This window comes from Olivibacter sp. CPCC 100613, from assembly GCF_036959255.1.
GTDB lineage: Bacteria > Bacteroidota > Bacteroidia > Sphingobacteriales > Sphingobacteriaceae > Olivibacter.
In genome coordinates this window covers 173015-634387 of record NZ_JAWMTI010000002.1, presented here as the reverse complement: position 1 = coordinate 634387, position 461373 = coordinate 173015, and the positions used below count along the sequence as shown (strand labels likewise).

Sequence of the window (461373 nt, the reverse complement as noted above, 5' to 3'; positions counted from 1 at the left end):
CTTATTAAACTTCTCAATAATAACGATAAAAAGGATTTTTTGCGATTTCAACAACGAAAAAATAAACGCAAAGACGTAAAAAATATACAGCTATTTGACCTATTAGAAACTGATGATATAAAATATATTAAAAATATATATTCTTCGAATAAAAACAACGATGCTTATCATGCATTACGAAAAAGGTTACAAGATAACCTTTTGTTGTTTTTATCTCAAAAGACCTTTGAAAATAGCAACAGTGAAGCCTATGAGGCGTTAAGATTGCTGGTTGTTAGCCGTTTTTTACTGGAAAATAATTTGGCAAAAATCGCTTTTAAATGTTTGGCAAAAGCAGAGAAGATCGCTATTGGATTAGAACAATTTAGTTTGTTGAACGAAATCTTATTGTTGCGGTTACAGTATGCCCATCTAAATGCCGCTGAGGATTTGGAAGAATTGACGGCACGTTTTTTAACCAATCAAACACATTTGAAACGTGAGGCAAAGCTCCATGTCGCTTATGCGTTTTTAAGACAAGAGCTTCAGGATATTCACTTGAAAGGAAAAGTGGTTGACCTTACCATGCTTATCGGAAAAACCATGAAGAGGTATCAAATTGCCATACACGATCTGATGAATTATAAGTCACTTTATCAGATTCTTTTCATTGCCAATGAATATGCCGATATTCATCAGAACTATCGGCTTATCGAATCCTATATTCGTAAGGGGTATCAATTCATTCAAGATCAAGGATCAACAGCGGTTTATCATCGATTTTATCATTTATCTATTCTTTATTACCTGGCGAATTTTAATCTTAGAAATAAGTCCTTTACAGCAAGCAAAGCTTATTTGGCGCAAATGATGCAACTGATGGAAGAAGACCAACAATATTATAAAACATTTTTCTTTCGCCACCAATTACTTTCTGCCTTGAACTGTTATTACTCAGGTGAATCCGAACAGGCCATCGAGCTATTGCGTCGTGCCATCAATTCCACCAATAAAAAAACAGCGCAAGAAGAAATCGATGATTTACAACTGTGCCTGACTATGTTTCTGGCGCAGGATAACGATACGAGCTGTCTTCGGTATCTGGCGAAATTTACGCACAGCGATGCATGGTATGAGAAAAAGTTAGGTATGTTGTGGACGATTCGTAAAAATCTAATGGAGATTTTGATCCATGCGCAATTTGAAAATATTGAATTAGCCACATCACGATTAACAAGCTTTAAACGACGTTATAAAAAATATTTGCTTACTACCCGTGAGAAACGCGTTATTGATTTTGTCGCTTTAATAGAGAAATATCTGTTGAAGCCTTCCATTGCTTTCGAAAAAACCTTCCAAATCAACGTATTGGCGATGCTGGATGTGGAAGAAAATAGAGATATTTTTAATATAAGCTTTATCAGTTGGATGATTGCCCGCTGGGAGCGGCAAACACCTTATCAACTGACGTTGAATTTATTAAACTTCTCGTACCGGACCGTGTCATAATTTTTTGTTAGGTATTAAGCGTGATCACAAATCCCATTTCTTGAACCCTCCGGCAGCCGACTAAGCCCCATATAATTACCCTCTTTTTCGCTTGGACTGATAAAATATTTTATGCCCCGATGAACTATTTTTAATAAAAATTTGGAAATGTTTAAAATAGTTTTCACATTTGATATGTACTACATAAGTACTAATAACCAAATATAAATCTAGATGAATACGCTTAAAATCCGAAGAATTAAAACAATAAATCTAAGCTATATTGGTTTAGGCCTTGTTTTATGTATGGTATTAAGTTGTGCGAAAGTACTGGATGCCGATAAAGAAAAACAAGTAAACTTAGACACAGATACATCACTTGTTGAGCAAGCAAGCTTAGCTGCCCCGATCAATACGCGGGTAACGGTCTTTAATGGAGGTAGCGAGGGAATTTATCACTCGTATCGCATCCCATCTATTATCAAAACGAAAAATGGAACCTTGGTCGCTTTTGCGGAAGGTAGGCGCTGGAGCCCAAGTGACTACGGTGATATTAACGTTGTATTTAAAAGGTCGACCAATAATGGAACAACTTGGTCGGCATTAGGTGAAGTTGTTGGAAAAGGAAATGGTACCTGGGGAAATCCGACAGCCGTTTATGACCCCACAGTAGGGGTGAATGGTCGAATATGGCTCTTTTTAGAATGGAATGATGAATTCAAAACCAAGTGGTCTGATTTTCAGGCTTGGGGCGATCGAAGAATCCATACTACATATAGCGATGATCATGGTGCCACCTGGTCTGATCCGCTCGATCGAACGAACACGTTAACGCCTACAGATTACACTTGGGATTGTGTGGGTCCGGGTATCGGTATCAGAACGGCCTATGATCATCCCGGTAGATTGATTATTCCGGCCTATGGAAGAAATATTTACAGTGACGACCATGGGGCTACCTGGCAGTATGAACTTATGCCCGGGGGTACAGATGAAAGCACCTTGGTGGAGTTAATGAATGGAAATTTAATGCGAAACGATCGTCCTAATACAACGGAATGGAATATTTCAAAAACAAGAAGAAAGTCTGTTGGTACGATCCCTGGAAATTTTTCACCTTTTTCTGCCGTTTCGGCGCTTCCGGATCCAAAATGTGAAGGTTCCATCCTTCGCTATAATGTTGATGATCCAAATCGAATTATTTTTTTAAATCCAAATGGAACTGGACAGCGCTGTAATATGACTGTTCGGATTAGTTATGATGATGGGGAAAGCTGGCCAATAAGTAGAGCGCTTTATAGCGGAAGCAATTGCAATTATACGGAGAGTACGGTGGTTTACGGGGGTTACTCCAGTATGGTTAAAACCTCAGATTACTGCATTGGTGCCTTAATCGAATATAATGAAAATGTGCATGATTCCGCTAATAGCAATAAATCCATTGAATTCAATAAATTCAATCTAGCTTGGATCTTAAATGGTCGTACAGAACCCTGATGGAAGGAATAGAACTTTCTCTATGAACCCCGGGCCTTATTGGAAAACAACACCATTATTCCGGCCACAAACAGAAGGTTATTAATAATCAAAAAAATGACGCCATTAGGAGCAAATGAGATTTATGGTAATTGGGCAACTTTGTTGCTCCCACTTAACGACGATGACCGTATTAATTATGATCAATTGGAAGATGAAATCGACACATTAATAGCATATGGAGTGAATGGGATTTATTCGAACGGTACTGCGGGTGAATTTTACAATCAAAGCGAAGATGAGTTTGATCGTATCCATGAGATGCTTGCCATCAAATGCAATGCTGCATCGATGCCTTTTCAGATTGGGTGTTCGCACATGAGTCCAAGGCTATCTTTAGAAAGGTTGCAACGAGCCAAATTGCTAAAACCATCAGCCATTCAAGTTATTTTGCCGGATTGGTTTGTGCCCTCTTCATCTGAAGTTATTACGTTTTTAACACGAATGGCGGAAGAGGCTGATCCGATTAAGCTGGTTTTATATAACCCACCTCATGCAAAAAAGTGTCTTCTGCCCAAAGATTTTGCTGAAATTCTACGACTGGGTATCCCTTTAGTTGGGTGCAAGGTGGCAGGAGGGGACGAAAAATGGTATCAAGCGATGCGTGAATTACCTGTTCCATTTTCGATATTTATACCTGGCCATAAGCTGGCGACGGGAATTGCCTCCGGAGCTCATGGTGCTTATTCTAATGTGGCCTGTTTACACCCGGGGCTTGCACAGAATTGGTATGATGACATCGTGCAACGGATCGGTGATCCATTTGAAATGCAATCACGCATCCAACAATTTATGCAACAATGTATTGCACCCTATATTCGAGATCGCGATTATGCCAATCAGGCCGTCGATAAATTTATGGCGGCAGTAGGTGGGTGGACCAGTATAAGTACACGCTTACGCTGGCCATATAACTGGATTCCGGAAGGAGAGATACAACTTGTTAGACAGCAATGTGCCGAACTTTTACCCGAAGTTTTTGTAGGAAGAAATAAATAAAGAAAACGTAAAATCATGATTGAAAATAAGCGAAAAGCATTAAGGTATTTTTTTGTCTGTCTACTGATCGGTTTATTGTTCACCCAATACGAAGCAAAGGCTAAACAACGCGGTGGAGAACTCACTATTTTGGATAGTAGCGTGGTGTTTAAGCCCAATGAGCGTTATGCTTCGACGCGTATACCGGCCTTGGTAATGAGTAAAAGAGGTACTTTGCTAGCCTTTTGTGAAGGTCGGATTGGAACAGCGAGTGATTGGTCGGAAATGGATTTGTTAATGCGTAGAAGCAGAGATGGTGGGAAAAGTTGGGAGGCACCGATTGTTATTGCAGCAAAAGAAAGGGGGCCGACGAGTAATCCTACACCTATTGTAGACAATAACGGAACCATACACCTCTTATATCAACGGGATTATGCGCGCGCTTACTATACTTATTCTACAGACGACGGTGTAACTTGGAGTCCTGCTGCTGATATTACAGCAACTTTTGAGGATTTTAAGCCAGTTTATGACTGGAAAGTGCTCGCTCCCGGACCGGGACATAGTATACAATTAAAAAATGGTAGATTGCTTGTTCCGGTGTGGTTGAGCGACCCTGCTAAAACAGTACCTCATCGAAGCCATGCTCCCTCATGCATTGCCACCATTTATAGCGATGATCTTGGAAAGACATGGAAACGCGGTGAAATCATCGCGAATAATAGCGTAGCGTTTAAAAATCCCAGTGAAACCATGGCCATCCAATTAAAGGACGGAAGGGTAATGGTTAATATCAGAAATGCCTCGGAGGAGCATTTGCGCGGAGTCAGTTATAGTCAGGATGGTATCAGTGGCTGGTCAAAACCGGTGTTTGATAAGGCACTTTTCGATCCAATATGCATGGCAAGCATTATCCGCTTATCGGATAGGAAGGAAGGAATCTTGTTCATTAATCCGGATAGCCGTGCTATTTCAAAACATCCACGTAAAAATTTGACGGCTAAGGTGAGCTATGATGAGGGGCACACTTGGCCTATCAGCAAACTAATTCACGCCGGACCATCAGGTTATTCAGATGTCGCGATCGGGAAAGACGGCACTATTTATTGCTTATTTGAGACAAATTCCGGGAAAGACTGGAACTATAATATTGTATTGAAGATCTTTAAACCGGATTGGTTGAATGAAAAATAAATCTATAGACGTATATGTAGTGATTACCTACAAAAAATTGCTTCAATGAACCTATAGGAAGGATGTTTACATAATTTAAAATGAATAATATATATGAATAAAATTACCGGATTGATCGCGGCAACCTTCGCAGCGTATAATGAAGATGGAACAATAAATTTGCGTATTATATCAACAATAGTAGATAAAATGGTAGCTGATGGGCTATCTGGGGTGTTTATTTGCGGAACGAATGGAGAGGGACCCAATCTGACTGTGGAAGAACGCATGGCGATCGCCGAAGCTTATGTGAAAGCGGCTAATAAACGGCTCTTGGTGCTGGTTCATGTTGGACACAGTTCGATTACGGACTGCCGTCGATTAGCGGCACATGCGGAGGCTATTGGGGCGGATGCCATATCCGCCGTCTCGGCCTTTTATTTTAAACCAACAACCGTCCGGAATTTAGTGAACAGTATGCGTGAAATTGCCGCTGCAGCACCTAATACCCCTTTTTACTACTACCATATTCCAACGTTAACCGGCGTAGCTATTGATATGCTTGCATTCTTGCAAGAAGCCGAACAACGTATTCCTAATTTTGCAGGACTTAAGTATACCGCCTCTACTTTACATGAGTATCAAGCTTGCTTAAATTATAAAGGGGGGAAATTTGATGTGTTGTTTGGTTATGATGAGATGCTTTTGCCGGCATTAGCCATCGGTGCGAAAGGGGCTATCGGCAGCACGTATACTTTTGCGGCCCCTTTATATATACAGCTATTGACATCTTACAGGAGTGGACGGCATGAAGAGGCCGCAAATTTGCAATTGCACGCTGTTAATATGGTGCGTTGTTTGGTGAAATACCCACCGATTCCTGCACAGCGTGCCGTTATGAAGATGATAGGTTTTGATCTCGGCTCGTGTCGATTACCGCTTGAGCCACTGCATGAAGATGAAATTCAAGAACTGAAAAGCGCCTTGGATGCGAATGATTTTTTTGACGTGTTGGCAAAGGTTTCAGCACGACCGCTTAAACAGGGATGAGATGTAAGAAAAACATTGCTATGGGTAGACAGACTTATTTATTCTTAACTCTTTGTATGATTTTGTTTTCAAATAGGGCTTTGGCACAGATCGGTTCCGCGATTCAGCTGAAATGGGATGAACTGCAAGCGCTCCCGGATCCGATTGGTTTTGCCGGGTCTTTTGCCGGTGTTAGCAATGGGGCGTTGCTGTTTATTGGCGGCGCCAATTTCCCGGATGGAGGGGCTCCTTGGACAGGTTCTGAAAAAGTGTGGTACGATAAGATATTTGCATTAGATAGCATGGCTGGAACATGGAAAGAAGTAGGGAGATTACCTTACCCTTTGGGATATGGTGTATCTGTATCTTGGCAAAATTCGGTGATTCTTGTAGGAGGAAGTAATGCGCAAGGGCATCGGCGAGAAGTTTGGATGCTGCAGTATCGCCATGGAAAAATTGAAAGAAGCGCATTGCCCGATTTGCCCTATCCATTAGCCAATGGTGTTGGTGTACTGTTGGGAAATGTAATTTATGTAGCGGGAGGTATCCGTAAACCTGATGCAACAGTAGCGGAGAAGAATTTTTGGGCATTAGATCTTTCCGCTGATCGGAAAAAATGGGCGATACTTGATGCTTGGCCCGGTTCTTCCAGAATGCTAGCTGTTGCTGGCGCCCAGCAAGGAAAATTCTACCTATTCAGCGGTACAAGTTTGAAAGATGGCGCTCGAAAATATCTGAAAGATGCGTATGCCTATACCCCTCAAGTAGGTTGGGAAAGAATAGCTGATCTCCCTGAACCGGTTGTTGCCGCGCCAACACCGGCTTATGCCCATGAAAAGTCTCATCTTTTAATTTTTGGTGGAGATGACGGTGCTCTAGCTGCAAAGGCAAGTCAGTTAAAAGATCAGCATCCCGGCTTTTCCGACAATATACTGGATTATGATGTAATAACAAATACCTGGAAGGTGGTAGGAAAGATTGCCACGGTGAAAAAGGAAGATGCGATCATGAATCCTAATGGAAGTAAATGGGCCCCGGTAACTACTGGTTTGGCTATATGGAACGATGCCATTATCATACCTGGCGGAGAGGTGCGGCCCGCCGTTAGAACCCCTCGTGTATTGAGACTGATGTTGAAAAAATAACGAACGATAATGGAACATAACAAAGAAACTGCCAATCCTTACGCATGGTTTATCGTAGCCCTTTTATGGGTGGTAGCCTTTTTAAATTACCTCGATCGTATCTTAATAACATCCATGCGTGATCCTATTGTAGCCGATTTTAAATTATCAGATGCACAATTCGGTTTACTGACGTCCGTTTTTCTCTGGTCATACGGGATTTTAAGTCCATTTGGTGGTTTTTTCGCCGATAAATACAGTAGGAAGAAAGTTATTGTATTTAGCGTTATGGTTTGGTCTGCAGTTACGCTATGGACAGGTTTTGCCACCTCTTTTCCCGAAATGCTGATTGCACGTCTGGTTATGGGTTTAAGTGAAGCCTGCTACATTCCCGCAGCTTTGGCATTGATTACCGACTATCATCGAGGGCGTACTCGATCGTTGGCAACCGGTCTACATATGAGTGGTTTATATGCAGGACTGGCATTGGGAGGTATTGGCGGCTATATTGCTGAGTTATGGGGGTGGCGTGAGGGTTTTCATGTTTTTGGTATCGTGGGTATTGTTTATTCATTCATTTTATTAAGGGTTCTAAAAGATTATAAGATTGAGCACGTTGATACAAAGGAAATCGTTCCTCAAGCTTTAGATATTAATATCCGAGGGGCATTGAAAAATCTATTTAGTGAAGCCTCTTTTTATATTCTCTTGTTTTATTTTGCCGTACTGGGCGTTGTCAATTGGCTCGTTTACGGATGGTTGCCTACATTTCTCAAAGAGCACTTTCATTTGGATTTGGGAGAAGCAGGTATTTCGGCAACAGGATACATACAAATAGGTTCATTCATCGGTGTAATTGCAGGTGGTGTTTTAGCAGATCGTTGGACGCGCAAGAATAATAGAGGGCGCCTTTATATGCTTATTATTGGTTTTACCCTCGGTGCTCCTTTTTTATTTTTAATGGCGTCAACTTCTGTTTTTAGTATTGCCATTTTCGCGATGTTGATCTTCGGCTTGGCGAGAGGATTTAACGATGCTAATCTGATGCCTATTTTAAGACAGGTAGCCGATGATCGGTACATTGCTACCGGTTATGGATTCCTCAATTTTTTAAGCACGATTATCGGTGGTTTGATGGTGTATGTTGGCGGTGCGTTAAAAGATGCACAGGTCGATCTTTCAATTATTTATCAAGCATCGGCTGTGTTATTACTCGTGGCCTCATGGACATTATTTGCCATCAAAATAAAAAAGGATTCTATTCGAGACGCGTGATGCGTCAGTCTTGTTTGAATCTAGAAAAAATGATTGCCTGTCCATTCACTAAAGCCAGATCCGCGTCCAGAGATTGCACGATATCAATACCGAGCGCAGAACAAGCTGCCCTGTATAAAGAATGATGTAATGATCCACCAAGGAGGTATATGGATTTTTTTGATCCTAAACCAGCGAGTTCGGTTCCAATAAGCAATCCGCTAAGGTAAAAGAAATTTTGTTGCTTGGGGAGCTGTTTCAATAGCTGATTCGTACGAACCATAAAGCTGTTGTGGAGTAAATTTACGGTTTGACTTCGTTCTACAGCCTCCATGAAACTTTTTCTATTGCTTGGATGATTGAAATCTCCGCCTGATTCGATGGAACTCGATAAAATACTTTTTGTTGAAAGGATATCAAAAAACTCGCCCGTCATAAATGTTTTGAAGCCGATCACCTGGTGATCTTTTATGGTTACGTGCTTTGGATGCGTACCCGGCAGAACCAATAATTGTTCCGATTCACTTTCTATCAGATAGGGAGCACATCCCACTAGTTTGGTTTCTTCTCCTCGCATGACGTCATCTTCAGTCTGGGCACCGGACACGATAATAAATGGATTAGCACTTTCATCGGTTTTATAAACTTCAATGTGAAGATCGGAACCATCCAGCTTGAATGGCAAAACTTTATAAGGGAGATCAAGAAGCCCTATGGAGGATGAGGCCATTCCGGATAATACGACGGGGACTCCAGCGAGCGGAGCATGAAGCCTTTCACTTAAAACCCGAATTTGATCCATTATTACTGATCCATAGAATGTGATGCGATCGGTGAGGGGCATTCTCTGCTGCCAAGCGGTAAATGTTTCCATAATACCCCGATTCTCCTTTATTTCAGCTAATACCTGTAGGTTGTTAGCATTAATTAATCGTAATCTAAAAGAACTTGTTCCCCAGTCGCAGCTTAAAAATTGATCCATTAAATTTTTTCGTTTACTAATTCATCCTGATCGTTCGATTTTATCCGTTCAACATTTCCTACCAAGAAAAGATAAGAGCATGCACCGAGCAGACCTAATGCAGCCACAAAAATCAGGGCAGGTGCAAAATTACCTCCGCTTGCCAAAAAACCAATGGCTATGGGAACAATAATACCTGACGATTGACCAATAAAATTAAAGACGCCACCCGTTATATCAATAAGATGTTTCGGTGCCAATGTGGAGACAAATATCCACGTGATCGATGCAAAACCGACACCAAAAAAAGACAAGGACATAAATAAAATGACTAATAGGGGGGCTTCGACATAGTTAGCACCTAGAATAAGTGCAGAGATTAAAAGACCGATTATGATGGGACGTTTACGAGCTTTTGCTGTTGAAACGCCCTTCCTGATGAGATAGTCGGAGAGAAAGCCAGAGCTGAGCACACCGCAAAAAGCAGCAAGATAAGGTATCGACGCCCAATAACCCGACTGTATGAAGTTCATTCCGCGATAATCCACCAAGTATTTGGGAAACCAAGTAAGGAAGAACCACAAGGTGGAGTTAACGGCAAACTGACCGATATAAATACCCCATAACTTCCTATGAGATAACACTTCTCTTAAATCAGCCCATTTGAAAGTTCTTTTTGAATTAGCCTCCTTAGCTGTTGTCTGGTTTAACAAACCTCCTCCACTTGCTATCATTTTAAGTTCTGCTTCATTGACTTTTTTATGTTTAGTCGGGTCGCGGTAAAAAAAATACCAAACAAAACCCCAAACGACGCCGATTAATCCCGTTACTACAAATAACCCTTTCCAGCCTACATAAGATTGAATCTTTGACAAAACGGGCATCAAAAAAGCAAGTCCGAGGAATTGTCCCGAAGTGTATACGCCTATCGCTGAAGCCCTTTCATTTTCAGGGAACCAAGTGCTTACTACCCGATTGTTAATAGGAAAAGCCGGTGCCTCAAATGCACCTGTTACCATGCGTAATCCGAACAAAGTGGAAAAACCCCTTGCAAAACCCTGTACAATGGTTGCGAAAGACCAAGTGATTAAGCTAACTGCATAGAGGATTCGAGGGCTAACATGCTTAACCAGAATTCCGCCGGGAATTTGAAACAAAAGGTAAGTCCAACTGAAGGCCGAAAAAATCAGTCCCATTTGTACAGACGAAAATTTAAACTCTTTACCGATATCGGACGCCGCCACGGCTAAATTGCTGCGATCCATGTAATTTATAACCACATTTACGAAGATCAGAAAGAGCATCTGATGTCTGATTTTTGTCGGTTTTACTGCTGGATTTAATTTATTCATTATACGAATTACCACTCGGCTACACTTCCATCTTGATGTCTCCAAAGGGGGTTTTTCCAATTGTGGCCAATGGCAGCCATTTTTCTTACATAATTTTCATTAATCTCGATACCCAATCCCGGTTTATCGGGTATGTTAACATATCCATCTTTGTATTCAAATACGGTTTTATCAACCAGATAGTCAAGCAAATCGCTTCCCTCATTATAATGAATACCTAGACTTTGCTCCTGTATAAATGCATTATGGCAGGTAGCGTCGACCTGTAGACAAGCAGCTAGTGCTATAGGGCCTAGCGGGCAGTGTGGCGCAGCTGCTACGTCAAAGGCCTCTGCCATGGAGATGATTTTTTTACATTCTGTAATACCGCCGGCATGCGAAAGGTCCGGTTGAATAATATCTGCATAGCCTTCTTTCAGCAAGGTCTTGAATTGCCATTTAGAAAACATACGTTCACCGGTAGCAATCGGAATGGCTACATGTCTTACAATCTCCCGTAAATCTTCGTTATTCTCGGGCAATACGGGTTCTTCGATGAACATGGGTCTATAGGGTTCCAGTTCTTTAGCGAGAATCTTCGCCATGGGTTTATGGACACGACCATGAAAATCAATTCCTATTCCGAACGCGGGTCCGGTGGCTTCTCGTACGGCTGCAATTCGCGCAATCGCATCGTCTATCTTGTCATAGCTATCGACATATTGTAACTCCTCCGTCGCATTCATTTTGACTGCCAAAAAACCCTGATCAAGCATTTTTTTTGCTGCTAAGCCAACGGATGCCGGTCGATCACCGCCGATCCAGGAATAAACCTTCATTTTATCTTTGGCCTTGCCCCCCAACAGCTGATGAACCGGGGCATTATAGAATTTGCCCTTTATATCCCATAAAGCCTGATCAATACCGGCAATAGCACTCATAATAATAGGGCCACCACGATAAAAGCCAGCGCGATAGAGCACATTCCAATGATCCTCAATTGGCATCGGATCTTTACCTATTAGATAGCCCATTAGCTCATCCACCGCCGTTTTTACGGTAGCTGCTTTACCCTCAATTACCGGTTCTCCCCAACCCACAATTCCTTCATCCGTTTCTATTTTTAGGAATAGCCACCGTGGGGGTACCTGAAATAATTCGTAACTTTTAATTTTCATTTGACTATGGTTTATACATGAATTGCCTTTACAAATTTTTGTGCGATATCGGTAAGCTTTGAAAGATACTCATCCGTCACTTTTTGCTTCGTGTCCACTAAGGAACTCCCTATGCCGAACCCAATTGCTCCTGCCTTTTTGAAGTCAGCAATGTTATCCAAGGTGACGCCGCCGGTCGGTAGCAAAGGAATCTGTGGTAAAGGACCTGCAATGTCTTTTAGATAGGATGGTGAGGTGGCAGGAAAAACCTTGATAATATCTGCGCCTATTTTATAGGCTTGGTAGATTTCTGTTGCGGTATAAGCTCCCGGAATGCTTACGCGATCGAGGCGCTTTGTTACTTCAATAACCTCTTTATCCACTATAGGAGAGAGTACAAATCGTGCGCCCGCTTTTATGGCGTCTTTTGCGGTATCACCATCTAACACTGTTCCGGCGCCGATCGTTAATTTATCACCTAATTGATCGCTGACGCGCTCTATTGTAGCAAGAGGCTCGGCTGAATTCATGGTGATCTCCACTAGGCGGATTCCCCCTTTGTATAGCGCTTCCGCTATATAAAGAACATCATCGGGCTTTGCGCCCCTAATAATGGCAACTATTTTATTTTTCTTTATATTTTCCAGTGTGGACATCGTAGCGAAGTTTAAATAAAACCTGTTTTAATGAACATTTGTGACATGATGCTATGTACACACGTATTCAATGTGCAATAGTCTTTTGTTTGAATCTCCCTGTAATCGGTATATAAATGGTCATACAACACAAGGTGCCGTAAGATAAAAAGAAAACCTTAAAAATGTATGGTCATTGTTGATTATGCGTAAAAATGTAGTAAAGAAGCAAATGAGTTGCTCTGCTATGCGGTGTAGAAGAAAAAAACAAGGAATTGATGAAATAGCGTTGAAGGAGGACATAAAAAAGAAAAGGTCTGACTTGATGGGCAGACCTTTTCAAAATAATATATTAGCTATCTTATTTTTTTACGGCTTTAAGATCGAAGCCTATTTCAATGTCTTTGCTGATTGCCCAGTTTTCCGGACTTCCTTCCGTTTTATAGTTAAGACCCCAAGCCGTTCTGTCGATCGTGAATCTTGCTTTACCTGTTACTTCGTTTTCAGCTACTGCAAGCTGAGCAGGAAAAGTAATGTTTAACGTACTATCTTTCAACGTTAAATTACCACTGATCAGGTTAGTAGCCCCTGGAAGTAGGCTCTTTTGCTGTGTGCTATCGTAAGGGGCTACAGCGGTGATCACAAATTTTGCAGCAGGATGTTTCTCCACATTAAAGAAATCGGCGCTTTTGAGATGGCCTTCCAAATCTGTATGTTTTTTACCTTCTTCCGTAACGGAGGTAGGATCAACTTTTAAACTTGTAAGGTTTAGCTCTAAATCGCCTGCAGTGATTGCACCGTTTTCAACGGAAAGTGAACCGCCTACAACCTTAATATTACCAAAGCGAGGGGCTACACCACCTTTGTGCGTGCCTTGCCAGGTAACTTGGGTGGTAGTTGTATCAATGTCATAAACAATGCCTGTTGCTGCAGCTGCTTCTTGTTTTTCTTCAGTTTTTGCTTGATCACTGGTTGAGCCACCGCATGCTGCTAAAAGGAGCACCAGGGCAAATGCTGGGATAATTGTCTTCATACGCTATTTTTTTTAATGTCTACAAAAATAGTAGATTGGATTCATAAATGAAATAGTTTTAAAAAAAATATATGTTTAAACATTTAATAGGTATCGATACGCATGCATACGGTATTTGAAGGTTTGGATAAGCAGTTTGTTCAAACCGTCCAGGGAACTTATTATCACCTATAACTTACTGTAGGAAAGTAAGGGTAGCGCTGATGATTTGTTAACATTCCCCTCGGAAGACCATCCAAAGGGGAATGCATATTTTTAACCTTAAGTGCAATTATTTAAACAAAGACATAACAAAAGCCAAGGTAAGCTTTGTTTCCCTCGCTATTTCATCGTAGGAAAATCCATCTTTTTTCATTCCCTTTGCAACGGCTATAAGGTCTTTTAAACCGGGTTTCTTAATAAGTATTTCACTATTGCCCTTCAATGATAGTGTGGTGGAATTCATAGCAAAATCGTTTTTATGTGTGATGTGGTAAAGGTAGAAACTCTCCTAATAATAAATTGTTAAAAGATGTTATATTGGATAATCTTGACAATCTGATGGGAAATTCTTTTTTATTTTTTTGTTTTTCATTATTGATCTGTGCTATACTGGCTGTATTGGCAAAAAGACTAACGGTAATTGCGGCTGGCGTGGCGTACGGCATTGGTCTGTTGGTTTTTTTTGCCATGGGAGGGAGGGAGTTGCTAATGCTATGCTTATTTTTTATTCTTGGTGTATTGGCAACTTCACATAAAAAAGCATACAAAACGCAGTTATTCGCGCTACCTAAGCACGAAGAAATTCGGACAGTAGGACAAGTATTGGCAAATGGCGGAGTAACCGGTTTGTTAGCGATATGCTGCTTAATAGATAGTTATCATGCTGATTTATATAAAATCATGATGGTTGGTAGTCTTGCTTCTGCACTAGCTGACACCTTATCTTCTGAATTGGGTATCGTATATGGTCGTTCTTTTTACAATATTTTAACGTTGAAAGAAGACCTCGGCGGGCGGGATGGTGTTGTGAGTATCGAAGGAACATTGATTGGCATCGTCGCATCCGCTTTAATGGCTTTTGCTTATGCAGGAATCGATAAGACAACCATTTTTATAGCCCTTGCAGGTACTTTAGGCAACTTATTCGATTCAGTTTTGGGGGCGAGTTTGGAGAGGAGGCACTATTTGGGAAATAATGGTGTGAATTTTCTTAATACACTTTTTGCAGCCTTTGTTACACTCTTCTTTTTGTTAGTTTAGGTTTAATTGCTGATATAAATAAAATTCAATAGTTTTATGATCGTAAAAAAGATAAACTATGTCAAATAACTCAACTTTTTTAGGTTTGCTTTCAGGAGTGGCATTTGCTATTGTTGCCTGCAGTTCTTCTGCCAATAAAAACGGAGAGGAGATAGGTGCAGATACAACCAGTTTACCGCCGGTAGAAACAGGGGCGCCGAATAGTGATTATAAACCAGCCTTTGAAGGTCAAACCCGTATTGGTGGTGTTAAAACAAATACACCCTATGAAGTAACGGTAGTCAACAAAGAATTGAAAAACCCTTGGGGAATTACCTGTTTACCGGATGGAAGATTCCTTATTACGGAAAAAGGTGGTACCATGCGGATTGTTGCAAAAGATGGTAAAATCAGTGAGGCTATTACAGGTCTACCTAAGGTTGATGCTAGAGGGCAAGGTGGTTTACTGGGGTTAACAATAGATCCGGACTTTGCGAATAATCGGATGGTTTATTGGGTTTTTTCAGAACCTAAAACCGGTGGGAACCTCACAGCTGTAGGCAAAGGTAAATTAGCGGTAGATGAGAAAACCATTGAGCAGGCACAAGTTATTTATGAAGCCACACCCGTTCATGATGGAACTTTACATTATGGCGGCCGTATTTTATTTGACAAAACAGGTAACCTGGTGGTCAGTACGGGTGAGCGATCTGATCTGGAGACGAGACCCCAGGCGCAGGACTTAAAGTCGGGTTTGGGTAAGATCCTTCGCATTACAAAAGATGGTAAACCAGCACCCGGTAATCCTTTTGAAGGTAAGGGGGACGCACGTCCTGAGATTTATTCCTATGGACATAGAAACGTGCAAGGCCTCGCTTTTCATCCTACAACAGGCGACCTTTGGGAAACTGAATTTGGTCCGAGGGGAGGAGATGAAGTAAATCGTATCCTTCCCGGTAAAAATTACGGTTGGCCTACGATCACTTATGGCATCGAGTATAGCGGAAAAAAAGTAGGCGATAGCATCCAACAAAAAGAGGGATTGGAACAACCCATTTATTATTATGACCCGGTAATCTCCCCCAGTGGTATCACGTTCTATAGCAGCGATGTTATCCCTGAATGGAAGGATAATTTGTTTATATCGGCACTGAGCGGAGTGCATATTGCGCGCTTAGTGATTAAAGATAATAAAGTAGTTGGAGAAGAACGGCTACTTGCCGATCAGGCGCAACGTTTTCGGGCGATCGCGGAAGGACCCGATGGCGCGTTATATGCCGTTACAGACTCTGGATGGTTATTTAGAGTGGGTAAAAAAGAAGGTGAGAAATAGCGGAATTTTCAGGTCAAATAGAACAGAAAGGTTCCGTGTAAAAAACGGAACCTTTCTGTTTATGGAAAAATCGACGTTTCATTGAAAAATAATTCAGGATACGTTTCTCGCTCATAGCTTGTGAGGTGCTCCTCAGCAATCTCCTTAAATCCAAGGCTGCTTAATTTTACGATATTCTCTTTCAAGTAGGTGATTATAGGGTCCTGCCTATAAGCTTCCCTTCGAACGCTTAGTATCGCCTCCCAAGACATTTTAGGATAAATACGCAGCAAATGTTCCTTTCGATTAATATGGGGATTGAATTTATCCGCTTGTAACAAGTAAAAGCTTATTTCTTGCTTCATGATTTGCTAAAATAATTAGCAAATATACTAAAAACATCTGCCTCGACAAGACCTCATGTCGAAATTAAATGGAATCCGTACTCAACGAATCTTTTTTGGTCAATTCATCCGTTGGTTGATCATTACGCATGTTATTATCATCTGTCGTAGGAGCCTCAACGGTGTCTCGATACGAGTCATTGGTATTATTTTGCTGGTTAGACTGTCCACAAGCAATTATTGATAAAAACGAACAGATTAGCAGCGCCTTGAATAGATTTTTATAGATTTTCATAATAGCAAGTGTTTGTTGTTTTAAAAACAGTTTGAAGGAATAATTGTTTTTTAAACAACAAGACAGAAAATTTCTTAGCCTGAAACAACTAAAGTTCTTCTTCTCTTTCGAGCATTAAGATGGCACCTTGCGGCACAATAAAATACTTTTCGCCCCGATACAAAATCTCCGTAGAACCGTTTACTAAGAAAATGGCTAAATCGCCTTCTTTTGCTTGCAAAGGAATATAATTGATTTTTTCCTCTTGTGGCTTCCAGGCATCATCTTCATCCGCAGGAACAGGGATAGCATAACCGGGCCCCGTTTTTATAACATAGCCTTGTTGTATCTTTTCTTTCTCCTGAACACCCGGTGGTAAATAAAGGCCACTTTCCGTCCGCTCGTTAGACTTGGCCGGTTTTACGAGTACACGATCTCCTACAATAATGAGTTTTTTCAATTTATTATCTTCTGTCAAATGGGTGGTCATAATCAATCAATCCTTTTTTCAGAGCCGAACAAAAGTTGTGCAAGAGGTAATAAGAATGCCATATTGACATTCTCATTATATCAATAGATCAAATACGCCATGCTTTATAGCGTATATAACGAGTCCGGCTGTATTCTTACAGCCCGTTTTCAATAATAAATTATTCCGATGTCCCTCCACTGTTCGGGTACTTAAAAATAACTTTTCAGCGATCTCCGCATTGGTAAATTCTTGGCAGATTAGGGATAGGATTTCGTTTTCCCTCTTCGTGAGATGATCCTCGACTATTGTTTTTTCTATCCTTATCGAGCTGTCACGCAGTGCTTTCAATGTTGAAGTATCCATATAGAAGCCGGTATGATAAACACCTTCAATAGCTGTTTTTAGGGTTGATAGATCACAATTTTTGTTTAAATAGGCGGATGCACCTGTATCAACAGCTTTCGCAATTAATCGTTCCCTGTAATCGATCGAAAGGATAATGATTTTAATTTCGGGATAACGATTATGAATGATGTCGGTTAATTGCAGCCCATTCATATGCGGCATAAACATATCAATGATTGCAATGTCGGGCCTTTCCAATCTATTTTGTATGACCGTTAAAAAAGCATGTCCACTCTCGGCCTCTAGGATAACTTCCATGTTGGTTTCTAAGGCAAGAGCAGTTGCTAACATACCCCTGAACAACTGTTGATCATCTATAAGAGCAATTTTTATTGGGAACGGCATTTTCTACTAGTTAAATTGATGATGATAAGAGGTTTTTATTTAGTTATTTAAGGGGAAGGAGAAGTGAAGGTTATACCCAGGCGTCTGTTTTTCTTCAACTTCGTATTTCCCGTCTAGTACCAGTATTCTGCTTTCGATATGCTGCACACCGTGTCCAACACGGACCTGTTCCTTGATACCACAACCATTGTCGTGATATTTGATATGCAAGCGTTGATCTTGTGTCCTAAAATAAACGAAGATGCTGCTTGCGTTGGCATGTTTGATGGTGTTATTTAATAACTCTTCCAATATCCTGTAAAGATTAATAGCCTGTTCTTCAGTTAAGGTGTCCAGATAATTCCAAGTAGATTGATCGGCTTCTAGATGTACTCCTTCGGTTACAAAAACACTTGCAGCCAATTCTTCAATGGATTCAGATAACGTGTTCAGTGTGAAAATCTCGGGCGATAAATTATGTGAGATATTTCGACAAGAATGAACGATAAAATCGATTTTCGTTTTGCATTCTAGAAAGAACTTTTGAAGATGTGAATCTTTTACTTGATGTAAACGTTCAAAATTCTCCATAGCTAAGCGTAGAACAGCAAGGGAAGTTCCAATGCTGTCATGCAAATCTTTTCCAACGCGTTTCCTTTCCAAATCCTGGGAGGCAACGGCCGCCTTCAATAGATTTTGATGATGAAGGACCTGTTCTTCATGGAAACGTTTTTGTTGTTCAGCAATCTTCAGTTGACTTTTATGGAAAAGCATAAAGAAGCCGATAACAAGCATCAGAATGCCTATGCAAACGATGAAAACAAGAAAAAGTAAATTATCGGTCATTCCTTGCAAATAGCATATGCTTTGAAAAAAAAAAGATACATCAATAATACCATGGTAGCATGAAAATTCCATAACCAAAACTTTATTTCCCTCGTGAAATAAGTGCTAAAAAAATTTGAAAAGCTAAATTGAACCAAGGAGCTCATAAAGTAAGTGATTAAGCCGAGGGCAATCCAATAATGAGGACCTTTTTTTCGGTTGCTAACGAAGTTTCCGATCCCCGTATAAAGGTAATATAGACTATAACCGGATATCATGATCGCCTGTATAGACCGGGTATATGTGTTGAATTGGTCAATACGCTGAACAAAGGCGACATTTAACAGGCAATATATAACATATAGGACAATTATAGACAAGATGAGCTGTTTAACAAACAGTTTTTCAACTAATAGAAAAAAATAAATGGATAGCAGTGCGAATTCAATGGCTGAATAAGCGTGTAGTAGGAATAAATTGTTTTTATTATTAAATGCCAATACGGCAGCAATGACGTTGGTAATACCTGCAGTTAATAAATACAGAAAAATGACTTTCAGTGCTTTGTCTAAAATAGGGTACTTTTTTATTGCATAGGCAATAGGTAAAAGTACGATTCCAGGAACAAATATTCCCATATACCAAAAAGACAGTTTGCTCATTTTAATATAGCTGGCTGGTTTCATCACGACAATCAGGACAAGGCATGGTAAAATTTTTTTCCAAAAATTTGCGCCAGCGTTTCGTTTCTGTTTTTGCTTGCTCAAGAAAAATAATGGTGTTCTTTTCTTGGCCTGACTGCTGATTACGATGGTTTGTGCTCATAGCTAACTTAAATAATTAAAAAAATAACCTTTTGTAAGGGGAGATAGTCCTTCAGTCTTTTTTTGCCACATTGGCGAATAAGAGACACGTCACACGCATCGCTGCACTCAGCTGTGTCAATTGGTAGTCAATTACTCATATTTTTTGAATAATTACTTAAAAATGAGAAAAAATGTGAAAAAATGGAAAATATATGTGAAAAAAATCATAACAAATAAAGGTATACGTTATTCAAACGTGCTAGAGAGAATACCTAATTTGCTTTCTATTTAGGAATAAAGATTGGAATGCCCAAGCAGTTCTCAAGGGGATGTGACTTTCAGGCATTCCAGAAGGGATAGGGGAAAAGAATAATTAGCTTTGTATTTATAGAATACTGCTTTCTTTGTCAAGCTTGGCCGTCAACGTGACATCTAGATAATTTGCATAGACGTTCATGGCATGTTGAGCGGCAGCTTGCGAAAACCAATCTTGCATGGTGTTGTTTGCGTAGTTTGCGTCCAATGGGTTGGTGAATGGAATGTAGTTATTGCTTTCTTGTTGATAGGCACCTAATTCAAAAATACCGGAAAGGATAACAAGGCCTTCTCGGAGACTTATGGTAAGCCCCTTATAAGTGAAGGTGATTTCTCCGGCAGATGGGCTCGGAATAAATAAAAAGGCAAGGGCTAATATAGCGGATGATACCGGGAACTTGGGGACGATGTCATTATTGTTTGCATAATGCCAGGCATCGGTGATCTTGTTATCCAAATCGCTCGCAAAATCTTCATTGCCGGAGGCAGGTGCAGCGAAGGTATACAACGATAGGCCGTCAAAATTGTATCCCTGTTGTTGTACGGTGGAAGAGAAATAAGATGCATATACATTTGCGATATTACCACCTAGCTATGACCAACGATACTAAGCGATTTATTGGCCGTAACGGCATAATCGAAAAGATAATCATCAATTGATTTGCCGGAGCCGAATTGATCCTGCATGGTCAATACATTGTTAAATGCGGTAAATGTACCTTGCCCAATCAGTGGTTTCTCTGTACTAGCGTAAGGCCATTGAGTCTGCTTTATTACATCCAGGTCTTCTATTATCCAATTGGCAAAGCTATACCAGTCACTGAAAATACCCTGCGGCGGAAGAGAACCACGAATAGCTAAAACATAATTTGTTTGCGATGTATCGGTAGCAATAAACGCATAATTGCCATCCACAGTTTCTAAGCCGTTCCAAACAATATGCCAGTCAGGGAGCAGTGACTGCATCTCCTCTGTTGGATTGCTACTATAGGTAATAGCAGCCAGTAATACGGCGATTTGATTTTTTTCGAGCGATTTGTTTTCTGTATTTATCATCATCTTGTATTTAAAAGGTGTGTTGCTATTAGTAAGCAGGGATTGATTAAGGGAGAAAACGTTTTCTGATATTGACGTTTGGGACTTCGCAGTTTTTGCTTTTACCGAATAGTTTGTATCGTCTATTAGCAAAACAATCGTATAGAAAATCCCTTATATGTTTTGGAAATACCTTAAACACAGCGGCCAAGTACCTCCACTTTGTTTTTAAATGACTAAAAATGTAGATTACGGCATCCGATTTCTCATAGAACTTTTCGCCGTGGATAACGATCATACTGTTCATGTTTTGAAATTTCATATCAAAGCGTTGTGCAAGCACTTTGGCCGAATTTCCTTGCAGCGATGCGTAAACAAACCGTTCTGTATGATCTTTGGCGATAACATAGCGGGTATAGCGGTTGCAAAAAGAACAAATACCATCAAACAGAATAATATCTTTATCCGATGTTAAAAAAGATGCCATGGCATTTGGTGATTAATGTAATAGATAGCCGGGTATGTCGCTAAAAATGCCCAAAAGAAAGAATTAAGTCCCATAATAATCGTTGTCAGCAAATGGAATATGGCGCCCCAAATCAAGAAAAGGGAAGCGACCGGCCACGGTAAAATGAGGCAAAGAGGGAATAGGCACTCCATGATGATTACATTCCAACATAAAAAAAAGTTTAATACGGGATGCTTATTTAGCAGTTTAGCGGCCCAAGCTGACCCATATGTCTTTGTTGAAAACACATCCCTAACGGCCGATGCGTTGCGCCATTCATGTGATAGAAGCTTAGCAATGCCTGCAACACAATAAGATAGGCAGCTTTGTAAACCAATAAACCATAACCCTTTTTCCGTTAAATTCAGCGAACCCATAAATGGGCATGTACAAAGAAATAAGGTTACAATGATCAGCAAGTTCATCTGATCGGAACCATCACTTCCATAGAAAGTGATCATGGAGCTAAGTAATAAGTTTGAAAGTAATATTCCCAATAAAAGCCATGAAGCCGGGGAAGCAAAGGGAAAAAGAAATAGGCCTGCTAGCGCAATTAATCTAACAATAAATAACAGTGAAATCCCCCTTACGGTAAAAATATTGGACAATAAGTGGTTGAAGAAATGATTATTGTTCTTATACCACCGCAATTGCATAACATTCCAAGTAGATAAACCAGTTACCGAAAAAATCTCAACTTTTTTTAGGTATTCCAACGTTGAAACGAACAACCCGATACTTAGTAGTAATAGGGTGAGTTGACTGATAGTTATAATGGGTTCCATAGCTTTACTGAATTTTATGAAAAACAGATAATAATATAACAGATGGTCCGGTTTCGTTTAAGTAACCGGAGGACTCTGCTAACATGAACTGGCGGTAGGAGAAGTTGGTCCTCCTGTGATAATGGCTGAGTACGTTTAAAATAATAATATAAGGCATCGAAAACATGATCAGATTGGTGCTTTGATTTTCATTTCGGTAATAGGGCAAATGAGAAACCAGATTTTGAACAACATCCGACAATATTTTTTTGTCACGTTTCTCCGGGTTCCACAGCCAAGAAAAAGCGGAGCGCTCTTCAGTGATTTCTAATTCTTCCCACTCACTGATTATCTCATCCCCGTTTTTATCCCTGAACAGAATATGATAATCTTTTTTTCCGGGATTGGGCGCAAAAAATGTCCATAAAGGGACCAGGCCAAAACAATCGAGATGGCTTTTGATAAAGGTGGATAATTTGCTCGATCTAAATTGACAGATCAGCGTGCAGATAAACCAGCCAATTAAGACTGAGCTTATCAACAAATCATATATATGTTCAATGTTAAGTTCCATCGTGTTGATATTAAAGGGAGAGCAAGAGCCCTCCCCGAGGTAAAGATTAATTGAAACGTTTCCTCAATTCGATCAATTTTTCTACAGAAAGGCCCTCTCTCGCCAACTTTTCCAATTGTTTATTGGTTTCGTCTTTTGCCTCTCTTCCGAGTATAGCGGTTGCAACTTCTGCTACATCAGCAACATAGGGAGTTGCTTTAATCGCTACCTTGGTCGCCTGAACGGCAACACGGGCCACTGCAGTGATGAAAGCAGGTTCTGCGAAGTCTGCCTCAACAGTTTTGTTTCCATTTTGCAATTCTGCAATCAGTGCATCTAGAGCCGCTAGCTCTTGCTGCGTTAATTTTACTTTTGCCATAATTTGTTTTCGTTTAATGATTAATTCTTGCTGTACAGAAGCTTCCGGTGTACATATCAAAAGTAACATCATTCCCTAGCGATAAAAAGCGTGTAACTACGTGAAAAGATATTTAGGTATTTTTACCTGGAATTTGCCATACTTACCTATTAGTGAATTCTTGTTTTTTTGTTTTCTTTAATGAATGATTAATACAGATCACATGGATTATACAAGCTTAGATTGGAAGAAAATAGCTTTACTGATTATTGATATGCAAATGGATTTTGCCGATCGAAAAGGGGCATCTTATGTTGAGGGAACCGAGCAGATTATTCCGTTACTTTCGCAGACTGCCAATAGATTTCGCCTTAACGGACGTCCTGTGATTCATATCGTTCGATTGTATAAACGAGATGGAAGTAATGTTGATTTATGTAGGAGGGATCTTATTTCTTCAGGACGGGAAATCGTCTTACCTCATACAAACGGAGCTGCAATTTTATCGCCACTTTTACCTTCAGATGCGCAAAATGTGGATCACCAAAAATTGCTTGATGGTCAAGTTGTTCAGATCAGTACTTACGACTATGTTATTTATAAACCGCGATGGGGTGCGTTTTATCAGACACCACTACATGAGTTTTTGCAATTAAAAGAGATTGATACACTTTTCATAGCCGGTTGCAATTTTCCGAATTGTCCAAGAACAAGCATTTATCAGGCGAGCGAAAGGGATTATAAAATCGGAATAAACCCTGCAATTATTTCAGGAGTATACGAAAGGGGGCTTAACGAATTAGTGAATATCGGTGTAAAGATATGTAATATAGACGAAAATCATTGATAAGCACTACTATAAGTATCGGCAGATGACTTGTTTTGTTGATGGTACAGACCCGTCGATATAGCAAACTTACATTAAAATAACGATCAAATCTATTTCATATATGCCAAATGTTGAGGTGACTTCCGACAAATTGTAAACATCGTCTAAACTTACGACAACTTTATAAGTCCAACTAAAAACAATAGATCAATTATGAATAGAAAACTGTTTATCCTTTTTATGCCGGTCTTATTTAGTATGGGTTCGTGTATCGGCACATCTTATCTGGGAGACCGATATAACCCAACCACGCATACCGATATTTATTATGCCAGCAAAGATGTTAAGAAAGACTATAAAGTTATAGGACACATCTCTTCGCGGATTTGGCTCAGTGAAGAAGGAGCAAAGCGAAAAATCGTAGAAAAGGCTCGAGCTGTCGGAGCTGACGGTGTTATCATTCATGGTATTGAATACACAGGAGGCGAAGATGCTGATTCATACTATAAGGCAGAGGCGATTCAGTATAACAACTAGACCAATTCCGTTGAACTGGCGACCTAATTTGTTAAATTTTTAATGTCAATGCAACCATCTCCATCTCTTTGCGTCTTTTTATTAGCTAATGTGAAAGTAAGTCTATTCAGTTAACCGATTGAATCAGGTTGTTTACCGATGATTTACAATCGTTGGCGGAAAAACAATGGTTAGGTGTATTCGCACGCGCTATTTTTGTATTATGAGTTTTGACCTAATTGATATTATGGAAACCGATAGCACTTTATACCACTTAAAAGTTAAACAGATGAATCAACATTCAATGGACGTAAAAGCTATTCAGGAGGCTAATCGATCGATTTATCAAGCTTTCGAAACCCTGGATTTTAAAGCCGCGGGAGAACACCTTACAGAGGATTGCGATTATATAACATTTAATGGGATGCATCTTAAGGGGCGTGCGGCTTATATCCGAGCCCATAAGGAACTTATGAATAACTTTATGTTCCGAGGTGCTAGGTTGGAAGGGGATATTACTGATATGCGTTTTCTTAACGAGAAAACGGTCGTTGTCATCGCGAGAGGTGCCATCAGATTTAGATGGCAGAAAAAGGTTGCATCCAATCGATTATCCATTAATACCGCTGTATGGGTGAGGGATCCTACGGGCAGGTGGAAGATGACAGCCTTTCACAATTGCCGCATTCAAAAGATGGGGTGGTTTGCTAAATGGTTGATGAAAAGAAAATAGCATCTTTTTCGAGTATAAATTTATGGAAATAGGTGCAGCGTCGAACATATGGGCGCGTTACTGTTTGCGTACCCTTAGCGATTTTACCGGCAAACCTACGATTTAGTAGCCCATACTAAATGTAAACCTACGACGCAGAAGCAATAGTTATACTAGAGAACACGTTCTGAAACACTTTTTTAACATCAATACATCACATCCTGACTTATAAGTGTATATTTAACATCTATTTACAAAGCCATTTCAATAAACAAAGATGCGTATTACTTTTACAATAATGATTTGCCTCATCGTCCATTCTCTTTTCGCGCAAGTACGAAAAGAAATTTATTTAAATAATGGATGGTCTTTTCAGCGAGGCGATATAAAAGGGGCCGAACAACCCGATTTTAACGATCAAAATTGGCAAAAAGTAAATATTCCGCACGATTGGGCTATCACTGGTCCGTTTGACAAAGAAATCGATAAACAAACGGTAGCTATTACGCAAAATGGTGAAAGGATACCCAGCGAAAAAACCGGTCGCACCGGCGCACTCCCCTACATAGGAGTAGGATGGTACCGGACGACGCTGCCGAAAGAATCTTTAACCGGCCGCCGTGCAAGCATTATATTCGACGGAGCTATGAGCGAAGCACGAGTCTATATCAACGGAAAGGAAGTAGGATATTGGCCCTATGGCTATAACTCTTTTCATTTCGATATCACTCCTTTTTTGGGGAGTGAAGGCGAAAATGTGTTAGCCGTTCGGTTGGAAAATCAACCGGAATCTTCGCGTTGGTATCCGGGAGCGGGTTTATATCGGCCCGTTCGGCTATTATTTACAAATGAAACCATGGTGGTGCCCTGGGGCCTATCGGTTACCACGCCAGTGGTATCCGACAGTTTAGCTCAAATTAATATAAAGGCAGAACTGAATGCGCACCAAAACAAGAAATTGCGGGCAGTTACAACCGTTCTCGATCAGCAAAGCCGCGTACTTCTCACAAAGGAGGCGAGTTTAGTTTGGCGTGGAATTCCGATAGAGGAAAATCTAATACTGGAGCAACCTGCATTGTGGTCGCCGGAGCGGCCAGCTTTGTACTTAGCAAAGATCGAGCTTTATGATGGTGATCAATTAGTGGATGTGGATTCCGTTCGCTTCGGTATTCGTGAAGTAAAGGTAAATGCCCAAGGTGGTTTTATGCTAAACGGAAAATCTAGAAAGATTAAGGGCGTTTGCTTGCACCATGATTTAGGCCCCTTGGGGGCAGCCATTAACAAAGCCGCCCTAAAAAGACAGCTTCTGATTATGAAGGAAATGGGGGTCGACGCGATTCGTACAGCACATAACATGCCTTCACCTTGGCAAATGGATCTATGTGATGAATTAGGATTGATGGTAATGGCCGAGAGTTTTGACGAATGGAAAGCAGCAAAGTGTAAAAATGCCTATAATCGCTTTTTTGATGAGTGGGTGGAGCGCGATCTGGTAAACCTGATTCGTTGCCATCGTAATCACCCTTCCATTGTCATGTGGAGTATTGGTAATGAAGTACCGGAACAAAGCATCGATGGCGGTAACCGAATCGCTAAACGTTTACAGGATATTTGTCATCGTGAAGATCCAACGAGGCCAGTGACAGTGGGAATGGACCGTGTAGATAATGCCATCGCTAGCAACTTTGCCGCACTCTTAGACGTTCCAGGACTGAACTACCGTACGCACCGCTATCAAACGGCGTATGATAAGTTGCCACAAGGTTTTATCTTGGGTTCAGAAACTGCCTCAACCGTCAGCTCGCGCGGTGTTTATAAATTTCCGGTGCAACCATATCAACAAAAGACTTATCCGGATGCCCAAAGTTCATCTTACGACCTGGAAAGCTGCAGTTGGTCTAATCTGCCGGAAGAGGACTGGGAGCTACAGGACGATAAACCGTGGGTGATCGGTGAATTTGTTTGGACAGGTTTCGATTATCTGGGAGAGCCCACCCCTTATGATCAGGTTTGGCCTTCAAGGAGTTCTTATTTCGGAATTTGTGATCTAGCCGGTTTACCAAAGGACCGCTATTACCTTTACCGTAGTAAATGGAACAAAGAAGCCCATACATTGCATTTGTTGCCCCATTGGACCTGGCCTGGACGAGAGGGAGATACGATTCCTGTATATTGCTATACCGATTTCCCGGAGGCAGAACTTTTTGTAAACGGAGTAAGCCAGGGACGTAGAAAGAAAAATCTACAAAGCAAATTGGACCGTTATCGACTGCGTTGGAATGAGGTCGTTTACCAGCCCGGTACATTAAAAGTGGTTGCTTATGACGAAAATGGTGCTATAGCGCAGGAGAAAGAATTGCACACAGCAAAAAAGCCAGCCGGTTTACGGTTAAGTGCGGATCGAAATCGTTTGCTTTCCGGTGGAGAAGATCTGTCTTTTATAACGGTTGAAGTAATTGACCGCGAGGGTAATCTTTGCCCGGATGCCGCTATTCCCTTGTCTTTTACAGTAGAAGGTTCGGGTAGCTTTAAGGCTGTCTGTAATGGAGATGCAACATCTTTAGCGCCTTTTCATATCCCGCAAATGAAAACTTTTAATGGAAAGCTGGTCTTCATTGTACAAGCTGCGGAGAAGAAGGGAGCGATTCGCGTGAAGGTAAACGGAGCTCAGTTGAGAAGTGAAAAGATGACCTTGGAAGTTGAGTAGCTAATGTGATGATTAGCCAATGTGATGATTAGCCAATGTGATGATTAGCCAATGTGATGATTAGCCAATGTGATGATTAGCTAATGTGATGATTAGTTAATGTGACGATTAGTTGATGGTTGAGTGGTTGAAACGTTGAGTAGAGAAGTGGTTAATGTGATAATGATGGCCTGCCTTTCAACAGGTAGGCCATCACTACGAGAGGCAGGCTTTTTTACTTTTTAATTTTTACTTTTTAATTTATCATTCATCTTAAACGATGGAGGAATGGCATCGTCTTCTGTGGCCCATGTTTTATTGGGATGTTTTCCCATAACCAGCTCCAGCTTACCACCTTTCATGAGGTCTTCGTGACTGAACCAGGATTTATTCCAGGATACACCATTCAGCTTGGCCGACTGGATATACTTGTTTTCCGGCGAATAATTTTGACAAACCACACGGAAAGTTTTACCCTCACCAATATCGATCGTTGCATTTTCGAAAGTGGGACTTCCAATGACATACATGGGCAGGCCAGGCGTAATTGGATAGAAACCTAGTTGGGAAAAGACGACGAAAGAAGTCAATCCACCACCATCCTCATCACCTGGTATACCCATTGGGTCATTTCGGAACCATTGTTGAAGCAAAGAACGCACTCGTTTTTGCGAACGCCAAGGTTGTCCCGCATAATTATATAGATAAGGGATATGCATAGCGGGCTCATTACCCATGGAGAACTGCCCCACATTTCCAGAGTGATCTGCATAAATATGATAAAAATCGGGTCGACCTTTGCCCAAAGGCGTATCGTACATATCCTCCAGCGCATCAACGAATGCCTGTTTTCCACCAATTAATTGTACCAAGTCGCTGATATTATGAGGTACATCGAAGCGATAAACATAGCCAGTATTTTCATCATAAGCATCACGCCCTCCGATACCCGGAGGGAAACGATAATCCATGTTCGGCATAAACACACCGAAGGTATCTTTTGGATGAAAGAACTTAGTTTCCGGGTTAAACACCTTACGGTAGTTTAAACTTCTTTCGGAAAAATATTTTGCCTCATCTTCTTTTCCCAGTGCCTTTGCAATAGTTGATAAACACCATTCATCGTATACGGTCCCAAGTGTTACGGCGATAGGTTGACGGCGCTCCCAGCTATGTACTTCTGGAACTGTTTCTTTTTCGCCAGGTGCCAGGGAGGGGAAGTATCCCTGTTTTTGATAAAATTGATCTAATACGCCGGCAGGTTTAGCGGACCAAGGTGCCAAGGTTTTTTCGGTAATGGCAGCTTTGGACACTTGGTAAGCCTCTGCCAAATCGAAACTCCGCAGTCCTTTATTATAAGCATCAGCAACCATTGCTACCGCATGATTAGCGTTCATTCGACGACTATCGCCGGTGACTTCAGGGAAATTGGGCATCCAAGCCTGTGGCATCTGTTGTGTCATGACGATATAGGAGTTGATCATATTCGCTTCCATCTCAGGTTCAATCAATATGCGCAGGGGGTGTGTTGCTCGGTAAGTATCCCAAATCCAGTCATCTGTATAAAATGGTCTATTTTTATCACTATGCACTTTGCCATCGTATGCACTAAAATATTGCCCGTCCTCCGAAAGGCAGATCATGCGCTCATAGGTTCGATATAAAGACGTATAAAATACAGTTTTTGCATTCTCATCAGAACCGGTAATTTTTATTTTATTGAGCGTCTTATTCCATATGTCACGTCCTTTATTTGAGACAGAGGTCAAGTCAAAATCCTGAATCTCTCTACGGAGATTTTTTTTTGCCTGTTCTGTACTTATAAAAGATACGCCATAACGTAGCTTTATTTTGCTCGTTCCCTTGGGATATTCTAGGACGAAATAAGCGTTTTCACCTTTTGTAACCTTCTCCGTTGCACGTAATCTGTTCCCTTCTTGCGTCCCGATACACGTTGGTTTAATTGCGGTTTCTAGGTAGATATATACTTTCGTACGGCCGTCTAGGTTCTGATATCCGCTGATGCTTTGGGTATCATGGGATAATTCGCCATTTCGTGTGTTGAAAACTAAAAAAGTTTCCTTTTCAGACTGATTCACATCCAATTCGTATATGCCTGATTGATGCGAAGGAGCGTATGCTACATGAATGTCCTGTTCATCAAGATCTACACTATAGAAGTAGGGCTTGATCACCTCATTATCATAACTTAAAGAAAGAAGGTGTTTGATATCCTTAATATCCCCCTGAAACGGGCTTAAATTAAAAGCAGAACTCCCTCTATGGCTGGTTACAATGAGTGGTAAGCCTTTCAGTGTATTTCCGGTGAAGTTTTCACGTTCAGGATAAACGCGCAATAGACTGTTAGGCAAATGGACAGTTGGATAGGTTGGAACAAGTAGGTGACTAATGTTACCTATATAAGGATTTACATAGTCGACCGGATCCTTAACCGTTTGGGCAAAAAGTTTGGTTACAAACATCGCCGACAGTAAAATAGATAAAATAGTTGGTCGCTTCATGATTACAAATTATTTGATTTAAGGCTGGAAGAACCTGGCGCATTTGCCGTAAATATAAGCTTAGTATTTCTTTTTTTCGAACTACTAATATGTTTTAGCATAATTTAGAAATAAAAGGAAGCCTAAGGTGAATAGGCTTCCTTCAGGGATTTATTTCTTCGCGGTCTTATTCACTTCTTTACTAAAAGAATAAGGAGCGTCATTTGGTGCGGTACCTCTTTTTTTATTGGGTGTTTTGTCCATCTCATAGACAATTTGGCCACCTGCGGTCAAGTCTTCATGTAAAAAGTAATTCTTCTCATGAGCCTTACCATTAAGTCTTACACGGCTTATATAACGACTATCGGAGCTATTGCTCGGAGCCACAATTGAAATTTGTTTCCCATTCTCTAAATGGAGTCTGACAGATTTAAAAAGTGGTGATCCGATCACATATTGATCTGTTCCGGGACATACCGGATAGAAGCCGAGCGCAGAAAAGACATACCATGCGGAGGTTTGACCATTGTCTTCGTCACCACAATAACCATCAGGTCCGGAGGCATAAAGCTTTTCCATCACTTCCCGCGCCCAGTATTGTGTTTTCCAAGGCTCCGCGGCATAATTGTATAAATAAATCATGTGCTGAATCGGCTGGTTACCGTGGGCGTACTGTCCCATATTCATTACTTGCATTTCACGCATTTCATGAATCATTGAACGACTTTTCATACCTTCTGCACCGGGGATTATGAACACCGAATCTAACATGCCTATAAAGGCTTGATTGCCGCCCATTAAATCGATCAGACCTTGTGGATCGTGGAATACCGACCAGCTATAGTGCCAGCTATTACCTTCGGTAAAATCGCGACTCCAATCGGTACCGTCAAATGTTGCTGAAAAACTTCCATCTGCTTTTCGTCCACGCATCAATTTATAGCGAGCATCGAATACATTTTTATAATTCATAGCCCTTTTTGCATAAATTTCAATTTCCGTTTGAGGCTTGTTGAGTTTGCGTCCTAAGGTATAGATCGTCCAATCGTCGTAGGCATACTCCAGTGTACGGGCAACATTTTGATTAATGTCCAGGTCATTTGGTATATATCCGTATTGGTTATACGCTTGGTAGCCCTTGCGCCCCGATGCTGAGACTGTAGGATGTACGTTGTTGGCACCATGCTTAAGAGCCTCCCATAAGGTTTCGATGTCGTAGCCTCTTAATCCCTTGACATAGGCGTCTGTTACAACGGAGGCAGAGTTATTGCCCACCATGATATCACGATGTCCGGGGCTTGCCCACTCCGGTAAGAAACCACTTTCCTTATAAGCGTTCACCAACCCTTCCTGCATCTTTACATTCATTGAAGGGTATAAAAGGTTGAGGAAAGGAAACAAGGAACGAAACGTATCCCAAAACCCTGTATCCGTAAACATATAACCCGGTCGTGTTTCTCCATTATACGGGCTATAATGGATCGGTTTGCCTTGCGCGTTGATTTCGTAGAAACTTCGGGGAAAGAGAACGGAACGATAAAGACAAGAATAAAAAGTACGAAGATGATCGATATTTTGATCGCTAACTTCAATTTTGCCCAAGGTATCATTCCATGTTTGTCGTCCTTTGGAAACCAACTGTTCAAAACTGTTATCCCCTAACTCATTTAAATTGATCTCTGCTTGTTCAAAGCTAATAAAAGAGGAAGCAACACGCGCATGTACTTGCTCCCCTTTTGCCGTCGTGAAGCCAATAATCGCTCCGCTATGGTCTGCTTGCTGCTCCAGTTGCTTTTCGTTGATTTGTTTTTGATTAACCGTCGCTTGATAAGTAAACGCCTTATCAAATACGATAACAAAATAGTTCTTAAAATTGGCCGGAACACCACCGCTGTTTCGGGTAGTATAGCCTATAATCTTCCTTTCTTCCGGTATCACCTTGATATAAGATCCCTTATCGAAAGCATCGATGGCTACATAGGATTTTTCAGTCGCGGGGAAAGTAAATTGAAACATGGCGGCCCTTTCCGTAGGTGTAATCTCTGTCGTTACATCGTGATCAGCTAAATAAACCTTATAGTAATAAGGTTTTGCTATTTCCGCTTTATGGGAAAACCAGCTAGCACGTTCGTCCTCGTCAAATACGGGTTTACCTGTTATTGGCATTAGTGAAAATTGTCCATAGTCGTTCATCCATGGACTAGGTTGATGCGTTTGCTTAAAACCCCTTATTTTGTCGGCGGTATAGGTATAGACCCACCCATCTCCCATTTTACCTGTCTGGGGAACCCAAAAGTTCATGCCCCATGGCATAGCAATAGCAGGGTAGGTATTTCCGGTAGAGAGCTCAAATTTGGATTGCGTACCGACCAAGGTATTTACATAAGATACAGGGTCGGTATTTACCTGCCCCATAACCAATGTATTTACTAATAATTGTATTGTAAGAATAAAAGTCGTTTTAACGCGTGCTTTTAGTTTCATTTTTACTTAGTTGATAATATATGGAAAGAATTAATAGAGAAAATGAATTAAGGCATTTCAAGACTTACCATCACCGGAAAATGGTCAGACGGTACACGTGCACGGTAATCTTTTAGGCGTACCTCTTTTGGGAAATTACCCGACTGATAGGCTTCCTCTGGATTTTGTAAGGTAGAGCGATAGGTGTCGGTAAGTATACCGTACTGGAGAACTTTAAAATCGGTCGTTAAGAAAATATGATCGATACGACTATCCGTTTTACTGTTTGGATTAAAATTGTTGAATGTTCCGTTCGTTGCATATTTAAAAGGAGAGGCTTCGAAGGCATCTTGTAAAATATGTGATTGCTCCAAGACCTGATAACTATCGCTATGTTGATCGACATTAAAATCGCCCGTTAAAATTGCCGTATGGTTCCCGGCCAATTCTTTAACTTTACGTAAGATCAGTTTTGCACTTTCTTTACGAGCTGTTGTGCCTACATGATCAAAGTGTACATTAAAGAAATAAAGTGTTTTTCCATTTTCTTTTAGTTTTAATTTGGCCCAGCTGCAAATACGGGGCAATACAGCGTCCCAACCTTTGTTGGGATGATCTGTTTGTTCGGCCAGCCAGAAATCTCCATGCGATAATAAATCGAATTTTTCCTTATTATAAAATATAGCAGCATATTCACCAGCCTCCTTACCGTCATCACGGCCTACACCGGTATAAGCATAATTAACCAAACTGTTTTTCAGATCTTCCAATTGGTGATGCAGGCCTTCCTGTGTACCGAAGATGTCAAATTCGTGAAACCGAATCAGGTCCGCAATGATAGGGTAACGTTGCTTCCAGCCATCACCCTGTGCGGCATCCTCCTTATTATTGTCATTTCGGATGTTATAGGTGGCTACATGAAAACGTTGAGCAAATAAGGACGAGGAGAAAAGGCTGAGCCCGATTAATAATAGCAAGCATTTTGTCTTTAGTAAATACATCATCTGTTAAATTGTTTTAGTTCTTTTTAGCTAAATTGATTTAGCATATTCCTTTGTTTAACATGTTGCCGAATTTAAAAAAAATATAAAACGGGAACGGTTTGTTGGTTATGCTACTCCAAGGCTTGTACAAAGCTAAGCTTTTTGAAAAGAAAACAAAGTTCGCGATGTATTTTTGTCTTTACATTTTGTTTTTAGTTTACCGAAATTTTTAAAGAAATAAGGAAAATACAGCTTAAAATACCCCCTCCCGCTCGGACTGTGTTCAAAAGGGAGGGGGCTTTTATTCGATTCGGATATTCTTCTTAATAAAAAATCGCTATTTACCCAAAGCTTTTCGTACGGCGGGTGCGACTTTGGTGCCTAGTAATTCAATGGTCTTCATCAATTCTTTATGTGGAGGTGCACCCACATCTGCATGCAATAAAAAGCGGGTTAAACCGAAAAGTTCCTGATGATAAAGTATTTTATCCACTACTTGATTGACATCGCCGATAAAAAGGGCCCCATCTTTACTTCGGCCACCTTCAAATTGCTCCTTCGTATAGGGCGCCCAACCGCGATCCTTTCCGACACGATTCATCTGTTCCGCATATAAAGGGAAATAACGATTGGCCAGTTCTTGACCATTTTCGCCAATAAGGCCATGAGAATGGGTCGCAATACGCATCTTCGCAGGATCATGACCTGCCCGTAAATATTCCTGTTTATACAGTTCAAAAAAAGGTTTAAACTGAACAGGCATACCTCCGATGATTGCAATAATTAATGGCAGTCCTAAACGACCAGCTCTCATTACCGATTGCGGTGTACCACCAACGGCAACCCAGATATCCAACCCTTCACCTGTTGCTCTGGGTAATACCTGCTGCGCATCGAGGGGTGCGCGGAACCGACCCTTCCATGTGATTGTTTCGTTCTTATTAAGTGCAAGCAGTAAATCTAGTTTTTCAGCAAACAAACCGTTATAATCGTTTAATTTATACCCAAATAAAGGAAAAGATTCGGTGAAACTACCTCTTCCGACTGTTATTTCGGCTCGACCGTTGGATATGAGATCCATACTGGAAAAATTTTGATATGTACGTACGGGATCGGTTGAACTGAGTACCGTTACCGAGCTGGTAAGTTTAATTTTTTTCGTGATACTGGCAGCCGCTGCTAGTATAATTTCAGGGCTGGAAACAGCGAAATCGGGGCGATGATGTTCGCCAATTCCGAAAACATCCAAGCCAACTTCATCTGCCAATTTTATTTCCTCCAGTATTTCTTTGATCCTTTCTTGAGCTGGTTGAAAAGTTTTTGTGTCGTGATGATATGCTAAATCACCAAACATACTTAATCCTAATTCCATAATGATTTTCTGATGGCATTTCCTTGAAAAGTGAATCGTTCTAAAGAGAAATCGTCAGATTAACCTTTTATGACGTTTCACCGTTAATTGTGCACAAAGGTAACTGCTTGCTTATTCGTCCATCTTGATGTAGGATAAGATTTTTAGAGATTCTTTCAAAAAACGGTTGGCTCTTATTTGTTGAATCTATAAATTTACAATCTATGCAGATAACAAAACTAATTCTTGCGGCTTTATGCTGCTTCGTTATTTTCAGTTTCGGGAAAGCACAAGAGCGACCGAATATTATTCTGGTATTGGCTGATGATATGGGATATTCCGACTTAAGTTGTTATGGAAATCCCAGCATATCTACTCCTTTCTTAGATTCGATGGCACATAAGGGCCTGCGTGCCACGGATTTTATGGTGACAAGCCCATCTTGTACGCCATCCAGGGCCTCTCTACTGACAGGACGTTACGCGTCACGTTATAATCTTCCAGATCCTATTGGTCCGGGCTCCTCCTTAGGCCTCCCGGACGAGGAAATAACGATTGCAGAGATGCTTAAGGAAGTTGGTTACCGTACGGCTTTGGTCGGGAAATGGCATTTGGGTGATAAACATGATTTCAATTATCCGACAGGGCAGGGTTTTGATTCATTTTTTGGTATGTTGTATAGCCATGATTATCGCGATCCTTATGTTCAAACAGATACTACGATTAAGATTTTTCGAAATAGGACGCCCGAAATTGAACGACCTGCTGACTCGAACTTAAGCAGGATTTACAGTGAAGAGGTCATCCATTTTATTAAAGACCAACAGAAAGGGCAACCTTTTTTCCTATACTATGCGCATAACATGCCACACTTACCTGTCGCCTTCGCAGCAAGGGCTGATCGAATGAAAGAATTACAATTTGGGGGTGCTTTAGGAGCGGTTGTAGAAGACTTAGATAAACAATTGGCATTGATGTGGAGAACCTTAGAAGAGCAGGGATTGGCGGACAATACAATTTTGATTTTTTCAAGTGATAATGGCCCATGGATTGAGTATCCGGTTAGAATGAGTGGAGACGGGGCTACTAAAAATTGGCATGCGGGGACCGCAGGCATGTTCAAGGGATCAAAAGCACAAACTTATGAAGGTGGGGTGCGTGTACCATTCATTGTTTATTGGAAGGGACGTGTTTCGGAAGGAACCATATTGCGGAATGCGATCAGTAATGTAGATGTACTGCCTACTATAGCCGAGTGGGCCCACGCTTCTTTACCAAAAGAACGAGCGCTGGATGGACAATCGATCGCGTCTCTGCTTACCGGAGAAACGGAAGAAGGCCTATTTGAGCATCGCCCCATTTACCTTGTTAATCATGGTAAAGTAGAAGCAGTAAGAAGCGGGAGTTGGAAATATCGTGAATTACCGGCTGGTGTGAACAACAATTCCGGGAAAGCTTATCCCGCTGCTAAAGAGCTTTTTAATGTTTCTTATGATCCCGGTGAACGAACCAATGTCATTGACGAATTCCCTGAAAAGACAAAAGAACTGAAAATGCTATTTGATGCATTTAATGCGACTTCCAAATAGGAGGGGAAGATTATTTAGAAGAAACGAAAGCTTTGAAGCTTTCGTTTCATTCGGATACGACTTCTTTTCTTCAAGAAGATGGTCGGAAGTTGTCTGCTATTTTAATTTGTATGCTTGCTTTCGAAATCGGTTGCCGCTTTGTTTACATCATTAGCTGCTGTTTCAAAAGCATTGTTAATATTTTCCAGCAATTGTTGCTCCGTTTGCGGGTCTTCCTTTTTATTGGTGCGTATATCAATTAATTTTGGATAATCATCGGTCACAATCTTTTGGTATGCTTTTAACCCACTTAATATTCCTTTTTGTAGCCCATCGTCACCATCAAAATCACCTGCCTTTTCTACTTTGGCAATTTGTTCGCTCAAACTTGTTTCCCAGGCTTTTCGCACTTCTGAGGCTTTACCGTAATCGGCCGCTGTCATGGCTGTGTTCATATCGGTAATATGTTTTTCATTGTCGTTGATCACGGTCATTAACTCATTATTATAAGCAGCAGGATCTTTCGGTTGACTGCAATTATAAGCTGTTAGTAGACATAAAATCATGGATAAACTGATAAATACTTTTTTCATGGATGATAATCTTTTAAAGTAAACACTATTTTACGCAAAGATAATCGAGCAAGCTGAACACGTAAATCGCTATTTTTCGGGGTTTTTGAAACGAACTTTGAGTGATAAGGCCTTGGCGGTACGAAATCGCAGGTGATCGATCTGTAAATAAACCGAACGTTGATAAATCAGCGCTGCTCTTCTTTAATTGGTAAGATACTTGATCGGAGAATGTAATGATACATCAGTTCATGCAGCTACCGCCAATAAGTAGCTTGCGGAATGAGTAAAAGAAGTATGTAATTTCATTGCCATAAAAAGAGGAATGACAACTGAATTTGTCCGTTTCGGCCGCTTTTAAAGAGGGAGTTGTTCGGGTTAGAATTATCTTTGTTTAGTATGAAGATAGACTTGTCCGCTCGTAATCTTATTAAGCAAAGCCTATTGTTTGCGACGACGGTATCCACCTTGGTTATGTTGGCCTCTGTTATGGAAGGGGTTCCCGGTTGGTTGGTTTTGGATAAATATATTTCTTCATTTCTGGCCGTTTTTGTTGTTTGCCTGCTTAATATATTTCTGCATCTAGACTTCCAGTCGGACGACCCGCTTAAATCGTCTGTATCAATAAAATGTCTTAGTTTTCTGTTGAGCATAATCGTTATATACATTCTTAAAACGATCCACGTCTGGCTGTTAGATGAAGAGCTTTTCAGTAATCACAGGCTAGTACCTATCAGCGGTGGGATGTTGTACCTTTATTTGGCCCTGCAAGCATCAATGCTGAATTTTGTTGTATTGCTTTGGTTATACTTCGTGATGACACAACATGCCAAGGTACAGCATGAACTCGAAAATTCGCGATTGGCTAAAGCGAGAAGTGAAGCCGCTAACCAACTTTTAAGGCAGCAGATTCACCCGCATTTTCTTTTTAACGCATTGAGTACATTGAAGGCCCTGATACGCAAGGATAGTGCGACCGCTGAAATTTATTTACTTCGATTGTCCGACTTTTTACGTGTTTCGGTTACGGCGAATCAACAGGGTTTATCGACTTTGAAACAGGAAGTTAAGCTTTGTGAAGATTATTTAGAAATGCAGAAAATTCGGTTTAAGGATGCTTTATGTTATCAAATAGACTTGCCATCAGAATTGCTTGAAAAAGGAGTCCTACCTCTTTTTTCATTGCAACCCCTGGTGGAAAACGCTATTAAGCATAATGGTTTTACAAAGGAATCTCCATTGCTTATCCATGTATTTAAGGAAAATGATAGCATTGTGGTAAAGAATAACAGAATTGAGCGAAGCTATGTGGTTGAGTCGACAGGCAACGGTCTTTCCAATTTAGCCGAGCGTTATCGAATGATTTCAGGAGATGAAATCAAAATCGAACCCTACCCGAATGCTTTTTCCGTAAAAATAAAAATACTCGAAAATGAATATCTTATTGATAGAAGATGAAGAGCTTGCAGCAGATGACCTGATAACGGCAATCAGACGGGTTGATACGCAAACCGATGTCATTAAGACGTTAGTTTCTGTTAAAGAGAGCATTGAATACTTGAAGCAAGGCATTGTGCCTGATCTTATTTTTTCAGATATTCAACTAGGGGATGGCTTAAGTTTCGAGATTTTTGATATGGTTCATATAGAAACACCAATTATTTTTTGCACGGCATATAATGAATACATGCTGCATGCATTTAGGACAAATGGCATCGATTATCTACTAAAGCCTATTACCGAAAATGCGGTGTCAGAAGCTTTAGCAAAGTACTATGCACTTAAACGGAGCTTTACCGCTAATTTGAATCTGCCGCATGATTTTTATCGCAATCTATTAGAGAAGGTGAATCAGAAACCGATATCTTTACTGGTTAACCAGAAGGACAAAATCATCCCTTTATCGATTCAGGATATCGCACTCTTTTATATAGAGCATGAGAGTACCTTTATTTTTACTTTCGGTAGTAAAACGTTTACCATTGGAAAATCATTGGAAGAATTGGAACGTTTGATGGGCGATGATTTTTTCCGTGTTAATCGGCAATATTTACTTAACCGACAGGCAATCAAGCATGCATCCTACTCTTTATCGCGAAAGCTTATCATCTATTTGACGATTTCTCATCAACAAACCATTACGGTAAGTAAGGAAAAGTCTCCTTTGTTTTTATCCTGGTTGACCGGGGCGCTGGGAAGAGGGCTCTAAAAGTAACTTCGATTGCCTGTTTATTTATTTCCAAGTCGAATTTGTCCGTTTGGGTTCTTTTGGACTTTTACGTCGAAGTACTTTAGGGCATCTTTGGATCAATGAGAAATTTTGTTATCATCAGAAGAATGCTGTTAGGCCTGTCAACTTCACTCTCTATACTCGTTCATGCACAAACAAAAGATAGTCTGGTGACTCATAAACTACCGAGCTATCCCTTAATAAGGCCGTTTATGATGCAATACGAACGTATAAACAATGCGGAATATACCCAAAGAGATCGAAATAAGAATATAATTGGTGAAGGGCAGGCACAGACAACACGATTTAGGACATTTGCATCCATGCCTGTTTATCAAAAGGAGAAAATAGTCATCTCCACGAATGTATTATATACACACGAAAGTATTTCAAATTATACGAAGACGCAAGTTTCTGGTCCCTTAACTAAAAGTACGATACAAATAAACGATGTTGACTTGACATTAAGTGGTGTTTACCGTGGTATTTTATGGAAACGTCCTGTGATACACACGGCCAATATTATTGTTTCGAGTCCTAATTTGATACATGTTAAAAAAGTATCCGCAATGGCTTCATCTTCTATGATATTTGTAAAAGGGGTACAGACTCGTTATTCGCTTGGCCTTCTGTTTGTACTGGACCCTGTCATTGCTATACCCGTTATTCCGATGTTTACTTATTGGCATCGTTTTGATAACCCCCTATGGGAATTAGATGTTGTTTTACCCCAGAAAATTATGCTGCGAAGATCAGACTTTTTAAATGGATGGCTTTCCATTGGAACAGAGTTGTACGGAAACAGCTTTTTTACGCCTGAATCAACACAATTGCCGGGGAATTACGAGTATCGGTATGCAGATTTATTCAGTGGGGTAGGATATGAAAGAATGCTTGGGAAGCTTATAGTAGGTGTGCGAACAGGTTTTCGCAGCACGGTTCAGGGACGAATGCTGAAAGTGTATAACCGAAATAAGGATTATGTTTTCGATACTAAAAATAAGACCGTACCCTATTTTAATCTCCATATTTCATGGGCAGTGCCCTACCTTTTCAAGCCAAAAGCTTTAAAGAAATAAATAAGCAGATGAAGAACTATATTTTAATATTTAAAACATCAATAGATACTGCCGAAGATGAGATAAATATTGCTTCCATCCTGAATAATTTTCCGAGCAGCAGGAGCTGGACGGTAGACTTGGAGGATTGCGATAAAGTATTGCGTGTTTGTGCAGCAAGCGATATTTCGGCAGAAATTATAAGAACTTTACGTCAAGAAGGCTTTTTATGCGAACCGATGGATTGGTAGATGACGATATATAGAAGATTTTTGTCTATTAATTTTTAATTGCCTGTAATTGCTTTAATATTTCGTCTATCGTTTGTGATATAGTTACCTTATTTCCATTGATTAGGTTAAGAATCGTTTGCTGAGTGGGCGTAGGATTCTCTAATGGATAGAATGAAAAAATCTGGTCGATGTGTATCCACTCAATCAGTCCTGTTGGATGCACTATTTTAAGAAACTTTATCATATATGGCAGAAAATCTAAGCGGTAGATGAATGTGATAAAGATATAAATTTATTTATTTAATGGGAAAAATGGTTGTTCCTTTTACTCTTTATAAAAGCACTTCTTTTTTTATGTTGATATTCTGCTGATTTTTGATATATATTGGTTTAAAGTTGCTTAACTATTAAGAGTATGTTTGTTAATTCTGTGCTAAATTGGGAGTTTAGTTGGAAAATATAAATTAAATGAATGCTGTTTTAGCGTCTGTAAGCGAGTGTTTGTTTGAATTGAAGGAATATCGATAAAAGTAAGTGATTCTACCTAACGGAATGCACATTAACTTGCTTTTAAAAATAAAATAGGACGTGAAGGAAGTGGCTTCACTAAAGTGATTGTTGCGTAGAAATGAACGAAGTTATTTTTAAATCAGGGAGCAACTGTTATATTTATATTTTGCATTTACAAACGTTTAAAAGCTGAGATCTTACTCAATATGAACTATATTATTGCCGTAGACATTGGTACTACGAGTACCAAAGCCCTGGCCTTCGATTTATACGGGCGTGTGTTGGCTGAACATCGCATAGGCTATCCAATTATTGCGCCTTTTCCGACACATAGCGAGCAAGATCCTGAAATCCTATTTGATGCTGTAGTCAATAGCATTGTTGCTGTACGTAAGTTTATGACCAAAAGTCATCTGAAAGCAGTTCTACTTGGTATTAGCTTTAGTAGTGCGATGCATGGCCTATTGGCAATGGATGCACAAGGAAAGCCCTTAATGAATTGTATTATTTGGGCGGATACAAGAAGCGAACAATTTGCGACCCAGCTAAAGGGTACTTCTCTTGGGCATGATATTTATTTAAAAACAGGCACACCTATTCATCCAATGTCACCACTTTGCAAACTTGGATGGATGCGGGAAAATAAAACCGATATTTTTGATAACGCGTATAAGTTTATCTCTATCAAGGAATATGTGTTTTTTAGATTGTTTGGACACTATATAGTAGATGTGTCCATTGCGTCCGCAACCGGATTGTTGGAGACAGACAAACAACAATGGTATGCCCCGGCCTTATCCTTGGTGAACATTTCAGCTGAACGATTATCTACGTTGGTGCCTGTTACCCATATTGTACGTGGATTAAAAACACAAGACGCTGATTTTATGAACGTACCTGCAGATATACCCTTTATTGTGGGAGGGAGTGACGGTTGTTTAGCCAACATAGGTGCTCAAGCTACCCATGAAGGCATTGCTTCGGTTACGATAGGAACCAGCGGTGCTATTCGCGTGACATCGGACAAACCGGCAAAGGATGAAAAAGAACGAATTTTTAGCTATGTAATAGCTCCCGAAATGTATGTGATTGGAGGAGCAGTAAACAACGGTGGTAATATCTTGCAATGGTTTCAGGAAGGTTTCGTAGCTGCTAATGGACAGTCTTTGGAAAATACGATTCCTTTATTGACCAAAGAAGCTGCTTCGATTGCTGCAGGATCGGATGGACTGATCTTTTTACCCTATTTAGCGGGCGAACGTGCACCCCATTGGGATGCAAAAGCGAAAGGGGTATTTTTTGGAATACAAATGCGTCATCAACAAGCACATTTTATACGTGCGATGATGGAAGGTGTTGTTTTCGGATTATATAGTGTGGCAAAAGCCTTGGAAGAGGCCTCGGGGCCTATTCAGCATATTTTCGTGAGCGGTGGCTTTGCCCGATCAAGCGATTGGGTACAAATGCTTGCAGATATTTTTAATAAGCAGGTGTTTGTTAGAAAAACGGTAGAAAGTTCTGCCATGGGAGCAGCCATTGTTGGCATGAAGGCATTGAACTTAATAGCTGATTTTTCTCTTGATAGCGATGAAGACATGACCGTTTCTTCTTTTCTACCCCAATCATCGAATCAAGAAGTTTATATCAATAATTTTAATCTTTTTGAGCGCTTATACGGCAAACTAAAAGATGAATTTTAGCAGGTTTCGAAATGAAAATTTGCGATCAAAAATCCTCGGTACAGCAGGGTAGGTGAAAGAAAAAGTGATCTTGCGAAAAAAGAAAAGTTTAGCTAAATTTGTCGCCAATAAAATTATAACCGATGAGGCTAATTTTTTCTGCTCGTATTGTGATGTATAGAGATAGGGCTTAGCGAAAGCACTTTTTCTATTCTTATCTTATTTCAGGACAGCCCTGAAACTACAATTTATTTTTAACGCCGTTCACATTCTTGACTTAGGTATATACTAAGGCATTAGTCGTTTCTTATGAACATTTCTTGGAAAAAAAAATCATCATTATCTGGTCGGGCCAATTTGTCTCCCTGTTAAGCAGTTCAGCAGTTAATTTTGCCGTCATTATCTGGCTAAGTCTGGAGACGGGCTCTGCGGAAGTATTGGCATATGCAGCCATTGCCGGCCTCTTGCCACAAGCCGTTATCGGACCCTTTGCCGGGGTATTCATTGATCGCTGGGATCGAAAAAGGACCATGATTTTTGCAGATGGATTTATCAGTCTTTGTACCATTGGCATGGTCCTTCTATTTTACGCCGGTTATTTTGAGTTACTATATATTTATGTATTATTGGGGCTTCGCTCTGTGGGATCCGCTTTCCATATGCCGGCAATGCAGGCTTCCGTTCCCTTACTGGCCCCTGAATCGCAGCTATTACGCATTGCGGGGATCAACCAAATTATCCAGTCGATCTCTAATATTGCAGGACCCGCACTTGGTGCATTTGCCATTGGTCTTTTGGATATTAGTCATGTTCTTTTGCTGGATGTTGCCGGCGCTCTTGTTGCCATTATATCGCTGCTGTTTATTCATATTCCGAACCCGGTTCAAGAAGTACTCACTAAAGTCAGTATAAGGCAAGTGTCAGTGGATATTTGGATCGGTATCAAAGCCGTTACTAAAAATAAAGGCTTATCCTATCTGTTTCTCTTTTCGATCTTGGCTACTTTTTGCATTATGCCGGTGGCTGTCCTTTTTCCATTATTGACCTTGCAGCATTTCGGAGGTGGAAAATATGAAATGAGTCTAATTGAGGTTGTATGGGGGATAGGGATGTTGGTAGGAGGTGGGTTACTGGGCGTTTTTAAACCTGGTATAAGTAAAGTTACCTTGATTAACTGCATGCATATTGTCCTTGGCTTGTCGTTAGCCATCTCGGGAGCACTACCCGCTGCGGGCTTCATTTTGTTTACATTTTTAACAGGGATCGGTGGCGTTGCCGCTTCCATTTACAATGCCAGTTTCACTACGGTGATTCAACAAAAAATAGATCCGACCATGATGGGACGGGTATTTTCGATGTTCTATAGTATCGCCATATTACCTTCGGTTATCGGTTTGCTAAGTACAGGATTTATTGCAGATAACATAGGGATTGGACGTACATTTTTGATTTTGGGAAGTGCTATTGTCCTGATCGGTTTAATTTCCTTTGCCATCCCGTCTTTAATGGCATTAGGTAGGGAAGAGGAGAAGAGCAAGGCAATGACGATTACTTAGAAAGCTTCATTTAATCCGAGGAAGAATCCGCGCGCACCGTATCGGCCGAAAGCATAATCAAGACATAAGTTGGTTCGGGTGGCTTTATTAAAGAGCACACGCAAACCGGCACCCCCGCCAGGTTGCCAATGTTGAAATAGTTTAGTGCCTAAATCATCATTGGCAGTTTGGACGTGGAAGAAAGTAACTCCACTGAGAAATTTATTTCGTGTAATGGGAAAACGGTATTCCACTTCCGAATAAAAATACAAGGGGCCCTTAAAGTAGGAAACGACATAGCCACGTCCGCTGCGAAAGCTCGGATCCTTTCCCGTGCCCGGTAACTCTAAGTAAGGTAAAGCGCCACTGAGGAGGTAAGATCCCCAATTCCAAAACGCGAGCACATGTTCTGGGTTCTGCGAAGATAAGCTCCAATACTTTCGAAAATCGGTGGTGACCTGCACCGCGCTTTGACTACTTCCTATCCACGTTTGGTTGACCCGAACACCGATATCGGAATAAATACCTTTGTAAGCGCGGTTTTGATTATCACGTGTGGTATACTGTAAATTGAAAAGAAATCCATTTGCCATATAATCCTCCTGTTTAAAGCCATACCGTTCATTATAAATATGGTAGGGTGTACGGCCCTGTTCAATTTGCCTGTCCACAATTTTTCGACGTATATCAAAAGATATCCCGGCACCTACAAAAAGATTTTCCTGAATCTGTTTATAAATCTTTTCTCTAAAATTATAATATTGTGCGTGTTGCGTGTATCCTCTGCGCTCGGGATTGGTTAGTGTCTGATCGTCATCGGTTTCACCCGCTGCCCGACCAATACCAATACCGAAATCCGGCGATACGGTTCTCGCAGCTACCAAACTCCCCTGTAAATTCCATTTATTCCCGGGTGTATAAACATTATGACTCAAATAAAAATAAATGATACCCTTAGTTGTAATAGACGCTGAAGTAGCCGCAACTGACATGAGCGTATTCGGATCATTGCCCAAAACTCTGCCTGCGACAGCTTTAATACCGATCTGAGCGCCAATACTAGGATTATAAGCGACATTGGGCATAGGTGTTATGCCGGACTTTTTCTTAAGCGAATCGGCTTTTCGTTTGGGATGTATAATATTTCGTATTAAATCACTGATATCGTATTGATAAAAAGTCGAATCAACCTTTGATTTATCTTCGGCAGCTTTTATGGCTGTCGTATCCTGACCGTAACTTGCTGTGAAAATACTTATCAATCCATAGATGCCTACACATCTTAACACGACTGTTGATATACGGTACTTATTGAAGGCCGATTTTCGGAAATTAAATAAAGTGCTAAATTTCAATGCGTTGTTATTTATTTTTTTTCTATTTGGAAAACATGCAATTTCCAAACCAAAATTTCTTTGCTTGCAAATCAAGCAATATTCTTAACAGCAAAAAGGTTGTTTATGTTTAGGTAAGCACTGTAATATTTTCAATGACGATGAATGGTCAATCAGGTGCTCCAGACGAGTCGCTGTTAAAATCAACATATTGGCGGTCATGAAGTATGAGAAAAGGAGAAAGGTATCCGAGGTATACATTTCCTGTTTTCCTGTCGGTAGAAGAAGGAGACTAAATGTATTCGAAATCCGCCGTTTTAGGGAATTTTTCCAAACTTTTAAGTACGATGGAGGGAACAGGGCGTGCTAATTTTCGTTTAATTGTATCGATCCAACTACCTTCTACGGTAAGGATTGCGTGAATCGTATCGGTGTCCGACAGGAATTTGTGTTGAATTACCCAAAAGGAGCCGTCTCTTTTCATTTTGAGAACTTTGGTGTCAATGTAGATGCGAGCGGATAGCAGGATCTCTCGTTTAAATAGACATTCCTCTTTGAATAACACCGGTCCGAAATGTTGGTCGCTCATAACAGAAGCGTTAATGCCATATTGATTTAAGATTGTAATTCTTTCTTGGGCGGCGAAATCATAATACACGCTATGTCTCAAATGAAAATTGGGATCAAGATCCGCCCATCTTAACTTTAAAAAGTTCATTTTGCGATGTTTAAATTATGTTTAATTTTTCCAAATGTTGTTTGTCCGATCAATGTCCGGAATTTTATGTTCCGGATCTAATTCGACATTGATTATCTTCGATTGGGTGTCTACATGAAATTTAGCTTCTGCCCCTCTTTGCCAGATTTCGACCGGCACATTGAAATTATGAACGGTACCATTGCTTTCTTTAACACGCACTAGCATTGGCATAACCATTTGCTGTTTGTTTTCTACGGTAATAGTTGCTCCCTGTTTTGGTTCTCCATTTAGGTAGCTCACCTCTTTAATGGCCTGATCTAATTGCCAGTTATGATAATACCAACCGCGCCAAAACCAGGATAAATCTTCACCGGCACCATTTTCCATGGCGCGGAAGAAATCGGCCGGTCTGGGATGTTTATAAGCCCAGTTGTGGATGTATTGTCGAAAAGCATAGTCAAATTTTTGAGGTCCAAGGATCACATCTCGCAATAAAACTAGGCCAAAAGCCGATTTAAAATACGCTAAGGGGTGTACATATTTACGGTCCATCGCATCAGGTGGAGTCATCAATGTATTCGCCTCGCCACTTTCTGCAATAACTTGTATAATTTCATCTGCGGGATATCCACCACCAGGAGCATATTCACCATCTCGTTTCGGGGCGAATTCACCTTTATTGAATTCTTCCTGTGCCAGAATATTGAGGAAGGTATTAAATCCTTCATCCATAAAAGGATAACGACGTTCATCTGAACCTACGATCATCGGGAACCATGTATGCCCTATTTCATGGGATGCCAGAAGATACATGATATAAGGTTTAGCCTGATAGCCATTAAAGGCCATGCCTGGAAATTCCATGCCGCCAACCGGTCCCGCTACGCTGGTAGCCACCGGATAGGGGAAGACAAACCATTTCTCTGAATAATGCTCCACCGATGCTTTGATCATCTCGGTTGATCTTGACCAAGCAATCGAGTCGCGCGTAGATTCGACGGGATATACAGATTGTGCGAGCGCTTTTTTGCCTTGTGGTAGGTCGATTTTGGCAGCATCCCAAATGAAGGCTTTTGATAAGGCCCAGGCGGCATCTCGTGTATTCTTCATGTTGAAATGCCAGGTTACAGTACCTTGTTTAGCTTTCGTTAAGCTTTCTTTGAGTTCTTCGGCTGACCGGATTATAACTGTCGCATCCGATTGTTCCGCCTGTGCCAATCTAGAAAGTGTCTTTTCTGTTAAAATCTCTTCCTTATTAACGAGATCACCGGTGCCCACCACCAAAGCGTCGGCAGGAACAGTTACGGAAAAGTCGATATCACCATAATCAAGATACATTTCTCCGCTGCCCATAAAAGGAAGGGTGTTCCAACCATAATAATCATCATAGACGCACAGTCGAGGATACCAATAAGAAAATTCGAAAATTTTTCCATTTTTGGTGTTCAAATAACCTGAGCGACCTCCGCCACCCTGTTGTTGCAAAGTATAGGCATATTGGATAGCAATATTAAGCTGTTCGCCGGCTTGCAAAGGTTGCTCCGACAATCGAATCTGCATTCGCGTATCGTCAATAAGGTAGTTGACTTCCTCCCAACGTCCCGCTCGTTCTATCTTTACGCTGCTAATGGTATAGCCCTTACTTGGATCTGATGTTGCTGTAGGAGTTTGTATTTGATTCCCGCGCGCGTTCGCTAATGTGTTATTTTGATCGAGTTGGAGCCAAAGCTCATCTAAGAAATCCGGACTGTTATTATAATAATGGATTTCTACCTTACCTTGCAATTTATAGTTGAGTGTGTCAAAAGATGCCTCAATGTGATAGTCTGCTCTATTTTGCCAATATTTGGGCCCGGGTTTGCCACTTGCGCTTCTAAATTCATCTCCCTTATAGGTATAAAAATCCGGAGCGAAAATTTTTTCAGGATGAAATTGGGCAAAAGTATTGGTTGTTATAAATAAGGAGAAAAGAAAAGTTAAGGTCTTAATAATCTTCATTGAAAAATGAATGTAATGAACCCCAGGTTCTATGAAACATCTATTAATTTTGCATGATTTTGCTTTATTGATGTAAATATAGGCAATCTCACAGATTATTTTTCTTTATCGGTCTTTTTTTGGTTGGAGCCCGGTCTAAATATTAAGCGCAATGTAGGATCATTCGTAATAAAAGACCACATCCAGCTGAAGATCAGCTTCATTTTATTTCTAAAGCCTATAAGGGGGATTATATGGATAAATAGCCACAACACCCAAGCAAAGAATCCTTTAAAAGAAAATTTCGGAAGGTCAGCTACCGCTTTATATTTAGAAATAATGGCCATACTGCCTTTATCTTCATAATGAAAGGCCTTCAGCTCTTGCCCACCGGCCATTCGGGCAAGGTTTTTTGCCAATAGTTTTCCCTGCTGTATAGCCACTTGTGCAAGCTGAGGGTGCCCCTCCGGGAAATGAGGGTCTGTAGTTTGATAACATATATCGCCAATAGCGTATACATGGGGTGTGTCTATTACCTTATTGAAGGCGTCGACAGTGATTCTCCGTCCTCTTGTTACAACCTGTGGTGGCAGTCCGGGCACTTCTCTTGCAATAACACCTGTTGCCCAGATGAGTGCTTCTGTTTCAATGGTTCTACCATCAGAAAGGATAACTTGTCCGTCCGAATAATCTTTTACGGCGGCATTTAAAATGACATTAACCCCTAACTTAGTTAAAACTTTCTCCGCTTCTTGTTGGGCGGTTTTACTCATAGGTCCCAATAATACAGGACCTGAATTAACAAGGTAAATATGTGATCTAAAATCCTTTATTTCGGGGTATTCTTTCGCTGCGATATAAGCACCTAGTTCCGCTAGCATTCCTGCAAATTCCACTCCGGTAGGTCCGCCTCCAGCTACTACGATATTAAGTAGCCCGTCTCTGCGATCCGTGTCTTGCATGCGGACAACTTTCTCCATATTTAATAGAATATGGTTGCGAAGATGGAGCGCCTCATCTATTGTTTTCATGGGCAACGAATCATTTTTGACAGAATCCATGCCGAAATAGTTGGTTTCAGTACCTAATGCGAGAACAAGATAATCATAGGATAAAGTTCCGGTGTCCGTGTCGATTGTGCGCTCAGCAATGTTCACCCGTATTAAACTCCCCATGTGAAAACGCAAATTATCCTTTTTCTGAAACATTCGACGAAAGGGATAACTGATGTTTGATGGTTCAATAAATGCAGAAGCGACTTGATAGAGCAGTGGCGGGAAAAAATGGTAATTGTTTTTATCCACTAAGGTGATTTCAAATCTTTTATTCGACTCAATGGATTTTATAAAATTAATACCGGCAAATCCACCGCCAACAACTACTATTTTCATACCTGATAATTTTCTTGCTTTAATTGTTTCAACTTCTGATTGTTGATTAATTTAAATGCTACCATTTGGCACCTAGGTGCTGTAGATTTAACTGGTACAAAGTACATATTGTTTGGCATAGAAAAGAATCCCGCAGGCTTTCTATGTGTAATTATTAAGTTTTGATGACCATTAGGGGAATTAGCTTGTAACACACGTCGGGGTAAGGATCAACCCAAAATCGATTTATCAAAAAATCATGATTTTTTAGGATGTTTTCTCTTTAATAGGCTTCTTATATTTGAATGAGCAATTGAAAGCTCCCCTTACAGTTAACCCATGATCACTTTGTGTTTAGAAAGCTCAATTTCTTCCGTAAGCAATGCCTTTTCGATGGTGAAGAAGGTATCTTGTTGGTACTCGGGTAGCCTTGTTAGGTGCAAGAAATCATCGACCTCCACGTTGATAGGTACAAATATACAAGCTTGTAGCCGGTTCTGTCCTGCTGCAAAGAGAACCGTAAAACCATCTTCTTTTAATTTGTTCAATAAGGCGTGCGTTAGTGTTTGTTCCATGCAGCAAACATAGCTAAAAAGCAGCGATTCGTTCAAATATACGCGCGATGATTTCTGCGCCGGGATCAGGAATGCTTTTTAGTATGGACTCTGGTAAATATGCCGAACGACCGAATTTTGTTTTCACTATGTTTTTGGTCCCGTCAGCACCTTGTCGAGCCTGCTTGGCTACTTCTCGAAGACTTTTTTGCTGAGCCAATGCCTCGAATGCCGGTTGCAAGGCATCGATCATGGTGCGATCACCTACTCGAGCGCCACCATAGGTGCTCATCTTTTTCAAACCTTGCAGAAACGCTTGCCCCAAGTCTTGCTCGGTTGAATAGGCATTTCCTGAGGCGGTGAAAAGAATGGATAAAAGAACGCCGCTTGAGCCCCCTGCGTCTCTCGATAAGATCCGTCCAATACTTGATAGCAATTTTTCCGGATTATTTAGTGGTAATTGATTTAAGACCGATAATAGGCGCTTTCCTGCTTGGGCAAATGTAGAGCCCGCATCCCCGTCTCCAACTTTAGCATCCAATTTGTTGATTTCGGGCTCTGACGCAATCAGTAATTCGGCGATGGACCTGATCAATTGCTCCACCTGTTTATTGCTGGAGGCTTTATAGGGGATAGTTTTCGGGAGTGCTGGATGTGGCACACTACTCGGTGTCGAAAAGGCCTGTATTTGCCAGGCAAGTGGAGCGGCAGGCGCTAATAGTGCGATTTCCAGCTCCTTGTTTAAGGAAAGCAGGGAAATAGAAAAACCATTCATGTTGATCGAAGACATGAAGGCTGCCGGCCCCACTACATATCGAATTTTATCAGCTAACCCCGTTTTTCGAAAACTATTTAGCAATATATTCATTTCTATCGGGCTCACACTTCCCATATTATTGAAAATCATCGCGTATTTTCCTTCCTTATGCGGTAAATACCGAGCTAACTTCGCCACGGCCAGTGCCATGAGTTTATCCGCCTGTGCATAGGGGACGATTTCAATACCAGGTTCGCCATGAATACCCAAACCTAATTCAGCTTCGTGATCGTTTAATCGCGTGCTTGGCTCCTGCCCCAAGTGTTGACATTCAGTAAGCGATAGCCCAATGGATATGGTGTTGTTAATCACATGCTGTGCCATCTCCACAATTTCCTGTAGCGATTTCCCTTCTTCGGCAAGCTGTCCTGCAACTTTATGAACAAACAACGTTCCTGCGAGACCTCTTTTTTTTACATCAGTGCCGAGTGCTATATCGTCATCAACTGTTACCGTTTCAACTTGATAACCAAGTGCTCGTGCTTGTTCCGCAGCTAGACCAAAATTGAGTCGGTCACCGGTGTAATTCTTTATAATGAGTAAACATCCTTCTGTACCTGTTGTTGCTAAGATGGCCGATAAAACAGCGTCCACGGAAGGAGAGGCAAAAATGTCCCCGCAAACGGCTGCTGTTAACATTCCTTTCCCTACAAATCCGGCATGGGCCGGTTCATGGCCCGATCCACCACCTGAAATAATGGCAACTTTCTTTTTGTTCCAATCCTTGCGAAGTATAACACGCATTTCGGAGAAGTTGTTTAATTTAGCTAAGGTAGGATTGGTTAATACCCCATCTAGCGCTTCATTTACAATTTGATCTGCCGAATTTATAAAGAATTTCATAGCGATTTTTTTGACAAGATACTAAAGAAATTCTTGGATATTTATCTATTGAACACATTAGTAGAAGTTGATGTGCCGAATAAACCAAAGCTCGTGTTGTGAAGAACAGCGGTCAACAAGTGGAAAACGAAATCATAACCGAACAATGAATGTTCGAAAACGGACACCCGAATGAATGGTGATGCCTTTTTTCATCTAAAGAAGCTGTTTTTGTCTGTTGGCAGATTTGTTGTTGTGTCAGGTAAAAAGCTTCATTATGATTAGAAACTACTTCCGTATTGCCTTGCGAAGTTTGCTAAAAAATAGAAAATCGGCTTTCATTAACATTGTAGGCTTAGCATTGGGGCTCGCGGTGTTTATACTAATCGCACTGTGGGTCTGGGACGAATTGAGCTATGACAAGTACCATAAAAACTATCAAAGAATAGGTCAAATCGTAAATACCCAGAAATGGAACGGTAAGCTATATTCCGGTGTTGCTATTCCTTTCCCTTTAGGACAAGAATTGGAAACAACTTATGGAAATAACTTTAAACATGTTGTCATGGCCTCCTGGGAAGGAAGCCACATTCTGTCGCATCATGAAAAAAATCTAAGTCAACCGGGTATTTACATGGATGCAGACGGGCCGGAAATGCTCAGTTTGGAAATCATCGCAGGCAGCATACATGGTTTGGCTGAACCGAATAGTATTATGTTATCTGAAAGTGCTGCAAAAGCTTTTTTTGGACAACAAGCTCCGGTAAATGAAGTCATGAAAATAGACCAGAAATTAGATGTTAAGGTAACAGCTGTATACAAAGATTTACCTTACAATACCACCTTTCGGAACTTAAAATTTATAGCACCTTGGAAATTATATATTCATTCTGAATCTTGGATAAAAAGAGCGGAAACACAATGGGGGAATAATTCTTTCCAACTTTTTGCGCAAATCAATGATCAAACCAGTTTTGAAGCCGTTAATAAAAATATTGTATTTGCCAAGTTTAATCGAGTTGATGAAGAAAGCAGGCGTTATGAACCAAAAATGGTCTTGCATCCCATGAAAGACTGGCACCTAAGAAATGAGTGGAAAGAGGGGAGAGTTGTTGGCGGGTTGATAAGTTATGTAAAGATGTTTGCCTTAATCGGTGTATTTGTCCTATTATTGGCGTGTATTAACTTTATGAATCTAAGTACAGCCAGATCGGAAAAAAGAGCAAAAGAAGTGGGGATCCGAAAAACCGTTGGATCCGCAAAAAGGCAACTTATTTTACAATTTTTAAGCGAGTCCATTTTAGTTGCGCTTATTGCTTTTGTTTCCTCTATTTTCCTCGCCTGGTTATCGCTGGATTGGTTTAATCGCGTAGCGGATAAGAACATGACGATTTTATGGACAAATGGTTGGTTTTGGTCGTTAGGGATCATTTTTACGTTATTCACCGGAATAATTGCAGGAAGTTACCCCGCCTTCTATTTGTCGTCCTTTAACCCATTGAAAGTATTGAAAGGAACCTTTAGAATAGGAAAGCTCGCAAGCATACCCCGCCAAATATTAGTAGTAATACAATTCGCGATTTCAGTATCCTTAATTATAGGGACGATCGTTGTATTTCGTCAAATTCAACATACAAAAGACCGGCCTGTTGGTTATGATAGAAATGGATTATTAATGGTATTAATGGCGACACCTGATTTTTATGGGAAATTCGATGTTTTACGAACCCGTTTGAAAGAACGCGGAGCCATTGAGGAACTTGCAGAATCTTCCAGCCCGGTTACCGGCGTATGGTCTAATGGAGGTGGTTTCGATTGGGAAGGTAAAGACCCCAATTTATCGACCGATTTTGCCACTATTTGGGTGACGCATGAGTTTGGAAAAACAGTTGATTGGAAGATCAATCGTGGACGGGACTTCTCTCGTGCGTTTTCGACAGATTCCTCCGCCATTGTTATTAACGAAGCAGCGGTCAACTTTATGGGAATTAAAGATCCTATTGGTAAAGCCATAAGTTGGGGCGGTAAAGATTATCAAATCATCGGTATTGTTGATGATTTAGTGATGAGCTCTCCTTTTAGTCCGGTTAAACAAACCGTTTACCTGATGAACTACGAAAATGTGAATTGGATCAATCTGCGGTTAAATCCACATAAAAGCACGGCGTCCTGCCTACATGATATCGCATCAGTTTTTAAGGAAGTTATTCCGAATGCACCCTTTGAATACAAATTCGCCGATGCCGAATATGCCGCAAAATTTACGCAAGAGGAAAGAATTGGTACATTAGCAAGTTTTTTTTCCATTCTCGCAATTATAATCAGTTGTCTTGGTGTATTTGGTTTAGCGTCTTTTATTGCTGAACAGCGAATGAAGGAAATTGGGATTAGAAAAGTAGTTGGTGCTAGTATTTTTCAATTATGGAAACTGCTTTCCAATAGTTTTATATTATTAGTGCTGATTTCCTGCTTAATTGCGATACCGGTTTCGTTTTATCTATTATATAATTGGTTACAACAGTATGATTACCGGGTGGATATGCCTTGGTGGGTGTTTGTTGTTACAGCCTTTGGAGCTACGTTGATTACGCTGGTGGTTGTTAGTTTGCAAACGATTAAAGCAGCAAGCATCAATCCGGTCAAGAGTTTGAGAAACGAATAATCAATACATTTCGTATAAGAGGATATTTTTCTATCTTGGTTCACTTGTTTAAAGAAGCATAATTTTTTGAGCAATTAATTGGCCAACATGAATGGGTGGTTTGAAATCGGAAGGTAGAAAATGACGCAGAATTTTTTTGAAGAACAGCATTTCGAGCGGATTGATTTTGCAAGTGACGGATTTGTTAAGGGGGAATATGAGTATTGCACGTTTACAAACGCTAATCTGTCAAGTGTAGACTTATCGAATAGCCGTTTCGCAGATTGTAAATTTATCGGTTGTAATATAAGCTTGGCAAAGCTTGGTAAAACAAGTTTTCAAAACGTTACGTTTAAGGATTGTAAAATGCTGGGGTTACGTTTTGAACAGTGCAATACCTTTGGTATGTCATTGAGTTTTGAGAATTGCATTTTAGATCACTCCACCTTTTTTGAGATCAATCTAAAAAAGACAGATTTTAAGAACACCCTTTTGCGCGAAGTAGATTTTACCAAAAGTAATCTTACGCAGGCGCTCTTTGATCATTGCGATTTAAGTCGGGCTATATTTGACCAGAGCATATTGGAAAAAGCAGACTTCCGGACCGCCTTTAACTATGTGATCAATCCGGAAGTTAACAAATTAAAGAAAGCCCGTTTCGCTCTTCCCGGCATAGTAGGGTTGCTTGCACAGTATGATATTGAAATAAGCTAAGCTGTTTAATTGGCGAAGCGTAAATCATCTTATTCATAATCAAAGCTGAAAGGAACGGTGATTTCTCCTCCATAAGGAAAAGTAATTTTTAATTCGTGCGCGATTTCTCCCTGTCCCGAAAAAATTTTATCATTGCCTTTGCTCTTTATAGTCCATTCAGTTTGATAATAGATGGCTGTATTCGTTAGAAGTTTACCCAAATTTCCGAATATACTGATCAGCTGTCGCGCATCCTTCGCATACATAAATCCGCCATTTGTAGCTACGGCTTGTTTAAGCAGTGATTCCGAACTTACGTCACCAAGACCGATATTATACAATTTTACGCCCTGATTTTTAGCATGATTAACGACATCCTCTGCACTTAATCCATATTCTGTATCTTCACCATCTGTGAAGGTAAGGACAGCTTTGTTTGGCTTGGAAGCCTTATCTTTTGCATAAGTAACTCCTTCGTACTGCGACTTGTACAAGGGCGTTGAACCGCCTTCCTGATCGCGAAGTTTTTCGATTTCCTGTATGATTTTACTAGTATCTGTTGTGAAATCAACTAATTGCTTATAATTACTATAAGCAAAAGACCAGAGTCCGACGAGGTTGTTCGTTCCAAGATTGGAACAGAAAATTTTGGCTGCATCTAAGCGATAATTTTCAGGATCTGTACCACTAATGCTGCCACTTTGATCTAACAACATGAGGGCTGCATAGTCTCCCGTATTGCTGCCATTAACTAATTGCGTATAGTCATTATTGAAAAGGGAAGTATAACCATGGATTGATAGACTATCGATAATAAAGTTAGTCGCTTTTAAATTATCTTCGACATTTTTTGAATCCCTGAAAACTGCCAAATCCATTCGGAACTTTACGTGATCATCTGTTTTCTCCACAACACCAATATTTAGTATCGCAGCGGAAGGTAAAGAGTTGTCATTAAGCGGTTCCACAATGGGATCCGGGTCTGGGTTGTTGTTGTCATCTTTACTGCAAGAAAGCAATAGGCCGATAGAAATTATCGAAATAAAAAGAGCAAGTTTGGTTCTTAAGTAAGTTGTTTTATCCATCTCGTTTTCTCTATGAAAAATTGGTATAAAACTATGGCAAACATTCTCTTTATGCTATACGCATATTCTGTGGTTTTTTTCTACTAGTTTTTCGGTATATCGCGATTGTTTGCGTTATTTTACGTTTTCAAAAAAAAGTACTACAAAAAACGCATAAATCCAAAGATTTCTTTTTAAATTGGCCTTACCATTATAAACGTATTTTAAATCAAGGGATTAATTTTTTATAGCCGTTCGCTTTTCACTACAGGAAGAGTTTGAACGGAATGTTTATTTAAGCTGTTTATCACCTAATTAACTAAACAAAATGATATGGAAAAATTAAGACAATTTCTATTGTTTTTTCTTGTGCTCAGTTCGAGTTATGTTTATGCCCAAGAAAAGACCATCCAAGGTAGGGTTACGGATGCAAATACAGGCGAAGGCCTATCAGGCGTGACAGTAACCATCAAAGGCACCGAACAGCGAACACAAACCAACACACAGGGTATTTATGAGCTAATTGCCACAACAGGGAACGTTCTTGTCTTTTCTTACATAGGGATGGAGCCCGCGGAATTCACCGTTGGAAGTGGAACACGAATCGATATCAAATTAAGTCCCACAGCATCAGGTCTTGATGAGGTAGTTGTGACTGCTTTAGGCATTCGAAGGGATGAGCGTTCTTTAGGATATACGGCGCAAAAAGTAACGGCCGAAGAGTTAACTTATAACAAGCAGCCAAATATGGTGAACGCGTTGCAGGGTAAAGTGGCCGGTGTTACTATTAGCAGCACGGGAGGGGCTCCTGGACAGGGGGCACGGATTCAAATACGAGGTATTAATTCGCTAGATCCTGCACGGGATAATCAGCCCTTGTTCGTCATAGACGGTGTATTGATGGATAACAGCACTTCTGTTCAAGGAGAAGGCGCGGAAGGTAGGGGATTGAGCAATAGAGCAGTTGACGTCAATCCCGATGATATTGAAACGATCAATATCTTAAGGGGAGGTGCCGCCACCGCTCTATATGGTTTGCGTGGCGCCAATGGTGTCGTTGTGATTACAACAAAGTCCGGAAAATCGGGAAGTTTGAAAATTGACTATCAAGGAACAGCAGGTTTTGAAAATGTTGCACGGTTCCCTGAATTGCAAAACACCTATACACAAGGATGGCAAGGAGAATACGATCCCGAGTCCTTTTGGCCATCTTGGGGGCCAACCGTAGCCGAGGCACAAGCTATTGATCCAACGCATCCTGCCCAATTATATGATCACGTTAAAGATGCCTTTAAAACAGGCTCTCAATTCAAGAATACCTTGACCTTGTCAGGAGGTTCTGAGAAGATTACATTCCTATCTTCTTTGTCTCAATTGAATCAAAATGGCGTGCTGCCATCGACCGATTTTAAGAATTATCAGGCTCGGTTGAATACGACTTTTAAATTAAGCGAAAAGTTCAACGGCGGTGTCAATATGAGCGTCAATAATTCCGGGGGGTATCGAGGTAATGCGGGTAGATACATTGAGCAATTAATTTATTGGTCGCCACGTCACGATATTAATGATTATTTAGAGGATAATGGTACGATGCGCTCTTACGGAACAACGACCAACCCGCGATATGTAGCTGAAACCAATCGATTTAAAGATGATGTTTTACGGTTTATCGGAAGTGCCAACTTTTCTTACAAACCCATTGAATGGTTAAATCTTTCTTATCGAGCAGGCATAGATACTTATCGCGATAATCGTTTAGGTACCGCATTGGGATTTAGAGATTTGGTGGGAGAACGTTTAGTAGAAGAAAACGGAACCGATGCTAATCCAGGCTTGGGTTTTATGCGGGTATACAATCAAAACTTCCGTTCTATCAATAGTACGTTCATCGCCAGCGCTGATCATCAGTTTTCAGACGATTTTAGTGCCACTTTACGGTTGGGGCATGATTTATACGATCGTTACATCAGACGAGAAAATACGGAAGGATCTAATTTGACGATTTATGACTGGTTCTCGATGCAAAATGCGAAGACGATCCAAAGTAGGAGTTATGAGGAAAAATATCGTTTAATGGGAATCTTCGGCGAACTTTCGTTGAATTATAAAAACTATCTATATTTGACGGTAACCGGTAGAAATGATAAAACTTCGTCTTTACTTTCGCCGAGAAACTCGTTTTTCTATCCTTCTGCAACCTTAAGCTATATTTTATCCGATCATTTATCCTTGCCGCAATTCATCGATAATACCAAGTTCCGCTTCTCTTACGCCCGGATCGGTAAGGATGCCGAAGCCTATTCTACTAGCAGAGGATTTGATTCTTATCAAGGTCTTCCGAGTGGGTATATCGGGTTCACTAGACCGGCCTTGTTGGGAGATGCTTCTTTAAAGCCAGAGTTTACGGACACTTGGGAAACTGGTTTAAGCATGGCTTTCTTACAAAACAGATTAAGTTTCGATTTTAACTACTATCATTCCGTAAGCAAAGATCAGATCATTAAGATACCCGTATCGGCAAGCATCGGTTATGTGAACGCAGCGGTTAATGCAGGTAGTATGCGCAATCAAGGGATCGAATTATCAATCGATGCCAGACCCGTCCAGCTCCATGATTTCAGCTGGGATACGCGCCTGAATTTTTCAATGAACAGAAATAAGGTTTTATCACTTCGTGAGGACTTAACGCAAATAGAAGCAGGAAACGAATTTGGCTATTTAAGCTCTAACGTATACATGTGGCTCATTCCGGGAGAAGCCTATGGTGATTTATACGGTCGGGCATTGAGACGTTATTATACACCCGATGAAATAGCGCAGGGGCTAGATCAGTCAAACGAAATTGACCCAAATAGGCCTCTTTTGATTGGTGATGACGGTTTTCCGATATTGGATGCGGTTGCCAATAAGAAAAAGCTGGGTAATGTACAACCCAGTTGGCTTGGAGGCTGGAGCAATACCTTTACTTATAAAGAGCTGTCTTTATCCTTTCTTATTGATGCCCGTGTAGGGCAGGAGCGTTACAATCAATTGGCGAACTTTTACTCCGCCTTTGGCATGGCAAAATATACGGAGAATAGAAATGATCATATGGTTTTTGAAGGCGTATTGGCCGATGGAACACCCAATACGAAGGAGGTGTGGCTCGGTCAGGGTGTGGACCCGGCTACTGGACTTGATTATGGCGATGGTTATTATAGAATTATCCATCGGGGTGTCTCCGAGAATTTTGTAGAAGACGCTTCTTGGGTACGTCTTCGTTCCGTTTCGCTAGGCTATCGACTTCCTCAAAAATGGCTACAAAATAGTTTCATAAAGAGTGTGCAATTGTCGGTTACAGGAAACAATCTCGCTTTATGGACAGATTACTCGGGTTTCGACCCGGAGAGTACAACAACAAACAGCGGTTCTAATGTGGACGCTTTTGCCGGAATGACTTATCCATCCGTTAGAAGCTTCTTGTTTACTTTAAATGTTGGTTTTTAAGCATAATACTATGAAAACGATAAAGATAAATTTAGTACTGGTAACGCTATTGACCGTTATTCTGTGTGCGAGTTGCAAGGATTATTTTGATTTGAATGAGAACCCTAATTTAGTACAGGATCCGCCCATTAACTCGATGCTAACAACGGCGACCCAAAAAGCAGCCTTGAATATGCAACAGTTTGGTTCTATTACGAGTTATTATGCGCAATACTTGGCAAATCCTTCGGCAAGTGGAGCTGCTGACACGTACCAAATAACGGATGATTCAGAAGAGTGGAATGATGTGTACTATGCCATGGCCGATCTTTATGATATGATTCAGAAGGCGGAATCTACCTCTGCCTATCTTCATGCGGGAGTAGCCAAAATCATGATGGCTTATCAGCTAGGACTTGTTGCCGATATTTGGGGACAGGCACCTTATACAGATGCTTTTTATGGGACTAATACATTAACACCTAAGTATGACGATGAAGAAAGTCTATATAACGAGTCCCTGAGATTGATTGAAGAAGGGTTGAGCGATTTGGGGCGGACAGACTATTCTACCGAATTGGATGGCGAGTCTGATCTAATGCATCAAGGAAATGTGGCGTCATGGATTAAAACGGGCTTTGGACTGAAAGCGCGGTTCCTAAACAAAATTTCTAAGAAGACAAGCTATGACCCCAATGCCGTTTTAGCCGCTTTGGATCAATCATATGCTTCCAATGAAGATGAATCTTCCATGAATGTTTTTCTGGGTGTTAACCCTTGGGCACAAATCGCTATAAGTAATGCCAATAATCTGCTAGGTGGTTGGTTGTCAGATAATTTTATTAATCATTTGAATGGCAATACCTATGGTTTTGAAGACCCGCGTATTGCCAAAATTACCGACAAAACCATTAATAATAACTATGTTGGAACCCGTAATGGCCAAGGAAATGTTGGAGGCGCTAATACGGTTCACGATGAATGCTATATTAGTATCAATTCACCGTTCACCGCGGAAACAGCTCCGCTTGTTATCATGACTTATGCAGAGTTGAAATTTGTGGAAGCAGAAGCAGCACTCCGTGCCGGTGATAATAATCGTGCCTATGCAGCCTATTTGGCAGGTATCCAGGCTAATATGGATAAGTTGGGTGTGGCGCCTGTTGATCGAAATGCTTATCTTCAAAATGGTGCCGTAGCAGTTGGGGCAACCAATCTAAATTTAGCCCTGATCTTCAAAGAGAAGTACGTCGCTACTTATTTGAATCCGGAAGCTTGGAATGATATGAGAAGAAACGACTATCAATATAAGGATTTTAGGTTACCATTGAATGCTTATCTAAGCAACTTTATTAGACGGGTTGCGTATCCGGCAGATGAGCGAGGTCGAAACAGCAGCAATGTGCCCGCGGATGAACCTTTGGATACACCACTTTGGTGGGATCGGCCCTGATTTTCAATTTCCTGAAGTCTAGAATATATAAATATGTATTTACAAAAAAGTATAAGTGTTTTTCTGCTCATCTTTTGCCAGCTTATTTGTCAATCACAAGAATTGACCTTGGAAACACTCACTTCTTATCCCTTTCCGTCTTCTTTAACAGCTGCGGGTACGGGGAATAAAATAGCGTTGGCAATTAATGAACAGGGGAAACGAAACATTTGGGTTGCCGAAGGGCCAACGTTTCAATTACGGAGGTTAACCAATTTTTTAATCGATAATGGAGCAGAATTAAGTGGTCTTAAAGTCTCCAATGATGGTAGGTGGGTCGTTTATGTAAAGGGTGGAGATCACGGTGCTTTTGAAGAGAGCGAACCAAGAAATCCTTCATCGCTGCCCATTAAGCCAAAGGTAGAGGTTTGGAGTATACCTTTTGAGGGCGGGAATCCCGTCTGTTTAGGGAGTGGAGACTATCCCATCATTGCACCAGATAGCAGACAGGTTTTATTTGAGCAAGACGGTCAGCTTTGGACCGTTCCTATTGATGGTGAGAAAAAGGCAACACCTTTATTCTTCGCCCGTGGTAAAAATGGCAATGCTCGATTTTCACCGGACGGATCGAGGGTTGTTTTTGTATCCGATCGGGATGACCATTCACTCATTGGGGTGTTCCATAATACAGAGACGCCGATTCAATGGCTCGCACCTGATTTCAGTCGCGATTTATCCCCACGTTGGTCGCCAGATGGTGCTGCGGTCGTGTTTGTGCGAACAGCGGCAAATGGAGGAGTTCCTGATTCGTTGACGATGCAAAAGCCGCGACCATGGGCAATCTGGCGCTGCGATTTGCTTGGCGAGCATGCTGTCAAGATTTGGTCATCGCCCAATACATTGAGCGGGTCCGTGCCAACAACGGATGGTGGATTTAACTTACACTGGGCTGCTAAAGATCGTATTATCTTCGTATCTTATCACGATGGCTGGCCCCACTTATATAGTGTTTCAGCCCAAGGTGGAGAGGCTATATGTCTCACGCCGGGCGATTTTATGGTGGAACATGTTCGGTTAAGTACCGATCGTAATCGGGTGCTGTTCAGTGCTAATACAGGTGACAATAACGATGATATTGATCGGCGGCATTTATATAGCGTATCCATAGCTAAAAATCAATTAGAAGCGCTAACGCAAGGTGAAGGTATAGAGGCATTTCCGGTGCCAACGGGTGATGACCAATATGTGTTATTCATTAAGTCAACGGCACACTTAGCTCCTACGCTGACCGTCATGCCCTTTAAACCTCGTGCCCCACAACGAATGATCGGCGAAAAATTAGTCCCGCAAGCACTTCGCGATGCATCCTTAATTAAACCTCAATCCGTAAGCTGGAAATCGACGGATGGGAAAACGGTATATGGGCAGCTTTTTGAACCTAAGCATAAAACGCAGAAGCAACCAGCAATTGTATTTATTCATGGCGGTCCGCAAAGACAAATGCTATCAGGATGGCATTACGGTGATTATTATGCCAACACCTATGCCTTAAATCAATATTTGGCAAGTAAAGGCTTTATTGTGCTGGCGGTTAATTATCGACTGGGAATCGGTTATGGCTTTGACTTCCATAAACCCGCAAATGCCGGTCGATTCGGCGCTTCCGAGTATCTTGATATTCGTTCTGCAGGTCAATGGCTCGCAAAACGTGCCGATGTAGATGCGCAACGCATTGGTGTTTATGGGGGATCCTACGGAGGGTATTTAACTGCATTAGCCCTGGGTAAAGATCCAGATTTATTTGCTGCAGGTGTTGATATTCATGGTGTGCATAATTACATGGGTAGGGTTCACCGACAATCTGCTGAATTAGCACCCGATGTGGATCTAGCTATAAAATTGGCCAAGGAGTCGTCACCTGTTTCGTGGGTTGATCATTGGAAATCGCCTACTTTAATTATACATGGTGATGATGATGGCAATGTGGACTTTCACCAAAGTGTTGATTTAATTGAGCGCTTAAAAACGCAATCGATTCACCTGGAAACCATTATGATACCAGATGAGACACACCATTGGATGCTGTACCGAAATCAATTACGAGTTGATCAGGCAGTCGCTGATTTTTTTGAGAAAACGTTAACAAAAACAAAAAAGTGAAAATTTTAATTTTTAAGATAAATCCGCTAAGGTTACGGCTCTTCATTTACAGTATTTTTTGCTTCTTTTCCTGGCCTGGTCGCTTATTTGCACAAGAAGCTATGTTGCCCAGTGGCTTTGATAATTATGTAAATCAAGTATTAGAAACTTTTGATGTACCCGGTTTAAGTGTCGGTATTGTAAAAGATGGAAAGATCCTATTGACGAAAGGGTATGGTGTCAGAAAAATGGGCGAGGCGGCTCCTGTCACTGGAGAAACACTTTTTAGTATCGCCTCCAATAGCAAAGCTTTTACGGCGACAGCACTTGGCTTACTGGTAGAAGCAGGGAAGTTAAAATGGGAGGATCGTGTGATCAAGTACCTGCCTTGGTTTCAACTAAGCGATGATTATGTTACAAGTCATCTGACAATACGTGATTTATTAGTACATCACAGCGGTCTGCCTGCTTATGCGAATGATTTGCTGTTATTTCCGCCATCGACGTTTAGTCGGAAAGAACTATTACAGAAATTGGCGAATGTACCACTCGAACACGACTTTCGCTCTGTATATGCCTATGATAACATTCTTTATATAGCGGCAGGAGAGGTGATTGAAAAGGTGTCGGGCATGACTTGGGAAGAATTTATTAAAGAAAAAATCTTTGATGTGGTCGGCATGCAGCATAGCATCAGTAAGTTTTCAAGTTTAAAGCAGCAAGAAAACGTTGCTTATGCACATGTAAAGAGAGCAGGTAAATTGAAGGTAATTACGAGTTTTTTTGATCAAAATATTGGCGATGCCGGAAATCCAGCAGGAGGCATCGCGTCCTGTGCTATTGACATGACGAAATGGGTTGCTACGCAACTGGATTCAGGTTTGACTTTGAGTAGTGGTCGTTTATTTAAGTCAGGTACCACAGAGGAACTCTGGAAGATTGTGCGGCCAATGCCGATTCCCAAAGAACCCGGTTGGCTTCAACCTGCACAGAAAAAATTCTATGGATATGCTTTAGGGTTTAGAAAATACGACTATAGAGGATATCAGGTAATTGGGCATGGAGGTCTTTTAACTGGATTTGTGTCTCAAATTGCAATCGTTCCACAAAAGCGCCTGGGTATCGTTGTATTGACTAATCAATTATCATCAGGAGCCTATTGGGCAATCATCAACCACCTGCTAGATTATTACTTACAAGCAAAACCCTTCGACTGGCTTGCCGGCTATAAGAAAGAATCGGATAAAGCACAAAACAAACAAGACTCTTTGGAGAAAGCACTTCGACCCGATTCCACTTTGAAGTTAAGTTTACCATTAAGGGCCTATGCCGGGGTGTACACCGACAAATTACTGGGGAGCATTCGTATTAAAAATGAACAGGACAAATTAGTATTACGATTTTTGAACTCACCTCAATTAAATGCATCGCTAGTGCACTTTCATGGCGATATTTTTTCACTAGTATTTGATAATCAAGATCGAAGTTCAGCACCTATGTTGTCCTTTTCTTTGAATCCCGATAAATCGATACGGGAGGCAAGCTTTATATCGTCATTTACAGATGCAGATAACGATTGGGAGTCGATTGTTCTTAAACCAGATAAAAATGCAATTATTGATACCTTAATGTTAAAGAAAAAAATCGAGGAGGTTCTTCAACAAGGAAAACCGGGAGCATTCGCCATCGCATTTAAAGATTTGTCGGATAATGATACATATCTTTATAACGAGCATCAATTATTTCATGCAGCCAGCACGATGAAAACACCTGTGTTAGCGGAGGCATTTCGACAAATAGAACAGGGTAAATTTGCCTTGTCTGACTCCATTAAAGTTTATAATAAATTCAAAAGCATCTACGATGGAAGCCTTTATGCTGTGGATGCACAGGACGATAGCGATCAAGGACTTTATGCATTGGTGGGGAGGAAAACGACTGTTGCGGATTTGCTGTTTAGAATGATCACGCAAAGTAGCAACCTCGCCACCAATATTGTAATAGATTTAGTCGGTGCAAAGCATGTTATGAAAACCATGAGAGGTTTGGGAGCAAAAGAAATGAAGATTCTTCGCGGTGTTGAAGATAGCCAAGCCTTCACACATGGAATGAACAATATGGTTAGTGCCTATGATTTGTCGTTATTATTTGAGCAACTGGCAACGAACAAATTGGTTAGTGAACATGCAAGTGAAGAGATGTTGGCTATACTGATGCAACAGCACTTCCGAGGCATCATCCCTGCGAAGCTACCGGAAGACGTTAAAGTAGCCAATAAAACAGGGTCTATCAATAAAATATGCCATGATTCTGGCATTATTTTTTTACCTGATGGGCGAAAATATGTACTGATATTACTTTCAAAAGATCTGGCGGAAAAGCAGGCGGAAAAATACTTAGCAGAGATATCCGGCATTTTCTACCATTACGTGCGTAATAAAGATAGAAATTGAGAAGCCCCAATAGTCTATTAGAGTTGTAGATTTTTAACTTTTATTCTACCTTTGCCTCTCTATTCTGGTTGAAACTGTAATTTGGTTTTGATAGATCGATAATACATCAGGGCATCGTCAGCTTTACGGACGGTAAATATATGATTGAACTAAAGGATATAAGCAAAGTTTTCCGAAAAAAAAACATCGACATCAGGGCGCTTACCGAGGTTAACTTGAAAATTCCGGAAGGTCGTATATTTGGTATCATTGGTTCATCGGGCGCGGGGAAAAGTACCCTCATAAGATGTATCAATTTACTTGAAAGACCTACTCGGGGGCAAGTATTAATCGATGATGTAGACCTTATGACCCTGCCCGCTCGCAAACTTGTCGATGTTCGACGAAAGATCGGTATGATATTTCAGCATTTTAATCTGTTATCTTCACGTACCGTTTTTGAAAATATTGCTTTTCCACTCGAATTAATTCAGACGCCAAAAGACCGTATTCAGTGTAGAGTGAAAGAACTGCTAGACTTAGTCGGTTTGGGAAGCAAGCGGGATGACTATCCTGCCAGTTTGTCCGGGGGACAAAAACAACGGGTCGCCATCGCAAGAGCATTAGCCAATGAGCCTGCCGTTCTACTTTGTGATGAAGCAACCAGTGCACTCGATCCCGCAACAACCCGGTCCATCTTGAGCTTGTTAAAAGACATTAATAAACGGCTCCATATTACCATTGTTTTAATCACACATGAAATGGATGTGGTGAAAGCAATCTGTGATGATGTTGCCGTTTTGTCGGACGGAAGAATCATTGAGCAGGGAAGTGTGCGCGAAATATTTTCAAATGCTCAAACGGATTTAACACAACAGTTTATAAACTCATCGCTTCATATAGATATTGCCCATGAGTATTTAAATCGCATGGTGCCGGTGTCTGATGATGGTGACAAGGATCTGTTATTAAAAGTACACTTTAACGGCACGAGTACTGAAGAACCTTTTCTCTCTTCGATTGTCAAATTGTTTGACGTGGACTATGAAGTACTAAACGCAAAAATGGATACGCTCGGAAATATGCAAGTAGGTGTCATGCTATTGAAAATCAGTGGTGCGGTAGATTCCCTAACGAATGTTGTTAATTATTTTAAAAATAAAGGGCTAGAGGTGGAGGTAATAGGTTATGTCTGACGCGATGCTGTTGATGCTTTTGAAAGGGACTTGGGAAACTATTATTATGACCTTCGTTTCTGGTTTTTTTGGATTCTGTCTTGGACTGCCAACGGGCATTTTACTATTTATAACACGGGAAGGCCAGATGCTGGCCAACCGACAATTAAATCGAGTTGTCGCCATTATTGTAAACGCCTTTCGTTCCATTCCATTTATTATCCTTATTGTTTGGATGATTCCTTTTACCCGTCTGGTGGTGGGTACTTCCATTGGAGTTGGAGCTGCCCTGGTTCCTTTGAGTATCGGAGCGGCACCGTTTATTGCCAGAATGATTGAAAACTGCCTATTAGAAGTTCCTCATGGATTAGTGGAGGCAGCCAGGGCTATGGGAGCGAAGCCTATCCAAGTTGTTCGTAAAGTCTTGTTACCTGAAGCCATGCCGGCCATTATAAACAGTGCAAGTATAACACTCATTACCTTAGTAGGTTATTCGGCTATGGGTGGTGCTGTAGGAGCTGGAGGACTAGGTCACATTGGTTACCAATATGGCTACGTTGGTTACGATGCTGTTGTAATGAATGTAGTATTAGTATTATTGGTCGCATTGGTTTTTCTGATCCAATTTTTGGGAGATTTTATTTCAAAGAAAGTAGATCATCGGAAGTAATTTTAATTAGTATGAAGAATTTTAGTGTATTCGGAATAATCCTGTCAATGCTATGGGTGTCCTGCGGAAGTGCATCCAAAAATAATCCCAATCTGGTCAAGGTAGGTGTAGAAGCTGGCCCGGAATATAGTCTGGCCGAAGCAGCACAACAGGTAGCAAGAGATAAATACGGATTAGAAGTTGAGCTTGTACAATTTAATGACTATGTGATGCCCAATGAAGCCCTGCGTCAGAAAGATATCGATGTGAACGTCTTTCAGAACAAGCCTTACTTGGATGTGCAAGCAAAACAGCGCGATTACGATTTCGCAGTTTTGGGTAACACCTTTGTTTTTCCTTTGGCAGGTTACTCAAAAAAGATAAAAAGCATTGATCAATTACAAGAGGGTAATACCATTATTATTCCAAATGATCCCACCAACGGAGGTCGTGCATTATTGCTTCTGGAAAAAGTTGGTTTGATTGGATTAAAAGCAGGCGTCGGTCTACTGCCGACGATCAATGATATTATCAATAACCCGAAAAAGTTGCGAATACTCGAGCTGGAAGCCCCACAGTTGCCGAGATCGCTAGATGATGCGCAAGTTACTATTGCCATTATAAATAATACGTTTGCCGCATCTATTGGACTGGTTGCGAAAAAGGATGGCGTATTTGTGGAAGACGAAAAATCCCCTTATGTTAATATAATCGTTTCTCGTACTGATAATCAGCATGAAGAAAAGGTGAAAAACTTTGTTAAAGCGTACCAATCTGCAGAAGTTGAAGCCGTTGCTGAAAAAGTGTTTAAAGGCGGCGCCATTAAGGGATGGTAGGACGAAGGTAAATTGCTTCGTTGAATAGCGGCTACCTTGATCTCTCGGAGAATTTCTACTTGCTTATAGGTTTCCTCGTCATGAAGAATCGCATGCCTCCGAAATATAATATAGTAATTTTATAGACTTTATATTCTTTTTTGAAAAATTTCCCTTAACTTTGTTAAGAGGGCTGGTTTTGAAGGTCCAATACCCGATGGGCTGTCCCTGTTTATTTAAATGTAAGATGATGAAAAAAAGGGAGAACGAAGACGGAGCGAATGCGTACATTGATATTCAAGATGATTATTGCATACGTTGTTTGGAAAAAGAAAGCCAAGAATCACTTGCAAGCGAAGAAGAGAAGCCTGGTAAGAAAAATGAAATTAAATCTGAGCGTAAAGAAGGTGAAGGTTAGGCGGTTAAAAAATGTCGCGTGACCGAGCGGCTAGGTGGAGGTCTGCACGACCTTTTACGGTAGTTCGAATCTACCCGCGACTTCAAAAGAAACGATTGCAAATGCTTTATTGAAAAAGCAGGCCATGATATTATAAAAAGTGTTTGTTATCGCGCAAAATTTCCTGATAAAATTTAATATCATTCTCTAGCTTTGTAATGTAGGTTTCTTTTTCGATAAGTAACTTATTATATAATTCTTTTTCTGTATTTTTCTCGCTTATAACATCTGTTGATCGGTTAAATACCGTGCTCAAATTGAGGTCTATCAAATTTGCTATTTGTTTTAATCGTTCGATATCTAAACGTGTAATACCGCTTTCGATATTCTGATAAGTCTTGAGAACGATATTTAATCTGTTCGCCATTTCGCCCTGTGATAAGCCTTTGGCTTTTCTGTGACTTTTTATTAAATAGAGTAATTCTGTATTTGTCATATTTCCGATCTTTTATTTTAAAAATAGATCCGTTTTGTCAGTGCCTTCTTTGTTGTGTTAACTACTCGCCTTTGCACTCCATGCAAAAGTAGTGAACAATGTCTACTAAATCAATAGACTTTATTTATTTTTTTAAATTCATTAATTTCTAGGGAATGGGAGGTTTTATGTTGAAAAGAAAAAATTTGGAATATTAAAAGATATTGATACTTTTGTAAAGTCTACTATTTTAGTAGTCTTTTTTCTTATGCTTAAGAACAACCTGATACATATCTTATATGCCTGTCGAATGCGCTCGTATTCCATGTGGTATTGTTGTTGATAAAGCGATCCCCATTCTCTGTATTTCATTCTTTTCAATAATTTAATCAAATTTGTTATGCTTTCTTATCAAACATTTAGGTTTAACGGTAGGCTTACCTCTGAACAAAAGGCTTTTTTTGACCTTAACGGATTTATTCATTTTAAACATTTTATTAATGCAGATGCGGTCCAACGTATTATCCATGCTTCACAAGAGGTGGAAAGGCAATGGATCGAGAAGGAAGTTCAAAAAATTAATGGTGTACCCGTTAAATACGGTACAGACTTAGACGGTCGTCGAATCGTTCAACGATTTGCCTTTATTAACCTACATCATCCCATACTAAAAGAGTTCTCTTTGGACCCGCGTCTACAGGAGCTATTGCCGCTAGTTGGTGAAGGGGCACGTTTAGGTACACATGAAAAAGATGGGATGGTTTTCAACCACTATATTAACGGTCCGCAAAGTAAATTTACACAAATGGGATGGCATACAGACGGATTACGTGATATTTTCCAGGGAGGGCGATTAAATCCCATGTTAAATGTAGGTGTGCATCTTAGCTCACTGACAACAGAAAATGGTGGATTGCGTCTCTTGCCAGGTACCCATAAGCAAAGCATGTATCAACTACTTTTCCGAAAAAAATATTTCCTATCGCACGACACGGATCCAAATGAAATAGCAATTATTCCAGAAGCAGGAGACCTTACGGTTCATGATGGACGCCTTTGGCATCGTGTTGCTAAATCCGGTATTGTCGGTGAAACAAGTAGAAGACGGGTTATTTATTTACCCATTATCGCGGGAAAATATATGCCTAAAAATGAAGACAGTCCCACCTTATTTTACCAACGTTTTGCCGGTATTATAAAGTAATTTATGTGGCCGTGTGACCGAGCGGTTAGGTTGAGGTCTGCAAAACCTTTTACAGCAGTTCGAATCTGCTCACGGCCTCGTCTTTTTTAGTTGATAAATATAATGTCTATGGTTTTTATAGATTTTTGAATTTTTCTATTAACTTTACGGCTCATCTTAATTGAGCAATGGATGTAGAAAATGGAAACAACTAAAGAAATTCAGTTTGATTGGGTCTCTTCAGACTTTACTATCGATTTGTCGTCTATTCATGAGGCGCAAAATGCGATAGGTGGTAAATGGAGTCTAAAGTTAATTGTTGCTCTGGCGAAAGGTAATAAGCGTTTTAACGAAATCAAAGAGTATGTTGGAAGCATCTCACCCAGAGCCCTATCAAAAGAGTTGAAAGAATTAGAACATAAAGGGCTGATAATAAAAGGTGCCTGTAGGGAAAGGCCTATATATACTGAATATCAGCTTACACCCATTGCATATGAACTGAAAAGTGTCATTGAAGAAATAAGCAATTGGGGCAAGTACTTCCATGAAATCAAATTGAATCAACGCAACAAATGATAAAATACGTATCCTTCGGATTGATTGGCGGTGTTTTACTTGGAATAATTGGATGTACTTATTCAGAAAAAAAAGGAGCTGAAAATCAGGAAACCATATCCATATCAGGGGCTTTTGCTCTTTATCCAATGCTTATTCAATGGAGTCAGGATTTTAAGGAAAATCATCCAAATGTACGTTTTAATATTTCAGCCGGTGGTGCGGGGAAGGGCATTGCCGATGTATTATCAGGTATGGTTGATATCGGCATGGTGTCGCGCGATATTCATCCCGAGGAGTTTGAAAAAGGTGCTTTTCTCGTCAATGTGGCCAATGATGCAGTGGTAGCAACCTGCAATGCTAACAATCCCGCTGCAAAACAAATCGAAAAACGTGGATTAACAAAAAGTGAATTTATCGACGTGTTTTTAAAGGCAAAAACCGCTCGTTGGAACCAATTAAAAGGTATTGATAGCGATTATGATATGCACGTGTATGTACGATCTGATGCGGCCGGTGCTGCGGAAACCTGGGCGAAATTTCTCGATGCTTCGCAAGAAGATCTATTGGGAATCGGTGTGTTTGGTGACCCCGGACAGGCACAAGCGATTATGCGGGATCCACTAGCCATTGGTTTCAGTAATCTGAATTACGTTTATAGTTTGAAAAACCGAAAACCCCAGCAGAATGTACAGATTATTCCGATTGATTGGAATGGAAATGGACAAATAGATTCCGATGAGTATTATTATCAAAATCTTGATAGTCTAAATCAAGCAATTGGTGATGGTCGATACCCTTCACCACCTGCCAGAACGTTGGGTTTGTTATTTCATGGTAAACCAAAAAGTGAAGTGCTCCTGTCTTTTTTAAGGTACATACTTTCAGCCGAAGGACAAGCCCGCTTACCCGAAAATGGCTATGTAAGTTTAAATAAACAATCGATCGCGCAGGAATTAGCAAAAATAAGATGAAGATACGTCTACTCAAGGATAAGATAATTAGTGCGGGAATGCTGATCTTTTCGATTTTGTCCGTATCCATGGTTTTATTGATCGGGATTGGGCTTTATTGGCGCTCCTTGCCTATTTTACAGGATTATTCTATCTGGGAATTGATTAGCTCGGATACATGGCGTCCATTAAAGGGATCTTTTGGATTTTATCCTTTTATTATGGGGACCTTATGGGTGACAGGTATGTCTATCGCGATTGCCATTCCCTTATGTTTGCTTACAGCGATTTATCTTTCGGAATATGCCCCGATTCGTTTTAGAAATTTCTTTTTGCCCATGATTAATATGTTGGCGGGTATTCCACCGGTTATTTACGGCGTATGGGGGGTATTATTTGTGGTACCCTTGGTGCAAAAATATGTTGCACCTTTTTTTGTTGACTTTTCTACCGGATTTACCGTTCTGGCCGGCGGCATTGTATTAGCTGTCATGATATTTCCGCTTATCGTTAGCATTGTGGTGGAGGTGTTGCAAACGATTCCCAAGGAGTTGCGGGAAGCATCGCTTTCATTGGGCGCCACTAAATGGGAAACTATCAAAAAAGTGGTTTTAAGAAAAGCAATGCCCGGGATTATCGCAGCGATTGTGCTAGCTGTATCCAGAGCTTTCGGCGAAACAATTGCCGTTTTGATGGTTTGTGGTAATGTACCCATTGCGCCGCACTCTATCTTTGATCCAGCTTATCCTTTACCTGCTTTATTAGCTAATAATTTTGGAGAAATGATGTCTGTACCTCTATATGATGCGGCACTTATGTTTTCAGCATTTGCACTGTTTCTTATCATCTTGATTTTTAATATAATATCCAGGTTGATCCTGCAAAAAATAAGTATCCGAAATGCGTAGAAGAAAAATTGAAGAACTTCTTTTTAAAGTACTGATGATCGGCTCAACCTTATTGGTAGGTCTTTCTCTTTTTCTAATCATTGGTACCGTTATTATAAAAGGTTTGCCTTTTTTAAATTGGGATATGTTAACAAAGACTCCGGATGGGGGTTACTATTTTGGCCGATCAGGCGGTGTGTTGAATGCTATTGTGGGCTCAATATATGTGGCTGGAGGAGCAACATTGTTAGGTATGGTCATTAGTTTGCCCGTAGCGATTTACTTAAATATCTACCTAAAAAAAGAAAATCGTTTTGCGCGTTTTGCTAAACTTTCCTTTGATGTCTTGTTTGGGATCCCTTCCATTGTTTACGGCGCCTTTGCTTTTAGCCTGATGGTTTATTTGGGCGTGAGAGCCTCTTTGTTGGGCGGTGTCATTGCGGTGGCCTTACTGGTTATCCCCATCATGGTACGAACATTAGACGAAGTGATTGTCCATGTGCCAAAAGAGCTAAAGGAGGCCGTTCTTTCGTTAGGGGCAACACGTTGGGAAATGGCTAAAGTTTATTTCAGGCAAATTCGGGCAGGCATGTTAACTGCCGTTTTATTGGCATTTGGAAGAGGGGTAGGGGATGTTGCCGCCGTTATGTTTACGGCAGGTTTTAGCGATAATATTCCCGCATCGCTGCATGAACCAGCAGCAACCCTGCCTTTAGCCATATTTTTCCAGTTGGGTAGCCCCATTCCTGAGGTACAAGGTAGGGCCTATGCTTCCGCATTGATTTTGTCTATTTTTATTTTAATCATCGTGGTCTTAAGTACACTCCTTACCAATAAAAGACGCAAAAATTCATGACACAAACTCCTCATATCAGCGTAAAAGACTTAAATGTACACATTGGCAATCATCACTTGCTGAAAAATATTAATATAAATATTCCGGATAAAAGCATAACCTCTATCATAGGTCCTTCCGGTTGCGGTAAAACGACCTTATTGAAAAGTCTTAACCGACTACTGGATGATATTCCAGAGGTAAATATTAGCGGTAGTGTGTTAGTGGATGGGGAAGATATCTACGGATCAAAAACTGAAGTTACCCACATACGAAAAAAAATGGGACTTCTCGCGCAAAGGCCTTTTCCGTTACCTATGTCCATATATGATAATATTACATACGGTCCACGCATCCATGGCTTAAAAAATAAAAAGGAACTAAGTGCTGTAGTAGAACATTATTTACAAGCCGTTGGACTTTGGGAAGAAGTGAAGCACCGCCTCCACACTTCGGCCAGCGCATTGTCGATTGGACAACAGCAACGATTATGTTTGGCCAGAGGACTTGCTGTTGAACCGGAGATCATTTTGGGCGATGAATCAACCTCTGCCCTTGATCCAATCTCGACTAAGACCATCGAAGATTTACTCATCAAATTGAAAGAGAACTATACGATCGTGCTTGTTACACATATTTTGCGCCAGGCTAGAAGGGTGTCGGATTTTATTATCTTTGTATACATGGGGGAAATCATCGAATTTGGACCAACAGAAGAAGTGTTGCTAAACCCAAAAGAAGAATTGACCAAAGATTATGTGAAAGGCTTTATTAGCTAACAAAAAAGGGAACGGAAACCATTCCCTTAGGATTTAAAGAGCCGGCTATCAATTTGGCGTTGCACCAAACTCCCTTGTAACTAAACCCAAGGCAAAATTAGCTAAAAATGCTTGTAGATACAAGCATTTGGCCTGAGCTACTGCCATGCTTGTGGCAATATGTGGATCGGAAATGTTCTCCTAAAACATATTAGCAAGCCTCAAAATGCGTTTTTTTTAACTTAAGTTTGCAGAATTTACAAAATAATCATCTATCTTTAGGGGCTAACAACCAACATGCCTAGCGGAAATATGCATGATCGGAAAACAAAAAAAAATGCATATTCTGTTAAGGTCATTAACGATAAACTAAACTACTTTTAATGAAACATTTTGAAATTCAAGAGCAGGATCAGGTATACGATGCGATTGTGGTTGGCTCTGGAGCAGGAGGCGGTATGGCGGGATATGTCCTTGCAAATGCAGGGCTTAAAGTGCTGATGTTGGAGGCCGGCCCCTTTTTTGACCCAGCTAAAGATGCCTTGCAACTTAGATGGCCTTGGGAGTCTCCTAGGCGTGGCGCATCTACGGTTCGTCCCTTTGGAGATTTTGATGCTGCCTATGGCGGGTGGCAATTAGAAGGAGAGCCGTATTCTACGGTTGATGGTACTGATTTTCAGTGGTTCAGGGCACGTATGCTGGGAGGAAGAACAAACCATTGGGGTCGGATTTCCCTACGGATGGGACCGGATGACTTTAAACCTACTGACGGGGTAACGGACGCATGGCCGATTACTTATGATGAGGTAAAACCCTTTTATGATAAGGTAGACCGGCTAATTGGTGTTTATGGTACGGTAGAGGGTTTGCCGAATGAACCTGATGGCATTTTTTTAAAACCACCAAAACCTCGTCTGAACGAATTGTTTATAAAACGAGGTGCAAAAAAAGCCGGTGTTACCGTTATCCCTGGTCGGGGAGCTGTATTAACGGAAGCACTTCCCGGCATGAAGGGGCGTGGAACCTGCTTTTATTGTGGTCAATGTGGGCGCAGTTGTAAAGTGTACGGCGATTTTTCCTCCTCTTCCTGCTTGGTGATTCCTGCTATGAAAACCAATAATTTGAAAGTCATCGATAATGCGATGGTCCGTGAAGTACTAACTAATGACGAAGGCCTGGCAACGGGAGTGTCTTATGTTAGTACGGTAGATATGAAAGAATATAGCGTACGGGGAAAGCTGGTTATATTAGGTGCCAGTGCTTGCGAGTCGGCCCGACTTTTATTGAATTCAAAATCGAAGGCGCATCCTGGCGGATTGGGAAACAGTAGTGGGTTGGTGGGAAGGTATTTACATGATTCCACAGGCTCAAGCATGTCGGGGTTTATTCCCGAATTAATTGAGCGAAAGCGTTATAACGAAGACGGGACAGGGAGCGTACATATCTATTCACCATGGTGGCTTGATAATAAAAAGCTAAACTTCCCACGTGGGTATCATATAGAATATGGAGGTGGTTTGCACATGCCGTCATACGGCTTTCTCGATTGGGTTCCATCCGTGAATGGGCAAGTGCCTGATAAAGATGGAAAAAAGAAAGAGCAAGGTGGCTATGGCATTTCATTAAAGAACGATTATCGACGTTTTTATGGAGCCAATGTGGGAATGGCAGGAAGAGGTACGGCTTTAGCGCATAAAGATAATTATTGTGAAGTCGATCCGAATAAAGTAGATAAATTTGGAATTCCGGTGCTAAGATTTCATTATAAATGGGGTAGGGAAGAAGTGGCCCAAGCTAAGCATATGCAGGAAACGTTTCAATCGATTATGCATGAGATGGGTGCGATTATAACATCCCCCACTTACGGTCCGGATACATCCTATGGCTTAGAAGCTCCAGGAAAGATCATTCATGAAGGCGGTACGGTTCGTATGGGAGATGACCCGAAAAACTCTGTGTTGAATAAATGGTGTCAATCGCATGATTGCAAAAATTTATTCGTTGTGGACGCGGCCCCCTTTGTCCAACAAGGAGACAAAAATCTTACTTGGACGATTTTGGCACTGTCCATGCGGACGGCGGAACATATTTTGGAACAAAGAGGTAAACTTAATATTTAAGCAAATGAACAGGAGAGATTCGATTAAAGCTATAGGGCTTGGCACAGTGGGTACAGGCCTTTTGTTAGAATCGTGCAGACCGGGAGATTCAAACAAAACGGCGGAGGAGACGACACAGAGTTCAGGGAAATTGCCAGGGGTGCAAGACTTTGAACATGCCCGTAACACCGAATTAAATAAAGAGCAGTTTTTTACTGAGCACGAAATGGCGACCATTACCGTGCTTTCCGATATTATTATTCCTAAAGACGATTATTCCGACAGCGCTTCAACAGCTGGTGTGCCGGCTTTTATTGAGTTTATGGTAAAAGACATTCCCGACTATAAATTACCCATGCGTGGAGGACTGAAATGGCTGGACGTGCAATGCTTGAAGCGATTTAATAAAGTGTTTACTGACTGTGAAGAAAAGGAACAGCTGACGTTGATAGATGAAATTGCCTATCCTCTTCAGGCAAAACCGGAGATGCAACAGGGAGTTGCTTTCTTTAGCTTGATGCGAAACTTCACGGCATCCGGGTTTTTTACCAGCGAAATCGGCGTGAAGGACATCGGTTACATAGGTAATCGCCCCGGACCATGGGATGGCGTTCCTGAAGATGTATTAAAACAGTATGGTTTTACGGGGAACGAATAGCTTTCTCAGTTAAGTTTCATGACATTCGATGGTAACCGTAGTACCAGCTCCTATTTCTGAATGGAAGTCTATGCTTCCGTTCAGAAATTCGACTCTCGATTCTATATTTGTTAGGCCTGCCCCCTTTCCTGCGGCGATTAAGTCTTTCACGTCAAAACCTTTGCCATCGTCTTCGACAATAAGCGTAATGTACTGCTCGATTTGTTGTAGCTGAACCAGAATAAGTGAAGAATGAGCATGTTTTACCGCATTGTTTACGAGCTCTTGCATAATTCTGTAAAGCACCAATTGTCTTGAAGGTTCCATATAATTGGTGTAGTGGTAGATTTGACATTGAATGTTCACACCCGAAGATTTCAATTTTTGGCAATATTCGCGGATAGCCTCTCCCAATCCATAACGCATGAGTATCTCCGGCATCATGCTGTGGGCAATTCGTCTGAGTTCACCAATAGCGCCATCCAAATGCTGTAATGTTCGATTCATTATTTGCTGTTGGTTGTCATCCTTTAAGAGTTGCATAAAACCTGCTAATTCTATTTTTACACCTGATAACAAACCACCCAAACCGTCATGCAAATCCCGTGCTAGTCGACTTCGCTCTTGCTCCTGGCCATCAAGCATAGCAGATAAAAGCGAAATACGATGTTCTTGTTTTATTTTAGTCACTTCCATTTGATGCAGTTTCTCTTGCTGTTTCATCGCTTTAATCCGCTGCTTATAGGCATAAAAAAGAAAAAGGAGTGTAAGAAAGCTTGTTAGGCTAAATGCAATATAAATGCGATTAAGCTTTTGGTTGAATTGAACTTGTTGCTGCAATACGAAGAGCGCTTTCTCTTTTTTTCCTGCTTCATATTGAGCTTCCAACTTTTTGCCTAAGCTCATTTTCTCCGTATTGAACAGATCCGTATAGGCATCTACATAAAGTTTATAATTGCGAAGTGCGCCATTGAGATCGCCTTGCCTTTCTTTAATAGTCGCCAAACAATAGAAAATTTTTGCTTCAATTTCGTGATTAATAACAGGTTCTTGATGAAGGGTCATGATTGCATTTCCTACCAACATCTCAGCCTCGGTTAAATAGCCTTTTTCAATTTGCTGTTTCGCTAACATGACATAGCTGTCTGCAAGGACTGCATTTTCTTTGCTATCTCGAGCTTCTTCGATAGCGATTTCTAGGTAATGGCGAACAGAATCTTGATAGCTTGTTGAGAAATACTGATCGTAGATAACAGCAATATTTTTTGCTAGCGCTGCAATTTCTGTGATATGGATAATGCGATCTTTATTTTTCTGTGCTAACGAAAAAGCCGCTTTATTACGTAGAAGCGCAGAATCCAATAATGGTTTTCGAATTGTATCTGCTTCGTAATGGGCCATGAAATTATTGGCAGTACATCGATAGGTTGCAATTAAAAGGTCGAGATCCCGACATCTTCCCGCGCTTCGCAGCGCTGCTCGTGCATATTTATTTTGATTTGGTAGATCGGACCACTGGCTATAAATGGTGGAAATCGTTATGTAAAGCCTGCTTTCGTACGAATAATCATGATCTTCATCAAACAACTTGGCGGCATTTAACAAACTGGCAATTGCTTCTTGCGCTTCGTTTTGCATGAGTTGAGTCGTTCCCTTGGCAAATTGGACGAGTGCGTTGGTTCTTTTGTTTTCAGTTTTTTTTGCGTAGAAGACGGCGCTATCCAAATTTAATAAAGTAAACTGCGTATTTCCCTCGTTGCTGCTTTGTAAGGCAAGAATTGCATACAAGCTGGCAGTTTGGTCATTATTAGCTTGCAACTTCGAAGATTTCAACGCCTTTTGAAGTAATTCGTAGGCCTGTTGTGGATCTCTTCTGTAATATAAAAAATCGGCTAATCGACCCATTGTCTCTAATCGCTCCTGATTCGATAGTCTTTTTTGCGCTAAAGCCAACCGTAAAGAATCTTCAGATAAATGGGCGTGCAGGGAAGGGAGTAAACCCAAAACCATGAAAAGGAAAGCAAAAAAGAACTTGGTATGTTGAAATAAACGAATGAAAGTATGGTAAATGGAAAGCAATGGCTTGCCAAGTATTCGATTATGGATACTATTTGAAGTGGCAATGACGCCAAAAATGCTTCGCATGCTCAAAGATACACAAGATTCAAAGCTTGTCAATCCCCGTTTCCGGGGGTTTTATTCCAAAGATATCTTTTAAGTTATTTGTTTTCGGCTTGATTAATTCGAAATGCTGATCGGCATACCTTTTTACCAATACTTAGCTTCTCCGTTTTCATAATTAAGCGCTGTGGACCGACGCGCTTTTCAAAACCCAGGACCAACGCACCGATGGTTGCATGATTTTTTCCCGATGGTAGTTCGCTAAACCCCCATTCTCTGCCTTTTGACCATAGCCTTTCGATTGTAGAATCTGTGTAAGTCCATTCTACGTAAGGCTGTTGAAACAGCATTCCATTTCCTGTCAATTTTATACCAGCTGGCATACTCTCCTCTTCTTCCGCCGATGGTTTAGTAGGTAATGCTTTAAAATGCAACGAAAAGGCCTCAGGAATATCTGCTTCCTCATTCATCACTTCTTTATTTTCCAAATTGTATTTGACGGAGCGCTTAGGCGTTCGTATGCTTAGGGTACCCGAATAGGTAAGCGAAAAAATACATTGCCCCGGGTTGCTTGCAGGACCTTGAAAGCTAAACCCCCAGGATTCCTCACGTTCGCCAATGGTATCACTTGTTATGAGCAATTGATTACGGCGAATTCCAATTTTTTTGAATTCCTCATCGGTAAGCGCCCTAACAGCCAATCCAGTGGATTTAGCGAGATTTAATGCTTGTAGATAACTTTTCTTCATGGAGTTTGTGTCGCCAAGATATACTTCTGTATGCTGATCAGCATATATAGCGGGCATCTTTTCCTGATGACAGCCAAACATTATGCTGAGTATTACGATGCTGAGCCATTTGATCTGGCTTTCAAAGATAGTATGTAGAGCGTTCCCTGTGTTTTTCACACCAACAAATAAAAAGTAAATATAAATATTGTTTGAGGCTTGCCCAAAAATTATTTGTCAGTCACCATGATCGTTTGAACATGGTGAATATGTTGGTTTTTTGTACAATGCATACGCTATTTATTTAACATCCATATCTTTAGATCTTTCTTCTGTGTGAAAATCAATACCTAAATTTTGAAATAGTGACAAGGTGGAATAGTAAACAAAAAAGTAAAAAATTAGCGAAATTTTTATATTCTTGTTACTGTCGACGTTAAGGTTATCTATAAAATAAGAAGGGCAAAAAAGCATGATACCTGTAAAACTATATACCGCAGGACTGGTGGTACTTAAGGAAAGCAAATTGCTGCTGGCTTTTAGCAATAACAAAAAAGCTTGGTACCTTCCTGGAGGAAAAATCGATGGTCATGAGACGAGTCATGAGGCAATCATTAGAGAAATCGGAGAAGAGCTGGGTATCATCTTAGATACAGATTTATTAACATTTTATTGTCATATAACAGCCCCCGCTTATGGCGAAGATTCATCGGTTATCATGGAGCAAGATTGTTTTCGATACGAGATGAAAGAAACAATTTACCCAGCGAATGAAATTGGGGATGTTGATTTTTTCGATCAAGCAGATTATGCAAAACAGGGTGCGCAAGTCCCGGGTGTATTGCAATTATTTGAAGTATTAATTGCCGACGGATTAATTTGATTTTGCTTAGGACAAATTGAAATCGATGAATGGAATGCAAGATCACACCATTCTTATGTAAAATAATAGCTATGTTAATAACAAAGCGATGATGAATCCGAACAAATCAGCTAACTTGCTTGTATTTAACAATAATATCTATGAAATATTTAACGCTCTTTTGTTTTGTTTTTATTTTCCATGGGAAAAGTTATGCCCAGGTGCCACCGGCTACAAATCAACAAATAAATAAAATTAAGAAAATGACATCTATTACATTAAAAGGAAACACCGTACATACAGTTGGTACCTTGCCTGCTGTTGGAACCGAAGCAAAGAAATTTACGCTGACAGCTGTTGACTTATCGGAAAAAACCTTGGACGACTTCAAAGGAAAATACGTTGTCCTTAATATTTTTCCCAGTGTTAATACCGGCGTATGTGCTGCCTCTGTACGTCAATTCAATGAGGATGCCGCAAATTTACCTAATACCACGGTATTATGCATCTCTAAAGATTTACCCTTTGCTCAAGCGCAATTTTGCGGGGCTGAAGGAATAAAAAATGTGGTTATGTTATCTGATTTTCGCTCAAACTTTGGCAAGGAATACGGCGTTGAACTTGCAGATAGCCCGATGAAAGGCTTACTTAGTCGTGCTGTCGTTGTAATAGACCCTCAGGGTAAAATCGTTTACGAGGAACAGGTCTCTGAAATTGCGCAGGAACCAAATTATCAGGCAGCTTTAAAAGTCATTCAGTAGCATAGAGACCATAGCAGGTTTCCAATAAAAATTAATTTAGGTAGTAAATAAGCCGGTTATCTGTTAATCGGCTTATTGCGTAAAGGAATAAAGAGATATTTATCATGAAAATAGCTACATACAATGTTAACGGTGTCAACGGGCGACTGCCCGTATTGCTTCGCTGGTTGGAAGAGGCTAAGCCCGATATTGTTTGCTTACAGGAGTTAAAGGCTCCGCAGGAAAAATTTCCGGAAGAATCGATACGGGCTGCCGGTTATAATGTTATATGGCACGGACAAAAAAGCTGGAATGGGGTAGCAATTCTTGCACGTAACCTTGATATAACAGAATTTGGGCGTGTGCTTCCAGGGGATCCGGAAGATACCCACAGTCGATATATTGAAGCAAGGGTTCACAATATTCATATCGGGTGCCTCTATTTACCAAATGGTAATCCGGTTCCCGGACCAAAGTTCGACTATAAGTTAAAATGGTTTCAACGTTTAACAGATCATGCGCAAGAACTGTTGAACAAAAATATTCCGGTCATCTTGACGGGTGATTATAATGTGATGCCCACTGAACTTGATGTATACAAACCCGAGCGATGGCTGGACGACGCGCTCTTTCGACCGGAAATACGTGCTGCTTTTGCAGGGTTAGTGGCTCAGGGGTGGACAGACGCTGTTCGGAAACTTTACCCAAATGAAAGAATTTATACTTTTTGGGATTACTTTCGTAACGCATATGGACGCGACGCGGGTTTGCGTATTGATCATTTTTTGCTTAGCCCGCAGTTGGTAGAGAACCTTGTTGCTGCCGGTGTAGATCGCCATGTCCGTGGCTGGGAAAAAACAAGTGATCACGCTCCCGTATGGATAGAACTGCGCGATCTGTAACCGGTAAATCGTCTGCAAATATAAAAGGTGATTACCAAGGAATATTATAGGGGGCATTGACTTTTTCTATCAAAAATATTAACTTTACGGAACGAATTCGGATATTCCCATACTACTTTAGCCGATCATTCCGTTATCAAGCCCGATACTTTTTGTTTACCAATTATAAAACGATAAGCCCCATTATGAAAACAGTTAAGTATATTCTTGAGAACAAGATCAAAACCATCGTATCGGTTTCCCCAAATGATTCCGTTTTAGAAGCTTTGCGAATTATGATGGAAAAAAACATCAGTGCACTATTAGTCGTTGATCAGGAGGTGTTGCTTGGCATTTTTACAGAGCGGGATTATGCGCGAAAGATCATCTTAAAAGGTCGATCTTCTGCAGGTACTGCGATACATGAGGTGATGACAGCAAATCCACATACGGTGGGGTTTAATGATGCGATCGATCACTGTATGCAATTAATGACTAATCGGCATTTCAGGCATTTACCGGTGGTTGAAAATGGTCAGTTGATGGGTATTATTTCAATTGGCGATTTAGTTAAATATATTATTGAAGATCAGAGAGAAACTATCAATCAGCTAGAGAGCTACATTAATAGCTGAGCAAATAGGCTGTGGTGAATGAGCCAAGCTTTACTAACTGATCTGAAGGTTAAAAATCTCCTTTAATCAATATCCTTTTAAATGCATAAAGGATAGGGGAGGAAGGAAATCTGTTCCGTATGCGTCGTTGATATTCCTGAATGAATAGGACTTTTATTTCATCAGAAAACCGTTCAAAATAAGGTATTAATGCCGATCCTGAAATAAATTCAAAGAGTTCATTGCTATCATGCACGATTAGCGGATATACCTTCTGAATAATATTCATTTCCTGACAACCATTTTCAAATAAAATTTGAGCATAGTGATCGATACTCAACATAGGAGAAATCTTTTTCCATCCACTTAACGCGCCGGAAAAAGGCTCTTCCTGTACAATCTCCAATAACATTTGGTTGAGGATATTCTCATGCTGAGAAGGCATTTGAATAGCCAATTGTCCACCGGGTTTTACGATGGAAATCATTTTTGGTATTAATTGATGATGATCCTCGATCCATTGAATTGCCGCATTGGAAAAAACTAAATCCCATTGTGCATTTTCATCTAATTGCGTTTCGATGGTCCGTTGTTTAAAATAAACACGATCATTTTGATATCCTTTTGATTCCTCCAGCATTTCTTTCGATGAGTCAACGCCCAATACGCATTTCGCATCATGGAATTTTTCAGAAAGCATCTTAGTCAACTCACCGGTACCACATCCCAGATCGACAATTGTCCTCATCCCCTTTTTTGAAGAGATCAGCGCTAAGAGATCGTAAAACGGTGCATACCTTTCTTTTTTAAATTTATTATATACGATCGGATTCCAAGCCATGTGTTTACAGTTTTTTGTTTAAAGGTAAAATATTCTCAGGATGAAATTTGATAAAAGATAGCATTATTTGTGGGTATCCTTTGACTGGTCATTGTAACCTGGTTACTTCGATCAAAAGAGAAGACAGGTTTACTCGAATATTTTATTGTTACAAAATTAAATAAGTGATTTTTAATCAGTAAATTACATGTATTTAATAAACTTTTAGTGTAATATTTTTTATCGTTTTTAAACCCCTATCCATTAAAGAGTGGAAAGTCCAAGAAAGCTATAGTGATGAATTTTGCTTAAGTAGTTTTTTTGTTATTTCCAAGGGCAATATTGGTTTCCCAAAATTTTCGATACTTTCAAGAAATATATATAGTAAAACTTTTTATAAAGATTGTATTTCTTTGAATTAAAGAAGTTTATGTTTATCGTTTTTATTTCTGGTATGGTCTGGTCTATTGTTTTTTACCTTGTTTTGATGGGGTCAGGAAAGAACCAGAGGCTATAAATAGATAAATTATACCATTAGCTCCTTAAATTGCACCACCAGGAGAAAAAGGTATTTTTTAGCTTTGGAGGATCATAAAGCAGTGGCTTTAGTCATTTAATAAAATATGGAGAATTCTAAAGAAATCAGCGAGTGGAACGCGGCCTTGCATGCACGGTGCCCGCGTTGTCGTACAGGAGCAATGTTTACGGGTAAGACCTACGGATTTAAAGTTCAAAAGATGAACGAAAACTGTCCGCATTGTAATTTGAAATTCGAGCGGGAACCAGGCTATTTTTATGTCGCTATGTTTGTAAGTTATGCGATGAATGTAGCAGAGTTAATAGCTGCTTGCGTAGGAACCTATTTGCTAACGGGAAATTTGGAATCGCCATGGTTATATTTAGGTGTTGCGTTAGGGACAGCCTTCTTGCTATCGCCATTAAATTATCGTTATTCGCGTGTAATACTTCTTTTCTGGCTAACTCCCGGATTACGTTATACGTCCGACTTTGCTCATCGAGCGAAGGAATAATTTACGGTAAGACTATGAGTGCATTGAAGGTTAAATAATAAGCAATACCTTTGAGACATATGAAGGCTTTCCCCGTATATGATATCATTGGTTTAGGCGTCACGCAGAACGATGTTTTAGTTAAACCCTTTGCACCTTATATTCAAGAGCATCAAAAGCTGTTGGTGCCCCATCGGCATTCTTTCTTTCATGTAGGTTACTTTACAGCAGGAAGGGGTACTCATACGATCGATTTTGAACATTTCCAGGTAAAGCCTTTTCAGATTTATTTTATGGTCCCGGGACAAGTTCACCATTGGAATTTTGAGGGGGAAATAGCGGGTTATGTACTTAATTTTTCTACTTCTTTTTTCCAATCATTCTTAATGCGACCAGACTATCTTAACAATTTTTCTTTTTTTAGCGGGATTGCAAAAGATTCCGTTTTAGATCTTCCCCCTTCTCTTCAAATAAAAATCAAAAAGATTTTTGAGGATATGATTGACCTTCGAGAAACCATTAATCCGATGAATCTAGATACATTACGTGTAAAAGCCTTGGAGCTGTTTCTGTATATCAGCGCATCATATACAGGAAAAAATCAGGGGAGTTCTTTGGTCAATCAAACCGTCATTAGAAATTTTCAACGTTTAATAGACCAGAACTTTCAAACCCTGCGATTACCGAAAGATTATGCAAACCTTTTGTATGTGACCCCCAATTACCTTAATGCGCTGTGTTCTGATATGTTGGGTATGTCCGCTGGAGAATTGATAAGAAATCGAATTGTGTTAGAAGCAAAACGCTTGCTTGTTAATCTGGAACTCCCCATTTCCTCCATTGCATATGAATTAAATTTCAACGATAATTCATATTTTACAAAATTCTTTAAAAAGCATGTTGGCGTAACGCCTGAGGAATTTAGGAGGCAATTTTAGAAGTTAGCGTTATTGATTTCACTATTTTAATTTTAAATTGCTTAAGGTGGGACAACAAAAATAAAATCGTTAGTGCAATTTCAGTGTCGAATAATCAGCGATCAACAGTTCATTCTGAACTGATTTCATAAAGTACGAATAAGAAGCAATTATTTTTCGAAATTAGTTCCTATGAATGAAGAGTTGAGTGTAATCAAAACCATGTTATACAGTCACTGTCAACAAATAGTGAACGAGCGGATTTATCATGCAGAACAAGGGATTCTCCATGCAAAAGATGCAGCGAAGGGTGACACAAAAAGCAGCGCGGGAGATAAATACGAAACTACCAGGGAAATGATGCAGCAAGAAATTGACCGAAATGAGCGTCAACTGGCAGAAGCAAACAAGTTGAAGTATCAATTGGATGGTGTTCCTATTACATCGGTGAGCAACACTATTCAATTGGGGAGTTTGGTCAAAACCAACGATGGCTTATTTTTTTTGTCAATTTCCCTTGGAACAGTAGAATTGACATCCTATCGTTTTTTTGTCATTTCGCCTATCTCTCCTTTTGGGCAAGTTTTGCTTGGAAAACAAGTGGGGGATTGCGTTGAATTCAATAGAAGAAATTACGAGATACTAGCGTTCACATAAATGAGGCCGTTTGTGTCCAATTTTTAAAATTCGATTGTCTTACAAGCAAAACAGATAAATCGAAATGATGAAAAAGTATGAGCTCTTCTCGATATCTATTTCCAGTGAAGATGATCCAAATAAATTTGGCCTCCTGCACCGGTGATCTAGAGAAAAAAATTATTGTACGTTTAAAAGAAAAAGTAATGAATGAGTTTTTATTAATATTTCGCAGATCTTTTGCCGGCGATGAAACACCATCGCCCGAACAATTGCAAGCAAGCATAAAACCCTGGCAAGACTGGCTGGGGAATATTGCTGCACAAGATAAGTTGGCGAGACCATTGCAACGATGGGACGCCAAAGGAAAAGTAGTTACGAGTAATAAGACAGTTATAAATGGACCTTACGCCGAAATTAAGGAATCTATTGGTGGTTTAATTATCGTTAAGGCCCAAGACTATGAAGAGGCCGTCGAAATAGCAAAAGGTTGTCCTGTTTTGCAGATGGGAGGGAATGTTGAAGTAAGGTTGGCTGTCCCTGCTGATTATCAGGGGTAAATCCACTAGAAATCATGGATGAGAAAGAGCTTTTACCACATTTATTTCGGACAGAGTATCGTAAGTTGGTTTCGGTACTCTGTTATCTGTTTGGCATAGAGCATATAGAAATAGCAGAAGATATTGTAAGCGATACATTCCTTTCTGCCAGTGAGTCATGGAGTATAAAAGGAACACCCGATAACCCGACTGCATGGTTGTATACCGTTGCTAAGAATAAGACAAAAAATCATTTAAAACGGCATAACCTATTCGAGCAAAAACTGTCGCCGGACCTAAAATACACTGCTGAAAAATTTGAGGAATTGGAGATTGACCTATCCGCTAAAAATATTAACGATAGCCAATTGGCGATGATCTTTACCGTTTGCAATCCCTGTATTTCAAATGAAGCGCAGATCTCCTTAGCCCTTAATTTGTTGTGCGGTTTTAGTGCACAAGAAATTGCGGACGCCTTTTTAACAAATAAAGAACTTGTCTATAAACGGATTCAGCGCGCAAAGGAAAAGCTAAAAGAGGATAAGGTGCAGATTGAACAGCCAAAATTAGCAGCGATTAATGCTCGATTGGATACCGTTTTAACTACTTTATATCTACTATTCTCGGAGGGATATTATTCCACTTCGCATCATACTGTTCTGCGAAGAGACTTATGTGCCGAAGCAATGCGCCTAACCTATTTATTAGTGGAAAACCAATACACGAATAAACCTTCTGTCAACGCGTTGTTGTCCCTTATGTGTTTCCATTCATCGAGATTTGATGCGCGTTTACAGAATGGTGTGATGATTTTATACGATGATCAGGATGAGCGTCTCTGGAATGTGGAATTAATTGAAAAAGGAATTTACTATCTGAATCAGGCGTCTCAAGGCAGACAGTTAACCAAATTTCATTTGGAAGCAGGCATTGCCTACTGGCATACCCATAAAGAAGATACAAAGGAAAAATGGGAAAACATTCTTCAACTTTATAATCATTTACTCATTTTAGAATACTCGCCTATCGCAGCCTTAAACCGAACATACGCATTAGCTAAAAGTAATGGCAAGGAAGAAGCTATTAAAGAAGCGGAAAAATTGAATCTTATTGATAATCCATTTTATTACTCGCTACTTGGAAATTTGTATACCGGATTGGATAATAGAAAAGCAAGCGCATTTTATAGAACTGCTTTGACCCATACACGGTCTGATGCCGAACAGGTCATCCTCAAAAAATTTATTGAACAATTACTACATTAACCCGTCTTTCGGTTTCCTCACCCATTTGTTCATTAGCGGACAATATATCGTTCATTTTCGAACAGTATGAATTAAGGTTTTTTTATTTATTTTACTGATAATCAGTTGTTTGATCTTTTGGAACGATAATGTTATTTATTGGCATAAATAATCATTGGAGAAAAATATGGTTGGTGATCTCCATCGTTCCAATGCGAATAATAGTATTAACAATAAATAGAGAAATTATGAAAACGCTCGTATTAGCTAGTCTAATTGCAATTGCAAGTACAGGAAGTACATTTGCTAATCAATCAACAACATCTATCCCTGATCATTACAAAAACAGGATGGAAACCGTTAATTTAAGTAAGAAAGTTGATGATTTAGAAAGTCAGATTGAGTTCCATCAACGAAATATTGCCATTTTTTGGAATCAATACGATCTTATGGTTGCACGTATTCAAAACAGCAAAGGGAATCGGGTAGAGCTCGAAAGTGATAAGGATTATTTTGTTAATGTACATAAGCAAAATATTCAAAAGGGAGTGGCTATCGAAGAAAGTAAAAAGGCTATCGAACAAATTGAAAAAAAATTTCAAAAAGAACTTGCTAAGCGCGAAGCTTACGAAGCAAAAGAGATCGCCCGTATGCAAGGGTCTTTAAAAGAAGCCTTAACATTAGAACAGCGTAAAGTGGATAGGTTACGGACAAAGAACGAAAAATCAGCTAACCATGATATATTGGTAAAGTTGCAAGAATTAGATCGTTACTGTTCCCAATCAATTCAACGTTTAGCTGATCTTCAGCAAAATTCCTACAGAATAAGTATAGCTTCCGAGAAATGATATCACCATTGAAGGATTAGGATTTAAGTCGACAAGGAAGGCACAGAAACCATCGTAATTTAATATAAAGCAATCTGTTAAAAGGCAACAGGTTGCTTTTTTTTTATTTTATGGACAGAACTACCAGCTAAAGCTTGCTGAAGAAACTTTTTTGTTTACCTTTGTATTGTTTGTAATCAATCTAATTAATAATAGTATCCATAAATCAGGCGATTATGTACAGTACGGTTTTTCTTTTACTTTTCATTGCCTTTTACCTTTTATATAACCTTTCTCAACGGGTTCCAAATAAGGAAAAATCAAGAGTTGCCCTATATTTTCGAAATCGAATCAAATTAACACGAATGTTCAGCCTGATTTTCGTTTTGGTGACATCGGTTTTGCTGGTAAGTCAACTAGGGATTGGTTCGGGTATTTTTAGTGTAGTGCTGGTTTTGATGGCATGTGCTAGTTTCATTGTTGTACTATCTCCTTTGCGCTACCTTCGTTTTCGACATTTACTTGTCATTTATTTTTTTTCCATCCTCTTTGAAACATTTATCTTTTAGTCATGCCAGCTAATAAAAAGTATTTGACTTCCTCTCCGTGGCAACGATGGATGAAAATTACCGCAGGCTTTTTCGGGGGATATGGCGTTATGATAACCTTCTTCCTGATGCTGGCGTGCTTCTTTGAAAAAAAGAACGTCATTGTAACAGGCGCAGTAACGGGCTATGTCCTCTGGGCTTTACTCTTATTATTTGCTTTTCTATCCAAGTCGTGGTGGAAACCTTGGATCATATATTTAGCATTGAGCCTAATTTTTTTACTACCCTACCTGCTAAAATAGCATCGTTATGAATAATCGAAATTATAATATTTACTTCCACACCCACACGATAAGCGGAATTATCGTCGCTGCGATGCTCTATGTTATTTTCTTTGCTGGCTCATTTTCTTTCTTTAAAGACGAAATTAGCACATGGCAAAGCGGAAAATCAGCCAAAGAAGTAAAAAATAAAGGATTACCTTACCAACTGCTTTTGGATTCGCTCGACGCAAAATATAACCTGGCCGGACGAGATATTAACTTTTATCTTTATCCAAATACGAGCCATTGCTACGTAAACATGGCGGCTTCTAAGGATACGCTTCATAATGCAAAAGCAAAGGAGCAAGCCTATGTGGGCTACGATTTTGCTGAACGCAAAGAAAAGAGCTATGCCGAATCTTATGATATGGGTGAATTTCTCTATCGATTGCATTTTTTGGCCCAGCTCAATCAGGCAATTCCACTTCGAATAGGTTATCCCGTTGGTTATCTGATTGCTGGTTTGGTGGCCTTCCTTTTTCTGTTTGCATTAATTACAGGTTTGTTGCTACACTGGAATAAACTGGTTTCCAATTTTTTTCTGTTCAGACCCTGGTCTAAATGGAAAACAATGTGGACAGATTTGCATACGGTTTTGGGCGTAATCGGTTTTCCTTTTCAGTTCGTTTTTGCCCTTACCGGCGTCATCTTAATAGTCAATACCGTTTTTCTAGCGCCTTTTAGTCAGTTGCTTTACAAAGGCAATATGGAGAAGGTATTCCAGGACCTGGAATATGCGGCAGCCGCTGAAGCTACTTTTGTAGGTAAGCCATTAACGTTTACCCCTAATATCCAAGAATATATAGACCGAACACAAAAAAAGTGGCCCAACGCGTTTTTTAATCGTGTAACTATTAAAAACTACGGGGATGAAAGTATGTTGCTAGCGATCGAATCGGAGGCGGATCGTCAGCATAGCTTTGCCGGAACCGGACAAATCACTTACGAGATTAAAACAGGAAAAATCTTAATGAATCGTTCGCCCTACGATACGCCAACCTATATTGCCTACGTTAAAAGTTTTATATATCGGTTGCATTTCGGTGATTATGGAGGATACTTCGTTAAGTTAGTCAACTTTATTCTGGGACTAGGGGGCTGTGTTGTTATTATTTCCGGTATCTTGATCTGGCTAGTTGCGCGCGATAAGAACAACGTGGCCTCTCATAAGAAAAAGTTCAATTTTTGGTTGTCTAATATTTTTTTAGCGGTCTGTTTAACAATGTTCCCGGTAACCGCCTTCTCGTTTATTTTGATCAAATCCATTGGTCAAGTAAATCAAAGCCTTATTTACCAAATTTATTTCTATAGCTGGCTAGTAATAAGCCTATATTACCTGATTAGGAGGAACCTTAGACGAACTAATTTGGAAACGTTGTTTTTGGGTGGCGTATTCGCATTGTTGGTTCCTATTGCTAGCGGTGTTTTCTCTGGAAATTGGCTTTGGCGTACGTGGGCCAGGCATGCAACGGATATTCTCTTGATCGATTTACTGTGGATATCATTAGGGCTATTAGCGCTTTTTGCTTTTGCGAGGATTAGAAAACAACAAGCAATTAGCGCTATTTAATATTAAATACAAGCGATGTCATATATGAAAAAGTGTTTAAATATGTGTTTTTTTAATATTCGTTTCTCTTTTTAAGGAAAAAAACAGGAAAAACCCTGTGTTTTTTTGTGAATAATCCTCTGGTCTTTTTCGTTTTTCTCTCGTTTCTTTGCAACGAAATTTATCTATCAAAAAAAGAAAAACAATGGACAAGCACTACGGTGAAATTATTGAAAGAACGATCAGGCGAAACGGTTATAGTATAAGTGAACTAGCCAGGATCATGAAAGTGAATAGAAGATCGATCTATAACTGGTTCGGTCAAGCAAAATTCAAAGCCGATATTATCTTTAAAATCGGTTGCGCTTTAAAACATGATTTTTCTAATGAATTTCCGGAGTTGTTTTCCTCAGAGGAATTTCAACAAGCATTTTCCAATAGTAAATTCACAAGCACCCCCCAAATAGTGGAAGAAATAGAAAAGGTAAACTATTGGAAAGACAAGTATATTAATTTATTGGAAGAATACAATCAAATTCTTGCCATGCAATCGGCAGGTTTAGGCTCGAGATCCTACGCTACCTATTAAAAAATGATAAAAAGACGCCTATCTTTAGAGGGCGTCTTTTTTGTTGACACATACTCCATATCAAAAGCGACTTTTAGAGCAACTTGAGGAGATTGTGCTATTTCTCCAGGCAAAATGTATTCGCACGCAATCTATAAAAGGTGTTTAAGGCCCGTGTAAGGAGTTGCCGTAGTAGGATTACCTCTAATCGCCAGAATTTCGTTATATTCCTCTAGTAATGAAATATATTTATCCTTCCAATAATTTATTTTTTCCAATTCGCTGGCTAAAAAATCATCACTAAAAGATCTACTTTTGTTAAATGCCTGCTGAAAATCTTCCGGTGAAAACAATTCAGGGAACTCGTCTGAAAAATCGTGTTTTAAAGCACAGCCGATTTTAAAAATAATTTCAGATTTAAACTTAGCTTGATTAAACCAATTATAGATAGACCGCCTGTTTACTTTCATCAGTCGTGATAGCTCACTGATGCTGTAACCATTACGTCTAATGGTCCGCTCAATAATCTCACCATAATGTTTGTCGATGTTATTTCTCATTTGGTTGATAATTTTATTAACACAAAGGACTGCGTAAAAAAATGTAAAAACTAGAGGAAAAAGGACAGAAATAAACGGGGTATTTCCTGTTTTTTTACCACAGTTTACCCGATTATAGGAAGTTGGTGTGTCTGCAAAAATCTTTTTATACATATTAATAGGCTCCATGTGAAAGAGCAGGTAGCAGTAATAGATTCGCAGCAAATAACCGTTAAAAGTTGTTAAGCATTTTGTGAAAATGCCAATGACAGCGTAGATTTGCACTATCATAATTTAGGTTTATAATTGGTTAATAAAGCCTTCAATCTCCCCGGTTGGAGGCTTTCTTTTGAAGATTTCAGTAATACTATTCCGAATATTCAATTCAATATAATGCTAAATCGATTTTGTAACATTTCTAGTGCATTGTAAGGATGAGAGTACGAATGTATATATTTGAGAAGCCAAGCATAAATATAAAATGAATAACCAAAAAAAAAGCGCCTTAATATTAATAACACTATTGTTTTTTTCTTTTTTAACTAGGAGCCAAACGAAACCAAGCTATACACAATATGTAAATCCATTCATTGGAACAGCACCGCTCACAGATCCAAAAATTCTTGGATATGAACTTCCCACAGGTTGGCGATCGTGGGCAGGGCTAACTTTTCCGGGAGCTTCATTACCAAATGCAATGGTCCAGTTAAGTCCCATAACCGAATACGGTTCGGGTGCGGGTTATGAGTATGAAGATTCAGTGATCTATGGTTTTACGCACACAAATAAGGGACACTGGAATCTTTGTAATATCCCAATACTTCCCTTATCGAATCCCACTGATTCTTTCGGTTCTAAGTTTTCACATAAAAACGAACAAGCTTCGCCGGGGTTTTATCAAGTATATTTGGAAGATTATCAGGTTGATGCTAAGTTTACAACAACGCTTCGTTGTGGGTACCATCACTATACGTATAAAAATACGACTGATCGACAGATACTCTTTGACCTCGCCAAAGCTAATAACCGAGTGTCTGCATGGAAAATTGATCAAGTAGGTAATAGAGTTCTACAAGGTTTTCAACAAACAGGTGAGCGTATATACTTCTATGTGCTACTAAATACGGATATCGAAAGACTTGAAAACAACCAAGTAGAGAACGGAAAGGGTTTTGCTATCGTACACATAGCAAATGGAAGCAAAGCCCCCGTCGAACTTAAAATAGGTTTGTCGTTTGTTAGTATTGAGAACGCTAAGCAAAATCTTTTGCAGGAAATAGGGGCTAAATCTTTTGCTGAAATCCAAGAAGAGGCTCGTCAACAATGGAATGAAATATTATCATCGATTGAAGTAAAGGGAGGAACGGAAAAACAAAAGGAAATGTTGTACTCATCTCTTTACCGTTCATTGTTATGGCCCGCTTTGCGTAGCGACTTAAATGGCGAGTTCACTGATGCAAAAGGACAGGTAGACAAGGCGGATTTTAATTACTATACGGAACCATCCCTATGGGACACTTATCGGAATAAGGACGTACTTTTAGGCTTGCTGGCACCAAAGGTTGCGCTGGATGTCATTAAATCAATGAAAGACGTTGGAGATAAAACAGGATTTATACCTACCTTTTTTCATGGCGATCATGGAGCTTCTTCTATTGTCGGTGCGTATTTACGTGGTATTACTGATTTTGACGTTCAGGGGACTTACAAACTCTTATTGCGGAATGCAAATATGACAAATGGTGCTCGTCCCTATATTGACGAATACATCCAGAAAGGCTATATATCAGATCCTGATATTACAAACCCGCACGTAGAAACAAAGGGAAAAGCGGGTGTTTCAAAAACGCTTGAATATGCCTATGACGATTATTCCCTAGCCCAAATGGCTGAAAAACTGAAGGATAGTGCTAATTACAAACGTTTGATGATTCGCTCCAAAAACTACAAAAATGTATTTGATCCAGCTACGAAATTTATGCGGGGTAGATTGGAAAACGGCGATTGGATAAACCCTTTCAATCCACAATATCCTTATTATGAATATATGTACAGAGAGGCTAACGCTTGGCAAGTGTCCTTTTTCGCTCCGCATGACATGAAAGGGCTGATTAAACTATACGGAGGAGAGAAAGCTTTCGAGGCTAAGTTAGACTCCTTATTCACTGTTCCTTGGAATCCGAATTATATTGCGCGAAATGTAGAGACCATGATTGGCCAGTATTGCCATGGTAACCAACCGGATCATGAAGCTCCTTTTGCCTATTATTTTATTGGAAAACCCGAAAAATCTCAACGAATTATCGATTATATTCTAAATAATCTGTATGGCATAGGTGATGATGGCCTGGCCCTTTGTGGCATGGACGATGCCGGTGAAATGTCATCATGGTACGTACTAAGCGCTCTGGGTTTATATACGTATTCTGCAACAGATCCGACATATCTTGTGTCTGTTCCACTTTTTGATGAAATAAAGTGGCATCGAGGTGAAGGAAAATCACTCACTATAAAGAAAGAGGGGGCCGGAAGAGTGCTGAAGAATATTATCGTGAATGATAAAATAAATAAAGGCTATTTTGTATCACATGACCTATTTCTTGCGGGTGGTGAAATAAAAATTGAAACGAAATAATGGCTGGCTGAAACGGAATAATCACTTGGAAGATGGATCTTGATTTTATGTTCCATACTTCCAAGTGGTTCAAAATGTGACTATTTTTCTTTTGTGCCGTAGTTTATCATCCAGCGAACACCGTATTTATCTTCAAAGGAACCGAAATAATCACCCCAGAACATATCCGCCATTGGCATTTCGACTTTTCCTCCAGCAGATAATCCATTAAATAACCTATCGGCCTCTTCGCGACTGTCCGGTGTAATTGAAATGTAGTTATTATTTCCTACATTTAATTGATGCCCTGCCGATTTTAGGCAATCTGAAGCCATTAAGAATTGGCCGTCGCCGATAGGAATAGCAACATGCATCGCGTAATCTTTTTCATTGTCCGGTAAATTTTCAGTTCCGGGCGCATCGCTCATTTTTTGGATAAACAGCTCACCGCCAAAAATCGATTGGTAGAACTTAAATGCTTCTTCTGCCTGGCCGTCGAAGTTTAAATAAGGATTGAGTTTCATTTATATAGTTGTTTTGTTAATGTTTATCAGATGTTAGCGATCAAAGCTAATATAGTTTCATATATTACACTTGATCGTAAATATATTATTATTCCATTGAATATAAGCCGAAGGAATTTCCTTCGGTATCCACGCAAATAGAACAATAGCCATATTCGCCGATGGAAAATTTCGATTTGTGAACATTCCCTCCTGCAGCTTGTACACGGCTCTCTTCCACACTACAGTCCTTACAGGGGAAATAAACAATGGTGTTGAGACAAGCACCATCACCTTCTTTTGTGCCAGGCATTTCGATCAGCGCACCGCTTACATGATCGGACTGCTCTTCAGGCGAACAAAAGAACGACATTTTCATTTCAACAGGTGCTTCCCCCGGCGGACATTCGGCATCAAAGAATTTTGTGTTCAGAACCGCTTGGTAAAAAGCCTTGGCCCTTTCAAGATTCCGGACATAAATTTCAAACCAGCATATAACATTGTTTTTCATGATTCGAAGTTTTTAATTGTTAGCTATTTTTTATTCTCCTCTCACTGTTAACATAACAAAGGTATTATATGTTTATGGAAATGAGGAAGGGGCTTTGTGCCATTTTTAGGGTGTATTTAAGACATCCCTTATCGCATGATTCTCCAACCATTAAAGCTTTATTCTAAGTAATGGTTTGTTTAAATGCATAAAAATGCTGAAAATTGTAATACAAACACTTATCGTTTATTGAACCGCTAATTATGATTCGGCAACAAAAGCTTTTTGCTATTCTTTTTAATAAGAGATTACCATTGTTATTCTACTTTTTTCTGTGTTTTTTATCCGAGCGAATGGTGTTTGGACAAGAAACGCTTGTAAGGTACTTATCAGGAACAGATAAAGATCATACCGTTGACTGGGACTTTATGGTCTCCGCTGGTGCAAATAGCGGGCGCTGGACAAAAATTCGTGTGCCTTCAAATTGGGAGACACAGGGGTTCGGAACTTACCACTACGGTTGGGAAGAGGACTTTAGTAAAAATGAAATTGGTTATTATAAGTATAACTTTTCAAGTGATCCAAAGTGGAAAAATAAAACCGTAAAGCTAGTTTTCGAAGGCTCCATGACGGATACTGAAGTGAAGATTAACGATAAATCAACCGGTGAGATTCATCAAGGTTCTTTTTATCGATTTAAATATGATATCACTAAATTACTGAAGAAAACGGGCGATAATCTTTTGGAAGTTAAAGTCAGTAAAATATCAGCTGATACTTCGGTCAATCGTGCTGAACGGATGTCGGATTTCTGGGTGTTCGGCGGTATTTTTCGTCCCGTATATTTAGAAATTACGCCGCAGACACATATAGAATGGACGGCTATTGATGCGAAAGCAGATGGCAGTTTCTTAATGGATGTATACACAGAAGGAAAGTTAGCACATGGATATGTGGAAGCGCAGATAAGCGATTTAGACGGAAAGCCTGTTGGTGAGGCATTTCAAGCGAAACTTGATCACAAATCAGGGAAAGTAACGCTGAATAACAACGTAATGAAGCCGGCATTATGGTCACCTGAATTTCCCAATCGTTATCAGGTAGTTGTTAGATTACGAGACGATAAGGGCAAGGTCATTCACAGTAAGGTCGAAAAGTTTGGGTTTCGAACCGCTGAGTTGCGACGTGGAGAAGGCTTTTTCGTGAACGGTGTGAAAGTGCGTTTTAAAGGCGTTAATAGACATAGCGCATGGCCTACCTCTGGCAGAACAATGAGCAAGGAAATCAGTGAGTTAGATGTCAATCTTATAAAAGATATGAATATGAATGCGGTTCGTATGTCCCACTATTCTCCTGATGCTCATTTTTTAGATGTTTGCGACTCGCTCGGACTGTTTGTGATTGACGAATTGACGGGCTGGCAAAAAAAATACGATACAAACGTCGGACGTAAATTACTTAAGGCGATGGTTATGAAGGACGTAAATCATCCTTCTATCGTCATCTGGGCTAATGGAAACGAAGGAGGGAATAATCATGAGCTCGTTGCCGATTATGCAAAATATGACCCACAAAAGCGCACGGTTATACACCCATGGAATATTTTCGACGGTACCGACACACAGCATTACAGAGCTTATGATTGCTGTGTCGGATCGTTATATAATGGAAAAGAAGTGTTTTTCCCTACTGAATTCTTACACGGACTCTACGATGGCGGACATGGTGCAGGACTGGAAGACCATTGGAATTTAATGAAAAGTAAACCGCTTTCTGCAGGTGGTTTTTTATGGTCTTTTGCAGATGAGGGAGTGGTAAGGTTGGATCAGGAGGAACGCGTGGATATAAAAGGTAACTTGGCTCCCGATGGAATACTTGGACCTTATCGTGAAAAAGAAGGAAGTTTTTATACCATTAAAGAGATTTGGTCACCTATAAAGATAGCTCTTGATAAGCTCCCCCAAAACTTTGATGGCTTACTTCCTCTCAGCAATGATTACCTTTATACTAATCTCAATCAGATTAGGTTCAGCTACGAATGTCGGCAACTACCGGCACCCTATGGGGCAGATACCATCGTGAAAATTCTTGAAAAAGGTGATTTACAAGGACCGAATGTAGAGCCTCAGCAAAATGGCTATTTACGCTTACCTTTTCAGCATGATTTAGCGAAGACCGATGTGTTAGCACTTACCGCTAAAGATCCTTACGGCCGGGAGATTTCCACGTGGACTTGGTCACTAAAATCACCAATTGAAATGAACGAAAGATGGATCAGTACAAAAATAAGCTGGCCTATTTCCGTTGAAGAAACTAATAATACCTTACGTTTACAATTGAATAAAACTACCATTGCTTTTGATACAAAAAGTGGCTTATTGCAAAATGTGATTAGTAACGGCACGGTAATTCCTTTAACTAATGGCCCGCAATTGGCAGTAGGAAAGACATCTTATGTAGGTATGAAACATTACAAAAGAGGAGACAGTCTTTATGTGGACGTTCAGTATACTGGTGCTTGGAAGAAGGTGCGCTATATATTGGCTCCGAACGGTTTATTAACATTGGAATATGCATACAATGTTTATAATTCCAATCCGCATAATGAGTATCCCTTTTTAGGAATTAACTTTAATTTTCCTGAAAATTTAATTACCGGTGTTCGGTATATGGGGCGAGGGCCTTATAGAGTATGGAAAAATCGGATGAAGGGAAATACCTTCGGTGTTTGGAACAAGAAGTACAACAATACAGTCACGGGCGAATCATGGGATTATCCAGAGTTTAAGGGTTATTATCGCGATTTCAATTGGGTTGTGATAAAAAATAAAGCAAAGGATTTTATCGTATATAATGGAAGTGATAAACTGTTTTTGCGGTTGTATACGCCGGAAAAACCAAAAGGCGCAAGGAATGAAAACAATTCTCCCGATTTTCCTGACGGTGACATTTCATTTTTGCACGCAATTAATGCCATCGGCACCAAATTTGACCGAGCCGTGGATCACGGACCTCAAGGACAACCTAATAGAGTGGGCTTTAATGCCATTGAAGGGACGCTGATATTTGATTTCGATCCTAAATTGCAGTAGTAGCCTTGCATAGATAGCCCCTACGTGTAAAAGTCGAACATATCGGCTGCTCAGGTGAATTCAGACGGGGTTTTTATCTGTTTTTTCGATCTTGCTTGCTCTCTGAAAGGAAAGTGTTTTTATTAGTTTTTCAGGATCGAAAAAATGATTTAAAGGGCCACGCCCTTTACCCGTTAAGACATCCATTCCGTTTTTGATTGCGTTGTACGTATAGCATTGTCCCGCAATTATTGCGCTTTCCATAGGGAAATCCCGAGCCAAAAAGCTTGTAATAGCAGATGATAGTGTGCAGCCTGTTCCATGTAGATTATTCGTTTCCAGTTTAGCCGACTCATAGGAATGGACTTTACCTTGATTGTCGAAATATAAGGACGTAAGCGTAGAAGACTGCAAGTGGCCTCCTTTCAATAAAACATTCGTAGCTCCCAACTTCAAAATCCGTTCGCCGGCAATATACATATCCTCCAGAGAGCTGATTTTCATTTCCGCAAGTACAGCAGCCTCATCGATGTTGGGGGTAATAAGATCTGTTTTCGGAATTAGCTTTTCCACAATAGTAGCTACAGTTGCATCTTGCACTAGTCGATGTCCGCTGCTTGCTACCATCACGGGATCGAAAATAAGTGGAACTTTTGGGTATTCTGAGAGGGTTTCCACGATGATATCCACTAAAGTTGCTGTGTGCACCATTCCAACTTTTATAGCTTTTGGAAAGATGTCGCTCAATAGGACTCTTATCTGTTCCTGTATGGCCTGATCCGGGACAGCATAAATCGCTTGAACCCCTTGTGTGTTTTGAACGGGAAGTGCTGTTAACACCGAGGTAGCAAAGCATCCCAATGCGGAGAAGGTTTTGATGTCTGCCTGAATTCCCGCGCCACCACTACCGTCAAAGCCGGCAATTGTCATGGCAATAGGGTATATATACTCTTTTTGCATTTAACGGATTATTACTTTTCCCCCACTACATCAGTTCGAGCAACTTCAAAGCATGCACCCCATGCTTCTTAGCAAAATTAAAGCTAATGTACAAATCTTTAATAAGGGTAGAAAACAAGTCTTTACTTGATTTCGTTCAGCAGCGTAATTGCATCTCATGTTTGCGATTTGTTCATCTCGTTAGACCTTTATATATATCTTCCTACGATCAAGTAACCATCCTATACACCAACAGAAGAGCATATAACACAGTGCAAAAAATAAAGATCCCGCCGGACCTGGAAGCAATTTCTGAAATAAGTGTATATTGATGTAGTCAAATAAGGAGGTTCCGCTTAGCGGGATTAAAAATAAGGTGATCAAAACAATTTCAGATAGTAGGTAGATGAACAGTGGGTTTTTGCCAAATATGGTGAAGAAGTTGGTCCAGGTTCTGGGTTTGCCGTTGCTGTTTTCTGAAATAGGTATTAATAAAGGAAGGATTAACATATCTAAACTGATGGTTAAGAGCGCAAATGAACTCGACCATATTTTTTTATTTATCGGAAAGGTTTGATTCCAAATACAAGCAATTAATACACCAACTGCTCCAATTGCCAACAATTTACCGAGACTCTGTGCTGTTCCACCTTTTTCTTGTAAATACTTGCCAACAAGATACCCTGCTAGTGTATTCGTGATGGCTGGTATAGTACTCAATAAACCCTCCGGGTCAAAAATAATTCCATGGCTATGATATAGATGAGATTCCCCCATCAACCATAAATCAAGTTTGAATATAGCGTTTCCTTCTAAAGAATAGGGGGCATCCGCGCCAAAAATAAATAGAAGGAGCCAATATATTAATAATAAGCCGATCGCTAGCCAAACTAAATACTTTCGTCGAACATAATAAACGACAAGAGCGGTGAAGAGATAACATAAGGCAATACGTTGTAAAACACCGAATATACGTGTATCATGTAGTGGAAACGAGACGATTTCATGTTGCTCTGTAATTTTAAAGAAAGGAAACCAGTACATTAAAAAACCTAATAAAAAAATCAATGCTGATCTTTTAAAAATCGTTGAAAGCACCTGTTTCGATGAAAGATATTGAAATTTCCTTTCAGAAAAGGAAAGGGCATTTCCAACGGCAAATAAGAATGAAGGAAAAACAAGATCTGTGGGGGTAAATCCATGCCATGAAGCATGATTCAAAGGCCAGTACGGTGTAGCCCCTGAACCTGGACTGTTTACAATGATCATAAAACATATCGTCATTCCTCGAAATACATCCAAGGCGGTGAATCGTAATTTCTGCTCCATCATTTAGTTATTGCTCGGCTTGTTATTCTTTGAAGTTTAAGTATATAACCACCTTAAGCTCCCTTTATCGCATAACAAAGAGGAAGCTTAAGGTGGTTATATATATGCAATTTACAAAAATGGCTTACAATTACAATTGTTTTCTCTTAAGAGATATAGAAACATACAAGTAGCAGCCTGGGATTTAGGGCGTATTCGATAGGAATTCAACCCAGTTTACATTGTACCCGATGCCTTCAAACTCCAAACGGAGAATCTTATTATTTCCGGCCGGTATTGTGACGTTATTTAATGTGAAATTTTGATAAGTTTCCCAGCCGCCTGTATTTGTAATGTCAACTGTTCCAAGTGAGACACCATCAAGTTTTACCGTTATCTTTTTACCCGTGGCCGCATCACCGCTTGCTACGCGTAGATTGATGTCATAGGTGCCCGCCACCGTGTTTGATAGGGTATAAGCTAACCACTCTCCCGGGTTTATATAACCAAGTGTATATCCACCGCCCGTGTCATTTGTGGTGCCTAGATCGACAGGCGTATCGCGATATACATTTCCGCCCTGATTGTCGAAGGTAGTTTCATGATATGCGACATCCTGACCACCCTCATCAAAATCTTCAACCTCAATTCTACCGGGAATAAGATGCGTCTTGAAAGCTGTCTGCGGCCCGGGTGTAAAACCTCCTGCTTGATGATGGTTTTGCAATTCGAAGAGCCAATCACGTATAAATTTTCCCTGATTTTCACCGCTCATTAAATTCCAATTCCAGTCGAAGATCTGCGGTTTCCAATAATTGTCAAAAATGTAATTGAGCCAACCGATATGTGCATGGCTATCCATGTACGTACGGAACTGTTTTCCCCAACCGCCCGATGTACCGTAAGTTACATTGTCGGAATAATCGGGGTCAGCATTCCAGCCAAATTCACTTATTACAATGGGGATGCTATTTGCCGCATTACCAAATCGAGTATCCAAACTGCTGGTACTGGCTGGCTGATTGGGATAAATATGATATACATAAGCCATATTCGAATCATTAAATGGATCAGAAACAGCTTGGTTTACTCTGGTACTCCATTGTGGATTACCCATCAAAATCAGGTTATTGGGCGCAACCGCTCGAATGCTATCGACAACAGGTTGAATAAAACTCTTCCATGTTGTCCAATTATCAGGACTAATAGGTTCGTTGTAAACTTCGAAGATGACTTCCGGATTATTTGCATAGTGAGGGGCAACATAGTTCCAAAAATCGATCACTTTTGATTGTGGTGTTCCACCATCGCCATAATTGGCAACGAGATGGAGATCAACAATAACATATAAACCCAATGAAATAGCTTGTTGTACAAAGGGATCAATATGATTGGTAAAGGCAGTGGCTGGATCGCTATAACTTTGATGGACACCGATGCGCACAACACGAGAAAACCATCCCTGACTGGCATTCGCCTGCAAAGCTAACATTTCACTTATCGGCCGTGGGCTACACGTGGTACATTCGTCGTTACTTTCATTTGGAAGAAGCGAAAAGCCTCTAAGCGTAACGGGGTTCCCAGCAGCATCTTTGATCTGATTGCCGTCTACATGGAGCCATGGCAAAGGTGAGTTGACACGTTTGGGCGTGCTGGACGCCTGTTTTTCCGAAAGAGATCCCTTTGGATCAATCGGGTTTGTTTCACAGGATGTTAATAGAAATACCATCCCGATGAGCATACTGCCCATCAATTTTCTTTTGTAATGAGTGGATATCATAATCGTTTTGGTTTATAAATGTTAATATCCCAAAGGCTCATAGCGGCCTTTAATAAAATTGATTTAGTATAAAATACAAAAGAAGCATTTTTGTTTTAAAATAATAAAATAATTATCTGATGACTTACATAATTAGTTCACGTCACTCCGCGAGGTGGTATTTCTTTTGGGTGCTAATTTTTAGGCAATATAATCCATCATCGAGATTATGCTCGATATACAATTGACATCCCCGGTATTGATACCACGGGATGTTTTTAATGATGAGAAGAATGGGGGAGACTTTCGCTTATTTACAGCGATCTTTAATCAAATCTAAAAGGTGAAGCGAAATAGCCTGTCCTATTTGTTCAGTCGTTTCCATTCGTCCTTCAGGTTTAGAATCCTTCGTGACTGTAAAGGCTATTGCAGCCATCATTTGATCACGGGCCTTCAATAGTTCTGATAAATCTCTCGTAGTTGTTTTCATGTTAGTGTTGATTTAAAACTTTTATATTCAATGAATATAAGGTATCTTGTCCGCTTACAAAAATTCAAAAACTAGATTAGTAAATCTTTAAATAAATGTTACTATAGCGTGTTTACAAGTTACGAAAAATTTAGATAAGCCTAATGAACTTTTTCGAAAATTTACAGTTAAAAGCGAAGAACCTGACTCCTAATCAGGTTCTGCTTAATTTTGATAAGGCTTTAGTGACCGTTTTCTTCTAAAGAAGCCAATCTTGCCAGCATTTCTACACAAGCTCCTTCATGTAAGATTTCCCACTTGTTTTGCGTGGTGCCACCTCTGAAGTCGCTGTTTAACAAGTTTGTGCCGGCATTGCGGCAGTCGGATAACCAAGCATGACTGAGTGTTTTTTCATAAGCCGTGATATAAGTTCGATCCTTGTCGATCTTATACAACTCAATATAGCCACGCAACATAATCGCTTGAAACCAAACATGACCAGGTTCCAATATTTGGAATGATTCGCCGAGTATCGAAGAGTTGAAAGGAATAAACCATTTAGCATAGGCAGCCTGTGCAATATTTTGGGCATCAATAAGATACTGTTCCTCATGGGTGATGTTGTATAGGAGAGAGGCTGCCTGCATTGGCTGCCCGGCATTATAGGTGTACTTTTCTTTCGCAATCACTAACGCACTATTGGGATCATTTTCATCGCTCAGATGTACATTGTCCCAATAAAGATAATCACTGGGGTCTTGCAATGTACTTTTCAGCCAACTATATAAATTTTTAGCACTTTCAAGATAGCTACTTTCCTGCGTGGCAAGATATAATTTGGCAGCCAAAACTGCGGCAGGTGCAGTAGAGCATGTGTTTTTTGAATTTCCTCCTTCTTTCCAATATACGCCTCCGCCCATGAGTGAGTCGGTGCCCGATAAAATAAAATTCCATACCAACTCGGCTCTATCCAAATATTTGCTGTCGTTTGTTAATGTATAAAGATCTATCATATCTAATCCCACCCAAATATTGTCATCATAATACCGTTCATCACCGTCCCCTGGATAAACAGCATAGGCTTCCGGTCCTCCATTTCGCGTATTACGAAACATATCAATGGCAGTTAAAAGACGATTGTCATAGGCATTTTCGTACTTACTTTTGTATTCCGGGAATCTTTCCGCCGCTTCTTTCAAAGCGGTATAACCGGAAAATGCAGCGCCGTGTCCCCAAATAACTGCCGCTCCGTCCCAATAACCATCGCTATGTGGATAGGTATTCGTCCAAATATCGCGCGGTTTACCATCGAGAAATAGTTGCGTAATCGATGTCATTAATGTATCAGCTCGCCGTAAGAAAATTGGCGTGTCTATCGCAGACTCATTGTTTGCAATCATTTTTGCATCTTTTGATGCATTGATCACTTCCTTTTGGCAGGAGCTTAGAAGCAATAATAAAAAGAGAATCGTGTTGAAAGATAAGTTTTTCATTTTTGTTATTGTTTTAGATTTATATAATTAATGTGGATTTAACTAGAAAGGGAAAGAGCGTTAACAGTGGCAGGTAACCATAAATAGGGGTGTGCATATCGATCATAATTGGTGTCCTATTGTGGGCGCCAGCCAGCGGATTTCGTATACATAATTCATGCAATTTGCTGACAGCTCTTAACTAAAACGTTTTAAAATTCGTTTTGTTTGCATATGTTAAGCGTGTTACTGATCTTTCCTGGTACCGCTTTTTTACCGCTATTCTTTTTCACCTTCTGGCGGACCACCTAAATTTATGTATGTTTGCGCCATGTTTGATACAGAAGCATTACTAAATCAAGGAGGTTTATTTTTTTTAATTTTTTCGGTTTATGGACAAATTGGTTTGATTTTTCTGTTTTTCTTACCAAGTGGAGGTTTTATGTTTACGGCGGGTGTCCTTATTGCCGCAGGAAGATATCACTATGACTTAGTCACGCTTTGCCTATTACTAATAATAGCGGCCATTGCCGGAAATATTACGGGATATATTTTTGGGAAAAAAATTGCGCCTTATCTTCATAAACGGAATGATTCTCGATTTTTCAAACAAGAATATCTGCTAGCGGCCCAAAGATTCTTTCATAAACACGGTGCCATAGCCATTTCCATTGCTTTGTTTTTCCCTGTGATACGTACTTTTGTACCAATAATGGCTGGTATTACCAAAGTTTATTTTTATCGCTTTCTGGCATACGCGACACTCGGTTCAGTTTTTTATGTGATAAGTTTTTCACTGACCGGCTACTTTATTGGTAAAGTGCCCGTGTTAAAACCCTACCTCAATTATATCATCGCAGTTATTATTCTCGGTTTAACATCACCCGTTCTCATCCGCATTGTCAAAGCAGTTAAGGGCTTGTAGTATTAGTTTTTCTTTTTCGGCAAGAAGCCGTAGTAGTTTTTAAAAGCTCGAATAAAAGATGCGTCAGATTGGTAACCGATGAGCGCAGCAATAGTACCCAGCGAAAGTACACCTTCTCGAAGTAGGCTTTGACTATATTCCATGCGTAAGTGATTAATGTAGCCGAATACAGTATATTTAAACAGTTTTTTGAATCCTTTTTTTAGCTTGAATTCATTAATTCCAGCTTGTCTAGCCAGCTTAGCAAGCGTATGTTCCATTAGAAAATTATTATCTAAGAATGCTTTTAAATCATAGAGCAAATCAATATCCCGTTGGTTGAATGGCAGATGGCCCTGTTTTGAAGTTATTAAAGATTCACTGAACGATAGCAGTATGAGCTCTTCAATTTTGTGATGAATATAAACCGGTTTAAGGATGTCGATAATCGGTGGATCAATGATCAATTGAAGCGTTTGATGCAATACTGGACCAAAATGTTTTGCTTTGTCAAATAAGCTGAAAGGTTGATTTCTGATAAGTTTTTCTGTTGAATTTTGCCAGTTGTTTCCAAAAGTTGTTAACAAAGAAGCCAAATACTGTTGATTTATACCAATACACACATAACTGTAGACGCTTTGCTTTGGGAACGAAAAATTGCTAATTGGGTCAACACAATTCATGATATTGAATTCTCCTCGTTTCATCGGTAGCGCCTGCTTAAAACAAGAGATGTGGGCATCGGAATAACCTCTGAGTTGAAAATGAAGACTTACGTGATTAAAATCTCGAAAGTTGACGACCCGCACATCTTCTTGAAATGAGGAGTCAAATTGAAGTATATTAAATTGGGCACTGTGAAAGGTACGCGTGGTAGCCTTAAATTGATTGTCATAAGCAATGGCTTTACATTGATCGTTTACTGCATCGGCAAATTGCCTATCTACGAGTTGTGTAAATTCATGATCATATAAGGTGTACATAAAAATCCGTTTGTGCTGGTTAAAATCCTTTTTTGTACTCGATATCCATAAGCAAAATTAAATATTTGCTACATGAAAAAAGAAGTATCCTACAAGCAGATCAATATACAATATTGGAAGCGGCAAGCTCATTTTAATTTTTTTAGATCATTTGAAAAACCATTTTGGGGAATCACAACCCAATTAAACTGCACGAAGGCTTTTGCTTATTGCAAAACTTATCGCATTTCTTTTTTTTGCTATTACCTATATCTTTCGCTCCGAGCTGTTAATTCGGTGCAGGCTTTCCGTTATCGTTTGTGGAAAGAGGAAGTGTTGGAATACGAAGAGATCGGAGGGTCCATTACCGTTCTCAGGCCTGACGGAACCTTCGGATTTGCCTATTTTGATTTCCATCATGAATTTGAATACTTCCAAGCTGAACTGAAAAAGGTAATAAATATAGAGAAGCAATCGAAGGGTTTGCAGACGGACCCAAGTTGTCAACATGTTATACACTATTCTGTGCTTCCTTATCTTTCGTTTACCCAAATGGAACATGCTCTATATGGTGGAAGTAATGACAGTATACCGAAGATCACTTTTGGAAAATACAGCGTACAACAGCAACAGCTATTACTTCCAATGTCGATACACGTTCACCATGCGCTGTGCGATGGTATAGACGTTGGAAAGTTTGTGGCTGAATTTCAGCAGTATATGGAAGTGTAGCTAATTTTTCCTTGTTGAAAAGTCTTTTCGACATGAATACAGTCATCTTTACAGGAAGGGTATTCGGTCTAAAAATTTCGTGTGTGAATAAAAAACGATATCTTTATTGACCATAGTAACTATAGAATACCATATTTATGAAGAAAAAACTATTTTTAGGCCTGACGTGCAGTTTACTGCTGGCTGTTACCGATCCTTTTAGTGCACAGGCACAGGTGGCACCGATCCATACAAATACTGTGTCAGGAGGGGAGCTTATTGGTCGTTGGGATATTACTGTTGATGAAAACGGTAAATCAGCACCTTCTTGGTTGGAGGTGGAATTATCGGGCTTTAAAACACTTGTAGGACGCTTTGTCAGCACCGGCGGAAGCGCTCGGCCTGTAGCTAAAATTAATTTTGAGAATGGTAAGTTCAGTTTTGCAATTCCCCCACAATGGGAGCAAGAAGAGCGTGATCTTGTCTTGGAAGGAACGGTATCGGGTGACCGTATTCAAGGTTCGGTTACAACGAGTGCGGGTACTACCTATTCATACACGGGAGTAAGGGCGCCGTATTTGACAAAGACAGCGCAACCTGCATGGGGAAAACCTATTGAGCTGTTTAATGGGAAAGATCTAACGGGATGGAAAGCGCTTGGCGACAAAAATCAATGGATTGTAAAGGACGGAATATTGACGAGTCCGGAATCGGGAGCAAATCTGGTGTCAGAAAAGAAATTTAATGATTTTAAGTTGCATGTGGAGTTTAGATATAAAGAAGGAAGTAACAGTGGTGTTTATCTGAGAGGTAGGTATGAGGTGCAGATAATTGATAACCCAAAAACCGATCATCCCAATAGCCATTTATTCGGTGGAGTCTATGGTTTTTTAGTACCCAGTGAGATGGCGGTAAAAGGACCGGCTGAATGGCAGAGTTATGATATTACCCTGGTGGGTAGAATGGTTACTATTGTAGCCAACGGAAAAACAATTATTGCTAATCAAGAAATACCGGGAATTACAGGTGGTGCACTTGATAGCAATGAAGGTGAGCCCGGGCCTATCTATTTCCAGGGAGATCATGGTCCAATTGAGTTTAGGAAAGTTGTCATTACACCGGCAAAGTAATCTTGTATATAAAAAAACAATAGCCGGCATCCTCATTAGATCGCCGGCTATTTGTTTATCTCAATGATATCGGTTTAAATTTCTTAAATCGAAGGTTCTGATGCAACCTGATAAACTTTTCCAGAATTTAGATTTATTGGCTATTCATCCTCAACTTAGTCATTAAGTCATTCGATAGTGGGTGGCGGATTACAAGATTCTCTTGTTGTTTTACAGGGTATTGAAAAACAGATTTATTGCGCTATTTAATAGTAAGCCAGCCAATTTGCCAAAAGCAAATAAGCTTCTCTTTTCCTCAGAACTCATTTATCGTAAAGCATCATTTACTGCATATCGATGTAGGAAAAATAATGACCTGACGAATGCCTGGAAAAAACGCTTTGAAAATGGATAGATGAAAAATATATGAATATAATTCGATGGTTATCAATTAATTTATTATCTTTACGGTATATCTCCAAAAGAAGAGGGTAAATTGGCTGATATGGAACTACCAGGTAGTTCGAGGCTATAGATCTAAGCCCTTGTTACAATACTTCTTTTTCCATCAAAATTATTTAAAAGTCGATCAGACTGACCAGCTGTTTTTTTAGAATAAAGTTTTATGGTCTTGAAATCAGCTAGTTTGAAGCTGAAGAACATGAATTGAATCATTCCTTCCGAATGATAACTCATGTGTGTATGTTTCATCCGGAAAGGATGCATTTAACGTGAAAAACAATCTTAACAATGGAGAGCTACTATCGATATTACAGAATTTTTACCGATACAACCGAGATAACAACGATGTCTTCAAATGATTTCGTTCGTATTAACATGAAACCGTTTAAAACTATTTGGAAAGATAATCACCCTGTAAAGGTATACTATTCGCTGACCAATCAGGTATATTCACTTATCGGGGTTCGTTTGATTCAGCAGGATTTCGTAGATAAGGTCACGGCTATGGAAAATGCCAAAATTGGCGCTCTTCGCTTCATTTCATCGCTTATTGAACAGGCTGATGCCATAATAGCAACATTAAAACAATATCGAATCGATCATTACGATGATTTGAATAAAAATTTACTTGATAATAATATTCGACGATTAGAAAAGTTGATGAGAAATAATTAAATGACATAAGCCATGAGTAGGGATAAAAAGACACCCAAAAGCACAGAAAAGAAGAGTTCGTCTGATTACCAAAACAGTAAAAAGACTTCTTCAAAAATAGAAATAATAACAACAGGAAAACCTAATTTATCAAAAGGTAAGAAGTAATAACTTAATTAGATGTCATTATGCAAAAAGGAGTAGCAAAATTTTTTAAAGAATCCGGTGGGTTCGGGTTTATAACGCCGCAATCGGGGGAAAAGGAAATATTTGTTCATATTTCGGAACTCATTGATGAAATTCATGAGAACGATGAGGTTACTTTCGAAGTAACGCATGGGACCAAAGGTTTGAGCGCCGTACAAGTCAAGATAGCTTAATTGATTCCCATATTTAAGGGCATTCTTTTAAATGAAGAATGCTTTTTGTTTAGGCTGGACGTTTTCGCGCATTGAAAAAAAAGATTAATGAGACAATTAAAGATAACCGACTCGATTACTAATCGCAATAACCGTTCCCTCAGTTTATATTTAAATGAGGTTAGCAAATTCGAGTTGATCAGTGCTGACGAAGAAGTCTCACTAGCTGAAAAAATAAGAGCAGGAGATCAGAGTGCCCTTGAACGTCTAACAAAAGCCAACTTACGCTTTGTGATTTCCGTCGCGAAACAATATCAATATCAGGGCTTAGTACTGGAAGATCTGATCAATGAAGGAAATGCTGGTTTAGTAAAAGCAGCTAAACGTTTTGATGAAACAAAAGGGTTCAAATTTATTTCCTATGCGGTATGGTGGATTAGGCAGAGTATTATATCGGCCATTTCGATCCAATCCAGAGTAGTTCGTCTTCCCGGAAATCAGATCAGCAACTTGATCAAACTACGCCGTTCCCAGGCGGAGATGGAACAACGTCTGGAGCGTGAGCCAAGTGCAGAAGAATTAGCTATTGAACTGGGAACTTCAACTCAGCAGATAATCGCTTCTCTGGTGAATGCTGAAAGGCAAATATCAATTGATGCACCATCCGTATTTTCGGAAGAAGAGCGATTATTAGATAGTCTGGCTAGTTCAGATCCTGCGACCGATCAACAATTGATGGAAGACTCGCTTTATTTACGTATTGATATGGTGCTGAAAAAACTTTCACCACGTGAACGACAAATTCTTACCATGTTTTACGGGTTGAGTAATAGTGAGCCACAAACACTCGACGAAATCGCCTATCAGTTGAAGCTTACACCAGAGCGCATAAGACAATTGAAGACAAAAGCACTTTTATACATTAAACATTCGTCATCGGGACGTGATCTGCGACAGCATCTTTAAACTGCGCGGACTGTTTAGTGCGAAATATGCGAATATTTTCGTATATTTGGCGAAACCTCTCTTACTCTGTTCCCGGTCTCCTTTTTTAACAGGTCTCCTTTTCATTGTAAATGCGGTGAATTTTCATTTTTTAATTCGTAAATAATAGCATATGGGTAGAAGTCAAGAAACATTCAGAAAAAAAGAAAATATTAAGAAGCGCGAACAAAAGAAAAAAGATAAAGAACTTAGAAAGGAGAATAGAAATAGTCAATCCGATAAAGGGAAATCTTTAGAGGATATGTTGGCGTACGTGGATGAAAATGGAAACTTGACTACTGAAAAACCATCAGAACTCAAAAAGCAAAAGATTAACGTTGAGGAGATTCAAATTAGTACACCTAAAATGGTTGAGGAAGATGATGTGCACAAGGGAAAGGTGGCATATTATAATGACGAACGGGGCTGGGGCTTTATTAACAATGAATTTGGAGAGCGTGTGTTTTTTCTCATAACTGAAGCTCCTGCATCGATCAAAGTTGACGATGTTGTAAATTTTCGGACCAGAAAAGGCCCTAAAGGTTTACAAGCTTACGAAATTCAAGTATTGTAAGGATTGGGCACACTTGCTAGCTGACAACCTACGATAACTATCATCGTTAAACTAAAGGGCGTTTGGATATAATGTCGTCGGGCTTAGACTGATTAAAATTTGAAGAGCATTAGTGGCGTTATATAGGCATGCCTCAAAACACAAGGCACTTAACGGATCGAATCTATTAGAATTGAAACAAGTATTGATGGAACCTACAGATATACCGAATACTTAACCAGCACGAAAAAAATTCTTTTCATAGCTCCAAACAAAAATTGCTACAAAGGGTTAGTAAATAACAGTTATATTGCATTGAATATGCATGCTCAGCCTTGCCGTCGTGATGACCGCAAGGTTTCTTGTTTTGACTCGTTTTAAGTTACTTCTTTTGGCAGAAGATTCTAATTCAGTTCGATAGCGCGTAATCGCAGTGAGTTCAAAATAACAGATACAGAGCTGAAACTCATTGCTAACGCAGCAATCATCGGTGACAATAAAATCCCAAAAAAAGGATAGAGTAGTCCTGCAGCGATTGGTATGCCCAGCACATTATAAGCCAGGGCAAAAAATAAATTTCCTTTTATATTCTTCATTACTTGCTGACTTAATAATCTTGCTTTGGAGATACCTTGTAAATCGCCCTTCACCAAGGTGATATCTGCACTTTCAATAGCTACATCCGTTCCGGTACCCATCGCAAGTCCAATATCAGCTTGTGACAGAGCAGGGGCATCGTTAATCCCGTCACCGGCCATGGCTACCTTTCTTCCCTCAGCTTGTAATCTTTTTATTTCATTTAGCTTGTCTTCCGGCAACATTTGTGCTTTAAAACCATCGAGGTTTAACACCTCACTAACCGCCTTCGCAGTTTCTTCGTTATCACCGGTAAGCATTACAACCTGGAGCCCTTCAGTTTGCAGTTTATGAATAGCTACTTTACTCGATACTTTAATTTTATCAGAAATAACTACAAAACCGATAAGGGTCTTTTCGATACAAAGGTAAGAAACCGTTTTTCCATGTCTTTGGATTGATTTAACTTGCTCTTCCGTCTCTGATGGAATGTGAACAGCCAGCTGCTGCATTAATTGAGCATTTCCCAAACCTATTTTTTCACCCTTTAATATAGCGATAACACCTTTACCTGTTATGGCTTCAAAACTTGAAACAGGAGAAATTTGTATGCCTCGGTCTTTACCATATTGCATGGTGGCTTGCGCCAACGGATGTTCACTGCTGCTATTGAGCGCAATTATTTTTTGTAATACTTCGTCAGGAGTATAATGAGGATGAATGCTGATCACATTTTCCACAGAAGGTTTTCCTTCTGTCACGGTACCTGTTTTATCAATAAGTAATACATTGATCACATTCATTCTTTCCAATGATGCAGCATTTTTTATAAGTATACCGGACTGGGCTCCTTTGCCGACACCAACCATAACAGACATCGGGGTAGCTAATCCCAGTGCGCAGGGGCAGGCAATAATTAATACGGAAATGGCATTGACAAATGCGTATATGTAAGATGGCTCAGGGCCGTATAAAGCCCATACAACAAAGGTAGCGATCGCAATTAGTATAACTACCGGTACGAAGTATCCTGAAATTCTGTCTGCTAATTTTTGAATCGGGGCTCTAGAACGACTTGCCGAGTTAACCATCTCGATGATTTGAGAAAGTAGGGTTTCTGCCCCCACTTTTTCTGCAATCATAGTAAAGGTCTTATTACCATTAATAGTACCAGAACTAACAGGATCATTTACTTTCTTCTCCACAGGGATAGGTTCTCCCGAAATCATTGACTCATCGATTAGGGCTTCTCCAGTTCGTATACGACCATCCACCGGTATTTTTTCACCAGGTTTTACACGGAGAACATCACCTTTTTGAATCGTGTCAATCGTGACCAAATGTTCTTCATTATCCACTACCTTTGTCGCTTGGTTTGGTGCAAGCTTCATCAATTCCTTAATCGCTGTATTTGTTTTACCATGTGCTTTTGCTTCTAACAATTGGCCTAAAAGAACCAGCGTCAAAATAACCGTGGCTGCTTCGAAATAAACATAAACAGTACCATGATGCGTCTTGAACTGATCAGGAAAAATAGAAGGGAAAAATAAAACGAATACACTAAAAAGCCAGGCAACCCCAGCTCCGATGCCAATAAGTGTAAACATATTTAAATGCCAAGTGGAAACTGATTGCCAAGCTCGTTGGAAAAACATCCATGTTGCATAAAAAATAACAGGAAGCGATAGTAGTAATTGTACCCAGTTCCAGTATTTAAGTCCCATCCAATTGAATAATGGATTGTTTGGTATCATTTCTGACATTGCAATTAAGAAGATGGGGGCCGTGAAAATAACGGCAATTTTAAATTTTTGTAAAAGCTGTCTATAAGTATGCTCTTCCTCCTTCGCATTCGCATGTATCGAAACGAGTTCCATTCCACAAATTGGACAGGAACCTGGTTCACTACGCACAATCTCAGGATGCATAGGACATGTATATTGTAATTCAGGTGATTTCAGCGATTCCTGTTTTAGTAAGTTCATTCCACAAACAGGGCAATTACCTGGTTTATCATAAGTCTTGTCGCCCTCACAGTGCATGGGGCAATAGTAAATCGCTTTGTTTCGTTCATCTTGCTTTTTAACAAGTGGGATTTCACTGTTGTTTGCGGGAGCATTCATCACTATTTTGTAGTTACCAATGGACGCTAATGCCGCTTGCAAGGTTTCGCCAGGTATATGTTTCGTCATTGTAATCATGGCCTCGGGTGGATTCAAGGTTACAACTGCTGAAACACCTTCAATGGTGTTAAGCACGTTTTCAACTTTGTCGCGGCAGTTGTCACCGGTCATCCCGGTAATTGTATAGGTGTGCTTCATTTCTTTGGTTTATAGTGCTTTTCCAACGCTAATCTTCTCCTTTAACAGCGATAACGATTCCTTGTTTTAAGCTGATTTCTCTCTAAGCAAATGTAGTGGTAGTAATTAGTAGTGCTTTTATACAATTGTGGAATAGAATTATAGGATTTCTAAGAAGGTTGAAGAATGATGTTGCAACGGGGGGCTTTTGTTAAAATATGTTAATCATTTGAAAAATGATCGTTTTACGACGATATTTGTTTCATCATAATTTAGGTTTATAATTGGTTAGTAAAGGCCTTCCATCTCCCCGGTGGAAGGCCTTTCATTTTTAATCTTTAGCAGATACATTTTCCATATCTCGACAAACACGCTAGTTTACGGATTAAAAAAATTGTTTTTTACGAAGAAGGCTTTGATTTTAAAAATTAGATTGCATAGTTAAAAAGCGAAAAGCCCGGCTTTTTGGGATCACCGGACTTTTCTAATCAACCTAAACCTACTTTCGTAGTATCAATTTGTATGCCGAAAACATTATTCATTTTAATTTAGAGCACTAGAAGACAAGCTGGCAGGTTAAGTGACATGTTGGTCATTTATACTAAGGCCTTTCTTTCGCCCAGCCAATGTAGAACGTGACTACCTCATAACAGCTTCTGGCCGGAATTTTTTCATCTGGGACAATTAAACGGAGTGAACCCTTTTCACTTGGTAGCGGCTTCCCATCCATTTCATAGGCTAAAATAATTTTTCTCTCTGTGAAATTATTGTCAATTTCAGCTAAAGAAAACAATACTTCATAACCATCGGATGCCTTAACTAAGAGGTACTTACTGAGATTTTCTCCACGTAAATCGCTATTTAGTGTTACACCTGCTTTTTGAAGAAGTTCTGCTATCACTACTCCCCCAAATAAATGTTTTGCTCCTGAACGATCTTTGAGGCTGGCAGTATCTTTATCCATTTCGATCAAATCGCTCATGCGAAGTTTAATTGGTTTCGTCACCTCTCCGTTAATATCGAGGATGAAGGGATCGGACTTTTGAGCGAAAAGCCGTATATTAAAAAAAAGCTAAATAAAATCAATAAAAATAACCCTGTATTGTTCATTGTCCGCTGATTCCTTGGATGGATAACATCATCCAACCAGACACAAATGTAAGCAACTTTGCCCATTAGAGGACATTAGAAAAAGCAATATACTTTAGCTACAAGCTGAGTATAAACTGCTTGTTTCGCGGTCAAAAATTAATAACATAAACACTATATGCTGTTTTCGTGTAAGGTAGAACGGTTTATGTGTAAATTTCTTTTTAGCAGATCAATAGTGCTTTATTTTTGCATTAAAATAATAAAAAAAGAAAAACGTGTCATCAACAGAGACCATACTCTATTAAAAGATGATCACCATCGCTATATCTATTCCGGCATTGTGTAGAGATCATCCACTGTCTAACTCAAGAATCAAAAAAATGAGAAATAGAATATCATATATCCTGATCGGTCTAATCATTGTTTTGCTTTTGGGACCTAATTTCTCCCTTTGGTTAGAATATGGGGGTTTGCAATTCGGACAACCTTTTTCTTATCTTGAAGTGCAGCGTTTCGTATCCTCTCATGGCAAGGATACTGCAATCGGTCTCGTGCCTACCAACTTATTCATCGACATTATGTTGGGGCTTGTTTTTTTCTTGCTATACATGCTTTGGATGTCTTTACGGAAAAAAAGTGTCTAAAATACCGCTGTGACCATATATCCCAACTAAACCCGAGATCTGTAAAGTGCGATAATCTAAAGTCAAATCAGTAAATTTGATAGGCTTTTCTAAACGCGTCTATCAAATGGCAACGAATAAAACAATTCAGACTAATGAGAAAGTGGCTGATTTTCTCAATCGAGTCACTGACGATAATAAACGTGATGATTGCTATAATCTTATGACAATCATTCAACTAGAGACAGGATTAGAACCGAAAATGTGGGGACAATCTATTATCGGTTTTGGAAGTTATCATTACCGGTATGAGAGTGGGCATCAAGGTGAGGCACCACTGATTGGCATTTCTCCTAGGAGTAAGGCGATTTCCCTTTACATGACTTGCGATTTTGACCAAAAAAAAGAATTGCTTCAAAGACTGGGAAAACACAGAGTGGGTCAAGCTTGCGTTTATATTAAAAAGCTATCGGACATCGACCTAAATATCCTCAAAGAAATGATTCATCAATCAATAAATTATCTAAGAAATAAGTACGAACTTTCACTTTAGCGTTATTTCAAGCTTTGGTTCTCACCTAAGCTGATTAGGTTCTTCGAAAAAAAGCCACTTTTTCAAGCGGCTTTTTTTAAACTGCGCTGTAAATAAATTTTCCCTTTTGTCAAGAGTTTTATCAAAGTTAAGAAGGGTGCGTTAGAATAGTCTAAGAAAATGTAGTCAATGATAAAAAATCCTTTTTAGTTTTTAGACAATATACGCCGACGCTTTTTGGAAATAAAACCTATTTTTACGATACTTACCGATCGATATAAGATGAATGTCCACGAGTTACGTATCCCGATGTCAAGTGATTCAAGATCCCCCAGATTGGGTTTAAGGTTAATTTATCACGGTCTTTTTTGGATGTTGATTGCGGCAATTTATTATTTTAATTACTATAGATTGGTAGGGAATGCAGAGCATGTGTGGATATTTGTCGTGAAAGAGTTATTGGTCGTAATGAGTGCGTTTTATTCCTTGTCCTCTCGGAAAGTTGTGACAGTTTTTGCAAATCCACGTGGCATTCCATTTATACTTTTGTGGGTCGGAGCTTTATATGTAATATGGGCTTTAACGACCTATTTGGCATGCTTTATCTTTCAGGCTACGTTCAAAGATTATGGACCAAGGTTCGGTAAATACCTCGAGCTTGTACTGACGGATGGGCCTTTTAGTATCGTGAAGAATATCTACATCTTTGCCCTTGATTTTATTTTCCTTATTTCTTTACCCGTTGGGCCGAAATTCGTGAAAATTATGCTAGAACAGGTACTCACCAAAACCCGATTAGAACGAGACAACCTCGAGCTTGAGTTAAATTTTCTCAAGTCGCAGGTAAACCCACACTTTCTTTTTAATACCCTTAACAATATTTATCAACTACTTGATAGTAACTATGATAAAGGGCGAGATATGATTTTACGTCTTTCAACCTTAATGCGTTATACGCTATATGAATCACGGCACCATTTTATTCCGTTACACAAGGAACTCGATTTTATTAAGGATTTTATTGCGCTCATGCGTATTCGATACGGTGAGCGAGTTCACATCGAAGCGCATATTTTTGATATAGAAGAACCTTATAGGATCAGTCCGCTGATGCTAATTCCCTTTGTAGAAAACGCCTTTAAGCACGGGCCTGACAAAAGTCCAAATAACAATTTCGTTAAAATTAATATTGATGTAGCGGATGACTGGATTGTTCTACTGGTGGAGAATGAAGTAGAGGTCATGCAACACACTATTAAGACCTATGAAAGTCAATCAGTAGGAGGAGTGGGGATGTCCAATATCCTGCGAAGATTGGACTTACATTATAAAGGCAATTATCAATTGGCACATGGTGTACGAGGAAACATATATTCAGTACATTTGAAAATTAATCTGAAATCTAACTGAAGTATGATACGCTGTATTTTAATTGAAGATGAACCATTAGCCAGAAAAGGTATCAGCGAACATATCGCTCAAATTTCTTTCGTAAGTTTGGAAGCTAGTTTTGAAACGGCGATGGATGCAATCGTGTTTTTAAGCAAAAATAATGTTGATGTGATCATTTCAGATATTAATATGCCTGGCATTAATGGAGTTGATTTCCTTAAATCTTTATCAAAAAAACCACTTTTCATATTTATCACAGCCAAGCCAGATTACGCATTAGAAAGCTTTGAACTCGAAGTGTTCGATTATATCTTAAAACCGTATTCATTTGAGAGGCTTTTCAAGTCCTTATCGAGGGCGCAGACTCGTCTTTCTCAGAACGAAGTAACCGAAAAAGTGGAAGTTGGCACCTTTGCTATTAAAGACAACTATAGAAACTATCTAGTGTCCTACCATGAAATACAATACATAGAAGGTGATAGAGAATACATTAGAATATCTACAATTGAACGTGAGTTTCTTATTATTTATTCTTTAAAAAAAATCTCCAACGATCTTCCGTTAAACATGTTTATTAGAACTCATAAATCTTACATTATAAATAGAAACTTTGTCCGGGCCGTTGATCCGGATAAAGTCATCATGAAAGGAAGTATAAAAGATATTCCGATAGGGGTCACTTATCGGAATGAGGTGTACAAAAGACTAATGAATCATTAATTCATAGTAAATCCTCTGTTATAAGTTCCTGCGCCTTGACTTTCGCAGATTGGGCTATCTGAGATCGGTAGTATTTAGCTAAAAAGCTATAGGTTACCATTTCATTGGCCCGTTGATCGGAAAAGAAAAGTCGGTTAAGAAACATATGGCATAAGCTTCCCATCAATTCTTTCACCTCTATTCTATTTGGTTTCCATTTTTGCAATAGATACGAAATATATTGACCTCGTTTTTCTAAAGCATTTTCAATAATTACCTGAAAAAAATCGTGCTTATTGCTCAATAAGGTGCCGATAGTGGTTGTATGGCTCCGATAGTTCAGATTTATCTGCTTTTGTTTTTTCTTGTCGATTCCAAACTCTTCCGCAAGCGCCGAACTCCATTTTTCCGTGAGTTCAAAACGTTCAAATAAATTCACTTCAAATATATCAAATAGCTGGTTAACAGCCTTTAAACCAAAAAGCCAACGTGTATGGGGATCCCCCTTTGATAAGGTATCTAGGAGGTCCAACACGATATTTGAATCAATCGAGAATACCGATTCACAGTATTCAATATTGTTTGCTCCGTAACGTTCCAGCTCTCTTATATACGTATCGTATTGGACTGTCCAGATTTTATGCTTGTCGGCTAAATGCTCCACGGTGAAGCGTAGAATCTCCTGAACTTTATTGTAAATCTTTTTACTTTTGTTAACCATCTGTAAACGTAAACGGATATGAAATTCAGGATCTTGGTAGCGTGTAAAGAAACACTTGTCGATGAACTGCCTCTCTTTAAGTTGTCTAATTAATTTTGCTATGTCATTAGATAATATTTCATCCGCTGTCTTTTGAGGGCAATAGAGCTTTAAATAGATCCATTCACTTCCAGGCAGGAAATGTCTTTTGACACTGTTCTTCACTGATGGACTTATTTGTGTCGTAGCGCTTTCTTCTAAAATCGATTTAAAGGGGATTATCACCTCATTGACAAAGGCGTTGGTTTTATCAGTAACAATCGCACTGCGTTGGGCTAATGATTCGTAGATTATCACATCGTTCAACGTCAATTTATCCTTCAATATTTGGATACCCCAACTCGTTCGTATATCAATATGCAATTCATTATCACCTTCCGCAATTAAGATCTCATTTGGTAATCCCAAGTCCGTTTGTAACTGCTTAATATCACTACTGTTAAAACCCAATCGCTGCTTTATATACCAACGTGCACGTGATAAAATTAGATGTTTGTAACCGATTCTAGGTAGAAATGGAACCCTTTTGTATTTATCCCAATTCCAATAGATGGAAAAAGGCGTATCCTGATATTGCAAATCGCACAAAAATCGGTAAATAGAGATCCCTTGTTGGAAGTTATGGGCACAACTTAGTCTGGGAATGACCCTTTTATTTAATTTTTTGGAAAATAAAAAAACTCGATCGTTTCTCACAGTTACGCTAAGATCTGAAAGGGATATTTGCTTTTCATTTTTTGTACGGGTAAGTCCTAATACCGGTATTTCGTAGCTATAGAGATTCGGACGTCGTAAGATATTCGCTACCTTACCCGATGGAGTATGTACGATATCAGCAAGAATTGTATTTCCGAAACGCCCCTCTTCATAAGTCGCACAACGTTGAAGATTTTCCTTTAGATTGGCGTCCATATAGGCAAAACGCGACATTAAATTTACTGCAGACGATCCACTACAGGCCGTCAAGTGAAACTGAAAATTACCATTTTCCAAATTTTCTATCTTTTCCGCTAAAAAATTACCAATTGCATAACAAGTTGGGGCAATCGCTGGATCTCCATGTCTCTTATCTAAAAGTGGATAAATCGCCTCAAGATCTATGTGTGTTGAACCTGAAAACAATGCATTGGTCATTACCTGTTCTTCAAGTGACGATGTGGATCGTTTTTTTTCTTCATTTATATTTAAATTGCTGATTAGCGGATGTTCTTTCTTGTATTGATTCTCAAGATCACCATAGCCTATACCCAAATCCCCATCAAGTACTTCCAGCAGTGGTACTTCCATCATCTCATATCGCCTCTTAAATCTTTGGATAAAAATCTGTAAATCGTAAGGTACCGATGGGGTAAATAAAGGATATAATTCACCTAATTCCTTGGCAATTAATTGCACGGAAGACGGTTTTAGATTAACATTTTTTGGTATAAATTTTTTATCAACTTGGAGAAGTGCTAAATTATGTGCATGTTCTCCCAAAGCGTTTGCTATGTCAGAGCAGGATAAAGAAGTTAGTAGATATCTCGTTTTTATAACTGCTTCGTCGGTTCCCGTTAATTTGTTGATGAGTGGTTGAATATCGGTGTTTCCTAAAATAAGGGGTTCTAATTCCCATATTAGAAATTGATTGTCTACTAATTTAAGCAGATAGGTAACCACTTTCTCCTTTTCAATATCGAGATCAGTAAGAAATGTTATAAATTCATTGAAAGTTCGCCCATCTTTGGCATAGCCGAAAAGAGCTTCTAACAATGGGTTTGCTTTAAGTTTAACTTGAAAGAATGTTCTTTTATCTGCTACATTTTCAAAACGTATATACCGAAAGTGGCCACCGGCAAAGTGAATACTATTGTTCGTATAAAATAAAATGTCAGCCAATGACTCATGACTATATCCTAACTTATAAAGTTGATTTATTACATAGTCCAGACTCACACGAGCATAAATTTTTGTGCGCTTGCTAAGTGTCAATGTGCATGGATTTTCGTTGATTTGCCCCATACATACCCCGGCAAAAGTACCAAAGGGAGTGGCGCGGGAAGCCATACGAGAGACATATTTGTATAAGGTAAGTTGGAGTTTTTGTTGCGGGATATGGCCCTCCGCCAACCAATTTAGACAAGCCTGATAAAGATCTTGGCTGGCATATGAAATAGCTCTTAGCACTTGTGGATTATTTGTCAATAAGCTATATAAACTTTTGGCAAGGCTATTGGAACTATCGGCATTGATCTTTTGGATTTCCCGCAAGGGCAAGCTTGGTGATCTTAATAAAAAGAAACCTAGATGTTCAATTTTGCTTAGTATCACGGAAAGAATTTGTTGGATATGTCTTTTTTCCTAATAAAGAATCGATACACCTATTGAATTTTTCAAAAGAAAAGGGTTTCAATAATTCGTAAATTCTATTATTCGATTCTACACTTTCTGTGTTTCTGAAATAAGAGATGGGTGAAGCGGATATGTTGACTATGGCTAAATTGGAAGGAATTTTCTTCAGAATTTTGTCGATATCACCGTCAAAACCACGTGTTTTGAAATCAAGAAAGATAACATCTAGCACAATTTCTTTTATGATCGCATTAAAATCGAATACATTATCAATCGTAGTTATCAATGTTAAATCGAATCTTTTGCTGATATAACCATTGAGCATTTGTATAGCGAGCGGTTCATCCTCCACAATAGCACACCTTAAACAACGCATATTCTCTTTATTGTTGATATTGGCATTTCTAAATGAAGTTTGAGGTCGTAAAGGTCATACTGCTCACAGTTTCATCTTTATCCTGGAGAGATTGATTACTATTACGCGGCGCGTCTATGTTACAGATGCGCTCTGCTTCGATTTTCAGATAACTTTCTAATTGGTTTTTGTCAAGCTTTTCCATGTCGTTTTGATCTATTTAGCGCTAATTTGAGCTGAATAAGTTTTATGCACATTTTTATTTCACAAACTACCGATCTTCTTATATCAACTAGTTTATATGCTCAACATTCCGAATCACTATGTCAGGTCTTTGGATGCTAAGCTTAAACGCGCGAATGAAAGCAGTTAATTACGATACAGCATGAAGTCTCTTAATTAATCAACAGATTTGGTATAATGTAGAATAGGAATAGGAGGCCTGGTTTAATATTTTAACCTGTAAACGGTCAAATATTATCTCTATTTTGGGCGGTTTTTTCTATAAAAAATTTGTTTTTAGCTATTAATGTTTTTTTTCAACAAAATCAAAAAATATGTAGAAGTAATTTGGTTAAGATGTCTTGTTCCAAATTAAAATTCGTTCGAAAAAAGTATAGTAGCTACCTTTGCATTAGGATATTTCTTATTGAACAATACATTGTCAATTTGAAACATGATCGAAGGTATTCCGGTCCTATGCTATTTTATTGAAAAATGGGTTGAGTAAGTGTATACTTCGCTTCAAACTATGTCTACCCGTAGAGAATACGGCAATCTTTCTGAAGAAGAACAAACAACAGCACATGCGGTAATGCCCATTTACTTTTTTAATAAAGTGCGTTGATAGGCTGGATACCATTCGACATGAGACGGGCCAAACTTAAGACAAAACAACCAAACTTACGTCAAGGCACCCTGATACAGAATGTGAAAAAGTTGATCAAGAAAATGAATTGATAGAGGTCACAGACTCATTCGTGAAATAAACTGTTCGTTATTCGGAAAATCTTTCAATTTCGTGCACCTATCATAAATAGGATTACGATGAAGATTGAAAAAAAAAATGCACAACGCAACAGAGCTCACATTTTAGAAGCAGCTGCCAATATTATACGGGAGGAAGGCCTTCAAGCCCTAAAGATCAGTCGCCTTGCTGAGCGATCTAGACTCACGAGATGGACAATTTATAACCACTTCGGTAGCTTAAATGGCGTGAAAAAGGAGCTCTATAATCGGCATGATTACCTCGTTGCAAACCTGCCTAAAATTGTGAGCCTATCGACCAAACAAACAGGTCCGATTGAATTCGAACTTCTAGCACATATTATTACTCAACATTTTGATGTACTCATGAAAGATCCTTTGTATCGGGAACTTGCAGTGGCAGAATTTACAGGAACCGACCGTGCTATTACGCAAGTAGTATCAGCTCGCGAACAACGCATGTCAAAGATGATGAAAGCCGCTGAATCAGTGGATTCAACAAGCAAACCCTTGTCTCTGGAATTTCTATTTCCTATTATTTTGGGAGGCATTACTTATATGGCTTTTCAATATAGAATAGGAGGATACAGTTCCTGCTTCGGGGTTACTTGCTTGCAGAAAGAATTTAAAATAAATTTGCAACGATTTTTAAGCCACTTAATAAAAGCTGCAATTACCAATTTTGATGAAGATGTAGACGATCAACTAATGGCCTAACCGCGCTATATGGTTTTTAAGAGCAAAAAATCGCTGGATACTTCCTAGCGGCCATCAATATTAAATTCATGGAATCTGTTACCCAAATTTCGCCCGAGTCAACCATACGAAGTGCCTCACGTGCAGGTAAAGTAAGTACTTCTATGTTTTCAGTAGAATCTAGCTTTTGTGTCGCATTAAACTGCGCGTTAAAAAGGATGTATCCATAGGTTACTTGTTTAAGTTTAGTTGGATTAATAGCAAAGCGGCAAATGAATTCCAAGTCGTTCTCTGAAGCTCTGATACCACATTCTTCTTCAAGTTCTGCTACGGCTGATTGTTCCAGCGTTTTACCTTTTTGTTGCATTCCACCAGGTACTTCAATTAAAATTTCACCGAGGCCATGTTTGTATTGACGGGTAAGTACTACCTGATTGTCGGGCGTGACCGCTAAGACTTGCACCACATCACCCAAAGGGGATAAAAAATAATCATCCACTATTAAACCATTGGGTAGTTGTACTTTTTGTTTATGTAGGGGGTACCAGCGGCTTGGCGAAATATCCTCATCTTCTATGATAACCCATGGTTTTATTAGATCTTGCATACAGTAAAAAATAACAATGAATGTATGTTGTTGTTAGTCAACGTTAATTTGCGTTCTTGTTTGCTCTTTTGTATCTGTCTTACCAAAATATTAAAACAAAGTCCATTCTCTTAGCTTAGTCTAATATGCAAAGGTTATTTTTGAGAAGTTTCTATGGATAGGAAACGAATAGATTTCATTTTTGATTTGAGCCACCCTTTGGATCGGGGTGGCTTTTTTAATAACGTTAGTTATCGTCTTCATTTGGTTCGACATACTTAAAGCGAAATAATTTAAATAAACCAACAACAAGCAGTACCGAAAAGAAAACATCAATAAAAAGGTACCCAATATTGAAGTCCTTAATCTCCGCAAAAAGTCCGGTTTCTAAGTTTTGACCAACCGATTTTCTCAGAAATATAAGTGGAAAACCCATGGTTGTATCACCTGCGTAGGGCATACCGCCGCGGTAGGAAAACGCTGTGAAAAATGTGAATAGTAAAACCGTTCCCGCTATCCAAAGTAATATTCTATATCTTTTCATTCCTTGAAGACCGCTCCTTTCAATAAATACAGCTGTTGACAATTTTAGTTTTTCTCTCAGGCAAAGTAAAAAAATATTAGCTAAAGTTCAGCTCAATTATTTAAAGAGGTAACATTTTGACGATGCAAGATCCGCAAGCTTTATTTATATTCGTATATCATTTCATATAAAATTCAAGCGATGAAAATAGCCTTAGCTTCACCTCCTTTTCCAAAATCCATGAATGAGGGTCTTGATCTATTGGAACACTTGGTGACAGAAGCTGCAGCGCGAAAAGCCGAAATTATTTGTTTCCCCGAATCTTTTATCCCTGGTTATCCAGGGATGGGATATCCTACTGAGGATCGCACAGAAGCCGCTTTAAAGCGGGCTTTAATAAAGGCCTGTCATATGGCGGCGCAATATAAAATAGCGATTATACTTCCAATGGATTGGTATTTTGGAGATACGATCGTTAACTTGGCGCATGTTATTTCATGTAATGGCAAGATTCTTGGATATCAAACAAAAAATCAACTTGACCCGTCAGAAGACAGCATATGGACCCCCGGCAAAAAACGCCAACTATTTGAACTGAATAATGTAAAATTTGGCATCACAATATGTCACGAAGGTTTTCGCTATCCGGAATCGGTGAGATGGGCAGCGCAACGAGGTGCACAGATTGTTTTCCATCCGTACTTTGTTGGAAGTAATGAAAAGGGAACTTTGCCAACGACCTTTGGTGCCAAGAATCATCCTTATTATGAAAAAGCTATGATGATGCGGGCTTTAGAGAATACTATTTATTTTGCCAGTGTTAATTATGCCGCTAAGTATCAAGAAGCGGCAACTGCGATTATCGAACCTGACGGCTCCTGCTTGGCAAGCCAGGCCTATGGAAACAGTGGGACATTGATAGTAGATATTGATCTCAATAAGGCAACGGGGATTTTAGCGAAGCGATTTAAGCCGGAATTGGTTTATGAAAATGATACATCAGCTCATCGCAATGAGTTCAAATAGGTTTGAAGTACGGGAAGCATATTTTACTTCCCATACATTACTTACAAGGTCAACCCCCCATCTACTACAAACTCGGCTCCAGTAATAAAGGATGCTGCTTCATCCGATAGATAGACAACCAATTTGGCCAAATCGTCGGCTTCACCCATTCTTTTTAATGGAATGTCATCTAGTAACTTCTCATGAATTTGTTCTAAAATTACATCATCTAAGCCTGCTTTACCCATAATTTCAGTTTTATGCGGCCCCGGACTCACAATATTGACCCTGATTTTTCTTGGAGCCAGTTCTGCGGCAGCTGTTTTTGCTATCGAGTTTAAAGCAGCCTTACTCGCTTGATAAATAGAACTATTCGGATTGTGTGTGGAAGCTACAATCGACGAGAGAATGACTACCGAAGCACGATCATTTAGCAAGGGAATGAATTTACTCAGGGTAAAATACGCGCCCCTAAAATTGATATTCATTACATTATCAAAATTTTCTACACGCGCATCTTCAATTGACCCGAGCGTTCCGGTAACTCCAGCATTGATGAGTAAAATATCTACTTTACCAAACTGTTCTTTAACAGCATTAACTAAAAGTTCAGTGTCTTTTAAAACGGCTTGATCGGCCATGAAAGAAAATGCGCCAATTTCTTGGGCAGCTTTTTCTATCGCCTCTTTGCGTCTCCCTGTAATAATTACTTTTGCACCCAGCGCTACTAATTCTTTCGCGGCGGCGTAGCCAATTCCGCTATTACCACCAGTTATAATAGCCACTTTGTTTTTTAATTTACTCATTTCTTTATTTTTTTACCAAAGGTATGCCGAAAATGATATACTTTTGTAATCAGTATAACAGTGTATATCAGATAACATGGCTGAAATAGAACGAAATCAAGAAGAGGAACTTAGAGCTTTACAGGATACTCTTTACTTTATTGGAGGGAAATGGCGAATACCTATTATCAACTCTATTTGTAACGGTAACAGACGTTTTCGAGAAATTGAGCGCAGTATTCCCGGAATTACAACACGGATGCTGTCAAAAGAGCTGAAAGAGATGGAAATGAATAAGCTGGTAAAGCGAACCGTTTATACCGATATACCGGTGCTAATTGAGTACGAGCCAACGGGGTATTGTAGAACATTTGGAAATATTATTCAGGAAATGATCAATTGGGGTCGGGCGCATCGAGACGTAGTAACAAAAGAAGTCGCTACGGATTGATATGCGTATCCTTAACTTGGAATGCTTAACTTCGTATTTATAATCACCTTCAAATGCGCATTTTAGTTATAGGAGCTTCGGGAACGATTGGACAAAGACTCGTCACAGCCTTTGCAGATGAGCATGATGTTATTCAAGCGGGACGAAAGGGACAAGATATTGAGCTAGATATTAGTTCTGTCGATTCCATTAAGTATGCTTTTCAACAACTGAAAAAAATAGATGCCTGTATTTGCGTTGCAGCATCCGGACCAATGGACGTTTTTGCTACGCTTACTGATCAGCAGTTGATGAATGATTTTAAAGGAAAGTTATTTGGCCAAGTCAATTTAGTCCTCATCGGTCAGCATTATCTAAATGCCAGTGGTTCCTTTACACTTACTTCAGGTATTTTTGCCGATGTACCTTATAAAGGGGTTACAGGTGGCGCAATGATAAGTGGCGCGTTGCACAGTTTTGTTCTCTCCGCTGCAATTGAATTACCCAAGAAAATTCGTATAAACATAGTAAGTCCAGGTTTAGTAGCAGATTCAGCTCTTGAGTTTGGTTCCCTATTTCCTGGTCTGCCCCCTGTTCCTATGGCGGAAGTCATTGAAGCATATCGTAGCTCGGTTGAAGGTGAATTGAATGGTCAAATCATCCGCCTTTATGGAAATTAGATGACAATCTGTAATCGCTGGTCGGGTCAATCTCGCCGTCTCCAGCTATTTTCAACAACCTTATTTTTCATACAAAAACCGTTAATGCTAGCAATAAACTGCAAAAAGACGCTTGGTCGTTTGGCTAGCTTTAACCGCTATAAGGTTAGCTGAATTGAAAAATGATAAAATATCACAATTTATTGGAAGGATCATATACAAACGATCTATATCAGTAGCCTAACTTAGTGAATTGTATTGGTAAAGAACACGTCTTGCCGAATAAGGTTTTTTTTCAGATACATTGATATTGAACCCAATTATAACCAACGTCACTGAATAAATGAACAAGGGAAGCATAATTCGTACCGTGGAATATCAAGTAAGTTTTGAAGACTTATTTAAGAACCAGTACCCAAAGTTGATTTTTTTTGCCAATAAGTTTCTGAATGATATGTCGGCAGCAGAGGAGATCGTTTCTGAAACTTTCACCGTATTATGGGAATACCTTAAGGAGACGAGCGGCGAAAAGTGCACGCGAAGATGAAATGGTCGTCTCACCGGGCGATGTCAATTTGGATTTTATACTAGCCGAAAGAGCGAGAGAGCTTACCGGTGAACACACAAGGTGGGTGGACCTAAAGCGTATGGGTAAATTAACCAAAAACTACTTGGAGCAAACCAATCCAATTGCAGCCACCTATTTTGATGAGGGAAAGCATCAAGTGAGACCTATTCCCCAATCGTTTCTAGATGCGATTGCCAATGCCGCGGATTTTGGTAACAACGGTTATTAAAAAATGACAAATGCTGAATTTTTGTTAGGATAAATCAAAAGAAATAAATAGATGAAAAGATTAGCTCACTCGGTATTTCGCTTTTACTCGTTCTACGGTTATTTGAAGATCCAAAAACGGATAGCAACCATCAATCTATTGCTTATACTCTTTTTTATGCTGCTATCATTCATAGCAATGAGTCAGCAACCCGTACCTGCAAAACCACGCATTTTGATCAGTACCCATATCGGGGGGACAGATCCGGATGATAATCAGTCGATGGCTCATTTCCTTATGTATAGTCACTTGTTCGAAACAGAAGGACTCATCTCTTCGCCTTCTTATGGAAACGGAACAATAAGGGATATTTTAAAGATGATCGATCTATATGAAAAGGATTTACCCAGGTTGGAAAAATTTCAAAGTGGATACCCGCCGGCCAAACTACTTCGATCCATATGCAAACAGGGGCGGCATGGTGCTGCCCCCTTCGCTGGTTTTGCCAGTCCGACCGAAGGTTCCGAATGGATTATAAAGTGTGCTAAAAAGCAGCGCAAAGAGGCGCTTTGGGTATTGGTTTGGGGAGGTTTGGAAGATCTGGCTCAAGCATTGCATGACGCGCCTGAAATTCAGCACCATATAAAAGTTTATTGGATCGGAGGGCCAAACAAAAAATGGAGTGCTAATAGTTATGCTTATCTCGTTGAAAACTTTCCCGATCTTTGGTTTATTGAGTGCAACGGCTCGTACAATGGTTTTTTTTCCGATAGCGATGCGCCAGATAGTCTGACTAATAAAAATTATTATCGCCAATTTATCCGTCAAGCAGGATATTTGGGTGGCGATTTCAAACATTATTACAAGGGCGTAATCAAAATGGGCGATACACCGTCCTTATTATACATGATGGACGGTAACCCGGATGATCCTTTTAAAGAAAGTTGGGGAGGTAGTTTTGAAAAATTAAACCACAGCTCCCGAGTCATCTATAAACGCAATACAACGTTGGTAGATACCGTGAACGTATATTCATTGCTGGAATTTCGATTGAAGGGACCTAAAATAACGATTCCTTCCGATTCGGCTTGTTTTACCATGACAGTTCAAGCAAAAATAGGGGAACAAAAATGGGACGGATTTTATTTGGGAGATGGAGAATATGCCATTAGGTATTGCCCGAAACTAGCAGAAACATTGAGCTATAAAATCACATCATCGATCCCGGGATTTGAAGAACAGCAGGGTCGGTTCGTTGTAAATAATACTTGGCCCGGTGAGAAGGATGCTGATGATTATAATCTTGGCGCAAATTGGTATACCGACAAGGCCAATCTCAATCTTTTCAACGAGGGGGAACAAGGAGCAAAAACCGTTTTAAGATGGCGAAATCAAGTACTGATTGATTGGGCCAAACGATGGAAATGGCTACAATAATATTACGGAGTGTATATTTACTGACTCATTAAAGGAAATTCTTGGCATAACGATTGAAGAAAAGACAACGACTTAGCTAGTCATTCGGTAAAGTAAGTAATAATAGTGAAAATTGTACTAAATTTGAGGGCGAAATACAAAGGCCTGTTTAGCTGTTTGCAGTGCTGAAACATCTGTTGAAAAAAAGTCTTTCCGAACAGATGGTAGCTTAGAAAAAGTAGAGCGATTCATTTTGATTATCGATTTTCTATCTTTTTATGAAACAGGAAATAAAGTATATATGCCAAAAATCTTTAGGAAGATTCTCATTATTGGGAGTGTCGTCTGTGTCCTTATCTTATTCGGGATAACCATTGTGATCAATTTTCTCTTTACACCGGAGAAAATTACCCCCATGACGCTTCAAATGATCAACCAGCAATTGGATGGACAGGTTGTTTGTGAAAAAATTGAATTGACATTTTTTTCTTCATTTCCACACTTCGGCGCTCGCTTACACGAAGGATATATTCTTTCAAAAAACAAGCGGGATACTTTGGCCACATTTAGTGATTTCCGCGGTTCGGTGAATATGACGAAGTTGCTCCTACGAAATGAGATGGATATGGAGCAGATTACTTTACGTAAACCTCGCTTGCATTTGATAATGGATCAACAAGGCAAAGCAAACTATGATATTTTAAAAAAGGATACAACTTCCGTTATAGATACAACAGATAACGAAGCAAGCATCAAATCGATCCGCCTCAAGTCACTTCGTATTGAAGATGCAACTTTACATTACGAAGATAAAGGCGCTAAACTAGATTACCGAATTCCTCATTTGGCCCTCAAAATTGGATTTGTCTATAACGAAGATTACTTATTGCTAAAACTACATGCAGATAGTAAACAGCTCGCCATAAAGAAAGACGGCTTTATTTTTATCAAGCAATTGAATAGCCTTTTAGAAACCGAGTTGAAGCTTGATAAAAAGAACCGAAAGTTAAGTTTTGCAAATGGGCGTTTAAAATTGAATGATATAGATTTTCTATTAGATGGAGCGTTTAAAGCGTTAAAAGGTAAAAGAGCGTTAGAGGTTTCATTACAAGCACGGATGCAAGTACCTTCATTGGCGAACCTGTGGAAAATGCTTCCTAAAAAATACCTGAAAACGACCGATGTTCGTGTTGGGGGCAGGATCGATTTAGTACTGCGTGCAGACGGTATATATGGCGAAGGTCTACTACCTGTCTCCCGAGCGCAATTAAAGATCCACGAGGGCTCTTTACATTATAAAAAATTCCCAGGTCAGATTACGGCATTGGAAGCTGATATGGAAAGCTTGTTAGACTTTAATCAGCGTGAGCGTTCTGCGATTCGTGTGAATAAAATGATGCTGAAAGGAACAGGTATAAATCTAAAAGGAAGTATTTTAGTTCAAAATTTACTCGATAATCCTCAAATTGAACCCGATATTCAAGCAAAAGTCGATCTGACCAAAATCGGATCCACCTTTCCCGTTGCTGAAGGGATCCAAATCGGTGGAGAAGCTGCGTTGAACTTTGAAGGTAAGGTTGCCTATAGAGTCGATTCCGGATTTGATTATAGAGGCCTATCGCTCTATGGTGACGGTAAACTTAGTAACTTACACATAAAAGTAGATGCAGAGGAGCTGATCTTTCACACACCGTATACGGCTTTGAATTTAAAAAGAGACGGTGGGGATGGGCTATTGGGACAGTTAGCGATCGATGAACTTACCCTGCAATACGGGCAGAAACACAGGCTTTCTATGAAAAAGCTTTATACGGAACTTGCCAGGCCGCAGAAAGGCGATAAACGATTACCTTTAAATGGGAAAATTAATGTAGAGGCTTTTCATTATCAGTCTGCAGATAGTGTCAGTGCACACATCGAGAAAGCTTCAATAAGTGCGGCAGTTGGCCCTGGAAAAGTGCCACGCTCACCGCATATTGTTACCGCATTCGATGCGCAAAACCTTGCTGTTCACTACGGGCAAACGGAATTCATTATCGATAAGGGATCTTATCAGTTTGATGTGGAGAAAGATCAAACGAAGCGATGGGAGCCTATTGGTTCTTTTAGATTCTCAAAACTCAAAGCCAGCATACCGCATATCGGAATGCCACTTTCGGTCAATCGCTCCCTCATTACGGTAAAAGGACATGCTATTCATTTAAACAATGCTTTTGTAACCCTTGGTAACTTCAAGATGAAACTCGACGGAGAGGTGAGAAACATTTTTCCGGTTGATAAACGAGATACGTTATTATATGCCGATTTGAACTTACATGCACGTTATTTAGATATCGATGAATTAATGGGAGTCATGGCATCTGAAACGGCAAAAACAGGTGTTATCGAACGTATGGCGGCTACCCCCTTAGCTGCTGCACCACCTGTCATTCCAGCTACTGGAGATTCTACGGGTTTTACATTACCGAAGCATATTAATTTTACGTTTAACTCGTTTATTGATCGGGTAAAAATGGGCTCCTTGCTGTTAAATAATCTGAGGGGGCAAGCACGGGTAGACAACGGTCAATTAAATCTACATGATTTCAGTTTAAAGTCAGGGGAAGCCTTACTCCAAACCAAATTGCGCTATAAGCCAATGGAAAATGGTCAGGCTAAGGTGCAATATGTAATTGATGTACGCAAAATGAAAATGAATCAGTTAAAGGAATTCGCACCTGCCCTGGATACACTTTTTCCGGTTATCCGGGCGCTTGAAGGCAATGCCGATTTTAGTATTAAAGGTTCGGCTAACCTGAATAAGGATATGGAAGTCGATATCGCTTCGGTAAGAAGTGTTGCTGCCTTACGGGCCACCCATCTTGCGGTGCAAGATAATGAAGCATTTCGAGCATTAGCCAAAACCTTCAAATTTAAAGAGCGGGACAGCACTTATATTGATTCATTGAATGTCGAAATGTTGATTAAGGATCGTCATTTAGAGATCTTACCGGCCTTGGTTGAAATTGATCGTTATCGCTTGGCGGTAGGTGGTATACAAAATATCGATCTTTCTTATGATTATCATATCTCGGTCCTGAAATCACCCGTTCCTTTTAAAATGGGCGTTGATGTAAAAGGTATAATTCCCGACTATAATATTAATCTGACAAAAGCACGCTATAAGTATTACTTTACCGATAAAGAACGTTTAGCAAAAAAAGCGGATAGTACCATCATCCGAAAAAGAAATGCAGTTTTAAAACTGATCAATTTTGAATAAGAAAAGAACCCTAAAAAAGAGCCATTATAAATGGTTAAAAAAATACTTAAAGCACAAATGAACCTAATAAATCCCCAATGAAGTTGCTTTCAGCATAAATCCAATTCGGAGCATACTGGTATGTTCACGGTAATCGATCAAACTTTCACCATAGCCTTGAAACCATTGCAGCATGAGGTACTGGTTTTCATCTTTGAAGGGCCGCCAATTCAATTGTGCTTGAATCGATCCTCTTCGATTCCACCCTTTGCCTTTTTTTGCTGTTATATCGATCGACCATTTGTCGGGTTTGATGCGATACGTCGCATTAGCTTCGGCATAACCGACGTAGTCCATCAAATCAGGATTATCATCTTTGTAAGACATGGGCAACCAAAACCGAAGCCCCACAATCCAGCGCTCATCGAGTTGAGATCTTAAGGAGAAAGCCATGAAATTCCAACTACGCGAGTAAATCGAATCCCGTCCATTCGATTCGTGTTCTAAAGATAGGGTCGCATAGGCTAGACGGTGGCCTTTTAAAAAAAATGGACGTACCAGCGCGAAGCCCGGATTAAAATTAATTTCGTCAAAAGGTTTGGAATCGCGGTATATATCCCAAAAGGCTTTTTGTGAGTAGGTGAGGTAGGGAAATAAGCCGCCGGGAAGCGGTGTTTTGCGCAGGCGTTGCTTAAAACTAATCTGATATTTAACGTCCGAATTATCTTTTGACGGCCGCTGATTCATCGGTATACCCGTAATGAAATAATTATCACGATGTATAGAAAAACCCGGTTGTCCGATTATTGCCTGAGATGAAAGGAACGCACTGTCACGCTCAATGAGTTGCGCTTTGCTAAGGGACGGATATAACGCAATTAAAAACCATAAAAAAACGTTGAACTGTAATCTCCCTCGTGACTGATAGCGCATTATAAATCTGTTTCGCATTTCTAAGAATAAAAGACAAAGGAAGGAAAATAAATTTCTTGCTGAAAATTTAGCTTGTAATTGTATAGGTGAATGAACTTCTCAATTCCATTCTATAATTAAATTTGCGACTTGCTTATCTAATAAAAAAACCGCTACAAAGCGTAGCGGTCAGGAGATTCTTAAAAAAGATTCAATATACCTTCTATCAGGGGTTTGTACGATCAGCAGTCAAGTCCGGTAAATATGCTCGCCAGGTGATGACTTTCGCCTTCAAGTCTGTTACCACTTCGGGATATGAAGCAGCAACATTGTTGGTTTCATATTTATCATTCACCATATCGTATAATTCTACATTGCTACGCTGATAATCCACTAGTAGCTTCCATTTTCCCGATCGAATGGCCAAATTTGGACTTCTGTCCCGCCCCTTCGGGTAGTTAAAGGCATAGTCGTTTCTGCCGTATTCCCAATACATGTCTTTGTTTCTCGGTGCAGGTGTCCCTGTCAGCACCATTGTCCTATCTTCACCATCACCTTTATAGTTTGCAGGTAATGGAGCGGTGGCTATATTGGCCAAGGTAGGGAATAGGTCCGTAGAATTCAAAACGGATACACTGTCAATCTGCCCGGCAGGTGTATGTCCAGGCCAACGTACAATAAAGGGCATGCGGATACCACCTTCGTAAAGGGAAAGTTTTGTGCCTCGCAGTCCATTGGCGCGACTGCCTTTAAAGCTTGGAAGCGGACCGTTATCACTGGTGAAAATCACTAAGGTATTTTCCGTAATACCCAACTCGTTTAAGCCATCAAATAACCTGCCCATTTGTTTGTCAAATTCGGTTAATACCAATTTGAAGGCCTTTTCCTCTTCGGGGCTCATGGGGAATTTGCCGGATTGCCGACGGTTTTCTTCTGGAACCCAAGGTGTGTGCATGTCGTCTGGCCAGAGGTTTACGAAACAGGGAGCACCTTTATGACGGCGAAGAAAGTCGAGTGTTTTATCGACAAAGTATGCCGTCCGATCCCAACGTTTTACACTATCCTCATCCGACCAAATCCAGTCTTTTGCAGTCAAAGCCGGGTCAGGATCCGGACTTTCATACGTACTGGCATGTTCATCAAAACCATATTTTGTAAAGCCGGGCGCATTCTTTATATCACGGCCACCCCCCATATGCCATTTCCCAAAATGTCCCGTAGTATATCCTGCTGCCTTAAGGATTTTAGCAAGAGATGGCGCATTAACATTTAAATAGTTTGCTTGCTCTGCACGGGCATTGCTTCGTCGATCATTTAGGAAAGTTGTGAAATTCCATTCGGCCGGAAACATGCCCGTAAGAATGCTGGTACGAGAAGGACTGCAAATAGGAGCTGCACTATAATACTGCGTATATTTGGTTCCTTCCTTAGCCAAGCGATCCAGATGCGGCGTAGGAACAAACTTTCCACCGAAGGTCCCGATATCACTGAAGCCCATATCATCTGTAAGAATGACGATAATGTTCGGTTTCTCTTGACCGTAGGAGCTCCGCATCTGTATTAGCAGGCATAAAAGACTTATAAGCTTAAAAGATAGTTTCATTTTCCTGTTTAACATAATTTGCTGCAGTCGCTTTTTTAGTTTGCTTTCACGTACGCACCTGCTTCGGCTAATCCAGGTTGTGGTTGGCTGTCATATCCCGATAAAGGCACGAGCTTAAAGTATCGGCATGTACGTCGTGCATCTAAATTTAGATACTGCTTTACCAAATTTACGTTTGCTAATTCGAAAGTTCCCAAACTTTCCCACGAAATATTGTCATTACTTATTAAAATTTCTAGTTCCTTGATTTTCCGATCGCCACTTTTCTGCGCAAGCATAAAGCCATCCACTGCCAACGACTCACTCATATCAACGGAAATCCAGTGATCGGGATAATTGGTTGGCGAACTGGAGTATCGTGTTATCCAGTACGAGTTTACATCATTGTCGATCAGTTTGCTAGCCAAGCGATTATTAACCACTTCTTCTGAGCTAAAACCTGCTATAGACCAGTTATCGGTACGGTACACATTTCGAATTGGTTCACCCGATGGTTTTCTGATGGCCTCGCCAATTTTAACAGGTGTGCCAAAATTAGGTGTGCCATCTGCATTCCACGTAAATTGCTGGATGCGCGCGTTCCTTCCATTTCCATCTCCGCCACCTGGTAAACTTCGCGCATGATAGATAATCCAATCTTCTGTACCATCCGGTGATTTGAAGAAACCATTATGACCGGGCCCATAGGCCCCGCTTTCGGCATTCATGGAAAATACCGGTTGGGGTGCTTTTATCCAGTCGTCCGGATTCATCGGATCGCCGTCTGCTTTCAAACTTAATAAACCCAGGCAATAAGTATCCACCCAATAACCACTTGCCGAATACACCACATGCACTCGACCACTCGGATTTATTAGCACCTGCGGACCTTCATTAATCGCATTGCCATTCATTTCCCATGGATGTATTGGACTCGAAATCGCCACCTTTTCACTGTTGATTGTCCACGGATTGCTCATTTTAGCAATATAGATGCGTTGAGGGGCGGCGCCTGCATTACCTCCTGACCATAACATATAGCGCTGTCCCTTATACTCGAGCACTGTTCCATCGATTGCCCATTCATTTGCCGGATCAGCCACTTTCCCCTTCAGTACCCATTCACCTTCTGTAGGATCAGCAGCGCTGTTTTCCACAACATACATACGATGGTTAGCGTTCTGGCCATTATCGGCCGCAAAATATAAGTACCATTTATTATCAATTTCATGTAGTTCAGGTGCCCACAAATTTTTAGAGTAGGGCATTCCCGGTTCAGGAATCCAGGCATCATGCGCGCTTGCCAATGCCAGCTCGGATAAATTATTGGTTTTGTACAATACTAATTTACCGCCTTGCGTATACGTGAAATAATAAACACCGTTCTTTTGTGTAACCCACGGGTCGGCACCGCGCGGTATTAAAGGATTTGTAAAGGTGTCGTCAACTATGTAATCCGTAGAAGCCATGGTCTCGGAATTTGGTAGCATCTTCACGTTTTTCTCACAAGAATAAATGAGCAAAAGGTATAAGTAGCAAGATAAATGGATAAAGGTTTTTTTCATAATTTGGACGTTATAATGGTGAAATAATAATATTATACCATGTTGGCTTCAATATAAAGAACGCCGTTTAATTGTCCCTTGTGTAGAAGAGCCCCCAAATCTGATTCTATAGGACCTAACTGGTTTCGAATAGGTAGTCAAACAGCCTAAACGACAGCGACAAATAAAAACAAATCTTCTGAATGGACTTGCACAATATGTCTCGATTTTTCATTAATTTTTATCAGTTATTCTAAAGACAATAAGTAAAGGCAATTCTTGAAATAAAAGTTGATAAAAACGCGCAGAAAGCAGCAGGCCATTTACTGCAAAACAGTATCAAGGCTATCAATCTGAAGCGACGGGCAAACAATATGATCATATATTGTTATATTAGCATATGAATTTCTTGAGAACGAGCCGCTACGTTATTTTAATAACTTTCCTTTTGACAATGGCATGCCAGCATCGTGAAAAGCAGCATGAAAAGCAAAGCGATGAAAAGCAAAAATATGTTTATACGCCCGAAAAGGGAATCCTATCAATCAGCAGTAAGACTAGTAATTCCGAAATAAAAAAGGTATCCTTATTTAAGGATGATGAAAAGGATTCGATTCTTTCCGTCGTGCCTGAAAAGGGAGAATTTAGACTCAAATTGGACACCGCTAATCTTAACGAGGTGTACTTTCTGAAACTAGTTGGTCAATCTACGAAACGCGGTACAAGTGGATTAACGTGGGAAGCACTGATCCCCATTTTAGCAAGTCCGTCCGTCGAACTTGAGCTGGTACAAAAAGCGTTTAACCATCCAGGTTCTATCAGCAAAGTTGCTTTTTCAATTCAGGGGGGTGGGGAAGAGCAGGCTTTGTTAAATGATTGGCATACCGCGCTGGCCGCATTGGAAGCGGAAGAAGAGGGTCAGATGCAATCCTATACTCTTGGCGGAACCGGAGTTACGAAAGTTGCCGGCAAGAAAAAACTTTCCAAAACTCCTGCTTCAATTACGGAAGATTTTATCCAAAAAAAGCAACCTTTAGTCAGCTCATTTTATCTGTTATCAAGAGCAGGAAAGCAACGTCAATATGCTGATGAATATCAAGGTCTTTTAAAACAAGCCTCAACAGTTGTAAAACAAAGCAAATACGGATTGGATTTTGCCCAACGATTAAAAAAGGTCCAAACAAAAATAAAGCAGTTGGATCTCCCGAAGGAGGTCGTTGCAACTGATGCCCGGCTTTCTGAAATTCCATGGAGCTCTTTTAATGATCGTAAATATTTACTCTTATCATTTTGGAATAGCGCAGATGAAGTATCGGCTAAAGCCATAAAGCAATTGGAAAAAGATGCTCCGGATTTGGAAAAGAAAGGAATCGACGTATTGCCGATTTCGATGGAAAGTCAGTTTAGCAAGTGGAAGGAAAACACAGAAGGTTTAGGTTTTAAATATAGTTATCGAATGCGAAACGAAGCGCAACAGGACTTGATCAATACCTTATATCTTTCCGAACTCCCGAGATTTGTTTTGGTAAAACCCAGCGGTGAAGTCATTGATGATGATTTTAATCTTGAAAGACTCAAAGAATTAGAATAATAGAGAATCGACGAAAAATTACCTGAAAGCAAGTGATTTTTAACTAGTTTAATAAATTATCCAATGTTTTTATTTTGCCGGAACTGCTTGTGACGTAGTCGTAGGTCCCTCTATAACGAGTCTGCCATCTTTTAATATTTTCATCCGATCAATAAAAACAACACGTTCCTCACCTGTTGATAGCGTTCGTGCATGATACACACAAAACATCTCCTTTCCATTCGGAGAGTAAGTAATACTGTTGTGTCCGGTACCGGTCACCACACCACCCTTCTCCGTATTTTTTTGTAAAACCGGATTGTTTGCCGCTTTTTTGAACGGACCAAGTGGGTTTTTCGACGTGGCATATCCTACAGCGTAATTCTTACCGCCAAAATAATTGGCAGAATACATCATGTAATAGGTATTTCCTTCCTTAAAAATAGCAGAACCTTCCGTCCATCGACGATTAACTTCTTTTGATGTAACAGAACGACTTTCCCATTCAGCCTGCTTATCATCCATTTTTACCGGGGGCCGCAATAATAAGACAGGCTCTCCGATTACACCACTAAAATCAGATTTTAGCTCAACACCATAAACCCAACTCTCTTCGATCGTATCAAACCACCCTTTTTGCTTCGCCCAGCTAGCCACTTCACTCTCCACAGGATGCTTATAGCAGCAACGGGAGTAATAAAGGTAAACCTTGCCGCTTTTATCAAAAAGTACATTTGCATCGATCACAGGATAACCGGGGTCAAAGATGGGCTTATCATTTAAATCGACGAAGGGACCCGTTGGGTTGTCGGCAACAGCTACACCGATACGGAAATTTTCCGCCTCTTTACCCGGGTTTTCTTTCCACTGAGCAGAGTAGAACATATAAAATCGACCTTTGTACGCATATACTTCAGGAGCCCAGTATGCCCCGTTCCAGGCGGCGGTAGAGTCACTCCAACCCTTTGGGTTATTCGCATAAAACACTTGGCCTTCGTCCTTCCAGTTTACGAGATCATTTGATGAATAAGCAGCAAATCCATTTTTTGCGATGCCTCCAGTCCCATACATATAATATTTGTCGCCTTCTACATGTAGAACATAAGGGTCTCCAAATGCAACAGCTAAGGGGTTTTGGTAGGTTTTTTGCGATTGAGCAAAGGCTACAAGGGATATCAACGGTAATAATAACGATGTTAGAATTGATGCAATTTGTCTCATTAATTTAGTATTCGATGTCGACAAATATAACCGCAGAAAACTATAAATGGAAATGTTATATGGGTTTATGAGAATAAAGATTCATATAAGTGAAGGTCTCAATTAATCCAATTTCACCTTAAATATAAGGGGCCAATTTTTTCCTGTCAGGTACATTTCCTTTTTTTCAGCATCCCAGGCAATACCATTCAAAACTGCTTCCTCGCCGGGCTGAAAAGTAGGGGCATAACGATTCAATTGTCCTTCGAAATGAAGAATACCCACAACATGACCATTTTGTGGATCAATCTTGTAAATTTGATCCGTATGCCAACGATTAGCAAAAATATAACCTTCAATATATTCCAGTTCATTAAGCTGATCTACTTCACCCATATTGTCTTGAACGGTAATCTCACGTTTGATTCTTAAATCTTCGGGATCTGCAAAATAGATACGCGACGAGCCCTCGCTGATAATAATCTGTTCTCCATCAGTAGTACAACCCCATCCCTCTTTTTGCCACGCCAGCGTTTTGATAGGTTTTTTTAGTTTGGGTAGTTCAAAAACATAAGCTAGCTTATTATGGTAGGTCAGTTGAAATAAATGCCCATTGATAATTGTAATTCCTTCCCCGAATATATCGGTTTTGTAATCGTTAAATCGCTCCACTATTTTCCCTGTAGTCGGATCCGTAATCTGTATAGCTGTTTTTCCTTCTTGCCCCGTCCCTTCATAGAGTAGGCCTTTGTAGAACTGAAAACCTTCTGTAAAGGCAGAAATATCATGTGCAAGCGTGTCTACAACACGATAGCCAATGAGTGCCGGTGTTTGTACCCGACTATCAGCTGAATCTTGTACAGATTGATCTGAATGCGTTTTTGTTCCTGTATTGCAGGATATAAGGAACAGACACGGAAGAGCCGGGATAAAGAAAAGTACGCGTAAATAATTCATCGCTGTTGTCGTGATTGAGGGCTTAAATATAAGATAAAAATCAATGCGGGGAAGCAGTTGAGATTTGGTTTTTCTTAATTTTTGATAGATGATAAATAAATGAACAGAATGAACGAAAGAAAATGAATGATATTTTATTTTATTTAAAATATAACTATAGCTAGGCCTCCTCAGATATAAAATAATAAGTAAGGCAGCGGATTGCGTTTCAATTCACCTATTCATGTATATTAAAAAACTTTTCCTGTTTTTGGTTTTGTTTGCACTTGTACCGTGCATGTACGCTCAAGAAGAAGGGTTTATATTTCGAGATGCTAAGCTCCCTGAAAATATACAGAACCAGGTAATTACAGATGTTATACAAGATAGGGCTGGGCTTTTGTGGATTGCTACCAGCGGTGGGCTATGTCGATATGATGGAAACGAGACTATCTTTTTTAATAATAAAAGCGAGCCAGCTATCTCCAATAGTAAAATAAAAACACTCTTTTCCGATGAACAATCTAATCTATGGATAGGAACCGAAAGTGGGTTGACGCGCTTTAACCTACGTGATTGGAAAACAACGATTCTGAAAAATCCAAGATCGGATAGGGGACATGTGGATAAACCGGATATAGCGTGTGTTGGACAGGGCCGAAATGGTAATATTTACGCTGGCGCCTTTGATGGGAAACTCTATAGGGTCGATCAAGATAGCCTGAAAGTTCTTCTCGATATCAATCGAGATTATCCTAATCAATACAGCAATCCCGCCATTGTGTCTATCGAGGAACCTTATCCGGGTGAACTTTGGATAGCGACCAAAGCAGGTAAAATGATACGCTTTCGAGTCCGAAATGCACAACTATCGTCACCTTCTTATTTTGGTTTACCGGAATTCGACGATGCGGAGATTGAACAGGTATTTTTTCATCATTCAGGAAAGTGTTTGTTAAATATAAAAGATCGCGGCTTGTATCTCTTTGATACGCGAAAGGAGACCTTCTGTCAAATTTCTGCATTGGAGAAGAATAAGCTTGGTAAAGATGGTACGGTGTTTATTGCACCTTTTAATGAAGATAATGTCTTGATATTCACAAATAAAGCCAGTATTGGTAAAGAAAAGCTGTTTAATTACAGTTTTCCGGTAGATAATGTGCATATACAAGAGGTAAACTATCCCGATAACTTGAAAGACGACCATATCGTCTGGTTTGAAAATCTTGGCAACAGTTTGTTGATGTCGCTTAACAATCACGTCCTGGAATTAATTCCTACCCGGCATCGATTCAACTCGCTGCTAAGCAATGGTACATCAATTAACAGCATACGGAGTATTTATAAGCACCCTGATGGTACCCTTTATATTGGATCCTATAAAGATCGCTTTGTAGCTATAAATGAAAAAACGGGAGTGAAAGAGCTATTGGGTAAACAGTTTGTATATCGGATACTTCCCTGGAACCAAGATACCCTGTTATTGGGAACGGAGGGTAATGGTCTGCTTTGGTTTGATCGAAAAAGAAAATCTTTTTCATCCATTAAGCTTCATTCAGCAAATAACCATGAGCAACTATCCGTTGAAGCAATGACTACCTTGACACGTGTGTCACGTGACTCTGTATGGGTGGGTACTTACGGTGGTTTATATTTGGTGAATCCTTATTTAAAAACATACCAAACGATAGAACACCCTAAGCTTGCAAGATTGAAAATATTACACGCTACCCAAATTAACGATAAATTATGGATCGGGACACCCGAAGGTTTATTTATTTGGGATGGCAATGCTAATAATCTTCAATTGATTCTTGATGGAAACACCGTGTATTGTATCACGCAGGTAAACAATACAGTTTGGATAGGAACACATGGTGAAGGTATTCGGGTTCTAGATCAGGATGGTAAGATAATACGAACAATCACCAATACGGATGGTTTGGCGGATGATATAGTTTATAGCATATTAAGCAATGCAGATGACATCGTAGTGGCCACTCATAATGGGTTGAGCATCATAAATAAGCAAACGAAGCAGATCGATAATTACTCTCGATTGGATCGTTTACCAGCCAATGAGTTTAATCATGCGGCCGCTTTTAAACAAGGAAATACTTTTTACTTAGGAACGATCAATGGGCTGCTTTATTTCAATGCAGATGCCCCTCGTGTACCGCAGGCGAGAAGGCTGACGAAAACTACTGAGCTGAGCATTACAAGTTTCACTACCGAGCAGGCAGATCGAGGACTGGAACGGCATTACACCTTTCCTTATAAGAAAGATAAAAGGCTTTTAATAGAAGCAGGAACACGCTACTTCACCATCGGCTTTGGTGGGATGAGTGAATTGGCTAAAGAATTGCAGTTTTTCTATCGATTAGACCAGCAATCGGATTGGTTGCCGCTGGGACGTCGACAGGAAATTACCTTTGTCGAAATGCCGCCCGGTGACTATCAGCTTCATCTTGCTTCTCGTTTGCCGGATGGACGGTGGACGAATGCTAGCCTAATTGTACCGCTTCAAGTAAATCCTACTTTCTATCAAACTATTTGGTTCAAGTGTTTGCTACTATTGGTTTTTGCTTTCTTTATCTGGGCAGTTTTTAAATACCGCGAGTATATACAAATCAAAGAACGGCGCTTACGTATTAGTATTGCTAGTGACTTGCATGACGAGGTAGGAAGTTCACTAACTCGAATATTCTATCAGGCGGATATATTGAATACCAAAACACATGAAATATCAGGTGTTAATGGACAATTGCAAAAAATAGCCGAAACCAGCAGGCAAGCCTTGTCTACCATGAGCGATATGGTCTGGTCCATCGATTCGCGTTTCGACACCATGAAAGACCTGGTAATTCGTATGAAAGATTATGTGTATAAACTTCAAGAGGAGGTCGACTTTCAATATAGATTTGACATACAGGGTGATTATAGTTCATTGGCGATAGCGCAAATTGTTCGTCAAAATCTGTTATTGATTTTTAAGGAAGCTATTGCCAATGTGATGAAATATGGTGATGGATCGGAAACGCTTATTGAATTGATCGTTGAAAATACGTTTCGTATGTCGATACGGAATCGTTGCGCAGCGCCGTGTAAGAAGATCGCAAATCGACAGGGGGGACATGGGTTGTTAAATATGAAACAAAGAGCCGTGAGAATGAATGCACAGTTGACGGTGCTTGAAATGGAGGGAATGTTTCAATTGTCCGTATCGTTTACTTAGCATGCGCATGGATAAATACTCCACCCCTAATGGGGGATAGCAAATTCAAAAATAGATACCTATTTTTAGCGCATGATCAGGCTTGGCATAATTGAGGATGATGAACACATCAGAAGCGTGCTGGTAAATTTTTTTAATGGGCAACAGGGCTTTACCTGTTTGCTGGCTGCCAATTCGGTGGAGCGATTTATGGAGCAATGGACAGAGGATATTTTTTTTGATGTGTTGTTGTCAGATATCGGCTTGCCTGGTGAATCAGGTATTCGAGGTATCTCACGGATTAAGAAAAGAGCACCGAAGTGTCAGGTTATGATGCTTACGGTGTATGACGATGCAAAGCGAGTGTTTCAGGCTTTGTGTAATGGCGCCTCAGGCTACCTTCTGAAGCAGACACCGTTGCAAAAGATTAAAGAATCTGTTATTTCGCTCTGTGATGGTGGTGCGCCCATGTCGCCGGGTATTGCTCGGCTCGTGGTTGAGTATTTTAACCCTAAATCAATCAGCGATCGTGTAGAAAAGCTTACACCGCGCGAAGAGCAGATTGTGACCGCTATTGAGGAAGGGTTAACCAACAAGGAAGTAGCCATTCGATTGGATATCTCAGTTGAGACGGTAAAATATCACATTAAGCATATTTATCAAAAGCTCGAAGTAAATAACCGACATGCACTGATCAGTCGGAAATTCAAGTAATGCAAAGCTACCATCTCCCCCCAAAGGGGGATACCATAGTGATGGAAATAGTGTTCTTTTTGCATGACTATGGAAAGACTTCTACGCAATTCTTCTAAGCAACCTGCTGCCTTTGTCAAAACCCAAAAAGTCATTGGGGCTGCATGTTTTTGTGTATCATATCTCATAAAAAAGCGATTGCTTCTTCTTGTCTTTACGCTAAGTATGGGTTCTTTTACGCCAGTAGCGGGGCAGCGTATAACCTATGGCGGATGTGTGGAGGCTGGTGGTTTCCGTCCTACCTATGAATTGAATCAATATAGTACCATCAATGATGATGGAATTGTCCGCAATTCATTCAAAAGTAATCCAATTAATGGTAATTTCGGTGAACTCATTATCATTAAATGGGACGCAAATGCCAATAAATGGATGATCTTTTTTAATTCATTTGATGGCGATGATGGACCTAACAATCAACCATTATATTCCAGTAGCGTAGCAACTTATCCAAATCCGCCAAACTTAATCATTGGTAACTGGACCAAAGTTGATGCATATGGTTGTACGCCATTAGATGCAGCGAACGGTGTTTTATCCGGAGATGTGATGGATACTGAACCGAATCCTTCGAATACTGCACCGACCGCTACTGTAGATGTGATCTCCGTTACAGAGGATATACCGGCAACTGGAAACGTATTGACCAACGATAGCGACACGGAAAACAATGCCCTCACCGCTTCCCTTGTCTCAGCACCCGTTAACGGTACCGTGGTATTAAATGCGGATGGTAGTTTTACTTATACACCAAATGCGAATTTCGACAACTTGGATAGCTTGTTGTATCAGGTTTGCGACAATGGAACACCCTCACTTTGTGATACAGCTTGGGTGCGTTTTACCGTGGAAGCAATGAATGACGACCCCATTATTACAGGTTTACCTTCCGACATTACGGTAAGGGAGGATGCGCAGGAAGACCCATTTGATATTTCTTCTGCAACAATAAGTGATGTGGATGCAAGATCGGGTGAGCTTACATTAATATTGGATGCAACTGGGGGCATCTTTGATATTGCTACAGGAACCGGTGTTACGATAACAGGTCATTTAACTACACATTTGACACTCACCGGTAATTTGACTGACTTAAATAATTATATAAGTACACCCAGTAATATTTATTTTCGACCCGATCGCAACCTCAGCGGCGATAATGCAGCACTTGTAGAGGTATCTATCAATGACAACGGTAACACAGGCTCAGGAGGCGGAAATAATATTGCTATTGGAACAATTAATATTGACATCACACCTGTGAATGACGCACCAGAGGCCGTTGATGATGAGCTTGATGTAGAAGGGGATACGCCGAAAACTGGTAATGTGCTGGCCAATGATACAGATGTTGACGGAGATGCACTAACCGCTTCTTTGGTGACGGCACCGGTTAACGGTACCGTGGTACTGAATGCGAATGGTAGCTTTACCTATACACCAAATGCTAATTTTGGTGGATCGGATAGCCTGCTTTATCAGGTCTGCGATAACGGAATACCTTCACTTTGTGATACGGCGACGGTCCGATTTACAGTCATCGTAAATACACCGTTGCCTTGTGGCTGGGCTGCAACTCAAAATAGCGGTAGCTCCGGGTCATGTGTTTTATGTAGTGTTACAAATCCTGGTCAGGCCGTTGATGCCGATAAAGAGACCTACTCCAGAATGCAAGTACCCGTAGGTCTAAATGGGGGCGAAGTATTCCAGACACTGATATTTGCAACAGGCTCTGCTACCAGTGAAATATTTCGGCTTGGATTAAGTGCGGAAATGCCCCTGATAGATGCCGCTTTATTGAGAGGACTTACACTGACATTCTATAACGGTAGCACACAGGTGGCGCAATACAACGATGTTACGGCAATGGATTTGGATCCTGCGGAAGGCGGAAATCCTGCGGAGCTGCATGTTGCATCGGGGGTAGCTTTTGATCGGGTAAGGATTGCGCTTGTCGCAACAAATGGGAACCTGACATCCATACAAATTCACTATGCGCGGATCGCCCCGTCATTTGCGGGAGTAGACCAGCGGCAGGTCGATATCTATGAAGGGGAGACCGCAACATTTACCATTACGGATCCGGTACCAGGACTAACCTACCGATGGTACTCTGAAAGCGACGATTTGTTGTTTACTGGATTGAGTTTTACAACACCCGCCCTCACGGATACGACTACCTATTACGTCGCAACATCAAATGTTACAGGTTGTGAGTCACGCATTCCTATAGAAGTACGGGTATTACCCCCCGCATCACCGGAGCTGACAACCAGTATAGGAACAAGCACCTTTACAGAATCGATCGAAGGTAACCCGGTACCGATCGTGATCGATGATGCTTTAACGATTGTTGATCCGGACAATGTTACCTTGGTATCCGCTACGGTCATGATAATAGATAATTTGCAATCCGAAGATGTGTTGGCTTTCGTAAATGACGGGGTCACGATGGGTAATATAACGGGTCTTTATGACGTGGCCACGGGCACATTAACGCTCACAAGCATTGGGGGTACAGCCACACTGGCGCAATGGCAGGCTGCACTTCGATCGGTTACTTACAACAACATGTCGCAGAACCCCAACACGGCTGATCGGATCATTGGTTTTCAAGTGAATGATGGAACGAACAATAGCAATTCAGCGACAAAGACGATCGCTGTGGTGGCGGTAAATACGCCGCCGATTACCATAGATGATGCGGTAGCTGTACAGGAAGATACGCCTACAAGCGGAAATGTGCTAACAAATGATACGGATCCGGAGGGTGATGCACTGACAGCCTCCCTGGTGAAGGCACCGGTGAATGGTACGGTTGTATTGAATGCGGACGGTAGTTTTACGTACACACCGAATGCTAATTATGATGGATTGGACAGCTTGGTGTACCAGGTCTGCGATAATGGAACACCTTCTCGATGTGATACGGCTTGGGTACGTCTTACTATTGAAGCGATGAATGACGCACCGGTGAATATAGTGCCAGGTAATCAGATGCTAAGCCAAAATAATACGCTATCATTCAGTACTGAAAATGGTAATCTGATTTCCGTTTCCGATGTGGATGCCGGAAATGAAACCATACAGATTACACTAACAACGACGAACGGTCTCCTGTCGCTGGCAAGCACGACTGGATTGAACTTTGATGTTGGTAGCGGCACAGGTGATGCTTCGATGACTTTTAAAGGTACCCTCGTCAATATCAATCAAGCATTGGATGGATTAGAATTTGCAGCAACACGAGGTTATACCGGTTTAACAAGTTTGGAGGTTTCTTCAAATGATCTAGGGCATTCGGGAGCAGGTGGAGCGAAAACAGATCGTAAGGTAACTCATATTGAAGTGATTGATGATACCGATCCGGTCGTTATCTCGGTATCGGTGCCCGCCAATGGTTATTACAGGGAAGGAGATGTGTTAGATTTTGAGGTCAATTTCAGCGAAGATGTAAGGGTGAATACAGACAGTGGTACACCATATTTGGAGGTGATTATTGGCGCAGCCACGGTGCAGGCAAATTATAGCAAGGGTTCAGGTACAAATGCGCTAACTTTTAACTACATGGTGCAGGCGGGCGATAAAGATTTGGACGGCATTGAGCTGAACAATAATCTTGTATTAAATGGCAGTATTTTGAGCGACGCCGCGGATAATGAGGTGATACCTACATTGAATAATGTAGGGCCAACGGACAATGTCTTTGTTTACTCAGTAAAGCCTACAGTGACATTGTCTACTTCGGCAGGTACTCCAGTGAATGCTCCATTTTCCGTTGAGGCTACATTCAGTGAAGCGGTTACTGGACTGACACTGAATGATATTTCAGTTAGCCATGCGACATTGAGCGATTTGCAGACCAATGATAATATTACATATACTTTCCTGGTGACACCGATTACTGGTGGAATTGTCCGGATTGCTGTACCAGCAGATGTAGCAGTGAACATTGGTAACAATGGAAATATAGCTTCCAATACTTTGGAGATGCAATATAACATAATTATCAAAGGTATCACATTGGAAGATAGTGTGTTCGTATACGATGGGGATGAGAAGTCGCTGGCGATCAAAGGCACCTTGCCACAGGGTACCCGCGTAAGTTATGCAAACAACGGCCGCACGGAGGTGGGCACACAGGAAGTGACGGCTACGGTAACGGGTGCGAACTACGAAGACCTGGTACTGACCGCGAACCTGATAATTTCGAAGGCCGATATCAAAGGTATCACACTGGGAGATAGTGTTTTCGTATACGATGGGGATGAGAAGTCGCTGGCGATCAAAGGTACCTTGCCACAGGGTACCCGCGTAAGTTATGCAAACAACGGCCGCACGGAGGTGGGCACACAGGAAGTAACAGTCACGGTCAGTGGTAGAAATTATAACCCATTAGTTCTAAAAGCTAACTTACAAATAAGATCTATTGAGCGACATATCGATTTTCCAGCATTACCGGAGAAAACTTACGGTGATAGCGATTTTGATGCACGAGCTACAGCAAATAGCGGAGAGCAAATCAGTTATAGCAGTAGTAATGTAAGAGTGGCAACCATTAGCGCCAATGGCCGCATTCATATTATAGCAGCAGGCGAGACTGTTATTACCGCCACTGTTCCCGAAAATACGAACTATAGCAATAAACCGGTTGCAAGTAGAAAACTCGTTGTAAGGAAGGCCTCACAAGAAATCACCTTCGCTGAACTGAGTGAGGTGGCACGGAATGCCAGAAGTATTCCACTAGAAGTAAGTGCTAGCAGTACGTTACCCGTTCGATTGGAAGTGAGTGATTCACAAGTAGCTACTGTTTCAGGTATTACGTTGAATGTACTACGTTTAGGTACGGTAATTATAACCGCCTATCAGGAAGGAGATGCCAATTATGAAGCGGCAAGCCCGGTAAGCATCAGGGTGCGGGTGACAGATAACGGTGCAACCTTACCAATAAAAGTTCACAAAGCACTCTCACCAAATGGCGATGGTATCAACGATTTCTTGATGATTGAAGGAGTTAAAGATTATCCAGATAACAAGTTGGTTATTGTAGATCGGAATGGTATGCAGGTCATAGAAATGAGGGGGTACAATAATGAAGATAAGGTATTCCGAGGCTTGGGGCCGGGCAATAATCCAATTCCTCCAGGTACCTATTATTATCTCTTGGAGGTAAAAGTAAACGGCGAATGGAAGTACGAAAAAGGTTATTTCGTGGTTCGTTATTAATTGCTCATCAAGAATGATACACCTTCTTAGGCAAAAATTAAGGATGGTGAAAATACAATGTAAAATGAACGGTATAAAATTCATATCAGTTATTACAGCGCTGTTAGTCAGTCACCTGATAACAAATGCACAACAGGCACCAACCTATAATCAATATGCAAATCAGCCTACGGCCTTAAATCCAACAGCAAGCTTGCTTCAGCCTGATGGTGAAATTGCGCTTTTAGGTCGTAAGCAATGGGTAAATTTAGAAGGTGCGCCAACTGCCTACTGGATGACGGCACATGCACCTTGGCGAAAATTCAGTGCCACCATAGGCATCAACGTACGACATGAGAGCCTGGCTGTCGAAAATGCTACCGAATTAAGCGCCTTTTTGGCTAAGTCGGTTCGACTTTCGGAGAACGAGTATCTGGCGATGTCAATGAGTTTGGGTGTTAGTTTTTATCAAGGTAGTTTTAGTCAGGTAGACCCACAAGATCCGGCTTTCCGTTCTGATATTCGCGAAAATACAGCCTTGATGGGTTTCGGAGTGCTGTTGTATCGACCAGAGGGCTATTATATTGGCTTGTCAATGCCCAGGCTTGCTTTATCTGATCTTGGGTCTGGTGGCGACTTAAACCGTCAATATAATTTTAGTAATCAGTATCATGTGATGGGAGGGGCCGTGTTTCATCTTGATCAAAGTTTCGACTTAAAACCGGCATTTCTAGCGAGTTATATTCCGGGAGTACCACTACAAGGCGATCTTTCAGCGATGGTTTACGTACAAAAAATGGCAGGTTTAGGGTTGAATGCACGTACCAATAGTGATTTGTCGGCCCTTTTGGAAATCATGGTTGGTCCTTTGAAACTGGGATATAGTTATCAATTTAATGCTAATGACAATCCGCTCAAACGCAGAATCGATAATGCGACGCACGAAATTGGTTTAAGTTATCGATTTGGTGGCACGAAAGCAAGTATTTTGTAACAGAAGAAGGGATTTAATCGCATGTCAAATTGCTTTAATTAAAGTAACCCTTGGATTTTTGCTATTTAGAAATCGTCAGACTGGAACCCGATGTGCTATTTCTTCTTTCTTATCAACTATTCTATCCTATTTCTTAGTGATTTTACCATTGTTTATTTTTGATTTTTTATTTATGTGTCTGATAATAAGGTTTTTGATTTTTATTTGATGCCTTTCGTTTTTTAACAAGAACCCTCCTTTGGTTTTCTTGAATCGGTTTAGATTAATTAGGTTTGCCTATACCATTTATAAATTATATCCATTCGGTAAGCTAGTGCATAGTAGTTAAAACCCAGCGTTGATTGTTGTATACGTTTGCATTAAACGTTCTACCGAAGGAATTAAACCATTAAACAATGAAAAATTATGTTATACTTTCGATGCTTCTACTAGCGAGCGCAGTTCTCTTCTCGTCTTGTAAAAAAGTATTTCATCCAGTTGACACCGTTGATGAGGAGGAACACCTAGAAGGTTATTTCTTTGATGATTTTAGTCAGATGGATACCCTAAACTGGCGCACACCTACCTCTGGTGCCAGCGTTGCGCTCGAAAACGGCCACTTAAAAGTGATAATGTCCGGAACCACCAAATATCGTGGAGATTATCAGCGCATCGAAGGTGTGACGATCAATGCCACCAACTATCCTATTATTGCAGTAAAAATGACGAAGCCTCCAAAAAGTAATTGCTTTTTTGATACAAATTTGGGTGCTTTCGACAATCGAAATAACAACCATACAGTTATTAAGATGGATTCCGGTAATATTTATTACTGGGATCTTAGTCTTGGGAAGTTAGGTTCTACGTCGCTGCCTGCAGATAGCACCATCAATCTGTCGCTTTTTCAGTTTAAAGTGGCCGATGTAGAACTAACAGCTGAACAATTAGCTAGTCAAGACTTTGACTATTCAGTATACTGGGTAGGAGCCTTTCGATCGGTGGCAGAACTGCGCCAAAAGGCCGGGGCACTTACACCAGAACCCTTTCAATTTACAGGAACCTTCAGCCATCCAGGCATGTTGCATACAAGCAGCGATTTAGATAGAATAAAATTTTTGGTAGACAATCAAATACCAAATGCATTTGGAGCTTATCAGCTCTTACAAGCTAATAGTAGGGCCTCAGCATCCTTTACTATGGCCGGACCTTTTACAAAACTTACCAGAGATCCAGGACAAACTGTAGATGGTGTGGCTGGAGGAGCAGTAAAGTCACGGGTGGAAAATGATTTTTTGGCGGCTTATTATAATGCCTTAATGTGGAAAATTACAGGTAATGTAGCGCACGCGCAAAAAGCAGTAGAAATTATTGACGCTTATGCTAACACGACCACCGGTATTATAGGAGCAGATGCTGAGCTTAATGGTCTCTACGGCTTTATATTGGCTAATGCAGCAGAAATAATACGCGCGACCTATCCTGCTTGGCCCACATCATCAATAACACGGTGTGGTGATATGCTAAAACAGGTGTTTTATCCAACATTAAAGAACTTTAGACCTTATGCACATGGTAATTGGGATATTATCTGTATGAAAGCGTTAATGTCTATCGCCATCTTTACGGAAGATAGAGACATGATGGGACACGTACTTACCTACTTTTATAATGGAGAAGGGAATGGAAGTATTAATAATTACGTCGTATCCTCTTCAGGGCAGTTGCAAGAAAGTAATCGTGACCAGCCTCATACCATGCTGGCGCTAGGTTCCTTGGCTGAGTTAGCTGAAATGGCTTATCATCAGGGAATAGATCTTTACGGAGCCTCTGACAACGCAATAATGAAAGGATATGAATACACGGCCAATTATAACCTCGGGAACAATGTGCCTTATATATTATGGTATGACTATGGAGAACGAAACTATCAGGATTATACACCCGAAACTATATCTCCAAAGAGCTGAGGAGACTTTCGATCGGTATTTGAAATAGCTTATAACCATTATGTACATAGAAAGGGTTTAACAATGCCTTTCACTTCACAAGTATTACAAAATTTACGTCCTGAAGGAGCCCCTTTTGGAGCTGATCATCCAGGTTATGGAACGCTTTTATTCAATCAATGGGAATAATTATATGTATAGCTAACTTCTTCAAATAAACCCTTAATTTACGGATGGTTAATACAGTATGGTCAAGTGTTAGTTTTCGTCTTCCTTTTGGATTTTAAAATGCTTGCCAAAGGTATGACGGTGTTTTTTAATAAATTCAGAAGGTGATATGCGGAATAATTTGCTAAACTGTTTACCAAAATATTTTGAATCATTGAATCCTGTTTGAAAGGCAGCTTCTGCAACATTGCAATCTGTATCGATGAGCAACCGAGCGGCTTTACGTAAACGGATATAACGAATGAAGGCGCTGACCGATTGTCCAGATACAGATTTAACGCGCTTATAAAGATTCGAATGGCTCATGCCAATTTCGGCCGCTAAAACATGTATACCAAAGTCAGTATCCGTTAAATGTTGCTCGACGATCTCAATGCACCTGTCTAAAAATTTTTTGTACTCGTGCGATACAACGACAGTATTGAATTGAAGTGTAATCTCATTATAAAAATAGTTTTGTAGATAATTACGGTTTTGCAGCAGATTAGCCACACGTGCTATCAAATAATCCTTTTCAAATGGCTTGGTAATAAAATCGTCCGCACCGCTATCTAAGCTCTTTAACTGAACATCTTTACCAGTGCTGGCTGTTAGTAAAATTACAGGAATGTTGGCTAAACCAGCTTCATTTTTAATTCGCTGGCAAAAAGTGATGCCATCCAAACCATCCATTTTATAGTCTGTGATAATCAGATCAGGAACGATTTTATGGGCACTTTGCAAACCGGACTCACCATTTTCAGCTCCATATACAATGTAGTCTGATTTGAAAATGTTTTGAATATAAGTCCGGATATCAAGGTCATCGTCTACAATCAAAAGGGATTTCTTTTCGGTAATCAAGTCGTCTTTTAGATCGACTGCTACTTGATTTGCGATTTTTTTAGTAGATTCAGCCGCTAGGGATGCGTCTAAAAGTGCAAATGACTGATATGCTGTTTCTTCAATCGGATTGATGGAAAAGGGTAAGTTTTCTTTCCTCAACTCGAGTTTAAATGTAGTACCCTTACCCACGGTACTCTGATAGGTCAAATTGCCCGAATGCAACATTGCAAACTGCTTGGCAAGGTAAAGACCAATGCCAAAACCAGCTTTAATAGCTCGGTCTCCCCGTTTCGTTTGGTAAAAGCGGTCGAATAATTTTTCACCTTCTTGTGCTGCAATACCATACCCCGTATCTATGACCTCTACATTTATCATCGAAGTATCATCGATCACCTTTAATAGTACATTTCCGTTTTCCGGTGTATATTTCAAGGCATTGGAAACAAGATTGAAAAGCACGATTTCGAGCTTCTCACGATCACCTGTCAGCTGTAAATCAATGATAGGACAAATAAAAGTGTAAGTAATATTTTTTGTCTGTGCCTGCTGTATAAAATAAGAATAAACTTCTTTGCACAGATCATGGAAATTAAATCTGCTGATATGGAGCTCGTCGTGGCCGCTCTCAACCTTTCCAAAGAGTAACAATTGGTCCACTAGGCTCAGCATACGACGAGCGCAGCGATAAATGACGTGAAGCTCTTCTCGGGTATCGCTTGTCGTTATTTTATTTAATAGCTCTTTAACCGGATTAATGATCAGCGTAAGTGGTGTACGAAATTCATGCGATATGTTTGTGAAAAAGGAAATCCTCTTTTCATACAGCTCTTTTTCTTTTTCGTTGATCAAGCGTTCTTGCTCAAACGCAATTAAGTCTTTTTCATGACGAACGACTTCAGCATCATATTCTGCTTTTTTACGTAAGGCATCGAGCCTTGAAACCTTCACTTCATATTGTAGACGTGTTTGTGTAGTTCGATACCGTACATAACTAAAAAAGAGTGCAAGGATAATGAACCCATAGCCTAAATAAGCCCACCACGTACGATACCATGGCGGAAGAATAGTTATACGAAGTTGCGTATCACCTCGCATCCAGGTACCCTCACTATTTGTACTCCTTATACGTAGGGTATAAGACCCTTCGTCCATTCGGTTATAATTAATGGTGCGGTTGTTGCCCGCTTCGTTCCAATGCTTATCCCATCCCTCCATAAAATAAGCATATTTAATCTTATCAGGAGCCGAGTACTCCAGCGCAGCAAACTGAAAGGTCAGGGCAGCTTTTTTATAGGGGAGTACTAGCTCTTTTTTCCCGAAGGGAAGTGCCTGGCCATCAATATTTACATTGGTGAAATAGAGCGGGGGCCTTGTTGTGGAAAGGGTTATCTCGGTAGGAAAAAATAAATTGAAACCTTTTATACCACCAAAAACAAAGGCACCCGATGATAATTCGGTGGCAGCACATAGTTGGAACTGGTTACCCTGCAAGCCATCGCTCTGGTAGTAATACAGAAATTTTTCGTTTTTGGAATCAAACTTCATGAGTCCATTATAAGTGCTCATCCATAAGAAGCCATCACGATCTTCTAATATAGATATAACTGCATTGTTGCACAACCCGTTTTCAGTGGTATAATGCTTTACAACAGCGAATTTTTCTCTGTCAAACTGAAAGAGGCCACCTCCTTCGGTACCAATCCAGAAATGACCCGATCGATCTTCATAAATACTGGTGACCGTGTAATTTATCGGAAAAAAACGATGTTTTTTGTGGATGGTGTCGATCTCGACTAATTGCGTTAAATTACCACCCCAAAGCTTGCCCGATCGATCCTCAGTGATCGCAAAAAAGTCGCTTAATCGGTCGTCGAATAAGGTGAATTTGTCGGATTGATAATCAAAACGATAAAGACCACCTATAAGGGTGCCTTGGCGCAAGGCAGTAGCCCAGAGTTGGCGGTTTTTATCCTGATACAGATGTCGGATAACCTTATTTTCTGTGCCACTCACCGGATTAATACAGCGATAGCGTTCAAAGCTGTTGGATGTTGGGTCATATTTGTTAATGCCGGCATTGAAGGTAGCGATCCAAGTACCATTTTGGTGATCTTGTAAGATGGCTGTAATGGAATTACTGGATAACGAACCGGGGCTATTCTCTTCATGCTGAAAATGACGATAGAAGCCTCGGTCTGCTCGCCAAACATAAAGACCGGCATTTTCAGTTCCTACATAAAGGTTGTGCTGTTTGTCTTCCTTAAAAGCTGAAATAGCAAAACGTCCGGACTTATTATTTACCGTCTGTGTAGTAGGAGCAATGGTTTGAAATTTTTTCTTATTGGGATCGATGATTAACAAACCACTTATAGAAGTACCTATCCACATTCTATTATCCTGATCCTTGTAGAGTGCATATATATAACCATAATCAGCCAAGTTTTTTTTGTTTGGTAATAGAAAGGTATTAGCTTCCCGCTCTTTTGTGCTATAGGTAAATAGACCAGCTTCTGCTGTTCCTATCCACAACTCAGTTGGCAACCGCCAAGTAAGTGTATTGATGGTAAGCACCCCACGATGAGAAGGGTTAATTGGAACACTTTCCATCTTTTTATCGCTTAAATTGAATTTCAACAGGCCTTGATAACCCCCGATGTATATATGCATACTATCAGATTCCATACTAACGGCCAATTTGGTATTGTCGTTAACAAGTTCGAGTGTCATGGAATCGTAGCGCAGTTTGCATAAACCTATCGTTTGTACAAATACCCACACATCGCCTGTCGGAGTAACGGTAAAGCAAGGCACACCATAAGAAAGCGTTCTTTTGTTAGCAATTACTAAGGGAATTTGCAATGCTGTATCACTCCCCTTACTAGTGTATAATAAACCTAGACCTTCGGAAGCAATGAAAATATTGCCCTGGTTATCTCCTCTGATACTACGGATAACTTCATGAAGAGGTTGTCGCTGTTTACTACCATAAGGTAGATATTTTATAGTTTGGAAAGCGCCTGTCGTATCGTTATAAACACTTGCACCTTGACGGGTGGCTGCCCACACTTGATTGTTTCCGGTAGTAACAGCAGTTAAAATATCATGTACAAGTGACTGTGAATCACCTGCTTTCTTTCTGAAGACATCGAATGTATAACCATTGTACCGATTAAGACCATCCTTAGTGGCAAACCACATAAAGCCATGGTGATCCTGAACGATACCTCTTACCTGGTTGTTCGATAACCCTCGTTCAATATCCAGGTAACTAATATTGCTTGTTTCCTGCGCATGAAGCGAAACGGTATAACACAAATATATTAATGTGATAAATAGTTTTTTCATTAGGCTGGTTAAACGTGTTTATCATTGGCCGTGATGTCACTCGGCGCCGTAAATGTAAAATTTTTTATTCATTTATAAATTTTGAATTGAAAAGGTGATTATCCTGAAGGATAGACACAGTGGTGAATTTTTGCTTAAACCGATATAGGACAGCGGAAAAAGCCTTTTTAAGTCGAAAATATACCCCATCTTTACGGATTTGTACCCCTAAATACCTGCCTAATTGGTCATTTTTGTACCAGCAAACAATCAAATAGTTGCTAACCAATAATTGTAAAATAAATCTTACTGATCATGATAGCACAGCGGATTATGATTCCAACAATGGCATCTGCCTCTTTTACTATACGAAAGGACATGAAACCAAATAATCATAATAAATGGCATTGCCATGAAGAAATGGAAATCATATGTATCCATAAAGGTACAGGTATGCAATATATCGGTGATTCGACCACCTCATTTCTACCAGGTGACATAGTTTTCATAGGTCCTAATTTGCCGCACTATTGGCGTTATAACCACGATGATGAGATGGTATCCAATGGCACTGCCTATTCGACCGTATTACATTTTAAACAGGACTTTATAGGCCAAACCTGGTTAGAATTGCCGGAGGCTAAGGCAGTAAAGGCACTTTTTATAAAGGCCAACAGGGGGATTTTATTACGAGGAGATGGAGCAACGATGATTTCAAATACAATAGAGAAGATTGATCAGGAAGAGGGATTTAAGCGAATCGTATTGCTTTTAAATTGCTTGCAAGCCATGGCAAATGGCAATAAATTGAAGACACTAACCTCGGCGGGATTTCGGCCAATTGCTATACGGATAGAGGGCAACAGAATTAACACGGTTTACAACTATATCCTGCAGAACTTCAGAAACGCGCTCAGTTTGGATGAAGTGGCTAGTGTAGCCGATTTGTCAGCCAATTCATTCTGCAGGTATTTTAAATCGGCAACTGGAAAAACTTTTGGTCGTTTTTTGCAGGACGTGCGTATTGGTTACGCCTGCCGATTGATGCTCGATAACAAATTATCGGTTAAACAGATATGTTATAGCTGCGGGTTTAAAAACTATACTTCATTCCATGAGGCATTTAAAGCAAACACCGGAAAAACGCCGAAGGCTTACTTGGCGCAACATGGTGAAAATCTTGTGTGAGTCCCTGAATGGAATAATGTCCAACAAATAATCACATGTATTTAGCCAACTGCTATGGATAATTAACATATATTTTAGGTTTATTTTGATGTAAATTGCTGTTTATTAGTGTTTTGATGTTTTTTATGTGCAAGATACACTGACTGTAAAGTCGCTTGCTGAATTCCTGAACCGATTTAGGATACCTAGTTTTGCGAAGCAATAAATTTATGCACCGGCAATAAATAGCTGTCGGTGACACAATCTAACCAATAACAAGAACAAATGAATTATTTAACTGATTTTTGGAAAAAGAGTGTAATCCTGAGTTTGCTCTTATTAACCGTGGCCTATTTGGTCTCGCATGCACAAAGTACACTGACGGGAAGAGTAGTAGATGCTGTTACGCAAGAACCCCTTCCCGGAGTATCCATAAAAATAAAAGGCACCTCTCAAGGTACGGCCACGGATGCGACGGGGAGCTTCGTTTTGCGAGCCAGCCTTGGCTCGACACTACAGATTTCGTATACGGGTTACGTTTCCACTGAGGTGACTGCCACTACAGGAGAGCGATTAACGATTAAGCTTCAGGCTGATGAACAGGCTTTGGACGAAGTGGTGGTAGTAGGATATGGAACCCAACGTAGAACTTCGTTAACGGGGGCAGTAGGAACAGTAAGTAAAGAAACTTTTCAAGATCGTGGTCCGATCGCAAATCCCTTGGCTGCACTGCAAGGACAGGTGGCAGGAGTGACCGTTACACGTAGTTCAGCGCAACCTGGCCGCGAAAGCTGGAATTTTCAAATGCGGGGTGCGACCTCGGTTAACGGTACAGAAGCGCTCGTTATTATTGATGGTGTGCCTGTACCCGGTGTAAATGCATTGAATTCCCTCAATCCAAATGATATTGATAATATTTCTTTTTTGAAAGATGCGGCTGCCGCCTCTATTTATGGTGCACGTGCGGCGGGAGGTGTTGTTTTGATTACCACAAAGCGCGCAATTGATGGAAAAGCGACTATCAACTATAATGGGTCTCTATCAATGAAACGTGTGGGTTTGCTGCCGCATCTGGTAGATGTAAATGGCTGGGGACCAATGATTGAGGAGGCACGTTTATCGGATGGATTTGGTGCTGAAGATTTGTGGATCAATTTGGCTCGGGCATCTATTTATGCAAAGCAAAATGGGTTAAACTACCTAACAAGGCAACAGTATTTAGATCAAGGTTTCACTGGTTTCACAGACGTTCGCGACTTTATGTTCTTTGACGGTACCATGCAAGATGTATTGTGGGGAAACGCGAGCAGCCAGGAACATCAATTGAGTATCAGTGGCAAAGGAGAGAAAACAGGGTACCGTATTTCTCTGGGATATTTAAATGACGGGAGCTTATTGCAATATGGAGATAACAGTAATAAACGTTATAACCTACGTTTATCCCATGATTATCAGATTACGGATAAATTTAAGCTGCAAAGTAACATCTCATTGGAGCGGAATGATATTGTACAACCTAGCGGTTTGGGAGGCTTGTTGAACAATGGAATTCAACCAGGTATGCCTACAAGTACCATTAACGGAAAACCTTATATCTGGGGATCAGGTATTGGTAATGTGGCAGTTAATAACATTGGTGAATATGGTGGGGCAAATAAAGAATTTCATACACGAATCAACACCAATTTCAATTTGTCGTATCAGTTGAATGCGCATCTGAGCGCCAATGCTGCGGTGGGTTATTATTTCTACAATCGCGATAACCGCGTGCAGGAAAACTTGGTAGGTTATTATGATTACTTCGAAACGGCTCCTCCCATTTATTTGACATCAACTGGGGCGAATCAAAATTTTTATCAACGGGGTGCACGCCGGGAAAATTATTATACTGGAAATATCTATTTGCAATACCAAAGAGTGTTTGATACCAATCATGATTTTAAAATGATGGCGGGTGCACAGTACGAGCGGAATGACTTCAACCGCTTTTTGGGAAGAACACTGGATGTACTCGATGGTGTTCCGCCTTCTTTGAGTAATAGTTTTGGTGATCCTACTACAAAATCCGTTGCAGAAACACAAGGGCATAATGCGCTGGCAGGCTACTTTGGTCGATTAAATTACAGTTATAAAGGACGTTATTTATTGGAAGTTAATGGTCGATACGATGGTTCTTCCCGATTTAGGGCACAAGATCGATGGAAAATATTCGGAGGTATATCTGGGGGATGGCGGTTGAAGGAAGAGGACTTTCTAAAAGATGTCCGTTTTTTAAGCGACTTGAAGCTTCGGGCGTCTTGGGGTACGGTAGGTAATCAAAGTGGCATTGGTTTGTACGATTATTATGAATATTTACGATTAGATTATTCAACGGGGCCTGCTTCTGGTGGTTTTCCTATTATTGGAAACAGCCCGGTAGTTCGCGTATCACCACAAAACCTGGTAGCCTTTGATCGGACTTGGGAGGAGCTGCAAACAACTAACGTAGGACTCGATTTTGCATTTGCCAATAACCGATTGGTAGGGAGCGCTGACTATTTTATTAAGCGAAATAAAAATATGCTCTTGGCACGTACCTTTCCTGCTGTTCTTGGAGCTACAGCCCCTCAGGGAAATAACGGTGAACTGAAAACAACAGGATGGGAGCTCAGCCTAAACTGGCGCGACAAGATCGGAAATGTGAATTATCGTATCGGAGGTAATATCGCTGATGCAAAGAATACACTTGTCAATTTTGGGGGGCAAACGCTTATCCAGTCAAGTAATCAGGGCTTTAATACAGCTGTTGAAGGTTATCCGATCAATTCCTATTTTGGTTTGGTATACAATGGCCGTATCCAGACACAAGATCAATTAGACACCTATATTGCAGCTTATAAGAACGGTTCAAATGTACTCCCACAAGGTACAGGTAGAAATAACGGCTTACAGTTGGGAGATAATATGTTTAAAGACGTAAACGGTGACGGTAAAATTACCTTTCCTGAAGATGCTGTATTTCTGGGCACGGACGATCCCCGTTATTCTTTTGCCATTAATGGAGGGATCGACTGGAAAGGTTTTGACCTGAGTTTCATTTTTCAGGGAGTTGGAAAAAGAACTATTCTCAGAACCGGCAACTGGCGTATTCCTGGAGCGGTGGTGTATCAGGCACAGAATGAGGCTTTTTATAACAAATGGTGGACACCTGAACGGACCGATGCAACGTATCCGCGTATATCAACTACCGGGAACATTAATAATTACAACTATTTTCCGTCCGATTTTGTACGCGAGAATGGAGCATACCTTCGGTTGAAAAATCTGGTATTTGGTTATACAATACCACAAACGTTAACAAATAGAATAGGAGTTGAACGTCTACGCGTTTATTTTTCAGGAAATGATCTTTGGGAAATTAGTAAAATACGTGATGGCTGGGATCCCGAGGCTCCGCGAACGGTTAATACAGAGGGAGACAGTGATAACAACAACGTTCATACGGTTAGCCAACGTTTCCCGTTTTATCGTTTCTACACCTTCGGAATTAATCTAACCTTGTAAATCTAAATATCAACGATATCATGAATACCCTATATAAAAATATTGCATGTTTCTCCTTATTCATAGCGGGACTTGCTTTCTCGGGATGTAATAAAATGCTTGATCTTAAACCGATCAACGAAATCTCGGATGCGGATTACTGGAAAACGGCTGATCAGTATGAGCTGGCAGCAAACGAATTTTATACGTATTTGCGTACGTTTAATCAGATTGGTGTGGTAGACGCACCGCATGCGGAAATCAGGGGTGATCTGATTGCCGCAAATGATCGAAATCCTTATAGTAATGGTACCAATACCAATACAAATAGTGATAATAATTATTCAGATGCATTCAAACGTATACGTGCCATCAATTATTTTTTGGATAAAGCGGCAAGTTATGTGCATCCGGACGAAATTGCAAGCTATGTGGCAGAGGCTAAGTTCTTTAGGGCTTACGTGTATTTTGACCTCCTACAGATGTACGGTGAAGTACAATTATTTGATAAGCCGTTAACGATTGAGGCTCCGGAGCTTCAGGGGACACAGAACACCCGAGCGGAAGTGGTTGATTTTATTATTCGTGATCTGGAAGAGGCCATTCTTTCGTTACCCTATGAAAATGAAATAACAAGCAACCAAAAGGGTCGCGTAAGCAAAGGTGCTGCACAAGCCTTTCTAGGTAGAGTGGCATTATATGAGGGGTCTTGGCAAAAATTCAGGAATGGAGATGCTACTCGATATAATAGCTTACTTGACCTAGCTATTACGAACAGTAATGCAGTAATCGAATCGGGGTATTACCAATTATTTGCACCGACAGTCCTGGGTGATTCTGCACAAAAATATTTGTTTATACTAGAGAATGAACAGTCGAATCCCGCTAATCTAAGCAAAACCGCTAATAAGGAATATATCTTATCCAATCGTTATGATTCGCAACTCCGGCAAATTCGATACAATGTGACACATACCTACTTAGGTTTGCAGATCACCAAGAAGTTTGCTGATATGTTTCTGATGGCCAACGGCTTGCCTATAGATCGGACTGGATCTGGTTTCAATGGCTATGGCACCACCCGATCTGAATATACAAATCGAGATAATCGTATGCGGTATATGATGATGATTGATGGCGACTATTATTGGGATAATGAAGCTCCGTCAAGTAGGGTTAACTGGTTAAGTGATGCGGCCGATCGCGTTAATTCCCGGGGCCGGCATAATGGCGCGATGGGAACCGGTTATGCCAATCAGAAATGGGCGACAGAGCGAAGGGTAGACGATAATGCAGAGGGATACGATTATCCTGTCATTCGCTATGCAGAAGTCTTATTAAATTATGCTGAGGCAGTTTATGAAAGAAATGATGCGATATCAGATGCTGACCTGGATAAAAGTTTAAACCTAGTGAGACAAAGAGTAAATAAGAATATGCCCAAATTAAGCAATGCGTTTGTTTCCGTTAATAGCCTGAATTTACGAGCCGAACTCAGACGAGAACGTACAGTCGAATTGTTTATGGAAGGTTTTCGGATAGACGATTTGAAACGGTGGAAGATTGCGGAAATAGAGCTACCGAAACCATTGGAGGGAATTACGTGGGCTGGTACGGATTGGGAAAAGAAATACCCTGCTATTTCTGATCGAATCCAAAATGGCGTATTTACGCTGGAAACGGCAAGGCAATGGAATGAGCGGAACTATTTGCTTCCCATCCCGAATCAAGAGCTTCAGTTGAACCCCAACCTGAAACAGAACCCAGGGTGGTAACGATAAAAAAGTAAACAATTAGCCTCTTCCTCCAAACCAGGGAGAACAACTTTTTAAATTTTATGAAGATACGAATTTTATGCTGCTGTCTCTTTTTTTACAGTTTGACTTTATTGGCTTGCCATCAGAAAGATAGGATTTACGATCCAAATAAAGATATTGAGTATTGTGTCGTTCAGCTCAAGAAGACATTGCAGAGTCTGCCGATTGATACACCTAATATCCCAAGGAGTATTACCAATACGAGAGGCAACTGGAACTTGATCAATTACAAGGATTGGACAAGTGGTTTTTGGGCGGGAATCTTGTGGTATGCTTATCAGGCGAGCGGCGATGATTCCCTAAAAGCTGCAGCAGATCGTTTTTCTCGTGAACTGACCCCGCTGTCGAAAGAATCAGCTCTTGATCACGATTTAGGCTTTCAAGTATTTAATAGCTTCGGTAATGGTTATCGGTTAACAAAAGATACAAGCTATAAGCACATTATATTGGCAACAGCAGATACCTTGGCAACACTATTTAATGGGCATGTCGGTACAATCTTGTCTTGGCCACGGGCTGTTCCTCATATGGAATGGCCAAAGCATAATACAATTATCGATAATATGATGAATCTGGAGCTCTTATTTTGGGCTTCCAAAAATGGTGGAGACAAGAAATTATATGATATTGCTGTGAGTCATGCGGAAAAAACCATGAAAAATCATTTTCGCTCGGATTATTCCGCTTACCATGCCGTAATTTATGATCCTAAAACCGGTGGGAAGATAAAGGGGCTAACGCATCAGGGTTATTCGGACAGCTCGATGTGGTCGAGAGGGCAGGCATGGGCTATATATGGTTATACTATGTGCTACAGAGAAACAGGTAAACAAGAATTTTTAGATTTTGCCGAAAAAGTAACTAAAGTATATATCGATCGTTTGCCTGATGACTTGGTTCCCTACTGGGATTTTGATGATCCAAATATCCCAAAGGCACCCCGAGATGCCTCTGCTGCGGCAGTGGCGGCATCGGCCTTGTTAGAACTTTCCAGCTTGGTAGATGACGAGGAAAAAGCGGCTCATTATTATAGAAAGGCAGTTGATATGCTCGCTTCTTTGTCTGATAACTATCAAAGTGGAAAGGCAAATACCGCTTTTCTCAAGCATGTAACCGGCCACAAACCCAATAACAGCGAGGTGGATGCTTCCATTAATTATGCTGATTATTATTATTTGGAAGCCCTTTTACGATTGAAAAACAGTAACCGGCGTTATTAACAACTATGAAGATGGTCGAAATCGATTCCAAACGGTTAAAAAAAGAAATAGTGCTGGCCGCTGATATTGGCGGATCCCATATTACGGTAGCACCGGTAGATTTATCTTCCGCCAAAGTAATGAACGAACATATTGTTCGGATGCGGGTAGATAGTAAAGGTACAAAGGAAGAAATATTATCTACCTGGTGCAAGGCACTGGAAGAGGTATGTGATTCTTTATCGGATCGACCATGCAAATTAGCACTCGCGATGCCAGGGCCCTTTGATTATGAAAAGGGTATAGCCTACATTAAAGGGCTTGATAAGTATGAAAACTTATACGCAACAAATATCAGGAACGAATTCGTAATACGTTTGGCTTTCCTACCGGATCAGGTACTGTTTAGAAATGATGCTGAAGCGTTTTTACATGGCGAGATTGCTACTGGACTGGTTGAAACTCAAAAGAAAGTTCTAGGCTTAACACTCGGAACCGGTTTTGGGGCAGCTTTAAGTTACATGGGTGAAACAAAGGACCTGAACTTGGGTGGAGAAATTTATAAAACCAGTATTGCAGACGACTTCTTCACTACTCGATGGTTTGTAGGGCGATACAGGGTATCAAGTAATCAACAAATAAATGGGGTAGAATCACTTATAAGCCTTGTTGGAAAGGATGAAGCGGTTGACTTGATTTTTGAGGAATATGCCTATGCCCTTGCTGATTTTTTAGCGCCCCATATCGTGAAGCACAACGTAGATTCGGTGGTTTTCGGTGGGAATATTTCAAAGGGGCAGCGATACTTTTTACCACAGTTGCAGGAAATCTTATCACATCAAGGAATCACACCCGATATTAATTTGGCGAGACAGGGCGAGCAATCGGCCATTATAGGTGCCGCCTTCTTGTTTGGGGGTAATGGAAACAAGTCATACAAAAAAGAATGATGATTAGAGAGTTTATAATTTGCTTGCTTCTTTTTACCGCATGGAGCACGATCAATCGGGCACAAGAGAAATCAGCTTCAATTTGGCAGCCCGATCAAGGAAATGGAACATATAAAAAACCGGTATTATTACAGCAGGTATTTTGTAAAAATGCATTGGAGCAGGCTCCAGAAAAAATAGTGGCCGAACAGTATATTACCTCGGATGAAGTTTATTTACAGGTAAGGATTCAGGAGCCCGATGCAGGTTGCCGGTTTTTCTTCAGTGAAGATGGGAAAAACTTTAAAAAGATAGGGGAGTCATTTTTCGCATTACCAGATAAGTGGATTGGAGCCAAAGTAGGCCTGTTCAGTATAGCCGATGCAAACAAACGCTTGGGGGGCTACGCTGATTTTGATTGGTTCCGGATAGAATAGCGATGAGTGACTCAGTCGATGAAAATAGAAAAAACAATTTTTATACTAAATACATAAGCAATGCGAACCAGACTAACCATATTTCTCCTTTACATCTGTACAACATGCGCCTTTGCCGATCAAAACACCATTCTTAAAGAATGGAATATACAATCGCCCGATCAGCGATATGAAATGAAAATATATCAAAAACAATCAAAAGAAGGCAAAAAACAGCTGTACTACCGCTTGAACTACCAAAATAAACCAGTGGTGAAAGAGTCTGAGTTAGGCGTTTTGCTTGAAAATCAATTGTTCGAATCGGCTTTAGCTATTGAAAATGATACCAGTACTTTATGGTGCGAAAATCTTGATTTCAAAGAAGAACAAAGCAATAAGATACGGACAGAATGGGCGCCGCTCTATGGTGAACGTAGCCAGATCAGAAATCACTATAATGAACTGACTTTACGTTTTGTCAAATTTGGAGCTGATGAGGAGTATAGCGAAGGGGCGCATGGCACCACATACGATAAACGGAAAAGCTATGAGATGGATTTTATTGTTAGGGCATATGATGAGGGAATTGCGTTCAAGTATTTCTTCCCTGAAAGTGCGAATGGTTTATTTTTACATATTACCGGAGAACAGACTTCTTTTTCTTTCGCAGAAGGTACACAGGCTTACTATGAACGTTGGGCGCAGGGGCCATATTCCCTGAAGCCCTTAATCGATTGGGAGGATGAAAGCGAACGACCGCTAACGCTTCAACTAAAAAATGGCCTTTATGTAGCTTTGCTGGAGGCGCGCATGGTGGATTATGCACGCACGAAATTCAAGTTGCGTAAACCAAATACATTAGCTACATCTATATACGGTGAGGTGGATGCAATCAGTCCTTTTTCAAGTTCATGGCGTGTCATTATGGTGGCAGAAAAACCCGGAGAATTAATTGAGAATAATGATCTGGTGCTCAATTTAAATGATCCAAATGAAATCGAGAATACGTCTTGGATCAAGCCAGGGAAAGCAATTCGTTCAGGTTTGTCTACACAGGAAGCAAAAATCTGTGTTGATTTTGCCGTCGCCCATAACTTACAATATGTGCATCTGGACGCGGGATGGTATGGGCCGGAGATGAAAAGGTCTTCCAAAGCTAATCAAGTAGCGAAAAATAAAGACATCGATATGCAGCAGCTGATCAATTACGCTGAGCAGAAGGGTATTGGCATTTTTATTTATGTCAACCAACGAGCCTTGCTTGATGACTTGGATGAATTATTCGGTTTGTATCGGAAATGGGGTATCAAAGGTGTCAAGTTTGGCTTTGTGCAAATTGGGTCTAATCATTGGTCAGACTGGTTACACAAAGCGGTAAAAAAAGCAGCTCAATATCAGTTGCTCGTGGATATCCACGATGAGTATAGACCAACTGGTTTTAGCCGAACTTACCCAAATTTATTAACTCAAGAAGGCATTCGCGGAAATGAGGAGATGCCCGATGCTACCCACAACACCATTCTACCCTATACACGTTTTTTAGCTGGAGCAGGAGACTACACGATCTGTTATTACAATAATCGTATAAAGACGACACATGCACATCAACTTGCTTTATCTGTAGTATACTATAGTCCGCTTCAGTTCTTGTACTGGTATGATAACCCTTCGCACTATAATGGAGAACCGGAGATCGAATTTTTTGATAAAGTAAAAACAACCTGGGATGATACTCAAATCTTGCAGGGCGAGATTGGAAAGCATATCGTAACTGCCCGTCGCCATGGTGAAGACTGGTTTATCGGAGCCATTACCAATAATGATAGTCGGAAGATAGACCTGGCCTTAAACTTCCTGAAAAATAACAAGCAATACGTGTTGAGCAGTTATACAGACGATGATCATGTCAGCACGAAAACCAAGGTTGCGGTAAAGCGTTTTTTGGTTGACGCCGGTACATCCCTACAATTCTTGTTGAAAGCGAGCGGTGGCGCCGCATTCCATATTAGGCCTGCTACAAAGGCTGATATGAAAAATTATAAATCATTAATGAACGGACAATTAAATCAAGATGATGAAATTTAAACATAGGATCAGTCGATCGCTCTTTATGTTGTTTTGTCTGCTGACGAATATTACAATTACATTAAGCGCAAATGATAAAGTAAAGAAACTGGTGGTATATCCAGCTCCGTTAGGTGCTCTACTTAATAATGATTATACCGTCTCCGTTCGTCTGTTAAATAATAAGAAATGGCAATCTGTACCAACTCACTTGATTAAAGTAGATAAGTTGCTTGAGGCAAAACATACGGTCGAAAATTCCTCCATGGCTTATTTTGACTTTGAGGGTGAAGTAGAGGTCTCGGTAACTTTTAATAAAGGGGTGATCAACCAGGCAAAAATAAGGCCTTTGTCCTATGCGATTCGATCGAATATGAAAGGCAATACCTTGATTTTTAGATTGGATAGACCACGGAATCTTTCCGTTGAAATAAATGGTGATATTTTTCATAATCTCTTGCTATTTGCAAATCCAATCGTTAAAAATATACCCAATCGAAACGATCCTAACGTGATTTTTTTTGATGCCGGTATCCACGAAATAGGAAAAGAAGGGTTTCGTGTTCCATCGAACAAAACGGTATATATCGATGGTGGGGCAATATTAAGAGGGCAAATAAGAATAGAAGACGTAGAAAATGTAAGGGTTATTGGTCGCGGTATGGTAGAACATACCGTCAAAATGGGAATCCATATCGCAAAGGCTAAGAATGTATATGTGGAAGGAATATTCACAACACAATGCGCTACAGGTGGATCAGATAATGTGACCATCCGCAATGTGAAAAGCGTCAGCTATTATGGATGGGGAGATGGTATGAATGTCTTTGCCAGTAATAATGTATTATTCGACGGTGTTTTTTGTCGGAATTCGGACGACTGTACCACCGTATACGCTACTAGAAAGGGATTTGAAGGAGGAAGTAAAAATGTTCGTATGGAAAATTCCACCCTTTGGGCGGATGTGGCTCACCCAATTTTTATTGGAATACATGGAAATGCTGAAAAACCAGATGTTATTGAAGATATCTTTTATAAGAACATAGATATCCTCGATCATCAAGAAACGCAACTGGATTACCAAGGTTGTTTAGCGATTAATGCAGGAGATAATAACCTGATCCGAAACATATATTTTGAAAATATCCGTGTGGAGGATTTTAGGCAGGGTCAATTGGTCAATTTGCGAATATTTTTTAATGAAAAATATTGTAAAGCGCCGGGCTTGGGTATTGAAAATATTGTTTTTAAAGACCTTAGCTATAATGGGGAGAACAGCGAAATATCGGTAATTGCAGGCTACAATGAAGAGCGGAAAATAAAGAATGTGGTATTTAAAAATCTGCGTATAAATGGGAAGGTTATAACCGATGACATGCCGAACAAACCCAAATGGTATAAAACGGGTGATATGGCGCGAATATTCGTAGGCGAGCATGTAGAAGGAGTTGCTTTTACGCCTTAATACAGACCGGAATGGATAGATGATTGATGAAAGTATAAATAAAGCCTTTTATGGTTAAAAGAAATAGGTACAGATGAAAAAGAGGATGTTAATAGGATGTTTCTTGTTGTTGAACATCGGAACATGGGCACAGTCGCTCTATCCCGGACAACACCAAGAGAAAACAATTATCCCCACTTTAGCGGATATAAAAGCTAATAGTTTTGATTTAAAGGATATAAAACTTGAAAAATCCATATTTCGAGATAATATGGAGAGAGCATCTCAGTGGATGTTGAAACTGGAAGTAGGGCAATTGTTACAGAGTTTTCGGAATACGGCAGGTGTTTTCTCCGCTAAAGAAGGCGGTTATATGAATGTAAAAAAGCTGGGTGGATGGGAGTCTTTAGATTGTGATCTACGTGGGCATTCAACAGGCCATATCTTATCGGCTCTTTCGTATCTGTATGCGGCTACTGGCGACCAGCGTTATAAATTGAAGGGAGATAGCTTGGTTATGGGCTTGGCGGAGGTGCAAGAGGCACTTGCAGAAGTTGGACAAAAAGGATATATCAGTGCCTTTCCGGAAAATCTGATTAATAGAAATATTGCGGGAAAAAGTGTTTGGGCTCCTTGGTATACGCTGCACAAGATTTATGCAGGTTTGATTGATCAATATTTATATGCGGGAAATGATCAGGCTTTGGAAATAATGAAGTCTGCTGCCGAATGGGCTTATCAAAAGCTCATGGTGCTGAGCGATACGCAACGCAAACGGATGCTACGAAATGAATTTGGAGGGGTGAATGAAGCTTTTTATAATCTGTATGCGATAACAGGTGATAAACGACATCAACAATTGGCCGAATTTTTTTACCATAATGATGTTATTGACCCTTTGTTAAATCAGCAGGCCAACTTATATGCTAAACATGCAAATACGTTTATACCTAAAGTAATCGGCGAAGCACGCAACTATGAGCTCAATAATACTACACAGGCCAAAAAAATCGCGCAATTTTTTTGGCAAACGGTAGTGGACCATCAAACCTATTGTACGGGAGGAAACAGTAGCAGTGAAAAATTTATCCCTGATGACGAATTATCGAAAAATTTAACAGGCTATACGCAGGAAACGTGTAATACGAATAATATGTTGAAGCTGACCCGTCATCTGTTTACTTGGGATGCCGATCTAAAATATATGGACTTTTACGAACGGGCTTTATACAATCATATCCTAGGGCAACAAGATCCGGCATCAGGTATGGTTGCTTACTTCCTGCCTCTATTGCCAGGTGCACATAAAGTGTATAGTACCTCAACCCAATCCTTCTGGTGTTGTGTAGGAACCGGTTTCGAAAATCACACAAAATATGGTGAAGGCATTTATTACCATAAAGATGCAAATTTATTTGTGAACCTATTTATTCCCTCGACGTTGAATTGGAAAGAAAAGGGGATTGTCCTCCGCCAAGAGACCATCTTTCCGGCAGATGATAAGGTTCGTTTTATTATAAACCGCAGTAATGGAAATTCTTGGACATTACAGTTACGTTATCCTGCTTGGAGTTCAAATGTGCAGGTTCGTGTAAATGGTAAATCTGTGAAAGTAGAACAAATACCTAGCTCTTACATCAAGATCGAACGTGTTTGGAGAGCTGGAGATACCGTAGAAGTTACCTATCCCATGTCCCTGCATCTTGCACGAACAAATGATAATTCCAACATGGCGGCCGTTATGTACGGACCTTTGGTGCTAGCGGGAGCAATGGGTACAGAAGGAATGAAAGATCCTGCCCCATTTTCTGATCCAACGCAATACAATGATTATTATACTTATGATTATCGTGTTCCAACCAGTCTAAAAACATCCTTGCACTTAAACAATAAGAATCTAGACAAAGTAGTGAAACGCTTACCGGGAAAGCCATTGACATTTGCGGCCATAACAGCGGATCAACATATACTACTAAAGCCCATTCATCAGATCCATCACGAAAGATATGTTGTGTATTGGAATTTAAAATAAGAATGATCGATGTAAGCCTGGTTATCGCATTACATAATGAAAGAAATGATGAAGATAAAACTATTTATAAGCCTTTTGATACTGATCCTGCGTCAATCACTTTTCGGTCAGCAAATACCGCTTCCGGAAAATTTGTCAAAAGAACACCCGCGTTTGCTGACAACATCCAAAGAAAAGGTCATCCTACAGCAGAAAATTGAGAACGAAGATTGGGCAAAAAATGTAAAGAAGGGGCTTGAATTGCGAATCGAGCCTTTCCTTCAAAAAACGAAAGAACAACCTGATTGGTTGCTGTCTCGGCTGATGATGTATTGGAAGAGTCATGCTGATCAAGTTTATATTAATGGGGGCGTGTATGCCCGTGCTACCGGGCATGCACCCGTTCCAACAGTTCGATTTGGCAGTACACGAGGACTTAGTTCGGCGATAAAGCGACCAAAATTGGAAGATATTGTGCCTTATATGGACGATACAAAAGGGGTTTTCTTTCGAAATACCGAAAAAGAGGGAAGTCCTTTAGAATGGGTCGATCAAGCGGCCGTTTCGGGATCAAGCATTGAAAACGTGAACAGTGAAATTATTGGATTGGGACGTGATGCTGCTTTTCTTTTTTGGTTGACCGGTGAGGAAAAATATGCCAAGCTAAGCTTTGGGGTTTTTGACACCTACATGTCTGGCATGTATTATATGAAAGAGCCAATTGATGAAGGTAACGGCCATGCACAAACGCTCGTAGGGATGAGCACATTTGAGGTGATCCAAGAAAAAGTACTGCCTGAATTGGCCATTTATTATGATTTTTTATATACATACATTAAATCAAAACACGCGCGTAAACAGGCAATTTATGAACAGGCTTTTAAGAAGTGGATTGATTTGACGATCAAGCATGGGGTGCCACATAACAACTGGAACTTACATCAGGCAAGTTTGATGCTTCCGGTGATGATGGTGCTTGCAGATAATAATGAGTATATTGATGGTAAGGGGCGTCGTTATTATCTCGATTGCATGCTAAACAAAACATCGGCTAGACAATGGGCGTTAACGAAGTTGATGGATTATGGTTACGACAAAGAAACAGGGGTTTGGAATGAAAGTCCGGGCTACGCGCAGAGTGTGACCAGTTTGTTTATGGAGTTTATTCAGCGCTATGATGATACTTTCGGGCAGAACTTACTGCCCTATGCACCCATCATGAAAAAGGCAGTTACCGTCCTTCCTCAATACCTGTTTCCCAATGGGTTGACAACCGCATTCGGTGATTCTTATTATAGTAAGATTGATTCATCTCCGATTGCCGGCATGATCAAGTTAAGTCAAAAGTATGCTGCCAAGGAGGACGAGGCTCTTTTCACGGGGATGTATAAGGAGTTCTTTAAAGATGGATCAATAGTAGAAGGAACCAAAGGATTACCAATAGCTATTCAATCTTTTTTTACGAGTAAGCCACTGGTACTTAACAAAGATATCATGCCGGCAAAGTTAAAAGATTTTGTGACACCAACATTTTATGCACCTAATGTAAGTTGGTTTGTTCAACGATCAAAATATGATAGCAAAGAAAATGGCTTGATGATATCGCAGTATGCATCCTATGGTAACCACGCACATTCAAATGGTGTAGCCATAGAGTTGTACGGAAAGGGCTATATACTGGGAGCTGAATCAGGTATTGGTTCTACTTATTTTGAAAAGCCTTATTTAGAATATTACTCGCAGTTTCCTGCCCATAATACCGTGATGGTGGATGGTATTTCAACCTATCCCGAAATGTTAAGTAATCATCCATTTGACCTCTTGGCAAACTATCCTGCATTTGGAAAAAAAGATGGATATTTTCCGGGCATCACATATTCCGATGTGTATTTCTTAGAGCCTGAAAGTAGAAGCGATCAAAGGCGATTATTGAGTATTGTGAATACCGGTGATTCAACAGGTTATTATGTAGATATCTTTCGATCCAAAAAACAGCGCTCCCGCGATAAATTTCACGATTATTTCTATCATAACCTCGGTCAAGAGCTATTTATCAAAGACTCGTTCGGTGGCAATTTATCATTGGAACCGAGTGAAGAAATGGCTTTTGCAGGTGGACATCTTTTCGCTTTGGATTACATGTGGGATAAGCGTTCGGTGAAAACGGATAAGGACTATCAAGCAACATGGAAAATGACACAAGCAAATGGAAACCATGTTTATATGAACCTTTGGATGAAGGGATATGAAGGACGCGAGGTGTTTGCCATCAAGGCACCTCCGGTGAAATCCTTCCGGTCCAACGAGGGATTTCCTTATGACTTAAAACAGGCTCCATTTTTAACAATAGCAGCTAGGCAACATGGTGAAGCCTGGAATCATCCTTTTGTTTCAGTATACGAACCATCAACCGAAAAAAATCAAAAATCAATTGTTTCCATAACGTCATTCGTGGCAGAGGATACTTCTCCTGATTTTGTAGGGCTGATCGTAAAAAGTAAATCAGGAAGAACTGATCATATTTTCTCCTCAGTGAAAGAAGCGGAAATAGTGGCTTATCAAGGTATGAAGGTAAATGGAACATACGCGGTGGTTAGTGCGGAAGGCCAGGATTTTACCTTATTTTTAGGGAATGGAAAAGAGCTGGTGGCTAAGGGATTCAGGATTTATGCAGACAAACCCAGTAATGTTACCTTGCATTCCAGGCAGGGGGCGTATTATTTTACCAGCGATCATCCTGTTGTTCTGACCACGCCAGAGGGGAAGACAATATCGCTTCAAGCGCAGGATTATCATGTTTTATCGTTAAAATAATGAGGAATTATCGAGGATTGTTTCTGTTGATTTGTTTATCAACGCTCTTTAATGATCGATTCGCCGCTGCACAATCAGTTTGGCAGTGGTCGGTACCGGTCAAAAATGCCGATGGTAACCCCATGCCACATACCGAAGCTTTTTTATGGATCCCGGAGCGCTGTAAACAGGTCAATGCGTTTATCCTGGTACAACATAACATGACGGAAGAAGGTCTATTGGAAAATCCGACATTTCGTAAAAAGCTCCGCAAGCTGGGGGTCGCCGAAATCTGGTTAACGAATCAAATTTCTATCAACTATGAAGATCCGGTATATGCGAATAAAATTCTGCAGCAAGTTTTATTGGACTTAAGTGATAAATCAGGATACGAAGAACTCACCACAGCGCCCATTATCCCTATGGGGCATTCTGCCATGGCTACCTACCCATGGAATTTTGCCCTCGCAAATCCGGACAGAACCTTAGCAGTCATTTCCCTGAAAGGTGATGCTCCTACAACTAACCTAACAGGTTCGGGTAAATCGAATGTCGATTGGGGTAATCGTAATATAAAAGGCATACCCGGCATTATGATTATGGGTGAATATGAGTTTTGGGAGGATCGGAGGACACCTGGATTTAACTATTTGAAGAAAAACCCGGGGACAACACCCATAACCTTTTATGTGGACGCAGGAAGAGGGCATTTTGATGCAACCACATCGTTGATTACATTTTTGGCTGATTATATAGAACTGGCATACAAAAAGCGAATGAATCGATCATCTTCGGTTTTGAAGCCCATTGATTTGGAAAGTGGGCTGTTGATGGATGTATGGCGAAAAGACACCTTGTCGCAATATCCAACTGCCTCATATGAACGCTATAAAGGCGATCGTTATAATGCTTCTTGGGTATTCAATAGACAGATGGCAAGCAAAATCGAAAGCAACTATCGGCGTTCAAGATTTAAGAAAGTAAGAGCGTTAGGTTTTCAACAACAAGGTAAATCGATCGAAAAACAAGAAACTCATGCCAATTACCAGTTGAATTTTTTACCCGACACGGATGGTCTTACCTTTCACTTGAAAGCGATAGATCTGAGTGGTGAAAATGCAAAAGTAAGCGTAGAAAGGATATGCGGTCCTTTTCTAAAAATTAATGATTCAACTTTTCGTGTTCAATTTGATAAAATTGGAATGGATAATCCTAAACGGTCTAATGATCTATGGTTTCTAGCACATGTAGAGGCTAATGATTTTTATAAGTATGCTGTCCAACAAGCAAATATGCGTATACCGGTAAGAAATGAAAAAGGAACCGTGCAAAAAATAGACTTTGCTCACATAGCTGACGTAAAGCGAGGGACAAAAGCTGTTCCTTTGAATGCTACTAGTAGTCAGGGGATACCTGTTTCTTTCTACGTAAAAAGTGGGCCGGCTTATATGGAGAATGGTAAGTTGTATATTACAAAAATTCCACCTAAAACGAAGTTTCCGGTAGCCGTCGAAGTAGCGGCTTGGCAATATGGGATAACTACTGAACATTTGGAAGTTAAAACTGCCGAATCTGTTTTTCAAACATTTTATATACGACGCTAAAGATGGGATAACGATTAACATCAACTAAGCAAAATGATGACAAAAAAGAAAATAACCATCGGCGATATAGCGAGGGCTTTAAGCGTTTCAAAAACAACTGTATCGTTTGTGCTGAACGGTAAGGCAAGAGCCGTACAGATCAGTGAACAGCTTGAAAAGCGCGTATTAGATTATATAAAAGAAGTTGGCTACATTCCCAATCAATATGCACAGGGTTTAAGAAACGGAAAAACTAAAATTATCGGCATGTTAGTGGAAGACATCTCAGACCCGTTTTTCTCCGCTATCGCTCGTAAAGTAGAAGAGCGAGCCTCTCAAATGGGATATAAAATCGTATATAGCAGTACAGAAAATGATACGAATAAGGCAAAAGAAATGCTAGAGATCTATAAGAACAGTAGGGTAGACGGTTATATAATTGCTCCTCCACCTGCTATTGAAAATGAGATTAAGGAATTGCTAAAAGAAGGATTTCCGGTGGTTCTTTTTGATAGAACGCTACCTGGTGTTACCACCGATAGTGTAATGGTGGACAATTTTAACAGCTCATATGAAGCAATGAAACATTTCGCCAATAACGGATTCAAGAATGTAGCTTTTTTAACGCTCTCTTCCGATCAGGTGCAAATGTTAGAAAGGGAACGTGGATACCTACAGGCCATGTCCGAAATCGGTAGTCCATATACGATTAAGCGTATTAAATATCATGACAACAAAGATCATATTATCGAAGAAATTGAGATGTTTTTGAAAACGAACACTTACATAGATGCGGTATTTTTTGCCACCAACTATATTGCGGAACACGGGTTAGAGGCAATTCGTAATTTAAAATTAGCCATTCCCGATAATCTGGGGGTGCTAGTCTTTGACGATAACATTATGTTTAAGTTGCTTTCACCATCCATCACGGCTATTTCGCAGCCTATAAACAAAATGGCTGAAGAGTCGATTAATCTTGTGCTGGAAAGTTTGACGAATGCCCAGGTCGGAAATAACCGTAAGCCTATCAATATCATTATACAGAATCAATTGGAAATTCGTCAATCGTCGTTTAAGCATCCATTGCGATGACCTCTTTATGTTATTTTAATAGGTTAGCTCGGAATTGCCCGATATATAGCTCTTTTCTCTATCTTTACGATTCCTTTAAACCGATTTTATGACCTTTCAGTGCGAAAAATAAAATATAAAGGTAACAAGGGATAACAGCTATGAAATAAGCTAACTGAAAATTGAGGTGTAAAGTCTCAGACAAAAAGCCATAGAATAAGGGCCAGATAGCGCCGCCTGAGATTCCCATAATCATCACTGCCGATCCAATCTTGGTGAATTTACCCAGCCCTTGAATGCCAAGAGGAAATATGGCCGGCCACATCAAAGAGTTTGCTAAGCCAAGAAGTGCGATAAAAACAATGGAGGGAAAACCAGGTAATAGGTAGGCTAATATCGAAAATACAATGCCCAAAACCGCACAGACATAAAGTGCTTTCTGTTGACTGATATATTTCGGAATGGCAATAATTCCCACAATGTAGCCAACTAACATCGCTGTAAGTGTTAACGAAGTAAGGTAGGTGCTGATATCTGCAGATAGGCCCAACCGTTTTCCATATACGCCGATGATATCGCCGGCCATTACTTCCGCCCCCACATAAAGAAATATACAGAGCGCTCCAAGAAAAAGGTGTGGATAATGAAAAAGGCTTGTCTTGGACAGGGTTTTTTCGCTATTTGAATCAATTACTTCGTTCTCTTCTTCCACATCGGGAAGCTTCACTTTTATGAATATAAATGCCAGCAGCGAAAAGAACACCGCAAGCACAACAGAGGGGGTGTTAACTCGGCCGAGAAGCTCACCCACATGTCGAACTCTTTCCATATCGGTACCGGCGGAAGTGATTTGTTCTTCGATGGTCGATGCATTCGCTAAAAACAAGGTTCCCATAATCAACGGGACGATAATTCCCGCAAATTTATTGCAAATCCCCGCCATGCTGATGCGTTTCGCCGCGCTTTCAATTGGACCAATAATTGTCATGTAAGGATTCGCAGCCGTTTGCAGCAAAGCTAGTGCAGATCCTTGTATAAAAATTCCGATAAGGAATAACGAAAATGACTGCAGTCGAGCAGCGGGTATAAATAGCAAGGAACCTAAAGCTAAAACAAAAAGTCCCATCACGATGCCATTTTTAAAGCCTAACTTTTTTAATATAACCGAAGAGGGCAATGCAAGAAAGAAGAAGGCTATATAAGATGAAAAAGTTACCAGGAAAGACTGGGTATCGGTAAGACTAAATGACAATTTAAAGAACTGTATCCAAGTACTGTTTGCCCAGGTCACACAACCGAAAACAAAAAAAAGAACGCAAATCATCACAATGGGCAATGTGTTGTTTCTGACTGATACCGTCTCTGACATATTGATTGGTTTTATTATTAGTTGATTTTGGCTAACTTAAGCATTTTCTTTAAGAAATTTTACAAATATCATGAGCCAATCTTGTCAGCGCCTTCAAACGGCAGAACAAAGAAATTTACGATCCGGTACGTAACAGTTCCATAAATCTACCGCTTTCTGCATAATCCTTTATAATGCGGTTCCGTTCCTCTAAGAATCGACGAAGGTAGTTATTGAGGATCACCCGATCGAATGACTTGCCGAAAACGCCGTAAGGAACACCGTAATCAAAATGATCAATCACCAGCGTAGCATGATCGACGCTTTTGAAAAAATGGTCATGTCTGATATGTGCAAAAGCCCCTTTCAATTGCTCATCTCTGAAATGGAAAGGACGGTCGTAAGCCGTAATTTTTGATGTCAGCCGCTGTCGTATCCCAAAATGCTTCGCTTGCCAGGTAACGGTTTCATTGAAGCCGATCAGTCCGCAAGTAACACCATCAATGGCCCTTTCGTCCGTGCCGACAGTGGAAATACAATGTAAGTCAATACTTCTCGAGAGATCAAAGCAGATATCTATATCCGCTCGAATGGTTGTTGTTAATTCAATTATAGGCACAATTGGTTTTTTATGGATAACGTTGAAAACTTAGCGATTGCCCTTTGTGATAGCCAAAATCAATGCTTACTTCGTAAAGATAAAATATATGAACCTAAATCTATAGTAAAAATTAAAATCAGTAACCTCAATCTTAAACATGCTTTGGTGCCAGCGTTAGCCGACCGACCTCTTTGCCATCATCTAATAACATCGATAATTCAAAATCTTTTCGATCGGCAGTTATTCTGATCGCGGTCCGATTTCCCTCTTTTGGACCACCGCCGATCACAATCGGATAAGAATGATCCTCCTGTGCCAAATGTACGCCATAGCGATGCGTATGACCACTTACAACAAGGTCAACCCGATGCTTTTCAAACAGAGGTGCAAAAAGTCTACGGCAATGCATGGTTCCATGCCAATCGCCCGAATGATAGGGGGGGGATGTGCATGAGTACTACACGATATGAAGCTTTCCTGGCATCTGTTGTCTGAAGAATTTTCTCCAGCCAGGCTGCCTGCTCCTCCCTAAAAGGATCAAAGGCGGCCATTCCGTAGTAAGCTTCATGGTCATCTTCTTTATCTTCGCCGGTGTCTAAGGCAACGAAAAATACGGGGCCCCTACTAAAGCTGAAATAAGGCCCTTTTCCTATATTTTCAAAATAGTTCTTAAGCTGATAGGTAAAAACACCGCGCGTTTCGTGATTTCCTCTCACAAACAAGAAGGGTTTTTCGGAGGCAAAGACGCCGGTACAAGGGGCAATTAAATGGTCGATCAATTGTTGTTGGTCCGTTTGGTAGTCGAACATGTCGCCATTTAGAAAAACCTCGTCGTAATGCTGTCCGGAAACTAATTTTTCCAAAGCGGCAAAAGATTGCGGCCTATCATGGATATCATTTAGTATGAGCATAGAGATGGCTTCCTTTCCCGGATCAACGGTTAAAAAACTAAACTCGGCACTTTTTACTACAGAACCAAAAGTCTTCTTATAAGGTAAAAATTCAACGATTTCCTTGCTGAATACCTGATAAAAATAACGTTTTCCTGCCTGTAATTGATCAAGGCGTATACGATTTACGGTATTATGGGCAAGCGATATACCTTCTTCTATGCTTTGTTTCCTTACTTTTTTCGCCGAATCACCTTCTTCCCAATATTCAACCCAGCTGAATGCCGGTTTAGAAACAATCCAGCAAATCGTCATACCGTCTTCGGTTGGGTGCTGGAGATAAGGTTGCGTAAGCAAGGAAAAGGGCAAAGATTGTGTTTCTGCGGATAGCGGTAATCCTCCAGCAACGGAAAGGAGGGTCGTGCCTGATAAGGCTTTTATAAAACTTCTTCTTTTAAGGTGTGACATCGTAAAAAAGGAATAATAATAATTAGTAACCGGGATTTTGAACGAGCAGATTGTTTTTATTCAATTCGTCTCGGAATATCGGAAAAAAATACGACTTATTACCCCATTTTCGATCTTCGAATTTGACATCGAGCTCTTTCCAAATAACTCATCAAAACAATCGATAAATATAAGATAATTCATACAGGAGAAACAACAAGATTAATACAGCATGAAATTTTCGGTTACTGGAATAGATTGCAGCGATACAGAGTACGATATGGCAGACATTTCGAATGGGGTATTCCCAACCGTAATGAATGAAAAAATAATCCGAACCTTTGATAAACGTATCGATGAAGTCTAATAAGAAACAAAAACCTAATGTGCCAAAAAACCATTTTTTTCTGGAATAGAAATAGTCGACATAGCTTTTATGTTCACCCAGATTAGACGGCATCAACAATACACAAAGAACATAATAAGTGTTTATATATAAGAAAAGGAAAAAATACTTGGCAAAATTCCAATGTGAAACATCCTTTAAGGCTGCCTCCCACCACCAGAAATGAATGATCAATAAGAGTAGATAACCGCACCAGAGCAGATGTACCCAATAGGCCCTGAGTGATTTTGGATGTTCGATGAAATTGACCATTCCCTTGATCAAATGCGTAATACTTAAACTGAGTATAATAGCAATGATTGTTTTCGCATGATCAAAAGTTATAATTGTTAGTAACATTTCGACGCGCTCTTAAGAAGATGCTGTACCTTATAACTGACTATTGCTACTAATATAACAAAATCTTTGCGAATAGGAATCGCCAACGAGATCGACTCTTACCTTATGGCCACCGCAAAAGCATGTGACTGACTGGACGTTCGTTGCTCAGAAAATTTCCTTGATTTGTTTTGTCCATTGCCTAATCGTATTTGCGTCCACTCTATCTGCTTTTTCAAGGAAGAGATGTTGTTTGATCGCCAAACCACAATAGGTGTAAATTCCTTTATCCGATGTAAGCGATATAGCACTACCCATTCCCGTTGCACCGTATTCCGCGTGTGATTTCCCCTGTGTACTGATGATGACAGCTTGCTTACCCGTTAACAGTCCTTTTTGTACGCCCTGTTCATAGCAATAAGCAAAACCATAACTGAAAACCCGGTCAATATAGCCTTTTAATATTGCAGGTAAACTTGCCCACCAAATCGGGTGTATAAAGGTAATGCAGTCCGCCCAAGTAATGAATTCCTGTTCTTGTTTAACGTCATCGGCCACGCGGCCTGCTCGTTGCCCTATCATATCTTCCAAAGAAAGGATAGGATTCAGGTTAAGCTGGTATAAATCCCTGATAACCACTTCATGTCCACTGTTCTGTAAATGCGCTGTAAGTGCTTGTTTCAGATGACTATTTAAACTAGCTGGGTTTGGATGTGCATAAATAACTAAATGTTTCATGGTTCTACTTTTTTTGATTTGATAAACCAAAAGTAGTATGCCGCTTTCTACCAAAATTGTAAGAAAACGAAAGTCAGGCAATTGAACTACAAATATCGTGTTGGAACTTTAGATATTTTGAAGGGTTAAGCTTTAGGTAATGTTGGAAATCGTGTATAAGTTGGCTTTGGTCATAATACCCACATTCATTGATGATTTCAAACCAATCTGTTTTCGAATTTGTTGATGCCTTGATATTTATAAGTTCGATCGCTTTTAAGAAGCGTTGATAACGATTGATTTCTTTAGCTGAATAGCCCAAAAGCTTTTTATGATTGATCTGAATATTTCGTTCCGTCTGGTTTTTTTGGCTCGCAATTGACTTAATGGGATTGAAGACGCCGTTATCAAAGTTTGCCAATTGTTCGGCAATTTCACTTCGTTGCCTTAGATAAGGTTTGCAGAAGGCAAGAATAAGGTCGACTTTTTTCTTTGCATCCTTAATGTCGCTCAATATAGCCCATAGTGCTGTAAAACAGTTTTCGTCAAGTAATTCATCAGGATTTAGCGGTAAATTGCCTGCAATAGTGGCCTCACCAAAGAAACGATAAAACGCATCATCTTTGAAATTTGCAACTAATATGCTGGACTGCGGTGGTAACATATAATCGAATGCCATTTTTATCGGCCCCAGAACGAGGCATTTGTCCATCGCAATTTGCGAGTTTTGTTTGGACCGAAACAAGGCCTTCGCACCAAAATTAAAAACTAAAATCGTTTGAAATGAAGGCAGCAACGTTTTGCTTATCACCTCATTTGATTTGTTTTCAGCAAAATAAAAATGAGAAAAAACATCTTCATAGTCTGTCGGAACAGCTATTCTGAAGTGGTTATATAGCTCATTGTTAGTCTTTGTCATCGTTAATATGCAAACTTTGGCCGAATTTTTTAGTGATTATTCTTTTTAACCGTTCCCCATTATCATCACCCCAGCGTCCCAATGTGCCAATTAAAGGAATTAAACTCTTTCCAAATTCCGTTAGGCTATATTCAACTTTTGGAGGAAGCACAGGATAAATTTTTTTGGCAATGAGTTCGTGCTCTTCCAATTCTTTTAGCTGGATATTCAAAACCCTGCGCGAAGCATCCTGTATTTTGCGTTGCAATTCGCTCGGTCGTTTATAACCCTGACTGATGAACCAAAGCAAGCGTATTTTCCATTTGCCGTATAAGACTTCAGCCACGAGATCAAGCCCGCAATTTAAGTTCGGTGTAACTTTTCTTTCATACATCAATCAAAAGTAAACCTATGTCCCAAGATGCACAATAGGGGAATAATTTATCCCTATTTGAATCTCAATTCCGTACTTGTAAGAACGTATCATACTTTTCAAATTTGCATCAAAAAAGTTAATAAAATGAAACAAAATTTAGATTATCGGAACGAGCTATCAGGTAAAGTTGCCTTGGTAGCAGTGGGAGAAAAACTGACGGATAAGAACAGAATTTTTTCTATTTTGATTCATCTTTGTACAATTAATTGAAATAGAAATTAAATGAGTTACTGCAATTATATCCCCTTGATGAAAGAGCCCGGTCGAAGTCTTCATCAGAATTATCACGACCATCATTACGGTTTTCCCATTCATGATGATAATGAACTATTCGGACGATTAATCTTAGAAATCAACCAGGCAGGCTTAAGCTGGGAAACGATTCTGAAAAAGGAAGAAGGCTTTCGAAAAGCTTACGATAATTTCAATTTGAAGAAAGTAGCCGCTTATACCGAAAAAGACCGAGAACGGCTATTAGCCGATCCCGGCATCATTCGCAATAAACTAAAAGTAAACGCGGCCATAGAAAATGCGAAAGTCATTTTGCAATTGCAGAAGGAATATGGCAGTTTTGAAAACTGGTTGGAACATCACCACCCGAAAACCAAAGAAGAGTGGGTGAAACTTTTTAAGAAAACCTTCCGTTTTACAGGTGGGGAAATAGTCAACGAATTCTTGATGAGTATCGGCTATTTGTCTGGCGCGCATTCCGAGTCCTGTCCGGTCCACGGAGAAATTTTGAAAATGAAACCCATGTGGTTAAAAAAATAATATACATAGGACAAAGACAATACAAGATGAAGTATATCCCTTTATTTCGCTGTAGCAAATATAAGTTTTGATGCGTTTGACTTATAAGTCCTAACACATTATGAAAAAACTATTTATACTTCTCCTGTTAACGTCGCTGCTCTACGCTTGCAAAGAAGATGATATACGTGTAAACGCACCTGAATGTGTTATACGCATCAAAAAATTATATGATGAATCCTTGAAATGTACCAAAGAAGACGCGATGGAGGTAAACCTGTACAAAGGTACCTATAGAAATGAAATCGTTTATTTCCCGATGACTATGTGCCCTCATTGCAGTACCGTACCACCGGCTGACGGTTATACGTGCGACAACAAAAAAATTGTTTTTGATGATTTCAGCGAAGTGGAAGATATTAAACAAGTTTACAATAGTTGTAGTAAAAGCTATATTGAAGAATAGGGGGGCAACACAGGGCAAATAAGAATTTGCCTATGTCTACTACTTGGCAAACTTTTTTGTGCCTGCCACACATAGGATTACGCCGAGCGTAACCCCGATCATACCAATACTTACTTTTTCATGAAGCAAGCAAGCTGCCAGTACCAGACCGAAAAGTGGTTGCAACAATTGCGCCTGCCCGACGGTTGCAGTACCACCTTGTGCCAGTCCTTTATACCAGAAAATAAAGGCGATAAACATACTGAACAGCGATACGTAGGCTAGGCTAAACCAGGCTGCTGTGCTGATGCCCTTAAAGGATACAGGCATATGGATAAACATGAGTGGCAGCATCAGGGGAAAGGCGAGGATTAAAGCCCACGAGATCACCTGCCAGCCGCCTAATGTTTTGGTGAGTTTCGCTCCTTCTGCATAAGCCAATCCGCAAACGATGACTGCCAGAATCATCAACATATCCCCAATAGGTGATGCGCTAAGCCCTTGAGCGATCGCAAAGCCTATCACGAAAAGACTGCCTATAATCGAGAAAAACCAGAAAATAGGTTTCGGACGTTCGCCGCCACGGACAATACCAAAAATAGCCGTGGATATGGGCAGTATGCCCAAAAAGACAATGGAATGGGCGGAAGTAACATATTGTAAGGCCAACGCGCTTAATAAAGGAAAACCAACCACCACACCAAGAGCAACAATGGCTAATGGAAAAAGCTGCTTTCGGTCCGGACGTTTTTCTTTAAAGACAAGTACGGCAATCAGCGCAAGTATTCCGGCAAGGCTCGCACGTGTAACGGTCAGGAATACGGGATCAAATTCCAAAACCGCGATTCTTGTTGCGGGTAACGAACCACTGAACATAACAACACCGATAAAACCATTTAACCATCCCTGTGATGTGTTTTCTTGTACCTTACTTATATCCATTTCTGTTATCATGCTATAATTTTGATACAAAAATCGATCATGAAAGCAAATAAACACAGTCACAGTTTTTTGTATTTTGATAGACACAGTTATCTTTGTAAATATGAATATCAGAAAAGCAAAGCCAGCAGAATTTAAGGTCATTACTTCCCATATTTTATTGGCAATGGGTGAATTACTTGATCGTTTTACGGGTGCACAGTCCATGGAAAGAGCCTCCCAAATGATGGAGAAGCTGGTTCAAAAAAAAGGAAACCAGTATTCGTATGAAAACTGTTGGGTAGCAGAAGATGAAAATGGGATCGCGGGAAGTGCATTGGTGTATGAAGGAGCTAAGCTTCACGAACTCAGGAAACCTGTAATGGCAGAAATAAAATCCACCTTCAACATAAACTTCCAACCCGAAGATGAGACACAGGCAGGTGAGTATTACATTGATTGCGTTGGGGTAAGCCCTAGTCGACAAGGAGAGGGAATTGGCTCCAAAATTTTCCGATTCTTGATCAAAGAATATACACAGGACAGAAACGGAACACTTGGCTTATTAGTAGATCGAGATAACCCCCATGCCAAAAAATTATACCTGAAACTAGGATTTGAAATTGTTGGAGAAAAGACATTAGCGGGAAAACACATGGAACATCTTCAATACAGGAAGAAAAAAGAAATGCTTTAAACGGTGAAGAAAGATTTTTTATACAATGAAATAGCAGGTAACATTGCCGATAAAATCAAAACCGGTGTCCTGAAAGAGGGAGAGCGTTTACCATCCGTCAGAAAGTTAAGTAAGGAGCATGGGATAAGCGTCAACACGGCGAAACGGGTTTTTCTCGAATTGGAAGCACAATCACTTGTACAATCGAAACCTCAATCGGGTTATTTTATTAGCCCCCGGAAATACTTAAAGCTCCCTTTACCCGAGGCAAGTCAGCCTGTTCCCATTGCCAATAACAGCGAACCGGACGAATTGATGAGTGTCTACGCTACCATGGGGCGTAGCGATTTAACCCTATTCTCTATTGGCGTACCCTCCGGCAACCTTCTACCCTTGGCCAAACTGAAAAAAGAAATTGTACTGGCCACCAGGGCAATGAAAGAGGGTGGAACCGAGTATGAACCACTACAGGGCAATGTAAAATTGCGCAGGATGGTTGCGGCCCGTTCATTGGCCTGGGAGGGAAATTTAAAAGAAAGCGATCTGATCACGACAAACGGTTGCATGAACGCGCTGGCGCTTTGTATGATGGCGTTGACCAAACCAGGAGATACCATTGCATTGGAAAGCCCTTGCTATCCCGGTATTCTCCAGCTTGCCCTTAGTTTGAGATTGAAAGTTTTGGAAATCGCAACGCATCCCCTGACCGGAATTGATATTGAGGCACTGAAACAACTGTTGCCGAAGATAAATGTTTGCCTTTTAGTGCCTAACTTCAATACGCCTTTGGGGTATTGCATGCCCGATGAAAGCAAAAAGGAGATAGTCGCTCTTTTGGCAGACCACCATATTCCCCTTATCGAAGATGACCTTTACGGCGATCTTCATTTTGGGCCTCGGCGGCCCAAATGTTGTAAATCTTTTGATAAGGATGGTTATGTTCTATGGTGCGGTTCCGTGTCCAAAACACTTGCTCCAGGTTATCGTGTGGGTTGGGTTGCGCCCGGTAGGTACAAAGAACAGATCCTTAAATTGAAGCTCATACATGTCCTGTCTTCTCCTTCTGTCATCAATGAAGCGGTAGGGAATTTCCTACTGACCGGAAGATATGAAAATCACCTGCGTTACTTGCGTAAAACCCTGCAGGAAAATTATCGGAAATACGTGGATGCCATCGCAGCCTATTTTCCAGAAGGAACCAAAGTGAGCAGACCGCAGGGCGGACTTGCATTATGGATAGAATTGCCTGATTCGATCGATACACGAGAATTGTATAATTATGCCCTCAAAAAACAGATAAGTATTTCGCCCGGCAGGATTTTTACCTTACAAGATCAGTTCCATAACTGCATGCGTCTTTGCATCGGCTTGCCTTGGACGGATCAGTTGAAACTGAAATTGAAACAACTCGGAAATCTTGCTAAAATGATAGGAAGAAGGTCTTGACAAAACCTGTTAAGCTCCCGTTTCATTCGATTGAGCTTAGAGCCTTAAAGACTTCCTTTTTGGACCTTTCAAATAGTTCTCCGCCGAATTCCTCATTGTCCAACGAAAAAATGGTGCTGTCTTTTACCCCCATCATGCCGAAAACGAATTTCAAATAGCTTGTCTGAAAATTCATGTGTTCATTTTTTTCGCTTTCCCCATAACCGGTATCTCCTCGACTGGAAAGTATGAACATTTTTTTGTTTTCAAGTAAACCTACATAGTCTCCGTCGGGAACGCCCGATCTGAACTTCCACGTCTCATTTATTCGCATAACCTGGTCTATATAGGCTTTCATTCCACTTGGAATTGACCAATTGTACATGGGGGTGGCAATAACGTAAACATCGTTTTCTTTCAATTCTTTTACTAATTCATCGCTTAGTTTCAATGCCTTTTGGTTTGCTTCCGTTCTATCCGCGGGTTTTATAAAAGCACTGGCTATCCAAGGCTCATCAATACCGGGAATTATTTCACTTCCTAAATCCCTGTAGGTGAAAATATCCTGTGGGTACTTTGACTTCCAATTTTCAACAAAAAGCTGTGCAAGTTTTCGGCTGTAAGATCGTTCATTTCTAACGCTTGCATTAATAATCAATAACTTTTTCATTTGCTTCTAAAATTTTATGAAGCAAAGTTTCTGATTATTAAACGAAAAAAAATTGACCTAGTTCAAGATAGCTTATTTTTCTTTCGGATTCTACTTATAAATTCTGCGGACACACCCAAATAGGAGGCTATTAAATATTGAGGCACTTTGGAAGCGATCGTTGGATAGGTTTCTAAAAAACGATAATACCTACTTTCGGCGTCGTATACCTGGTTATCGACTAATCTTTTCTGTAACGTACCGAGATATCCTTCTAATATTATTCGAAAATAGCGTTCTAAAGCAGGGATTTCACGTAATAATTGATGAAAAGAATGATAGCTGATTTGTAAAACACTTGTCTGTTCTACGGCTTGTATGTTGTATAGCGACGGTTTTTGCTTGGAGAAACTATCGATATCCGTAGCCCACCAATCGTCAATAGCGAAATAAAGAATTTCTTCATTACCATTTTCAGCATTAATGTAAAATGCTTTTAATAGGCCCGAAATCACATAATTATCGGAACGACAAACATCCCCATTTCTCAAAAGATAGGCCCCTTTTTCTATTATTTTCTCCGTCCAAAAACGATCAAAAACTAAAATTTCTTCTTGGGTTAATTTTATCTCTTTCAAGATAGCATGAATAAGCGGATTTTTTTGCATTCGTTATCAAACTATAGCTTACAGATGAAGATAAATATAAGGTTCAATTTTCCAAAGATTCAGGCCAGCTGATTTTTACGTTTTAATCCTTTTACGATCAAATAGGCGGTTTTGTTAAGGGGTTATCTTAAGAGATAACCCCGTCTATAACCTTAAAGGTTTTCTGACCCGATATCTTTATTCAGTTCGTAACCCTCCTTGATTACGGCTTCGTTGATTTCCTTGATGCGCTCTAGTTGCATTTTTTCCACTTTTCTATCATAGGTCAGCACACCGTTCACTTCATGTTCAACATCTGTTGTCTGCGTGTAGATGGCCACACTGAGCCCCTTATACTTCATGAGTTGATCTACCTGATCTAAAAGTAGTATATAACGATCTGTGAGCGCTGCCTGCGTGGGTTCATAGGCATATGCATTATTCTCCACAGGCCACATGTGGCCTCGGGTGTATAAGCCTACGCCACCAAATTCACCTAAAGAAGCTGCCCGTGTACTGTCGGGCACCGAAGCCCCGTAAGGTCCTACATAAATGTGTGTATCCACAAAATCGCCATTACCCGGATCGCCGTAGGCCTTCTGGTAGTTGGGATTATTGTTAAAACCGGAGTTGCCATTAACCAGTCGGGAAGGATCATATTGTTTTACCCAATCTGTTATATTTTTTACGTCAAAGGCTCCCCAATTTTCGTTGAAAGGAACCCAGGCGATGATAGATGGCGAATTATAATGATCATCCATGATCGATTTCAGTTCCTTTCGGAACATTTGCCGGTATATCGTCGTGTCTTCATTGGGATACCAGATGGCCGGCATATCCTGCCAAACCAGCAATCCCAATTTATCCGTCCAATAATAGAAACGCTGCGGTTCCGTTTTCATATGTTTCCGAATTAAGTTATACCCGGCCTTCTTTGTGTACTCGATGTCGGATTTTAAAGCTTCTTCAGTCGGTGCCGTCAATATCCCATCCGGCCAATAGCCCTGATCCAGAAGCCCCAGCTGCATAACAAATTTCCCGTTGAGAAGAGGCCTTACTACACCGTTTATTTTACCCAGTTTAATATCCCGCATGGCAAAATAACTCGTCACTTCGTCAGAGATACCGCCATCCGCATCATAAAGGCTCAACTTTAAATCGTAAAGAAAGGGACTGTCGGGCGACCAAAGCTTCGGGTTTTTTATAGGCAGATAAAAATAAGAACCACTAACGCTATCGGTTTTAGCAATCAGTTGCTTACCGTCGTAAGCTGCTGCCGTTACCTTTTCGGCTCCATCACTTTCTACCCATACTTTTAAGCGTTCATGATCAAGCTCAGGAAGTAAACGGATATGTTTTATAAAGTGTTTATTTACCGGTTCAATCCATACCGTCTGCCAGATACCTGACGAGAAGGTATAATCGCCCCTTGGGCCGTTTTTGCCAGATGGTGTTTTACCATCGTTTAAATCCTTAGCCGCTACTACAAGCGTGTTCTTGCCATTTTTTAGAAAGGAAGTAATATTTAGCGTAAACGCGTCATAACCTCCGGCATGGCTACCGGCCTTCTGTCCATTCACAAAAATAGTCGCATCATGATCGACAGCACCGAAATGGAGAATAATCTGCTTATTTTTCCAGGCAGCGGGTACTTCAAAAATTTTTCTATACCACATGTTTATTTCCTGTTTCCGTTGTATGCCCGATAAAAACGACTCGGGGCAATAAGGAACGCGGATTTTCTCCGTCACCTTATCAAATACGGCCGGTTTTTGTGGATGAAACGCATCGGGAGCATCCTTCCCGCCGAGATAATCCCACTTGCCATTAAGGCATTGCCAGGCTGCTCGTTGTAATTGTGGTCGTGGGTACTCGGCTAAGGGGACCGCTGCTTGGCTTGCCGCTTCCGTCCAAGGAGTAGGCAATTGAGCTACTTGGGCCGCAAGAGGGTAGGCATTGGCAAAAAAAAGCAGAAATAGGATAAAATTTTGGTAAGTAGTCATAGTCATACAAGATTATACAATTTTTTTCAATTGGCAGCCGGAAGTGTCAAACGTGATTTTCAATTGGTAAAAAGCGTCGGATAATATTTCTTGATCAGCTGCTGATCGCTCGCCGTTAAAGCACGCAGGGGTTTCGGTTTATCTTGCGGACGCAAACCTTTTTGATTCATCACATTGATCAAACTCCAATCTTTTGCAGGTTTGTCGGGCGATGGGTCTGCAGGTTCTTTCGCCTTCAGGTCATAGCGGGTGAAATCAATAACATACGTGGGCGATGATTTTTCGTGCCAATTGCGTAACAGGGCTAAACGAAACTCCTTATTCATGAACCATTTGATTTCCAGGTTATTGTACGAATCGCCCAGACCGGATCCACGTTCGGTAAAGCGGTAATTCCAATCGTCGTTGTTAGGATGTTGCTGACGCCAAAGGGTACCAAACTCACCAAAGGTGACGAAATGAGTATCTGGCCAACGTTTTTTTGTGCTGCTTACCCAGGTCTCCATCGCTTTGCAGATAAATTCTTGACCAAATTCATGAACCATTTGCGCTTCCCAGATATTGGTTACCCAACCGAAGCCATTCTGTTCAAAACCTTTGTCGAAATGAATGGCCGTAGTGTGCATCACCTCCCGGTTCCCTAAATCAATACCCCACCCTTTATAGGTTTCTATAGGGCCAACACCACGGCGGCTATTATAGCCTTCAATACCATGTCCAATGGCACCACTTTGTCGAGCACAGATAAAATCCATTGTCCAGCCGTCCAAATTCACACAGTCGATCAAGTCAGCTTTACCCTGTGCAGGTTTACAAAAGTGCTCGGTTGAAGGGTAAAAAGGGTAGGAAGGTGAGCCATCCGCACCGCCACCGTCAATATTATGCTGACTCCAGATTACCGCATGAGCAACATGAATGTCTTCTTTTTCGGCAAGGTATTTCAGGTTGTCGGCAGAAAGAAAACCACCCATAATACATTGAGGTTTATATCCCTTGCCTACCATCTGTGAAATAAGCTGGATAGCTTCCGATAATTCGCGGTTAACACGCTCGCGAGGTAAGTACATCGCCGGGAAATAGCCAGGGAAATAGGAGACTTCATCGCCGTATTTTTGCTGGCAGGACACGACATAATCACGGATTTGACGGTAATTTTCCCGTTGGTCTTCCAGCGCGTTTAAGGTAAAGCCCCAAGTTAGCCGTCCATCGGGATTGTCTTTGGCGAAGGCTTCGCGCAGGGCGCGTACACCATCTAAGGTGTGCCAGCTCGACTCGTCTCTAGGATGCAATTTTACATCACGGGAAACTTCCCAGGGCGTGGTACGGATCATGATGCAGAGTGTAACGAAGCGATTGCCATTTAACTGAAGTTCATTATTTGTGTTCGTTGCTTTGAGTTGGGCATGCGTATGCAAGATACATCCTGTAAGAAATACGAGCAGAAGGATATTTTTTTTGGTATATAAGAACCGAAATAGGGCAAATGTGTGTTTCATAACTATGATTATATTATCGTGTAAGACTATTGGTGCAATCCACTACTATCTGTTGCTCGCTTGGTAGCATCCTGAAAGTCGCATTCTGGAGATTGCCGCTTTGTTGAACGGTACCCTTTTTACAGCTCAGTCCATAAGAGAAATCGTGAAATACTGCTTTCACCTGCCGATCAGCGGTCGACTGGAAAGATAATTTTGCCGTGGCCGGTGCTTGAAGTTCCAATAGCCAACGAAAATCTTTCTTTTTTGGTTTACAACTTACTTTGAAATGGTCTTCATGAAAGACGATCGTAAACCTATTACCTTCTTCGTCGCTGCTCTGTATTTCCAATACATTTTTTCCTTTTTCTTTTACGATTGGCGATTGCAACTGAACCCGTGTTTTTTCACCCTTTCTACCTACCTTAAGAATATAAAGTCCGGCACGGTCCTCTTTCGTACTCCAATTAAACCCATCCACTAAGGGGAGCGCATAATAAAAAAACTGCCCGTCTGTACCTGCTTTTTTTAAGTAGCTAGATTCAAATTTTTCATCAAAAAGATGTAGGTCGCGAAAACGAAACCCTTCTTTTTCCCATAATAGATTACTACGGTAATAGCGACTATTGAACCAAACACTTTTTCGTCCTTCATTGCGCAGGTCTTGCAACGTGGTCACAGCTGTTGGCGGCGTCACAGGAAATTTCTTTTTAAACCAGGTGCCGGAATTGGCCAAGGTCTCGATGCGTATTTTGCCTGCTTTCGCTAACGAATCAAATAAGGGGAATTGCATCAGCAAACCTTTTTTCATCCCATCCCAGGTAAAAGAATTTTCCTGTCCTGCTTGTGCATAGTTAAAGGCAAGACAGGGTTGATTGACAATTGATTCCAAAAAGTTCTCCACCCACCTTTTATCCATACCGGACTCGGGGTAAACGGGTTCGAGTGAAATTACTCCTTGCCGGGAATTTCCTAAACCGGTATCATACTGATAAATCGGGTCGCTACCCAACATCCGAAAAATGGGTACTGGTATCTGTTGAGCTTCAGTTTGTGCAGGCATATAGGCGTTAAGTCGACTAGGGTAGTAAGCTTGGTTCCAATAGCCCCCCCATAAGGTATAGCCATCAGTACCCACCTGATCTTTACAATTGCAGGAGGCAAGGATTCCGTATTTTTCATACATATAGGCCAATGAATGCGAATCGATAAACCAAGAGCCCACCGACTTGGGATATTGACCATAGATTTCCTTAAACTTCTCCATATATACATCCACCAACTTTTCTCTTTCTTCCGGACTGTATCCAGTGGTAAAAGCGATATTGGCGTGTGAAACCCAGGAATGTTCTCCTCGCCATTTAATGCCGGCCGCTTCTACATGTGGCTGCGTAATTTCCCACCAAGCCCCGATTTCGCAGTTGTCTGGCAATTGGCTTTTCATCAAATCCTGATATTTCGGATTGATGAGTGCGTCGTACTGGAAAAGGAAGGTGGCCGGAAATTTATATTGGTCGACAAGTTTGATCTGCGCTGCCACCGTTTCAAATAACAGGCGATCGGCATCCTTTACCCGGTAATCAGTTTGCCGGATAAAATTAACAATATTGATGATTCGGGGAGCATCCTTGTCATTACGAGCAGTTGTTTGCGCAATACCAAGATGGCAGATGGCATGGGTAAAGAAAGTAAGTATGACTAAAGACAGTAGTTTTTTGCTATGCATAAGATTATTTGTTAATAAAGAGGGTGTTTAACGAAAACACCCTACCGTTGTTTCTGCTTAAAATTACCAACCCGGATTGTTGGGTAATAAATTAGGATTTAACGTTAACTCATCCAAAGGAACGGGATAAAAATAATGTTTAGGCGTTCTGAAAAAACGGGCATTCGCCGGGTCAATAATCAGAAAGCCATTTGCATCTACATTACCCGGGTTGCCATCATTCAACACCTTGAGTTGTTCATATTGCGTTCCTTTATATTTAATGCCGAGCAATGGTTTAATGAGTTCTGTTTCGGCGGTTTTCCAGCGGCGCAGATCATCTCGTCGGAAACCCTCAAAAGCTAACTCGATGGTACGCTCGCGACGGATTTCGGTTAACATATCCAAACCATTGCTGTTCACAAAGGCATTAGTCAGCGCCGGCATTTCTACCCCCTTCCGCGAACGAATCACGTTGATCGTTTGATTCAGTACATTATCACTGATGACACCATCTTTCTCAAAAGTGGCTTCAGCTAAGATAAGTAAGACTTCCGGATAACGGATAATATGGTAATCATAGACGGCTTCATTAACACCGGCAACCGTCTCGCCCATAAACTTCCATAACTTGTAGCCGGTACGGGTTTCCGGGCGAACGGTAAACTTTGCTACACAAGAGTCGGGCCCATTGGCATTGCGGTAATTGGTGCCTGGCATGATAAAAGTTTGCGACATGCGCGGATCCCGGTTATTGAATTCATCGCTGATTTTTTCATAACCTTGAAAACCCGAGTTGCTTTTTTCGATGGGGAGACCTGTGCTTTTGCAAAGGTACATATCAGCCAACGTTTTAGTTGGTGTGCCCCGCCAACCCCAATAAACGGAGTGCGCGGCAGAATGCATGCGGATGTCTTTCGCATAACGACTGTCGAAGATGCCTTCGTGCGAGTCATCACCTTGATCAATGAACAGTTGACGATAGCTATCGTCTCCGGCACCTTCAAATAATTGGTATTCGTTGCTTTCGATAACCCGTTTAGCAGCATCTATCGCTTGATCCAGCAACTGACCATAGTCGCCCCGATGCTGGTGGTATTTGGCCCATGTTCCGGCAAAAAGGGCCACCCGTGCCTTTAAGGCGAGCGCCGTTCCTTGCGTAACGCGACCAAGCTCGCTCGACTGGATTTCACTTTGTTTAGGGAGTTTAGAAGCCGCTTCTTCGAGTTCCGACAAAATAAAATCCTCTGCCGCTGCCTGCGGTTGGCGCTTACCATATAGCTCTTCAGAATCAGTGCTTAAAACACTTGTTAGAATCGGAATGTCATTGAAGCGCTTCATTAAGCGCCAATGGTTATAGGCCCTGAAAAAACGTGCTTCCGCTACATAACGTTCAATTTCCGTCGGGTCACCGGCATAGCTTTCGCTTTTTTCAATGATTTTATTGCAATTGCGCAGGTCTGCAAAGCGATTGCTCCATAAAGTATCGCTGGTAGGGGCACTCCAGGTGCCATTGCTGAAAACGTCAGGGGCTTGATTATAGCCAATATCGCTATCCACATCTTTGACGTCAAATGATTCGGCCGTCGTATATAATTGATTGACCGCTTTCATAAAGTCGCTTGGTCCTTTCCAAAATTGGCCGTCGCTGAGGTTGTCTTTGGGGTTTAGGTCGATCTTCTGACAATTGACCATAAGCAGTAGTATTGCGATAGCTGTAAAGATTCTTGATGGATATTTTTTCATGATGGTATACATGTTACGTTTAGAAAATAAGGTTAAGGCCCAATGAATAATTACGCGCAAAAGGATAGCTCGTATAGCTGCCACCACCTTCGATATTGCCTCTATCTTCCGGATCCCAACCGCCCGGTGTATTGTGAATCTCGAATAAGTCCTCACCACTGAAGTAGACCCGAAGCTTTTCAAGTTTGATTCGCTGGGTCAATTTTTTAGGGAAAGTATAACCGATCTGGAGGTTCTTGAGCCGCGCATAGCCTACCCGATGGGTGGTATTGGTAGATGGATTATAGTTGTAATAGCGCTTATCCGTCAGTGTAATGGCCGGGTATTGAGCATCGGTCCGTTCAGGTGTCCACGTTTTGCCATACCAATATTGCGCCGACTGAAACCAAGGGTAGTAGAAAGGCATGGAAGCTTCACCCTCTAAAATCATGGTACGTCTGCCTATGCCTTGAATGAACGCCGTGAAATCAAAGCCCTTATAAGAAGCAAAGAGGTTAATACCAAAATTATAGCGTGGGTTGGTGTCTCCCAGGTAAATCATGTCGCCCGAACCAGTTGTACCATTACCCAGTTCAGATAACCGGCCATCGCCGTCCAGGTCTTTATATTTTGCATCACCAACACCTACCTGGGTTTGAATCATCCCTTCATTGGGGAAACGTGCCCGATAGTCGGCCAAGTCCTGCTCATTCTGGATAATGCCGTCAAATACATAGCCAAAATAAGAATTTAAGGGGTAACCTGCCGGTGTTGCGTTATTGCCAAGTCCAATCAGGTTGTTACCGATCCGTTGCGTTACTTTATTTTTTGCATCGCTGATATTGGCACGCACGGAATAACTGAGGTCACCCACTTGGTCGCGCCAACCGATATTAAGTTCCCAGCCCTGAATAGCCAGCTTGCCGCTATTGGTAGTAGGCGCTTCAATACCCAGTGCCGATGGGTAGGCAATAGGGATTAACATGTTGTTATTGTTTTTCCAGAAATAATCCAACGAACCGTACAGCCGGTCGCGCAGCATACTGAAATCCATACCGATATTTTTGGAAATAATGGTTTCCCAGGTTCTCGATTTTGAGACGAGATTGGATTGTGTGGCCAGTTGGCCGCGCTGACCATTACCAAAGGGATAGTAGCCTGCGTAAAGACCGATCAGTTCGATATAGTCATAGGGTCCAATGCCCGACTGGTTCCCCATTTCACCATAGGAAGCCCGCAACTTCAGGTCATCAAAAAAGTTCAGCTTTTTAATAAAGGATTCCTCCGCCACGCGCCAGGTAGCATTAGCACCAGGGAAATAGCCCCAACGGGTATCTGGGTCAAAACGCGAGCTACCATCTGCTCTGAGGGTTGCTTCCAAGAGGTATTTATTGTTGAACGCATAATTAACCCGCGAAAAGAAAGAATTGATGGTCCAGGCATTACCCTGGCCCGTTGCTAATTGGTCTTGTGCGCTCCCTAAATTCAGTGGCATGGATTCCTGCTGATCGAAATTGATCCGCTTAGCACGAAACATATCGTAATTGGCCGATTCGCTTGCCGCACCAACCATTACACCGATATCATGCTGTCCGATAGTTTTTTTGTAGTCGCCATATAAAGTAAAATTCTTATAAAGCGTTTTAGCATATTTTCGTTCGGCACTATTAGGGAGCCTAGCTGTCCGATGATTGACATTATCCCAATTGTAGTTATATAATATTTTCTGCACAACGGAACTATCAACATCATTCTTACGCACCACCGCTCTTCCTACCAAGTTCAGGTCTTTGGTAACTTTATATGTCAGCTGGTTGTTAAAGGTAAGATTTCCTCCAGTAAGCGAAGATTCTCCGCCCTCTTCCAATACCTGTGCCGGATTGTCGAAACCTTCGAAGGTGTAGAAGTTACCGGCAGGATTACGGAGTGGTGCCCAGCTTCGCGTTTTATAGGTGAGTTCCCAGATGTTTTGCCCTTCACTGATACCTGAGGAATAGTTTCGGTTATTGGCTTCATACGATAAATTAAAATCGTACTGTAGGTTTTTGGTGAGATCAATGGTTGATTTTGCCCGGGCATAATAACGTTTGTCGTTATCAATACCGAATTTGGGTAGCCCTTCTTCCCGCGCATGTCCCAGCGATATCAGGTAGGTATATTTATCGCCACCACCCGAAACACCAAGGTGATAGTTCTGCAGGCTGCCGTTGCCAATAATTAGTTTGTTCCAATCTTGGTTTTTATAGAATTTGGGATAGCCTGTCCACCGTCCCCAATTTGAGGTTGGATCTACTTGGTCGCTACCTTCCAGAATAAGTTGCAGCTCTTCTTGGGTATATTCGATGGGAAAAGAACCATCGCTGATTTCCAGGGCCATCGCAGCGTGTTCGTATAGACTGGCGGCTTTTTTCACCAAGGCGGGTGTTTTGAGCGAGTAATAGCTGTCTAAAGAAATTCGAAGGTCCTGATTTTTCCGACCGTTCTTTGTCGTCACCAAAATAACACCGTCCGCTGCTCTGGCCCCATAAATGGCAGCCGTTCCGTCTTTTAAAACCGAAATATTTTCGATGTCAGCAGGATTGATCAAACCGATATCGCCTTCTGCTCCATCGATGAGTACGAGTGGAGAACCACCGTTAACGGAGGATACATCGCGTATACGCAATGCCGGGCTACTACCTGGTGCCCCTCCATTACGAACTACGGTAAGGCCGGGAACCTGTCCCTGTAGCGCATTGGCGGCATTCCGTACTGGGCGTGATTCGAAGGCACGTGAATCTACAGTAGATACGGCTCCTCCTAAATTAGCGCGTTTAACCGTGCCGTAACCCACCGCTACTACCTCTTCCATTTGTTGCATTTCCCCCATCAGCGTAACATTGACGGTTGTTCGCGCACCGATGTTTTCCTCCAGGGAATTAAAGCCGAGGTAGGAAAAAATCAGTACACCAGTTGTTTCACTTACGCGGAGACTGTACTTACCGTTTGCATCGGTTAAGGTACCGGTTTTTGTGTTTTTTAAAAGAACACTTACACCCGGTAAGGGTTCTCCCATTTCATCAAGTACTTGTCCGCTAACTGTTTGCTGTTGATTCGTCGCCATTTGCTTAACGCTTTTAGGGCTTACAGCGGTTAAAATCACATCCTTGCCGATCACTTTATAATCGACTTCACTTGCAGGAAAAATATCTGCTAAAATTGCAAGAACCGCCCTTTTATCAGCCTTTATCGATATAGGCTGTTCTACGTCAATGAGGTTTCCATCGTAAAAGAAGCGAAAATCAGATTGGTCTTCAATCGCATCCAGTACGTCAATAATCCGTTTGTTTTTAAGCTCAAATGATAATTTGGTTTGCTGCGCATAAGAATCTATTGCGAATACAACATTGACTGACAAGAAAAAAAATGCCAGTATTAATTTCATGGTACGTAGTATATTTGAGAATCTGCAATAACAATAACGCCAGCTCCAAACACGTTGGAGTTGATAGACAATTTTCATATTTTTGTTATGATTTAAGTAAAAAAAATAAATTTATTTTCGATTTATTTTACACGGGAACATGCTGGTAACATGTTTCCGTGTTTTTATTTTAGCGTGCTCTTATTTTATCATAGGCAATTACATTAGGTTTATATCAAGATCGTCCCAATCTTTTTTGTTAGCGTTGTTTGGTTATTTTTATTAAGGGTTTTGTTCTGGTTGTTGGTGTTGCATGTTCAAATGAATAGGTCATCTTCGATGCGAGCGTAATATAATCCAATACTTGCTGTAAAGGTTTATTTTCAAAGGTACCGGTAAAGGTGCCTTGTTCAACAGACCTATCTGCGACGTCAATGTCAACATCGTAAAACGTGCTGATGCGATTCAGTACCTCTTTCATCGGTGTTTTTCTGAATACCAAGCGATTGTGCAGCCAATCTAATGCTCGATCCGTGTTAACCGTCGTTACGGATAAATTGTTGTCTTTTGTTGTGTAAATTGCTTTTTCAGCAGGTTTTAACCGTTTTTTTATTTTTTTTTCCGGAAAAGTCAATTCGATACTTCCGGAGATCAATGTAGCCTGAAGGGTTTGGCTTTCTCGATTTTCTTCTACGCTAAAAGCCGTTCCCAACACGTTGATATACATCGAGCCATCACCAACCTTTACCTGAAAAGGTGTTTTTGCATTCGGTACGATCGAAAAGTATCCTTTTCCATGCAAAGTAACCTGTCTTTTTTGATCCATCGAAGCTGGATAGCTAATACTGCTCCCTGCACTAAGAAAAACCTGAGATCCGTCCGGCAGCGCCAATTTGGTTTGCGCATGGTTTTGAGCAGAAACCGTAACAAGGGTAGGGGAAGTTGCTTTTGGATTGGGGGTAATAAATAGCGTACCCAAGCCGAATAAGCCGATAAGAATGGCTGCAGCGATGCTCACTCTTTTAATAATTCGTAAGCGTCTTCTTCCCCGCATGCGCTGCTCGAGATGATTGAATGCTGTGTGTGGATCGGTATATTTTAGTTTTTGTTGGATTAGCCGTGCATTATAAATAAAGGCCATGCGTTGCAACAGTTGTTGGTTGAAAGCCGAGCTATTGGCCCACTTTTCTACCAGCTGTTTTTCTTCAGCAGTAAGTGTTCCCGCGAGATAACCTACCAAGGTAGACGCATCCGGTATTTCGTTATATTGGTCTTTACTCAAGTTTATGCTTTTTATACAGGGACGACACATAACTGCCCGCATACCCTAAACCAAAATATTCTTTTCTGTATTCTACCGTAAATAATTGCTTTTGTTGCTAGCCTGATAATCCCTATCTTTGCTCGCAACCTGATGATGTTATGAATGATCTTGATCTCTTCGAGGCTATACGAGAAGGGAATTTATTTGCGTATAAAGAAATGTTTCTGAAATACTATGCACCTTTGTGTGCCTATGCTGCGCAGTTTTTATCGGATACAGATGCAGAGGAATTAGTGCAAGATCTGATGCTCTATATCTGGGAAGCAAGGAATCATTTAATCATCGCCACCTCCTTAAAATCCTATCTTTTTATTGCTGTAAAGAATCGATCGTTCAACGCCATTCGCAAGCAGAAATACCGTGAACGCATACATGCTAAACTTTACAGCAGTTTAGAGGAAGAGCAGCTAGATGACCCCGATTTTTATATGGCAGACGAATTAGCCGTTAAGATCAACGATGCCATTCAGGATCTTCCGGAAAGCTATCGCAAAACATTTGAAATGAGTCGTTTCGAAGGGCTGACCAATGCAAAGATTTCATCCAAACTTGATGTGTCCATTAAAACGGTGGAGTATCGAATAACCAAATCGTTGAAAATATTGCGGGGCAAATTAAAAGATTACATGATGTTATTTTAAATTCCTTCATTAGGTCGGGTATCACGTATATCGTCTATTCAGTTACAACTCTCCTTGATTTAGTTACAGCACTGCAAAACTGAATGCAGATTTTTGTTTCATTAATTGTTAAGTGTAATTCTTATGGAAAATCAAGCAGAATCAAAGAACAATAAGCAACCCGTTGCATTAGTAACAGGCGCTAACCAAGGTGTAGGAAATGAAATTGCCAAAGCGCTCGCAGCAAATGGCTATCGAGTATATGTCGGATCGCGTAACTTAAGCAATGGCGAAAAAGCAGCTGCTGAAATCGGTGAGAACGCTACAGCGATCCAGCTGGATGTTACCCGGCAACAATCCATTAACGCGGCAGTGGAGCGCATCGGGCAAGCATATGGCCGCCTCGATTTGCTGGTCAACAATGCTGGTATATCCCATGCTGGAAAACCAGGCCGTTCAATGGAAGAGGTTTTGGAAGAAGGTCGTGCTACCACCGCATCGCTCGACGAAGTGCGCGCTGTTTGGGAAACCAATGTGTTCGGCGTTATCGCCGTTACGCAGGCAGCACTGCCCTTATTGCGTAAGTCTGACGCTGCCCGTATTGTCAATGTATCGAGTGGATTAGGATCCCTTACTTGGCTGTCCGATCCGGCCTGTTGGGCAAGGGAGCACTTCGGTGTTGTCTATGCAGCTTCAAAAACAGCTCTTAATGCCGTTACCCTTTCTTTTGCCCTAGAATTGGAAAAGGAAAATATCAAGGTTAATGCTACCAGTCCTGGCTTTACAGCTACTGCACTGAATAACTTTCAGGGCACGGACAGTCTGGAAGTAGGATCTCGCGAACCGGTTCGCGTGGCGCTGGAAACCGATGGACCGACTGGTCATTTTACCGGTCCGGATGGAGCGCTTCCTTGGTAAACCGTCATCAAGCGCGAGGATAGTATTAAGATTGCTTACTTTATGACCGTTGCTTGAAATAAGAAACGGTCATAATCATTATCTTACAGCATGAAACCGCAAACGCCGAAAGTTGTCAAATTGGGATCGATAACCGAGATACACCGTATACTCGGCCTTCCAGGCCCAACTCATCCACTGATCAGTTTACTGGATACCACGGAAGGACGGGTTAACCTAAGTCGATTACCATTAAGTTATGTAACGAGTCTTTACAAAATTTCCTTCGTGACGAAATTGGGTGGCAAGTTTAGATACGGCCAAGGCTATTATGATTTTGACGAAGGCAGCCTGCTTTTTACGGCACCTAACCAGGTCGTTGGTAATACGGCAAATTATGCCGGGAATGAAGGCTATTCATTGATTATTCATCAGGATTTTTTTCAAGGCTATCCGCTTGCCGCGAAAATTAAACAATACGGTTTCTTTTCCTACGCTTCCAATGAGGCGCTTCATCTTTCCGAGAAGGAGCGGACAACGGTGTCGTCCATTTTTACCATCATTCAGGACGAACTCAATAATCAGATAGACGATTTCAGTCGCGAAGTGGTTATTGCACAGATCGAGTTGCTGTTAAGTTACGCCAAGCGCTTCTACAAGCGGCAGTTTTTGACTCGTCAGCCGGCTAGCAGCGACTTACTTCAACAATTGGAAGAACTGCTGCATGTCTATTTTGATGAAGGAGAAGCGATAAAGCGCGGCATGCCCACGGTACATTACCTGGCAGAACATTTACATTACACCCCCAATTATCTAAGCGATATGCTGCGTTCGCTCACCGGCCTGAATGCACAGCAGCATATCCATGAAAAGCTAATCGAGAAAGCCAAGGAATTACTCGCTACAACAACCTTAACGATCAGCGAAGTGGCCTACGAGCTAGGTTTTGAGCATTCGCAGTCATTCAGTCGATTATTTAAAATGAAAACAAAGCTTTCACCAGTGCAATTCAGAGCAGCCTTTTGACGGTTGTACACGATTAAACCATCTGATGCTGCCATGTTGGCGTTAAAACTTACTTTCAATCACAGATTTGTTGTCAACAGGATTCATAGGTGTAAACAAGTTGACTAAGTTACCGTCAGGATCACGGAATAGAAGTGATTTATTTCCCCAAGGCATTATTGTAGGTTTCTGAACCAGATAGGGCTGTAAGAGATCAGCCAATCTTTCATAATCACTATCTACATCCTCAACCCTAAATTCTATGATTACACTACGGTTTGTGGAGGCTTGGGCAACAGACTCGCCACCGAAAAACTGCAGTGTTCGAGTACTTCCTATGGCTAAGGTTGCCGTTTTTGTTCTTAATTCCACAAAATCAGGGGTATAACGCACAACAGAACTTTGAGTCACCTGTTCGTAAAATGCGGTTAAGCCATTTATATTGGCCGTTATAATTCGGATTGATACTAGATTCATGCTATCTCCTTTTAATTTACGCTTCAAAAGTAAATTTGTCTTATGACAAGGGTATGTCAGGAGCGATTGAGTTTTTTTAATATATTCAGATTATAGGAGTTCATAAGTTAATGATAACTTTGTTTATATGATAGAATATTCCAAAAAATCGACTTCAATGCCTGGATTTCTTAAATAGATCAAGGAAAAACAGGTTAATCATCGGCGCTTTTGCGGATAAGCAAATCCTTATACAAAATGAAATTAATCGCAATAGAAGAACACTTTTTGACAAAAGCGGTCAGGGAGGCTTGGTCAAAAAATCCGGACAAAGATGATCCAACTCAAAATCTCCATTTAGGTGAGATTGAAAACCGTCTGGAAGATATAGGAAACGTACGACTTCAACTTATGGAGGAAACAGGTATTGATGTGCAGGTACTTTCGCTTACAAGTCCGAGCCTGCATAATTTGGGAAGTGAAAGTATCAATCTTGCCATTGAAACCAACAACTATATAACAGAAATTATAAGGAAGACACCTGACAGGTTTCAGGGGTTTGCAGCATTGCCCATGTATACACCGAAGGAAGCTGCAAAAGAATTAGAACGCTCCGTAAATGAACTTGGACTAAAGGGAGCGATGCTTTGCGGGCGAACACGGGAGAAAAATTTAGATCATAAAGACTTTTGGGAAGTGTTTGAATGTGCGGAAACACTGGGTGTTCCTTTATTCATACATCCTCAAATTCCACAAAAGGCAGTCAGGGATATTTATTACACAGGCTTTGATGATATGACTGATCTTGCTTTTTCCACTTTTGGACTTGGCTGGCATTACGAAGCAGGAATACAATTCGTCCGATTAATTTTAGCAAAGGTCTTTGACCGTTTTCCCAACCTTCAAATTATTCTAGGGCATTGGGGTGAAGTGATTTTGTTTTATACCGAAAGATTGGCATCATTAAACAGAGCAACTCAACTCAGTAAACCATTTATTGACTATGTACGGCAAAATCTGTATATAACCGCAAGTGGAATGTTCAGTCACGATTACCTGCAACGGTCTCTTGAAATCATAGGGATCGATCGCATACTATTTTCTTCCGATTATCCCTATCAGTATCGGCAGGGGCATGATGCCCGCAACTTTTTAGAAGCAACCGCATTAAGTGATGAAGACAAAAGAAAATTCGCATTTGCGAATTGGGAACAATTAATTGGAGGGAGAAATCATTAACAAAAAATATGATCGTTTCCCAACAGCAATTGAACGATCTGCGATAACACCGTCATATACACGTCTTCTATTTTTGCGTTATACTTAACGCAACAAAAAATGACAAAAAAGTATCTGTTGGAAATTGTCAATTATAGCAATTGGGCTGATAACGCTGTAATCAAATGGCTTGAACAAATCAGCGATGAGCAATGGGAAAAGGAAATAGTAAGCAGTTTTAATTCAATTGCAAAAACAGCAATCCATCTAGTGAGCGCTAAAAAGATTTGGATTGATTTTTGGAAAAATGTAGCTAATCCGGTTTTTCTTTCAGCTGGATTTATGGGAACAAAAAGCGAACTGATTGAAATCTGGAAGAAAACAATGGACGATTACCAAAACCTCATTGCGAATTACCTCGAAGCAAATTATTCCCAGATAATTTCGTTCAAGGTAAGAGGGAAAGAATGGAAAATGGAGTTTGCACAAACCGTTTTGCATCACAACAACCACGCTACTTATCATCGCGGACAATTGGTAACCATGTTACGGCAAGTCGGTTTTACTGGTTTTTCTAACACAGATTTGGCAACTTATTTTGTCGCTGGCTCGGTTGGGCTATGATGGCTTAAAGCTTTAATCTAATCATTATGGCTTTCTCAAATTATATAGACAGTAAAATGCAAATAGGATAGAAACTAAATCCCATCATTAATTTAACTAAAATCTGTATATTAGATAATCAATTCATTTAAGACAATTTCTTAAACCCTGAATTATGCGTAATAATCGTCGTAAATCTTTGATCGCCTTTAGTATCATAATTCTAGTCGTCTTATCGATCTCTTTAAGCGGTTGGTCACTATTTCCTTTCGGAAAACGATACTTGCCGGATTATTTCTTTGATAACGTTTCCAGCGGAATCAAAGGATATGTCCGACCGAATGAACGACTAATTCTCTTGAACGACTCCATTTTTCATCCGGAAGAAGGGAAGTACGCACTTGGCGTAAACCGTGCTTCTACGATAGTAGAATACAGTAGGGAAAGGGCGATGGATAAATTTGGTGATACCGGACAGCATGGTGCAGTAGAGATAAGGGGCAGCAAAGCACAGATCTTTTATGGAAAAGAAGATAGCGTTCGCATGAATAAAAAAATGGCCCTTCTCTTGGCTCATAACACCAGTTCCGTTCCTTCTCCCTTAAACCTGGGCCTTAACGCCATTCATTCCACTGGAGAAATAGATGATACGCTATTTCTAGGATCCTTAGCTTACCGTTTAAAAGGTGATACGATGCTGACCTTAACACCGGATAACCTATATTATGTCAGCAACAGTGAGAAGAAAAAGGAAAAAAGTAGACGCTTGCTTATTTATCGCTATGGGAAATTAGATACTATTTTAAATGGCCGTATAAAGATTGAAGGAAATATTCAGCCGGGATCGAACCTATATAATTATAATAAAAGCATAGCCATCTACCGCAAGTGGGCAGCAAACACCCTTGTCGGCGTCTTGGGTAATCGCCACGTATTAACCGTTAATGGCAAGAATATTAAGGAGCCTCTTAATAGGATACAAGCAACAGGAGGTTCTGTACGCTACCTGAATGGAATAGAGGCCGTGAAGAAATATGGGATAAAAGGATTATTCGGTGCTGCCGAAGTTTCCGGAAATAATTTGAAGTATTTCCGGAATTGAGTAAAATGTTAAGAATAATGCAATAAGTTTATTAGAAGCCAATAATTTAATAGTTATGTATGGCTTTTTTATTTAAGAATACCGTTTCTAAATTTATACACTGAATTGTGAAATCAACATGTTTTTTTTATTAGCTAATGAACCGATGATTAAAATAGCTTACCAAATACAATCTCAATTGACATCCTACCTGCAATCAAAATCCTATATCCAATTATTTTTCATTTTTCTTATTGCTGAAATGACTTTTTCAGGTGTCACTGCTTTTATCGCGACCATGATTGACCCCGACTTAACCTATAATCCGATTGAAAAGGAAAGTATTTACGTTATCTTTATAATATCTGTTATCGTTGCCCCGATAATAGAAACCTTTATTTTCCAACGAGGAGTTATCGAAATTGGATACAGGTTTAAATTAAAGGGAAGATGGCTGGTTTTCTTATCAGCCATTTTATTTGGTACGGCTCACCATTATAATTTAGTATATGCTCTTATAATGTTTTTCATAGGGCTCCTCTTTGCATATTCCTATTTAATTATTCGGAATAGGTATGATACCGCCAAAGCAACACTTTTTGTTGTTCTTTTACATGCTGCTTCCAATCTGGTAGCCTTTTTAAATAATGATGTTTTTGATTTATTCTGATAAACAACCCCCACGACGGATAGTGTTGAGAGAGTCCCTCTAGCTTCTTATCCTCAGCTCACTTTAAAACCCTGCAAACTCATTTCATTATGTCAGACTCCTCATCAGAAGGAACGAAAATTTCTTTTCCTTCCGCATATATTTTTCCCCAATGACATAAACGATCCAAAATGGGAAGCAGCTCTAATCCCTTGTTCGTCAAAAGGTATTTGATCCCAATGGGTACTGTATCAGGTATTTCTCTTTTAACCAAAATAGCATGCGCTTCCAATTCTTTTAATTGTCGTGCCAAAACAGTTTCAGAAATATTGGGCAATCGTTGTTGTAAAAGATGGAAACGATTGTTTCCCTGGGAAATATAAAAAATAATCTGTGATTTCCACCGGCCACTAACGATGCTGATTGCTGAATTACGTTCACATACCTGAAAAAGGAATTGCTCATTGATCGCATTGCTTGAATTTTCTTTACGCATAACAAGTAAGGATTAAGGCTAACAATTTTGTTAGTCATTGTTTGTAAAAGTACGAACTAAGACCTTTGACAAAAATAAGAACGATGAAAATAAGTATTTATATCGCTGTATCAGCAAACGGATTTATCTCTAATTCGAAAAACGACCCTTACTGGTTATCCTCGGAGTATGGTGCGGGTTTTGCGTCTATTTGCCAAAGAACAAAAGCCGTAATTATGGGCAAAACCACCTATAACATTCTTGCTCCCGACTATTTGCCCTTAACAGATGAAGGCACAACGGTTGTGCTCACATCCGATAAGCATGCAAAATCTGATAATCCGACAGTGGTTTTTACGCAAGATACTGCCAAAGACATTCTTCAGATGCTTACCGAAAAGGGCCATACAGAAGCCGTCATTATTGGTGGAACCACAGTTATGAGCAACTTTATTCAGGCAGAACTGGTAGATGACATTTATTTTGTAATGGAGCCATTTCTCTTCGGAAACGGCTTGCCCTTGCTAAAAGGTGTTGATGGCGAATTAAAGCTCGATCTAATAGAAGTGAAAAAGCTGAACAGAAATACGGTTCAATTACATTACGCCATAGCAAAACCCTCCTAACGGATGACAATTTTAAAACTACAATTGTAGTTTTATTTTTTGTTGTAATATAGTAGTTTATGTTTAACTTTTCATATAATATTTATGATTCAAGAACGCCCTCGCTACTTGTCTGCCACGCTGTCTGTGATTATTTCAAAGTGAGGAGTCTATGGTTATTATTAGGACGAAAACAATCTGAAAGCGATATATTTTTTTCTTATCAAAAATTATGAAACAATTGTTTCAAATATTTTTATATTTGCACTGTTATGGCAAGATTAGTAGCATTTGATGAAGAACGGGCAATACAGAAAGCAATGGAGGTTTTTTGGAAAAAAGGTTATGCGGCTACTTCCATGCGTGATCTGACCGATGCTATGCAAATCAATAGTAGTAGCCTATACAATACAATCGGCGATAAGCACCAATTATTTGTCAGATGCATCAGGCATTATACAAAAATGCGTATCCAGGCGATTGAACAACGTTATGCCGATTTAGGGTCGTCTATTCAGGTACTTGAAAACTTTATCAAAGATGCTGCAGATATTATTACAACAGAACCAAATAGTTGTATGTGTATAAAGGCTACTTTTGAAATAGAAGGGGACAATCCCGACATACAAGCCGTTATAAACGCTTATGATGATTTCACCCACCAGTTTCTGAAGAATTTAATAGAACATGCACAGAATCAGGGTGAAATTGACGGAAATGAAAGTGCAGATACTATTGCCGATTACCTTAACAGTTTATTTATCGGTTGGTACAATTCATTTGTTCTGCATAAGAACCGTAATAAAATTCTAAATATGGCCGGTTTTGCCATCCGCCATTTAAGATGTTAAAATTTTTTGCTCTTTTTTGAAACAAATGTTTCAGAATTAATATACATTTTAAATTTAACATAGATTATTATGAACAATTATTTAAAAGGAAAGGTAGCTCTTGTAACGGGCGGAACAAAAGGTATCGGAAAAGCAATTGCTGATAAATTAAGTCGGGCAGGCGCTCAAATCGTTGTAACTGCTAGAACCGAACCGAATGAAAATCCAAATGGATATTATTTTATAGCTGCAGATCATGCTCAATCCGAGAGTGCGGCGACCATTGCCAAGGAAATTTTGGGTAAATACGGCAGAATCGACATCATCGTTAATAATGCAGGGGCTAATTTAAGCAAGGGTGGCAGTTTCAGCACCCTTACTGATGAGCATTGGAATAACGATCTTCAGTTGAATTTAATGTCGGCAGTACGTATCAACAAGGCTTTATTGCCAACAATGATAGAACAAAAAAGTGGTGTGGTTATCAATATTTCCACCTATGCTGCACAACAGCCGATTTGGGATATGACCATGACTTATTCAGCTGCCAAAGCCGCGTTGAATGCATACTCCAAAGCCTTGGCCAATGAGGTTGGTTCAAAAGGAGTGCGTGTGAATACGGTTTCACCCGGTCTTGTAAAGACACCGTTGATGCAGGAGTTTATTGAGGGTGTTGCAAAATCATCAGACATTACCGTAAATGAAGCTTTTGAATCCATGGCAAGTAAAACATGGGGAGAAATCCCGTTAGGCAGAATGGCTGAACCCGAAGAAATTGCTAATTTAGTAGGATTTCTCGTTTCCTCGGAAGCTCAATATATCACCGGTATCAATTACGTGGTTGACGGTGGTGTGAGCTCGGTCGTATAAAGGGGTAAATGTCCGATGTTTTTTTGTTCGTTTATGAAGATACTAAAAGGTGTCTTCATAAACGTAACTTCATAGTTTAACTAATCACTTTCAACTCGTGAATTAGTTGACAGTATCTAACGGGCAGCGCTTTCCATACTCGCGGAGATAAATTTGCAAGGTTATTTCGAACGTGTTGTCAATTTTTTTTTGATGATTTAGCGCGGTCGTTAAAATCCAGGCAAAGATTTATCCAAAATTCAAAATCTTTTTTGCTTCTATACCCCGCAGGTTCCACATAACAGTAGCCCTTATATTCACTGCCTTTCATAATCATCGGCAAAAAACCGGTTCTTTCCGAAAGCTCTTCTGTCAGCTTGGCATCAAAACGGCACATCAATAAATCATCACTTACATTTATGCACATTTTACCATTAACCATAAACGCCACGCCACCAAACATTTTCTTTTCTTCTACCTCAATATTTTCGATTGTACTTAAAAATTCGCTGACGCGGTTTGCGAGATTACTATCATAAGCCATAATAGATCATTAAGATTTTTCTATAAATCTACAAATGTAAATTGATAAGTCCGCATAATCTTTGAAAGGTTACCGAGGCGGGCTGCAATGGTAGAAAATATAAGATGACCTGTTTCTCTCGCAAGTTCAAACATACTATCCATCGCAAGTCCACATTCTTTAGGTACTATCGAAACAATTAAACACTTTAAATTTCAAGCGCAGTTTTAAAGGATGTTTGTTAAGGTGGAATAGAATGGTTATGTTTGATTATTGCAAATCGATCAATATGGAAATCACTACGCTTGAAGGTTTTTATAAGACGGCTTCAGATAATTTAAATAAAGACATCAGCCAGTTATTACCCCAGGGGCTTACAAAGGAAGTTGGCCATTTCAATGTATTTGATGTCAGTGAATTGGCAAAACTGATCAAAGTAAAGCCTAATATGACTTACAACAGGCGTGCCTACTATAAGATCAACCTAATTGATGGACGCAACCGGGCGGAATATGCCGATAAAGTAATTGATATCGAAACGCAGGCACTGATGTTTACCACGCCGAAGGTGCCTTATAACTGGATCGCCAAAGACATGGATCAGCGTGGCTACTTTTGCCTTTTCAGCGCGGATTTTCTTGCGCAGTCCAAAAGCGGTGTTGTACTTGATGAACTGCCTATATTTAAGCCAGGGGGGTATCCCTGCTTCCATATCAATGAACAGGAAAAGGAAGAGATCAAAGCGATTTTCAGAAAGATGCATAAGGAGATCAATTCCGACTATGCGTATAAATATGACCTGATACGCAACTATTTAATGGAGCTGATCCATTATGGTCAAAAGTTGCAGCCTGCTACTGATCTTTACCAGGAGCATAACGCCTCGTCCCGTGTATCCTCATTGTTCGCTGAACTTTTGGAGCGGCAGTTCCCCATCGCCTCGCCATTTCAGGGACTTAAACTGCGTACGCCTAAAGACTATGCCGATCAGCTGTCTATCCATGTTAACTATCTGAACCGTGTACTGAAACAGCAGACCGGCCAGACAACAAAAAGCCTGATCAGTAACCGGATCATTCAGGAAGCCAAGATATTGCTCAGGCAAACGGAATGGAATGTGTCCGAGATCGCGTTTAGTTTAGGATTTGAAGAGGTCGCACATTTTTCTAACTTTTTCAAAAAGCAGACGGACTGCTCTCCTCTGACTTTCAGAAACTAGAGAAAGGTTTCGTTTTTGCAAACATTGTTTTGATTCTTGCAAAGTCCTCCTGATCCATTCTTGCCAACTTTGTTCTATCAAATTAAAGAACATGGAATTAAGCAAGAACACAATTCTGATCACGGGAGGAACAAGTGGCTTTGGTTTTGAGTTTGCCTCCAGACTCCTTCAACTCGGCAATAGGGTGATCATCACCGGCAGGAACGAACAAAAACTGGAAGAGACAAAAAAGATTCTTCCTGGCATCCACACTATAAAAAGTGATGTTAGCAAGGTCGAGGATATCAGCTGTCTGTACAAAGAGGTAACAGAAAAGTTTCCCGAGCTGAACATGCTGATCAATAATGCCGGGGAGATGCGAAAGATTTCTCTGTATGAAGATCACGACCTGTATGATATTACCCGCGAAATAGAGATCAACCTGATGGGCCCCATTCGTATGGCCCAGGAGTTTCTGCCCCACCTTAAAAAACAACAGACCGCTGCCATCCTGAATGTCACCTCCGGTATCGCACTTGGTGCATTCCCGATTGCCCCTGTCTATAGCGCCAGTAAATCAGGATTACGATCCTTCACGCAATGTCTGCGGGTACAGGTTAAATCTACCAGCATCAAGGTATTCGAACTCATCGCCCCCGGCTCTACAACACCCCTGAATGAAAAGTTCAGGAATGGCGGCGAAGTTGATACCAAAATGTTAGTCTCACCCGAAAAAATTGTAGACGAAGCTATTAAAGGGATGATCAACAATACCTACGAGATCTTTCCCGGCAGTGCCAAGATCATGCGTATCCTGAGCAGGCTTGCCCCCAAATTCATGCTTTCGCAAGCCACTAAGATGGGCGAGAAAGCCATGTCCGGCAAATAATTTCCCTCAAAAAAATTCTACTCACAATCAAAATCATGGTTATGAACGATCAATTGACTTCAACACCTCCGCTGAGCCGCTGGCGCAGAACGGCTTTCATTGTTACCTTATTTTTGGTCAGCGCATTCAGCCAGATCGACCGTATATTACCCTTTATCCTTGCAGAGTCCATTAAAAAAGAATTGCACCTCAGTGATACGCAGTTAGGGCTGATCAATGGGATAGCCTTTGCAGCGATCTATTCACTGGCCTCCCTGCCGCTTGCACGGTTGGCTGATCGTGGGGCATCCAGGCAGGTTTTGCTCTGGTGTGTATTGATCTGGAGCATTATGACGGGACTGGGTGGTTTGTCGGCAGGTTTCCTGACAATGGCGCTTTCGCGCTTTGGCGTAGCCCTTGGAGAAGCCGGAGGAACACCCGCCAGTCATGCACTGATTGCGGGTAACATCCCAGAGCATCGGCGTGGTCGCGCGCTCGGCATTTTTTCGATGGGCATCCCTTTGGGTACAATGATAGGGTTTGGTGTCGGTGGCTGGGCAAGTGATCATATAGGCTGGCGCTTTGCTCTTTTTGTTGCGGGGGGTGTCGGATTACTATTGGTTATCCTGGTGTTGACGTTTACAGGGAAGACGGCCATTACTTCGAAGCAGCCCGGCAGTGCTACCGACAATATCTGGTCCGCCGGCCGCGAGCTGCTGTCGAAACCTGCGTTCCTGTGGATGTTCATTGGCGCGAACTTTTTAGGTTTTGCTGCTGCGCCATTTTATGCCTTCACTGCACCGTTCCTGATACGGACACACGGCATGACAGCCAGCGAGGTGGGGCTATCCTTCGGCTTGTTACAAGGGCTGATGGGCATCATCGGCACCGTAGGCGGTGGACGGTTATTTGATAGCGCTTTAAACCGCGAGGCAAGCCGTTTATTGCATCCGCCAGCTATTGTTTTCAGCATCGCCGCAATTGCAACGATTGCAGGGCTCCTGGCGCCCGAAGGCTGGATGTCCATTGCGCTTTTTGTACCTGCTATGCTAGCCTTTGCGTTTCTGCTTCCATTTGCTTTTGGCGCAGGTCATCTTATAGCAGGGGCAGGGAAGCAGGCACTGTCTTCCAGTCTGCTTATGATCGCTTCCGGGTTATTAGGTCCGGCACTATCGCCGCTGCTCGTAGGCATGATCAGTGATACGGTCGGTGCGGCTTATGAGGTAAACGGTTTGCGCTGGGGAATGATGATCGTTCCTGTTGCCAGTTTACTAAGCAGCATTGCCCTATTCATCGCCAGCAGAAAGATCAGAGAACACCTCGCCGTACCACCCAGACAAAATGTCCCTGCAGACATGGGCAACCAACTTTCACTTATTAAATAACATATTCACTGACTATCATGCAAACCTGTGCGTTTGCCATAACGGCTGGTAAAGCTGTGTAAATAGGTATTGTCTGGACCTAGGGCTGGCATACTTGGTAATATTTTCGAAAAAATGAAAAGTGATCAGTTTTATGCCGAATGGTGGCCATCGGGTCGAAGCGGGAGGGGCAGGCTGCTTCCAAACGAAAACACGTTTTACATCTATCTAAAAATAAGTGCCACCTTAACGGGGCGTCCGGCCCTTGTCTTCTGCAGGTCAAGCGATCTTGAATGGGAAGATCAGGATATGGGTTATATCACATCGTTTGAAAAGGCATTTTTTGATAAAGGTGTTTGGTGCAATTTCGAGGCCATCGATCTTTTTAAAGAGCGCAATCCCATAAGCATCGAATTGGATGAGGAAGAAGTGCTGACACTTGCGCCGATCTTTGATAAGATATGCGGTAGCATGGAATCCAACTATCTCTACAAGTCCGACCTGGTGCGGACTTACGTTTTCCAGATCATCCATATTGCGATCAAAATTCACCTGCAAAGGACAAATATCGTCAGATCACCTGTACGCTATGTACGCCTGACTACCTGCGGCATAGACATGTTCGTCAGGATCAGGCTCCGCCATAAAAAATAATAGTTCCATACAATTAATCTTAGCAATTATGTTTAATCACAATTTTTTAATTTCTAGCGCGCGTCATTCAATAGGAGCAGCTTTCGGCTATATCCAGGCGCTAACAGTAATCACGTGTATTGCAATGCTGCCCCTCGGCGGTAAGGCGCAGAGCCAGGATAGTCTTGCCAAAAAAGTCGCTGAATATGAAGCGGATAAGTTTACCGAACGCAGGCCGTTTAGCATAGACTACAAACAATACGGCAATTACAACTCCTCGTCTACCCTAAGAGGACAGGATCTTCCAGATGGCGAGTTTACCAAATGGTCACAACTGAGTGCTAGTGCCAATATTAATCTTTTGCAAAACCGCCGATGGTTGGTACAGGCCAATGGTTTTTACCGATATGTCTCTGCTGAGTACAACTTCCCGACATCCACAACGGCTACATCACAAACGGTCAGCAGAGATCTTCATTATCATACAGAGGGGCTGAACGTTGTCTATTTCTCGAAACTCTTTGGAAAGACCGTCATCTATAGCGGCAGTGTCAATGTTGATTGGAGTGAACGTTCGCTGGAAAGGGTTCGCGGGCTGTTTACCGGCGCTATTGTTCTGAAAGCGAACAATAGAACGAAGATCAATGTCGGAATTTTATACACTACCGATCCCGGTACATTTATCCGAGTGATTCCAACATTCCTTTTAGAGCATAAGTTTAATGAGCGCCTGATGGCAGATGTTTTTCTGCCACGGTATGCCTACCTGCGAAAAAAAGTGTTTAGCAACGGCAGGCTTTCCGCAGGTTGGGAACTCGACCCGCAAACCACTTTCTTTCTGAACGATCTTGACGAAAACGGCACAACCTATCAGTATCGCCAGGTTGACGTGAACACGGGACTGCTTTATGAGCACATTTTACCGGGAAGCATCACCCTTTCGTTGCGGGCCGGTGTCCGTATAAATCCATACGCACGCACGTTTGAAAAAGACCGTTCGTTCACCGACTATACCTGGGAAGGCAGAGCTGACGCGGCGCCTTACGCTAACATCGGATTTTCTTTTAACCCCTTTTCGAAGCGAAAGAAGTAAGTTTTTAAACAATTTCGTTCCTGCTGAAATTACGCTATCAAAGCAAATGGTGTTTTTACTACAACTTCGCGACTTTTGGATACATCTGCTCATCGATAATGGCTGAACTTTGCATCAACAACAGTGAGAAAAATATGGACTTAAAGAATAGCACCATCCTGATCACAGGAGGAACCAGCGGTATAGGTTTGGAACTTGTCAGGCAACTTACCCGGCAGGGATCAACCATCATCGTTACAGGTCGTAAACAAGAAGCTTTAAATGATACCAAAAGGCGTTTCCCGAAAATACACGTCTTTCAGAGCGATGTAAGCGATCCGCTGGATATTGAGAGCCTCTACGGGGAGGTGACGCAACAATATCCTGATCTGAATATCATAATCAACAATGCAGGTGAAATGCGGTTGCTTGACGTTCAGGACGCCGGCAAAGACTTGGAAAACGTTACCCGTGAGATCGATATTAATCTCACGGGACCGATACGGATGGTTCATCAGTTCTTGCCGCACCTGATCAAAAAGCCTGCGGCGGCAATTGTGAACGTCTCTTCTGCCATTGCCTTTATGCCTTATTCTACCGCTCCGGTTTATAGCGCTTCAAAAGCCGGAGTTCGTGCGTACACGCAAGCCCTACGCCTTCAATTGAACAAAACCAACGTCAAGGTATTCGAACTGGTTCCTCCGGGGGTGAATACTAATCTTCAGCATGATTGGGTGCTGCCACCGAACCCAAGCCAAATGATGGATGTGGATAAACTGGTCAGTGTAGCCATCAAAGGACTTCTGAACGATACACCTGAGATCAAGCCATTTCTGGTGAATGTGATAAAATTTCTAAGCAGACTGGTGCCTAATCAACTGATGCAGTTAGGACACAGGGAATTTAAAAAATTTAAAAAACTGAATAATCAACAATAAATAATCAGCTATGAGAAAATCAATTTTAGCCGTGTTCGCACTGCTGTTATCAATAACCTCTTTCGCACAGAAATTACCTGCTGACCAGATCACAGGGGTGTGGCAATGTGATGATTACAAGATCGAGGTATTCAAAGCGGGCAACACCTATTCCGCCAAACTTTTATGGTCGAAAGAGATGTTCGAAGCAGATGGCAAAACATCAAAGAAGGACGTTAAAAATCCGAATGAAAAACTCCGGAGCAGGTCTGTGCAAGGTTTGACGCATATCACCGGCCTTGTCTATAAGGACGGCGAATACGTGGATGGTACCTTGTATAGCGTACAGGACGGAAACACGTATGGTCTCAAAGGTAAACTGAAAGGCCCTAATGACCTGGAAACCCGGGGTTACAAAGGTGTCCCATTGATGGGCAAATCATTTAAATGGAAAAGAGTTCAGTAAACTATAAAAACAACGCTCATGAAAGATAATAAAGACAGGCTGTCGAGGTTTTGGTTTGTCGCTTCCAATGCCCTTCCCCCTATAGGATTTTTCCTTTATTTCAGACACAGAAAGGCACATCCAAATAAGGCTAGAAAAGCTTTAACAAGTGCAATGATCGGTGTGCCGATAGCGATAATCGGAGGTTACATCATGAACACTTTTGTCCTCAACTAAACTATGATAAGAATCATTATTTCCGCAGCACTGCTGTTCATTTCGGTAACGCTTAGTTTTAAACATGCCTGGGATACCGTATACTACAAAAGCAATCCGGAATCCGTTAAGATGATGGAAAGCTTAGGAATCAGCGAAACGTTCATTCCATATCTTGCTTGTGCAGCCATAGCGGTTGGCGTACTTTTACTCATCCCACGCACTTTTTTTCTGGGCAATATGCTAAATGCGGCCCTGATTGTTATGATTATGGGGTTGGCGCTGCGAGCAGGAAATTACCGCATCGCGTTGATAGAGATCCCGTTTTTAGTTATGCCATTAATTATGATATGGCTGAAGTATCCGTTCAAATTTAAGTAAATGTAGTATGGCAAATAGGAAACCCTACCGAATCAGTTCCATAACGGAGATACACCGTTTGATGGGACTCCCGAAACCCCATCATCCGCTGATCAGCATCGTGGATCTGAAAGGCCTGAAAAATGACACAGGAATAGAGGCGGTCGTTTTCGACTTGTATGTGATATCCATGAAAAGAGGATGCGACGGTTTACATTACGGGCAACAGAAATACGATTTCGACGAAGGCCTTATGGCCTTTATGGCTCCTGGCCAGATCCTGCGTGGTGAAGCGAACGGTGTGCCGCCTGATCTGGAAGGCTGGATGCTTTTCGTACACCCCGACTTTCTTTGGAACACATCACTTGCTGTCAAGATCAAGCGTTTTGATTACTTTGGCTATAGTACCAGTGAGGCGCTTTTCCTTTCTGATAAGGAGGAAATAGTGATCAATGACTTGGTCAAAAATATTAAAACTGAATATCATTCCAATATGGATAGATTCAGCCAAGATATTATTATCTCCAACCTGGAGACGTTGCTGCAGTACGCCGAACGTTTTTACCAACGTCAGTTCATCACCCGAAAGATCACTAACCATCACGTCTTAAATCAGGTGGAAGAGATCTTAACAAGCTATTTTAACAACGAAGCACTGCTTTCTAAAGGGCTGCCAAGCGTGCAATACTTTGCCGAGGCGTTGAACCTATCGGCTAAGTATCTAAGTAGCCTGTTGAAACAACTGACAGGTCAGACGATGCAACAGATCATCCACGAAAAACTGATCGAAAAGGCCAAAGAGAAATTATCTACGACGCAGATGTCTGTAAGTGAGATCGCCTACCAACTCGGGTTTGAGCATCCTCAGTCTTTCAATAAATTATTCAAGAGCAAGACGAAGCAGAGCCCATTGGATTTCAGACAGTCCTTCAACTGAAATGCGCAGGTAATTCTGGCCAGTATGCAACAGTACAATTCAAACACCATTTGTATGGACTGCTCAATAAAGACAGGTGGACTTTTCAGAACTAAAAAGATGGAAGACAAAGAAATCGTTTTGGTAACGGGAGGTTGTTATGATTTGAAATTCCCTTTCATTAGCAGAAAGAAGAGCGGCTAAAGTTAGCCGTTCCCACTTATCCTTTAATTTTTAATGACTGTATTAATCCATCAGCTATTGCTAAATGATAACTCAATACAATAGGGCTTCCGTCAAACTTTCCTGAAGTTTCTGCTTTTAAAATGCTCTCCGTTTCTTTTTCTTCAAAGCTTACGGGCTGCATTGTAGCCTCGTATCGCTCGTTGGCATCCGCAATCCAATGTTCTATCTCTTTTCTTCCTCTGTGCGTTTTGCCTTCGTCATAAACGATGGCTGTTTCGGAAAAACAATTTGCGTAAGCAACGCTATCAAAATTGTTTTGTGTTCTTACTAAATCTGATATTACTTTCGGTAAGTTCATAACTGTTTATTTTTGAATTTATTAAATGGTGGGTACAGTTCCACCGTCAATTACAAAATTTGTTCCTGTTAAATAATTGGCTCTTGGTGAAACAAGAAAACCAACTAATTCAGCGACTTCTTCCGGTTCGGCAGGTCTTCCATAAGGTATTCCACCAAGGGCATCCATGACACTTTGCTGAGCTTCTTTGACAGTGCTGTTTGCGTTTCGGGCGATCTCGCCCAACCAGGCTATCGATGCTGTTGTATTTATCCATCCTGGGGAAACTGTTAGCACGCGGACGCCTTTTGGTGTCACTTCATTTGATAAACTTTTACTGTAATTTATCAATCCTGCTTTTGCAGCTGCATACGGCAAAGTAGAATCGTACAGCGGTAATTTTCCCTGTATGGAAGCGATATGAATAATAACGCCACTTTTTCGATTTATCATTTGTGGTAAAAATCCTCTGTCCAGGCGAACAGGAGCAAGCAGATTAGCTTGTAGGGTTGATTCCCAATCTTCATCAGTTAATGCGGTAAAGCCACCGGCCGGTGTTGATGAAGCACCAAGGTTGTTCACTAGAACATCCAGCCTCCCATAAGTCGACAGCACTTCGCTGATTACTTTTTGTGTTCCCTCTGCATTACTTAAATCGGAAGGAATAAAATGCAGGTTGCCGTTTTCTTTTTCAGGTGCGTGTCTTGCAGTAATAATAACCGTTGCTCCAGCTTGTAGAAGCCTTTCTGCAATTGCTCTACCAGTTCCTTTTGTACCTCCTGTTACCAGGGCAATCTTACCCGATAATTCATCATTGAAATTAAATTGTTCCATATTTAAGAATTATTTATCGGACAAAATTGGCGTATAAAAGCAGTTCGCACAAGTACGGAGTTACGATTCATATAGGGATAAATTAGTCCCCTATTGTACGAATTGAGACATACATTTAACTTTGCTATATGTATGAGAGGAAAGTAATACCGAACTTGAATTGCGGACTTGATCTGATTGGTGAAGTACTTTACGGCAAATGGAAAATCCGATTGCTCTGGTTTATCAATGAGGGTCATAAACGCCCGAGCGAACTTCAGCGTAAAATCCCAGATGCTTCACGCAGGGTTTTGAATATGCAATTGAAAGAATTGGAGGAACACGAACTTGTCACGAGAAAGATTTATCCGGTTGTGCCACCAAAAGTAGAATACAGCCTTACAGAATTTGGTAAGACAGTTATCCCCGTTATTGCAGCACTAGGACAATGGGGTGATGAACACGGAGACCGTTTACGGAATGTGATTTTGAAACAATTGTAATTTTGAATTTGGATGACACCTAGCTTGTTTAACTGTTTATCAATGGAGCGTACGGCCTCCTTTCGATCTGCACAAAAACATGTTCAATAAATGTTTCTTCCTCCTCAGAAAGGATCAAAGATTGGTTCTCTTTCTTTTTGGCCAGGCGTGTTGCAATTGCTTCTCCGATGCCCCTCGATAACACTACTTTTCCCAACTGGTTGTGGTATCCAGTGATATTTTCGTTATTCTGTTTAGTTGAATGCAAAAGCTGGACTGTCGCAAATCTGAATATTGGATGGTCATCTCTATCTGTTTTATCTCGTATTTTGTAAATAAACAAGGCAGTAGCTTCGCATTTATAATCGGCGTCTGTTTTTTGTTTGATCAAATTTTATTTAAATAAATGAATCATGAAAATCTTAGTAATCGGAGGAACCGGCCTTGTGGGCAAAGGAGTAAGTAAAAAATTGGAAAGTATGGGTAATGAGGTAATTGTTGGAGCTCCCTCATCCGGCATTAATGTCCTAACGGGGGAAGGACTGACAAAAGCTTTGATGGGAACTGAAATCGTAATCGATCTTTCTAATTCTCAATCGCCAGATGATCAGATCGCTTTGGATTTTTTTCGCACGGCCGCTGAACATCTCATTGAAGCTGAAAAGCTTGCAGATATTAAGCACCATCTCGTACTTTCTATTGTCGGAACAGATCGCGCACAATATATAGGGTATCTGCAAGCAAAAAAGTATCAGGAAGATGCCGTAATCGAATCAGGCATACCCTATACTATCATCCGTTCAACACAATTTCATGAGCATGTAAGCACTATCATCGCTGTTCAGGGCGAAGGCCGGAACGTCCATGTTTCAACAATTGACTATCAACCGATCGCATTGCAGGATGTTGTAGATTATGTGGTAATGTTCGCTTTGGAACAGCCTAAAAATAAGATCGTTGAAATAGCAGGGCCTGACCGCGGATTGATGAACGACTTCGTGGAAAACTATTTGAAGGTGAAAGGTGAAGATAAAGTTGTGGTAGCTAACGAGGATGACAAATACATGTTCCATAGCATGCCAAAGTCAGGATTGGTTCCTGCCGGCGATTTTTATCCAGGTAAGATAAGGTTCGATGATTGGACAAGAAAGTCATAATAATTACATTGAGAACCTTTACAAAATCTATCGGATTATATTATTGAAATCTTTCTGTTTATTGTTGTGACATTCCGGCTTTCAGCGGAAATGGGGCTCCACTTTAAGCATAGAGCTAAACCTTCCTCTAGATTGTCTTAATATAATTGCAGGGATGTTTATCGGGATCGTTTTAGTGCATTTGCAAAAGATTGCATTTCATTCGAATTCAGCGAGGCAAAGCCAAACCTTATTCCATTGACGTCATGCTTATATTTATAGATGCTGCCGTCGTTCATGTATATACCTTGGGTAGCAAGTCTTTCTGAGAGTTGGGGTATGGAGTATTCAGGATCAAACAAAGTCCAAACTGCCATACCCCCATTAGGAGCACTGAAATTGGCAATATCTCCCAAAGAAGAATTTAATAGTTCGCAGAACTCATCCCGCCTCCTTTTGTATAGTTTTACAGATCTTCTCAAATGTCTTTGCATGTCGCCGATGCTGAAAAAATGAGCAACAGATTCTTCGAATAATACATCACCACGAATATCTAGAACTTGTTTTAGCTTCGATGATTGCCATATAAAGTCTTCACTGCCAATTAAATATCCCAGCCTGATAGTTGGAGCCAATGTTTTAGAAATTGAGCCAATGTAAAGAACGTAGCCATCGTGTTCAGCACTGGCTAAAGGTAATATAGGGGCACTTGCGTAGTGAAAATCATAGTCATAATCATCTTCGATTACAGGAAGACGATAGCGGCGAATAATGTCTAAAAGTTTGACTCGCCTTTCGGCACTGAGCGTAACCGTTGTGGGGTGGTGGTGATGTGGAATGATGTAAAGCAGACTTGGTGTTGATTGCTTGCAGATATTTTCAATTGCATCGACATCAATACCGTCATGATCAACCTTAACTTTTATAAGCTTAGCGCCTAGCTGTTCAAAAAGCCTATCTGCCAAGACGTAATTAAGGTCGCCTACAACAACGGTACTACCAGGTTGGAGTATCATACTGGCCGCGACAGCTATTGCCAATTGTGCACCATGAGTAATCAGCACTTGCTCAGGAGTAATATCGAGGGCTCTGGTCTTAGACAAAAAAAGAGCAAGCTCTGTTCTTAACGATATACTACCCTTTGAGCCGTCAGCTAATAACCTATCATGAATATTCGTTTTTCTTGATAAAAATTTGTACCGATCAACGATCAGGTCTAACGGTGCAATTCTGGCATCAGGATAACCATCATTAATCATTAGCTGGTAAGGTTTTAGCTGCCTTGTTATTGGTTTTCGAATAGCCACCTGTCGATAAAAGATCTCTTGGTCCTTTGATTGAAATTTCGCTGAGGTGCCTATGTCGAACGACTTGGGGTTCATTACCGGTAATTGCTGCGCAATGAAGTTGCCTTTCCGCCCTATCGCTTCAAGCCAACCCTGAGCCTGCAGTTCTTCATAGGCAGCAACTACCGTTGTACGGTTTAAAGTTAGCATTGACGCCATATCCCGACTTGCTGGTAATTGATACCCGGGTCTTAGTTTTCCATTCTTTATCAGTTCCACCAAACTATTTGCAACCTGTCTGAAAATAGGGATTGCGGACTGTCTGTCAACAGCGATGAGGGTACTAAAAGGTAATGTTTGAACTGCCATATTTAAAGGTGTGTACTGGACGTACAAAATAATGGAGCATAATTTACGGAAAAATTCCAATTATGGTTATTACTTTGAAAGATTCGCTTAATACCAGGAAAAGCAAAAAAAGAGCAGCTCAATTTAGCTGTGGAAATCGAATATAAGGTATTTTGAAAGGTCGGAAAAGGTGATGTTGATTGGTGTTGAAAGACACACTTGGCATGCAAACAATAATTACGGAAGAATTTATTTGTAAATTTGAAACTAATGCTGACAACTATTTTAAATCCGCATTACGTGTATTTATCAGTTACAGGCAATCTGAAGAAATGACCGTGATAAAATGATACAACAAGCATTTGCTAACAAAGCTAAGGATATTTTGGAGCCGGACGACAACGTGATCGGTTTGGCTGTTGCCGGTTCGTGGCTGACTAATGAAATAGATGAATTTTCTGACCTCGACCTGATTCTGGTAACGAAACAAAAAATTTCCAACGACAGAAACCGTATGCTCGACTATGCAAAAAGATTAGGGGATTTTTTGTCGGGATTCACGGGCGAGCACGTTGGAGAACCAAGATTATTAATTTGTCTTTATGACGATCCTCTTTTGCACGTAGATATAAAATTTTTAACACTTGACGAATTTCAAGTCCGTATCGAAACTCCAACTTTGCTGATTGACAAAGATAGGCAACTTGAAAGAGCAATGCAGCACACAGAAGCGAAGTTTCCTTACCCGGACTATCAATGGATTGAAGATCGCTTTTGGACTTGGATCCATTACGCATTGCTAAAAATAGGACGGGGAGAATATTTTGAAGCGTATGACTTTCTGGGATTTTTACGAATGGTTGTTTTTGGACCATTGCTCCATATCAAAAATGATAATTTACCTCGCGGTGTTAGAAAAGTAGAAACAGCATTAGCATCCGCGGATTTCGAAAAATTAAAACGCACGATCCCGACCTATGATAGGCAGTCCTTATTGGATAGTTTGAGAAACGGAGTATCGTTATACAGACAGTTAAGGACGGAACTTTTTGACAACAAGGTGAGATTACAAAACGACACAGACAAAAAAGTGATGAACTATTTTGATGAAATACAAAAAAATAAAACCCTATAAAGAATTAGCGCACTTCATTCATTTTTATTGGGAACTGAAGGGGACTGAAAATGAAAAACAATGGGAACGGGTTTTTCCGGATGGCTGTGCGGGCATTATACTGAATTTAGGGAATAAATGTCTGACGGATAACGGGTTGTTTTCAATGGAATTTGGGAAGACATATGTAGTGGGGGCAATGAATTCTTTTAAAGACAGCTTTATTGATAACGATACACATTTAATTGGTGTGTGCCTAAAACCGGCAACTTTTGCTAATTTCTATAGCTATGCTTCGCAAAACGAATTGACAAATGACACGGTCGAATTAGAAAAATCCAATTCATTTCGTATTGATAAAGCATTTGAAAATCCATTCAATTATTTTGACCATTTTTATTCCGAAAGAATAAAAACCAAAACCAATCCATTACATGCTGTTATTGATCATATACATTCCTCAAATGGAACAACTAGCATTTACGATCTGGCGAAAAGAAATTTTACGACCGTAAGACAACTGGAGCGGAATTTTAGAAAGTTAATCGGACTATCACCAAAAGAATATTCCAACATTATTCGTTTTCAGAACGCTTTGTCTTTAATCAAAGATTCGAAGCAAAACCACAGCTTGTTAGCTATTGCATTTGAATGCGGTTATTATGATCATTCACACCTTAGCAATGAAATCAAACGAAATACCGGACTTTCACCATCATTACTTTAATTTGTCGCATTTTTACAAAGTGCCGATCGTAGCGTAAAACTAAATTTGCGGAAACATTAAAAATTCAAAACAAATGCGAAAAATTTCACTTTTCATTGCGATGAGCTTGGATGGTTATATTGCGAAGCCCAATGACGACTTAAGCTTTTTGAAACTTGTAGAAAAAGAAGGAGAGGATTATGGCTATGCGGAATTTACGTCCCAAATTGATACCATACTTATTGGCAGAAAAACATATGACTATGTAGTTCACGAAATCGGAGCATCTCACTACGACAACGGACAGCGGGATGTTTATGTCATCACAAAAACTGAGAGGCCGCAAGTCGGTAGAACAATTTTCTATACAGGCGACTTAACCGAATTAGTCGACCGCTTAAAATCAGAAAATGGGAAGAACATCTATTGCGATGGTGGCGCAGAAGTAATCAATGAACTATTGCGGCATAACTTGGTAGATGAGCTTATCATCTCGGTTATTCCTGTTTTATTAGGAAACGGAACAAGACTTTTTAAAGACGGAAGACCTGAACAAACACTGGAATTCATTACAGCAAAAGCATTTGATACTGGATTGACACAGCTGCATTACAAGCGTAAAAGCGTTTTGCTTTAACATAGACTTATCTTTGGGACGAACTGCACAGGGCCGGTATAGGCTTACCAAATAATAACGTTATTTTTGATAAACAAATACAAACGGTTAAAGGAAGGAGCGAAGTTATGGGCATAGAAGAACTGATGCTCGATAGGGCAACAAAAGAAGGAATACAAAAGGGCGAACAAAAAAAGAGTAAAGAGTTTGTAGAAAATCTATTGCTTGAGTTCGGCTTTACCGATGAGCAAGCCGTCAGAGCCGCAAAGGTATCAATTGAATTCGTTCAAAAGGTTCGCGCGCAATTGAACAAAAAGAAAAAACTAGATTAATAGTTTTAAAAATATATACTACAAGCCATGCATTTAGAAATGCATGGCTTTTTTATTTCGAAGGAGAGAAAAGCGTTCGATAGAAAATCAAGTAGGAGCTTAACTTAGATAAATATTATAACGTCGTCTGAAATCCTTTGGTGTGTAGCGCGTAACGCGTTTGAATTGCCGATAAAAATTAGAGAGATTGTTGAAGCCACAGGTATAGCAAATCTCATCAATCTGTAAAGTGTTTTCAGATAACAGTTTGCAGGCGTGATTAATGCGGACTTCGTTCAAAAAGTCGGCATAGGTTTTTTTGGTCATTATTTTAAAGTACCGACAAAACGAGGTCATCGTCAAATTGCTAACAGAGGCAATTTCTTTCAGCGAAATGTCTTTAGTGAAATTGTTGAGTGTGTAATTATAGATGCTGTTCATTCGTACCATATCTCCCTCTGTAGCTTTCAAGAACGGAAACGTTGTACTGATATTTCGATATTCCTGTGTTTTGGTTAATATCTCTAATATCTCCAATAATAAAATGACTTTCCGTAAGTCTTCTGCCATAACAGCTTGCATCATAAGCTGTTTCAATTGCTCGCGGCTGGTGCCGAAAATCTGCATGCCCCGTTTCGCTTTTTCAAATAACCGCATTAAGGCATTTGTTTCAGGCAGATTCAAGAATTCATGTCCTAAACAAGAAGATGAAAAATGTACTACAATCGCTTCAACATAATTTTCTGCATATTTTTCAAAATAGTCCTCCTGACAGTGCCAAGTATGGGGCAGGTTTTCTCCTAACAGAAGTAATTCTCCGGCATGAAAACTGCCAACATGATCGCCCACTAAACGCGTACCCTCTCCTTTTACCACATAATGTAATTCCAACTCAGGGTGATAATGCCAAACATTACCAAAATTGGGCTGTACATCATGTCGAACACTAAATGAGCTCCTCATCTGTATCGGTACTTTGTGAAAATGTGGTTTCATATTGGCTTTTGCTATCAATTAAACAATAAGCTATCTAGGTTAGGATAGACAGCCGCTGCTACACAGATATATAGTTGGTTAAGTATGAATGCTGTTAGCTTTTATGTCAACATCCTATAACGACACAAACATATAGAAAGTGGTTTTATTATACAAGCTTCTGGTCTTATTGATCTTTGAGCAATTATTTTAACCAGCTTGTAAATACCATTAGACGGCAATAAGCACAGGTGTCCATTATACATAGGATAAAATTGTACAAAAACTCGGCAATTCAGGGCAAATCGGCACGGCTAAAAAGTTAGCATTTTTGTTCCCAGTAAACCAATTATTATACCTAACAAGCAAAACCAATGAATAAGTTACCAATTGTGGATCTGTGTATTATCGGCCTGTATCTCATCGCAATGATCGGTGTTGGTTTTTGGTTTTCATTTCGGAATCAACGTGCGGATCAGTTTACCAAGGCTTCCGGAAACATCCCATCCTGGGCGATCGGGCTATCCATCTATGCTACCTTTCTAAGTAGCAATACCTTTTTAGGGGTTCCTGGCAAAGCTTTCGGAAGTAATTGGAATGCCTTTGTTTTTAGTTTGTCTATGCCGGTAGCTGCCTTTTTCGCCAGTCGCTTCTTCGTATCCTTTTATCGCCGTTCGGGTGAGGTTTCTGCCTATACCCATTTAGAGAAACGCTTTGGACCATGGGCCAGAACCTATGCTGTCACCTGTTTTCTATTAACCCAGCTGGCCCGTATCGGTTCAGTATTTTTTGGTGTAGCGCTAAGCCTACAAGCGCTTACGGGTTATTCGATGGAACTTATCATGACGGTCACCGGTATATGCATCATTATCTACACCGTATTAGGGGGCATAGAAGCTGTAATATGGACAGAAGTGGTACAAGGTGTCATTAAAACCTTCGGCGCCGTGCTCATCCTTTACTTACTGATCGATCGTATAGATGGAGGCATCGAGACAATCAATTGGGTTGGGCTTAGTGAAAAGAAAATCAGTTTAGGAAGTTTTGATTTTGATTTTAATCATTCCACTTTTTGGGTCATCTTCCTATATGGAGTATTTATCAATCTGAATAATTTCGGAATGGATCAAAACTATGTGCAGCGTTATCATGCGGCGAAATCACCCAAAGATGCTGCACGATCCATTTGGTTATGTGTTTGGATTTATGTGCCTACTTCTCTGCTGTTTTTCCTAATAGGCACTTCCTTATATGTGTATTATCAAGCTAATCCCGCATTAATCGAGCCTGTAAAATTACAAGCTGCGGCTGAGCGTCTAGGATCAGGGGCTACAGCCACGGAAATCTCCCGCCTCGCAGCCATTTTGCAACCTGCGGATTATGGGGATAAGGTCATGCCGCATTTCATGGTTACGCAAATACCCACCGGCCTCATTGGCATCATCATCTCGGCTATCCTATCAGCCGCTATGAGCACGATCAGTTCCGGTATGAATGCCAGTGCTACCGTTTTTGTTGAAGATATCTATAAACGCTATTTCAAAGCCCCTACCAACGAGCGGACAACATTACGTGCCTTACATATTGCCACGGTCGTTGTTGGTCTGTGCGGTATGTCTGCCGGAATCGCGATGATCGGCATATCCAGTGTGCTCGACTTATGGTGGATACTTTCCGGCATTTTTGCCGGCGGTATGTTAGGTTTGTTTCTGCTGGGATTGGTTAGCAAATATGCACACAATGCCGATGCGGCGATTGCAACCGCTGTTGGGATCATCATCATCATCTGGATGACCTTTTCGGAGTACCTGCCACAAGATATGGAATTCTTGAAGAGCCCGCTAGATAAAAATATGATCATTGTAGTGGGCACACTCAGCATTTTTCTGATAGGAAGCCTGCTGTCCCGTTTACGCAGATTTTCCCGTAAAAATATATAGGCCTTTAACAATTTATCCATTTATTATATGAACCAGCAAAAGAAAAAATTTGTACCTGTAATGCTCACCCCTTTTTTAGAAAATGGCGCCGTTGATTTTGAGGGATTAACGCAGCTCACCGAATTCTATTTACGGGCAGGCGCATCTGGGCTTTTCGCCAATTGCCAGTCGAGCGAAATGTACCACCTGCAACCAGAAGAACGCATTCAGGTTACCAAACATATTGTCAGAACGGCCAATGGAAGAGTACCTGTAGTAGCTACAGGTAGTTTTGGAGGGACGATTGCCCAACAGGCGGATTTCATTAAGGAACTTCATGACCAGGGTACAGAAGCCATTATCCTGATAAGTGGCATTTTGGCCAATAAAGAGGAAGACGATGACGTACTTCGCAAGCGTTTCTATCAATTGCTTGATCGTACAGAGGGAATACCTTTCGGTTTTTATGAATGCCCCGAGCCCTACAAGCGTCTCCTACAACCTAATCTCTTGGCAGAGTTTGTAGATACGGGTCGCGTCATTTATCATAAGGACACCTCTTTAGATATACAGCAGGTACGTGAGAAAATAACAGGCACCCAACATTGCGCAGCCTTCGGGCTCTATGATGCCTATATGGCGCATGCGGTAGCTTCTTTGCAAAGTGGCGCGGCAGGACTATCGTGCATACAGGGAAATTATTTTCCGGAATTGGTGGTTTGGTTGTGCCAGCATTATGCGCAGAAAGAAAAAGAGACGATGGTGAATAGCGTACAGCAGTTCTTCATAAAGCACATGGACCTCATGCATACCAATTATCCACTTATTGCCAAATTTTATTTGCGTAAACGGGGTCTAGGCATCGGCACTTTTTGCAGAACAGCACATACCGACATGGATGACCTCGTAAAGAACGGTTTGGAAGAACTTGAGCGCGAGCGGAAACTTTTGTTCGAGCAATTGGACATTCCTGCAGTGCTGGGGTGACAGTCATAATAACAAACTAGCAATAGCGGTGCAGGGAGCACCATCCGATATAACACGTTAACCAACTAATTATTTAACCATGAAAACTATAGTAAAGATAAAGGTCGTTGTAAGCACCGTTCTCTTGCTCATGTGCATCAACGAGGTGCTCGCACAGGTGCGCATTAGCGGTTCCGTCGCCAATGAGCTCAGCGGCGAAATGTTGCCGGGCGCCAGCGTCAAGGTAGTCGGTGCAACTATCGGTGCTTCCACCGATGAGAAAGGCAATTTTTCCCTGCAGGTGCCTAATCTGCAGGTCAGTTTAAGCGTCAGTTACATGGGGTATTTACCCAGAGAAATTAAATTGAATAATCGCAGCGCGTTAAAAATCCTGCTAACCCCAGATGCATCGCAGCTTGAGGAGATTGTAGTCGTAGGTTATGGTACAGTCAAAAAGAGCGACATCACGGGTTCGGTAACCGCCTTGAAAAGAGCGGATTTTAATAAGGGACCAATTGCTTCGGCCGATCAGTTGTTTTTTGGTAAAGCACCAGGTGTACAGGTCGTACAAAATAGCGGTGAACCGGGTGGTGGCTTTTCGGTCAATATCCGCGGTGCAGGGTCTATCAATGCCGGCAATAGTCCGCTCTACGTCGTCGATGGCCTTCCACTCGACAATTCGACGGTGGTAAGTGGGGGAGGAGAGAATTTTACCAATTCAAGGGCACCACGAAATCCCTTAAATACCATTAATCCGGCAGACATTGAATCCATTGAAATATTGAAAGACGCTTCAGCTACCGCTATCTACGGTTCGAGGGGGGCAAATGGCGTGGTGATGATCACTACAAAAAAAGGAAAAGCTGGCAGACTTAGCATTACTTATGACGCATATGGGGGCATACAGCAGGTGGCCAATAATATCAAGCTGTTAAATGCCGATGAGTATCAACAGGTCATGAATGACATTATAGACGCGGGCGGTGGCAGCGAAAATGATCGTGTTGCTACCCCTGCAAATGATGGTACCGATTGGCTGGGATCCGTTTTTCGGAAAAATGCGCCAACGCATAATCATAACTTATCATTTTCGGGAGGAAATGAAAATACGCAGTTCAACACCTCTTTTAATTATTATGCTCAAGATGGACTGATTATTAATTCGGCATTTAAACGCTACAGTGCTCGGTTGAACTTGGAGCATCGTGTTAAGGAAAATTTTAAACTGGGTGTTAATATCAATACGTCTTATACCAAAGATGATTTCGTGCCCAATGGCTTTGATCTCAATGAGCGTGCAGGCGTCATCTATGCTGCCATAAATTACGATCCAACCTTACCCGTATGGGCAGATAATGGCCGATATTTCCTATCACCCAACATGAATATTGATAATCCACTGGCCATTGCGAATGGTAAGGATGCCTTTTCCAATAGTTACCGTACGTTTGGAACCGCTTATGCTGAATATAATTTTCTAAATGGGTTCAAGGCGAAGATAAATGTAGGAGGGGATATCGTGAGCCAAAGAACCGATACCTATGTCGACCGGAGTACCATCGATGGTTTGGCTGCCGGAGGTATTGGTAGCATCGAACAAGGGAAAAACAGCAATTACTTAGGCGAAGCCACCCTTTCCTATAATCGGTCATTTGCCGAACACCAAATCAACGCCGTCGTCGGCATGACCGGACAAAAATTCATTGACGACAATTTTTTTGCCTCCGCACGTGGCTTCGCTTCTGATGCTACGGGGACCAATAATTTAAACTTAGGTGATCCCTTAACCCGGCAAAATACCAGTAACAAGGCGATCAATAGCTTGCTCTCTTATTTAGCGAGAATAAATTATAGCTATAAAGATAAATATCTGTTTACAACTGCTTTTAGGGCTGATGGTTCCTCCCGTTTTGGGGAGAACAACCGCTTCGGTTATTTTCCCTCTTTTGCTTTAGGGTGGAAAATTAAGGAGGAAGATTTTATGAAATCGATCAATAGCATTAGCTCCTTGAAATTGAGGGCGAGCTGGGGGCGTACAGGAAATCAGGAAATCGGGAACTATCAATCTTTATCCACGCTCAGCAGTGGCTGGACCGCTGTACTGGATGGTGTGCAGGTCATCGGCATTGCACCCAGTCGCATTCCCAATCCGAATTTGAAATGGGAGAGTTCCGAACAGGTAAATATTGGGATTGATTTTGGCCTATTTAAAGACCGCATTAGCGGTACGATCGATTGGTACAAAAAAGACACCAAGGATATGTTGCTCAACCTGCCCGTGCCCCGCTCATCGGGTTTTTCAACCATGATGACGAATGTCGGCAGCGTACAAAATAGCGGGTTGGAGCTCGGTATTACCTCCAGTAATCTTGTTGGAGCGTTTCAGTGGACAACCACTGCGATGTTTACAACCCTTCGTAACAAGGTCAAGAGCTTAGGCGGTATACCAAACATCATCACCGGGTCGGCTGGCTCAACCAGTCAGGTGGCTATCATCCAAGAAGGCGAGCCCCTTAACTCCTTTTATGGTTACCAGATTGTCGGTATTTGGCAAGAAAATGATGATTTCTCCTCCACAGTGGATAACGTACAAGCGGGCGACTTCAAGTACCTCGATGTAAACGGCGACAAAACAGTCAATGCCGCTGATCGCGTTATTATCGGTAAATCGTTTCCAGACTTTACCTATTCACTAACTAATAATTTTCAGTACAAGGGATTTGGTTTATATATTTTTATTGAGGGCGTGCAGGGCGTCAGTATGTTAAATAATAACCTGGTAGATACGTATTTTCCACCTAATTTGCGTCGCAACCGACTGGCAGAACCTTTGTTGAATCGGTGGACACCGCAAAACCCCTCTAACGTTTATCCGTCTTTTGTTGCACCCAATACACAGGGGCAAAAGGGTGTCAACAATTATACCGTTGAAGATGCATCCTATATACGTTTGAACACCGTGCGTATCAGCTATAACCTACCCATTAAGTTAGGGCCCATCGCCGGGGCTACGGTTTACGTTTCCGGGCAGAATCTGTATACCATTACGGATTATACAGGTTTCGATCCGGCGCTAAATCCCAATGGGGGAGCCAATTTCCGGATGGACTGGAATGCATATCCCGCTCCGCGTACTTACCTTTTTGGTGCAACCTTAAATTTTTAATACCATGAAAAAGCCAATATTTATTGCTAGTTTGCTGTTCATAACAATGGGAAGTCTACAAGGCTGCAAAGATTTTCTAAAAGAAGAAGTATTTTCGCAACTTGCTCCCGAGAATTTTCTGAATACCAAAGAGGGCCTTGCATCTTTGTTAACGGATACCTATGCTCGAACAGCCAATATGAATTCGAACAATTCGATCTATGTAATTGCACCCCAAGAATGGACCACGGATATCTTGTTCCAATCGGGAGATAATGTTGAGCGAGATGCCCGCAACTATATTGAATTCACTTGGGATCCCACGGTTGATTTTCTCGTCACCAACTGGGATCCACCTTACCAGGCCATTCGCGACGCCAATATCGGGCTAGAGAACATAGCGAATGTGACGAACATGTCCGAAGAAGAAAAGGCCCTATCTACAGCAGAGTTTCGTTTTCTACGAGCCATCAATTACTATAAGTTATACTTCTTTTTTGGGAGCGTACCCTTAAGAACAAGTTCACAGCAGGAGCTTCAACTGGCCAAGGCCTCCGACGAAGAGATGCGTAGCTTTATTTCCAGTGAGTTGACTGCAGTTGTAAACGATTTACCAAACCCCGGCGATGAAGCTCAATATGGCAGAGCCAATAAAGGTGCGGCGCTGGCCTATTTGGCAAAGTTTTATCTCAATATAAAAGATTGGGAGCAGAGCGCGTCCTATGCGCAGCAAGTTATCGCGTTGAATCATTATCAGCTCTTCGCCAATTACGAAGATTTGTTTAAAGTAGAAAATGAACGCAATCCGGAATATATTTTTGTGAGACCTGCTTTTGCAAGTTCGAATAGAGCGTCGGCAAATTCATGGATGAATGTCTCATTTCCTGATAATTTCCAACAAGATCCTAGAACAGGCCTTGAGTTCGCAAATACATGGTTAAATTGGCCTAATGAATTTCGCATACTTGATGGTTTTTACAACTCCTTTGAAGAAGGTGATAAGCGTCGAAACCTGCTCATCGGCGAATACGTGGATAAATCAGGACAGCTCATCTCTTTATTAAACAACAATAATACCCGATGTTTTAAATATTGGCCCGATCCCAACGCGCAGGGAGCGTCACATGGTAATGATATTCCAGACATCCGCTATGCCGACATTCTGCTGTGCCGGGCAGAGGCGCTCAATGAGCTGACCGGCCCCAATAACGAGAGTATCTCACTGATCAACCAAGTACGTGCCCGTGCAGGTCTTGCGGCATTGAACCAAGGTAATTTTGATCAACAAAGCCTGCGCGAGCAGATCTTGCGTGAAAGAGGGTGGGAGTTCTATGCCGAAGGTCATCGCAGGATGGACTTGATTCGTATGGGGCAGTTTATTTCCGGGGCACAGGCCAGAGGAAAAAGCAATGCCAAGGATTTTCATGTGCACTTTCCCATCCCTCAGGTGGTCATGGATTCCGATCCCAAATTAGTTCAGAACGAAGGTTATTAAATCCGAAAAAGATGAAGATATATTTGTTAACAATAGGGTTGAGTGCAGCGATCTTAATAAACGCAATGGCCCAAGTGAAAATGGATCAAGTTCCTGGTGTGGTTGTAACACATAACCCCGCATCGAGCGGACAATACATAGGTTCGCCTAGTTTAGCAGTTTTACCGAATGGCGATTACGTTGCCTCTCACGATTTTTTTGGCCCAAATAGTTCAGAATTTGTGCAGGCAATCACGCGTGTCTTTCGCTCATCAGATAAGGGCAAAAGTTGGAAGCAAGTCAGTGAAATCAGCGGCGCCTTCTGGTCAAGTCTCTTTGTCAACCGTGGGGCGCTCTATCTTTTAGGACCCGATCGCCATCATGGAACCGCCCTGATCCGTCGCTCCAACGATGGGGGAGAAACCTGGACCCAGCCTACCGGAAAAGAAAATGGTTTACTATTGGCTGGCCAGTATCATTGTGCTCCTATGCCCGTTATGGAATATAAAGGACGACTTTGGCGGGCTATAGAAACGGCTCATGGACCCATCTTACAATGGGGTAAACGCTATGGCGCGATGATGTTATCTGCACCGGTAGATGCAGATCTACTGAAGGCCAGTAGCTGGACCGCTAGCAATAGCCTATTGTACGACTCTACCTATCTCCATGGCAATTTCGGTGGCTGGCTGGAGGGCAATGCCGTGGCCACTCCCGATGGCAATATAGTGGATATCCTACGCGTAGATGATCGCTCTACCCTTGATGAGAAAGCCGCTATCGTGCATATAAGTGCAGATGGGAAGCATGCCAGTTTTGATACGCTTTCAGGTTTTATCAATTTTCCCGGAGGCAGCAAAAAATTTGCTATTCGACGGGATCCAAAAAGCGATTTGTATTGGACCTTGAGTAATGCCATACCTGATAGCGTAAAACAGGCAAACCAAGGGAGAAATCCCGCAACAATCCGTAATACGCTCCAATTATTCAGTTCTCCCGATTTACGTACCTGGACTTTACACAGCACCGTATTATCGCATCCCGACGTTAAGGCGCACGGTTTCCAATATGTAGACTGGCTCTTTGACGGCAACGATCTGATCGTCTTATCCAGAACTGCTTACAACGATGGAGAGGGAGGTGCGCACAATAATCACGATGCCAACTACCTGACATTCCATCGCATCAAAAATTTCAGAAAACAAAAACAATAATCTATGTTAAAGCCATCCCTATACCTTTTTAGTTGGATATTTGGTTTGGTAAGCCAACAGCAACACGATTTATATATGCACTACAACGAAAAGCAGCTTACTTCTGGCTCATATGGGCACACTATTCACAACGGACAGGTTTTTTCGCCCAATAATGAGTGGATAGTTTATGATACACGGAACGATGATACCCAAATTGGAAGTACTGATCGTATTGAGATGGTCAATATCCACAGTGCTGAGGTGAAGGAACTTTATCGCACCGAAAGGCAGACACCCTTCGGCCCAGGAGTCGGTGCAGCAAGTTTTTCACCCGTCGAGAGCAAAGTCCTATTCATTCACGGTATCCGCAATGCTGATAAAGAGAAGCCCTATTCTATTACCAGGCGTACAGGGGTTGCTGTCCAGACCGATCAGCCCCTAAAGCCAATTTTTATGGATGCGCGTGATATTACTGCACCCTATACCCCCGGTGCCTTACGAGGAGGCACACATGCGCATAGCTGGAGCGGTGATGGAAAAATGATCAGCTTTACATACAATGATGCGGTGTTCGCAGAACAGCAGCCGGGTAAGACTGGTCAAGATTTAAGAACGGTAGGTGTTATGGTACCTGGAATTGTGTCTGTTGACGAGGATAGAGGTCTGGAAAATAATAGCGGAACCTATTTTTCCGTAATAGCGGCACAGGTGATAACCAATCCCCGGTGGGGGAGTGATGAAGTCGATCGTGCATTCGACGAAACGTGGATAGGCAATAAGGGTTATATCAAAGCCGACGGCTCACGGCAGCACCGAGCAATCGCCTTTCAGGGCAATGTTTATGATGAATCGGGCGTTTCCCTTACCGAAGTATTCGTGATCGATTTACCCGAAGATCTAAAAAAGCCGCGTAGCGGTTATCCATTGGAAGGCACCTCAACAACGCTTCCTAATACTCCATTAGGCGTTGTGCAGCGACGCCTTACTCACGGGGCGCATGTTGGTGGGCCTAGGCATTGGTTGCGGAGCACGCCGGATGGAAGTCTGATCTTTTATCTAGCACGAGATAGAAAAGGCCTTGTTCAGCTGTTCAGTGTAGCCACAATAGGAGGGGAAATTAGACAAATAACCGATAATGATTTTTCCATTCAAGGGCCTTTTAATGTACATCCAAATGGTAAAGAGCTTGTCTATCCCGCCGACAATAGCTTGTTCATTACCAACATCTTTTCTGGCAATACACAACGCATCACACCTAGATTTTCAGACCAAGAAAAACCTGTCGGTGCACCGGTATATGCACACAACGGAGAACATATTGCATATAACCGCTACGTCGGTTCCGGGCATCATCGGTTTTTGCAGATTTTTCTTTTAACACACGCGCTGCGCAACTGATGGCCCGTGCAATAACTCCGGACGAGAAGACCAAATATAAAATCAAAGTAACCATAGTTGGTTACCGCCTCGTTTTCTTTCCAAAGACGCTCTTAGATCCGACTTTGATCCGTGTCTCATTCCTGTCTCCTTCACTCTATATCCTAGTGATATCCCTATGTGGTACGTGAAAAGACGCAAAACACGGCCTTTTAAGCAATACCTATCGGACTCCCATCGGACTAGACTATAGACGGAATGGAGGTTAGATATATAATAACTTTAGCCTGTGGTGGACTAAAAATCCTGTTAAAAAGCGAAGTAGGGGTTAGCGGGTAGAGCGGCTCAACAGGATTGCGTGTAGGAGCTGAATCTTTAGCGAAGTTCATACAGCCTAGATCTTTTGTTACTTTCAGATGCCATATCTATTAAAATCGTTGTAGAAATCCGCTCGTTATAAATTTGGTTCTGGCAAAAAGCAGAACTACTAAGCAAGCATGCTATGGCCACTATTAGTGCTGTTTTTTTTAGCTTCTATCATTTTAATGTTCTGGTAGTGCTTATTTCAAAATGGACAGTTTGAAGCCCGTTTAGCTCAATTAATTGCTTAAATATAAGACGATCTTTCCCGATTATGAAATCAAAAATGCTTTTTAACGTTCCATGATTAAAAAGATAAATTCAAGTTATGTGAAGATTAACAACAAACAATATTTACTAGTGATCGGAGGATAACAAGAGGGCGAAGCGTAATTGATAAAACTCTTGACAGAAAACCTAATCATGTTTTGTAGCTGTTCAAGCAATATACTGTTTTGTGCTAAAAATGTTAGTAATATTCAGCTGTTTTCAGTATCTTTGCCATAGAACCAAAGCCGAACCTATCAATGGCAAAAAAAGACGATCTGTTATGGAAGGGGATACTGGAAGAGATCTTCGATGACTTCCTTCGTTTCATGCATCCCGAGGCTGATGAGATATACGACCTGAAAAAAGGTATCGCCTTTCTCGATAAGGAACTCGAGCAGTTATTCCCGCCCGAAGAAGATGAATTTTCACCAAAAGTTGTGGACAAGCTGGCAAGAGTAAACACTCGGGAAGGGAAGGAGGAATGGGTACTGATCCATGTGGAAGTACAGGGAAGGTATCAGAAGGATTTTCCCAAAAGGATGTTTACTTATTATTACAGGATATTGGACAAATATAACCAACGTATCAGCGCCTATGCCATTTTTACGGACGGATACAAGGTGAAGCGACCCGATAGATACGAAACCGGCTATCAGGGCACCAGCCTAACCTATCGCTTCAATACATACCAGCTGGCTCATTCTAATGAGCAAGAGTTACTACAGAGTGATAATCCCTTTGCTCTTGCGGTACTGGTTGGCAGGAGCGCTTTTGTTGGCAATAGGGCGGAGGATAGCGAGAAAAGAGATAGCGATCTGCTGGAATTCAAAGGAACGCTATTGCGAAAGTTGGCGAAGGCACAGCTTAGCAGTAAGAAGATCAGAGCATTAATGAATTTTTTGAAGTATTATGTACATTTTGATAATCAGTATAATAATGTTATTTTTGATAAACAAATACAAACGGTTAAAGGAAGGAGCGAAGCTATGGGCATAGAAGAACTGATGCTCGACAGGGCAACAAAACAAGGAATACAAAAGGGTGAACAAAAAAGCAAAAGTCAGGTTATTTCAAATCTCTTGGAAAAATTTGGCTTTAGCATAGAACAGGCTGCTGAAGCGGCAGATGTTTCAATTGAATTCGTTCAAAAAATTCGCGCCAAACTAGATAATAAGAATAAATAGACTAATCTATTTATCATACATATTTGAGCCATGCACCGAAAAAAAACGTGCATGGCTTTTTTGTTCAATTACAACAGATAAGTCAAACGAGGCTCTCGTGCGATCGCAGAACAGCCTTATGGAATGAGCGTAAAATAATAAGAACTTCCAGCACTCCTACAGAAAGTTGATCTTCTGTTCACTTTCCAATAACCCCGAACACAATTCGCGCTGAGCCAATAACTATAGGTTTTCGAATCCGAGGAATGCGTATTCACGAGCGCGTGGTATTTGAAGTAATTATCAGTTAAAGTTTTGCCGGAACGCTAAAGGCGACATTTCGGTTTTTTGTTTAAATAATTTACTGAACGATTGCGGATAATCAAAACCCAATTGATACGCTATTTCGCTTACTGAAAGTCCGGTGCTTGTCAGTTTTTCTTTTGCATTTTCAATCAATTTGTCGTGAATGTGCTGTTGTGCGGTTTGACCGGTGAGTTGTTTTAAACAATCGCTCAAATACTTTGGTGATAAATTAAGTTTAGAAGCGAAATAGTTTACAGTCGGTAAACCGTTTTCCGTTTCCGCAAAATAAGCATTTAGCAAGTTTTCAAATTTGCTTAAAAGTTCACTACTATTTTGTTTTCGCGTAATGAACTGTCTATGATAGTAACGATTGCAGTACGTAAGCAATAAATCGATGTTTGAAATAATTACATCCTGACTAAATTTGTCTATCGGTAAGCTTGTTTCTTTTTCTATCTGTAAAAAAATGGCTTCAATGGACTTTTGTTCTTCATCTGACAATATCAATGCTTCGTTAACAGCATAATGAAAAAAGTCATACGTTTTTGTCTTTTGCGATAAGGGATAACCTCTCAAAAAATCGGGATGTACGGACAGCAACCAACCCGTTTGCGGAATAAAATTGCCTACTTCTAAAATGTTCACTTGCTTCGGAGAAAAGAAAGACATGACCCCCTCGTCAAAATCGTATTGCGTTTGCCCGTATTGCGTTTTGCAAGGGCAATCTTTTTTAAGCGTGATCTGATATAAATCCGAAACTAATTTTGTGCGTTGTTCCACTTCATTTTTTGGGAAATCTTCAAATCGCAGTAAACTAAACAAAGGATGTTTCGGTTTCGCTAAACCCAATAGCTGATGTTGTTGTGCCAATGACCGAATATTTACCGTTGCAACTTCCTGCTTGTTCATAAGTTCAAATTTATGAATTACAATCCCATTTCTTTTCTTTTTCGTTGAGCAAAAACGCTCGTAATAGTAGAGTATGGAATTAAAGACCCTATTTTTGCTAACATTGCATTTTGAAATCCTGAAACATGAAATGTTTTTTTCTTTTCCAATGCTTTTATCATTTCTGCGGCAACTTGTTCAGATGTCTGTGTATACGCACCTTTTACAAGTATTTTTCCCCATTCATTATTGTTGGCGGCAGTATTCATAAAATTGGAACTCGTAAATCCCGGACAAAACAGCATTACATTTACTCCATAAGGTTTGCATTCTTCGGTCAATGCCTGGGTAAATGAACGTACAAACATTTTGGAAGCCGCATAAACACTCATATATGGACTTGGGAAAAAGGAAGCCATAGAACCGACATTTATAATAGTTCCGTTTTTGTTGTTTTTCATTTCGGGCAGGAAAAGATGACAAAGTGCAACCAATGAAGAATTATTTAATTGCAACATTTCTAACTCGGACTGCAAATTGTTGTTTACAAACTCTCCACTTGAACCAATTCCTGCATTATTCACCAGAACGTTTACCGACAAGTTTCTCTTTTTAGCCTCTTCAAAAACATAATATGCGGTTTCGGGTTTGCTCAAATCTGCAACAATGTAACTTGCTGTAATTCCGTTTTGGTTTGATAGTTGTTCGCATTGCTGTTTCAGTTTTTGTTCATTTCGTGCAACCAAAAGCAAATTGTGTTTTTTCTTTGCTAGTCGGTATGCTAATGCTTCACCAATTCCGCTTGTTGCACCCGTAATCAATATTACTTCCATCTTCTTCAAATTTTATGTGGCAAAATTGCGACTGTTTGAAAAATTAAAAGTGTTCAAATGTCGGCATGTTGTATTTAAATGTCGGGGCGGCTATTGTTTTTACACGATGAAAGCAAGAAAAAGTTTAAAAAGAACTGGAAAGCCGTCGAAGAAATACTTCGGTTTCTAGACTAGTTTTTCGATAATATGTTAGACTAAAGAATCAAAACTACAGGCGCTCCCGCAGAAAGTTGTCTTCTATTCACTTTCATATAACCGAGATCCAATTCGTGAAACAGTTTCATGCTCTATTTAGCAATGTGAAATTTAGAGAAAAATCGAATCAATGTACAGGCTAAGGAATATGATTGTTTCACTTTTTCATTTTGTTATTTGAAATAAAAGAATATTTTATGCTAAAAATATTAGTAAATCGGCTACAGAAAAAGAACGTGCAAAGGCAGATCAAGAGAAGCTGGATTCAGCTAAATTTTTAAAAGAAACAGGACTTTTAAGCAACGAGCAAATTGCCAAAAGCCTGAAGCTGCCTTTGGAAGTAGTTGAAAAGCTATAGAGTATACAGCATAAGTTTAGAAGCCATGCACAAAAAAAAACGTGCATGGCTTTTTTGTTTAGGATATCGTCAGACCCGAACGGGGCTCTCGTGCAATGGCAATGACGGCCTTATGAAATGAGCTTTAAAATGATTTAGCTTTGTTGGGGCCTAAAAATCATGTTAAGAAGCGAAGTAGGGGTTAGCGGGGTAGAGCGGCTCAACAGGATTGCGTGAAGGAGCTGAATCATTTAGCGAAGTTCATACAGCCTAGATCTTTTGTTACTTTTGTATCATGACAAAAGTAAAATCATTTCCTTACGAAGCGAGCCTAAAGGCAAAATGGGATACCCAGAATGCCTTTGATTACGCAATAAAAGAAGCCGCAAAAGAAGCCGCAAAAGCGGCTACAAAAGCGGCTACAGAAAAAGAACGTGCAAAGGCAGATCAAGAGAAGCTGGATTCAGCTAAATTTTTAAAAGAAACAGGACTTTTAAGCAACGAGCAAATTGCCAAAAGCCTGAAGCTGCCTTTGGAAGTAGTTGAAAAGCTATAGAGTATACAGCATAAGTTTAGAAGCCATGCACAAAAAAAAACGTGCATGGCTTTTTTGTTTAGGATATCGTCAGACCCGAACGGGGCTCTCGTGCAATGGCAATGACGGCCTTATGAAATGAGCTTTAAAATGATTTAGCTTTGTTGGGGCCTAAAAATCATGTTAAGAAGCGAAGTAGGGGTTAGCGGGGTAGAGCGGCTCAACAGGATTGCGTGAAGGAGCTGAATCATTTAGCGAAGTTCATACAGCCTAGATCTTTTGTTACTTTTGTATCATGACAAAAGTAAAATCATTTCCTTACGAAGCGAGCCTAAAGGCAAAATGGGATACCCAGAATGCCTTTGATTACGCAATAAAAGAAGCCGCAAAAGAAGCCGCAAAAGCGGCTACAAAAGCGGCTACAGAAAAAGAACGTGCAAAGGCAGATCAAGAGAAGCTGGATTCAGCTAAATTTTTAAAAGAAACAGGACTTTTAAGCAACGAGCAAATTGCCAAAAGCCTGAAGCTGCCTTTGGAAGTAGTTGAAAAGCTATAGAGTATACAGCTTAGTTTTATCTAATTCAAATACTTTAATAATGCCAACTCAAAACGATCGTCGCTGGGCCTATAAAAATCATCATCCAATATATTCCCTTTATTATCAATAACTAAATAACGTGGGATATTTTTGAGATTAATTAACTTAGTTAAAGGCGACTGCTTAAAGTTTGCTAGTCTATACTGAGAAGGTTTATGGAAAATTTTGTTCCTTTTCGCAGCGTCAATCCACTTACCAACGTCTTCTTCTTTATCGATGCTAATGGCTACAAATTGAATTGGCTTATCTTTGAGCTTGTTCTCAACCTTCTTTAGTGCAGGCATTTCGTTAATACAGGGTATGCACCAGCTGGCCCAGAAATCTATTAAAGTTAATTTATAGTTGGTATTCGTTATTATTTGTTTAAAATCAGATTGATTTCCTGCAAAATTGTACAAGTCGACGGCTGCAAGGTGTGTTATTGATTTCTTTTCATGATTAGCTGAATTTTCATCGTTTTCGATGATGTAGCTATAACGGCCGTTAGCAAATGACTTTAATTGCTGCTTTGCTCTTTTAAAATCGGTAACGGTTTCCGATAAAATGTTCGTCAGTTGATACATTGTGTCGAGATACGGATCCTGCATTCGTATACCTTTTAGTGCCTGATTGATTTCTTGTATCTTCTCCGGCGCATAGACAAATCCCTCTGCCACCATTGTCGTTATATAATCCTTATAAAAATCTGTTTGTTTTACCTGTTCATCTGCGCCTGCGACACACGCCCAAACGTCATTGTAATCTAGTTTTCGATTTCGCTTTTTCGCGTTGTAAGCGATAATTGCGCGATAAATATTGGTGTTATTTAGCGCATTTAGAGAACGGATTTCATTCACATGCCGATACATATCATTGTACAGGCTATCTGTCGTGCTTGAAATACTAACTGTAGGATCTACCAGCAAATGGGCGGTAGCGGTATACTTGATACTACTGTTCATTTTCCTCAGTATTTCGGCCTGCATATCGGGTAAATTCAAGTTGCAGATAGAAACTTCATTTTTTCTAAAAGAGTTTTCTATTTGTTGTATCATTCCCGCAAGGCCGACGGTTTTAAGAAGCGTTTGTTGTTGTTCGAGGTTATGCAAATAAAAGTCTTCGGGTATAGAGATCAAACTGTCAATAAAGTTTGGATACCCAGAACTACGTTGCACGACAATGGCATTGTCTTCTCCTTGCTTCAATAGTATAGTATCTCCGGGAATTAACAGAACTGGATAAGTAAGGAATACTGGTCCCTTTGGGAGTACTAAAAAGTTTCCATAGTACAGAAACTTTGGTTTGTCAATTAATACTTTCTTGGTGATGACGGTATCTTTGTTCGTATTATTTTTAAAATGCAATTGTTGCCCATATACGTCGAAAAAATTGAACGGAATACTCCCACTAGGTTTTAAGGATACAGAAAGTATTGTTGGCGCTGGTTGCGAAAAGCAGGAGCTCGCAATCAGTACCATAGCGGGCAAGATAAACCGGAAGATTTTCATGACGAGTTTATTTGTGCTCCGATGAATATTTAAGTTTTTATCAAACGAAGCTGTTTAATCAACTTTAACTGGTTAATACCAAATATATACCAATATAAGAAAGATAACAATAAGTATATTCGGAATATCTTATATTTGTCTAATTACTTGTTATTTAGAGGTCTGATTTTAGATTATGAAAAGTATAAACGATTTCTACGAAAAGAGTGGTGACTGGCTGTTCAATTTAGGTGATCCCACTTCAAATGCAAGTGATTCAACTTGCAAAATTAAATCGACTTCAGAGGAAGCCGGAGGAAGTAAGCTCCGCAAACTAATTCGAAGATTTTTTAGGTCCATAAAAAAACAGGAAGAGAAAATGAAGAGACTTCATGCAGCTCGAAGTTATCGCTCAATATGATGGGTTTAAAAAAGGAGTCTTTCATGATCCCCTTTGGAATATAAATTGTTGACTAGCCAAAAAAAAACAAGAATACGATTGTTCTATAACAGTATCATCAATGAACATTGAAGCTCTTCTGATTATTCAATACTTGTCTTGACAGTACTTTACAGTGCCATCATACCAGCTATTTTCAGAGCATTTATGATATCAGCGGCCGTTGCTGTAGCCGGATCAAGCGATGCGGCTTGACGCACAACACCTGCACGGTTCTCAGATGCCAGATTATGTGCCCGAACCCATTTTGTTCCGTCCCACCATTCCGGTCCCGAATCACTTGCTGAAAGATTGAAAAACATGAATCCAACAGAAGGATTGCTCGGTCTTTGTGATGTGAAACCGGATCGAGCAATCTGTGTTTCCACCCATCCAGTATTGTCATTGCCTGATAGCTTTATCCATAAAGAACTCCCACCGATATTGCCAAGTTGTTGATAAGTGGAACCAATCGATGCTTTAATGATCCCTTCGGGAGAGGCATAGCCCGAGAAATTGACTCCAGTGAGGCCGATTGACTGAAAAGTAGGTGGATGGTTTTTAATTGGTAGCGCTGTTCCGGTAACTAAGCCTGTGCTCGTGTTGAGCTGAATAGAGCCATTTGCGATATCTATACGCTCAATTATATATTGAGGCCCCGTTGCGTGTTCGATCTCCAAGAAGTCGCCTACATTAAACTGAGAGACATTGGTCAAATTCGTTATGAACCTATCTCCTGCGGTAACATTGCCCGTATCGGTTAAAGAATGGGCTGTACCAAAGCCAGAACAAATATGGATAAGTGGACGTCCCAACGAAGGTAGCCGCTCGAATAATAATTTCCCGGTTACATGGGTGCCAACCTCCGGTATACCATTTACTCTGCTTAGCTGATCATTGTACGTCGGCGAATAGTAAGCGCTAGCGTTCTTTGCCTCATTCTCTAAGGACAAAACCTTGAACGATTTTAACGAAGTGTAACCACTCGGATTGCCAATTATAATGTGTACACTTTTAACCGCTGCCTTTATGGAAAAGTAAACAGGTGTTGACGCTGGAGTAGGTGTGCCCGTTAGGTAGCATCCACCATAATTTGTACTCCATGCAAACAATTGATTGTTGCTATCATAACCTGCTTGCGCATCAATTTGCCAGTCTGATTCCGAAGTAATGTTTACACCGTTTTCATCGTAACATTTGACACCGACTCGTCCGCCTCTACCTTCTATGCCGCTTCGTATAATCGCAAATTTTTTGCTAAGTGTCGTGTCTAATTTAACGGCGAAACCTGTGCGCAATAGCTCCACGTAAGCGCCGCCGTTTTTATTTAATACTTCTGCGCTGAAGCCGGAAGGGCTGATGGTGGATACCGTACTATTGTCGAAGAAAGCAAAAAGAATGTTAGGTATCATAATCTGGTCCGCACCTGCATATCTACTTACCTTTTCGGCTAAATTTCCACTATCAAACATAACGGTTCCAAACTGGACCTCTGTATACATATTCTGCACACTACGGTAAACATTCTGTTTGGTGTCGCTATTATCTTCAAAAGCATTCGCCTCTTTCGCCCGTTGCCGATCGTATGCATAAGCGGTTTCAATGATATTTCCTTTAGATGCACCATTTAAAATAAAAGCTGCAGCCGGTGTACTTGAGTTCTTTGAGGAATTCCCCTCGTTTCTACAATGAAAAATCCGACAATCGGAAGCATCGTCCATAATTGCTGCATACGAAAAACCTGGTCGGGATACCAGCCAATTCAGCTCAAAGGAAGGCGAGTAAAAAATGTTGTCGTTACCTGTTATTCTTGCGCCTATTCTTGTTTGGCCTTCAGCGAATCCACTTTCGGTGGAAAATCTTCCACCATAAAATTTATTTTCATTACACCAACCATTATTCCCGAAATCAAGATAGACGCCATATCTATTTGCATTAATTCGTTTTAAAAATAAACTATTATATGCAAAGCCCGCGGCATCGCCTACACATTCAACGCCTTTATAGAAACCATCACTGGTTGTAATCGTAATTATATTTGCAGCTTGGTTTAAAAGTCGAATCCCTGTATGATCAGGGTTTATCCAATTCCCTTCATCGCGAGGAACATTGGCAACGGATAAATTTAAAGTAGCATTCATGCTAGCCGTACCTGCATTGCCCACTACAATGGCCGGTCGATCTTTCGGTCCATGATAATTAATTCTGACCTGCATATCCACATTGATATTTGCCGGGATAAAGACAGTATCCATCGTTTTAAACAAATAACCTGCAGGGAAAACCAATGTTATATTAGGCCCTAAACTGGAAATATATCTGACGGCGAATACCGTATCGGCTGCCAATTGGATAGCATTCGTATCGTCCGTGTTATTGTCGCCAACAGCTCCGAACCACAAAACACTTATGCCGCCTGCAAAAATCCTTTTAAATACCTCTGTTCCAAACTCCTGTGTGGTTAATTCTCTGTAAATTATACCATCAGGTGTGATTCCGGAAGTACTCGAAACTTTTTTAAACTGAATTTCTTCGCCTGTAAAGTCGTCAAGCAAGTTCGAAAGCACATTGTTTGTTCTGTATACAGTGCCTTGAGTAGGATCGTAAGTTCCATCAAAGTATTGATTTGCGAAAACAGGAGCATTCATATCAGTTTATATTAATGGTGAAAAGAATTTGTTATTAAAAATAACAAACGAATTTTTTATCTCAAATTTTCTCTGATATAAATAAAAAATATGACTATAATTTTAAAAGAAACATCACTAAAATTTAATTATCTCGCAGCACGGTTCTATAGGATGAACCTAAAGACAGTTGTCATATCCCGACGGAACAGCAGAAAACCTCATCACATTTTGTGAATTGTTCAAGTAATATACTATTGTTTTTACTAAAAATATTAGTATACTAAGATTATTTTCTGTATCTTGGCCTCAAACCAAATCTATTACCGATGACCGAAATAAACTATCCCAAACCCGGGAAATTTATCGATCCTTTGAGTGACTTTGGATTCCGACATTACTTCGGCAGTGAGCCCAACAAAGAAATCCTGATTGAATTTCTGAATGATCTTTTTGAAGGGGAGAGACATATTGAAGAACTTGAATATGGCCCCAACGAGCATGACGGAGACGGCGAAGCAGATAAAAGGGTAATCTTCGATCTGCATTGCAGAGGAAGCAACGGCGAATACTTTATAATCGAAATGCAACGGATTCGGCAGGAGTATTTTAAGGACAGAGCGCTTTATTACACCTCACGTTTAATACAACGTCAGTTGCCGAAGGGGAAGGCTTTCAACAGCTACCAGCTTCCCAATGTTTTCCTGATTGCCTTTTTAGAATTTCGTATGGAAGAGAAGCAGCGAAGCCGCTACTTTCATGACATCGCCCTTTGCAATACGAGCACAGGCGAAATTTTTTACAAAAAGCTGGGCTTTAAATTCATTGAGTTGCCTAACTTTGTAAAACAAGGGGATGAACTGGAAAGCGAAAGGGATAAATGGTTCTATCTGCTTAAGCATATGAGCAATATGGACAAGGTCCCCAAGTTTTTGGATAAGCGGGTTTTTAAACTTATCTTTAAGATAGGAACAGTGTCAAAATTGAACAAGGAGGAACGTATGGCGTACGAAGCGAGCCTAAAGGCAAAATGGGATACCCAGAATGCCTTTGATTACGCAATAAAAGAAGCCGCAAAAGAAGCCGCAAAAGTGGCTACAAAAGCGGCTACAGAAAAAGAACGTGCAAAGGCAGGTCAAGAGAAGCTGGATTCAGCTAAATCTTTAAAAGAAACGGGACTTTTAAGCAATGAGCAAATTGCCAAAAGCCTGAAGCTGCCTTTGGAAGTAGTTGAAAAGCTATAGAGTATACAGCATAAGTTTAGAAGCCATGCACTTTTTTGTGCATGGCTTTTTTGTTCTCGTGCAATGGTAAGGTCGGCCTTATGAAATGAGCGTTAAAATGATTTAGGCTTGTGGTGGCTTAAGGAACATGTGAAGAAATTCCTCTCTATATTCTCAATAAAAACCAAACTCCAAATGCTCCTACAGAAAGTTGATCTTCTATTCACTTTCATATAATCCAGAACACAATTCGTGAAAATAGTTTCCTGTTTTCTGTGGTAATCGTAAAATTTGGAGAAAAATCGAATCAATGTACAAGTTAAGAAATATGATTGTTCTCACTTTTTCATTTTGATTTGTGAAATCAAAAAATCTTTTTCTAACTTTCCATAGTCAAACTAAAACATAAACAAACTAAACCAAAGTCAGAAAACTAAAATTAGCTATCAATAGTCGAAGGAATAACCCTTCAATAAGGAAAAAAGCGACCTCGAAATGTTCGGGTAGTAGAGGCTAAGTAACAGCAGAGCCGTTCAAAGAAGATTTTTTATTGTCTTGTTTGTTTTTATAGGCAATAAAGCTTGCTAAAGCAGGTCAAGTCGCGAGGTTATTCACAAGAGATCGAAATTAAAGGAGTTCATGAGCGCGTCGCAATGCTCCTTGGTTTTGTTTCTTTTGGCGGTCCAAAAGAAAAAAGACAAAGTCAAACTAAAACATTAAACAAGCTGAACCAACAAAATCAACCAATGGAATAGGAATGCAGCATTTCTATAACCTATAGAATCAGAACAAAAAACAATAATTGAAAATGTAATGGCTTCGTGTGAGACACGAACAACTAACAACCTAAAAATAGGCTCTGTGGATATGCGCGCCTAAGAACCAACAACTAACAACGAATAACTAAATATGTTCAAATCACCATTTTCATTTGAAGGGCGTATTCGCCGAACGGAATACGGATTAAGCTATCTAACTTTTTGTTTTTCGGCCTATGTGTTAGGAGCGATGTTTGAAGGAAGTGAGGGAGTTTCTATCGTGGCTGAAATTCTACTTATTATTCCCTTGCTTTGGTTCTTATGGGCCCAAGGGGCAAAACGCTGTCATGATGTGGGTAATAGCGGATGGTTTCAGCTCATACCGTTTTATATCCTTTGGCTAATCTTCGCTGCTGGGCGGAAGGGGAAAAACAAATATGGTAATGATCCTAAAGACAACGACGAGGAGGAAGACGTCCTACAATATGTAAAGCCAGAAATAGCGAATACTCCAGATGAAAATCATTTAAATACATAAGCGGCTATGCACGCTAGAGCGAATAACCAATAACTAATAACCAATAACCAAAACAGAAATACGGGAAACCGTAAAAAAGCGAAAATATTAATATTTAACTATGCCTAAAGTTTAACGAATAAAACAATAAGTCAATCACTAAATCAAACAGCATGGACTTCAAAGACGAAATTCAGCAATTTGCCAAGCGGGTAGATCGCTTGCTGCCACAGATCAAAACCGAAGAGGCTACCAAAACCTCGCTAATTATGCCTTTCTTACGGATACTCGGTTACGATGTATTCGATCCCTTCGAGGTACATCCCGAATTTGTAGCCGATATCGGCATTAAAAAAGGGGAGAAGGTAGATTACGCCATTCTCAAAGACGAAAAACCCGTCATCCTGATCGAATGCAAACACTATGCCGATGGTTTAGATCCGCACAACTCGCAGCTCTTCCGTTATTTTCACACCACGGAGGCCAAGTTCAGCCTGCTCACCAACGGGCTCGAGTACCGTTTCTATACCGATCTGGTAACGCCCAATAAAATGGACGAGAAACCCTTCTTCGAGTTCAAGATCACCGAAATGCGCGATAATGAAATTGCCGAACTCCGTAAATTCCATAAATCCATATTCGATCTCGAGAGCATCTCCAATACCGCCAGCGATCTCAAATTTTTCAATGAAATCAAGATTCTGATCAATGGCGAAATGTATAATCCAAAAGAAGAATTTGTCCGTTATTTCGCCAAACAGGTTTATCCCGGTTTAGTAACCGCCAAAGTGCTCGATCAGTTTACCGCCCTTACCAAAAGAGTTTTTGGCCAGATCGTGAACGATCAGATCAGCGAGCGCTTGAAGAGCGCCCTGAAGAAAGAAACCGAAACCGCCGAAGAAGCTACACCGACAACAACAGAGCCCGAATCACTGGTGATTACCACACAAGATGAGATTGACGGTTTCCTGATTGTGAAGTCTATCCTACGCAAAGAAGTAGAAGTTGGCCGCATTTATATGCGCGATACACAATCGTATTGCGGGGTGCTTTTGGACGATAATAACCGCAAACCCATATGCCGTTTCTATTTCACGGGCAACCGCTTACGCATCGGTTTATTTGGTCAGGATAAGAAGGAAACCAAGCATGATATCGCCCGCTTGGATGATATCTATAACTTCTCGGAAGAGATTGTACAGAGCATTGGGTATTATGAGAAGGAGAAGGTGGCTTAAGGCGGAATCAAAGGAAAAAGGAGTGTGTGGTTATCAAGTTAAAGAAGAAGCCGTGGAAAGGTTTAGGCAGAAGGGAAATTTTGATGTCCTAAGTACGAGATTTGTCCTATTTGAAAAAGATCCGATTATCTATGTTTATTACCAAGAGGAACAAAGCATGTGGGAATTTATAGGTATCCATAGTTTGGAGGAATCTGATTATAGAGTGGTTTCTATTGATGAGATACTAGAAATTGATTTGACAATATTGGAATTAGTTGGTTTAACGACAGATACTTATGCATGTAGGGAAAGTAAGGGTGCTAAATGGTGTATAGATATTTATAGCGCATGAACTAAGCTTCTTGTTGGAAAACAGATTGGCTTGGCCAATAAAAAATGCCCCGAAGATAGTCGAGGCTCTAAATGTTTTCACAACGGAATAATCCTTATTGTGATTTGCTTTCAAAAGCAAAGATATAATCTATTTTGAAAGATGCAATACGGGAAACCGTAATAGAAATAAAAATATTCACTTTAATATGCAAAAAAATAAAAAAAGGATATTTTACTTTATGTGTAGGTTTAGGTGCTGTTCGGAAGTATGAAATCCGATAAATTTGATTATCATGAATAAAAAACATATACTCGGCCTTGACCTAGGTACCACATCCATCGGCTTTGCCCATATCATAGAAGGAGATACGCCAGAACAATCTACCATTGTTCAAATCGGTGTTCGTGTCAATCCATTAACGACAGATGAACAGACCGATTTTGAAAAAGGAAAACCGATTACTATCAATGCCGATAGAACGCTCAAACGGGGGATGAGACGGAATCTCGACCGTTATCAACTGCGTAGGGAAAACTTAATTATGGTACTAAAAAGTACTAACATCCTCAGTGAAGATAGTGTGCTCGCCGAAGATGGGAAAAACACCACACACGAAACTTGGCGAGTAAGAGCTAGAGCTGTTTCTGGAAAAATAGAAAAAGATGAATTGGCCCGTGTGTTTTTGGCTATTAATAAAAAAAGAGGGTATAAAAGTAGTCGCAAGGCAAAAAATGAAGATGAAGGACAGGCGATTGATGGAATGGCTATTGCTAAAAGATTATATGAAGAGAACCTTACTCCCGGACAATTAGCCTATCAATTACTGCAGGAAGGGAAAAAATATATACCTGATTTTTACCGCTCTGATTTGCAAGCAGAATTTGATAAAGTGTGGAGCTTTCAGAAACAATTTTATCCGGAAATACTTACAGATGGATTTTATAGGAACCTACAAGGTAAAGGGCAAAGAGCAACGTCTACCGCATTTTGGAGTACCTATGGATTTAATACCGCCGAAAATAAAGGGAATCGGGAGGATAAAAAACTACAGGCCTATAAATGGCGAAGTGAAGCTATTTTTAAGCAATTAGCAAAGGAAGAAGTAGCTTATGTGATTACCGAAATTAATAACAACCTGAATAACTCAAGTGGTTATCTAGGCGCTATTTCTGATCGCAGTAAAGAGCTGTATTTTAACAAGGAGACAGTAGGGCAGTTTCTTTACAAACAACTCCAGCAAAATCCACATACTAAATTAAAGAATCAGGTATTTTACCGTCAGGATTATTTGGATGAGTTTGAAGCCATTTGGAATGAACAATCCAAATATCATACTGAGTTAACAAAAGAATTAAAAGAAGAGATCCGTGATATTATCATTTTCTATCAACGGAAATTAAAATCTCAAAAAGGATTGATGAGCTTTTGTGAATTCGAATCAGAAGAGAAAATTATCAATGGTAAAGAGAAAACGATTGGGTTAAAAGTAGCTTCTAAATCTTCACCCTTATTTCAGGAACTTAAGATATGGCAAGTTTTAAATAATGTTCAGGTTCGTAAGAAAGGAAGTAGAAGACGAGTGTCAAAGAGTGTTGATCAAGCAAATGACTTTGATGGCGATCAGGAGACTTTTGTCCTTGATTTAGATACGAAGCAAAAACTTTTTGAGGAACTGAATCTCAAAGGAAATCTCTCAGCCAACCAAATTATTGAAATTTTAGGGCATAAACCTGCTGACTGGGAATTGAACTATAGTACATTGGAAGGTAATCGTACTAACAGGGTATTGTATGAAGCATATTTGAAGATTTTGGATTTGGAGGGCTATGATGTAAAAAAACTGTTAAAGGTGAAGTTAAATAAGGATGAGGTAGAATTAGGGGATCTCAATGTGCCGACTTCGAAAATCAAAAATATGGTGAAATCTATTTTTGAAATATTGCAGATCAATACTGAAATTTTAGCGTTTAATGCCGAACTGGATGGCAAAGCTTTTGAAGCACAGGCAGCTTATCAGTTATGGCATTTGCTGTATTCGTATGAAGGAGATGATTCACAAAGCGGTAACGAAAAATTGTATGAGCTGTTGGGAAAGAAGTTTGGATTTAAAAGAGAACATGCGCAGATTTTAGCTAATATCGCCTTACCGGATGATTATGGGGATTTAAGTACTAAAGCAATGCGAAGGATCTATCCTTTTATCAAAGAACATAAATATGATAAGGCTTGTGGACTCGCTGGATATCGTCATTCAAAATGGTCTTTGACTTCAGAAGAGATAGCTAACAGACCTTTGAAAAATGCCTTAGCTTTAATCAAAAAGAATAGTTTGCGGAATCCGGTGGTAGAGAAAATTCTCAATCAATTGGTGAATTTGATCAATACCCTTATTGATAAGAATAGCAAAAAAGATGCGTACGGAAATATCATAGAATATTTCAAGTTTGACGAAATCCGTATCGAATTAGCTCGTGAGCTAAAGAAAAACGCCAAAGAAAGGGCTGAAATGACTACTAATATCAATGCATCAAAATTGGCTCATGAAAAGATTTTCAAAATCTTACAGACAGAATTTGGTGTTAAAAATCCAACGCGAAATGACATCATCCGTTATCGGTTGTATGAGGAGTTAAAAAACAACGGGTATAAAGACTTATATACCAATACGTACATTCCAAGAGAAATTTTATTTAGTAAACAAATCGACATCGATCATATTATTCCACAGGCGAAATTATTTGATGACAGCTTCTCCAATAAGACCATTGTCTTCCGTCATACTAACCTGGATAAAGGCAATAAAACAACTTATGACTACATCGATAGTAAATTTGGGAATGACAAATTAGAGGAGTTCATGGCGAGGATTGAATCATTGTATCAACTGGGAATTAAAAACAAAGAGGAGGGCATTTCCAAAGCTAAATATCAGAAGCTGTTAAAGAAAGAGTCTGGTATCGGCGATGGATTTATTGAAAGAGATTTAAGAGATAGTCAGTATATCGCCAAGAAGGCCAAAAATATGCTCTATGAGATTACCCGATCGGTGGTTTCCACTTCAGGTAGCATTACGGACAAGTTGCGTGAAGATTGGGGACTGGTTAATATCATGAAAGAATTGAATCTGCCTAAATATCGTACGCTGGGTTTAACGGAGATGGAAGAACGGAAGTTTAAGCAACAGGTGGAAGTCATTAAAGACTGGACAAAGCGGAACGACCATCGCCACCACGCTATGGATGCTTTAACCGTTGCGTTTACCAAACATAATTATATTCAGTATTTGAACTATTTGAACGCCAGAAAGAATGAAAAACATAAACAGCATGGTAATATCATCGCGATAGAGAAGAAAGAAACAGAGATTAGGTTAGATGATCAAGGAAATAAAAAGCGTGTGTTTAAACTGCCGATCCTAAATTTTAGAGAACAGGCAAAAGAACATTTGGAAAGTGTATTAGTTTCACATAAAGCCAAAAACAAGGTAATTACTAAAAACAAGAACAGAATCAGATCCAAAGATGGCGAAAAAGTGAAGATCGAGTTTACTCCGAGAGGGCAATTGCACAAGGAGACCATTTATGGTAAGTACCAATACTATGTAAATAAGGAAGAGAAAATCGGGACAAAATTTGATGAGGCGACTATCAATAAAGTAAGCAATTCTGTTTATAGGAAATTGCTTTTACAACGCCTTGAAGAAAATAATAATGATCCGAAAAAAGCTTTCGGAGGTAAGAATACGTTGAATAAAAATCCGATTTATCTGAATGATGAAAAATCTGAAACCTTACCAGAAACGGTTAAATTAACATGGCTGGAAGAAGATTATGCTGTCCGAAAGGATGTGACACCTGCGAATTTTAAGGATGTCAAAACGATTGAAAAAGTGCTGGATGCTAAAGTAAAACAGCTTTTACTCGATCGTTTGAATGAATTTGGCGGTGATCCAAAGAAAGCCTTTTCAGATCTCGATAAGAATCCAATTTGGTTTAACGAAGCAAAAGGTATCGCAATCAAACGAGTTAGGATTTCCGGAGTTAAAAACGCAGAGTTCTTGCATTACAAAAAGGACCATTTAGGCAATCATATCTTAGATAAAAATGGGAAAAAGATTCCTGTTGACTTTGTAAGTACGGGTAATAACCACCATGTGGCAATTTATCGAGACGAAAAGGGGAGTTTACAGGAACGGGTGGTTTCTTTGTTTGATGCGATACAATTGGTGAATGCCGGAGAACCTGTTATAGATAAACAGTATAACGGGGGCATAGGTTGGCAATTTCTGTTTACTATGAAGCAAAACGAATATTTTGTGTTTCCAAATGAAAGGGTTGGTTTTAGCCCCAAAGATATCGATTTGTTGAATCCGAAAAATAAAAAAGTAATAAGTCCGAATCTATTTAGGGTGCAGAAGATCGCAACTAAAAATTACATGTTTAGACACCATTTGGAGACAAATGTAGAGGATAGAAAGGAATTGAAAAACATAGCATTTATACATGTTCGCAGTTGTAATCTTTTGAAAGATATTGTTAAAATCCGCATGAACCACTTGGGAGATATCATAAATGTTGGAGAGTATTAGAGATTCAGAACCGATATGTATCCGTTGGGGGAGGTTTAGTGGAGGTATAGTATTTACAGATCGTAATCGGGAGAATTAGTAACCTATGAACGAGATAATTATATATCAGGACGATAATAGCGATGTCCAAGTAGAAGTTCAGTTTGAAAACGAAACTTTTTGGTTATCTCTAAATCAGATAGCGACTCTATTTGAAAGAGATAAATCAGTTATTTCAAGGCACTTAAATAATATCTACAAAGAAGGAGAGCTCGACGCGGACTCAACTATTGCAAAAAATGCAACAGTTCAGCATGAAGGAAGTCGAAAAGTAACGAGAGCAATCGAATACTATAATCTTGATGCCATCCTTTCCGTGGGTTATCGAGTAAACTCGAAACGCGGCGCCCAATTCCGTCAGTGGACCACCCAGCGCCTCAAAGATTTCTTGGTAAAAGGCTACACCATCAACCAGAAACGCCTGGACGAGCTGCAACAAACCGTTCAGCTTATCCAAAAATCCATCAGCGAAGATACTGATTTAACACAACTCATAAACAGCCGGTAATATGATTAAGCGTACCCTCATGTTTTCCAACCCAGCTTATCTGAGCCACAAGAATAGCCAATTGGTGATTTCCTTTCCAGATGAGGAAAGAGATGATCGGACAGTTCCTATTGAGGACATCGGTGTAGTGGTTTTGGAAAATCAACAGATTACTATTTCGCATGGCTGTATTGCGGCACTTGTACAAAATAATGTCGCGTTGGTTTCTTGTGATTCAAGTCACATGCCCACTGGCTTAATTTTACCATTAGACGGTGGAAATACACAGGCAGAACGATTCCGGTATCAGATCGAGGCATCTGTACCTTTAAAGAAACAACTTTGGCAGCAGACTATACAACAGAAAATATATAATCAGGCACGTGTGCTGCAAATGATTGGTATAGATGCTGCGAATATGTTTCGTTGGTCAAAGTGTGTTAAATCGGGTGATCCGGATAATTATGAGGGACGGGCTGCGGCATATTATTGGCAGAATATATTCAGCCATTATCTCAACTTCAATAGGGGTCGCACAGGCGAACCACCGAACAATTTGTTGAATTATGGATACGCCATACTCCGTGCCATCACGGCTCGAAGTTTAGTTTCCTCTGGTCTGTTGCCTACCTTGGGAATATTTCATCGTAATAAATATAATGCCTATTGCTTAGCAGATGATATTATGGAACCTTATCGTCCATTTGTAGATCTTATCGTTTATGATATTGTTGCTGAGGGCGTTGGTTTGAGCGAATTGAATACCACACTCAAAACAAGATTGTTGCAATTGCCACAAGTGGATGTATCTTTCGATGATATGACCAGTCCGTTGTTGGTAGGGATGTCTCGGACGACGGCATCATTGGCCCGTTGTTTTGAAGGAGCATCTCGTAAAATTAATTATCCAACTATGAGTTTGTGAAATTGTTGTGACCCGCTTAAATCAATATCGTATTTTGTGGATTCTCGTCTTTTTTGATTTGCCTACCGAAACAAAGAAAGAGCGTGCGGCTCATGCGCGCTTCCGTAAAGATATTATGCAGGATGGTTTCACCATGTTTCAGTTTTCAATCTATTTACGGCATTGTAATAGTCGAGAAAATGCCGATGTTCATATCAAACGGGTAAAACGCCTACTGCCTGAAAAAGGACACGTCGGAATATTGACTATTACGGACAAGCAATTCGGTGATATCGAATTGTTTATTGGTAAAGAAATGGGGAAACGGCCCGATACACCCCAACAATTAGAGATGTTTTAAGAATTTTGGAGGTTCTCTTTTTGTGAACTTATTTCGTATATGCACAGTGTTATACGCGAGTACATTGAATGAAAACAAGTAATAAAAGTTTTCCACATGGTTGAGTTTGTAACAAAAAGTCTGGCTATGAAGGTCTGTTAGAATAGTTGAAACTAATAATTTATAAAAAATCCAAGCTGTAAAGGCTTGGATTTTTTATTTCTAATTTTTGAGTCAATCTACTGATTTTCATTTAGATGCTTGATGATATGCTGTGTCTAATATCAGTAAATCAAAGAATGAAAGCAAATCACAACGTACCAGTCAGATGGATACTTCTTATTCCGGCTGTGTCTAATATCAGTAAATCAAAGAATGAAAGCAAATCACAACGTTTGATACTGATATTCAGCAGGAATTTTTGCTGTGTCTAATATCAGTAAATCAAAGAATGAAAGCAAATCACAACATACCTCTAATTATCTTCAACGGGTAATTCGCTGTGTCTAATATCAGTAAATCAAAGAATGAAAGCAAATCACAACCGATCACTTCTCAGTTGATAATCACATATAGCTGTGTCTAATATCAGTAAATCAAAGAATGAAAGCAAATCACAACGGTAGATTCTTGTACATGTATTTTATTTTCGCTGTGTCTAATATCAGTAAATCAAAGAATGAAAGCAAATCACAACTAGATCAAACATTTCTTGATAGCTGGTCAGGCTGTGTCTAATATCAGTAAATCAAAGAATGAAAGCAAATCACAACTTGCAGGGCTAAGCAAACAAAGTCAGGGTTGCTGTGTCTAATATCAGTAAATCAAAGAATGAAAGCAAATCACAACTATCGGTCGGGTTGGGTCAATCCTATCTGAGCTGTGTCTAATATCAGTAAATCAAAGAATGAAAGCAAATCACAACTCCCATAAACGTAGCCTACAGCGTTATCCCGCTGTGTCTAATATCAGTAAATCAAAGAATGAAAGCAAATCACAACTATCGTTGTTATTTTGAAGGTTTCTTTTCGGCTGTGTCTAATATCAGTAAATCAAAGAATGAAAGCAAATCACAACGGAGTGGATATCTTATAAGAGGGATTGAAAGCTGTGTCTAATATCAGTAAATCAAAGAATGAAAGCAAATCACAACGTACCGCCGTTACGGAATGCTGCACCCTGTGCTGTGTCTAATATCAGTAAATCAAAGAATGAAAGCAAATCACAACTATTTGCTTTGACGAACAGATGCCGGTTTCGCTGTGTCTAATATCAGTAAATCAAAGAATGAAAGCAAATCACAACTATACAGATGTTGCTATGATAGCAAGTTTAGCTGTGTCTAATATCAGTAAATCAAAGAATGAAAGCAAATCACAACTATTACTACAAAACGCCTTACGATTGGCTGGCTGTGTCTAATATCAGTAAATCAAAGAATGAAAGCAAATCACAACACCCGGCCCGCTTCATCTTCCCGCCCTCGCGCTGTGTCTAATATCAGTAAATCAAAGAATGAAAGCAAATCACAACAAACCAAACGGCAAGCCTCTGGAAAGCTGGGCTGTGTCTAATATCAGTAAATCAAAGAATGAAAGCAAATCACAACGCGCGGCTGTCCTTCATTTCGAGCGGCCCGGCTGTGTCTAATATCAGTAAATCAAAGAATGAAAGCAAATCACAACTAAAACTTGCCTTTAGTTGCTTAGAGTTGCGCTGTGTCTAATATCAGTAAATCAAAGAATGAAAGCAAATCACAACGCTAAGCACTAAGCAGACTATTGCTGTGTAGCTGTGTCTAATATCAGTAAATCAAAGAATGAAAGCAAATCACAACTATGCCCTCCACTGCAATAGAGTTTGATTCGCTGTGTCTAATATCAGTAAATCAAAGAATGAAAGCAAATCACAACTCTTAGACAAGTCAGTGTAAGCCAAGTTGTGCTGTGTCTAATATCAGTAAATCAAAGAATGAAAGCAAATCACAACTAGCGGATCGCGCGACAAGTGCGTTATCGGGCTGTGTCTAATATCAGTAAATCAAAGAATGAAAGCAAATCACAACGACGTATCCGATTTCGAAGAACTGCGGGACGCTGTGTCTAATATCAGTAAATCAAAGAATGAAAGCAAATCACAACGGATACCATGCGTGAACTCCTGCCCGAAGAGCTGTGTCTAATATCAGTAAATCAAAGAATGAAAGCAAATCACAACTCAGCTTATATGTGTTTAAAAGCCTATGACGCTGTGTCTAATATCAGTAAATCAAAGAATGAAAGCAAATCACAACGACGAGATAGCCTTCGCTCTGCAACTGGTGGCTGTGTCTAATATCAGTAAATCAAAGAATGAAAGCAAATCACAACATACGATCATACAGCCTGTAAATCCAGAACGCTGTGTCTAATATCAGTAAATCAAAGAATGAAAGCAAATCACAACTGTATGGGATAAACTCCGTACAGGAATAAAGCTGTGTCTAATATCAGTAAATCAAAGAATGAAAGCAAATCACAACATTAAAACCAAACTTACCCGCTAGCTTCTCGCTGTGTCTAATATCAGTAAATCAAAGAATGAAAGCAAATCACAACAAGATGCCATTTGCAAAGGCATAGAAACTGGCTGTGTCTAATATCAGTAAATCAAAGAATGAAAGCAAATCACAACGAGGTTGCCTCGATTAATAGGTGCTATATCGCTGTGTCTAATATCAGTAAATCAAAGAATGAAAGCAAATCACAACGTCAACTTATTCAATTAAAGACGTGGCCAAGCTGTGTCTAATATCAGTAAATCAAAGAATGAAAGCAAATCACAACATATATTTTAACGGATTTAGATAGGTCTGAGCTGTGTCTAATATCAGTAAATCAAAGAATGAAAGCAAATCACAACAGGTAGGAGATCCTATAAATCTAGGGGAAAGCTGTGTCTAATATCAGTAAATCAAAGAATGAAAGCAAATCACAACGGAATATGTAGTTGAAAAAATAGCTGAGGCGCTGTGTCTAATATCAGTAAATCAAAGAATGAAAGCAAATCACAACTAACTACCTAAACAAACTAGTGGAGTGAGGCTGTGTCTAATATCAGTAAATCAAAGAATGAAAGCAAATCACAACTTGCTTGGCGAAGTCAACTTATCAACTTGGGCTGTGTCTAATATCAGTAAATCAAAGAATGAAAGCAAATCACAACTTGAATATCATAGCATTATCAACAAAATCCGCTGTGTCTAATATCAGTAAATCAAAGAATGAAAGCAAATCACAACTCCAGCATAGCTGGCCAACGCGGATATATCGCTGTGTCTAATATCAGTAAATCAAAGAATGAAAGCAAATCACAACAAATGGGTATCGATTATCTTCATATGATGAGCTGTGTCTAATATCGGTAAATCAAAGAATGAAAGCAAATCACAACGGTGTTAAAAGGAGTTATAAAGAGGCTTATGCTGTGTCTAATATCAGTAAATCAAAGAATGAAAGCAAATCACAACTGGATTATTTAACAAATTAGCTAGACTGGAGCTGTGTCTAATATCAGTAAATCAAAGAATGAAAGCAAATCACAACCCTGCAGCTCCTTATTCGGCTTTAGGTGATGCTGTGTCTAATATCAGTAAATCAAAGAATGAAAGCAAATCACAACTGACACCTATCGGTGGACAGGCAAATGAACGCTGTGTCTAATATCAGTAAATCAAAGAATGAAAGCAAATCACAACTTTTTTCCATGGTGATGAAGCATGGTTGTAGCTGTGTCTAATATCAGTAAATCAAAGAATGAAAGCAAATCACAACTAGTAGCATGAGGCTTGCGAACGGTAGTAGGCTGTGTCTAATATCAGTAAATCAAAGAATGAAAGCAAATCACAACTGTACCTTTTTAGGATACTTGCTAACTATAGCTGTGTCTAATATCAGTAAATCAAAGAAGCGACGTAGGAGCTCTCGAGCGTCTTTAAAACTACAGTTAACGAGTAATGAAAGCGAATCACAACAGTTGTAGATATTACCTTTTATCATCTTCTTATTGCGTCTGACAGTATGATTTAAAATCGGAAGACAACCCCTCTTTGAATGTAGAGAATAGCCGTCGTGAAAACGCCGCATAATCTAACGGGTTAGTGGAAAAACCATGATTGGTCAACAACTTGTTGACTAATTCAATGAGGCTTTTTGATAAACCAACCGACTCCGATCTTCCTTTCGTTCTAAAACTGGTTCTTTATTTTGTTTCCTGCACAAAATAGCTAAACTAGTTTGAATGTCTTTTGCGGTAAATGCCGCCCCTAAATTTTCTTGCAGCAAGAGGTAGATCGTCAAAGCAAATTTTAGCTCGTCGAAATACCCTTCCTTTATTAACTTCAATAGATAGTTGGTTACAGCCTCATTTTCTTTACTCCGTTCTCCTTTTGTCTCCTTCTTTTTCCAAATAAAATCCTTGGTTGATTTATCTTTATACTCAACCGTAAATCGATAGGTGATGGTTTTGTATTGCTCGGTGTCGTGGATCTTTTTGCTTCCTGTGATGGAAACTTGCTCGTCAGGTTGGATATTATTCGGAATAATCTCGCGGATAGTAGAGTCCAATATAGCCGGGAGTAAATCCAGCTGTTCGGTTTTAAATTTGTTTTTATCGGTGGGATCCAAAAGATCAAAGAAATAAGCGTCTTTCTTCCCTAGCAAAAATGAAACTTCAGAAGGAGTAAGCCCAATTTCTGTACTTCTTTCAAAAACAAAACGCGCTATCTCGAAATCCATGCGAGACATAATTACTAAGCTACACCCACCATTCCTTTGCTTTGGATTGTTTTCTGTTTTTGCCACGGCTTGATAAAAGAGATTAAGGTTACCCAAACATAACAATTTAGTGTCAACCAAAAAAGGACACCTGTAAAATGTGCTAGCTAAATTGACTTAAGGATTTGGCAAATCATTATATGTGGCAGCTAGCATGGATACCAGTTGTCGTTCTTTGATGTTCGGATCAACACCACATTTCTGATTTATAAGTAGATACCCACTTACTTCTTCGTATTCGAAATGTTGGAATAGACCGGTACCGATTTTCTTAGATACAAACTCCCGATAGATTTTAAAGCGTTGAGTGTTAGAATATCCCTCCATCTTCCTTGAATTTTTATCGTAGGTGCGCGAGCCTACAAAACCAAATGAAGCCGTAGGATATTCTCCAAGTAATAAAGGAACACATTTCAGGCAGGTGACCAGCAAATTACCAACATCACCTCTGTTAGTAATAAGGTAATATTTGAAATCACTCTTTCGGTGCATTTTTGCATAAAACTTAATGGCAAAAAAATCACCTTCATGATAATCAGCAGTAAGTACATATTGCAGATCGGTTACAGGAGAATAAAATTTGTATAAGAATGAAAAAAGATGGGCTGAACCATCTTTAATTCTTCTTTTCTGTATGAATTGTAACTCGTAGCCCGGATAGTCAAATATCAAGGTATTAATAGTTTAGGTTTTTCTTGGCTGTTTTGCTTAGACGTTTCTTTTACATGGACGACCTTCCCCTCGATTTCACAAGCGTTTAATCGTACGGGCTTTACATCCTTAAGTGGAGTCCAATTCAATCGATCTCCTTTTGCTCTTAATTTTGCTGAAACAAGTTGCATGGCCATATTATTCTGTTAACATACAAATATAAGAATTTTTCTCGTAAAGAGTTAAGCCTTAGTATACACCGATGATTTATTCTCCAACAATCCATTCGCTGCTAGTTTGTTGAGTGTTCTCACCATGATTTTCTCCTCAGCTTTACCTTCAATAAAAAGATGTTTTGCTGTATCAGTTATAGTTTTGTCGCTATCGAAAAAACCATGATCAATCATCCCCTTAAGAACAAGTTGCATATCAGTTTCATTACTCAAGCTCAATACTGCTTTTTCTACTAAAGTGCCATCACTTTTTTGATCGGCTTCATCAGGAGGAAGGAGGTCGTGTATCTGCCAGTCTAATGATTTAGCAAGCGTAGGATAATCATGTGTATTATACTGACCAGGTAAATCGCTGTTCTCTATGTTGATTACAAAGTTTTGGCTTTTACCTAATAGTTGAGAAAGGTGGTAAGCTGATATGCCTAAGACTAATCGGCGATACTTTACTCGGTTGATAACGTAAGCTGAAAGAGGCGTAATTTCGATCATAAACGATATTACCTAAGTCAGCTGACGATTCAGCTAAACAAATAACATAGTAAAATTTGCATTTTTGTAATTATCTACTTATTTTAGCAATCGAAATAGCTAGTAAAGTATTGACTATCTATTGATTTAATTAGCATTAGACGCTGAGTCTTGCTGCTGAAAACGTAGGAAATTTTCAACGGAGCAGGTTCAGGAGTCAAATGCCCGATCTCTTATCTTTGCGTAGAGAGACGGGCAGGCTCTTGTTTTCTCCAACGGCTTCCTACGGCCTTCAGCAGGGAATAAGGTAAGCCCCCGTCTCTTTCTGAATCGGTTCGCTACCTTTTTCATATACTTCGTCGTTTAATGTCTATAAACTTTAAATGATGAATACAAAACCTAAACATCAAAAGAAATTAAATTCCCTTTTCCGAAGGATAGGAGGAAGCGTTGTTTCCAAGAATGGATTGACGATTTTTGATCTCCTATTTGCTCGCAAGCCCAAAAACCCTATTTAGCAGGTTGATCTTGAATTTTTCAAGCCAAAGAGCTTGATTTATTAATGTACTGATTCATTTCAACCAAATCTAAAAATGAACGATAAAAACGTAATGGGAGGGCTTTGCCCCGACAGTACCTCTCTTCTAGATGGCTTCGGAGATTCCTGCGACCTTGGTGCGAACTCAGTGCGAGCTCCTTGGGCACGAGCCCCAATGAGTGCACCTTCAGTGCCGCTCAAGTTGGCTAGCAGGGGAGAGGACAGGGTGGGGATCTTATGAATATGGCATATAGCGAGGTGCCAGCTTCGTACCTGCTTCGTCTAGATAAGGACCTACAGGGAATCAAGTTGGTATCACGAGGGAGTTTTATGGGAGTGCCGTCCCGTCGAACTCCCTGCTGATACGGTGTGGATCCTTAGTTTAATCTAGTTGGCTGGGAGAAAGGGAGGGCTTCGTAGAGATAATTAATAACAAGTGAATGAAGGCAACAATTTAAAGAACAAAACTCAAACCTAACCTGAAATGAAAGATTATTTACACAAAGTTTTTAAACTATTTGGCCGATATGGTAGGATAGCTGGAATGATGAGGATTTGGAGATTTCTCCATTCCGCGCGATCCTTCGCGATACTATCAGTCGAAATGACAAAGCGAGGAGTTTTGACACCTCGTCGACTAGTGATCGGCAAGTGTTCGACTCGTGTTCAGGACTGCTTGCGGACATATTCGAGGCAGCTTCGACAAGTGTTCGACTGGCCTTCGACAGTTCTTCGAGTCGGCTTCGGCAATTCCCGAAGCGTTGTCGAAGACCGGTCGAAGCGAACCCGAAGGGTTCCCGAAGAGGGTAATACGCAGGTCGGCAAAAATTTCGGAAGTCGATCCAAGCTTGCTCAAATAATTCTGAGACACCAGTCTACCTATCAGCAGGTAGGCGCTATGGTTAATATGACGCTGAATCAGGGTGGGGTGGCCCTGCGCGCCCTTAAACCCTACACCATATACCTTACAGCCTTAAACGTCTTGTTCTGTGTTTGTTTGGCACGCGCCCGGCAGTCCTCCTCCCCGGAGGCTGACCACGGCGTGGCTTTTCAGAAAAGCTATCCCATTACGGGTACGGTGCTGAATGCCGCCGATGATACCCCTTTGGATGGCGCAACGATTAGCATCAAAGGTCGGCAGAATACGGTATTGACCTATGCGGAAGGCAAATTCCGTATCCTGGCAACAGACAGCACAGGCGTTCTAGTGATCAGTTATGTAGGCTACCAAACAGCGGAGATACCATTTACTAAAAGTAACAACAATCCATTAACCATCCGTCTCGAAAGCAACGGTGCCCAACTGGAAGAAGTGCAGGTAAGCACCGGGTATCAGACCTTGCCGAAAGAGCGGGCGACTGGGAGTTTTGCAACGCCGGACGGGGAAATGTTGAACGGAAGGGTTTCAACAGATGTATTGAGCAGGTTAAACGGTATAACGAGTGGTGTGCTATTCAACAGGGAAGGCGGAATAAGTGTCAGAGGTCAAAGTACAATATTTGCAAATGACCAGCCCTTGATAGTTGTCGACAATTTTCCCTATAGCGGTGATATCACCAATATAAACCCAAATGACGTGGAAAATATAACGGTTTTGAAGGATGCTGCAGCCGCGAGTATCTGGGGAGCCCGTGCGGGCAATGGGGTCATTGTTATTACTACAAGAAGCGGAAGAAGTAAAGATCCACTGAACGTTTCCGTGAACAGTAACGTAACGATAGGAAAGAAATCCAATCTGTTCTACGCGCCAAATTATTTCAGTTCGCCAGACTTCATCGAGGTGGAAAGATTTCTCTTTACTCAGGGGAAATATGAAAACGACGCAGTCGATCAAATAATATCACCTGTAATATCTGCACTGAAGCAGAACGGGGAGGGTACGTTGCCGGATGATGATTTATCTCTATTACTGGCAGATTTCAGTGGCCGCGATGTGAGAGAGCAGGCTCTCAAACACTTCTATCGCAACCCGATAATGTTGCAAAATGCACTGAGCTTTAGGGGAGGTACCGGAAAATCGACATATTACATGAGTGCGGGTTATGATCGAAATCTGGCAGAATTAATGGAGAATAGTTTTGATAGGATAACGATCAATACTCTTAATACTTTTGAAACGTTTCGAAAGTTTGTGTTTACCGTCGGCCTCAACTACGTTCAAACCTCAACGAAAAGCGATAACACCTTCAGCAACACAATGAATTTACCTGGGTACTTTCCTTATACGCAGTTTTTTAGCGATGGCAAGGCACAGGCTTTGGATTATGCATACAATAGATCGTTTGTCGATGATGCGCCGACAAAAGGCTTTCTGGATTGGTCGTACGTTCCTCTGCACGAATTAGGTCTTACGGACAATAAATCAACGGCGAATGATATCCGGATCAATACAGCGGTAAAATATACACTGACCAAAGGCCTCGATGTAGAGGGGAGATATCAATATCAGAAATTCAATCAGCTACAACGTACATTGAACGGTACGGAAACCTATTTTGCCCGGGATATGATCAATCGGTTCAGCATGTTTACAGATGGGACGGTTTCGGGTTATAACGTACCGGTGGGGGCCATATTGAGTGAAGGCAACGGTATTATCAGAGCCCATAACATTAGAGGCCAAATGACCTATAATAACTCCTGGGCCTTACATCAATTAAATGTACTTGCAGGTGTGGAGTGGATGGATGTTTCTAGAACACGTAGCAGTTTCGTGCTTTATGGCTACGACGATGATGTTGCCACTTTCAGTCCGGTAAACTTTACAGAGACAATTCAACAGAACCCCTTGGGAAACTACGCTTATATACCGAACGGAACAACTGTTTCAGGTGGTGTAGACCGTTTCCGATCTTACTTTGCAAATGCTTCGTATTCATATAAGGGGAGATATATTCTAAGTGGAAGTACTCGCATTGATGCGTCCAATTACTTCGGTGTAACAACCAATCAGAAGAAAGTTCCGTTATGGTCTGTCGGCACCAAATGGTTACTCAGTGACGAACCTTTTTATAACTTAAGCTGGCTGCCTTATATGAACATCCGATTGACCTATGGATACAACGGAAATTTAGATAGATCTGTTACCGGACTTACAACATTCCTGTATAGAACCAACGCTACACTGACGGCATTGCCCTATGCGCGTATATCTAATGTGGGAAATCCGGAACTAAGGTGGGAAAAAATCGGAATATTGAATCTTGGACTTGATTTTAGAAATTCAAACGGCCGGCTTTCCGGTAGCTTGGAATACTACAGAAAGCGTGGCAGAGATTTAATAGGCGATGCGGTTTTTGCACCGAGTTCGGGCATATCCTTATTGCGTGGCAACTACAGTAACATGGCAGGAAACGGTATGGATATCCAGTTTCAGGGGGCGATAGTTGACAAGCCAGTCAAATGGTCTGCGAACCTTTTGGTCAGTTATAACACAGATCAGGTTACACGATATGATGTTCCCAATACCAATGCGCTTAATTACGTTGCTTCCAACAATTATCCGATTGTAGGCAAGCCTGTATACAGCCTATATAGTTACCAATGGGCCGGATTAAATCCGGAAACAGGTAACCCGATGGGCTACGATGGGAAGGGAGAAATCAGCGAAGACTACGCGACGCTTACACAGCAAGCCACAGTGGATGCCATGGTCTATAACGGAAGGATCAGGCCTCCATGGTTCGGTGGATTGGTAAATACACTGTCTTACAGAGGCTTATCGGTAAGTTTTAATATCTCATTTAAATTGGGCCACTATTTTAGACGACCGGCATTGAGCTACTCTCAGCTGTTCGGTACAAAGATTATAGGAAATAGTGAGTATGTCGATCGCTGGCAAAAACCGGGAGACGAAATGTATACAAACGTGCCCTCGTTGCAATATCCTGCGAATGCCCAGCGCGATCGATTTTATCAGTACAGCGAGGTAACTGTGGAAAAGGCAGATCATATACGTCTTCAGGATATAACAATCGGTTACGATCTGAAAACGGGAACAGATTCTAATCTTCCCGTTAAGAATCTACGGATCTATGCCTATCTGAACAATGTCGGATTACTATGGAAAGCAAACAATGCGGGGTATGATCCGGATTTTATAACCTACAATGGAAGCGTTCAGGGCTATCCACCTGCCCGCACCTTCGCTTTGGGATTCAAGATGGATTTTTAGTTAAATAGATATGAAAAGAGTTTACAATAATAAAACTGGCACCGCTTTCATTCTCATTGGTTGTATCTGCATGCTGTTCAATGTAGCGTGTACAGATTCCTGGCTCGAAGCAAAACCGGATAAGGCACTTGTATTGCCCCGATCACTGAAAGACTATCAGTCATTGCTAGACAATACTGCAGAGTTTAATAATTTGTTAACAGGTGGTTTGGGAGAAGTTGGGGCAGGTGATTTTCTCCTTTCGGATAACGATTATCTGGGGCTCGCTTCTCCACTTGAGCGCAATGTTTATGTATGGAAAAATGAGAACGTGTATGAAGGGGAACCTAATCCAGAATGGTCTTATGCTTATGAGCGGATTCTAAAGGTTAACATCGTTTTGGAAGGTCTTGATAAAATCACTCGAACAGGCAATGAACAACAATGGGATCATCTCCGTGGAAGTGCACTGTTCTTTCGCGCGCTTGACTACTTCAACCTTGCACAGTTGTTTTGTCAACCGTATACAGGGCCCGGCGCTGCCACGGCTTTAGGTTTACCTCTTCGTTTAAACGCGAATGTGAACGAAAAAAAGGGAAGGTCCAATCTAGACGATACCTATGGGCAGATCATTAGCGACCTGGAAGACGCATATAACCTGTTGCCGTCATCGCAAGATTATAAAACAAGGCCTAATAAGGTTGCTGCCGATGGTTTACTGGCAAGAATTTACTTATCCACAGGAAATTACGAGCGCGCACTGTTTCACAGCAACCGTTTTTTGTTAAATCAAGAGGAGCTGATAGACTATAATGACTTGAACATAAACGCAAACTTTCCGATCGCTGTCTTGTCTGACGAAGTTGTCTTCCACGGAAATATGATTATGTATACCGCACTGCTGAATAACAGACATCAGGTGAGTAGGGAGCTCTTTGATAGCTATGAGACTGACGATTTGCGGCGAAATGTGTTTTTTGCGTCAACGGAAAATAGTCTCATTCGATTTAAGGGAAGTTATGCGGGGTCTAGAACATTCTTCGTTGGTATCGCTACCGATGAGCAGTATCTGATAAAAGCGGAATGCCTTATTCGGCAACAAAAAATTGCCGAGGGCCTCACTGTATTAAATAAGTTACTACGAACCAGATGGAAAAAGGGTGCCTACATTGATTTTGTAACCGATGATGTTAATGAAGCGCTTCATTTTGTGTTACAGGAGAGACGAAAACAGTTGCTGGCCAGAGGGGTGCGTTGGAGCGACTTGCGACGGTTAAATGTTGATCCTCGCTTTGAAATCACCTTAAACAGGACGTTAAGTGGAATGTCCCATGTATTATCACCCAACGATCCAAGGTATGTTCTGCCCATTCCGGACGAAGAAATGTTGAATAATCCGATGGAGCAAAATCCAAGATAATGAAAAATCATATTATAAATTCAGACCACATTCTATTGCTTGCATTCCTATCGCTAACTTTTGTTCTACCATGCAGAGCGGATGAAGATACCCGGTTCTTATTAAAGGGGGCGGTCAAAAGCACGTTAATTGATACTTTAGTGTTGCATGTGTGGAATGATATCGTAACCTATGATCTAATATACGATGAGCTACATCGTACCTATACTATTCCCTTGCATAAAGGTGCGTTTGAAATTACGATTGACTCGATTGCCGATGTTTCCATCATAAGTTTGTCAAGCGGACGGCTCAATGGGTTGCCCGTCACACTATTGGATCAATATTATATCTGTGCGGGTGACCGTATATCTATCGATATTAATCAGGAAAGTTTAGATTCAAGGTTGAAAATAGATGACAATGGTAAGCCTATAGGGAAATACCGTTTGTCTTTTGCCGGAAAAGGAAGTGAAAAGTTCAATTGTAGGTATCAGCTGGATTCCTTTCATGAGGTACTGCAACACCAACCTTTAGCGCTTCCTCCAAGGTACGTGTCAAAATGGACTTCGGACAGCGTCTACTTTCAAAAAGCCGAACGGATTACCCGCGCTGAAACCGATTTTCTAGAAGCATATAAAGACATCATTGAACCTGGTGTTTACCGAACAATGCGTGCTGATATTATAGGACGTAACGCATATGTTTTTATATTGAAAAAATTGTTTTTAGCTGCTAGAACTGATAGTGACAGCCCAATGGAACTAGAGAAAATAAAAACATTTGTAAGTCAGAGCGAACTACTGCATAGGATGAACTTAGAGAGCCAGCATGAAGTATACCATTCAGCTGTTTTTACACAGGCATTGGTTTACCAAGCAAGAGTGGAAGAACAACTTTATGCCGACATGCGCCTGGCGTATGAGAGGCTAGCGCTAATTAAGCATCCACGGGCTCGTGAAAGAGCCCTTACGAATTATCTTGTTCACCATTATGTTCGGATGCCGAGTATCGAGGCAGGAAAGAGGTTAAATGATGCGTTGTTATATATAACAGATACTAATTATGTTAATCTCGTGAATAAGTTAAGGCTAACTGATCGAGGGCAGCCTATTCCTTCATTTGCACTGTACGATGCGGATGACACAGAGATAGATTTACGCTCATTTATTGGAAAGGTGGTGTTCGTTGATTTTTTTTATACCGGATGTGGTAATTGTGCAAGTTATTTCAAAAAGACGGTATCAAAGGCAGAAGAGTATTTTAAGGATAATCGTAATGTAGTGTTTGTTACAATATCCATAGACGGCAATAAAGAAAAATGGATAAATAGCGTGAAATCCGGTATTTATACCTCGGCACATGCCGTAAACCTGTATACAGGAGGAGTAGGCGAACGTCATCCGATAATCAGTCATTTCAATGTTTCTGGTTACCCAAAGCCGTTACTGATAAGTGGTGACGGTAGCATATTAAGTACTGATTTTCATGCGCTGGGAAGAACTGAACCTGATAGGTTGATTAAAACTATTGAAGAAGCATTAAGATCAATCAAATAAAAATGGGGAGTCTAGGCTCCCCATTTTTATGGTTGCGAAAGAGCATGTGATTATCTCACTTATGGATTGAAAGAGCCGATCTGCTCACTGTTCTCAACCAAGGATGCGCTAGCAGGTGGATTGCTTCCTTCGGCAGGTTGAGGTGCATTGTCTCCTAAATCCCATTCTTCCGAGCATACATTAGCAGGAAGTGGTGTACACATATCGTCATCAGCATGGAACTCATAACGCGATCGATCTGAGGCGTCACTAGAACCGGCTGTGTTGTAGTACTTATAGATACCGCTTTGTCTAACCTCTTTGTTTGTAAAGGCGCTGGCTCCAGCGCCGAATCCGATAACCGCCAAGCCTAGGGCGATTTGGGATATTATTTTTTTTGTTTCCATTTCTTTAAGTTTTATTGTTTACGCTTTTTGAGACGGAGTGCCCAAAGGCCCAATCCGGTCAGCACCAGATTGAACAGCAAATGTTCAACCCATCCCATGGATTCAATGACACCGCCACAGTGGCACATGCGCTTTTCGGCAAAGGCAAGCATAAGGGCCAGGTAAAGCGTGAATAGGCTCATTAAGCCGGTGGCTAACTGTAAGCCCCGCTTGTTGCTTTTCGGAATGATAAGCAATGCGCTGATCAGCAGTTCGGCAAGGGGCACACCCCAAGCGATCCACCCATGCATATTGCCTACGACGGGGATTTTACCAATGCCCCTGCTGAACTGCTCCAAATGCCTCAGCTTATCGATGGCCGTATAACTGAACAGGAAAACAAAGAGCATGCTGATAATAAAAATAATCCGCTCTTTCGCAGGTCGGGCTAGTTTCCATTGTCTTCTTTGTTTCAGTAAGCGTTCCATATACCCAGTGTTATGTGATTGAATCCCTTGATTATATTGCCTTGGTAGCTGGCAGGGCTGATGCTGCGGGCTGCTCCCGGCCTTTGCACCCTTTTGTCAGGCCATCCACGGCCATCGGGGGAATACGGCAAATTTACGTCGGTACAACCATCGGTGAATAAAGCGCGTAAAGGAGAGGTGAAAGGCCAATACAGGATAACCTGGAATAAGCATCACGCGGACTAACAAAGAGAGGTAATACCTGAAAAAGGTAAGGAGGAGGGGTGCTACGATAGCTGCCACCCACTGCCTGTTGATGTTTTCCTGTCTTTGAGTCCACCTGTTTAATAGCTTTTCCATGTTGCCTACATTTTGTTTTTCCTACACAGTGCCGCCTCGCAGCTACTGCCCTTGTTTAATTGATCTCCGGCGCTTATCGCCGCGCCCGGCGTCCCTTGCTGCCGTACCGCTATAGCGTTCGCCTATAGAGGCTCTCCAGCACCTTCGGTATTCCCGTTAGCTAAGGCTTGCATGCCGGGGCGCCTTAGCCGGGTTCGGCACGCTGCTCATAGCAGCTGGCTTTCTACTGCGGGGGAACCGCAGGCTATGATCGAGGTACTCCCCGGTGCGATATCTTATTTTAATTGTCTTTGGTAAAGTTCTGAACTAAACGGCCTTTCCGTTTGTCGCTTTGGTACGGAGATTTTGTCTTTTTGGTATGAGGTTTTATGGGTCCTGGTGAGGTGCAGAGTCGAATTCCAGCGTTTTGATGAATTCAGAAGGAGCAATTCCGAAATGTTTCTTAAAGGCCTTGCTGAATGAAAAGATATCCTGATAACCCGTTTCCATCCACGCCTCCGATGGTCTTAGACCTTCTTCCAGCAAGCTTTTTGCTTTTTCCATACGGAGCTGCGTAATGTAGCTTCGAAGATCGGATCCGAAATGGGTTTGATGGATGCGGTTTAAGCGCTGGCGGCTTGTTTCGAAATAATAGGATAACTCATTTACGGTCGTTATAATTCCACCGGCGATATTTTCTTGGAGGTACTGACGCATCTCAAGTGCAAGCTGATGGTTTACCAAGTCTTCGTTGCTCGTTCCGCTTAGATCTGCCTTGCTCAGTTGAATAATTTTTCCAACCTCGAGGGATAGACGGGCTTCAAACACAAGGTTGTTTACATTAGGCAATGGAATTTGCAGTAAGGTATGCAGTGCGTTGTCGAGCTTCCGGTTCAAGGCAAAAGAGGGAAGAATATGATGGCTCATAAAAATCTGTTCCTGCTTTCGCAGTATTTGTTTGAAAAGATTGGGGCCATGGTTTTCGTTGCGATGCAAGCATGCTTTACTGACCGAAAAATAGATATAACGGTGCACGCCGGGTATAAATGAACAGCTTAACCATTGAGGCGGTGTATAGGCGATGGTATATTGCTTGTTTTTTAGGTGGGTAATATCTTGTTCCAACTGGTCGTAGGGATGAATATGATAGGTTCCCTTCAAATTGAAGGCCCAATAGATATCAGGAAGCACGGTTTCCAAATGTAGGTGAAATGCTTCCCGGGCTCTTATTTCAGCAACACATAAAAAGATATCTCTGGCATCATAATATTGAAGGACGATACTGAATTTTGGATGTTTGATTAATTTGATTTCTTGGGCATAAGGTAACTTGAAACCGCTGAATTCAAGTGGCAAACGGCTTGCTTGGAAGTACTTGGTTTGTGCTTCGTAGCAGAGGGGCATATGTATGATTACCGGTTGCCACATGAAATTTATTGTTTAGAAAGAAATGAAATTATGAATTTGATTTCCGTATCAATCGGATTTGCCGGTTAAAATCATTCATTGTCATCTAGCGCTGTTTGTATGGCAGATTCCCGGATACTGCCGGGAAGTTTTTGGTTGAAAAACCATCTTTATTGGCGTTGTTTTGGTTGGAGACTGCTTTACTCCCAGTTTATATATAAGTACATTTGGCTATTGGAAACATAACATTATAAATTGCGCTCCATTTCTCAATGTACAGGGGCTTATAATATTTTATATCTATGATAAAAGCGACTTATAATGATAAGCAATTGGCAGTAGACATTCTAACGGATGCTTTTAAAGAGAATAAGAGCGTTAACTATATTGTAAAACAAGATGCGAAAAAGAATGAGCGTGTACGAAATTTAATGTCTTATTCTTTTGAAGTATGTTGTTCTTCCGGCGATGTTTTTTTCAGTGATGATAAGACGGCTGTAGCCCTCGTTTCTTATCCGGATAAGAAAAAGATAACGTGTAAAAGTGTGTTTCTTGATTTAGGATTGATTTTTAAAACCATGAGTTTAACCAGCGCCATGAAGGCGCTAAAGAGGGAATCTTTAATAAAGAAAAACTATCCAACGAAAGAAATATATTATTTGTGGTTCATAGGGGTGTCACGGGAAAACCAAGGAAAAGGGAAGGGAACTCAGTTGTTGAAAGAGCTGATCGAACATAGTGATACGTTAAACAGGAAGGTTTACCTTGAAACTTCTACACTGCGTAATATACCGTGGTATGAAAAATTTGGTTTTCGTGTATTCAAAGAATTAAATTTTGATTACACGCTTTATATGTTTACACGTGATTTGTGATGGTCGATGGCAATATTATAAAACCTGATTGTAATATCGTATAAATTTACAATGTCTTTGCGATTATGTTTTTAAAATCGTAATTTTATGCTATGAATTCGATAATCCTAATTGGACTGAAGAATTTTATTAACCGATGGGCGGCCATGAAAACGAAATGGTTAACAAACCCCGGCACTTTGTCTCTATCTCTATGCGGGTACAGGGCGCTATGTATGCGGCGTTCTTTATGGCGCTGTCCGGTACTCGCCTGAATAAAGGATTTCTCGATATTTTCTTGCACCTGAAATTTTATGTTGACTGGCTTGTGATAGCAGTAATAGCTTATACACTCATCGATTTTGTGATTGCCAAGACAGATTCGTTTGACGGTATGCTTAATTGGAAGGTAAATCCCGAGAAACGACTGTCTTATCAATTCTGGTTTTTATGTTTTTTCCCCTATTTAATTTGTGAATTATGCGATTTGCTGTATTTGCAGCTGATGGATAGAAGCTTATTCCGCTTGCCATATAAGGTATATGAAATTCCCACATCATTGAGTTTTCTTTTGGTCCTCAATGCCGCATATCCTTTAGCCAAGTATGTGATAGGTGGCCAACGAAATGAAGAGAAAGAGGACATCGAAATTCAATCCGCATCCTTAATGCCTGGAAAGGTGCTACCACCATCGATCGAACCTTTGAAAAGTCTGACATCAGCTGATGAAAAAATAGGAAATAGCCTAATCGTTTTTGGTGGCAAGGACGGTAAAACGAAGATGTTAAAACCAAAGGACGTTGCGGCCATTATTCAGCAACATGGTATTAATAACATTTATACTTTTTCGTTGGAAACGTTTACTTGTTTAGGAACATTGAAAGCAATGTACAGTCCCTTGGATAAGCAAGATTTTTTCAAAGCTAATAAAAACACTGTGATACATCGCAATGCAATAGGTGAGCTAGAATCGCGCGAAGATGGCGGATTGAATGTTTTCATAAAACCTTACTATGATCAAGCTGTTAGTATCAGCCACCACGAGCGAAAGGCCTTCACTGATTGGTATACTAGACCCATCAGTCCTTTAGGTAAATTGATTATGTTGCCTTTGTAAGCGGTAACCGCACGACGGAAAGTGAACTGTTAGTGGATATTAAGCTCTCAACCACTGCTTATACTGCTTATTTACTCCAAACCAAAATATAGCGTTGCTTCCACTTCGAAATTAGTTGGGACACCTTCTTGGATACTGGGTCTCCATGCGACATTTTTTATGGCCTTCATGACGGCTTCTTCACAACCATAGCCTAAACCTCTTCTGATACGGAAGTTGACGGGCTTTCCTTCCTTGCTGATTTCGAATGTGATAGTAACCAGCCCTTCAATGCCATGATCCAAAGCTTCTTGTGGATAAGGTACATGTTTCTTTAGGTAATTCTGTAGGCCTGAACCACCATCAGCTGCTTTGGGCGGGATACCTGCGCTGCCGTGCAACCAACGAGATGACGTGGTTTTGTATTGAACGGGAGTTCTCTGCTGTTTTTTTTGTCCTACAGGTTTGATTTTTGCCGTGTCCACGGCTAAGTAAGCACCGTCTTTTACAGTGAGGTTGATGATGCGGCTACCCATTACGGGAACGCTTTGCCGAAGATATATTCCCTGGATGCGAAGGGTGTCACCCGGTTCAACGTACTGAATGTGATAATTACCTAAGCTGTCTGTAGTTGTTTTAGGCGAATCAAAATAGTCATATTTTTGTGATTGTACCCATATGAGCAACCCTTTTGCGGGTTCACCATCGGGTGTGGTGAGTTTCCCGTATACGTGGATGGTGTCAGTTAAGGCATATGTTTTAACAACATAATCTGCACTGTCTTTTCTGGAAATAAGCTGCGCGAAAGACGGCAACGCAAAGATCTGTAGAAAAGTAAAGAGTATAAATAGGATTTTCATGGTGTTATTTATGACTTTGATGCATAAATGAATCAATTTCCATATGAACTGGATAGCTAAGGGTATTGTACGTTGTTACAATGACGGTCGGAATACCAGAGTCTCTACCAGAAAAGTTTTATTGCCATTAAGGTCACTGCAATCCCCTTTTTTGACACTAAAAGCTACTGCGAACCTACTAAAACCACACTGAAACCTACTGGTTTGACACTAGTTTCGTACTAACTTGGTTATACCTTAGTGCTTGTTAAGTACTACAGAAGTGTGAATTGATATATACTTTCCTTACATCATGATTACCCATTGTTTACCTTTCCTTTAGGTATGCTTTACCTTTTCTATACCCTTTCTTTACCCATTGTTTACCCGGGAAGTATAGGATGGATAACAACAGTACTATATTTTATCAGAATTGACCGCTTTTGCGGGATGTCCGTTTTCGAACAATCACTGTTCAGATCCGAACACTTTATAAATAGTGAAAAGCTCGTTGTCAATTTGTACAGGGTAAGCATAGGATACCTTCCAGAAGACCATTCAGCTACTAGCCAATGAGCGAACGGGTAGAAAAGCAATATGCCTTGATTGATGGTATCTTGAAGGTGACCAATTACGTGACTTTTCTAATTTTGCTGATTGCTTGTATGGGGTTGCTAGGGCTGAGCATGCTGTTTGCACGACACCGTACAAAAGAAATCGGCATCCGCAAAGTACTGGGGTCTTCAGTGCTGGGCATTTTATCTCTACTTTCTAAGGACTTCATTAAGTTGGTTCTGATAGCCATCTTCATTGCCACACCCATTGCCTGGTACGTGATGCGTACGTGGCTCGAAGACTTCGCTTATCGGATTGATATCCAATGGTGGATGTTTGCATTGGCAGGACTGGTGGCGCTGATGGTTGCTTTACTTACCGTAAGTTTTCAGTCCTTGAAAGCGGCTCGGATGAACCCTGTGAAGAGTCTGAGATCAGATTAATAGGCAAGTGGTAAAGAAAAACTAAATATTACATCGAGGATTGTTCTATACGTCAATAAATATCAAAGCGTAATTTTTTCTTTATAGATCTCTTTTCCATACAAATCCGTAACCCGGAGGTAGTAGGAACCTTTGTTTAACGATATATTTTGGTGTGTTGTCTTTTGCAGGATCATGTTCAAGACGGGTACAGTTAAAACGCCAAACTGATCAAATTCATTGCACTTTACAATCGATAGGAGGGCGCCTTCAAAAGTTTCATTAGAAAGATTTATAGTATAGGGGACTGTACCACTATGCAATAACCATTCGGCATACTGATTGTCTAGCCATTGGGTGTTTGGAAAAACGATGGTGGCATCAACCACATTTACTTTACTAAACTCGCGGTAAACGTTAGTTTTTACATTTTTATAGATAGTGGCTTTATCAATGTGTTTTCTGAGATGGTGAAACAGCTGGGGTGCTTCGCTGTTAATGGATTGGTTAATACAGAAAGGATCAATGCCACTTAATGTTTTAAACCGATGGGCCATCCAGTTTTTCTGTGGGTCTTTGTTGATATGGCCATGGCCGGCAAAGACAACGGCTTTGGCCCGCGGGTTGTTTTTTAATGTTTCGTAAATGCTTGTCGCCTGGTGCTGTTCGCGTTCGGCTATGCCATTGCACGGAGCATTATAGCAGTCGTAAGGGACAAGTTTAAACCCTAACTGAATGGCTTTGCGGAGTAGGTTGCCAAACATAGGTTCACAGGTGTAAAAGCCTGAGGTTTGTAACGGAAAACCTCTTTCGTTTATGTCATCCTCGCGCAGGCCCTCTAGAAACAGATAGGTAAAACCTGCTGCTTTTAATGTGGGTAGTAAATTAGTTAAAAATAACCTTCCACGCGGATCAATATGCGATTCGTTAAATAGGATGATCTGATGCTTGTGGGCAATCGAGTCGATTTCATCTACTGCATTCAGGGCCGTATAGTTGGAATCTTCCACAATGTCTGTGTCCCAATGCCTGGAATTAATGTAGGCGGATTCATTTTCTTTTACATCGCCTGCAAATGAGCTAAAGGTGGTGAGCATGGTTCTATAACCGAAATACAGAGCTTGATCGGCTGAATCAACCTTGATATGCCTGCTAAGGTAATAGGGAACTAAATAATTATAGCTACTCGTTTCATAGCTCTTTAGGATATGGGTCATTGGATCTTGCTGCGCTTTTTGAAGATATAAGGCAATTGAATCCGGTGTGAAATGTTCTATATTTGATGTGGGGGGTTGTGCTATACAGGCGTTTAATCCGCATAACGCCAGGAGGACAAACAAAAGAGAGGAACTGTTTATCTGCATAATAGAGGTATTGATCTGATGCAAATGTATAACTAAATTTTTAGTTTAAAAAAATTTATTCCAATTTGTAGGTTTAAGAATCAATCGTCTACTCCATAGCAAAATATAGCGTTGCTTCTACTTCGAAATTAGTTGGGACACCTTCTTGGATACTGGGTTTCCAAGTGAGACTAACCAGCCCCTCCATGCCATGATCTAAGGCCTGTTATGGATAGATAACATATTCCATAAGAAATTGGATAGCTAAGAAGGGGAAGCAAACCCGTTGCCCGCAAATGGACAACAACTGTTCGATATCGAACAGCGATAGGAAGGAATGGTCTGCCCGGTATGCTTTAAAATGTTTTCTTTGCAGATGGCAGATTAATTGTGGTAGCATGGTTCAATCTGTTTCATTATGATCAAACATTACTTTAAGACCGCTTTCCGTACCCTTTGGAGAACCCGTAGCTTTAGCTTTCTCAATATCTTTGGACTCGCTGTAGGCATCGCCACGGCATCGCTGATTTTTCTATGGATAGAGGATGAAGCCGGATACGATAAGGACTTCGTGAACAACGAAAATATATACATAACGAAATCGAAACAACCTTCGGGTGAAGGAGTGCGGGTTTTTGACGCCGTTTCAGGCCTTTTAAGTTCCGCAATGAAAGCAGAAATACCCGGTATTAAGTATGCCGCCCGTGCAGATTGGGGCAGATCTTTTCTGTTTACGAAAGACGAACGGTCAATATACCAGAACGGACAAATTGTAGATCCTGAATTTATGGATATTTTCTCGCTTGAATTTGTGGAAGGGAACAGATCGAGTGCATTGGTAAGGCCTGAACAATTGGTTATCACGCAATCCGCAGCGAATCGCATCTTTGGACAAGGGGCCGCGCTTGGCAAGACTGTACGCGTGAATAATGATAAGAATTTTGTGGTGTCCGGTGTGGTTAGAGACCTTCCGGGGAATAGCAGCATTCAGTTTGACTGGCTTGTCTCATTTGAAGAGTTTGAAAAAGATAATGCGTGGGTACGTGATTGGGGCAATTCGGTCGTGATGACCTATGTACAACTGGAACCGGCTGCCAGCTTGGCAAATGTGAACAAAAGGCTTTTTGATTTGGTGAAACGTCAATCGGGCAATGAGCAAGCAAACATTCGAAACTTTCTGTACCCGATGGCGCGCTGGCGGCTCTACAATAATTTTGATAAAAACGGGAATGAACAGGATGGCCGGATGAAATACATTCGCTTGTTCAGCATCATTGCCTGGGTTATATTGCTCATCGCCTGTATCAATTTCATGAATCTCACAACTGCCAGATCTGAAAAGAGAGCGAAAGAAGTAGGGATGCGTAAGGTCGCAGGAGCTCGCAGGGCTTCACTGATCGGCCAATTTTTAGGGGAATCGCTTATCCTGGCTACGATATCGGCTTTGCTTTCCCTGGTGTTTATATACAGTTCGATTGGTGCGTTTAATGCCCTTGTTGGAAAAGAATTAGTGATCAATCTATTCAAACCAGCCCATCAGTTCTTTTTGATAAGCATTATGCTGATCGCTGGTTTATTGTCAGGGATCTACCCTGCATTTTATCTTGCCTCTTTTAATCCGATAAGCACCTTAAAAGGGGCCAAGCAAAAGATCGGATCGGTGGGATTTATCCGGCGTGGTTTGGTAGTACTCCAATACGCAGCATCTGTCACGCTCATTATTTGCACCGTAATTATTTTACAGCAGATTCGGTATGCTAAGGGGCGCGACTTGGGTTTTGATCTTAGTCAGGTGCTGACAGTTCCTTTGCGAGGGGAGGCCGTGAAACACTTGGATCTCATCAAAGAGCAGCTGCTAGCAACAGGCCATGTGGAAAGTATAGGAGCGGGTGCTGGAAGTATACTTAATTTTGGCGTCAGAACCAATATGGATTGGGCCGGGAAGGATCCTAATATGCAATCTGATATATTTTATTCTTGGGCGGATGAGGGCATTATTCCGGCCATGGGATTGGAATTAGTGGATGGCCGTAACTTTCGCCCGCATATACAGGGAGATAGCAGTAGTTTCCTGATCAACGAAACTTTTGCAAAGCTGATCAGTACGGACGGAAAAGTTGCCGGCCGGCAGGTTTTCTGGGAAGATGAACCGTTCACCATTGTAGGGGTGGTAAAAGACTTTGTTTATAATGATGTTTACAGCCCAACCGCACCGGTGTTTTTCCGTCCTTATACGGGTAACGGAGGGATGCTGAGTATTAAAATTAAGGCAGGGGCGGACCTCGCTAAAACAGTTGAACAGATCGAACAGGTCATGAAGGCTAATAACAAGGAATTTCCTTTTGAATATCAGTTTCTGGATGAAGCTTTTAATGAAAAGTTTAAATCCGAGATGCTCATTCAGAAACTGGGCAGTATATTTGCGGTCTTATCTATCATCATCTCTTGTCTCGGTTTGTTTGGACTTGCCGCCTTCACAGCAGAACGGCGTACGAAAGAGCTGGGTATCCGAAAGGTATTGGGCGCGTCCATTTCTTCATTGATCAGTTTACTTAACCGAGAGTTTGTTATACTTGTTCTGATTTCCTGTCTGGTATCATTCCCTCTGGCATGGTGGGTAATGAACGACTGGCTAGATAACTTTGCGTATCGTACTGATTTACACTGGTGGGTGTTTGCTTTCGCAGGATTAGGGGCTTTGATGCTTGCACTCCTTACCGTGAGTTCGCAGGCGATAAAGACTGCGCTTACGAATCCGACAAAGAGCCTTCGGGAAGAATGACAACGGGGAGTCCACCAAATCCTTTCTTAAGCCTTTGGGTGATTATTTATTAGAACAATGTGCTCACGTTAAGCTGTGCGGGCACGCTTTACCTGATACCTTAATTATTTAGTGTGTAATTGACCCCACTTTATGGTGGAAGTATCGAAATTCGTACCGGCAATATAGATGGCCCGCTATTGGGTGTTGTACAAATCAGTTCCAGCGGCGAAGGTGATGTATACCGTACGGTGAATGCTCCCATGAAGAACATTTCAGGAATTCATGACGTGTTTTTTATATTCAAGGGAAGTAAGGATTTATTTGACTTTGATTGGTGGCAATTCAAATCTTAATGCATCCATGGATGCCATTGTGAATAGCAATGTATTAAGTCCGCAATTGCCTGAAAAATAGAGATCAACAGCATGGATATGAAAATAACACCTCTTATTATCACTTTACTCTTATGCGGTTTGCATGTGGCTGCCCAAAATCCCATTATCCAAACCAATTACAAAGCCGATTCTGCACCGATGGTTTACAATGATCGCCTATAATTGAAAACTGCAGCGCTTAACTTTGCTGAGTCTGCGCTGCATACCCCTCATATTTTTTGTATTACTTAAACTCAGGTAAATTTATACGGCTGATTATATCATAATAGGCATTCAGGTCGAGCCATTCAATGCCGGAAATAACTTTACCGTCTTGCATGGTCATGATATACATGTATTCATTCCTGTAGGGCTTGTCGTCGATGGCTACAGTGGAGCTCTGTATACGAGCAAAGACCTCGTTGCCATCTGCCCATACACCCAGCGTTTTTACGGCGAGCGGTTGGGCAAAACGTCTGAATAATTCGGCTTCGGCGTTATCAAATAGATCCTTCAAACCATGGTAGGTCCTCGCTACCGGACCGTGCCCTGCAATTGTCCATGCAACATCTTGCCTAAAAGCATGCTCAAAAAACAAGGTAAAGTCATGTGCTGAGTTGACTAAAGCTCTCTGAATAATCTCCCTGTTCAATTGTTCTTGTGTGGTGTTCTTTTCCATCGTTTTTTTATTTGATGCAAAATTAGGGACGGGAAGGCTAAACGAATTGTCATTCGCAAACCGATTATTGTGAATTTGAAACCTGCCGAAAAGAGGTGGGATTTTGCTGCGTATGTTTTTTAAAAAAGTTGTTGAACTGCGCCTGGTCTTCAAATCCCAGAGCGTAGCTTATTTCCGAAATGTTCCAATCGGTATGTCTAAGTAAGGCCTTTGCTTCACCGATAAGCTTTTCTGCCAGGTGATCGGTAGTGGTACGCCCGGTGGCTTTTTTGATAGCCCGGTTGAGGTAATTTACATGGACAGCAAGTTTTCCTGCAATGGCTTTCGGCGAGCGAAGTTCAAAACGTTCGGACCTCGAGGTAATAGGAAATTGTCTCTCCAGCAACTCAAAAAATACCGATGTGGTACGTGCACTCGCATCCGGGTGTTTAAAGCGCTGCTGCGTAGGTTGCAGCTTTATGGCAAGGTATATCAATTCATTTACATAGCCTTTGATAAGTTCGTAACGGAAAACATAGTTTGACGCTATTTCACTGCATATCTTTTCAAATATCGCCTTGATCTGCTGAAATTGGATTTCATCTAAAGCAAATATAGGTTGGGTGTTTGCACTGAATAAAGGCAGATCGTTCAAATTAATACGTAGGCTCGTCTTGAAAAACTCATCCTTAAATACGCAGAAATATCCTTTGTTTTCCGGAGTAAAGGGTTCAGAGGTATAGGGCAGTTGGGGGTTGAAAAACAGTAACGTATTGCCATTTACGGGTATGCTTTTGTCCCCATAGTGGAAAACACTATGCCCCTGTAAAAGCATAATCTTATAGAAATCCCTTCTGGTATAAAGTGCCGGCACATGATCCGATTTGATGGAATCTTCAATGCGGAATACATTGAACGGCCCCGTCTTTGGCACAGGATTTTCTGGACGGTCATTGAATTTATGTCTGTAAAAGTCTGTTAACGATTCCGTTGATTTTGCCATATGCTTTTCAACCCAAATATCTAAATTTTTTTACAATGACGGTCGGAATACCAGCGTCTTTACCGGAAAAATTTTATTGCCATCTAAGGTTTTTCATCACACCATATCTTCTGCAGGTACTTCCCCAGGCTATATTGCCCAATTGTGCAGCTACAAGAACCTCTCGCATTAGATCATCTTTTATCTCGTACGATGCCAGCAAATAGTCATTGGCCATTTGCAGCAACTGTTGGACGTTATGTTCAATATCGTTTCTTTCCTTCTGTAATAAAACGAGGGCATTATATTGCTCATTTTCTGCTTTTTCTTTGATGTAGGAGTGTAGGTCGTTAAAAATAAGGATGTTAAAAACGGCTTTCCTGAAATAATGATCGTGTTCGGTAGGGAAGTTCAAATTCAATGCATCATATAACATGATAAAGAAAACATGGACCACGATATTCTTAAGACGTTCATTTAAATAATCATCCATACCGCTAAAATGCTTTTCCCCGATACCGTCAAATTCCGTCGGTAAGAAATCAAGTAGATCTTTATGTACAAGTTCGTAGTTGAAAGGGCTCAGCGTTTCCTTTAACAGCTTTTCGTAGTAATAAACGATGTCATACTTATTGCGGTCATATTCGCCCGTCGGAGCCATAGCTCGGCTGCTATGAATATCCATCGCATGATGAACAAAATCCTTGTACCTTACCTTTGCGTCTTCTACGTAAAACAGATAAGTGACACTAAAACAGGCTAAGTATAAATGTTTTTCACTAGTTAATATTTTAGGGAGTATGTAGGGAGCCCAGAGCATTTGTTCTTTTACGGTGTTAAAGTCGTAACGCCAGTCGATTCCCATATTCAGTGCTATGTTTGCTGTTTTATGGATCACATCTTCTACTATCATAGAGTCCTAAATTTTAAGTGCGTTCTAAAATAAAATTCGTGTACCTGCTTTCAGCTATTTTTACACAGAACCTATATTCTACTACACAGAAAGTTTCGGTCTCTTTATAAGATTGAAATTTCGAAAGAGTTGCCAGGAAAAATGTTGTTTAGTTTTTACTTATTGGTGAATAACGAATTGCTATGGTTAAGCGAATTATTGAACCGCTATAATTCATGTCAGTTCAATAGCTATTTATAGATAGCTACCGGTGTCTTATCAGGTATAACGGGTAAAAACCGGTCGCACTTGGCAAAAGTCTGCTTCATGGCGGAAGGGTGCACGAAGTTAACCGGTAAAAGCGGGGCCGTTATCAATATCAACCCTTTATATAGCGGTATACCCGCCATCAATTGCATAATAGCTGCCATTGATGAAAGTAGAGGTTTCTGCACTCAAGAACAGGACGAGGTTGGCAACTTCTTCTGCTGTTCCGAGACGACCAATGGGATGTTTGCCGATTAATGCCTGCTTTTTTTCTTCATCAAGTTGATCAAGCAGCGGTGTATCGATGTAACCAGGTCCTACAGCGTTGACACGTATGTTCTGTGCAGCATATTCGACACCAAAATTGCGTGTAAGTCCCAAAACGGCGTGCTTGGATGCAGCATAACCGACAGACTGCGGTACGGCGGTAATGCTGTGGATGGATCCTACATTAACAATAGCACCACCTCCGTTTTTCAACATCTGGGCGGTTGCATATTTACAGCCATAAAATACGCCATTGAGATTGATGTCGATGATGGTTTTCCAGCCTTCAATACTCAGATCCGCACCGAGATTAGCCTCTCCGCCAATACCGGCGTTGTTGCAGGCAATGTCTAACCTGCCGTACTGTGCTACGGTTTTTTCAACCAGATTTTCCACCTCTTCCGGTATGGCCGTATTGGCATTTACATAAATAGCATCTCCGCCATCTTTTTTGATGGATGCTACCACAGCTTCGCCATGCTCGTCGTTTATATCTGAGATAACTACCTTAGCACCTTCTTTGGCATATAATAAGGCAATTGCTTTTCCAATACCTGAACCGGCTCCGGTTACGTAGGCAACTTTATCATTTAAAATACCCATGATCGATTGTAGTTTTTGTTTTGCTATAGATATAACAATGAACTATTTGCATTGTTCACCGTCAATCCATATGACAGTTTAGAAATAAATAGGAAGTGAAAGGAAAGCCAGCTGGATTTTGGTTTGAATTTTTGCGGCTTTAGGGTATGAAAAGAATTAATATAAACCACTTTTCGTAACACGAAATCGCATCTTAAGAAGGTTTAATTAGGTTTTTTATAGTATTATGATCTGGAAAGATCTTTCGATGAGATGTCATTTATATACAGTGAGAAAGCTTGTAGGATTAAGTATGGGTATCTTATCAAAAGGATGCAAAACTAGCAGATCTTTGTCCCCGGTTATAATGCAAGAGGCCTGAGCGGATACAGCAAGAGAGAGGTATTTGTCGTCTTTTGGGTCACGACATGCCGTTATAGTTTGCGTAGGATTAATGGAAATGGAATTGCTGATTATATTTTCAACGAAATCGATGCGGGTTTCCATTTTTACCCATCTATTAAACTTTTCACGAGAGAAAACAATGATATACTCAGCAACAATTTCATCCGAAACCAGTAAGGTGCCTGAAATTCTTGCCCTTTTTAATGCGAGACCAGCAGTAGAGTCTTCGTTGAATAACGCACTGAGTAGGGTATTCGTGTCGAATATAAAATAATTATTCACCCTCGTTCAGCAGCTTGTCCAATTCTTCCTGTGAAAAACCTTTTGATTTCGCCTCTGCACTCGCTTTTCTCATTGTTTTAAACAACCTTTCATTAGCGGATTGATTGCTGAAAAAATCGTTCAAAAAGGCATTAATATATATCTCAACCTTTCGTTTCCTGTCTGGATCTGCCTGCTCAAAAGCGGAAGCTAAAGCAGGAGGTACTTGTATTGATATGGTTTTCATCGTTGTATCTTATCTAATTTGATAATCAAAGATAAGAAAAATCGAAGGAATGATTATTTTTTACCCATTCTCTACCTTTTTCGTACCCTTTGTTTACCCAGAAGGATAGGGTAGCTAAGGGAAACCTAAAAAGCGTACAAGTAAGGTGTGGATTTGCATAAATGCCTTTTAATACTGGATTTAAGACTATATATGGGCTAAAATGAGGAAACAATGGAAGTGGTTGTCTTCCTTGCAGAATTTAATTCATCGATATTATGAAGAGAATAATGTCCGACTATTTCTCTTCAGTTAAGAGCCCACTGTTGTTCGGTAATGAACGAGCGACTGTACGCTTTCGAACAAGTATGCTATCGGTTAAAATGTAACTTCCTGTTTTTTAGTGTATTGACTTGGTGGCATGTCCTTTGGGACAGCTTTTGTCACTACACCAGGCTTTCGCTATTTTACTACGAAGGCTTTAAGGTGCGATGAATTGGGCTAAGAGCGGTATAAATCAGACTCCGTTGAGAGAAATTGGAAATAACGATAAAAAAATAAGTGTATGATCAAGAACCATATTAAAATCGCATGGCGAAATCTTTTGAAGAACAGAGGCTATACCGCCATTAATATGATTGGACTGGCTGTGAGCCTGGCCGCTGTATTGCTGATTGCATTATGGGTACAGAACCAGCACTTATACGATAATTTCTATTCAAATAGGGATAATATTTATAAACTGTGGAATCGGAACGACAACGAAGGGAAAGTCAATGTGTATGATATTACTTCGGGTCCGGCAGCAGCAGGCCTTAAGCGGGAGTATCCCGAAGTGGTGCATGCTGCACGAATGTATTGGTCTTCAGACCGCCTTTTTTCTTATGGAGATAAAAATATTAAATCTAATGGAAATGAAGTGGACGCTGATTTTCTGAGCATTTTCGATTTTCCATTGCTGCATGGATCTGCCAATCATGCATTGGAAGATCCCACCAGCATTGTGCTTACAGAAAGTTTGGCAAAGAGCCTGTTTGGCAAGGAGGATCCATTGGGAAAGACGATTACCATCGATAGCAAAGTACCGTTTAAAGTGACGGCTGTGTTGAAAGAGCTGCCCAGCTATACGGATTTTAATTTTGGCTACCTCACGCAAATAACGCCGGAAAGAGAAAAAAACTATGGCACAGACTGGAAGACGAATTCGTATTATACTTTTGTTGAGCTGAAAGCGGGAAGCGATGTACGGGCCTTTAACAAAAAAGTGGAACCCTTTGTTCGAACCAAAGTATCTGAAGCCAAAGGGAGCTCGATATTTCTTTATCCCATGGCTAGGATGCATCTCTATAATCGTTTTGAAAACGGGGTCTCCGTGGGAGGTCAAATTGAGCAGGTACGATTAGTGACCGGAATTGGGCTCCTCATCTTGCTGATTGCCTGTATCAATTTTATGAATCTGGCGACTGCCAGAAGTCAAAAACGCAGTAAAGAAGTAGGCGTCCGTAAGGTAGTGGGAGCTACCAAAAAAATATTGATCCAACAGTTTCTCTCCGAATCTATTCTTTTAACTTTTGTATCGGGTATCATCGCGCTGGGTTTGACTGTACTCTTTTTACCGGTGTTTAATAGTCTGCTGGACAAACCGCTTGTAATGGATTGGACGAATCCTTTCATGTGGGGGGTGGGTTTTGCAAGTATGCTGTTAACGGGATTTCTTGCCGGTGTCTATCCTGCTTTTGTGTTGTCTGCTTTTAAACCCATCAAAACATTAAAAGGAATGGTGGCTAAACCGCGTCGAATAAATCTGCGGCAAGTACTGGTTGTCTTGCAGTTTGGCATTGCTGTGGTACTGATTGCGGCAACTTTGGTGATCCGTCTGCAGATCGATTTTGCCGGGAAAAGGACCGTAGGTTATCATGTCTCGCAGCTGATCGAGATCCCCGCCGAGGGTGATATGGGTGGCAATTATGAGGTTTTCAAAGCGGAGCTGTTGCGAAATGGTTTGGCGAGTCAAGTGACGCGTACCGGGTGGCCGATTACGATTGATGCCTCAAGTGCCAGCGGTAGTTTCTCTTGGGAAGGTGCTACACCGGAACAGGAAAAGAACAGTTTTTTTACCATTGTAAAAGCGGAGAGCGATTTTGTGAGCACCTTGGGTTTAACTTTAACGGGAGGAAGGGATCTGGACTTTGCCAGATTACCCGCAGACAGTGCCTCTGTGATGCTGAATGAGACGGCAGTCAAAACAATGGGATTAGCGAATCCTGTTGGCAAATATTTAAAGTGGGGAGATAAAACCTATACCATTGTGGGCGTTTTAAAAGATTTTATCACTGCATCCCCTTATCGGGATATTAGTCCGATGTTGATACGCGCTTCAAAAAATTTCATGATGAATATCGTCATTCGCAATAATCCGCAACTTTCTATGGCCGAAAATCTGCGGGGAATCGAAAAGATTGTCAAAAAGTTTAACCCTGCCTATCCCTTTACCTACAATTTTGTTGATCAGCAATATGCAGAGAAATTCCGCGAACAAGAGCAGACGGCTATGTTAGCACTTGTTTTCTCTTTATTGGCCATTTGTATTTCTTGCCTCGGTTTATTTGGGCTCGCCTCTTATATCGCGGAAACACGTATCAAGGAAATTGGTATACGTAAGGTATTGGGCGCTTCTGTTACAGGGATCAGTACCATGTTGTCTAAGGATTTTATTAAACTGGTTGTTATTGCCATTTTATTGGCCTCACCGATCGCGTGGTGGGCAATGAATACTTGGTTAAATGACTTTAGTTACCGTATAGAAATGCAATGGTGGATGCTCGTATTATCTGGAGGTATTGTTATCACCATTGCACTGCTTACTGTGAGCTCACAGGCCGTGCGTGCAGCGCGCACCAACCCTGTGAGCAGTATGAAGGATGAGTGATAGGACTTGAAACTTATGATGTAAAGCGAAGAATTGGATTACTTTATCAAACCCGCTTTCTGCATCAGATGGGTAGCGTTTTTATTCTTCGCAATACCCCTGTTTATTTTGTAATCGAAATAAAGCTCATTGGCTTCCAAACGGCTTTCAAAGCAATAGTTGCTTACCATTGATGGATGCTTTCTTTCTAGTTTACCCAAATCCAGATCGTGCGTAGCAATAATGCATAGGCAGTCGTGCTGTAAGAATTCTTCGATTAAACCGATAGACCCGGCTAGTTTGTCAGCTGAGTTTGTACCTTTGAGAATCTCGTCGAGAAGAATGATCATTTTCTGGCCGCTACGGAGTTTATTCATGATCAAGGACAATCGTTCAAGTTCAGCGTAGAAATAAGATGTGTTCTGTTCCAGTGAATCCATCACGCGCATACTGGTATAAACCTCCGCATTATTAAAAGCGAGGCTTGTTGCATAGACGGGCGCACCGCAATTGGCAAGTACCGTATTTATACCTATTGCTCTCAGAAACGTACTCTTACCGGACATATTAGCACCTGTTAATACCACGACTTTCTCTTTATCCGAGGGAATGAAATCATTAAGCACACAGGCATTTTTTCTCATTAATGGATGCCCAAGTCCTTTTGCTTCTATAAAAGTGGAGGAAGTAAATTGAGGAAAACAATAGCTTGGATTATTAAAGGCGAAGTTTGCAAATGAGTTCAATTCGTCAACTATAAAAATGCTGTCTAACCATGAAGGCATTGATTCCCGATGCTTGTTCTTCCACTTGTCGAGCCCAACAATACAATGAATATCGGATAAAAAGAAGCCATTTAGTACAACTGCTGCAAGGTCATTTAAGCGCTGATCAAAAAAACTCATCAGGATGGATAGTCTTTTTACTCCAACCTGTGCTTGATCGCTCTTTTCTAATAACGATGTTAAAAAAGGATCGGTAAATGTTTGTGCGTTAAGGAGCCCTAATAGATAGGCATATTTTCGTAAAAGGTTGTATTTACGTGAAATAACTGCATGAGTCTTGTTTATAGTATGATTAAAAAGCTGTATGAAAGCAAGATTGATCAATACAGACAGTACCAGACTTACATAAGGGACAAGCCCCGCCAAAGCAAGGATTAAAAGGGCGAAAGTTATTGCAGGCAGTAAGAAACTAAGAAAAAAGATCAATGGCCGATTTAATGTGCTTTTTGGAGATGCCAACCAGGCCATGAGCTGCGAGAGGTCCTCCGGTTTTTCTGGATTATCAGCCCCGATTGCCATAAATTGCTGCCGAAAATCCAAAAGCGGTGTTAATGCTGATATGGCCTTCTGTCGTTCAATTATTTTTTCTATTGCTACTATCTTGTGTTTAAGATTATTTGCAAGCAAGCGTTCACCGGAAGAAGTACAAGTCCTATTAACATACTGGAAAAGCGATTGATCACCAAAGATGTCTATATCGAATGTGAATGGATGATTGTGATCTATATATGGTGACCCTGATGGTAAAGATGTGTAATCTCCGGACAGCGCAGATTTTTCCCCCTCATTGATCATTTTTAGACGACGGAATTTTACTTGCCGTTTATTGACTTTTGCATGGGCGAAGACCAATGCAATATAGACTACCGTAGAGACTAATACGACTGCAAGCCAACTAATAGCTAAATAAGTTATAGCCATCCACAAGGCAACTATTATAGAAATACCAAAAAGCAAACGCAAGGCAGCATAGCGATTCGCTTTTTTCTTAAATTGATTTTCCTTCTCAGAAAAGGCATTGCTACGCGTGCTATAAAGGGTATGTAAATCAATGTGGGCATTTGGTTTCATCGACCTTGAGACATTGGTGTATCAAATAGCGATACGGAAATGAATTTTTATAGATAAAATATTTTAAAGTTCATTTGTTAGAATCATATTGAGATTGGGAGCAACAGGTATTTTTGCTTCATACCTGAGGTCTTGGTCAACCGCAACAATTGGAATCAAAAGGAAGTTCCTAACGTTCTTTGGTACCAGTTCTCTAGTTGGATATCTTCTAATTTGTTGAAATGTTTGGTGTTATCGGTTACTAATATCAATCCATACTCAATTGCTGTTACACCGATAAGTAAGTCGAAATCATCATGATGAGGCGTTCCTAATTTACGAAGTCGAACTTTTTCTTTTGCATAACGATTGATAGCTCCGAATATAGGAACGATTGATAGCCCATTAATGAAGCCGTCAACTGCCTTATGTGATTTTTTTGGATTGCTGCTGTTTTCAGCACCATAACGTAGCTCAGCTACAGTTACTTCTGAGATGAAAAAATTTTCCCTGCCTTTTTCTCTAATAATTCGAGCTAAATCCAGTTTTCCACGTAAATAGAAAACGCATATACTCGTGTCTAGCAGGTACTGCATTAGAAACTAATGTCTTTTTTGCGAAATTTCCTTGCTGATCTAATTTCATCGACTAAAGTTTCTGCCTCTTTACCGGAAGAAAATGCACCAAATGATTTGTAAAAAGCCGTTTCTTTTGTGTCTTTGTTTTTTCTTATAGATTTAGTAAGGCTTTCTATCAACTCCAACTTAGTAACAGCATCTAAACCATCAAACAGGTTGGAATAACTCTTTACGATATGCTTAGAAACAGTAGACATAATACTTATTTAACTAAATCAAAGATAATGAAAAGTATTCATTACACGAAATGCTTATAATAATCAGGCATATGTGGCTAACAGAAGAGCAAAGAAAGGCTAAGCCGTGCTCATTTATCACACCTTATAGCTAAAATAGCATTAATTTGAGTTATACCCAACATACATAAATAATATCCATTACAAATGGATAAAATCATTCAGTGTTAGTGGGAGGCTATGGAAAAAATGTATCGCCGCTAATGTTGTGCTGCTCCTGTTTACTCTTTTTCGTCTTTTACTTCTTTGTAAAAAATGTAGCCGCCGTGGTGCAGGGTGTTTTCGTCAACAAATGTTCCGTCCGCTGTAAAGCCGGTGTCATCTCGATAAAAGATTTCATTTCCGCTTACTTTATAGGCTCCCTGATAAGCACTTAGACGGCTTCCCCGAGCTTCGTCATAACGGTTGCCGGGAAGTAATTCTTGACGTATATGTCCATCTGCCGTTACCCACATGCCGATATACCCTTTGGTTTCTTCTATTGTCTTTTTCATAACTGTTGTATTGTTTTGCATTAATTGAACTAATTCATACGTGTCTAAAAAAGCAACCGCGTGGATGATTTTCCCGTCGTTGAGTTGCAGTTTCCAGATGTAGGTGTTTTCATAAATCGTATTCGTTTTGGTTTTTGCCTGTGCTTTGAAATGAAGCCAGATAAATCGGTCGTCTGCCGTAAGACTAATTAGTTTTGGCTTTAAGGGCTCTTTCAATTTTTCAATAATGGGCGCTACAGCACGCTCCATAAACGCTTGCTTGCCTTTATAAGCACCGGAAACGGGAGACCGTCCGCTAACCTCCCAGTTAACGTCATCCGCTAGCAGATCAAAGAAACTCGCTGTGCCATTTTCCCATTGCTTAAACTGATGGGCAACCAAGTCTAACTGTTTTTGCAAAGCAGACTCTTTCCTTTCTTGGGCATTTGCAGAAAAAACAACATGCCCAAGAAAGAGTGCGATCGTTAGAGCGCCGTAGATAGTGTGTAGCTTTTCCATTGCTCTACTTCGCTGCTTATAAAATCTACTTTTTTATACACGATATCATAGGCATCACTACCCAAAAACAAATGAACCGGCGGTTTTTCTTCTTTGCTTATCGCAATCAATACTTCTGCTGCCTTTTCCGGATCATTGGGCTGATTGCCATTTATGTCGCTAAGGTGTGCCTGTTGGGATTGGCGGGCAGCTTCATACTCCTCAATGGTATGCTGAGGTGTTTTTACCGACCCTTTGGCGAGAAAATCGGTACGGAAATAACCTGGATAAACAACGGTTGCATGTACACCCAATCCTTTGACTTCTTCGGCCAAGCTCTCTGTAAAACCGACAACGGCAAATTTAGTGGCGCAATAGATGCCCCAACCCGGAAATGCGCCAGAAAAGCCGCCAACAGAGGCGATGTTGAAGATATGCCCCGACCTATTTTTGCGTAAGTAAGGCATGGCATTTCTGATGACATTCAGCGAGCCGAAAACGTTGACATCAAAACTGTTTCGCGCTTCTTCATCTGTCAGTTCCTCCAATGTGCCTATTTGGCCGAAACCGGCATTGTTTACGATGACATCTAACCGGCCGAAGTGGGCGATGCTTTTGGCAATTCCTTCCTTTACGTTTTCATTGTCTGTTAAACTGACTTCCAGTGGTAGGAATACGTCTGATACTTCACCAACTTCAGCGATTAATGACTGGATGTTGCGGGAAGTGGCTACTACGCGATAGTTCTGCGCTAACAATTTTTTAACCAGTGATAGGCCTAAACCTTTTGAAGCACCGGTAACTAACCAAACTTTTTTTGTTGTGTCCATATGTTTTAATTTTTTATGATGACACAAAATTAAAGCGGTGGTTGCGGAACAATTAACGAAATGCTAACAATAACTTACGAAATTCTAACATTGCGGAATTGGGTGGGGTTTATGTTCAAATGTTTCTTAAAAAAGTTGTTGAAATGGGTCACTTCGGTAAAACCCAAGGCAAAGGCAATTTCTGATATATTCCAGGTGGTTTGTGTGAGCAGAATTTTAGCTTCCTGTAATAAACGTTCAGCGATAATCTGTGATGTGGTCTTTTCTGTGGTCTCCCTAATTGCTCGGCTCAAATGGTTGACGTGTATTGAAAGTTGATCGGCGAAATCGGATGCGGAACGGAATTGGACGCGTTGTCTGACGTCCTCAATGGGAAATTGCCTTTCCAGTAGTTCCAGAAATAGGATGGATATTCGATGAGATGCATTGATTTCCTGCTTATCGATCTTTTTTGCGGGTTTCATTTTATGGGTTTGATGTAAAATAGCAAACACCAAATTTCTTAATGCATCGTATTTATGTTCATAATCTGAGCTGATTTCTTCAAACATCTGCAGGTAAATCTGCTTGATGCTTTCAGCTTGCTCATCGTTGATTTCAAAAATAGGTGTACCGTTAGGCTGGAAAACTTCATACTTACTCAGGTTTCCGAAATGGTGAAAAAAGGCAGGTGTAAACACACAGAAATAGCCGGATTGTTCGTCATCAAGCGATTCCCAATTATAGGGTATTTGCGGATTGGCAAATAATAATGCCTGCTTGCTTATTTCGATTTCCTTATCGGCGTAATAGATTTTATTTCTGCCGATAATCAGGCTGATTTTGTAATAGTCTTTTCTGCTGTATGGTACGGGTTTAGGATGTGTGCCTGCAAAATCATCCAACTTGAAAACGTTAAAATGGCCAATCTCCCTACGGATATTGTCAGGTACCCAGTTGAGTTTGCTTTTGTAGAATTCTTCTATTGATTGCGTTTTCTCCATCAGGCGAAGTTACGAAAATCAAACATGATTTCCTTGATGTTTGCCCGTGTTTATTCCATTGCAAAGTAATCGCGTTGCTTCCACTTCAAAATTAGGTGGGGCACCTTCGTGGATACTGGGGCGGGATGGCTGAATGAATTAGATGGCTAAGAACCAACTTTCAAAACGACTTTTCCTTTAAAACCACCTTGGAGTAACCGCAGAGCAATCGATTGGATATTTTCCCATGAATCTAACGTTGCGATATCTACTTGAAGCTTGTTTGTGGCAACCAATTGAAACAGCTCGTTAAGCATAGGAGATACCGCTTGGCGAGATAATTCCTCGCCCAAAAAGAAACCGTATAACATCGTGCCTCCAAAACCTTTTTCTCTGATTCTGAAAAGATCTACATTAAATGTGGCTTCTTGATCTTTTAGTATATTGCCAAAAGATACACAAATGCCGCCCGAACTCAATAGTTCTAAAGATTTTCCGAGAGAGGCTCCGCCTAATCCTTCCAAAATTCTGTCGAAGGGCATATGTTTTCGGGCTTCTTCCCAATCAGTTACTACATGGTTAGCCCCTAAATCATACATTTGGTTTGCACGTTTAGGGGATTGGACAAATGCAGTCACTTCTATTCCCAGGTGGGATGCGATTTGAATTGCCAATCGTCCGACATTTCCCGTAGCAGCGGTTATCAGTATGTTCCGGCCGTCATTTTGAGGTTGTTTTGATAAGGATATATACGCCGTTAATCCGGTGATGGGAATGCAGCAGGCTACCTCTAAAGAAACGGCCGTTGGAACACGTGCGACGAAACTTTCGGCAACTGTCACTTGGCTTGCCCAGGCGCCGCCTAGCATCATTCCCGCTACATGATCGCCTTCTTTGAAAGAGCTGTCCGCATCGGCCTCCTTCACTAAACCGGAAAATTCCCATCCCGGTTGATCTCCAGCGGTACCGCTTTCCAGGGAATCGATCACCTCACCATAATTTAATGAAATATAGGCAACGTCAATTAATAGGAAACCTTTTTCGCGCGTTCCCGTAGGGGCATTATGTAAGGCTAAAAACTTTTTGCCGTCTTTTTCGGATACACGGATAACTTTCCTTTGATTGTTTAACTTCATTTTTCTGCTTTTTATCAGTTGTGCTTAGGTCCTTCCTGCTGCATGCTCTGGAGGATACGGGCCCGATGCTGGATACCCCATTCGGCAATAACTTGCGTTAATTGCTTTAATGACTCTCCGTACTCCGTGATTTCATAGGCCACGGAAACGGGCGAGGTGGCTAAAACATTTCGTTTGATCAATCCATTAACTTCGAGCTCTTTTAACTCGCGGCTCAACATCTTGCCCGAAATGCCCCGGACCTTTTTCAATAGCTCGGAATAGCGCATGGGTTGGTAGCACAGACAAGCGATAATAAGCACCTTCCACTTGCCGCCTAAGATTTCCATGGTGTCATAAATGGCCAATACCGTCTGGCTACATTCTTCTATTAGGTGATCTTCTGATTTCATTGTTGTCCCTTGGTTACCCAAATGTTACTGTTACTTTTTGTCACTTGGTGTCAAATTTAAACATTTCTCCTCTACCTTTGCGCCACAACACATAAAAAATTATACAATGGAACTGATTAATCATTTAAAATGGCGTTATGCTACCAAAAAATTTAATAATGAAAAAGTAAGCGCCGAAAAAATTGACCAAATTTTGGAAGCCATCAACCTAACAGCTTCTTCGTGTGGGATACAGCCCTATCGCGTCCTGGTAATTTCCGATCCTGAAATAAGGGCCAAACTGGGTGTAGGTTCTTTTAACGGGCAGATTCTGAACTCTTCTCATTTGTTAGTGTTTGCGGCATTCAATGAGGTATCAACTGCCTATATTGAGGAATATATAAAAATGGCTGAAAAGCAACGTAATTTACCGGAAGGAGCGATGGATGAGTTCCGTGAAAAACTGACGGGCTATTTCAGCGCGAATGCGCAGGAAACAAATGCGATCTGGGCGAGCAAACAGGCTTATATCGGACTGGGGACGGCTTTGCTTGCGGCTGCGGAACTGAAAGTAGATTCTACCCCAATGGAAGGTTTTGATCCCCGGCAGTTTGATGAAATTTTGGGATTGAAGGAGAAAGGATTGCATGCGGTAGTGCTGCTCTCCTTGGGCTATCGTGATGTGGAAAATGACTATTTAGTTGATTTGCCCAAAGTGCGCTTACCAATAGATGAATTTGCTGCTTTTGTGGGGTGAAAAAAGCGATTTACTTTATTGAAGTTGGTTTGATTTTTGTAATTTTGGGGTATGAAAAGAATTGATATGAACCACTTTCTTGCTGCACAAAATAAAGTGCTGAATAAGGATTTGGGAAATTTCAATATATTCTGGGTGCACGACTTGGATGCCTGTGCCGTTCAGCCTATTCCTTATAATCGAAGGGATTTTTACAAAATCAACTTGCTCCGCGGTGAATATACGATCCATCTCGCCGATAAAACCTATGAAATTCAGAAGCTGGGTTTGTTTTTTGGTAATCCTTTATATCCCTACAACTGGATTCCGAAAGGAGCTGATGCTCACAGTGGGGTGTATTGTATTTTTAATAAAGAGTTTTTTCATCAGTTTGGCAATATTGATTCCTATCAGATGTTTCAGCCTGAAGGGGATAATGTGATTGAATTGACCGAAGAATTATATCGTGAAATTGAACGTGTTTTTGAAAAAATGGATCAGGCCTTCCGATCGGATTATCAACATAAGTATGATAAGATACGCAATCTGATTTTTGAGGTGCTACACAGCGCAAATGAAGTGTCGACGAATGAAATACGGATCAATAAGCATGATGCAGCCGCGAGTAGGATTACCAGGTCATTTTTGGAATTGTTGGAGCGACAATTTCCCATTGAAATGAAAAATCAGCAGGTGCTTCTACGAAATGCAGCAGACTTTGCACATACGCTGGCTATTCACGAAAACTATTTAAATAGGGTGTTGAAAAAGACCATGGGCAGTACGACCACCCAATTGATACAACAACGGTTTTTACAGGAGGCACGTGTGCTCATCAGGCATAGTTCCATCGATATCTCGGAAATTGCCTACCTGCTGGGGTTTAAGGAAATCAGCCACTTTTCCGGTTTTTTTAAGAAAAATGAAGGCATTTCTCCGTTGCAATACCGAAAGGTTTGATTTTCGTAAATGATGGTTTGCTTTCTGTAAAAAAATGGCTTAACGATCCACGAACTTTGTCGTGTAAATAATACGTATAAAATTATGACAAAGAACTGGTTTATCACAGGCACATCAAGCGGTATTGGCCGTATTCTTACCGAGCACTTATTGGCATCCGGGCATACTGTTTTTGCGACACTACGGCAAACGGAACAAATGGCGGAACTCCGCGATAAATATCCGAAGCAACTCTATGTGGCTTATTTAGAATTGACAGATATACAGAGCATTCATCATGCAGTTGCAACAGCTTTGGAGAAAATGGGGCAAATTGATGTTGCGGTGAGCAATGCGGGCTTGGGTGTCTTCGGTGCGGCGGAAGAATTGGATGATGACAAGATCTCGAAGCAAATTGAAGTCAATTTATTAGGTTCGATCCGACTGATAAAAGCACTGATTCCGATAATGCGTCAGCAGCAAGATGGAGGGCATATCATACAGGTGTCTTCAGAAGGTGGGCAGATTGCCTACCCGGGATTTAGCTTATACCATGCCTCTAAATGGGGGATTGAGGGATTCATAGAAGCGACGGCGCAGGATGTACAAACGTTTAACATCAGATTTACGATTGCCGAGCCAGGGCCCACAGGAACTAATTTTGGCAGTAGTTTGTTCATAGCGCCTCCTTTAGAGGTATACCGGCATACTGCCGTTAATGATTTACGTAAGTTTATCGATGCAGGCTTTGGTGAATTGGACGATGTGCATGATGTAGTCCAAGCTATTTTGGATTGCGCTAATCATCCGCAGCCTCCGTTTAGATTGCCAATCGGAAAAGTAGCTGTCCAACATGTTCAGGATGGCTTACAAAGGCGATTAGATGATATTCGGAGCTTGATAAAGTAAATTTGGTAGATGCTGTCGGTCCCTATTCGGATAGTCTTATTACAAGCTGACCAGGTCTTTTGGATACTTTGGGATCCCAAAGTATCCAAAATTTACCTATTCATCTCTTAGCGAATCGATCGGATTGGCTATCGCCGCTTTAATGGCTTGTGAACTCACCGTGAGTAAAGCCAGTATAAGTGCCCCCATTCCTGCTATGATGAACAAACCCCAGCCGAGAGAGATGCGGTAGGTATAAGTTTGCAGAAATTTATCCATCGCCCAATAGGCAATAGGAAACGCCACTAGACAGGAAATAATAACCAACCATGCAAATTCTTTGGACAGCAAGCGTGTAATGGAAAAAACCGATGCACCCAGTACTTTTCGGACACCGATTTCTTTCGTCCGATTTTCAGCCATATAAGCCGCTAGTCCGAATAAACCCAAACAGGAGATAAAGATGGTGAGAAAAGCAAATAAAGCTGCCATGGTACCCGTCTGCTCTGATTCTTTGAATTTAGCGGCGTAGGCTTTGTCTACAAAGTTGTAGGCGAAAGGATAATTGGGGTTGTAGCGTTTAAAAATAGCTTCGGTTTTAGCAAGGGCATCGGAGGTTGACAAAGAGGGATTAAACTTAATATGCATGACATTAAAAAATCCTTTGGCTCCTTCAATGACGGCAGGCTCAACGGGTTCGTAAGGTGAGCGCGAAATGAAATCGGCCACGACACCCACCACGTGCCATTCAATGCCATTATCTTTGATCAATTGACCGATGGGATCTTTGAAGCCCATAAGTCTTACCGCTGCTTCATTTAAAAGGACTGCTGTGGAATCGGTAGGATACTGTGCTAGATCCATGTCTCTTCCTGCTACCAATTGAAGGCCGGTCGTTTTAACAAGCTGCTCATCTGCACACATACGGTCGAAAAGTGTTTTATCGTTTGGTGCTTTTCCCTGCCATTCAAATCCATTGGTGTTGCTCCAACTCTCGGTAATAGGGCAACTAGAACGCGTTACTGATACAGCTATACCATCGCGGAGCAGTTCGCTTTTGATGAGCTTGCTGTTCTTGGATACCTCCCCCTCCTCCATAATATAAACGAGGTTGTTTTTATCGTAACCATTTTCCCTGTCTTTTGCATATTGAATTTGCTTATGAACGGCCAAGGTGCTTATAATAAGGATGATGGCAATGGTGAACTGAATAACTACCAGGATTTTACGAAGGCTAAAGGTGGCCTTCGCTTGTTTAAAGGTGCCCTTTAACACTTTAACAGGTTGAAAGGAGGAAAGGAAAAAGGCCGGGAAACTACCGGCGAGCAAGCCGGTGATCAAAATAAAACCGATGGCGTTCAGCCAAAATTGAAAATGACCAAAATCAACGGCCAAACGCCGGCTGATTAAATTGCCAAAGGAGGGTAGGGCTAACCAGGTAATAAACAGGGCGATGACACCCGAGATGGTGGCTATCAAAATAGATTCGCTTAAAAACTGGCCGATCAGTGATACACGATAGGCGCCCGCAACTTTTCGAATGCCGACTTCCTTCGCTCTTTTTTCACTTCGGGCAGTGCTGATATTCATAAAGTTAATGCAGGCAATCACCAAGATGAAAAAGGCGATCAGCGTAAAAAGATTGACCATATCAATGCGTCCGCCTACTATTTTTCCATTTTCAAACTTGGAACGAAGCCACCAATCAGGGAGTGCATGCAATAAAACTTCGGTGTCTTCATCGGGTCCGTTATGACGCTTAGTGATGTCCTTGATCTTCCTGTCCATCAACTCTTTGCTGATGCCCGGATTCAATTCTACATAGGTCTGTACGGAATTGTTGCTCCAGTAATCGTCGCTATACCCAATTTTTTCCATGTATTTCCAGGGAAGCAGGAACTCCACATCGGTGAACCTGGTATTGCCGGGCATATCGGCTAAAACACCGGAAACGGTCACCACATCGACACTATCTATTTTGAGCGTTTTCCCCAGTGCTTCTTCTTTGCCAAATAAGCGTTTAGCCAGGCTTTGGCTAATGACAATTTCTGTGGGGCTTTTTAAGATATGTTCCTTATCGCCTTCGAGCAACGGAAAATCGAACATGGAAAGGAAAGCGGAATCGACAAAGGCGCCCTGGCCCTTCAGCTTCTTGTCGCCCACGGAGAACAGGAAGCTGTTATCGGAATAGCGGCTGTAATGGGCTATTTCAGGAAATTCCGCTTTGGCCGCCGGTCCCAAAGGCTTGGGCGTATAGAACCACACCTGAAGTTTATCGCCCCAATCGGCTCGGTTTCCTACCAGAAAAAGCTGGTCTTTTTTATGGTGGAACAGGTCAAAACTCCGTTCGTTTTGTACCCAGGAAAGGATGAGCATGGCAGCTGCCATACCAATAGCCAAGCCTGTTATGTTCAAGATGGAATACCCTTTGTTTTTAAGCAGATTTCGCCAAGCAATTTTGATGTAGTTCTTTATCATACCGAGCCCGTTAATTGAATATTAGCTTAACATAAATGAGGCCATAATTTTTATCGATTTGATTATTAGTTGTTTGTGCCTTTGATTTTTAACAGCAAGTGTTCGTTTCCGAACAGTGATTGTTCATTGGCGCACAGCTTACTCGGTGGTGAACGTCAAAATACCATTCTTCCTGCCCAAATGGCTATGTTTCATGGCTAAAGATAATAAGCTTGGTTAAAAGCAATATCCGTTGGTTTTCAAAAATGTCGCCTCCAAAATTTACATCTGGCAGTGGGAGGCACCACCGTTCCCGTAAATTTTGAAGCGACGAGGTTCTTTGATTACTTTCTTTACGGGAAAGAAAGTAATTGGCGGTGTCGCTACCATTAAGCGACAATTTAAACGCTACGCCATCTACTGATAAACCAAAAGATAAAAAACTTTTTACCATATGGTAAGTGGATTCCCCATAATAAGTTCGAAATTTAATGTATGAAAGAGTTTATCAATTACGTATTGCAGTTTGGGAATTTGAACAGACAGCAAACCGATTTCATTATGAGCAAAGCAAAAACGCTGGAACTTCATAAAGATGACTATTTTTCTGAAGCCGGAAAAACCCCCAAGTATGTTGGATTTCTTCTGGAGGGTGTTGTTCGTTTCTGCTATTATAACAACAAAGGCGAAGAGATTACACATTCGTTCGTAGACGAGAACAATTTTGTTTCGGACCAACAAAAGTTTGAGGCACAAGTAGTGGCCTCTGATTATGTACAGGCTGTTACCCCTTGCAAAATGCTTGTTTTTTCAAAGAAAAGTTGGGATGAGATTGGAAATACAATTGTTGGCTGGGACGCTATTATCACTCAGATTACCAAAAACTGTTTGTTAAAAGCGATCGAAAGAAGAAGTCCGCTGGTTTCTGAAGATGCTACCACCCGTTATTTATCGTTCATTGAACAATTTCCCGGCCTTGTCAACCGTGTGCCGCTTTCTCATGTGGCTTCTTATCTGGGGATCACCCAACAATCATTGAGCCGAATAAGAAGAAATATCCGTTGAGATCACTTTTTACCAAATGGTAAAAGCTTCCTCTTTTTTGATACCGACCTTTGTATCATTAATTAATTGAAAAAAAAATGAGCAAAAAAGTCGTATTAATTACAGGAACAAATAGTGGATTTGGATGGCTTACCGCCAATAGCTTGGCAGCCTTGGGACATCAAGTGTATGCTACCATGAGAGACACCGAGGGAAAGAATGCGGATAGAGCAAATGCGTTATCGCAGGTAGCCAATATCACCGTTTTGGATGTTACACTGACAGATGAAACCAGTGTAAAGCAGGCTTTTGACACTGTTATAGCGAAGGAAGGCACCATCGATGTGTTGGTAAACAATGCGGGTGTTGCCCTATTCGGGGTGGCTGAAAGTGCTACGCCGGCCGATGTGCAGCGAGTCTTTGATGTGAATGTTATCGCACCTTGGAGGTTGATGAAATTAGCCCTACCTTTTATGCGTAAACAATCGGAAGGTTTGATTATCAATGTTTCGAGTGGGTGGGGTAGGTTCTCGCCTCCTTTTTCAGCCGTGTATGGTGCTTCAAAGTTCGCTTTGGAAGGATTAAGCGAAGGCTTGCATTATGAGGCACGACCTTTAGGGGTGGATGTAGCAATTATTCAACCGGGGGCTTTCCCGACTGAAATGTCTCAAAAGATTCAAGCGGGATCTGATGCATCGGTTGTTGACGGCTATAAAGTGATAGCGGAATTTCCGGAAAAAATGTTTAATGCTATCGGTCAACTATTTGAAACAGTAAAACCTGACCCTCAATATGTTGCGGATGCCGTGGTAAAGCTAGTCAATCTACCTAAGGGACAGCGGCCTTTAAGAACTGTTGCCGACCCATCTACAGGAAAAATTGTTGAAGCGGCTAACGATGCTGTTCTGATTGAGTACGATCGAGTGCTAACAGCATTTGGAATGAAAGATTTATTGAGTTTGTAGGTATAAAAGGTGATGTTTGCGGCGAGTATTGCCGCAATCCATCACAGAGATCAATTGGGCTGCAAACGAGAATACGACTTGATGCCTAATTCTCCTAGTAGCGTTGTTTATCAGTATAAATTTATGTAAATTTGGAAGACAATAACGGCTTTAGAAATGAAAACGGCATTACAAATAGATATCACTTTTGAGCAGATACTTTCCATGGTTAAGCAGTTGCCCAAGCAACAGAAGATAAAGCTGAGCAAGGAATTGGAAAAAGAAGTTATAGATTCAAAGCTCCAACAGTTGTTGACTACCTTTAAAACAAACGAGTTGGATGCAAAAACAATTGCGGCAGAAGTAGAAAGCGTAAGGCAAGAAATATATGATAAACAAAAGCGTTAAAGTAATTTTTGACACGAATGTTTGGATTAGTTTCTTAATAGGAAAGCAGCTCTCCAAAATAAAAAGATATATTGTTGACGGCCGTATTAAGATTATAATTACAGAGCAGTTATTGACGGAGATAAAAATTGTAACAGCCCGTGAAAAACTTAAAAAATATTTTCCGAAAGGAAGTGTGAAGGAACTAATTGTTTTGTTGGAAACAATTGGTGAAAACGTTGAGATAAAATCAACTCATTTAATTAGCAGAGACCCCAAAGACAATTTTCTATTAGATTTAATAGATTTTTCCAAAGCTGATTTTTTAGTCACGGGAGATAAAGATCTCTTAGAACATAATCCGTTTAAAACAGCCCAAATACTAACGCCAACAGCCTTTGAAAGTAAACTGATTAAATAGAATCTTACAAAACAATTATTGCTTCACCTAAACTTTTTCCTGTCTCATGTCTTTGAGAATACGTGCGCGGTGTTGAAGTCCCCATTCGGCAATGGTTTGCGTCAATTGCTTTAATGATTTTCCGTACTTTGTAATCTTATAGGCTACCGAGACAGGAGAAGTGGCCAATACATTTCGTTCAATCAATCCGTTTACTTCAAGCTCCTTCAGCTCCCGACTCAACATCTTACCGGAGATGCCCTGAACTTTCTTCAGTAATTCGGAATAGCGCATGGGTTGGTAGCACAGGCAGGCGATAATAAGCACCTTCCACTTTCCACCTAAGATTTCCATGGTGTCGTTTATAGCCAATACGGTTTGGCTACAGTCTTCGATTAATATACTTTCTGATTTCATTTTTGTCCCTTGGTTACCCAAATGTCACTGTTACTTTTTGTCACTTAGTGGCAAATTTAAACAATTCTGCTTTACCTTTGCATCGCAAACATAAAAATTTATACAATGGAACTTATTAATCATTTAAAATGGCGTTACGCCACCAAAAAATATAGTACAGAAAAAGTTAGCGAGGAAAAGATCAACCAGATTTTAGAAGCCATCAACCTAACCGCTTCTTCATGCGGAATACAGCCCTATCGGGTTTTGGTAGTTTCTAATCCGGAGATAAGGGCCAAATTGGGCGCAGGTTCGTTTAACGGACAGATTGTAAATTCTTCTCATTTATTGGTGTTTGCGGCTTTCAACGAGATATCCACAACATATATTGAAGAATATATAAAAATGGCCGAAAAGCAACGGAATTTACCGGAAGGTGGGATGGCTAATTTTACAGAAAAACTAGTTAACTATTTCAGTGCAAATACAGCGGAAGCAAATGCCGTCTGGGCTAGCAAACAGGCTTATATTGGCTTGGGTACTGCCTTGCTGGCTGCTGCGGAATTGAAGATAGATTCTACGCCCATGGAGGGTTTTGATGCTGCCCAATTTGATGAGGTTTTAGGGCTAAAGGAGAAGGGATTGCATACGGCGGTGATCCTTTCGTTGGGCTATCGGGATGCGGAAAATGATTACCTGGTTGATATGCCAAAAGTAAGGTTGCCTATAGAAGAATTTTCTGCTTTTGTAGCATAAACGATTTAATCTGGCTGTAGGGGCGCTTGCTATTGCTGCGCAACACTTCCATGAGCTGGAAATTGACAAGTTGGCTTAAAAGATCAGGGACGGCCTTCTTAGCCAACCACGGGAAGATTCTTATAACGCCATTCACTCGGGGAGTAGTTTACCGGCAGTTGCTGTAGATGCTTGATGCGAATCTTTTTTCTGTGCTGTTTGATATGTGTAAAGAGGAGGTGACTGTCATAGGTGACTTCGAAAGGTTGTGACAGGTTAACCGGTTCGGTTGTTTCGCCAAGGATCACATACTCCAATTTTCCTTCCGAAGTGAACCGCTTAATGATGACATTGTCGCCAGTAGTGGCTTGTATACTGAACCATGCTCCATCACCCACGCCTCCAAGATACTGTGCCTCTTTAGGCACAGTAATGGGTTTTGAGGGTGCGTTCATGCGGCCAACCGAGTGGTCGGCGGGTAAAAGACGGGCTTTTCTTTGGCTTACATTCTCTCCTAGCTTTTTCAGTAAAAAACGAACGGACTGCCAACGGTTCATCTTAACATGTTTTAAGCCCTCATGGGGTGTAAATGAGTAAATCATTCTATCTGGCACTACATTAACTAAATTACTGATGGGACTTGCTTTAATTGTTTCGGGGAAATTGATAGTATGTCGCCAGCTGTAGCGCTTGGAACACCGAGCAAGCATGCGGACAATAAATCGTGAACAATTATTGTTGTTGCGGGCGATGGCACCGTAAGGATATGCACCGTGAAGTACGCAATCGTCTCCGTAAGCTTTGGCGCGTTCGAAATTAATACCACGAGCAATAGCAAAATAAAGAATACCTTCTCCATACATGGCAGGTTTCAATGCTTCAAACTGCGTTGCGATTTCTTCAAGGTTGACAATAGTACGGCCTTCAAATTTCGCCTTAATCGTAATCGCTAGGCGAGGGTCTGAAAATTTAGAACGAGCTCGACCATATTGCCGGGGCGTGATATATCGTCCGAAGTCATAGAAGAGCATTTCGCCGGTTTCTCGTTTAATGATAACAATACCGGTATGACCTACTTTAAAATTTAAGTTTTTTACGATGCCAATTTTCTTTAAAAACAACATCCACTTTTCGTCTCCACGGATAGTGGTATCCGGCCATGTTAAAATAAGGGCCATATCATTGTAGGTGATCGTTGACTGCATGATATTCTCTTTTTATGTTAGACTTTAAAGGAAGATGAAGTTTCGGTAACCCCTATGCGGTGAATGTTTGATAAATAGATTTAATTTCGTGCCCCAACGGAAGAAACGGCTTAATTCTTTTTTGTTCAAGTGCTCAAAATGGAAAATTTTATGTGGAAATGGAATCGCATTGGTATAGACACCATTTTTGGAAAAAACCAGCATAATTTTTTTGTGAAGCTTTTTCGTTAAGCCAACATGTTCATATACTGCCTGCCCGCGTTCGAAGAATGATGCTGTTGGATAATCTCGAAAGGTCAGCAAAACGATATAGTCACAGCATGTTAGCATGTTTTGATAATTGATTTCATTGCCTAAACTGGTACGGCTATACACTTCGTGTCCATTGTTCCAAAAAAACGCTGCAAGATGGTCGAGTAACATTTGTTCTTCTTGTCCGCTATCTCCAACTAATAAATATTTCATCTGTTTATTTTTTGTTTTTAGTTGTCAGATGGAGCCTTTGATGATTAAAATAATCATTGCCCTGTGTGCTTAATGATTATTTTTAATCATGTCGGGTTCATATGTAAATGACTTCTCTTTTAAAGGCCATATGGAATATCCAGATTATTTTGTGTTTGTCTTTGGTAATCATGGATATTTCATTATCAAAAATGTTTTATGCTAAAGATTTTTAGCCGCTGTTATCTGGGATGCTATAAATTTAATGGTGGGTATCAGCTAGATGGCGATCCTTTCCATCGCTTGTGTGTCCATAACCAACCATAGGGTTCTTCTTTGATGTTTTCGGTTAAGAGGTTCATATATTTTTGGGTTATCTCGCCCTCATGCATCGACACCGCTTCGGAACATACCGGCATACAGGCTATCTTGTAATTCCCTTTAGAGAGCTGTGTAATATGCAGGTAGATGACGGCCGATCGACTCGTTTGTGCCAATTTCTCCATGCCTGAAAAAAAGTAGGTATCCTGGTGCAAGAAAGTGAACCTGAATTTTTCTTCTTTCATCGGCGGACATTGGTCGGCAAGGAATAGATAGACGGCCGGGCCTGAACTTTTAGCTAGTATTTGACGTACAACCGCTCTATCAGGTATTAACTTCATGCCAAAACGAGACCGGAATCTGATCATCAGCTTATTCATCGTGGTTGAGCGAAGGGGTTTGTAAACGGCATATATGTCGTATTGCATCTTATAAGGCATAAAATTCAGCATCTCCCAATTTCCGCAATGACCCAGGCAGGCAATAACATCTCGTCCGGAGGCTATGTACTGATCGATTAATTCCAGGTTCTCAAATACAATTTTATTGTCAAGCACTTCAGTCGAAACGGAAATGCTTTTGACGATTTCAGCAAAATAGGCTGTAAAACACGTGTAGAACTTTTTTACAATTGCATGGACTTCTCCGTATCGCTTATCCGGAAAAGCGCGTGCAATATTCTGGATGACGACTTCTTTTCTATAGCCGATGATATAATAGGCAAGAAAATAAGCGATGGCCCCCATTGCATACAGCAATTTCATCGGTAGCAGGCTTATAATGTATAGGCCTGCATAAGCACTTCTGTAAGCAATATGTTGTAGTATCTGCTTCGGATTCATACTAAAGTTTCAACTTTAAGCCAATAGATGCGTAGGGTGAAACAGAAAAAAAGTAGTCATTATCGGATGCAAATACACCCTTCAAAGTCCGCTCGCTGTATGCAGCCGGACGGTATAGATTTAAGCCGACCATACCGGTCATGGTTAATCCGGTTTTACCGACCTTGAGCTCGGGACGAAAGCCTGTAACAATATACTGGTGTGAAAAGATCATGTCTTTGCCATCTTTTTTCAACAAGGCGACTTGCCCGTTCATTTCAATGGCATAAGATAGTTTGAACCGATCGTTGAAATCGTAGCCTGCTGATAACTCTAGGCCTTCGATCACTTCTACATTGACATCGTATTTTCCGTGAAGCTTCCATTTAACATAAACCGCAGGGAATATCATGGGGTAGCCTAAAGAACTATTGATAGATACACCACCGCCTATATCCAGATTCGGTTTCAGGTGCCGGATAAAAACAAGGCCCCCGCTTCCAAGCACATTCTTAAATGTCAGCTTGGAGAAATCAGTAGTGGGAGCAAATATACCGGCTCCGAGGCTTGCCCGCATAGACCATCGGTCATTTAACGGACGTAGATGGTAAACCCCGAGTTGTATATTCATGATTTCGGAAACCATGTCATCTGAAAAATTCCTGTTTTTCAAGGAGACGTATGATCCGCCAAGGCCAATCCCCCAAGCTGTGGGACGATTCTTTTCATTCAGTTTCATGGATAAGGGAATGTTGACAGCTCCTTGATAGACCATGGCGGAGCCTTTGCTATTACCGATTTTTTCTCGTGGTTTTTCACCTGGAGGCAGATAATAATAACCTGAATTTCCAATATACTCGGTTCTGAAAGACACTTCTTGCGCTTTGCCTTCGAGATATAATAATATGGCTAACGTTGTTAACCAGAATGATATGAACTTCATATGATTTTTAAGTTTTTTATTTGTATTTATTTATTATATAGGAAGCAAAAAAAGGGTGAATGAAGCAATGTGGAAAGCAGTAGCTGGTAGACTTCAGCATCAGGGGGATGAAGTGTAGTATGAACTGGATAGAATAAATTCGAAGAAGCTAGTGCGCGTTTTCTGAATGAGGATCAGTAGCAGCCGTTTAACGTCAGCTAATTTTTACAACATGCGCAAGAAACTGAAAGTTAACGTGGATGTTCAAAAGCTAATTAGTTTAATTCGACTAACATTTACAACAGAATATTTATAATTTTAAAGCATGAAGCTTCTACATACAAAAGACGGGGTTTCCTTTGTACGCCACCGCGCATTTGCGCATCGATTCTTACTACCTATTGGTGAATATGTAAATTGGAAGCTCCAGCATGAATGGGATGATTACAACGAGCTTTACCATGCCGTAAACTTTATCGAACAGTTAAGTGCCATTGATGGCCTTTGGCTTGAACCACATACCTTGGAGAAAGAGGGCAAGCTGATGGGCGTTCTTTTCATCGTTGGCGGGATGTTGGAAAAGCTGGGAGACGCAAAAAAACTCGACGAGGGAACCCTGCTGCTGAAATATTTTCATATTGTGAGCAAGGGGAATGGTTATGGATCTTATTGGTTGCAGCGTGTTATCGTGCCGCACTATCGGGAACGTGGCTTTCGTGCGATCGCTATTAGTAGTAGTCACCCAAAATCGTTCAATTTTTATAGTAAACTTGCGCAAGAAACGGCCAGTTATTACAAAGCGAGTGATAATGGGATTTATCAGCGGCCGTGCAAATCGTTTGAGCTGAGTTTATTACCTTGATGATTTATAAGTTTTTGTAAATGAGTTCTTTCGTTCATGTTTGTAAAATTACTCAATGCGTTGAGTGATTTTACTCAATACATTGAGTAAAGCTAAATGAAATCGATATGCTCATCCCCATCATAGCAAAACGCCTTTCCTAAATGCATTTGGGGTACATCCTGTATTCTTTTTAAAGAAAAAATTGAAATTGGGCTGATCTGAAAAACCCACAGCATAGCTAATTTGTTCCAAGCTCCAGGTCGTTTGTATTAAAAATGCCTTACATTCATCCAAAAGTCTTCCTTTGATATGCGTACTCACGTTTTGACCGGTTCGTTTTTTAAGAATCCGGTAATATCCAGCTGATTCTCCCGAAGTTTTCTGCTTTCTATCGCATCTGCTCAAAACTACTGCAAAGAGGAGATTGCAAACAAAGAAATTATTACACAAGCTTTTCGCGATTGGTATAAGGGTACGGCGCACGGCCAGTGAAAACGACCCTAATTTGTCATGACTTCTTCATATAATATTTAATTGTACCGATCAGTCTAATTAGGTGTTATCTTTGTGGACCAAATGGTTCAATATAAGATGAAAAAATTAGAAAATAAGGTGGCCCTGGTTACCGGGGCCTCAAAAGGAATTGGCGCGGCGATCGCCAAAAAACTGGCTGCAGAAGGTGCTGCGGTGGTGGTTAACTATGGTGTTGCGCAAACGGATGCGGAAAAGGTAGTTACCGAAATTGTAAACAATGGGGGCAAAGCGATTGCCGTTCAAGCGGATATATCCAATGCATGTGGATCGTCTTTTCGCGGAAACGCTTAGTCAATACGGTAGTTTGGATGTGTTGGTCAATAACGCCGGGATCTATGAGTGGGCCCCCCTTGAAGCATTTACGGAAGAAAGCTTTCATCGTCAGTTTAATATCAATGTATTGGGACTAATTTTAGCATCGAAAATTGCGGTGAATAGCTTTGAAGAAAAAGGAGGAAGCATCATCAATATTGGTTCGGTCGTATCGAGTGCTACGCCTGCCGGCAGTGCTGTGTATACCGCTACTAAAAGTGCCGTTGATGGAATTACTCGGGTGTTGTCAAAAGAATTGGGGCCTCGAAATATCCGCGTAAACTCGATCAATCCGGGGGTGGTCGCTACCGAAGGTTCGCGCGCTGCTGGTTTTGTAGGAAGCGAATTCGCAGAAGCCATGGCAAATGAGACACCGCTGCGCCGTATTGGTGAGCCTGATGACATCGCAGCCGTAGCGGCATTTTTGGCATCAGACGATTCAAAATGGTTAACCGGAGAACTTGTGCTGGCGAGCGGTGGCTTGAGGTAAGGTTTTTTCTATTAAAATCGATAGCTTTGCCTTTGTTGGGCAAGGCTATTTTTTATGAGAACAAAAGACTTTGATGAGCAGGAGATATTAAAGAAGGCAATCTCCATCTTCTGGGAGAAAGGATATCATGCAACTTCTTTATATGATTTAATAGATGGGCTTGGCATCGGACGATCCAGCATTTACCATGCTTTTGGCGACAAGCATAACCTGTTTGTAAAAGCACTTGAGCAATACCAACAGGAGGCAACCGGGCGAATCCAGGCAGCATTGGAAGATGCATCTTCTGTTAAGGAGGGGATCAGAGCACTCTTGCGTATAGGGATTATGGATAGGCTGGGCAGCGAATGCCCCAAAGGATGTTTCAAAGTAAATACGGAGGTAGAGCTCGCTACCCATGATGAATTAATCAAGAAGGTACTGCGTGAGGATGAACTGCTAATTGAAGAAGCCCTGATCAAAGCTATTAAAAAAGGGCAGGAGGAGGGAGAGATCAATGTATCCAAAGAACCGACGGTGCTTGCGCATTTTTTGTGCAATACCATCACCGGGTTGCGGGTCTATTCCAAAATCAGGAGCGATCGTCCGTTTTTTGAAGGGGTCATCGAAACGGCCTTGTCTGTTTTAGATTAGTCCTTCTTTCCTATCCAGCCCAGGTGGGTATGCTTAAAATCGTCGTTAAATTTCAATCCATAGCCCAGTGCCCGATCCATCGCCGAATGCCCGAATAAAATGACACCCGCTAGGCTGAGGACTTGATTATCCATCCAGTACCCTAAAACCAACACGGCAATAGCCAAGAACTTATGATGAAAAAAATTGTAGATCCAGGCACCTAGCTGCGCGTTGACCACATAACCTAACATGGAGAAATCCGGTAGGAGCAGACAGGCAGGAAAAACCCACCAGCTGTAGTCCAGCTCACTGAACAGAAATATTGATAATAAAAATTGCCCCAGTTCTTCCAGTTTTAAAAGCTTGTTCATTTTTTATATTTACTTTTCAAAAGTAACCGATTTGTGTATTCATGTGTACAAATGTTGTCGCTGAATTTTCAATGGATGTTATTTGTCTTTCTGAACTCCGATGGATTCATCCCTCGGTATTTTTTAAATACGCGGTTCAGATGACTTTCATCAGCGAAATTAAGTTCGTAAGCAATTTCGTTTATTCGCATATCACTGTGCAACAACCTGGTCTCTACCAGTCTCAATTTATAATTGATAATATAGCTTTGTAGGGTTTCACCTGTTTGCTTTTTAAAGTAACGCCCCAAGTAATTCAGCGATATATTAAAATGACCACTGAGTTTCTCTGCTCTTAAATTTTCTTGATCAAAAATATTCTCCTGAATATAGTGCAATATTTCTAATACGGGTTCACCGGTGCTTTCTTTTATGTTCTTTGGAAGTTTCAAAGCAATATTTCTGGCCACAATAGTAATGATGGTGTTAACAATTTGTTCGGTAATACGATCGTAGTACAACTGTTGATTGATTTGTTCGTTTAAGATGCTTTCAATAAGCGATGCGATCAATGGCTTGTCCACTTTATTCTTTAAAATGCATCCCGGGCGGTGACTGGCATTCTGTAAAATATACTCCACCTTGTTTACGGTATCTTTGTCTTTGCCAACTTTTTCTTTTACAAATAATTCATTGAAACGGAGAAAAAAGAAAGTTGTTGGCGTATTAATATGAAACGAATATACATCCTGTGGGGTTAGTAAAAATAAGTTGCCTTTGCGGTAGTTAAACCTGTTTTTGTTTACTAGCTGAATGCCTGTTCCGTCTATTACATAAATTAATTCAAAAAAATTGTTACGCTTTGCATGTTTAGAAAAGCGTTGCATTTCTTTCCATTCTATTTCGTAGGGCCTGTATAGAATTTCACCTTTCATAGACGTCAAAGTACAAAAAAAATGTAAAATAGTACAAATCTAAAGGGCTGTTTCTTGAATATTTTTGTGTTATTAAATTGTAAGCAAATGAAAATTTTAATTATCGGTGCAAATGGTCATATCGGAAAAATTATTACACCCATCTTGGAACAAAGACACAAAGTAACTACAGCCGGTAGAAACAGTGGAGAAGTTTCGGTAGACATTTCTTCCAGCGCTTCCCTTGAAAATCTATTTGCACAAATAGGTGCCATTGATGCAATTGTTTGTGCTGCAGGTGATAGTGTTACGGGCGACTTATTTTCCATGACGGATGAAAAATATTTTGTCGGTTTGCAACAAAAATTATTGGCGCAAATAAATCTGGTAATTGTTGGTTTGAAACACATGAATGACAACGGCTCATTTACACTCATATCAGGTAAAATGGGTGAAAATCCTGCTAAAGGCTCATCAGGCAAAGCCGTAACAAATGGCGCTGTAAATAGCTTTGTAATAGCGGCTGCATTGGAAATGCCAAGAGGTATACGGATCAATGTGATCAGTCCTTCAAAAATCACAGATATTACTGCCGAAAATTTGATCAAAGGCTACTTAAAAAGCATTGAAACTTCGGTCAACGGAGAAATCATAAGAATTGGTTACCATTAAAAAAACAAATAGAAGTTATGAAACACTTAATTTGGGCTGCCTTTATAATGGGATTTACCGCATTGCAGGCACAAGACCTAGACTTGTCAAAAGAAATCAGAAAGCAATTTGTTGGTACATGGTCTTTGATAGCAGTAGAAAACACCAACATCGATGGAAGCAAAATACAGCCTTACGGTCAAAACCCCGTAGGTTTACTTGTGCTCACCGAAAAAGGTGATTATGCGATACAAATTTTAAAAGCCACTCGTCCAAAAGTTAAGGCAGGCGATAAGAATAAGGCTACACCGGATGAAAACAGTGCGCTGGTGCAAGGCAATAATTCGCATTTTGGCACCTATTCTGTCGAGCCCGAAAAGCACACAATTACCTTCCATGTGCAGCACGCTTTTTATCCTAACTGGGAGGGCATTGCACAGGTGCGTTCTTACAAACTTGAAGACAATATGCTGCGTTATGTTGTGACCAATACAACGAATGGAGGAGCTGTTACTGCAACCGTGGTTTGGAAGAAAAATCCTGCCCATTGATGCTCGCACTTTTCACCTAAGCGCGCAGACAAAAAGGACCGTATTTATGAACGCAATAAAGAGCCTTCGAGAGGATCAATCGCTGTTTTTTACCACAACGGCTTCATAATCAGAAAGCGTGGGTACCGTGAAGCGTAATCTACCATCTTTCCAGGCGAAATCCAGGGGTTGATTCGCTTTTAACAAGCGGATCTCACTTGGTTTTTCGGCTAAGACAATGTCAACGTTTATACCGTGTAAATCACTCGGTTTAAAATAGCTGTTGCCACTGAAGCCCGTTAAATTGATCAGGTGCAAAATATGCCCGTCGGCCTGAAAATTGACCGAACGATTTGTACGATCGTTAAGTGCATATTGCTTCCATATCAGCTCTACACGTTCGGGAGCATCGGTTTTTAACAGATTTTGGGCTTCTGGGTAGATTGCCGATAGGGTGTTTAGAAATAGCGCTTTGTGTTGCTCATAGCCTTTCAGGTAATAGTGACGTCCGATAGCGGGTGTAAGAAGGGCATGCTTGTTTTTACCGATCCCGTTGATGACGAGCGCTTGATGGCCGATGGGTTCATGCCCACCTACAATTTCAGGTGGACCGGGCCGACCTTTGCCGAGGATGGGCAGGTAGCTGCTAAGCGATGGATCGAAGGTGTAAAGCGCCATCGGATAGGCTAAATGAATCATTTGTTGACCGCCCAACGTTCGAAAAACGGAGGTATCATCAACTTGCAGGTAGTTGCCCGCACTTTCCTGATTTGCTGCTACTAAAGAGGCCCCAAATTGTGCTTTCAGAAAGGAGGGATGCTGCACAAAAGCGGCTCCGGTTGCTAATAGTCGGACGCCGTTTTTTGCTGCAATCGACAGGGCTTTTATATCCAGGCTATCCAAAGAAGGGATGCCGGGAATAATGATAACTTCATATTGCGCAAGCCTGTCTGATTGTGCATGCGGGCGATGGTATTCCATTATGTCAAAAGGAATATGGGCCTCTTTCAGCATCAGCTGGATGCCCCGGTATTCTTCTCCTTCGATGCCATGGGCCCATAACCCGGGGGAGAGTACCAATACGTTGGCGAGCGACTGATAGTTTCCGTAATAGGCCTCATGTGTTTTATGGAACCCGTAAATTGAACGAATAACGGGAAAGTTGCGCGGATCGGTATTACGGTTGAATTCCCCCATCATGCTGATATCTAATCCGGATCCATTGGCCATGTTCTCATATAACCTGATGCGAACCTCTTCGGGCCCTACGCTGTTGAAGCGCGATTGAAAGGAAATCTGCTGAATGGATGCATTGCTGATAATGTGCGATGGGTAGGAGCCCATGGCATTGCTGACATTGTCAGATGCATTGTAAGGCCAATAGGGCAGGCTGGTATTGCTTTGCGATTCATGACGGATAATGTCTACATATTGATCGGTATAGGTGCAAATGGCGATGGCGGGATTCTTGGTTTTGACCAATGTATGTAATTTCTCTGCCCAGTCGTCTAATGTCATCTGTTTGAAGGCCTGGTATCTTTTAAACAGCGGATCCTCGGCATCTTCCTTCTCGGGTAAATCCATACCACCACTGAATGCTTTAAAGCGTTGCTGATCGTAAGGATTGTGATCGATGCCGTAGTATTTCCCAATATAGGCATTATTGGTTTGGTAGCCCGGCATGTTCAGGAAGATACCATCGATTGGATAGCGATCGATGATTTCACGGACGATTTCAAATGATTTTTCCTGGACATAAGGCGCATTGATAGAAACTACGTAAATATCATCGTTAACCATACGTTCGCCTTTGGCAGATAGATAGCACCAATCTGGATGCTGTTCAAAAATAGATTTATGAAGCCGGCTGAAATCTACGCGTACAATAACACGTATACCTTGCTCGTGGCAACGATAAATGATATCACTCAACAGACTGTCGGCGGCATAGGGGTTTCGGTAATGATAGGGAAGAGCAGTAGGATAAAAAGCCATGATGCCGCCGGCGTTGATGATCAGCGTGTTAGCCGATGCGGCCACTAGCTGTTCTACAAAGGCCTTCGGTTCGATATGTTCGGCGGTAAAAGCGGGGAGATTTGTCTGGATAACCCGCAGGTTGTTGCGTCTCCACCAAGCGGTATCTTCAACTTGACCTAACAGCAGATGAGGGGCTATAAATAATAATACAAGGATAAAATGATAGGACTTATTTAAGATCTTTATGGATATGCTCATCATAATTGGTTTACGGGGCTATGCTATATTTAGTCGTTGCCCTTGGATGTCGATTGATAAAGTTAATAAATTTGAAGGTCTTTGTTTATTTATTTCCTCGTTTTTCAAGATATTACTCATCGAGATGAGCGCTAGCCCGAAGGTGAGTCAAATCATTAAATACTGACGGAGGTAGCGAGCTGTTGCACTCGTTTTATTTTTCAACAGCTGCTGTACCGTTCCTTCAAACACAATTTCACCACCGTATTTCCCGGCACCGGGTCCGATATCAATGATCCAGTCTGCTTGTGCAATAATATCAAGGTTATGCTCGATGACAATAAGTGTATTGTTTTGATCAACCAAGTTGTTCAGAAAAGCCAGCAGCTTTTGTGTATCGTTGGGATGTAAACCTGTGCTGGGTTCATCCAAAATAAGGATATGGCCTGAACCGTTTAGCTCTTTGGTCAATTTTAGTCTTTGTCTTTCCCCGCCGGAGAATGTATCCAGTCGCTGGCCGAGCGTCAGGTATTCCAATCCCAACTGAATTAACAAATTGAAAGCCTTCGAAAACAAGGTCTCCGGGAAAAATGAGCGGGCATCGGTAATGGTTAACTTCATGACATCGGCAATGTTCAGCGCATGATAAGTATATTGCAAAACCGCTGGATCGTATCCTGAACCGCCGCATATCTCACAAGTTTGTTCTATATCGTCTATGAAAGCAAGATCAATTTTCTCTACCCCCAAGCCTTTGCAGTTTTTGCAGGCTCCTTCGCTGTTCCTGCTAAATAGCTTTTCCGATACTTGATTTGCCTCAGCGAAAAGCTTTCTAACGGTATCCGACAAATGAAGGTAGGTCAACACATTGGACCGAATGCTAGTTACAAAAGCAGATTGATCGATAACCGTAGCTTGCGGATAAAAATTCGGAAGTACACCATGAATCAAGGTGCTTTTTCCAGAACCTGCAACACCTGTAACGACCGTCAATAGCCCCTTGGGTATGCGTACAGAAACATTTTTTAAATTGTTTTTGGTGGCATGTTCAATGTCCATGTATCTCCTTGCCGGGCGTGGATTTTTATTGAAAGAGGGACGCTGTGCAAAATAACGTCCGGTTTTTCCCGGCGATTGCTTGAGATCGGCAAAGCTGCCCTGATAAATGATTTCACCACCGTTTTTACCCGATCCAGGTCCCATATCCACCACCTGATCGGCAATTTTGATCAAATCGGGATCATGTTCTACGATCAGAACGGTGTTTCCTTTATCCTTTATCCGATGGATAATCGAAGCAATATGCTGAACATCTTTTGGATGTAAACCAATACTGGGTTCATCAAAAATATAAAGTAAATCAACCAAGCTGCTTCCGAGGTATTTGACCATTTTAATCCGTTGCGACTCGCCGCCGGATAGCGTATCTGTTCGTCGGTCCAAGGTCAGATATTGTAAGCCGATATCACGGATATTCTCCAATTTTTTTGCTATTTCCTGAAGAATTACGGTATAGGTTTCGGATTGTATACTGTCAATAAAAGGCAATAACTCATCAACAGCCATAGCGGTGCATTCAGCTATGTTTTTCCCATTTATTTTGCAAGAAAGTACTTTCTTGTTCAATCGCTGCCCTTTACAGGACGGACAGATTTGGGTGCTTATCACTTGTTTTAAGGCATTTTTACGTGTATGGTATTCCTTGGCATCTTTTCGTAAAAAGGCTTGCTCTATCCGCGGAATCACACCCTCATATTTAACGGTTTTCCCCCAATTCTTGTCGGGGTGCGGAGGCTTGTGTTCGCTAGCGTAAAGGAGAATATTCCACTCGTCTTCGCTATAGTCTTTTAATTTTTTATTGTTATCAAAATAGCCGGCATATACATAGCGTGTCCAACGCCAGCCGCCCGGCTGAAAGGTCGGGAACAAAATGGCCCCTTCGTTCAATGACTTCTCTTTATCAATAAGCGTTGACACATTGACGGTCTGGACAAAACCTAAACCCTCACATTGTAGACACATCCCTTGTGGATTGTTAAACGAAAATACCGTGGAGTAACCTACAAAGGGTTCACCCATCCGCGAAAATAACAACCTTAAAGGTGCGTATACGTCGGTCGCGGTGCCAACGGTAGAGCGTGCATTGCCTCCTAATTTTTTTTGATTGATAATGACGGGAACATTGAGATTTTCAATCCGGTCTACATCTGCCACGCCATAGTGCTGTAAGCGGTTTCGGACAAAACTGTTCTGCGTTTCGTTAATTTGCCGTTGGGCTTCGGCACCGATGGTTTCAAATACCAAAGAGGATTTGCCCGAACCGGATACACCTGTAAACACGGTGATGCTTTTTTTTGGAATCTCAAGGGAAATGTTTTTAAGGTTGTTCTGACGCGCATGAATGATTTTGATCGAAGACATCTTTTTTTATTAACTTTGTTAATAGTTAACTAAGTTAATCAATTTTTGTTTTTATGACAAAAGATCAAGAGCGGTTTTTTGAGGTTTTTACAGATTTCCAGTGCTATATATTGGCCAATATGAACAAAGGTGATTTTAATGGGATCACAGCGACGCACTATAATTTGGTGGAGTATATATACCGCAAGGGAAAGATGACGGGCAAAAAACTGGCGGTAGAATTTGGGATCAGTGCACCGGCCATATCCCGGCAGGTAAAATTTTTGGTGGAGAATGATCTCCTATCGCAGGTACAAAGTGAGGAAGATCGACGGATTTTCTACCTGAAAGCTACCGATAAAGGAAAACTGCTCATAGATGCTTCGGAGAGTTTCCGTGGACAGGTTACCAAACAGGCAAGTACCATCCTAACGAAAAAGGAGCTGCAAGATTTAGCACGCTTATTGGGAAAAGTACTGACCCAAATAAAATTGGGATAGCGGCGTCAACGTTTCTTTTTCTACCAAAGATGTGAAGCAACGAGAGGCTTTAAAGCAGGCTAAAAAGGGTTAAGTGTATGATATGAATTGGATAATCCATTGATATCTGCAAAAAGATAAAAAGAATATCTTAGCAAGCTAAGCACATAGCAGTATGAACAAGAAACTTCGTAGTCAAGACTGGTTTGGAAAAAAAGGAAAGGATGGGTTTATTTACCGGGCGTGGATGAAAAACCAGGGCATTCCGGCGGATGAATTTAAGGGGAAGCCTATTATCGGAATTTGTAATACATGGTCTGAGTTAACACCTTGTAATGCCCACTTTCGCGAACTGGCGGAATCCGTAAAAAGAGGTATTATCGAAGCGGGCGGTTTTCCGCTTGAATTTCCCGTCATGTCTTTGGGCGAAACATTGATCAAGCCAACGGCCATGTTGTACCGAAACTTGGTGAGTATGGATGTAGAAGAATCTATTCGCGCTAACCCATTGGATGGCGTCGTTCTAATGTGCGGTTGTGATAAAACAACACCAGCCTTGGTGATGGGGGCCTGTAGTGTGAACATTCCAACATTGGTTGTATCGGGTGGGGCCATGTTGACGGGGAAATACCAGGGCCGGAGCATCGGTACAAGTGATATATGGCGGTTTTCAGAAAGCTTGCGTTCGGGAATTATGACGGAAGAAGAATTAAACTTGGCGGAGGCAGGGATGTGTCGAAGTAGGGGGCATTGTGCGGTAGTGGGAACTGCATCTTCCATGGCTTGCATGGTAGAGGCGCTGGGTCTTTCCTTACCGGAGAATGCCGCTATCCCGGCAGTCGACGCCAACCGAAAGGTGCTTGCCCAGCTATCGGGACGACGTATTGTGGATATGGTGCGGGAAGATTTGAAGCCCGCGGATATTTTAACAAGGCAGGCATTTGAGAACGCCATTAAAGTAAATGCGGCTATTGGTGGTTCCACCAATTTTGTTATTCATTTGTTGGCCATCGCCGGGAGGGTAGGTGTTCCTTTGCAATTGGATGATTTCGATCGGTTAGCAGTTGATATTCCCTTGCTTGCCAATCTGCAACCGTCCGGCCAATACTTTATGGATGATTTGTATGATGCAGGAGGGCTCCCCGCCGTGATGCGCGAAATGCTGGATGCGCTGCATGGCGCTTGTATAACAGTCAATGGAAAAACCTTGGCCGAAAACATTCAGAAAGCCACAGCACTCAATAAATCAGTAATTGCTTCCTTTGCGGAACCCTTTAAGAAAAATGCGGGTTTTGCAGTACTGAGGGGCAATTTATGCGAGGCGGGTGCTCTTATTAAACCAGCTGCGGCCAACCCGCTGCTCATGCAGCATACTGGGAAAGCGGTTGTATTTGAGAATATTGAAGATTATAAACAACGGATTGATGATGATGATCTGCCGGTTGATGCGACGAGTGTATTGGTGTTGAAAAATGTTGGACCAAAAGGGTATCCCGGTATGCCGGAAGTCGGTAATATGGGGCTTCCCAAAAAAATATTAGCGCAGGGCGTAACAGATATGGTTCGTATTTCCGATGGCCGGATGAGTGGAACCGGTTTCGGCACTGTCGTATTGCACGTATCACCGGAAACGGCAGCTAATGGAACCCTTGCACTGGTAAGGGATGGCGATTTGATTCAACTGGACGTGGCCGCTCGACAGTTAAATTTATTGGTAGATGCGGATGAATTAGATCGACGTAGAGCACTGTTATCTGATCCTGTGAATACTTTTTCAAGAGGTTATAATCGCCTGTTTGTAACGCATGTAGAGCAGGCGCATCTTGGAATGGATTTTGATTTTTTAAAAGGATCCTCTGGTAGCGAAGTGCTGAGAGACTCCCATTAATTGTACAGGATATAAACCGATCGGAGAAGTATATGGCAATGAACAAGGATTTTAACAAGAGAACGGCTATCGTTACAGGAGCCGGGCAAGGTATTGGTTATGAAATTTGTAAACAACTGGTAGGGGCAGGGGCTACCGTATTATTAAACGATATCGACGAAAATTTAGCTCTTTCCGCAGCTGCTCGTATTACTGAAACCGGTGGCAAATGTATCGCCTGTCCGGGGGATGCCAGCGATCCTAAGGTTATTCAATGGATGATAGGGCAGGCAGTAGCTGAGAATGGCTTATTGGATATGGTGATCGCCAATGCAGGTATTACCTCATTTGGCGATTTCTTTACCTACACCGTCACTGATTTATCGAAGGTATTACAGGTGAATTTAGTCGGTACTTTTCTTTTGACACAGGCAGCGGCCAATCAGATGAAAGGCCAACCCAAGGGGGGATCTATTCTGTTTACCTCTTCGGTAACGGGGCATCAGGCCCATAAAGATTTAGCAGCTTATGGAATGACGAAAGCGGCATTAGAAATGCTTGCTAAAAGTTTGGTGTTGGAACTTTCACCTTTTCGGATCAATATTAATACGGTTGTGCCCGGAGCAACACTAACGGAACGTACAGCCAATGATCCTGATTATGAACGGCAATGGTCGGAAATTACGCCTATGGGCCGCCCGGCTCATCCTCGCGATATTGCTGATGCTGCTTTGTTTCTTGTATCGGATAAAGCCAGACACATTACCGGTCAAAGCCTGATCGTTGATGGGGGGTGGACCGCTACAAGCCCTTCTCCTGCATAAAAAGAGGTATATGTTTTTGTCATTGATCGTGCTTTGTTGATCAAAAGTTCTATTTTTGTTATTAGAACCAATAAGGAATTACCTATAGCTTAAGATCGCAAGCTTATCTTATATCGAAATTTAATGGCTATCGGTAATGCCCATACCTTATTTTCAATTCGTGTAGAAGCGAATGAGGTTCAACGGTTGAACCCTGATTAAAAGGTTTTTGTAGCTAATAATGAATTTGAAATGAGATTGTTAAAGACGGAGTTAACTCCTTTGATACAGGATTTGACAAAAATTGATTTAAGGGATCAACGCTTTCTATGTTCGCCTTTCCATGCTCAGCCTTCTTTCCATTCGCATCCCGAGCTGGAGCTTGTTTTTGTTATTGAGGGATTTGGAACAAGAATTATTGGTGATAAGGTGGAGCGCTTTGAAGCGGGTGACATGGTGTTTATCGGTTCGAACGTTCCACATGTATGGTTAAGTGATCCTGCTTTTTATGAAAAGGACTCAACGTTAAAATCGAAGGTGATCGTAACCTACTTTAATCCGAAAGTTTTCGAGCAGCTCAGTGATTTCTTTAGGGAGTTTCGATCCATTGGTGATCTGATTCGACAATCATCCAAAGGCATCAAGATTTTTGGAGAAACGAGAAAAATAATCGCCGATAAATTGCTGGAATTGGCTGCGGTAGAGGGCTTTAAAAAAATAACAGGTCTTTTGGAAATTATGGATTTAATAGCTTCTTCGAGCGAAATAAGTTTCATTACGGAAGAAGCTATTGAATCAAATAAGGAAGCATACCGTTCGGATCGCTTGATACCGGTTGTTAATTTTATTAAAAGGAACTTTGACAGACCGATAACGCTCAAACAGATCGCAGATATCGCTTGTATGACGGAACAAAGCTTTTGCAGGTTCTTCAGAAAACGGATGGGAAGAAACTTTTCTCAGTACCTAACGGAAGTAAGGCTAATACATGCAAAAGAACTATTGATTCAGAACGATAAAACGGTTAATGATATTTCTTATTTATGCGGTTTTAAATCGAGCTCTCATTTTTGTGCCGTGTTCAGAGAACAGGTGGGTAAAACTCCCAGTCAATATAAATCCTTTCCAGGGAAGTGAATGATAGATTTTACATCTCCAATTAGTTCCGTTCATGATAAACCCCTACTTCTGAGAGTATAGCACGCCCATTCTTTGGTTGGATATGCAAGCGAAGCTTTTGCCCGATAACGGTGTTAAAGCGACAGATCTTTATACGTCCTTGATTCTTTATTTCTCCTTCAACAGCTAACCATTTACCATCGTGATAATACGCGATGGTGTAATCGGCAGGTGCATCCTTTCCTTCTGTGATCACGATCGTGTTAAAATAGGCGGAGCGATCAAAGTCTAGCTCATACCATGGATTACCGGTAGCGGCCGTGTTGGCTATCCAGGAAGTTCCAAAATTGTCATCATTTGCAAAATCCATAATATTCATATCGTCGCTCCAGCTGGAATTACTGTAGACATTTTTTGCGATATTATGGGTTATGATCGGTTGGTAATAAGCAGGAAGTTCTTTATAACCGGGGCCCTTGGCATACAGGGTGCCAATTTCTTTAAGCGCGGCGATTGCATTGGGATCCATCAGCCCGTCTGCATTCGGCGCTACATTGAGCATGAAATTACAATAGGCATTATTGTAAGGGATGATGAACTCATTCACCAATTTATGTACATCTTTAACCGGTGTTTCGGGGAAGGATTTTTTCCAAAACCAGTTCTGTTGAAGCGGTAAGCAGGCCATTGCAGGAAGTTTGTTGTTTTCCTTAGAAATGAACTGCCCTGCGCCTTGCTCATACGATTTAATGTCAGAATAAAATAAGGCATCCCCAGGGTATTTTGCCGAATTCAGGTCCATTACCAAACAGTTTGGTTGCAAGGATTTAATGTGATAATAGATGTCGTCAAATGGAACCTCATCATAGGAAATTCGCGACCAAGGGGCATCCCAACCATCGATAACGAGTGCGCTGATTTCTCCATAATTGCTCAAAAGCTCGGTCAGTTGATCTTTGATCATCTGTATATGTTTGCGGGTAATACTATGTGGCCTGATTTCTTGGTGGGTATCGAGTATGGAATAATATAACATAACCTTTAATCCCTTTTTGCGAAAAGCGTCGGTAAATTCCTTGACAACGTCGCGGCCAAGAGGGGTATTCATAACGTTGTACGTCGTGGTATGGGTATCCCAAATAGGAAATCCACTGTGATGCTTTGTTGTTAAACAGCCATAGGTCATATGCGCAGATTTTGCAGCTTCGGCCCACTGGTCTGCGTCGAGTTTGGGGGAATTAAACAAGCTTAAAGGTGCGTTCGGATCGGACCAATCCTGATCCATGAAGGTGGGCATACCATAGTGTATAAACATCCCGAAACCAAGATTGACAAAGTCGAGTTGGCTTTTACGTAAATTTTGCTGATCTACCTGTGCATTGATGTGTTGGTAGGGTAGGGCATATAAACTGATGAACAAAATCAAGTGAAGAAGTGTCCTTTTCATAATTTTCTTTTGTGTTGCTTAGGTTAGCAAAAGTAAGTTTTTCTACGTCGAATATATTTAATAAAAGCTTAATAAAGTTTAATACATCGGCGTTTCTCTAAAAATAATTTAGTTACAGCTTATGGTTCTGCGTGTAACTAAGGTACTCGCACGTTTGTCGGTTTGATGATTTAGTAGGCCAACAAAAAAGCTGTTCAAAAATTGAACAGCTTGCAAATGTTTAATCATCCCAATAATCATCATCGTAATCATCATAGAAATCTTCGGGATGCCTGCTTATCGGTATATCCTTTACGACCATAATATTGGCCCGACCAAGGTCGACATTGATCATGAACGATGGTACTTCAGCAGAAAAACGCCAATTTGCGCCATTTAAATAAACATATCCACCACGATAAGGGTCATAAAATGTACGGTAATCGCGGAAATATACATGGCGACTTGCGTCATAATGATGTGCGAGTGCCCAACTAGGGAGCCCATGCTTGCGTCGTTCCTTTAGGTATTCCTTGCGACGTTTTGATGATTCGCGATAATAATCTTTTTCTCTCTTTCTTTGTTCACGTGCGTATTCTGCCCTCTTTTTGTCACGTTCACGATAGTATTTATCACGTTTTTTATCGGCTTCCTTCCGTCGCTCCCAATATTTATCGTTCTTTTCGTAACGTTGTGCATGTACCTGCGTCTGCCCCGCGATTATCATCGCGAAGACGGCGACTGTCAATAATATTGCTCTTTTCATGTTTCCTCCAATTACTAAAAGCGTTATAGCCGGTTTCGCTAGCTTAAGGACGCTTTTAGTTTTGACACGATCCTGTAGAAAAGGTTTATTTTGCGAGCTTCCTGTAGTCAGGAATGATGAAAATCACAGCGATAACTGGTATTCAGTGTGGCCTTTTGTGTACGTTTCGTGTTTTTTTTGCTATGCTGGGTGTGCCTCTTCCGATTCATAAAATCGCCTATTTGATATATTATTTTTTTTTAAATCAAGCTCCATTTGAATGTTGCACCGTCGGTAGGGGGTAGGATGCCCTGATATTTTTTGAAAGCCTAGTTTATAATACAAGTTGATGGCAGGCTTGAGTATGGTATTGCTCTCCAGGTAAATTTTGGATGCACCTAATGCCACCGCTGTGCCGATAATGGCTTGTCCTAATAACCAACCGATGTTCTTGCCTTGCGCTTTGGGAGATACAGCCATTTTGGCCATCTCAAAATCATAATGAGGATCTTCCATTTTTATCAAAGCGCAAACCCCCAGGGGTTCATCTTTATAAAGTGCGATTAATATTTTTCCGCCTTTGTTCAAAATATAGGCTTCAGGATTATCTAAAGCCTTGTGATCCGCCTCTTCCATTTCAAAGTAAGTGGATATCCATTCCTCGTTGAGGGCTTTAAATGCCGATTGATATTTCGGATGATATTCGACGATTTTTACATCCTTACTTTCGCGCAGTTTCTTTTGTTCCTGTACCCTTTTTGATAAGGATTTTTGATCCAATAAAAACTCCCATTCAGCGAGTGCCTCCCAGAGATTATGGTTGGCCTCTGCTATGATGCCATCAATAGCTGCATCGATATCAGCACCTTGTACCTTGATGATGCGATATGCAAGTTCTTCTCCTTTTGTAGTCAACCTGGCCACATTCCGACGTTTGTCTTTCGATTTAAGATTATCTTTTACCAGTCCCGCTTTCGTCATTTCCTTCATGATTTTGGTAACGGATGGCTGGGAATGCCCAATCTGTTCTGCAATTTCGGTAATGGTTTTTTCTCCGTCTTCAGATAATACAAAGAACACCGGAAACCATTTTGGAGAAAAGTCTACTTTATAAAGCTCGTATATTTTTGCAGCGTCATCCGTTACTTTAGCCGTTAATAGGCGTAACCTGCTGCCTATTGCCATTTTACCTGTTTTGTTGAAAAAATCCATCACTCAACTTTTTGAATTAGTTTTACTAAGAAAAGTTAACTATATACCTAAATACATAACTAGTTATGCAAATTTAATTACTCGTTTGTATACGTGCAATTTTTTTTAAAAATTTTACGGAATGTTCGGCTTGTTTTTGATTTTGCGAAAACCCCGGTTTCAAGATCTCGCTCAAAACCGGGGTTTAATTTGTCAAAAATGATTTTTAATATCTTTTTTGAACGCGTTGAAGTAATTCGTGCGGATAGGCCAGCTCGATCTTACTGGCATCATCCAACTTCCTGAGATGATCATCCGACAGATTTACATGAATCGATTCTAAACTAGAAAGAAGCTGTTCCATTGTTCTGGCACCGATGATAGGGAATACATTTTTGCTTAAGACCCAACTAAGTGCCACTTGCGATGGGTTTGCATCCTTTTCTGCTGCGATTGTTTCAAGCATATCAAGGATGTTATCTGCCTGACGGCTATCTTCATTTTCTGCAATGGATGTGCTGAGACGTCCGAGTGAACCCGTGCGATATTTGCCGGTCAATAAGCCACCTGCAAGGGGTGAGTAAGACATAACACCCAAGCCAATATGTTCGGCCATCGGAGCAAGCTCACGCTCTGCGGCTCTTTGCGTTAGATTATATTCATACTGAACTGCGGTCAATTGAATCTCTTTGGCGATAATGGCGACTTTCCAAGCAGGAAAATTGGCCAAACCTGCATAGAGGATTTTCCCTGACTGAATCAGGTCTTCCAAACCACGGGCGATTTCCGAAAGCGGTGTCATACCATCATCGTAGTGCGGCATGTAAATGTCAATGAAATCGGTTCCAAGGCGCTTGAGACTGGCTTCAACCGCCTGACGCATTGATTTACGATGATTTCCGGAATTGGCCGCCGAAGGTTCTTTTAGGGATGACCTGGTGTATTTCGTACAGATGATGAAATCGTGGCGGTTTTGGCGAATGAAGTTTCCAACAATCTCTTCCGCTTCGCCCTGCTGATACAAATCAGCTACGTCGATGAAGTTGCCTCCTGCATTGGCATAGGCTGAAAGCATAGCCGTCGCGTCTGCCTGCGTTGATCCATAGCCTGAACGATTTCCAAACATGGCACCCCCCATAATCAGTTGACTAACGGGTAGTCCGCTTTGTGTTCCAAATAGTTGATATTTCATCTTTTTGCTTTTTATCAAAAGTTTAACGACTCAAAGTAAGTCAGGGATAAGATTGAAATCAAGTACGGCTAAATTTAGCCGTATTGGGTTTGACGCAGAGATGACCTATATTTGTCGTATGTACGAACGTAAACTTCCAGTTCGATTGGAATGCGGGCTTCATTTGTTTATGGAGGTCATGAGTGGCAAATGGAAGATTAATCTGATATGGTGTATATACGGGGGAATTAATCGACCGGGGGCATTGCACCGCACCTTATCGGGTGCTTCGCGCCGACTTCTGGACCAACAACTCGCGCAACTGGTGTCGCATGGAATTCTCGTTAAGACAGTATTTGAGGAGAAACCTTTTAAAGTGGAATATGCGCTGACACCGCTTGGACAAACGTTGATTCCGGTAATTGAGCATACGGCCCGGTGGGGAGAAGCGAATCGGAATGAACTGGAAACCCTGATTCGGAATTCTTAAGAGGACAGTATACGAACCATAACCTTTCTTTACTTTAAACTAGATTCAGATGTAAAGCTTAAATTTGAGTTTTATAAATCAGGAGATGAATATTTCGGAAAGTTATTGTGGGCTTCAACGATGTTTGAAGCAGATGGCAAAACACCGAAAAAGGATTCGAAGAATCCGGATAAGCAAGCATGTTCCGGTATTTGGAATAGCGGTCATTCTAATCGGTTTTTTATTATTGTTTCCAAAAACTTTTTTCCTTGGAAATTTACTGAATGCCCTGTCGATCGTCCTCATTATGGCATTGGCCTTAAATGCGGGAAATGTAAGGATCGCATTGATTGAAATCCCTTTTTTGATTATGCCTTTGGTCATGATCTGGTTGAAGTATCCATTTAAGAACTGAAAAAACAAACTTTTTATGGCAAAGGCAACACCTTATCGAATAAAATCCATTACAGAAGGGCATCGGTTGGCCGGGCTTGAAAAGCCACAGCATCCACCGACTTGTCGGTAAGTGAAATCGCTTATGCCTTCGGCTTTGAACATGCACAGTCATTCAGTAAATTATTTAAAGCAAAGACCCAGCAGAGCCCCTTGGAGTTTCGACAGTCTTTCAACTAATATCGCGGAATACTTTAAAGATACCGTTCCGAGGCGTTGATTTTCACATCATTGATACTGGCGTAGCGTTTTTGCATCAAGCCATTTTCATCAAATTCCCACATTTCATTTCCATAACTTCGGTACCATTGTTCCGTTGCATCATGCCATTCATATTCAAAACGTACAGCAATACGATTTTCGTGAAAGCTCCAGAGTTCTTTTTTAAGCTTATAATCCAATTCGCGTTCCCACTTTTGGGTAAGAAACGCTTTTACTTCTTCTCGACCGTTAATGAATGTGGATCGATTGCGCCATATCGTATCGATGGTGTAGGCCAGGCTCACTTTTTCGGGGTTTCGACTATTCCAGGCGTCTTCTGCTAACTGCACTTTTTGACGTGCAGTTTCATAGCTAAAGGGAGGTAATGGGTGTTTTGGTTCCATAGAGATTCAATTCATTGTACCTATTTTAAGTTGATTATCGGGGTACGCTATCCATGAAGGCTAAAATAGCTGCACCGATCTCATCGACATGCGTTTCCAGTGCAAAGTGCCCTGTGTCATAGAATTTCACCAACGCATCGGGTATATCCCTCTTATAGGCTTCAGCACCGGCTGGCAGAAAGAAGGGATCCTTGTTTCCCCAAACAGCTAAAAGCTTGGGTTGATAGGTTCTGAAATATTCCTGAAATTGTGGATATAAGGCAATGTTGTTCTTGTAATCCCTTAAAAGATCGAGCTGTATTTCATCGGATCCCCGACGATCGAGAAAATACTGGTCGAGGGTGTAGGATTCCGGCGCAACCAAGCTGGTATCGGTTACGCCGCTCAGATACTGGAATTTGGTTCCTTCTAATGTGACAAATCCCCTCAATGCATCGCGGTTCGCTTGGGTGTCGTCTTTCCAATATTTTTGAATTGGACTCCAATCGGGACCTAAACCTTCTGTATAGGCATTGCCATTTTGTGATATGATACCGGTAATTTTTTCAGGATTGGAAAGGGCTAAACGGTAACCGGTAGGCGCACCATAATCAAATACGTATAGCGCAAATCTTTGGAGGTTTAAGGCATTGATGAAGGATTGCATCGTTTTTGCCAAATTGTTGAAAGTATAGGTGAATTCAATGCGATCAGGTGCATCGGAATAACCAAAGCCCGGAAGGTCCGGAGCGATCACATGATAACGGGTAGCAAGAATCGGGATCAAGTGCCGAAACATATGTGAAGAGGTGGGATAACCATGCAACAGTAATAAAATTGGTGCTTCCATTGGGCCTGCCTCGCGGTAAAAAATATGAAGGCCCTGGACGTTCAGGTTCCTATGATGAATCAGATTTGTTTTCATATGCTATCGTTTTGTCTATCCAAAATTATTTCAGATATTTGATTATTAAAAACGATTTATAACGATTTTATAAATCATTATTTGTGATACATGAACAGTAATGATCTGAAGATATTTGAAGCAGTGGCATCACACAGCAGCTTTACACGGGCGGCGGAAGTTATGTTTACGGTCCAGTCGAATGTAACTGCACGAATTCGCAGCTTGGAAGAAGAATTTGGGGCGCCACTTTTTGAACGCAATGCGAAGCGGGTATCCCTGACACCTGCGGGCGAGGTGTTGATGCACTATGCTAAGCAGATTTCACAGCTATTGGAGGAAGCAAAAAGAGAAATCAAAAACATGGACGTGCTGACCGGATCGCTAAAAATAGGCTGTATCGAAACAACCATGGCACTTCGCGTACCCAAGATTCTTCGTGATTTCGGTGCGGCTTATCCCCATGTGGAATTGGAATTTAAATCGGCCATGCGACCGGAATTGATTCAGGATGTGTTGGACTATAAGCTGGATGCAGCTTTTGTTACAGGCCCTATTAGCATTTCGGGTCTACAACAGGAACCTATTCATGAGGAGCAATTGGTTATCCTGGCGAGGGGAGAGGCAACTTCCTTGTCGTCCGAATTGAGTCGGCAGTTAGCTCCTAAAATCATTGTATTTGATCAGGGATGTGTATTCCGGGAGCGGCTTGAATCGTTGTTAAGTGCAAAGGGGATTGTGCAGTATAAGCCTATTGTTGTGAATTCCATTGAGGGCATTATCAATTTTGTGGAGGCAGGTCTCGGAATCAGCCTCCTGCCGGCGCAAATAATTAGCGCTTATTACGCTTCTAGAAATATTAAAACCTTCACCCTGAGCAAGTCGCTCGGAACGATGATAACGGTTCTTATTGCACGAAATAACCGACGGCCGTCGAAGTTGATGCAAGTCTTTATTGATATGTATAAAGATAAGTCGTTCGAGCGGCTCGGGCCAACCCTGTGAATAGTATCAGGAAAGGATGAACTTTCTGCTCATCATTCGTCATCGCGAAAAAGATCGACAAAAAATTTCGACAGCTTTTTCCAAGGCGTCTTCATGCTGCGAAGCAAAACCAAAACGAAACGCGTTATAACTAACGTTTGTCTCTGGCGTATAGGTGCTTCCGGCGATTCCAAGTCCCAGCGACAGCGATTTTTTTATAATCTTTTGCAAGGGGAAGTCTTTGGGAAATTGCAGCCACAAGGCCATCCCCCCATTCGGTCTTTTGAAATCCACGACATCCCCCAATTTGGTGTGAACAAGATCAGCCAAAAAGTGACACCGTTCCCGGTATAATTTATTTGCTTTTTGTATCAATCTTGTCAGCTCGCCGTTTCTAATAAGACCCGCAACTACGTGCTCCATAAATACATCACCTCTTAAGTCTATGAGAATCCGCCATTCAGCCGCCGCTTTGATAAAATTTTCAGCAGCAACCATATAACCCAATCTAAAGGGCGTTCCGAGTACTTTGGTCAATGATCCAATGTAAATGATATTTCCATCATGATCACCGCTTGCTAAGGGTAAGTAGGGATCATATTGAAATTGAAAATCGTAATCGTAATCATCTTCAATGACGGCTAAGCGATAGTCTCTTATCAAGCGGAGCAAATGATTTCGGCGCTCGGTGCTCATGGTGACGGTGGTGGGATGATGGTGATGAGGAATAACATATAGCAATTTAATGACGTGCTTGCTGAGTATGTCTTCCACGATATCTGTACACATACCGTGTTCATCAACGGGCACGGCAATTAGCTCTACGCCTAACTGTTCGAAAGCTTTTGTTGCGAAGAAGTAACAGGGATCACTGACAACGACTTTATCGCCCGGCTGAACAATAAGGGAGGCTGCCAGGTAAATGGCCATCTGCGCTCCCCGGGTGGTAAGTAGATTCGCTGTCTGAATATCGAGCCCTCTTGTCTGGTTCAGAAATTCACATAATGCGATTCTGAAATCGGGTGTACCCTCTGGATCCCAGCCGGAATTGAGTTTTTTCAGATCAGTTTTATGTAGCACACGTCTATACTCATTGAGCATAGCTTCTTTTGGAAGCAATTCTATATCAGGAAAACCATCATCTATAATAAGATTGGCATTTCTTATGGATGATGGGGGATAGGTAAAATTTTCCAGGGTTTTAAACATAAAACCGGGTGCTGATTGATAGGATGCCAAGCGATTGGCGTGATAAGATCTGGGCCTTACTTCCGGTAATCTTGGTGACACGATATAGCCCTTGCGTGGTAAACTTTCAATCCAGTCTTCAGCGACCAGCGTATTATAAGCGGCCATGATCGTTTTACGGTGCAAGGCTAAATCGAAAGCAAGCGCACGTGTGCTGGGCAGCTCTGTGCCAGGTAACAGCTTTTCCTCCTGTATAAGACCAATAAACTGAGTGGCGATTTGCCGAAAAACAGCAACTTGACTGTTTTTTTTTATAAGAAGTAAGTTTTTGTAGGGAAGCATGTTAATATCGTCTCAAGTGTTAAGCTTTTTACTTGTTCTCGTTATCATTGGCAGAAAGGGCACCCTTTGCAATTACCGATTTCTTCGACAAGCCAGGCTACACCAAATGCCAGGTCATCGAGATGATCTCGTGTTAAGATACGTAGTTTTTTCAGAAAAGCAACGTCGAAGGGGTGCAATTTGTTATCAAGCGCTTCGTTTAAGCTTGATGTGACTCCATCACCTGTCTCCGGATTTGTTTTCAAAAGGGTTTGATATCGCTCCCGGAGAAGTCTTGGAAACAATAGCTATTGCAGTATGGACGACGTTGAGTTTTTTAAGCAGTGATCAGGTCTTTTCCGCGTATTCGTGATCCATACAAAGCATAATAAAGCATCAATAATTCACATAAGACGGTTAAACTCCAAGTCCAACGCCAGGATCCTAATAGGTCGGCCAGACCACCTTGTATTAAGGTGAATACAGCACCGCCGAAAACGGCGGAGATAAAAACACCGGAAGCCTTGGAAGTGTATTTATTAAGTCCTTTGATCGCTAAGGAGTAAATACAGCTCCACATAGAGGAATGCAATAAGCCAATGGCTACCAGATACCATAAATTTTGGGTAATCATACTAATAATGGCTAAGAGGGCAGCTAACAGTGTGGTGGTTGTAAGTTGCGCTCTTGCCGAGATATGACTGAAAAAACTGGATATCGAACGTCCGACGAGAAAACCACCCCAATAGAGGGTTGATAACAGGGCATGTATGCCCAGGTCAATATTGCCGAATACCATGTCGGTTTTTCCGAAAAAGGTAATGGGGGTTCCGCCACGCATTAATTCGAAGGCATGTAGATTAATATTGGCACCGATGGCTACCTCGGTACCTACATAAAAGAAGATGGCTAGAACACCTAGAGCAAAATGTCGAAATGACCAAATGCTTCTCTCCAATTTTTCGCCGGCAGATGCACGTGTGTTAACGATATCCGGTATATGCAGTTTGTTGGTGACGAAGTATACTAGGACAATGCAGCAGATGATGAGGATGAATGGAAGAATTAATTGTTGTATTTGTATGTTTTCAATGGATATGCCACTGAAAATAATGGCTGTTACAAAGAAAGGGGCGGAAGTGGTTCCGATCGAATTGATGGCGGTGGTAATATTCAAACGCTGTACGGGTTGGGTGCCCGGGAGTTCATAAGAAGCTACATAAGGATTAACGACAACCTGGATGATGGCCGCGGCTGTGCCCATTAAGTAGGATCCTAACAAAAAAATGAAAAACCCGGAGGGAATGCTTGCATCGCCGTGATGTACGCTAATGTCGGGATATCGATGGCCTACCAATGATGACAATAAATAGGTGAAGAGCCCGGAAATCATAAATAATAAACCACGTAGAATGGTCTTTTTATAACCAAAGGAATTTACCCACTTACTGCCAAGTGTGCCGTTAATTAAATAACCTAAAAAGAAAAAGAAAGAGATCAGCGTGGTTAATGTGTTTTTGAGTTTACCGGCATGCTGCAAAAAGGTGAACTGTAAAGGTGCCTGTAATTGCTCATTGACGGTGGTTAAAAAACCAACAAGGAAATAGATAAATGTGATAATAAGGAAGGGGAGTAGGGAGGCCTTTTGTGCGGTGGAAGTCATATATAATGTCAAGTTTAGTGCTCGTAGAAGCGTTAAGAAAGGATAGCGTTCAATGCGGCTGTGATACCTTTTTCTTGTATGTTATTGACCATGCCGGTGAATTTAGAAACAAAAGGTTCTACTGTTTTTAAAGGTACACTTTGAAAGGCTGAAAAACTTAAAAAATCGATGGGGTCGTCACTGGCGATTCGCTTTTCATCGGCACCTCGTAGCCAAGGTTCGGCAATTTCAAAGGTATTTCCTCGCTCGTCCGTTTTATATTTCAGGTAATGCCTATACGCGGCAAATAGGAAGGCTATGCGACTAAGATCTTGTTGGTCTTGTATCATTTTGGCGAGGTTGGGCATGAGGTATACAGGGAATTTAGATATACCATCAAAACATAACCGGCTAACTTGATCGCTTACGGAACGATTGGCAAAGCGCTCAATGAGGGTTTGCTTATACAAGTCCAGGTCGGTATTAGGAGGTGCAGGGACATAAGGCGTTATGTCAATATCCATGAATTGACGGATATATTGGACGATGGCTTTGTCTCGCATGGCTTCGTCTACTTTTCGATAGCCTTTCAAGAAAGCAGGATAGGATAATAAAACGTGTGATGCATTCAAGAGACTCAATTTCATGTTTTCATAGGTGGTAACGTCTTCGGTAAATTCTACGCCCACACGTTCTAAAGCAGGTCGGCCCGCAATAAATTTATCTTCGATAACCCATTGACAAAAATCTTCGCAATAAACAGGGGCCTGATCTTCCAAACCGCTCAATTTGTTGAGTCTTTCCACATCTTCCGGGCTGGTAGCGGGCGTGATGCGATCCACCATGCTGTTCGGAAAGCTAACATGGGTACCTACCCATTGCGCTAAATCCTGATCCTGTGCTTGTATAAAAGAAAGGAAGGCTTCTTTTGCCGTATGGCCATTATGTTGCAAGTTATCGCAGGATAAAATAGTAAGACCGCCATGCTGATTTGTCCGACGTTTGCGTAGTCCTTCGGCTACAAAACCGAATACCGTAGTGGGCCTAGAAGGGTTGGCTAAATCTTGTTTTATTCTTTCGTCATCGAGATTAAATTTATTAGTTTCTTTCACTAAATTATAGCCACCTTCGGTAATAGTAAGTGTAATGATTTTGGTGGAGGCTTCGGCAATTTTTTCAATCACCGCTCCAGGTGCTTCAACACCCCAGATCAATTCACGCAAGGATCCTATTTTGTAGCCTTCGTCTTTGCCATCTCTGCCGAAGATCGTCAGGCTATAGCTTAGTTCCTGGGATCGGAGTCTTTCTACAATCTTTTGATCGGATGGCAAGAGACAGATACCACAAATGCCCCAGTTTTGCTGGTCCTGATCGGCTAATAATTGATTGATATAAAATTGTTGATGGGCCCGGTGGAAGTTGCCAACGCCGATATGGACAATACCGGTCCTAATCGCCTCTCGATCGTACGTGTAGGAAGTGATATTCATTCTAACTATTATTTAACTGGTTTTTGCGTTAATCAAAATGATGACCGAAAAAAGAGGTCATCCGGGATATTATCTTTCGTTAAATAACATTCTTGGGGTTGAAATGTTTTTTAGCCTATTTGATGCAGGTAGCGATGGTACTTAATCGGCAATTGATAACTAATACAACAATTCCTCACATATATAACCCTTGTGCTGCAATAGAAGGATTATCCGTTTTGCATTGTTGCAGGGGGAATCAACACGTAGGATTTTATCGCAATCATCGAGATCAAAATTCCATTTTACACAAGGCCTTATTTCATTCAAATAAGGGCTTAGCTGCTGAATATCCGTTTCATCTTGGACAGAAGTTTTAAATACGAAAATCATCTTCTAAAAATAGTTAGTTATAAACCTTTTTTCCCCTCAAGCCAATAACCATGCGAGACTATTTTGCCCTTACTTCTGGTTTTTAAAACCCTACGGAATGTTTGGACTGACCGGACATTTCCAGTGAGGACAAAGTTAGCTTGCTGCCACTCGGGCAATTGGACGACGGGCAATTCTTCTATCCATTTTTCGTTACGGAATGAGCCATTTTTTTCAAAAACCGTGCAGTTCTTCAGCTGCAGCAGCGACGCCATATCTTTATTCTCTTCCGCAAGTTCTAAATAGAATTGAAACCGGTGGTTATTCCGTTCGAGGCTAGGTAAGAAAGAACAGGCAAGGCCCAAGGAGGTTTCATCACCGAAAATTACATACCTTTCTACTGTTTGGTCGTAATATTTATAGGGCCGAGGTGGATTGATGTTAACTTTATCGCTGATACGTAGTTGGTCCATAAAGCAACTTCCGGGTGCTTCACCGTGGAGGTGAGCGATTAACTCGAGTGTTCCGCCAGCGGTATCTACAGATGAAATCGTATATCTTCTGGAGTCGGTGTCACTGACACGAAAGTCGATAAAACTTCCGATGCCAAAGTTTAACTTCTTAAGGTTTCCCTTAAATTGAATTCTTTTGATCGTATTGGATAGGTATTCGATTCTGCTTACCTCTATTGACGATGATTTGGCGGATAAAAGATGATCGAACACATCAAATACCCATTTTGGAGCGCTTGGCATAAACTTTATTTTTTGAACAAAGGAACCAAGAATGCGCAGTTCAGAAAAGGCTCAAACAAAGTAAGTATTGGATTAATCACGGTTTTTCTTTCGAAAAGACAGAGCGGTCATCCCAACCGTTCTGGTAAATAAACGGGAAAAATAAGCGTAATCGTCATAGCCCAGTTCAAATGCAATTTCTTTTACGGATTTTTGAGAATGGTAAAGCAGCCGTTTCGCCTCTAGTATGAGACGCTGTTGAATATGGTAACTTACGGGTTGCCCCGTAGTTTTTTTAACACATTCATTCAAATAGGAAGTCGATACGCTTAATTTCTTGGCATAATCGCTGGGCCTTTTTATGATTGCAAAATTGCTTTCCAATAGATTTTTAAAGGCTTTGGTGATCCGTTCGAATCGAGTGAGACTTTCTGAGGGGTTGGCATGTGCTAAATATTGTGAGCTGATCAAAGCAGCGAGGGCATTGCAGCTCTCCTTCAATATAACACGATATAAAGGCTCCTGTTTCCTTTGGAAAAATTGAATGCACAGCGATAAGCTTTCGGATATAAGGGAAAAAGTAGCAGCGTCTAGTTTTAAAGGTTTTACGGGCGCTATTTCTTGTAGTATATCGAGAATTGCGGGATGTAGGTTGTCTTGATTGATAATCAGCACACGGAAGCTTACTTTTTCAATTCCTATTACACGATGGACCTGGTTAGGTTGTATGTAGATAACCGCAGCACCTGCTACCTGATAGCGTTGAAAATCAATTTCAAACGTGGTCGTTCCTTCTTCCTGAACACAAAATAGATGGTAATCATCGCGATGAGCTTCGTTCGCTTGTCGGTATAATCCCATATCTTCCGATGAGGCCGTTTCCAAGAAAATACCCGTGCCGAACGTGTCGGCCATCGTATTTAGGGGAATCGAATTTGGGCTTTTACGCATGATGGTTCTATTCAGATGATGTTGAAGTAGGCAATTTTTTTTGTATGTGCTATCAGGACGCTAAGATACATAATTGCCTCAATTTGTTACCTGTACTTAAGAAGCCCAACCCTATTTCTAAGATTGTTTTTATGTCTCATTTTCCTTAAGTTTGGCTCGTCAAATTGAAAGCATGGTCAACTCAGAACCGTACGCATCTTTTAAATACCCGGAATTTAATCGTTTTCTTCTTGTGCGTTTTGCCATTGTCTTCGCATGGTCCATGCAATTCGTTGTGATCGAATGGGAAGTTTACAGCATCACTAAATCACCCTTGGCTTTAGGCTATATCGGTCTTTTGGAAGTGATACCAGCCGTTCTTATGGCGTTGTTTGCAGGACATGTAGCCGATCGTAAGGACAACAGAACGCTTTTGATGAATTGCATCGCCGGTTTTTCAGTTATTAGTCTCGGGTTGTTTTTATTGACTTGGCCACGTGTTATTGCGGGTATATCATCTCATACGGTGTTGCTCGGTATCTATGTTTTGGTTTTTCTGGGTGGATTCGTGCGGGCTTTTATAGGACCTACCGTTTTCTCGCTGATGGCCTTCATTTTGCCAAGAAGATTATATCCTAACGGCGCTACCTGGAATAGTACCGCGGGGCAATTGGCCCGTGTTTTGGGGCCGGCTTTGGGGGGCTTTACCATCGGCTTGATCGGTGTGCATTGGTCGATGTGCGTGATATTTGGGTTTTCGCTCTTGGCTTTGGTTACGTTAACGGGAATCAGTAAAAAACCGATTAAGAATAAAGAGACCGACCAATCGGTATGGAGTAGTCTTCGTGAAGGCCTACGTTTTGTATTTCATGAAAAATCGGTTCTAGGAGCGATCACTTTAGATATGGTAGCGGTTCTGTTCGGGGGTGCAGTGGCCATTCTACCGGTGTTTGCACAAGATATCTTAAAGGTAGGATCAGAAGGTTTTGGCATATTACGGGCGGCTCCGGCCGTAGGGACTTCTTTGATCATGATTGTATCGGCTTATTTCCCTTTGTATAAAAAAGCCGGAATGAAATTATTAACGGTTGTCTTTGGCTTTGGCTTAAGCATTTTGGTCTTCGGCCTGTCTACGAATTTTTGGCTATCGGTTGTTGCACTGTTTTTCAGTGGAGTAATGGATGGGGTTTCGATGATTATCAGGGATACAATTTTACAATTACGAACACCCGACGCGATGCGAGGCAGGGTCGCTTCTGTCAATGCGATTTTCGTCGGCTCTTCCAATGAATTCGGGGCTTTTGAAAGTGGACTTACAGCTCGTTTAATGGGAACCGTTGCTTCCGTGGTTTTTGGGGGAACAATGACCTTGCTAACCGTTGTTAGCACTGGTTTAGCTTTACCTGCTTTTAGAAAATTAGATTTGGAGAAGGACCTAAAGAAACAACTGACGGATTGATTTTTCCGGCTACAGAATAGATGGATTTGGCTACGTTCATTTTTATGCAATGATTGAATTTTGTGTAAACAAAATGTATAACAAATGAAGATAGTAGTAACAGGTTCTTTGGGCAATATTGCTAAGCCTTTAACGACGCAATTGGTGCAGCGCGGACATGCTGTAACGCTCATTAGCAGCAATCCGGCTAAAGAGAGAGCGATTCAGCTCTTGGGCGCGGAAGCTGCAATCGGTTCCTTGCATAAGGACGAATTTCTTGAACAGGTATTCCTCGATGCGGATGCAGCTTTCTGTATGATACCGCCTGATTTTTCTCAGCCAGATCAATTGGCCTATTATGAATCAACCGGCAAAGCCTACGACCGTGCGATACGAAATTCCGGGGTGAAAAGAATTATCCATCTCAGTAGTTATGGTGCGCACCTGTCATCAGGGGCAGGGTTGATTACCGGGTCGTACCGAGTGGAGCAAATTTTGAATAAATTACCGAATATTGATTTAACGCATATTCGTCCGGGTTTCTTCTATTACAACTTAATCTCTTTTATTGGGATGATTAAATCGCTTGGTTTTATGGGCGCTGTTTATGGCGGGGAAGATAGGCTAGCATTGGTTTCACCACAAGATATTGCGGATGTGGTGGCAGAAGAATTAACTACCCGAAATACCATAAGTGCTGTTCGTTATGTGGCTAGTGATGATCGTACATGTGATGAAATCGCTCAGATTTTGGGGAACGCGATTGGCATGCCTGATTTGAAATGGTTAACTTTAACCGAAGATCAGGTGATGAGCAATCTGCTGGCGACAGGGATGCGGAAAGAAACAGCTAGCATGCTGGTCGAGTTGGGAATGGCTATTCATGGTGGAAAACTGCGAGAAGATTTTGATAAACACTCACCTTTATTTGGTAAGGTGTCGCTCGAGATCTATGCCGATGAATTTGCACGAATATTTCATGATAAGTAAACAATTGAGATAAGGATATGTCTTTACCGAAGCGTATTAAAACCATCAGTGAATTTCATAAATTACGGAATTTACCCAAGCCTGAACATCCATTGATCAGTATCGTTGATTATCGTCTCATTGAACATGACGCGGGATACGACTGGAATAGCTGGCTATTGGATTTTTATGCTATTTCTTTGAAACGAACAAGTAATGCGAAGATACGATACGGTCAACAGCAATATGATTTTGATGAGGGGGTGCTATTTTTCATGGCACCCAATCAAGTATTTAGCATTGCCCACGACCCGAATGTAAAAGCTCAGCACACGGGATGGCTCCTGCTAATCCACCCGGATTTTCTGTGGAACAGCTCTTTAGCAAAAACAATCAAGAAATACGATTTTTTTGATTATGAAGTAAATGAAGCATTATTTCTTTCGGAAAAGGAGGAACTCCTATTGAATAACATTATCCTAAACATCGCGCAGGAATATCGGACGAACATCGATAAGTTCAGTCAACTCATTATTATTTCCCAAATTGAAACGCTGCTCAATTATGCAGATCGCTTTTATCAAAGGCAATTTATCACTCGACAGGTAAGCAATCATCGGATCCTTGACCGCTTGGAACAGCTGTTAACAGACTATCTTAATGATGGTACTCGATTGCAGGAGGGCTTGCCTACCGTAAAGTATGTTTCCGATAATTTGCATGTATCGCCCAATTACCTCCGCAACCTGCTTCATATGCTTACAGGACAGAGCACCCAACAACATATACACAATAAAGTGATTGAAAAAGCAAAGGAGCTATTATCAACAACAGATCGTTCCGTGAGTGAAATTGCTTATGATTTAGGTTTTGAACATCCGCAGAGTTTCAGTAAACTTTTTAAGAATAAAACGAAGGTAACACCCTTGACTTTCCGGGCTTCCTTTAATGGATTAAGCTGATCGTGATTTACTTGGTGTTTACATCTTGAATACAATACAAGCTGTGGAAGTTTTATTGGTGGAATACCAGAAAGCTTCGATATTTGTATAAGGGGGAACAAGGAATTAAGTGTGACATGAAACGAAGTAAAATTGGATTTTTAATTTTAACAACATATAGATAAAATGGAATACAGATTTTTAGGAGGATCGGGACTTCAGGTACCGGTACTAAGCTTCGGAACAGCCACTTTTGGCGGTGGCAATGATTTCTTCAAAGCCTGGGGCAGCACACAGGTAGACGAAGCGAAACGACTGATTGAGATATGTCTTGATGCGGGGGTGAATTTATTTGATACCGCAGATATTTATTCAGATGGCTTGGCAGAAGAAGTACTGGGAAATGCCCTTAGCGGAAAGTCGCGTGATCAATATTTACTTTCTACTAAAACTACGTTTACTTTTGGCGATGCGCCAAATAACCAAGGTTCTTCTAGATTTCATATCTTAAGGCAGATAGAAGGAAGCTTGAAACGGTTGAAAACCGATTATATTGACATCTATCATATGCACGGCTTCGATGGGGTTACACCGGTAGAAGAAACTTTGAGAACCTTGGACGATTTGGTGCAAAGTGGAAAGGTTCGTTACCTCGCCGCCTCTAATTTTTCAGGATGGCATTTAATGAAATCCTTGGGCATTTCTGAAAAATATGGATGGAATAAATATGTGGCACATCAGGTGTACTACTCGCTGGCAAATCGGGAGTATGAATGGGAGTTAATGCCCTTGGGTTTAGATCAAAAAGTAGGTGCTATTGTTTGGTCTCCCTTAGCTGCGGGTCGTTTAGGTGGTAAATACGGTCGTAACAAGCCGATTCCACCGGATAGTCGTGTAGCGCAAGGAGGGAGCCCGGTACCGGATATGGTTGTGAAAGAAGAAACCTTCTATAATACGATCGATGCGCTACAGGAAATTGCTGAAGAGACCGGAAAAAGCATAGCGCAGGTAGCTTTAAATTGGTTATTGCAGCGACCAACGGTTTCCAGCATTATTGTTGGTGCCAGGAATGAAGAGCAGCTGAAACAAAATCTCGGTGCGATTGGCTGGAACTTGACAGTCGATCAGGTGAAAAAACTCGATGGGGCTAGTACCACAGCGCCGATTTATCCTTATTGGCATCAATGGCAGAATAAAACCTTAAATCCAACACCCGACTTTTATCTGAAATAATTTACTGCTAAAAGCGGTGGTTAAGGACTGTAAATAGGCGGGCTCCCTATTTGGAGTCCGCTTTTGCCGTAATGGGTTTGGTAATGCAAGGAATTGTTAGTTTTAATCCGGTTCATTTCTCGAATCTTTATACGATCTTGTTAATATATTGTTAATCCGATACCGTCAGCACGATTGCCTATCGACCTTATTCTATATTTGTGTCCTATGATGCTTACCATGATGACTAATAAAATTGAAAGAACACTGATTTTTGTGTTTACATACTTGCTTTTCAGTGTCTCTGTAAAGGCACAAAATGTTGAGGACAAAGAAGTGCATGAAATTGTGCAAACACTGACCCATCAATTGGTTGAGGTTTATCCTTTTCCGGAAATATCAACAAAATATCAGCAGGCTCTTTTAAAGCGTGAAAAAGCAGGACACTACAAGGGCCTTTCGGAAGATTCACTGGCAAAGAAGTTGACGGAAGATCTACGCGTTACGCATAAGGACGTACACTTGCGGGTCATGAGAAATGAAGAGACTTATAAGCGGCTGTTGGAACCCTCAGAACGAAGATCGGATGATAGCACCGAATGGAAGCGGATGAAAGTGCAAAATTATGGTTTCAAAAGTGTGCAGATAGATGGTGCCAAATCAACGGCTTACCTGGATATCCCAGGTCCGTTTTGGGGAACGCAGGAATCGTTTGAGATGGCTACTGCAGCAATGAACATGGCTGCTCATAGTCAATATGTGATCCTTGATATCCGTCATAATCCAGGTGGTACAGGTCATATGGGTCGCTTTATCGCTTCTTATTTCTATTCAGCAGGTAATGAGAAATTCTACTTGAACGGATTTCACAAAAACCGTGCGCTAGACGAGCAGGAGTGGACGTATTCCTTTGTGCCCGGTAGAAGAAATCCAAAAGCAAAAGTTTATATCTTGGTGGGCCCTGGAACGGCGTCCGCATCGGAAGGATTGGCTTATGCTATGCAAAAATTAGGTAGAGCTACTATCGTAGGCGATACTACAGCAGGCGCCGGTATTGCCGGATCTTTTGTGCCACTCAAACGGAATCTGATTGCCTTTGTTCCGGTGAAGATGGTGGTTGCTCCCCGTTCGGACGAAGGTTGGGAGGGTACTGGTGTTATTCCTGATGTTCTTTCGGGAGATGAAGATGCATTGGATGTGGCCCGCAAACTTATCGAGAAAGATCGTGAAAAATAAGCGCAATTAGCAGCAAGTTTAATCTACCGACTCTAATTTGCAATGGGACCGAGTAAAATCGGCCCCATTTTACTTCTACCAGCGATTACCACGATGCAATGAAAACGAAACCAATTAAATATTGTTAGTGATAAAGATCATTGGATAAGGTGTCGGAAGTCACCGCAGGTATTTGCCCTTTGCGTAACTTTAATAAAAAAAGCACGCCTATGGAAACGATTTTAATTGCAACGGATTTTTCGAAAGCAGCGAATTATGCAGCGAATTATGCCGCACAGCTGAGTAATCAACTGGATGCCAGGCACCTGATTTTATATCATTCTTATGAACTGCTTTCAACTTCACCGGGTATACCGGGGGATACTGCTTTATCTGATGGTCGATTGCATGAAGGTAGCTTGGATTTGTTAGCGGAATTAAAGCAGCAGTTTATCCATTTGGTTAAACCGCAAGTGAGGATAAGCTTAATTACCAATGGATTGAATTTGGTGCAGGGAATCAATAATTTAGCCGTGGAACATGGGGTCAATATGGTGGTCATAGGCTTGTCGAGTAAAGATAACTGGGAAAAACTCCTAGTTGGCAGCAGTACAGGAACTATATTGAGAAGCTGTCACTTGCCTTTATTGATCGTTCCTTTAGACACACCTTTTGAGACGGTCAAAAAAATAGTGATGGGTTGCGATTTAAATGATGTTGCTTCAACCATGCCAAGTGAAAAAATAAAATATTTAATTGGGAAGCTTCGGGCAAAACTGCTGGTTGTACATGTGGATCACCGCGAAGAGGAACATTTTGATGCAGATATGCTCCGTGAGCAATATGCTTTTTATGATTTATTCGAAGAAATGGATACACGGATCCATTATGCAGATAATAAGGATGTTGCTAAAGGAATCCTTGCTTTTGCAGAAGAACAGCAGGCACAATTAATACTTGTGGTTGCTAAAAAGCATTCTTTGCTGGAACGAATCACCAGGGAGTCTATTTCAAAAAAACTGGCAAAGAAAGCGCAATTGCCCTTGTTAATTGTTCGTTGATTGCCGATCAATATTAATTTCTCTACCGATTTATTGATGAGCAACTGAAACGATAAGCTGTTCATAAAACAATTTCTTTTTCACTTGACTCGACTTTACTAATTTTTTTTATCTTCGAATTATATTTAGCGGTTGCATCGATTGCGATAGATATAAACCTAATCTTCATGAACGGAAAAAAAGATCGTGCCTTGTTGCAACGTTTTATTTCGGGCGATGATTCGGCTTTTGCTGAGTTATATGATACCTGTTGGGAACGACTTTTCCTATATGCTGTTCGTATTTTGAATGACGAAGATGATGCGGAAGATGCTGTACAAGATGCATTTGTTTCTTTTTGGAAATATCGGAAATCAGCAAAAAATATCGAGCATATAGAAAATTATTTATTGGCTATTGTTCGTAATAATGCCGTTCGGATTATTCGACATAACATAGAAGCCCGTAACTATTTAACTTCACTCCAATCGTTTTTTGATGAGTTATCGGCTGCTTCAGACGAGGCTTTTATGGCAAAAGGGCTGGAGCGGTTTTTTGAAGAAGAGATCGAAAAGCTACCGAATAAAATGCGCGAAATTTTTCTGCTCAGTCGCAAAGAACAACTTAGCCATAAGCAAATTGCAGAAAAGTTGGGGATATCCAATGAAACGGTTAAGAAGCAGATTTATAACTCACTCAAAACTTTGCGCGAAAAATTGAGTAACGATCAGTATAGTGCGCTGTTGCTGCTCTTGATTATTAAATTCCATTGTCTCTAAGAGAAAACTTCGCATCTTTTATTTTTTTTCATTTCATCTACCACCTTTTCCATTTTTACTACTCTTAATAAGAAAAGACCTTTATAAATCGTAAATGCCGATGACCGAAGAGGAAATTAAATTATTATTAGAGCGGTATTACAACGGATTATGTACAGATGATGAAAAAAAATGGGTAGAGACTTGGTTGGCCCACGTTGAAAAGCAATCCGATTGGTCATGGAGCAGTCGACTGCACGCAAAACAAGTAAAGCAACGTATCGCAGGTAAAATTGAGAAACGTGTATCCACTAAATTGCTGCGCCGAGCAAAGATCACTTACTATTGGTTGGCTGCGATGGCCGCTAGTTTTTTATTGATCGGAGTGGGTATTGTTTTATGGCCGTATTCAAGGACGGATCAGTTACCCACAGATCATGTGATTGCATTACCCGAACAGGTAGACGCTGCTAGGCTTACCATGTATGACGGGACTGTTATTGATTTGACAACTCTGGAAGACGGTATTGCAAATCGTGCAGGTTCGGCTACCATAAAAAAAGGCAAAGACAATAGCCTGGTTTATACTCTCCAGGATCGGAGAGCCACGGAAGCTCTGGGGGAAAAATGGAATACACTCCTTATACCGGCAGGCACCACTTATCAGCTCGTTTTACCCGATGGAAGCAAGGTGTGGTTGAACGCCTGTTCTGAGCTATCGTTCTCTTCCGTTTTTGGAAAGGGGGGGCGTCAGGTTCGACTAAAAGGGGAAGCCTATTTTGAAGTGGCACCGCAAGCTCAATATCCCTTTACAGTGGAAGCGAATGGAAGCCTGGTATCGGTGATGGGCACGGCCTTCAATGTGTCGGCTTATCCAGATGAAAAGGAAGTACTGACAACATTAGCGGAGGGTGCGGTTGCTGTATCATTGCACGATCGTAGCTTGGTGTTGCAACCGGGAGAACAGGCGAGCGCTCATCTTGATAAGGGCCGGCTTGCGAAATCGCAGGTAGACCCGGAAGTTTTCTTGGCTTGGAAGAACGATTATTTTGTTTTCGACGATCTGGATGTCAAAGCGATTATGCATCAGATTTCGCGCTGGTACAATATCGAGGTGGTGTTTCAGGGGCCAATTCCTGTCAAAAAAATCGGAGGTACCTTTTCGCGTACAAAACCTCTTGAAGAATTGCTGAACTACTTAGAACGATTAGGAAACCTGCATTTTACACTCGAAAAAGGTTCTTATTTTAAAAAAGAAAGGAGGATTATCGTTATGCCTTGAGTTTTCGCTAACCGGGGTTATATAAAAACCGGAAATGTTCGCTGCACTTCCGGTTATATTAGGTAACCAATTCATTGTAAGCCACAATTAATTAAAACCTATACAAATGTACAAAAAAAATACTGCCAAGAAAGATGGTGAGGGTTTCCCTTACCTATTAATACCTATACGGGTTATGAAATATGCTGTTTTTCTGATGATGATATTTTACTTTCAGGTGGGGGCAGCTGTGCGCGCGCAACATGCAACTTTATCAGCTGAAAAACTATCCTTAAAAAGCGTATTCAGAATACTGAAGAAACAAACCGGGTACGATTTTTTGTACGCTACGGATGACTTGGCGGATGCCGGTCCTGTAACTATCCATGTGCGTAATCGACCCCTGAAAGAAATTTTGGATCGTTGTTTGGAAGATCAACCCTTAATTTATAAAATCGAAAAAGCAACCGTGCTGATCGAACGGAAAAAAGCAATCGAGCCTCGGGGGAACCAGCCGCCGCAGGCATTGATCAGGGGAGTCGTGGTGGATAAAAATGGGACAGCTATTCCGGGAGCATCCGTCTACTGGAAAGATCGTCCGGGTAATGGAACCAAGACAAATGTCGATGGAGAATTTTCTTTAGGTGCCGCGGGAAATTCTGTGTTGATTATTAGCTCAATCGGCTTCCTTAAAAAGGAAGTTGTGATAAATACCTTGGACATCCAAAAGAAAATCACGGTCCAATTGGAGGAGAAGGAAGCTTTATTGGATGAAGTAGTTGTGGTAGGTTACGGTACGGTGGCGAAAAAAGACTTGACCGGAGCGGTTTCGAGTGTGCAAGGTGATTTAATCACGGCCCGCAAAACAACGCAGATATCGCAGGCTTTACAGGGTGCTGTACCGGGGTTGATGGTAACGCGTAACAATAATGCACCTGGATCGTCGGCTACTATTCGGGTACGAGGAATTACAACCATTACAGAAGGAGGTTTAAATCCACTTTATATTCTTGACGGGGTGCCCATCGATGATATTAATGCGGTGAACCCGAATGATATTGAGAATATTTCTGTGCTGAAAGATGCCGCTTCGGCCTCGATATATGGATCACGTGCCGCCTCGGGTGTTATTCTTATTACTACGAAAAGGGCAAAAGAGGGGCAGATTGGTTTAGACTATTCAGTGGAGTATGGTTGGGAAAAGGCAACACAGTATCCGGAATATGTGGACGCGGTGCGTTATATGCAATTGACTAATGAACTTCGATGGAATGATAATGGGAATAATGAGAACCAGTATCCTATTTATACGAAGGAATTGGTGGATAATTATTTACAGTTAAATCGGGAAAATCCAGATGGCTATCCGATTACGGATTGGCGTGGATTGATGTTACGGGATTTTGCACCACGACAAAGCCATGTGATGGGTATTTATGGTGCCAACAAATTTGTGAAGACACGCGCTTCTATTGTATATGATAAAAATGGAGCTTTTTATGATGAAAGAAGCTACGATCGGATTACCTCAAGAATCAACAACGACTTTACCATTGGAAAATATTTAAAGGCAAGTGTTGATCTGAGTTATCGGAGAACCATTACTAAAAACGCTGTTTTTGATGGGCGGTCGCTAACTACCGATGGACGATCGACCGCGCCAATGTACAAAATGGGAATTATGCCGCCCATTTACGCGGCGCTGTGGTCAGACGGCCGGATCGGAGCAGGTAAGGACGGGGCCAATATTTATGCATTAATGAAAGAAGGAGGCTTTGAACACTATTGGTACAACCAGGTCGGTGGGAAAGTAAATCTGGATTTTACGCCGCTTGATGGGTTGAAATTATCAGGCGTTTTTTCTCCTTTTTTAAATTTTGATAAGGTAAAGGTTTTTAATAGAAAAGTACCTTATACCACTTTTAGCGATCCCGAAACCATAGCTGGTTATATTGAACAGGCTACTGAAACGAAATTGCAGGAAGAACGGAACGATAGTCATCGCTATACGGTTCAGTTTCTGGCCAATTATACCAAGCAATTGGGGGATCATCATATTAATGCCTTGATGGGCTATGAGTATTTTTATGCGTTTAATGAAGATTTGGGTGCGTCACGTGGACAATATTTATTATCCAATTACCCTTATTTGGATGTTGGCCCGTTAGATTTTCGAAATAATGGTGGTAATGCATATGAAAATGCGTATCGATCCTGGTTCGGACGCCTGATGTATAACTACCAGGATAAATATCTTTTGCAGGCTAATATTCGTTATGACGGTTCTTCTCGTTTTGCTCCGGCTCATCGCTGGGGCGCTTTCCCTTCCGTTTCGGCAGGTTGGGTTTTATCAAATGAAGAGTTTTTAAAAGATCGGTGGAAGCCTTTATCGTTTTTGAAGTTACGTGCTTCATACGGTACATTGGGTAATGAACGCATTGGCAATTACCCTTATCAGGCATTGCTATCCTTTGAAAATAAATCACTTTTCTACCAAGGGAATACCATTATCGCTGGTCAATCGGCTGCGCAGTGGCAATACGTAATCCGTGATATTTCCTGGGAAACGACTTCGTCTTTTGATATTGGATTGGATGTCAATTTTTTTGATAATCGTTTAAGCTTCGTGGGGGACTACTACAAGAAGACTACGAAAGATATGCTGTTGAAACTGGAAATTCCTGACTATGTAGGTTTTGACAATCCTGATCAAAATACAGGAAAGATGTATACCAAGGGATGGGAAGCGCAAATAGCTTGGAATGACCGCATTGGCGAGTTTCGTTATGGGGCTTCCTTCAATATATCTGATTTTATTTCCCGTATGGGAAATTTGGGTGGAACGGAGTTTATCGGCGATCAGATAAAAATAGAAGGAAGTGAATTTAATGAGTGGTATGGTTACTTATCGGATGGGTTGTATCAAACGCAAGCGGAAGTGGATAATTCGGCAACTTTGAATGCCAATGTTCGTCCGGGTGATGTTCGTTACTTGGATATCAGTGGTCCGGATGGGGTGCCTGATGGTAGAATATCGCAAGAATATGATCGGGTTTTATTGGGTGGATCGTTACCACGTTACCTCTTCGGCGGTAATTTTAACCTAGGGTATAAAAATTGGGATCTATCTTTTGTTATCCAGGGTGTCGGAAAACAAAACAGTAGGTTACATCAGGACATCGTGCAGCCACTTCGTGAAAATTATGGCAACTTTCCTGCCATTCTGGATGGGAACACGTGGAGCAATTATCAAAGTGCTGAACAGAATTTACACGCCAAATATCCTCGTTATTCTAATACTTCAGCCGTAAATAATTACGCGATGTCTGATTATTGGCTGATAAATGGAGGGTATTTCCGATTAAAAAATGTAACCGTTGGCTATGCTTTTCCGCAGACCTGGATGGATAAGGTGCACCTGAAGGGATTACGGGTTTACGGAACCATTAATGATGTGTTTGCCATCCACAATTTCCCCAAAGGCTGGGATCCCGAAATGAGCACATTAGGTTATCCTATTACCAGGACTTTTTTAATTGGTGCTTTAGTGAAATTCTAACAAAACGGATATGAAATTACTGAAAATATACTTCTACATAGGCTTGACCCTATTATTTTTGGGCTCGTGCGGTAAACTTGACTTAAATCCTTTATCGCAGGGGTCAAGTGAAACTTGGAACTCCACGTCTGAAGAAATTGAAATGTCGTTAAATGGTTTGTATAAACTCGATTTTTGGATGATGGATCAAGATGAATGGACTGACGACTGGATATATCGTGATGGGCTGACACAAATTACGGATGCAACACTTGATGGACGAACTACCTTCGTTAGCGACTGGTGGAAAAATACATACAAATGTATCGCGCGGGCCAATAATATTGTGAGCAGTGTGGATAGAGCCGCCAATTTACTTTCACAGGAGCAACGCGATCGTTATGTTGCTGAAGCACGTTTTGTACGCGCCTCGCAATACGCGCGGCTACTTTCGCATTATCGCAACATAGTTTATACGGAAACCATGATGGACGTTGAAGAGGCTTTAACGGCTGAGCAAGCGGATCCGGCAATGGTGCTTCAGAAAATTTATGAAGATTATGATTTTGCTGCCAGCCATTTGAAAACGAGTTTTAGCGGTTCAGAGATAAAACGTGCAAGCGCTGGAGCTGCTCTGGCGATGAAAGCTCGAATTGCTTTGCATATGGGCGATTGGGAAACGGCGAAGCAGGCAGCAAAAGCGTGTATGGATTTAGATATTTACCGTCTGCACGCGAGTTTTTCAACTCTATTCTTATCAAAAACAAAAAATTCGGAAGAGATGGTTTTTGGATTTCCGCGTTCTATTGTACTCAATATAGCAAAAGGCGATTGCCAGAATTATGTGCCTCGAAATGCAGGTGGATGGGGAGCCAAGGCCCCTTCGTGGGACCTTTTCTGCGCTTTTCTCTGTACGGATGGTTTACCGATCGATGAATCTCCATCCTTTAACCCTAGAATGCCTTTCGAAAATCGTGATCCTCGCTGTGCACAAACAATCGTGGAATTTCAGACGACACATTTGGGTTATACGTACCAACCACATCCAGATACGCTTACGGTATTGAATGTAACTACCGGCGGACGAGTTGAGAACAGAGATACACGCTCGGTTGCACAATATGCATCTTTTAATGGCTTGCTTTGGAAAAAGGGTATTGATGAAGATTGGTTGAAAAATTCATGGCAGGTGGAACCCGATCAAATTATTATCCGATACGCGGATGTACTTCTGATGTATGCGGAAGCGAAAATCGAGTTGGGTGAACTAGATGCCTCGGTAACGGATGCGATCAACCAGGTACGGGCAAGGGCCTACGGTGTGGAGCTTGGGAATACACAGGCTTACCCTGCTGTGCAATTGACCACACAAGACCAGCTTCGACGGATTGTGCGCACAGAACGTCGGATGGAGTTCGCGCTAGAAGGTATCCGTTATATGGATCTTATCCGTTGGCGCTTAGCCGAAAAAGTGCTGAATCGGGTAAACTATGGAATGCTGGATGTAAACGATTTACGCGCAAAAGTTGTGCAGCCGGGATTATGGTTTTTTCCGCAAATTCCTGCCATCGATGAAGATGGAACGGCTGATTTTTCTGCAATGTACAATGCAGGATTAATTAAACAGGTTGCCACGCGCAAATTTGATGCGACTAGACAATATATTTGGCCCATACCCACCAATGAGGTATTGACCAGTGGCTTGAAACAAAATCCGAATTATTAATTGATAGTAAAAAAGAAATGTTACAGAAGAAAATAATTGTGGGATCTAGCTTGGTGCTCTGCTTCTTGCAGGGCTGTGTCGTACAAGAACGAAAGGAACCGGTACAGATAAGTGGAATTTATCCACACTTGGCCATGTATAATGATGAGGGAGAATGTGGTACCGGGGCCGTGGTGCCTTGGCAAAATCGCTTATGGGTTATTACATATGGTCCGCATTTGCCTTTCGGTTCCTCCGATAAGTTATATGAAATTAGTGCTGATTTGAAACGAATAATCCATAAGGAAAGTATTGGAGGTACGCCGGCTAATCGGATGATACATCGTGAAAGTGAACAACTGTTCATTGGTCCGTATGCGATTGATTCCGTACGTCGGGTACGGACGATTCCATACGAGGATATGCCGGGGCGGTTGACAGGTAATGCCCGCCATTTAACGAACCCGGCTGATAAGATTTATTATGGAACCATGGAGGAAGGGTTTTATGAAGTGGATGTGCATACCTTAAAGCCTCGTTGGTTGTATGCCGATGAAAATCTAGCATCGGATCAAAGAAGGCAAGTACCTGCAGCTGATTTAATTGGTTGGCACGGCAAGGGTCTTTATTCCGGACAGGGGGTATTGGTATATAGCAATAATGGAGAACGGGGAGACAGCGCACTTCATCATTTCAATGCAGCTTCCGGCGGTTTGCATGAATGGAACGGTCGAGACTGGAAGTTGATTCGTAGGAATCAATTTACAGAAATAACGGGGCCGGGAGGCATTTACGGAAATCTTCACCCGGAAAAAGACCCGATTTGGACGGTAGGCTGGGACCATAAATCGATACTTTTAGGGGTTCGGGGTAATGGAAAGTGGGTGTTTTATAGGTTGCCAAAGGCCAGTCATAGTTATGATGGTGCCCATGGATGGAATACCGAATGGCCAAGGATTAGGAATATTGGCACGGAAGAAAGACCCGATTATTTGATGACAATGCATGGCTTGTTCTGGCGTTTTCCGGCAGGTTTTAGTGTGGAAAATACAGCAGGCATCCGGCCACGTTCGGCATATCTTAAGGTGATTGGTGATTTTACACGTTGGAATGATCAACTGGTTTTTGGTTGTGATGACTCGGCAGAGAAGGAGTTCCTGAATAAACGGAAAGCAAAAGGAAGTATCGAGGGCCCTGGACAATCGAATTCGAATTTATGGTTTACACCATTGGATCAACCGGATCGATTGGGGCCTGCTACAGCGGATGGTTCGGTTTGGCAAGGAGAAAACCTGGAAGCCGGGGCCTGCTCGGATCCTTTTTTATTTAGCGGTTGGCCTCTTCGTTCTTGCTGGTTGTCGAACGAAGGAAAAACACCTACAAACTTCGTGCTGGAGGTGGATCCATTAGGTAATGGACATTGGCAAACGCTCAAAGTGGTCAAGGTACCCTCGGGGCAAGCTGAACAGTTGTCTTTCAATAAACAGGAAAAAGGAGAATGGATACGTGTGAGAACGACCGAGGCAACAACGGCCAGTGTGCATTTCGCTTATGCCCGGGAGGATAAACGTGATGGAAATGGAAGTGATATCTTTCATGGCCTGTCAAAAACATCCACTTTCGAAGGAGGCCTGCTTTACGGTCTGGGCAAACAACGAAAAGTACTAGGGCTAGTGGCCAGGCAATACGAAAAGGGTGATATAAAGACCGATCGCGATTATTATGAACTGGATGAAAAGCTGCAACTCGTTCCTAAAAAAGATGACAGTACGCTGCATTTTATCGAGCAGCGTTTTGCGATTCCAAAAGAAGCGGTGACTGTAGAGAAATCTTCTGTATTAGTTGTTGATGATAAGGGGCGTAGGTGGCGCCTTCCGCTAGGAGACGACTCTTTTACTGCGCTTACTCAACAAGGAGCTTTGCGGATTTGTCGAGAGGTTGCTACAGAACGAGATTTGTTTAATTGCCATGGTACATTTTACGAATTACCTGCTGAAAATGCGGATGGTTTTGCCAAACTGAGACCTGTGGCCTCGCACCCATTCAAAATTAATGACTACGCCTCATTTCGGGGAATGTTGGTTATGACAGGTATTGACCCATTACAATTAAAGGGAAACCAAAATGAACACATCATTGTTTCGAAGGATAAAAAGGCGGCAGTCTGGGCGGGTGTGATTGATGATTTGTGGAAGCTTGGTAAGCCAAAGGGGGAAGGTGGTCCCTGGAAGGATGAACAGGTACATAAAGAAGTTCCTTCAGATCCCTACCTGATTGGTTTTTACAATCAACGGAAACTGAGTTTGTCGCACCATGCTGCAACGGACGTTACCTTTACCATTGAAATTGATCCAGGCGGGGAAGGAAATTGGATTCAGTATAAGTCGATCAAGATACCAAGCGGAGAAAGCGTTAATTTTGATTTTCCACCGGCATTTCAAGCGCGATGGATCCGCTTTAAAGCAAATAAGGATTGCAAGGCTACGGCTTGGCTTTCTTATAGTTAATCTCTAGAGAGAGAAGATCTAAAATTATGATGCACAGTATGCTTCGTCAAGGATTCAGTTTATTGATAAGCTGTATATGGTTTCTTTCAGTGCGGGCGCAGACCCTTCAGGAAAGTTATACCCTTAGCGACTCGGGAGAGTCTTATAAATTAATATTGGCGTACGATAACGGAAAGCAACCTGTATATTTTTTTCGGGATATTTTTACACCGGTTTGCCTAGACGATGTCTGCAAACCGGTACGCATCACATTGTTCTGGGATTTATTGGGTAATTATTTGCGTTATGAAGTGCCAAAAGATGAACCCTTAACTAAACTGGATCATGCGGATTTTACGGCAGCTGATCATGCTAAATTGCAGGAAATTCTCTTGAATGAAAACTCCCTTTTGAAGGATTTTAAAATGGAAGATCTGGTGGATTCATCCAGTCAACGCCTATCGGATTCCGTGGATGCGGTTACAGGCGCAACAAAAAATACAGTGAAAGGAGAGGTAATTGAGGGCGCACTATATACTTGTTATACCTTATGGCATTTGGCGCATGGCGCAACGGTAGATGACATAAAGAAGCTTACCCGTAAAAAACTGGATGAGCCAATGCTTCACCGCTTTTTACGAAGTGATAATTTTCATTATGTATATTTTGCATTGGATGAGGTGATGGATGCACAGGGCCTTGTTCACGATGCTTACTTAGCAGATGTATTAACCCTCTTGGCAAGCGACAATGTTTTTGCCGCTCGCTATGTTTGGCAAAAGATAAACCTGCGTTATTTTACGAGTGCTGACGAGCAAGGGGCTTTGTGGCGTATTTTTTTACAGGCGTCTTATACGCAACAAGTTGCCTTGTTAAAGCGTATGGTGGAATTGGAACTTGATGCCGGCATCATTCAGCAAATAACGGATTACCTGCCACAGTTAAATCAGGCCTTATTCAAACAAGCTTTAATTGTTCTGGCAGGGCAAAAGGTATTGCCACAAGGATCGCAGAAAGCGCTCATGGCTTATTTAAACGCAGCAGATCGAGAAAGGGCTAAAACAGTGTATGAGGCGCTTCGGGAGCATGTGCCATTGAACGAAGCCTTTAAAGAACAATTGAGAAGTTATAAACCATAAAACAAATGATGATGAATCTTATTTTTAGCAGGTACGTATGGGGCCTGATCCTTTTTTTCTTTGTACTGCGCTTAGCAGCGCAAGAACAGGTGCTGGTAGAAGCGGAATCCTTTGGAGAAAAAGGGGGGTGGGTGGTTGATCAGCAATCGTTCCCTGTTCTCCATTCTTCGTATCTGATGGCCCATGGGATGGGTAGGCCGGTAGCTGATGCGAAAACAAAAGTGAAGTTTCCAAAAAGAGGGATGTATCAGGTATGGGTGCGCACCAAGGATTGGGCACCTTTTCCGGTGGGACCCGGCAAATTTCAACTTTTTGTAGATGGTAAGGTATTGCAGTCTACCTTCGGTGAAAGTGGTGACGGTGCTTGGAAATGGTATAGCGGTGGTGAGGTAAAGGTAGCGAAAGATTCGGTTGAGCTGGTTTTAAAGGATCTGACAGGATTTAACGGCCGGGTGGATGCCATTTTTTTTACCAAGGAACGCGATGTGGCGCCTCCAAACGAACTTGCCGACATGAATGTATTGCGTAATAAGCTGCTCGGATTGGATGCAGGTAGAAAGGAGATGGGTGATTTTGATCTGGTGGTGGTAGGTGGCGGGGTTGCGGGTACGTGTGCTGCGCTATCGGCGGCCCGCCTAGGCTTGAAGGTGGCACTTATACAGGATAGACCCTTGTTGGGTGGTAACAATAGTTCGGAAGTGCGTGTGCATTTGATGGGAGATCTTGACAAAAGCTATTATCCAAAATTGGGTAGAATCGTACGGGAATTGGATAATGGTGATCCTGGAAATGGCAATCCAGATGCAAAGGAATATGGCGATGCCCGTAAGTTCGCGATGGTGAAGGCAGAAAAAAAACTTTCGCTCTTTATCAATACGCATGTTTATCAGGCGGAGACGGAAAACAATCGCGTAAAGGCCGTTATTGGACGGGATATCGAGACCAATGAAGAACGGCGTTTTACCGGAAAATATTTTGCAGATTGCACGGGGGACGGCACATTAGGCTTTTTGGCGGGCGCCGATTTTCGGATGGGACGTGAGAGTAAAAAAGAAACAGGCGAATCGTTGGCAGCTGATAAAGCAGATGATTTTACATTGGGTACATCGAATTTATGGGCTTCTTTGCCGGTTGATAGCGTAACAACTTTTCCGGAAACTCCTTGGGCGCTCCCCTTTACTGAAGAATATCATATTGATGAGGTCCAGTCGGATTGGCAGTGGGAAACGGGCTTTGGCAATTTCAACACCATTACGGAAGCAGAACAGATACGAGATCATAACCTACGTGCGGTATATGGTAATTGGTCTTATCTTAAAAATCACAAACCGGAAAAATATGCAAAAAGAGAATTGGCCTGGGTAGCCTATATTGGTGGAAAGCGAGAATCAAGACGTTTAATGGGCGATCATATTCTTACGCAGATGGATATTCAGGAAGGTAAAATGTACCCCGATGCAACGGTAACGGCCACTTGGACCATTGATCTTCATTTTCCTGATAAAAAGAATACCTTGTATTTTCCGGATGAAGAATTTTTTGCCGGGACAAAACACATTCGTGTAGCGCCTTATACAATTCCATATCGCTGTCTTTATTCGCGAAATATTGATAATCTCTTTATGGCTGGCAGAGATATAAGTACTACACATGTAGCTTTTGGCAGTACGCGGGTGATGCGTACCTGTGGAATGATGGGAGAGGTTGTTGGTATGGCCGCTTCGGTAGCTAATAAATACCAAACAACGCCACGAGGGGTGTATGAAAAGCACTTGTCGGAATTGATGGGAATGATTAAGGATTAGGCGATCCGTTGAGATGCAAGATTGATAACATACCGTCCGTCAAATTTAAGGCGGGCAGTATGTTTATTCATGATGAAAGCCTTTTTTATAGAAAAGGTCGTGTTTTAAATGCTTTGTTACGAGAAGCAGGACGGTTTACTTTGGCCGTACTGATTTCTTTTAATACACGATTATATTCTTCCAGTATTTGAATATACTTTTCTTTCCAATAAGCGACACTATCTGATTGGATAACGCTATCTTCTTGAACGGTAGAAACGGACGCTGAATCTGTATGGAAATCCTCCGAATTAAAAAGTTCCGGAAATTCAAGAGAGAAATCAAAATTTAGTGCTTTACCAATTTTCAATATAATCTCTCGTTTAAGTTTCGGCTGACTGAACCAGTTGTACATGGATCGTCTGTTCACATTAATGGTGCGGCTAAGATCTGTAATACTATAACCATTTCTTCGAATTGCCCGCTCGATAATCTCCCCGTGGTGCTTCATGTAATTATTTAGTTAGGTGTGTTATGACTATTGGATTCCAAGCGTAATCTGGAAATGCATAACCGTAGCTTATAACGCGGTGGGTCAGCTTTTATTGTCTTTTCTTCGGTTTTTTTTTAAGCTTAATTTCGAGAAGGTAAGAAGAAATCCGAAATTGCTTGCGATGATCGCCAGCGGCCGATTTCCTCCTATACCTTCGTCTATCAATTTATTTATTCAACCGTACTTCCTTCTTTGATCTCATCATTTGCATGTAAAAGGATTGCATCGTTGGCTTTCAGGTTACCAAACACTTCAATGGAGTCACTGGCGGCGATACCTTCTTTCACGTCGACGAAAATGGCCTTCTGATCGATTACTTTTATAACGTACTGTCGTTCGGTTGATCGTACGATGGCATGACCGGGAACGAGCAAGGAGCTGGCACCGGAGAGTAGAGGAATATGTACTTCGCAATACATGCCGGGTTTAAGACGTTGATCCTTGTTCAGGACGTCTATTTCGATTGCCTCGGATTGCATTGCACCTAGCATATTGGCGGATCGACTGATTTTTCCGTTGTAGTTTTTACCGGGTTGACTGTTGAATACGTAGCTTACGGGTTTACTTAGATCGACTTTGTCGACATAGTTTTCCGGAATATGAACTTCCAATCTTAACTTGGCAATATCCTGAAGAACCAACATGGGTTGCTCACTGCTTTTACCAGGTCCGACGAGCGCACCGGCTGAAACATTACGCTGAACGATCATGCCATTAAAAGGTGCATGGATTTTGAGATATGATTGTACCATTTTCATCGCCTCTACATTCGATTTTTCTGACATGGCAACCGCCTCATCTCCTTTCATTTTTGATAGTGCGTTGTCCAGATCAAGCGGTGAAACAGCACCTTCTTCTAAGGAAGCTTCTTTAAGTCGTCGATATTTCTCTCTACTGGCATTGGCGGCCTCATTTGCCTGAATGTATCGTGAGTTGGCGGATTGTAATTGAGATAGCATTTCGGGTGCTTCTAAATCGACCATAAGCTGACCTTTATTAACAACACTTCCGCGGTCTACATAAATCTGTTTGACAAAGCTATTGACTTTTGCAAAAATATTAACTTCATTGAAGGGCTTCAGTTGTCCTGGTAGCCTTACGGAGCTGGCCAGCGCTTTTTCGCTGACATGGCCAATTTCATAACCGCTTTTTGTTTGTTTTTCGGTTTTTGTGTCCGCAAGATCAATGGGTTTGTTCCGGCCATTGCATGCTAAGATAAACATGGATAGGCAAAGGATATAAAGTAGGCTGTTCATTTTAGTTCTCATGGAGGATAGTTGTTACGTGTTGAGTAGCGTGAATGGTTTCTTGTTCATTAATTGCAGGAAGAAGTGAGGGCGACTGATAACCTGCGTTTTCTTTAACCCAGGCGAATACCAGGGGTAAAATAAAGAGGACGGCGAATGTAGAGGCGAAAAGTCCACCGATAACGGCTCTTCCCAGCGGAGCTGCCTGCTCGCCCGCTTCTCCTGTACCTAAGGCCATGGGAATCATTCCGGCAATCATGGCCAGGCTCGTCATCATAATCGGCCGCAAGCGCGTAGAGGCGCTGAATAAAGCTGCTGTTTCGGCATTTTGATGATGTAAGCGCAGTTGTTCGGCATTGGAAACAATGAGGATGGCATTGGCTACCGAAACGCCTGTAGACATAATCATCCCCATATAAGATTGCAAATTAAGCGTAGAACCGGTGAGCAGAAGAAAAACGAGCGATCCAAGGACAACCGCTGGAATGGTGGCAAGCGCCGTGAGCGAAAGTTTCATCGATTGATAGTTGGCGGCCAGTAATAGAAAAATAACCAGAATAGCAAAAGCCAAACCTATCTGTAAGCTTTTAAGTGTTTCATCCAACAGGCTTGACATCCCTTTCAGTACGACAGTAACACCTCTTGGTGGTGCTTCGAGCCCGTTGAGCACATGCTGTACTTGTTTGGTAGCAGAACCTAAATCAATATGATGTAGATTAGCCATGACGGTTAAATAGCGACGAGGCCCTTGTCTGTCATACTCACCAACTTCATACGTGGTTTGAAAGGAGGCGATGTCGCCTAGTGTAGGTGTTCTTCTTCCTTTCACCAATGGAATTTCGCGGAGCTCGTCCATTGTGTTCATGACATATTCGGGAACCTGGACTTGCACTTGGTAGGTATAGGTGTTTTTTTCGTCTAACCACTGGATTTTTTCGGTAAAACGACTCGAGGAAGTACTAGCGGTAACTGAACGGGCAATATCTGTCATTTTTAATCCAAGTTGCGCAGCTTTTAAACGATCGATATGAATGGCGATCGTGGGCATTTTGAGCGGTTGTGAAATTTGTACGTCACGTAAGTCGGGGAGCTGCTTCATACGGGTTACCACTTTTTTAGCATATGTTTTTAACTGTTCCATATCTTTCCCTGCTACACGTACTTCAATAGGCGTAGCGGCTCCCTGGCTCATGATTTTCTCTGTCATATCAATGGGTTCAAAATTGATTCGCAGACTGGGGAGTTTATAAGCGATGTTTCGTCTGAGCGCATCTTTTAAATCGTCCATGTTTATTTTGTAACCTTTTTTTAGGTTAACCTGAATAACGGCTTCATGTGTTCCTGTATTGAATACATAGAGGTTGCTAACACCGTAGCTACTGGGTACTAAGCCAACATAGGCAGAGCTTATACCTATTTGTCCGTTTACGGTACTATCAATAACAGCTAATACTTGTTTCACTTTTTCTTCTGTTCGTTCTAATCGCGTGCCGTCTGGTTCTTTTATACGCAATTGAAATTGACCATTATTGAGCTTCGGCATCATATCTTTGCCAATATATACAAAGGCAAAGGCGGTAAAAAGAAGGCTTGCAACGAGATAAATAAGTGTTGTGAGGCGTTTTGTTTTTAGGAGACGACGCAACATATGTAGATACTTTTTCTGTATTCGATCAAAGAACGAGGTGTGCGGCGTGCTGGCCTTTATGTGATCCTTTAATAGCCAATTGGCTAAAATTGGAACTAAGGTTTGGGCCATCACATAGGAGGCGATCATGGTCAGTCCGATCGCTAACGATAAAGGCAAAAACATCGCTTTTGGAATGCCCTCCATCAAAAAGGAAGGAGCAAAAACAGCTAGAATGCATAGAAGAATCAGAAACAGCGGTAACGCAATTTCTTTACAGGCATCGTAAATGGCCAAACGTTTTGACTTTCCGGCTTCTTGATGTTGATGGATACTTTCAATCGTTACGGTAGCTTGGTCAACCAAGATGCCGATCGCTAAAGCTAAGCCGCTCAAAGTCATGATGTTAATCGTTTGGTTGAAAAGTGTCAATAACAATACACCAATTAACACCGATACAGGAATTGTTATTACAACGATGAGACTGCTCCGCCAATCTTTCAAAAAGAGGAGTACCATTAAACCGGTTAGTAAGGCTCCCAGTGCTCCTTCGGTAAGTAAACTTTCCACTGAATTCATGACGGCCACGGATTGATCAAATTCGTAAGAAATGTTTACATCTTCCGGTAGCAGTTTTTGTATTTCCGGAATTTTGCTTTTGAGGCCTTCTACAACGGACCAAGTGGAGGCATCTGCCGTTTTTACTGCTGGAATGTATACCGAGCGTCGGCCGTTGATAAGAGCATAACTAACGGTCACATCGGAAGCGTCGGCTACACGGGCAATATCTTTGATATAAATAGGCACACCATCTTTCGTTACTACAGGAATATTACCGAACTCGTCAACCTGCTGAATCAAGGAGTTGATGGTGGTTACGTACATGTTATTATCCATGCGGAGATTCCCTGAGGGTGACATGACGTTAAAAGAAGCAAGCGCTTGCACTACTTCGTCGGGTGTGAGGTTATAACTGCGCAATTTATCCGGATTAACACTGATGGTGATGGTTCGCGAATTAGCACCGAATGGTGGGGGGGCTGATAATCCGGAAACGGCAGAGAAACTGGGGCGGACCAGGGTGGAGGCCATATCGTAAATTTCCTTTAAACTTCGGGTTTTGGAAGAAAGGACCAATTGGCCTACAGGCAAGGACGAAGCATCAAAACGCACAACTTGCGGTGGGAGTGCTCCCGGTGGAAAGAATTTCATGGCTCGATTTACCTGCAATGCAACTTGTGCCGATGCTTCGGCCATATCGGTTTGTTCGTAAAAACTGAGCTTGAGCAACGTGAGCCCTTGAATGTTTTTTGTGCTAATGTTTTTAATACCGTTAACATATAGAAACTGATCTTGTAAACGGGAGGAGAAAAATCCTTCCATTTGCTTCGGCGACATGCCGCCGTATGACTCGATGACATAAATGGTAGGCGAGTTTAACCGCGGGAAAATATCGATCGGAATTTTGGTGATCGCAATCAGTGAAAATATCAATAAGCTAAGGGTCAATATGATGACTGAAATAGGTCGCTTTAATGCGTTTGTTACTAATGACATGCGAGACTAATTAAAGAGGTGAAGAAATGGATCAACATTGTTTTGTGCAATAACTAAGTGAAAAAGGGATAAATAATAGTTATACTTTGCCGTTACATAATCTATTTCGGCACGATAGAGCATGTTTTGTGCAACATTCAACTCGACAATATCAGTTAGTCCATTTTTGTATAGGGAGAATTTCTGGCGGTAGGCAGCATTTGCCGCTTTAACCTGGCGGGGTATCTCTTCTAAGCGTTCTTCTGATGCATCCACTTCTGCTTTGGCTTGCAATATGTTTGTTTTTAAATTTACCTGCTCTTCTTCCAGCTTACGTGCAGCATGGGTGGTTTGTTGTTTCGTAACAGCCAAGTCGAGTTTTTGTCGACGTCGATCGAATAGGTTATAGTTAATGCCAATTCCCACGAGGTAATTGCCCCGTTGCATACCGATACCTTGGTAGAGTGTCAGGAACTGATCTTGGCTATCTATGCTGCTTGCACGTCCCCATAGGGCGGCCGATAAAAAAAGTTTAGGCCGATAGCTCTTGCGTACCCAATCTTCCTTCAACCGTTGATTATCCACGATAGACTGATAATAGTTGATGAGAGGGTGCTGGTTTTTGGCTTGTAAGTTTAACGATATATCATTAACTCGTTGGAACAAGGTGTGTTCAGCAGCTGTATCGGGTATCACCTGCTCGGGTTGCAAGCCACTAACAGCGGCAATCCGTATTTTGAGCTGTTTTTCTTGGTTGGCGAGTGCTATGCGCTGCAGGCGTGCTCTGGAAAGTTCTGCTTCTGCCATGCAGGTATCAACACCTGCTCGAACACCACTTTTTGCCAATGCTAAAATAGAGCGATGTATTTCGGCATTCCTTTCAATGCTGCGCTGCTGGATCGTTAATAAATCGTTGAATTTCAATAACTGCAAATAGCTGTAAATGGCGAAAGATTGGAGATCAAATTGCGCCTGCATAAATTTGTTCGTCTCGACGGTTAGATCTCCTTGGGCCAATGCTTTTTGGGCATTATAAGCGCCAAAGTTGCTGAACTCCCATTGAAAAGCTGCAATGCCCAGATTAGAGCTGACCGGGCGATATTGATTGTTTTCGCGTACACCTCGATTGTTAGTAGGTACGATACCGAATCCGAAGTAGGGGCCCGCAACGTTATTGTTGGAACCCAGATCGGCTTGATAGGATAATTCAAGATCGGGGGAACGGTTGTTAGCTGTTTTTTTGATCTGCTCTTCCTTGATGGCCAACGAAGCAGCGTCTGTTTGCAGGGATGGAGCATGGCGCTTTACCAACTGCAATAGCTGCTGAAGACTAATTGGATTTGGTTTCTGCTGGCCATAGCTAAGCAGTACGCTAAATAGCATGCTGTGGCCAAGCAATAAAAGTTGCTTAAGCATATACGTTGTTTTAGTTTGAATGATGAAGGAAGGAGATAGGGCCCTGACGGAGGCTTATCTCCAATAAAAGTAGAAGAATGGCTGGCGCATCACAGCGCGAGCTGCTCAAAAATCAGGTATTGTTTGAATGGCCAAAATCGATTAATGGCGCAGTGTTGCAGTTGATTTTGGCAATTATGCAACTTATCGACCGACAACCGAATAAATTGCACAATCAGTCGTGCCAGTGGTTGTAAGGTTGCTGATCGGACTTGTTGGCTTAATTCAACCTCGCAAAGTAAGTCGTCCAAATACTCTTGTTTCCTTTTACTGAAGGACTTGATAATCGTAATAAGTTCATTGGACGATATGGGTTCGGTTTTGGCATAGAGGTGAAATCCAACGATTGGTTTCACTGAAAATAGTAATGCTATCGTCAGCAGAAGAAATTTTGAAAGAAGGCTCCTTGACATGTTGATGGGTACTTACATTCGCTACGCAGCCCAAAGATAATCAACCGGTCGGAAAGTGCCTAATGGATTAGAAAAAACTAATCTTCAGCAATACCCCAATACGTTGATTTTATGCGACGTATTGGGGGAGTAATCCAGTCGGCTTTATTCATGGCAATGAATCTAAATACATAGGATAAATATTTTTTTTGGGCTTGTTTTGGTTCTGATGAAGCATAAATGCGGATTGGATTGAATTGAGTCCTACGGATCGGGTATCGGAAACCGTCACCGGCAACGAATTTGTACAGATATTAAAAATTCATGAAAATTGTGAGCAACTTGTTACATTTCTTGAAATACGATCGTTATAAAAAGAGCGTACACTAAAAAGAGTAGGGAAGTAAAGGATTTAAATTGAATGAATTATGCAAAGTTTTTGGATGAAAGTAAGAGGTGATTTTTACAATGTTAATATGACATCTATACAGGGAACGCAATTGTGCATGGTAGATATTATGAACGAACAAGTTACTTTTGAATTCCGACAGAAGGAGGCATGTCGTTTTCAGGCTAAACGTGTTGATCCAAGTTTGTTAAGGGAATTTGCACATCGAATTGAACATTATTTACAAAGCTAAAGAAAATACTTGGTCCGTATTGATGCAGAAAGGCCCCGTTTATTGAACGTGGCCTTTTATGTGGTCTTCAAAATAGATCGTTTTATTCAAAAGTACTTACAACCTGACTAATCTGGTAACCCTCATTGCTGTGTGAGATCGTTACGTAATCAATGCGCGAGAAGTCTTTATATTTCATTTCTACTTTGGCAATAGCCATGCCTTCGGTTTCTTCTAAAATACGGTAATTCGTTTCGCAATTTTGCTGAATGTTGCGGTGCTTTTTTAGAAAATTCACCAGTTGTTTTTTACCGAAACTCGCTCCTTTTTCTCTTTGTACAAAACGCTGATTGAATTGCTCGCTGAACAAATGATCGAGGTCGGCAACCTGTCCTTTAGATAGCGCATCGGTGTAGCGATCTAAGGTATAATTAATGGCCGCAACGTTGGAACGCTTCGCAGATTTAGGAACTGTAGCAAAAGCTGCGGTACTTGTGAACAGAATGGCAACGATGAGGGATGTGATGAACGTTTTCATAATATTTAATTTTTTGTGTTAATTTTTACTTGTTTCTATACCAAATGCTTCGTATAATTATTCCGTTTTTTTAAATTGCTGTTTTTCAGTTTTTTATGCTCTTTGTTTTTTTCAATACCTGTACGAAAACGAACATCTTCTGTTCTCTTACGTACAGCTGATGGTCTATATCTTTGTATTATCATATCGAGCATTTTGTTGTTGATTCAAATTTAGAAGGCAAGCTGCTTCTAATCGATAGGAAATAGGTGGATGGTAGGAAGTACTCGGTTAACACCGATTTTAGATCGGTAGATAAATGGATTTGCTTAACATCATTATTTTGATCCTGAATATGCAGCGGGTTTTATTTATCTTGTGGCGGGCTTCTTCTTCAGGAGAAGGCCGTTCTTCAGAAGGAGGAGTAGCGGCGGAAGTGTTGGCGGTGGTAATTTAATCAATTTGATATAAGTGTAATGCGATGTACATGACTAATATTACATTCCGAACTTCGGAGGGAACCATATTGGGATGGCAAGATAAAAATGTCATACGTGCTACCGGGATTCCTTATGCCGTGGCAGGGCGTTATGAAAAACCCCAGGAAATGAAGGGAGTGGGCGGTGAAGAACCTTACGTCGCTACTAAGTGGTCTCCTGCTTGTCCACAGTCTTTTTCTCCCATATTAAAAGAGGTGTTCGGCATGGATATGGCAGACGAGTTGTCTTTGGATGAGAATTGTCAACATCTCTCAATAACACTTCCCAATAGTGAGTCCCCACTAAACGATAAGCCGGTTATGGTTTGGATTCATGGTGGATCTTATGTAACCGGTGCCGGGGATATGACGGCTTACGATCCGGCTTTACTTGTTAGTGAACAGGAGCTTATTGTTGTCAATGTGAGTTATCGATTAGGATTGTTCGGCTTCTTAGGGGGGTATAATGATATACCCGCTAACTTAGGCTTGCTCGATATCATAGCGGCGCTTCGATGGATAAAAAAGCATATTGCTGCCTTTGGAGGTGACCCAGAGAATATTACGCTTTTTGGCCAGTCGGCCGGCGGTGATGCCATTGCTCATTTGATGTTGGCAGAGGACATAGAAGGCCTATTTCGTAATGTAATTATTCAAAGCGCGCCCTTGGGAATTCGAAGAGGAAAAGCATCGCTTACGGAATTGTTAATAAAAAAAGCAGCTTCGATGCCTAAAGACGCGTCTTCACAAACACTTTTGGCGGCACAGGATACAATGCTTTTTTCGATGAGGCAGGTCGGATTAAAGGGTGGAATGCCATTCGGCGTCCAATACGGTTATGAACCGCTGCCCAAAGAAGAAGCGGCCGAAGCAGTTTGGAAGGAAAGGGCTGAGAGATGGAATGTATTGATTGGGTGGACGAGTCGAGAAACGGCTCTTTTCGCTCCCTATATCGGATTGACAAAACGACTGATGCATCTGCCTATCGTTGGCAAAAAGGTATTGGAATGGTTGATCCGTAAAACGACCGATAAAGTATATAGAGATTCGGGACATGCCTTGGCCCAATTGATAGCAGGTGGCGGAAAGTCTGTTTACGCGTATGAGATTGATTGGGGTGCGAACGAAAATCCCTTTAAAGCAGCCCATGTGATCGATATCCCGCTTTTGTTCGGAAATGAAGAGTTTTGGAAAGATGCCGTGTTTTGCAAAGGGATCTCTTCAGAAGAATTACGCGCCGCAGGAAGACGTTTGCGCGCAATATGGGCAAGCTTTGCAAGGACAGGCAGCCTTGACGAACAAAAGCGTATACCTGACCTTATAACCTATCAACGTGTAAGGGCTTCATGAGGTGTTTTTTTTGTTGAATTGTTGAAGAAAACCACTATGTTTTGACTTTCATCTGCCAAATAATCTCCAATAGCATTTCAATAATCTCTTGGCGTTTAAGAGTCAAATCTGCCCCTATAACAGCATAACCCTCTGCATAAGGAATAAGCAGTGAAATAATTTTTTCAGGTTGGGAGGTAAAACCGGAAATTAACTGTACTAACCAATTCGAATAATTTTTGTAAAAACGATGAACGGTCTCGGCCAGTTCCGCATCTCTTAACATCAAGGCCCATATCTCTCGGAAGATACCATGATTATCGTCATTTCCCCCATCTACAATTAACATGTCGAGCAACTTCCGGATAAATTCTTTAGCGGATTCGCCATCACGGGTATCGATCGCAGACAATTCGTTAAGGATCGTTTTTTCGCATTCATTAAAGAAGAACGCTGCTGTTGCTTGAAACAGTTTCGTTCGGTCTGCATAATAATATTGTAGATTGCTGAGCGTAATACCCGTCTTACCGGCAACCTGTCGCATCGTCACGCCGCTGCTTCCTTCGGTTTTTAAAATTGCTATTGTCTGTTTAAGAATATCAGCTGTTACGTTTTCTCTTTTTGACATAAAGGAGATAAATCAATTTTGCTTTATAGGTCAAATGACCTATTTTTGATTGGTCGTTTGACCTAATTTTAACCTTATGCTTTAAATATAATGGAAAAAAAGAATATTTTGTTGATCAATGGTCATCCTGATAAAGAAAGTTTTAATCAGCTAATAACAGAACGTTATATAGAAACAGCGACATCCTTTGATGTAAATGTGCGGAGCTTGATGCTGCGGGAGCTGGATTTTGACCCCAATTTAAAATATGGCTACAGAAAGCGGATGGAGTTGGAGCCCGATTTGCTAAAAGCGCTGGACCATATTTTGTGGAGTGATCATTTGGTTTGGGTTCATCCCTTATGGTGGTGGAGCTACCCTGCTTTGATGAAAGGCTTTATTGACCGACTCTTTCTTCCCGGTATTGGATTTGCCAGCGTAGGTGATGGTTCATATAAAAAATTGTTCAGTGGAAAGACCGCACGCATTATCTCTACGGGCGATACACCTGAAAAGGATTACGAAGAGCAGTTTAAACGTTCAGCTTTCTTACAGCTAAAAGAAGGAACCTTGGAATTTTGTGGAATCGCGCCGGTTTATACAACTTACATAAGCCCCATTTACCGAGTTCCTAAAGAACAATTGGATGTTTATCTCCAGAGGGTATCAGCGGTTGCAGCAGAAGATATTCGGATGCTCAGTGTGAAGTAAAAGTGACCGCGATTAGCAGCTTAAGGTAATCGGTGTTTTTATTAAAATCATCTAAAACATGAACAGGAACCGGGTAGGCATCTTTGCACACCACGGTTTTAACGGCATTTTCAACAGGAACCGGAATGTCTGCTTCACCTTGTGCAATTAATACGGGGATTGGAAATCTAGGATTTAATTTTTGCCATTTTCAGCCGTCTTCTGGCGATTACAGATTGTAAGACAACGGAGGCCATCACGAAAAGACAACCGATATAGAACGAGGTGTTCACTTCTTTTCCTTCCTTAAATAACCAAAATGCCAATATAATAGCATATATGGGTTCCAGATTGAAGCTTAGATTAACCGTAAATGCGGAAAGATGTTTTAAGCTTTCAGCAAACAATACGTAAAGGAAGACGGTACAAAATAAAGCCAGTAGAAGCAAGTAAATCAAATCACTTAAACTAGGGAAGAGATTACTTGTGGGAAAATAATAGAGGTATAAGGGCATCAATAAACCTAACACAAGCGTTCCACTAAGCATCTGATAGTAATTGATTACCTTGCTGTCGTGTTGTTTTACTAAACGCTGGTTAAAAATAGTGTAGAGCGCTGCAAAAGCGGACGACACGGTACCGATGGCAATACCCAATTGATAGGAGGTGTCAAAATGAAAGATTAAGCTAATGCCTAAAAGCGTTAAAGCACTCAAGGCGAGTTCAGTGGGTACCAATTTCCTCTTATTGATTAGCGGTTCGAAAATAGCCGTGAAGAAGCTGGTGAGACAATAACATACTACACCAATGGATACATTTGCATACTTAATACTGGCATAAAACAGAACCCAGTGGGTCATGATAAGCAGTCCAACTTTTCCGATTGTGATTTTCTCCCGGAAGGAGAAGTTTATCTTATTATTACGCAATCGAAGTATGGCCAAAAGCATAACTGACGCAAAAAGCATACGATACCATACAAGCAATCCCTCGTTAAGTGTAATGAGTTTTCCAAAAACACCGGTGAATCCAGCAAGTATTACGGCAAGGTGTAATAACAAATATGATTTTTTCATGAAAATTGCCTTTAAAAATAACAAAGATTTTTTTCGTAAATAATATGCGCATCAGAAAAACGACTTCGTAAAGTCGAGATACGTGAATTTGTCCGAAGAAAACTAGCGTATTGGAGGGGGAAGGCAACTCGTTCTATTCATGTTCAATTATTTCTGCAAATAAAAGAAATATTCTTGTCTTTTTCTAGAAGATGAAATTGTTCTGCTTTCGGCGGCAGCAGAGCAAAAGGAATAGGAAGGAATGAAGGGAGCAGAAAGAGGAGGCAGCTAGGCTGCCTCTCTTCATTTACTCCCTTAGGCTAGGGCGGTAGTTCTACCCATTTGTTGTGTTTGTCTTGCTAAGGCTACATTATACTCTTCTAAAAGATTAATGTACTTGTCTTTCCAGTAGGATAGTTCTTCCACCTGTTGGATTGTGGTAGAAAAATTTTGTTTGCTTTTTTCAATTTCGCGTTGAAAATCTTCGGATGTAAATAGTTCGGGGAATTCTTTCGAAAAATCATGACGAATAGCAACGCCAATCTTAAATATAATTTCCGGCTTAAATCTCGCTTGCGCAAACCAATTATAAATTGATCGTCTGTTAACCTTCATCATCCGACTCAATTCACTGATACTGTATCCGTTTCTTCGAATCGTGATTTCGATAATTTCTCCATAATGCTTGTCCATAGGTAATGTTTGTTTTTTGCGATACAAAGATTGGGAAGAATGGAGAAATAATCTACAGGTGGAATACTGTAAATTATACAGGAAAAATCCTGTTTTTTGAGAAAAAATGACGCAATACTTGTTTCTTTCCCGGTAAGTTGCTAGTTGCGATACCACAGTATATTTAGGTGGAATGCGTAAAAATGTGATATACAGCTATAAACAAACTTTCTCTTGACGCAAAGTAAACTTTGTGAAAGGCCTAATTGAAGGGATATATCAACAAATTGTTGTAGATTTATTTTGTGAAGCAATAGCGATAAAGGGATAGGGAATGGTGTTAATTTGACTTCTTCTTAATGAGAACTGCAACTATTTGAATAAATAATGAAAATAAATGATGGTAAAGAAAATTAACATGTGTTTGCTTGCCTTCGGAATCGCATTGGCCAGCTGTAACCAAAACGCAAAGAAAGCGGAAGAGAAACTGAAAAAACCCAATATTATCTTCATTTTTTCTGACGATCACGCTTATCAGGCAATTGGTGCTTATGGAAATAAATATGCGCACACGCCGAATATTGATCGAATCGCAAAGGAGGGGGCTATCTTTAATAATTTCCTGGTAACGAATTCGATTTGTGGTCCTAGTAGAGCAAATTTACTGACCGGTAAATATAGCCACGAAAATGGCTATCTTGGTAATGAAGGAAAATTCAACGTGGAACAACAGCTCTTTAGTCGTTTGCTAAAACAGGCCGATTATCAGACTGCATGGATCGGGAAATGGCATTTAGGGACGCTGCCCGGTGACGCCTTTGATTATTGGAATGTGCTGCCAGGTCAGGGATTTTACTATAATCCTGATTTTATCAATCAAGCAAACGATACAACAAGAATTGAAGGATATGTGACGAATATAATTACCGACTTGGCAACCGACTGGTTGGACGGTCGTGATACTGATAAACCCTTTTTTCTGGTTGTGGGAGAGAAGGCAACCCATCGGGAGTGGCTTCCTGATTTAACGGACTTGGGGGCTTATGATACTACTGATTTTCCGCTACCGGAAACTTTTTATGATGATTATGCAGGAAGAAAAGCAGCGGCTGATCAGGATATGACGATTGAAAAAACGATGCGCCTAAAAGAGGATCTGAAGGTGCATATAGACTATGAATTGAACAAAAAGGATCTGCAGAAACAAAGGGAAACAATCAAACAAAAACTTTTCGGTAATAAAAAGTTAACTCCTGAACAGGAACAGCAAATCGAAGGGTATCTGAAGAGAGGGCTTTACCGTCGTTTCAACGATGAGCAATTAAAAACATTCAGTGCATACTATGATAAAATTTCGAAAGAATTTGACGATAAGAAATTAAGCGGTAAGGCCTTGACGGAATGGAAATATCAACGTTACATAAAGGATTACCTTTCGACGGCCAATGCATTGGATCGTAATATCGGTAAATTATTGGCCTATTTAGATGAAAAAGGTCTAGCGGAAAATACAATTGTTATTTATGGTTCGGATCAGGGATTTTATCTGGGAGAGCATGGTTGGTTCGATAAACGCTTTATATATCAGGAGTCGTTAAAAACACCTTTTCTAATCCGTTATCCAGGGGTAGTAGCCCCGGGAACAAAAATTGATCAGCATGTGCTGAACATCGACTGGGCACCGACCTTATTGGATATTGCGGGGGTAGCTGTTCCAAAGGATATTCAAGGGCAATCCTTTCTTCCGGTATTACAGGCTAATGGAAAAGACGTGAAAACCCGCGACGCAAGTTATTACCATTATTATGAATTTCCCGAACCTCACCACGTGTCGCCTCACTTTGGTCTTACCACGGAGCGTTATAAGTTGGTGCGTTTTTATAAGGGGCAGAATGCCTGGGAATTATACGATCTTCAAAAAGATCCGCAAGAACTTCATAATATCTATGGCGACAAGGCTTATCAGGCAACGGCCGAAGAATTGAAAGGTAAACTGAAAAAGCTAATCGACCAATACCAGGATAAAGAGGCTGCCGCGATATTTTCGCAGCAGATTTGATAGCCGGAAATTTTGGTATAAATCGTGCTCTTATCGATCGCTTGCTATGCGAGTAAAAGATTGCCCCGGGAATAATGGTCAGGGCAATCTTTTTTCTAAGAAAATTACAACTTTTGTTTAAGCTCGTTATAGTAAGCTACTTTTTCTTTATCGCCTAGCTCGTGATATGCATGAATATAGCCGTCCACCACATGGATGCTATTCGGGTGCTGGTTGTTAAGTTGATGTAAGACTTCGAGGACTTTACTCCAGTTTTTTTGCTGTGTGTAAAGACTTTCTAAACTGAGCAGTACAGGACGCGCATAAGCGGGTGGTTCACTGTACCCAAGATTCTTTTCCGCAAGCACCGCGCGGGTCAATAATGTCTCAGCTTGTTGAAATTGACGGTTTAGTAGGGCGATACGACCGCGTAACTCGAGTGCAGCGATAGATACTTCTTTGATTCTATGATTGTTGATTTTACGTTCATCAGCCGTTTCTTGCACGTTTTGCCACAAATGACTTTCAAGTTGATTAGCGTAATCTGCAGCCTTCTCGGCATCTTCATTTGAAATAGCTTCCATACCATAAGCAAAAAAAAGTAAAGCGTCACGATAAGCCATTGCTTTTGGAGAGTAAACGGAGTCCGGATTTTGGATAGCTTCAAGTCGTTCTCTTGCTTTACTATAATTACCAAAGCAAAGTTCCATTTTTGCCGGTGCAATGATGCCTTGATAAAAAAAACGGCCTTCATATTTTTGACTTCGTGCTTTACTTACTGGCATTGCTTGCAATTTCCGGGCATAGTAAAGAGCGGTTGCGTAATCACCGTTTTGCGCACAGTTTGCAAGTAAGTAGTTGATATTGTGAATGAAATTCCAAGCATCTACTTCTGGAATGTGTTGTGTTTTAATATATGTTGAATCTGTTTTTACGGCTTCTATAAATGCCTTTTGTGCATTTTTATACTCACCTAATTTGTAATAGATATGCCCTGGCATGTGAACCATATGACCCGAATTAGGGGCGAGCATGGGTAACTTTTGAGCGCTTATCAGTGCCTCCGCCGGACAGCAGTTTTCTTTAAGATGGATCCAGTAGTGATGTGCTGCAGCGTTGAGACTGTCTGTTTTTAATATATCCTTTAAAAGATATTCTGCATAGAGTGTGCCTTCCCTTGGATTTAAATCTACATCATAACCGTGTAATTTGCTTAATGCAAGAAAGAGTTTGGCCTGTACGTCGTCAGGGTATCGATGTATCAAAAGCTCCATGTTTTTTTCGTAGCTTTCTTTTCCACTTGTCGGATCTGCCCTCGATAATATGGCTTTGCAATATAATTGTTCTCTTGGAGATGCCGTTTCATATAGCAGTTCCATTTTTCGTAAGGCCAAGTCCTTATCGCCCTCAAAATCATTTCCCTCAATAGCACCTATCGCCGAATATAAACCCCAATATAACATAATAGCTGAAGAGTCTGTTCGGATGGCTTCTTTAAATGCGCGGTATGCTTCGAAGTCCCAAAAGCAATGCAATAGTGCAACTCCTTGGTTAAAGAATTGTTGACTTGAGGAAGAAGTTGTCGAAATAGGGAAATTGACGGTACCTATCCCTTCTATTATAGAGGGGGCGGGAAGGTTATGAACAAATGAAGTTTCTTTTCTGTAAGCCTGGATATGCGCGAAATGGTCATGACTTTGATTCCCGTCATGTTGATTTTCTTCGGATGTTGAACTATGTGGATGTGATGAAGAAGATGCCCTTTTTGCATTTTCACGGTCATATAAGCGCTGTGCGTTTGCGACGAGAAACGTAATACTAAAGATTAACGTTAAACTAATAGCAGCTATTTTATAATTTTTTTGCCTTTTGCTTGCCATAGCTGAATACCTCCTTCTAAATTGAAAACATGTTTAAATCCGTGGTTGACAAGATAATTACCAGCATCTGTACTTCTCCTTCCACTGCGGCAATAGACATAAATAGGTTTGTCTTTATCTAACTTTTCTACGGCTTTCTTAAAGTTGTTTGAATTTTTCCAGTCGATCAATCTCGCGTTTTCAAGATGGCCTTCGGCATACTCAGGACCCGTCCGTACGTCAATTAATTGTACATTGTTCTGTGCTATGGCTGTCGCAAAGATCGCTATCTCCTGGTTAACGAGATCTTGTGCGAAAAGGTGATCGTTTAGGCCTAACAATGCGCCTATTAAAAAAAGTATTCCTTTTAAATGTGACATAGTTGTGGATTTAAGGATGAATGGATAAGGATTTGTATCGTTGTATAGTAAAATCTGTTTTTTGTTTAAGGCCCTTTATGAGTGGGTAACTTCGCTCGACTTGAACGAGGTTTACATCAATTTCATTGCCCTCTTCATCCAGGCCATGCAGCCTGATCCGATTGGGATGAAGGAATGAATACTTCCAAACTAAGGGTTTTTGCAGCAGTTCTTTGTTTTCGTTCTTCTTCTTTGCGAGACTGTGGATGGCCTTATTCCATAGTTTTAGCTCTTTATTCGTCGTGTCTACCTGGTAATAATAGTACTTCCATCCGCCGGCCACACCAGCCAATTCATAGCTTCGGTCAAGGTCCTTAGGTTGTGGCGTACCATTTTCTAAAGGTATTGGTTGTGGATCGCCTGTCTTTATACCAAGGGTTGACCATCGTTCAAAGGTGGCCGCTTGCCAAACGCCTAAATGAGGTGTATTAAGCGTTAATTCTTTTCCATTGAATTTGAAACGGTCAACCTGGTAAAAACCGGTTACACCGTTTAGGCCTTGCTCTATCGGATCTTTTAAACGTCGTTGGTTGTAATGACGGTCGTAACGATAATAACCCAATAAAAGCACGAAAAGAAAAATAAAAAATATTTTACTTGTTAGCCACCAGCTGGTGCGAAAGGATGGATCGTTGCGGGGATGATAAAGGCGGAGTTGCACATCCTGTTCTTTAATAAGTAGTTTATAAATCGATGGGAAATCGTATGTGAGCACAAAAAGTGAAAGTAATACAAAAAAGGCGCTGTAGACATGTACTCCTCCGTCATAGGCATGGTTCGCGAAAGCAATGTTGAACAGAACACCTATATTGATCACCGCACCTAAGGATGCCGTTTGACGGAAGAATAACAGAAATCCACCGAATACTTCTACGACACCGAGCACGATTTCATACCAGGTGACAATACCAACAGATTGCCAGTAGAGTTTATATAGCGTATAATCGCCAAAATCCGTGTTCAAATTCGCTATCGAAGGATAAGGCATTTGCATGGGAAAAAGTTTGAGATAACCAAAATCAATGATGCCGATAGCGATTCGATAGCGCACCAATACACGTAACCAGTAATACCATTTGTCATAAGAAAGAGCGCTTTTTCGTTGCAAGATGGTCCAAATTGAGGCTCCTGTCAGGGCGATGGCTAAGGCTACAAACCAGGTGCTATAGCTAAGAAAGCCCCAGCGCCCACTTTCTGAATGAACTTCAAAGAAATCAGGTCGATAACCTGTGAAAGGAGATAATATTTCATAAAAATAAGTGGCTTCGAAAAGCCTTTCATACCACTTGCGATCCAATGGAATGAGCAATAACAAAAAGAAGATGGTAGAAACTCGAATGAGCCATTGTTGCCATCGGGACCATGCAACAGGCTGTAAGAGCTGTTCTTTTAGGTGATAAGGCTGCGCTTTTTGTTCAGTTTCAATAGCTTGCATCGTTTATATTTTAATAGGTTTGCGTCTACCTTCTTGAATCAGGTATCTTTTGTTTTTTTTAACTAATTTGACCTTCATGATATTCCTATGCTCATCACTGCCGGATAGATACAAGGTGTCTTTTGTCGGACCTTTGTAATGCAAAATGAGGTTTTGCTTGCCACCCATTAAGCGTAATTGAAGTTGTCTGTTAATAGTATCGGCACGATAGGTGTAGAAGGTGCGTCCTCCTGAGCCTGCGTATTCGTAATATCGACTATCGTCGAAAAGTGGAATTGTTTTAGGCGGCATTACGTGCACCTGTTGGGGAAGGTTTTGTTGTATGCTCATGGTGTTCCATGCTTCAAATACGACATTTCGCCATCGCTTTTCGTTTGCAGCATCTAAAGCAGTATTATTAAGCGTAAAGCTCTCTACTTGATAAAATCCTTTGATACCTTTCAAACCTGGATCGGCTTTGAAGGGGAAAGGATTCTGCTGCTTAGCCTGGTATATTTGAAATAAGAAGAAAGCGATCAGGATTACAAAGCCGACTTTCAGGGTAAATCGAAGGTTGTACAACCTTCGATCATGCCAGATTGGTCGATAACGATTTGCATGGACAATGCCCTTCCCGAAAAATAAATGGAAGATTCGGGCCAGGTCAATACGGATAACAAAAAAGGCTAAACAAAAAAGATAAACTGCAAAAACGATATCATGAAGTTGATAGGCTATATTCACTAAAATGACATTGGTAAGAAAAGCGAGTGCTAAGCCGGCACCGATGCTTGCTGTCTTTCTGAATAGCAATGCAATGGCTGCCAAAATTTCGATTAATCCTAAATAAGATTGATGGTGAGCCTTAGCGGCGCTATTAGTGAGATAATATATCTTCCAAGGTAAGAAGTCTCCATAATTGGTGTGCAGATCACTTAGCGTAGGAGCAGGTAGTTGAAGAGGGATTAATTTGATAATTCCCATAGCTAATAAAGCAGCTGCTAGCCGGTAACGTACAATCGCACGGGCCGCATATAATAATTTGTTGCCGATTGCCTGACTCGGAACCATTTTCCATAAGAGATAGAATAAGAGGCAAACCAAGAAAAAAATTAGGCAGGTGCGCACATCCGACAACGGAGCAGATAGCCATGTTGGATAAGAAGTGAGCAGGTCGAAGAGCACTTGCGGGTTCTTATGAATCCAACGCAACTTTTCAAATGCAAAATTTAAGGGCAGACAAGCCGCTAGAAAAGGAATGCTCATCAAAGCCGGGATATTTGCTGTCTTTTTTAAGTTCATCATAACCATTTTGTTAGGTGTCAATAACCTGGGTTCTGAACCAGATCGGGATCGGCTGCGATATCGTTATACGGAATAGGGAAAATCCATTTGCTGTGGTCTGTGGCGCCAGCCAATGTGGAAGCTCTTTCTGTACGGATCAAATCGAACCAACGATGCGGTTCGAGCGCAAATTCAACACGACGCTCGTCTTCAATGGCGCGCAAAATGGCTTCCTGGCTGTTGCTCTGAAATAGCGCAGTTTTCGCACGCGTCCTAACCGCATTTAGATCTGCTATGGCATCGTTGAGCTTATTGAGTTGTGCCCGTGCTTCCGCGCGGATAAGATACTGTTCAGCTACGCGTAAAATGTAAGTAGGATTATCATTTGTAGTACGCCAATAGAGATGCTGCACGAAATAATTCGGAATGGCTGTCGAGGAATTGTCACTAATTAAAAGCTTTCGCTCTCCGCCTGTTTGAGCTGACTGGGTTAATTCATACAAAGCTCGGTTAGGAGCGAATTGATTGCGATAGCTTATGCTAGACCAGGAGCCGAAATGAGCACTTGTGTTGAGCGTGCTAAAGGCTAGTTCAAAAATAGATTCGTTACTGTTTTTTGTATTAATAAAGGTTTGCCAGTCAATTAAGTTGTATTGATTGGATTGATTAATAATGCGTGATGCAAAATCTTCCGCTTCTTGCCATTGCTTACGATAAAGATGAAGACGGGCCTTTAAGGCATACACGGTATTTTTAGTTGCGCGGTTTCGGTTAATGCTTTCGTCGAGTAACGCTTCTGCGGCATTTAGATCAGCAAGTACCTGATCATAAACAAGGCCTTGTGTGCTTTGCCTGATGCCGTTGGCATCGTTTACTGTATTGGTTGGCTGTAATACGATGGGAACATTGCCCCAGGCGCGCGCTAAATCAAAATAAGCGAGTGCTCGAAGAAAATAGGCTTCGCCAACCAATTGTTTCTTTTGCTGTTCCGTAATGCCGGTGCTCAAGCTAGGAACCTTGGCGATGATGTGATTTGCCCCGTTCACCGCCCGGAAAATTGCATACCAAGCATCTGTAATGACTCGATTATCTGCGCGATAGGTATGATTGATAAAGGTGGCATAATAGTTTAGGGTGCCTACCCACAGCAGATCACCGCCAGATAAATAAGCAGCCGCCTGATAACCATCTCCCCCATAGTATGATGAGCTCTGTAACTTATTGTAAACGCCTAAGAGTGCTGTTTCGGCACTTTTACCATCTACGATCGCAAATTCATCTGAAATGGACTCGGTGGGGTTGAAGTCGAGCAGGTCCTTTTCACAATGTGTAAAAAGCAACGTTATACTCAAGGCAAATAGGAAAGTTTTTGTTCTTTTATAAAGGAATAGATTCATAGCTAAAATCATTAAAAGGTTGCATTAATGCCAAATTCAATTGTACGCGCATGTGGCGGAATGGAGAAGTCCAGGCCTTGCACCGTTTGATTCGCAAAGTCTTGTGCAACGTTTACTTCCGGATCCGCACCCGAGTAATTGGTAATTGTAAATAAATTGGTTGCATTGGTATAAATGCGCAATGTTTGAATACCGATCCGTTCTGTCAGCTTTTTGTCGAAAGTATAACCGACCGTAACATTACGCAAACGTATGAAGGAGCCATCTTCCAGAAAACGACTACTTTCAAAATTGTGATTATAACTGCCATCCGGATTAGGCTGGTTCGTTACCCTCGGTATATCCGTGATATCACCTGGTTGTTGCCAACGACGCATCATGCTTTCTTGAAGCGACCAGGAAGTTCCTCTCGAACCGGCATGTTCCTGAAAATAGCGATTCATGTTAAACACCTTATTACCCTGGGAAAAGTAGATCAGAAAATTTAAATCAATGTTTTTATAACTGAACTCATTCCGGAAACCACCGTAATAGTTAGGCCATGCATTCCCAACAATATGGCGGTCGTCAGCGGTAATTTTACCGTCTTTGTTGACGTCCTCATACACAGCGTTTCCAGTTTGCGGATCTACATATAGTTGTTTATAGAGCCAGAATGAATACATAGGATAACCCTGCTGAAGGCGAACCCAGTCGCGATTATACTGCGTGAAAGAAGCGGGAAGCTTTTCGATGAGATTTTTATTATGCGAAATATTGAATGAGCTTGTCCATCGGAATACATCACCCTTTATAGGTCTGGCAGTTAACTGAAACTCTATTCCTTTATTGCTCATTTCGCCGAGATTTTGTAATGTCGAGCTGAAACCCGTTTTAGCAGGAGCTGGTACACTTAGCAATAAATCGGTGGTATATTTGCTGTAGTAATTAAATTCTACACTGAATAGGTTTTGTAGGAAAGAAGACTCCAGGCCAATATTAAGTTGACGCGTGGTTTCCCACTTTAATCGATCATTTCCTAATTGAGAGGGGGCAATTCCCGGTAAATCCAGGTAATTGTTGCCTCCATTCCATAGGGTGAGTGATGCAAAATCATTGATATTTTGGTTACCTGTCCACCCAATACTGGTTTTTAGCGTTAATTCATTTAAGAATGATAGGTTTTCCCGAATAAAACGCTCTTCAGCGACGCGCCAAGAGAAACCTGCTGAAGGAAAATAGCCCCATCGGTTTTGTTTACCGAAGCGTGAAGAAGCGTCTGCCCGCAAGTTCACATCTATATTGTAGCGATTTTTATAGCTATAATTTGCCCCGCCAAAATAAGATAGTAAGCCTGAAGAAATAATGCCTGTGTCATAGGCTGTTGTGATAGCAGCCGATGCAATCGTTTTGAATTCAATGCTTGGAAAATTGGTGCCTGTGAGCAATTGACGCTGAAAGTCGTTACGTTGAATAGTGTTTCCTAAAAAGACTGCTAGGTGATTTTCGCCGAAATCCTTATTATAATTAAGTAACTGTTCTGCAATCCATGTTTTATCGTTGGTAAGACCTTCGGTTGCACTGCCGTTACTTGCTTTACCTTCATTCAGATTTGCATTGTAATATATCGACTCACGATAGTCATTGTTATCTAAGCTCCAGGACGTTTTGAAGGAAAGGCCCGGGATAATCTCCCATTTTGCAAAGAAATTACCGATAAAACGTTTGCCATAAGCATGGTTGTTGCTGTTTTCTAATAAGATATAAGGATTGTTGAATCGTTCCGCATTATTATAGCTTCCATCTTCTTTGAATATAGGTGTTAGGGTAGGTGTGTGTATGCCGGTATTTAGAATTCCCCCGGTGTCGCCGGTTCTTACTAACTGTCGTTTGGTTTGGGCATAAGATGCGCTGATACCTACGGCAAGCCTCTCATTGATTTTGTGATCTAGGTTAGTACGATAACTATGTCGACGAAAATCCTGTAATCGTATAATGGAAGGTTGATCGGAAAATTCACCACCGATATAAAAAGCGGTTTTATTATTTCCCCCGCTGATCGACAAGTTATGTGTTTGTTGCTGCGCTGTTCTGAACAGAATACCCAGCCGATCATAAGTTCCCTGATCTTCGGGGTTTCCCAGGCCTGCAACACCATTTACTACTTCACTGACAGGTCGGTAGGGACGTAATTCGTAAGAACCACCATCATTAAGATAAGCTTCATTTAAGATTTCCGCATGTTGTGGGCCTGTGCTCAAATCCCAAAGCTTATCATAATGGGCAAAACCGTATTGTGAATTTAGGTTTATTCTTGTTGGACCGTCTTTTGAACCTCTTTTTGTCGTGATGATGATAACACCATTAGCACCTCTGGATCCATAAATTGCCGTTGCATTCGCATCTTTCAATACTTCAATGGACTCGATATCAGCCGGATTGATATCGGCTAAGGGATTCGTGCTTTGCCCACCGGTGCGCACACCCTGTAATGATTCACTGTTAATAAAAACGTTATCGATGATATAAAGCGGATCATTACCCGCATTGACAGACGTCGTACCGCGAAGTCGGACAAAGGTGCTTCCACCGGCGATACCCGAATTGGAAGCAATTTGTAAGCCAGGTGCTAGTCCCTGAAGCCGATCATTAAAGGCGGCACCTTGTTGGTTGGTCAGTTCGGTAGCCGCTACCGTCGTACTGGCACCGGTATAAGTGCTCTTCTTTTGTTGGCGATAACCGGTAATAATAACTTCATCAAGCTTCGCATCTACTGGTTCAAGTATGATGTGAAGATCTGTTTTGTCATGGAGTTTGACCTCTTGATCGCGAAAGCCAACTAATGTAAATCTTAAAATAGCTGATCCACCGCCAGCGATGGAAAAGAGGCCCTTTGAATCGCTTTTTGTTGTATGGTTTTCCGGTTTTTGGATCACAGTAACCCCTTCTAAGACTTCCCCTGCCGGGTTGGTGATTCTACCCTTAATCATTCGTTGCTGGGCATTTACCGTATTTATCGGAAATGTCGTGAACAATAAATAAAGAAGATAGGTGAAGCAATAAGTTGATCTGGTTGAATAAATAGTTGAAAATTCCATAAATATAGACATATCGTGTTAAAGCAAGCGAAAACAGCGGCTTTCGCTTGCTTGATTTCAATGAATAAGTGTTTTTATCAGGATTATACAGTCCGTCGCATTCGATGCGTTAATAAGGGTGATTTCGCTCGTTCTGACCTATAAAAATGGATTTTGTCACTGGTAAAAGTGTGATGATAGGGTAGAGAATATAAATTCATTATATTTGAATGATTAATTTGATAAAGTTGATCGGGTCACCCTGTTAATCGAAGCGCAAAATTGATTTACACGGGGTGGCTTTTTTATTAAATTTATTTTCGTAAACAGGAACCGGTTAAGGGGCATTTGTATTTTGCATAACGATTATTCATATTTTGTGTTAGGAATCGTTTTCAAATATAGATAAAGTATACTAATTTTATAGACTAAATATGTTTTTTGTAAGTCATTATCCTGAGGACCGAAATTGGCTATGAGACGAAGAGAATTTATCCGTAATAGTACACTCTCTACCCTTTTTCCTGCATGCAAATTTTGGGGAGGAGCAAACCAAGAAATTTATGTGCAGGATATCAAGTTGTACAATATAGGTGTTAATGAACGAGGCAATTGGTACGTCATAGAACTTGGCACCAATAAAGGCTTGACCGGTTTGGGTGAATGTTCCCATGCACATCCGGTACATGACAGGCAAGGAAAGAGGCGGGTAGAAAAAGCTGTTGCGGAATTGTTCGCCGTATTGAAGGGACAATCGATTTTCGATATCAATAAATTTCGACGAGTTATTCACCCGCAATGGGATAAAATCTATCAAACAGTCTTTTCCGCCTTCGATCAATGTTTATGGGATATCTGTGGAAAAGCAACCAACTTACCGGTTTATAGCCTATTGGGTGGGAAACTGTACGAAAAAGTAGAAGTATATGCAAATATTAATCGGGCATCTAATGAGCGTGATTCCAATGGGCGGCGCTCTGTCCGTTCCTTTATCGACAATGCCGAACAGGCAGTAGCAGCAGGGTTCAATGCGGTTAAATTGGCGCCCTTCGATGAAATGAAATCGCTTGCAGATGCCAATGAGCGTGAAATTGAGACGTCAATAGTCTATGCATTAAACTGCATTCATGCGGTAAGGAAGATCATCGGACCAGAACGTAAACTGTTAATTGATGTTCATAGCCATTTAAATTTTCGATTAACCAAAACATTGTTGGAACGTGTGAAAAGATTCGATCTCTTTTGGTTAGAAGAACCCTTTGATCCACTTAAATCAGTTGAGGAAATGGCCTCATTGAAGACAGAGGCGACACCCTATCTAGCTGGTGGTGAATCGATTTTTGGCTTAACAGGTTTTGCAGAAATCTTTAAGTGGCAAAGTTTGGACACAGTGATGCCCGACGTAAAACATTGCGGCGGAATAACCAGCCTATATCAAATCGCTTCGATGGCCGCTGCGCTTGGCATTCGTGTAGCTCCTCATAATCCGAGCGGACCCATTGCAACAGCTGCTTCTTTGGCTGTTTGTGCAACTATGCCGAGCTTTCAAATGCTGGAGTATGCATATGGAGAGGTCGGTTGGAGCAGCCATTTGATCAGGCCGGTCGAAGGTTTTAAAGATGGTTTTCTAATCGTTTCAAATAACCCTGGAATTGGTGTCGAACTGAATAGAGGCGAATTGAAAAAGCACTTGGTTTAAAAGAAGATCGGCGAATTAACGCTTGCAGAATATTATTCTTTTTTGTAATTTATGCCGTTCATACACAGTTTTTTATCTAAATAAATAAAGCTTGATTTAAATATATTAAAAAAGTATACTAAATTAGTAGACTTTATGGTTTTTTGTATACGCTCCTAAAAAATTGATCGCTCATGAAAACAAATAATAAGCATCAGAAAAAGAGTTCTAATGAGATGGGGATGATGGAACAGGGTATATTGGTGAAATTACGAGCCTTGCAAGGCGGGTTGAAATTACATTTAGCACTTTCGTCCCGCAAACGCGCTCCTAAAGGTTATCAGTCTGTTGTCGAAAATTCTTCCTTAGCAAGATCGATTGCTTATGCAAAAGAGGGGGAGATTATTAGTCTGCTCGATTTTTCTGTTCCCTATAAATTTCTGGTTTTAGAAGTGTTGGTTATCGGCTTACAAAATATATGATGAATAGCAGAACCAAAATAAGTTCGTATGAGTTAAGCCAATTATCGGACAGCGATTTAATACGGCGTGTTTATGAAGGGTATGGCTGTAATATCGTGAACTTAATGAAGCCAAACCCTTATACGCAGCAATCTTTGCCGTCGTCCGAAAAACTGACACCTGCTCAACGTGCTTTCTTTATTGTATTACACCTTTATGAGCAAGCACATTTATCCTTAGTTGATTTTTATTCATATAGCCTCCGTCTGCACGAGTGCATGCACTGGCGTAGTTTAAAAAAAGCGGCTCATTATTTTAAATTGGTTAAACTGGAGGAATTAGTTGATTCTATACAATACCTGTTAATGGTTGATCCACTTGGAAAGAACGGTCTTACGCGCTATGCCTTTAAACAAATTCATACGGAATTACTTTTAGATGCACCCGTGATGTATTCCTTTATTGCGCAAATGATTCGTGATCATCATGAAGATTTTTTAAAGGTGGGGATCGTGAGACGACGAAAAAAACCAGTGTTTTCATACCAAACGCATAAACTCTCAATTAATATATAGCATGCATATTAATTACCTGGCCCTCGGTATTCCTTTCATGCTACTGATTATCTATTTAGAATACATATTGGCCAAAAAACGTAAACTGATGACTGTGTTCAGGTATGAAAGTACAGTGGTTAACTTATCGATAGGCATTGCCGATCGGTTTTTTGATATCTTTTGTTCAACAATTTTTTATGCTACTTATTATTTCCTTTACGAGCATTGGCATTTTTTTGAAATAGGAGATGCGTGGTATATTTGGGCGCTGTTGTTGCTGGCAACCGATTTGGTTTGGTACTGGTATCATCGCCTAGGACACAAAATCAATATTTTATGGGCTGCGCATATTGTGCATCACCATAGTGAAGAATTTAATTACACATCAGCCGTCAGAATTACCGTTTTTCAGGCATTTATACGTTCTGCTTTTTGGTCTGTTCTCCCGCTTATTGGATTTCAACCCAAAATGGTGATTCCTGTTCTTATGTTTCATGGTGTTTATTCTTTTTTTACCCACACCCGTTTAGTCGGAAAACTAGGCCTGTTAGAATATGTTTTTATTACACCTTCACTCCATCGTGTGCATCACGCTTCTGATGAAAAATATTTGGATAAGAATTTTGGGGATATTTTTGTGTTCTGGGACAAGCTATTTGGTACCTTCATGGCAGAAGAGGAAGAACCTCACTACGGCATTGTACATGGCCTTGAAACGAATAGTTTTTTATGGCAACATTTTCATTATTATTTAGAAATTGCTGTCGCCTTTCAGCGGGCTAAAAATTGGAAGGATAAATGGCGTGCCGCCTTTGGAGGACCGAATGAAATGAATCCTGCTATACGTCGCTTACTTGAGCGGAAATTTAAAGTTATGAAGGTGTCTTCTGCTACCAACCTCATGATAAGAAAGTACATCAATATGCAGATGGTTGGCTGTGTGTTGGTTTTAATGATGGTCATGTTCTTTTATAGCGACTTGTCCTTTGTGGTGTACCTGCTTTCGTTGGCTTTTGTGCTGGTTACCTTGGTGGTTTGCGGCGCTTTATTAGATGGTAGAAATTACGTTTTGGTTTTAGAAGGACTTCGATTTGGTTTGCTGATGCCCTGGCTGCTTTATATGCTGATAGGGTCATGGTGGATATCTATATGTTCGGCTTTTGCCGGCTTGTTTACCATTTTTCTCTTTTATAAGCATTTTGTTATGCGGGAAATGAAGATGTCCTTGTTTTAGGGCCGTTATGGACGGGGTGGAAGAAAGAGCGAACTAACAAATAACCGGACCCTGTAAAGAGATAGCTTGAAGATATTGAGACAAAAAAGCTAAAGTTTGATCATGCACGCGCTTGATTGTTTGTTAACTTTGGATTGGATAATTATAACCAATTCCAATATACTCAGATAAATTATGAAGAAACATCCGTTATTTCTGCTCTTTGTTCTTTCCTTTACGTGGCAGGCAAAGTCCTTTGCTGATCAATCGGTGAAATCTGAAGATCAAAGGCCAAATATAATCATTGTAATGGCAGATGATCTTGACTCGAGGCAATTGAGTTGTTATGGTGGACAAAATATAGATACAAAACATATTGATCAATTGGCTTCGGAGGGGCTGAAATTTAATTCCATTATCGCTTCTGAAGCGATGTGTGTACCTACAAGAGCTTCGCTTTTTACAGGTTTATACCCTGCAAAACATGGAGCCTATCGGAATCACAAGCCTGTATACCCGCAATTAAAGAGTATTGTCCATTATTTGAATGCCGTAGGGTATCGTGTTGGACTTGCCGGAAAGGACCACGTAACAAAGCCCGTGGCTGTATTTCCATTTGACCGGGTTGGTGGTTTCGAAGCCAATTGTGTATCGGCGACAGACGAATATAGTTTAGACAGCGTAAAAAATTATATACAACAGAAAGATCCGTTTTGTCTTTTTGTGATGAGTATCAATCCCCATGCACCATGGACTGTGGGAGACCCGGCGGAATTCGACCCTTCGAAATTAAAACTGCCGCCTCATTGGGTGGATACGGATTTAACGCGTAAACAATTTTGCCGTTATTTAGCGGAAGTGCGCCGCTTGGATAATCAGGTCGGAGACCTGGTGAACGTATTGAAGGAATCGGGTAAGGAAGACAACACAATTGTTATCTTTTTAGGTGAGCAGGGACCTCAGTTTCCTGGGGGGAAATGGACGCTTTTCGATAATGGACAGAAAAGTTCCATGATTGTTAAATGGCCAGGTAAGATTAAAGCACGTACGGAAACAGATGCAATTGTTCAGTATGAAGATATTACACCAACCTTGCTCGATATCGCGGGGGGGAAGCCTATAGCTGCTTTGGATGGATTCAGCTTTAAAGACGTATTATTAAATAAAGAGGCAAAGCATCGCGATTTTGCCTATGGTATTCACAATAATATTCCGGAAGGTCCTGCTTATCCGATCAGGAGCATTCGGGACCTTCATTATAAATACATCCGTAATTTGACACCTGATTCAACTTATTATATTAAATATATGATGAATACCGACAACGCTAACTTAGCTTGGACAACCTGGGTGGCCAAAGCTGCAACCGATAAACAAGCAGCACAGCGGATAGAACGAATAGCTCATCGTCCCCCAGTCGAGTTATATGACCTTCAAAAGGATCCCTATGAGTTGGAAAATTTAGCGGAAAAACCGGCATACCGTGCTTTGCTTGATCAATATGCAAAAGAATTGGATAAGTGGATGCTTGCGCAGGGAGATCGAGGTACAGCGATGGACGTACCAACGAACAAGCCTGAAAAATAGATGCTTTCATGGTGCAAAATGTGGAATCAATGGCTACGCCAAGACGGATGAAACTGTTCGCATTCGAACAGCATTGTACATATCCGAACAGTTTCGAGGAAAATAAATGGTGCGTTATCGTGATCTGACTGTCTTTTTTGAGTTGGCAAATTTATTGCGTCAGATCGGTAAATGATGTATAACTGCTATCTGCATGTTAAGAATTTATATTAAAATTGCTTGGCGTAATTTATGGAAACATAGATTGTATACCTTGATCAATGTGGCCGGCCTTGCGATCGGTATAAGTACCTGCTTGTTGATTTTCCTCTTTGTACGTTACGAATTGACCTACGATCATAATCATGCGCATTTTGATCACATCACTCGGATTACAACTAGCTTACAGACACCGGAATCCAGTCTTACCTTTGCAACCAGCTCGTACCCTTTAGCCGATATTTTAGTACGTGAGTACCCGGAGGTAGAAGCAGCGGTTCGCCTGGAGTCATCACCTGCGGTTGTACCTTATAAGAATGATTTAATTCGGGAAAAAGGATTTTTCGAGGCTGATCAATCGGTGTTTTCTGTATTTACTTTTTCATTTGTTATTGGTTCGGCGCATCATGCGTTGACTGCTCCGAATACGCTGGTGCTGACGGAAAGTGTAGCACGAAAATATTTTGAAAAGCCTGAATTGGCGCTTGGGAGCACCTTGTTATGTAATGCAAAGCCTTATCGTATCACAGGGGTAGTCGCTGATTTACCCGCGAATACGGATCTCCACATAGAGGGATTACTTTCGACCGACTTTTCAGCACGAACGACATGGACCGATCTCGATTTCCCCGTTTATACCTTTGTACGCTTAAAGGGAAATGCAGATCGGAAGCATTTTGAATCTAAATTACAACGAATAGCGGCACAGTATGTACAACCGGAACTGAACAGCGTAGGAGCGAAGGACTACCAAGTTCGTTTCCTAACCGAGCCACTTGCTGACGTGCATTTCAGTCAGGGTAAGTTAATGGACACCCTAAAAGGGAGTAAACAATTCAACTACATCTTTTCATTGTTAGCCATTTTTATACTTTTTATTGCGTTGCTCAACTATATTAATTTATCCACCGCAAAGGCGATGGAAAGGGAGAAAGAAGTGGGGGTCCGCAAAGTAGTTGGAGCAAGACCCATTCAGTTGATCGGACAATTTCTAATCGAATCCTTTTTTCTGATTGGTCTGGCCTGGGCAGCAGCTATCGGAATCGTCTTGTTACTGATTCCTTCTTTCAATCGCCTATTGAGCACCGCCATATTCTTTGCCTGGAAAGAATACGCTTTGTTTTTGGTTGCTGTATTTCTACTAACGGTGTTGTTATCGGCAATTTACCCTTCGCTTACGTTAACACGTTATCGGCCGTTAGGGATGTTGAAAGGGCGCTGGAAGTTAAATGTAACGGGTTTAAACTTCCGCAACGGAATCCTTATACTTCAGTTTGCAGCTGCAACAGCAATGATCATCAGCACCTTGGTCGTTTATAAGCAAGTAAAATATGTAACGAACACAGATCTTGGTTTTAGCCTGGACCGTATCGTCAGTGTGCGTGTTCCGATCGATTCGATCGAGCAAAGACAGGTTAAAGCATTCTATGAAGCTTTACGGCAACTTCCCGAAGTAGCGAAAGCAACCATGGGTAGTGGTTTGCAAGCCGATGATCTTACGATGGCAACAACTTTTGGCAAAAGCAACAATCAGCAAAGAGAATTTGTCTCGAATTATTATTTGATCGATCCGGATTTTGCACCGCTATTAAAACTTCACTTTGTTGCAGGAAGAAATTTATCGGATAGTTTACATACGGATAAAGAGCAGGCATTTTTAGTAAACGAAAGTTTTGTAAAGAATATGGGATGGAAAGAGGCTCTCGGACAACCTCTGGAAGGATTTGGACATAAAGGAAAAGTTGTCGGGGTTGTGCGAAACTTCTATTATCAATCGATGCACAACTTGGTTGAGCCATTGGTGATGATTTATAACACCTTCCCGGCCACTACAGTTTCTTTTCGAGTTACGCCTTATGATTTACCGAAGGTGAAGGCCGTTTGGGCAAACTTTTTTCCGAACAGAATTTTCGACTATACTTTTTTGGATGAGGCCTATGCTGCGCAATATAAAAAGGAGAAGGTAACCACACAGCTTTTTAATTATTTCGCCATGTTGGCTATTTTTATTTCGTGCCTTGGCTTATATGCCTTGGTCACATTGATGACTGCGCATAGGGTGAAAGAAATCGGTATTCGTAAAGTACTGGGAGCCTCAATTACTAACATTGTGAGTCTTTTATCCGGTAGTTTTCTTAAATTGATCGGCCTATCCATCCTGATTGCTTCACCGATCGCTTGGTGGGCGATGAGCAAATGGTTAACTAATTTTGCTTATCGGGTGGATATAGCGTGGTGGATATTTGTTATTGCTGGATTGGTTATTATGGTAGTTGCCTTGCTTACACTTAGTTGGCAAGCAATACGGGCTGCTTTGGTAAACCCGGTGAAATCGCTTCGTGACGAGTAGGAAATCCGTAAGACGCGAAATCATTACAAGTCCAATCCGGTGAATAGTAACATTCATTACCAAATACATTATATTATATTATTGCTAAATCGTTTTTTATTTCTACATTAGCACTGTATAAGCCTACTTAAGTGGTATCATTTTCTTCTAACAACGAAGCTGACCTATTGATTAGGGTAGCGAATGGTGATGAAAAAGCCTTCGAACAGTTATTCTATGCTTATTATGATAAGCTGGGAGCTTTTATTTATCAGCTTACTTCCTCACGTACATTAGCAGAGGAGGTGGTTCAAGAAGCTTTCATTGAGGTATGGCTTCGACGTGAATCCTTAGGTGAAATTTCCTCTTTTAAAGGGTACATCTTTATTCTTACAAAGAATAGAATGTTGAATGCCCTGCGTAAAATTGCCAGTGAAAAACTTCGAAATGAGACTTGGCAAGCGGGTTTTATTCAATATCAGCCTGCTGAAGCGTTTGAAGATCCTATTGATCGTTATAAAGCCCTTCTGGAAGAGGCAATTCAGAAACTGCCGCCTCAACAGCAAAAGGTGTTTAAATTGAGTAAAATAGAACGCCTAAAGCAAGAGGAAATCGCTCGTTTATTAGAGCTTTCGCCCGAAACGGTGAAGAAACACATGAAGCTGGCACTAAAGTTCTTACGTAATTATTTTGCGGAAGCGCGGATTGACCTGCCGCTCTTAGTCATATTGCTGAGCCGTTTTTTACGGTAAAATAATCTTCTGATTACCCCTTTTTCTTTTTGACTGTGTCTTTAAGCTAAACAGCCCCTTTGGCTAATTGATTATAATGGACAGCAAGTTGCGGATTTTATTCGAAAAGTACTTCAATAAACAGGCTTCTCCGCAGGAAGAGCTTGAGCTATTTGCTTTACTCCAAAAGGAGGAGTTGCAAGAGCCGGTGGAGGCTTTATTGGAAAAGGCCTTCTTGGATTATGAGCAAAACGAAAGTTTCTTTGATACTGCTCAAACCGCTCACCTATTGAAGCAGATCAAACAACGTACAATTCTGAAGGCGAATAGGAAATGGCATGCGGTGCTTCGGTATGCTGCCGCTATGCTGCTAACTTGTGGACTAGGACTTTTTGTCTATTTCTACTTGATGCAACCTGTAAACAACCTATCGGAGAAACAAAAGATAGTGGTGAAGCGAGACGTTCTACCAGGATATGAAAAGGCCTCTATCACGCTTGCTGATGGTCGTACGATTGAGGTAGAGAATATAGCTAACGGTAAATTCAACGATCGCAATAGTAGTTTTGTGAAGGAACAACAGGGACAGTTAAATTATTATACCAATGAATCGTCAAGCAAGGAAGGAGTATTTCATACCATGCGTGTACCGAAAGGAGGGCAATACCGTTTGGTGCTCGCTGATGGAACGAAGGTATGGCTCAACGCAGCGTCTTCTTTGCATTATCCAACGCGTTTCGATGATAGCCTAAGGGAAGTAACGGTGACCGGCGAAGCTTATTTCGAGGTAGCACGAAATGTCGACAAACCTTTTATCGTGCATTGTAACGGCCAACGCATCCAGGTGCTGGGAACTCATTTTAATGTACGCGCCTATTCGGATGAACCGGAACTGAAAACAACCCTGTTAACCGGAAGTGTTGCGATTACGAAAGTGGGCACAAGATCGGAAAGTGTTTTATTACGACCTGGGGAAGAGGCAAGTTTAGGCGCACAGGGAGCTATAAAGGTGAACATGTTGAAAGATGCCAGCGCTCGTGTAGCCTGGACAAAAGGTTATTTTTCGTTTAATAGAGCCGATTTGCAAACGGTATTGCGTGAGCTCGCGAGGTGGTATAATGTAGATCTAAAGGTGAGCTCAAGTACTACAAAAACTTACACGGGTAAAATAGACCGTCAACTGACTTTGTCTGAACTTATGAAAGGCCTGGCCCTTTCAGGTATTCCTATTCAGATAGAAGATAAAGAGCAAATTATTGAATTACCAAAAGACCTGTATTAGAAAAAAAATATGGAAACAAATGGACCTTGAAGGTTGTCAGCACAGAAAACCAATAAGCGAATAAATTTAAATTAACAAACCTAACATTATAGACTTATATGATCGCAATTAAAAATAAGGCGAAGAGGAAAGCTATTGGCCTTCATTTAGGAAAACAAATATTCACCTGCTTACTGCTGGCGAGCTTGTTGTTCAGCTCCTCGGTACTTGCTGCGCAAGGTATCAGCATACAGTTGCAAAAGGCCCGGTTATCGGAGATTTTTATGGCCATTGAAAAGCAATCGGATTACACGTTCTTTTACAATGACCAATTACTTGAACTGATGAGCAGGGTGGATCTAAACATCCGGAATGCCTCTGTAAGTGAGGTACTCCGGGCAACCTTGGCTAATTCTTCCTTAACGTATGAGATTAAAGGAAAGACGGTTTTTATCAGCGAAAAGCCTAAAACGTCGCCATCGAAACAAGAGAAGCAAGTTGTATTGCGCGGAAAAGTGCTGGATGAAGCGGGGCAAGCCTTGGCAGGTGCTTCTGTACGTGTTAAAGGTTCAAAAACGGGAACTTTAACTGACGGAAATGGTGCCTTTTCACTTCAAGCGTTACCGGGGGCTTTATTAGTTGTTTCCTATGTGGGTTATGCTGAAAAAGAAGTGATCACCTCCGAAACGGAAAATTTGGTTATTACGTTGGAGGCCGCTAACAACAGTTTGGAGCAAATTGTTGTGGTGGGCTATGGTACTTCTCGAAAAGGAAATTTAAGCACCGCGGTGGGATCGGTAAAAGGGGAGGAACTACTGGAACGACCTACCGCCCAAAATTTGCTACAGGGAATGGCCGGTAAAATTGCAGGGGTGAATATCAATCTGAACTCAGGTAAACCTGGAGGGAATCCAGCTATAAAAATAAGAGGAACCGGATCTATCAATGGTTCTAATACGCCACTCTATGTCATAGATGGCATGGTAGGAGCCGATCCAACAAGTATAGACCCCAATATCATTCAATCCGTAGATGTACTAAAGGATGCCTCATCTGCAGCGATTTATGGGTCTCGCGGAGCGAACGGCGTGGTTGTTATTACAACAAAAAACGGAGATCCTAACAGTACACAGATTGCCTTTGATAATACGTTAAGTTTTGCTTCGCTTGCACGCGAATTAGATCTTTTGGACGCCAATGAAAGCCTGGAAATGTTTAAGCGCCAGTACGAATATGTGCCTGGCCGCATCGCACCGCATTTGGACCCTAATAATTTCTTCCCTCGTAAAGAAGACTTATTTAACGACGATGGAACACCTAAATATAATGTGAACTGGCAACGTGAGGCAACCCGCTTAGCGGTGTCACATCAACATGCATTAACTTTTTCAGGAGGAAAAGATAATATAAAAGTATTAGCCAATGTATCTTATCGGAACAATGATGGAATCATGTTAAATAGCTATTATAAACAGTTAAATGGCTTTTTAAACCTCGATTGGGAAGTGAAACCCTGGTTGAATATCAAAGCTAATTTGAATGCCGGGGGCTACCAAAGTAATAATATAGATAATAACACTTTAGGATTAAATGCCTTGCGGCAAAGTTTGGAATATTTGCCCTTTTTGCCGATAACCTATCCGGACGGTACTTATTCGCGAAAAGGCGATTACCCGGGTGCAGAAAATTCCGAGAATCCCATCAAGCTGTTAAATGAGGTAAAGAATGTCACAGGAAGAACGCAGTCATTAGGTAATTTAATGGCTACATTTCATCTTTCGGATAAGGTGGATTTAAATGCTTCTGTAAGCGGGCAACTGTCCTCTAGTTATAATCTTTATTATGGCGGTAGGACTGTCTTCGACGTAGCCGAAAACCAGCAAGGTGTTGCCGAACGCGGACATACGGATTTTGGGTCCTGGACAACAGAACATTATTTCTCTTATACAAATAATTGGAGTAGGCATCACTTAAATGCGGTGGCAGGAGCAAGTTGGTATTACTATGTGACCTCTACCGATCATGCTGGAGCCGAGGGGTTCTTCGATGATTTTTTTCAATATAATAACTTGGGTACGGGAACTACACCGCAAATACCTAGCTCAGGAAAAACGGAAAATCAATTGAATTCCTATTTTGCTCGAGCAAATTATAATTTTGACGACCGTTATCTGTTGGGTGCCTCATTCAGAGTTGACGGAAGCTCACGTTTTGGTGCCAATAATAAATATGGCTACTTTCCTTCTTTTTCGGCCGCTTGGCGTATTTCGCAAGAATCGTTTTTTAAAAATATGGATAGTCGTATTGACGACTTAAAATTGCGCGCTAGCTATGGTATCGTTGGAAATGCGGAAATTGGCGACTATGTTACCTTGAATCGTTATAACAATGGACAGGCGGTTTTTAACAATGCTTATCAATCTGCTGTAAGTTTAGCAGCATTGGGAAACCCCGATTTGCGTTGGGAGAAGGCCAAACAATTAGATGTTGGTCTGGATATGAGTCTGTTTAATGGTCGTGTACTCATAACGGCAGATGTATACAATAAACGTAATGACGATTTACTCTATCTTCGAAAGCTACCGATGACAACGGGTTATACCAATGTTTTTGATAATATCGGAAGCATTCAGAACAAGGGAGTGGAGCTTGGACTTAACACGATCAATGTGAAAAAAACAGATTTTAGCTGGACGACAGGCTATAATTTTTCTATCAATCGTTCCAAGGTGATTGACATCAATAATGATGTAATTTACCCCTGGTTCGGCCGTATTATCGCGGATGGCCCTCTAAATGAGTTTTATGGTTATGAGCGCGTGGGCGTATGGGGAACCGACGAAGCGGAGCAGGCAGCACAATTTGGCAAGAAGCCGGGTGATATCAAATATCAGGATACCAATGGAAATGGGGTGAAAGACGCGGATGATCGTGTGAATTTGGGGAATGCAATGCCCAAATGGGAAATGAATATGACGAATACCATTAGTTATAAAGGCTTTTCGCTTTTTATTGATCTACAAGGTGTTTACGGAAACCATGTAATTAGTTTGGCAAAGGCGCTCATGGTAAATCCAGGGCCTAATGTAAATAGTTTTAACACGATTTTAAATGCCTGGACACCAGCGAATCAAAATACAATGCTTGGGCAATTAAGGGTGAATTCTGATGGTTTTGACAATGAAGCGGGTGATTCTTACAATGTAGAAGATGGTTCTTTTTTGCGTGTGCGAAATGTCGGATTGTCTTATCGTTTTGATAAGAATTGGCTGCAAAAAATTAAGTTAAACACCTTGGTGTTGGGTGTAAATGTTGAAAATGCGCTTCTTTTTACGGGGTATACCGGTTATGATCCGGAGGTAACCTCTTTCGATGCAGCGCTTAACCAAGGGGTTGATGTATACCAATATCCTAAACCTAGAACAATCTCTTTTTCTTTAAAAACTAGCTTTTAATTACCATGAATAAGATTTCAAAAATAATGCTTTTGGTCCTCGTTTTTTTTAGTTCATGTAACAAATTCCTCGAAGAGGAACCAGCGAGTTTTTTAACTACGGATCAATATTATAAGACAGAAGACCAAATTCAAGCAGCGGCCAATGGCACTTACGCTGGATTGAACATGCCGTTTTCGTCAGAAATTACCGTGGCAGCCAGCCCTGTGTATGCATTGGAGTACATTACCGGATATAGTCGTCGACCACGGCCCTCAGGCAGTGCTGATGACCAGTTCTTGCTTTTACAGAATATCGAGAACTCCAATGGTCGTTTTGAAAATTGGTGGAGCAGTACGTATATCCCCATTGAAAACTGCAATAGCTTTATTGCCAATGTTGCAGAAACCGCAGTTGTGAGTGAAGAAAAGAGAAACCGCTTCCTAGGAGAAGTCTATTTTCTGAGGGCATATTATTATTTTCGTGCGGTGCGCTTGTTTGGCAGTATTCCGTTGAAGACGGAGCCAACACTCAATTTGGATAATATGTTGATCGGAAAAACGCCCATCGCTGATATTTATGCGCAAATTGTGAGTGATTTGCAGTTTGCGGAGCAAGCGGGTTTGCCCTGGACAGATAAAAGCGGTCGTGTAAACCTCGCGGCCGTGAAAGCGTTGCTCGCCGAAGTGTACATGACCATGGCAGGCTATCCCTTACAAATGGGTGCTTCTTATTATCAAATGGCCTATGATAAATGTTTGGAGTTAATCAATGTTGGAGCGTATAGCTTATTTGCTACTTATGCAGACCTACGCGATCCGGCGAAAAATAACGAAGGAGAGCATATTTTAATGAATCAGCGTGATCAGCGTAATGCAACAAGCATTATTCATTTCAACTTTGTGCCTTATCCAGAACCACCGGAACCGGTGTCGGTCATTCCCAACTTTGGCGGTGCTATGGCGCCTGCGATGGCTTTTTATCAGTCTTTTGATGAGCATGATGTTCGTAAACAGGAGAAGCAATTTTTCTATAATGTACGTTACGTAGGCGATACGCCGGGTAAATTGAATCCCTTTATTTATAAATTTTGGGATGCCGCTGCCGAAGAAACTTCCCGGTCAGGAGCCAACTTTCCCTTAATGCGTTATGCTGATCTCTTATTGCTCTGCGCGGAAGCTAAGACGATGATCGATGGTGGTTCAACAAGTGACGCCGCGGCTATTGATGCGTATTATGCCGTACGATTACGGGCGTTTCCGGGATTACAGAGACCTGGACATATTACAACAGATGAAGTTTTGAAAGAACGTTATTGGGAGTTGTGCTTTGAATTTCACACCTGGTTCGATATGTTGCGTACGCGAAAGGCATTTGATGTAGAAAATGATCGCATCGTCGATTTAATAGGTTTTAAAGCGCCGAATCATGTAAATGCCTTCCGCGAGGCTGATTTGCTTTGGCCGATTCCGCTTTCGGAGATTCAGGCGAATCCAAATTTGAAATAAATACAAGTTAGATGAAAAACCGACGATTCATAATGGCCTTTCTGTTGGGTGTTTTCTTGCTGAATAATTCAATTCTGCAAGCGCAGAAAGTTTATTTTGTAGATGGTTACCATGGTGGGAAATGGGGGCACTATCCGTCACAATATACGCGGTTTATAATGGATCAGTTGCAACAACACCGAGATTGGAAGTTAAACCTTGAAATTGAACCGGAGACGTGGGACTGGGTGAAAGGGGTAGATCCTGAAGGCTATGAACGATTCGCTGCTTTGATAAAGGACCAGTCGGACACTGGACGAATGGAGTATGTGAATCCTACCTATGGACAGCCTTATTTATATAATATCTCGGGTGAAAGCATTATCCGGCAATTTGCTTATGGAATAGCGCTCTTGCGAAAGCATTTTCCAACGATTCGATTCGATACCTATTCTTCTGAAGAACCCTGTTTTACGAGCGCCCTGCCACAGATATTAACCGGTTTTGGAATCAAATATGCCTCTTTGAAAAATCCAAATACTTGTTGGGGTGGTTATACACGGGCTTATGGGAAGGAAATGGTGGACTGGGTCGGACCAGATGGCACCAGCATACCAACGGTACCTCGTTATGAGATGGAAGCCTTAAAACCGGGCTCAACATGGGAAACAATTGCCAGTTATAATAGTGAAAATTTCGTTCAAGCGGCTTTTGATGCTGGTATTGAACATCCGCTCGGTATGTGCTTACAAGATGCCGGCTGGAAAAATGGCCCCTGGTTGGGTACCAAAGGAGGGGACTATCAACCAACAGTATACACGACTTGGCGACATTATTTTGAACAGGTAAGCACAAACAGAGATTTAGCGAAATGGCGACTTTCGCAGGAGGATATTCAGGTAAGTCTTGTATGGGGTGCCCAAGTATTGCAACGAATTGCACAGCAAGTTCGAAAGGCCGAGCAGCGACTGTTGATGGCTGAAAAGTGGGCGGCAATGGATCGTATATGGCACCAAGATCCCTGGCCCGAAATCGCGTTTCAGCGTGCTTGGCATCCTTTGCTGCTGGCGCAACATCACGATTGTTGGATTGTCCCTTATAACAAAGTAGACAGTGTGGATTGGGCGGGAAAGGTGAAACAGTGGACAGGGGCAGCACTGGAAATTGCCGATTCGGTGATAGCAGCGAGAGAAAATAAGCGTGCTTCTGTATCGTCTTTGATGGTCAGGAACGTATTACCTTATGGAAGGAACGGCGTGATTGACCATCACATGACAGATTCGGTGATTGATACAAATTTGGTGGTAGTGGACCCATATGGAAAGGAAGTGCTGAGTCAATGGAGCGAAGGGGGGAACGGTAAGCATCTGCTTTTTGAGGCGAATGTGCCGGCTATGGGGGAAAAATTATATCACATGAAGAAAGGACAACGCAAATCAACGTCTTTTGCACAATTGAATTGGGAAGGCGACGAACTGATTATCAAAACGGATAATCATCTTATGCGTTTAAATGCAAATTTGGGAGGGGTGATGACCAGTCTGAAATTAAAGGATACGAAGGATAAGGAATGGGTGGATACGACTACGTATAAGGGATTCAATGAATTGCGTGGATTTTTCTACGATCAACAGCGTTTTCGTTCCAGTACTGAAAATAAGGCAAGTATCAAGATCATCGAAAAGGGAGCTATACGTTTGAGACTGGCCATAGAGGGAAAGATCGCCGGCCATGATTTTACACAGGAAATCAGTTTAACAAAGGGGGAACCCCGAATCGATGTCCGATTGAAAATTGATTGGAATGGAAAGGTATCTATCGGGCAATTCGACGATGAACAACTGCGTTTGGAAAACAGGGAGAAGGCTTTCTATAATGATCAGTACAAATTACTGTTGCTCTTCCCGGCAAAATTAGAAGGACAACGCATTGCAAAAAATGCACCGTTTGACGTAACCGAGAGTCGTCTTGATCATACTTTTTTTAGCAGCTGGGATCATATTAAGAATAATGTTCTACTCGATTGGGTGGATGTAACCGATCAGGAAGCAAAGGATGGTTTGGCATTGTTTACAGACCATACAACTTCTTATGCCCATGGTCGAGAACACCCTTTGGCGTTAAATGTACAATATGTAGGGAAAGGTTTATGGGGACGCGATTATTGTCTGGATGGACCTACCGAGCTAAATTATAGCTTATTGCCCCATCAAGGGAACTGGGCAAAGGCTGCACTGTGGCAAATGAACGAAGTTGTGACCAATCCGCTGCAATCGACTCCGGTAGAAGGATCAATGGAAAAGGTGCGCTCCTTATTTGATTTCAGCAAACCCGGGTATCAATTGACGGCCATGCAGTACGATCAGCGTGATTTATTATTGCGTATCTTCAACGCCGCCGGCGACGAAGGCCCAATGACGATCCATATGAAATTTCCGGTAAAGCGCGCGCAACTGGAAAATTTAAATCAAGAAATAATAAGCGATCTAACCGTGATCAACAACGCAGATAGTACAAAATTGGAACTGCAAATGCCGCGTTTTGGCTTTCGAACGATACGGATTAAACTGCAATAATGAATGTGAAATGAAGAAAAATTATCTTTTATTCGTCGTGCTTATCCTTTTTAAGCTCAGTTATGGACAATCGATTAAGCCCTTCAAAAAGGGCGATCGGATTGTATTTGCCGGTAATAGTATTACAGAGGCCGGCCTCTATGAAAATTATATTTGGTTGTATTATATAACACATTTTCCCGAAATGAAATTACGTGTTTTTAATGGGGGAATTGGCGGGGATGTTGCGGGGCAAATTTACGATCGGTTGCCAAAAGATATTATGGCAAAAGAACCTTCGGTGCTCATCATTACATTTGGGATGAACGACAGTAAATATTTTGAATATCAAGATAGCACGAAAACAACAATGACCCGTAAAACAGCGGTGGATACCTCGTATGCTCATTTCTTAAAGATCACGCATTATTTGAAGGAGCGTCCTGGGCTTCGTAAGATTATCATGTCGTCCTCACCTTACGACGAAACCATGCAGAATGAGAAGAATTATTTTCCCGGCAAAAGTCTAACCATGGAAGAAATTGCGCGCTTTCAACAAGATGTTGCCCAAAACAACCGATGGGAGTATGTTGATCTGTTGCATCCTATGCTGGCAATCACCCACAGAGAACAGATAAAGAAGCCCGATTTTACGCTTACAGGGCCTGATCGGATTCACCCCGGTAGTGCAGGCCATTTTGTGATGGCTTATCTCTTCCTAAAGGAGCAAGGATTGGCGGGTAAGGCAATTGCTGATATTTCCATTGACATGCAATCGAAGAAACTTGTGAAAAGTGAAAATGCAAAAATTAAATCGTTAAAAATAAATGAATCGGGTGTGTCTTTTGATTATTTGGCCAAATCGCTTCCCTTTCCTATTGACTCGCTGCCTAGGGTGTGGGAAAATAACCAGATCCAAAAAGATGCCTTGAAAGTCATTCCATTTACCGACGAATTTAATCAGGAGCGTCTGGTTGTAAACGGTTTAAAAGTCGGAAATTATGCGTTAAAAATTGACGGGGAATGGATGGGTAGTTTTGATGCTGCAGCATTGGAAAAGGGCATTAACTTGGCAGAAATAAGTCGTACTCCCCAATATAAACAGGCGCTCGAACTCATGGGACTTAACCGGGAACATCGCGAATTGGAAACTAAATTCAGAAATTACTATTGGGTAAACTATAACTTCTTAAAAGAAAAAGGACTATTATTCGATGATTCGGCGGTTGCAAGAGATACCATAATGAAACACCAAGAGGATAATGGTTGGTTAAAAGCGAAGACTGCCGACTACGAGCAGATTCGGGTCTTGAGTTCACGTAGGCAATTGGAGGACGGTATGCACGCAATACGTGAAAAAATGTATCAGGTAAATAAACCAAAAAGGCATCGTATTACAATAACAGCGATATAATAAAATGAACAGATTATTGCGTATAGGGTTAACAATTTCTTTTTTGACTTCGTTTGGTAGCTTATCTTGCTCAAGCCCCGAAAACAAAAGACAAAAGGATCCGGCAGATTATGTCAATCCTTTTATAGGAGCCAGCACTAGTGTGGGAGCGGCTGGGGTTTATCATGGTTTAGGAAAAACAATTCCTGGAGCGACCATGCCCTTTGGAATGGTTCAGTTGAGTCCTAATACCATCACCGGTGGAGATAATGGTTCGGGCTATAGTTATGAGCACAAGACTATCGAAGGCTTTGCTTTTACACAGATGAGCGGTATTGGCTGGTTTGGAGATCTGGGTAATTTTTTGGTTTTGCCTACGACAGGACCGCTAAAAACTAATGCCGGTGTGGAAGGACGGACCGATGGTTATAGAAGTCATTACGATAAAAAATCGGAGAAAGCTTCAGCGGGCTATTACAGTGTAACATTAAGTGATTATGGTATTCGGGCTGAGATGACGGCGGCGCCACATAGTGGTATACTTCGTTTTACTTTTCCGAAAAGCGAAGAGGCGCGTATCCAGATTGACCTAGCCAGGCGTGTGGGAGGAACCTCTACCGCTCAATGCGTCCGTGTTCGAGATGAGCACAGCATTTCAGGTTGGATGCGTTGTACGCCAGATGGAGGTGGTTGGGGAAACGGGGATGGACAGGCTGATTATACAGTCTATTTTTATGTCGAATTCAGCAAACCGCTGAAAAATGTTGGTGTATGGAAAGCATCAATTCCCGATACGGCTGAAAGGAAAAGGGAAAATGTAGAGGCCGATTACTATCAACAATGGATCGCCGATGCGGAGGTACTTCCGGGAAGGAAAGAAGCGGAGGGTAAACATATGGGTTTTTATACCACATTTGCCGCAGCGGATCAAGAGCAAGTACTGATGAAAGCGGCTATTTCGTTTGTGGATGAGGCTGGAGCCGAACGAAATTTAAAGGCAGAAATAAAAGACTGGAATTTTGATAAGGTATATGCAGAAGGACGGAAAAGTTGGTCGGATGCTTTGAGTAAGATACAGGTAGAAGGGGGGACAGAAGAAGAAAAGACCGTGTTTTATACGGCTTTGTATCGTACAATGCTCGATCCGCGTAGTTTACAGGATGTAGATGGTCGTTTCCCCGGAGGGGATGGGAAAATACATCAGGCGCGTAGCGGGCATGTACGAAGAACTATTTTCAGTGGTTGGGATGTGTTCAGAAGTCAAATCCCGCTACAAACCCTAATAAATCCGCAAGTGGTGGGCGACCTGATCCAATCGCTGACGGATTTGGCGGAAGAAAAAAATAAAAATTATTTTGAACGGTGGGAATTGCTGAATGCTTATTCGGGGTGTATGATCGGTAACCCTGCAGTCAATGTGCTATCGGAAGCGTATGCAAAGGGCATCCGTAATTATGATGTGGAGGCCGCTTACCGGTTGGCTATGGGTTCATTGGAGAAATTCGGCAATGGAAGTCAACACTACACTGCAGGCAGTCAGGGTATTTCGTTAACGCTTGAATATGCTTACAACGACTGGTGCCTGGGAAAACTGGCGGAAAAGCTCGGCAAGCAAGCAGATGCAAACAAATTCCTGAAACGGGCGATGGCCTATCAAAATTTATTTGATAAAGAGAAAGCTTGGTTTAGACCGAAGGATAATGCCGGCAACTGGTTGCCTTGGCCAGCGAAGGGAAGGGAAGAACATTGGTATGGCACCATTGAATGTAATCCTTATCAACAGGGCTGGTTCGTGCCTCATGATGTGGGAGGTTTAGCGACTTTAATGGGAGGGAAGGAGCGCATGTTGGAAGATCTACAATCTTTTTTTGAACATACACCTGCCGATTTCAGTTGGAATGACTTTTACAACCACGCCAATGAACCTGTTCATCATGTTCCGTTTTTATTCAACAAATTAGGGAAGCCCTCCTTGACCCAAAAATGGACACGACAAATTTGCGAACAAGCGTATCATAATGCCGTTGAAAAGGGCTTGGTCGGAAATGAAGACGTTGGGCAGATGTCTGCATGGTATGTATTGGCCGCTTGTGGAATCCACCCGATAGCAGCAGCTGATGGAACCTATGAGATCACCAGTCCGGTATTCAATCGCATTCGTATTCGGACCGACAGCAAGGAAGGGAAGGATATCTATTTCACGATCAGTGCACCCAATAATTCTTCTCATAATCGTTACATCCGCGCTATGCGCTTAAACGGAAAGGTTTATCCTCATTATAATCTTCGGCACGAAGATCTCACCAAGGGCGGCGAACTCACGCTGGAAATGACCGATAACCCAACCTAAACCTTAAAAACCTAATGTGAATAGATGAAAAGTGATGCTTTTAAAATAATTAAATGCTAAGTTATGAAGAAACAAGTATTACTTACAAGTCTATGCTGTCTGTTATTGCTCAGCGCTTGTCAACGTGTCATGAAAGAAGTAGCAGAGCCTACTTCTTTGCAACTTGCCTCCTTACCGGATTACGGCGTGATTACCTTGAAGAATGTAGCAGGTAATAAATTTATGGAAGTGGGCGGTGACCCACTCTACAACAGAAAATTTGACGACCAGGCGAAATTGCAACTATGGGAGACTTCTTCCCTTGATGGGAAGCAAAATCGATGGCAAAAGTGGCATTTGATATATCGTTCTACTGTTGATGGTGTGAAGTACTACCAAATCAGAAATTTACATAGCGGGAAGTTGATGGATGTACCGGAGGGATCGGATTCGATCGGTCTGCCAATACAGCAATATGCGGCCTTTCCTTTTTTGGCCGATCAACAATTATGGCGTCTGGAAGAACAGTCAGATGGTACTTCGGTAAAATTAGTCAATAAAGGAAATGGTTTGGTATTAGCCGTAGCGAATGGGGCGACAAACAATGGGGCAGCGATTGTTCAAGAACAAACCGCAAATGACAACCGTCAATATTGGATAATTAGTTTGGAAGAGGAAGATACCTATCGGGACGATGAAGTTGTTCGGTTTTTCAACCGCAATGAATCGGAACAGGGTTCGGTTGCCTTTGATCAAGGAAATAGTATTCCATTAAGCTGGGGCAGCAATGCAGGTAAAGTATTGTGGGTGACACAGGATGCTTGGGATGGAACCTCCCTAACACCCGATGACAAATTCCCTTGTAATTACTTTTTCAGCTATGGAAATTCCATGCTTTTGCAACCCTCCATTTCAGACTGGAATAATTTGCACACGCCCAATGTAACTGTTCCGGGAGGTGCAAATGGACGACCGAGGCAGGTTTGTACCATTCAAGCTAATAATACGTTTGCCTGGCCCGGTATGGGGGTGGAAATAGGCGATAAGGTTTATGTTCACTGTGGTGAAGGTTCTGGTTTAAACGCCACTGACCAGTCGCTTTACGTATTTACGCAGAACACGGGTACTACGTGGCAAACGCAGCGAACAACACCGGCTGGCTTAAGCGGACAAACAGCTATTTTATATGCTACCGGTATGGTGAAGGCGGGAGATGGTTATGTGTACGCTTTTGGAAGTGAAACGGTGGGCTTTGGTTATGAAAGTTATATCCATGTTGCACGTTTTCCGGAAAGTGATCCGCAACAGTGGGAGTTTTTTAATGGGACTTCCTGGAGTCCAACTCCGACAACAGGGGAAGCTTCAAAAGTAACCGATGGCCTTGGCTCGAGCGCAGTATCTTACCTAAATGGGAAGTACATTTTAATGACGATGGATCAAGGATTTAATTGCGATGCTAACCGCCGTATTTATTTGGCTACAGCAGATAACCCCACCGGACCTTTTACGGAGCGGAAAGCAGTTTATACGATTAGTGAATATTTTTATGGACAATATGCGCGATATTATACACCGGCTATTCACCCTCATTTCGATAATGGGCGAAATGAATTGCTACTAACCTATTGCTTGAATTATTCAGCTTGTGGCTTGGATGGGTGTCAAGACGGGGTTATTGACCCCTATTATTATCGGGTGAAGGGTATTCGTGTTCCTTTTACAATGATTGGTTTGTAAATGTACCGCCCATCCGAGCAATTTCGGAGGGCGGTTACTTTTTATCAAAGCTATTTGGGGATGAATTCCATTGCAGGTTTTATAACAAAGCCTTATATTCGCAATATTTAATGCTGATCTTTTGAAACGCTTTGCCATCATACTACTCATTCCCATTGTGTTGTTACAGACCTGTGCCGGTTTGTTTATCATGACGGCGTTTTATGCAAATCAAGCTTATATTGCCAAAAACCTATGCATCAATCGAAACACCAAAATGGCACCCCTTTGTAGTGGGCGGTGTATTTTAGTGAAGGAACTGAAAAAAGAACAAGAACAGGAGAAAAAAAGTCCGGAAACCAAAATAAAAGATTTTCAGCCGATCGACAGGTTACTTGCTGCCATAGATTTAAAGCAAGCGATTTATGCTACTGAAACAGAAAATCATTTCCTCGAAAGCGACTTCCCTTATCAAGCGCCGGTCTTAAGCGCTATTTTTCACCCACCGCTGGTATAACAAATTTTTTATTGAAATAAGGCCCATTAAGCAAAAAACTTATTGGGTTGTCTTTGTTTGATCGGTTCTGATCGAATCAATTGCTATGTGATAGGGTTCATCTAATGAAGGGGTTAAGAAAAACATTCGTTTATTTATTATTGCTTGTTTTAACATGCCAATGTTTAGGAAGCTTGGGTGTATTTACTTGGTTTATATCCAACCGGGATTTTATTGCGAACGAATTATGTGAAAATAGGGGTAGGCCGACTCTGCATTGCAATGGCCAGTGTGTACTGATGAAGAAATTGAAGAAATGGGGAAAGCCAGCGCAGCACGGTCGGGAAACAACAGTTGATAAAATAGAACCTAATATGATTGTTCCTGAAACCGTCCGCTTAGAAGAACCTTTCATTTTTATACCAAGATCTCCTTCTCCTCCTTATTTACGGCAATACCGTTACCAACACTTAGCGGATCTTTTTCATCCTCCCCCGCTTTTTGTCGATTTCCTACAAGCAACCTAATGGATTCATTAAGTATTGTATCCGTTAGATTGCCCTGTTTATTCATTGAAAATTATCGTGTTCGTTTAAAAGCCATCACCTTAGCTAAATTGATCAGGTGCTTGGTTTAAGAATTTATTATCCATATCAATAGTTATGTTAATATATAAAAAGCATATTTTCTCATCATTTCTGTGTACGCTTTTATGGCTCGCAGCTTGTAATCAAAATCAACAGCATCAGGTAGTCGAGAACGACAATAGAAAGATCAGCAAGACATCGTTTAATGAAGCGTCTCTCGTAGAGGTGGGCAGCGGGCAGTCTGTTGACGGCGAGCTCTTCGCCCGCGTTTATGCAAATGATTCATTGGTTGATACCTATCAGCATCTTTTTATTAAACTCGAAAACGCGAAGGGCAACTTGATAGAGAAGGCACATATACAATTCATGCCCGAGATGAAAATGGGCATGATGGCCCATGGAGCGCCTACTGTACAACCTGCAGAAGAGCCTGTTGACGGTTTTTTTAGAGGGGGTGTAGTATTTATTATGCCTTCTTCATCAGAAAGTGGTCATAGTTGGGTTCTTAACGTATTGGTTGATCAACCGGGAGAAAAGCAAAATCGCGTCAATATCCCGTTACAAGTCAAACATTTAGAAAGACCAAGGACCATTGCCTTTGATGGCGGGAAGGAAGGACGTTTCTTCCTGTCCTTATTGGATAGTGACTCCCTGAAAGTAGGTGAGCAATCGGCTCGATTTAACCTTTACCGTATTCGTAAAAACGAATATCCAGCTGTCTTTGAGGGGTATGAAATCCAGTTAGAAACGCATATGCCGGATATGGGACACGGATCTGAGGGAAATGTAGCGGCTGCTGCGGTAGGAGATGGAAATTACGAAGGAAAAATCAATCTTCCCATGGCAGGGTTATGGGAAATAGGGGCCAGCTTACTAAAAGATGGAAAAAAAGTTTCCACTGAACCGATCACCTTTCAAGTAACGATCAAGGAATAATTTTTAATGCTGAAATCGCCATGATTGTAAAAAATTGCACGATAAAGCAACCAGTCATGACACCTAAAGGACAAAAATTAGTTACGAATGAAAAATAGATTATTTATAGGCTTTCTAATGGTACTTCCCTGGGTAGCCTGTCAGGATAAAAAATTACCTTATTACGGGGATGCAACGCATCGTATAGCAGATTTCCGTTTTCTCGATCAGGATAGCGTATGGATTAGCAACGAAAGTTTTGTCGATAAGATTTACGTAGCCGATTTCTTCTTTACTAGCTGCCCAACGATTTGCCCGATCATGTCGAAGAATATGCAAAAGGTATCATCCCATTTTAAAGGAAATCCGTCTGTTGCGATCCTTTCGCATAGCATAGACCCCAAGCATGACAGCATACCTGTTTTAAAAAAGTATGCAAGAAAACTGAAGGCAGATACCACGATGTGGCATTTCGTGGAAGGATCTGCAGAACAAGTCTATGAATTGGCAGAAAAATCGTATTTCGCTGCTGCGGCAGAAGAAGAGGATGCACCCGGTGGTTATATTCATAGTGGAAGCTTCGCTTTGGTTGATCAGCACAGACGGATACGAGGAATCTACGATGGAACGGTTGATGAACAGGTGTCCAAACTAATTGAGGATATGCAAATACTCTTAAAAGAAAAGGAAGAAGACAAAAAATAAAACAATAAAGGATGAAATTACAGATTAAGTGGGGCATGGAAAAGCTTTTGCTGATAAGCGTCCCGTTTGTGCTTGCAGCTTGTACAGGCTCAGATAGTAGTACAAGTCAGACCGTGGTAGCGAATCGCAAGTTATCAGCTGCTTCGGGGCAAAGTTCGCGTCAAGAGGTTTTAGTATCACCTTCAGATTTAATGGCAAAAGGTGTGGGACCGATCACTGACTTCAAACCAGCTGCTCTTGATGGAAAACGGCAGGAAAAAGGAGCGAAGCTCTTCGCTGCAAAATGTGCAATGTGTCATCAGATGGATACGAAATTAATAGGCCCTCCTTTACAAGGTGTAACCGATCGGCATACACCTGAATGGGTTTTGAATATGTTGTTGGCACCGGACAAAATGATAGCAGAAGACCCCGCAGCAAAGGCATTGTATAGGTCTTATCAAACACCGATGATTAACCAGCAATTGACGGAAGAGGAGGGGAAAGCGATTTACGATTATTTAAGAAAAAATTAAACAGAATAAGATGCAAACACGAAGAAAATTTATAAAACAAACGGGTAAGGGCTTGTTGGTGACCACCCTCGGTGGCCATTTGCTCGACACGCAAAATATATGGGCAGTGGAAAGGAAAGAAAGTTTATTGAACTTTAAACAAGAGAAATTACCTTATGGCTTCGGCGACTTAGCGCCTTATATTGATGAACGAACAATGGAGATTCACTACACGAAGCATCATGCTACGTACGTTAAATTGATAAACGAAGCGATTCTTGCCGAAAACATAAGCGAGCCTTCAGTCGAAGCATTATTTAAAAGAATGGCGAATTATTCGGCGAAAGCTCGAAATAATGCAGGTGGGGCCTGGAATCATAATTTTTTCTGGGAAAACCTGACACCGAACACTATAGCCCCTAGTGGGAAACTGGCGGATGGGATACGTGCATCTTTCGGTTCTTTTGAACAGTTTAAAGAACAGTTTACAAAAGTTGCGTTGAATCAGTTTGGTTCAGGGTGGGCTTGGTTGGTTGATCGTATGGACCGTTTGGAAATTACATCGACGCCGAATCAGGATAATCCTTTGATGGACTTAGCATCGGTACCGGCAAAACCTTTGTTAGGCTTGGATGTGTGGGAGCATGCTTATTACTTGAAATATCAAAACAGGCGACAGGCGTATATCGACAATTGGTGGCATGTGGTCAATTGGGAGAAGGTCACGGAGCGATTGGGGTAAAGACCCAAGAAGGGATGCGCGCGATCATCCCTTCTTGATTTTTACATACGACTTATGCCAAGCTTACAAAAGTTTACCTGAGAGAAAAAGTGCTGCTACTGAAAAGTAAATAATTAAACCTGTCACGTCAACCAAGGTTGCTACAAAAGGAGCAGAAGCTGTTGCGGGATCCATGCCAAGTTTTCTTAGCAGAAAAGGAATCAATGATCCAGATAGCGAACCCCACAGTACGATGAAAATCAATGCGATAGAAACACTTAGGGCGACCCAAAACCAATATATTCCGTAATTATATATACCTGCTTGCTGCCAAATAAAAATTCGCAAAAAACCAATCATACCGAGTATGATACCAAGCGAAAAACCTGATAGAATTTCTTTACGCATAACGTACCACCAATCGGATAACTTTAACTCACCTAAGGCCATGGCTCTTATGATCAAAGAGGCGGCCTGCGATCCTGAATTTCCACCGCTTGATATAATGAGTGGAACAAACAATGCCAACACAACCGCCTTTTCAATTTCTGCATCGAAGAAGCTCATGGCAGAGGCTGTAAACATTTCACCTATAAAGAGAATGATAAGCCACCCGGCCCTTTTTTTAACTAAATCGACGAGCGAAGTTTGGGTATAGGATAGATCCAAACCTTCCACACCTCCGAATTTTTGAATGTCTTGCGTATCCAATTCTTTCATTTTATCCAAAATATCATCGGAAGTAACAATACCTACCAACACCCCTTTTTCAGTTGTAATCGGCAAGGCAGCACGATCGTACTTTTCAAAAATATCCAATGCCGGTTCAATGGGAGTCGTGGTGGTAATGGAAATAAAACTTTCATCCATCAATTTTCGGAGCATATCTTCCGGTTCGGCCATCAGTAGTTGACCAATCCGCAGGTCATCAATCAATTTATTCCGGTGGTCCACGATGTAAATATGATTGAGCGTTTCGGCTTTTTTGCCAAATTTCTTAATATGGCTAAAGACCTGTTGTACCGTCCAGTCGGCTCTAGCCTGTACATAATTAGGTGTCATCAGTCGGGCAATGCAATCGACGGGATACCCGATCAAATTTAAAGCGACTTCTTTTTCGTCATCATTCAATAAATTAATACTACGTTTAATCAAGTCGTCGGGAAAATTTTCGAACAAGGACGTACGATCATCGGGCTCTAAATTATTCAAGACCTCAGCAACGTCTCGGTCACCTAAACTTTTGATGATCTCTTTTTGCAGATCAATGGTTAGATAGGAAAAAACAGCTGTTTTTTGTTCACCATGTAATTTGAGGAAAACGATGTTTCTTTCTTTACGATCAAGTAGGGTGATTTGTTCAGCAATGTCTGCAGGATGGATTTCTTGAAAAGTGTTCATTTCTTGATGATTTACAGATAAACGATGCAAAATTGAAAAGTAGGGAACCATCCGACGTTATCAATTCCACACAGCTGAAAAGAATCCGTGGTTTAGTGCGTGCGTTTTTTTATGATATAACTGGGACCTGTATCCATTTTTTTAATTTTTCTCCGTTTGCAAATATAGGATTAATTTATAACGAAAACGCTTAGGGATACCTTGGAAAGTAATTAGAATTTTATTAGAAGGGTGAGTTAAATGCTGATCTAAATGGTTGATAATAAGCAAGTGTTCATCATGCTGTTCAGAATAAGAAATGTTTTCACAAAGAGACATCCTAAACTATCGCATATTTAGCACAGCGTAGTGTGTACTTTTTATAAATAAGAAGTCTGAGATCTTAAGTTTGTTTTTCAGAAAGGAGGTTTCGTGTAAGATAACAGCCTTTATGTGTAAAAAATTTCAATTTGCATAGTCCATTGGTTTTCTTTGTGAAAGACTGCGCTATAAATGCGCACTGTATGGCAAAACAACTAGGTCGCTGTGTGCCTTCTCTTATGAAAAATGTTAAGGGCAAAATTATGTATACAGTAGGTTTTATTAGAAGATGTTATCCCGATGTATTGATCAATCCCGTTCCTTGCAGGAGCTTTGCAGAGCTGCTGAAGTGGTTTGATCAATATGTAAATGAAGAAGGGAATTATGTACATAAAAAATACGTAATTGACACGTTCGCCGATACGTTGGAAAAGGAAAATGCAGTTATCATTAATCTAGATAATGGTATTGCGCTTGTCTTTTCTGTTGCTGATCGATTTGGGAATGACGTTCGTCAGCATGTACATTTTAATTAAGAAATGCTGCCTGGTAAAAACTGAATGATGGTTAAAGCCCCGTTGACCACATGGACGTTGTTACGTCTCCCCTAAACATATGCTTGTCATTTATCCTCATCTTTTAACGCTTATTTTTTTGTCTTTTTTGGATGTATGAAAAATAATCGTATGTTTGACATTTAATAGCCGTTTTTTACTAACCATTTCTAGATAAACCTGATGGCGATGCAGGCGAACCAATATGATTCCCTTTTAGATAAGGAGCTAATCGGTATGTTGATCGATAGTGATAAGCAAGCCTTTGATGCGTTATATTATCGTTATTCATCGGTGCTTTTCCGTTATTTGAGCAAGTTATTGGCTGATGAGGAAATGATACAGGATATAATGCAGAACATATTTGTGGCTTTATGGGAACGGCGAAAATCTTTATCACCCATCGCATCGTTGAAAGGATACCTCCTCCATTGCGCCAAATATCAGGCGATTGATGTTATCCGAAAACAGATAAAACATCGTGCTTTTGAACAAGATTACCGATTTTCTGCTACATCCGTTTCACCTATGGACTTACATACGGCGAGGGAACTTGCGCTATTTTTAGATACCTGTACGCGTGCACTGCCAAAGAAGACAAAGGAAATTTTTGATTTGAGCAGAAACGAACAGCTGAATCATAATGCGATCGCTGCGAAATTACATATTGCTCCAACTACGGTAAAGAAGCAGATTAGTAATGCACTTAAATTTTTACGTTGTAAGTTAGCTACCACTGCTTTTTGGAATGATATCCTTTTTTTAATCGCCCTATCGACAACTTTATAAAAAAATGAAAATTTTTATACTCCCTTAAGCCATCTTTCACGACTTAAGTGAAATGAAAGATCATGGACCCCAATAAAATAGCCGATCTACTTAAAAAATACATGAACAATGACCTTAGCGAAGAGGAACGGTTGCACGTTGATGCCTGGATTGATCGGCGACAAAAAACTGAGAGGTATGATCAAGAGGACTTTGTGCTGAAAAAGCAAGTAAAGAAGAAAATCGATAAACAGATTCAATTGAACCGATATAAGCGGATTGCGGCAAAAGCATCGATAAGTGTTGTTTGTTTTGCTCTTTGTTTTACCGGGATCAACTATTGGCTGAGCGACATCAAACAAAACGATGCCAAAGAGTTCGTCATTTCTGCGCCAAAAAATCAAAAAATACGAATCCGTATGGGAGACGGTTCCGTTATTATTTTAAATGAAGAGAGCAAATGTAGTTATTCGAAAAATTTTGGTCTCAAGGAGCGAAAAGTGACTCTTCTGGAAGGTGAGGCTTATTTCGATGTCGCCGCCAATCGGCATAAGCCTTTTGTTGTGGAAACGAAGCAAAGTCAAACCATGGTTCTCGGTACTGCCTTTAATATTAATACAAAGGCGAGTATGGAAACCGTAACACTCAGAAAAGGTAAAGTTGCTGTTACCGTGAAGGCACCCGAAAAACGAACGAAACCACTTTATTTAAATCCGAATGAACAGGTGCTCATTATGAACGATCAAGCACCGATCAAGCAGCCCGTAGATGCTTTGTTGGCAAGTAATTGGAACCGAATTTATTTTGAAGACCAAACCATCGTGGAAGCAGTTGTAAAACTGGCTCAAGTTTATGGGATACAGATTGTTATAAAAAATAAAAAACTAAACCATGTCCGGTTTTCCGCAAGCTTTAATCTTTCAGATAAGCCAGTTGATATTATCTATGAACTAGCGAAAGCCAATAATTTTCAATATACATGGAATGAACATCAAGAGGTAACCTTATACTAAATATCAATTAATGGAATAAAAGAAAACGAAATGAAAAAATAGGAACAGAACATAGTGTCCTGTTCCTGATGGCATGATTTTGCAACGCGAATCACCTAATCATGCCTATTCAGTAAATATGCCAATTAACCGAACAAATTAAAGATATGGAAATCTATATTAAAATGCCCACATTGATAAAAAAATGGCGGGATACCCTGGGTTTATTATGTATTATTTTATGTTTACAGATACCTTTTGTTTATGGGGAGGCCAAGGAAAAACAGTCGCTGCGTGAAACCAGGGTAACTATTCATAAAAATAGTGCTTCTTTGAAAAGTATATTACAAGAACTTGGAAAACTGACAGGTTTGCGCATCATCTATAACGAAGCACTGGTAGATGCTTACCCAAAATTACACGTAGCTGCAGAGAAGGAGCAACTGTCAGTTGTGCTCGATCATCTTTTGAAAAGCACCAAGTTAAGCTATGAATTGCGGAGCGAAAGTCTCATTATCAGCGAAAAAAAGCAAAGCCGCCAATCACCTGCTGTAGAGGAAAAGAGCAGCGCAAAACCTTTACAGACACGTCAAATCAAAGGACTTGTAGTGGACCAAAATGGAACAACCCTGCCTGGGGTGAGTGTAAGGCTTGATGAAACAAATCGGGGCACGACCACCGATGAAAATGGGGCTTTTCATTTGGCAATTCCCGAAAATGCCAAACGGCTAATCTTTTCGTACATGGGATTTCGTACAGAGGAAATACTCCTTACCGAAGCCAATACCCTTAACGTCGTTTTGCAAAGTCTCGAAAATAACTTGGAGGAAGTGGTAGTTATTGGTTATGGAACCCAACGCAAGGGTGATCTTACCAGCTCAGTAGCGACCGTTAAATCGGAAGATTTCCTAAAGGGGGCTGTTAGAGACGCCGGTCAACTGATCCAAGGTAAGGTAGCGGGTTTAACGATTACGAACCCAAGTGGTGATCCGACAGCGAATACGCAGGTTCTGCTCAGGGGGAATACAACGATACTGGGAGCCAATTCGGATCCTCTTGTATTGATCGATGGAGTACCAGGTACTTTCAATACCGTGGCGCTGGAAGATATTGAGAGTGTAGATGTACTGAAAGATGGCTCTGCAGCTGCGATTTATGGCACAAGAGGAACCAATGGGGTGATCTTGATTACGACAAAGAAAGCGAAAGGTGATGGAATTAACCAGGTGGACTATGGAGTTTATGCCAGCACTGCGCAAATTGGTCGTAAACTGGATATGTTGACGGCCGCTAATTATAGAACACAGATTGCTGCAGGTGAGCGGGATGCATCTTGGGACTTAGGAGCATCTACCGATTGGTTGGACGAAATTACAAGCGCTCCGATAAGCCATGTGCACAACCTCGCTTTTCGCGGAGGAAATCATCAAACCAATTACATCGCTAGCCTCAACTATCGGGCCCTGCAAGGAATATTCAAAAAGTCGGACAACAACGTCTTTCAAGGACGACTGGAGATAAATCAATCTTTATTTAACGATAAAGTAAACGTTAATTTCAGTATGATCGGTAATCAAACTAATTACACCGCTACTGCTGACGGATATGGTTTCAATGCCTATGTATACCGACAAGCGCTCATCAGAAACCCAACGGCGCCCATTTATGATACAGAAGGCCATTGGCAAGAGCAACCCGGGCTCTTTGAGTACGAAAATCCCTTGGCCCGTCTTTACGAAAGTGATGGTAAACAAGAAATTTCAGAAATGCGCTATAATGGTAATATCAGCTACAAACCCATTGCCGATTTGAAATTAAATGCGCTTTTATCTTATGTAAAAAGCCAACAAAATGGCGGGTATTATGAAACTAAAAATCATATATCTACCCTGCGCGACGGTAGAAATGGCTATGCCGCTGTAGGCTCCAATGCAAACATGACCAAATTAATGGAACTGACTGCTCAATATAGCAAGGAAATAAAGGGGCATTCCTTTAATTTATTGGGCGGATATAGTTATCAGGAAACGGATTACACCTCGCAAAAAATGACCAATTGGGATTTTCCGACAGATAATTTCAGCTACCATAATATAAGTGCAGGGAGGGCTTTAAAAGAAGGTTTGACGGAGGAAATAACAGCCCGAAGAACAACCAATTTAATCGGTTTCTTCGGTCGGCTTACCTATTCTTACCAAGATAAATATCTATTACTGGCAAGTGTTCGGCATGAAGCTGCAAGTCAGCTGTATGGAACCCAAAGCCCTTGGGGTACGTTTCCGGCGATTTCCCTTGGATGGCGATTAACCAAAGAACCCTTCATGCAGAATCAGCACCTTTTCGATGATTTAAAGTTTCGTGCCGGTTATGGGGTGACAGGGAGTCAGCCAGACGCCTCCTTTTTAGGAGTAGCCTTGCTGAATTACGGCGATTATTTCTATTCCAATGGGAATTGGATACAGACCTTGGCCCCTTCGCAAAACCCAAATGAATACTTGCGCTGGGAAGAAAAGCATGAAACCAATTTTGGCGTGGACTTTAGCATGTTTGACAGCCGGGTCAGTGGAAGTATTGATCTATACAACCGCGACATAAATGGATTGCTTTACGATTATGCCGTGCCCAGTCCGCCAAATTTATATAAAACCACCAGAGCCAACGTAGGTAAAATGCGCAATAGAGGGGTAGAAGTTCTCCTATCCTTCAATCCCATTAGAAAGAAGGAGTTTAATTGGTCCACTTCCATTAATTTTTCGACCAACAGCAATGAATTGATCAGCCTGTCAAATGAATTGTATCAATCTTCAAGTGATTATTTTATGACCGGGTGGATTAGCGAACCGGTTAAGACCGAATCACATATTGTGCGTGTGGGAGATAAAATCGGCAATTTTTACGGGTTTAAAGTGATAGATGTTTCGGACGATGGTAAATGGATTTATGAAGGGAGAGATGGCAATCCGGTTGCCTATGATGATTTTACAAGAGCGTTTGAAGACAAGAAAGTTATTGGAAATGGACTTCCTAAATGGTATGCGGGATGGAACCATTCATTTCAATACAAACGATTCGATCTGAACATCAGTATGCGTGGTGCCTTTGGTTATCAAATTATCAATGGGGCACGGATGTATTATGAAAATACAAATTTAGAACAGTATAACCGTTTAAAATCTGCTTATGACAAAATTTATGGGAAAGCCATATTAAACAAACTTGTACCCGGTGAGTTCAATAGCTATTATGTGGAGGACGGCGATCATTGGAAAATCGATAACATTACATTGGGCTATACCTTTAAATCTGATACATGGAAAGGTGTGAAGAGTTTACGCGTATACGCATCCAGTCTAAACACTTTCATTATAACCGGTTATAAGGGGATCGATCCCGAAGTCAGTCGCGCCGGGCTCAACCCGGGATACGATAATCGCGATCAGTATCCAAGTATTCGCTCATTCACGATAGGAGCGAATCTTAGCTTTTAAAGGTTTATGGGTTTACAAAATTTAAAGGGCACGTTTAATTAAAATAAAAATGAGAACTAAAATATTCTTACTGGGGCTAATGATATCGTTATTGACGATGAATTTATCCTGTACCAAACTGAAAGATGAGAGCTATGATCGTGTTATTGCCGATGATTTTGTTGCTTCAGGCAATGATCTGATTGCACTCATTGGGTCAGCCTATGTTCCATGGAGGCAAACCATGTTATTATGGAATGGCGTGGTAAGAGCGCAAATGCTTACCGCTGATCAGGACGTATTACCCGCACGTCCGAATGGCTGGGTAGATGGAGGCGTATACAAGCGCTTACACCAACACAAATGGACTTCAGAAGACGAAGTCGTACGAAATTGTTGGGAAAGAACTTATGTTGGGGTGAATAATTGTAATCGGATTATTTATCAGATCGAATCAGGAGCAGTGGCTGTTCCCGACTCCCGCGAACAAATATTGGCCGAATTAAAAGTACTGCGCGCGTCTTATTATTATTTGCTATGCGACCTTTATGGGAACGTTCCATTAGTTACACAATTTGACGTACCTGAAGGATACTTGCCGGAGCAGAATAGTCGACAAGAAGTGTACGATTTCATTGTGACGGAGATCACCCAAAATATCGATCAATTAAGTGAAACAGTGGGTGGCGATTTTTATGGTCGCTTCAATAAGTGGGCAGCCTATACCTTATTGGCAAAGGTCTACTTGAATGCAGAAGTCTATACAGGAATCGGTCATTATGCGGAGTGCATTGAAGCCTGTAATCGGGTTATCGAAGCTAACAAATATGCTTTAGAGGCTAATCAGTCCAATGTTTTTGCCACCCATAATGAAAATTCCATCGAGATTATTATGGCTTTAGCATTTGATGAAAACTATGTAAGTGATTGGAATGCTTTTGATTTTCACATGTACACCTTGCAGCCGGCCAACCAAGCTACTTACAACTTTACCGCAACGCCTTGGGGTGGTGTTTGTGTCACGCCGCAGTACATAAATTCATTTGATCCCGACGATAATCGGTTGGCAGCCAATTTTATACAAGGACAACAATATTCTTCCACCGGCGCAACCTTGAATTGCACCATGGGAGCTTACGCCGGGAGACCCTTGAGTTATATAAATGAAGTCCCTAGCATCGATGAATCACAGGAAGTTCACGGATTACGCTGGGGTAAGTTCGAATATGCACAAGGCATAACCAATCGTTTAAGTAATGATTGGCCCTTGCTTCGATATGCAGATGTTCTGTTGATGAAAGCAGAGTCTTTACTTAGAACAGGACAGCAAGAAGAGGCCGCCACGCTGGTAAGCCAAGTAAGGGAGCGTAATTTTAAGAGCAATCCGGAAAAAGCAAAGGTAACAGGAGCGCAATTACTAGCGGGAAGCACCTATGATTATGGTAGAAGAGATCTTAATGCAACTACGCATGAAGGAGGGGCTGATGTTAAGTTTGGGAGATTGCTCGATGAATTGGCCTGGGAGTTTACGCAAGAGGGAAGGCGCAGACAAGACATGATCCGTTTTGATGTCTTCACCAAGAAGTCATGGTTTTCACACGATCCGAGCGCCGATTCCAAAAAATTGTTTCCCATTCCAAATTCAGAGTTACTAACTAATAATAAACTGAAACAGAATCCGGGGTACTGATGTACCCTGTTTTCAATCTGGAACATCCGTTAATAATTGTAAATTAGTTCTATAAAGTGATTTTTCTTTCATGAATTATATAAAAAATATGCAACGTATAATATCTTATTTAACGCTTGTCCTGTCGGTTATTATGTCCATAAATGTCAAGGCACAGCAAGACTCATCTGGATCTAATTTTGTTAGGGTGGATCTTCAGAAGAAGATTGCTCCGATGAAACCAATATGGGCTTGGTTTGGATACGATGAGCCAAACTATACCTACATGAAAGATGGTAAAAAACTCCTTTCAGAGCTAGCTGATCTGAGCCCCGTGCCGGTGTATGTGCGTACGCACAGTCTGCTGGTGAGCGGTGACGGTACTGCCGCGCTAAAATGGGGTTCCACGAATGCCTATACCGAAGATGAAAATGGGAACCCGATCTATGACTGGACAATTATCGATCGCATTTTTGATACTTATATTCAACGAGGGATGAAACCTTTGGCCCAAATAGGTTTTATGCCTGAAGATTTGTCATCCAATAACCCAAAACCTTATAGGCACCATTGGAAACCAGGTGACCCTTATTCGGATATAATTACCGGTTGGGCCTATCCTCCCAAAGATTATAATAAGTGGCGTGAACTGATCTATCAATGGGTAAAACATGCCGTAGCGCGTTATGGAAAAGAGGAAGTGGAATCGTGGTATTGGGAGGTATGGAACGAACCCAACGGATATTATTGGAAGGCTGGTCAGGACGAATTTTTTAAGCTTTATGATTATGCGGCAGATGGTGTTAAACGCGCGCTACCGACCGCTAGGATTGGAGGGCCTAATATTGCGGGAACATCGAGTAAGGGGGCGATCGAATGGATGAATAATTTTATAAATCATTGTATTTCAGGTGTTAACTATGCTACCGGAAAGAAAGGCTCACCTTTAGATGCATTGCTTTTTCATGCCAAGGGATCACCCAAGCTGGTAGATGGTGTTGTTCATATGAATATGGCACCACAAATGCGCGATATTGCAACCGGCTTTCGTATAGCTTCTTTTTATCCCGAAACGAAACACTTACCGCTCATCATTGGTGAATCTGACCCGGAAGGGTGTGCCGCTTGTGGTATGGCGACAAACCCGGAAAACGCCTACCGCAATGGAACCATGTATTCGAGTTATACCGCGGCATCTTTTGCGAGAAAATACCTACTGGCCGACCGTGCCAACGTGAATTTCTTAGGTGCGGTATCTTGGTCCTTCGAATTTGAAAATCAACCTTGGTTTTATGGATTTCGAGATTTGGCAACAAACGGGGTTGATAAGCCTGTACTCAATGTTTTTAGAATGTTTGGCATGATGCGCGGCGATCGTATATTGGCAGAAAGCAACCGAATGTACCCTTTGGAAACTGTACTGGATTCGAGCATTTGTGGAGCACAGACAGATATTGGTGCTATGGCCACGAAAGAGGCAAATGCTGCCGCTGTCATGGTGTGGAATTATCACGATGTGGATAAACAAGGACCAGCAGAAATGGTTCATGTTGTCATGGATCACGTGCCTGTAAAAAGCGCAAGATTAACGATCTACTTGATTGATGATGAAAATAGTAATTCATACGTATTGTGGAAAAAAATGGGGTCTCCGCAAAAGCCTACACAAGAACAAATTGCCAAACTCGAACAGGCAGGGCAATTAGCATGTGTTTCGAGCAAGTTGATCCAAATAAATGCCGGAAAAACGGAAATACCTTTGCAATTGAAACGGCAAGCAGTGGCCCTTGTGAAATTGGACTGGTGATGTTTATAGGTAGATCGAAGCGACGGAAATTGGAGGGTGGTTTGTTCTTGATTAAATTGCTGGTTTACTTTAAAGAAATTTCATTTTCGACAAATTTTAGATATTTTTAACCGGTATAAATCAATTTATAATATCGAAATGATTCGTCGCGTATGTTGTTTGATTGTCTTTCTAATCCCTTGGATCTATGGTTGGACACAAATACCGCTTAATCAGCATAAATATCTTGATAGCCTGGTCTCGGTCTTAAAACAGCATACCTCCGATAGTATTAAAGCGCGAACTAGCTTTCTTTTAGCGGAGTATTGGTCTGCTAAAGATAGTGTAAAGGCTGAAGCATATTTAGACAGGGGCCGAAAGCTCAGTGAAAAATACCCTTATTTACAAGGAATTCGCTATTATTTTGAAGCGGTTTTCCAATCGGATCGGGAGAAAAGCGAAGCGATTTATCTAAAAGCCGATTCTCTGCTTAAAAAATTCAGCACACCGGATGCTTATTTATTTCGATCGAAGGTATGGCGTAGAATCGGTTTTTTGAAGCAATTGGATGACGATGAAAAGGCCTTTACTGATGTGCTGGTCAATAAAGCAATTCCCTTTGCCGAGCAATCGGGCGACCAATCCTTAGTGGGTGATCATTACCTCGCTATGGGGATTGTTTTCAAAAATAAACGTCAATTAGAAAAATCGGAAAAATATTGCCTAAGAGCGATCGGCATTTTACGTGGAGTACATGCAGAGCCGGGTCTGCTGGCAAAAGCTTATGTTACCAACGCTGAAAATTATGTTTTTTTAGAAACCTATCCGAAAGCAAAAGCAATGCTCGATAGCGCCTACGTATTACTAGCCCCTTTTCCAGCGTCGGAACACTTTCTACGCTATTATATGATTGAAGGGATGTACTTTACGGTGGTAAGGAGTCCTGCCAAAGCATTGGCTAGCTTAGACAAGGGAGTTGCATTGGCGAAAAAACTTGCCCTATCATACGATGAGCAGAGCCTCATTTTCCAAAAATTTTATGTTTACTATGAAAATGGTGACTATGGAAAAGCAAAGGAGGTGCTTCAACAGTTGTTGCATCGAAAGGAATTTATGTCGCTTTTAGTGAATAGATTACAGATCTATGAAGGATTGGCAGAAACTAATGTGAAACTGAAAGACATGTCTTCCGCATATAGCTGGCTAAAACAATATAGCCTATTAAGTGATAGCCTGAATGCCAGTAAGTTGAAGAATGATATCCATGCACTGGAAGTAAAATTCAGGAATGCCGAGAATGAAAAGAAAATCAGTGAATTGAAAGCTGAGAATGATCGAGCTATTCTGGAAGCACGTAGTAATCGTCTTTTTAATTGGTTGCTGGGCTTATTGAGTCTTTTTTTACTCTTGGTGTCGGTTTTCTCTTTTTGGTACTATCGCAATAATAGGAAATTATCAGAACAGAAGGAGCTTAATTACCAACAACAGTTGAAAGAAGTAGAACAACAGCGACAATTGGCCTATAGTTCGGCATTATTAGAAGGTGAGGAGAAGGAGCGCCGACGTTTAGCACGCGACTTACATGATGGTTTGGGCGGGCTTTTGGCGAATGTAAAGATTCATCTCTCGGGATTGGAAGCAAAGTCTGATGCGGAAGTAATTGTCGACGATTTAGGCGGTATCATCAATGAAGTAGATGGCTCGCTGACTGAGCTACGGCGAATTGCACATAACATGATGCCCATGGCCTTGATTAAATTCGGCCTGGAAATAGCTTTGGAAGATCTCTGTGATTTTTTTAGAAATGAAGTAACCTATATTACTTTTCAGGCTTTTAGCGTACAGAAGGATATACCCGAACAAGTACAAGTAAGTATCTACCGAATTATACAAGAACTGTTAACAAATGCTGTGCGTCATGGAAAAGCCAGTAACATTGTATTGCAATGTAGTCAAAATGAAAATCGGTTCTTTATTACAATGGAAGATAATGGTAAAGGTTTTGATAAAGGGGTGTTGGCAACGAAAAAGGGCATTGGCTTGAGCAATATCGAGAGCAGGGTGTCCTTTTTGAAAGGGAGCTTAGAAATTGACTCGATCGTTAATGAGGGTACTTCCGTAAATATTGAACTACCGGTGCGATAAATCAGCTTGTTTTATTTTCATTTGATAATAGTATCATCCAGAATAGCAAGGGCCAGTGGTAGGTGTTTTGTAAAAAGCACCCGACCAAAAACAGCGGTAATTATACGAATTTATAAACAGAAAATATGACTTATCCTACGCGTATCGCATTAATTGCGGCTTTGGGCGGTTTTCTTTTCGGCTTTGAGACAGCCGTTATTTCAGGAGCAGAACGCACCATTCAAGAATTTTGGAACCTCGATGCCTTTTGGTTGGGATTCACTGTTGCGGCAAGCTTGATCGGAACGGTACTCGGTTCGTTGATTATAGGTTCTCCCGCACAAAAGTATGGAAGAAAAAAAGTACTCATCGGTATCGCCTTATTTTATTTACTCTCTGCAATCGGTTGTGCTTTGGCTCAACAGTGGTTTTTATTTGTTTCGTTTCGGTTTTTAGGTGGAATCGCTGTAGGCGCGTCATCGGTAGTAGGTCCCATGTATATTGCCGAAATATCTCCTGCGCAAAGTAGAGGACGTCTAGCAGGCATGTTTCAACTTAATATTGTTGGTGGTATACTTGTTGCTTATCTTACCAATTACCTTTTATCGGCTACAGGTGAAGAAAATGCCTGGCGTTACATGTTGGGCGTAATGGCTGTTCCCGCGGTGCTGTTCTTTCTCTTGCTTCAGTTGATACCGGAAAGCCCAAGATGGTTGGTGTTGAATGGTAGAGATACGGAGGCAGAGCGGGTTTTTACGCGGTTGGGGGAACAGGGCGCTTCACAGCTTATTCGAGAGGAGCACCGATTAGCAGCTGACGGTACGCGTGAAAGTTTGTTCAATGGTAAATATAATAAGCCCATTTTTTACGCCATCTTGTTGGCGATGTTCAATCAATTATCGGGTATTAATGCTATTTTATATTATGCCCCCAGGATTTTTGAAATGGCTGGTTTTAATAAAGCAGATGCCTTCCAACAATCAGTATATATAGGACTGGCGAATTTTCTTTTTACAGCATTGGCCATGACCGTGATTGATCGCTTTGGAAGGAAGCGCTTGCTCTTAATGGGCGCGGTTGGAATGGTCGTTTTTCTGGCCTTAACCGCTATCTCATTTAGTAACCCTGAAGCAGCTGATAAGCACGTAATTATCTATTTAATAGGATTTATTGCCTTTTTTGCTTTTTCACAAGGAGCCGTTATCTGGGTATTCATCTCTGAAATTTTTCCCAATGCAGTTCGCTCGCAAGGAGGATCACTGGGAAGCTTTACCCATTGGATCATGGCTGCAATTATTTCGTGGGTGTTTCCGATTATTGTAGAGGGAAGTCCGCTGGGTGGATTTTATTCTTTTGTCTTCTATGGAGCCATGATGTTGCTTTCTTTTCTGTTCATTTGGCGCGTAATGCCCGAAACAAAGGGTAAAAGCTTGGAAGAAATACAGCGGGAATTAGGTGTTTAATTCTTTAGGTGAGGAGAATCGGGGATGCTATAGGTAGTTGTACCAGGATCGCTATCCATCTTCTATTCAGGTGATATCCATATGGGGTACGCCTTATAGAGATCGAGGAAAACGACAATAGAAGGTGAATGGAAAGCGAAGGATAGGTGGAGTTGACGTGGACTTAATGTGGACTTAAGGTGGACTTAATGCAGATTTGATAGACTTGAAAAGTCAATTGAAAGTGTTGAATAAAGAGAAGAAAAGCTTGTGTAAAGCTACGAGAAAGAATTGAATAAATTACTATCTTAGGCCTGACCTTTTTATATAATCTGAAATGTTAAAACACCTTCTTATTCGCTCGGCTTCACAAGGGATATGGTTATTTCTACTGAGCATTTCTTGTTGTTCATTCGCTTTCGGGGAAACCCAAGTAAATAGTTTATTTAGTGATCATATGGTGCTCCAGCATGGCGTATCCGTACCTGTTTGGGGTACGTCGACGGCTACATCTGTCAGTGTCCGTTTTAATGGGCAAGAACATAAAACCATAGTTTCCGAGGGTAAATGGATGGTTAGGCTTAAACCAATGGATGTTTCCAAAACCGCTTTAACGATGGAGGTTTTTGCGGATGATACAATTCGTGTTCATGACATTTTGATTGGCGAGGTATGGCTTTGCAGCGGGCAGTCGAATATGGAACGTCAACTTGGACCAAGGCCACCGCAACGGCCTGTTGATAACTGGGAGGCAGAACGGGATCAAGCAAATTATCCCCTGATTCGCCAGTTTTATGTCCCCTTAAAGTACGCTGAAATGCCGGAGGAAGATGTTTTCGGAAAATGGAGTGTATGCGGTCCATCAACGGTTTTTGACTTTTCAGCGGTGGGATACTTTTTCGCTAAAAATTTATATAAAAAATTGGAGGTGCCGATTGGTATCCTGTTTTCGGCTTTTGGCGGAACACCTGCAGAAGATTGGACAAGTAGGGCAGCTCTGGAAAATAATCCCGAATTGAATAAACTGGTCGAAAATTATGTTAAAACAATGAATGTGGGCTATCAGCCAAAAGGGCAGCGTATTGCCGGTTTATATAATGGAATGATCTATCCCTTGCTTCATTTTCCTATAAAAGGTGTGGCTTGGTATCAGGGTGAATCTAATAATGACAGGGCATCACAATATCAGCTCGTTTTAAGTAATATGATTCAAAATTGGCGAAAGGATTTTAATCAAGGCAATTTTCCTTTTTTAATCGTGCAAATTGCACCTCATAAGAATATGAAACCAGCGCTAAGAGAAGCACAGCGAAAGGTGACAGAACGGGTGCGCAATACGGCCTTAATCGTAACAACAGATTGTGGTGATGCAAATGATATTCATCCGACCAAGAAACAGCCTGTAGGTGAACGCTTGGCACTTGCTGCTGCGGCGTTAGCTTATCAAGCTAAAGAAGAGTACCAAGGGCCAATGTATTCTTCCTACAAAGTAAAAGCGAATAAACTGTACTTAAAATTTAAGCATACCGGAAAAGGATTGGTAAGCCTTCCGCAAAACGAGAAATTAAAAGGATTTGAGCTTGCTGGAGCGGATGGGATATACTATCCCGCCACTGCTTCCATCGAAGGTACTACAATTGTGTTAAGTAACGATCAGGTAAAAAGCCCAAAGCATGCCCGTTATGGCTGGGCAAATGTGCCTGATGTAAACTTTTATAATAAAGAAGGTTTACCGGCATCTCCTTTTATTACTGAAAACGCTGAACAGAAAAACTAGCTGATTGTTTCCGGTCACCATTAAATAGTTGATAAATAGAGAATTTATTTAAAAAAATGTTACCTTGTCTTCGCCTATTTAAAGATATCCCCCGCGAACGGCATTATTACAAGCTTCTCCATAAACACACGATACCAAGATAAGACAAACAAACTACCTTCTTCGAGGTGAATCCAGGGTGAGTCCACGTGGTGTTTCTATTTAAAGAACATTTATTTTAGTCAATTTTATTTACGTTTTGTCTTGATGATTTTTTTATTTCATCTCTCTTTACCTTGATGCAAAGAGAGGCAAACATCAAGGCTGCACATCCTTTCGCTAAAGATTTAGGCCCAATGTTGAATCCTGTGGAGCCGCTCCTTCCCGCTAGTCTTCCCCCTCGCTTCTTCACATGATTTTTTGTCCTCGGCTATCCTAAATCTTCTTCACGCTCATGCTGTGAGGCCGTTTTGCCCTACGCACTGTAGCCTGGTATCAGCACTGCCGTTCCGAAGGACGTCAATGGCCTAGTCTGTGGAGGCAGCAACCGGCAGTCAAAGATGCCCCTTCACCATTATCGTGCGAAGCAGATGGTAATGAGTGAATCGACGAACGGAGGGCATGCCATTGCGCAAGAGGGTGGCTCCGATTCACGGATGGGCATCTGACCACGAGTTGCAACGGAATAGACAAGCCTAAGCACCTTGCCCCACTTGGGTGCGTCCAAGTGGGATGTATAAAATAAATGTTCTTTTTTAAAGGCGAAATCCCTGATTACCTCGGTGTTTATATTAAAAGCGAAATTCCTACTACAGCTGGAATTGAACCTACATACCCTGCCTTTTTTCAAGCTTTTATTGGATATATCGGATAGGAGTGATATATTTGATATATAATTGTTAATATAACACTTATTTACTAACCAGTTGAGGCACTTTAACGAAGGAAGTATGAAAGCGACGAATTTCAGTTCTCCAAAACGCGTTATCAATTAACCTTTAAAATTCTTTTCGAAGACATAACACAATCTATGAATAATAAAAAATTGACAACGACTTGCGGTTTTGAAAGACGACCTATTTTTTTCATTATATTCTGTCTACTAATGGCGCTATATACGCCCGCGGTAGCCCAGGAAGAGGCGATGAAACTTTTTCCGTTGACGTCAATTAGATTAAATGAGGGGCCTTTTAAAGATGCACAGGAAACGGATCTTCGCTACATGTTGTCTTTGAACCCGGATCGTCTATTGGCGCCATATCTCAGAGAGGCGGGGTTGAAACCAAAAGCTGATAACTATGGTAATTGGGAGAATACGGGCCTGGATGGCCATATTGGTGGACATTATCTGTCGGCACTATCCTTGATGATGGCCGCGACAGGTGACAAGGCTATTGAAACACGACTGGCCTATATGTTAAGCGAACTGAAACGTTGCCAGCTGCAGGATTCAGCGGGTTACATAGGAGGGATTCCGGACGGTAAAAGGATGTGGAACGACATAAAAAAAGGAAAAATAGACGCCCAATCTTTTTCGTTAAATGGTAAGTGGGTTCCCATTTACAATATTCACAAACTCTTCGCCGGCTTAATCGATGCCTATCGTTATACAGGAAATGAAGAAGCCCGGCAAATGGTTTTTAAATTAGCCGATTGGTGGTTGGATGTTTTTAGCGGACTTAGTGATCAGCAAATACAAACCATATTACGTTCAGAACATGGTGGGATCAATGAAGTGTTTGCCGATTTGGCACAAATAAGTGGTGAACAGAAGTATCTTGTAATGGCAACGAGACTCTCTCATCGTTCGATACTGCAACCATTATTGGCGGGTGAGGATGCGCTTAGCGGTTTACATGCAAATACACAAATTCCTAAAGTAATCGGCTTTGAAAAGATAGCAGCTTTAGCAGATAGCGTAAGCTGGGTGAGCGCTGCTCGTTTTTTTTGGGATACGGTTGTTGAACATCGTACGGTGTCAATCGGAGGAAATAGTGAAAGTGAACATTTTCATTCACTGAATAGCTTCGCAAAAATGTTGTCGTCGCGTGAAGGCCCTGAGACGTGTAATACGTACAATATGATGAAGCTCTCGAAAGATCTTTTTTTGCTAAATCCTGAGCGGAAATTTATTGATTATTATGAGAAAGCTACGTATAATCATATTCTTTCTTCACAACATCCTATGCAAGGAGGTTTCGTGTACTTTACCCCTATGCGACCAAATCATTACCGAGTTTACTCACAGGCGCAAGCATGTTTTTGGTGCTGTGTAGGAAGTGGACTGGAAAACCACGGTAAATACGGCGAATTAATCTATTCCCATAAAGGGAACGATCTATATGTAAACCTTTTTATTCCTTCCCAACTTAAGTGGCAGGAAAAAGGGCTTTCTTTGCAGCAACACTCTAATTTTCCCTACGAGCAAAAAAGTGAGATTGTAATGGATGTGGACAAGGCTATGACCTTTTCTGTTTTTATTCGTAAACCCAAGTGGGCCGGTGAGGAAAGTGTTAACTTACTGGTAAATGGAAAAAAGACTCCTTATAAAGAAAGCAATGGATACTGGGAAATCAACCGTCAATGGAAAGGACGGTCAAGTATTACGTTTGATTTGCCTATGGCAATACAGGCCGAGTTTCTGCCAAGTGGCGAGCCTTGGGTTTCTTATACCTACGGTCCGATTGTATTGGCTTCAAAAAATGGAACGGAGGATCTTAAAGGGCTTTTTGCAGATGATAAAAGAATGGGACATATCGCTTCCAGTGCCCTGTTACCGGTAGACGAAAATCCATTGTTGGTGTCCGAAACCAGGGAGGTAACAAGTTTTGCACGGGTAGTAGATAAAGACCGACTCTCGTTTGAACTCGATCACCTTACTAAAAATGGCCGGAAAGTAAAAGTTGGTCTACAGCCTTTCTTTAGTTTACACGATGCACGTTACACGATCTATTGGCGTGTTGTCAATGCACAATCGCTCGATAGCATTCGTCGTGTCGCCCGTCAACGCGAGGAAGAGCAACTGAAGCTTGATGAGCAGACCGTGGATGTTGTGTCCCTGGGAGAACAACAACCGGAATCTGATCATCATATGCAGCAAGAAAATACCTATACGGGTGTATCGGGTGATGAGCATTGGCGGGCAGCAAACGGATGGTTCAGTTATGAAATGAACAACAATGACAGGCTTGCGACAAACATAAGAATTAAGTTGCTACCTAACCCAAGCTCCTGTTATGAACTTTGGGTAAATGATCGGCTACTAAAACCGCTTAGCCAGACCCGGAAATCGGAAGACACGGCCATCGCTGTTTATCCACTGGATCAGTCATTGACCAATCAGGATAAATTAACGGTACGCATGAGGGCTTGTAAAGAGAAAAATACCGATAAAATTATCGAAATAAGGTTATTAAAATAAGACAACCGTAAACCTTAAATACGAGCAAAAAAAACAGAAAAAACTATATATCCGGTTATCAATGAAAGTAAAAAAAATTTTGATGCTGTTGAGCATCACTTTTGTCGTCTTCTGTACGGATTTGAGGGCCGAAAGCCTTCATTCCGGGAAAGAACCAGACTCTGCTTATCTCTTTTCTTATGCTTCCCTAAAGGATGGCGGGCGGAATGGCTTGCATTTTGCCTGGAGTGTCGATGAAAAAGACTGGCACGCGATCGGTCCTGAACATAGTTATGTCCGCTGTGATTATGGAACTTGGGGAGCGCAGAAGCGGATGCTTGCACCTTTTCTGTTTTTTGGACCTGATAAACTGTGGCACTGCGTGTGGTCGGTAAATGAAGCCGATGGTGTTGTTGCACATGCGGCATCAAAAGATCTGGTGTATTGGGAACGCCAATCGTATCCGATTCTGATGCAAAAGGGAAATTGCTTATTTCCAACTATTTCTTTTGATACCAAAAGCCAGCAGTTCGTAATTGCATGGATGAGTAAAAAAGGAGATGACTCGGCAGACTATGTCAGTCATACAAAAGATTTTAAGAATTATTCACCCGTTGAGCCTACAGCTAAGAACGGAATAGACAGTAGACAAACTATTCGTATAGGAGAGATGGAGGAAAGTGGAACGGTACATAAGGTTTCGTGGCATGTTATTGAAACTGTACTGAAAGCAGCGCAACACGCTGCTTATGAACAACAACTGTGGTCGGAAAAAACAGCGGATGATGCCCATCGTTTTGCTTCACTTAAGCCAGTGGATGCACATATTAAAATTAACAAAAATGAAGGAAAGAAAATCAGTGATCTGCTGATGGGTGTTTTTTTCGAAGATATCAATTATGCTGCTGATGGTGGTTTATATGCCGAACTTATACAGAATAGAGATTTTGAGTACCGCTTAAGTGATAAAAAAGGAAAAGATAGTACCTGGAATAGTTATAAAGCTTGGACCCTAAAAGGTGAAGGGACTCTTAAAATTGACAGTGTCGCCCCCTTGCATCAGAATAATGCACATTATGCTGTATTCAACGTAGAGCAAACGGGAGCGTCGCTGGTCAATGAAGGTTTTGACGGTATTCCGGTTAAGGCCGGCGAGCGTTATAACTTCTCGCTGTTTGTAAAGGCACAAAAGGGGATCAATAACCTGTTGATTCGCTTAATAGACAAAGAAGGTACCGTTCTTGGGGCGATAAACATGCGCGATATAAAAGGAGAATGGAAAAAATATGAAGCAACGATTTTAGCCAAGAGGGGAGCTTCAGATGCCTATTTGGAAATCATTCCACAAGAAACGGGTTCCTTAGCGCTTGATATGATCTCCTTATTTCCGGAAAAAACCTTTAAAGGGAGAAAAAATGGTCTACGTGCGGATCTAGCACAGGCGATTGCTGATCTTCATCCCCGTTTTGTTCGTTTTCCGGGGGGATGTGTAGCCCATGGCGATGGCTTGGAAAATATGTATCGTTGGCCGCATACCATTGGGCCATTGGAATCCAGGATACCACAACGAAACCTGTGGAATTACCATCAAACAGCTGGTTTGGGCTATTTTGAATATTTTCAATTTTGTGAAGATATTGGTGCCGAACCGGTGCCGGTAGTGCCTGCCGGTGTGCCTTGTCAAAATTCGTCCGCCGGTGGGGCAGGGCAACAGGGGGGGATACCCTTGGAAGAGATGGATGCTTATATACAAGAAGTATTGGATTTAATTGAATATGCAAATGGGGATGTGAACACCGAATGGGGAAGTAAACGAGCGGCTGCAGGACATCCGAAACCCTTCTATCTTAAATACATTGGCATAGGAAACGAAGACCTTATATCGGATATTTTTGAAGAAAGATTTACCATGATCTTCAATAAAGTAAAGGAAAAATACCCTGAAATAACAGTAATTGGTACCGTTGGGCCTAGTTTTAAGGGCACGGATTACACGGAAGGATGGAATATTGCGAATCAACTTCAAGTGCCGATGGTTGATGAGCATTATTATCAATCACCGGGTTGGTTTATCCATAATCAAACGTATTATGATAAGTATGACCGTAATCGTACAAAGGTTTATTTAGGAGAATATGCCGCACATTTACCGGGAAGACCGAATAATTTGGAAACTGCTCTGGCGGAAGCTTTGCATTTAACAAGTTTAGAACGGAATGGAGATGTGGTCAGTATGGCTTCGTATGCACCCCTATTGGCAAAGGAAAATCATACACAGTGGAATCCGGACCTTATCTATTTTAATAATACAGAGGTGAAACCAACGGCAGGTTACTTTGTTCAGCAACTGTACGGACAACATGCGGGCGACACGTACCTTCCGACAGAACTTAAGCTGTCGAATAACGAAGACGCGGTGAAAAAACGACTGGCAACATCAGTTGTGCTGGATAGTAAGACAGGTGATGTGATCGTTAAAATAGTTAACTTATTACCGGTTTCGACGCATGTTGTTTTGGATTTACAAAGTTTGGGAATTCTTTCGACGGAAGCATTGAAAATTGCGCTAACAGGTAATCCAACCGATAAAGATGTAAAGCCAAACCGTAGTAAGATTTTGGTGCGCGATGATTTTAAAGATGAACTCCCCGCTTATTCGTTCACTGTATTTCGCTTCCAAACTAAGTAGCGGGGAGAATTTTATTTTAGATCAATCGGTAATTTATAGGTTCGTTTACCGGTGGCTGCATAGATTGCATTGCATAGAGCAGGGGTGAAGGGTGGAACCGGAGGTTCGCCAACACCCGTCGGTTTTGCTTCGCTATCTACAATGTGCACATGGATTTGACTGGGTGACTCCGGCATACGAATCAATTGGTAAGTGTCAAAGTTGTTTTGTTCTACCGTACCATTTTTGACCGTAATCTGGCTTTTTAGTGCAATGCTGGATGAAAATTGAGCCCCCCCTTCGAATTGCGACTTAATGCGGTCTACATTAACAGAGGTACCGCAATCCACCGCATAATGGACTTGTGGAATGCTGATCTTTCCATTGGAATCAACCTTCACTTCTACAATACAGGCAACATAGGTCAGAAAACTTTTATGGGCAGCGAAGCCTAAGCCGGAACCTGTCGGTAATTTTTTACCCCAGCCTGCCTCTTTAGCAACTCTTTCGATGACCTTTTTCATACGGACGGTTTCCCAGGGATAGACACTGATATCCTCTCCGTAATTGCCGTATTTTCCGTTTACCATTTCCTGATCAAAAGTAATGGATCGATCGGAACCCAGCAATTCCAGGGCTTGTTGAACGGGATCTACGCCACGCGCTTCCGCTAGTTCGTCGAGCATGGTGGCTATCGCAAAAACCTGTGGTATATTGCGTACTGAGCGTAGCCAACCGATTCTTAAGTGTGCTTTTGCATCATGAGTTTCTACACGTATAGCAGGTACATTATAAGGAAAATCACTTGCGCCTTGTCCTAATTCTCCATCTGCGGGCTGTAACACGGAGGCATCAAAGGTTGCGCTGATCGATGGGTAAGCGATATGGTGATTCCAGCCACTTATTTGATTGTTTTGATCAATAGTGGCTGTAATATGCTGTACACTTAGCGCATGAAAAAAATCGTGATGCAGATCGTCTTCACGAGTCCATTGTACTCTAATGGGAAAACCGGATTCTTTGGCGAGCACAGCGGCCTCTACAATGAAGTCCGGTTTAGATTTTCTCCCAAAACCTCCACCCAAAAGTGTTACATTTACTTTAACCTGTTCTATCGGTATTCCCAATGCTTGTGCAATCGCATCCCTAGCTCCTTGTGGATGTTGTGTTGGTGCCCATACTTCACAATTGCCATTTTTTACGACCGCTAGGGCGTTGGGGGGTTCGATGGTTCCATGCGCCAGGTAAGGGGTTATATAGGTGTGCTCAATAATTTTCTTCGCGTTGGTTTTTGCCTGATCGAAGTTTCCTCGATTTCTTCTGACGGTACCTTTTTTAAGCACTTCTTTACTTAGTTCCTCTAATTGCTGATTGGAGTCATATGTTGCGTGGTCGCCCAGATCCCATGTTATCTCCAAGAGGTCACGCCCTTTGATGGCTGCCCACGTGTTTTCAGCAATTACGGCGACACCACTCAATGGTTTTTCAATGGTTGGAGGGATATCTCCACCTTTAATTGGAATGGTTTTCAACACACCAGGCACCGCTAATGCTTTTTTGTCGTCATAAGACTTTACCTTTCCGCCTAGCACGGGGCAACGTTTAACAACGGCGATCTTCATATCGTCAACGACGGCATCAATACCAAAGATAGCTGTACCACTAACAATTTCATGTAGATCGATAATGGGGGTTGCCTTACCGATCAAAGTGAACTGTTGTGGATCTTTGAGTTTAATCTCTTGTATTGTTGGAATAGCGAGGCTTTTAGCAGCTTCCACCAATTTTCCAAAATCGATCGATTTCCCCGAAGCCTTATGTACGACTTCATTATTAATCGTGTCGCATTCTGTAACAGGTACTTGCCATTGTTTCGCCGCCGCTTGTATCAATAGCAACCTGGCAACCGCACCGGCTTCCCGCATGGGTTTGTAAAACATTCTAACCGAGAAAGAACCGTCGGTATTTTGACTTCCGTATTTCTTCTCATCACCTTCTGCCTGCACGATACGAACTTTGCTCCAGTCGGCACCCAGTTCATCGGCTACAATCAATGGAAGTGAAGTGCGAATGCCTTGCCCCATTTCCGAACGGTGAGCAATGATGATGACCTCGCCCTTCGACGTAATTTGTAGATATACATTGGGTGCTAGGGAGGTGATTTTTTTTCCATCTTCATTACAGCTGAAAAAATTTACACCAAGTACAAAACTGCCGGTTAGTATACCGCCAATTTTTAGAAAATCTCTTCGAGACGCTTTAAAGATTTGTGAACTAATGTTCTGCAATTCCTTTTTTGGGGATGTTGGTATATTCATGGTATCGATGGCATGGATTGGTAATAAAAAAATAATTAAGCATTGGCCACACTCAAAATAGCGGCTTTTATGCGATTATATGTGCCACATCGGCATAGATTGCCTTGCATCGCTTGCTCAATTTCCCGTTCTGAAGGATGGGGATTTCCCTTTAATAGCGCAACTGCGTTCATGATTTGCCCTGTTTGGCAATAACCACACTGGGGCACAACATATTGCTCCCACGCTTGTTGAACAGGATGATCTCCTTGATCTGAAAGGCCTTCTATTGTTGTGATCTTTCCTTTTCCAACGGCCGAAATGGGAAAACTACACGATCGGATGGCCGTATCATCTAAATTGACCGTGCAGGCACCGCAAAGTGCTTTGCCGCATCCGAATTTTGTTCCCCGCATCCCAAGGACATCTCTTAGAACCCATAAAAGCGGCATGTCGTCCAGTACATCCACTTCATGGGTTTTACCATTGACTTGAATTGAATATTTTGCCATGTTGTTTATAAGTTGAGTGTTTAATAGTTTTGATAAATCATTCCTTTTTTCTGCAAGTGGATCATAAAGGAGCTAAACGGCAAGGAACTTTGTTTATTGATATAAACAAACTTAAAAAATAATTCTCGTATTTTATTGGGTTTCCTTACTAACTAATTACAAAGCCAGCCGTTCGCTAAGTGAAGGGCACCGATATGGGCATGAATAGGGAGGAGTTTACCGCTTAATCCATAAGACTATACTGGATCAAGCGGTCAGGTATTCATTTAAGCTGCCTGTTTTCTCTATAAAGAGAGCAATTTGTTCTCCTTTTGCTCATGTCGTTATACTTGCTGCAGCAGCCTCATCTACAAACCAGTAAACCTCACCATGAAGAGGTCTGATCAATTGAGAAGGATACTGACTTGGGTTTGGTTTTCCGTGCAGCACTTCGTAGAGTGCTTTTTCCTTAGCCTTTCCGTAGGTAATAAAGGCAATTTTTTTCGCTTGGTTGATAAGAGGGGCTGTTAATGTAATGCGATACATCTGCTGCGGTTCCAGGTAATAAGCATCTACCCATTTATTTTCTTCTTTCAAAACGGTTGTATGTGGAAATAAAGAAGCTGTGTGCCCATCTTCTCCCATGCCTAATAATATAAGATCAAATTGTGGGTTATTCCCAAAATGCCCTCGTAACAACTTTTCGTAGGCGAGTGCGTAAGATTCAGGACTAGTGTCGGCTGCCCACATCGGAAAAATATGGTCTTCCGGAATGGGAACATGCGTCAATAAGGTTTCGAAGGCCATTTTAGCGTTGCTCTTATCGTCCGTTAAGGGTACCCAACGTTCATCGCCCCAAAAGACATATACGTTGGTCCAATCGATTTGTTCTGCATAGGGATGTTCCGTAAGTAGTCGATAGAGTTGGATGGGAGAGCTTCCACCGGTCAGTGCTACAGAGAAACGGCCAGTTGATTCAATAGCCTGCTGTGCTGTTTGTACAAACAGCGCAGCAGCACTTTTACTTAAGGTTTCAATATCATTAAAAACGTTAATCATGCTTAAATTTTTTAGTGGTGTTCTTTCGGATGAAGATTGGTTGCCCATACGTGGCCATCGCGTGCGATTAAAGCTTCCGCGTTTTCAGGTCCCCAGGTACCCGCCGCATAATTTGGAAAATCGATCGACTCTCTGGATTCCCAGGTTTCTAAAATAGGCATGATTACATCCCAAGCTTCTTCTACTTGATCGGAACGCATAAATAACGTGGTATCTCCACGCATAGCGTCTAAAAGCAAAGTCTCATATGCTTCAGGTGTTTGCGTTGAACAGGTATCATAGTCAAAAATCATCTCTGCCGGGTTCAGATTCATTTCCAATCCCGTTTTTTTGGCCATAAATCGCAAGCGAATGTCCATCTGCGGCTGTATGTTTATGGTTAGACGATTTGGCATGAGACTATCCGATTGGTTTTCCGGGAAGGTTGAGTGCGGAACAGGTCGGAATTGTATGGTGATAGAAGAAGTTTTTTCCTGCATTCGCTTACCGGTACGTAAATAAAAGGGTACGCCTTGCCAGCGCCAGTTATCTAAGTAGAACTTGATGGCAACATAGGTCTCCGTATTGGATTTTGGAGAAACTTCGGGTTCTTCCCGATAGCCCGGAACTTTCTTGCCTTGTATCCAGCCTGCATCATATTGCCCCCTAACAGCATAGTGGTGCACGTTTTCCGGTTTTATTCGTCTGACCGCTCTGAGCACATCTACTTTTCGATTTCTGATTTCCTCTGCTTGAAACGAGACAGGTGCTTCCATGGCTACCATACAAAGAATTTGAAGCAGGTGATTTTGGATCATATCGCGTAATGCTCCGGATCCTTCATAATAACCGCCCCGTTCTTCTACCCCCACTTGCTCTGCTACCGTTATCTGTACCGAATCAATGTAATTGCGATTCCATAGCGGCTCAAAAAGCGCATTTGCAAAACGGAAGGCCAAGATGTTCTGTACAGTTTCTTTGCCAAGATAGTGATCAATCCGATAAATTTGTTCTTCCTGAAAGGTACGTGTTAATAGGTTGTTGAGCTCAATTGCTGTTTCCTTATTATGGCCGAAAGGTTTTTCGATAATGATGCGATCGGAAGCTGCTTCAGAAGCCAATTTGCTATCGTGTAAGTTAACCGTTACTGCCTCAATAAATTGCGGTGCTACCGATAAATAAAATAAGCGGTTGCCCCGTATTCCCCATTCCGTGTCAATTTGATCTAGCTTTTCTGCCAAAGTAATATAATCGGCAGGATGATTGATATTTGATTTGAAATAGGAAACATTTTTTTTGAAGCTGGCCCACTGTGCATCGTCAGGCTTCCCCTTCCTTGAAAATTCAATCAAGCCTTCGTGTAAGTGATTATTATATTGTTCGTCATCTAACTCAGTTCTTCCCAATCCGATAATAGCAAATTTCTCAGGCATCCAGCCGTCCAAAAATAAATTGTAGAATGCGGGAATTAATTTTCTTTTAGCTAAATCTCCAGTTCCTCCAAAAATTACAATAATGGTGGGAATTGCCTTTTTACCTGTTTTCATCTTTTTGTTTTTTTCTTTTTTACTCTCTTCGGAATTCAAAATTCCGCTGGGCAGATCTGTTTTCTCAATTATTTAACACATGGATGTTGATCGTATTAAAATCTTAGTCCCATTGTGTATGAAAAGTACCGGGTTTGTCTGTACGTTCGTAAAGATGGGCACCGAAATAATCACGTTGGGCTTGGATAAGATTGGTGGGCAGCGTGGCGCTTCTATAGGCATCAAAATAGGCAAGTGATGACATAAACGCCGGCACAGGAATGCCCTTATCAACGGCTTCTTTAATAAGCGATCGTAAATCTGCTTGTTTATCTACTAATTTGCGGCCGATTTCTTTGTCGAGTAAGATATTAGGTAAGGAAATAGTACGTTTATACGCTTGACGAAAATCTTCTAAGCATAGTGCCCTGATAATACAACCACCGCGCCATATCTTGGCAACTTCTTCGAGATTTAGGCCGTAATCATAGGCTTTCGATGCGACATGCAATTGCGCTAAACCCTGTGCATAAATGGTGATCATAGCGAAATAAAATGCATTCTTTACTTTTTCCTGAAGAATTGATCTCTCCTCGGCATCAAGAGCACGCAGTGGCTGATCCCAAGGAAGTTGCTCGGCTGCTTGAATGCGTTCTTCTTTATAAATAGAAATATCACGCATATTTACGGCGACGTCAATAGATGGAATAGGTACTTGTAAGTCCATCGCATTCTGCGAAGTCCACTTTCCGGTACCTTTCGCGCGTGCGCGATCAGAAATAAGATTGATTAATCGCTGGCCTGTCTCGTCGTCGTACTTCTTGAGCACCTCACCGGTTATTTCAATTAAAAATGACTGGAGCTCTCCACGGTTCCATTCTTCAAAAGTTTGTTGGAGCGCTTCATCATCAAAGGCATAGCCTCTTTTTAAAAGGTCATAAGTTTCGGCGATAAGCTGCATGATACCATATTCTATACCGTTATGGACCATCTTGACATAATTACCTGCCGAGCCATTTCCGAGGTAAGCAACACAGGGTTCATTATCAACTTTGGCGGCAATTGCCTCAAATATAGGGCGCAAACGTTCATAGGCATTTTTATCACCACCCGGCATCATACTTGGGCCAAAACGAGCACCCTTTTCGCCACCTGAAATTCCCATGCCGAAGAAATGTATTTTCTTTTCTGCGAGGGTTGCGACACGCCTATCCGTATCAGGAAAATAGGTGTTTCCACCATCAATGACAATGTCGCCTTCTTCAAGATAAGGGAGGAGTGTTTCGATGGCAGCATCTACGGGGTTGCCTGCAGGAACAAGTAACATAATAGCACGGGGACGTTTAATGAGCTTAACAAACTCTTCGGGGGAGGTTGTGCCCTTAACGTGTTGGCCTTTGTTCGCTTCGCTTTCCAAGGAATTGGCTTTCGCTGCATCTAAGTCTAACCCCGCGACGGCAAAATGATGATCGGCCATATTAAGTAATAGGTTTCTTCCCATAACACCGAGGCCTACAATGCCAAAATCGAATGATTCCATATCGTATAATTTATTGTTGAGTCTTCTAATTTTTTGCGCTAATCTAAATTTTTAAATGTTGCGAACTGTTGTTCTAATGCAATTATTTTATCGAGCCGACGTTGAAAACGTTCCTCTCTGATATACTTCGCTTTTAAAAAAGCTTCTACCAACTCCCAGATCAATTGAGGCCCGATTACGCGTCCCCCTAGACAGAGAAGGTTCATGTCGTCATGTTCTACCCCTTGATGGGCCGAATAAGTTTCGGTGATGAGTGCTGCTCTTACGCCTGGAATCTTATTAGCGGCAACCGACACACCGACGCCGCTTCCACAAATAGCAATTCCTCTTGCTACCTCGCCTCTTGCTAAGGCAAGTGCTAAGGGTTTAATAATATCCGGATAGTCGTCTAACGCATCGTAGCTGATCGCACCGTAGTCGATCACATCAAAATTTTTTTCCTTCAATTGTTTTAGCAGTTGCTGCTTCTGCTCGAAGCCTGCATGGTCTGCAGCTATACCGATTTTCATGTTCATAAATTATAATTCATAGTAAGCCACCAAGGCGTTAATGAGTAGCGTGTTTTACTCGTGACAAAGCCTTACCCATTGTGAGCACGTGCTTCACCAGCTAAATTCCAACTAAAATTCAATAATTCTGTATTTTTTAAGCAATTTTTATGATTAAATTCTTCGCTCCGGGTCCGATGTATCGAGAGGAAGATGGAAGATTGCATATAAGTTGTAAATTCTCTAAGTTTGTTTAAAAAGGTAACAATGCTTTTTAAAGTTAGTTTTGTAAGACTTAAACAAATTATATGTCAATAAGTAAAGAATCGGAATTGCTTGGAATGGCTAAGATAGGCGAAGTTGTGGCAATTACATTAAAAAAAATGCAAGCCTACGCGAAGCCCGGTATGACAACGAAGGAACTGGATGATTTTGGGGCCGGAATTTTAGCGGCCTATGGGGCTAAATCAGCTCCGGCGCTTAGCTATGGTTTTCCCGGATGTACGTGTATCAGTATCAATAGTGAAATTGCGCACGGTATTCCTTCTCCGGCATGCGTACTTCAAGAAGGTGATTTAGTAAACATTGACGTGTCGGCTGAATTGAATGGATTTTGGGCAGATAACGGCGGGTCCTTTATATTAGGAAAGGATGTTCAAGGGAAAGCCCATTTGATAAACACTTCTAAACGTATTTTGCAACTAGCCATTAACCATATTAAAGGTGGGGTTCGAATTTCAGATATCGGAGAATTGATCGAGAAAGAGGCAAAAAAAGAAGGTTATAAAGTAATTAAAAATTTAGCAGGACATGGTATAGGAAGAAGCTTACACGAAGAGCCTGATAATATCTTAAATTACAAGGACCGTTTTGATAGAAGGAGATTCAAGAAAAATTCAGTCGTGGCTATTGAAACTTTCATTACTACCGCTTCTACCTTAGCAATTGAACAAGCTGACGGATGGACTTTAGTTGGTAATAAGGGCGGTTATGCTGCGCAACATGAACATACTATTGTTGTTACAGACGGAAAACCACTGATTTTAACCGCTAAAAATGGTGTTTGGAATTAACACCCTTTTTTCCCTTTGAAATACATCGACGCTATGAAGGAAACTGTCTTAGCCCGTCTCGAATCCGCCCGTAAAGAACTGTTAGATTTAGGACTACGCAATCCCCTGTTAAACTATCGGACACCAAAAAGCAGAGGCTTACACATTGTAAAGGAGAAAAGTACCGTCATTTATGAGGTATTGGTAAAGCAAGGAAAGGCAATGAGCTTTTTAAGTGTACCGGAAAAGGGGTCCCGGGAGGATATCGAGGATACCCTATCCTTACCCATGGAGCCACGTGCAGAAACGCAGGAAAATGCCTACCTGGATACAAAGCTGCAAACAGATGAGTTTATTAACCGTTTACAGACCAGGTTGTTGAATACGTTTTACGCTGCCCGTACGAGTATAGAAGAACAAGGCGTAAACACGCTTTATTTAGCGCTGGGTATGCTTCATTGGTTTGAAACGCATCAACCGGAGGACGTCCGGTATGCACCATTGATTTTAGTACCGGTATCGTTGGAACGATCCAGTGCTCAAGAACGTTTTCGATTGCGCTATACAGCGAGCGAGATAGGTGCCAATCTATCTTTACAGGCGAAAATGAGGTCCGATTTTCATATCGTGATTCCCGATATGGAGGACATGGAAGACTTTGTGGTCGATAACTATTTCGATGCTGTTGAAAAATCAGTCCGCGGTCAATCGAATTGGAAGGTAGATCGTGATCACATTGAACTTGGCTTTTTCTCTTTCGGAAAATTTATGATTTATCATGATCTCGATTGTAATCAGTGGCCTGCGGAAAATCAACCTCCTAACCAAGCACTTTTACAGGCATTGTTTACGGAAGGTTTTAAGGACGCTGCGCCCACTGCGAATGAAGAACATGATTTGGATATATATCCTGAAGCAGCCAAGATTTTTCACGTAATGGATGCCGATAGTTCGCAGTTGCTGGCCCTACTTGCGGTAAATGAAGGGAGAAATATGGTCATTCAGGGGCCTCCGGGAACAGGAAAGTCCCAAACCATTACGAATATGATCGCTAATGCGATAGGTCAGGGTAAGAAAGTTCTATTTGTAGCTGAAAAATTGGCGGCTTTGGAGGTAGTAAAGCGGCGGTTAGACACGATTGACCTTGGTGAAGCTTGTATTGAATTGCATAGTCATAAAAGTAACAAGAAGGAATTGCATGAGGAGTTAAGGCGCATATTGGATTTGGGACGACCAACTTTAACGCACTTAGAACGGGAGGTTAGTTTACTGGACGATTATAAAGAAGAGTTGAACGCTTATTGTCGTGCGATTAACACATTGGTAGAGAAAAGTGAGTTGACACCCCATAAAATCATTGGCCACCTGTTGGCAATCCAAGATGCTACAGATGCCGTTAAATTACCAAAGATATTACTAGATGATTTATCTGTTTGGGATGCCGAACGTATGCGAAAAGCGGAAGCCTTTGCTGAGCGTGTACAAGCTCGTTTGCAGGAAGTTGGTATACCCATTGAATTGTTGTTTTGGGGCAGTAACTTGGAAGTATTGCTGCCACATGCGTATGATGAAGTGCGTACATTGCTGCAGGAAAGTAAAAAAGCCACCGAGGATCTGTTGTATCATGGAAGAAAACTTGGCGAGGATATAGGAGCTCCCTTAATTCCGAAAAGTACAGATGACATTCGTCTACTTATCGATTTTTTTGGTGTAGCAGGTAGCGCACCTCGTTTGGATGGTGTGGACGTATTGTCGCAAAAGTGGATTACCAAACAAGAGGATATTCACGAATTTATCGAGGCCGGTGAAAGGCTTTCTACCATTTATAAACAATACGAACAACGATTACTGCCCGAAGCATGGGAACATGATGTTTTAGCGCTCAGACAGTCTTTAATGGCTCATGGGACGAAATGGTATCGATTTTTGATCAGTGACTACCGAAAAAGCACCAAACAGCTGGCCGCGCTCTGCCATGCGGCATTGCCCGATGATTTAGCGATGAAGTTGGATTATGTTAATGCGATACTGGAGGTAAAACGCCTAAGAAAAAATCTATTAGTATATCAAAGTTTAGCGGAGGAAATTTTTGGAGGAGCTTGGAAGCAAGAAAAGTCGGATTTCGCAGCGATAACAAGCATCGCTACTTTCTTATCACAAATACATCAAGCAATCGTAGAAGAGAAATATCCTGTTTATTTACTTTCCTATTTACGCGATTATGCCGGTCCTCAAGTAGCTTATAACCACAAAAAAATGCTGACTGATCTATTAGAGCAGCAGTACGGGAAGTTGCAGGAAGTTTTACAACGGCTGGCTTACGATGACCAAAAAAAGTTTGAAAGAGGTTTGTTAGCGGAAGACTTTTCTGTACAATTAGACCTTCTAGATCGGTGGGATAAAGGTTTTGTAGAAATTAACGATACAATCGCCTGGAATAATTTAGTCCGACAAGCAGAAGAGCTCGATTTGAAGAAAGTAACACTTATTGCGCAATTTTGGCCGGAAGCAAAAGATCACCTTAAAACGGCATTGCAAAAAACCTGGTATGAGTTATTGATAGAGCAGGTCATGTTTAATGAACCGGCTTTGCGAAAGTTTGAAAAAAACACGCATGAAGAAACCCTATCGAAATTTAAAAAGCTCGATTTGCTAAATCAGCAATATCATAGGGCCCTGGTAGCCTTGAAACATTGGGAGAATATTCCCCGACAGGAAGCTGGTGGACAAGTCAATATTTTACGAACCGAGTTTAACAAAAAGGCACGTCATATGCCTATCAGACGGCTGATGCAAGAGGCTGGTCTGGCCATTCAGGCAATTAAACCGGTGTTTATGATGAGCCCACTTTCCATTGCTAATTTTTTACCTCCTTCAAGTGTTGAATTTGATTTGGTAATATTCGACGAAGCCAGTCAAGTTCGTCCTGTAGAAGCTTTAGGCGCAATTTTACGTGCGAAACAGCTGGTTGTAGTCGGTGATAGCAAACAGTTACCACCAACCAGTTTTTTTGACACGATGAATAGCGATTTGGAGGACGAAGAGAATGTTACCGCGGATGTACAAAGTATATTGGGATTATGTGACGGGCAAGGGGCTCCTCAATCGATGTTGCGCTGGCATTATCGAAGTCGGCACGAATCGCTTATCACCTTATCGAACCAGGCATTTTACGAGAACAAGTTGGTTGTTTTCCCAAGTCCCGGTTCAACCTTTGATATGGGCTTGAAATTTCATTATTTACAAGATGCCTTATATGATCGGGGAAAAACACGAACTAACCCGGTAGAGGCAGAAGCCGTAGCCGATGCTGTTATGTTGCATGCTGCCGAGCACCCTTATCGCACGCTGGGCGTGGTTGCATTCAGCTCCTCACAAATGCAGGCCATTCAAATAGCGTTGGAAATCAGGCGGCGTAGACAACCTGAAATGGAAGGTTTTTTCAAAAGTCACGCACATGAGCCTTTTTTTATAAAAAATCTGGAAAATGTACAAGGGGACGAGCGGGATGTGATTTTTATCAGTGTCGGTTATGGTCGTAGCGAAGACGATACATTAATGATGAATTTCGGTCCACTTAATAATGACGGAGGTGAGAGGCGACTCAATGTTTTAATTACGCGTGCAAAGATGAGATGCGAGGTTTTTACGAATATTACAGCAGAAGATATTGATCTCAATCGATCGAATAAAAGTGGAATACTGACACTCAAGCGCTTTCTGCATTTTGCGCAACATGGAAGTCTGGACATGAGCCCCGCGTCTGAATCGATGATAAAAACTCCTTTTGAAGACATTGTAAAAAACAGTTTAGAACAAGCAGGGTATGATGTTCGGAAACAGGTTGGTACTGCCGGTTTTTATCTAGATTTAGCGGTGGTTGATCCAAAACATCCAAACAGATACCTGATTGGCGTCCAATGTGATGGTGAGAACTATGCTAACGCGAGATCCGCACGTGACCGTGATCGGCTAAGAGAGCAAGTGCTGACCAATATGGGTTGGGATTTATATCGGGTATGGAGTGTTAATTGGTACAGAAATCCAACGAGAGAGTTGCAAGCTTTACTGGACACTATTGAAAAAGCACAAGAAAAGCTTTTGGCGATGGATATTGCTGAAACGGAGCAAGAAAAAGCCTTTACGAATCTTATGCGTGAAGAGTTGACCGAAGAATCTCCCAAGACTTTTGCCTATTATGAAATGGCACAACTACCCAAAACAGTATCTACACTTGAGTTGCACCAACAGCCTATTGAAAAGGTTGTTGAATGGGTTGAACATATCGTGAAAATAGAAGGACCGGTTCATTTCGAAGAAATGGCCCGGCGTGTGGTAAATGCAGCCGGTGTTTCTAAGTTAGGAACACGTATGCGAAGTATTTTAACACGGGCCAGCCAACTGGCGGAGGAAAAAAAAGCCATCCGTTTTGTAGGTAATTTTTTATGGGGAGTTCAGCAGGATGAACCACCGATAAGAGATCGGAACAACTTGCCGGCGATATCAAAAAAGATTCAATATATTGCGCCGGAAGAAATTGCTTTAGCCACTTTACAAATCATTGATCGATCCATTGCGATTTTGCCTGAAGCACTTTTTCCCTTGGTGAGTAAAGCTTTTGGTTTCGGTCGATTGACAGAGGAGGTACGACAGGAAATAGCAAATGCAGTGAGCGTATTGATTGTGCAGGGAAAGGTGAAAAGAGAAGGAGATCTATTGAAACCGGCTTCGTAAAAAAAGCTGTTAATTTTTCGGTTGCGGATATACCATCGATTGCGATACTTTTGATCTATTAAATAATAAGTTATGCAATTAACGATAGATCTAATGTACGAAGCTGCTGTAAACAAAGATTCTTCTTTTGAGGGTGTCTTTTTTACCGCTGTAAAGACGACTGGTATTTTTTGTCGGCCTACGTGTACCGCCCGGAAACCAAAAAAAGAAAACGTAGAATTTTTTAAGACAAGCAAAGAGGCGATCCTAAAAGGATATCGACCTTGTAAAATCTGTAATCCTTTAGCGTATAGTATGACACCCGATGGCATACGGAATGTTTTAAATCGCTTGGCGGAAAACCCCGGAATGAAGTTTAAAGATCGCGATTTACTGCAAATGGGTGTTGAACCCAGTATGATAAGACGTTGGTTTTTGAAGAACCACGGTATGACTTTTCAAGCCTATCAGCGTATGTTTCGCATTAATAACGCTTTTAAGCGTATCCAAAAGGGTGAATCCATTACAACCACTGCGTTTGATACCGGTTATGAGTCGTTGAGCGGGTTTGGAGATTCATTTAAATCTATTTTTGGGGTATCTCCTCAACATTCAAAGCAGCAACGTGTAATTGATTTGAAGCGCTTAGAAACCCCTTTGGGAACGATGGTTGCTTGTGCCGTAACTGAGGGGATCTGTCTGCTGGAATTTACGGATAGAAAAATGCTCGAAACCGAATTTAAATCGCTTGCCAAAAGGATGAATGCCACCATTCTGCAAGGGAACAATTCACATTTTAATCAGTTGGAAATTGAATTGGCTGAGTATTTTGCGAGTCGACGAAAATCATTCACCGTTCCGCTTTTTACACCTGGCACAGACTTTCAAAATTTAGTTTGGAATACACTTCAGCGCATACCTTATGGTCAAACGATTTCGTATAAAGAACAGGCACAGATGATGGAAAAAGAAGCTTCTGTTAGGGCCGTTGCCAATGCAAATGGTATGAATAGAATATCCATTTTGATTCCCTGCCATCGAGTGATTGGGTCGGATGGACAACTGACAGGTTATGGGGGTGGTATCTGGCGGAAAAGAGCCTTACTCGAACTGGAAAATGAATTAGATGTTAGCTGAATGGACATGTTGAGGCAAAAGTGCGAGAATGGCGATCTCTCGTTCTTTTCCTCTTAATCGTATGCTGCCTAACAGTCTACTGCTATATTCTTTGGCGCTGCTCAATAGGGAAAGTAGGTCTGCGCTGATAATGACTTCCTCTTTAAATTCCCCACATTTACCCAGTATACGTGAAGTTGTATTCAATACATCACCTGAATAGGTAATATCTCTCTTTACAATTCCGACCTCGCCTGCAATCACATTGCCGGAATGAATTCCGGCCTTAAAGGTAGGTACGAAGCCATATAGTTGCGTATATTTGTCTCGCTTCCTTTCAATCGTCATCTTTATATCAAAGAAACACTTTACGCAATGCGACTTTTCTAATCCATCTTTATAACTCCAGGCAACGACCACCTCATCCCCAACGTACTGGTAAATACTCCCTTTATTTTCAAGGATGGGATTGGTGATGTCGGCAAAAAAATCTTTGAGAAGCGAATGGTATCGTTCATTACCAAGTCGTTCCGCAATGCTTGTGGAAGCATTGATATCAAGAAACATAAAAATACGTTTTTCCGCTTTCGGGGTATTATATTTACCTATTAATATATGGAAAAATGTTTCGTGCCCAAATTTACTGCTCACTTGCAAAAGGAGTTGGGTAAGTGCAACGATAAAGGCCCAAACCAGGCCGCTTTTTAATGGATAGCTATCCGTCATGAAGGAGAGCACCGCTTGTTGCGTTATGGGGTCTGTCAATGGTTTTTTTAATTGATAAGGTACGATCGTTAAGCCCATGACAATTGTGATAAATCCGACAATAAGCACAAAACATATAAACACGATCAAAATGGTATAAGCATAAGGTTTATCCCTAAATTTTTCGTCAATATAAAAGACCAGTAAGCTACCACCTAACAATGCACCAATGAGTCCTGCTCCCATATTTCTAAGCACAGAAATGAAGAAGGAATAATTGGTAGCCGTACCTAATGAAACTTGCGTATGCAATACTAAATGGTCATATATGGCTATTATCAAACCGATGAGCATCCAAGCAATAACAATAAATCCTACTTGTTTCAGTTTTAGAAATGTTCCCCTTTTCATTTGTTTGATTTTTACTTCTCTTACCTTTATTTGCTCAGATCGCGTACATATCCTCGTTTTTATAAAAGTTTATCGTCATCTCGTTCATCTCGTGAGATCTGTGAGCAAGATTAAAATCCAATCGAAAATAAAACATTTTTAGCTCCCGTTTAATTCAAAAAGAAGGAAAAGAAGATAAAAATTAAAAATCACTTTATAAACGAGCTGCGAAGTTCAGTATTTCACTGAGTGATTTAATCGTCCACTGATAAAGATGAAGGTCGTTTAACTCGAGTTCTTTTGTAAATTGGTCTTCAGTGACAATATAACGTTCTCCTAAAGGAATATAGGGGATTTCGCCAATATTATCGCTTTGAATCTGGATATTCAGAAGAATGCTTAAGGTTTGTAAATTGCTGTTCATATGTTTTAGTTCTTCAGGCTAAGGTGTTCACAAGGTACACAATGTGTATCAATATCCGTTTCGCATATCTTCACAATAATGGTACATAGTTTCCTCACTTTTAGATTGTTAGTCGGTTCGGTCGAGACAAGGTTTTTTTCGTCAATAGACTCTTTTCGATGAATGCTTTACTGCTGTTGACGAATGGCTCTATTTTATCTAAGTTTGTTCCATGGGCTAACGCCTAATTCGATTAGCCCCATGGCATTAAAAGATTAAAAAGTGAAGCATGTTTTATTAATTGATGACGAAGAAAAGCTTCGTCAGCTTACTGCTCGAATTATCATATTGGAGGGCTTTGAAGTTGTGCAGGCTGATAATTTAAAAGCGGCACAGAAGAAGCTGACAAGCGAAGAGTTTGATGTGGTTATTTGCGATGTGAAATTACCGGACGGTAATGGGGTGGCATTTATAGAATATATTAAAGAAAAACAGCCATTTGCTGAAATTATCTTATTAACAGCCTACGGAAATATTGCAGACGGCGTACAAGCCATAAAAAGCGGCGCATTTGATTATATCACAAAAGGAGATGATAACAATAAAATTATTCCCCTGCTGCATCGTGCGTTTGAGAAGGCACAGCTAGCCAAAAGAATACAGCAGCTTGAAAAGCAAGTGGAAAGAAAGTACAATTTTGAAAGCATCATCGGAAAGTCGCCCGCCATACTTGACGCAATCAACTGGGGTAAAAAAGTGGCGAAAGGAGATACAACCGTTTTACTATTGGGCGAGACGGGGACGGGTAAGGAGGTGTTTGCACAAGCAATTCATCAGGCGAGCAATCGTAAAATGAAAAATTTTGTGGCCCTAAACTGTGCAGCTTTTGGAAGAGAATTACTGGAAAGTGAGCTCTTTGGTTATAAAGCCGGCTCTTTTACCGGTGCGCTAAAAGATAAAAAGGGCTTGTTTGAAGAAGCAAACGGTGGGACCTTGTTTTTAGATGAGATCGGGGAAATGGCTGTTGATTTACAGGCTAAACTGTTACGGGTTTTAGAGATGGGGGAGTTTTTGAAAATTGGAGAAACACAGCCAACAAAAGTAAACGTTCGTATTATTGCGGCCACCAACAGGCATTTGGAAGATGAGATTGAAAAGGGGACTTTCCGAAGTGATCTTTATTATCGGCTTTCCGTGTTTACCATTTTTCTGGCGCCCCTAAGAGAGCGAAAGCAGGATATTGCTTTGCTAGCAAATAATTTTGCTGAGATTTTCGCTTTGAAGACCAATAAACGGGTTGTTCAGTTAAGTGACGCTTATATACGGGCTTTAGAACAATATCCGTGGAAGGGGAATATTCGGGAGCTTAAGAATGTAATTGAACGTAGTGTCATTTTAGATATGAATGGGGTATTAGATGTTGACAGTCTACCTTATGATGTTCGTCATCCCGAACTTCAGCAGGCGACCGCCCTTTCGAGCTTTTCGCTTGAGGGTATGGAGAAGTTACACATTCAGAAAGTACTCGCCTTTACGCACGGGAATAAAGCAGAGGCCGCTCGTTTATTGGATATTGGCATCGCGACGCTGTATAGGAAAGTAGAGCAGTATAAGATCTGACGATATGTGTATTTTTCATGATCACTTTAATGGAATAACCATATTCCATGAATTTTCCAATTCGTAAGGTCGATTACCTGTGCCGGTTGCTGCGAATAAGTGAGTTGCTTTACCATTTTCAAATAGTAGGAAAGGGCGTTCGAAATTGGCCTGTAACGTCACCTTACCATCCTCCCATTTTATATGTCGTGAATAGGCTTTTACCGGATGTGCTAGATCCCATTGAATGCCATCTTTGGACAGGGCATGGATACCGCCACCTTCCTCGCCACAAATATGCCCGAAGCGATCTTTCATGATCAGTTCATAATGATCACCTGACCACCAGACAAAAGGGTCTTCGACGTCATTATCCAACTTCCCTTGAGCATGAAATTCAAACAATGGTTTTTCGGAAAGTCGTTTATAAGGCCCCTTAAAGGAATCAGCTGCAGCAGCACCAAGTAATAGTGGAGGGTTATGGTCTTTTTGTGATGACTTGTACATCAGGTAAATGCGGCCATCCGGAAGGGAGACGGGCGAAGGGTTTGAAGTAATTGAGGCGTCCCAATGCCCAGGTCTAGGTTCCAATATAGGGTGTTCGCTTCGGGTCCATGGACCGTGAACGGACGTTGACCAGGCCAAACCGATGCGTTTGTTCATCCATGCTCTTTGAGCTAGGCCGCTTGCCCATACATCTTCACCAGGTTTTGGCGGAGTATCTGGATAGGTATTTCCGAAATAGTAAAGTAAGTAATATTTCCCGCTTTTTATTATACGTGCGTTGTGGGTTGTACAGCCATCAAAGAAATTTTTCCCCCGAGCATCTAGTACTACTTCGGCAAAGGTGTAGGGCCCGGCGGGCGTAGTGGAAACCGCTCTTATAATTTGCGAGTTGGTGACCCAATTGCCAAAGCCATATTCCTTTGACCACCGTGAAGCAAACATATGATACAAACCATCTTCCCCTTTTACTACGGAAGGATCCCAAACCCAGTAATCTTTCATTTCAAAACCCCCGTTCAATGGGGCCGGTAACATTCTTTCGGGAAGGGAAAGCGCTTGTTTTTCTTTTCCAAAAAGTTCGGGATTAACAAGTAAAAGAGACGCGGTGCCTAGTGAACTTTTAATAAAGGATCGTCTGGATAACACAGTCATTATTTTAATTGGAGATAGCTATAGACAATATGTGGTAATCATGCTGATTTAATTCAGCATTTCAAAACTAAACATAAATTTATTCCTTTCCTCACTTTTTAGAATAAAATGGATTGCCAATGTGAGAATATATACTCATATACCACCAATTTGTCTTCAGGTTTATAAAAGGGTTGAAATGATCGATCATTGGATCAAGATGCCAGTCCCAACGGCGAAAAAGCAATATAAATGAGGAGCATTAAGATCAGTAGCGCACCAGCTGCGATATATCGGCCTTTCCATGGAACAACGAGATGCTGTGTGGTGTTTGCCGAAGTTATTTGAATACTTTTTGATGGATAATAGCAACCGATGATGACCATTATAAACGCGGTAAGCGAAAAGAGGATGGCCAAAACGTGTAAGTAATGGATTTGAACAGCGAAGATATACTCGCACGCAAAATAGGACAGCATGAAGAAGAGGAGACCGATTTTTGCGGCAATAGCCGGAACCTTTCTATTGACAAAACCAATAATAATAATGGTAAAAATCGGCATACTGAAAAGCCCTGCTACTCGTTGTAGATAGGTATAAAATCCACTATCTACGAAGAGGATAAAAGGGGCGGTGACCATTGCAACAAACGATAGAAATAGCTCAAAGCGTCGAGCTGTTCTGACTAACTCGTCTTCCTTTGGTTTTTTGTTTCTTTTATTGAGATAGGGTAAATAGAGGTTCATAACAAACAGCGTACTACTTCCATGCAATCCCGCATTATAAGTAGTAATAGCCGCCCCAAAAATAAGCGCAATCGTAATGCCTAACAGCGCATCGGGAAGTGTTTCGGCTGCTATTAAAGGAAAAACTGATGCCGTATTTTTCATGTTGGTATATAGGTGTACGGCGATGAGACCCGGTAGATTAATTAAAAGCGGCATCAATAATTTGCTCAATGCAGCGAGCGCCATGCCCTTTTGAGCCTCTTTCAAATTTTTAGCGGCAAATGTTTGCTGGACAATATATTGTTCAATTCCCCAATAATAGAGATTGACCAATAGCATTCCCGTGAAAATCGTGCTAAAAGGAATGGCGTCATGGGCAGTCCCGATAGCGTTTAAATGATTGGTATGTTTGCTAAAAAGCAACGTCAAGCCCGCGAAGATATCGCCTTTTCCCAAGTACCGCAACGCGCAAACAGGAAGGACGATAGCGAGCAAAAGTAAGCCTAATCCTAAGAGTGTATCGGAGATCGTAATGGCTCTTAAGCCCCCTAGAATCGTGTAGGTGCTACCGACTAGACCTAAAAGCCATACCATTATCCATATCGATTGCCAATAGCTAATTCCCCAGAGATCGGGGAGGCGAAACATGCCGGTTAATGCAACAGCACCACCATAGAGTACAGGTGGTAAGAGATTCACTATGTAGCTTAATAAAAAAATGATGGAAACAAGTCGCTTTGTACCTTCATCATAACGATGGGCCAGAAAATCGGGTGTTGTAATCATTCCACCTTTAAAATAGATAGGAAGAAAGTATTCAGATACCAACAGCATGGCAAGCACCGAAGTAATACCCCACGCCATAACAGACATGTTATTGGTGTACACGGATTCGTTTTCGCCGATAAATTGATTTGCGCTAAGATTGGTGAGGATCAATGAACTGGCAACGATTAAATAGCCGTTATTTTTTCCGGCGAGTAAGAGCCCTTTTACGGTTCGTAAATTGGTCGATTTCGTCTTATACCATGAAATAAGGGCAATTAATAAGGTGCATAATCCGAAGCTGACAAAGGCTTCCATGGTTTACAGTGATTTTCTATTATGTAATTCGGTATGGACAACCAGCTGAATCTTTTCACGACTTTTTGCATAAGTGGCTGCAAGTGCTCCCATTTTTTTGAAATCGGTGGAGAACGTTGTAATACCTCCTGCTAGGATTTCCTTGATGACATCATCATTATGTGCCAATACGCCCAAATCCTTTCCAAGTTCCCATTTCTTATCCATGACATCTTTCAGGATGGCATATAGTTCTGGATTATGAATCGTAAAGTACACTTTGTTTTTCTGTATAGTGCCTGGTTTATAGGAGGTTTCGATTTTACCGTTGATTCCGGTATCTTTTAAGAATTTCTTAAAGGATTTGAGAATTTCCTGCGGCTCGGCAGTATTCCTTCTAAAGAAAAAAATAGTTTCCTCGTACGCTGCCAATTGGTGGGTCAACTGTTCAAATATACGGTAGGAACTATGTTGAAACTCCTGGACGATATACGAATAATCTTTTCCCAACGAAATAAAGCGGTCTATGATCAGCAATTTAAAGGGAGGGATACTTAACAAAAGTTCTTTGATTCTTTCGGAAGGAATAGGTGCAATAATGTACAAACCGTAGTGTCCAACGATGCGATGAAAAATAGCTTCAAATACATCCGGATTATTATGGTGAAAATAAAGATCAACTTGGGTATCATCACCCAAGTTGATCTTAAGATGTTGGTACAAGGTTTCTTGAAAAGTATCAAAAGCATACATCAATAAAGCGATCTTTTGCCTTTGCTTTGTATTTTGACTGATTACAAAATAACCTTTCCTGTTTTTTGACGCAATAACGCCGCGCTCGATTAGTTCCTTGTAGGCTTTTACAATTGTTTCACGAGCATAGCCCAGCTCTTTTACCATAGTGTTAACAGAGGGTAAAGGGTCATTTGCATAAAGGCATTCATCATCAATCGCATCCAAAATACCTTGGATTAATTTTTCATGCTTGGAGAGCGATTGTATTTTTTCTAAGGAACGTATTTTTTCAAAAATCGGCGATTGATCGGAAAGCATGTTTTTTGTCATTTGGTTATTTTACTTGGAACTGATTTTGTAAAGATAAGCACCTTCTTGTTCAAATGCTATGGCTAGCTGTTTGTTTAGTTCCTTTTCGTGATTGCTTAATACGTCTTTTAGCACATAGGTCTTGTTCGGATTTAAACCGATTCGAGCCGCTTCGATGTGAATTGATGTTGCCGCTGTATTGAAATTGAAAACGGCAAGGTAGGTGCCTGTTCGATCGGAGCGGAAAAACAACTGGTTGGTTTTTGTCCCCGTATTTCCTTCTATTGGGCGAAATGCTTTCCCCGATTGTATAAGTGTTTTGACTTCCGAACTTCCTAACCATTGTATGATACGTTGTTGCCAATCTGCGGATTTTGAATAATCATCACCCAAAATAACCGATCCGGTAATTAAGCCAGCGATGAGACGTGCACGGTTGGCGCCTTCACTTTCTTGTTCGAAAACCAAATGATCTGCATCTATGTAGTCGTATTGATAGGTCTGCCACCACCCGTAATTGACACTGTTCAATGTGTATTCCGTATCTTTAATGCTTTTCCACGCATCGCAGGCGATTCGTCTCATGTGTGCATAGCGAGCTGTTGCTAAAGAAGGCGAAATAGCTGCATATACCAACATGCTATTGGCCAGATTGTCCGATAAACATTCCATTCCTACCCGATATGCCTGCATACCCGTACTTATCTCGGTATCGAAAAAACGACTAGACTCAGCTGCCGCGTGTGCAAGGAAATCGATTTTTATCATTTTAAATCCACAGTCCTTGAGCTTGTTAATAACATAAGCGATCCGCGCCTGCGTGCCGGGATGGGTGGGATCGAGCGCCCGTCCGCCGTCTAGATCATGATAACCTTTCGTGGTTTTAGTCCACATCTCTGAAAATTTATAATTACCTCCCTCTGCTATTCTGTTAGGATCTCCTCTAAAGCCCCAATCGGTGAATGGTGCCCAATAAACGCCAGGTTCCAGGCCCCTTTTTTTGCAATAAGCAACGAATTCCTTTAATCGGGAAAAATCACCGGAAAACCCACCCTGTACCATATTATCCCAAAAAGAGTCAAGGTCAATAAAGGCGGTTTGATCATCATTTCGAAAAAAAGGAATCTTTTTGTCAAAAAAATCGACTACTCCGGTCGCTTGTTCGTAACTGAGATGCTCCTTGATAACACCCCAGCTATTCCAACCCACGGGTGTTGCCCTGGTCCAAGGTTTAATATAAGGTGCTTCAACCAACCGACCTGCTTTTGCATAAATTTCCATCCCGTCCCGCCAATCGGGAAAATAGCCGATGAAAATTTTTGGTGATCGTATTGTTTTTCCTTTTATAGCGCCATGGTCCATGGAATCCCTGGTTACTTTTACATCACTATAACCAGCGTATATTTCGAGTTCATGAATTGAGGCCTTTTGACCGGCGGTTTTCACACCGGTTTTCCAATCCATATGATTTAACGATCCGATTACCAAACCATGGCGCGATTGATTGTCAAATACAACACCTACTTCCGCACTCATTTGTGCTTCTGTGCCAATAGGTTTTGCATCATAAGCGATAAAGGTATCGTTATCAAATGGTACAAATAGCGTTCTTACATCTTCGCCATGTAGGAGCTGTGTATTCTTACTTTGGATGGGTATCAGTTGGTTGGAGCTTAACGGCTGTTGACCTACGATCTCCAATTGTGTCAAAACAAAGGCTCGATCGGGATAGCAGTAAAAATAGCGATTCATTGTGGGTTGTCCCTGTGCTTCTGCCGTTAGCTTAATCTGAATACCTTTACCCAATTCATCTTTTATAGGATGTTGCTGTATTTTGTAAACTTTATAATCAGTATTGCCGTACTTCGTTTGGTTGACCACAAAAGAAGCCCCGGCATCGTTTACAATGGTTGTTCCCTTATATTTTAAGGAGAACGAACCTGATTTTTTGTGGATAATCAGCTGATTCTCTTTTCCAAAGGGTACGGTATAATCGTCTGTCGTTTGTGCGTCTACTTTTATTGTCATGAAGAAAAATGACAAAGCAACGATGTTGAAACGGTATAGATACTTGATCATTTGCATAATTACTTAGTTGATGTGTTAATATCCTTGGTTTTGATCAGCTTCTGATAGATCCGGATTTTGTCGAAGCTCATCTAAGGGGATTGGCCAGGTAAGACGGAAATCTTGTATGACAACAGGCGCACTGATTCTGTTTCCTTTATACATACCGGAAACCCAGCGATTCCTTTCTTGTACGTATTGCTTTAACAATCCCGTTCGCAACAAATCGAATTTACGCCAGCCTTCGAAGCAGAGTTCGCGCATCCGTTCATCCATTAGGTTTTTCATGAATGCTTCTTCACCCATGAGGGTCCATCTTTTATCGGCCGGCAAATTACCGTTAAACGCTCTTTTACGGACGACATTATTAATGATTTCGATGGCTTCTCCCTGTCGGCCTATTTTGTATAGACATTCGGCATAACATAAGGCCACGTCGCTAAAGCGAACAAAAGGAACGTTCTTACCACTATAATAAGAACTAAGTCCTTGCTCAACGGTGCGTACATCTTCATATTTTTTAACATGTGGATCCAGTTCATCTCCCCATACGTAACCCGTTAAAGAGGGTTCTTTATCTTCCCACGTAAAGTCAAAACGGATACTCTCTGCTCGTCTTATATCTCCTTCTTCCCATAACCCGCCATCCGATTGCAATTCGTAGCAATATTCACTGGGCATCGTTCCATCAAAACCCGCAAATAGGGCAGTAGCTTCAATTGCAGTCATACTTGAAACGGGTCTTGATCCCATATCCCATTGAATGCTATTCATATCACCACTAACATTACTAAACTGAAAAGCATATACCATTTCCTTCTTATAGTCTGCTGAGTTCTGTTGATGCGCATCAAAGATGGCTTGGTAATTGGTTGCACCTGTACCACCAAAATAAGGATTATTATAAACTTTTTCAAACTGTTCAGCTGCTTTTGCATAATCACGAAAACCAGACACTTCCGGCGCATAAAGATAAAGTTTGCCAAGCATTGCTTGCGCAATGGCCCGCGTTGCACGTCTCAAATCGGTGTAACTGGGGTCGGCAGGGTCGGGTAAGTACTGGATAGCCTTCTCTAAGTCGCTTTCAATCGATCCATACACCAAATCGATAGCTTGCCTTTTTCCTCCCATGTCCGTTCCTGTTAAGGGAATAGGGCCAAACATTTGTACGAGTTCAAAATTATTAACGGCCCGAAGAAAACAGGCTTCTCCTAAACGGAGATTGAAGGCAGCATCTTGGCTATTTTCATTTGAACTTAAAGCCGATATGGCACTCGATGCACGAGCTACAATACGGAAGCGACTTTTCCATACCTCCAGTATACCTCCATTGGTGCTATTCATCCCGTCAAGGTAGGTTTCCAATCCTTTACGGAAATTATTGTCCCGCCATTGTATGCCGCCCATAACCGCTTCATCGGTACCGGCGTATAACTCAATACGGTTCTTATGTGCATCGCGCCAGTCTTTATACAGACCTAAAATGTAGCCGTTTAAATTTTCTATATTGTCGAAGATGGCGTCGTCCTGAATTTTTGATTCAGGCTCAACAGCTAGGAATTTGTTGCAAGAGGTGAATGGCAAAGACAATGCTGCCAATAATATACCAGTATATAATATGTGCTTATTCATAAGAAAATCCTGATTAAAGTGGATAAAAATGATCTCGTCATTAGAATGAAAGATTAACGCCTAAAGTAAAGCTGCGAGTCAATGGATAGCCTTCACCCGCTTCTGGATCATACCCTTTGTAAGGTGTAATAAGAAATAAGTTGTTTCCGGAAGCATATACGCTTAGATTACTTAACGGCCCCAGCGACTTACTCGGAAAATTATAAGTTAGGTTCAGGGCAGCTAAGCGTATGAAAGAGGCGTCTAACATTGCCCAATCCGTAGACCCATATCCGAATCTATTGAATTTATTGCCACGATATGCACGCGGAACATCTGTATTTGTATTGTCAGGCGTCCAACGATTGAGTTGTTCAATGCTTGCCGGCGTAAAACTTGCAGAGCCGTCCATTAAAGCATCCCACTGACCATTAAACTTTTTGGCACCATAAGAGTACGTAAATACGGCGTTAAGCGACAGGTTTTTGTAGGCAAAATTGCTGGTGAAACCCCCATAGAATTTAGGATCGGCTTTGCCGACGATCGTCATATCATTTTCGGCTGTTATTTTCCCGTCACCGTCTAAGTCAGCAGGTAGAATATCCCCGGGGCGAACAATGTAACCATTATAAAATGTCATACCGTTAATGCGATCCATATCGCTTTGTTGGGCTATCTTATCTGCTTTAAAAGTGTAGAACGTGTTGAGTGACTGGCCTACAAATAAATTGCCGTCCCGCGACATGATATTGCCGCCGTTCCATAATACATCAACACCATTGACAAGCTTTTTAATCGTATTCTTGTCGTGTGCAATATTGCCCGATATACGCCATTGGAAATCTTGCGAGTTGATAACTAAAGCATTAAAACTGAATTCAATACCCTTATTGGCCAGTTCACCCACATTTGCAATTTGATAATCATATCCGAATGAAGGCCAAAGTGCCATACGCATCAACAAATCGGTATTCCGCATATAGAACACATCAGTTGTAAAAGACAACCTGTTGTTTAACATGCTCAGGTCGAAACCAGCGTTGTATTGTTTTTGTTTTTCCCATCTTAGGGCAGGGTTTCCGAATCGATTATCCTCTGGAGTAAACCCGACGACTCCATTGGAGTAAGCAGGTTGGTAAATGGTCATGTATGTGTAGTTAGGTATATTTTGGTTTCCTAACAAACCGAAGCCTGCGCGTAATTTCAATTGATCTAGCCAATCTGCACTTTTTAGAAAGCTTTCTTCTCGCATATTCCACCCGAGCGATAGGGAAGGGAAGGTTCCCCATTTGTTCCCATCGCCAAATCGAGAACTTCCATCACGACGCACGGTGGCTGTTAATAAATATTTACCATCATACGAATAATTGATTCGGGCGATAACAGAGGCCAGTGTATTGGTTACATAATCTGAATTGATGGTGTTTCGTTCGCGATCACTCGCTAAACCCATTCCTTTATATCCTAATATATCTGTAGGAAAACCATAACCTGTCATATCGATGGCATTGGTACGCGTCTTGGACATACTCGTGCTAACGAGTCCAAAGAGACGGTGTTTGCCAAAAGTTTTCTCATAACTGGCAGAATTATCCCATTGCCAATACTCTGTTACACCACGCCATTGCCAACCCCTTCCATTATAATTGTCGCGCATAGATTGTCCAATGTTGCTGGGGATATAGCTATTATCTTGTTTGTTATAAATGTCGGCGGATATTGAGGTGCGGAGATTTAATCCATCTATTGGTTTGGCTTCCAAGAAATTGGTGGTCAGGATTCGGCTGTGTACCTCTTCACTTAATAACTCTTTCGTTAATATTGGGTTGTAATTCCCCATCTGCGAAACACCCTGGAAGGCCATGTATAAGCGTTCAGTGTCAATAGTTTGCATCGGATTGGCCATCAATGCGGTAGCATACGCATTGTCGTCCAAACGATTTTTATCTCCACGTGAAATGCTGGTATTTGTTCCTACCCTTAGCCAAGGTTTAATCTGTCGCTCATAATTAAAACGACCACTGATTCTTTTATAGCGAGCGATATCAAGTACCCCTTTATTGTCTGAATAGGAGAAACCTAAAAAATAATTGGATTTAGTATCACCACCTGAGAAATTTAAGGAATGATTTTGTTCTAAACCCGTACGCGTAATAGCGTCTAGCCAGTTGCTGGTCAGATTATTTTGACCATTATACAGTTCTTCGGGTGAAAAGATCGCCCCCGCAATATCCGTTTTTGTTAGGAAGTTATCAATATAGCTTTGACGATCGGCACCGGGGTTTTCATCCATATACGCATTTGCATAGGCATCAATACGTAGATCGTACATTTGGCGCGCATCTAATTGTTTAACACGATTTTGATAACTACTTATGGTGGCGAATCCATTATAGCTGATTTTACCATCACCTTGCTGTCCTTTTTTGGTGGTGATGACGATAACCCCATTGGAGGCTTTTGAACCATATAAAGCAGTAGACGATGCGTCTTTTAGTACTTCAATCGAAGCGATATCGTCTGGATTAATCATGCGAATACCTTCTTCCGCTACAATGCCATCGATTACGTAGACAGGATTCGTTCCGTATGAAATAGAATTTGTACCCCGTACCTTAATGGTCACGTCTCCACCTGGAGTAGCATTGGAGCGGGCAATGTATAAGCCAGGTACCTTCCCCTGCATCGAAGTTGTAAGATCGGTTGTTGGAACTTCTTTCAATTGCTTTTCAGAAATCGTTCCGATAGCACCGGTAAGATCGCTTTTTTTGATTCGTGTTCCTACAACGACAACATCTTCTAGTTCAAATCCCTGCGCTTGGAGTAGAATATCATGTACCGTATCCGATACTTTCAATTCCTTTGGTTGGTAACCTATATAGGATATTACCAGCGTAGCACCTGGAGTCACTTGGATGGTGTATTTTCCATTTGCATCCGAAGCTGTTCCACTTGTGCTTCCTTTTACCTTAATGGAAACACCTGGTAGGCTTTCGCGGGTTAGACTGTCCAGAATGCTTCCGTTGACTGTCAGTTGCTGCGCAGAGGCCGTAGCGTCTACAAGGAGGAGCATACTTAGGATGAGAGCTACTTTTATGGCAATTGTAGCACAGCACCATTTTTTTAAGATTAGAATCATGATTGTTAACAGGTTTTATAATTTGTAAATAGCTTGGTTCTTTACGTCCAAGGCGACATTAGGTCCATTAATTTATACGCTTGTCATTATATTGGCTAGTGTGTTCTATTCTGTACTAGTCTATACTAGTGATGCAAAAGTAGAAATAAAATAGAAAAAAAGAAATTATTTTAAAAGTTCGTAAAATGGGTTAGGCGATTAATACGATCTTTTATGGTTTTTAAGGTGTCAATCTATGGCATGATTATCTCGCATTGCTCGATGATTCAAGGGAGGGGAGATGACAGACAAAAACGCTTGGATAGAACTTTTTTCCAATCCATCAAGGTACGTTGTTATCATAAGATACAAAAAGCCGGCAAGCGGGATTAACTATTACTTTTTATCCTGTTCATTCATGCTATACGCTATGCTTTTTGTTTATTCAGCTTGCCTACTTGTATGGCAATTAATTTGGGTAAATAATTAGGGGTACAATTTTTAGCAACTATTTCATTTTTATATAGCCCTGTACGTTCTCCAAGTGCAATGCATCTCGTACGGTATTTTTCTTCAAAAATTCCGATTTGAGCCGCCGTATAATTCATTGCCCATTGAACTTCCGGTACTTCATTCTCAATGCGTGTTTCAATTTTGGAAAGTAGTTCTTCGCTATTTGGCGGTGGTGTTTGCCCGACCCAGCGTAAACGGGCTTGATAATACCAAAAAACTCGTCTTTGTAGTGAAGATTGCCTGTTTTCCCAGGTTTCCATCAGCGAAATGGTCTTTTTGTCTTTCGAAAGCTGATTTGCCATTAACCAATCAATTAACTGAAGTTTTTCATCTTCATTATGTTGATTCATGTCGTTATCTAAATGGTCAATGAGTTTTTGCGAAAGTTGTTTTTTGTCCATAATCAAAATTGCCAATTGTCGGGGTAAAAATTGCCCGGTTGACCAAAGTTCCAAGGCCAATTCGTGGTCTTTTTTAATCTCACTCGCAATCTTTCGTAAGTCTCCCAACTTCGTTTTAGTATTGATCTGAGCCAAGATGTTTTCTGCTTGTGAAGAGCGTTTCATATCAATATTTTGTTTTTTGAGACAATAAATAAATCTTAACTTAAGAAATCGTTAAGCTGTCCATTTCCACAAAATTTCGAAGTGATTGCCCAAGTATGTAATTCCAGCCCGCGTTGAAATCTGCTTTTTCGAAGTCGGGATGCACCAGAAAGCTATCCGTGCCTGAATGGATCAACTTCAAACGGGTTTTATGCGCAGTCTCGCTAAACAATTCAAAAGTTACCAATGATTGCCCAACATAGCCCTCATAGCTCCAAGTATAAGCGATTTTTGTTATTGGACTAGCTTCCACAACCTTGCACCTGTGCAAATATGTTTTTCCCTCGTTTTCTGCAGAAAACTGAAACTCAAAACCAACTTCCGCTTTGAAATCGGAAACCTCAAAGTACCATTGTTTTATCTGGTCTTTGTTCGTAAGGGCTTCCCAAACTTTTTCAATCGGGGCCTCATAAATACGTTCGATTATCAATATTTTCTCGTCCATTATTTCTATTTTTTATTGTTGTTAAGAAATTCGCCCAATGCATCCAGTTTGGTTTCCCAAAACTGTTTGTATTGTGTTATCCATTCGCTTACTTCGTTCAACTTTTCCAATTTTGCTTCACAAATCCGTTCACGCCCTTGCCGCTTCATATCCAGCAAACCACATTCGGCCAATATTTTTAAATGTAGTGATATAGCTTGTCGACTTACATCAAACTGTTCAGCAATGGTGTTTACATTGACAGGCTCTTCGGCAATCATACCGATAATAGCTCTTCGTGTCGG

General features: G+C 41.1%; 390 protein-coding genes, 1 tRNA gene, 1 pseudogene and 1 CRISPR repeat array (2 of these 393 only partly in view). Of the genes and pseudogenes, 224 read left to right on the top strand and 168 right to left on the bottom strand.

The window, feature by feature from the left end:
• The 7 genes from RYH73_RS09135 to RYH73_RS09105 form a co-directional block, all read left to right on the top strand.
• On the top strand, positions 1-1488 hold the 3' portion of the coding sequence (locus RYH73_RS09135; RefSeq protein ID WP_335313113.1) for a hypothetical protein. Its footprint begins 18 nt before the window's first position; 1488 of the gene's 1506 nt are visible here — the last part of the coding sequence; its start codon lies beyond the left edge, outside the window; the stop codon is at positions 1486-1488.
• A gap of 213 nt (positions 1489-1701) precedes the next feature.
• Positions 1702-2964 carry a sialidase family protein gene (locus tag RYH73_RS09130; RefSeq protein WP_335313112.1) on the top strand — a complete coding sequence of 421 codons (1263 nt, stop codon included), beginning with the start codon at positions 1702-1704 and terminating at the stop codon, positions 2962-2964.
• A 96-nt stretch (positions 2965-3060) separates the two neighbouring features.
• Entirely contained in the window at positions 3061-4002 is a 942-nt protein-coding gene (locus RYH73_RS09125) for a dihydrodipicolinate synthase family protein (protein ID WP_335313111.1), read from the top strand.
• 15 nt (positions 4003-4017) lie between these two features.
• Complete coding sequence (locus tag RYH73_RS09120) at positions 4018-5175, top strand: sialidase family protein (protein ID WP_335313110.1); 1158 nt, start codon at positions 4018-4020, stop codon at positions 5173-5175.
• 93 nt (positions 5176-5268) lie between these two features.
• Positions 5269-6204, top strand: a complete 936-nt coding sequence (locus tag RYH73_RS09115) for a dihydrodipicolinate synthase family protein (protein ID WP_335313109.1) — start codon at positions 5269-5271, stop codon at positions 6202-6204.
• A 56-nt stretch (positions 6205-6260) separates the two neighbouring features.
• Positions 6261-7328, top strand: coding sequence for a galactose oxidase (locus tag RYH73_RS09110; protein ID WP_335313108.1), 1068 nt, complete (start codon positions 6261-6263; stop codon positions 7326-7328).
• Between the two features lie 9 nt (positions 7329-7337).
• Positions 7338-8582, top strand: coding sequence for an MFS transporter (locus RYH73_RS09105; protein WP_335313107.1), 1245 nt, complete (start codon positions 7338-7340; stop codon positions 8580-8582).
• Between the two features lie 4 nt (positions 8583-8586).
• On the opposite strand, the gene RYH73_RS09100 is transcribed toward RYH73_RS09105, so the two are convergent.
• The 6 genes from RYH73_RS09100 to RYH73_RS09075 form a co-directional block, all read right to left on the bottom strand.
• Positions 8587-9543: a 2-dehydro-3-deoxygalactonokinase gene (locus RYH73_RS09100; RefSeq protein ID WP_335313106.1), complete on the bottom strand. Its 957-nt coding sequence runs from the start codon at positions 9541-9543 to the stop codon at positions 8587-8589.
• Positions 9543-10874, bottom strand: coding sequence for an MFS transporter (locus RYH73_RS09095; protein ID WP_335313105.1), 1332 nt, complete (start codon positions 10872-10874; stop codon positions 9543-9545). The genes RYH73_RS09100 and RYH73_RS09095 overlap by 1 nt, the downstream gene beginning before the upstream one ends.
• An 8-nt stretch (positions 10875-10882) precedes the next feature.
• Complete coding sequence (dgoD, locus tag RYH73_RS09090) at positions 10883-12031, bottom strand: galactonate dehydratase (RefSeq protein ID WP_335313104.1); 1149 nt, start codon at positions 12029-12031, stop codon at positions 10883-10885.
• A gap of 11 nt (positions 12032-12042) precedes the next feature.
• Complete coding sequence (locus RYH73_RS09085; RefSeq protein ID WP_335313103.1) at positions 12043-12666, bottom strand: bifunctional 4-hydroxy-2-oxoglutarate aldolase/2-dehydro-3-deoxy-phosphogluconate aldolase; 624 nt, start codon at positions 12664-12666, stop codon at positions 12043-12045.
• Between the two features lie 340 nt (positions 12667-13006).
• A complete protein-coding gene (locus RYH73_RS09080; protein ID WP_335313102.1) occupies positions 13007-13678 on the bottom strand; it encodes a YceI family protein in 672 nt (223 codons plus the stop codon).
• A gap of 271 nt (positions 13679-13949) precedes the next feature.
• Positions 13950-14123, bottom strand: coding sequence for a hypothetical protein (locus RYH73_RS09075; RefSeq protein WP_335313101.1), 174 nt, complete (start codon positions 14121-14123; stop codon positions 13950-13952).
• A 95-nt stretch (positions 14124-14218) separates the two neighbouring features.
• Between RYH73_RS09075 and RYH73_RS09070 the strand changes: the two genes are divergently transcribed.
• Both RYH73_RS09070 and RYH73_RS09065 read left to right on the top strand, forming a co-directional pair.
• Positions 14219-14920 (top strand): DUF92 domain-containing protein, encoded by a 702-nt coding sequence (locus RYH73_RS09070; RefSeq protein ID WP_335313100.1) that lies wholly within the window; start codon positions 14219-14221, stop codon positions 14918-14920.
• A 58-nt stretch (positions 14921-14978) separates the two neighbouring features.
• Positions 14979-16232, top strand: coding sequence for a PQQ-dependent sugar dehydrogenase (locus tag RYH73_RS09065; RefSeq protein WP_335313099.1), 1254 nt, complete (start codon positions 14979-14981; stop codon positions 16230-16232).
• Between the two features lie 59 nt (positions 16233-16291).
• Here the strand turns inward: RYH73_RS09065 and RYH73_RS09060 are convergent, their stop codons facing one another.
• From RYH73_RS09060 to RYH73_RS09005, 12 genes are all read right to left on the bottom strand, one after another.
• Positions 16292-16576 carry a hypothetical protein gene (locus RYH73_RS09060; RefSeq protein ID WP_335313098.1) on the bottom strand — a complete coding sequence of 95 codons (285 nt, stop codon included), beginning with the start codon at positions 16574-16576 and terminating at the stop codon, positions 16292-16294.
• A gap of 64 nt (positions 16577-16640) precedes the next feature.
• Complete coding sequence (locus tag RYH73_RS09055) at positions 16641-16850, bottom strand: hypothetical protein (protein WP_335313097.1); 210 nt, start codon at positions 16848-16850, stop codon at positions 16641-16643.
• 88 nt (positions 16851-16938) lie between these two features.
• Complete coding sequence (locus tag RYH73_RS09050; protein ID WP_335313096.1) at positions 16939-17319, bottom strand: co-chaperone GroES; 381 nt, start codon at positions 17317-17319, stop codon at positions 16939-16941.
• 75 nt (positions 17320-17394) lie between these two features.
• Positions 17395-18051, bottom strand: coding sequence for a response regulator transcription factor (locus tag RYH73_RS09045; RefSeq protein ID WP_335313095.1), 657 nt, complete (start codon positions 18049-18051; stop codon positions 17395-17397).
• A 39-nt stretch (positions 18052-18090) separates the two neighbouring features.
• On the bottom strand, positions 18091-18804 hold the full coding sequence (locus RYH73_RS09040) for a sensor histidine kinase (protein WP_335313094.1): 714 nt from the start codon (positions 18802-18804) through the stop codon (positions 18091-18093).
• A gap of 68 nt (positions 18805-18872) precedes the next feature.
• The gene (locus RYH73_RS09035) at positions 18873-19517 is read right to left on the bottom strand and encodes a hypothetical protein (protein ID WP_335313093.1); all 645 of its coding nucleotides are present in this window, start codon (positions 19515-19517) and stop codon (positions 18873-18875) included.
• Positions 19518-20046: 529 nt separating this feature from the next.
• Positions 20047-20556 carry a lipase family protein gene (locus RYH73_RS09030; protein WP_335313457.1) on the bottom strand — a complete coding sequence of 170 codons (510 nt, stop codon included), beginning with the start codon at positions 20554-20556 and terminating at the stop codon, positions 20047-20049.
• 8 nt (positions 20557-20564) lie between these two features.
• A complete protein-coding gene (locus RYH73_RS09025) occupies positions 20565-21035 on the bottom strand; it encodes a hypothetical protein (RefSeq protein ID WP_335313092.1) in 471 nt (156 codons plus the stop codon).
• Positions 21036-21078: 43 nt separating this feature from the next.
• Positions 21079-21498 carry a thiol-disulfide oxidoreductase DCC family protein gene (locus RYH73_RS09020; RefSeq protein ID WP_335313091.1) on the bottom strand — a complete coding sequence of 140 codons (420 nt, stop codon included), beginning with the start codon at positions 21496-21498 and terminating at the stop codon, positions 21079-21081.
• A complete protein-coding gene (locus tag RYH73_RS09015; RefSeq protein ID WP_335313090.1) occupies positions 21483-22304 on the bottom strand; it encodes a hypothetical protein in 822 nt (273 codons plus the stop codon). Before RYH73_RS09015 ends, RYH73_RS09020 begins: the two co-directional genes overlap by 16 nt.
• Before the next feature lie 4 nt (positions 22305-22308).
• Positions 22309-22857 (bottom strand): hypothetical protein, encoded by a 549-nt coding sequence (locus RYH73_RS09010; protein ID WP_335313089.1) that lies wholly within the window; start codon positions 22855-22857, stop codon positions 22309-22311.
• 46 nt (positions 22858-22903) lie between these two features.
• Entirely contained in the window at positions 22904-23287 is a 384-nt protein-coding gene (locus tag RYH73_RS09005) for a hypothetical protein (protein ID WP_335313088.1), read from the bottom strand.
• A 130-nt stretch (positions 23288-23417) separates the two neighbouring features.
• Between RYH73_RS09005 and RYH73_RS09000 the strand changes: the two genes are divergently transcribed.
• From RYH73_RS09000 to RYH73_RS08985, 4 genes are all read left to right on the top strand, one after another.
• Positions 23418-24041, top strand: coding sequence for a cysteine hydrolase family protein (locus RYH73_RS09000; protein ID WP_335313087.1), 624 nt, complete (start codon positions 23418-23420; stop codon positions 24039-24041).
• 195 nt (positions 24042-24236) lie between these two features.
• Positions 24237-24560: a hypothetical protein gene (locus RYH73_RS08995; protein WP_335313086.1), complete on the top strand. Its 324-nt coding sequence runs from the start codon at positions 24237-24239 to the stop codon at positions 24558-24560.
• A 268-nt stretch (positions 24561-24828) separates the two neighbouring features.
• On the top strand, positions 24829-25272 hold the full coding sequence (locus tag RYH73_RS08990; RefSeq protein WP_335313085.1) for a YybH family protein: 444 nt from the start codon (positions 24829-24831) through the stop codon (positions 25270-25272).
• A 256-nt stretch (positions 25273-25528) separates the two neighbouring features.
• The gene (locus tag RYH73_RS08985) at positions 25529-27958 is read left to right on the top strand and encodes a glycoside hydrolase family 2 TIM barrel-domain containing protein (RefSeq protein ID WP_335313084.1); all 2430 of its coding nucleotides are present in this window, start codon (positions 25529-25531) and stop codon (positions 27956-27958) included.
• Between the two features lie 221 nt (positions 27959-28179).
• Here the strand turns inward: RYH73_RS08985 and RYH73_RS08980 are convergent, their stop codons facing one another.
• The 4 genes from RYH73_RS08980 to RYH73_RS08965 all read right to left on the bottom strand — a co-directional run bounded on the left by RYH73_RS08980 (position 28180) and on the right by RYH73_RS08965 (position 35256).
• Positions 28180-30459, bottom strand: coding sequence for a GH92 family glycosyl hydrolase (locus RYH73_RS08980; RefSeq protein WP_335313083.1), 2280 nt, complete (start codon positions 30457-30459; stop codon positions 28180-28182).
• A 150-nt stretch (positions 30460-30609) separates the two neighbouring features.
• Positions 30610-32922, bottom strand: coding sequence for a GH92 family glycosyl hydrolase (locus RYH73_RS08975; protein ID WP_335313082.1), 2313 nt, complete (start codon positions 32920-32922; stop codon positions 30610-30612).
• Between the two features lie 47 nt (positions 32923-32969).
• A complete protein-coding gene (locus RYH73_RS08970) occupies positions 32970-33905 on the bottom strand; it encodes an endonuclease/exonuclease/phosphatase family protein (protein WP_335313081.1) in 936 nt (311 codons plus the stop codon).
• A gap of 316 nt (positions 33906-34221) precedes the next feature.
• Complete coding sequence (locus RYH73_RS08965; RefSeq protein WP_335313080.1) at positions 34222-35256, bottom strand: LLM class flavin-dependent oxidoreductase; 1035 nt, start codon at positions 35254-35256, stop codon at positions 34222-34224.
• Between the two features lie 203 nt (positions 35257-35459).
• On the opposite strand from RYH73_RS08965, the gene RYH73_RS08960 reads away from it, so the two are divergent.
• Positions 35460-36824, top strand: coding sequence for a sulfatase-like hydrolase/transferase (locus RYH73_RS08960; RefSeq protein WP_335313079.1), 1365 nt, complete (start codon positions 35460-35462; stop codon positions 36822-36824).
• A 101-nt stretch (positions 36825-36925) separates the two neighbouring features.
• On the opposite strand, the gene RYH73_RS08955 is transcribed toward RYH73_RS08960, so the two are convergent.
• Entirely contained in the window at positions 36926-37396 is a 471-nt protein-coding gene (locus RYH73_RS08955) for an LIC11966 family surface protein (protein WP_335313078.1), read from the bottom strand.
• Positions 37397-37774: 378 nt separating this feature from the next.
• Here RYH73_RS08955 and RYH73_RS08950 point away from each other — a divergent pair, with 378 nt between their 5' ends.
• The 4 genes from RYH73_RS08950 to RYH73_RS08935 all read left to right on the top strand — a co-directional run bounded on the left by RYH73_RS08950 (position 37775) and on the right by RYH73_RS08935 (position 40914).
• Positions 37775-38833: a sensor histidine kinase gene (locus tag RYH73_RS08950; RefSeq protein WP_335313077.1), complete on the top strand. Its 1059-nt coding sequence runs from the start codon at positions 37775-37777 to the stop codon at positions 38831-38833.
• Positions 38808-39584: a LytR/AlgR family response regulator transcription factor gene (locus tag RYH73_RS08945; protein ID WP_335313076.1), complete on the top strand. Its 777-nt coding sequence runs from the start codon at positions 38808-38810 to the stop codon at positions 39582-39584. The genes RYH73_RS08950 and RYH73_RS08945 overlap by 26 nt, the downstream gene beginning before the upstream one ends.
• 101 nt (positions 39585-39685) lie before the next feature.
• Positions 39686-40684 carry a hypothetical protein gene (locus RYH73_RS08940; protein WP_335313075.1) on the top strand — a complete coding sequence of 333 codons (999 nt, stop codon included), beginning with the start codon at positions 39686-39688 and terminating at the stop codon, positions 40682-40684.
• Between the two features lie 8 nt (positions 40685-40692).
• The gene (locus tag RYH73_RS08935; protein ID WP_335313074.1) at positions 40693-40914 is read left to right on the top strand and encodes a hypothetical protein; all 222 of its coding nucleotides are present in this window, start codon (positions 40693-40695) and stop codon (positions 40912-40914) included.
• Between the two features lie 28 nt (positions 40915-40942).
• On the opposite strand, the gene RYH73_RS08930 is transcribed toward RYH73_RS08935, so the two are convergent.
• Positions 40943-41140, bottom strand: coding sequence for a hypothetical protein (locus RYH73_RS08930; protein ID WP_335313073.1), 198 nt, complete (start codon positions 41138-41140; stop codon positions 40943-40945).
• A 472-nt stretch (positions 41141-41612) separates the two neighbouring features.
• Here RYH73_RS08930 and RYH73_RS08925 point away from each other — a divergent pair, with 472 nt between their 5' ends.
• The gene (locus RYH73_RS08925; RefSeq protein ID WP_335313072.1) at positions 41613-43106 is read left to right on the top strand and encodes a gluconokinase; all 1494 of its coding nucleotides are present in this window, start codon (positions 41613-41615) and stop codon (positions 43104-43106) included.
• Between the two features lie 299 nt (positions 43107-43405).
• Positions 43406-44641 carry an MFS transporter gene (locus RYH73_RS08920; RefSeq protein ID WP_335313071.1) on the top strand — a complete coding sequence of 412 codons (1236 nt, stop codon included), beginning with the start codon at positions 43406-43408 and terminating at the stop codon, positions 44639-44641.
• On the opposite strand, the gene RYH73_RS08915 is transcribed toward RYH73_RS08920, so the two are convergent.
• The 6 genes from RYH73_RS08915 to RYH73_RS08890 all read right to left on the bottom strand — a co-directional run bounded on the left by RYH73_RS08915 (position 44638) and on the right by RYH73_RS08890 (position 52215).
• The gene (locus RYH73_RS08915) at positions 44638-45975 is read right to left on the bottom strand and encodes a hypothetical protein (protein ID WP_335313070.1); all 1338 of its coding nucleotides are present in this window, start codon (positions 45973-45975) and stop codon (positions 44638-44640) included. The two genes, RYH73_RS08920 and RYH73_RS08915, sit on opposite strands and share 4 nt — an antisense overlap.
• Positions 45976-46246: 271 nt before the next feature.
• A complete protein-coding gene (locus tag RYH73_RS08910) occupies positions 46247-46672 on the bottom strand; it encodes an acyl-CoA thioesterase (protein WP_335313069.1) in 426 nt (141 codons plus the stop codon).
• Positions 46673-46693: 21 nt separating this feature from the next.
• Positions 46694-48652 (bottom strand): M1 family metallopeptidase, encoded by a 1959-nt coding sequence (locus tag RYH73_RS08905; protein WP_335313068.1) that lies wholly within the window; start codon positions 48650-48652, stop codon positions 46694-46696.
• A 95-nt stretch (positions 48653-48747) separates the two neighbouring features.
• Positions 48748-50022 carry an NAD(P)/FAD-dependent oxidoreductase gene (locus tag RYH73_RS08900; RefSeq protein WP_335313067.1) on the bottom strand — a complete coding sequence of 425 codons (1275 nt, stop codon included), beginning with the start codon at positions 50020-50022 and terminating at the stop codon, positions 48748-48750.
• 311 nt (positions 50023-50333) lie between these two features.
• Entirely contained in the window at positions 50334-50576 is a 243-nt protein-coding gene (locus tag RYH73_RS08895; RefSeq protein ID WP_335313066.1) for a hypothetical protein, read from the bottom strand.
• Between the two features lie 13 nt (positions 50577-50589).
• Positions 50590-52215: a dihydroxyacetone kinase subunit DhaK gene (locus tag RYH73_RS08890; RefSeq protein WP_335313065.1), complete on the bottom strand. Its 1626-nt coding sequence runs from the start codon at positions 52213-52215 to the stop codon at positions 50590-50592.
• Between the two features lie 256 nt (positions 52216-52471).
• Here RYH73_RS08890 and RYH73_RS08885 point away from each other — a divergent pair, with 256 nt between their 5' ends.
• Together RYH73_RS08885 and RYH73_RS08880 are read left to right on the top strand one after the other, a co-directional pair.
• Positions 52472-54856: an ABC transporter permease gene (locus RYH73_RS08885; RefSeq protein WP_335313064.1), complete on the top strand. Its 2385-nt coding sequence runs from the start codon at positions 52472-52474 to the stop codon at positions 54854-54856.
• 120 nt (positions 54857-54976) lie between these two features.
• Positions 54977-55549, top strand: coding sequence for a pentapeptide repeat-containing protein (locus RYH73_RS08880; RefSeq protein ID WP_335313063.1), 573 nt, complete (start codon positions 54977-54979; stop codon positions 55547-55549).
• A gap of 29 nt (positions 55550-55578) precedes the next feature.
• Here RYH73_RS08880 and RYH73_RS08875 read toward each other — a convergent pair whose 3' ends face one another.
• A complete protein-coding gene (locus RYH73_RS08875; protein ID WP_335313062.1) occupies positions 55579-56613 on the bottom strand; it encodes a vWA domain-containing protein in 1035 nt (344 codons plus the stop codon).
• A 312-nt stretch (positions 56614-56925) separates the two neighbouring features.
• On the opposite strand from RYH73_RS08875, the gene RYH73_RS08870 reads away from it, so the two are divergent.
• From RYH73_RS08870 to RYH73_RS08835, 8 genes are all read left to right on the top strand, one after another.
• Positions 56926-60078, top strand: a complete 3153-nt coding sequence (locus RYH73_RS08870) for a SusC/RagA family TonB-linked outer membrane protein (protein WP_335313061.1) — start codon at positions 56926-56928, stop codon at positions 60076-60078.
• A gap of 10 nt (positions 60079-60088) precedes the next feature.
• The gene (locus RYH73_RS08865) at positions 60089-61510 is read left to right on the top strand and encodes a SusD/RagB family nutrient-binding outer membrane lipoprotein (protein WP_335313060.1); all 1422 of its coding nucleotides are present in this window, start codon (positions 60089-60091) and stop codon (positions 61508-61510) included.
• Between the two features lie 33 nt (positions 61511-61543).
• Entirely contained in the window at positions 61544-63649 is a 2106-nt protein-coding gene (locus RYH73_RS08860; RefSeq protein ID WP_335313059.1) for a S9 family peptidase, read from the top strand.
• Positions 63646-66081 (top strand): serine hydrolase, encoded by a 2436-nt coding sequence (locus tag RYH73_RS08855; RefSeq protein ID WP_335313058.1) that lies wholly within the window; start codon positions 63646-63648, stop codon positions 66079-66081. The genes RYH73_RS08860 and RYH73_RS08855 overlap by 4 nt, the downstream gene beginning before the upstream one ends.
• A gap of 140 nt (positions 66082-66221) precedes the next feature.
• Positions 66222-67256, top strand: a complete 1035-nt coding sequence (locus RYH73_RS08850; protein ID WP_335313057.1) for a methionine ABC transporter ATP-binding protein — start codon at positions 66222-66224, stop codon at positions 67254-67256.
• Positions 67249-67905: a methionine ABC transporter permease MetI gene (metI, locus tag RYH73_RS08845; RefSeq protein WP_335313056.1), complete on the top strand. Its 657-nt coding sequence runs from the start codon at positions 67249-67251 to the stop codon at positions 67903-67905. Before RYH73_RS08850 ends, metI begins: the two co-directional genes overlap by 8 nt.
• An 11-nt stretch (positions 67906-67916) precedes the next feature.
• Positions 67917-68720 (top strand): methionine ABC transporter substrate-binding lipoprotein MetQ, encoded by an 804-nt coding sequence (gene metQ, locus RYH73_RS08840; protein ID WP_335313055.1) that lies wholly within the window; start codon positions 67917-67919, stop codon positions 68718-68720.
• Between the two features lie 226 nt (positions 68721-68946).
• Positions 68947-69117: a hypothetical protein gene (locus tag RYH73_RS08835; protein ID WP_335313054.1), complete on the top strand. Its 171-nt coding sequence runs from the start codon at positions 68947-68949 to the stop codon at positions 69115-69117.
• A gap of 130 nt (positions 69118-69247) precedes the next feature.
• On the opposite strand, the gene RYH73_RS08830 is transcribed toward RYH73_RS08835, so the two are convergent.
• Positions 69248-69592, bottom strand: coding sequence for a helix-turn-helix domain-containing protein (locus RYH73_RS08830; protein WP_335313053.1), 345 nt, complete (start codon positions 69590-69592; stop codon positions 69248-69250).
• A gap of 379 nt (positions 69593-69971) precedes the next feature.
• Here RYH73_RS08830 and RYH73_RS08825 point away from each other — a divergent pair, with 379 nt between their 5' ends.
• The 9 genes from RYH73_RS08825 (at position 69972) to RYH73_RS08785 (ending at position 77499) form a co-directional block, all read left to right on the top strand.
• Positions 69972-70775, top strand: a complete 804-nt coding sequence (locus RYH73_RS08825) for a phytanoyl-CoA dioxygenase family protein (RefSeq protein WP_335313052.1) — start codon at positions 69972-69974, stop codon at positions 70773-70775.
• Positions 70776-70782: 7 nt separating this feature from the next.
• Positions 70783-70853: transfer RNA gene (locus tag RYH73_RS08820), tRNA-Cys, on the top strand.
• A gap of 102 nt (positions 70854-70955) precedes the next feature.
• Positions 70956-71330, top strand: coding sequence for a winged helix-turn-helix transcriptional regulator (locus tag RYH73_RS08815; RefSeq protein WP_335313051.1), 375 nt, complete (start codon positions 70956-70958; stop codon positions 71328-71330).
• Complete coding sequence (locus RYH73_RS08810) at positions 71327-72283, top strand: PstS family phosphate ABC transporter substrate-binding protein (protein ID WP_335313050.1); 957 nt, start codon at positions 71327-71329, stop codon at positions 72281-72283. Before RYH73_RS08815 ends, RYH73_RS08810 begins: the two co-directional genes overlap by 4 nt.
• Complete coding sequence (gene pstC, locus RYH73_RS08805) at positions 72280-73170, top strand: phosphate ABC transporter permease subunit PstC (protein WP_335313049.1); 891 nt, start codon at positions 72280-72282, stop codon at positions 73168-73170. Before RYH73_RS08810 ends, pstC begins: the two co-directional genes overlap by 4 nt.
• On the top strand, positions 73163-74005 hold the full coding sequence (locus tag RYH73_RS08800; RefSeq protein ID WP_335313048.1) for a PstA family ABC transporter permease: 843 nt from the start codon (positions 73163-73165) through the stop codon (positions 74003-74005). The genes pstC and RYH73_RS08800 overlap by 8 nt, the downstream gene beginning before the upstream one ends.
• On the top strand, positions 74002-74763 hold the full coding sequence (locus RYH73_RS08795; RefSeq protein ID WP_335313047.1) for a phosphate ABC transporter ATP-binding protein: 762 nt from the start codon (positions 74002-74004) through the stop codon (positions 74761-74763). Before RYH73_RS08800 ends, RYH73_RS08795 begins: the two co-directional genes overlap by 4 nt.
• A gap of 362 nt (positions 74764-75125) precedes the next feature.
• Positions 75126-76862, top strand: coding sequence for a GMC family oxidoreductase (locus RYH73_RS08790; RefSeq protein WP_335313046.1), 1737 nt, complete (start codon positions 75126-75128; stop codon positions 76860-76862).
• Between the two features lie 4 nt (positions 76863-76866).
• Positions 76867-77499, top strand: a complete 633-nt coding sequence (locus RYH73_RS08785) for a gluconate 2-dehydrogenase subunit 3 family protein (RefSeq protein ID WP_335313045.1) — start codon at positions 76867-76869, stop codon at positions 77497-77499.
• A 9-nt stretch (positions 77500-77508) separates the two neighbouring features.
• Here the strand turns inward: RYH73_RS08785 and RYH73_RS08780 are convergent, their stop codons facing one another.
• Both RYH73_RS08780 and RYH73_RS08775 read right to left on the bottom strand, forming a co-directional pair.
• Positions 77509-79623 carry an ATP-binding protein gene (locus RYH73_RS08780; RefSeq protein ID WP_335313044.1) on the bottom strand — a complete coding sequence of 705 codons (2115 nt, stop codon included), beginning with the start codon at positions 79621-79623 and terminating at the stop codon, positions 77509-77511.
• 74 nt (positions 79624-79697) lie between these two features.
• The gene (locus RYH73_RS08775; protein WP_335313043.1) at positions 79698-80429 is read right to left on the bottom strand and encodes a hypothetical protein; all 732 of its coding nucleotides are present in this window, start codon (positions 80427-80429) and stop codon (positions 79698-79700) included.
• A gap of 370 nt (positions 80430-80799) precedes the next feature.
• Between RYH73_RS08775 and RYH73_RS08770 the strand changes: the two genes are divergently transcribed.
• The 4 genes from RYH73_RS08770 to RYH73_RS08755 all read left to right on the top strand — a co-directional run bounded on the left by RYH73_RS08770 (position 80800) and on the right by RYH73_RS08755 (position 83445).
• Entirely contained in the window at positions 80800-81210 is a 411-nt protein-coding gene (locus RYH73_RS08770) for an NUDIX hydrolase (RefSeq protein WP_335313042.1), read from the top strand.
• A 140-nt stretch (positions 81211-81350) separates the two neighbouring features.
• Positions 81351-81950, top strand: a complete 600-nt coding sequence (gene tpx, locus RYH73_RS08765; protein WP_335313041.1) for a thiol peroxidase — start codon at positions 81351-81353, stop codon at positions 81948-81950.
• A gap of 104 nt (positions 81951-82054) precedes the next feature.
• Complete coding sequence (gene xth / locus RYH73_RS08760) at positions 82055-82831, top strand: exodeoxyribonuclease III (protein WP_335313040.1); 777 nt, start codon at positions 82055-82057, stop codon at positions 82829-82831.
• A 185-nt stretch (positions 82832-83016) separates the two neighbouring features.
• Entirely contained in the window at positions 83017-83445 is a 429-nt protein-coding gene (locus RYH73_RS08755) for a CBS domain-containing protein (RefSeq protein WP_335313039.1), read from the top strand.
• 49 nt (positions 83446-83494) lie between these two features.
• On the opposite strand, the gene RYH73_RS08750 is transcribed toward RYH73_RS08755, so the two are convergent.
• A complete protein-coding gene (locus tag RYH73_RS08750) occupies positions 83495-84265 on the bottom strand; it encodes a methyltransferase domain-containing protein (RefSeq protein ID WP_335313038.1) in 771 nt (256 codons plus the stop codon).
• 602 nt (positions 84266-84867) lie between these two features.
• Between RYH73_RS08750 and RYH73_RS08745 the strand changes: the two genes are divergently transcribed.
• The 9 genes from RYH73_RS08745 (at position 84868) to RYH73_RS08705 (ending at position 92426) form a co-directional block, all read left to right on the top strand.
• A complete protein-coding gene (locus tag RYH73_RS08745; protein ID WP_335313037.1) occupies positions 84868-85275 on the top strand; it encodes a DUF983 domain-containing protein in 408 nt (135 codons plus the stop codon).
• A gap of 59 nt (positions 85276-85334) precedes the next feature.
• On the top strand, positions 85335-86192 hold the full coding sequence (locus RYH73_RS08740; protein WP_335313036.1) for a helix-turn-helix domain-containing protein: 858 nt from the start codon (positions 85335-85337) through the stop codon (positions 86190-86192).
• A gap of 171 nt (positions 86193-86363) precedes the next feature.
• The gene (locus tag RYH73_RS08735; RefSeq protein ID WP_335313035.1) at positions 86364-86828 is read left to right on the top strand and encodes a 3-oxoacyl-ACP synthase; all 465 of its coding nucleotides are present in this window, start codon (positions 86364-86366) and stop codon (positions 86826-86828) included.
• Between the two features lie 110 nt (positions 86829-86938).
• Positions 86939-87367, top strand: coding sequence for a YciI family protein (locus tag RYH73_RS08730; RefSeq protein ID WP_335313034.1), 429 nt, complete (start codon positions 86939-86941; stop codon positions 87365-87367).
• Positions 87368-87381: 14 nt separating this feature from the next.
• Entirely contained in the window at positions 87382-88611 is a 1230-nt protein-coding gene (locus tag RYH73_RS08725; protein ID WP_335313033.1) for an RNA polymerase sigma factor, read from the top strand.
• A 128-nt stretch (positions 88612-88739) separates the two neighbouring features.
• Positions 88740-89438, top strand: a complete 699-nt coding sequence (locus tag RYH73_RS08720; RefSeq protein WP_335313032.1) for a hypothetical protein — start codon at positions 88740-88742, stop codon at positions 89436-89438.
• A gap of 550 nt (positions 89439-89988) precedes the next feature.
• Positions 89989-90267, top strand: coding sequence for a hypothetical protein (locus RYH73_RS08715; RefSeq protein ID WP_335313031.1), 279 nt, complete (start codon positions 89989-89991; stop codon positions 90265-90267).
• Between the two features lie 7 nt (positions 90268-90274).
• A complete protein-coding gene (locus RYH73_RS08710; RefSeq protein ID WP_335313030.1) occupies positions 90275-91858 on the top strand; it encodes a PepSY-associated TM helix domain-containing protein in 1584 nt (527 codons plus the stop codon).
• A gap of 184 nt (positions 91859-92042) precedes the next feature.
• Entirely contained in the window at positions 92043-92426 is a 384-nt protein-coding gene (locus tag RYH73_RS08705) for a helix-turn-helix domain-containing protein (protein ID WP_335313029.1), read from the top strand.
• A 131-nt stretch (positions 92427-92557) separates the two neighbouring features.
• Here RYH73_RS08705 and RYH73_RS08700 read toward each other — a convergent pair whose 3' ends face one another.
• Entirely contained in the window at positions 92558-92953 is a 396-nt protein-coding gene (locus RYH73_RS08700; protein WP_335313456.1) for a helix-turn-helix domain-containing protein, read from the bottom strand.
• A gap of 472 nt (positions 92954-93425) precedes the next feature.
• Here RYH73_RS08700 and RYH73_RS08695 point away from each other — a divergent pair, with 472 nt between their 5' ends.
• Positions 93426-95579 (top strand): GH92 family glycosyl hydrolase, encoded by a 2154-nt coding sequence (locus RYH73_RS08695; RefSeq protein WP_335313028.1) that lies wholly within the window; start codon positions 93426-93428, stop codon positions 95577-95579.
• Positions 95580-95659: 80 nt separating this feature from the next.
• On the opposite strand, the gene RYH73_RS08690 is transcribed toward RYH73_RS08695, so the two are convergent.
• Both RYH73_RS08690 and RYH73_RS08685 read right to left on the bottom strand, forming a co-directional pair.
• The gene (locus tag RYH73_RS08690; RefSeq protein ID WP_335313027.1) at positions 95660-96082 is read right to left on the bottom strand and encodes a VOC family protein; all 423 of its coding nucleotides are present in this window, start codon (positions 96080-96082) and stop codon (positions 95660-95662) included.
• A gap of 88 nt (positions 96083-96170) precedes the next feature.
• Positions 96171-96572 carry a VOC family protein gene (locus RYH73_RS08685; RefSeq protein ID WP_335313026.1) on the bottom strand — a complete coding sequence of 134 codons (402 nt, stop codon included), beginning with the start codon at positions 96570-96572 and terminating at the stop codon, positions 96171-96173.
• Positions 96573-96904: 332 nt separating this feature from the next.
• On the opposite strand from RYH73_RS08685, the gene RYH73_RS08680 reads away from it, so the two are divergent.
• Positions 96905-99643, top strand: a complete 2739-nt coding sequence (locus tag RYH73_RS08680) for a glycoside hydrolase family 2 protein (protein ID WP_335313025.1) — start codon at positions 96905-96907, stop codon at positions 99641-99643.
• A 60-nt stretch (positions 99644-99703) separates the two neighbouring features.
• On the opposite strand, the gene thiD is transcribed toward RYH73_RS08680, so the two are convergent.
• From thiD to RYH73_RS08655, 5 genes are all read right to left on the bottom strand, one after another.
• Positions 99704-100582 carry a bifunctional hydroxymethylpyrimidine kinase/phosphomethylpyrimidine kinase gene (thiD, locus tag RYH73_RS08675; protein ID WP_335313024.1) on the bottom strand — a complete coding sequence of 293 codons (879 nt, stop codon included), beginning with the start codon at positions 100580-100582 and terminating at the stop codon, positions 99704-99706.
• 180 nt (positions 100583-100762) lie between these two features.
• Positions 100763-101893 (bottom strand): acyltransferase family protein, encoded by a 1131-nt coding sequence (locus RYH73_RS08670; protein ID WP_335313023.1) that lies wholly within the window; start codon positions 101891-101893, stop codon positions 100763-100765.
• 181 nt (positions 101894-102074) lie between these two features.
• The gene (locus RYH73_RS08665) at positions 102075-103649 is read right to left on the bottom strand and encodes a cellulase family glycosylhydrolase (RefSeq protein WP_335313022.1); all 1575 of its coding nucleotides are present in this window, start codon (positions 103647-103649) and stop codon (positions 102075-102077) included.
• A gap of 289 nt (positions 103650-103938) precedes the next feature.
• Positions 103939-104118, bottom strand: a complete 180-nt coding sequence (locus RYH73_RS08660; RefSeq protein WP_335313021.1) for a hypothetical protein — start codon at positions 104116-104118, stop codon at positions 103939-103941.
• Between the two features lie 221 nt (positions 104119-104339).
• Entirely contained in the window at positions 104340-105590 is a 1251-nt protein-coding gene (locus RYH73_RS08655; RefSeq protein WP_335313020.1) for a glycoside hydrolase family 76 protein, read from the bottom strand.
• Positions 105591-105900: 310 nt separating this feature from the next.
• Between RYH73_RS08655 and RYH73_RS08650 the strand changes: the two genes are divergently transcribed.
• The gene (locus tag RYH73_RS08650; RefSeq protein ID WP_335313019.1) at positions 105901-106494 is read left to right on the top strand and encodes a DedA family protein; all 594 of its coding nucleotides are present in this window, start codon (positions 105901-105903) and stop codon (positions 106492-106494) included.
• A gap of 2 nt (positions 106495-106496) precedes the next feature.
• Here the strand turns inward: RYH73_RS08650 and RYH73_RS08645 are convergent, their stop codons facing one another.
• Entirely contained in the window at positions 106497-107456 is a 960-nt protein-coding gene (locus tag RYH73_RS08645; RefSeq protein ID WP_335313018.1) for a helix-turn-helix transcriptional regulator, read from the bottom strand.
• A 72-nt stretch (positions 107457-107528) separates the two neighbouring features.
• On the opposite strand from RYH73_RS08645, the gene RYH73_RS08640 reads away from it, so the two are divergent.
• The 6 genes from RYH73_RS08640 (at position 107529) to RYH73_RS08615 (ending at position 112288) form a co-directional block, all read left to right on the top strand.
• Positions 107529-108167, top strand: a complete 639-nt coding sequence (locus RYH73_RS08640; protein WP_335313017.1) for a CatA-like O-acetyltransferase — start codon at positions 107529-107531, stop codon at positions 108165-108167.
• A 137-nt stretch (positions 108168-108304) separates the two neighbouring features.
• The gene (locus RYH73_RS08635; protein WP_335313016.1) at positions 108305-109276 is read left to right on the top strand and encodes a 3-keto-disaccharide hydrolase; all 972 of its coding nucleotides are present in this window, start codon (positions 108305-108307) and stop codon (positions 109274-109276) included.
• A gap of 729 nt (positions 109277-110005) precedes the next feature.
• Positions 110006-110392 (top strand): hypothetical protein, encoded by a 387-nt coding sequence (locus RYH73_RS08630; protein WP_335313015.1) that lies wholly within the window; start codon positions 110006-110008, stop codon positions 110390-110392.
• A 167-nt stretch (positions 110393-110559) separates the two neighbouring features.
• Positions 110560-110751: a cold-shock protein gene (locus RYH73_RS08625; protein ID WP_335313014.1), complete on the top strand. Its 192-nt coding sequence runs from the start codon at positions 110560-110562 to the stop codon at positions 110749-110751.
• 87 nt (positions 110752-110838) lie between these two features.
• Positions 110839-111696 (top strand): sigma-70 family RNA polymerase sigma factor, encoded by an 858-nt coding sequence (locus tag RYH73_RS08620; RefSeq protein ID WP_335313013.1) that lies wholly within the window; start codon positions 110839-110841, stop codon positions 111694-111696.
• Positions 111697-111847: 151 nt separating this feature from the next.
• Positions 111848-112288 carry a cold-shock protein gene (locus RYH73_RS08615; protein WP_335313012.1) on the top strand — a complete coding sequence of 147 codons (441 nt, stop codon included), beginning with the start codon at positions 111848-111850 and terminating at the stop codon, positions 112286-112288.
• A 383-nt stretch (positions 112289-112671) separates the two neighbouring features.
• Here the strand turns inward: RYH73_RS08615 and RYH73_RS08610 are convergent, their stop codons facing one another.
• Positions 112672-115164 (bottom strand): heavy metal translocating P-type ATPase, encoded by a 2493-nt coding sequence (locus tag RYH73_RS08610; RefSeq protein WP_335313011.1) that lies wholly within the window; start codon positions 115162-115164, stop codon positions 112672-112674.
• A 580-nt stretch (positions 115165-115744) separates the two neighbouring features.
• Positions 115745-116125 carry a molybdopterin-dependent oxidoreductase gene (locus RYH73_RS08605; protein ID WP_442946065.1) on the bottom strand — a complete coding sequence of 127 codons (381 nt, stop codon included), beginning with the start codon at positions 116123-116125 and terminating at the stop codon, positions 115745-115747.
• Between the two features lie 490 nt (positions 116126-116615).
• Here RYH73_RS08605 and RYH73_RS08600 point away from each other — a divergent pair, with 490 nt between their 5' ends.
• The 4 genes from RYH73_RS08600 to RYH73_RS08585 all read left to right on the top strand — a co-directional run bounded on the left by RYH73_RS08600 (position 116616) and on the right by RYH73_RS08585 (position 119502).
• Positions 116616-116879 carry a hypothetical protein gene (locus RYH73_RS08600; RefSeq protein WP_335313010.1) on the top strand — a complete coding sequence of 88 codons (264 nt, stop codon included), beginning with the start codon at positions 116616-116618 and terminating at the stop codon, positions 116877-116879.
• 106 nt (positions 116880-116985) lie between these two features.
• Complete coding sequence (locus tag RYH73_RS08595) at positions 116986-117411, top strand: DUF1801 domain-containing protein (RefSeq protein ID WP_335313009.1); 426 nt, start codon at positions 116986-116988, stop codon at positions 117409-117411.
• Between the two features lie 216 nt (positions 117412-117627).
• The gene (locus RYH73_RS08590; RefSeq protein ID WP_335313008.1) at positions 117628-118800 is read left to right on the top strand and encodes a sensor histidine kinase; all 1173 of its coding nucleotides are present in this window, start codon (positions 117628-117630) and stop codon (positions 118798-118800) included.
• Positions 118801-118803: 3 nt separating this feature from the next.
• Entirely contained in the window at positions 118804-119502 is a 699-nt protein-coding gene (locus tag RYH73_RS08585; protein WP_335313007.1) for a LytR/AlgR family response regulator transcription factor, read from the top strand.
• Position 119503: 1 nt separating this feature from the next.
• Here the strand turns inward: RYH73_RS08585 and RYH73_RS08580 are convergent, their stop codons facing one another.
• Positions 119504-122551, bottom strand: coding sequence for a lantibiotic dehydratase (locus RYH73_RS08580; RefSeq protein WP_335313006.1), 3048 nt, complete (start codon positions 122549-122551; stop codon positions 119504-119506).
• On the bottom strand, positions 122532-122948 hold the full coding sequence (locus RYH73_RS08575; protein ID WP_335313005.1) for a hypothetical protein: 417 nt from the start codon (positions 122946-122948) through the stop codon (positions 122532-122534). The genes RYH73_RS08580 and RYH73_RS08575 overlap by 20 nt, the downstream gene beginning before the upstream one ends.
• Positions 122949-123974: 1026 nt before the next feature.
• On the opposite strand from RYH73_RS08575, the gene RYH73_RS08570 reads away from it, so the two are divergent.
• Positions 123975-124631 carry a TetR/AcrR family transcriptional regulator gene (locus RYH73_RS08570; RefSeq protein ID WP_335313004.1) on the top strand — a complete coding sequence of 219 codons (657 nt, stop codon included), beginning with the start codon at positions 123975-123977 and terminating at the stop codon, positions 124629-124631.
• A 16-nt stretch (positions 124632-124647) separates the two neighbouring features.
• Here RYH73_RS08570 and RYH73_RS08565 read toward each other — a convergent pair whose 3' ends face one another.
• Both RYH73_RS08565 and RYH73_RS08560 read right to left on the bottom strand, forming a co-directional pair.
• On the bottom strand, positions 124648-125217 hold the full coding sequence (locus RYH73_RS08565; protein WP_335313003.1) for an NUDIX hydrolase: 570 nt from the start codon (positions 125215-125217) through the stop codon (positions 124648-124650).
• Positions 125218-125443: 226 nt separating this feature from the next.
• The gene (locus RYH73_RS08560; protein ID WP_335313002.1) at positions 125444-125740 is read right to left on the bottom strand and encodes a hypothetical protein; all 297 of its coding nucleotides are present in this window, start codon (positions 125738-125740) and stop codon (positions 125444-125446) included.
• A 180-nt stretch (positions 125741-125920) separates the two neighbouring features.
• Between RYH73_RS08560 and RYH73_RS08555 the strand changes: the two genes are divergently transcribed.
• Positions 125921-126745, top strand: coding sequence for a carbon-nitrogen hydrolase family protein (locus tag RYH73_RS08555; protein WP_335313001.1), 825 nt, complete (start codon positions 125921-125923; stop codon positions 126743-126745).
• Between the two features lie 41 nt (positions 126746-126786).
• On the opposite strand, the gene RYH73_RS08550 is transcribed toward RYH73_RS08555, so the two are convergent.
• Complete coding sequence (locus RYH73_RS08550) at positions 126787-127530, bottom strand: glucose 1-dehydrogenase (protein WP_335313000.1); 744 nt, start codon at positions 127528-127530, stop codon at positions 126787-126789.
• A gap of 76 nt (positions 127531-127606) precedes the next feature.
• Here RYH73_RS08550 and RYH73_RS08545 point away from each other — a divergent pair, with 76 nt between their 5' ends.
• The 5 genes from RYH73_RS08545 (at position 127607) to RYH73_RS08525 (ending at position 134052) form a co-directional block, all read left to right on the top strand.
• Entirely contained in the window at positions 127607-127960 is a 354-nt protein-coding gene (locus RYH73_RS08545; RefSeq protein ID WP_335312999.1) for a winged helix-turn-helix transcriptional regulator, read from the top strand.
• Between the two features lie 53 nt (positions 127961-128013).
• Positions 128014-128619 carry a short chain dehydrogenase gene (locus RYH73_RS08540; RefSeq protein WP_335312998.1) on the top strand — a complete coding sequence of 202 codons (606 nt, stop codon included), beginning with the start codon at positions 128014-128016 and terminating at the stop codon, positions 128617-128619.
• A gap of 428 nt (positions 128620-129047) precedes the next feature.
• Complete coding sequence (locus RYH73_RS08535; RefSeq protein WP_335312997.1) at positions 129048-129395, top strand: RagB/SusD family nutrient uptake outer membrane protein; 348 nt, start codon at positions 129048-129050, stop codon at positions 129393-129395.
• A gap of 51 nt (positions 129396-129446) precedes the next feature.
• Positions 129447-130811 (top strand): nucleoside hydrolase-like domain-containing protein, encoded by a 1365-nt coding sequence (locus RYH73_RS08530; RefSeq protein WP_335312996.1) that lies wholly within the window; start codon positions 129447-129449, stop codon positions 130809-130811.
• Positions 130812-131091: 280 nt separating this feature from the next.
• The gene (locus RYH73_RS08525; protein ID WP_335312995.1) at positions 131092-134052 is read left to right on the top strand and encodes an AsmA family protein; all 2961 of its coding nucleotides are present in this window, start codon (positions 131092-131094) and stop codon (positions 134050-134052) included.
• A gap of 63 nt (positions 134053-134115) precedes the next feature.
• Here the strand turns inward: RYH73_RS08525 and RYH73_RS08520 are convergent, their stop codons facing one another.
• From RYH73_RS08520 to RYH73_RS08510, 3 genes are all read right to left on the bottom strand, one after another.
• Positions 134116-134964, bottom strand: coding sequence for a phospholipase A (locus RYH73_RS08520; RefSeq protein ID WP_335312994.1), 849 nt, complete (start codon positions 134962-134964; stop codon positions 134116-134118).
• 205 nt (positions 134965-135169) lie between these two features.
• A complete protein-coding gene (locus tag RYH73_RS08515; protein ID WP_335312993.1) occupies positions 135170-136546 on the bottom strand; it encodes a sulfatase-like hydrolase/transferase in 1377 nt (458 codons plus the stop codon).
• Between the two features lie 35 nt (positions 136547-136581).
• Positions 136582-138015, bottom strand: coding sequence for a family 43 glycosylhydrolase (locus RYH73_RS08510; RefSeq protein WP_335312992.1), 1434 nt, complete (start codon positions 138013-138015; stop codon positions 136582-136584).
• A 508-nt stretch (positions 138016-138523) separates the two neighbouring features.
• Here RYH73_RS08510 and RYH73_RS08505 point away from each other — a divergent pair.
• Positions 138524-139660, top strand: coding sequence for a thioredoxin family protein (locus RYH73_RS08505; RefSeq protein ID WP_335312991.1), 1137 nt, complete (start codon positions 138524-138526; stop codon positions 139658-139660).
• A gap of 69 nt (positions 139661-139729) precedes the next feature.
• Here RYH73_RS08505 and RYH73_RS08500 read toward each other — a convergent pair whose 3' ends face one another.
• On the bottom strand, positions 139730-140860 hold the full coding sequence (locus tag RYH73_RS08500; RefSeq protein ID WP_335312990.1) for a glycoside hydrolase family 43 protein: 1131 nt from the start codon (positions 140858-140860) through the stop codon (positions 139730-139732).
• A gap of 102 nt (positions 140861-140962) precedes the next feature.
• Positions 140963-141796 (bottom strand): glutaminyl-peptide cyclotransferase, encoded by an 834-nt coding sequence (locus RYH73_RS08495; protein WP_335312989.1) that lies wholly within the window; start codon positions 141794-141796, stop codon positions 140963-140965.
• 223 nt (positions 141797-142019) lie between these two features.
• On the opposite strand from RYH73_RS08495, the gene RYH73_RS08490 reads away from it, so the two are divergent.
• The 5 genes from RYH73_RS08490 to RYH73_RS08470 all read left to right on the top strand — a co-directional run bounded on the left by RYH73_RS08490 (position 142020) and on the right by RYH73_RS08470 (position 153887).
• Positions 142020-145010 carry a histidine kinase gene (locus RYH73_RS08490; RefSeq protein ID WP_335312988.1) on the top strand — a complete coding sequence of 997 codons (2991 nt, stop codon included), beginning with the start codon at positions 142020-142022 and terminating at the stop codon, positions 145008-145010.
• 72 nt (positions 145011-145082) lie between these two features.
• Complete coding sequence (locus RYH73_RS08485) at positions 145083-145703, top strand: response regulator transcription factor (RefSeq protein ID WP_335312987.1); 621 nt, start codon at positions 145083-145085, stop codon at positions 145701-145703.
• Positions 145704-145772: 69 nt separating this feature from the next.
• Positions 145773-150968: a tandem-95 repeat protein gene (locus RYH73_RS08480; protein WP_335312986.1), complete on the top strand. Its 5196-nt coding sequence runs from the start codon at positions 145773-145775 to the stop codon at positions 150966-150968.
• Positions 150969-151032: 64 nt separating this feature from the next.
• Complete coding sequence (locus RYH73_RS08475; protein ID WP_335312985.1) at positions 151033-151941, top strand: PorP/SprF family type IX secretion system membrane protein; 909 nt, start codon at positions 151033-151035, stop codon at positions 151939-151941.
• 395 nt (positions 151942-152336) lie between these two features.
• Positions 152337-153887, top strand: coding sequence for a DUF4979 domain-containing protein (locus tag RYH73_RS08470; protein WP_335312984.1), 1551 nt, complete (start codon positions 152337-152339; stop codon positions 153885-153887).
• Between the two features lie 237 nt (positions 153888-154124).
• Here the strand turns inward: RYH73_RS08470 and RYH73_RS08465 are convergent, their stop codons facing one another.
• Entirely contained in the window at positions 154125-158264 is a 4140-nt protein-coding gene (locus tag RYH73_RS08465; RefSeq protein ID WP_335312983.1) for a hybrid sensor histidine kinase/response regulator, read from the bottom strand.
• A gap of 294 nt (positions 158265-158558) precedes the next feature.
• Here RYH73_RS08465 and RYH73_RS08460 point away from each other — a divergent pair, with 294 nt between their 5' ends.
• The 12 genes from RYH73_RS08460 (at position 158559) to RYH73_RS08405 (ending at position 178283) form a co-directional block, all read left to right on the top strand.
• On the top strand, positions 158559-159431 hold the full coding sequence (locus tag RYH73_RS08460) for an AraC family transcriptional regulator (protein WP_335312982.1): 873 nt from the start codon (positions 158559-158561) through the stop codon (positions 159429-159431).
• Positions 159432-159695: 264 nt separating this feature from the next.
• Positions 159696-162953, top strand: coding sequence for a SusC/RagA family TonB-linked outer membrane protein (locus RYH73_RS08455; RefSeq protein WP_335312981.1), 3258 nt, complete (start codon positions 159696-159698; stop codon positions 162951-162953).
• A gap of 20 nt (positions 162954-162973) precedes the next feature.
• Positions 162974-164707 (top strand): RagB/SusD family nutrient uptake outer membrane protein, encoded by a 1734-nt coding sequence (locus RYH73_RS08450; RefSeq protein ID WP_335312980.1) that lies wholly within the window; start codon positions 162974-162976, stop codon positions 164705-164707.
• A 62-nt stretch (positions 164708-164769) separates the two neighbouring features.
• Positions 164770-165969: a glycoside hydrolase family 88 protein gene (locus RYH73_RS08445; protein ID WP_335312979.1), complete on the top strand. Its 1200-nt coding sequence runs from the start codon at positions 164770-164772 to the stop codon at positions 165967-165969.
• 11 nt (positions 165970-165980) lie between these two features.
• Positions 165981-166898: an ROK family protein gene (locus RYH73_RS08440; RefSeq protein ID WP_335312978.1), complete on the top strand. Its 918-nt coding sequence runs from the start codon at positions 165981-165983 to the stop codon at positions 166896-166898.
• The gene (locus RYH73_RS08435; protein WP_335312977.1) at positions 166895-167314 is read left to right on the top strand and encodes a hypothetical protein; all 420 of its coding nucleotides are present in this window, start codon (positions 166895-166897) and stop codon (positions 167312-167314) included. The genes RYH73_RS08440 and RYH73_RS08435 overlap by 4 nt, the downstream gene beginning before the upstream one ends.
• 60 nt (positions 167315-167374) lie before the next feature.
• Complete coding sequence (locus RYH73_RS08430; RefSeq protein WP_335312976.1) at positions 167375-169378, top strand: glycoside hydrolase family 97 protein; 2004 nt, start codon at positions 167375-167377, stop codon at positions 169376-169378.
• Positions 169365-170822, top strand: a complete 1458-nt coding sequence (locus RYH73_RS08425; protein WP_335312975.1) for a glycosyl hydrolase family 28 protein — start codon at positions 169365-169367, stop codon at positions 170820-170822. Before RYH73_RS08430 ends, RYH73_RS08425 begins: the two co-directional genes overlap by 14 nt.
• 73 nt (positions 170823-170895) lie before the next feature.
• On the top strand, positions 170896-172833 hold the full coding sequence (locus tag RYH73_RS08420; RefSeq protein ID WP_335312974.1) for a glycoside hydrolase family 127 protein: 1938 nt from the start codon (positions 170896-170898) through the stop codon (positions 172831-172833).
• Between the two features lie 45 nt (positions 172834-172878).
• On the top strand, positions 172879-175626 hold the full coding sequence (locus RYH73_RS08415) for a hypothetical protein (protein ID WP_335312973.1): 2748 nt from the start codon (positions 172879-172881) through the stop codon (positions 175624-175626).
• Positions 175626-177209, top strand: coding sequence for a hypothetical protein (locus RYH73_RS08410; protein ID WP_335312972.1), 1584 nt, complete (start codon positions 175626-175628; stop codon positions 177207-177209). The genes RYH73_RS08415 and RYH73_RS08410 overlap by 1 nt, the downstream gene beginning before the upstream one ends.
• Positions 177210-177242: 33 nt before the next feature.
• The gene (locus tag RYH73_RS08405) at positions 177243-178283 is read left to right on the top strand and encodes a LacI family DNA-binding transcriptional regulator (protein ID WP_335312971.1); all 1041 of its coding nucleotides are present in this window, start codon (positions 177243-177245) and stop codon (positions 178281-178283) included.
• Between the two features lie 64 nt (positions 178284-178347).
• On the opposite strand, the gene RYH73_RS08400 is transcribed toward RYH73_RS08405, so the two are convergent.
• From RYH73_RS08400 to RYH73_RS08365, 9 genes are all read right to left on the bottom strand, one after another.
• Positions 178348-179631, bottom strand: coding sequence for a sugar MFS transporter (locus tag RYH73_RS08400; protein WP_335312970.1), 1284 nt, complete (start codon positions 179629-179631; stop codon positions 178348-178350).
• A gap of 115 nt (positions 179632-179746) precedes the next feature.
• Positions 179747-180229 carry an SRPBCC family protein gene (locus RYH73_RS08395; protein WP_335312969.1) on the bottom strand — a complete coding sequence of 161 codons (483 nt, stop codon included), beginning with the start codon at positions 180227-180229 and terminating at the stop codon, positions 179747-179749.
• 133 nt (positions 180230-180362) lie between these two features.
• The gene (locus tag RYH73_RS08390) at positions 180363-180620 is read right to left on the bottom strand and encodes a hypothetical protein (RefSeq protein ID WP_335312968.1); all 258 of its coding nucleotides are present in this window, start codon (positions 180618-180620) and stop codon (positions 180363-180365) included.
• Positions 180607-181569 carry a metallophosphoesterase family protein gene (locus RYH73_RS08385; protein ID WP_335312967.1) on the bottom strand — a complete coding sequence of 321 codons (963 nt, stop codon included), beginning with the start codon at positions 181567-181569 and terminating at the stop codon, positions 180607-180609. The genes RYH73_RS08390 and RYH73_RS08385 overlap by 14 nt, the downstream gene beginning before the upstream one ends.
• A 22-nt stretch (positions 181570-181591) precedes the next feature.
• A complete protein-coding gene (locus RYH73_RS26660; RefSeq protein WP_442946073.1) occupies positions 181592-181714 on the bottom strand; it encodes a RagB/SusD family nutrient uptake outer membrane protein in 123 nt (40 codons plus the stop codon).
• 6 nt (positions 181715-181720) lie between these two features.
• Entirely contained in the window at positions 181721-182293 is a 573-nt protein-coding gene (locus RYH73_RS08380) for a hypothetical protein (protein WP_335312966.1), read from the bottom strand.
• 147 nt (positions 182294-182440) lie between these two features.
• Positions 182441-183010 (bottom strand): NAD(P)H-dependent oxidoreductase, encoded by a 570-nt coding sequence (locus tag RYH73_RS08375; RefSeq protein ID WP_335312965.1) that lies wholly within the window; start codon positions 183008-183010, stop codon positions 182441-182443.
• A gap of 73 nt (positions 183011-183083) precedes the next feature.
• Positions 183084-183908 carry an AraC family transcriptional regulator gene (locus RYH73_RS08370; RefSeq protein WP_335312964.1) on the bottom strand — a complete coding sequence of 275 codons (825 nt, stop codon included), beginning with the start codon at positions 183906-183908 and terminating at the stop codon, positions 183084-183086.
• Positions 183895-184281, bottom strand: coding sequence for a winged helix-turn-helix transcriptional regulator (locus tag RYH73_RS08365; RefSeq protein WP_335312963.1), 387 nt, complete (start codon positions 184279-184281; stop codon positions 183895-183897). Before RYH73_RS08365 ends, RYH73_RS08370 begins: the two co-directional genes overlap by 14 nt.
• 126 nt (positions 184282-184407) lie before the next feature.
• Between RYH73_RS08365 and RYH73_RS08360 the strand changes: the two genes are divergently transcribed.
• The 3 genes from RYH73_RS08360 (at position 184408) to RYH73_RS08350 (ending at position 185539) form a co-directional block, all read left to right on the top strand.
• Positions 184408-184533 carry a hypothetical protein gene (locus RYH73_RS08360; protein ID WP_335312962.1) on the top strand — a complete coding sequence of 42 codons (126 nt, stop codon included), beginning with the start codon at positions 184408-184410 and terminating at the stop codon, positions 184531-184533.
• A gap of 12 nt (positions 184534-184545) precedes the next feature.
• Positions 184546-185094 (top strand): DNA-3-methyladenine glycosylase I, encoded by a 549-nt coding sequence (locus RYH73_RS08355; protein ID WP_335312961.1) that lies wholly within the window; start codon positions 184546-184548, stop codon positions 185092-185094.
• Positions 185095-185194: 100 nt separating this feature from the next.
• The gene (locus RYH73_RS08350) at positions 185195-185539 is read left to right on the top strand and encodes a hypothetical protein (RefSeq protein WP_335312960.1); all 345 of its coding nucleotides are present in this window, start codon (positions 185195-185197) and stop codon (positions 185537-185539) included.
• Positions 185540-185578: 39 nt separating this feature from the next.
• On the opposite strand, the gene RYH73_RS08345 is transcribed toward RYH73_RS08350, so the two are convergent.
• Entirely contained in the window at positions 185579-186472 is an 894-nt protein-coding gene (locus RYH73_RS08345; RefSeq protein ID WP_335312959.1) for a DMT family transporter, read from the bottom strand.
• Positions 186473-186563: 91 nt separating this feature from the next.
• Between RYH73_RS08345 and RYH73_RS08340 the strand changes: the two genes are divergently transcribed.
• Together RYH73_RS08340 and RYH73_RS08335 are read left to right on the top strand one after the other, a co-directional pair.
• Complete coding sequence (locus tag RYH73_RS08340; RefSeq protein WP_335312958.1) at positions 186564-187136, top strand: GNAT family N-acetyltransferase; 573 nt, start codon at positions 186564-186566, stop codon at positions 187134-187136.
• 3 nt (positions 187137-187139) lie between these two features.
• Positions 187140-188561 (top strand): aminotransferase-like domain-containing protein, encoded by a 1422-nt coding sequence (locus RYH73_RS08335; RefSeq protein WP_335312957.1) that lies wholly within the window; start codon positions 187140-187142, stop codon positions 188559-188561.
• A gap of 22 nt (positions 188562-188583) precedes the next feature.
• Here RYH73_RS08335 and RYH73_RS08330 read toward each other — a convergent pair whose 3' ends face one another.
• The 8 genes from RYH73_RS08330 to RYH73_RS08295 form a co-directional block, all read right to left on the bottom strand.
• Entirely contained in the window at positions 188584-189210 is a 627-nt protein-coding gene (locus RYH73_RS08330; RefSeq protein WP_335312956.1) for an FMN-dependent NADH-azoreductase, read from the bottom strand.
• A gap of 62 nt (positions 189211-189272) precedes the next feature.
• Positions 189273-189857, bottom strand: coding sequence for a Crp/Fnr family transcriptional regulator (locus RYH73_RS08325; RefSeq protein WP_335312955.1), 585 nt, complete (start codon positions 189855-189857; stop codon positions 189273-189275).
• Positions 189858-190009: 152 nt separating this feature from the next.
• Positions 190010-191839 carry a glycoside hydrolase family 2 protein gene (locus RYH73_RS08320; RefSeq protein WP_335312954.1) on the bottom strand — a complete coding sequence of 610 codons (1830 nt, stop codon included), beginning with the start codon at positions 191837-191839 and terminating at the stop codon, positions 190010-190012.
• 59 nt (positions 191840-191898) lie between these two features.
• On the bottom strand, positions 191899-193335 hold the full coding sequence (locus RYH73_RS08315) for a DUF3863 domain-containing protein (RefSeq protein WP_335312953.1): 1437 nt from the start codon (positions 193333-193335) through the stop codon (positions 191899-191901).
• Positions 193336-193348: 13 nt separating this feature from the next.
• Positions 193349-195040 carry a hypothetical protein gene (locus RYH73_RS08310; RefSeq protein ID WP_335312952.1) on the bottom strand — a complete coding sequence of 564 codons (1692 nt, stop codon included), beginning with the start codon at positions 195038-195040 and terminating at the stop codon, positions 193349-193351.
• 63 nt (positions 195041-195103) lie between these two features.
• Positions 195104-196765 carry a RagB/SusD family nutrient uptake outer membrane protein gene (locus RYH73_RS08305; protein WP_335312951.1) on the bottom strand — a complete coding sequence of 554 codons (1662 nt, stop codon included), beginning with the start codon at positions 196763-196765 and terminating at the stop codon, positions 195104-195106.
• Between the two features lie 19 nt (positions 196766-196784).
• Positions 196785-200168 (bottom strand): SusC/RagA family TonB-linked outer membrane protein, encoded by a 3384-nt coding sequence (locus RYH73_RS08300; RefSeq protein WP_335312950.1) that lies wholly within the window; start codon positions 200166-200168, stop codon positions 196785-196787.
• A gap of 238 nt (positions 200169-200406) precedes the next feature.
• Positions 200407-201429 (bottom strand): FecR family protein, encoded by a 1023-nt coding sequence (locus RYH73_RS08295; RefSeq protein ID WP_335312949.1) that lies wholly within the window; start codon positions 201427-201429, stop codon positions 200407-200409.
• A 140-nt stretch (positions 201430-201569) separates the two neighbouring features.
• Here RYH73_RS08295 and RYH73_RS08290 point away from each other — a divergent pair, with 140 nt between their 5' ends.
• The 3 genes from RYH73_RS08290 to RYH73_RS08280 all read left to right on the top strand — a co-directional run bounded on the left by RYH73_RS08290 (position 201570) and on the right by RYH73_RS08280 (position 204014).
• Positions 201570-202112, top strand: coding sequence for an RNA polymerase sigma-70 factor (locus RYH73_RS08290; RefSeq protein WP_335312948.1), 543 nt, complete (start codon positions 201570-201572; stop codon positions 202110-202112).
• 123 nt (positions 202113-202235) lie between these two features.
• Positions 202236-203009: an SDR family NAD(P)-dependent oxidoreductase gene (locus tag RYH73_RS08285; RefSeq protein WP_335312947.1), complete on the top strand. Its 774-nt coding sequence runs from the start codon at positions 202236-202238 to the stop codon at positions 203007-203009.
• Positions 203010-203099: 90 nt separating this feature from the next.
• The gene (locus RYH73_RS08280; RefSeq protein WP_335312946.1) at positions 203100-204014 is read left to right on the top strand and encodes a helix-turn-helix domain-containing protein; all 915 of its coding nucleotides are present in this window, start codon (positions 203100-203102) and stop codon (positions 204012-204014) included.
• A gap of 42 nt (positions 204015-204056) precedes the next feature.
• Here RYH73_RS08280 and RYH73_RS08275 read toward each other — a convergent pair whose 3' ends face one another.
• A complete protein-coding gene (locus RYH73_RS08275) occupies positions 204057-204470 on the bottom strand; it encodes a VOC family protein (RefSeq protein WP_335312945.1) in 414 nt (137 codons plus the stop codon).
• A 237-nt stretch (positions 204471-204707) separates the two neighbouring features.
• On the opposite strand from RYH73_RS08275, the gene RYH73_RS08270 reads away from it, so the two are divergent.
• The 4 genes from RYH73_RS08270 (at position 204708) to RYH73_RS08255 (ending at position 208021) form a co-directional block, all read left to right on the top strand.
• The gene (locus tag RYH73_RS08270) at positions 204708-205688 is read left to right on the top strand and encodes an amidohydrolase family protein (protein WP_335312944.1); all 981 of its coding nucleotides are present in this window, start codon (positions 204708-204710) and stop codon (positions 205686-205688) included.
• A 99-nt stretch (positions 205689-205787) separates the two neighbouring features.
• Positions 205788-206291 carry a DinB family protein gene (locus tag RYH73_RS08265; protein ID WP_335312943.1) on the top strand — a complete coding sequence of 168 codons (504 nt, stop codon included), beginning with the start codon at positions 205788-205790 and terminating at the stop codon, positions 206289-206291.
• Positions 206292-206445: 154 nt separating this feature from the next.
• Positions 206446-207372 carry a hypothetical protein gene (locus RYH73_RS08260; protein WP_335312942.1) on the top strand — a complete coding sequence of 309 codons (927 nt, stop codon included), beginning with the start codon at positions 206446-206448 and terminating at the stop codon, positions 207370-207372.
• 145 nt (positions 207373-207517) lie between these two features.
• Positions 207518-208021: a CPBP family intramembrane glutamic endopeptidase gene (locus tag RYH73_RS08255; RefSeq protein WP_335312941.1), complete on the top strand. Its 504-nt coding sequence runs from the start codon at positions 207518-207520 to the stop codon at positions 208019-208021.
• 79 nt (positions 208022-208100) lie between these two features.
• Here RYH73_RS08255 and RYH73_RS08250 read toward each other — a convergent pair whose 3' ends face one another.
• A complete protein-coding gene (locus RYH73_RS08250) occupies positions 208101-208496 on the bottom strand; it encodes a winged helix-turn-helix transcriptional regulator (RefSeq protein ID WP_335312940.1) in 396 nt (131 codons plus the stop codon).
• Between the two features lie 83 nt (positions 208497-208579).
• On the opposite strand from RYH73_RS08250, the gene RYH73_RS08245 reads away from it, so the two are divergent.
• The 3 genes from RYH73_RS08245 to RYH73_RS08235 all read left to right on the top strand — a co-directional run bounded on the left by RYH73_RS08245 (position 208580) and on the right by RYH73_RS08235 (position 210780).
• Entirely contained in the window at positions 208580-209101 is a 522-nt protein-coding gene (locus RYH73_RS08245) for a dihydrofolate reductase family protein (protein ID WP_335312939.1), read from the top strand.
• Between the two features lie 251 nt (positions 209102-209352).
• Positions 209353-209931, top strand: coding sequence for a TetR/AcrR family transcriptional regulator (locus RYH73_RS08240; protein WP_335312938.1), 579 nt, complete (start codon positions 209353-209355; stop codon positions 209929-209931).
• Positions 209932-210000: 69 nt separating this feature from the next.
• Complete coding sequence (locus RYH73_RS08235) at positions 210001-210780, top strand: SDR family oxidoreductase (RefSeq protein WP_335312936.1); 780 nt, start codon at positions 210001-210003, stop codon at positions 210778-210780.
• Between the two features lie 178 nt (positions 210781-210958).
• Here the strand turns inward: RYH73_RS08235 and RYH73_RS08230 are convergent, their stop codons facing one another.
• A complete protein-coding gene (locus RYH73_RS08230) occupies positions 210959-211303 on the bottom strand; it encodes a TfoX/Sxy family protein (RefSeq protein ID WP_335312935.1) in 345 nt (114 codons plus the stop codon).
• A 268-nt stretch (positions 211304-211571) separates the two neighbouring features.
• On the opposite strand from RYH73_RS08230, the gene RYH73_RS08225 reads away from it, so the two are divergent.
• The 10 genes from RYH73_RS08225 to RYH73_RS08180 all read left to right on the top strand — a co-directional run bounded on the left by RYH73_RS08225 (position 211572) and on the right by RYH73_RS08180 (position 219475).
• Positions 211572-212501 carry a helix-turn-helix domain-containing protein gene (locus tag RYH73_RS08225; RefSeq protein WP_130855168.1) on the top strand — a complete coding sequence of 310 codons (930 nt, stop codon included), beginning with the start codon at positions 211572-211574 and terminating at the stop codon, positions 212499-212501.
• 91 nt (positions 212502-212592) lie between these two features.
• Complete coding sequence (locus tag RYH73_RS08220; RefSeq protein WP_335312934.1) at positions 212593-213369, top strand: SDR family oxidoreductase; 777 nt, start codon at positions 212593-212595, stop codon at positions 213367-213369.
• A 41-nt stretch (positions 213370-213410) separates the two neighbouring features.
• Positions 213411-214733 (top strand): MFS transporter, encoded by a 1323-nt coding sequence (locus tag RYH73_RS08215; protein ID WP_335312933.1) that lies wholly within the window; start codon positions 213411-213413, stop codon positions 214731-214733.
• A 114-nt stretch (positions 214734-214847) separates the two neighbouring features.
• Positions 214848-215366, top strand: a complete 519-nt coding sequence (locus RYH73_RS08210; protein WP_149105926.1) for a hypothetical protein — start codon at positions 214848-214850, stop codon at positions 215364-215366.
• 28 nt (positions 215367-215394) lie between these two features.
• Complete coding sequence (locus RYH73_RS08205) at positions 215395-216438, top strand: DUF6268 family outer membrane beta-barrel protein (RefSeq protein WP_335312932.1); 1044 nt, start codon at positions 215395-215397, stop codon at positions 216436-216438.
• 134 nt (positions 216439-216572) lie between these two features.
• Positions 216573-217355, top strand: coding sequence for an SDR family oxidoreductase (locus RYH73_RS08200; protein WP_335312931.1), 783 nt, complete (start codon positions 216573-216575; stop codon positions 217353-217355).
• A 10-nt stretch (positions 217356-217365) separates the two neighbouring features.
• Positions 217366-217800 carry a DUF2147 domain-containing protein gene (locus RYH73_RS08195; RefSeq protein ID WP_335312930.1) on the top strand — a complete coding sequence of 145 codons (435 nt, stop codon included), beginning with the start codon at positions 217366-217368 and terminating at the stop codon, positions 217798-217800.
• A 219-nt stretch (positions 217801-218019) separates the two neighbouring features.
• Positions 218020-218376, top strand: a complete 357-nt coding sequence (locus RYH73_RS08190) for a hypothetical protein (RefSeq protein WP_130855175.1) — start codon at positions 218020-218022, stop codon at positions 218374-218376.
• Positions 218377-218383: 7 nt separating this feature from the next.
• Entirely contained in the window at positions 218384-219292 is a 909-nt protein-coding gene (locus tag RYH73_RS08185; protein WP_335312929.1) for a helix-turn-helix domain-containing protein, read from the top strand.
• A gap of 54 nt (positions 219293-219346) precedes the next feature.
• A complete protein-coding gene (locus tag RYH73_RS08180; RefSeq protein ID WP_335312928.1) occupies positions 219347-219475 on the top strand; it encodes a hypothetical protein in 129 nt (42 codons plus the stop codon).
• 16 nt (positions 219476-219491) lie between these two features.
• Here the strand turns inward: RYH73_RS08180 and RYH73_RS08175 are convergent, their stop codons facing one another.
• A complete protein-coding gene (locus tag RYH73_RS08175) occupies positions 219492-219815 on the bottom strand; it encodes a nuclear transport factor 2 family protein (protein ID WP_335312927.1) in 324 nt (107 codons plus the stop codon).
• 21 nt (positions 219816-219836) lie between these two features.
• Positions 219837-220628 (bottom strand): SDR family oxidoreductase, encoded by a 792-nt coding sequence (locus RYH73_RS08170; protein ID WP_335312926.1) that lies wholly within the window; start codon positions 220626-220628, stop codon positions 219837-219839.
• 128 nt (positions 220629-220756) lie between these two features.
• On the opposite strand from RYH73_RS08170, the gene RYH73_RS08165 reads away from it, so the two are divergent.
• Positions 220757-221110 (top strand): winged helix-turn-helix transcriptional regulator, encoded by a 354-nt coding sequence (locus RYH73_RS08165; RefSeq protein ID WP_335312925.1) that lies wholly within the window; start codon positions 220757-220759, stop codon positions 221108-221110.
• A 28-nt stretch (positions 221111-221138) separates the two neighbouring features.
• Here the strand turns inward: RYH73_RS08165 and RYH73_RS08160 are convergent, their stop codons facing one another.
• Positions 221139-221480, bottom strand: a complete 342-nt coding sequence (locus RYH73_RS08160; protein WP_335312924.1) for a hypothetical protein — start codon at positions 221478-221480, stop codon at positions 221139-221141.
• A 22-nt stretch (positions 221481-221502) separates the two neighbouring features.
• On the opposite strand from RYH73_RS08160, the gene RYH73_RS08155 reads away from it, so the two are divergent.
• Positions 221503-222246, top strand: coding sequence for an SDR family oxidoreductase (locus tag RYH73_RS08155; protein WP_335312923.1), 744 nt, complete (start codon positions 221503-221505; stop codon positions 222244-222246).
• Positions 222247-222404: 158 nt separating this feature from the next.
• Here RYH73_RS08155 and RYH73_RS08150 read toward each other — a convergent pair whose 3' ends face one another.
• Complete coding sequence (locus tag RYH73_RS08150; RefSeq protein WP_335312922.1) at positions 222405-223880, bottom strand: aminotransferase-like domain-containing protein; 1476 nt, start codon at positions 223878-223880, stop codon at positions 222405-222407.
• Between the two features lie 325 nt (positions 223881-224205).
• Between RYH73_RS08150 and RYH73_RS08145 the strand changes: the two genes are divergently transcribed.
• The 4 genes from RYH73_RS08145 to RYH73_RS08130 all read left to right on the top strand — a co-directional run bounded on the left by RYH73_RS08145 (position 224206) and on the right by RYH73_RS08130 (position 226627).
• Positions 224206-224994: a hypothetical protein gene (locus tag RYH73_RS08145; protein WP_335312921.1), complete on the top strand. Its 789-nt coding sequence runs from the start codon at positions 224206-224208 to the stop codon at positions 224992-224994.
• Positions 224966-225700: a helix-turn-helix domain-containing protein gene (locus RYH73_RS08140; protein ID WP_335312920.1), complete on the top strand. Its 735-nt coding sequence runs from the start codon at positions 224966-224968 to the stop codon at positions 225698-225700. The genes RYH73_RS08145 and RYH73_RS08140 overlap by 29 nt, the downstream gene beginning before the upstream one ends.
• A gap of 73 nt (positions 225701-225773) precedes the next feature.
• A complete protein-coding gene (locus RYH73_RS08135) occupies positions 225774-226316 on the top strand; it encodes a dihydrofolate reductase family protein (protein ID WP_335312919.1) in 543 nt (180 codons plus the stop codon).
• Positions 226317-226423: 107 nt separating this feature from the next.
• On the top strand, positions 226424-226627 hold the full coding sequence (locus RYH73_RS08130; RefSeq protein ID WP_335312918.1) for a hypothetical protein: 204 nt from the start codon (positions 226424-226426) through the stop codon (positions 226625-226627).
• Positions 226628-226726: 99 nt separating this feature from the next.
• Here RYH73_RS08130 and RYH73_RS08125 read toward each other — a convergent pair whose 3' ends face one another.
• Complete coding sequence (locus tag RYH73_RS08125) at positions 226727-227569, bottom strand: AraC family transcriptional regulator (RefSeq protein ID WP_335312917.1); 843 nt, start codon at positions 227567-227569, stop codon at positions 226727-226729.
• 386 nt (positions 227570-227955) lie between these two features.
• Between RYH73_RS08125 and RYH73_RS08120 the strand changes: the two genes are divergently transcribed.
• The 7 genes from RYH73_RS08120 (at position 227956) to RYH73_RS08090 (ending at position 239472) form a co-directional block, all read left to right on the top strand.
• Positions 227956-229521, top strand: coding sequence for a sodium:solute symporter (locus tag RYH73_RS08120; RefSeq protein ID WP_335312916.1), 1566 nt, complete (start codon positions 227956-227958; stop codon positions 229519-229521).
• Between the two features lie 27 nt (positions 229522-229548).
• Positions 229549-230487 (top strand): dihydrodipicolinate synthase family protein, encoded by a 939-nt coding sequence (locus RYH73_RS08115; RefSeq protein WP_335312915.1) that lies wholly within the window; start codon positions 229549-229551, stop codon positions 230485-230487.
• Positions 230488-230566: 79 nt separating this feature from the next.
• Positions 230567-233632: a SusC/RagA family TonB-linked outer membrane protein gene (locus RYH73_RS08110; RefSeq protein WP_335312914.1), complete on the top strand. Its 3066-nt coding sequence runs from the start codon at positions 230567-230569 to the stop codon at positions 233630-233632.
• A gap of 4 nt (positions 233633-233636) precedes the next feature.
• On the top strand, positions 233637-235106 hold the full coding sequence (locus tag RYH73_RS08105) for a RagB/SusD family nutrient uptake outer membrane protein (protein ID WP_335312913.1): 1470 nt from the start codon (positions 233637-233639) through the stop codon (positions 235104-235106).
• A gap of 11 nt (positions 235107-235117) precedes the next feature.
• A complete protein-coding gene (locus tag RYH73_RS08100) occupies positions 235118-236299 on the top strand; it encodes a sialidase family protein (protein ID WP_335312912.1) in 1182 nt (393 codons plus the stop codon).
• Positions 236300-236302: 3 nt separating this feature from the next.
• Positions 236303-237679: a DUF3748 domain-containing protein gene (locus RYH73_RS08095; protein WP_335312911.1), complete on the top strand. Its 1377-nt coding sequence runs from the start codon at positions 236303-236305 to the stop codon at positions 237677-237679.
• An 866-nt stretch (positions 237680-238545) separates the two neighbouring features.
• Positions 238546-239472: a hypothetical protein gene (locus RYH73_RS08090; protein WP_335312910.1), complete on the top strand. Its 927-nt coding sequence runs from the start codon at positions 238546-238548 to the stop codon at positions 239470-239472.
• A gap of 282 nt (positions 239473-239754) precedes the next feature.
• Here RYH73_RS08090 and RYH73_RS08085 read toward each other — a convergent pair whose 3' ends face one another.
• Both RYH73_RS08085 and RYH73_RS08080 read right to left on the bottom strand, forming a co-directional pair.
• Positions 239755-240666: a helix-turn-helix domain-containing protein gene (locus RYH73_RS08085; RefSeq protein WP_335312909.1), complete on the bottom strand. Its 912-nt coding sequence runs from the start codon at positions 240664-240666 to the stop codon at positions 239755-239757.
• A gap of 17 nt (positions 240667-240683) precedes the next feature.
• On the bottom strand, positions 240684-241478 hold the full coding sequence (locus RYH73_RS08080) for an SDR family NAD(P)-dependent oxidoreductase (protein ID WP_335312908.1): 795 nt from the start codon (positions 241476-241478) through the stop codon (positions 240684-240686).
• An 827-nt stretch (positions 241479-242305) separates the two neighbouring features.
• Between RYH73_RS08080 and RYH73_RS08075 the strand changes: the two genes are divergently transcribed.
• Together RYH73_RS08075 and RYH73_RS08070 are read left to right on the top strand one after the other, a co-directional pair.
• Positions 242306-242566 carry a hypothetical protein gene (locus tag RYH73_RS08075; RefSeq protein ID WP_335312907.1) on the top strand — a complete coding sequence of 87 codons (261 nt, stop codon included), beginning with the start codon at positions 242306-242308 and terminating at the stop codon, positions 242564-242566.
• Positions 242567-242840: 274 nt separating this feature from the next.
• Positions 242841-243101, top strand: coding sequence for a hypothetical protein (locus RYH73_RS08070; protein WP_335312907.1), 261 nt, complete (start codon positions 242841-242843; stop codon positions 243099-243101).
• A 20-nt stretch (positions 243102-243121) separates the two neighbouring features.
• On the opposite strand, the gene RYH73_RS08065 is transcribed toward RYH73_RS08070, so the two are convergent.
• Positions 243122-244630 (bottom strand): TlpA family protein disulfide reductase, encoded by a 1509-nt coding sequence (locus tag RYH73_RS08065; RefSeq protein ID WP_335312906.1) that lies wholly within the window; start codon positions 244628-244630, stop codon positions 243122-243124.
• A gap of 549 nt (positions 244631-245179) precedes the next feature.
• Positions 245180-247696 (bottom strand): hypothetical protein, encoded by a 2517-nt coding sequence (locus RYH73_RS08060; protein WP_335312905.1) that lies wholly within the window; start codon positions 247694-247696, stop codon positions 245180-245182.
• A 308-nt stretch (positions 247697-248004) separates the two neighbouring features.
• Between RYH73_RS08060 and RYH73_RS08055 the strand changes: the two genes are divergently transcribed.
• The 8 genes from RYH73_RS08055 (at position 248005) to cas2 (ending at position 258106) form a co-directional block, all read left to right on the top strand.
• Entirely contained in the window at positions 248005-248919 is a 915-nt protein-coding gene (locus tag RYH73_RS08055) for an Rpn family recombination-promoting nuclease/putative transposase (protein WP_335312904.1), read from the top strand.
• Between the two features lie 888 nt (positions 248920-249807).
• Positions 249808-250194 (top strand): DUF805 domain-containing protein, encoded by a 387-nt coding sequence (locus RYH73_RS08050; RefSeq protein WP_335312903.1) that lies wholly within the window; start codon positions 249808-249810, stop codon positions 250192-250194.
• A gap of 152 nt (positions 250195-250346) precedes the next feature.
• Positions 250347-251411, top strand: coding sequence for a type I restriction endonuclease (locus tag RYH73_RS08045; RefSeq protein ID WP_335312902.1), 1065 nt, complete (start codon positions 250347-250349; stop codon positions 251409-251411).
• Positions 251389-251745: a hypothetical protein gene (locus tag RYH73_RS08040; RefSeq protein ID WP_335312901.1), complete on the top strand. Its 357-nt coding sequence runs from the start codon at positions 251389-251391 to the stop codon at positions 251743-251745. The genes RYH73_RS08045 and RYH73_RS08040 overlap by 23 nt, the downstream gene beginning before the upstream one ends.
• A gap of 274 nt (positions 251746-252019) precedes the next feature.
• Positions 252020-256315 carry a type II CRISPR RNA-guided endonuclease Cas9 gene (gene cas9 / locus RYH73_RS08035; protein ID WP_335312900.1) on the top strand — a complete coding sequence of 1432 codons (4296 nt, stop codon included), beginning with the start codon at positions 252020-252022 and terminating at the stop codon, positions 256313-256315.
• Between the two features lie 85 nt (positions 256316-256400).
• On the top strand, positions 256401-256862 hold the full coding sequence (locus RYH73_RS08030; protein ID WP_335312899.1) for a virulence RhuM family protein: 462 nt from the start codon (positions 256401-256403) through the stop codon (positions 256860-256862).
• Between the two features lies 1 nt (position 256863).
• Positions 256864-257766 (top strand): type II CRISPR-associated endonuclease Cas1, encoded by a 903-nt coding sequence (gene cas1, locus RYH73_RS08025; RefSeq protein ID WP_335312898.1) that lies wholly within the window; start codon positions 256864-256866, stop codon positions 257764-257766.
• 7 nt (positions 257767-257773) lie between these two features.
• Entirely contained in the window at positions 257774-258106 is a 333-nt protein-coding gene (cas2, locus tag RYH73_RS08020) for a CRISPR-associated endonuclease Cas2 (protein WP_335312897.1), read from the top strand.
• 250 nt (positions 258107-258356) lie between these two features.
• Positions 258357-261973: direct repeats of the CRISPR family, unit length 46 nt; unit sequence GCTGTGTCTAATATCAGTAAATCAAAGAATGAAAGCAAATCACAAC.
• Positions 261974-262257: 284 nt separating this feature from the next.
• On the opposite strand, the gene RYH73_RS08010 is transcribed toward cas2, so the two are convergent.
• The 4 genes from RYH73_RS08010 to RYH73_RS07995 all read right to left on the bottom strand — a co-directional run bounded on the left by RYH73_RS08010 (position 262258) and on the right by RYH73_RS07995 (position 264602).
• Positions 262258-262860: a hypothetical protein gene (locus tag RYH73_RS08010; RefSeq protein ID WP_335312895.1), complete on the bottom strand. Its 603-nt coding sequence runs from the start codon at positions 262858-262860 to the stop codon at positions 262258-262260.
• 156 nt (positions 262861-263016) lie between these two features.
• Positions 263017-263571, bottom strand: a complete 555-nt coding sequence (locus RYH73_RS08005) for a hypothetical protein (protein ID WP_309012430.1) — start codon at positions 263569-263571, stop codon at positions 263017-263019.
• Between the two features lie 221 nt (positions 263572-263792).
• Positions 263793-264272: a hypothetical protein gene (locus tag RYH73_RS08000; protein ID WP_289551867.1), complete on the bottom strand. Its 480-nt coding sequence runs from the start codon at positions 264270-264272 to the stop codon at positions 263793-263795.
• Between the two features lie 189 nt (positions 264273-264461).
• Complete coding sequence (locus RYH73_RS07995; RefSeq protein WP_289551866.1) at positions 264462-264602, bottom strand: hypothetical protein; 141 nt, start codon at positions 264600-264602, stop codon at positions 264462-264464.
• Between the two features lie 242 nt (positions 264603-264844).
• Between RYH73_RS07995 and RYH73_RS07990 the strand changes: the two genes are divergently transcribed.
• From RYH73_RS07990 to RYH73_RS07975, 4 genes are all read left to right on the top strand, one after another.
• Positions 264845-265030: a hypothetical protein gene (locus RYH73_RS07990; protein WP_335312894.1), complete on the top strand. Its 186-nt coding sequence runs from the start codon at positions 264845-264847 to the stop codon at positions 265028-265030.
• 363 nt (positions 265031-265393) lie between these two features.
• Positions 265394-268963, top strand: a complete 3570-nt coding sequence (locus tag RYH73_RS07985) for a SusC/RagA family TonB-linked outer membrane protein (protein WP_335312893.1) — start codon at positions 265394-265396, stop codon at positions 268961-268963.
• Between the two features lie 10 nt (positions 268964-268973).
• Entirely contained in the window at positions 268974-270362 is a 1389-nt protein-coding gene (locus RYH73_RS07980) for a RagB/SusD family nutrient uptake outer membrane protein (RefSeq protein WP_335312892.1), read from the top strand.
• On the top strand, positions 270362-271900 hold the full coding sequence (locus RYH73_RS07975; RefSeq protein WP_335312891.1) for a TlpA family protein disulfide reductase: 1539 nt from the start codon (positions 270362-270364) through the stop codon (positions 271898-271900). The genes RYH73_RS07980 and RYH73_RS07975 overlap by 1 nt, the downstream gene beginning before the upstream one ends.
• Before the next feature lie 59 nt (positions 271901-271959).
• On the opposite strand, the gene RYH73_RS07970 is transcribed toward RYH73_RS07975, so the two are convergent.
• From RYH73_RS07970 to RYH73_RS07955, 4 genes are all read right to left on the bottom strand, one after another.
• Positions 271960-272286 carry a hypothetical protein gene (locus RYH73_RS07970; RefSeq protein WP_335312890.1) on the bottom strand — a complete coding sequence of 109 codons (327 nt, stop codon included), beginning with the start codon at positions 272284-272286 and terminating at the stop codon, positions 271960-271962.
• An 11-nt stretch (positions 272287-272297) separates the two neighbouring features.
• On the bottom strand, positions 272298-272753 hold the full coding sequence (locus RYH73_RS07965; protein ID WP_335312889.1) for a MauE/DoxX family redox-associated membrane protein: 456 nt from the start codon (positions 272751-272753) through the stop codon (positions 272298-272300).
• A 96-nt stretch (positions 272754-272849) separates the two neighbouring features.
• Positions 272850-273092, bottom strand: coding sequence for a hypothetical protein (locus tag RYH73_RS07960; protein WP_335312888.1), 243 nt, complete (start codon positions 273090-273092; stop codon positions 272850-272852).
• Between the two features lie 366 nt (positions 273093-273458).
• A complete protein-coding gene (locus RYH73_RS07955; RefSeq protein WP_335312887.1) occupies positions 273459-274499 on the bottom strand; it encodes a helix-turn-helix domain-containing protein in 1041 nt (346 codons plus the stop codon).
• Between the two features lie 281 nt (positions 274500-274780).
• On the opposite strand from RYH73_RS07955, the gene RYH73_RS07950 reads away from it, so the two are divergent.
• Both RYH73_RS07950 and RYH73_RS07945 read left to right on the top strand, forming a co-directional pair.
• Positions 274781-275353, top strand: a complete 573-nt coding sequence (locus tag RYH73_RS07950) for a GNAT family N-acetyltransferase (protein WP_335312886.1) — start codon at positions 274781-274783, stop codon at positions 275351-275353.
• Positions 275354-275489: 136 nt separating this feature from the next.
• A complete protein-coding gene (locus RYH73_RS07945) occupies positions 275490-276449 on the top strand; it encodes a LytTR family DNA-binding domain-containing protein (RefSeq protein WP_335312885.1) in 960 nt (319 codons plus the stop codon).
• Positions 276450-276520: 71 nt separating this feature from the next.
• Here RYH73_RS07945 and RYH73_RS07940 read toward each other — a convergent pair whose 3' ends face one another.
• Positions 276521-277288, bottom strand: a complete 768-nt coding sequence (locus RYH73_RS07940; RefSeq protein ID WP_335312884.1) for an energy transducer TonB — start codon at positions 277286-277288, stop codon at positions 276521-276523.
• Positions 277289-277839: 551 nt separating this feature from the next.
• Here RYH73_RS07940 and RYH73_RS07935 point away from each other — a divergent pair.
• Positions 277840-278265 carry an ABC transporter permease gene (locus tag RYH73_RS07935; protein ID WP_335312883.1) on the top strand — a complete coding sequence of 142 codons (426 nt, stop codon included), beginning with the start codon at positions 277840-277842 and terminating at the stop codon, positions 278263-278265.
• 62 nt (positions 278266-278327) lie between these two features.
• Here RYH73_RS07935 and RYH73_RS07930 read toward each other — a convergent pair whose 3' ends face one another.
• Positions 278328-279608 carry a hypothetical protein gene (locus RYH73_RS07930; protein WP_335312882.1) on the bottom strand — a complete coding sequence of 427 codons (1281 nt, stop codon included), beginning with the start codon at positions 279606-279608 and terminating at the stop codon, positions 278328-278330.
• 397 nt (positions 279609-280005) lie between these two features.
• Here RYH73_RS07930 and RYH73_RS07925 point away from each other — a divergent pair, with 397 nt between their 5' ends.
• The 3 genes from RYH73_RS07925 (at position 280006) to RYH73_RS07915 (ending at position 282908) form a co-directional block, all read left to right on the top strand.
• The gene (locus RYH73_RS07925) at positions 280006-282369 is read left to right on the top strand and encodes an ABC transporter permease (protein ID WP_335312881.1); all 2364 of its coding nucleotides are present in this window, start codon (positions 280006-280008) and stop codon (positions 282367-282369) included.
• A gap of 119 nt (positions 282370-282488) precedes the next feature.
• The gene (locus RYH73_RS07920; protein WP_335312880.1) at positions 282489-282704 is read left to right on the top strand and encodes a carbohydrate-binding protein; all 216 of its coding nucleotides are present in this window, start codon (positions 282489-282491) and stop codon (positions 282702-282704) included.
• A 78-nt stretch (positions 282705-282782) separates the two neighbouring features.
• Entirely contained in the window at positions 282783-282908 is a 126-nt protein-coding gene (locus RYH73_RS07915) for a hypothetical protein (RefSeq protein ID WP_335312879.1), read from the top strand.
• A 61-nt stretch (positions 282909-282969) separates the two neighbouring features.
• Here RYH73_RS07915 and RYH73_RS07910 read toward each other — a convergent pair whose 3' ends face one another.
• The 6 genes from RYH73_RS07910 to RYH73_RS07885 all read right to left on the bottom strand — a co-directional run bounded on the left by RYH73_RS07910 (position 282970) and on the right by RYH73_RS07885 (position 287286).
• Positions 282970-283404, bottom strand: coding sequence for a nuclear transport factor 2 family protein (locus RYH73_RS07910; protein WP_335312878.1), 435 nt, complete (start codon positions 283402-283404; stop codon positions 282970-282972).
• 64 nt (positions 283405-283468) lie between these two features.
• Positions 283469-284386, bottom strand: coding sequence for a helix-turn-helix domain-containing protein (locus RYH73_RS07905; protein WP_335312877.1), 918 nt, complete (start codon positions 284384-284386; stop codon positions 283469-283471).
• Between the two features lie 73 nt (positions 284387-284459).
• Positions 284460-285278, bottom strand: coding sequence for a terpene synthase family protein (locus RYH73_RS07900; RefSeq protein ID WP_335312876.1), 819 nt, complete (start codon positions 285276-285278; stop codon positions 284460-284462).
• Between the two features lie 366 nt (positions 285279-285644).
• Positions 285645-286394 carry an SDR family NAD(P)-dependent oxidoreductase gene (locus tag RYH73_RS07895; RefSeq protein ID WP_335312875.1) on the bottom strand — a complete coding sequence of 250 codons (750 nt, stop codon included), beginning with the start codon at positions 286392-286394 and terminating at the stop codon, positions 285645-285647.
• Positions 286395-286649: 255 nt separating this feature from the next.
• On the bottom strand, positions 286650-287060 hold the full coding sequence (locus tag RYH73_RS07890; RefSeq protein WP_335312874.1) for a putative toxin-antitoxin system toxin component, PIN family: 411 nt from the start codon (positions 287058-287060) through the stop codon (positions 286650-286652).
• Complete coding sequence (locus tag RYH73_RS07885; RefSeq protein WP_335312873.1) at positions 287053-287286, bottom strand: hypothetical protein; 234 nt, start codon at positions 287284-287286, stop codon at positions 287053-287055. Before RYH73_RS07885 ends, RYH73_RS07890 begins: the two co-directional genes overlap by 8 nt.
• Before the next feature lie 544 nt (positions 287287-287830).
• Between RYH73_RS07885 and RYH73_RS07880 the strand changes: the two genes are divergently transcribed.
• Positions 287831-290194: an ABC transporter permease gene (locus tag RYH73_RS07880; protein WP_335312872.1), complete on the top strand. Its 2364-nt coding sequence runs from the start codon at positions 287831-287833 to the stop codon at positions 290192-290194.
• Between the two features lie 38 nt (positions 290195-290232).
• Here RYH73_RS07880 and RYH73_RS07875 read toward each other — a convergent pair whose 3' ends face one another.
• From RYH73_RS07875 to RYH73_RS07840, 8 genes are all read right to left on the bottom strand, one after another.
• Complete coding sequence (locus RYH73_RS07875; protein ID WP_335312871.1) at positions 290233-292029, bottom strand: MutS-related protein; 1797 nt, start codon at positions 292027-292029, stop codon at positions 290233-290235.
• Positions 292030-292184: 155 nt separating this feature from the next.
• Positions 292185-292604, bottom strand: a complete 420-nt coding sequence (locus tag RYH73_RS07870; protein WP_335312870.1) for a type II toxin-antitoxin system VapC family toxin — start codon at positions 292602-292604, stop codon at positions 292185-292187.
• On the bottom strand, positions 292604-292843 hold the full coding sequence (locus tag RYH73_RS07865; RefSeq protein ID WP_013667637.1) for a hypothetical protein: 240 nt from the start codon (positions 292841-292843) through the stop codon (positions 292604-292606). Before RYH73_RS07865 ends, RYH73_RS07870 begins: the two co-directional genes overlap by 1 nt.
• A 260-nt stretch (positions 292844-293103) precedes the next feature.
• Positions 293104-293874 carry an Atu4866 domain-containing protein gene (locus RYH73_RS07860; protein WP_335312869.1) on the bottom strand — a complete coding sequence of 257 codons (771 nt, stop codon included), beginning with the start codon at positions 293872-293874 and terminating at the stop codon, positions 293104-293106.
• Complete coding sequence (locus RYH73_RS07855; RefSeq protein ID WP_335312868.1) at positions 293841-294683, bottom strand: SDR family NAD(P)-dependent oxidoreductase; 843 nt, start codon at positions 294681-294683, stop codon at positions 293841-293843. Before RYH73_RS07855 ends, RYH73_RS07860 begins: the two co-directional genes overlap by 34 nt.
• A gap of 74 nt (positions 294684-294757) precedes the next feature.
• Positions 294758-295666 carry a helix-turn-helix domain-containing protein gene (locus RYH73_RS07850; protein ID WP_335312867.1) on the bottom strand — a complete coding sequence of 303 codons (909 nt, stop codon included), beginning with the start codon at positions 295664-295666 and terminating at the stop codon, positions 294758-294760.
• 146 nt (positions 295667-295812) lie between these two features.
• Positions 295813-296781, bottom strand: coding sequence for a zinc-binding dehydrogenase (locus RYH73_RS07845; RefSeq protein WP_335312866.1), 969 nt, complete (start codon positions 296779-296781; stop codon positions 295813-295815).
• A gap of 14 nt (positions 296782-296795) precedes the next feature.
• The gene (locus RYH73_RS07840) at positions 296796-297194 is read right to left on the bottom strand and encodes a winged helix-turn-helix transcriptional regulator (RefSeq protein ID WP_335312865.1); all 399 of its coding nucleotides are present in this window, start codon (positions 297192-297194) and stop codon (positions 296796-296798) included.
• A gap of 85 nt (positions 297195-297279) precedes the next feature.
• Here RYH73_RS07840 and RYH73_RS07835 point away from each other — a divergent pair, with 85 nt between their 5' ends.
• The 3 genes from RYH73_RS07835 to RYH73_RS07825 all read left to right on the top strand — a co-directional run bounded on the left by RYH73_RS07835 (position 297280) and on the right by RYH73_RS07825 (position 299736).
• Positions 297280-297909 carry a nitroreductase family protein gene (locus tag RYH73_RS07835; RefSeq protein ID WP_335312864.1) on the top strand — a complete coding sequence of 210 codons (630 nt, stop codon included), beginning with the start codon at positions 297280-297282 and terminating at the stop codon, positions 297907-297909.
• Positions 297910-297960: 51 nt separating this feature from the next.
• Positions 297961-298848, top strand: a complete 888-nt coding sequence (locus RYH73_RS07830) for a helix-turn-helix domain-containing protein (RefSeq protein ID WP_335312863.1) — start codon at positions 297961-297963, stop codon at positions 298846-298848.
• Positions 298849-298932: 84 nt separating this feature from the next.
• On the top strand, positions 298933-299736 hold the full coding sequence (locus RYH73_RS07825) for an SDR family oxidoreductase (RefSeq protein ID WP_335312862.1): 804 nt from the start codon (positions 298933-298935) through the stop codon (positions 299734-299736).
• Between the two features lie 96 nt (positions 299737-299832).
• Here the strand turns inward: RYH73_RS07825 and RYH73_RS07820 are convergent, their stop codons facing one another.
• A complete protein-coding gene (locus tag RYH73_RS07820) occupies positions 299833-302193 on the bottom strand; it encodes an ABC transporter permease (RefSeq protein ID WP_335312861.1) in 2361 nt (786 codons plus the stop codon).
• Between the two features lie 184 nt (positions 302194-302377).
• Positions 302378-302626 carry a hypothetical protein gene (locus tag RYH73_RS07815; RefSeq protein WP_335312860.1) on the bottom strand — a complete coding sequence of 83 codons (249 nt, stop codon included), beginning with the start codon at positions 302624-302626 and terminating at the stop codon, positions 302378-302380.
• Positions 302627-302667: 41 nt separating this feature from the next.
• Between RYH73_RS07815 and RYH73_RS07810 the strand changes: the two genes are divergently transcribed.
• From RYH73_RS07810 to RYH73_RS07795, 4 genes are all read left to right on the top strand, one after another.
• Complete coding sequence (locus tag RYH73_RS07810) at positions 302668-303237, top strand: Crp/Fnr family transcriptional regulator (RefSeq protein WP_335312859.1); 570 nt, start codon at positions 302668-302670, stop codon at positions 303235-303237.
• Positions 303238-303314: 77 nt separating this feature from the next.
• A complete protein-coding gene (locus RYH73_RS07805) occupies positions 303315-304181 on the top strand; it encodes an SDR family oxidoreductase (RefSeq protein WP_335312858.1) in 867 nt (288 codons plus the stop codon).
• A gap of 156 nt (positions 304182-304337) precedes the next feature.
• Positions 304338-304568 (top strand): type II toxin-antitoxin system VapB15 family antitoxin, encoded by a 231-nt coding sequence (gene vap15 / locus RYH73_RS07800; protein WP_289551823.1) that lies wholly within the window; start codon positions 304338-304340, stop codon positions 304566-304568.
• Positions 304549-304968, top strand: coding sequence for a putative toxin-antitoxin system toxin component, PIN family (locus RYH73_RS07795; RefSeq protein WP_335312857.1), 420 nt, complete (start codon positions 304549-304551; stop codon positions 304966-304968). Before vap15 ends, RYH73_RS07795 begins: the two co-directional genes overlap by 20 nt.
• 27 nt (positions 304969-304995) lie before the next feature.
• Here RYH73_RS07795 and RYH73_RS07790 read toward each other — a convergent pair whose 3' ends face one another.
• On the bottom strand, positions 304996-305364 hold the full coding sequence (locus tag RYH73_RS07790) for a winged helix-turn-helix transcriptional regulator (RefSeq protein ID WP_335312856.1): 369 nt from the start codon (positions 305362-305364) through the stop codon (positions 304996-304998).
• Between the two features lie 105 nt (positions 305365-305469).
• Between RYH73_RS07790 and RYH73_RS07785 the strand changes: the two genes are divergently transcribed.
• Entirely contained in the window at positions 305470-306099 is a 630-nt protein-coding gene (locus RYH73_RS07785) for a nitroreductase family protein (RefSeq protein ID WP_130855267.1), read from the top strand.
• 98 nt (positions 306100-306197) lie between these two features.
• Here RYH73_RS07785 and RYH73_RS07780 read toward each other — a convergent pair whose 3' ends face one another.
• The 4 genes from RYH73_RS07780 to RYH73_RS07765 all read right to left on the bottom strand — a co-directional run bounded on the left by RYH73_RS07780 (position 306198) and on the right by RYH73_RS07765 (position 309812).
• A complete protein-coding gene (locus tag RYH73_RS07780) occupies positions 306198-307283 on the bottom strand; it encodes a DUF6695 family protein (RefSeq protein ID WP_335312855.1) in 1086 nt (361 codons plus the stop codon).
• A gap of 24 nt (positions 307284-307307) precedes the next feature.
• Complete coding sequence (locus RYH73_RS07775) at positions 307308-307748, bottom strand: hypothetical protein (protein ID WP_013667614.1); 441 nt, start codon at positions 307746-307748, stop codon at positions 307308-307310.
• 254 nt (positions 307749-308002) lie between these two features.
• Complete coding sequence (locus RYH73_RS07770) at positions 308003-308890, bottom strand: lysophospholipid acyltransferase family protein (protein ID WP_335312854.1); 888 nt, start codon at positions 308888-308890, stop codon at positions 308003-308005.
• A gap of 1 nt (position 308891) precedes the next feature.
• Complete coding sequence (locus RYH73_RS07765) at positions 308892-309812, bottom strand: DUF6268 family outer membrane beta-barrel protein (RefSeq protein ID WP_335312853.1); 921 nt, start codon at positions 309810-309812, stop codon at positions 308892-308894.
• 304 nt (positions 309813-310116) lie between these two features.
• Between RYH73_RS07765 and RYH73_RS07760 the strand changes: the two genes are divergently transcribed.
• Positions 310117-310653 carry a hypothetical protein gene (locus RYH73_RS07760; RefSeq protein ID WP_335312852.1) on the top strand — a complete coding sequence of 179 codons (537 nt, stop codon included), beginning with the start codon at positions 310117-310119 and terminating at the stop codon, positions 310651-310653.
• Positions 310654-310773: 120 nt separating this feature from the next.
• Here RYH73_RS07760 and RYH73_RS07755 read toward each other — a convergent pair whose 3' ends face one another.
• Entirely contained in the window at positions 310774-311118 is a 345-nt protein-coding gene (locus tag RYH73_RS07755) for a helix-turn-helix domain-containing protein (RefSeq protein ID WP_335312851.1), read from the bottom strand.
• Between the two features lie 108 nt (positions 311119-311226).
• On the opposite strand from RYH73_RS07755, the gene RYH73_RS07750 reads away from it, so the two are divergent.
• Genes RYH73_RS07750 through RYH73_RS07740 form a run of 3 tightly spaced genes read left to right on the top strand, consistent with a single transcriptional unit; the run spans position 311227 to position 312604 of the window.
• A complete protein-coding gene (locus RYH73_RS07750; RefSeq protein WP_335312850.1) occupies positions 311227-311460 on the top strand; it encodes an SDR family NAD(P)-dependent oxidoreductase in 234 nt (77 codons plus the stop codon).
• Positions 311432-311971: an SDR family NAD(P)-dependent oxidoreductase gene (locus RYH73_RS07745; protein WP_335312849.1), complete on the top strand. Its 540-nt coding sequence runs from the start codon at positions 311432-311434 to the stop codon at positions 311969-311971. Before RYH73_RS07750 ends, RYH73_RS07745 begins: the two co-directional genes overlap by 29 nt.
• Positions 311972-312025: 54 nt before the next feature.
• Positions 312026-312604 carry a TetR/AcrR family transcriptional regulator gene (locus RYH73_RS07740; RefSeq protein WP_335312848.1) on the top strand — a complete coding sequence of 193 codons (579 nt, stop codon included), beginning with the start codon at positions 312026-312028 and terminating at the stop codon, positions 312602-312604.
• On the opposite strand, the gene RYH73_RS07735 is transcribed toward RYH73_RS07740, so the two are convergent.
• Both RYH73_RS07735 and RYH73_RS07730 read right to left on the bottom strand, forming a co-directional pair.
• Complete coding sequence (locus tag RYH73_RS07735; RefSeq protein WP_335312847.1) at positions 312601-312957, bottom strand: DUF4260 domain-containing protein; 357 nt, start codon at positions 312955-312957, stop codon at positions 312601-312603. The two genes, RYH73_RS07740 and RYH73_RS07735, sit on opposite strands and share 4 nt — an antisense overlap.
• Positions 312958-313025: 68 nt before the next feature.
• Positions 313026-313871: an AraC family transcriptional regulator gene (locus RYH73_RS07730; RefSeq protein WP_335312846.1), complete on the bottom strand. Its 846-nt coding sequence runs from the start codon at positions 313869-313871 to the stop codon at positions 313026-313028.
• A gap of 87 nt (positions 313872-313958) precedes the next feature.
• Between RYH73_RS07730 and RYH73_RS07725 the strand changes: the two genes are divergently transcribed.
• Positions 313959-314522: a short chain dehydrogenase gene (locus tag RYH73_RS07725; RefSeq protein WP_335312845.1), complete on the top strand. Its 564-nt coding sequence runs from the start codon at positions 313959-313961 to the stop codon at positions 314520-314522.
• A 17-nt stretch (positions 314523-314539) separates the two neighbouring features.
• Positions 314540-315052, top strand: coding sequence for a lipocalin-like domain-containing protein (locus RYH73_RS07720; RefSeq protein WP_335312844.1), 513 nt, complete (start codon positions 314540-314542; stop codon positions 315050-315052).
• Between the two features lie 75 nt (positions 315053-315127).
• Here the strand turns inward: RYH73_RS07720 and RYH73_RS07715 are convergent, their stop codons facing one another.
• On the bottom strand, positions 315128-317269 hold the full coding sequence (locus RYH73_RS07715) for an alpha-amylase family protein (RefSeq protein ID WP_335312843.1): 2142 nt from the start codon (positions 317267-317269) through the stop codon (positions 315128-315130).
• 144 nt (positions 317270-317413) lie between these two features.
• Complete coding sequence (locus RYH73_RS07710; RefSeq protein WP_335312842.1) at positions 317414-319666, bottom strand: excinuclease ABC subunit UvrA; 2253 nt, start codon at positions 319664-319666, stop codon at positions 317414-317416.
• A 53-nt stretch (positions 319667-319719) separates the two neighbouring features.
• On the opposite strand from RYH73_RS07710, the gene RYH73_RS07705 reads away from it, so the two are divergent.
• The 4 genes from RYH73_RS07705 to RYH73_RS07690 all read left to right on the top strand — a co-directional run bounded on the left by RYH73_RS07705 (position 319720) and on the right by RYH73_RS07690 (position 323931).
• Positions 319720-320145, top strand: coding sequence for a MarR family winged helix-turn-helix transcriptional regulator (locus RYH73_RS07705; protein WP_335312841.1), 426 nt, complete (start codon positions 319720-319722; stop codon positions 320143-320145).
• Between the two features lie 154 nt (positions 320146-320299).
• On the top strand, positions 320300-322012 hold the full coding sequence (locus RYH73_RS07700; RefSeq protein ID WP_335312840.1) for an IlvD/Edd family dehydratase: 1713 nt from the start codon (positions 320300-320302) through the stop codon (positions 322010-322012).
• Between the two features lie 32 nt (positions 322013-322044).
• Entirely contained in the window at positions 322045-322815 is a 771-nt protein-coding gene (locus RYH73_RS07695; protein ID WP_335312839.1) for an SDR family NAD(P)-dependent oxidoreductase, read from the top strand.
• A gap of 231 nt (positions 322816-323046) precedes the next feature.
• On the top strand, positions 323047-323931 hold the full coding sequence (locus RYH73_RS07690) for an AraC family transcriptional regulator (RefSeq protein WP_335312838.1): 885 nt from the start codon (positions 323047-323049) through the stop codon (positions 323929-323931).
• A gap of 22 nt (positions 323932-323953) precedes the next feature.
• Here the strand turns inward: RYH73_RS07690 and RYH73_RS07685 are convergent, their stop codons facing one another.
• The 4 genes from RYH73_RS07685 to RYH73_RS07670 all read right to left on the bottom strand — a co-directional run bounded on the left by RYH73_RS07685 (position 323954) and on the right by RYH73_RS07670 (position 328467).
• Positions 323954-325360 carry an alpha-L-fucosidase gene (locus RYH73_RS07685; RefSeq protein ID WP_335312837.1) on the bottom strand — a complete coding sequence of 469 codons (1407 nt, stop codon included), beginning with the start codon at positions 325358-325360 and terminating at the stop codon, positions 323954-323956.
• A gap of 220 nt (positions 325361-325580) precedes the next feature.
• Positions 325581-326105 (bottom strand): hypothetical protein, encoded by a 525-nt coding sequence (locus RYH73_RS07680; RefSeq protein ID WP_335312836.1) that lies wholly within the window; start codon positions 326103-326105, stop codon positions 325581-325583.
• 180 nt (positions 326106-326285) lie between these two features.
• On the bottom strand, positions 326286-327296 hold the full coding sequence (locus RYH73_RS07675) for a bifunctional helix-turn-helix transcriptional regulator/GNAT family N-acetyltransferase (protein WP_335312835.1): 1011 nt from the start codon (positions 327294-327296) through the stop codon (positions 326286-326288).
• A 205-nt stretch (positions 327297-327501) separates the two neighbouring features.
• Positions 327502-328467, bottom strand: a complete 966-nt coding sequence (locus tag RYH73_RS07670; protein ID WP_335312834.1) for an aldo/keto reductase — start codon at positions 328465-328467, stop codon at positions 327502-327504.
• A 52-nt stretch (positions 328468-328519) separates the two neighbouring features.
• Here RYH73_RS07670 and RYH73_RS07665 point away from each other — a divergent pair, with 52 nt between their 5' ends.
• From RYH73_RS07665 to RYH73_RS07655, 3 genes and pseudogenes are all read left to right on the top strand, one after another.
• Positions 328520-328936 carry a winged helix-turn-helix transcriptional regulator gene (locus RYH73_RS07665; RefSeq protein WP_335312833.1) on the top strand — a complete coding sequence of 139 codons (417 nt, stop codon included), beginning with the start codon at positions 328520-328522 and terminating at the stop codon, positions 328934-328936.
• Positions 328937-329069: 133 nt separating this feature from the next.
• Entirely contained in the window at positions 329070-329330 is a 261-nt protein-coding gene (locus RYH73_RS07660) for a hypothetical protein (RefSeq protein ID WP_335312832.1), read from the top strand.
• Between the two features lie 89 nt (positions 329331-329419).
• Positions 329420-329548 (top strand): annotated as a pseudogene (locus RYH73_RS07655) (AraC family transcriptional regulator); the annotation flags it as partial.
• Between the two features lie 14 nt (positions 329549-329562).
• Here the strand turns inward: RYH73_RS07655 and RYH73_RS07650 are convergent.
• Together RYH73_RS07650 and RYH73_RS07645 are read right to left on the bottom strand one after the other, a co-directional pair.
• Complete coding sequence (locus RYH73_RS07650) at positions 329563-329973, bottom strand: nuclear transport factor 2 family protein (protein WP_335312831.1); 411 nt, start codon at positions 329971-329973, stop codon at positions 329563-329565.
• A gap of 34 nt (positions 329974-330007) precedes the next feature.
• Positions 330008-330877 carry an alpha/beta fold hydrolase gene (locus RYH73_RS07645; protein ID WP_335312830.1) on the bottom strand — a complete coding sequence of 290 codons (870 nt, stop codon included), beginning with the start codon at positions 330875-330877 and terminating at the stop codon, positions 330008-330010.
• A gap of 90 nt (positions 330878-330967) precedes the next feature.
• Between RYH73_RS07645 and RYH73_RS07640 the strand changes: the two genes are divergently transcribed.
• A complete protein-coding gene (locus tag RYH73_RS07640; protein WP_335312829.1) occupies positions 330968-331861 on the top strand; it encodes a LysR family transcriptional regulator in 894 nt (297 codons plus the stop codon).
• 39 nt (positions 331862-331900) lie between these two features.
• On the opposite strand, the gene RYH73_RS07635 is transcribed toward RYH73_RS07640, so the two are convergent.
• The 5 genes from RYH73_RS07635 to RYH73_RS07615 all read right to left on the bottom strand — a co-directional run bounded on the left by RYH73_RS07635 (position 331901) and on the right by RYH73_RS07615 (position 338517).
• A complete protein-coding gene (locus RYH73_RS07635; RefSeq protein WP_335312828.1) occupies positions 331901-333370 on the bottom strand; it encodes an aminotransferase-like domain-containing protein in 1470 nt (489 codons plus the stop codon).
• A 316-nt stretch (positions 333371-333686) separates the two neighbouring features.
• Positions 333687-335012, bottom strand: coding sequence for an MFS transporter (locus tag RYH73_RS07630; protein ID WP_335312827.1), 1326 nt, complete (start codon positions 335010-335012; stop codon positions 333687-333689).
• 32 nt (positions 335013-335044) lie between these two features.
• Entirely contained in the window at positions 335045-336481 is a 1437-nt protein-coding gene (locus tag RYH73_RS07625) for a mannitol dehydrogenase family protein (RefSeq protein WP_335312826.1), read from the bottom strand.
• Positions 336482-336870: 389 nt separating this feature from the next.
• Complete coding sequence (locus RYH73_RS07620) at positions 336871-337587, bottom strand: siderophore-interacting protein (RefSeq protein WP_335312825.1); 717 nt, start codon at positions 337585-337587, stop codon at positions 336871-336873.
• A gap of 72 nt (positions 337588-337659) precedes the next feature.
• The gene (locus RYH73_RS07615) at positions 337660-338517 is read right to left on the bottom strand and encodes a helix-turn-helix domain-containing protein (RefSeq protein WP_335312824.1); all 858 of its coding nucleotides are present in this window, start codon (positions 338515-338517) and stop codon (positions 337660-337662) included.
• A 172-nt stretch (positions 338518-338689) separates the two neighbouring features.
• Between RYH73_RS07615 and RYH73_RS07610 the strand changes: the two genes are divergently transcribed.
• The 13 genes from RYH73_RS07610 (at position 338690) to RYH73_RS07550 (ending at position 358003) form a co-directional block, all read left to right on the top strand.
• Positions 338690-339955 carry an MFS transporter gene (locus RYH73_RS07610; RefSeq protein ID WP_335312823.1) on the top strand — a complete coding sequence of 422 codons (1266 nt, stop codon included), beginning with the start codon at positions 338690-338692 and terminating at the stop codon, positions 339953-339955.
• 84 nt (positions 339956-340039) lie between these two features.
• Complete coding sequence (locus tag RYH73_RS07605; RefSeq protein ID WP_335312822.1) at positions 340040-340924, top strand: NmrA family NAD(P)-binding protein; 885 nt, start codon at positions 340040-340042, stop codon at positions 340922-340924.
• Positions 340925-340941: 17 nt separating this feature from the next.
• Positions 340942-341865: a helix-turn-helix domain-containing protein gene (locus RYH73_RS07600; protein WP_335312821.1), complete on the top strand. Its 924-nt coding sequence runs from the start codon at positions 340942-340944 to the stop codon at positions 341863-341865.
• A 165-nt stretch (positions 341866-342030) separates the two neighbouring features.
• Positions 342031-343077: an aldo/keto reductase gene (locus tag RYH73_RS07595; RefSeq protein WP_335312820.1), complete on the top strand. Its 1047-nt coding sequence runs from the start codon at positions 342031-342033 to the stop codon at positions 343075-343077.
• A 219-nt stretch (positions 343078-343296) separates the two neighbouring features.
• Positions 343297-344292 carry a S41 family peptidase gene (locus RYH73_RS07590; RefSeq protein ID WP_335312819.1) on the top strand — a complete coding sequence of 332 codons (996 nt, stop codon included), beginning with the start codon at positions 343297-343299 and terminating at the stop codon, positions 344290-344292.
• Between the two features lie 209 nt (positions 344293-344501).
• Positions 344502-345332 (top strand): universal stress protein, encoded by an 831-nt coding sequence (locus tag RYH73_RS07585; RefSeq protein ID WP_335312818.1) that lies wholly within the window; start codon positions 344502-344504, stop codon positions 345330-345332.
• 167 nt (positions 345333-345499) lie between these two features.
• Positions 345500-346090 (top strand): RNA polymerase sigma factor, encoded by a 591-nt coding sequence (locus RYH73_RS07580; protein WP_335312817.1) that lies wholly within the window; start codon positions 345500-345502, stop codon positions 346088-346090.
• A gap of 100 nt (positions 346091-346190) precedes the next feature.
• Positions 346191-347351 (top strand): FecR family protein, encoded by a 1161-nt coding sequence (locus tag RYH73_RS07575; RefSeq protein WP_335312816.1) that lies wholly within the window; start codon positions 346191-346193, stop codon positions 347349-347351.
• Positions 347352-347457: 106 nt separating this feature from the next.
• The gene (locus tag RYH73_RS07570; protein ID WP_335312815.1) at positions 347458-350889 is read left to right on the top strand and encodes a TonB-dependent receptor; all 3432 of its coding nucleotides are present in this window, start codon (positions 347458-347460) and stop codon (positions 350887-350889) included.
• 10 nt (positions 350890-350899) lie between these two features.
• Positions 350900-352594 carry a RagB/SusD family nutrient uptake outer membrane protein gene (locus tag RYH73_RS07565; protein ID WP_335312814.1) on the top strand — a complete coding sequence of 565 codons (1695 nt, stop codon included), beginning with the start codon at positions 350900-350902 and terminating at the stop codon, positions 352592-352594.
• Positions 352595-352611: 17 nt separating this feature from the next.
• Positions 352612-355080 carry a hypothetical protein gene (locus RYH73_RS07560; RefSeq protein ID WP_335312813.1) on the top strand — a complete coding sequence of 823 codons (2469 nt, stop codon included), beginning with the start codon at positions 352612-352614 and terminating at the stop codon, positions 355078-355080.
• A 26-nt stretch (positions 355081-355106) separates the two neighbouring features.
• Complete coding sequence (locus tag RYH73_RS07555; RefSeq protein WP_335312812.1) at positions 355107-356198, top strand: hypothetical protein; 1092 nt, start codon at positions 355107-355109, stop codon at positions 356196-356198.
• 5 nt (positions 356199-356203) lie between these two features.
• Positions 356204-358003: an FAD-dependent oxidoreductase gene (locus tag RYH73_RS07550; protein WP_335312811.1), complete on the top strand. Its 1800-nt coding sequence runs from the start codon at positions 356204-356206 to the stop codon at positions 358001-358003.
• Between the two features lie 85 nt (positions 358004-358088).
• Here RYH73_RS07550 and RYH73_RS07545 read toward each other — a convergent pair whose 3' ends face one another.
• From RYH73_RS07545 to RYH73_RS07530, 4 genes are all read right to left on the bottom strand, one after another.
• Positions 358089-358493, bottom strand: coding sequence for a hypothetical protein (locus RYH73_RS07545; RefSeq protein WP_335312810.1), 405 nt, complete (start codon positions 358491-358493; stop codon positions 358089-358091).
• Between the two features lie 212 nt (positions 358494-358705).
• Entirely contained in the window at positions 358706-359803 is a 1098-nt protein-coding gene (locus RYH73_RS07540; RefSeq protein ID WP_335312809.1) for an efflux RND transporter periplasmic adaptor subunit, read from the bottom strand.
• The gene (locus RYH73_RS07535; RefSeq protein ID WP_335312808.1) at positions 359793-362966 is read right to left on the bottom strand and encodes an efflux RND transporter permease subunit; all 3174 of its coding nucleotides are present in this window, start codon (positions 362964-362966) and stop codon (positions 359793-359795) included. Before RYH73_RS07535 ends, RYH73_RS07540 begins: the two co-directional genes overlap by 11 nt.
• 6 nt (positions 362967-362972) lie before the next feature.
• Positions 362973-364361 (bottom strand): TolC family protein, encoded by a 1389-nt coding sequence (locus RYH73_RS07530; RefSeq protein WP_335312807.1) that lies wholly within the window; start codon positions 364359-364361, stop codon positions 362973-362975.
• 77 nt (positions 364362-364438) lie between these two features.
• On the opposite strand from RYH73_RS07530, the gene RYH73_RS07525 reads away from it, so the two are divergent.
• Positions 364439-364597: a hypothetical protein gene (locus RYH73_RS07525; protein ID WP_335312806.1), complete on the top strand. Its 159-nt coding sequence runs from the start codon at positions 364439-364441 to the stop codon at positions 364595-364597.
• Positions 364598-365220: 623 nt separating this feature from the next.
• A complete protein-coding gene (locus tag RYH73_RS07520; RefSeq protein WP_335312805.1) occupies positions 365221-365433 on the top strand; it encodes a hypothetical protein in 213 nt (70 codons plus the stop codon).
• An 82-nt stretch (positions 365434-365515) separates the two neighbouring features.
• Here the strand turns inward: RYH73_RS07520 and RYH73_RS07515 are convergent, their stop codons facing one another.
• Both RYH73_RS07515 and RYH73_RS07510 read right to left on the bottom strand, forming a co-directional pair.
• Positions 365516-365950 carry a nuclear transport factor 2 family protein gene (locus RYH73_RS07515; protein ID WP_335312804.1) on the bottom strand — a complete coding sequence of 145 codons (435 nt, stop codon included), beginning with the start codon at positions 365948-365950 and terminating at the stop codon, positions 365516-365518.
• Positions 365951-365985: 35 nt separating this feature from the next.
• On the bottom strand, positions 365986-366135 hold the full coding sequence (locus RYH73_RS07510; protein WP_335312803.1) for a hypothetical protein: 150 nt from the start codon (positions 366133-366135) through the stop codon (positions 365986-365988).
• 113 nt (positions 366136-366248) lie between these two features.
• Between RYH73_RS07510 and RYH73_RS07505 the strand changes: the two genes are divergently transcribed.
• Both RYH73_RS07505 and RYH73_RS07500 read left to right on the top strand, forming a co-directional pair.
• The gene (locus RYH73_RS07505; RefSeq protein ID WP_335312802.1) at positions 366249-366386 is read left to right on the top strand and encodes a hypothetical protein; all 138 of its coding nucleotides are present in this window, start codon (positions 366249-366251) and stop codon (positions 366384-366386) included.
• 30 nt (positions 366387-366416) lie between these two features.
• Positions 366417-367757: a carboxylesterase family protein gene (locus RYH73_RS07500; RefSeq protein ID WP_335312801.1), complete on the top strand. Its 1341-nt coding sequence runs from the start codon at positions 366417-366419 to the stop codon at positions 367755-367757.
• 34 nt (positions 367758-367791) lie between these two features.
• Here the strand turns inward: RYH73_RS07500 and RYH73_RS07495 are convergent, their stop codons facing one another.
• Positions 367792-368364 carry a TetR/AcrR family transcriptional regulator gene (locus RYH73_RS07495; RefSeq protein ID WP_335312800.1) on the bottom strand — a complete coding sequence of 191 codons (573 nt, stop codon included), beginning with the start codon at positions 368362-368364 and terminating at the stop codon, positions 367792-367794.
• A gap of 90 nt (positions 368365-368454) precedes the next feature.
• Here RYH73_RS07495 and RYH73_RS07490 point away from each other — a divergent pair, with 90 nt between their 5' ends.
• Positions 368455-369054 (top strand): NAD(P)H-dependent oxidoreductase, encoded by a 600-nt coding sequence (locus RYH73_RS07490; RefSeq protein ID WP_335312799.1) that lies wholly within the window; start codon positions 368455-368457, stop codon positions 369052-369054.
• A gap of 167 nt (positions 369055-369221) precedes the next feature.
• On the opposite strand, the gene RYH73_RS07485 is transcribed toward RYH73_RS07490, so the two are convergent.
• Together RYH73_RS07485 and RYH73_RS07480 are read right to left on the bottom strand one after the other, a co-directional pair.
• Positions 369222-370109, bottom strand: a complete 888-nt coding sequence (locus RYH73_RS07485; protein WP_335312798.1) for a DMT family transporter — start codon at positions 370107-370109, stop codon at positions 369222-369224.
• 294 nt (positions 370110-370403) lie between these two features.
• The gene (locus tag RYH73_RS07480; RefSeq protein WP_335312797.1) at positions 370404-370781 is read right to left on the bottom strand and encodes a hypothetical protein; all 378 of its coding nucleotides are present in this window, start codon (positions 370779-370781) and stop codon (positions 370404-370406) included.
• A gap of 376 nt (positions 370782-371157) precedes the next feature.
• Here RYH73_RS07480 and RYH73_RS07475 point away from each other — a divergent pair, with 376 nt between their 5' ends.
• Positions 371158-372819: a sulfatase family protein gene (locus tag RYH73_RS07475; RefSeq protein ID WP_335312796.1), complete on the top strand. Its 1662-nt coding sequence runs from the start codon at positions 371158-371160 to the stop codon at positions 372817-372819.
• A gap of 104 nt (positions 372820-372923) precedes the next feature.
• Here RYH73_RS07475 and RYH73_RS07470 read toward each other — a convergent pair whose 3' ends face one another.
• The 6 genes from RYH73_RS07470 to RYH73_RS07445 are packed head-to-tail and all read right to left on the bottom strand — an operon-like array spanning position 372924 to position 382260.
• Positions 372924-374678 carry a tetratricopeptide repeat protein gene (locus RYH73_RS07470; RefSeq protein WP_335312795.1) on the bottom strand — a complete coding sequence of 585 codons (1755 nt, stop codon included), beginning with the start codon at positions 374676-374678 and terminating at the stop codon, positions 372924-372926.
• Positions 374645-375037 carry a rhodanese-like domain-containing protein gene (locus RYH73_RS07465; protein ID WP_335312794.1) on the bottom strand — a complete coding sequence of 131 codons (393 nt, stop codon included), beginning with the start codon at positions 375035-375037 and terminating at the stop codon, positions 374645-374647. Before RYH73_RS07465 ends, RYH73_RS07470 begins: the two co-directional genes overlap by 34 nt.
• Before the next feature lie 10 nt (positions 375038-375047).
• Positions 375048-376511 carry a hypothetical protein gene (locus tag RYH73_RS07460; protein ID WP_335312793.1) on the bottom strand — a complete coding sequence of 488 codons (1464 nt, stop codon included), beginning with the start codon at positions 376509-376511 and terminating at the stop codon, positions 375048-375050.
• Positions 376512-376514: 3 nt separating this feature from the next.
• The gene (locus tag RYH73_RS07455) at positions 376515-377795 is read right to left on the bottom strand and encodes a hypothetical protein (protein ID WP_335312792.1); all 1281 of its coding nucleotides are present in this window, start codon (positions 377793-377795) and stop codon (positions 376515-376517) included.
• 17 nt (positions 377796-377812) lie between these two features.
• Entirely contained in the window at positions 377813-379171 is a 1359-nt protein-coding gene (locus RYH73_RS07450; protein ID WP_335312791.1) for a RagB/SusD family nutrient uptake outer membrane protein, read from the bottom strand.
• Positions 379172-379182: 11 nt separating this feature from the next.
• Entirely contained in the window at positions 379183-382260 is a 3078-nt protein-coding gene (locus RYH73_RS07445; protein ID WP_335312790.1) for a SusC/RagA family TonB-linked outer membrane protein, read from the bottom strand.
• Between the two features lie 442 nt (positions 382261-382702).
• On the opposite strand from RYH73_RS07445, the gene RYH73_RS07440 reads away from it, so the two are divergent.
• From RYH73_RS07440 to RYH73_RS07370, 15 genes are all read left to right on the top strand, one after another.
• The gene (locus RYH73_RS07440) at positions 382703-383926 is read left to right on the top strand and encodes a mandelate racemase/muconate lactonizing enzyme family protein (RefSeq protein ID WP_335312789.1); all 1224 of its coding nucleotides are present in this window, start codon (positions 382703-382705) and stop codon (positions 383924-383926) included.
• Positions 383927-384099: 173 nt separating this feature from the next.
• Positions 384100-384387, top strand: coding sequence for a hypothetical protein (locus RYH73_RS07435; protein ID WP_335312788.1), 288 nt, complete (start codon positions 384100-384102; stop codon positions 384385-384387).
• Positions 384384-384941 carry a hypothetical protein gene (locus tag RYH73_RS07430; RefSeq protein WP_335312787.1) on the top strand — a complete coding sequence of 186 codons (558 nt, stop codon included), beginning with the start codon at positions 384384-384386 and terminating at the stop codon, positions 384939-384941. The genes RYH73_RS07435 and RYH73_RS07430 overlap by 4 nt, the downstream gene beginning before the upstream one ends.
• Before the next feature lies 1 nt (position 384942).
• Entirely contained in the window at positions 384943-386157 is a 1215-nt protein-coding gene (locus RYH73_RS07425) for a sterol desaturase family protein (protein ID WP_335312786.1), read from the top strand.
• Positions 386158-386331: 174 nt separating this feature from the next.
• The gene (locus RYH73_RS07420; protein WP_335312785.1) at positions 386332-387723 is read left to right on the top strand and encodes a sulfatase family protein; all 1392 of its coding nucleotides are present in this window, start codon (positions 386332-386334) and stop codon (positions 387721-387723) included.
• A 193-nt stretch (positions 387724-387916) separates the two neighbouring features.
• Positions 387917-390271 carry an ABC transporter permease gene (locus RYH73_RS07415; protein ID WP_335312784.1) on the top strand — a complete coding sequence of 785 codons (2355 nt, stop codon included), beginning with the start codon at positions 387917-387919 and terminating at the stop codon, positions 390269-390271.
• Between the two features lie 131 nt (positions 390272-390402).
• Positions 390403-391002 (top strand): RNA polymerase sigma-70 factor, encoded by a 600-nt coding sequence (locus RYH73_RS07410; protein ID WP_335312783.1) that lies wholly within the window; start codon positions 390403-390405, stop codon positions 391000-391002.
• 76 nt (positions 391003-391078) lie between these two features.
• The gene (locus RYH73_RS07405) at positions 391079-392263 is read left to right on the top strand and encodes a FecR family protein (protein ID WP_335312782.1); all 1185 of its coding nucleotides are present in this window, start codon (positions 391079-391081) and stop codon (positions 392261-392263) included.
• 98 nt (positions 392264-392361) lie between these two features.
• Positions 392362-395697: a TonB-dependent receptor gene (locus RYH73_RS07400; protein ID WP_335312781.1), complete on the top strand. Its 3336-nt coding sequence runs from the start codon at positions 392362-392364 to the stop codon at positions 395695-395697.
• Between the two features lie 5 nt (positions 395698-395702).
• Positions 395703-397184: a RagB/SusD family nutrient uptake outer membrane protein gene (locus tag RYH73_RS07395; protein ID WP_335312780.1), complete on the top strand. Its 1482-nt coding sequence runs from the start codon at positions 395703-395705 to the stop codon at positions 397182-397184.
• Between the two features lie 11 nt (positions 397185-397195).
• The gene (locus RYH73_RS07390) at positions 397196-399739 is read left to right on the top strand and encodes a glycoside hydrolase family 38 C-terminal domain-containing protein (protein ID WP_335312779.1); all 2544 of its coding nucleotides are present in this window, start codon (positions 397196-397198) and stop codon (positions 399737-399739) included.
• A 10-nt stretch (positions 399740-399749) separates the two neighbouring features.
• Positions 399750-401132 carry an SGNH/GDSL hydrolase family protein gene (locus RYH73_RS07385; protein WP_335312778.1) on the top strand — a complete coding sequence of 461 codons (1383 nt, stop codon included), beginning with the start codon at positions 399750-399752 and terminating at the stop codon, positions 401130-401132.
• Between the two features lie 4 nt (positions 401133-401136).
• Positions 401137-403461, top strand: a complete 2325-nt coding sequence (locus RYH73_RS07380; protein WP_335312777.1) for a GH92 family glycosyl hydrolase — start codon at positions 401137-401139, stop codon at positions 403459-403461.
• A 63-nt stretch (positions 403462-403524) separates the two neighbouring features.
• Entirely contained in the window at positions 403525-405177 is a 1653-nt protein-coding gene (locus RYH73_RS07375; protein WP_335312776.1) for an RICIN domain-containing protein, read from the top strand.
• Positions 405178-405298: 121 nt separating this feature from the next.
• Positions 405299-405673, top strand: a complete 375-nt coding sequence (locus tag RYH73_RS07370; protein ID WP_335312775.1) for a hypothetical protein — start codon at positions 405299-405301, stop codon at positions 405671-405673.
• 396 nt (positions 405674-406069) lie between these two features.
• Here RYH73_RS07370 and RYH73_RS07365 read toward each other — a convergent pair whose 3' ends face one another.
• The gene (locus RYH73_RS07365) at positions 406070-406225 is read right to left on the bottom strand and encodes a hypothetical protein (RefSeq protein ID WP_335312774.1); all 156 of its coding nucleotides are present in this window, start codon (positions 406223-406225) and stop codon (positions 406070-406072) included.
• Between the two features lie 89 nt (positions 406226-406314).
• Between RYH73_RS07365 and RYH73_RS07360 the strand changes: the two genes are divergently transcribed.
• The 4 genes from RYH73_RS07360 to RYH73_RS07345 all read left to right on the top strand — a co-directional run bounded on the left by RYH73_RS07360 (position 406315) and on the right by RYH73_RS07345 (position 409095).
• Positions 406315-407175 (top strand): FixH family protein, encoded by an 861-nt coding sequence (locus RYH73_RS07360; RefSeq protein ID WP_335312773.1) that lies wholly within the window; start codon positions 406315-406317, stop codon positions 407173-407175.
• 87 nt (positions 407176-407262) lie between these two features.
• Positions 407263-407859 (top strand): SCO family protein, encoded by a 597-nt coding sequence (locus RYH73_RS07355; protein ID WP_335312772.1) that lies wholly within the window; start codon positions 407263-407265, stop codon positions 407857-407859.
• Positions 407860-407870: 11 nt separating this feature from the next.
• The gene (locus tag RYH73_RS07350) at positions 407871-408374 is read left to right on the top strand and encodes a c-type cytochrome (protein WP_335312771.1); all 504 of its coding nucleotides are present in this window, start codon (positions 407871-407873) and stop codon (positions 408372-408374) included.
• Positions 408375-408384: 10 nt separating this feature from the next.
• On the top strand, positions 408385-409095 hold the full coding sequence (locus RYH73_RS07345) for a superoxide dismutase (protein ID WP_335312770.1): 711 nt from the start codon (positions 408385-408387) through the stop codon (positions 409093-409095).
• A gap of 63 nt (positions 409096-409158) precedes the next feature.
• Here RYH73_RS07345 and mgtE read toward each other — a convergent pair whose 3' ends face one another.
• Positions 409159-410475, bottom strand: a complete 1317-nt coding sequence (mgtE, locus tag RYH73_RS07340; RefSeq protein WP_335312769.1) for a magnesium transporter — start codon at positions 410473-410475, stop codon at positions 409159-409161.
• Between the two features lie 503 nt (positions 410476-410978).
• Here mgtE and RYH73_RS07335 point away from each other — a divergent pair.
• The 11 genes from RYH73_RS07335 (at position 410979) to RYH73_RS07285 (ending at position 431422) form a co-directional block, all read left to right on the top strand.
• Complete coding sequence (locus RYH73_RS07335; protein WP_335312768.1) at positions 410979-411311, top strand: hypothetical protein; 333 nt, start codon at positions 410979-410981, stop codon at positions 411309-411311.
• A gap of 207 nt (positions 411312-411518) precedes the next feature.
• Positions 411519-412118, top strand: coding sequence for an RNA polymerase sigma factor (locus RYH73_RS07330; RefSeq protein ID WP_335312767.1), 600 nt, complete (start codon positions 411519-411521; stop codon positions 412116-412118).
• 62 nt (positions 412119-412180) lie between these two features.
• Positions 412181-413110, top strand: a complete 930-nt coding sequence (locus RYH73_RS07325) for a FecR family protein (protein WP_335312766.1) — start codon at positions 412181-412183, stop codon at positions 413108-413110.
• A 146-nt stretch (positions 413111-413256) separates the two neighbouring features.
• Positions 413257-416577 (top strand): SusC/RagA family TonB-linked outer membrane protein, encoded by a 3321-nt coding sequence (locus tag RYH73_RS07320; protein ID WP_335312765.1) that lies wholly within the window; start codon positions 413257-413259, stop codon positions 416575-416577.
• Positions 416578-416626: 49 nt separating this feature from the next.
• Positions 416627-418246: a RagB/SusD family nutrient uptake outer membrane protein gene (locus RYH73_RS07315; RefSeq protein ID WP_335312764.1), complete on the top strand. Its 1620-nt coding sequence runs from the start codon at positions 416627-416629 to the stop codon at positions 418244-418246.
• An 88-nt stretch (positions 418247-418334) separates the two neighbouring features.
• A complete protein-coding gene (locus RYH73_RS07310; protein ID WP_335312763.1) occupies positions 418335-420032 on the top strand; it encodes a GH39 family glycosyl hydrolase in 1698 nt (565 codons plus the stop codon).
• 138 nt (positions 420033-420170) lie between these two features.
• A complete protein-coding gene (locus tag RYH73_RS07305) occupies positions 420171-422156 on the top strand; it encodes a sensor histidine kinase (protein ID WP_335312762.1) in 1986 nt (661 codons plus the stop codon).
• A gap of 125 nt (positions 422157-422281) precedes the next feature.
• Positions 422282-423598, top strand: a complete 1317-nt coding sequence (locus RYH73_RS07300; protein ID WP_335312761.1) for a sugar porter family MFS transporter — start codon at positions 422282-422284, stop codon at positions 423596-423598.
• 316 nt (positions 423599-423914) lie between these two features.
• Entirely contained in the window at positions 423915-425354 is a 1440-nt protein-coding gene (locus RYH73_RS07295) for a sialate O-acetylesterase (RefSeq protein WP_335312760.1), read from the top strand.
• Positions 425355-426363: 1009 nt separating this feature from the next.
• Entirely contained in the window at positions 426364-428754 is a 2391-nt protein-coding gene (locus RYH73_RS07290; RefSeq protein WP_335312759.1) for a glycoside hydrolase family 127 protein, read from the top strand.
• 61 nt (positions 428755-428815) lie between these two features.
• The gene (locus RYH73_RS07285; RefSeq protein WP_335312758.1) at positions 428816-431422 is read left to right on the top strand and encodes an alpha-L-arabinofuranosidase C-terminal domain-containing protein; all 2607 of its coding nucleotides are present in this window, start codon (positions 428816-428818) and stop codon (positions 431420-431422) included.
• An 11-nt stretch (positions 431423-431433) separates the two neighbouring features.
• Here the strand turns inward: RYH73_RS07285 and RYH73_RS07280 are convergent, their stop codons facing one another.
• The 6 genes from RYH73_RS07280 to RYH73_RS07255 form a co-directional block, all read right to left on the bottom strand.
• Complete coding sequence (locus RYH73_RS07280; protein WP_335312757.1) at positions 431434-433719, bottom strand: xanthine dehydrogenase family protein molybdopterin-binding subunit; 2286 nt, start codon at positions 433717-433719, stop codon at positions 431434-431436.
• Between the two features lie 35 nt (positions 433720-433754).
• Positions 433755-434210, bottom strand: coding sequence for a (2Fe-2S)-binding protein (locus RYH73_RS07275; RefSeq protein ID WP_335312756.1), 456 nt, complete (start codon positions 434208-434210; stop codon positions 433755-433757).
• 315 nt (positions 434211-434525) lie between these two features.
• A complete protein-coding gene (pgl, locus tag RYH73_RS07270) occupies positions 434526-435248 on the bottom strand; it encodes a 6-phosphogluconolactonase (protein ID WP_335312755.1) in 723 nt (240 codons plus the stop codon).
• A gap of 11 nt (positions 435249-435259) precedes the next feature.
• A complete protein-coding gene (zwf, locus tag RYH73_RS07265; RefSeq protein WP_335312754.1) occupies positions 435260-436774 on the bottom strand; it encodes a glucose-6-phosphate dehydrogenase in 1515 nt (504 codons plus the stop codon).
• 103 nt (positions 436775-436877) lie between these two features.
• Positions 436878-438293 carry an NADP-dependent phosphogluconate dehydrogenase gene (gene gndA / locus RYH73_RS07260; protein WP_335312753.1) on the bottom strand — a complete coding sequence of 472 codons (1416 nt, stop codon included), beginning with the start codon at positions 438291-438293 and terminating at the stop codon, positions 436878-436880.
• Between the two features lie 38 nt (positions 438294-438331).
• Complete coding sequence (locus RYH73_RS07255; protein ID WP_335312752.1) at positions 438332-438808, bottom strand: RpiB/LacA/LacB family sugar-phosphate isomerase; 477 nt, start codon at positions 438806-438808, stop codon at positions 438332-438334.
• Positions 438809-439089: 281 nt separating this feature from the next.
• Between RYH73_RS07255 and map the strand changes: the two genes are divergently transcribed.
• The 3 genes from map to RYH73_RS07240 all read left to right on the top strand — a co-directional run bounded on the left by map (position 439090) and on the right by RYH73_RS07240 (position 445683).
• A complete protein-coding gene (gene map, locus RYH73_RS07250; RefSeq protein ID WP_335312751.1) occupies positions 439090-439854 on the top strand; it encodes a type I methionyl aminopeptidase in 765 nt (254 codons plus the stop codon).
• Between the two features lie 33 nt (positions 439855-439887).
• Positions 439888-444567: a DUF3320 domain-containing protein gene (locus RYH73_RS07245; RefSeq protein WP_335312750.1), complete on the top strand. Its 4680-nt coding sequence runs from the start codon at positions 439888-439890 to the stop codon at positions 444565-444567.
• Between the two features lie 72 nt (positions 444568-444639).
• Positions 444640-445683, top strand: a complete 1044-nt coding sequence (locus tag RYH73_RS07240; protein ID WP_335312749.1) for a bifunctional transcriptional activator/DNA repair enzyme AdaA — start codon at positions 444640-444642, stop codon at positions 445681-445683.
• Here the strand turns inward: RYH73_RS07240 and RYH73_RS07235 are convergent.
• Positions 445669-446778 carry an adenylate/guanylate cyclase domain-containing protein gene (locus tag RYH73_RS07235; RefSeq protein ID WP_335312748.1) on the bottom strand — a complete coding sequence of 370 codons (1110 nt, stop codon included), beginning with the start codon at positions 446776-446778 and terminating at the stop codon, positions 445669-445671. The genes RYH73_RS07240 and RYH73_RS07235 overlap by 15 nt on opposite strands.
• A gap of 193 nt (positions 446779-446971) precedes the next feature.
• Positions 446972-447181 carry a hypothetical protein gene (locus tag RYH73_RS07230; protein WP_335312747.1) on the bottom strand — a complete coding sequence of 70 codons (210 nt, stop codon included), beginning with the start codon at positions 447179-447181 and terminating at the stop codon, positions 446972-446974.
• Between the two features lie 261 nt (positions 447182-447442).
• Between RYH73_RS07230 and RYH73_RS07225 the strand changes: the two genes are divergently transcribed.
• Complete coding sequence (locus RYH73_RS07225; protein WP_335312746.1) at positions 447443-448780, top strand: sigma-54-dependent transcriptional regulator; 1338 nt, start codon at positions 447443-447445, stop codon at positions 448778-448780.
• Positions 448781-448801: 21 nt separating this feature from the next.
• On the opposite strand, the gene RYH73_RS07220 is transcribed toward RYH73_RS07225, so the two are convergent.
• The 9 genes from RYH73_RS07220 to RYH73_RS07180 form a co-directional block, all read right to left on the bottom strand.
• On the bottom strand, positions 448802-449911 hold the full coding sequence (locus tag RYH73_RS07220; RefSeq protein WP_335312745.1) for a glycoside hydrolase family protein: 1110 nt from the start codon (positions 449909-449911) through the stop codon (positions 448802-448804).
• A 200-nt stretch (positions 449912-450111) separates the two neighbouring features.
• The gene (locus RYH73_RS07215; protein ID WP_335312744.1) at positions 450112-451707 is read right to left on the bottom strand and encodes a solute:sodium symporter family transporter; all 1596 of its coding nucleotides are present in this window, start codon (positions 451705-451707) and stop codon (positions 450112-450114) included.
• Positions 451708-451710: 3 nt separating this feature from the next.
• A complete protein-coding gene (locus RYH73_RS07210; RefSeq protein ID WP_335312743.1) occupies positions 451711-452751 on the bottom strand; it encodes a GntR family transcriptional regulator in 1041 nt (346 codons plus the stop codon).
• A 9-nt stretch (positions 452752-452760) separates the two neighbouring features.
• Positions 452761-454809: an alpha-galactosidase gene (locus RYH73_RS07205; protein ID WP_335312742.1), complete on the bottom strand. Its 2049-nt coding sequence runs from the start codon at positions 454807-454809 to the stop codon at positions 452761-452763.
• 24 nt (positions 454810-454833) lie between these two features.
• Entirely contained in the window at positions 454834-456429 is a 1596-nt protein-coding gene (locus tag RYH73_RS07200; RefSeq protein ID WP_335312741.1) for a RagB/SusD family nutrient uptake outer membrane protein, read from the bottom strand.
• A gap of 40 nt (positions 456430-456469) precedes the next feature.
• Positions 456470-459547 carry a SusC/RagA family TonB-linked outer membrane protein gene (locus RYH73_RS07195; protein WP_335312740.1) on the bottom strand — a complete coding sequence of 1026 codons (3078 nt, stop codon included), beginning with the start codon at positions 459545-459547 and terminating at the stop codon, positions 456470-456472.
• A 407-nt stretch (positions 459548-459954) separates the two neighbouring features.
• Complete coding sequence (locus tag RYH73_RS07190) at positions 459955-460605, bottom strand: DNA alkylation repair protein (protein WP_335312739.1); 651 nt, start codon at positions 460603-460605, stop codon at positions 459955-459957.
• A 40-nt stretch (positions 460606-460645) separates the two neighbouring features.
• Positions 460646-461089 (bottom strand): SRPBCC family protein, encoded by a 444-nt coding sequence (locus RYH73_RS07185; protein ID WP_335312738.1) that lies wholly within the window; start codon positions 461087-461089, stop codon positions 460646-460648.
• Positions 461090-461094: 5 nt separating this feature from the next.
• Positions 461095-461373, bottom strand: the 3' portion of a protein-coding gene (locus RYH73_RS07180) for an ArsR/SmtB family transcription factor (protein ID WP_335312737.1). 39 nt of this gene lie beyond the right edge of the window; only the last 279 of its 318 coding nucleotides appear in the window; its start codon lies beyond the right edge, outside the window; it ends in the stop codon at positions 461095-461097.

Coding starts and splice junctions, on each gene's coding strand:
- RYH73_RS09130 (WP_335313112.1), top strand. CDS start 1,702: ATGAATACGCTTAAAATCCGAAGAATTAAAACAATAAATCTAAGCTAT.
- RYH73_RS09125 (WP_335313111.1), top strand. CDS start 3,061: ATGACGCCATTAGGAGCAAATGAGATTTATGGTAATTGGGCAACTTTG.
- RYH73_RS09120 (WP_335313110.1), top strand. CDS start 4,018: ATGATTGAAAATAAGCGAAAAGCATTAAGGTATTTTTTTGTCTGTCTA.
- RYH73_RS09115 (WP_335313109.1), top strand. CDS start 5,269: ATGAATAAAATTACCGGATTGATCGCGGCAACCTTCGCAGCGTATAAT.
- RYH73_RS09110 (WP_335313108.1), top strand. CDS start 6,261: ATGATTTTGTTTTCAAATAGGGCTTTGGCACAGATCGGTTCCGCGATT.
- RYH73_RS09105 (WP_335313107.1), top strand. CDS start 7,338: ATGGAACATAACAAAGAAACTGCCAATCCTTACGCATGGTTTATCGTA.
- RYH73_RS09100 (WP_335313106.1), bottom strand. CDS start 9,543: ATGGATCAATTTTTAAGCTGCGACTGGGGAACAAGTTCTTTTAGATTA.
- RYH73_RS09095 (WP_335313105.1), bottom strand. CDS start 10,874: ATGAATAAATTAAATCCAGCAGTAAAACCGACAAAAATCAGACATCAG.
- dgoD (WP_335313104.1), bottom strand. CDS start 12,031: ATGAAAATTAAAAGTTACGAATTATTTCAGGTACCCCCACGGTGGCTA.
- RYH73_RS09085 (WP_335313103.1), bottom strand. CDS start 12,666: ATGTCCACACTGGAAAATATAAAGAAAAATAAAATAGTTGCCATTATT.
- RYH73_RS09080 (WP_335313102.1), bottom strand. CDS start 13,678: ATGAAGACAATTATCCCAGCATTTGCCCTGGTGCTCCTTTTAGCAGCA.
- RYH73_RS09075 (WP_335313101.1), bottom strand. CDS start 14,123: ATGAATTCCACCACACTATCATTGAAGGGCAATAGTGAAATACTTATT.
- RYH73_RS09070 (WP_335313100.1), top strand. CDS start 14,219: ATGGGAAATTCTTTTTTATTTTTTTGTTTTTCATTATTGATCTGTGCT.
- RYH73_RS09065 (WP_335313099.1), top strand. CDS start 14,979: ATGTCAAATAACTCAACTTTTTTAGGTTTGCTTTCAGGAGTGGCATTT.
- RYH73_RS09060 (WP_335313098.1), bottom strand. CDS start 16,576: ATGAAGCAAGAAATAAGCTTTTACTTGTTACAAGCGGATAAATTCAAT.
- RYH73_RS09055 (WP_335313097.1), bottom strand. CDS start 16,850: ATGAAAATCTATAAAAATCTATTCAAGGCGCTGCTAATCTGTTCGTTT.
- RYH73_RS09050 (WP_335313096.1), bottom strand. CDS start 17,319: ATGACCACCCATTTGACAGAAGATAATAAATTGAAAAAACTCATTATT.
- RYH73_RS09045 (WP_335313095.1), bottom strand. CDS start 18,051: ATGCCGTTCCCAATAAAAATTGCTCTTATAGATGATCAACAGTTGTTC.
- RYH73_RS09040 (WP_335313094.1), bottom strand. CDS start 18,804: ATGCTTTTCCATAAAAGTCAACTGAAGATTGCTGAACAACAAAAACGT.
- RYH73_RS09035 (WP_335313093.1), bottom strand. CDS start 19,517: ATGAGCAAACTGTCTTTTTGGTATATGGGAATATTTGTTCCTGGAATC.
- RYH73_RS09025 (WP_335313092.1), bottom strand. CDS start 21,035: ATGATGATAAATACAGAAAACAAATCGCTCGAAAAAAATCAAATCGCC.
- RYH73_RS09020 (WP_335313091.1), bottom strand. CDS start 21,498: ATGGCATCTTTTTTAACATCGGATAAAGATATTATTCTGTTTGATGGT.
- RYH73_RS09015 (WP_335313090.1), bottom strand. CDS start 22,304: ATGGAACCCATTATAACTATCAGTCAACTCACCCTATTACTACTAAGT.
- RYH73_RS09010 (WP_335313089.1), bottom strand. CDS start 22,857: ATGGAACTTAACATTGAACATATATATGATTTGTTGATAAGCTCAGTC.
- RYH73_RS09005 (WP_335313088.1), bottom strand. CDS start 23,287: ATGATGTTACTTTTGATATGTACACCGGAAGCTTCTGTACAGCAAGAA.
- RYH73_RS09000 (WP_335313087.1), top strand. CDS start 23,418: ATGGATTATACAAGCTTAGATTGGAAGAAAATAGCTTTACTGATTATT.
- RYH73_RS08995 (WP_335313086.1), top strand. CDS start 24,237: ATGAATAGAAAACTGTTTATCCTTTTTATGCCGGTCTTATTTAGTATG.
- RYH73_RS08990 (WP_335313085.1), top strand. CDS start 24,829: ATGAATCAACATTCAATGGACGTAAAAGCTATTCAGGAGGCTAATCGA.
- RYH73_RS08985 (WP_335313084.1), top strand. CDS start 25,529: ATGCGTATTACTTTTACAATAATGATTTGCCTCATCGTCCATTCTCTT.
- RYH73_RS08980 (WP_335313083.1), bottom strand. CDS start 30,459: ATGAAGCGACCAACTATTTTATCTATTTTACTGTCGGCGATGTTTGTA.
- RYH73_RS08975 (WP_335313082.1), bottom strand. CDS start 32,922: ATGAAACTAAAAGCACGCGTTAAAACGACTTTTATTCTTACAATACAA.
- RYH73_RS08970 (WP_335313081.1), bottom strand. CDS start 33,905: ATGATGTATTTACTAAAGACAAAATGCTTGCTATTATTAATCGGGCTC.
- RYH73_RS08965 (WP_335313080.1), bottom strand. CDS start 35,256: ATGGAATTAGGATTAAGTATGTTTGGTGATTTAGCATATCATCACGAC.
- RYH73_RS08960 (WP_335313079.1), top strand. CDS start 35,460: ATGCAGATAACAAAACTAATTCTTGCGGCTTTATGCTGCTTCGTTATT.
- RYH73_RS08955 (WP_335313078.1), bottom strand. CDS start 37,396: ATGAAAAAAGTATTTATCAGTTTATCCATGATTTTATGTCTACTAACA.
- RYH73_RS08950 (WP_335313077.1), top strand. CDS start 37,775: ATGAAGATAGACTTGTCCGCTCGTAATCTTATTAAGCAAAGCCTATTG.
- RYH73_RS08945 (WP_335313076.1), top strand. CDS start 38,808: ATGAATATCTTATTGATAGAAGATGAAGAGCTTGCAGCAGATGACCTG.
- RYH73_RS08940 (WP_335313075.1), top strand. CDS start 39,686: ATGAGAAATTTTGTTATCATCAGAAGAATGCTGTTAGGCCTGTCAACT.
- RYH73_RS08935 (WP_335313074.1), top strand. CDS start 40,693: ATGAAGAACTATATTTTAATATTTAAAACATCAATAGATACTGCCGAA.
- RYH73_RS08930 (WP_335313073.1), bottom strand. CDS start 41,140: ATGATAAAGTTTCTTAAAATAGTGCATCCAACAGGACTGATTGAGTGG.
- RYH73_RS08925 (WP_335313072.1), top strand. CDS start 41,613: ATGAACTATATTATTGCCGTAGACATTGGTACTACGAGTACCAAAGCC.
- RYH73_RS08910 (WP_335313069.1), bottom strand. CDS start 46,672: ATGAACTTTTTAAAGTTAAGATGGGCGGATCTTGATCCCAATTTTCAT.
- RYH73_RS08905 (WP_335313068.1), bottom strand. CDS start 48,652: ATGAAGATTATTAAGACCTTAACTTTTCTTTTCTCCTTATTTATAACA.
- RYH73_RS08900 (WP_335313067.1), bottom strand. CDS start 50,022: ATGAAAATAGTAGTTGTTGGCGGTGGATTTGCCGGTATTAATTTTATA.
- RYH73_RS08895 (WP_335313066.1), bottom strand. CDS start 50,576: ATGGAACAAACACTAACGCACGCCTTATTGAACAAATTAAAAGAAGAT.
- RYH73_RS08890 (WP_335313065.1), bottom strand. CDS start 52,215: ATGAAATTCTTTATAAATTCGGCAGATCAAATTGTAAATGAAGCGCTA.
- RYH73_RS08885 (WP_335313064.1), top strand. CDS start 52,472: ATGATTAGAAACTACTTCCGTATTGCCTTGCGAAGTTTGCTAAAAAAT.
- RYH73_RS08880 (WP_335313063.1), top strand. CDS start 54,977: ATGACGCAGAATTTTTTTGAAGAACAGCATTTCGAGCGGATTGATTTT.
- RYH73_RS08875 (WP_335313062.1), bottom strand. CDS start 56,613: ATGGATAAAACAACTTACTTAAGAACCAAACTTGCTCTTTTTATTTCG.
- RYH73_RS08870 (WP_335313061.1), top strand. CDS start 56,926: ATGGAAAAATTAAGACAATTTCTATTGTTTTTTCTTGTGCTCAGTTCG.
- RYH73_RS08865 (WP_335313060.1), top strand. CDS start 60,089: ATGAAAACGATAAAGATAAATTTAGTACTGGTAACGCTATTGACCGTT.
- RYH73_RS08860 (WP_335313059.1), top strand. CDS start 61,544: ATGTATTTACAAAAAAGTATAAGTGTTTTTCTGCTCATCTTTTGCCAG.
- RYH73_RS08850 (WP_335313057.1), top strand. CDS start 66,222: ATGATTGAACTAAAGGATATAAGCAAAGTTTTCCGAAAAAAAAACATC.
- metI (WP_335313056.1), top strand. CDS start 67,249: ATGTCTGACGCGATGCTGTTGATGCTTTTGAAAGGGACTTGGGAAACT.
- metQ (WP_335313055.1), top strand. CDS start 67,917: ATGAAGAATTTTAGTGTATTCGGAATAATCCTGTCAATGCTATGGGTG.
- RYH73_RS08835 (WP_335313054.1), top strand. CDS start 68,947: ATGATGAAAAAAAGGGAGAACGAAGACGGAGCGAATGCGTACATTGAT.
- RYH73_RS08830 (WP_335313053.1), bottom strand. CDS start 69,592: ATGACAAATACAGAATTACTCTATTTAATAAAAAGTCACAGAAAAGCC.
- RYH73_RS08825 (WP_335313052.1), top strand. CDS start 69,972: ATGCTTTCTTATCAAACATTTAGGTTTAACGGTAGGCTTACCTCTGAA.
- RYH73_RS08815 (WP_335313051.1), top strand. CDS start 70,956: ATGGAAACAACTAAAGAAATTCAGTTTGATTGGGTCTCTTCAGACTTT.
- RYH73_RS08810 (WP_335313050.1), top strand. CDS start 71,327: ATGATAAAATACGTATCCTTCGGATTGATTGGCGGTGTTTTACTTGGA.
- pstC (WP_335313049.1), top strand. CDS start 72,280: ATGAAGATACGTCTACTCAAGGATAAGATAATTAGTGCGGGAATGCTG.
- RYH73_RS08800 (WP_335313048.1), top strand. CDS start 73,163: ATGCGTAGAAGAAAAATTGAAGAACTTCTTTTTAAAGTACTGATGATC.
- RYH73_RS08795 (WP_335313047.1), top strand. CDS start 74,002: ATGACACAAACTCCTCATATCAGCGTAAAAGACTTAAATGTACACATT.
- RYH73_RS08790 (WP_335313046.1), top strand. CDS start 75,126: ATGAAACATTTTGAAATTCAAGAGCAGGATCAGGTATACGATGCGATT.
- RYH73_RS08785 (WP_335313045.1), top strand. CDS start 76,867: ATGAACAGGAGAGATTCGATTAAAGCTATAGGGCTTGGCACAGTGGGT.
- RYH73_RS08780 (WP_335313044.1), bottom strand. CDS start 79,623: ATGCGAAGCATTTTTGGCGTCATTGCCACTTCAAATAGTATCCATAAT.
- RYH73_RS08775 (WP_335313043.1), bottom strand. CDS start 80,429: ATGTTTGGCTGTCATCAGGAAAAGATGCCCGCTATATATGCTGATCAG.
- RYH73_RS08770 (WP_335313042.1), top strand. CDS start 80,800: ATGATACCTGTAAAACTATATACCGCAGGACTGGTGGTACTTAAGGAA.
- tpx (WP_335313041.1), top strand. CDS start 81,351: ATGAAATATTTAACGCTCTTTTGTTTTGTTTTTATTTTCCATGGGAAA.
- xth (WP_335313040.1), top strand. CDS start 82,055: ATGAAAATAGCTACATACAATGTTAACGGTGTCAACGGGCGACTGCCC.
- RYH73_RS08755 (WP_335313039.1), top strand. CDS start 83,017: ATGAAAACAGTTAAGTATATTCTTGAGAACAAGATCAAAACCATCGTA.
- RYH73_RS08750 (WP_335313038.1), bottom strand. CDS start 84,265: ATGGCTTGGAATCCGATCGTATATAATAAATTTAAAAAAGAAAGGTAT.
- RYH73_RS08745 (WP_335313037.1), top strand. CDS start 84,868: ATGGAGAATTCTAAAGAAATCAGCGAGTGGAACGCGGCCTTGCATGCA.
- RYH73_RS08740 (WP_335313036.1), top strand. CDS start 85,335: ATGAAGGCTTTCCCCGTATATGATATCATTGGTTTAGGCGTCACGCAG.
- RYH73_RS08735 (WP_335313035.1), top strand. CDS start 86,364: ATGAATGAAGAGTTGAGTGTAATCAAAACCATGTTATACAGTCACTGT.
- RYH73_RS08730 (WP_335313034.1), top strand. CDS start 86,939: ATGATCCAAATAAATTTGGCCTCCTGCACCGGTGATCTAGAGAAAAAA.
- RYH73_RS08725 (WP_335313033.1), top strand. CDS start 87,382: ATGGATGAGAAAGAGCTTTTACCACATTTATTTCGGACAGAGTATCGT.
- RYH73_RS08720 (WP_335313032.1), top strand. CDS start 88,740: ATGTTATTTATTGGCATAAATAATCATTGGAGAAAAATATGGTTGGTG.
- RYH73_RS08715 (WP_335313031.1), top strand. CDS start 89,989: ATGCCAGCTAATAAAAAGTATTTGACTTCCTCTCCGTGGCAACGATGG.
- RYH73_RS08710 (WP_335313030.1), top strand. CDS start 90,275: ATGAATAATCGAAATTATAATATTTACTTCCACACCCACACGATAAGC.
- RYH73_RS08705 (WP_335313029.1), top strand. CDS start 92,043: ATGGACAAGCACTACGGTGAAATTATTGAAAGAACGATCAGGCGAAAC.
- RYH73_RS08695 (WP_335313028.1), top strand. CDS start 93,426: ATGAATAACCAAAAAAAAAGCGCCTTAATATTAATAACACTATTGTTT.
- RYH73_RS08690 (WP_335313027.1), bottom strand. CDS start 96,082: ATGAAACTCAATCCTTATTTAAACTTCGACGGCCAGGCAGAAGAAGCA.
- RYH73_RS08685 (WP_335313026.1), bottom strand. CDS start 96,572: ATGAAAAACAATGTTATATGCTGGTTTGAAATTTATGTCCGGAATCTT.
- RYH73_RS08680 (WP_335313025.1), top strand. CDS start 96,905: ATGGTGTTTGGACAAGAAACGCTTGTAAGGTACTTATCAGGAACAGAT.
- thiD (WP_335313024.1), bottom strand. CDS start 100,582: ATGCAAAAAGAGTATATATACCCTATTGCCATGACAATTGCCGGCTTT.
- RYH73_RS08670 (WP_335313023.1), bottom strand. CDS start 101,893: ATGATGGAGCAGAAATTACGATTCACCGCCTTGGATGTATTTCGAGGA.
- RYH73_RS08665 (WP_335313022.1), bottom strand. CDS start 103,649: ATGATATCCACTCATTACAAAAGAAAATTGATGGGCAGTATGCTCATC.
- RYH73_RS08660 (WP_335313021.1), bottom strand. CDS start 104,118: ATGAAAACAACTACGAGAGATTTATCAGAACTATTGAAGGCCCGTGAT.
- RYH73_RS08655 (WP_335313020.1), bottom strand. CDS start 105,590: ATGAAAAACTTATCTTTCAACACGATTCTCTTTTTATTATTGCTTCTA.
- RYH73_RS08650 (WP_335313019.1), top strand. CDS start 105,901: ATGTTTGATACAGAAGCATTACTAAATCAAGGAGGTTTATTTTTTTTA.
- RYH73_RS08645 (WP_335313018.1), bottom strand. CDS start 107,456: ATGTACACCTTATATGATCATGAATTTACACAACTCGTAGATAGGCAA.
- RYH73_RS08640 (WP_335313017.1), top strand. CDS start 107,529: ATGAAAAAAGAAGTATCCTACAAGCAGATCAATATACAATATTGGAAG.
- RYH73_RS08635 (WP_335313016.1), top strand. CDS start 108,305: ATGAAGAAAAAACTATTTTTAGGCCTGACGTGCAGTTTACTGCTGGCT.
- RYH73_RS08630 (WP_335313015.1), top strand. CDS start 110,006: ATGGAGAGCTACTATCGATATTACAGAATTTTTACCGATACAACCGAG.
- RYH73_RS08625 (WP_335313014.1), top strand. CDS start 110,560: ATGCAAAAAGGAGTAGCAAAATTTTTTAAAGAATCCGGTGGGTTCGGG.
- RYH73_RS08620 (WP_335313013.1), top strand. CDS start 110,839: ATGAGACAATTAAAGATAACCGACTCGATTACTAATCGCAATAACCGT.
- RYH73_RS08615 (WP_335313012.1), top strand. CDS start 111,848: ATGGGTAGAAGTCAAGAAACATTCAGAAAAAAAGAAAATATTAAGAAG.
- RYH73_RS08610 (WP_335313011.1), bottom strand. CDS start 115,164: ATGAAGCACACCTATACAATTACCGGGATGACCGGTGACAACTGCCGC.
- RYH73_RS08605 (WP_442946065.1), bottom strand. CDS start 116,125: ATGAGCGATTTGATCGAAATGGATAAAGATACTGCCAGCCTCAAAGAT.
- RYH73_RS08600 (WP_335313010.1), top strand. CDS start 116,616: ATGAGAAATAGAATATCATATATCCTGATCGGTCTAATCATTGTTTTG.
- RYH73_RS08595 (WP_335313009.1), top strand. CDS start 116,986: ATGGCAACGAATAAAACAATTCAGACTAATGAGAAAGTGGCTGATTTT.
- RYH73_RS08585 (WP_335313007.1), top strand. CDS start 118,804: ATGATACGCTGTATTTTAATTGAAGATGAACCATTAGCCAGAAAAGGT.
- RYH73_RS08575 (WP_335313005.1), bottom strand. CDS start 122,948: ATGCGTTGTTTAAGGTGTGCTATTGTGGAGGATGAACCGCTCGCTATA.
- RYH73_RS08570 (WP_335313004.1), top strand. CDS start 123,975: ATGAAGATTGAAAAAAAAAATGCACAACGCAACAGAGCTCACATTTTA.
- RYH73_RS08565 (WP_335313003.1), bottom strand. CDS start 125,217: ATGCAAGATCTAATAAAACCATGGGTTATCATAGAAGATGAGGATATT.
- RYH73_RS08560 (WP_335313002.1), bottom strand. CDS start 125,740: ATGAAAAGATATAGAATATTACTTTGGATAGCGGGAACGGTTTTACTA.
- RYH73_RS08555 (WP_335313001.1), top strand. CDS start 125,921: ATGAAAATAGCCTTAGCTTCACCTCCTTTTCCAAAATCCATGAATGAG.
- RYH73_RS08550 (WP_335313000.1), bottom strand. CDS start 127,530: ATGAGTAAATTAAAAAACAAAGTGGCTATTATAACTGGTGGTAATAGC.
- RYH73_RS08545 (WP_335312999.1), top strand. CDS start 127,607: ATGGCTGAAATAGAACGAAATCAAGAAGAGGAACTTAGAGCTTTACAG.
- RYH73_RS08540 (WP_335312998.1), top strand. CDS start 128,014: ATGCGCATTTTAGTTATAGGAGCTTCGGGAACGATTGGACAAAGACTC.
- RYH73_RS08535 (WP_335312997.1), top strand. CDS start 129,048: ATGATATGTCGGCAGCAGAGGAGATCGTTTCTGAAACTTTCACCGTAT.
- RYH73_RS08530 (WP_335312996.1), top strand. CDS start 129,447: ATGAAAAGATTAGCTCACTCGGTATTTCGCTTTTACTCGTTCTACGGT.
- RYH73_RS08525 (WP_335312995.1), top strand. CDS start 131,092: ATGCCAAAAATCTTTAGGAAGATTCTCATTATTGGGAGTGTCGTCTGT.
- RYH73_RS08520 (WP_335312994.1), bottom strand. CDS start 134,964: ATGCGCTATCAGTCACGAGGGAGATTACAGTTCAACGTTTTTTTATGG.
- RYH73_RS08515 (WP_335312993.1), bottom strand. CDS start 136,546: ATGAAACTATCTTTTAAGCTTATAAGTCTTTTATGCCTGCTAATACAG.
- RYH73_RS08510 (WP_335312992.1), bottom strand. CDS start 138,015: ATGCTACCAAATTCCGAGACCATGGCTTCTACGGATTACATAGTTGAC.
- RYH73_RS08505 (WP_335312991.1), top strand. CDS start 138,524: ATGGCATGCCAGCATCGTGAAAAGCAGCATGAAAAGCAAAGCGATGAA.
- RYH73_RS08500 (WP_335312990.1), bottom strand. CDS start 140,860: ATGAGACAAATTGCATCAATTCTAACATCGTTATTATTACCGTTGATA.
- RYH73_RS08495 (WP_335312989.1), bottom strand. CDS start 141,796: ATGAATTATTTACGCGTACTTTTCTTTATCCCGGCTCTTCCGTGTCTG.
- RYH73_RS08490 (WP_335312988.1), top strand. CDS start 142,020: ATGTATATTAAAAAACTTTTCCTGTTTTTGGTTTTGTTTGCACTTGTA.
- RYH73_RS08485 (WP_335312987.1), top strand. CDS start 145,083: ATGATCAGGCTTGGCATAATTGAGGATGATGAACACATCAGAAGCGTG.
- RYH73_RS08480 (WP_335312986.1), top strand. CDS start 145,773: ATGGAAAGACTTCTACGCAATTCTTCTAAGCAACCTGCTGCCTTTGTC.
- RYH73_RS08475 (WP_335312985.1), top strand. CDS start 151,033: ATGAACGGTATAAAATTCATATCAGTTATTACAGCGCTGTTAGTCAGT.
- RYH73_RS08470 (WP_335312984.1), top strand. CDS start 152,337: ATGAAAAATTATGTTATACTTTCGATGCTTCTACTAGCGAGCGCAGTT.
- RYH73_RS08465 (WP_335312983.1), bottom strand. CDS start 158,264: ATGAAAAAACTATTTATCACATTAATATATTTGTGTTATACCGTTTCG.
- RYH73_RS08460 (WP_335312982.1), top strand. CDS start 158,559: ATGATAGCACAGCGGATTATGATTCCAACAATGGCATCTGCCTCTTTT.
- RYH73_RS08455 (WP_335312981.1), top strand. CDS start 159,696: ATGAATTATTTAACTGATTTTTGGAAAAAGAGTGTAATCCTGAGTTTG.
- RYH73_RS08450 (WP_335312980.1), top strand. CDS start 162,974: ATGAATACCCTATATAAAAATATTGCATGTTTCTCCTTATTCATAGCG.
- RYH73_RS08445 (WP_335312979.1), top strand. CDS start 164,770: ATGAAGATACGAATTTTATGCTGCTGTCTCTTTTTTTACAGTTTGACT.
- RYH73_RS08440 (WP_335312978.1), top strand. CDS start 165,981: ATGGTCGAAATCGATTCCAAACGGTTAAAAAAAGAAATAGTGCTGGCC.
- RYH73_RS08435 (WP_335312977.1), top strand. CDS start 166,895: ATGATGATTAGAGAGTTTATAATTTGCTTGCTTCTTTTTACCGCATGG.
- RYH73_RS08430 (WP_335312976.1), top strand. CDS start 167,375: ATGCGAACCAGACTAACCATATTTCTCCTTTACATCTGTACAACATGC.
- RYH73_RS08425 (WP_335312975.1), top strand. CDS start 169,365: ATGATGAAATTTAAACATAGGATCAGTCGATCGCTCTTTATGTTGTTT.
- RYH73_RS08420 (WP_335312974.1), top strand. CDS start 170,896: ATGAAAAAGAGGATGTTAATAGGATGTTTCTTGTTGTTGAACATCGGA.
- RYH73_RS08415 (WP_335312973.1), top strand. CDS start 172,879: ATGATGAAGATAAAACTATTTATAAGCCTTTTGATACTGATCCTGCGT.
- RYH73_RS08410 (WP_335312972.1), top strand. CDS start 175,626: ATGAGGAATTATCGAGGATTGTTTCTGTTGATTTGTTTATCAACGCTC.
- RYH73_RS08405 (WP_335312971.1), top strand. CDS start 177,243: ATGATGACAAAAAAGAAAATAACCATCGGCGATATAGCGAGGGCTTTA.
- RYH73_RS08400 (WP_335312970.1), bottom strand. CDS start 179,631: ATGTCAGAGACGGTATCAGTCAGAAACAACACATTGCCCATTGTGATG.
- RYH73_RS08390 (WP_335312968.1), bottom strand. CDS start 180,620: ATGCATTGCCGTAGACTTTTTGCACCTCTGTTTGAAAAGCATCGGGTT.
- RYH73_RS08385 (WP_335312967.1), bottom strand. CDS start 181,569: ATGTCACACCTTAAAAGAAGAAGTTTTATAAAAGCCTTATCAGGCACG.
- RYH73_RS08380 (WP_335312966.1), bottom strand. CDS start 182,293: ATGTTACTAACAATTATAACTTTTGATCATGCGAAAACAATCATTGCT.
- RYH73_RS08375 (WP_335312965.1), bottom strand. CDS start 183,010: ATGAAACATTTAGTTATTTATGCACATCCAAACCCAGCTAGTTTAAAT.
- RYH73_RS08370 (WP_335312964.1), bottom strand. CDS start 183,908: ATGACAAAGACTAACAATGAGCTATATAACCACTTCAGAATAGCTGTT.
- RYH73_RS08365 (WP_335312963.1), bottom strand. CDS start 184,281: ATGTATGAAAGAAAAGTTACACCGAACTTAAATTGCGGGCTTGATCTC.
- RYH73_RS08360 (WP_335312962.1), top strand. CDS start 184,408: ATGAAACAAAATTTAGATTATCGGAACGAGCTATCAGGTAAAGTTGCC.
- RYH73_RS08355 (WP_335312961.1), top strand. CDS start 184,546: ATGAGTTACTGCAATTATATCCCCTTGATGAAAGAGCCCGGTCGAAGT.
- RYH73_RS08350 (WP_335312960.1), top strand. CDS start 185,195: ATGAAAAAACTATTTATACTTCTCCTGTTAACGTCGCTGCTCTACGCT.
- RYH73_RS08345 (WP_335312959.1), bottom strand. CDS start 186,472: ATGATAACAGAAATGGATATAAGTAAGGTACAAGAAAACACATCACAG.
- RYH73_RS08340 (WP_335312958.1), top strand. CDS start 186,564: ATGAATATCAGAAAAGCAAAGCCAGCAGAATTTAAGGTCATTACTTCC.
- RYH73_RS08330 (WP_335312956.1), bottom strand. CDS start 189,210: ATGAAAAAGTTATTGATTATTAATGCAAGCGTTAGAAATGAACGATCT.
- RYH73_RS08325 (WP_335312955.1), bottom strand. CDS start 189,857: ATGCAAAAAAATCCGCTTATTCATGCTATCTTGAAAGAGATAAAATTA.
- RYH73_RS08320 (WP_335312954.1), bottom strand. CDS start 191,839: ATGACTACTTACCAAAATTTTATCCTATTTCTGCTTTTTTTTGCCAAT.
- RYH73_RS08315 (WP_335312953.1), bottom strand. CDS start 193,335: ATGAAACACACATTTGCCCTATTTCGGTTCTTATATACCAAAAAAAAT.
- RYH73_RS08310 (WP_335312952.1), bottom strand. CDS start 195,040: ATGCATAGCAAAAAACTACTGTCTTTAGTCATACTTACTTTCTTTACC.
- RYH73_RS08305 (WP_335312951.1), bottom strand. CDS start 196,765: ATGAAAAAATATCCATCAAGAATCTTTACAGCTATCGCAATACTACTG.
- RYH73_RS08300 (WP_335312950.1), bottom strand. CDS start 200,168: ATGAAATTAATACTGGCATTTTTTTTCTTGTCAGTCAATGTTGTATTC.
- RYH73_RS08290 (WP_335312948.1), top strand. CDS start 201,570: ATGAATGATCTTGATCTCTTCGAGGCTATACGAGAAGGGAATTTATTT.
- RYH73_RS08285 (WP_335312947.1), top strand. CDS start 202,236: ATGGAAAATCAAGCAGAATCAAAGAACAATAAGCAACCCGTTGCATTA.
- RYH73_RS08280 (WP_335312946.1), top strand. CDS start 203,100: ATGAAACCGCAAACGCCGAAAGTTGTCAAATTGGGATCGATAACCGAG.
- RYH73_RS08275 (WP_335312945.1), bottom strand. CDS start 204,470: ATGAATCTAGTATCAATCCGAATTATAACGGCCAATATAAATGGCTTA.
- RYH73_RS08270 (WP_335312944.1), top strand. CDS start 204,708: ATGAAATTAATCGCAATAGAAGAACACTTTTTGACAAAAGCGGTCAGG.
- RYH73_RS08265 (WP_335312943.1), top strand. CDS start 205,788: ATGACAAAAAAGTATCTGTTGGAAATTGTCAATTATAGCAATTGGGCT.
- RYH73_RS08260 (WP_335312942.1), top strand. CDS start 206,446: ATGCGTAATAATCGTCGTAAATCTTTGATCGCCTTTAGTATCATAATT.
- RYH73_RS08255 (WP_335312941.1), top strand. CDS start 207,518: ATGATTAAAATAGCTTACCAAATACAATCTCAATTGACATCCTACCTG.
- RYH73_RS08250 (WP_335312940.1), bottom strand. CDS start 208,496: ATGCGTAAAGAAAATTCAAGCAATGCGATCAATGAGCAATTCCTTTTT.
- RYH73_RS08245 (WP_335312939.1), top strand. CDS start 208,580: ATGAAAATAAGTATTTATATCGCTGTATCAGCAAACGGATTTATCTCT.
- RYH73_RS08240 (WP_335312938.1), top strand. CDS start 209,353: ATGGCAAGATTAGTAGCATTTGATGAAGAACGGGCAATACAGAAAGCA.
- RYH73_RS08235 (WP_335312936.1), top strand. CDS start 210,001: ATGAACAATTATTTAAAAGGAAAGGTAGCTCTTGTAACGGGCGGAACA.
- RYH73_RS08230 (WP_335312935.1), bottom strand. CDS start 211,303: ATGGCTTATGATAGTAATCTCGCAAACCGCGTCAGCGAATTTTTAAGT.
- RYH73_RS08225 (WP_130855168.1), top strand. CDS start 211,572: ATGGAAATCACTACGCTTGAAGGTTTTTATAAGACGGCTTCAGATAAT.
- RYH73_RS08220 (WP_335312934.1), top strand. CDS start 212,593: ATGGAATTAAGCAAGAACACAATTCTGATCACGGGAGGAACAAGTGGC.
- RYH73_RS08215 (WP_335312933.1), top strand. CDS start 213,411: ATGAACGATCAATTGACTTCAACACCTCCGCTGAGCCGCTGGCGCAGA.
- RYH73_RS08210 (WP_149105926.1), top strand. CDS start 214,848: ATGAAAAGTGATCAGTTTTATGCCGAATGGTGGCCATCGGGTCGAAGC.
- RYH73_RS08205 (WP_335312932.1), top strand. CDS start 215,395: ATGTTTAATCACAATTTTTTAATTTCTAGCGCGCGTCATTCAATAGGA.
- RYH73_RS08200 (WP_335312931.1), top strand. CDS start 216,573: ATGGACTTAAAGAATAGCACCATCCTGATCACAGGAGGAACCAGCGGT.
- RYH73_RS08195 (WP_335312930.1), top strand. CDS start 217,366: ATGAGAAAATCAATTTTAGCCGTGTTCGCACTGCTGTTATCAATAACC.
- RYH73_RS08190 (WP_130855175.1), top strand. CDS start 218,020: ATGATAAGAATCATTATTTCCGCAGCACTGCTGTTCATTTCGGTAACG.
- RYH73_RS08185 (WP_335312929.1), top strand. CDS start 218,384: ATGGCAAATAGGAAACCCTACCGAATCAGTTCCATAACGGAGATACAC.
- RYH73_RS08180 (WP_335312928.1), top strand. CDS start 219,347: ATGGACTGCTCAATAAAGACAGGTGGACTTTTCAGAACTAAAAAGATG.
- RYH73_RS08175 (WP_335312927.1), bottom strand. CDS start 219,815: ATGAACTTACCGAAAGTAATATCAGATTTAGTAAGAACACAAAACAAT.
- RYH73_RS08170 (WP_335312926.1), bottom strand. CDS start 220,628: ATGGAACAATTTAATTTCAATGATGAATTATCGGGTAAGATTGCCCTG.
- RYH73_RS08165 (WP_335312925.1), top strand. CDS start 220,757: ATGTATGAGAGGAAAGTAATACCGAACTTGAATTGCGGACTTGATCTG.
- RYH73_RS08155 (WP_335312923.1), top strand. CDS start 221,503: ATGAAAATCTTAGTAATCGGAGGAACCGGCCTTGTGGGCAAAGGAGTA.
- RYH73_RS08150 (WP_335312922.1), bottom strand. CDS start 223,880: ATGGCAGTTCAAACATTACCTTTTAGTACCCTCATCGCTGTTGACAGA.
- RYH73_RS08145 (WP_335312921.1), top strand. CDS start 224,206: ATGATACAACAAGCATTTGCTAACAAAGCTAAGGATATTTTGGAGCCG.
- RYH73_RS08140 (WP_335312920.1), top strand. CDS start 224,966: ATGAAATACAAAAAAATAAAACCCTATAAAGAATTAGCGCACTTCATT.
- RYH73_RS08135 (WP_335312919.1), top strand. CDS start 225,774: ATGCGAAAAATTTCACTTTTCATTGCGATGAGCTTGGATGGTTATATT.
- RYH73_RS08130 (WP_335312918.1), top strand. CDS start 226,424: ATGGGCATAGAAGAACTGATGCTCGATAGGGCAACAAAAGAAGGAATA.
- RYH73_RS08125 (WP_335312917.1), bottom strand. CDS start 227,569: ATGAGGAGCTCATTTAGTGTTCGACATGATGTACAGCCCAATTTTGGT.
- RYH73_RS08120 (WP_335312916.1), top strand. CDS start 227,956: ATGAATAAGTTACCAATTGTGGATCTGTGTATTATCGGCCTGTATCTC.
- RYH73_RS08115 (WP_335312915.1), top strand. CDS start 229,549: ATGAACCAGCAAAAGAAAAAATTTGTACCTGTAATGCTCACCCCTTTT.
- RYH73_RS08110 (WP_335312914.1), top strand. CDS start 230,567: ATGAAAACTATAGTAAAGATAAAGGTCGTTGTAAGCACCGTTCTCTTG.
- RYH73_RS08105 (WP_335312913.1), top strand. CDS start 233,637: ATGAAAAAGCCAATATTTATTGCTAGTTTGCTGTTCATAACAATGGGA.
- RYH73_RS08100 (WP_335312912.1), top strand. CDS start 235,118: ATGAAGATATATTTGTTAACAATAGGGTTGAGTGCAGCGATCTTAATA.
- RYH73_RS08095 (WP_335312911.1), top strand. CDS start 236,303: ATGTTAAAGCCATCCCTATACCTTTTTAGTTGGATATTTGGTTTGGTA.
- RYH73_RS08090 (WP_335312910.1), top strand. CDS start 238,546: ATGGCAAAAAAAGACGATCTGTTATGGAAGGGGATACTGGAAGAGATC.
- RYH73_RS08085 (WP_335312909.1), bottom strand. CDS start 240,666: ATGAACAAGCAGGAAGTTGCAACGGTAAATATTCGGTCATTGGCACAA.
- RYH73_RS08080 (WP_335312908.1), bottom strand. CDS start 241,478: ATGGAAGTAATATTGATTACGGGTGCAACAAGCGGAATTGGTGAAGCA.
- RYH73_RS08075 (WP_335312907.1), top strand. CDS start 242,306: ATGACAAAAGTAAAATCATTTCCTTACGAAGCGAGCCTAAAGGCAAAA.
- RYH73_RS08070 (WP_335312907.1), top strand. CDS start 242,841: ATGACAAAAGTAAAATCATTTCCTTACGAAGCGAGCCTAAAGGCAAAA.
- RYH73_RS08065 (WP_335312906.1), bottom strand. CDS start 244,630: ATGAAAATCTTCCGGTTTATCTTGCCCGCTATGGTACTGATTGCGAGC.
- RYH73_RS08060 (WP_335312905.1), bottom strand. CDS start 247,696: ATGAATGCTCCTGTTTTCGCAAATCAATACTTTGATGGAACTTACGAT.
- RYH73_RS08055 (WP_335312904.1), top strand. CDS start 248,005: ATGACCGAAATAAACTATCCCAAACCCGGGAAATTTATCGATCCTTTG.
- RYH73_RS08050 (WP_335312903.1), top strand. CDS start 249,808: ATGTTCAAATCACCATTTTCATTTGAAGGGCGTATTCGCCGAACGGAA.
- RYH73_RS08045 (WP_335312902.1), top strand. CDS start 250,347: ATGGACTTCAAAGACGAAATTCAGCAATTTGCCAAGCGGGTAGATCGC.
- RYH73_RS08040 (WP_335312901.1), top strand. CDS start 251,389: ATGAGAAGGAGAAGGTGGCTTAAGGCGGAATCAAAGGAAAAAGGAGTG.
- cas9 (WP_335312900.1), top strand. CDS start 252,020: ATGAATAAAAAACATATACTCGGCCTTGACCTAGGTACCACATCCATC.
- RYH73_RS08030 (WP_335312899.1), top strand. CDS start 256,401: ATGAACGAGATAATTATATATCAGGACGATAATAGCGATGTCCAAGTA.
- cas1 (WP_335312898.1), top strand. CDS start 256,864: ATGATTAAGCGTACCCTCATGTTTTCCAACCCAGCTTATCTGAGCCAC.
- RYH73_RS08010 (WP_335312895.1), bottom strand. CDS start 262,860: ATGGATTTCGAGATAGCGCGTTTTGTTTTTGAAAGAAGTACAGAAATT.
- RYH73_RS08000 (WP_289551867.1), bottom strand. CDS start 264,272: ATGATCGAAATTACGCCTCTTTCAGCTTACGTTATCAACCGAGTAAAG.
- RYH73_RS07995 (WP_289551866.1), bottom strand. CDS start 264,602: ATGAAAAAGGTAGCGAACCGATTCAGAAAGAGACGGGGGCTTACCTTA.
- RYH73_RS07990 (WP_335312894.1), top strand. CDS start 264,845: ATGAACGATAAAAACGTAATGGGAGGGCTTTGCCCCGACAGTACCTCT.
- RYH73_RS07985 (WP_335312893.1), top strand. CDS start 265,394: ATGACAAAGCGAGGAGTTTTGACACCTCGTCGACTAGTGATCGGCAAG.
- RYH73_RS07980 (WP_335312892.1), top strand. CDS start 268,974: ATGAAAAGAGTTTACAATAATAAAACTGGCACCGCTTTCATTCTCATT.
- RYH73_RS07975 (WP_335312891.1), top strand. CDS start 270,362: ATGAAAAATCATATTATAAATTCAGACCACATTCTATTGCTTGCATTC.
- RYH73_RS07970 (WP_335312890.1), bottom strand. CDS start 272,286: ATGGAAACAAAAAAAATAATATCCCAAATCGCCCTAGGCTTGGCGGTT.
- RYH73_RS07965 (WP_335312889.1), bottom strand. CDS start 272,753: ATGGAACGCTTACTGAAACAAAGAAGACAATGGAAACTAGCCCGACCT.
- RYH73_RS07960 (WP_335312888.1), bottom strand. CDS start 273,092: ATGGAAAAGCTATTAAACAGGTGGACTCAAAGACAGGAAAACATCAAC.
- RYH73_RS07955 (WP_335312887.1), bottom strand. CDS start 274,499: ATGTGGCAACCGGTAATCATACATATGCCCCTCTGCTACGAAGCACAA.
- RYH73_RS07950 (WP_335312886.1), top strand. CDS start 274,781: ATGATAAAAGCGACTTATAATGATAAGCAATTGGCAGTAGACATTCTA.
- RYH73_RS07945 (WP_335312885.1), top strand. CDS start 275,490: ATGGGCGGCCATGAAAACGAAATGGTTAACAAACCCCGGCACTTTGTC.
- RYH73_RS07940 (WP_335312884.1), bottom strand. CDS start 277,288: ATGAAAATCCTATTTATACTCTTTACTTTTCTACAGATCTTTGCGTTG.
- RYH73_RS07935 (WP_335312883.1), top strand. CDS start 277,840: ATGAGCGAACGGGTAGAAAAGCAATATGCCTTGATTGATGGTATCTTG.
- RYH73_RS07930 (WP_335312882.1), bottom strand. CDS start 279,608: ATGCAGATAAACAGTTCCTCTCTTTTGTTTGTCCTCCTGGCGTTATGC.
- RYH73_RS07925 (WP_335312881.1), top strand. CDS start 280,006: ATGATCAAACATTACTTTAAGACCGCTTTCCGTACCCTTTGGAGAACC.
- RYH73_RS07915 (WP_335312879.1), top strand. CDS start 282,783: ATGAAAATAACACCTCTTATTATCACTTTACTCTTATGCGGTTTGCAT.
- RYH73_RS07910 (WP_335312878.1), bottom strand. CDS start 283,404: ATGGAAAAGAACACCACACAAGAACAATTGAACAGGGAGATTATTCAG.
- RYH73_RS07905 (WP_335312877.1), bottom strand. CDS start 284,386: ATGGCAAAATCAACGGAATCGTTAACAGACTTTTACAGACATAAATTC.
- RYH73_RS07900 (WP_335312876.1), bottom strand. CDS start 285,278: ATGATAGTAGAAGATGTGATCCATAAAACAGCAAACATAGCACTGAAT.
- RYH73_RS07895 (WP_335312875.1), bottom strand. CDS start 286,394: ATGGGTATTTTAAATGATAAAGTTGCCTACGTAACCGGAGCCGGTTCA.
- RYH73_RS07885 (WP_335312873.1), bottom strand. CDS start 287,286: ATGAAAACCATATCAATACAAGTACCTCCTGCTTTAGCTTCCGCTTTT.
- RYH73_RS07880 (WP_335312872.1), top strand. CDS start 287,831: ATGATCAAGAACCATATTAAAATCGCATGGCGAAATCTTTTGAAGAAC.
- RYH73_RS07875 (WP_335312871.1), bottom strand. CDS start 292,029: ATGAAACCAAATGCCCACATTGATTTACATACCCTTTATAGCACGCGT.
- RYH73_RS07870 (WP_335312870.1), bottom strand. CDS start 292,604: ATGCAGTACCTGCTAGACACGAGTATATGCGTTTTCTATTTACGTGGA.
- RYH73_RS07865 (WP_013667637.1), bottom strand. CDS start 292,843: ATGTCTACTGTTTCTAAGCATATCGTAAAGAGTTATTCCAACCTGTTT.
- RYH73_RS07860 (WP_335312869.1), bottom strand. CDS start 293,874: ATGGAAAAGCTACACACTATCTACGGCGCTCTAACGATCGCACTCTTT.
- RYH73_RS07855 (WP_335312868.1), bottom strand. CDS start 294,683: ATGGACACAACAAAAAAAGTTTGGTTAGTTACCGGTGCTTCAAAAGGT.
- RYH73_RS07850 (WP_335312867.1), bottom strand. CDS start 295,666: ATGGAGAAAACGCAATCAATAGAAGAATTCTACAAAAGCAAACTCAAC.
- RYH73_RS07845 (WP_335312866.1), bottom strand. CDS start 296,781: ATGAAGTTAAACAATCAAAGGAAAGTTATCCGTGTATCCGAAAAAGAC.
- RYH73_RS07835 (WP_335312864.1), top strand. CDS start 297,280: ATGGAACTGATTAATCATTTAAAATGGCGTTATGCTACCAAAAAATTT.
- RYH73_RS07830 (WP_335312863.1), top strand. CDS start 297,961: ATGAAAAGAATTGATATGAACCACTTTCTTGCTGCACAAAATAAAGTG.
- RYH73_RS07825 (WP_335312862.1), top strand. CDS start 298,933: ATGACAAAGAACTGGTTTATCACAGGCACATCAAGCGGTATTGGCCGT.
- RYH73_RS07820 (WP_335312861.1), bottom strand. CDS start 302,193: ATGATAAAGAACTACATCAAAATTGCTTGGCGAAATCTGCTTAAAAAC.
- RYH73_RS07815 (WP_335312860.1), bottom strand. CDS start 302,626: ATGGTAAAAAGTTTTTTATCTTTTGGTTTATCAGTAGATGGCGTAGCG.
- RYH73_RS07810 (WP_335312859.1), top strand. CDS start 302,668: ATGAAAGAGTTTATCAATTACGTATTGCAGTTTGGGAATTTGAACAGA.
- RYH73_RS07805 (WP_335312858.1), top strand. CDS start 303,315: ATGAGCAAAAAAGTCGTATTAATTACAGGAACAAATAGTGGATTTGGA.
- vap15 (WP_289551823.1), top strand. CDS start 304,338: ATGAAAACGGCATTACAAATAGATATCACTTTTGAGCAGATACTTTCC.
- RYH73_RS07795 (WP_335312857.1), top strand. CDS start 304,549: ATGATAAACAAAAGCGTTAAAGTAATTTTTGACACGAATGTTTGGATT.
- RYH73_RS07790 (WP_335312856.1), bottom strand. CDS start 305,364: ATGAAATCAGAAAGTATATTAATCGAAGACTGTAGCCAAACCGTATTG.
- RYH73_RS07785 (WP_130855267.1), top strand. CDS start 305,470: ATGGAACTTATTAATCATTTAAAATGGCGTTACGCCACCAAAAAATAT.
- RYH73_RS07780 (WP_335312855.1), bottom strand. CDS start 307,283: ATGCAGTCAACGATCACCTACAATGATATGGCCCTTATTTTAACATGG.
- RYH73_RS07775 (WP_013667614.1), bottom strand. CDS start 307,748: ATGAAATATTTATTAGTTGGAGATAGCGGACAAGAAGAACAAATGTTA.
- RYH73_RS07770 (WP_335312854.1), bottom strand. CDS start 308,890: ATGAATCCGAAGCAGATACTACAACATATTGCTTACAGAAGTGCTTAT.
- RYH73_RS07765 (WP_335312853.1), bottom strand. CDS start 309,812: ATGAAGTTCATATCATTCTGGTTAACAACGTTAGCCATATTATTATAT.
- RYH73_RS07760 (WP_335312852.1), top strand. CDS start 310,117: ATGAAGCTTCTACATACAAAAGACGGGGTTTCCTTTGTACGCCACCGC.
- RYH73_RS07750 (WP_335312850.1), top strand. CDS start 311,227: ATGAAAAAATTAGAAAATAAGGTGGCCCTGGTTACCGGGGCCTCAAAA.
- RYH73_RS07740 (WP_335312848.1), top strand. CDS start 312,026: ATGAGAACAAAAGACTTTGATGAGCAGGAGATATTAAAGAAGGCAATC.
- RYH73_RS07735 (WP_335312847.1), bottom strand. CDS start 312,957: ATGAACAAGCTTTTAAAACTGGAAGAACTGGGGCAATTTTTATTATCA.
- RYH73_RS07730 (WP_335312846.1), bottom strand. CDS start 313,871: ATGAAAGGTGAAATTCTATACAGGCCCTACGAAATAGAATGGAAAGAA.
- RYH73_RS07725 (WP_335312845.1), top strand. CDS start 313,959: ATGAAAATTTTAATTATCGGTGCAAATGGTCATATCGGAAAAATTATT.
- RYH73_RS07720 (WP_335312844.1), top strand. CDS start 314,540: ATGAAACACTTAATTTGGGCTGCCTTTATAATGGGATTTACCGCATTG.
- RYH73_RS07715 (WP_335312843.1), bottom strand. CDS start 317,269: ATGATGAGCATATCCATAAAGATCTTAAATAAGTCCTATCATTTTATC.
- RYH73_RS07710 (WP_335312842.1), bottom strand. CDS start 319,666: ATGTCTTCGATCAAAATCATTCATGCGCGTCAGAACAACCTTAAAAAC.
- RYH73_RS07705 (WP_335312841.1), top strand. CDS start 319,720: ATGACAAAAGATCAAGAGCGGTTTTTTGAGGTTTTTACAGATTTCCAG.
- RYH73_RS07700 (WP_335312840.1), top strand. CDS start 320,300: ATGAACAAGAAACTTCGTAGTCAAGACTGGTTTGGAAAAAAAGGAAAG.
- RYH73_RS07695 (WP_335312839.1), top strand. CDS start 322,045: ATGGCAATGAACAAGGATTTTAACAAGAGAACGGCTATCGTTACAGGA.
- RYH73_RS07690 (WP_335312838.1), top strand. CDS start 323,047: ATGAGATTGTTAAAGACGGAGTTAACTCCTTTGATACAGGATTTGACA.
- RYH73_RS07685 (WP_335312837.1), bottom strand. CDS start 325,360: ATGAAAAGGACACTTCTTCACTTGATTTTGTTCATCAGTTTATATGCC.
- RYH73_RS07680 (WP_335312836.1), bottom strand. CDS start 326,105: ATGAAAAGAGCAATATTATTGACAGTCGCCGTCTTCGCGATGATAATC.
- RYH73_RS07675 (WP_335312835.1), bottom strand. CDS start 327,296: ATGGATTTTTTCAACAAAACAGGTAAAATGGCAATAGGCAGCAGGTTA.
- RYH73_RS07670 (WP_335312834.1), bottom strand. CDS start 328,467: ATGAAATATCAACTATTTGGAACACAAAGCGGACTACCCGTTAGTCAA.
- RYH73_RS07660 (WP_335312832.1), top strand. CDS start 329,070: ATGGCAAAACACCGAAAAAGGATTCGAAGAATCCGGATAAGCAAGCAT.
- RYH73_RS07650 (WP_335312831.1), bottom strand. CDS start 329,973: ATGGAACCAAAACACCCATTACCTCCCTTTAGCTATGAAACTGCACGT.
- RYH73_RS07645 (WP_335312830.1), bottom strand. CDS start 330,877: ATGAAAACAAATCTGATTCATCATAGGAACCTGAACGTCCAGGGCCTT.
- RYH73_RS07640 (WP_335312829.1), top strand. CDS start 330,968: ATGAACAGTAATGATCTGAAGATATTTGAAGCAGTGGCATCACACAGC.
- RYH73_RS07635 (WP_335312828.1), bottom strand. CDS start 333,370: ATGCTTCCCTACAAAAACTTACTTCTTATAAAAAAAAACAGTCAAGTT.
- RYH73_RS07630 (WP_335312827.1), bottom strand. CDS start 335,012: ATGACTTCCACCGCACAAAAGGCCTCCCTACTCCCCTTCCTTATTATC.
- RYH73_RS07625 (WP_335312826.1), bottom strand. CDS start 336,481: ATGAATATCACTTCCTACACGTACGATCGAGAGGCGATTAGGACCGGT.
- RYH73_RS07620 (WP_335312825.1), bottom strand. CDS start 337,587: ATGCCAAGCGCTCCAAAATGGGTATTTGATGTGTTCGATCATCTTTTA.
- RYH73_RS07615 (WP_335312824.1), bottom strand. CDS start 338,517: ATGCGTAAAAGCCCAAATTCGATTCCCCTAAATACGATGGCCGACACG.
- RYH73_RS07610 (WP_335312823.1), top strand. CDS start 338,690: ATGGTCAACTCAGAACCGTACGCATCTTTTAAATACCCGGAATTTAAT.
- RYH73_RS07605 (WP_335312822.1), top strand. CDS start 340,040: ATGAAGATAGTAGTAACAGGTTCTTTGGGCAATATTGCTAAGCCTTTA.
- RYH73_RS07600 (WP_335312821.1), top strand. CDS start 340,942: ATGTCTTTACCGAAGCGTATTAAAACCATCAGTGAATTTCATAAATTA.
- RYH73_RS07595 (WP_335312820.1), top strand. CDS start 342,031: ATGGAATACAGATTTTTAGGAGGATCGGGACTTCAGGTACCGGTACTA.
- RYH73_RS07590 (WP_335312819.1), top strand. CDS start 343,297: ATGATGACTAATAAAATTGAAAGAACACTGATTTTTGTGTTTACATAC.
- RYH73_RS07585 (WP_335312818.1), top strand. CDS start 344,502: ATGGAAACGATTTTAATTGCAACGGATTTTTCGAAAGCAGCGAATTAT.
- RYH73_RS07580 (WP_335312817.1), top strand. CDS start 345,500: ATGAACGGAAAAAAAGATCGTGCCTTGTTGCAACGTTTTATTTCGGGC.
- RYH73_RS07575 (WP_335312816.1), top strand. CDS start 346,191: ATGACCGAAGAGGAAATTAAATTATTATTAGAGCGGTATTACAACGGA.
- RYH73_RS07570 (WP_335312815.1), top strand. CDS start 347,458: ATGTACAAAAAAAATACTGCCAAGAAAGATGGTGAGGGTTTCCCTTAC.
- RYH73_RS07565 (WP_335312814.1), top strand. CDS start 350,900: ATGAAATTACTGAAAATATACTTCTACATAGGCTTGACCCTATTATTT.
- RYH73_RS07560 (WP_335312813.1), top strand. CDS start 352,612: ATGTTACAGAAGAAAATAATTGTGGGATCTAGCTTGGTGCTCTGCTTC.
- RYH73_RS07555 (WP_335312812.1), top strand. CDS start 355,107: ATGATGCACAGTATGCTTCGTCAAGGATTCAGTTTATTGATAAGCTGT.
- RYH73_RS07550 (WP_335312811.1), top strand. CDS start 356,204: ATGATGATGAATCTTATTTTTAGCAGGTACGTATGGGGCCTGATCCTT.
- RYH73_RS07545 (WP_335312810.1), bottom strand. CDS start 358,493: ATGAAGCACCACGGGGAGATTATCGAGCGGGCAATTCGAAGAAATGGT.
- RYH73_RS07540 (WP_335312809.1), bottom strand. CDS start 359,803: ATGAGAACTAAAATGAACAGCCTACTTTATATCCTTTGCCTATCCATG.
- RYH73_RS07535 (WP_335312808.1), bottom strand. CDS start 362,966: ATGTCATTAGTAACAAACGCATTAAAGCGACCTATTTCAGTCATCATA.
- RYH73_RS07530 (WP_335312807.1), bottom strand. CDS start 364,361: ATGCTTAAGCAACTTTTATTGCTTGGCCACAGCATGCTATTTAGCGTA.
- RYH73_RS07525 (WP_335312806.1), top strand. CDS start 364,439: ATGGCTGGCGCATCACAGCGCGAGCTGCTCAAAAATCAGGTATTGTTT.
- RYH73_RS07520 (WP_335312805.1), top strand. CDS start 365,221: ATGCAAAGTTTTTGGATGAAAGTAAGAGGTGATTTTTACAATGTTAAT.
- RYH73_RS07515 (WP_335312804.1), bottom strand. CDS start 365,950: ATGAAAACGTTCATCACATCCCTCATCGTTGCCATTCTGTTCACAAGT.
- RYH73_RS07510 (WP_335312803.1), bottom strand. CDS start 366,135: ATGATAATACAAAGATATAGACCATCAGCTGTACGTAAGAGAACAGAA.
- RYH73_RS07505 (WP_335312802.1), top strand. CDS start 366,249: ATGGATTTGCTTAACATCATTATTTTGATCCTGAATATGCAGCGGGTT.
- RYH73_RS07500 (WP_335312801.1), top strand. CDS start 366,417: ATGACTAATATTACATTCCGAACTTCGGAGGGAACCATATTGGGATGG.
- RYH73_RS07495 (WP_335312800.1), bottom strand. CDS start 368,364: ATGTCAAAAAGAGAAAACGTAACAGCTGATATTCTTAAACAGACAATA.
- RYH73_RS07490 (WP_335312799.1), top strand. CDS start 368,455: ATGGAAAAAAAGAATATTTTGTTGATCAATGGTCATCCTGATAAAGAA.
- RYH73_RS07485 (WP_335312798.1), bottom strand. CDS start 370,109: ATGAAAAAATCATATTTGTTATTACACCTTGCCGTAATACTTGCTGGA.
- RYH73_RS07480 (WP_335312797.1), bottom strand. CDS start 370,781: ATGGACAAGCATTATGGAGAAATTATCGAAATCACGATTCGAAGAAAC.
- RYH73_RS07475 (WP_335312796.1), top strand. CDS start 371,158: ATGATGGTAAAGAAAATTAACATGTGTTTGCTTGCCTTCGGAATCGCA.
- RYH73_RS07470 (WP_335312795.1), bottom strand. CDS start 374,678: ATGGCAAGCAAAAGGCAAAAAAATTATAAAATAGCTGCTATTAGTTTA.
- RYH73_RS07465 (WP_335312794.1), bottom strand. CDS start 375,037: ATGTCACATTTAAAAGGAATACTTTTTTTAATAGGCGCATTGTTAGGC.
- RYH73_RS07460 (WP_335312793.1), bottom strand. CDS start 376,511: ATGCAAGCTATTGAAACTGAACAAAAAGCGCAGCCTTATCACCTAAAA.
- RYH73_RS07455 (WP_335312792.1), bottom strand. CDS start 377,795: ATGATGAACTTAAAAAAGACAGCAAATATCCCGGCTTTGATGAGCATT.
- RYH73_RS07450 (WP_335312791.1), bottom strand. CDS start 379,171: ATGAATCTATTCCTTTATAAAAGAACAAAAACTTTCCTATTTGCCTTG.
- RYH73_RS07445 (WP_335312790.1), bottom strand. CDS start 382,260: ATGTCTATATTTATGGAATTTTCAACTATTTATTCAACCAGATCAACT.
- RYH73_RS07440 (WP_335312789.1), top strand. CDS start 382,703: ATGAGACGAAGAGAATTTATCCGTAATAGTACACTCTCTACCCTTTTT.
- RYH73_RS07435 (WP_335312788.1), top strand. CDS start 384,100: ATGAAAACAAATAATAAGCATCAGAAAAAGAGTTCTAATGAGATGGGG.
- RYH73_RS07430 (WP_335312787.1), top strand. CDS start 384,384: ATGATGAATAGCAGAACCAAAATAAGTTCGTATGAGTTAAGCCAATTA.
- RYH73_RS07425 (WP_335312786.1), top strand. CDS start 384,943: ATGCATATTAATTACCTGGCCCTCGGTATTCCTTTCATGCTACTGATT.
- RYH73_RS07420 (WP_335312785.1), top strand. CDS start 386,332: ATGAAGAAACATCCGTTATTTCTGCTCTTTGTTCTTTCCTTTACGTGG.
- RYH73_RS07415 (WP_335312784.1), top strand. CDS start 387,917: ATGTTAAGAATTTATATTAAAATTGCTTGGCGTAATTTATGGAAACAT.
- RYH73_RS07405 (WP_335312782.1), top strand. CDS start 391,079: ATGGACAGCAAGTTGCGGATTTTATTCGAAAAGTACTTCAATAAACAG.
- RYH73_RS07400 (WP_335312781.1), top strand. CDS start 392,362: ATGATCGCAATTAAAAATAAGGCGAAGAGGAAAGCTATTGGCCTTCAT.
- RYH73_RS07395 (WP_335312780.1), top strand. CDS start 395,703: ATGAATAAGATTTCAAAAATAATGCTTTTGGTCCTCGTTTTTTTTAGT.
- RYH73_RS07390 (WP_335312779.1), top strand. CDS start 397,196: ATGAAAAACCGACGATTCATAATGGCCTTTCTGTTGGGTGTTTTCTTG.
- RYH73_RS07385 (WP_335312778.1), top strand. CDS start 399,750: ATGAAGAAAAATTATCTTTTATTCGTCGTGCTTATCCTTTTTAAGCTC.
- RYH73_RS07380 (WP_335312777.1), top strand. CDS start 401,137: ATGAACAGATTATTGCGTATAGGGTTAACAATTTCTTTTTTGACTTCG.
- RYH73_RS07375 (WP_335312776.1), top strand. CDS start 403,525: ATGAAGAAACAAGTATTACTTACAAGTCTATGCTGTCTGTTATTGCTC.
- RYH73_RS07365 (WP_335312774.1), bottom strand. CDS start 406,225: ATGAATAAACAGGGCAATCTAACGGATACAATACTTAATGAATCCATT.
- RYH73_RS07360 (WP_335312773.1), top strand. CDS start 406,315: ATGTTAATATATAAAAAGCATATTTTCTCATCATTTCTGTGTACGCTT.
- RYH73_RS07355 (WP_335312772.1), top strand. CDS start 407,263: ATGAAAAATAGATTATTTATAGGCTTTCTAATGGTACTTCCCTGGGTA.
- RYH73_RS07350 (WP_335312771.1), top strand. CDS start 407,871: ATGAAATTACAGATTAAGTGGGGCATGGAAAAGCTTTTGCTGATAAGC.
- RYH73_RS07345 (WP_335312770.1), top strand. CDS start 408,385: ATGCAAACACGAAGAAAATTTATAAAACAAACGGGTAAGGGCTTGTTG.
- mgtE (WP_335312769.1), bottom strand. CDS start 410,475: ATGAACACTTTTCAAGAAATCCATCCTGCAGACATTGCTGAACAAATC.
- RYH73_RS07335 (WP_335312768.1), top strand. CDS start 410,979: ATGGCAAAACAACTAGGTCGCTGTGTGCCTTCTCTTATGAAAAATGTT.
- RYH73_RS07330 (WP_335312767.1), top strand. CDS start 411,519: ATGCAGGCGAACCAATATGATTCCCTTTTAGATAAGGAGCTAATCGGT.
- RYH73_RS07325 (WP_335312766.1), top strand. CDS start 412,181: ATGGACCCCAATAAAATAGCCGATCTACTTAAAAAATACATGAACAAT.
- RYH73_RS07320 (WP_335312765.1), top strand. CDS start 413,257: ATGGAAATCTATATTAAAATGCCCACATTGATAAAAAAATGGCGGGAT.
- RYH73_RS07315 (WP_335312764.1), top strand. CDS start 416,627: ATGAGAACTAAAATATTCTTACTGGGGCTAATGATATCGTTATTGACG.
- RYH73_RS07310 (WP_335312763.1), top strand. CDS start 418,335: ATGCAACGTATAATATCTTATTTAACGCTTGTCCTGTCGGTTATTATG.
- RYH73_RS07305 (WP_335312762.1), top strand. CDS start 420,171: ATGATTCGTCGCGTATGTTGTTTGATTGTCTTTCTAATCCCTTGGATC.
- RYH73_RS07300 (WP_335312761.1), top strand. CDS start 422,282: ATGACTTATCCTACGCGTATCGCATTAATTGCGGCTTTGGGCGGTTTT.
- RYH73_RS07295 (WP_335312760.1), top strand. CDS start 423,915: ATGTTAAAACACCTTCTTATTCGCTCGGCTTCACAAGGGATATGGTTA.
- RYH73_RS07290 (WP_335312759.1), top strand. CDS start 426,364: ATGAATAATAAAAAATTGACAACGACTTGCGGTTTTGAAAGACGACCT.
- RYH73_RS07285 (WP_335312758.1), top strand. CDS start 428,816: ATGAAAGTAAAAAAAATTTTGATGCTGTTGAGCATCACTTTTGTCGTC.
- RYH73_RS07280 (WP_335312757.1), bottom strand. CDS start 433,719: ATGAATATACCAACATCCCCAAAAAAGGAATTGCAGAACATTAGTTCA.
- RYH73_RS07275 (WP_335312756.1), bottom strand. CDS start 434,210: ATGGCAAAATATTCAATTCAAGTCAATGGTAAAACCCATGAAGTGGAT.
- pgl (WP_335312755.1), bottom strand. CDS start 435,248: ATGATTAACGTTTTTAATGATATTGAAACCTTAAGTAAAAGTGCTGCT.
- zwf (WP_335312754.1), bottom strand. CDS start 436,774: ATGAAAACAGGTAAAAAGGCAATTCCCACCATTATTGTAATTTTTGGA.
- gndA (WP_335312753.1), bottom strand. CDS start 438,293: ATGGAATCATTCGATTTTGGCATTGTAGGCCTCGGTGTTATGGGAAGA.
- RYH73_RS07255 (WP_335312752.1), bottom strand. CDS start 438,808: ATGAACATGAAAATCGGTATAGCTGCAGACCATGCAGGCTTCGAGCAG.
- map (WP_335312751.1), top strand. CDS start 439,090: ATGTCAATAAGTAAAGAATCGGAATTGCTTGGAATGGCTAAGATAGGC.
- RYH73_RS07245 (WP_335312750.1), top strand. CDS start 439,888: ATGAAGGAAACTGTCTTAGCCCGTCTCGAATCCGCCCGTAAAGAACTG.
- RYH73_RS07240 (WP_335312749.1), top strand. CDS start 444,640: ATGCAATTAACGATAGATCTAATGTACGAAGCTGCTGTAAACAAAGAT.
- RYH73_RS07235 (WP_335312748.1), bottom strand. CDS start 446,778: ATGAAAAGGGGAACATTTCTAAAACTGAAACAAGTAGGATTTATTGTT.
- RYH73_RS07230 (WP_335312747.1), bottom strand. CDS start 447,181: ATGAACAGCAATTTACAAACCTTAAGCATTCTTCTGAATATCCAGATT.
- RYH73_RS07215 (WP_335312744.1), bottom strand. CDS start 451,707: ATGGAAGCCTTTGTCAGCTTCGGATTATGCACCTTATTAATTGCCCTT.
- RYH73_RS07210 (WP_335312743.1), bottom strand. CDS start 452,751: ATGACAAAAAACATGCTTTCCGATCAATCGCCGATTTTTGAAAAAATA.
- RYH73_RS07205 (WP_335312742.1), bottom strand. CDS start 454,809: ATGATCAAGTATCTATACCGTTTCAACATCGTTGCTTTGTCATTTTTC.
- RYH73_RS07200 (WP_335312741.1), bottom strand. CDS start 456,429: ATGAATAAGCACATATTATATACTGGTATATTATTGGCAGCATTGTCT.
- RYH73_RS07195 (WP_335312740.1), bottom strand. CDS start 459,547: ATGATTCTAATCTTAAAAAAATGGTGCTGTGCTACAATTGCCATAAAA.
- RYH73_RS07190 (WP_335312739.1), bottom strand. CDS start 460,605: ATGAAACGCTCTTCACAAGCAGAAAACATCTTGGCTCAGATCAATACT.
- RYH73_RS07185 (WP_335312738.1), bottom strand. CDS start 461,089: ATGGACGAGAAAATATTGATAATCGAACGTATTTATGAGGCCCCGATT.